A 461,373-nucleotide genomic window follows, 5' to 3' on the forward strand; every position below is an offset into this window, starting at 1 on the left:
AATCGGACGAATAATTTCAGCGTTTTTCGGCGAAGCGTCAATCAGTTTATTCTTGGTATCCTCATCTATTATAAAAGCCTCATTATACCCAGTTAAAATACCTCGATAAATCTTGATATCCCAATTTTTTAATGGAACGCCGACCGCCTCGATCTTCTCTTTTATCCGCGCTTCGATGGGAGACAAAATTACCCAACCGCTTGTATCAGAAAACCCTTTTTGCATCGTAGCCGACTGTTCAATAAAAACGCTCATTTTTTCTAGGCCGCCAATGCGCTTGTCATAAAGACAAGTAAGCATGCTTCCGCTATATGCTGCCTTTTGAGCAATCAGCATATTAGTATCCACTGTGGCTGAAGCGAATACTTGATATCCACCAAAATCCACCAACAATAGTGGATTGGTCTCCTCCAAAAAGTACTTACGCAATGCTTTACCATAGTCTGCGCGCATCCATTTGTTGGAAGTTATGTATCCGAAATAATAACCAGGCTTTAACAGCCTTACAGCTAGTTCATAGAAAAGGCAATAGATATCGCCGGTACGGATAAAGGTTTGATAGTCGCCCTTTTGTAATACGTCTGCTTCTGCCCCCATCTTCTGGAGTTGAATATAAGGCGGATTTCCAATGACAACTTCAAAACCTTCAAAATAACCGTTTTCGTCTAGCACCTCTGGAAATTCAAAGCGCCATTCAAAAGCGGATTTATATATGGCATTGTTTTCAATATCGGCAATTAATTTTTCATACTTGGCTATATCTTTGGAAATCTTTTCCACCTCTTTCTCCATTTCCTTTTGGCTGCGCTTGACGCCAAATAGGTCGTAATTGTTTTGAGCGAGCGTTAGTTTACCACGTAATTCCGACAGTTTTTTACGCTTAGGGTCTCGATTGCTTACGGTTTCTTTAAACTGCTGCTTAATCTGCGCGATGAAATCGAGCAACCCTTGCTTTGCATCTTTATTGGGTGTGTTTTTATAGCTAGCTACCGCCAGCTGATAATCCTTTACTCCAAAACGCTGCTTTTTAAAGACATCGGACAGGTCTTCACTAAGCGAAAATTTACTTAGCAACGAATTGCCAGACTTGATATTAATATCGATGTTTGGCAGTGTTTCCAATTCGGAAAACCCGGTTTCATAGGTATAATAGGCATTTTTTAAAAGCTCTATCCATAACCGAAGCCTACATATTTTTGCGGAATTGGGATTGATATCCACCCCGAAAAGGCTACCTTCGATGAGCTTACGCTTTTCGTTGAATATGGTTTCTTGGATACGTTGCACTTCGGGATCGACCCTCCTTTCGCCCTCCTGAGTTTGGTGTACCGCATATTCAAAGAAACTTTTTGACTGTCGGTATTCAACGATAAGTTCATCATTGGCGATACTTACCGCCACATCCTGCAATACCTTCCCTTGGCTGTCTGCTAATATCCCCAGTTCAGCTTTTATTGCAATCAACTCATTGAGGCTGCTAACGAGGAAGTGCCCTGACCCAACCGCCGGATCTACCACGCGAACTTGCTCGATCAGCTCATTGTACTGAAGTATGTCTTTCGTATTGCGCCGTTGGCTAAGATAGTTGCTTAAATCCGCTATGGTTTCACAAGCCCAGCCATACTTGTCATTAAACTTCTTAATGACTGCGCTGCGTATGGTTTCTTTACATAAAAACGTAGTAATTGCCCCTGGCGTATAAATAGATCCATCCCGATAACCATTGATCTTTTCAAATACCAAACCTAGCACCGCAGCATTGATAATGGATTTATTCTCTTCCTGAATCTCTTCTTTGCCGACCGACGAGAAGTCGTACGCGTCCAAAAAATCCAACAGATAATGCAGCGTGGATATTCCCTCATACCGTGCACTATTTACTCTTTTTTTGAGCACTGAATGAGCGTATAACGCTACACTGAGATTATCATCCAACGAATTGACGCGGATAGTCTGCTTTTCCAAATCTGAAATCTCAAACAGCGAGCTATTAAGGTAAGGAATATGTCCATACTTAGCTTGTATGCTGTCACTACGTTCGGACGACTGGCGAGCCAAAACCTGAAAGAACAGTTTATACAACTCATCGTTGTTCGGAATGGTGCGTGCATTGAGAAAGCGATATTTTTTGTCGCCGTTATGGTATTTCAGCAACTGCGCTTCAAGAAGCTTCAAAAACAAAATCCTGTTAATCCACGTGATGCACAACGAAAGTGCGACGTTGAATAGTTGCTCTTCGTTTGTCTTACCATATTGTTGCAGTCCTTCTACCTTACGCAATGCGTCTTCGGTACGCAAGAGATTTATTGTGTTTTCCAATAGTGACCCATCCTGCCTATTGGGTTCAGCGACACGCTGTATAAGCTTCCGGCTTTTTTCTTTGGTTTCCTCTAAACCGATGATGTGTAGCAACTCTGCAAAAAAGCCTTTATCCAACGTATTGCTATCGTTGACAAATGGCAGCTTAAGTAAATGCGTGGGCGTAAAAAACTTGTACAGCGAAATCAGTTTTCGGTCGTCCCGCTCGCTCTCGTTTTTCAAGACACGCTCATAGTCGTGGATATTAAAATACGTAAAGCTGATTTCTTTATTGAGCTCCTTCAAAAATGGTTTGACAATCTCATCATAGAAAAAGCCGGTGGTTGCATTGACCTTCTGCCCTCTATCCCATTCTTTATATGCGCGCTGTAGGTTTGTGTTTTGATTGAAAATTTTTTCGAACTGGGTGGCGTCAAACACAAACCATTCATATATGTTTGTGATGACCAGTGTAGTCAATGATAGGTTTTTATTGTTGATGCGGTCACGCAGGAAATATAATATCAGTTCGTGCATGGCCCGCATGTTGAGGTTCTCCTTCGTAACCATCTCGGCCTTATTTGATGGCTTTTTCACCTCAAATAATACGCCCACTGGCGATTGGCTGGTCTTATCCAGATGAATCACGAAATCAGCTCGGTCCTTGATAGACACCAAAAAATCCGGATGGTAAAAGGTGTTTTTTAGAAAATCCATCAAATGGATTTTGACATTTTCCTCGGAATGCTGATCCCCTATATGGGATAACAGATTGATGAGATTCTGTTTGAATTTATTTAAATCTTCGCGTCTTGGCTTTATTAACCGGTATGCCTTATCTAAGCTATCTTTTAGATCTAATATCGAAAAGGTCATATTTTGGCAGATTAACGTTTGGGTTGCAATTTAAAACTCTTCTGTGAATTATGCCGAAATTAATGATACGTTTTTGCTAGCAGTCGGCACGAGTGCTTCAGCAAAAAACTACTTCAATTTAAATCGAAACGGAATCAATCCCCGCTGCTCACGCGGTGCCCCCTCAATTTCGTTAAACCGGGCTGCACGTACTGCACGTTCACACCTATCCCAAAGTGCTTTATCGGTAAGTGTAGTTCCTCTTAAACTTACCCGCGCGAAGGTGATCCGGCCGTCACGCGCCACGCGTACCTCTACCATCACAACGCCGGCCTGTTGGCCGTTATCTTCAATATCGGGTGGTACAGCCCACCCTCTGTTTAGAACGGAGAGGCCAACGTCGCCATCGCCAGATCCCACCTCGTAGTTGGACGCCAGTTGATCGGTTTGGTCGCTTCCCTGATTACCGCTGTCAGCTATACCATAGTCCCAAAATGAAGAAAACCATTTGGTGAATTTATGCCGCTCAGCGGACGTTGCACTTTTAGCGCCTTGCTCAAGATTACTTGAAAACAAAATGAGGTCGATATTCTCTTTTTGAATGAGCATGACAATTACTAAGGAGCCTCGACCATCATTGGCTTTGAATGCAAATGCCGTTGGTTTATTGAATGTCATTGCAGGGTCCCATTGGATGGAATTGGCGGTTTCGGTGTTCTTTTCAAGAAATGCTTTAAAACCGTCTCTCGAGAATCCGGTCAGATCGTAATAGTAATCGTAAAAATCATAATAGTCCATCACTTTCTCGTTGACGTCATCTATAGTGATTAGATTTACGTTGGTCTCGGCTAATTCCACCGGCTCCATAGTCGACCAAAGAAACTGCTGCCCGAATGCGTAACAAGGAAGCATGAATAAAATAGGAAGAAGTGCTTTCATAGGTTTTTGTCGTAGTATAGTTGTATTTGTGAATCAAAAGTAGCATAATAAACCAATTTCAAGAAGGGACTGAAATAAAATGACCTTTCACATGAAAACCGAGGTGTTTAAAAATTGAGTATTGAGAATGAATCAGTAATTTTAAACGGAAAGAAAACCAAACGGGACGAGCTTTTGAATATCCTTTTCATATGTAGCAGAAACCAGTGGCGTAGCCGCACGGCGGAAGACCTGTTTAAAAACCATCCGTTGCATCAAGTCCGTTCGGCAGGCACGGCTCCTTCGGCGCGGATAAAGGTTTCGGAAAAGGCTATACAGTGGGCAGATCTGATTCTGGTAATGGAGAAACGCCATAAGGAGATCTTACGGGAAAAATTTGGCGCTTTGATAGAGGAAAAGGAAGTTATGGCGCTTGACATCCCCGATGAATACGGCTATATGGATCCTGAATTGGTGGAGATATTGGAATGGCATTGGCAAAGTATTCTAGGCTTCGGAAAAAGGTAAAATATCTTTGTTCACGATTGGCAAGGATATTCTTTGTCTGTAACCAACCTTTGGAGTAGCCAGTGATAGACGTTCACAGCATCGACCATCGAATTTCTCCAAAACTACCAATGGCAGCTTGGATTCATTACGCAGCAACCATCACTTCTCCTCATCACCAAGCGATATACGAGAAATTTGGAACTCGTAGGCCATTTCAAAGGCTGCCTTTTTATAATCAGTATCCAAGAGTTGAGTGAAATCGATCAATGCCCCGGGTGTCTTTTTCGTACGATTCCAAAGCGTGTCTTCCCTGCTCAGAATTTCGACTAACTCCTTGTCTGTATATCGCCCGTAATGGTCAACTATATCTTGCAAAATATTGATTTCACAATCTGAAAACTCATCGTCAATGAAGGCTTTGATGGGCGACCGTAACAATTGCGTCGGAAAAGTCTCAACCGTCAGGGGCCCGTTTACATCGACCCGATAGGACAGCCATAGTATGGGTGCTCCTGTTTTTCGAACCGCATGTTCGTCGGCCAGATACAATAACTTGGTCGCTTTTGACATGCTTAACCGTTGGATTCGCTCTGCGAGATATAAAATGGCGTTTTCTACTTTATGTTTTGCATACATGTTATTCATCGTCCGCAAAGGTGGGGTTAGGCTGTGCAGTGTAGCTGCATAGATTATGTGTCTTCAGTAGAATCGAACTTTCATATGCCAACCAAAATCAATAAATTTGACCCATTGGCTTCTCAATTAAACACCTAAGAGAAAACCTTAAATTAATCAATTGCGCATGCCCTTGCACATTAATATACAAGACCTTATAGCCGGGAGAACCGTCGAAAGTGATCGGATCGAATACAAAAAAGGTTGGAATCCTGGCTCCATCTACCGGAGTATTTGTGCATTCGCCAATGACATTGAGGACATTGGCGGTGGCTATATCATTGTAGGCATTGAAGAAAAAAATGGAAAGCCTGTATTGCCACCTATCGGGGTAGACGATGAGCAGATCGACCGAATCCAACGGGAAATGGTTGGATATAATAACTTAATCAATCCGGTCTACTTCCCCAAGGTTGAAATTGAAGAGGTCGATAGCAAAAAAATCGTTGTAATTTGGGCGTTAAGTGGTACAAACCGGCCATATGAAGTACCGGAGGAAATAAAGGCGAAGGACAAACGATATCAATATTATATTCGCGTGATGTCCAGTACCGTGAAGGCCAATAAGCAACAACGCGAGGATTTGATAGCGCTAGCCAATAAGGTGCCTTTTGATGATCGGCCAAACACATCGGCCAGTGCAGACGATATCTCGTTTACGCTGATCAAAGAACATTTACGGCAAACCAAAAGTCGCTTGCTGGAATGGGTAGACGACCGCTCCAAAACAGATATCCTTTCACAGATGGAGTTGCTTTCCGGACCACCAGAACGGTCACACCCCCGAAATGTCGCATTGATGATGTTTACCGATAACCCGGAAAAGCATTTTCCGTACAGCCGGGTGGAAGTGGTACATTTTCCAAATGGTGCGGACGACCCGACGTTTACTGAAGCCCCCGCTATTACCGGACCGGTACCGCAAATGATCCGCCAAACACTGCTTTATTTAAAGACTGCAGTTCTTCAGGAAAAGATCAGGAAAGTGCCCGGCCAACCGGAAGCCGTTAGGATATGGAATTATCCTTATACAGCGCTGGAAGAGATCGTGGCAAATTGCCTATACCATCGGGATTATCAAACGAGGGAACCGGTCGAAATCCGCGTGTACCCTGATTTTATCGTATTTCTTAATTACGGTGGACCTAGCCGGAATTTTGATCCTAACAAAGTGCAGACTGGCCCGCTCTTTTCGCGGCGCTACCGCAACAGGCGGCTTGGCGACTTTCTGAAAGAATTGGATTTGACTGAGGGCAAAGCAACGGGCATCCCTATTATCAAAAGGGCGCTTATAAACAATGGGTCGCCCGAAGCGGAATTTGAGACAGATGAAGACCGCTCTTATTTTCAGGTGGTACTGAAGATACATCCTGACTTTTTACAGGATAAAGCTGAGGGAGCAATTGAGGGAGCAATTGAGGGAGCAATTGAGGGAGCAATTGAGGGAGTTACAAAAAGAGTCAAAGAAAAACTGACTACCGTGTTATCAGTTATCGCTGCGAACGAAGGAAAGCGGACTCCAGAATATGCACAAATTACCGGCATAAATGCTAAAAGCCTTGAACGGTATATCACCACACTACGGAGCGCGGGATTAATTTTATTCAGTCAGGAAGCAACTCAGGTAGGTGGATATTATTTGACCAATGAGTTACGCTCAAAACTCAGTAATGCAGAAATTAAAAATAACATATAATTATCATCCATTGGCTATGGCATCAGAATGCCAGTCTGCTGCCCAAAAGATTATTTTTCGTACTTTCAAGCCGTGAAATTACATTTATACCAATGAATTTCCTAGCCAAGTATTCGTATAAATGAATCGAATTGCATTTATCGATATAGAAGTTGAGCCAACCAGTGGAAACATTCAGGATATCGGCTGCGTAAAAAACGACGGTAGTCTATTCCACAGAAACTCGCTTGCTGCATTCGCTCAATGCATAGAAGGTGCTCAATTTGTGTGCGGCCACAACATCATTAATCATGACCTCAACTACGTTGGCCAGACGCTCAGCGATGCCGGAATAAAGCCCGGGGCGGTCATCGATACGTTATTCCTCTCTCCCCTACTTTTCCCCTCGAAACCCTACCACGCGCTACTAAAAGACGACAAACTGCAATACGATGAGGCCAATAACCCGCTGAACGATGCGATCAAGGCAAAAGATTTGTTCTATGATGAGGTTGCTTCTTTCAATCAGCTGGATGAAGGATTCAAGGCGGTGTGTTATGTACTATTGCATAACAAACCAGGATTCGGTGCTTTTTTTGATTTTTTAAACTACAAGATCCCGACAACCTCAACCGAAGTCCGTATTCGGGAGCGATTCGGTGAGCTGATTTGCGAAAAAGCGGATTTGCTTCAGCCCATTACGGACCAGCCGGTGGCCCTCGCCTATTGCCTGGCGCTGATTCATGCGAACAGTCGCTATTCCATTACCCCCCGATGGGTCATAAAGAATTACCCCGAAGTAGAACGTATCATGTTCCGTTTGCGAAACCAGCCTTGCTTAACCGGGTGTAGTTATTGCAACCAGATGCTCGACGCCCATGGCGGGTTGAAAAAGTACTTCGGTTTCGATGCGTTCAGAACGTATGGTGGCGAGCCGTTGCAGGAAAAGGCCGTAAAGGCGGCCATCAATAACCGATCGATATTGGCGGTTTTTCCCACCGGTGGCGGCAAATCAATCACCTTCCAGGTGCCTGCATTGATGAGTGGCGAGACGTCTAAAGCGCTAACTGTGGTGATATCGCCCCTCCAATCGCTGATGAAAGACCAGGTAGATAACCTGGAAAATGTAGGCATTACCGATGCGGTGACCATCAATGGCTTACTCGACACCGTTGAGCGGGCAAAATCATTCGAGCGGGTGGAAGACGGTTCCGCATCCATGCTCTACCTATCGCCGGAGTCGTTGCGCTCACGGACGATTGAGCGGCTGCTGTTGGGAAGGAAAATTGCACGCTTTGTCATTGACGAAGCGCATTGCTTTTCTTCTTGGGGCCAGGATTTCCGGGTAGATTACCTGTACATTGGCGATTTCATTCGGTCGATCCAGGAAAAGAAAAATCTAGAGGACGGCATCCCCGTTTCGTGTTTTACCGCTACGGCTAAACAGAAGGTCATCGAAGATATCCGTGTCTATTTCAGCGAAAAGCTGGGGCTTGACTTGGAGCTGTTTACCTCCACAGCATCCCGGACGAACTTGCGATACCAAGTGTTTGCAAAGGGAGATGATGAGGAGAAATACCAAGCGGTAAGGGACTTGATTGAGGAAAAAGACTGCCCAACGATTATTTACGTTTCGAGGACAAGGAAAGCCTACCTCCTCGCCGAGCGCCTTACAGCTGATGGGTTTACAGCAAAACCCTATCACGGTAAAATGGACGCACAGGAAAAGACTGCTAACCAGAATGCGTTCTTGGCGGGGGAAGTGCCAATCATGGTAGCCACGTCGGCGTTTGGGATGGGCGTCGATAAGAAAGACGTGGGCCGGGTAATCCATTATGAGATTTCTGATTCGTTGGAGAACTACATCCAAGAGGCCGGAAGAGCCGGCCGCGACGAGAACATCGTGGCCGACTGCTATGTGCTCTACAATGAAGAGGACCTCGGAAAGCATTTCATCCTATTAAACCAAACTAAGCTCTCGATCAAAGAGATACAGCAGGTATGGAAGGCCATCAAGGAAATCACCCGATTTCGCTCCACCGTTTCCAACTCGGCATTGGAGATTGCACGCAAAGCGGGATGGGATGATAACGTAGTCGAAATTGAGACGCGGGTAACGACAGCCATTGCGGCGCTGGAGGACGCCGGATACCTTAAGCGTGGCCAGAATATGCCGCGGGTATTTGCAAACAGCATCCTAGCCAAAAGCGCACAAGAGGCCATCGATAAAATACATCATTCACCCCGGTTTACGGAAAAGCAGAAAGAAAAGGCGGTTCGTATTATCCGGAAGCTTTTCTCTAGCAAAAGCAGGAAGCAATCGACCGACGACACGGGCGAATCGCGGATCGACTATATCAGCGATCACCTAGGCATTGTAAAAGAGGAGGTTATTGCCATCATCAACCTACTGCGGGAGGAAAAAATCCTTGCAGATGGAAAGGACCTTAAAGCGTTTATCCAAAAAGGTGAAAACCAATCCCGTTCGGAAGATATCGTGAAGACGTTTTATAAGATCGAGCGTTTCCTGCTTTCACGAATGGATGAAGCCGAAAAGACGATTCATTTAAAAGAACTTAATGAAGAAGCCCAAACGGCCGGAATAGCCGATTCGACAACCGATAGGATAAAGCGGGTTATCAATTTTTGGGCAATCAAAAACTGGATTAGAAGACATCACCTTCCCTACTCACGAAATCACGTGGCTATTCGCTGTATGCTCCCGGTAGATATCCTGGAAGATCGATTAAGGAAGCGATATGAGTTGGCCATTTTCATGGTGAAGTTTCTGCATGAACGAAGCCTCTCGGCGGACCTGGCAACCGAGAGCGGGAAAGAAGAAACATTGGTGGAATTTTCGGTACTGGAACTGAAAGAGGCGTTTGAGTACTCGATTGCTGGCTTCGGCACAAAAGTGACCGTGAACGATGTTGAAGATGCGTTGTTTTATCTTTCGCGGATGGGTGCGATAAAAATCGAAGGTGGCTTTTTGGTGTTGTATAACCGGCTAACCATCGAACGCCTCGAAACCGACAACAAGAAGCGCTACACGAAAGACGACTACCAGCGGTTGGATCAATTTTACGAAAACAAGGTGCACCAGATCCATATCGTGGGCGAATATGCAAAAAAGATGATCAACGATTATCGCGATGCGCTTCAGTTTGTGGAGGATTATTTTCAGTTGAACTATAGCTCTTTCCTACGGAGGTACTTTCCGGGAAGCAAGGCCGATGCGCTTAAAGTGAAGATGACACCCGCTAAGTTCAGGCAACTTTTCGGGGAGCTATCCCCTACGCAATTGAAAATTATCAAAGATAATGAAACGAAATACATCGTAGTGGCGGCGGGCCCAGGCAGCGGCAAGACCAAATTGCTGGTGCACAAACTTGCGTCGCTATTGTTGATGGAAGATGTGAAGCACGAGCAGCTCCTTATGCTTACCTTCTCACGAGCGGCGGCGACCGAGTTTAAAAAACGGTTGCTTAAATTGATCGGTAATGCGGCCAATTTTATTGAGATAAAAACCTTCCATTCGTATTGCTTTGACCTGCTGGGTAAAATGGGCAGCCTGGAAAAATCAGATATGATTTTGCAACATACGGTAGACAAAATCCGTAGCGGCGAGGTGGAGGCCAGCAGGATTACAAAGACCGTGCTGGTGATTGATGAAGCGCAAGACATCAACGCCGACGAGTTTAGCTTGATCAAAGCGCTGATGACTAAGAATGAAGATATGTGCGTGATCGCCGTGGGAGATGACGACCAGAACATTTACGAGTTCCGTGGTGCAGACCCCCGCTTTCTTCAACAGTTTCTTCAGTTGGATAACGCCATTAAATATGAGCTCATCGAGAATTACCGGAGCATGCAAAACCTAGTTGGGTTTTCGAATCAATTCGTGCAGCGAATCGGCCAACGGATAAAAAGCACACCGGTGGTCGCAACTCGAGCGGAAAACGGAAAGATCAAGGTGGTGCGTCACCAAGGCCACAACCTGATCACGCCCTTGGTAAACGACGTCCTAGACACGGGCTTGACCGGCACCACTTGCATACTAACGAAGACGAATGACGAAGCATCGCAGATAACGGGACTACTACTGAAAAACGGGCTACGGGCAAAGCTGATTCAAACCAATGATGGGTTTAATTTATACAACCTTGCGGAGGTGAGATACTTCTTGGCGGCATTAAATATGGCCGACGATACGTTTTTGATTAGCGACGACAGTTGGTCAGCCGCCAAACGGTCCGTAGCCGATCGGTTTAAGAACAGTACACAGTTGGAGGTTTGCACCAACCTGATCAGCGATTTTGAGGCGACCAACCCGAAGCGGAAGTACCGGTCGGATTTAGCCGTTTTTATCCGTGAATCTAAACTCGAGGATTTCTTAAATCAGCACGGCGAAACGATTTTTGTGTCAACGATCCACAAGGCGAAGGGAAAAGAGTTTGACCATGTATTCATCATGCTCGAACGTTTCATCCCTACCACCGATGAGACTAAGCGCCAGCTTTATGTGGCCATGACAAGGGCCAAGCGGAACCTCACCATCCACGTGAACGCTGATTTCTTAGATAGCATGACCGCAGAAAATTTGGAGAGGGTGATGGATAGGAACCACTATCCGCCACCAGAAGAACTGGCTATGCACCTCACTTACCAGGATGTATGGCTCGACTACTTCATCAACAAGCAGCATTTCGTTTCCCAACTGGTGAGTGGTGATAACTTAATCGTCAGCGGCAACGAATGTTTAATGCCCAATGGGCAGCCTGTGCTAAAATTCTCCAAGAAATTCCTCGATCAAATAGCGGAAAAGCGCAAAACCGGCTATGAGCTGAAAGCCGCCAAAGTGAACTTCGTGCTCCACTGGCGAAAAGAGGGTGCTGAACAAGAGGTTAAAGTTGTTTTACCGGAGGTGCTGTTTGAGCGGACATAACAATATAACATGGCAAAGAAAAAATATTATGTAGTGTGGGTGGGAAGGAAAACAGGCGTATTTGAATCGTGGGAAGAATGTAATGAGCAGATTATCCGCTTTCCAGATGCGCAATATAAATCTTTCAAATCTAAACAGCTGGCTGAACAAGCGTTTAATAGTTCGAGTAATGAATTTATTGGCAAGAATCTTTTTGAAACTGAACTTACACCTGAACAGCTAAAAATTATTGGAGACCCGATAAAGGAAAGCATCGCTGTGGATGGTGCCTGGAACACGAAGACGGGGTTAGTGGAATATCAGGGCGTGCATACCGGGTCTGGCGAGTTACTTTTTCGAGTAGGGCCATTTGAGGATGGAACGAATAACATTGTCGAATTTCTAGGTATTGTGCATGCGCTTGCATATGGCAAGCAAAAAAACTTGAAGCTTCCGATTTACTCAGATAGCGTGAATGCAATTAATTGGGTTAAAGATAAAGAAGTAAGAACGAAACACCCAAGAAGCAACAATAATGTCAAACTATTTGAGTTAGTAGATCGGGCCGTCAAGTGGCTGAACGAAAATGAATATGAAAACAAAATATTGAAGTGGGAAACGAAGGCCTGGGGTGAAAACCCTGCAGATTTTGGGAGGAAATGATGGCCCCCGGGGCTCTAAAGGACGACGATTTTCGAAAATTGATGCAGCTGCTTACACGACCTTTTGAAAGGTCAGCACACACAGGTGAAACTGCAAAGGGACTACTTATTACCTTTCTTTTTCAGAATATTGGCGGTTTGATCAATAAATTGAACGAAGTCTATTTCGGCCTTGGAAAGTTCGTTTATGGTTTTCGCTTTGTATTTGGCATACTCGGCTTCAGCTTTTTGCAGGGCTTGTTCATGACTGATTGTACCGGCATGGTCAAGCACGTCATTGCCGGTCATTCGCAAGAAATCATCCAACCTGGCTATCCAATCTTGCATATACATGGGTTTGCGGCTGAGCGCCTGCAGTTCGGCCAATTCCAAATAGGCTGTCACAGTACGATTAAGTATATTTAGTTCCTCTTCATTTAAATAGTTTTTAGCAGTGTTCAGTTCCTGTTTGTTGGGTTGGTCGCCCTTAAAATGCGTTAAACCCATATAGGGCTTTTCAGCGTCAATACGCTTGTAGATCACCTCAGCAGCTGTATTACCGTGTGCGGCCCAGTGCATTTTATTCTGTAAGGTTTTAAAGAAAGTTTGCGACAGCTCGGTTTTGGGATCATAATCAATACTGGTGGCATAGATATCCAGAACTTTACGCCAAAATACTTTTTCAGATGAACGGATATCGCGTATGCGGGCCAACAGTTCATCGAAGTAATTGCCGCCCTGCTTGAGCAATTCGTCGTTCATCGTGAATCCTTTTACGATATATTCGCGCAAACGTGCAGTGGCCCATTGTCGAAACTTGGTACCTTGATGGCTTTTGACGCGATAACCGACCGAGATAATGACATCGAGGTTGTAGAAGGTCGTAAGGTATTCTTTGCCATCGGAAGCAGTATGTCGGAATTTCCGACATACTGCTTTCTCTTCCAATTCACCTTCTTCAAAAATATGCTGAATGTGTTCGGTAACTGTTGTTCGCCCTTTTTGAAACAACTCTGCCATTTGCGCTTGTGTTAGCCAAACCGTTTCGTTTTCCAACCGGGTCTCGATATGGGTAACCCCGTCGTCACTTTGATAAATTAGGATATTGCTTGTTTTCTCTATCATTTTGTCTATCGGGTCAACCGAGCCTTGTATTAAACAGGCTTATGGGATTTTTAGATTTATTAGCACAAAAATAACTAAAATTTTTACTAATCTCTAAATCGTGTCGTCAATGTAGGCGATTTCCTAAAAGAACTCGACAACTCGACCTCACAGAAGGACGGGGGCACCGGGTTCCCTACAATCTACAGGGTGATAGAAAATAACAGCTCTCCACTGCCTGTTTTTGACAAAGACACACAGAGCACGTTGTTTGGAAAAGACACCGATACCATCGGTTTACACCTCAGGAATATCTTTAAGGAAAAGGAATTAGAAGAAAAATCAACTACCGAGAAATCCTCGGTAGTTCAAACGGAAGGCAAACGTCAAATACGTAGAAACGTGAAATTCTATAATTTGGATGCCATCATCTCAGTAGGATATAGAGTAAATTCAAAACGGGGTACCCAGTTCCGCATTTGGGCCACGCAACGACTCAAGGAATATCTTGTACAGGGCTATGCAATCAACGAAAAACGGCTTGCACAGAAATAACTTGAAGTCCAAATGCTGAAAGACGGTATCCGTATATTAAGCCGGGCAGTTGGATTGGCTGGCGCAGTTCGCGAAGGGGCTTGAATTGCTCGATGACTACGATCACGAGCAATTGGACGAAAAGGGTGTGACCCAAAAACCTGCCTCCTATCAGTTTTTTTTTCATTTCAAACTTAGAAAAGTTGGTTGCTAAAAGCAAACTTTTCGGTCTCTCATCGGCCTTTGAAAATAGACAAAACGATGAAATATAGCGTTAGCTTCCTTGAATTCAAACTTAGACAAACTTGCTTTATTGCAAGTTTATCGATCTCTCATCTGCCAATTAAGAACAAATTGCTCAGATGAAAATTTATGTAATAGGTAAGAAAGATAATCAGTGACCTGATTTTGTTTTTTGGAATGTTCTGGATGAGCATGATTTCATCTCCTCTGCAAGATAAAAAACTGATTCAATAGTTAATGAAAATAAGCCATGTCATATGACATGCCGTCGAAATGGATTTCAATCAAATTAGGGTATAATCTTGTATTTTGCATGAAATTTGAATTTTATTCCTTACATTCGAAATATGCAAAAGGTTGAAGGACTTCGTAGTAAGTTAAGAAAAGGAAGGGCTTACCGCCGTGAAGACTTGGCGCAATGGTCAACGTCCATAGACCGCCATTTGTCCCAACTCGTTGAGGAGGGAATATTGAAAAAACTGGCACAGGGTCTTTATTACGTCCCCAAACCGTCGGCTTTCGGTCCAACTCCTCCGGATGAAAATGAAGTGATCAAGACCTATTTGAAAGGGGACGATTTTTTGGTCGTCTCTCCAAACTATTACAACAGTCTGGGATTGGGTGCAACGCAATTATATAATCGGAAACGGATATATAACCACAAAAAGCATGAAGATGTAAAATTGGGCAATAAAGTTTATGAGTTTCGTCGTAAGCCCAAATTCCCAAAGAAATTATCGCGTGAGTACTTGGTTGTTGACCTACTCAACAACTTAAAATACCTGGCCGAGGATGAGCAGATGATATTGGAAAACCTCCAGAAGAACATCGATACTTTTGAGGCGAAAACCTTACAAGCCAATGCGCAGCGATACGGCACAATCAGAACAAAGAAAATCTTACAACAAATGCGCTGATGGCTGCGAATTACCTTCATCATCACAGGGATTTCAAAGACCTGATCATGATCGTTTCTGAAGAAAAAGGAATTGATCCGGTATTGGTTGAAAAGGATTATTGGGTGATGCATGGCTTGTATGGTCTGCAACAAGCTGGATACCAATTTGAACTTAAAGGTGGAACGTCCCTTTCCAAGGGGTATCAGGTCATTAACCGCTTTAAAACAAATAATGATGTCAGAATATCAAACTCCAAAAGATCGCGCATATGTTCGCACCCTCATTGACGCTGCCAAGAAAGAGGCTGAGGCATTTTTGCAGCTTAAGTATACCGCTGAACGAAGCGATGGCACCATTCCCGTTAAATACCGTGAACTGATGTCCGTTGCTGTCGCGTTAACCACTCAGTGTGCATATTGCATTGAATCACACATCCAAAATGCTGTTGAGGCAGGCGCAACCCGCGAGGAGATTGCGGAAACGGTGTTTATCGCGGCGGCACTTCGCGCAGGGGGTGCAGTTGGAAATGGTCTTTTAGCTATGCGTCTTTTCGAGGAAGCTACTTCGGGTAAATAAATCTCCTGCTATCACTAATCATATATCGAAGCTGTATTTGTCGGCGAGTTGCGGAGCAAGGGAATGGAAGGCCTAGTCCCCATTGGTAGAACTTGTTAATACCTCCAAACAAAACATAAGTCAACCCACGGTTGACATACACAATGAAAGTAAGCTATGCTAAATTCAGTTGTAAAGAATTACTTTACTACTACCTTGGATGGATAAAATTACGAGGTTACTTTCTATAGCCTAGATGTATAGGCGCGGAATTTAGCGGAGAGTTTAGGTTTATGAAAACATTTTGTAAATTTGTATAAATGCATTTGACAGAAAGGAACATAATCATGGATCGCATCGTATTGGAAGTTGATAGTGCATTGGCCCGGGCTTGGAGAAACAGTGCTCCTGCGCTGAAGGCAGAATATGAGCGTAAAATAGCTGATATACTCCGTGAATTGAAGGAAGCTGAATTTGATAAGCTATTGGATAAAGCTGGGAAAACAGCAAAAAAAAAGGGATTAACCGAAGCCAAACTAAACCAATTACTGAGTGAAGAGGACTAAGCTATTTGTATTTGACACCAACACGCTAATCAGTTCATTTTTATTGCCCAATTCCGTCGCCAGGCAGGCGCTAAATCGCGCCCGAAGAATGGGGCATATAGTCTTGTCTAAAGCAACGGCCGATGAGTTTAAAGGTGTATTTGTTCGCCCTAAATTCGATAGATATCTTCCGCTTGCTGTACGACTGGAGATTATTGAAAGTTTCGATTCGCTAGCCATATATGTTAACCCACGCTATACCGTAACGGATTGCCGGGATCCGAAGGACAATAAATTTCTGGAAATCGCACTGAGTGCGAAAGCGAGTGCCGTAATCACCGGAGATAAAGATTTACTTGTACTCCACCCATATAGGAATATCCCAATTATCAATGCCACTACGTTTTTAGAACAATGATGTGGTATGCAGTCCTGCCAGTAAATCGAATCAACCACGCCATGAAGTGGCGGAATAAATGGCGGAGTAACCGACGCTCATCGCTTGGCTCCCGACCTAAAACATCCAGCCCGCTGGCGCGATCAACGCCATGCGCTTGTTGACCTCGCGTTGGTTGTAGTAGGCCGGATCCCAATCCTCGTTTGATCGTAGGCCAAGCCATTGGCGGTAACTCCGCTTTTCCGCTGTTGTGCCATGGGCAAACGTATCGGCCATTTCACGGTAGCCGTGGGTACTGCCAACATCTTCCGGAGGACATTCGTTTTTTCCGCCAATACAGTAGTAAGCCGTATAGATTTCTTTATCGGTAATTTCCTCCAATACAACTTGATGCTGCCAGTGGTCACCGAAATCATATACGTACGTAAACTTATCGTTCACTTTGCGGAAAATGGTACTGATTTTTACACGGCGGGCATCTTTTACCGGCATCTCGTCATTGGGGATTCCAATACCATCGGGGTCACTCAAACCTTGTTTGCCGAATTCGAACAGGTGACTGTTTTCCCACCCGAATGCGGCTTGGATAGCCCTATGAAGCTGATAAAAACTAAAACCGGCGGGAACGACAATCCGGCGCCAAACGCTCGGTTTGGTTTCCAGCAGCGTGATCTTTAGTTGAAGTGTTTTGAAGCGGGGCATGACACTTCCTCAATAACAGCGCAAAAATATATTATGCAAGGCATATTGGAATCAACATTTCATCCTTTTCTTTGGCCAACATGGAGTTAGCGTTCGTAGCGCAAGCGGCACTATCGTAGTATTTTCAAGTCATCGATACATTTATTTACTCCAGCAAAAGCTTCTTAAAGAAAATCTTATTCCGAAGTATCGCGTCCCGTAGCAGTTTCCTAAAACTAATCACCTCAATATACATATCATAACCACGGTGGAATCCAAAATAGCTATCGTTGTCTGCACTGATGGTGAGCTGGTGCTTATCCGCAAATTCACGCATTCGTTCGGTGAGGTCAGCGATCACATAGCCATACACAGGCGTATATTCATTAATTTTTATCGGTTCCGTACCATTCGGCATCTCATATTTCCCTGCCCGGATGTCCTTAAGGTATTTGCCCAGTTGCAGGATGGGATCATCGGCCTCCGAATAATCTTTCCGTTTCGGCCTTTTAAATTCAAATATCGTCAGTGGATTGCTGAAATCGTTGTCTCCGTTCCGAAAAGAAGCTTTTTGGTCAAATACAATCAAGTCGGGTTCGCCAAGGGCATCCTTCTTAGCGGAAATCTTCCGGTCTGAAGCAATATATTCCGAAAACACAAGCCGTTCATCCAACAGCCAGAGGTTATGATCTTCGTAGTTGACTTTTTGGGAATCATTACCCATAGGAAAAATCAGATGATGGATGTAGCGCTCCAATTCGGCCTTCCCATCATCCCTCCTTTCCAACAGCCTGCCCAATGCGTCTAAAATTGTTTTTCGATTGAAGACATAATGGGCAAGGTCGCTTTTTCCGATTTCGGAAATTTTTGAAATGGCTTCTGCAAGACTTACATTGGTATGCGGATCGTTGAATATCCGGCGGAATTCCCGTTTGGTTTCCTGCTCCTTCTTAAATTTACTTTCTGCAATTCACTTTCAAGAACTTCGGTGCTGGGATTAAAAGGTATAGTGGAAATATCCAACTCATTCAGATAAGATTTATGCCAAGGTGCCGACGTGGTGACGTATTCTTGAACCTGTTGTTTCTTGCTTTCGAAACGGGTCTTGATATCGTCATCAAAACATCCCTTGGTTAATTCCGCGGCTTTTTGCTCGATCTCAACCTGAGTAATGGAATGATACATGGTGGGTACATCCTTAGCGAAATCAAAACCTTCCCGCTCAAGGGAAACGTTTTCATCCAAGTAATCGCCAAGCACGTAGGTCTTGATAATGTAATTCCGTTTCGGTTGACCTTCTTGGTTCTCGTCAAAGAAATCATCCTCAAATTCAGGAATGTATTTATGTAACGCTGTTTCTGTAACTTCCCGATTATGGCCAGTGAGACTGATCCTGCTCTTTTGGCTACCGGGATAATATATTTTGAATACTTTTATTTTAAACTCCGTATCGGTATCGCTTTGGTGATTTTTGAGTGGAAAGCTACGTTCTCCATGTAGCGAGATAAGCTGTGAAGTATTCAGGTAGTCGTTCAGAACAATTTGTTGGGATCCATCTGCCTCTCTCAATAGTATAGTCGGGCATTTAACTGTATCACTTACGAAAAAGATCAGCAACTTATCCAATAGCTTCTTGGATATCGTTTCGATGTTTTTCTCAAAGGAATGGATAGGTTTGAGATTTTCGAGTTTGATGAGTGAATAAGTATCTTTCGAATTGGTCTTTTCGATTTTTTCGTCGACAATGATTTCGTATTCCTTGCCAAATCGAAATTTCCGGCAGTTGAGTATTCCGTTTTCGTCCCTGAATACGCTGTCTACATAGACATCGCCAAAATACTTGGCAAACATAAACCGGCCAAACCCTTTGCCGCCGATGCCTTTTTTAAGGTTGCTGTAAAACGTGTCGAAAGAATCTCGATTTTCCCTATTGAAACCTAAGCCGTTATCTTTAATGTGAATGGATTGAACATTGGGTTTGCCAAATTCGTGTCCCAATGTCTGCTCCCTGAATAGGATGACTTCTATCTTACCGTCTTTGGAATTCTTTCCATTTATCGCATGTATGGAATTGACTATACCTTCGACAATGGGGGTATATACATTGGATTTGCTTTTGATGTTGTCAATGGTACCTTGTATGTTAATCCGGCTCATGGGATTGGAGTTTTATTGGCATACAAATAACTAAAATTTTTATTAATTTGCAAAAGAATTGGCCGCTTCTTTATGCTGCGGACCTAACGGTATTTTTCTTGTAGAATGCCAAGGGATGTGTCGCTCGAAGTAGCGGGACCTAATGGAGACAACATGTCTGCTGCGTATCGGAGCCGGAGGGTTTCCGGTTGAAAATTGAGGGAAGGTTAAAGAAATATAAGCTCGGATACTTCATCTTTTGAGCTCAAAAACGGAGAAATTTGAGCTTGCGACCGTCAAACGGGCTATCGCCCATTTATTGGAAAATGGCCACATAATATCCGAGGGACAGCGACGCGCAACCCGATATCAGGTAAGTCCGGCCGATGAGCTTCTTGGATCAATGGACATGGATGCATACTTTGAAAAGGAAATTGACGAATGCGATATCCGGGAAGGATTCAACTTCCAGCTGATAAAAGACACGCTCTCCAAAGTCAATGTATTTACACCTGAAGACGCAAATACATTACGTCAATTACAAGAAGAATTCCAGCATAATTTTATTGTTGTACCTTTGCATTAACAGTACACGCCACGCTACCCATAAGAACAGCGTCCCAGGGCGTGTCTTTTGCTTTTTAGCTTTTTCTAAACCAGTATTTGAATAAGGATTACTAGCTCATGCCTCTGCCCCACTTCCTCATATCCGGTTCCCTCCGTCTTCAAATCGATCAATACAAAGCATTCAAAATGCGGTGAAAAAAACTCCGCTTGAGGGTCATCCAGCCATTTATTTTTTCGGTCAGCTTTGTTGGATCTCGCAATATCACCGGTAGGATTTTTACACAAACTTGCTGACATAAAGATATTTAACTATCTTTAGTTTGTTGTATTCTTAGTTATTCCAATGCTGACCCTTTGTTTCTATACCCATGACAAAGAAAAACACAGTTTCCGATTTGCCGCAGCACAATCCCTTCCAAAGTATCGCGCTCGCATTTTCGGGTGGTGGTTTCAGGGCCGCCGCTTTCTCCTTGGGAGCCCTTAGCTATCTGGAGCATTTAACACTGGAAGGCGTACCGCTCACGAAACACATCGGCTACATAAGTTCAGCCTCCGGAGGTACAATCATTAATCTGCTTTACACCTCGGCCATGCACAAGGGTGTCTTGTTCGATGAGTTTTATGAAAAGACCAAGGCAAAGTTAAACGGAGAAGATTTGTTGGAGAATGTCCTTTCCGTCTTGAATGACGACAGATACTGGCGGAAAACCGGTAACGAAAAACGCCGGAATCTGATCAATTCCTTTGCAAAGGTCTATGACGATGAATTATTCCACGGGGAAACGATGGCGGTGTATGCCACCAAAAAATATGTCAAAAAATTTGAGATATGTTGCAATGCGACCGAATTCTACCGGGGCCTCTCGTTTAGGTTTAAAACCGACGGCACAAAAAGCTGGTACCAGGTAATCGGCAATAAATACCTGAGATTTGATGATACACGGATAGACTGTTTTCAAAAACTGAAACTCGCCGACGTCCTAGCGGCCTCATCTTGCTTTCCAATGGGGCTTGAACCGATTATCTTTCCGGAAGACTTCACCTATAACGATGATAATAACAAGATTCTTACCTCACAGGAACTTCGGGAAGCCGTGGTATACAGTGCTTATAACGAGAAGGAAATGCATTTGTCTGACGCTGCGCATCCCCTTCAAATCCGTTCATTTGGATTGATGGACGGCGGGATTACCGACAATCAGGCACTCAAAAGCCTCATGCTGGCGGATGAAAAACGGAGGAGGAAACAGAAACCCGATCCATTCGACCTGATGATCGTTACGGATGTTAGCAGTTACTTTATGGATTATTACAAAGTACCGGATCAGAAAGGGGAAAAAGGTTGGCGGGGAAAAAGCATTGATCACTATGTTAACGTGTTTCAGAAGGCGGTTAGGTATCCACTGCGTATCCAGAATGGTGCACTGGCAATTGCTATCGCCTGCTTTGCGGTTTCCACCACGGTTGAGACCCCTTACGCCCGCTATCCCGGTTTGGTTCTCGGGGGAATGGCAACGGCGGTTTTTATGACGATGTGGATGGTCCGAAAATGGCGGGTTACCCGGGAGATTCTGTTGCAACCGGAAAAATTTGATCCACTCAAAACCGTCCGGACTGCCCTTCCCGTGCAATCATTTTCCGACCGGATTATCAACAAGATAATGGATTATTTGAGGCTCACCAAACTTAATGTATTGGAACAGATGCTGAAAGCGCGGATTACTTCCGTGATGAGCATGGTGCTGGATGTCAACCTGAAGCAGGTTAGGCGGCTTATCTATGAAATGTTCTATAACGATGAGCGCTGGGAAAACCGGCGTGTGTCAAATTTTATTTATGAATTGAGCGCCTATAATCTTGCGAGCCGTTCCAACCGATTTAACAATCCCAAGCGCCTGGGTTGGAAAGCGACAGAGGAGGATAAAGCCCTGCTCTGTGAGAATCTGGATAACATTATGCCGATAGCTGAACGGGCAAGAACAATGGGTACCACCTTATGGTTCGATAAAGAAGACCGGAACAATGATCAACTGGCCAACATTATCAAGACAGGCCAATTCACGACCTGTATGAATCTATTGGAATACGTCATATCGTTGGAACGCAAAAAGGCAGACTTGGGAAAGAACCAACTGGACAATGTGCTAATGATCAAAGCGCAATTGGTCAGGGATATTAATTTATTTAAAAGTGATCCAGGTTTTTTATTCCAGTAAAAACGTGAGTGCCTCTCTGCGATCACCCGCAAAGGTGATAAAAATAGCACTCACGTTTATAATGCCCTTGGAATCCGGTTTTCGTTAATGCTAACGGTTCCCACTAACAGCCAGTTGGTACGAATCAGTTGTTTGATAGTCCGTGTTACCACTCGGTACAAGTTTCTGGCTATATACATAGGAAACAACCAAAATGCCCAGTATCACGAGCGGCAACAACATAAACCCGATAATCTGATCTACGGCTGCGTGGCTGATGAATGCAAAGATTAAGTTAAAGGTGAGCCCTGCATACGCCCATTCTCTTAATTTGGCGGGCACTCCAGGAATTGAAATGGCCAAAGCGCCTAGTACTTTACATATAACTAGCGCATACGCAAAGTAGTCCGGATACCCTAAGGGCTGTGTACCTACTGTCGCTTGGTCTGGAGCAAACAGCAGCGAACCAAGTGGCATTACTCCTTCCCAAAGGACGATGATGATCGTTGCGATCCAAAAGATGATTCTGTTCTTTTTCATGACTGTAATTAGTTAAATGATTAATTATTTGTTGATTCAACATGTTTCATAAAGTTGTCGAGAATAGCTTGCCATCCGTCAGGGAGCATTTGCTGTTGCCTCTACCGTGATTCTTTTTTCTTCTGTCATGGTTAATGCGCTTTATGTTTATCAATTTGTTTACGATTCAAAAGTACATCACGTAAGAAAAAAGCGGCTGTTGTGAAAACGACAACTTTGGGGGCGGATTATGACAAAGTAACCGTCACTTTGAAGGCTTTTCTTAGCTTTGCCGTTTAATTAGTCCGTTAACATCGGCTACTTTTTCAATTGTGTCGCCCTTTACAACGGCGCAACTAAATGAAGTACTCGAAGCACATAATAGTTCCCTAAAAAAGCGCAAAATATCCATAGAAGTCCTAAGACATGTTAAAACATCAATACGATCATGTTAATAAACCGCTAAAAGCACTGGCGTTTATGTTGCTATTTACAATTAAGTCTTGGGGTCAAGTTTCCAATTATGACGACAAGCCAATTAGTATAGCAAAATTAGAGCAAATCATAACGCATGCGATGGACTCATTGGGTGTTCCTGGAATGTCCGTCGCGATCATTAATAAAGGAAAGGTTGTTTATTGCAAGGGATTCGGTTTTGCGGATATAGCCAAAAAGAAAAAAGTAACGGCCACCACATTTTTTGAAGCCGCTTCCCTATCAAAACCGGTATTCAGCTACTACGTGTTGACATTGGCTAAAGAAGGAAAAATTGATTTGACCAAGCCGCTCTACAAATACCTGCCCGAACCTGATATTTTAGACGACCGCTATAAGAAGATAACCGCCGAGATGGTGCTAAGCCATACGACCGGTCTACCAAACTGGCGCGAAACACCAAAAATGGAGTTGGCTTTCGCCCCAGGGCAAGGTTTCGCCTATTCGGGAGAAGCCTATATGTACCTGGCAAAAGTTGTAGCTAACCTGAAAAACATAACCCTTTGGCAGCTTGATGAAAACTTTCAACAGGAAATAGCCCACCCCCTTAAACTGAAAGATTTCCATTTTGTGATTACCCCAAAAGTCGGCGCTAAACTGGCCGTCGCTTACCAAGACGGCAAACCTGTGGAAGATAAACGCGATCGATCGATGTTTGATCCTGCAGGTGGTCTGTATGCTAACGCACCTAACTTTGCGAAATTCCTAATCGTCTTGATGAACCAAAAGGAGTCTTACGGCGAGATGTTTAAACCGTTCATTCAACTACCGGCAGACGATCCGCTCAGCAGCCTCTTCGGAATTAGTGCTTGGACGCTTGGATTGGCCGAAATTAAAATCGGACAATCAACCAATTTCTGGCACGGAGGAAATAACCTGGGATATACGTCGTCTTTCATGATCGATCCGACTAAGCAGTTTGGTTATGTATTCTTCACCAACGCCGATCAATGCAACGGAATGAAAAAAGTGTTTGAAACTATATTGTGGAATAGGAATTGAAAGACTAAGTTAGAGATTATTAAGAAACACATTTTTATGAACCGTATACAGTCTTCAATTGTTTTATTGCTCATCTGCATTGGAATGGGTGTTCAAGGCCAATCAAGGATGAATGATTACCTGACGACCGATGATGGCACAAAGCTATTTGTTAAAAAATCGGGCAACGGGCCGATCTGTATTTTTATTCACGGAGGCCCGGGAGCCTGGAGTAAATCGTTTGAAAGGTTAAAGGGGGATGGTTTGGAGACGAATCTGTCGATGGTATATTACGATCAAAGAGGATGTGGCCGCTCACAGAAATCTGCAAGTGGTGATTATTCCCTGGAGAGAATGGTTAAAGATATTGATTTAATTCGCAAGCACTATGGTGCTGCAAAAGTGTATTTGATGGCCCACTCGTTTGGAGGTATTCTGGCATTAAATTATGCGCTGAATCATCCTGACCGTGTCGAGGGGTTGATCCTAGCAAATTCAACGCTCAGCATGCGTAATTCTTTAGAGGGACAGATTAACTACATAAATAGCCTTTTAAAAACGGACTTTGCTGTGCCTGACAGCACATCCGGTTCATTAATGTCAACATTTCTTAAAGCGAAGAAAGCGCTATCTCAAAAGGATTTAGGCTATAAAATGCTTTCAGATAGTAAAACGAATGTTGACCAGGTTGATGAAATTGACAGCCAGAATCCCAGTGATTATGATTTTTCCAAACACGTCTTCTCGATAGATGATTACTGGCAAGATTATACGCCGATGACCAAACAGGTTAAGTTACCGGTTTTGATAATTACCGGCGAGAAGGATCATTCCATTGGCGAAAATCATTATTTATTGTTTCATTTTATAAACGGAAATGTCCGGAAAATTAACGGCGGACACATACTGTATTATGAAAAGAACGAGGAGTTTATCCGTTCTGTTTTTGATTTTATAAATGGGATTTAAACCGTTAAACTGCGAATGGAAGAAGGAAATTTTGCTTAGGTAAGCGAAGCTAATTCTAGCATTCTTGCAGAAAGATCCGTCTATTGGACGATGACCAATGTGTATTCCAATGTTTCAACGTCATGTCCTACTATTATCCGTATTGTTGACAACGACCACTATTTTAGCCTTTCGAAAGCAACGGGCATACTTGTAAATCAAGCAGTAGTGTAAACCGATCTAGCTTAGTCATGACACCAATTGGTTGAATGGTTTCCATAACTTAGACGCCATCATTTCAGGAATATCTGATACAGTATTATGCCGTCAACGAAAAGCGGCTTGCTCAGAAACAACAGGAAGTACAGACGTTGAAGGATGGTATACGCATACTGAGCCAGGCTATGGAAAAACCACCGGACGATGAGTCGTTGGTTGGTTGACGCAGTTGTGACCAAGAAATTTACCGATATAATTAAACTTTTAGTAATATTGTCCTAACAGTTAGTAGGGAGACATTTGGTAGTTTTGCTCCGCATAAATTTAACCCGTTCATGGCGGCGATCTCTTACAAGTCATGCAGTGATAGCGAATTGATAGGACTCATCTTAGAGGATGATCATGGTGCTTATCTGGAAGTTTACGAGCGCTATTCACCGCGGCTTTATTTCCATGCATGCAAAAGGGTGGGCGACCGCGATGATGTGAAAGACCTGCTGCAAGACGTATTTTCTGCACTCTGGCACAACCGGCATTCGTTATCGCCCGAAAGCTCGCTGGGCGGGTACTTGTATGCAACCCTTCGATACCGGACCATCAAACTGATCACGCAAAAAAAAGCAGCAACGGGTTATTTCGAGGCACTTTCAACAGGAGACATTCCGGACCCTGTGCATGCCGATGACCGCGTCCGGGAGAACGAACTCGGTCAATTAATCGAAGAGGAAATCGTACAGCTTCCGCCCAAGATGCAGGAAGTATTCCGGATGAGTCGCCAGCAATACCTATCGCACAAAGAAATTGCAGATGAGCTCGGATTGTCGGAAATGACCGTCAAGAAACACGTAAACAACGCCCTGAAGGTGCTGCGCCAAAAGCTGGGCACCTTACTTTCACTCGCTTATTTCCTTTTTTTCTGATTTTTTTCACTTTCGCTTACGCCCTAGGGGGTGGTTTAGGTACTATGCTAATAGACAAACAAAAGCGTAAGTGGAAAAATATATATACAAAACCTATCGGGAGCGGGTAACGGGGTTGATCCTCTTTTTGGGCGCGTTCCTCGTCCCTCAGACTGCTGCATGGGGTCAATCCCTTGATTCCCTTGCGGTGGTTCAGAAGGAATGGACGGTTAGCCCCATCAAGAAAGGCATCGTATGGAAGCAGGGCCATTTTGATAACCTCTTCGAAAGCCAGCAGGAAATCAACTTGGTAGAAATTGACCTCCGGAAATACCGGAAACGGATCTTGATGGCCGCTGATTCCGTGCAGCTCAAGACGGCCGCCCAATTTGCAGCGGAAAACAATGCACTGGTTGCCATAAACGGAGGGTTCTTTGATATGGAACATGGCGGTGCATGGGATTACATCAAAGTGGCAAACAAAGTGGTTAACCGCACCAAAAAAGCAACGGCCCGGGCAAACGCCGTCCTGCTGATAGACCGGAAGGGAGTCGAAATCCACCCTGCATCTTCCATCGATTATGAGAACCACAAAGCGCCCAACGTGCTCCTTTCCGGTCCGCTCTTGATTCACCGGGAGAGCGTGGCGGAGCTGGCCGCCAACGCGTTCAACGTCAACCGCCATCCACGGAGCGCCATAGCGGTGACTTCCGACAAGAAATTGCTCTTGATGGTGGTAGACGGCCGGAACCGGATGGCCGAGGGGATGAACCTGCATGAGTTAGCCCGGGTACTGCGTTGGCTGGGAGCCAAAGATGCGATGAATCTGGACGGTGGAGGCAGTAGCACGCTGTATGTGAAAGGCGCGACTGAAAACAACGTTGTAAACTATCCTTCAGATAATAAGCGGTTTGACCACGAGGGACTGCGCGAGGTAGCGAACATCATTTACCTGAAGGATTAACCGCACGCAAACCGGAATACGCATGGATGCACACAAGAAGAGGGAGCAGCTCTTACACAAGTACCTTTCTGGTACCTGCACACCTGAAGAGCGTCTTCAGGTGGAACAGTGGTACCGTCAACTGGATCTACCGGGGGAGCTGCCTTCCATGGAACAAATGGAAAACGACCTCGCCGACGTACGGGAGCGGTTACCCCGCAAACGGGCGCATCGCCTCGCTCCGTGGTATCGCTACGTCGCCGCAGCCGCCATCGCAGCGGTGATGGCGATAGGCGTTTATGTTTACTTCTTCCAGTCGGAATGGTCGGGCACCGAATCTGAGGTGGCGGCCACGTCTTTGCCGGACGACCTGGCTCCCGGAGGAAACCGGGCCATCCTGCAGCTAGCCGACGGGACGGAAATTGTACTGGACGAACGGCCCGACGGCACCGTTGCCCAAGAGGGTGAGCATGCCATCTATAAACATGCGGACGGTGAATTGGTATACCAGCTGGAAGCTTCCGGAGCGGATCGCGAAGTGCCGGTTTTTAACCGCTTGCAGACGCCGCGCGGTGGACAGTATCACCTGGTGCTGCCCGACGGTACGCACGTATGGCTGAATGCGGCATCGACACTTACCTATGCCATCAGCGGTGCGACGCAGGAACGGCTGGTGCAGCTGGAAGGGGAAGCGTATTTTGAGGTCGCCGGCGATCCTGACCGTCCCTTCCGGGTGGCTTCGCGCGGACAGATGGTGGAAGTACTGGGCACCCATTTTAATGTGAACAGCTACCCCGATGAACCGTTGATACGGACCACGCTGGTGGAAGGGGCCGTGAAGGTGAGCGGCAGCACCGACCAACGACCGGTGGTGCTGGCACCGGGCGAACAGGCGCTGTGGGCGGAAGATAACCAACTGGCGATCAGGAAGGTGGACGTAGCGCAAGCAGTGGCTTGGAAAAACGGCAAATTCAACTTTAGCCATTCGGATGTGGCGACTGTCATGCGGGAGCTCTCGCGGTGGTATAATGTGGACGTGGTATTTGAAGGGGAAAAGCCTGATATTACGCTATCCGGTGAGGTATACCGCAACACCAATGCATCGAATGTACTGGATATCCTGGCCTTCTACGACCTGGATTGCCGCATCGTGAACCAGCAGGGCGTCAAACAGATTATCGTTCGAAAAAAATAACCCAATAATGTGTAACCTAACATGTGAAATGATGAACTAACAAACAGACACAACCACAGCGTCTCAAAATAAAAAACGCCTTCTGATGCCGGTCAGAAGACGTATACGTTTGAGCCGAAGATTCGAGTAACTGGTATTAATCAAAAATTACGAACCCAAACATTACAAAAGTAATGAAATTAGCATGTCATGCATCGACCAAATCATCAAAATGGTCGCCTCCACAAAAATTTGCAAAACTCAGGTTTATTATGAGATTTCAATTGATCGTCGGTTTACTGCTCTCGTTGTTCATTCAGGTCAGCGGTTCGACCTATGCACAGCGGGTGTCACTCCAGGTGAAGAACACGACGTTGTCCGATGTGTTTGAACAGGTAGCCAAGCAAACGGGTTACGTGTTCCTCTACGACGACCGGAGTTTTACCGAAAAGAAAATCAGCCTGGCGGTACAAAACGCGCCGGTGGAAGAGGTGCTGGAAGCCTGCCTGAAGGGCTTGCCCATCTCCTATAAGATCGTTGAGCGGAACATCCTTTTTAAACAGGACGAAAGCAAACGCAGCCTGTCCACCGCCGCCCAGCAGCCCGAACAGGTGACGGGTCGCATTACTGACTCCCTCGGAAATCCATTGCAGGGGGTAACGGTGATGGTGAAAGGCACCACACGTGGCGCTACGACCAACGCCGCGGGAAACTTTCAGATCGCTGCTTCGAGCGGCGACGTCCTGGTCTTTACCCTAGTGGGGTATCAGCGTCAGGAAGTAACATTGGATGGACAATCGAACCTACAGGTGGCCCTGAAAATGGATTTTTCGGACCTGGAAGAGGTAGTGGTTATCGGCTATGGCCGGCAGAAGAAGGAAGACCTGACGGCTTCGGTGGCCTCGTTCCGGCCCACGGAAGAGAATGCGCGTCCGGTTTTAGGGCCCGACCAGCTGATCCAGGGCCGCATGGCGGGCGTTCAGGTAAGCGGCGGCTCGGGCAGCCCTGGTACGTCCAACCGAGTGTCCATCCGCGGAATCGGCTCGCTGAGCGCAACCAACGAACCGTTGTACGTCATCGATGGGATCCCGCTGGTGAACCAGAATGCGGCGCTGCTGAACTTCGGTGAGAACATGAACCCGCTCGCCCTGCTGAACCCGAACGACATCGAATCGGTGGAAGTGCTCAAAGATGCGGCATCGTCGGCGATCTACGGAAGCCGCGCCACCAATGGGGTGATATTGATCACCACCAAATCCGGTAAGGCCAACCAGACGAAATTTGGTATCGATGCGTTCACGGGCATGTCCGTGGTGCCGAATACTGACAAGATGGAAATGGCGGATCCGGATCTCTACCTCTCGGTGATCAATGAGGCCATCGACAATTTCAACACGCAGTATGGATACAGCCCAGGCGTGTCCAACTACATGGAGCGCAAGGAAAATCCCTTCCCCGGCGAGCCGGGGACGGACTGGTTTGACCTGATTACGCGTCCAGCAAATACAACCAGCGTTTCTCTCTCCTTCACGGGCGGCACCGATAAGACGAGCGTGTACCTCTCAGGAAACTATCTCAGCCAGGAAGGCGCCTTTATCGATCAGAAGTTTACCCGTTACACGGGTAAGCTGAACCTGACCCACAAGCTGTATAAGTGGCTGGAATTCGGCGCCAATACCACCTACAGCTATTCAAACAATAAGCGTGTGCCGGGGTCGAACCTCGGAACTACCATGATGGGTCGGTCGCTGCTGCAGCGGCCGTTTGACCGCCCGTTCAAACCCAATGGCGACTACTACCTGGGTGGTACCGACGAGCTGATCTACCACAACCCGTTCCAGATTATCAATGAGCAGGATATTTCGCTCGATAACTACCGGTTCCTGGGCTCCTTCTTTGGACGCGCGACCATTACCGAGGGGCTAGTGTTCAAAACCATGGTGGGTACCGACCTGACCTACACGCTGGATAACATTTATTATGCCGAAAACCACCCCTACGGTACGGGCATCGGTGTGAAGTATGACAACCGCCGGTTTACGCCGAATGTGCTCTGGGAAAATACGCTGAACTACAACAAAACGTTTGATAAGCTGAACGTAGACGGGCTGCTGGGCTATTCGTACCAGAAAATCAACCTTTCTACGTCCAACATCGCGGGTAGCGGGTTCCCCTCACCTTCGTTTCAGCAGCTCTCCGTGGCTGCCTCCATTCTTGAGGCGGGAACGACCGTTACGGAAAGCGCCTTGATGTCGGTCTTCGGACGCGCGAACCTAGCCTGGGATAATAAATACCTGCTGAGCGTGTCGCTGCGGGCCGACGGCTCGTCGAAGTTTCATACCGACAATCGGTGGGGATCGTTCCCTTCGGTATCTGCGGGTTGGAACATCTCCAATGAGCCGTTCTGGCAGCTGATCGGTACCACTGCGAAAGTCCGCGCGAGCTACGGCGAAACGGGAAACCAGGATGGCATCAGCAGCTATGCGTATCATGCGCAGATGAGCGGCGGACGCAACTACGACAACAAGAGCGGCATCGGCGTGAGCACCAACGGCAACCGCGACCTGACGTGGGAAACGGCACGGCAATACGGTGCCGGCCTGGACCTTAGCTTCCTGAACGGAAAGCTGAACGTAACCGCCGACTATTTCATCAAGAAAACGGACAATTTGCTGTACAGCAAGCCCGAGCCGGCTACGTCCGGTTTTACGTCGATCATCAGCAACATCGGCTCGATGGAGAATAAGGGCTGGGAGTTCCTGGTGAATGCAAACGTGCCGCTGGGGCCGGTACGGTGGTCGTCCGATTTTAACATTTCCTTTATCAAGAACCGGCTCACCTCCCTCATCGGCGATGAAGCGCTGTTGATTGGGGCCAATATGACCCTTCAGGTGGGCCAGGAAGTGGGCAGCTTTTATATGTATAAGCAAACGGGCATCTACCAGTCGGACGAGGAAGTCCCCGAATCGCTCTATAAAAATGGCGTGCGCGCAGGGGATGTCAGCTACGAAGACCTGGACGGCAACGGGGCCATCAATGTATCGGACCGCCAGATCGTCGGTACGGCCAACCCGGATTTCTTCGGCGGCTGGAACAACAGTTTTTCCTTTAAGAACTTCGACCTTGCCGTCTTCTTCACCTATTCGTATGGCAACGAAATTTATGCGAGCTACCGCACCAATACCGACCGGCTAGGAAGTGGTTTTATGAACATGACCCAACGGGTGGCCAATGAACGGTGGACCGGACCGGGGACCAGCAACACCACGCCCCGGGCTATTTATGGAAACGCCTGGAATACGCAAAACTCTTCCCGGTTCTTAGAGGATGGGTCGTATATACGGCTGCGCTCGTTGAACCTGGGGTACACACTGCCGACGGAGGTGGCTGCGAAACTGGGCATGAACCGGCTGCGGGTTTACCTGCAGGGCGATAACCTCCACCTGTGGACCAACTACCGGGGTTACGACCCCGAGGTGACCAACAATTTCGACCCGCAGTTTATCGGTCAGGACAATTTGATTCTGCCGCAACTGCGGAGCTTCAACGTAGGGGTAAATATTGGTTTTTAACAAAAAGCGAAAGAGACAATGTACAAGAAAACAACAATAACCAACGTCTTGGCAGTGCTGATGTTGGGATTCCTATCTTCCTGCACGGACCTGGATTTTTATCCGCATACATCCGTTGCTCCAGAATCCGTAAGTGAACGCGATATGGACGCTTTGCTGAATGGTATGTACAACGCCGTTCAGAACAACCAGGGACGGGAGTCCTATATTATGTTCGATCTGGTTGGCGGAAACCTGATCGGGGCTTCCGGCGGCAGCGAACTGGCGTTCATCCGCAACATTATGCGAACCGACTACGACCTGGTCAACAAAAACTGGAGTGGTTTATACCAGGCGCTGTACCAGGTGAACAACGTATTGAGCATCATGGCCGATCAACCGGCGTCTGAGAAGCGTGAGCGCATGGAAGGTGTGGCCCACTTCTTTAGAGCCTATATTTACTACAACCTGGTGACGCGCTGGGGCGACGTTCCGCTTATCCTGGAAAACACCACCGAACGGGTGTCGCGCGATCCCGCCGCCCACGTGTGGCAGCAGATCGAAGCCGACCTCGCCGTTGCGCTTGAAAAGGCCCCGACCTATGAAGGGGATTATTACTACGTGTCGCGGCAGGCGGCGCAGGCGCTTTTGGCGCGTGTCCTGATCGGTCAGAACAAGATGGAAGCGGCTGCACAAGCGGCCGAGGCGGTCATTGCGCTGCCGACGTTCTCGTTGGACCGATTTGATAAAATCTTCCGCCACCAGCAGAACCGGGAAGAGATCTTCAGCTTCAAAAACCTAACGGAAGAATCCACCATTACCCTCAGTAGACTCTTTTATACGTATGCGCACGACGTAAGTGGCTCGTATGTGTATAAGCCGACCGATGCGGTGATGACGCTGTTCGATGAAGGGGACAACCGGAAAGACATCAGCATAGCCACCGTAAGCGCCCTCAATGTTATCAATAAATACCCGAGTGGGCAAACGGGAACGGACCCCTTCCCGGTCATCCGCCTGGCGGAAATGTATTTAATAGCTGCCGAGGCGAAAGGACTGGAAGGTCTTCCATGGTTGAATCAGCTTCGGGAAGCGCGGAACCTTCCGGCGATCGATCCCACCACCGAGACGGCCTACCAAGATGCGGTAGCCCTCGAACGCCGGCGGGAGTTGCTTGCTGAAGGATTCCGCTGGTATGACCTGGTGCGGACGGGCAAGGCGGTCGAGGAGCTCGAAATCGAGCCTTACCGGACCTTATTTCCCATACCGGATTACGAGCGTGAAGTAAACTCGAATCTCACTCAAAACGATGGCTATTAATTTAATTAACCGTGCAAGACATGAAAAAAAGTAATCAATGGTTTCTTGTAGCCGCCCTTTCGGCCATCCTCTTTGCCGGATGTGAGAAAACCGAGCAGAAACCCATACAAATTTTAGATCATACGCGCAGTGAACTGACCGTTCGCCTGCAGGAAAATAGTGAGCTGGTCCACCGCGTTTACCGTGACACGACGATTGAGCTGTCGACCGGTGTTTCGGAAACCCATGTGCATTTGATGGATGTCAACGGGCACAGCCTGCGGATCTTCATCCTGGAGGCCGACTTGAACCAGCCAGCGGTTAAGCTGCACCCCCTTACGCCTTTCGGCGAGGATGCGTATGCACGGCAGACCGTCCCGGAAATGGTCAGCTATGCAGAATCGGAGGGCCGGGTGCTTTTCGCAAGCAATGCCGACTTTTTCAACGGATCCACCGGCGAACCGCGGGGTATCGTCTACAAGTCGGGCGCGCCCATCCGGACGATTATACCGGCTGGCTGGACATTTTTTGGCGTTAGTAAATCGGGTGAGTTAATGATCGGCAACGATGCTGACTACGAACGGGAGAAAGCCAACATCTACCATGCGCTGGGTGGCAACCAGACGCTGGTAAAAAATGGGGAGCCCGTTATTCATACTGATAACACCATCGAACCCCGCACCGCGGTGGGATATACCGCCGATAACCACGTGTATTTTATGGTAGTGGATGGCCGCAAATACGACTACTCCTACGGCATCAGCTTCACCGACCTGGGGCAATTGATGCACGCCTTGGGCGTGACCGAGTCCATCAACCTCGATGGGGGTGGTTCATCCACGTTCCTTGTCAACGACCCAGCGGAATCGACCTACAAAGTACGCAACCGCACTTCGGACGGGGCGCCGCGTGCGGTTGCCAATGGGTGGGCGATTATCGCGGAATAACGAAACAACCAAAAGCATGGCCCAACGATTGCGGAAGATTCCGGTTCGTTGGGCCATTCATCTCCCAGCAACTCGTAGTCGCCGCTGCACTTCTCAAGATCGACGGTCCGCATTACACGACGGCTATGCTCCCCGGCTATCCGGAATCCGATTATCTTTTCCATCGTTTATGTGTCCACAGCCAGCCGTATGGTTCTTCGCGGATATTTTCCGTCAGCAGGTCTATGTACTTCTGGGTGATTTCGCCGTCGACCATCGCTTCGGCTTCGGCACACAGCGGCACGCAGACTATTTTGTAACTCCCTTTTGACAACTGCGTAATGTGCAGGTAGATCACGGCCGTCCGACCTGCGCGGGCCAATTTTTCCATCCCCGAAAAAACATAGGTTTCCTGGTTCAATAGCGTAAACCGGTATTTCTCTTCCTGGATATGCGGGCATTGGTCGGCAAGAAACAGGTAGACCGCGGGGTGTGCATTTTTAGACAGCATGTGGCGGATCACGGCGCGACCCGGCATTAACTTCATGCCAAAACGGGACCGGAGTTTGGCCATCAGCCGGTTGATCGTTGCCGATCGGAGGGGTTTGTAAACGGCATATACCTCGTGGCGCATTTTATAGGGCATCACATTCAGCATCTCCCAATTTCCGCAATGCCCCAGACAGGCAATCACATTGCGCCCACAGTTGATATATCGGTCGATCAACTCCAAATTCTCGAATATGATTTTCCTCTCCAGTAGGTCTATCGGCGCAGATACCCCTTTTATGATTTCAGCAAAGTAGGCGCAAAAGCACGCGTAGAACTTTTTTACGATGGCGTGGATTTCCCCGTATCGCTTATCCGGAAACGAACGCGCCACATTTTGGATGGCTGTTGTTTTCCGGTAGCCTATGAGGTAATAAGCGAGGAAGAACGTAAAAGATGCCATTGCATACAGCCATCCGATGGGCAGCAGGCTTACAACGTAGGTAATTCCATAAACGCCCCAATAGGCAACGTTCCGTAAGGTTTGCTTCAGGTTCATCTGTTTTAAAGCTTCATTTTGAACCCTACTGACGCATAGGGGGAGGCCGAAAAATGATAGTCATTATCCCCGGCAAACACGCCTTTCAAGGTTCTGTCGCTGTAGGAGGCCGGACGGAACAGGTTTAGCCCCGCCATGGCCGTTATCGACAGCCCTGTTTTACCAAGCGTTAATTCGGGCCGAAACCCCGTAACAATATATTGATGCGAGAAGATCACGTCTTTGCCGTCTTTTGTAAGCAAAGCCACCTGCCCGTTCATTTCAAGGGCATACGATAGTTTGAAGCGGTCATTGAAACCATAACCCGCCGATACGTCCAACCCCTCGACCAGTTCAATTGTTACGTCGAATTTGCCGTCATGCCGCCAGTTGACGTACACGGCCGGAAATACCATCGGATACCCGAGGGAACTGTTTATCGCCACACCACCGCCGATATCGAGCTTGGGGTTCAGGTGGCGGATAAACACCACGCCGCCGCTACCAAGCACGTTGTTGAAGCTGATTCTGGAAAAATCGGTCGTGGGTGTAAATACCCCCACTCCTACACTTGCCCGCATCGACCACTTATCGTTCAACGGGCGTACGTGGTAAACGCCCAGCTGTAGGTTCACGATTTCGGAAACCCTATGTTCCGAGAAATTCCGGTTCTTCAGCGAAACGTACGCGGCACCAAGACCGACGCCCCAGGCAGTCGGACGGTTGTTTGCATTTAATTTCATCGACAGGGGCATACTGAATGCACCCTGATAGACCATCGCCGAGCCCCTGGCGTCACCGATTTTTTCCCGCGGCTTTTCACCGGGAGGCAGGTAATAGTAGCCCGAATTTCCAATGTACTCCGTCTTGAAAGACAGCTGTTGTGCCCTTGCTCCCAGACCCAGCAGCATAAATAATGCGGTTACGGATAATGCTATTGATTTCACGATTAATACTTGTTTTGATTTCAGCACAAAGGAACGACGACGGGAGCGACGCTTAAAGCCATAAACGATAGCCTTCAGTATTTACCGAATGAAATGCAGCATTTAAGGAGTCGGATTTTCTTAACCGGGTTTAGTCCACGATCCCGTCCATCCATTTGAGGAAGTCTGGAACGCGTACACGGCTCACCAACACCTCGTGCGGGCATTCCGGTGAAAAGGAAAGCTTCAGCCGGCTATTGAAGTATTTAGCGACGTTTTCAATCGCTTTCACATGGCCGATGCAGTTGCGCGATACGCGGAAAAACAGCCGATGATCGAGCTGCTGTGCTAACTGGTCTAACGTATAATTAATGATGTACCGCCGATCGTTGAACGTGTGGAGGAAGACCACTCCGTCTTCGCTATAAAAATGGGCGATGTCCGTGGTTTCGATATAATGGTAATTTTCTCCTTTGGCTATCAGGAAACGGTTTTTCGTTTTGAGCGGCAGGAGCTGTTCAACATTCCGGGGACTGGCCTTATCCGGGTGGTTAGGAAAAATGGTTTCAAATTTCGTCAAGGCCGCATCCAATTCCTGCTCGTCAAACGGCTTTAACAGGTAATCGATGCTGTTCAATTTGAACGCTTTGATGGCATGTTCATCGTAAGCCGTGGTAAAGATTACCGGGGTGGTCACTTTCACGTGGTCAAATACCTCGAAGCAGTTGCCGTCTGCCAGGCGGATATCCATCAGGATCAGGTCGATGGTGGCGGCTTTCAGAAACCCAATGGTATCGATGACCGTCTTGGTATGGCGCTCCAACACACCATCCGGGCGCAATTTTGCCATCATACGCTTCAGCTCCTCGTAAGCAAGCTGCTCGTCTTCTACGATCAGGTACTTCATGACTGGATATAGGGGATTTTTACCATAAATACGTGTTCGGTATGCGCCACGATGACTTCTTTACCATACATTTTATATTGCTTGGCCAGGTATTTCAGTCCGACGCCGCCTTTATCTGCAGGGGTTGACGGCTGGATGTTGTTTTCAACCGTTATGTAACCGCTATCGATCGTAATTTTTATGTGCAGCTGTGATTCTTCGGTTGCGCTATTGTGCTTAAAGGCGTTCTCGATGAGCAGTTGCAGGGTAAGGGGGATAACCTGATGCTGTTCACAGACCACTGCTTTATCTACCGTAAACGTAAATGCGTTTTCAAACCGGGTCCGCATCATAAAAATATACGCATCCAGTGCATCCAATTCTTCCGCCACCGACACAACCGGCTGCCGGGTAAGGGAAAGCACATACCGATAGGTTTTTGAGAGCGCTTTTGTAAACTTGTTGGCACCGTCTGGATTGATGTAGATTAACGAAGACAACACATTTAGCGAATTAAACAGGAAATGCGGGTTTATTTGTGCCCTTAGCGTTTCGTGCTGGAACAACAGCACCTTTCGTTTGGCTATTTCGGAATCGGCTATGGCTTTTTGCTCGGACTGAAAATAATGGATCAATTCAAATACCAACAGAATGGGAATATTGGTGGTCATGGCGAAAGCAAATTTGACGAGGAAAGAAGGCATTCCGGCTTGGGGAACCAGCAGTACTTCGTAGATCAGGTAATTAAAAATCCCCATTAATATGAAGGATATTACCGTTATACCGACAATGTCTGCCACAATACGGTAAAAAATATTTTTGGAGTAAGGCAAATGCTTATTCAAAAATAGCAACAGCCCGTAGTCTGCGATGCACATGGCCAGGATGACGATGTAATGGGCGGACAGCTGGATCTGAAAATTATGCCATAACTCTTCTTTCATCAGGATAATGCTGAAAAGCATTTGACACAACGCATAGATCAGTGTAGCGAAAAAGAAGATGAGCAGCCGCTTTATATTCATTTGTTTCGTTGAACCGATCTCAAAAGTAAACTTTCCCAAATAAGATTTACTAAAATCCGCCTGCGGTTTCTGATGAACTTCATTTTTTTAGGGATGAATTTAACGTTGTTTATACGGATTGGTAAAAATGAGCCTAGAGATTACCCCCATGGGGTTGGGGGTAATAATTATTGAAAAAACGTTTTGAAAGGCGTATCCCCATTGTTAACCAAGGATTATAGGTCCGCTTTACGTTGCTTTACCTCTTCCAGGATTTTCGAAAAGGACTTTTCTCTTTTACGCTTTTCATGTTCAGAGGCCGAAAAATGCCATGCTTCCTTACGAAGTTTTATATAGCTTTCGTAGACCTTACGATCCAGCGTGTGATTATTTACGGCTTCCAAAATCGCACAGCCAGGTTCGTTGACATGTTCACAATCCTTAAAACGACATGATTCCGCAATGTCCGAAAATTCCATTATTTTGGTGAGTGAATCAGGATCGTCAATAGCTAACCCGAATTCACGAACGCCAGGCGTGTCAATTAAAATGCCGGAGTTATCCATCAATACCATTTCTCTCCGAGTGGAAGTATGCCGTCCCTTTCCTGATGAAAGGCTAATATCCGACGTCGCCAATACGGTTCGTTCGCACAGTGCATTTACGAGCGAACTTTTCCCGACACCTGAAGAGCCGACGAATATAGCTGTTTCGCCGCGGCTAATGGATGCTCGTATCTCACGTATCGTTTGGGGTTGATGAATGCTAGTGAAGTATACGGGCATCTGATGAACAAGGTGTTCGATCGCTTCATCGACAGGCTTCCTGTCAACGCTTAAATCAGCTTTGTTAAGCACCAGGATGGGCTGGATTCCAGCTTCACATATCTGAACCCTAAAACGCTCTACTTTACGGACATTGAAATTTCCGTCAAGGCTTTGCACAATAAATGCTTTGTCGACGTATGAGGCAATAGCTTGCCTATCTGCAACCGTACCGCTTTTCTTGCGATATAACGTCCGCTCTCGGCTTAACATCTCAACTATAATTCCGTTGTGGTCATCAAAGGCTTGAAAAATCACCCAATCGCCGACGCACGGCAATTCAGAGGTCGATTTTCCGAATAGTAGGCTTCCAGTCAGTTCGCATTGAAAAACTCCTCCTTCAGAGACTACTTCATAGCGGGTGCGATGCACAATGGCTATTCGCCCGTGAAACAACGCCTTGTGTATTGATTTATGTTTTTGTTGGTCCAATCGGTTATTCCAACCGTACGTTTCTAAATTGATCATGGCTTTATATTTTAGCATGAATAATGTATCGTCGTAGCATCCACTTCTTTTGGTAGAATGCTACTTGGTATGTTTCTAGCGTTCAGGACTGCCAGGTTGTTGCCAAATGAAGGAAACGAACCCGTTGTATCGCACGCTTTTTAAACGAATTACGCCAATAAAGATTTTTCTCAAATAGGATTATTCGAGAGGAAAGATGAGAACAATCTGCACAGTGTTATACAGATTGTTTACAGTACAAGATCCGAGTTGGATGGAGCATTAAACATAAATCACTCATTAATTCGACAAAGGTAGAAATTAATAAATCATTTTAAAACCTTACAAGGTCATCCAAATGGACCTTTACATATTTGGCCATAGGCAACGCCGAATTCGAAACCGCCTTGGAGATTGGAATAAACATATTCTTGCTCATCTCACCGAAATTAAACTCGACCCCAATACCCGCCTGCTCAGTTCTCTTAATTTAACATGTGCCTGGTTCACCCATAGTCCGTGGTGTCAACTATTCGATGAGTTATTTTTTGGATACAACTTTAAGATTTCTAAACCATCCATCGGAAAAATTCCCGACCCATAAACCTACCCAACCGCCTTCCCCGGAACTAAGCTGGTTTACGGATAGCGTGGGCGTCGGATGGTTGTTTATATACACCTTTACCGCAGGAGAGTTAATTTCAATGCGAACATGGAACCAGTCGTCCGGGTCCAGATCGGAATCAAGCGCTGATTCATATTTACCGGGATTTTCCTCCCGCAGTTTCTGCCATGTGTAGGTTGGATGCGCGATGTATTGTACACTATGCGATTTCCTGTCTGGATTCCTGAAATTAAACGGCCGAAAATAGACCACATCGTATGTCTCGTCGTCTTTCCCATGAAAAGCTAGGCCAACAAAACTCTGCTGTGGTGTATTATTTCCCTTAATATCGGCTTCTATGGTACCATTCCTAAAGTTGATATGCTTTATCTTCAGAAATCCATCCCCTTCGCTCCGTCCCAAATAGATTTCATCGCCAAATTTAACTTCCCTATTAACGGATTCACCATTAGCTTCAATGGCGGAAAGTGTGATATAACCATCCGCTTGTCCGAAAGTTTCCGAAGTATTGAGGATTCCGGCAAAGCAAAAAACTAATCCGATTAAACCAATTCTTGTTTTCATAATCATTTTCTATCTTAGTTTACTCATACTGGCAAAGAATGCAAATCGGTTGACGTATATCAAATACAAGTGCATTCACGCCCGTGCAATGTCATTCGATGCCAAATGAAGGAAAATAGGGCAGATTTGATAGCGGAATGCCGGGCACTGATTGAGCGGAAACTCAATTGGGGTGATAGCGATTACTGGTCAGACAGTGATTTCCAAACGCTCAGTAGGTTGATTCATGAACGTACCAAGGTTCAACTAAGCATCACTACATTAAAACGTATATGGGGGAAGGTCAGTTACTCCGCCTCTCCTGCCACATCTACATTGGATGCTTTGGCTGGATTTCTGGGTTATGATAGCTGGCGTTCATTCGTGGCGAATGCCTCTCCGGCAAAACCGAAGAAAAGGAAGTTCAGGTGGCCTTTGTTGATAGGGAGTGGTTGCATAGTGATACTTTTCGCTACGGTGATTATGGTAAGACCTTCTTTTCTTTTCCGCACAGCACCTCAACTGTCTGAAATTTCTTCGGCGCTATCCTCGGACGATTTTAGCCTTAGCGCTAACGTGATAAGCCAAGGAATTCCGACTTCTGTCGTATTTACCTATGACGCCCGGAACTCCCCTACCGATTCGGTTTTCATCCAACAGCATTGGGATCCAAACCGCCGGGCCCTGGTACCTAAAAATGGGCATACCCACACTTCGATCTATTATGAACCGGGGTTTTTCAATGCAAAACTCGTAATAGGTGATCAGGTGATAAAAGAATATCCGTTGTTGATCCCTACCGAAGGCTGGCTTGCCACACTAAATGACTTTCAATCAGCTCCGATCCACCTTGAAGATGGCGATTTTATGGAAGAGGGAATAATTGACGTCCATCCCGACATCATTGAGAAATATGGTCTGAATCCACTATCGGATGTGGCAGAAGTAAAGCTTTTTAACGTGGGTCAATTCCCGCCCATTCCGGCGAACGATTTCGTATTTACTGCACAGGTAAAATCCAATTCACTATCCGGGCGTGACCCGTGTCGACATATTTGGATAAGGCTTGTTAATGAGCGGATGCCGATCATATTTCCCCTATCAATTAATGGATGCGTTTCAAATTTGATGGTCAGCAATATTGACAGCGTATATTCCGGTAAGGATCACGATTTATCAGGATTTGGCGCATCCGTATCGGATTGGGTGAATGTCAAGTGCGTGAGTACGAAAAACCATATTAGATACTACGTAGACAACCGGCTCGCCTTCGAGGCCCCCCTATTAGCTGAAGACAAACATATTATGGGAATGATAGTTGGCTTTTCGGGTGGCGGAGCTTTGCGTAACGTCCGTATTAAAAATGGCGAAAAGACAATTTTTGAGGCGTTCATCAATTAATAATCTCCCCCTTGCTTTTGGCTAGTTTTTCCCGGAATTGTTGTATAGCCGCTGGCGTTTGCCGCACCCATTCCGTTACTTCACCAATGATTTTCATGGGCGCCCTGGTTCGATAGGAACGCGTGGGGTTGCCGGGGAACTTTTTGTCCGTAACATTTGGGTCGTTTTCAAAGGGCCCGGTCGGTTCGACAATGTAAACTCGCTCGTGCCCGTCACCATTTGCTAATGCGGCGGCAAACCCGGCCCCGTTAACCATAGCTGTGAAGTAAATATGATTCATGATAACACCGGGGTGGTAATTAGAGGGGCGCCCCGCGGTAAGCAAATCACCTGCTTTCAAGTCGGCTCGCGTGCCATGATAGAAAGGGCCGCTGTCTGCCGGTTTGTTGGCAACAGCCTCTCCTAGTTCGTTGTACTTCTGCGCCTGGGCGGGATTGCCCAACGCTTCATAGCATTTGGCAATATGGGCGTACAGCGAAGCAAAAGCACTGTGTACGGAACCGTCATTTATCGCCAACGCAAATTGCAAAGCGGTTTCGTACCATTGCAGCCTATCGGCGTTGCTTGCTTGATGCCGGGCTACATAATATGCCGCAATAAATTTTTCGAGGTCGTCGGTAGCTTCGTGCCAAGCTTGAAGGAATAGCCGGCTTGCTGCTTCGGATTCCCCCCTTTCGGCCATGTCCATACCTTCAAGGCAGCGTTTCACAACGGGATTACTCGGATTAAATTCCATGTATTATTTTTTTGTGAAACACAAATGTAGGGGCATCGTTCTAAAGATAAGAACGTTTTGGACAATAATTACCGCCACCCTTTTAAAATTGAAATTGAAACCATGTGCTGGTTGGGAAATTAAATGTGATTAAAATCCCCAAATTGTATCAATACTTCTCAGAACGGCTTAAACCATATCCGAAACTTATCTACAACCCTCCCATATTTTACTGTTATTTAAAATATTTTACCCTATTTTAATAGAAAAATACCTAATTTGCACATTAGGAGCAATAGGTGGTATAAATTTTGGCGTTCGCCGAGCATATTTATTTTGAGGCATCTCACCACTTAATTTGCCTGTGAAAAACATTAATTCGACATGATTAAACGATTGACCGCAATTGGCGGAATTTATGCGCTTTCTTTACTCTTTCTTTTATGGTTTTTAAGTTCATGCTCAAAGGAAGCGCTTGTCGCAGGGGAAGACGACGACAAGCCTGAGGCAACAAACCCTTCCTCTGACTTATCTTCAGCTTCAGCGGAGGCATTCCTGTATGGTTCTAATATGGGGTATTACCCAGGTTGGTCCGATCAGCAACTGGCTGAACTGCTGATTGGCAATCCGACTCGGAATATTGCTGGCGCCGGAGTAAACAGCTTGCGCCCGGCGATGTATGATCATTTTGTACAGCGATGGGGCTACGACATCCGGGCAGGTGCTTTTGAAACCTACCAGCAACTGGGCGGTAAGGACCATACCATGTTTCTCAATGGACCTTCCGATGCGCACAGGGAAAAAACGAAGTACTGTGATGGCATGCAGTCGAAAACCTTCGCCAATCTGTATGAGCCCATATGGTCTTCTGCCGGAAAAGTAAACCCTGATAATTTTTACGCAAACTATGTTTACAATGTAGTAAAAACGTATGGACCTTATGTAAGGTATTGGGAGGTTTGGAACGAACCGGATTATACCAACAACTGGTCGGCCAGCCAAACCTGGGGCAAATCAGATCCCAACCCCTGCCACCTGAGCAACTTTGCTGCGCCCATCCAGTCCTATGTTCGCATGCTCAGGATCACCTATGAGATCGTCAAGCAATTGGATAAAGATGGTTTGGTGTGTACAGGCGGCTTGGGTTACCCCGGTTTTCTGGACGCAATATTACGCAACACGGATAACCCGGAGGGAGGAAGTACAAATGCCGATTATCCTAAAAAAGGTGGCGAGTGGTTCGATTGTTTAAGTTACCACGTATATCCCATGTATTATTTAGGAAGTAACCCCAACTCGGATGCAGCGGCTGCAGCAGTAATCAATCATAAGAATGACTTTCAGGCCGTACTGGATAAATATTCCTATGATGGAACGACCAAACCCAGAAAATCATTTATCGTCACAGAAACCAATATCCCCCGCAAAGCTATTGGCAACTACGTTGGAGGCAATGAGGTGCAGCGGAATTTTTTAATTAAGGCGGCAATCGTCGCGCAAAAGGCAGGTATAAGGGGGCTGTACGTCTATTGCCCCGCTGAAGGTAAGCCATTGTCCGAGGTTACCAATCCCTATCAGGCCATGGGCTTCTACCAAAACTTAACATCCGGCCCTTACAACGCCACGATAACACCTGGTGGTATAGCATGGCGCACCGTTAGCAATCTTTTAAAAAACCGGCAATACGACGCGGCCACAACGGCTCAATTGAAATTGCCCTCCAATATTGATGGCGGAGCTTTTTATTCCGCGGCTAGTGGTGATTATATGTATGTATTGTGGGCCAAAACCAGTGGCGCCTCAGAAACCGTATCGGCCCAGTACAGCTTCCCGGCATCGTTCAATATTAAAACACTTACGCAAATCGATTGGGAGAATAAGGACACCAAGGTAACCAATACCATTTCATTAACAGGATCACCTGTATTTATCAAGCTTTAACGCCTGGGGCATTGGTGACCTTACATATTATTCTGTTGCTGCGAGTGAGCGTATTTAAATAAAAAGAGCCTGCTGTTAAAAAAATTGTGATCAAAGGAGAACCAACGGAATTGATACCGGATGCTCGTAGGAAACATTGACCGCTATTTTACGGTGACCCGGGTATTGGTTCCTCAGTCTACCAACATCCAAAGTAAATAAAAGAAAGTCGTGTATAACTTCAAATCTTTGCGTTCGAGTATACTCCTGAGAGTGGATATTGCTTTGGACTTAGCAAAATATACATTTCCGATACTGGTGCCTAACTTCGCACAAATTTCCTCGGTGGTCATTCCCTCTAAAAAAGACATCCGGAAGACGACGGCTTGTTGTTTGGGAAGCTTATTTACCTCCTTAACAATCAATTCAACCAGTTCAGAAAAAATAATTTTATTGAGAATATCGGTCTCTTGACTTTCTAAAGCTGCCAATGGATCCGGTTCTGACTGTATGCGGTTTGTAGATAAATCTAAGTAATCATAGCAGGCATTTCGCGCCGAAATAAACAGAAAGGCTTTGATTTTATCCAACGATTCAACCTGCTCTCTTCTTTCCCAAAGTTTGTAAAATAAATCGGAGACAATTTCTTCGGCCGCTTCTTTATTGCGTATGATGGAATAGGCAAAAAAACGAAGCGAGTTGCCAAATTTCAACATCAAATATTTCAAGCCCGACTCTCTGCCGAGCTTGAAATCCCTTAGATTTTTTATGTTGTGATGCATACGCGCGCTTATGTCAAAACGGCCACAATCAAACAATGACAGCCAAAGGCAACCGATTTACAATATACTAATCTTTAACCGATATTTACACGTATTTAAGTGCGCTATCTTTTAAGGATCAGACGAGGGTTCTCCCGTGTTTCGAAATCCAATTGCGGGTAAACTCGACGCTCTCCAACCCGATATCCACCACGGTATTTGCACAAAATACGATTCCCTCAATATCTCCCCGCTTGATCCACCGATGGCATACTTCCAACTGATGCGCCATTTGATCAACAGTCATTGGCATTTTTTCTCCAAAATTCCATAGGTAGCAACCCATAAGCCGCCTTTTTCCCGGGGTTTTATTGACGAATTTTTCGATATTGTGATCCAAATCCTTTAAATTACTGCCTTTCCACTCCCACATCGTTAATACATCAAACAATTTGATGTAATCAGCAAGCTCATAGTCAAGCTGGTGGATATACCAAACAAGCCATAGGACCAAATGGCGCTTTTGAAATCCGTGGAGCCGATTCCGCATGTCCTCGATACTTTGGAGCGTATACCTTGCTACCCGGCCATCGGCCGTAGGTACGATAAAAAAATCATCAAGGATGGCACCGGTGATATTGTCATGGTATTTGGCTATCCGCAGAATTTCACCAAGATCGCTCTCTTCTCCATCGTGTTGTTTTGAACTCGCGTCACCAACGGCAGACCAAACGACCTCTTTCAGTGACTTCAATTTTTCTGCCTCGTGATCAAACGGAGGGAAAGGACCATGCTCACCCAACGCGACCCTGCAACATTTGCGGATTCCCAAATAGTCGCATGCTTCCATTGGTCCTAGCCGATTATCACCCGGCAAGTTATATGCATTTACCGGATGGTGATGTCCTCCCGCATTGTGTCCCCAAAGCCATAGCCTGTCTGACAACGAAGTCTTCTTACCGAAATCACCTAAGTCTTTGTTTGCCAAAGGGAACGCTACACTTAAAATCGACGCGTTTTTTATGAATGTTCTTCTTCTCATTGTTGATAGTGATTGAACGGACATTATTGGTAGCCCGGGTTTTGAACGAGGTTGCTATTGATCTGCAATTCACGGAAGGGGATCGGATAAATCAGTTTTTCCGGTGTAACGTTGAACGCATTCGGAAGTACCCATCCATATTGGCTTTTTACCGCCGCCCCAAATTGCTGCATAACCTCCACGGCTTTTCCAGCACGTATTAGATCCAACCAGCGATGATTCTCAAAGGCCAGTTCGTGCCTTCGTTCCTTCAAGATTGCTTCTTTTGAAATCGTTGCCAGATTGGCCAGTCCGGCGCGGTTTCGTACTTGATTGACATATCTCAATGCTCCTGTTTGATCTCCTTGTTCCAAAAGGCACTCCGCTAATAGCAGCAACGCATCGGCATAGCGGAAAATAGGCCAGTTTTCTCCGGTATTGTATTCGACGGCGTAAGGCGAATGATTGTATTTATTTACAAAATAGTAGTATGCTTTACCCGGTTGAGGCTTGTATCCTTCGGCATTTACAACCCTTTCGATAAGAAAAGTGCCGTTAGCATCTTCGGTTCCCTCTGCTACGGCTACCGAAGCGTTCAATCGCTTATCGCCTTTTTCGTAAGTGGATACCAAATCTCTTGTCGGAACATTCCACCCACCCCAGCGGATATGCTGCGTAGCAACATTGAGTCCGGTGATCAGGACCGTATTCGGTGTTTTTGGGATAAATAGCCAAGTAAAGTAGCTATGCAGGCCATCGTTTCCCTCCTTGTATTGAATCTCAAAAATGGATTCCCGGCTATTCTTTTGGGCAGGGTCGAAACAATCGGCGTAGTCGGCCATCAAGGTGTAATTCATTCCCTCGATATCCCTCAATTCCTGCGCGGCTTTGGCGTAGTCCTTATTCGGCTGTGTCAGATAAGCATACGCTAACAACATCTTGGCGGAACCGCTCGATGCCCGGCCCGATTGAGGAAACTCCTTTGCAACGGGAAGTCCGGGAATGGCCAAAACCAAATCGGCTATGACCTGTCCATAAACCTCTTCCTCGGTTGCCCTAGGCAGAAATGTTCCTTCCTCTGACGTGATTTCGGCCAACTGCAGGGGAACTCCACCATAGTGGCTAACCAGATCAAAGTAAAAAAATGCTCTCAGAAACAAGGTCTCGGCCACTATTCTATTTTTTGTCGCCTCCTCCATGTCGCTGAATCCCGTTATTCGATCTAAGATTGTATTTGCCCGGGATATCCCAACGTAGTTATTTGTGTAGCGGTTAGTCGTATAACTAGCTCGATCATCGTCCGTAAACTGTGCAATAGACTCTGCATGCAGGGCCTGGCTTCGGTCTCCCGCAAAAAAGGTGAAAAATGTATTATCCGACCGCATTTCGTCCATGAAAACAGCATACTCAGGCAACGAACGAAGACAGGAATAAACGCCAATCAGTGCTTGTTCAAAGTGCTCTCCCGACTTAAAAAAGGAAGATGAGCTTTGATACGTCTGTGGCGATAAATTGAGCAGCGATTGTTCATCACACGAGAAATTGACGACGGTGCCCAATAGAAGTAAGTATATAGGTATTCTTTTCATTTCAAATCACGTTATATCTCTTAAATAAATTTGATGCTCAGCCCCAAAGAAAAGACACGGCTAATGGGATAAGATGCAAAGTCCCACCCGGCTCCCAAACCATTTAAGCCATTTCTGCTTGCCTCAGGATTCATCCCAGGGTAATTGGTTAGGATAAACAGATTCTGTATACTACCGTATAAACGAACGCTTTCGATATACTTCTTCAAGGGAATACGGTAGCCGAACGTAATGTTCTTTGCGGCAAGATACGATCCATCAAAAACCATCCACGTAGACAGGTCAGTAAAATCTTTGGTGGTCCCTGTCCGCGTTCGCGGAATGCGGCCATCGCCTGGGTTTTCAATCGACCGCCACCGCTTGGCAACGTCTTTGGTTACGTTGAAAATACCCGCCAAGTCATTCGTGGAAGAAAGTGATTCGTCAACGATATCGCCGCCTACGGATCCCGCCAGCACAAAACTGAAATCAAAATTTTTATAAGTGAACTCGTTGGTGATGCCGTAAATGAAATCAGGGTTGGGGTCGCCGATAAATGTGCGATCATCGGGGGTTATTTGACCATCGGGCATGCCATCCGGGCCACTGATGTCCTTGAACCTTACCGTGCCAACCATCGATGCCGCTCGTTTGGGTTGCGTGTCAAACTCTTCCTGCGTCATATAGACCCCATCATAAATGAATCCGAAAAATTGGCCCATGGGCCTACCTACCTGGGTCCTATGGGGATCCCAAGACAGGTTATATGCACCGATGGGTGTGTCGTTAGTCCCCAACTTTTTGACGAGGTTCCGATTGAATGAGATATTCAACGATGCATTCCAGGTCAAAGCATTGAACTGGTTTTTCGATTGCAATTCAACTTCATGTCCCCAAAAATTGAATTCGCCAATATTCGAACTTATACTGGAAAATCCGGATTGCTGGGGGATGTCTATGGCATATAACAGACCATTGGTTCGTTTCCAGTAGTAGTCATAGGTGGCGAATAACCGATTGTTGAACAATCCGACCTCAACTCCCAGATCAAATTGGCTTGTCGTTTCCCAGGTCAAATTACTATTTCCCAAACTCGATTTAGCCCGGCCGGCGGCTACCTGATCGTTTAATGCATAGTTGGCCGCGGAAACCGTGGAAAGATGGGTATAATCTCCGATGTTATTGTTTCCCACCTTTCCGTTGCTCATCCGGATTTTAAGAAAATCCAACTGGTTAACATGGTTCAAAAATTCTTCCTCTGAGGCGATCCAGCCCAAGGCGACCGATGGGAAATTTCCCCATTTTGCGTTCACTCCAAACTTGGATGAACCGTCGCGCCGGATGGCTGCCGACAACAGATACCGATTCTTGTAGCTGTAATTCAACCGCCCGATATAAGAGAGAATCGACCAATCATTGGTTCCGGCTTGTCCCAATCGAATGTTTGCTGCATTTACCCAAGAAATCTCGTTATCGGGATACTGTGTCCCATCGATGGAACCCGATTCAAATGTGGTTTTTTGAACTGAATAGCCTAATAAGCCGTCAAACGAATGTGCTTCATTGATGGTCTTCTGGTAAGTCATCGTATTTTCTACCAACCAAGACAAAAAATTGTTCGTATTGTAATTGCCAATAGGAGTTTGGGGCGGGGCGGAAAATAGCCCTCCTCGAACGTGTGAGGGTTCGAAATATCGAGACACCCCGTTACCGATATCGCCGTTGGCGGAAATCTTATATTTCAGTCCATCGATGATTTCATATTCAAGGAATGCGTTGGTCAGCAAATTGGTACTCTTACTGGGGCTTTGCCGATCACGCACGACGAGATACCAGTTGGGATTAGCGAACATACCCGGCCGCGAAAAAGATATCGGATAGGTGCCGTCTGCATTTTTATATTCAATGGTAGGGTCCATTAAATAAGCCGCCTGAATCAATTGGTGCGGTCCTTCCATCTTAGGCAATACATGTCTGTTTACATGGGAGAAACCAATATTCAGTCCAATCGAAAATCGATCTGAGACATCGTAAACGTTGTTGGCCCGGCCGCTAAAGCGACCGAAATTGGAGTTTAGCATAACGCCCTCTTGCCTGGTGTAGTTGAGGTTAATAGAAGATTTCAAGTCTTTCTTTCCAGAAACTACCGAAAGGTTGTAGTTTTGGCTGGGAGCGGTTCGCAAGAGTATATCAAACCAGTCGGTCCCTTGATTGTCGCCATAAATTTCAGGATGCTGATACAATTCGGGGACGCCTCCCGTGTACCCTTCGTATCGGGCTGCATCTTCGTAAAACTCCTTTTTAAATTGGGCAAATTCGCGAGCAGACATCTGGTTAGGTTTACCTCGATCGCCAACGGATTCCAACCCTACCGAGGTATTAAATGATATGTTGTGCTGCCCTGCCACTGCTGATTTCGTGGTAATCAGCACAACCCCATTTGCCGCCCTAGATCCATACAACGACGTAGCGGAGGCATCTTTGAGTACAGATATAGACGCGATTTCATCCGGGCTGATACTGGACAAACCGGTAACGGTGGGAAATCCATCGATGACAATCAGTGGATTATTTCCGGCGTTGATAGAGGCTGCCCCCCTTATCCGGATGGCCATGTTGTTGCCCGGGGCCCCGCTTGTATGGTATATCTGCGCACCCGCTATTTGGCCTTGCAATTTTTGGCCAATGTTGTTGACCGGCATATCTTGGAGCTTGCTGGCATCAACGGTGCTAACTGATCCCACAAGGTTTCTTTTCTGCACGGTACCATAGCCTACTACGATTACCTCTTCGAGGTTGCTGATCGATTCGACAAGTGTTACATTCAGTGTGGTACGATTGCCGACAGGCACTTCCATGGTTTCAAAACCAATGGCAGAAAAGATCAACACATTCGTATCGCTGGACACGGACACCGAATAATTCCCGAATACGTCTGTTACGGTTGTACGGGAGGCTCCCTTGATCGTCACGGTTACCCCCTGCAACGAATTATTGGAACGGTCAACCACGTGGCCGACGATTGTTCGTTCTTGAGCAACGAATTCGCGGAATATCGGTTGGTCAAACTGCACAATGGGTTAAGTTCTTTATTTTCCTTCATGACTATGGTGCGCCGATCGGGCTTCAATTATGCATAAACCACCCCGAAAAAATTACGGGTATAATTGTTCAGAGTGGCAACGCACATCGTGAAGGTATGGGTCCGGAATGGGGCGAATATATTGAGTATTGGTACAACCCAACGGCTGAAAAAAAGAAAAAGCTTATTAAATTCTTAAGTGCAGAAGGCATAAAAAATCAATACTTTGGTGGACTTCCAGAAGAAATATTACCAAGGGTCAGCCCGGAACTGTGGATGCTTGATTGGGAGCTTTTGAGGAGACCGGGTAATATCGAAAAGCAGTTTGAATTAAACTGCGACTTCAAAACGCACTTAGAAATGTTTCCTGTTTACCAGGAGTATTTCCGCAGGCATCAGCCACCCGGTCTTGTCATGTGGGGAAAATATGAGATATTTTTTTCAGTGAGCGAAGTTGCTTGTTACAAGCGGGAATTGCCCGAAGCTCAAATCCATATTTTAGATGGAGGGCATGATCTACTGGACACTCATTTTGATGAGGTTTTGACGCTAATGAGGAATTTTGTGAAAGAACAAGGAGGAAGCCGTTGATCTTATCTTGAGTAGTGACGACCGACGGCTCCTGCTCTTGTTTCGGTTTAGTTGATCCTTCTTCGGTTTCTTTCTCCAAGCACTTTTTAGCCGCTCGCTGATCTGGGGCGCTGTAAGAGATCTCACTTATTTTTGTGTACATGCCTTGCAGCTATAAGCCGAAGGGTGTGTTTTTAAGGCTTCTACCACAGCAGCCATCGGGGAGTAAAATTCGCCGAGGTACTTTCGGCAATCCGGTGGTGGCAGGTATACGCAGTCCGCTTGGTGAACCTGGCGGTCTGTGTTAGCCTCCGTGTTCAGATAATATTTTTGCCTGGTATAATTCATACGATCTAAATAATGCCAATATCTTTACAATAGGCAATGAGCTGCTCATTTTTGGAAAAACTCAAGATTTCTTTCATCAGATTAAGGCGTTTTTCGACACTGCTCAACCCGGATGGCTTGATGTCGTTTTGCCGTAAATAATAGGGAATGTCTTTTTGAAGCACGCCTTTTGAAAGCAAGGAAATGATGGTCACATCAAACGTGGAAAACTCGTGGGAGTTTTTTTCCCTGACAGTTTGCTTCAAATCGGGAGGGAGATAGGTTTTATGGTCATAAACCACTTGCAAGGCTTCTTTTAGGTGTTGTGCATCGCGCCGGGCTTTGCGTACGTACCCATCGATCGAAAGTGTCCTGAAAAGTTCATTGACAATGGCTGGCCGGCTCTCTGCCGAGAAGACAATAACCTTAAGGTCGGACTGCACCTGTTTAGCGGCCTCGATCAATTCCTTCCCGTCGGAAAGTTGCTGTTCGTAGTGGTCTTTCTCGAAATAAAGATCGGTAATGAGGAGGTCATAGGGTTCTCCGATACGGAGCGCATTGCGTACCCAGGTAAGCGCATCATCACAATAGTAAACATACTTGGCACATTCGACGCCAAGCGATTCCAGGGTCTTTTGCACCGAGATATTGGCACTTTCATGGTCTTCGGCAATCAATACTTTTTTGAACATCCGTGGTCAATTTAAGATAACGGGAAAGTCATGCGAATCTTCAATCCATTCTCCCCGACGTCAAAGGTAAAATCGCCTCGTAGATTTTTTATACGGTTTCCCGTATTGACCAGCCCATTGCCTTTTTGAAAGCCAGCAGGCAAGCCTATTCCGTTATCTGAATAGTAAATCGAAACCTGATGGCCGTCCTGTTCAACCCGTACGGCAACGTGACTGGCTTTGCTATGCTTCTTCATGTTAACCATAAGTTCTTGCAGAATATGTTCGATTTCGTATTTTGCTTTAACTGGCACCCCGGCCCAAACACCGGAATCGTTTCCTGCAATGAGTACTTTTGTGGAATCTGTAGCAAAAGAAGTAAGCAGGTCGGTTATCTTCTGATGATAGTCAATTTGTTTACTAGGTAGGTCTTCCGTTTCATAGGATATGTCACGAGATTTTTCATACATATCCTCCAGACGATCCAAAATTCCTTCGCGGTCGATATCGTTTTTATTTTCAATCTCTGCCATTACCCGATAAAGTCCGTTTGCTACGACATCATGTACTTTTTTGGAGGTCTTGAGCTGACTTGCCTTTATCCGGCTTTGTGCTTCTAACTCTAATCGCTGTTTTCTCTTTCTGTACCAAAAAGTACCGCCTCCGATTAGGGCGGCGGCCAACAAAGAAACGATTGCGGTCAAGGTACGCTGTCGATTGATCTGAAGGTTCCGCTCTGCATTTTCCTGTTGTAGCTTTAGGTTTTCGATCTTGTTCTTTTCAACTTCATAACGGATAAGGGCAAATTGGTTTTTAGCGGCCGCACGGGCTTGCTGCACACTATCGCTTAGGCGCTGATAGACTTCAAAATACTCCTTGGCTGAATCCGATGGGCTTAGCCTGACCAACAGCTGAAGCCCCATAATCTGATCATCGGCACTTTTTATTTCCCGGGCCATTGCGTAGCGTTTGCGGGCAAAAAACAATGCCGAATCGGGACGCTTTTGTTCGTAATACGCTGCAAGGTGCGCATAGCTGGAGTTTTTACCCCATTTATCGTTTTCGTGCTCGCGGATTTGCAAGGCGGTCAACAGGTGCGGTGCAGCGTTGTAGGCCGGGTTCTGGTGCCATCGGGTGTCAGAGATATTGGTTAATGCCCTGGCATATTCCCGCGGATTCTTGCTGTCCTCTTGAATGATCTGTTCATATATTTTCAACGCCTCCTCATATTGCCCATTATCATGGTACGCTTTCGCTTTATTGTTTAAAAAAACACGTGTATTCAGTGAGTCGTCTGAAAATTGAATGGCGGAATCGTAAAATGAAATCGCTCGTTCGAAATCTTTGAGTAAGTAAGTTGATTTACCTAGGTTGTTAAAATTCGAACTTAAATAAATGCGATGTTGGGGATTTTCGGTATCTAAATAATCATTGGCCTGAAGTGAGGTTTCCTGAGCTCCAAAGTAATCGTTTTGATTGGATAACATGATGGCCATCTGTATCAGGCAATTCGCCACATTTAAACTGTCTTTGTTTTCTAAAAACAGATCTTTGGCTCTATCAAAATAGAGAAACGCGCTATCTGCCATTCCCGCATCGCGATATTCATACGCGCGATCATAATAGGGAGTAGTAACTGTGGGCGCCTCCGGTATTATTTCACTTGAACAGGATACAAACACCAAAGACAGCGTACAAAAGTTTAAGCTTCTCAACTGGTCTCGAATTTAATTCGAAGTTACAGAAAAATCGGAATAAAAAAGGCAGCTCATCGCTGCCTTCGTCTGTAAACCAAATGATCTTACGGTTTAGGGGGCACAACATCCCCGACATCTCCACCCGTGCCTTGCTCGTCATTGCCCATCGTCTGGACGGTACCGTTTCCCTGATGATTGTGATTCGAATGAGAAGGACACAGCAATCCCATCAATATAGCAAAAAATACACTATACATAATTCAAAAATTTTAACTTGAAAAACTTGGTAGGTCCCCGCGGATCCTCCCGCAGGGGTTGCTACAAATGTTTTCAGAAGGCCTTCTGAATTGTTGGGAAGTGTGAGATTCGGCCGCGGGAGCTATCAACTGCTTCCCAACCGGTTAACAGCCTCCGCTGCCTCTTCTCGTTTTGAAATCTGTTTCGTACCTTTGTTTAATGACTAATCAATACTTGAACTGATTTCTGATGCAAACATAGATTGCATAAACAACTAATCATCAAGTAATTCCGATGTTTCCGGTGTTTCTGACATTATTCCGCGATTTCCGAAGGATTTCCGCGATTTCCGGTAACGACGGCGATAAATGAATGTGCAGAAGGGATACGGTTTCCCGTAATTTCCGATGAGATAAATAGATTTAATTTTGCGGTGATGTCTGATTTTGATCGATTTCAAGAAGAGGTGATAAACGCTTACCATGAAAAGAAAGAAAAGCGCTTACTTCCTATTGAGCTGGAACGTGCGTCTCCAACGCAATTGATGAACTATTGCCTGACGCTTTTATATAGCGGGGCGCTAGCGGGAGATTTACTGACATTAGATCGAATATTTAACCCACTTACTAACTATCCAGATCTCGAAACCGGAATAAAAAAGTTCGGAGCCAACGGGTTTAAATCGTTGCAGAATTTTATGATCGGCAAGACAACCAAGCCTCGCGAAGCTATCGTGAAGTTATTGGCCGTGCTGATTGACTTCCAGCCTCGCCCCTATGATAAATGGGTGAAGGAACGGAACGGCAGTACTGGGAAAAACGAAGGGGAAAAAGTAGATGAGGGATCGCTTAACCCTTGGGGACAAAAACACAAAGAAGATGTAGGCCAAGGAGAAAACCAGACTTTGGAAAAGAGTACGTTCGCAATGGAAAATAATTTTGGTGATTCGAACAGGAAATTTTCATCCGAATCCGGTGTTTGGTCCAAATTAAAAAAATCCGCTCTATATGGTGTTATAGCTTTTGCCGGAATGGCCGGTGCTTATCAAATCGCTGATAGCCTTGACCGCGAATGTATGTACTGGCAAACAGACCGCTACGTACCGGTCGCTTGCAGCGAAAAGATTGCAGGTGTAGAAATCATACCGCTGGATAAAGACATCGTGAAAAACTTTCGGAAAATTATGAGTCCGGATACCTTGACATTAAAGTCCGTGGGAAAAGTTTGGTATGGCAAACCGACGGGCGACAGCGCCGAATTTTACACGATGAAAGGCGTATATCCGATGAATAAAGAAAAAGAGTTAAAGCCAGCAACCGAGTATATTATCAAAAAATATGTATTGGATCGGTACAAATAATAATCATTCCGCAAAGGCGATGTAATCCATTGCCGCGAAATTGCGAGTAAAGTAGCTTTACCTTATCTTTGTCAGAACGTCAAAATTTGCGAAATTAGCAGGCGTTTTCCATAGCTCATGAAGAAACCCATCATCGTCGTCAAATTTGGCTCTGCTTCGATTACCACAGCAGACGGGGCGGTCGACGAACAGATTATCGCGGAAATCGCGCGGCAGACGGCCAAATTGCAGGAACATTACAACATCGTGCTCGTGTCATCCGGTGCCGTAGCAGCAGGAAAAGCCTATATCCCTCGATACAAGGGTACACTGCCGGAGCGCAAAGCAGCCGCAGCCATCGGCAACCCCCTCTTGGTTGGCATCTATGCCACCTATTTCAGGCCTTACAAAATTGCTTTGGCACAGAGTCTTTGCGAACGGCAGCATTTTGCCAACCGCGACCAGTTTCTTCAATTGAAGAACACCTACGAGACCCTGTGGCGCAACCACATCATTCCCATTGCGAATGAGAACGATGTAGTGAGCAACAAGGAGCTGAAGTTTTCCGATAACGACGAGCTCGCTACGCTCATCGCCGTAGGGTTTGGTGCTGAAAAAATCCTATTCAGTACATCGGTCCCCGGTGTATTAGATGCAGCGGGACAAGTAATCCGCGAAATTCCGGTGATCGACAAGCAGGCGCTGTCGCTGGCGAGGAAGGAAAAATCGGCAGTAGGCTTGGGCGGCATGACTTCCAAGCTGAATTTCGCAAGGCTAGCCAACCAGCTGGGCATCGAGGCGGTCATTTTCAGCATGCGTACTGAGGATGCCATTCTGAAAGCCATGGAAGGTAAAACCGGTACTCGCTGCCGGGCACAGCCCAAGAAGGTCCCGTCCCGCCATAAGTGGATGGCCACTGGCAGCCTCATTTCCGGCAAGGTTATGGTTGACAAAGGAGCCTTGGAGGCATTGAAAAAACGCCGAAGCCTACTCGCCGTTGGCGTCACGGAAGTGGTCGGCGGCTTCATGACCGGCGAGGTGTTCCAGGTCGTAGATCAACAGGGCTTGGTGCATGCCGTGGCCAAATCGAAGATCGAATCAGCGGTGATTCAAAACACCACCGACAAAAAGAATATTGAAATCGCACATGCGGACGACATCGTCCTCTTATAACAGCAACCGATGAATAACATAAAACAACAGTTAGTACAGGCACGCCAGGCGAAGAAAACGATGAGTATGCTAACGTTGCCTCAGAAAAAGCAGCTTCTACAAGCTATTTCCGCGCTATTGGTATCCCATCAGGACGACATTATCGACGAAAACAAAAAGGACCTAGATCGTATGGATCCGCACGACGCTAAGTACGATCGGCTGAAACTTACCGATGAACGCGTCCAGGCATTGGCAGGCAGCGTGCTGGACGTAGCCAATCTAGAAGACCCCACCGGTAAGGTATTGCTCCAGAAAACGCTCGAAAACGGACTACAAATCGAAAAACGGTCGGTAGCGCTCGGGGTGGTGGGCGTCATTTACGAGTCACGGCCCAACGTAACGGTCGATGTGGTTGCCCTATGCATCCAGTCGGGCAACGTTTGCCTACTGCGCGGCGGTTCGGACGCTTGGTTTACCAACAGCTACCTCGTATCACTGATCCGACAAGCAATCGAAACAGCGGGTATCAATCCGGATATCGTGCAACTGCTCCCTACAGCCCGCGAGCTGATGGGCGAACTCCTCACCGCCAAAGACTATGTGGATATCCTGATTCCCCGTGGGTCGCAGGCACTGATCGAATACGTTAGGAACCATGCCAAAGTACCGGTCATCGAGACCGGCGCAGGAGTATGCCATACGTATGTGGATGAGACCGCCGACCTTGATAAAGCCGCCCGCATCGTTGCTAACGCGAAGATATCGCGTCCTTCAGTCTGCAATGCATTGGATACGGTATTGGTAGACCAGCAGGTTGCCGGCCCCCTACTTGCCAAACTGGCTCCTTACCTTGCCGCACATCAGGTGGAGGTTTACGCCGACCCGCAGGCCTTCCAATGGCTCAAGGAAGTGGAATATCCCCACCTGCAGCATGCCACAGCGGATGATTTTGGTAGGGAGTTTCTGGACCTGAAGTGTTCCATCAAAGTCGTTGAGGGGCTAGAGGAAGCCTTGAATCATATCGAAGCGCACTCCTCCAAGCATTCCGAATGCATTGTCTCTACCGATCGAACACATATCGATGCATTTATGCATACCGTGGATGCTGCCGCCGTATATGCCAACGCATCTACCCGCTTTACTGATGGTGCCGAGTTTGGCTTAGGAGCCGAAATTGGCATTTCCACCCAAAAGCTACACGCCCGGGGTCCGTTTGCGTTGGAGAAGCTCGTTACCGAAAAATGGCTGGTGAGTGGCGACGGCCAAATCCGCTAGATCGGAACTGTTTTCCTCGGTGATCTTCTCTTGGGAAGACTACTTCCCCGCATTATTCCGCATAAAAGCGGAATGAAGCGCAATAGGCTTTAGAGGCTTACGAAACTCGGCATCGATCGGATCGAAATCTACTATGGACGGCAATCTTCTATAGGCGGAATTAACTTGTTCATAAGTTTGGATTTTTCGCCTACTTTTAACAACTTGGCGGTCAATTATAAACACAAAGCCATATCTATAAGATGCCCGTAGCACATCCCCAATTAACCAAACTGATTCGAAAAGTGAAGTTTCGTTTATTGCCGTTAATTGTGTTGATGTTCGCATTGGCAATGCTAGACCGCTCCAATGTCGGCTTTGTGAAGCATTATCTTGAGATAGATGCAGGAATCAGCGCTTCTGCATACGCACTTGGTGCAGGCATATTCTTTATTGGATACGCATTGTTTGAAGTCCCAAGCAATATCATTTTGCATAAAGTTGGCGCCCGTTTATGGTTAAGCCGCATTATGGTGACATGGGGACTGGTCTCCATTGCCATGATTTTCGTACATGACCCGATGAGCTTTTATATCTTGCGGTTTTTATTGGGTGCAGCTGAAGCGGGTTTTTCACCCGGAGTTATTCTTTTTTTAACCTATTGGTTTCCGAAGACATATAGAGGGCAAGCGTATGGGTGGTATTACCTCGGCGTGCCTATCGCATTAATGCTTGGCGGACCATTTTCGGGTTGGCTACTGGATTCAGGTTATACGTTCGGTTTCAGGAGCTGGCAGTGGATGTTTATTGTGCAAGGGGCACTGACTGCGTTGGTTGGAATCATTGCGTTTTTTGTTTTAGTCAGTAAACCGGATCAGGCGAAGTGGCTAACACAAGATGAGAAACGATTGTTAAATCAGGCTTTGGCAAAAGACCAGTCGCTACAAGCTCAAACAGAAAATTCAACCGATCAGCGTGTATTTACCGATTGGCGGGTTTGGCGTTTCGTGTTTATTTATTTCACCATTCAAATGAGTGTGTACGGTGTGTTGTTTTACTTACCTAGTAAATTGGCGGAATTACTAAATATACATATCGGGTTAACGGTTGGGTATTACAGTGCTATCCCCTGGGTTTGTACCCTGATTTTATTGCCCATCATTACCCGGATTGCAGATAAAAAAGCCAACTGGAATAGCATGGCAATTTTAATGCTGTCATGTGCGGTTGCAGGCATTGGTCTTTCAACACAAACGACACAAATCTTTCAATTTATGCTCATGATTTCACTCGCAGTTGTTGGTTTCATCGTCGTACAGCCTTTGTTTTGGAATTTACCTACCCAGTATTTATCGGGTCGTTCGGCTGCAGTTGGCACGGCATTAATTGGATCGGTAGGTAATTTAGGTGGTTTTGTTGCGCCAAATTTAAAAAACTGGGCGGATCAGCTATGGAATAATGACATAGCTGGTTTAACTGTGCTGGCAATCGTTGGTTTTATGGGTGTGATTTTTTTAATTTTACTTAAGCGTGAACACCATGTAGCAGGTAAGCAATTTAGTACGAGAAATTAAGTTACGTGCATTGTTGGGTGTTTTGTGTGAAATTGACAGTCAATATTTAGTAACTTGTTGCACATGAAGAAATATAAAGCGAAGATAGATCCGATCCTTTTTATTCCAATTGTGGGAATTATGTTGGGCACCACGCTGCTGACAATTCTTTTACCCTTGAATGAGCCTGATCTAACAGCTAAATTGACGGGATTGGGTTTTGCGTTGCTCATGCTTCTGCTTACAGCCTTCTGTATCCACTTTTTCCTGGCGACCTATTATGTCGTCGATCGCGGTGTATTGATCATCCACGCTGGCGTATTATACAAGCAGAAGAAAATCTTTCTTGCTTCTATCCGGAAAATTGAGAAAACCAGAAACCCAATCAGTGCTCCCGCACCCTCGCTGGATCGGCTTGAAATTTTTTACAACAAATTTGACAGCGTTGTCATATCACCGAAAGATAAACCCGGATTCATTTCAGATTTGATTCAATTGAATCCGGAGATTGAAGTGGTATAGGGCGTAACTTACCTAAGTTTGATGAAATTATGAATGATATAATAAACCAACCCTTGCCAAAGGCCTACCGTGCCATCACAGAAGAAACACATCGGCTGGGCTTTACCATGCCCTCAGACGCACAGACATGCGCTTTACTGCGCACACTGGCTACCAGCAAACCTGCCGGACGATTCCTGGAGCTGGGCACTGGCAGCGGACTTTCCACGGCCTGGATACTTGACGGCATGGACAGTAAATCCACATTAATATCTTTTGATCACGATGATGCATTGTTGGCTGTCGCCCAAAAGTACTTGGGCCATGACGAGCGTCTGTCATTGGTGCGGTCTGACGGTGCGGATTGGGTATACGCAAATAAAGGGCAACTATTCGATTTCATCTTTGCAGATACTTGGCATGGTAAATACTTGCTATTGGACGATGTGTTAACGATGCTTCAGCCCGGTGGCCTTTATATTGTGGACGACATGCTACCTCAGCCCAACTGGCCAGAAGGGCATCAAGAGAAAGCTCTGGTATTCATTGAGTACTTGGAAGGTCGCGATGACCTGTGGATTGTCAAGCAGCATTGGGCAACAGGTATTATCATTGGCGTGAAAAGGTGAATTGAAATCAATACGGGTCATTGAATTGAACACTTAATTAGGCTTAAATTCTCTTAACTTGATTTCAAGTTCCAGCATTCGGAGAGTTAGCTATTAAATAGCTTTGTTGGCATACAAAAAATGAGGAAATAAGAAAACGGCAACATTTATCAAAAAAAATTTAATTGATCAGGAGGTAAAACGATGACAAAAAGTAATTTATTGCGAATGGATAATGTCGGCATCGTAGTAGAATCCCTTGATGGGGCCATTTCTTTTTTTACGGAGCTTGGCCTGGCGCTCGAAGGGCGAGCCATCGTAGAAGGGGAATGGGCGGGCCGTGTTACCGGACTGGACAACCAACGAGTCGAGATCGCCATGATGGTTACTCCCGACGGCCATAGTCGATTAGAGATTTCGCGGTTTCTCTCGCCGCCCGTTGTCGCCGATCATCGGAATGCTCCCGTGAATGCGCTCGGATACCTTCGTATCATGTTCGCTGTGGAAAATCTTGACGATACACTAGATAGGCTCAATAAATTCGGCACCCAGCTCGTCGGAGAGGTGGTGCAGTATGAGGAATCGTATCGACTCTGCTACATCCGCGGGCCCGAAGGGCTACTCATTGGGCTTGCAGAACCACTCTATAAATGAGTAGCCAGCGTTACTGAATTACTTTGAACTTCCTAGCAAGACTGCTTTCGATATCCTCACGCGGGTAGTATGGAGATATGAATGGTAATAATTTTGAGGCAGGTAAGGAAAGCTATAATGGGGAATTCCAGCGAAGGAGAAAATATACTGTCAGTGGTTAATGGCGGTACATGCTGGATGAATATCCGTACCGCCATTTTTTTAAACCGATTCAATTGATATTGTTTTCGCATTGATCAGCTGCTCAATAGCGGCAGCGTCGTATCCGAGTTCGGATAAGATTTCTCTTCCGTGTTCACCGATCAGCGGTGGTGGTCTGCGGATGGCTCCTGGCGTCTTACTCATCTGAAAAGGAATATCGGTCACCGTCAGTTTTCCGGCCCTCGGATGATCCACTTCAACAAACGTGCGGTTATGTTTTACCTGCTCATTATCGGGAACAGCGATCCTGTTGCGTAACCACTGTGTTTGAACCGCCAACCGATCTCCCCAGATTACCTTACCCCCAGCAACCATTGGCAGACTGATGTGGAGTATGAGAAAGTACTAAACCACAATGTTATGAAGCGGCCTGTTGAAAAAAACCGATTTTCGTCAATGTCAGACAAATCGCAGTAACGTGGTGGAATAACATCACGTGCTGTTGTTATCCGCGGGAGGAAACGATTCACAGTTACCGAACGCTTAACCAATAACAATAAATAACTATGCTTTAATTTTTAAACGGAATGGGAAGTACTACACTAAACATCGAACAAATTGAATTTTTCAATACAAATGGGTATCTCGTCATCGAAAACCTCATATCACAGGATCAAATTAAAACGTACCGCGATATCTATAACCGCTTTCTAAACGGAGAAATTGAAACCGGGAAAAACCGTGTGGATCTGGGCGTAGGCTTAGGCAAAAACACGCAGGTGGAAAATATCACCCAGATTATGTGGCCATGTGATTTCGTTCCTGAGTTGCTCGATATGGAATATCACCAACGTGCACTTTCAATGTCTAAAGCCCTCTTTGGCAACGATATGGAACTGGATTTTGACATGCTGATAAATAAAGCACCCGGCACCAACACACCTACACCCTGGCATCAGGACGCAGCTTATTGGATTACGCTACCCGACAAACGGGCCGTGAGCTGCTGGCTTGCCTTGGATGAGGCTACAATTGATAACGGTTGTATGTGGTACGTTCCTAAATCCCATTTACAACCTTTGCGCGTACACCGTCCAATGAGCGTAAAGGGAGGCGCATTAGTATGTGATGCCGATGAAGAAGAAGGCATACCCATCCAGATAAAACCAGGAACCGGAATTTTTCACCATGGGGCAACGTTACATTACAGCAGGGGAAACGCTACATCATCGCAGCGAAGAGCGTTCATTATTAATTTTCGGCCGAAGGCAATGATTGACCTCGAACGGCAAGCCGGGTTCGATCATGGCCGGACTGGAAGTGCTGCAGAACGTCAGGTAAGGAACGAACATTCTAAATAAAGCGATGATGTTTCTGAAGTCTAAATTCGGCCCGATGGCAATCATCGGTTTGCTTTTTTTCGTATTTGGATTCGTGAGCTGGCTAAATGCCATCCTGATTCCCTATTTCAAGTTCACACTCCAGTTATCGCTAGCCTCCGCCATGCTGGTGGCCTTCGCTTTTTACCTGTCCTATTTTTTCATGGCCATCCCCTCTTCGTGGGTACTCCATCGCCTCGGCTTTAAATCCGGGATGACCTGGGGCCTGTATGTTATGGCAATCGGGTCTGTCCTTTTCATCCCGGCCGCATATTTAATGAGTTTTCCCGTCTTCTTAATCGGGCTTTTTATACAAGCAACCGGGCTTACGATTCTCCAGACAGCGGCAAATCCATACGTCACCATATTAGGCTCCATAGAAAGTGCGGCTACGCGGATGAGTGTGATGGGAATATGTAACAAGGTGGCCGGTGCTGTGGCTCCCTTGATATTTCTTCGAGTCGTTACTAAGGGGCCCAGTGAAATTGATGAAATCCAGGCAAGATTAGTGAACATGCCGGCGCCTCAGCAAGAAACGGTGTTGAGCAGCCTTACAGACCGATTAATAATGCCTTACGGGGCAATGACGCTGATTCTAGTCGCATTGGGGATTCTCATATTCCGATCAGGACTCCCCGATATTCAGGAAGATAAATCCGGGTCGGATGAAAAAGTAAGGCTTACAGGGCTGTTCAAATTTCCCCAACTGATATTGGGATTTGTTGCGATTTTCTGCAGTGTGGGTGTTGAAGTCTTGGTCATAGACAGCATTATCAGCTATGCCGAGTTCCATACACTCCCGTTTGCAGAAGCCAGCTATTTCCCAACCTATATCCTTTTACTAATGATTGCCAGCTATGCGCTGGGAATCTGGCTCATCCCGAAGTATATAAGTCAGCGTAATACGTTAGTCGGATGCGCCAGTTTCGGCATTATCGTCACGGCTGCGGCGATAAGCTTTAGCGGTAGTGTATCCATTTGGATGGTGGTCTTATTGGGGCTTGCAAATGCACTGATCTGGCCATCGATATGGCCGCTGGCTTTGGATGGTGTTGGCAACTACACAAAACAGGGATCCGCACTGCTGGTCATGGGCGTTGCGGGCGGCGCAATTATTCCTTATGTATACGGAGCTTTGGGAAGCTGGTTGAATCCGCAGTTGGCATATGTGATCATGGTGCCGCTGTATATTTTTCTATTGTATTTTGCCGGGTGGGGGCGCCGCAAAGCCCGGCGTAATTTATCGGTTGCCTGAGTCAGAGTTCGGACAGGGTTGATCCGCAACAAATCAGGTGCTCCTTTGCTGAATGCCTCACGTATGGATAACTAACCCATACTCTACGACAAGACGAATATTATCACTCACTACAAACTTATAAATCAACGGATTATGAAATGGAAAGAAATCGTTAGTTTAATTTTGCTCACGTTGCTGATTATGAGCAAACCATTGGAAATTTTTGGATACAGTGGCTCCAACTACACGGCCTTTACCATTGAGGGCCGCATCGTCGATGAAAACGGTAAGCCGCTAAATGGGGTCACTGTGATCGTAAAAGGTACGACCAAGGGCACGACCACCGATCCCGAAGGCCGTTTTGTCATTAGCGAGGTAGCAGTAGGAGACATCTTGAAAATCTCATACATGGGCTATGAACCCCAAGAGGTCACTTTAGATGGAAGCCAACTGCTAACCGTTACACTTCGGGAAATTACCACTGCGTTGGAAGAGCTGGTGGTGGTAGGTTACGCGGTCCAAAAGAAAGAGAATTTAACAGGAGCTGTAGCCACGATACGCTCCGAAGAACTCCAGAACAGGCCGGTAAGCAATGTTTCAGAAGCACTGCAAGGGCTATCGTCAAACCTGAACATCACACAGACCGGTTCAAGTGGGGAAGCCGGCGGAGGCCTGAATATAAATATCAGGGGTGCGGGATCGTTAAGTGGCAACGATGCTCCTTACATTTTGGTGGACGGCGTACCCATGGATATCAATCAGATCAACCCAAATGATATCGAGTCCATCAGCGTACTAAAAGATGCCGCGGCATCTGCGATATATGGCTCCCGGGCTCCATTCGGCGTGATACTGATCACCACTAAAAATGGACACATCGGCGACGACAGGGTTACGGTGCAATATTCGAATAACTTCTCTTTATCATCTCCAATCGGTCTTCCCCACATGACCAATTCGCTCAATTTTGTTACTGCTTATGACCAGGCAAGTGTAAATGCCGGCTTATCTCCCAACTTCACGCCAATGAATATCGAACGGATCAAACAGTATATGGCCGGAGAAATTCAAGAGGAAACATGGAAGTTGCCAACGGGAAATGATTGGGCCGGAAATGGGATATGGGATATTGCTGGAAATGGAAATAACGATTGGTTGCACATCTTCTTTAGAGACAATGTCCTTCGGCAAAAGCATGACGTGAGTATTCGCGGAGGCGGAAGCAAAAGCAGTTATTTTATATCGGCAGGGCTATGGGACCAACCCGATGAGCTCCGGTATGGCGATCAGTTTTACAAACGCTACAACCTTACCGCTAACCTTTCCAGTCAGGTAACAGATTGGCTCACATTCAACTTAAACAGTAAATTCAGTAACGAAGATTTTCAGTATTTTAATACCACCGAAGGTTTTGACCGGGCCACTCAATACCACAACTTCCTGAGAACAAATCCATTCAGGCCGCTATACTTGCCAAATGGAGAATTTTCTCAGATATCAAACATCCAAATGATGGAAGATGGTGGTAAAGAAGTCCATAACGATAAAACATATACGATGCGTCTGAGCGGCGTACTGGAACCCATAAAAAACTGGCAGACAACGATAAGTTATAGCTTCCGGGGTGGAATTTTAGGCATTGACAACACGCAATCAACCGTATACGGTACCCTTCCGGATGAAACGAAAGTCGCAGTAGCTTACCCATTGAGCAAATACGGTTCTTCCAAACTTACTGAAAACTATCAATTGTTTAATGTTGTCTCGACGTATCAGGTTAACACAGGATCACACAATTTTATGGGGTTGATCGGGTTCGAACAGGAATTGAACCAGATTTCCGGCATTTCTGTCGACAAAAACAATATTCTTACACCCTCGGTTCCTTCTATTAGCACCTCAACGGGTAATATTCTTGCCGACGACGAGAAATCCCATTGGGCTACGCAAGGCGTTTTCGGCAGGTTGCAATACAATTATGCGGGAAAATACCTGGCTGAGTTCAATATCCGGTACGATGGCTCGTCAAAATTTGCAGAGGGAGATCGGTGGGGCATTTTCCCTTCCATCTCAGTGGGGTATGTGGTATCTGAAGAAAACTTTTGGCAACCGATACGGTCTTATATAAACGACTTCAAACTACGGGGCTCCTGGGGTAGACTGGGCAATCAAAATGTAGCAAATTATCTATACCTTGAAAGGCTCGGTGTAAACACTAATCTTGGTTGGATCATCGGAGATGAGCGTCCTAATTTTGTAACAGGCCCTAATATCATAAGTCCCACTTTGACATGGGAAACTTCCGAAACCAAAAACGTCGGGCTCGATGCATCCTTTTTGAACAAACGGCTAAGTTTGTCATTCGATCTCTACGAGCGAATGACAAGGCGCATGTTTGGTCCGGCAGAGGCCGTGCCTATTGTATTAGGAACAGACCCGCCCCAACGGAACAATGCCTCTTTAGAAACCAAGGGTTTTGAATTATCCTTAGGTTGGCAAGATAAAATCGCCCAGAACTGGTCATACAATGTCGCTTTTAACCTTGCGGATAATCGCACGTTCATCACAGACTACAATAATCCCAATAGGACCCTGAGCACGTGGTACGTAGGCCAGGAAATGGGAGAAATATGGGGGTTAACGACAGCTGGAATATACCAAACAGATCAGGAAGCCCAAGCAGGCCCGGATCAGCGGCTTTTTTACCCCACCTGGGGTGCAGGGGATATTCGGTATGCTGACTTGGATGGGGACAATACAATAACCCGGGGTAGCTGGACGGCAGATAATTCAGGCGATTATTCGGTAATAGGAAACTCAAACCCACGGTATCTATTTGGATTAAATCTCGGCGTTGAATGGAAAAACTTACGTCTTAGCGCTTTTTTCCAGGGTGTCGGAAAACGAGATTTCGCATTCGATGGTACCACCAACGACATGTTGTTTTATGGATTTAATGGCCAACAATGGTGGAATATGACGCTCATGCCCGAGCATCTGGACTATTGGCGACCGGCCGGTGAAAGTAACCTCCTGGGCCCAAACACCAATGCTTACTATCCTAAACCGTATTTATCGGAACAAGACTACAAGAATAAGCAAATTCAATCCCGATATATGCAGAGCGCGGCCTACGTACGGTTGAAAAACTTGAACCTGAGCTACACCCTCAATCAAAATCTCCTTTCGGGCCTCCGGGTAATCAACGGTGCAACGATCTTATTTTCTTGTGAAAATTTGGCTACGTTTACACCGCTAACGAAATTGGTAGACCCGGAAGCGTTGTCGACGATTGGTTGGGGAGTAGGTAAAATTCATCCGTTAAGACGATCCTTTTCTCTTGGAATTAACTTAACTTTCTAATTATACGATTATGAAACGTCTATTTTTTATCATCATATCCTGTGTCTTGCTGTGGGGATGCAGTGAAGACTACCTAAACCGCTATCCGCTGGACGAAATTTCAAGTGTGGATTTTTGGAAAACAACCAAGGATCTGGAACTTTATATAAATCAATTTTATCCGAGTGCCTTCCCGATATCCGGCTCTGACAGGCTTCAGCTGGTGTTTGCATCGGATCTTTCAACGGACGATGTGGTTCCGGTTGAGGCTGATGCCCGATTGAGAGGAAGCCGGGTAGTGCCGGCCACAGGGGGTTGGAACTATACGGAAATCAGAAATGTCAATTATTTTCTGGAAAACTATGAAAAGGTGGAAGAGCCGTTTGAGTCCTACAAACACTTTGTAGGAGAGGCTTATTTTTTCCGAGCCTTCTTTTATTTCTCAAACTTGAAGGCATATGGTGATCTTCCCTGGATAGATCAGACGTTGAACAGCGATTCACCGGAATTGTATGGGCGTAGAATACCCAGAAATGAGATCGTTGATTTGATTGTCAGCGACCTCGATCAATCGATAGCGTTGATGACAGCAGGTATTAGCCATGACAGGACACGCTTGAACAAGGAGATTGCGCTTTTGTTTAAATCAAGGATATGCTTATATGAGGGAACATGGGAAAAATACCATCAGGGTACGCCGTTCGGCGTAGCCAACGCCGAACCCGAAAAGTTCCTGCGGTTGGCCGTAGAAGCGGCTGAAGAGTTAATGAATTTAGAAACCTATTCGGTCTATACGCCAGGAGAGGAAGATAAAGCATATTTCTTTTTTGGGGAAACCGACTATTCCAGCCATCCGGAGGTTCTTTTATGGAAAAAATACGATTTGGCATTGAGCTTGGGTCATTCACGGCAATTTCAGATAGCACGGGGAAATGGGGGTGGTATTGGACTGACTAAATCACTAATCGACTCTTACTTATGCAACGATGGCCGTCCCATTATTTTATCAGACGGCTCGATAAACCCATTGTATAATGGAGATGGGAATCTTATTTCGGTCGCAGAAAATAGAGATCCCAGACTGCAGCAAACCATTTTTCTCCCAGGAGCTCCTTTGCAGGTGGTTGGCGGCGATACAACTCGGTTTACAAGACCAACGGTTGATAACCCAGCGCATACAAAGAATACTACCGGTTATCAAGTTTCAAAAACGCTAAACTACGACCCCGTACACCATAATACTTCGGAAACCCTTGCGGTTGGATACAGCGGATGGATCATTATGCGATATGCCGAAGCGCTGCTCAATTTTGCTGAGGCGAAGGCCGAACTGAACACCATTACACAGGACGATTTGAATAAATCCGTCAATCTGTTAAAGAAACGGGTAGGTATGCCACCACTGATTCTCGCCAATATTACGCAAGATCCAAATTGGCTTTTCCCGGAACTTCCGCCGGTTATCAATGAAATTCGTAGGGAACGGCGCATCGAACTTGTACTTGAGGGGTTTCGATGGGACGACATTGCCAGATGGGCGGCAGCGGAACAACTGATCATCGGGAAAAGGCCGTTGGGTGCGAAATTCAATGCTACCGATTATCCGGATCTAAGCGTTACAGATTTCCGGCTTACCAACGGGTATTTTGACGAGTATAGAGATATCCTACCAAGCGGTTTCGGATTCGACCCGGCAAGAGATTACCTGAATCCCATTTCTACAGAAGAATTAGTGCTCAATCCATCGTTGACACAAAATCCAGGCTGGTAGTGGCAAGAAAAAAGAATCACCAAAAATAAAAGTTATGAAATCATGTTTATACCGCTACGTGTTATTCGGAGTATTCGCATTCACGTATGCAGGTTGCCAATCACCAAATCCTTCAAAGCAGCAGCTCACGGCAGAAAAAGACCCTGTAACCGGACAGGTTGTAGTGAAGGAAGGCGATGACACCGTTCTGCAATTTAACTACCAAACCATTTATGAAAAAGATGTAATCCACCTGGAAGGAGCCAAACCTGAAGATTACACCCGACGGGATCGAGACACGTTTGTCACCACAGCGCTTTATGCCGTACCGAGAAGCGACTACATCCACCCGCTTTACGGTCTCCAGGGCGAGATGCTCACCAGGGATTGGCCGGCAGGTGCACATCCGCATCACCGAGGTATTTTCTGGGCGTGGCCCGAAGTTGAATTCGGATCAAAGAAGGGAGATTTATATGCGCTTCAAACGGTTTTCGCCCGGCCTACCGGCAACCTTGATCTAAAAGGTGGAGCAGATTATGCCCTGATCACTGCGGAAAATGAGTGGAAATGGGACGACAAAGAACCGATTGTATTGGAAACAGCTACCATGAAGGTTCATAAAGCACAGGAGCAGATACGGATCATTGATCTGGCATTCCGGTTTGTTGCACTTAAAGACAGCATCACCCTAGCAACGCGCAACACCGATAGCTACGGCGGCTTAAATATCCGGATGCAAACACCCGAAAACCAATCCATTGATTATTATACGGACGAGCCGGGTTCTTCCACAAGGAGAGCCTGGTCGACTTTTACAGGCGTATTTGAAGGGGCAACTACCGCATCGGGACTCGCGGTGCTCCAACATCCCACCAACCCCGAATATCCGGGAAGCTGGCAGGAATATCCGGATCTTGCATGGGTGCAGCCCACCTTTCCAACCCGGGGAACCCGCTTTGCCCTTCAACGCGGTAAGCCGCTAGATCTCCGTTATCGGCTGATTATATTTAAGGGTGGTGAGCCAGAACCGTCGGTACTCAAAGATTGGTGGGACGCATATCACCGTGATAAAACGGTATTGGATCTACTGACAGACAATTAAAAAATTCAACGAATGTACACGTTAAAAAGTTATCAATATGGAAAATAAGAATGAAAAATTCCGGGTGGGCAGAAGGTCCTTCGTCAAAAGCGCTGCGCTTCTTTCTGTAGCCGCGCCGTACATCATACCATCTACCGCGTGGGGCAAAGGAAAATCGGCTCCTTCGGATAAAATCAACCTGGGAATCATCGGTTGCGGCTCCCTAGGCAAAGAAAACCTAAAAGCTTGTCTTCAAAGGGATAATGTGGTCCTGACCGCTGCTTGTGACGTATGGGACGAGCGATTGGACCCAATTGTAGCGCGCCATAAACAGACCTGCACAGGGTACACCGATTACCGGGACTTACTTGCTCATCCCGGATTGGATGCGGTGATCATTGCTACACCGGCGCACTGGCACGCGTTACAGGCGATAGAGGCCGCGGAAGCGGGACTGCATATATACTTGCAAAAACCCATGACCATGCATCTCGGAGAAAGTCTGGCTGTGAGAAACGCGATCCGAAAGCACCGTGTGATCTGTCAAATCGGCACGCAAATACACGCCAGCGATCATTACCGAAGAATGGTGGAATTGGTCCGTTCAGGCAATTTGGGAGACATTGGAACGGTACGTAGTTTTTTTGTGCTGAATGAAGCGCCAAATGGAATTGGAAAAGGGAATAATACGACCCAGGTTCCGCGTGGGTTGGACTGGGATAAATGGGTAGGGCCCGCAAGGATGCAACCTTTTAACCCCAACTTGGTTAAGGATGCATTTTATCACTGTTTCTGGATGGATTTCAGTGCAGGATGGACGCCAGGCATGGCGCCACACATCATCGATCTACCTATCTGGGCATTGAATCTGGGCTATCCTACCGAAGTCAGCGCGATGGGAGGCAGGTATTTCATTGATGATGACGGGGATGCATACGACAACCATGAAGTGCTTTGGAAGTACCCCTCACTCACCATGTCGTGGATGCATTCGTCCACGAATAGCCATGGCTGGGCGTTTCAAGGCCTCAAAAAAGAGGGGGCTGGCTATGAAACCGGTACCGGTAGGAAGCTCGGCATATACTTTCATGGCAGCAATGGAACATTAATTACCGATTATAGCTCACATATACTCATCCCCGAGGGAGACCGAATGAATGGTAAAACCGAACCCTCCCCTACCATCCCCTCTTCTCCCGGGCAAGAACTGGAATGGTTGGATAGCATTAAATCAGGGCAGCAGCCGTTATGCAACGTAGATTATCACACGAAAATCGACGTGGCTATCAATTTAAGTATATTATCCATGCAATTGGGTCGATCGATAACGTTTGATCCGGTCAAAGAACAAATTGTTGGCGACCGGGAGGCTAGACGGATGGCGATCCCAGAGTACCGAAAACCATGGAAATTCCCTTCTAAATACCTGTAAATCCAATTAACATGAGATTTAACCGAAGAAAATTCATAAAAAACACGCTGGTCACCGGAATCGGCGCTGGTCTGTTGAGCCCCACAACGATTTTAGGCGCTAATGAGCAGCGCGCAAACGCCGGGAAACGGATTGGAATGATTGGCCTTGATACGGGCCATAGTACGGCATTTGTTAATTCACTGAACACGGATACCAGCGGGCGGTATGATAATTATCGGGTTGTGGCTGCCTATCCCAAAGGCACGGACAATATAGTGGAATGGAAAAACCGCATTCCCGCATTTACCGAGGAAGTGAGAAGTCATGGCGTGGAAATCGTAAACTCCATAGCCGATCTGATTGGAATGGTTGATTATATCATATTGACCACGATAGACGGAAACAAACACCGCGAACAAGTATTGCCAGTTTTGGAGGCCGGATTGCCCGTTTTTGTAGACAAACCCTTTACCGCATCCTTGCGTGACGCCAGAGAAATTGCAGCAGCGGCTAAACAGCGGAGTACGCCCCTATTCTCTTCGTCGTCGTTGAGGTTCATGGATGACGCCTATGCGATACGAAATGGAAGTTCAGGTCGTGTGCTTGGCGTAGACGCATATAGCCCGGCACACCTGGAGGCGCATCATCCGGATCTTTTTTGGTATGGGATACACGGAGTGGAAATCCTGTTCACATTGATGGGTACAGGCTGCAAATCCGTGCAACGGACCTTCACGCAAAACACGGAATATGTGGTTGGTGTTTGGAACGACGATAGGATCGGTACTTTTCGTGGAATCCGAGAAGGGGCAGGTGGTTATGGTGGAATGGTTTTTACTGAAAACGGAATTCAGCATTTGAACAAGGTAGACGGCTATAACGCATTATTGGAAGAAATTATCAGATTCTTCATAACGAAAACCCCACCTGTTGCCACGGAAGAAACATTGGAAATTATTGCGTTTATGGAAGCTGCCGAAAAAAGTAAACAGCAAGGAGGCAACCCAATTGCGCTTGCCGCCATCTAGCGCCTAGGTTCGTTGCAAAGATACGTCTAAATGACTATCTTTAACAAGTTTACGTTGAGGAGGTGGACTTTTAACGTCCTTTGTTATGAAAAGAAAAGTGCAGATACATAAGTAGGAGATGAAGAGAACGCTCAAATCATTAATTAAGTTCAGCAAATTGAAATCATGAAAAATCATGCACGAAGGATTATCAGTTTCAGCCGGGATTACTATCCGGAACTAGTAAAACTGGGAAGGTATAATTATAACAAAGCCGAAAAAAGCCTCGAAGAACACATTCATCATAATCGGATTGAGATTTGTTACTACGACAAAGGAAGCCAATGGTTTTGCGTTGGCGGCGAGCGGTATCTGGTGAAGGGAGGGGAGGCAATTCTTCATTTTCCTGGCGAAGTACACGGCTCCGGGGGCTTCCCGGAAGGTAAAGGCCGACTATATTGGCTTATTATTGACCTCTCTGAAGTATCCTCACAGTCAAATCAAGAAAATGGAAACGAGATCGTATACCTTTGCAACGAACTTATTCGCCGAAACGAACGCCACTTCACAGGGACGAAAGAGATGAAGCAAATCCTTGAAGAAATTTTTTGTGTATATCGAAAGTCGGCCCGCAATAAATTGGGGGTAATTAGGATCAGAACGCTTACAAAGCGCTTTTTATTGCTTCTTTTGGATTGCATTCAGAGGAAGCATTCGGTCGTCGATGAGCGGCTGACACAAGTACTCCAATATATTGATAAACATATATCAACCCCCATTACGATATCGGTTCTTGCCGATTTGTGCTGCCTTTCTGAATCGCGGTTTAAGAACCTTTTTAGGGAACAAACCGGATTCACACCGGGTGACTATATCCAGCGTAAAAGAATTCAAAGAGCCATTCAATTGCTCAAACAGAATCCTGATATCACTGTTTCAAATGTCGCTTACCAGTTTAATTTCTCCTCACCCCAATACTTGAGTAGTGTCGTAAAAAAATACACAGGATTGCCCCCAAGTATACTAAAGGACCGAAAAGGGGAATTCGAGCAGATAACCGCTTTAGGATTTGCAAAATGACGACGCTTATACCCTCAGAATTTTTTCCATCGCCTTTCCTTTGGCCAATTCGTCAATTAACTTATCTAAATAACGAGTCTCCTGCATCAATTGATCTTCGATTTCTTCTACACGGAATGTGGATGCACACTCGCAAAAGACATTTTATATACTCTTTTTGTGTTATCTCTCATTTTCGTGTATTTAGATGTTAAATTTACCTAAACGTGAAGTATAGCGGCTGTTTTTTCAAAACTGCGCTTTAATAGTGTCATTACATCCATTGACTCCCAGTAGGCTTTATTAAAAAGTTCGATGGAAAACGCTCCGCGGAAACCTATTGCAGACAGAATTGGCATAATTTTATCAAATGGACAACAACCGTCACCGGGAAATACCCGATCAGCATCTTCCAGCGCCTCACGTGGGATGGATGCAGGATAGTCGTTGATATGGAATACCGGCAAAACACCACCGTTTAGCAGTCGGAGTGAATCAAAAGAATTGCCGCCTCTATACAGATGGTAAAAGTCCAACAATAGGGAAGCATTTGGATGGGCCGCGCCTATCGCGATGGCTGCGGTATCGTCGAGCCGGTGCAACGCTCCTCCGCCCCACAATTCCAAAATGGGCGTAACATTTGCTTGAACACCTTCCTCGAGGATAACGCAATAACGTTCACTGTATTCGGGCAATTTTTGCTTTACAATGGCAGGCACTCCCTGAACGGGGGCCGCAATATATGCCCCACCCAAGCGCGCCGTTAACTCCATGTCCTGACGCATCTTTTTTACCCCTGCTGTTCGTTGTGCAGGGTCATCGGCTATCCAGGTCGAAAAAGAGATCATGTTTTCCAATACCAGTCCGTGTTCACGGATCCGCCGACGAAGATCCTCGGCCGTTCCACCCTGTTTAATAAAGGCTTCCACATCACTTACCCATAGTTCTATTCCATCAAAGCCCGCTTCGGCACAAAGGTCAATCTGCTGTTCGACGGGAAGTTGATAGCCGCGGATAGTGGAGGTGTTGAGACTTACCCGGCACGGACTGGTATGCTGATTCGGAGCATGTAAGGTTTGTTTTCCCGTCGCAGAGAGAGACATCGCCCCGGTGAGCCCGCCGGTGGCAAGTGCTATACTTGAATTGCGCAGCATTTCACGGCGTGACATTTCGTTTTTCATCATGAGTTAGCCATTATCTTATATAAGGATGTTGCCAAGGCTTCCGATAAGGTCTCCGCAGCAATGTGGTTGCTTCCGGGTCTTCAATGCACATTTTTTTCTGCGGGTCATAGCGAAGAGGCCTGTTCAACTGCATGGAAAGATTGGCTAATATGCAACTGGCAGTTGATATGTGCCCTTCTTCGATATCGGCAACGGGTAAATGGTCATTTTCAATGGCTGATAGCAGATTCTGCATGTGCCGCCGCGTAGCCGGTGCCGTATGCAGCTCTATTCTTGCCTCGTTTAAGTCTTCCGGAAATTCTTCTTTTTCATAAATCACATCTTTCGCAATGCGATTGCCTTTACCGGTTGGAATAAACTCATACTTCATGACGCTTCCTTTGAGGGTACCTTTGTCGCCATAAATAATAAAAGCCCACGGGTATTCAGGATCGGCCGGGTTTCCCCAAGTACGATGCTGCCAGATACAGTTCAGTTCATCGTATTCAAAAACAGCGATCTGCGTGTCGGCAATAGTTGATTTGCCGCCTTTTTGAACATAAATCCCACCAGTTGCACTGATCCGCTTCGGCCATTTCAGTTGCAACAACCACCGTACCGTATCGAACATATGAACGCACATATCACCGGTAATTCCATTGCCATATTCCATAAAGGTCCGCCACCAGCTTCCATGTGGCAATCCATCATAAGGGCGCAGGGGCGCAGGGCCGGTCCACATTTCATAATCCAGAAAGTCGGGAACAGGCTCCACCGGCGGATTCCCATTTTTCCGCATATGATAGTAGCAACACATCTCCACGTGCGATATCTTGCCGAGCAAACCTTTCTCGATCACCTGCTCCTTTGCATCAATCAGATGGGGCGTGCTTCTCCTTTGCGTGCCTATCTGCACTTTCTTGTTGTATTTCCGTGCAGCGCTAAGTATGGCTTCTCCTTCAATTACGTCGACGCTAACGGGCTTTTGTAAATAAAGATGTGCACCTGCCGCCATGGCATCAATCGCCTGTCGTGCGTGCCAATGATCCGGTGTTCCGATGAGGATAAGATCAAATTGATGATCAGCCAGCATCTTCCGGTAATCCCCATATAATTGCGGAACCTTCTTTGAAGCCTGCCGCGCACTGATTAACTTACCGGCTTCTTCCAGGTGATTTTTGTCAACGTCGCACACGGCAACCACGTCCACATCGCTGACCTGAATGAGCTTGAAAAGATCGCCTTTTCCGTACCACCCTGCTCCAATTAGACCAACCCGCAGGTTGCTGCGTGTATGAGCAGATGTTAATCCCTTGGCCTGCAGGGCCGATAATGTTAAAACAGCACCGGCGCTTTGGATGAATTTTCTACGATTCGGATTAAAGTTTGTCATAATCTATTGGTTCATTCTTTTCTCAAAGAAAATAAAAATACGAAGATAATATGTAATGGAATAAACCTTGCGTAAACTTAAAAAAACTTTTTGTTTAATTTAAGAACTAATATTTTTAGCACTCTCTTTGTAAAAGATAATTAAAAGGGAAAGACAAGAATTTAATATTGCCGGGATTAATAGGGACGTTGCTGAGCTTTGGTATCGCCATATTTACCAGAATGACCACAAAATATCTTTCAGCAATAATAGACTCATAATCAGGTCATCTGACATAAGGTTGTCATACGCTCCTGTTAATTTTGCTGAAACATTAAGGGAAAAAATTACCGCAATTAAAACAATCAGATGGCACTAACAGATCTCGACTACCTATACGCCACGACCAGACAGGAATGGAGGGAGTGGTTACACGAAAATCACACAAAAAAACAAGGTGTTTGGCTGATTCAATATAAAAAAGGTACAGGCAAGCCTTCCTTAGCCTGGAGCGATGCCGTGGACGAAGCCCTATGCTTTGGCTGGATAGATAGCATTAAAAAGAGGCGGGACGAAGAAAGCTCCGTGCAATTTTTCAGCAGACGGAAGCCAACAAGCACCTGGTCAAAAATCAACAAAGAAAAAGTAGATCGATTAATCGAAAACGGATTGATGACACCAATGGGTCTCGAATGCATTAAAACTGCTAAGGAAAATGGATCCTGGGCGTGCCTGGATGAGGTGGAAGCATTAAAAATCCCTAAAGATTTAATTGCCGCATTCAAGCATTATAAGGGCGCAAAAAATTATTTTGACAGCCTGAGTAAATCTACCCGAAAAGCGATGCTGCAATGGCTTGTCTTCGCCAAGCGTGAGGAAACGCGCGAAAAGCGAATCAATGAAATAGCCGCGTTAGCAAGCCGGAATCTAAAACCCAAACAATTTTAATGTGATGTTATATTTTTCCATGCACAGACAATAAGCAGATAGCACCTACGTTTATGATGTAGGTTTAGGTTGATAAGAAAGGTCCGGCTACCCCAAAACGCCGGGCCTTTCGCTTTTACTGCCCTCCTATTCAAGGGTAGGATTAAATGGACCTCCCCAGTTGTTATTTTGCTCAATCTTGGGATTGCGGTCAATGACGCTTTCCTGAATCGGAAAGAAATAATACGTTTCCGGCAGCGAATTCACGCGAACACCCGATAACGGGACCTGTAACAGGCTGTATTTGAAATCGTCTTCTTGTAGTTCATAAGCCGATGCCTTTGTCCGCGCTTCGTTGATTGACATCTCCGTACCGTCCGCTTTAACAGCAATCGCTTCCACCCCGTGTTTAGTTGTACCATCCAAACGCTCCAGCATACGCAACCGCCTTAAATCCCAGAACCGGTGCCCCTCAAAACAGAACTCGATGTTCCGCTCCGCTAAAATTGCTTCACGCATTTCGGTTCTCGAAGAAGCAGCTATCCCGTAATTGCCATCGGCACCGGGTTCAATGCCCGCCCGTTGCCGGATTTGCTTCAAAATAGCCATCGCTTCATCCAAGTGGCCCGTTTCGTTGGCTGTCTCTGCATAGTTCAGCATCACTTCGGCAAAACGCATCAATACAAAGTCTACATCGTATTGCTGCACTTCTTCCTGTGTAAGCCGTAATAAGCTGTTCTTCACGATAAAAAAGCCGCTGTATCGATCAAGATTTGTGGAATTAACACCTGCACGCGGATTCACTCCGAAATCATCCAGCTCATGGGCCACACCCAGCGCCGTATATTGCCGACGGCCGGTTTTTCCAGATACTTCATACAGCTTACCATTCCAAACGACCGATTTATCAAAACGGGGGTCCCGGTTTTCCCAATAGCTTTGCAGTAATTCATCTTCGGTCTTGTAATAGTCGCCCGACGGGTCATCAAATAATTTCCCGTCTTTCATCGGAAACATTTTGACATATTCCCATGTAGGACAGGCATTGGCCGCACCGCGACTTTCTGATCCAGGCCGCACCCCGTGGTCCCACACAGCGACTTTATTGGGATAGGCGTTGATCACGGCGAAAACAACTTCCGGGCCACGCTCTACCAATGCGATGTCTTCATAATTTTCGGCCAAGGCATACCCGTTGGTCAGCAAAGCGTCGTACGCTTGTTTATTGACTTCATAAGCAGTCTGCCAATGGGCATTGCCCCAGGGATTGGAAGGATGGAACTGCGGAGACGCCATGTACAACCATACTTTAGCTTTAAAGGCCAAAGCAAACATTCCGTCTATCTTTCCATAATCAGCAGCGCTCTTCTCGATCTGCTGCGGCAATTTTGCAATGGCCTCGTCCAGGTCACCGAGGATAAATTCGAAACATTCCGCCGTCGAGTTGCGTGGCACATAAAGGTCATCTTCATATCGATCCTGCGGTACGGTTACATAGGGTACCCCGCCGTGATACATCACCATCTGGAAGTAAGCATATGCGCGCATAAATAAGGCCTGCCCAGTGATGTTATCCTTGACGGATTGATCCAGCGACCCGGCGTTGACATCCCTGATCGCCTGGTTGATCAGCCGGATCCGGTTATAATCCCACGACTTATACTCGTCATTTGAAATGGTAATCCGATTGGGATAGAAGTGAATCCCGATTAGTTGCTCGCTACGCTGCTCAGCCGTCGTGCTCCAATTGCCGAACATCTCGTAAATATTGGCCATGTACGCATTAGCCAGGTTTGCGTCGTTCCAAACCTGCTCGGGATCATAACTCGTTAAATCTTCGATATCCAAAACGTCATTGCAGGAGACGAGCAATCCCCCTACACCTATCATCAGTATATAAATTATTCTTTTCATCATCGTATGCATTAAAAGCTAACATCTAGTCCAAAAGTGAAGGTCTTCATGACCGGGTAAGAATCGTAATTCTCTTGTTCGGGATCATGAAATTCGCGCATGGCCGACAGGAAAAACAAATTGGTGCCGTTGAAGAAAAGTTGCGCATTATTGATATGCAGGGCAGACATCCAACTTTCGGGCAACGTATAGGCAACATTCAGCGTCCGTAGCCGCAGATACGCCCCGTTCCGTATCCAGAATGACGAAGCGCCGGTACCCGATTCGTACCAATTCTGTCCGATGGGCCGCGGATATTTTCCATCGGGATTTTCGGGTGTCCATACATCGTCTGATGCCCATATCGGATAATAGGGCCGTATAGCTCCGCCGTGCTGGCGCATACCCGGACCCTCTTGGTTGCTGATGATGCGATCATACCCCATCACGCCCTGAAAGTGAGCCTGTAGCGTAAAATTCTTATAATAAACATCAAGTCCGAAGCCATAGTTCATCAGTGGAGTTGCTTTTTTAGATAACAGCTGGATGTCATTACCGTCTATTTTCCCGTCGGGTCCCGGTGCAAACCCATCTCCCCGTACATCTTCAAAATAAAGCCCGCCGAGGTAAGGATCACGCCCGTATTGCGTGAGGCCTTGTGCCAGCAACTCATCCAATTGTTCTTGTGTGCGGATGATACCCAATGCTTTCAGTCCAATAATCCGCTCGTGTGGCATGCCGATACGCGACTCGAAATGCCGGTTTCCTCCGGGAGCGTATGCGGCGCTTTCGTCGTAGATATCCCAGCGGTCCTTGGCATAGCCGAGATTGGCATTTACTGCATAGCGGATTTCGTTATTCGCGGCCAATTGATCGTTCCATTGCATAGTCAGTTCTCCACCCCGCCACGAACGCGCAGCATAATTTTCAGGCGCCAGTTCCTGACCGTAGTTGTCTGGAACAGAGACCAGCCGAGGTCCTAATATATTGGTTTCTTTTCGCAGGAATACGTCGAGCGCAGCAGTAAGCTTGCTGTTAAATACACCCACATCCAATCCGGCGTTGTAACTGGTAGAGGTAGCCCACGTTAGGTTCGGGCTGGGCGTAGGTCCGGGTGCAATCGCGCCGTAGTAACGGTCTCCAAACATATACCCCCCTGAGTTGACGTAACGCTCGGTATAGGAAAAAGCTGGTATCCGATCGTCTGTGCTAATCATTAAATCGTTACCTGTCGTACCGTATGAAGCACGAAGCTTCAGATCGTTGATGGCTGTTTCAGTGTTTTGGAAAAAGGCCTCTTCAGAAATCCGCCATGCTGCGGAAATCGACGGGAAAAAACCCCACCGTTGATGCTCGGGAAATAAGGTGTTGCCATCATAACGGAACGAAAACTCCGCAATGTAACGGTTGTCATAATTGTAATTTACCCGGCCGATAAACGATTGCCTTGACCCGATTTCTTCCCAGCCATCTGCCTCCCGGAACTGACGATCCGTTGGGTACGCAAACATCTGATCGTAATTGGTAATTGGATTTTCTCCGCGCGCATAAGCGGCAAATAAGCCGTCCTCAGCCTGTTCGTAAACGGCTAACGCATCGATGGCGTGATCACCGAATGTGCGGGTATAATTGAGGAACCAATTGAATTGATAAGCCCAATTGGTATGGATTTCATAGTCTAGAAACGGTTGATTTTGACTGAAGTTAAATGTATTGGTCCGGTTGGGGTCGGGCGCAGCCGGAATAAACCGGTTTCCATCCGGATCGGCGGGGATGAACTGGTAGTTGGTTTGGAACGTCAGGTATTTTTTCCGCATGTAATCTTCACCTAAGTAACTGCCCACTACTTTCGTGGACAGACCCGGCGTTACTTTGTCCAGCTTGATATTTACCGACAGAATGGGATTGAACTGCCGCTCCCTCGTTTTGATATACCGATCACCAATTACCTGGTCAATTACACTCCAGGCCAACCAACTTCCCATAGGCGTCTGTACAGGATAGTCTGTTACATAGTTTGCCGGTGTACCATCCGCTTCCGTATAGAATGGATAGGTCTTTGGCCAGTTGAAGGTAACGCGATAGAGATCGGAAACATTGTAATCGTCATCTCCTGTAAACGGCCAGTAGAACCGTTCACCATTTTGCTGGTAAGCCGAAAGATTGAGATCAATGGAGATGCTTTCATTGATCTTCGCCGATACGTTGCTACGCAAATTGACCTTACCGTGCTCCAGCGATTTATAAGACCCTTGCTCACCGCGGTAACTTAACAGGGAATAATAGGTAATTCGTTCCGATCCGCCGTTTACACTCAGCGATTGCCGGTGGCTGATCGGATTGCGCCAGATAAAATCGTGTACATTATAACTCCGGTTACGGAAGTACTCGAATTCTTCATCGCCATTGGGTAATGGCGTGCCATTGAACGTTGCTACCCGATTCTGATAAATTAACTCGTCGGTTGCCGTGGTCAGATCCGAAAGTAAGGTCATCGTGGGCTGCCCCAGCGTATAATTGGACTGGAAATTAAACGTCGGCTTTTGCTGGGTTCCTTTTCGCGTAGTAACCAATACTACGCCATTTCCGGCCCTCGAACCGTAGATCGAAGCAGTTGCTGCATCCTTCAAAAAACTCATCTGATCCACTTCGAAGGCTTCAAGCGCATCAAATGCAGCTTTATCACGAACGACACCGTCGATCACATAGAGCGGTTCGCCGAATCCCCCTCGGATCCGGATCCGCGACGTTGCACCACTTAGCCCGGATGTATTGGTAACATTGACACCCGGGGCTCTCCCTGCCAAGGTATTCGATAAATTGGATGGCGAAATTTTCGTTAGCTCCCGCGCGTTCACCGCAGATACCGCACCAGTTAGATTTGATTTCTTCTGCGTGCCGTATCCGACAACGACTACCTCTTCCAAATCCGTCGCCCCAGCCAGTACCAATGTTTCCGCAATGGGATCGTTATTTTCTACAACATGGATAGCTGTTTCATAACCTAAAAAGGCGAATTCCAGCGTATCACCAATTGACGCAGCGAGCTGGAAATTTCCGCTTTCATCGGTTACCGTCTGTGTATCCTCAGGCCGTACCGTTATGGAAACCCCTGTCAGCGGCTGGCTATTTTCATCCAATACGGTGCCCCGGATAGTTTCCTGAGCAAAACCGGGAGAAAGACCACCCATGAAACCTATCGCCAGTGCAGCGAAAAAAAAAGTAAGACGCGGTGCCGATCTGTTTAACCGAGATCTGTTTAACAAACTTCTCATAGTAAATGATAAATTGATTATAAATATGCTTGCGTTGCACTACTCGGCCTGTATTCCGATTCGTGCATAACCATCAATAAAAAATATCGACATTTTTCAATTAGTAGTTTTAATTTGGTAGTAATCAGTAGCAAATGGTAAGTAATCCATTCTGCTTTATTGCCAGGCCCGGTCGGGTAATGCCCAGCCCGGGGTTCGGATAGCTGAATAAATAACAGCTATCCGCCGGGAAAGTTTATATTAATTGAGATTCGCCAAAATAGGGACGGCGCCAAGGTATCCCCCGGCTAATACCTTATTGTCACCCGCTCGGCTTTACTTTGCTGCGAAACAAATAGATAGAACGTTGACATGGAAAAATTAGACCTAACAAAGCTGTACAAATCGTATTACACGGCCAAGACGGCGCAACCGAAAAGGAAGTAAAAAGTGGGATCGAATCCGTACGCATAAAGAAGAATTGAAACTTGCTGAACAGATTGAGTTTTACCGGATGGCCGAAGGTAAATCTATACAAATGCTGCATGTGGGTCCCTTTTCCGCAGAACTAATATCGCTGGCTCGGATCGCTGAATTCTCAGAAACCAACGGACTAGAACAGAACGGCATCCATCATGAGATCTATTTATCTGACTTCAGGAAGACCATACCCGAAAAGTTAAGAACCATTTTGCGAGAACCCGTGAAATAGGAAAAAACCATTGTCGCTCATAACTGTTATACAGAAGATGGATAAAAAAGCATATTGGTTACTCGGTGCCGGACTGTTGGGCGCTGCCCTGTTGTCCTCGTGTGGCAGCATTCCTAAAAAAGCGAAACCGATAGGTAATTTTAAACTTGATCGGTATTTGGGCAAGTGGTTTGAGATTGCCCGTTTTGATTATCGATTTGAGAAAAACCTGAACAATGTAACCGCTGAATACAGCCTAAACGACGACGGAACGGTGAATGTCATTAATCGTGGCTTTCACATGGTGAAACGACAATGGAAATCCGCCCGGGGGAAAGCAAAATTCAGAAAAGACAAACAGACAGCCGCACTGAAAGTCTCTTTTTTTGGGCCCTTCTATTCCGGATATAACGTAATCGCGATCGATAAAGATTATCAGTATGCATTGGTGGCCGGTGAAAGTCTGAAGTACCTTTGGATTTTATCAAGGACACCCGAAATACCCGATCATATTAAACAAGACTACCTAAGCAAAGCCAAAAATGTGGGGTACGACATTTCAAAACTTATCTGGGTAGCGCATGACACTACTTCCTTCCAATCCCCCGAATGATTTTAATGACCATTGGCACGGTCACGAGAACGATGATGCCGGCAACTACATAATTGAGATAAGGGCGCAAAAATGGCATGCTGCCAATAAGGTAACCGGCGGCTGCAAACGAAAGAATCCAGCCAACTGAACCTAAAAAAACAAATAGTACCACACGACTAAATTTCACTTGAATGATACCGGCAACAATGGGCCCAAACGTACGGATCAACGGAAAAAATACACCAATAGATAGCGCCATCGCACCGTATTGGTTATAAAAGTTTTCTGCGGCTGTCAAATGCTGCTTCTTGAAAAATTTGGAATCAGGCCTGCGGTATAAAAGGGGACCTGCTTTATAGCCGATAACGTATCCGGTAATATTGCCCAATAAGGACGCCAGGACGCCAAAAACACATAACATGGAAAAACTATGCGCAAACAAGTCGTTGGCAATCAATACACCCGCCATAAAAAGGAGCGCTCCGCTTGGAAGAAAAAAACAGAAAAAGAGCCCGGTCTGTGCATAAATTGCAAACAGAATGAGCAGTAAACCGCCGAATTGAATTAACGCCTCCGCATCAAACATCTCTTAAATTGATTGTTGGTATCTGCCCTCAAAGGTAGCCATTTGATGCTTTTAGTCGACTCCTGTTCGCTAATTTATCCCGCCTGCCCAAAAAAGAACAGTAGAACGACAACCAGCATTACCGCAGATGACCAAAAGAGAATATCCCGAAGCCTAGGCCTTTCCCCTTCTCTTAACACCTTGATTCCCAAAGGACACATAGCAACACAGAGTCCTGCCGTGGCAATAACGGAAACAACGGTACTTCCTTTAAGCACACCCAGCATCAGTATTGCCATCAGCGCCAAAGCGACGGCACGGACTGCACCAAGTGTTCCCGAAAGGAAGGCGCCAATGGCGAGCAAAACCCAACCGAACATAATGGTGCCGGAAAGAACCGAGACGATATGAAACGCGCCATAGGATTCAGACACCGCCGCTACCGCTGAATCAAGCCCTTGCACATTCACCAACTGAAAGGCCAGGTGATCAATTCCGCCGTGGAATGTCCGAGCAAAAAGACCGAAAATCACAAAAGAACCGCCCCAAATCGCCCAACCTGGCCGCTTAAGACCAATGAGTCGCGCAAGTGTCATAACAGCGGGCCATAAAAATATATTACCCGCAAGAAAAGCACTGTATGAAGCAAAAAGTAAGGAAGGGTTGCTTTGATACGCAGCCAGCTGCTCCGGAAAGAAAAAAGGAAACCTAATGCGTAGAAGCACGCCGATGAGAAGAAGCACCGGAGCTATTACCAATGCAATACCTCCTACCCAGCGGCCGGGAAACCAAAAATCATTCTCGTTTTCCATCCGTTATGCGTTGAAATCGTCAAGCAAGTTAAATTAAAAAATGATTAAATTAGCAGAACTATTCATGTAAACGTTAAGTGGATAGAAATAAAAGCATCATGATTGTACAATCCTTAATGGCTGAATTCGAATACGAAGTAAACAGCACCCGAAAATTATTGCAGGCTGTGCCTGAAAAAGACATCAATTTTAAACCCTCCCCCGTTTCCTGGACAATGGGTGAACTGGCCCAGCATATTGCTACCATTTATTATTGGTATGTGGGAACGCTTACCGAAGATGTTTATGATTTGGCAGCCGATCGTCTGGAACGCGGAAAGCCCGAAGATATCAATGCAACCCTTGATTTTTTTGAGAAAAACGTTGAAAAGGCACGGGCAGCGTTAAACGCGATCACCGACGAAACCTTACAGGAACCGTGGACCATGAAAGTGGGCGATCGTACTGTGCTTGGCCCCCTGCCCAGGGGTGTTGTGGCGCGCAGCTTTCTCTTTAACCATATTTACCACCACCGTGGCGAAATGATCGTCTACCTACGTGCTACCGGTAATAAAGTACCCGGCCTCTACGGACCAACTTACGAGGAAAGCATAGGCAGTTGATACACTTCCGATACGTATACAGCATATGACGACAAACCCAAAAGTTGACTGGTTCTTTAACGAGGACACAAAATGGCAGAAGGAATTCGCCATATTGAGAAAGATTATACTCGATTGCGGGCTTACCGAAGAACTGAAATGGGGCCAGCCCTGCTACACGTTCCAACGTAAAAATATCGTGCTCATACACGGATTTAAAGAATACTGTGCGCTGCTTTTTTTTAAGGGCTCATTGCTGAAAGACGAGCAAGGAATATTAATCCAACAAACTAAAAACGTACAGGCGGCCCGCCAGATCCGGTTTACCGATGCCCGCGAAATTGTTGAGTTGGAGCGTATCCTGAAAGCATATGTTCACCAAGCGATTGAAGTGGAAAAAGCCGGATTGAAAGTGCCATTGAAAAAGACGTCGGATTTTACCGTTCCCGAGGAATTCCAAAAGAAATTGGACGAAATTCCTGCACTTAAAACGGCTTTCGAGGCACTAACACCGGGCAGACAACGGGCCTACATTTTTTATTTTTCGCAAGCCAAGCAATCCAAGACCCGGGAGTCAAGAATTGAAAAGTATGTACCCAAAATCCTTGAAGGAAAGGGATTGGAGGATTGAAAAAGAAAAGCCGTCTCCAAAAGCAAATGAGACGGCTCGGCCACGGTGTCTTTACGGCGTGGGCGACTGTTCGATGCAAGTGCCGCCAAAAGGCCCATCTTTATGATGATGAAATACCTGCCGCGTGAAAAAAATATTCGCCGCGACAAACAGTATGATGACCAATATGGCAGCAATCTTCGTCAGTCGGGTTAATGATTTTTTCTTCGAAAACCCGCCGAAAACATAACCGATGATAAAGACCATGCTGGCTGCAAACAGCAGCCGCATGATGATGATAAATGGAAAGAACATAGTTGTATGTTTTTATGTGACTAATTGTTTAATAATTCCTTGTTTTCACGAACTCCCCAATGGGGCTCAACACCCTTCCGTTCCTTGGCCAACAGTGCCAAGCTCTTCTGAGCGAGTTCTTTTGCCAAACCCTTATCGCCTCCCCACATCTTCGGGGTATGGTATTTATTCCAGGCATCCACATGAATGGCGCGGGGATTGTCGGCATCAAGCTTCAATGCCAGCTCCAGGTATTTCCCTGCGGTCGGACCATACTTACGCCCCATAGTCATCGGATTGATAAAGACCTTGGTGCGGTACAACAGGCTGGCAACGACATAAACCTCTGCCAGTTCTTTTCGCTGTGTCGCGCTGTCGATCCGCGATCGGGCTTCCTTCAATTGTTCAAGGCCGCGGTCGCTATAGGGTTCGATCCGCTCGCCTTCTTTTTCGAGCAGGAAGCCAATGTTTGCATCGCATAACGCCGCGTAGTAGGGTGGCAGCCATTGTTCGTCGGCCTCCGAAAGCGCTGCGAATTGGGCTTCCAGCGCTTCGTAGTCTGCCACCGTAGCGGCGCCATCCAATTTAGCCACCAATTGTTCCAGGGTGCTTGCGCTGCCCTCCTGGGGGAAGCCGCTGATTGGGATCAGCGCTACAAGCATAATGATTACTCGTTTCATAGCATTAGTAATTTTGTGATGTAATAATTAAAGAAGTTGGTTATCCATGAAATCGTCGCTGCGGTCCACGCCCCAGCTCATGAACACACCGATGTAATAATAACGGGGTGCGGGCAGGGTGATAGCCTGCCGGTGCTGCCCATCAGTGCTGTAGTTATAGCCAAAGACCTGCTTGGTACCCAACAGGTTGTTTACGCCAATCCCGATACCGGAAAAGTTTTTCAACTTCGACCGCTTGAAGAAACTCGTGAGATAGGCCACATGCAGATTCACCACGCTATAAGGCCTCGTCGTACCCGCATGCCTGATCGTTGATTCTCCCGACCCGGAAGATGACTCAATGTCATAATACGGCCTGCCTGAGGCGAATGCATACGATATATTGACGTTGGTCGAAAGGGCGGGGAAAAATTTCTTCAACGCCAGCGTACCCGTATGGGGTGCCGCGAAGGTTGGCTTCAGCAGTTCGGGATAATCCAGAAATTGCCGTTTGGTATCGATATAAGTATAGGTAACCCAGTAATCCAGGTTGGTAAATGTGCGCTTGTCGCGGAAAAAAAACTCGAGCCCCTTGGCATCGCCAATGCCAGATGTAGCGAGGTTGGGTTCGGTCCGTAACAGTCCGCGGTAGCGCTTGTAATACGCTTCCGCCCTGAAAAACCGATTGCCAGCGTTGTGGGTAAAGTTGACGATGTAGTGTGTGGCCCGCGAGAATCCTAGCTCGGGGTTGCCGTACAGGTAAATCGACGATGGCATTTGGTAGAAAATACCGTACGCGGCATTCAGCTGGCTGGCCACCCCCAAGCGGTAGCCGAGGCTGGCACGAGGAGCGAATACCCAGCGATGCAGTGCCGATGAGTGCTCAATGCGTCCGCCGATTTTGGCCGCCATGTGCGGGGTAAGGTAAACGTCTCCTTCCGCAAATGCTGCGGTAAGCTGGTCTGTTAACCGGATGGGTTGATCTTCCCAAGTTCCCGCTTCGCGGGTAAAAAAATGTTCGGCACCGAAACGGACGGCCTGATTGCGTGCAAAGCCTTTCGTGAAAACAGCACGCAACTGGGCAAAGTGCTCATCCCTGTCGGAGGATCCCGTATCGTCCGAGCGGATAGCTGTACGAAGGAAGCTATATCCGCCACTTGCGTCAATTTTCCAGTTGTTGCCAAAGTAGCGGACCATACTCAGGTTATTGTATGTATTCCGCCCGCGCACGAAGTACGCGGAGCGGCGGCCCGGATGGTCGATATCCGGCCGGGTAAGGCCCACCTCGCTGCCGTTCCAGTTCGTGTAAAACTTCAGGATTCCCCGGTCGCCCGTTTTGATCCGGAAATGGGCGTCTCCCTGCAGGTAGCTGGGTCCGGCAAAATATTCGGGGGCCTGCGGAACAACTGCGTTATACAACCGATGGTTGCTGTATGCCAGGTTCACGCCATAGCCGCTGTTACCATCGTCTGCGCGCCGCTGGAACCCCACCCCGGTATTTGCCGGGAACAGGCTGAAACTGGCCTCGGTAGCTTCTGGGATGTCAATGCTCTCCAGAATCAGCGCGCTGCTCATCGCCTGACCATATAGGGCCGAATAGCCCCCCGTGCTGAACAGAATTCCCTTGAACAGAAACGGATCAATGCGCGCGTATTGCGGAATACCTGGTACGGCGGGGAAATTGGGATTTTTTACGAGGATGCCGTCCATGAACTGCTTAGCTTCCTCGCCTGTGCCACCGCGTACAAAAAGGCCTTCCCCCTCGCCTACCTGCTGGGTTCCCGGCAATGCGCGGAGCGCCTGCGACAGGTCGTTGTTGCTACCGGCAACCGTCACGGCATCTATCGGAGTGAGGGAAGCTCCCTTCGCCTTGTCGCTCGCCTCAAAGGTACCGGCGCTGACCTGCACCTCTTCCAGCATCCGCCGCTTCGCTCCGTTGGCGATGCGATCCGGTTGACGTGTAAGACTGTCTTTTGGCCGCTCTTGGCTTACCGCCCATTGGCTACCTGATAGCAACAGCGCGGTTGCCAGGAGGCCGACGATTCTTGGAGTTTCCATCGCATTGTTCCATTTGATTCAGCAACAAAACTACGGTGGGTATCTATCCGATTTTGGATGTATAGACCAATGGGCAAGTCACCGCGACGAACAGGCGGGATGTGTAGATGTCCTTAATGGGTAGATGGCCGGATGATGCGTTCGACCTGCTCCCGATAGGCGTCGCCGATGGGAAGTTCCCGCTCCCCAAGATAAAGAGTATCCCGTTTGACTGCGGTAACATGGGGAATGGACACCAAAAACGATTTGTGTGTGCGTACGAAGGATGCTCCCGCCAGCCGCTCCTCCATCGATTTCAGGGTCATGCGTGTGAGTACAGGTTTGTTGCTCGATGTCAAATGGATCTTTACATAGTCTTTCAGACCTTCGATGTAACGGATATCGGCGAAATTGATTTTTACCTGAACATACTCTACGTTGACGAAGAAAAAATCATCCATACCGAATGCGGGGGAGCGTAGGGAATCTTGCCGGGACTGGTGACGCTCCAATGCCCGGTTGCAGGCTTTGAGGAACCGATCGAACGTATACGGTTTCAGCAGGTAATCTACCACGTCCAGATCAAACCCTTCCAGCGCGTATTGCTCATAGGCCGTCACCAAAATAGCCAAGGGGGGATGCGGAAGGGAACGAAGGAATTGCAAACCGCTGAGCCCCGGCATCTGAATATCGAGAAATATCAGGTCGATGGATTCCCGCCGTAGCACATCGATCGCGTCCATCGCATGCTTGCAGCTGGCCACTAATTGAAGGTACGGCACCTGTTTGATGTTATCTTCCAGGAGATCTCGAACCAGTTTCTCGTCGTCTATTGCCAAGCATCGCATCATGACAGGGTGAGTTTAAGCGTTACCTCATACCAACCGTTTTGTTGGCCAATGTCGAGTCGGTATGCATTGCCGTACAAGAGATCCAATCTTTTTTTAACATTTGCTAAGCCGATTCCAGAATTCCGGTCCTTGCTCGTTTCGGCCGACGAGGGTGCAATCCGGTTGCTGACGCGGAAGACCAATTGTCCCTGCTGCCCCGTTAGGTGGATGACGATTTCTGGGTGCTCCAGGTGGCTGGTACCGTGCTTAAAGGCATTCTCAACGAAAGGAATGAGCAGCATGGGTTCAATGAGCGACTGTTCTTCCATATCCGGAGACAACTCGATCGTAGCAGACACATCGATGTGCTCACCAAAGCGGAGTTGTTGCAATCCAATATAATTGCGGAGATAGGTGATTTCCTTTAACAGTGGTACGCGCTTGCCCTGTGTGTCGTACAGCATATAACGCATTAGATCAGAAAGTTGGATCAATGCCGGCTCTAGTAATTCGGATTTCTTCCGCGCCAGCGAAACGAGGTTGGTCAATGTATTAAACAAAAAGTGCGGGTTGATCTGTGAACGCAGGAACTTCAGTTCGGTAGCCAGCTGCTCCGCACGTTCTTCTTTCTGTAAACGCTCCCGGCGAATCGTATCCAATATTTTACGATAAACAATACTGATGACGTATATTCCGAAACTAGGTGCGAAGATGATCCGGTTGGCAACCGGGGTTACCAGCGTCTCCGAAAACCAACTATGAAGGAGGATGGTTTTGAGTACCAACGAAACACCCACCAGCAGAATGGACAACAGCACGTACAGCCACCAGGTACGTCTATTGAAGAATTTCGGAAAAAAATAGTACGCATTGACATAGAATATACCCAAGTGAATGAGACCGGCTAGTGTAAAAAAAGCGCCGGGAACGGCACCAATTGCATATCCGGTATCGGGATCTGCGATAAAAAACGGAAAAAACAGGATAGCCGCCCATACAATAGCATGAAAAAAGGCGAGGATGTATGAAGAAGATACACGCATTCGTTAAGACAAACCTAACGAACTCGCCTTTCAATTGCAAACATCGTGGCATCCCTTTTTCGGCCACAGCTTGAAAGTTGGTGGCGCTAACTTCGGCGTGATGGCGCAAAGAAAGCGATTCCATGCTTCACCATGAAATACACGGGTACAGAAAGGGTAACCCACGAGAAGCCATGCCAAATTCCGGTACCGATAATGGCCAGCAACAACCCTGCGATCGTAATCGCAAATAGCAACAAAGGCATGCCCCAAAGCATCAAAAACGTATTTCGCTTGCTAGCTTGCATCTTCTTGCAGACTGGATAAGGTAAGTGATTCTGATTCAGCTTGCCGAATAACCCGCTTCAGCTGGGCTGCGCGCGCTTTGCGTCGGGCAAACCACAAATACAATCCCGATATCAGGACGATGATCGTGAACAGATCTAAAACTACCCACAGGATTTTCATCGGTATCCCCCCGTAGTCACCAAAGTGAAAGGGCTGGGAAATAAAGATCGCTTTGAGGTACCATGGCATATCGCGCATGTCTGTGAGTTGACCGGTTTTGGCGTCGATGAGCGCCGGTTTGATAATGCGCGAAGTCAGGGGGGTATTGCCAATCATATACACAGCGTAGTGATGATTACTGGAATACAGCGTGCCTGGAAATGCTACAAACGAGACCTCCATTCCCGGAGCGGCGGCCCGAGCGGTGTCGAGGGCTGCCTGCAAGGAAGCAAATTCACCGCCTACCTTGGGCTGATCGGCATAAGAAGCCACCATCTCGGCAAGCTGTCCATCGCGCCATGCATCCAACGCGGGATCGGCCAATGTATTAATCACACCCGAAATACCCACCACCGATGCCCAGGCAAGGGTGACAATGCCGAGTAGGTTATGCAGATCGAGCCAGCGTAGTCGCCGGGATTTTTCCGTGCGGATCATCCCGAAATTAAACCGTTTCATAATGGGACCATACAACACCACCCCAGAAATCATTGACAACATGAACAACACGCCCATAAATCCGAGGAACAGCTTACCCGGAATACCTGCCAGCATTTCGACATGCAGGTAGTACATAACCAGCATAAAGTCCATTTCGTTGGGTGACGCCTCCAGTACGCCGGCTGTATAAGCATTCATGGTGAGGTAATGGTCGGCCTCTATGGGTGCTTCCGCCGAATCGGCCAACGTCAGGAACAGTTGTCCCGGATGATGATCTTCGTCCCAGAAAGCATATTTGGCTACTTTGCCCGGCAATTCCTCCCTCGCCGCTCCGAGTATAGCATCGGCCGAAAGGCGGGGCGCGCCCTCAGTTGGAGGAGTCGCCTCAATTTCGTCGTGCAGAAAGTGGTCTATTTCTTCGTAAAATACCAGCGGCAATCCCGTGATGCACAGCATCAATAGGAACAGTGTACATATTAAACTGGTCCATTTATGGATATGAAACCACTTATTGATTGTCTGTGCCTTCATCGGTTAAAATTTATAGGCTACGCTAGCAGCGAAATTACGTCTTTTTTGTGGATTGACTGACCAGTAACCGACATAGTATTGCTCATTGGTCAGGTTATTCAGATTGGCCGTAATACGCACGCGCTCACCGTTATAAAACAAACTTGCATTGGCCAGGGTATAGGCGGGTAGGTAGAAGACCCCCGTCGCGCTGTTGTCGATCACTTTGTACTTGCCGGCATAGTTGCCCCCAAGGCCGATACCGTAGTTTTTCAATTTTCCTTCGGGGAAACGGTAGGTTGCCCACAGATTGGCTAAATGTTGCGGCCCTTGCCCGCCGGGGCTTCGGCCGGGTTCCGAATAGAAATCTTCGCCATTACCGGTAATAACCTTTGTCTCATTGTAACTATATCCTGCCAGTACACTCAGTCCCTTTGTCGGGTTGGCATTTAAGTCAATCTCAAACCCTTTGCTACCTACCTTGCCACCCTGTACGGAGTTATTAGGATTTGTCGGGTCGGGATAGACCCGATCAGACACTTTGATGTCGTAAACTGACACCGTACCAAATAGTTTATCGCCAAACAGATTGGCCTTCACGCCATATTCCCACTGATTGGCTTGTTCGGGCTTGAATGATTTAACTTCCATAAAATTGCCATCGGCATCGTATACCGATTGGGGATCTACATTGATGAACGCATTCATGTAGTTGGCAAAAAGTGATAGCTTATCGCGCAACGGTTGATATACCAACCCTAATTTCGGTGATAGTGCAAATTGGTCATAGTCGTCATCCGCCGTGCCCTTCTCGCCTTTGGAGTCAAAGTAGTCGGCCCGAAGGCTCACCATCGCCGTTAAACCGGGCGTCACATTAAGCACATTGGATAGATAAGCTCCATATGAACTGTTTACGATGTTACTCAACGTGCCTTCCAAGCCCCCCAACAGATTTTCGATAGACGCTTGTGTGAGGTATACAGGTGGCAATTCCTCACCCGTGAATGGATCGGTGTAATCCATATCGCCCTGTGGCGTTACGCTACGTGCCCAACCCCATCCTGAACCGTTGTCAATGGCGTTACGACTATAGTAATCCAAACCCACAAGCAGGCGGTTACGCAGGCTACCGATCTTGAAATCACCATTGAAGTTCTGCTGAATGGTGGTCGTATGCAGGGTGAACTGTTCTTTATGGAAATACTGGCTAAAGTAATTGTCACCCGCCACGTCATCCCACATGTACGTATAGTAGCCATTGGACTTGACCGTACCACGCGAAACCACCGTTTGCGAAGTCCACTGGTCAGAAAGTTTATAGACCATTTGTGCTTGCAGATTGTATTTTGGGTTCTTAATGGTGATGTCATTGCTGGTGAACGACAACTTTGGATTGAGATTAAGCTCTTCAAGGGTATGGAAATCAAGCGGACTTAGGCGATCGGAATGGAAAAACACCGGTGCCACAGAACGTTCCTCTTCCAATATCTCGGCCATGACCTTGAAGGAAAGCCGGTCATTGACTTCATACGCCAGCGTAGGGGCAATGAAAAATGACTTTTTAAAACCCGCATCCTGGAAGCTTCCTTCCGAATGGTAAGCCGCATTGACGCGCGCCGTAATTTTCTCCGTTTTACTTAAGGATGTATTGATATCCGCTGTAATCCGGTTGAGGCCGTAGCTTCCAAAATTATAGGTCACCTCGCCACCGAACCTGTCATAGGGTTGTTTTGTAATCGTATTGATGAGCCCGCCGTAGCTGTAGAAACTGCCGCCAAACAAGGTGCCTGACGGCCCTTTGATTACCTGAATTTCCGCTACGTTGGCCGGATCGAGATTACCGCTGGTCAAGCCGGGCAATCCATTGGTCAAAGCCGGCTGTGCATCAAAGCCGCGCAACGCAAAGTATGCCGCACCATCGCCCGCGCGACCGGTGGCTTCCCACGTGCGTGTAATACCCGGAATATTCCGGAATGCATCATCGTACGTGGTTATCACCTGCTGTTTCAGCACCTCAGCGGATACTGAATTATATACTTGTGGATTTTCAAGATTTTTGAGCGGGATTTTCGCCACCTGGGTATTGCGGTTGGGCGACCGTTGCGCAGAGACAATTACCTCACGCAACCGGGCCTCATCTTCGGCGAGTACAAAATTAACAACCGTTGTCTCCCCAGCGCGAACCGATACCGTCTGCTCCTGCGTTTCTAAACCAATAAACGAAGCCACCACAACCTGATTTCCCTCGCGTACATTATTAATTTGATAGTTGCCGGTCCCATCTGCCGTAGCACCGCGGCTTGTGCCTTTTACCGTGATGTTTACGGACTCAGCAGGGCGGCCGTCCACCGTATGGATGGTTCCGCTAATTGTGCCGGTTTGTGCCCAGGCTACCGTAGAGATCAATAGAAAAAAAAGAATGCCGTAATATTTATTGTTCATATAAGCGATTGATAAATACGGGGCAAAAATATATAATTAAATTAAATCTAAATAATAAAATGCTACTAGGCCCTGAAAATCGAATAAAGGTTTATTGTCGGAACGGTCTTTTTCACGCTCGCTTATATTATCGAAACTCTCCTGAAGTACCGACTCCGCTCACGAATTGTCTCGTCAGGACTCACCGACGAGAAATTGATTAAAGGATTATTTGCCAGCAAGGCAGATAACCGGTACAGCACATTGAAATGGGGACTCATCCTCTTATTCGCTGGTATCGGCCTTATTCTTTTGGAGTATATACCGTATGAATATAACTCGCCGCTTCCTTACGGTATCGAAGGCACCTTTATCGCACTTGGATTTCTAGTTTATTATTTCGTGGTAAATGGTAACCCCTCAGCCCGGCAACAGGAATAAGCCGGATAGTAAATAGACTGCCTAGATAGATTTTGATAGGAAGAATGTTATCTTTGTTAAGTAATAACTAGGAAACGTTATGAACAAAGAATCATTTTTTGTAAAAGGTGAAGAATTACTAAAAAAGATAAAAGACATCATTGCCGAAGGCAACGTCCGGAAAATCATCATATCTGACAAATCCGGCAAGGAAATCATGAGCTTCCCGATTACTGTCGGCGTGGTGGGCACATTACTGGCCCCCCTCTTTGCGGCTGTTGGCGCACTTGCGGCCCTTGTTGCCGAATGTTCCATCACGGTTGAACGTGATGAAGATACGGAAGGCTTATGAAACGGCTTTTCACTCCATTCGTTTTAATCGCGGCAATGGCCTGCAATAACACGCAACAATCCGCGCAAATGAATGATAGAACTACAGGCAGCATCGAACGGCTCGATCCAGCGCTGGACGCGATTATCGACAACAACGCTCAGGCCGAAATTATTGCAGAAGGTTTTGAATGGAGCGAAGGCCCACTATGGGTAGAAAGTGAACAAATGCTGTTGTTTTCAGATGTTCCCACAAATACAATTTATAAATGGTCGGAAGAAAATGGCGCGGAAGTTTATCTGCAGCCGAGCGGTTACACCGGAGTAGAACCTACCAATAGCAAAGAACCCGGCAGCAATGGCCTTGTATTAGACGGCGAAGGCAATCTCGTTCTGTGCCAACATGGCAACCGGCAGATGGCTACAATGGATGCAGCGCTACACAAACCAGAAGCGATCTTTGTTACCTTAGCAGGAAAATACAATGGCATGCGGTTCAACAGTCCGAATGACGCTGTATACAACAGTATGGGCGAGCTATTTTTCACGGACCCCCCCTATGGACTGCCTGCGCAAAACGATGACGATCCAGCCAAAGAAATCCCGTTCAATGGGGTATACAAAGTAAAGCCAAACGGGGAAGTCGTCTTACTGGCAGACGGTATTTCAAGACCCAATGGCATCGCATTTTTCCCTGACGAAGAAAAGCTGTTGATAGCAAGTTCGGATCCCAATGCGGCCAACTGGTACGTACTGGATGTCAGAGATACCTTGTCAACACCCACTTTATTTCACAGCGCGACCGAAACTCGCCAGGGGTTAAAAGGCCTGCCCGATGGGTTGAAGATCGACAAAAACGGTAATGTCTTCGCAAGTGGACCGGGTGGGATTTGGATATTTAACGATAACGGCACGGTATTAGGAAAAATCAGGTTAGATGAGGCCGCATCAAACGTAGCGTTGTCGGCAGATGAAAGGACTATCTACATAACGAATGATAGGTATGTGTTACGAGTAAAATTGAGATAAATGATAAGCTAGAAATAAAGCCCGGCAAACCTAAACTTCTTCCCCTTTGTCGTTGAAATAGACCAATCAGGTCCTGATGTGCTAATGGCGCTGTGAGGCTTCTCCATGTCAGAAATCCACTACAATATCTGATTATCAACCGGTTTAACCTTGGATAATTAGCACACGTTCCTACCTTTGCCGTCTGTTTATGAGACGGGAACAGGCTATATGGATCTGAGTATATTTATTGTTGACGATGACGAGATGCTAGGGAAGATACAAAAAACACTGGTAAAATCAGTGTGGCCACTTGATGAACCCATTGTATACTTTGACGGCTTCAGCGCACTTGAACATATCGAACGGGAAGCAGTTGCAGGTAAGAAGATATTAATTCTGCTGGATATCCACATGCCTCGTATCGATGGATGGGGCGTACTGGATTCCATTTGCACGAAACCCTATTGCAAAGATGTGTGGGTCATTGTGAATACCGCTTCGGAAGAGATAGCCGATGAAGCAAAATCCAAATTATACACTCAGGTTATTGCCTTCAACAAAAAGCCGCTGACAAAAGAAACGTTGCACAAGCTGATGGCGCAGGAACCTTTGGTCTTATTTTTTTAGAAATATCCTCTTGAATGCAAGCAAAACATATGGAATTGATATCAGCTTCGAAGAGCTTAAGTTACCCCTTTTTCACGACGTCCTAGTGCTCGCAAAAAACGCGGTTCAAGGCAAACTAGGGTTGGGACGATCATTGGATCTGCTCGCTCCGGGTGTATTCCAGTCAATAGACACGGAGGTGGAGAGTGAACGCATTGAGGCTGTGTTTATAAACCGAAAGCTGCTTACCAAAATTCCAGTTGAACACCTTATGCGCGTGTTGCAACGGCATGTCTTCGAATACGTAGGGGAAGGTGAACTTATACAAGTGGATATGAAGGTGCGGATTTCGATGCATAATATCAATGAATGAACCGGAGATACACCTGAACGATGAACATAACGACACTCATAACCAAGCAATATACGACACTCGATGCATATACAGGAGCACGTCTTGCAAAAGAATTGCTGCGGGTACAAGATGTGGTGGTGGTGGTGGAAAACAGCAAACCTATTGGGATTCTGACCGCGTCAGATCTTGCGATGAAATCGCACCAACTGGTCATCGACTGCTTGCGTGATCGACCCACAGCGAATTGTATGGACTCAATAGATACAGTGCTCAATTTGATGAAAATTACCGGAAACACGGTGCTTCCGGTCAGCAGCCAAGGTAGCTTTTGCGGCCTCATTAAGCAGTCCGACATTCTTTTTCACCTTCATGCCAACCATGAACAGCAAAAAATAGCGTTGCTGGCGGCTGCGCACGACCTACGCAGCCCCATAGCAGCAATAAACATGTTAGGAACGATATTGAAAGCCGACCCAGCGCTGAACAAACATCAATACCTAATCGACAAAATCAGTGAAACCTGCGACTATGCACAGATACTAATTCAAGATATCCTTACCACTGAACAAGCCCAAGAGGACGCTGTCATCCTAGCGGATGAGAATTTGGATGAACTGGTTGACACCTGCACGGCTTCCCTTTCCGACAAGTTTGAGGGAAAGCAACTTGTTTTGTCAAAGCAACTGCTTTCCAACAAAGTCGTCAAAGTAGACCGTCCCAAGCTAATGCGGGCCATCAGCAATATACTTTGGAACAGTATTAAGTTTACACACCCAGGTGGAACAATCAGTGTATCTACGGAGGAAAGCCCCGATGGCCAAGCATTGCTCGTGGTTCAGGACACTGGAATTGGCGTCCCAAAGGCAATGCAAGAAAAAATATTTGACAAATTCACAAAAGCAAAACGACCGGGAACATCCGGAGAACCGACAACCGGGTTGGGTCTTTACCTCACGAAGACAGTCATCGAATCACACGGGGGCACCATCGGCATGGAAAGCGACGGACAATCCGGTACTCGTTTTATTGTCTCCCTTCCCGCGGAAAACCACTCGGCAACCCAAGCGTGGGCGTAACAAAACTGTCCATCACCTTCATCACTTCAGAGCCCTCCCGAACACTACAAGGATTAGGGGCCTCACCCCTGAAATAAGCAACAGCCGCGGAAATCAAAGGTTGCTGCACATGAGCAAGCGATTCAAAAGGAAAATGCTGGATACCGAGTTTACTAGCCAACTCAATCGGTCGATTTCCGAAAACCGAAAAAGATATACGCCCTTCCGAGCCGACGATTTCACATACGTCCAAGTCTTCAGCGACGTTAAATGCCCATTGTCCATTGAATAACACATTGTTTTCAAATAAAATCTCTCCGGACACTACATCAACTGCTGCATATAACCCTGCCTGGTTGTGCGCAATGCCCTTGCTAAACGCAATATTTCCAAAAAAATAATACATTAAATCGATCTGATGCGGAGCTAGATCGTGAAACAACCCACCACCCGATTGCTCCGGATTTAACCGCCACTGCATGCGCGGAGACTGCATGGCCTCGACAGAAAGCGGTTGTTGGTAATACCGTAAGCTGGCAACCCTTGGAACGCCAATATGAAAATCGATAAGCTCTTTTACTTTTTTGAAATAAGGTTGCACTCTCCGGTAATGCGCAACCGTGAGTTTACCTTGATAGGCTTGCTGCAATTTCACCAGTTCGTTGGCTTCGGCGCCGTTCAACGTCATCGGCTTTTCAAGGTATACCGGCTTGCCCGCCCGCAGAGCTGCCGAGGCGTAAAATAAATGCGAATCCGGTGGCGTCGCTATGTAAATTGCATTGACGTCTGGGTCATCAATAAGTTGTTGCGCATCGGAATACCACTTGGATACCCCATGTCTTTCGGCGTAATCTTTCGCTTTGGCAGCATCCCGGCGCATAACAGCAACCAAATCGGAGTGCTCGATTTTCCGGAAGGCGGGACCGCTCTTTACCTCCGTTACATCGCCTGCGCCAATGATTCCCCATTTTATTTCCATATCTGAATTTATTTGTTTACCAGCTAAATGTTATCGATTGGTCTCCTGCATACAGCTTATACGCTCCCTGCCGGGTTACCCATTCATCCGACTCAGCATTCCACCGTTCAAACGGCTGCTTAGCGATCGGAATCTGAACGAAGATCGTTTTACCCTTGGGAACATAAACCCGTTGAAAGCCCACCAACCGTCGCAATAGGCCGCTGTCTTCCCATACTGAATGGGTTGCAAAACATTGCACCACCTCTTCCCCATCGTAATTCCCCACATTCGACACCTGAACTTCAACCAACAGACTGTCCGTACCGAGATTCTTAACTTTCAGATTTCGGTAGTTAAATTCGGTATAACTGAGCCCATAACCAAATGGGTAGCGCACATCTCCTTTAAAATATTGATAGCTTCTACCATGCGTAATGTTATAATCGTCCAAAGGAGGCAATTGCTTTTCATCCGAAAAAAAAGTTACAGGCGATTTACCGGAAGGGTTGGTTTCCCCGAATAAGATTTCAGCCAGCGCCTCGCTTTCACCCTGCCCTGCAATCCACACGTTGAGCAACGCCTTTACATGAGGAGCCAGTTCGCCGACTAAAAGCGGTGCACTGCTGCCAAACAGCAATATCGTATTCGGATTTACCTTGCCAACTGCTTTAACTAGTGCTGCTTGATGCGGTTGTACAGCAAGTGTTTCACGGTCCCTCCCTTCATAAGCCAGGTCGTCTCGAAGAAAAATAATTGCCACGTCGGATTGTGCGGCTACCCTTTCCGGTGTCATATTTACATTTCCCGAAGGCCATTTCCAAGTCATCTCAACATTGCCGTTCAAGCGTATGTTGCGTGCCTCGATACGGATTGGGCAAGGCGTCGATCGATCAAGTTCTGCGGTGATGGCGAGCGGTTGCTCGCCACTTTTCTGTTGATAAACCCTACTTCCGATTTTTACCGTTAGATCTGCATCTCCACGAAAAATCAAGGTAAAATCTCCGGAAACCGGTGCATGCAAATTTGTCTCCCACCTTACGGAAGCTTCCGTAAGGCGGCGGATTGCCAAATCGGCGTCGGCAGCTGAGCGGTAATCAACCTGATGATCATGACGGATGGTAACCGGATCGCCTTCCAAATTTCCATTGGCGAAATAATAGCCCGTCAATCCTAATTTTCCTTCATAGGCAAACGATTCACCCCGAATCATGTATTGGGAAGCGACCGGCTCCTCACGGCTCGACTCCGCCACCCACTGCCAATCTACCGTATCTCCATAACGCCGCTGTAACACTTCGTATAGCGTTTGATTACTATCCGGCAGACCACTGTAATCGCCGTAATATGTACGTTGGAAGTCATTGCCAATCAATGCTATTTTCATCTTCTTCCCAGCGTCAAGCGGCAAAATCTTATCTTTATTTTCCAATAGAACGATCGATTTTCGTGCAGCTTCCAAAGCTAGCTTGCGATGCGCTTCACTTTCAATTACCGACGCGGGGATATGGCTATAAGGCACAACCGAATCAGCATCAAACATTCCTAGCCGAAACCGCTGTTTCAATACCCTGAACAGCGCCCGTTCAATGTCTTTTTCGGTGATCATACCCGCAAGTAATGCTTTTTTTAACCCTTCGCGATACTCATCCCGCAGGGACATATCGCAGCCTGCCAACAACGCTTTGGCAGCACCTTCCTCCGGTGAGTCCGCGTAGTGATGATGCGTGTAAATCTTCTCAACAGCGGACCCATCAGACATCACAACACCATCAAATCCCCATTCGTCCCGTAGCACGTCTGTCAGCAGAAAGGGATTGGCGCAACACGGAATACCATTCAGCGCATTGTAGGCCCCCATTACGGAAGCTGCATTTCCCTCTTCCACACTCATCCGAAACGCGGGGAAATAATACTCCCGAAGCGATGTCTCATCCACGGCGGCCGACCCATCGTTGCGCCTATTTTCTTCGTTATTGGCCACGAAATGCTTAGGTGTTGCCAGAATCTTCAGGTAGTTAGGATCGTCGCCCTGAAGTCCCTTCACAAAGGCTGTACCCAGCGCTCCCGTAAGTAATGGATCTTCAGCAAAGCATTCGGATGTCCGACCCCAACGCGGGTCGCGTGCGATATTCAACGTCGGTGAAAAAAAGGTTAATCCTTCATATCGTTTGGTAAATCCCTGCTTCTTTAAGGCAGCGTGGTATTTTGCGCGCGCCTCGTCCGAAATGGCATCCGCTATCCGATGGATCAACCCGGTGTCCCACGTACTACCCAGCGCAATCGGCTTCGGAAAAACAGTGGCCTTTCCGTTGCGAGCCACTCCGTGCAGGGCCTCACTCCACCAATCGTAGGCCGGTATATTCAAACGATCTATAGCGGGGGCTTTGGCGCATAAAAACCCGATCTTTTCCTCAACCGTCAGTCTGTCGGCCAAGTCCACCACCCGGACATCCACGGGCAATCGGGCATCTCGAAAAGGATAAACAGGTTCCTGGGCGCTCGTTGTTTCGAGCCAAATTAATAAACTAAAAAAAACAATTAGTACGTTTCTCATTTCATCACTCCATTAAATTTTCATCCGAATAATTTGCTTTTGGCGGCAAGGGAGCTTGCATAAATTACCTATATCTTTTGTAAATGGAATTTATGCAGGTTCATTTGGCCCGTATCACAATAATCCTTTTTCTTCTAAACGCTGCCTGATTTCCCTATTTTTATTCCAAAATTTAGTTTCGATCTCATCGAATACCGCTTTGAAAGCCCCGTTATTCTTAAAGCGGGCCACCATGATGTCGTCCTTAAACAAGAGAATCCAATATTGGTAATTATCTTCTTTTGAAAATAAACGAAGGTGATCGATCATGCTCGGAACATTGCCTCGATATGCGGCATACATAGCCAGGTTCATATGCTTATAAATCGATTGATCGGTATCCGCAAAGGCCTTGAAACGAGCAAAACAACGTTCAGATTTTTCCTGATCACCCCGCCTGGACCAAAGTATCGCCATATCTAAATCAACCGTAGGAAAAAAATCTAAATGCTGCGCTTCACGCAACTTCAAGAACCGTTGGTAATAATGGAATGCAGCTTGGTCATTCCTCGTATGAAAATACAGCTTACCCAACTCCTGCAGGATATGCATCTGATTTGAGTCCTTGGCCAATTGGGTTTGCAACAGCTTTTCTGTCCTTGCAGGATCCCGGTATTTGGCATATACTACTACCGCTTGAACCCATTGCGCAAAAGAGTTGTCCGGATTGTAGGCCAACGATTGCTCAATGTAGGGTAGCGACTCGTCGATGAAACCAGTCTGGACTAACGCGTTACTCAAGTGCAGGTAGTTAAAACTAGTAGTGGCGCTGTCGTGTGCAGCTGGGTCTAACCGAATTCCCTGAAGGGCGTACTCCAGGTATTTGGCAGTATTGGGTACATAGCTATTGTAGAAATCGGAGAGGAAGTGGATGATCAACGCCGAATTGGGATTGTACTCCAAAGCTTTTTCCAAATACGGAATTGCTGACTCGTATGCTTTTTGGTTGACGTAATATAATCCTTTGGCAAACAAACATTCAGCCGAAGATGGGTCGTATAATAACGCCTTATCTGCGTATGTACCGATTGCCTCACTATATTGCCGTTGCACTTGAAAGACGTCCAGATAGTAGTAAGCAATTGCCGTAACGGCATAGGCCAATGCAAATTCATGGTCACGCCCAATCGCCTTATCAAGCAGCGAAACAGCTGTTTGCAGATTTTCGCGTCCTCCCTGCCGCATCAGTTCCGTCGCCTTCAAAAACAGGTCATAGGCTAACAGATCAGTGGTCGGTATCCGCTCGATCCGCTTTTGTTCTTCCCAGGTTACAATCGCGCGAACCTCGTTGGCGATATCCTTAGCAATTTCCTGTTGGAGCTGGAAAATGTCGGTCACCTCCCGTTCATACTGCCGGGCCCATAGGTGATTGTCTTTCCGCGCATCTATCAACTGGATATTAAGCAATATGCGGTTGCCGATTTTCTGACCGCTCCCTTCTACGACATAGCTGACGTGAAGTTCATCGGCCAATTCGGGCACAGACTTGGTCGAATGCCTATACTTCTCAGCGGAAGTTCGGCTGACTACCCGCAAATCCTTTATCTGCTGCAGGTGGTTTAACGTAGCCTCCATCAAACCATTGATCAAATATCGATTGGTCGAGTCACTGCTATCGTTTTTGAAAGGTAAGACCGCTAAAGATTTTTCAAGCGGCTCTGGTGATATCGGGCGGGTCGTCAAATAAACACCGATGCTAAGCACAAAAACTGTGGCCGTGGCAACTGCAGTTAAAAATCGGGGGCTGAAGCGCCGCTGCCCTGATACTCCTTTATATGCAAGTGGTTGGTCGATCCCCTTTCTCTTCCCCACTTCACCCGGTGGATAACCGTAGTACTCACGGAAACATTTGATGAAATAAGAAGTTCCACTAAATCCCACCTGATGGGCCACCTCCGAAACCGTCAAATCGCTGCTCCCCAATAGTTCCATGCCACGCTTCAATCGGATTTCTCGGATAAGCTGGCTCGCAGATTGGTTGGTGTTATGCTTAATTCTGCGAAGCAGGTTTGACCGACTCATATGCATCTTAGCCGCCAATTCGGATACACCGAAACGCTCATCTGACAGGTTTTCCATAACCGCAGCAGTTACCTTGGCAAGGAAATGACTTTCGATGGAAGAAGAATCGGACATGGTTTACTTTGCATTACATGAATGAACAAAGATAGCGGTTACAAGGGTACTTGCATCATAATTTATATGGATGCACCATAATTTTCATCTGTGTTATCAAACTTGACACATTTTTCAGCACAGCTGCTTTCCTAAAACCAAGGGGTGGCAGAACTTTGTTCCGTTCACCGATTAGTCAGTTATTGTATCATTTAAATTTGTTTATTATGCATATTCGACACATCTTACATCACGCTGCTAAATGGATCCCATTTGTTTGTTTCGCCATTACAACGGCCTGCACAGGCAACAACCATTCATCACAACAAAGCGCAGATATTCACACTGCGGCAGCCACTGGCAATGAAGTGGCACTTAGACAACACCTCGCCGCCGGCACGGACATCAATGCCAAGGATCCCTTCGGTGGATCAAGCCCGCTTATTACGGCAGCGGTATTCGGGCAACCCGAGATAGCCAAACTTCTTATTGATGCGGGTGCCGATCTCAACTTCCAGAATAATGACGGCTCTACGGCTCTTATCAGTGCCGCGTTCTTCGGTCGCCGTGAAATTGTCCAATTACTGCTGAATGCTGGGGCCGACAAGACCATCAAAAACAAATACGGTGCAACGGCATATGACTCTGTCACCGCTCCCTTTAATGAAGTAAAAGGCACCTACGATATGATGGGCAAAGCACTGGCACCCATGGGATTGAAGCTCGATTACACGCAGCTCGAAAAAGTGAGGCCGGAAATTGCAAATCTATTAAGGTAACTAAAATATAGAAAATACCATCAATATGTCCCTATCAGAAAGAAGGCATGACATCGATTGGATTCGGGTCATCGCCATTGGCCTACTCTTAGTGTACCATGTGGCCATCGGTTTCCAACCATGGGGTATTATGATTGGGTTCATCGGGAATGAACGCCCCTGGCAATCCCTTTGGGTGCCGATGACCCTACTGAATGTATGGCGAATTCCCTTGTTGTTTTTCGTATCTGGCATGGGTGTTTACTTCGCCTTACGCAATCGGACCTGGAGTCAACTCCTACAAGAACGCGCCAAAAGGATCTTGCTTCCATTTCTGTTTGGCATCGTGACTATCGTACCTATCCACATATATCTTTGGCAGTATCACTACCATGTTGATCTCAACTATACTCCCGGACCGGGCCATCTCTGGTTTTTGGGCAATCTGTTTAGCTATGTCGTCATCTTATTGCCTCTTTTTTTCTTTCTAAAACGGCAAGAAGGCAAACCGTTTGCCCATTGGGCAGCCAACTTGTTACGGACGCCGCTGGGCTTACTACCCGTATTTGCGCTGTTCGTCGCAGAGGTATTGATCCTCCATCCGATACCATTCGAGCTATATGCAATGACCTGGCATGGATTTTTTCTGGGGTTGCAGGCATTCTTCTTCGGTTTCTTTTTTGTGTGGTGTGGCCGTTCGTTTTGGAACATGTTACTTCGGTGGTGGTGGTTATTTCTGACAACCGCCATTGGTCTATTTATTTTCCGGCTGGTCTTTTTCCAACCGGTGGCACCTGCTTATTTGCTATCCACAGAGTCTAACTGTTGGATCTTGACAGTTTTTGCCTTAGGCTATCGGTACCTCAATCGTCCCAGCAAAGCGCTAAGTTACCTAAGTAAGGCCGCGTATCCGATTTATATCGTACACATGATCTTCCTATACTTGGGGTCGTTGCTTATCTTTCCACTTCGAGTTTCTGTACCTTTCCAGTTTATATTGGTCCTATTATTTACCATAGGAGGCTGCTTTTTAGTATACGAGTTGGTTATCCGGCGAATTAGATTCTTGAAACCCTTGTTTGGGTTAAATTGATTGGCATCAACCTGTTCGTATCAGCATTACTATATTTTTGAATCCTAATACTATTCTACCGTTCTAATAAAAACCTATTGCATCAATCACCTCAAAACAGTAAATTAGCATCACTAACTTTACTGACCCAAGGTATGAAAGCTGTAGAATACCGTTTACCCAAGGAGTTTGACAAATCCTTTATTGTATTTACCGAACAAGGCACTTATTTTCCCTGCCCTTGGCATTATCATCCGGAATATGAATTTGTCTTAGTGAATAGAAGCACGGGCAGACGGATGGTAGGCGATCACATCGGCCATTTTGACGAAGGAGATCTTGTTTTCATGGGCCCTGCACTGCCCCACGTATGGGTAAACGATGCCGCTTATGTACAGGGACAAGCCAAGCAGGAAGCCAGTGCGGTGGTTGTCCATTTTGTGGAAGACTTCTTGGGTGAAAATTTTCTCTGTCTGCCCGAAATGGAACCTTTGAAAAAAGTGCTCGACTTATCAAAACGTGGGTTGGTCATCAACGGCAGAACGAGGTTGCAAATCAATCGCTTGATGAATGGCATGATCGGTGAAAGTGGACTAAAGCGCCTGTCCTCGCTTTTTGCGATATTTGATATCCTCGCCCACAGTACCGACTACGAACCATTGGCCAGTCCCAACTACATGCAGCACACCAAAGGTTATTATTCAGATCGGTACAGCAAAATCACGGATTACATCCTACGCAATTTCCACCGCGAAATCACCTTAAACGAGGTGGCTTTCGAAGCCAGCATGGCCACCACCACCTTTTGCAATTTCTTTAAGGAACATTATCGGATGACTTTTGTGGAATACCTGAATACCATTCGCATTGGCCATGTATGCAAGTTGCTAGCCGATAGTGATGAAAACGTAGTAAACATTGCTTACGAGTGCGGTTTCAACAACCTGGCTAACTTCAACCGCCAGTTCAAGCGGTTGAAAGGGATGTCACCCAGTGAATACCGGAGGATGCTGGAGTTGAAGTCGGCATAATCGGAACAGCAAAAAAATAGTACCACCATTCCATAAGAATAAAGTAGCGATAGCTAGCTGTCCATAGTAACTTTGAGTAAATAAAAATCTGAAATGTCATGGACAGAGAGACAATTAAAGAAACATTCGAGCGCGATGGCTATGTGCTTATCCCCGGATTTTTAGACAAAAATGAAGTCGACGAAATCACGCAAAATTTCGAACGGGTGATTGAGCAGGTTACTCCTAATATGCCAACCGAAAAGGTTTTTTTCGAAGATAAAAATGATCCGTTAACCCTGAAGCAACTAATTGACATCCACCAGTACGACCCATTTTTCAATGATATCCTAAACAAAGGAAAATTTAAGGATATCGCGGCCTTTCTATTAGGTGATGAAGTCATCGGTAAAACACTTGAATACTTTAATAAGCCTCCACGGATTGGAAAGCCGACACCGCCTCACCAAGACGGCTACTATTTTATGTTAAAACCCTCAGTTGCCGTAACCATGTGGATGGCCCTTGAGCCCGCCGACGAGGAAAATGGATGCGTAAAGTATATCAAAGGGTCTCATTTAACAGGGATGCGCCCACACGGAAGAACAACAACGTTGGGTTTCTCTCAGCAAATCCTGGACTATGGATCTGACGACATAGCTAAAGAAATACCTATCCGGGCCCAGCCGGGCGATTTGCTTATTCATCATTCACTCACTATCCATACAGCAGGTGGAAATAACAGCACAGTACGGACACGAAAGGCATTGGGTTTAATCTACTTCGGTTTATCTGCAAAAGAGGATGTAGAAGCAAAAGCGGCTTATCAGAGAAAATTGCAGGAAGAACGAATGGAAAACGTTTAATGCGCCTATCCTTTTAAGTTTTCGCGCAGGAACCTCAGCCAGTTACCATGAAAAATCCCCTGAATGTCGGCCTCTGAGTAACCGCGAGCCGCCAATATGTCAATCAGCCTTTGCAGATCGCTGATGCTATCCAGATCGTATGGAGATTGTTCTTTTCCGTATCCACCGTCTAAATCACTACCAATCGCGATGTGACGGGTATTTCCTGCCAATTCGCAGATGTGGTCGAAATGATCGACTATACGTTCCAACCGGACACCAGCTGTCACCGGATCTGAAACCCCTCGCTCCCAATGATTGTGAAGCATCCACGCATCGAAAACACCGCCGATGACCGCATTCCGACGAATAAGCTCACGGATTTGGTCGTCAGTAAGCTGCCGTTGATGATTTACAAGCGCCCGGCAATTGTGATGGCTTGCCCAGACCGGGCCTTGAAAAATGTCGAGGGCCTGACGAAACCCCTCATCGGTAAGGTGAGTGATGTCTAAGATCATGTGCAACTGATCCATTTCGCGAAGTAACTCTTTCCCGGCTGCTTTAAGCGGTCCAGCAGTACCGGTTCCAGGTGCATATCGCCCGTCACCATAGTGCGCAGGCCCAATCGCCCGCAGGCCATAGGCATACGCCTTTTCTAAATAGGAGAGATCAACCAACGAATCAGCCCCTTCTAAACTAAGGATATACCCGATCGGTTTGTGTTCATTCGGTAGGGAATCTTCGCTCCACAACGCTATGTGCGCCTCAAGGGCCGCAGTATCTGTGATCTGTACCATTTCGCCTGTTTCTTCCATCGCCTTGTACCAAGCCAATTGACCTTGCGTTTGAGCCCAAGCCTGCTCGGGCGAATTCCAACCATTCAAGGAACTCCCAGGCGCTACGTACCGTGCAATCTGCGTGGCAACCACCAGTCCGATCTCCCCGCTTCTGAGGTCTGGAAGAGACACCGTCCCCTTTCTGCGATCAGGCTTATCAATAAGTCCTTCTTCACGTTGCCGGATCGCTTGTACCGGCTTTTTTAAATCCCTATTCCACTCAAGGGCATTCATTGCTAAATCCAAATGGGCATCGATCAGGAACATAATGGATTATTTTTTTTAGATTCCAATTTCTTTTTTACAACATCAACCGGATACTTCAATGCCAGCTCCCGTATTTCATAGCTAAAGGCGGCGAATGTTTCCTCCCACATCCGGGCTTCTTCCGGTGTATACGAATAAAAGCCCTTTCCATTAGCAATGCCTTTGCTCCCGGTCTCCATTCGCTCTTTCATCAGTTCTGGCACCTCCGTGTTGTTACTAAGCGTCGGAAACAACTCCTTCATGACGTTGCCATAGGCGTCAACACCGGTAAGGTCCATCCATCGGAATACACCCACTAAGGTCATCCAGTACCCTGGATTGTTGCGGCAGGCGCGGTCTACATCTTCGATGGTAGCATATCCATTTTCCACGAGAAAAAAAGCCTCTCTATACATCGCATACATCAGGCGGTTGGTGATAAATCCTCGGATATCTTTCCTGACCAGTGTTGGCTCCTTGCCCCATTCATGAGCCAATTCATAAAGGTCTTCACCTTTTGAAACATCGCTTTCCGCACCGCATATAATTTCCAAAAAACGGGTAGTATGCGACGGCTCAGCCCAATGTAATCCGAGAAAACGGTGGGGCACACGGGTTAGTTTTTGCAGGTCACTGATGGGTATGGCCGATGTATTGCTGGCCAGGATTGCGTCATCGGAAATGTATCGTTCTACTTTTTCATACACACTACGTTTAATGGCCTCATTTTCCAGCGTGCACTCGATGACCAACCGACAGCTCGCAAGGCAACTGTAATCTTCCGTAATGCTTAGGTTTTTTAGGTATACGTCAGCCCTTTCCTCACAAATACCTTCCCGATAGGAGCGTTCCAAATGCTTTCGGATCCGACCCGCCGCATGTTCCAGGTCTGATGGAATGGGAGCTACCGCCTTTACCCGGTGTCCCGCCATCAGCAGACAGGTACAGATGCTTGTGCCCATCAGTCCCAATCCAACGACCCCAACTTGGATTTCTTTCGTGTTCATATATTAGTAAAGTTTAGTATGTTGCTCGTCCACCAGACAAATCGAAGGTGAAGCCGGTGGTAAAGCTATTTTCCGGAGATACGATGTACATAGCTAAATTAGCAACTTCCTCCAAGGTACCACAACGTTTCATTGGAATCTTGTCTGTCATATAATTCACTTGTTCAGCTGGCATCCGATCCACCAAAGCCGTTCGGACAACTGCCGGAGCCAAGGCATTGACAGTAATGCCGGTTTCCGCATACTCTTTGCCCTGTACTTTCGTCATACCGATCACGGCGGCTTTAGATGCGGAATAGGCCAACATACCTGCGTTGCCTTCTTTCCCCGCGATGGAAGCGATGTGCAGGATGCGACCATAGTTACGTTTCAGCATCTGCGGAAGCACATGCTTAGCCATTAAAAAGCTGCCAAAAAAATTAACGTTGAATACATTATGAAGATCACTGGATTCAACTTGATGACTTTGGATGTTCGTTACTCCCGTAATGCCGGCACTGTTTATTAAAATATCAATCCGGCCATACTGATCAGTCACCTGCCTAATGACATTTTCGACGGCCGCTTCTACTGTAATATCCGCCAAAAACCAATTTACCCGGTTGGATTGATCGTCACCGTCAAGTCTTCCCTGTTGTTTATCTATCAATGCCAGACGAACACCTGCCGCAAGTAATTGCCGGGCAATGGCATTACCAATACCAGATGCAGCTCCGGTAATCACGGCTACTTGATTAGAAAATTGAGTCATATCGAACATAAACAAAGTTAGCCATCCATCCGTATGTTATGCTATCACTTTCTTATCAAAAGATAACACTATTTTCTATAGAGCCGCAGCCGTTTTGGGAGTCACCTCAATCTGTTTTCTATACTCAGTGGGCGTCATCCGTTTGACGGATCTAAACCTTTTGTTAAAATTCCCCAGGTTATTGAATCCACTGCGGTAAGCTACTTCCATTATATTCAGACTTGATTCCGCCAGCAGCTTACAAGCATATCCTATTCGGATCGTGTTGATATACTCTACAAACGTCATCCGGTAATGTTCCTTAAAAAAAATACAAAATGTCGCCACCGCCATACCGGCTACCGAAGCGATTTCTTTTAAGGTGATCTCCCGATCGAAGTTTCTCATGATGTGCTCCGTTACGCGGTCTATACGGTTCGAGTAGTCCAAACGAGTATGCTGAATGTATCCCGGACTGGACAGCATTTCGTAATCCGATGTCCGTACTAACGTATCAAATATGCTGAATAAAGTGGCTAGACGCTGAATACCGTTCATTTCAAGCATCTGCCCCATAAGCAGCGCAATTTTATCTCTTGCATTGCCATGGATGTGCAGACCGCGACTTGACAAGCCAAGCAGGTACCTTACCCGTTCCATCTCGGGTATCAACAGAAACTTATCCCCTAAAAAGTCAGGTTTAAATTGGATGACAATAGCGTTTGCTATTTGCCCAGCTCTGCCATTCATATACCGTGCATCGTTTACCCATACATGTGGCAGACAAGGCCCCATGAATACCAGGTCTCCCTTGTCAAAATAACCGATATGATCGCCCACCATACGTCTGCCGGTACTCTGGGTAACGAGCACCAGTTCATATTCCGGATGATAATGCCATTGGTAGGGGAAAAATTGTCCCCTTTCCTGGAAAACGATGAAAGATTTATCATAATCCTGGGGCAATCGTTGTTCGATAATCTTCATATTCCATCATTTAGGTAACACAATACTACTGTTTTCTTTCAAATCACCCATAATATTCATTAAATATAATCCATATCTTTGAGCATGATGACAAAATGGTTACCGCGCGACACGCCAAGTCTGGTGTTGACCCTCTGCCTATTGCTCGGGCACGCAGCTACCGCAACAAGCCAAACCTTGGTAGAACGACTTGGCTATCCCAAGGATGCCATCCTCCTCATCATCAATAACGATGATGCCGGGATGTGCCATGCGGCTAATACAGGAACCATCAAGGGCCTGCAAGACGGGCTGATCTCCTCGTCCACCATTATGTTTACCTGCCCTTGGGCTACAGAGATCGTGAACTTTGCAAGAACTCATCCGGACAAAGATTTTGGCGTGCACCTTACGCTGACATCCGAATGGAAGCATTACAAATGGGGGCCTGTTGCTCCGATCGACCGTGTCCGCTCATTGGTTGATAGCAATGGGCATTTCTGGAAAGAGGTACAGGAAGTTTACGAACACGGTAATGCCGGACAAGCGTATGAAGAAGGCAAAGCGCAGATTGAAAAGGCCTTGTCTTATGGGTTGCCCATTACGCATATCGACTCGCATATGGGAACTTTTCAATTGGATCCGGCTTATTTTGAACAATACGCACGTTTGGCCAAAACATTTAATTTACCACTGCGCATGGCTTCCCAAGCTACGTTAGAAAAATACGGTCAGGGCGAACTGCGCGAAAAATGCGCCCAATTGGGATTGGTGTTTCCTGATTATCTGATCTACGAAGAGTTGCAGAACTACGGAGAAGTGGAAGATTTTTGGGTGAGCATCATCGACAACCTGAAACCCGGCGTGACGGAATTGTTTCTGCATGCTTCTGAGCTGACTCCGGAGTTGGAAGCGATAACCGGAACAGCCCGCAAACGGTCGGACGAATTAAAAGCTTTTACCGAGAGCGGGAAAATCAGGGATGCCTTAGCCAGGAAAAACGTGCAGCTCATCAGCTATAGGCCCCTGTTGGAATTGCAACGGGCATCAACCCCCTAAGCATTCAATCCGCCGTCCATTAAAATATTCTCACCGTTAATATAGGCACCTGCTTCAGAAGCTAGCAGTACAACCAGCCCTTTGATGTCGTCGAGGTTAGCCATCCGGCCTAATGGAACCTTTTTGCAGTAGTTTTTCAGGAATTGCTCCGGTTGGTTATTGAACAGCCCTCCGGGGCTGATGCAATTGAAACGGACGTTTTTACCTACATGCATTTTGGCCATGTACCGTGTCAGATTAATCAAACCCGCATTATGGAAGAAATAGTCCGGAGGTAGATCACCCATATTCGTACCCTCGTAATTAGACAAATCAGGCCCCTTCATCCCCATCATCGAGGCGATGTTAATCACGCTACCCCCACCCGAGCGAGTAATCAGATCCGTCATTTCCCGTAGCAGGTGAAACATCCCTGTGGCATTGTCTCGCATGGATTGATCAAATTGTTCTAATGGAGCGCCGTACCCTTTCATCGGGCGCGACACAGCATTGTTCACAAACCCATCCAGCCTTCCAAATCTTTCTGTGATCTGCCGCTTCAATGCATCCACAGAATCAGGAACCGCCTGATCAACCACCATGCCATGCACGTCATAGCCAACCTGACGGAATGATTCGGCGGTATCCGCCGCACGCTGCCGATTACGGGACGTCGTGATCACGGTAGCATCGGCTTCAGCAAGCCCCTCCACCATGCACTTCCCATATTGACCCGAGCCTCCGGTAACCACAATAACTTTATTTTTTAAACTCAACAGTTCCTTTACGTTCATGGCAATTTCTTAGGATAGTGAAATACGTTTTCCGTTCTCTAAACGGCTTTCATTTGCCGCTAGGATTACGTTTATAAGCCGATAAGTGTCTTCAAAAGGCAGACGCGCTTTTCCTTCCTGTACGGATCGGACAAATTCGATGAGGTTATCGCGGAACATTGAATAGGAATTCCGGATATCTACCAGCTTCCAATTATTGGTTCCAAAAAAAGACAGTTGGAAGGTTCCTGAAATGGAGTTAAACAGATGAAGCATCACATCAGGGCCACGGACCGTTTGCACATGTACAATTTCCCGATCCAATGCACCGATATGTTGCACACTTAGCGGTTTCAAGTCTTCCATCACTGTAAATACGGCCTCTAGCAGGTGAATGCCATATTTCTTCCAGTCCTTTTTCCCTACGGCTGTAACCAATTCAATGTTGCCTAAGTTGGCCAGCTCCTGTTTGGCAACACGGCATTCATTGGCATAACGCATCGATGAGCATGACATGATGAATCGCCCTTTCCGGGCGTGGCCCGCAAACCATTCCAAGTCTTCGCGTGAATAGGCGAGGGGTTTATCGATAAAAATAGGAATCTTAGCTTCAATAAATGGCTTGGCCATCGCCACATGGTTTTCGGGATCATCCCGCCCCAAAATCACTGCGTCCACCTGACCCACCATCTCATCCAATTGCTCTACTACGGTCGTAATGCCCGATGATTGTGCAATGCTTTCTGAAACGATGCGTTTTTGGCACCACACATGGGTCACGGCTGCGTCCGGAATACCCAATGTGTCTCGGTTAGCTTCCAAATAAGCGGTCACCGCCGGGTACCCTAGCCGATTAATTTCCGCGCCGTCAAAACGTCCATTGATGATGGAGGACCAAGAATAGGGATGCGCATTCCCTTCACTCAATCCAATAATACCTATACGAATCATAACCAACCCTTTTTATCCCATTCTGTTAGATTCAAGAACGCCGGATCCGGATAGGCTAACGCCTGAGCTTCTTTCAGCAAATCCTCGTCCATATATACACCATTGACCGCGTCCAGCGCGTCTTCCAAATAATCCTGTTTATCAATCCCGACCAACACAGCGGATACCTCCGGATGAGCCAGTGCAAATTTTGTGGCCAATTGTGGCAAATGAGTAAACCCGGCACGCAACAGGCTTCGATATTTACCCAAGTGGGCCTCAACATCTTTGAGAGCCGGATGTAATTTAGACATCCGATCGCTCAGCATCCCCCTCATCAGCACGGATCGGACAATGAGGCCGATTCCTTCGCGGGCTGCATCCGTAAAGTATGTACCTTGGCTTTGATCCATCAGATTGAAGGGCAATTGTATGGCGTTCCACTCCTTGCACTGGATCGCACGCCTCGTTTCCTCGGTTTTATATACCGACACCCCGATGGCCCTAACCGTGCCTTCTTCGCGCAGTTTCGTGAATACCCGCAGCAAGTCTTCATTCGCTAGTAAGTTCTGGTCGGCATAATGAACCATATACAGGTCGATGTAATCGGTACCCAATGCCTGCAGGCTTTCCCTCAGGGAAGCACGCACCAGCTCATTAAGCCCGGCATACGAAGGAATTTTCCCTTCCGGGTCCCTAAGGTGCCGGCATTTTGTGGCCAGCACAACTTCCTGTCGTCTGCCGTAAAAAGCATTCCCCATGATGCGCTCACTTTCGCCATAGAGCCTCGCCGTATCAAAAAAGTTGATTCCGCAGTCTAGCGCGTTGTGCAACAATTTAATGGCATCCGCTTCGGTCAGCATATCCGCTTCACTTTTGACACCAATACCATACGGTAGACCGATTTCAACACCCCCAAAGGCGATTTCGGAAATCTGTATCCCCGTATTTCCCAACGCTCTTTTCTGCATTTCAGTTTATTTATTGTTCCAAATACGATTTGCCCTGCGTTCCTTTTTGTCCAAAAGCGCCAACGATATTCCGGCAGTAATCTTTCAGCCCGACCACGTCGGCACCCACACTCACGAAATGGTAACCCATTTCTGTCAAATCCTGCAGATTGGCCGCCGAACCGACGGTAGCGGCGTATTTGCCATGCCGGTTGGCCACTTCGGCGACACGCCTCCGCGTTTCCAATAACAGCGGATGGTCCCATTGCCCCGGGGCTCCGATGCCCTGACTGAAATCGCCGGGACCGAAGAACAACATATCGAATCCATCCAGTTGAGCGATTTCCTCCAATTCATTCAACGGCTCGGGATCCTCAATTTGCAACACAACGAAGCGTTCGCGATTGGCTGACATTAAATAGTCGCTGAAATCCAACGCTGTATATGCGCCATCGGCATTACCCCCATCAATCGGTCGTCGACCGACGGGATGGAAACGGGTCATATGGATGACCTTTTTAGCGTCTTCCACACCCATGATATGAGGCACTAGTATACCCGTCGCGTCCATTTCTAACGGCTTGACATAGTCACTATACGAACCACGTGGCACACGCACCATCAAGTCGGCATCGTGCGCCTTGGTTGCCCATACGTGGGAAGCAATGACCGACCAATCCTGGCCGATATGCTCTAAGTCTACCCATACGCAATCGAAACCGGCTATCGCGGCGATCTCGGAAACCTGTGCATCTTTCAGGTTAACTTTAAAGCAGCTGGCGATTTCTCCGGACCGCAATTTATTCAGCACCTTACTTGTTCTCATATATCGAAATAACGTTATTCATCAATCGGTTTGATTTTCGGCTTTAGCCGGAAAAGCAATAGCGCACAAACCACCATGCTTAATGCTGCTAGCTGGAATATAAACGTAAGATTTACCTGCTCATCCCGCAAAGCGCCAGCAACATAAATTCCGATCCCACCAATGACGCAACTGCAAAGATTCAAAAATCCGTAACCCGTTGCAAGATAGCGTTTATCGGCAATCATGCCCAAGATAGGCATCATGTTCGCATCAATAAACGGTCTTGTCAACGCATAAACGAGGAAACCGACAACCGTAGCCCATAGCAGCATGGTGTAGCTGGCTATAAACACGGCAGGTACAGCAATAAGGAAACCGATAGCAGGCAACCACATCCGTGCCCTAGAATTCGTCTTGGACCACCAGTCGGCCAGCGCCCCCCCACCGATGACACCAACCAACATAGCCGGAAAAAAATAGGCGGTGGAGTATACACCGGCTTCCGTTTGAGATAGGTCAAACTTCTCTTTGTAAAAGGTTGGCAACCAGCCGTTCACCATCCAACTAATCGCTCCAGCTATGCCCCAGATAATTAAAACTACAATAAACGAAGGATTTCCGAACAATCGCTTCAGTGCGACTCGAAAATCTGTTTGTTCTTCTTGTGAAACGACATCTATCGTTTCCTCCTCGGTGTTAGCCTTCGGATCACGCAGGAAAAACACCAATATGACTGCATAGCCAATGCCGACAATTCCAAAAATACTGAAAGCATAATGCCAACTATGGGTTTCAGCCAACCAACCTCCAATAAATCCCAAGCTTTGGCCAACCATGACTCCCGCCACATGGATACCGGTAGCGGTAGATCTTGTCTTACCCGTGTGCCAATCCATGATCAGCGCCATCGCAGCGGGCATATAGCATGCTTCACTGATTCCCATCAACGCCCGTGCCGCCAACAACTGTTCGAAAGAAGTAGCCAAGGAGGTCAGCCAGGTAACTAATGACCAGAAAAATAAGCTACCGATAATGACCTTGCTCCGGTTAAAGCGATCTGCGAGATAACCAGCAAATGGACTTGCAAACCCATATACCCAAAGAAAGACAGAAGTTAATAGACCGAACTCCGCATCCGTCATGGGAACGACTTCAATGATACTTGTTCGCATGGTGGTGATTGTCATGCGGTCAAGGTAATTAAGTGCTCCAACTATGCATAGGAGTGCTACCAAAAGCCAGGGGTAATACCTTCGTTTACGAATCATCTGCTTGGTTTTTTTCGAGCCTACGGGTCATTTTCATAACCTTGTAAGCTGCCGCTGCATGAATATCTGCATTATACGAAGCTACATCGACATTCCTCAATTGATCATACAATCGGAATAAGATTTTTCGATCGTCCGCTTCCCCCCGCTCCGCCAGTCCCTGAAGCGGTTGCTGAGTTTTGATGAAATCACTTAGTGCCTGTTCTTTCACATCGGATATGGGCATGGCCTGTGAATTTACTTTTTTTGGAATAGCCAATACAGCTACGAGGATGAATATCGTGAACACCGCCAAAAACAGGTTAAGCCTTACCAACATGTCCAACCTCCGTCAACGACAATGGTCTGGCCCGTGATGTATGAAGCCGCATCTGACAAAAGAAAAGCGACGGTACCGGCAATCTCGAGAGGCTGTCCAATCCGCCTCATGGGAACACGGGCCTCGATACGTTCGACAAAGTCAGGATGCTGACTTTGAACAGTAGGATTGGGAAATGGGCCCGGAGCAATGACATTGCACCGTATTTGTTGTTCGGCCCAATGGACGGCCATGTATTTAGCCATATGTCGAATAGCTGCTTTACCCACGCCATATTCTATTGGATTTTTATTCATCGGCTTTTTATACACGGACGGATATGGCGCGACGAGCCCATACATACTAGCGCATAAGACAATACTTCCTTGGTTTCGGGCGACCATAGCTTGCCCTATTAGGCGACTTATGTGAAAAACAGCAGTTATGCCGCCATGATTGACTTCATCAAATTCGTCGGGCGTAAGTTCCTCAAATGCTTTACTAGTGGAGGCAAATGTCAAGTTCACAAAACCATCTGGACAACCATTGGTCGTTATTTCCTTCGTCACGAATGAAGACACAGCATCTAAATCCGTTGCGTCCAAACTAATAGGAATCACGTTTTCTCCCAATTCATGCGCAACGACAAACGCTTTTGCCCGATCCGCCAGATCGATGCATAGCACACGCGCCCCCATTTCGCTCAACAAGGTTACCACTGCGCTGCCTAAATAACCGGCGCCGCCCAGTACCCAAATCAATCTGCCGCTTAAACTAAATAATTCACCCATACCTAACTGAATCCAGTAGCCCCTATTTTTCCGCGTCAATTTCTATAATGGTTCCCGCGATATGCCGTAATCCATTTTCTTTATTAAAATAATAGACAACCAGCACGCGATTATTATCCAATTGTACGGGCCATGTATAGCCCAGATCACCGTTCCCGCCATCTGTCCGCAGGACGATCTCCTGTGAGGTATCCCAGTCTGTGCATTCAGCGTTCAGTATACGTGCGCGGATACCAAATGGCTTATGCCGATATCCATAGGTAACCAACACGCGGCCATCGGGCAATTGCAACGCATTCAATGGGTGTCCTTGAAATCCCATAGATTGCCATTGAAACGTTTTCCCGCCATCCGTCGACCTTGCGATTACCGCTTGGTCATCGTAACCCGCGGTGCGCAGGAATCCCACAATATCGCCATTTGGTGTTTCGATTACAGAAGCCTCGTTAAAGGAAACGGTAGGATCTTCCGCCACTACACCGGAATATTCCCAGGTCAGCCCCTTGTCTTTTGAGACCAACAGGTAATTGGATGTTTTTTTAACACCGTCGTGCGCAGCAACGATCCACAGTATGCGTCCATCTTTTGCCTCATACAAAGCGCCACGGTTATAAGCCGGCACGGGTTCGTTAAACACGTTATAATGCCGCTCCTGTGTAACATGAGGTGGATAATAGGGTCCCTCCCAGGTTTTACCGCCATCGGTAGAGCGTACGAGATAGCCCCCCAAGAAGATAAATCCACCCGACTCAAAATAAGGCTGCTTTACTTTTGCATCATCCCTAACAGTTGTCCATCCGTAACTTGTGCAAAGCAGGGTTCCGTCCTTGAGCTGAAGCAGGCAAGGGTCCTGCGATCCGCCAAATGCATGTGCGTAAATTAAATCCGGAGCCGGGGTCCACGTCTCTCCGTCCGTGGAACGTACACCAACTAAATAACTATTATGGTCAACGTGATTGTTGTCTTGCTCCCCATATATCCTCCGATTCGGAGCACGTCGGAAAGCCACTAATAATTCGCCGTCGGGTTTCTTTACGACCGAAGGAAATGTGCTGTAAAACATGGAATCCTGGTAGATCATTACATCTTTAATTTTGCGTACTTCAACAGCACGTCTTTCCTTCCCTTGACCAAACGAAATTGATGATATACCTAAAATCAATAAGAGGGCGAGTGCAAGATCTCTACTAAAACACATAATCAAAATTTATCAACAGCCGACTTTTGGTTTTAATTTAAGGACCTCAAGTAGGGTATGGTTACAGCACGAACAAATGAAGGAATTGAGAAAGCAATTTACATAAAAATATTAATTAAATTTAAAGGAATAAAGATCCGCATCTTTCAAGTAGAACTTTAATCGAATGGGTCTACCAGCCAATTCAGAAACATCTTTTTGTTTTTGCCACGAAACAATTCTTGCTATTTCATTACCAATTATTTCTTGTGTTTCAGAAAATGAATACCCTGAAATTGGCCGCTGTTCCTCATCCAGAATTTCAACTTTAACCGATCCTGCAGCCGATGTTGAATAATTAATTTCAAGCTCACTTCCATTAAATATAAACGGCTTCGTAATAACCTCCCCTCCATCGTAGCCTGCAGAAAGGGAGGCAAAACCGTCTATCCGTAATGAATACCTTTTTACATGAGCTGACGGTTGTGCATAACTTTCATTTAGATAAATCGAAATTTCAGACGGACTGGTTTCGACAACGTTGAGTACGGGATAATTTGAACGAGAGACCCAATTTTCCAATCCAATCCCCGGGCGAACAAACGACTCCATAAATGTTCTATCGTATTTATTGCCTCCCCTACTGCTCATTAGGACAGCGTCGGAACAGTCTTTATAATAATTTGGATTGACATTCATCTTAGCAGCCTGCTCTTCAGACACAACTTGCCTATTAGGCATGAATCGTGCGCCTATTGCCAGGTAAATATGAGGTGCACGATAATAAGGACTGGTCTGTTGAGTGTATAAATGTTCCAGTGGAGTATCGCCAAACGTCATCGCTTCCGGTGCCGACCAGTTCACAAAATCCTTGGACACGGTGCGGCTGACAGACCGAAATCCTTTATATGCCGTAAACCCCCCGTCAGACCAAGTCCGAAAGTAGCAAACATACTGGCCTTCATGTTCCGACCAAAATACCACATTCTGCGAATCAAACACTCCGGTCTGAAAAACTGCTTTGTCTTGTTTCTTTTTCCAATGTATCCCATCTTCAGAGATGTACGCAAGTAATCCACTTCTGTCAGTACCTCCCACCGCCTTATAACGTTCTTCTCGTTTTGCATTCGGATTGGAATCAAGAAAAGGGCTAAAATTATGCGTTGCGGGAGCAGCATGAGCTAGTATAACATTATTTTCTGATGTACCATCGATCGTATAAATACCAAGTGAAGGTTTTGTCCAATTGACGCCATCCGTTGATTCGGCATAACAGGTGACTTCGTTATCATTACCATCTTTCCCCGCTTCTCGAATACCTCGATAATACATCCTGTATAAATCACCGTCTTTTATTATGGTACAGTACCCTGAAAAATTACCCTCCCAAGGCTTATCAAAACTCAGAACAGCACCTTCGTTAACCGGATGATGCATCTTTTGATTGACATTATCCATCTTATCCAATAAGTAGCGATCTACAAACAGTTCTCTTCGATTATCGATGCGCACAGGTTCATCTGTTTGCGCCGATAATTGGAATGAAGCCACGAAAAACATATAAAAGAGTACGATTATCGACTTTGGATTCTTCATATTATAATTCATTTAACTTGTAAAAAAATAGATCATTTAGATATGCTTACCTTCTATTGGTATCCAGAATTTTGTGTAACCTTGGGTTCGGCGCTTAGTATATTTAATGAAAGCGGCCACAGGTATTTATACGTATCTTGCGGATGCTCTTTAAAGTAAGGAATAAGCTCGTTAGCTCTATCGAAGCGCAAAATATCCCACCAATATTTTCCCTCATATAGCAGTTCTAATAATCGTTCTTCCAGAATTGCTGTGTCATTGTCTTCTTTGCTACCGCTAACAAACCTGTATTTTTCAAAATTGTCTCCGTATGCCCGTGCCCTCACGCGATTCATTACTTCAGACGGATCTTGATTCAATGCGTTTTGTGCTTCTGCTTTCATCAATAATACATCTGCATACCGATATAAAACTACATCGTCTAAAAAATATCTCGCGCCTCCGTCAATCATGCCATTAAATTTACGCTGTATGCAACCGTAAAATTTAGAATACGTCCCTGTATTCGGGTCCAAACTGTACAACTCCGTAAATGACGCGGATTTCCGCTGATCTTCATCGCTAAATTTGGCTAACACATCCGCCGTTAACGTCCAATAATTTCCTCCTCCGATCGTGCCAATAATTTCCAGTGCATCTGGATCCGAATTAGGTGGATATGCATCGATATACATATTTGCCATAAAGGTATTCGACGCTTCAAATCGAGCAAACGTATTTGCCATGATAATTTCGCGATTACCTTTATTGGTATAATCAAAAATACTTTCAAAGCTATCCAGTAAGGTCACATCTGACTTTTCAACTTCATTCAACGCAGTCAAAGCTTCCTGAATATCCGCATCGCCACCTGTCAATCTCTTACCTGTCCATAGGTACACATCCCCTTTCAATGCATTCACCCCCGGCTTAGACCACCTGTTACGGCCGTTAGCGAAATCGTCGTCCGGAAATAATGCTAACGCATTGGCTATATCTGATTTTATAAAGTCGAATATCTGTTCAACCGAGGTACGCTCCTTATAAATTACTGCGGGATTATATCCTTCGGTAGGCTCGGTTACTAACGGGACACCGCCCCATGTCTTTGCCATCACAAAATAGCAAAAAGCCCGCATGGTATATGCTTCCGCAATAATCCGCTGCTTTTGACTTTCAACATTGAAAGTAATAGAGGGAACATATTTGATGACAAGATTAGCGTCGTTTACGACTTGATATAGCGAATTCCAATCTGGTCCCGCGGTGGTTGCATCAAGTGTATTGTCAAAATTTCGAAGATTGCTGAAATCATTCCCAACAGATTGACGGAGATTTTGGCTTCTAGATTCTCCCCAGATATATAGATTAGTGGCCGTCACCCCCCTTAGCCGGGCATACATTCCTCTTATTGCACCATTGGCGTCGTCTTCCGTCTTCCAAAACGAGGCAGTAGATATAATGCTGATCGGCTCCAAATCCAAGTTTTTTGTACAACTTATAGCTATCCAACAGAAAAAGGCGTAAAAAATAGAATATCTTTTCATGACACAAATGTTAAATTAGAAGGTAATCGATGCACCGAAAATAAATGACCGTGGATTTGGATATGCAGCATCAGAATTGGTCTGCTCCGGGCTCAACCCTCCGTACTTTGTAAAGTAATATAGATTTGCGCCCGTTAGGTTTATCCGGAAATCAGCGATACCCAGACGATCTACAATCGATTTTGATAAGCCATACCCGATGGTTACTTCTCTCAAACAAAGGAAATCCAGTTTCTCATAGTGTCTTGAATTCCCGCGCCCCCCCCAGACATTCCACTGTGCATTCTGATCTGCCCAATAATATCGGGGAACGTCAGTGATATCTCCCTGATTTTGCCAGGATCTACGCATGTTCGCGCTAATGGCATTCGCACCGGAAAAATTGCCTTCCATTCGGGCGACCGCTTCATTGTAAATTGTAGCACCTATCGTATAATCCATTCGGACCGAAAGACTGAGATTTTTATAACTGAAATTGTTCGTGAGTCCTCCTGTGATGCGAGGGATAGAATTACCCATATACACACGGTCTCTCGTGTCGATTGTGTCATTACGATCCACATCTAACCAGTTTACATCCCCGCCGTATTTAGTCTTATCAGTCCTAGGAATCAACATATCCACAGGTCCTTGCATTGCCTCTTCATCAGTAGCATAAACACTGACTTGCTTGTAAGCATATAAATCTCCGATCCGCTGCCCTTCTTGCAGTCCTCCCAACCAAGCATAATCTCCTTTTTTGGGATCGTATACATAAACGCCTCCAACCCTATTATATTCAATCCCATTTTCAGGTAATCTCAGTATTTTACTATTAACCGTCGCTGTATTAAATGCCAGATTCCACTGAAAAGCTGAGGTTGGCTTTAGTATATGAGTATTCAGTTCTATTTCATACCCTTTATTTTCTAACGAACCATAATTGGTAAGTATAGTGGCAAAACCCGTCGACGGCGGCAAATTAAGTGAAGTCAACAAATTGTCGGTAACCCTGCGGTAATAATCAAATATGATGTTTATTCGATTGTTAAATAATCCCAGATCAAACCCAACATCTGCAGTCTTAGAACGTTCCCATTTTAAATCCTGATTCGGCAATGTTGTGATCTGTATACCGGCGTCGCCATCATAACGAGTAGATGCACTATATTCTCCTTGTGCTTGGTATAACCCCAATCCACTGATATTGCCTGTTACGCCATAGCTGCCTCTTAATTTCAGCCTAATCAGATCTTCTGGAAATATACTCCAGAAATTTTCCTTATCTAAATTCCAACCCAATGACGCTCCCGGAAATAACCCCCATTTATTGTTTTCTCCTAAATTCGAGGCCCCATCGTAGCGCAAACTGACATTAAGCATGTATTTTCTCTTAAAATTATAGGTAGCCCGAGAGAAATAGCCAATTAACGCATGTTGCGTTTCCGATCCAGCAACCGCCGTGGGAGTAGCAGACGCGTTTAACGTTGGGATAATATCGGTTGCGGCATCTGCACCATTAGCGGATAGCGAAATATTATTTGCACCTAAATATGAAAATCCGCCTTTCACTTCAACATCATGATCGGAATTGAAGGTCTTACCATAGGTCAGTATGGCGTTGAACTGAGGTCTTGAGGCATCTGAATAAGATCCAGAGGCATTACGAGAAGTAACTAGCGTAGTTGGGCCATTTAAGTAGCTTTTTAAAAAATTCCGTGAATACGCTCCGCGGTACTGAAAAGAAAATTGCGGACTGAATGTTAGATTGGGTACAATTTCCGCTTCAGCGCCAACAATCATCGTTAAATCGTTAACTTTGTTTTTCGGGTTATAAACCGACATTCTATAAAATGGATTGGAATAGCTAAAGTTCCTCCCCGGCGAAAGCGTTCCATCCTCAAAATAAAGTTTGTTTGTGGTTGGTGCTATTAATGAGGACTTAAATACATCGACAGTCGGAGCTTGTCTATCGCCTTTATTCGCGTAAAGAATCCGCGCATACAATTTCACCTTATCAGACAAATCCAACTCACCATTTAAATTAAGCGAAAGTCTTTTATAATCGGTTTGTATGGCAATACCTTGATTATCAATATATCCTAATCCTAGATAAAATCGAGACTTTTCGTTTCCGCCGGAAACAGAAAGTGCATGATTATGCGAAAATGCATTTCTGAATAACATGCTTTGCCAGTCTGTCGTTGAAAAGAGCAACGTTCGTGATGGATCTGCAGGATCCGGTATACTCTCCCAGCCTTCATCCAATTTATACTGGTTTTCGGGCGTTAGGTATTGGAGCGAACTGGTAGTTGTATTGGAAAGATCATTACCTGCTCCACCCAAGTAAACATTTCCGTCCAAATTTGAGAGGTATGTAGGATTTATGCTGCCTGTCGCCAATAAACCTAGACGAGCAAAATAAACTTCTTCAGCGCCGGTTAAAATATCAAATGTTTTACCCACCCGAGAACTTGCTAAATCTACTTTATAAGTTACCCGCGCTTTCCCGGATTCTCCCGACTTCGTTTCAACAATAACAACCCCATTGGAACCTTGCGCTCCATAAATAGCAGTTGCTGCCGCATCTTTCAGTACTTGAATTGATTTTATGTCATGTGCACCTATGTCATTCATATTACTTCTCAACACACCATCAATTATATAGATAGGCGGTGAACTATTCGGGTTGTTAATCGATGTACCTCCTCGGATGATAATATTGGGGGCAGCACCCGGTTGCCCGGAATTAGACTGTACCCTTACCCCAGCCAAGTTTCCTTGCAAAGCATTTCCAATATTAGCATAGGGTATGTTGTCCAGCACTTTGTTATCCAATTTTGATATCGAAGTGGTTATAACATCTCTTCGCTGTGTTCCATACCCTACAACCACTACTTCATCTAAATTTTGCCCTGCTCCGTCTAAGATTATATCAATTGTTGAGCGGCCAAGAAGATCCTGTTCCTGTCGTTGCGCCCCTACATGAGAAAAAACGAGTATGCTTTTTCCCGGCGGTACCGATATTTCGTAATTACCCGCGTCATTGGTAGCGGTCGCAATCATTGTGTCTTTCACGGTTACGCTCACCCCAGAAATGGGCTCTCCCGATGTATTCGTTACTTTACCTCTAACAATAGTTTGGCTTATGGCCCCATGACAAAGCAGCAATGCCAAAAAAAGCAATGTCAACCGATGACACATAAGCCAATCATTACTTACATACTTTTGTATAAAGTTGATTTTCATAATTACATAGTTGTTAACTGTTTAAACTCTTTTATACCTACACACGCAACGCACATTGTAGCGTTGCCTCCCTCAAATACCTACCATTTAATACTTAATAATTGGTTAATTCAATATCTCAAAGGTAAGAGTCGTTAAACTGGCTTTCTACTACTTTTCTTTCTATTAGTAGTACAATATTTCATGACAGTTGACACATTTTCTCGAATAACAAAATAGTTACCAAACCCGCTGTTCAACGAGAAAACAATTAACTGTAACTCAAACGAAATGCAGATTAGTCAGCGATAAAAAAGGAATACAAGTCGGCGTCTTTGAGAATAAATTTCAATCTTATTTTTTTCCCTTTCAACTCACTTATTAAACGACCTTTTTTCCATACAACGGCTTTGTCAATAGCATCGCCAATCAATTCCACCGCATCACCTTTTCCGAAGCCGTTAATTTCATTACCGGCATCATCTAATAAAACAACTTTAATAAAACCAAATGCGGAGGTGGCAAAATTAATAAACAAAGAATCTGATGATACCACCAAAGGCTTCGTAATCGCCTCACCTATTTTATACCCAGCCGACAATGAAGAAAAACCATCAAGCCGTAATGTCATTCTTTCAATATATACGTCTGGACTTCCATACCCCCTAGTGATATAAAATGACATTTCCCGGTCAGAAGTTTGATAAACGCCGGATGCAGGCATATTACTCCTACCCCCCCAATTCATTGGATTACTTCCGGGCCTTACAAAAGACTCCATATACATCCGTCCATAGGTATATCCCCCACGTGAAGTCATCAATACAGCGTCCGAAATATGGGCTTGTTGAGATGCATCGATATCATTTGCCACCAATTCGGCCTTAGATAATGCTTGCTTGTTCAAGTTAATCCGCATCGGCATAGCAATAAGGATGTGAGGAGCCCGAAAATAGGGTTGTGTAGCATTTGTATACAGATGTTGCATTTCAGCCCCTCCAAAAGACATTTTTTGAGGCTCCGACCAATGAATAAAATCCTTGGAGACAGATTTAGCAATCGTACGAAAACCCTTCCCCAATCTCTTATCTCCTGTTCTATCTTCGCTCCCTACTCTTAAATAGACAGCGTACGACTGCTCACTTGGCAACCAAGTAAGGATATTATGAGAGTCCATTGGGTATTGATTAAATAAGCCGGTTGTGTCTTTATCAAATCTTTTCCAATGAATTCCATCCGCCGACACATACCTAAAAGTACCTTGATGAGCCTTCGGGAACGCATTAGCAGTATGACCACCAATCGCTTTATATCGCTCCTCTTCAGGGATATCTTTCCTCCGATCATATAACACCATAAAATTTTCTGTGCTTTTTTGGGGATTCTTCACCATGATGACATTATTGTTACATGTTCCATTAATTTGATATATGCTTAGATTAGGTTTTATCCAATGAATGCCATCTTCACTTTCTGCATAGCATGTAACGGCTTCTGTCAATCCATCCTTAATCTCATTGGATCCCCGATAGTACATTCTGTAAAGACTATCATCTTTAATAACCGAAGCATAGGTAAGAAATTTGCCTTCCCAAGGCTTATCTGCCGATATTGCGACACCTGCTGAACGTGGTATACCCAATTTATAATAGGTATTAGTTCGGTTCGCTATAATATAATCGTCAACGAATAACTCACGGCGATTTTTAAAAATAACAGCTACAGAATCTCCTTGTGCAATTAATGGGGAATTCAATAAATTCATCGCGATGCACAGATAAAAACACCTTACTTTCATAGTTTGTTAATTAAAATTGGTTACGTAGTCAAATAGAAGACGATTCATCAAAAGGCGATTACAATTCAAGACCTTCTCTATAAATCAGCTGATCGTATAGAGGTACTGATTGAACCCTTCGCAGTCTAAGCGCGAATTACTAATTTGCAGGGCTGTCATCCGCTGTGCAAGCATTATTACGTCTGCCTACTTGGCATTCCTAACAAAACTAAGAATCTGTTAAACAGAAAGCTATAACAATTCTTTTTAAAGATGATACTATTTTCCATGTCTCCTTGGAGGACCCCGATACGCGGCAATACGCATTGGAGGATCCACACGGATTTTTACTTTTACAGCAGAAATATTAAACAAAGCTTGGCGGGAAGGGTGGCCTATCTACAAGTGTTGCCTTTCGGCCAATTCCGGCGACTCTCGCAAAAAATGTTTATGCTGAATTCTTCAAAGTGACCAGTTGGCGTGATCTTGCCCTGGAAGATTTTCTGTACTAACCTAACTAAGTAACGCTAATCTTTCAGTGTCAGCGTATTGCCCGTGTCGATTACCTCATAAATCTGGGCACGTTCCTTTCCGCTCGGTGAATTGGGTTGATGGAAGGTAAGCATCAGCCGCCCATCGAACGTCTTGAATAGCATACCGTGGCCACCGTGTTGGTAAAACAGTAAGTTTTCTTGTTGCTTCCAAGGCCCCGTCACCTTTCCGGTTGTAGATTCTGCAATACCGATCGCGTAACTTCCTTCTTTGAAGCTGGACCAGATCATCAGCAGCTTACCCGTCTTGGTCCGATACAGGAAACAACCATCTGTTACGTAGGTACGGGTGCCATCCGGGTGTTGATTTCCGGTCGACCAAGAAGCACTGGATGCGTGAAAAAGCGTCAAGGAAGATCCCACTGTTTTTGAAAGATCTTGCTCCAGTTGTACCAACTCCATCGTACCGTCTTCTATCTGCACCCACTCATGGCAATAAACCAGATAAGGAATCCCATCTTCGACCCATAGCGTACCATCTAACGCCATGTAATCCATGGGGGTATGCGGCAACTTCTCTTCAAATGGGAGAAACGGACCCATCGGATTGTCTGCATAGAACAGCTGTGTTCCCCTGAAGGTGTATTTTGGAAAACCTTCCCGCCTCAGCTTCCATTCGATATCGGAATTAAGCGTGGCGAACAAATAGTATTTGCCTTGATACGAATGTACTTCAGGAGCCCATATGGCCCCTTTGATCCAGTTGTCCGGCGGTGTATTATAGACCACATATGGGCCTTCCCAATATTCCAGATCTTTACTATGGTAGGCAACCACTCCGCTCGCATCCGTCCCCTGTTTATCCTTGACTGGTGCTGACTTATAAAGGATATACAACTCGCTCTGTTGATCGGCGACAATATAAGGATCACGTACATGTAGATCCGTAATGTGTACTTTTGAAATGTTTTCCTGTGCTGATGCATATTGACCAACCAATAGACAGGAAACCATGAAAACAACCCATACAATAAACTGTCTTTTCTTCTGCATGGTTCAAAAATAGCAACAATCTACCGATCATCAACAACCTACAACCGGTTTCTACTCGCTACCACCCAGCGCTCCACATAGGCACCTTGCTCGATAACTGCGAGGTAGTCGTATAGTGCCACGGTAGGGCAAACATGGTACGGCAATCCATACAACACATCCCCTACTTTCCAAGAATGCCCCGGTGGCGCTTCCAACACCAAATGTTCCTCGCTTTGACCGATCGGTTTCAGATCGGGGGCATTGAGGAAATAAACCCGCCGATCCAACGGATTCTCGGCCGCAACGGCCTTGTGTCCCAAGTCCACGCAGAATCGGTTCACTTCCGGCATGGATACAATACGCGTCAACAGTACGGCAGAAGGAAGAAACGGCTGATCCGGCAGGCCATCGGCATAACCCTTATCCCAGAGAATGAACGTTCCTGGACTGCATTCCACTTCGGGATAGGTTGCATAAATAGGAAATGATGGCGACCCTCCCACGACAATGCGGGGCCTCGGGAAGCCCACCTTTTGTACCTGTTGCGCCATTTGCTCAACCGATTCAAAATTCTTCGCACAGATTACCTTTCGTTTTTCAATGTCCCGTTCATGTACATGGCCATCGTATGCATGAAAGCCCTGAATAGCCAATCCTTCCAGTTGACCACATTGCTGATATAAGGCAACCGCCTCCGCTCCCGGCTTGATACCGGTACGGCCCATTCCAATATTCAAATCCACATAAACGTCAACCATCTCCCCGGCTTGCCTTGCAGCCACCGCCAATGCATGTGCAGCCTGGGGATTATCTACAATGGCCGAAAAATTGGTTTTCGGGAATTTTTTCTTCAACGACAAAAAACGGATTAGCTTCGGACCATACAGCGGATACGCCACGAGCACGTCCGGGGCTTCACACTCACCCAACATTGCTGCCTCGGCAATAGTTGCACACTTAAACCGCGTAATTCCTGCTTCCAATTGGAGGCGGGTCAATTCCTTGGTCTTATGCGTTTTCACGTGTGGCCGTAACCGCTTTGGGTCATCAATCATGCTTTTCAGGAGCGTAATATTCTGCTTAATACGCTCCGGAAACACCAACAATGCCGGTGAATCAACATCGGATTCGTTGCGGATCTTATACCAAGTATCAACGGGTTGCATAGGATAATTGTATTGTCAAAGACTATTGATTTGTGCCAACAGGCTATTCATAAGGATTCCTTCTGCATTCTCTGCCAAATGGCTTGATCGGCAACGCCAGCATTCGTACCCCCCTTTCTCCAGTTCATGGGCTGGCGGCACGTAGCCAACGTAATCGTTGGCCAGGCAAATCGTAAAATACTTTTTATCGGGTCGTTCTGCTTTGATATGCAAACCGGTTTCAGCGAAAAACTCACCCGGAAGTGCACCGATCACGCCCGAACCGACTCGGAACGCCTGCACCGGCACCTGTTTTTCATCCGGGTATTCAGCAAGTAGCACCTGTTCCCGCGCATATACTTGTTGATATCCCCGTTGGTCGAACTGGATGTTTTCGTAGTCAGTTTGTTCCACAAGCGCTTTGGCGGTCTCCAATTCCTCCGGCGTCGGTTTGCGTAATCCTACCGTTATTTCGGCGTATCGACTTCCTAATACGGGTTGTACTTCCCAGGTCACGTCACTTAGCGACGTCACCACACCAATAGCAAGTTCTTTACCGATCAACTGGCTTTTCTCATGATTCCCCGCCGGATAGCGGTCGGGATCCAGGAAATCCCAGATATTTACTTCGCCACTGGTGCCATTGCTCATCATGCCTACAAAAGCGGAGTCCGTACCCAATAATTCGGTCAACTCTTTGGCAAACCAACCGAAGTAGTCCGCGCTGATCGTACCCCGCTCGCAGTCTCCCACGTAGTGCAATGAATAATTGGCAAGCAGACCGATCCATTCACCATCGATTCCTTTGACAGCTAGGTATCGTAATTCTGTATCTGGTTTAGACGTACGCTCCACAATATCGTTTTCGCCGCCGATGGGATTCGTTTTTATCGCATCTGCTTCGCCACTCACCGGGTTAAACGGTCGATAGTTGGCCTTCATGCGGTAACGTCGACATACCATATGCCTCGGCTCGTCAAACCAACCATAACCGATGTGCGCAGGCACCGAGCGTTGTTGCGCTTTCAATATCGCCTCAACAAGCAATGCGGGCAACTTCTTTCGGTATCCCCAGTCTACATGCCCCATCAGCAAATCGGCAACGGAACCGGCTGAATGGGTATGCGTACTCGAAATCAACTGATTTTGAGGTGGGATACCGGTCTGTTCTGCAATGAGATTCTTTACTTCATCGAGAAAATCCCGTTGCATCACACAAATATCGACCACGAGGATAAGTAACGTGGTGACGCCATCCTGCATGATCAGTGCTTTGGCGTAAAGCGGATCGGCAATATGGTTCGCGTAACGGCTTGTAAATTCGCCATTGATCACGGTCCCCAAGGGCGGTGTAATATCCACCTGTGCAGTCCCTGCTTTAAATAAATGTTTTTGCATAGTACTATTTATTTCTTCCACGCATTTCGTAAAAAACGTAGCCAGTTACCATGGAAAATATTGTCAATATCAACCTCTGAATAGCCCCTATGCTGCAGTATTGCTTCAAATTTCCGCAAATCTGCAATGGAGTTTAGATCCCATGGACTTTGTTCGGTACCAAAAATACCATCCAAGTCACTGCCGATGCCAATGTGATGGCTGTTCCCTGCCAGCTGGCAGATGTGGTCCCAATGATCCACCAACTGCTCCAGCCGGATATCCAATTGCCACGGATCCGATACCGTATCGATAAACCGGATATCCATCGCCCAACAATCCAGCATTCCGCCGATAACGGCTCCTCTCCCGATCAGTTTTTTGATCTGCACATCGGTTAGCTGCCGTTGGTTGGGCACGAATTTACGCACATTATGATGACTGGCCCATATTGGCCCTTCGTATAGGTCTAACGCTTGGTCAAACCCCTCATCTGTGAGATGGGTGACATCCAAAATCAGATTCAACGCTCCCATCACCTTCATCAGCTCCAGCCCCTGCGGATGGATCCGCCCCGCAGTCTTGGTGCCGTCTGCATACCTACCCGTGCCAAAGTGTGACAGCCCCATCGCCCGCAAGCCATAACCATGTGCCCGATAAAGATAGTCAATATCCACCAATGAATCGGCGCCTTCCAAGCTAAGGATATATCCGATGGGTTTATCTTCATCCGCCAATTGATCATCATTCCACAGATGGACCTGTTCTTCCAGCCCTTCCAGGTCTACAATCTGCACCATCTCCCCCAGCGCTTCCATCTCCCGATACCAGCTAAGCTGTGCTTGCGTCATGGCCCAGGCTTGTTGCGGAGAATTCCATGCCGTGGGCACATAACGCGATGGACTGACACGGGCCAATTGTGTGGCAACCACAATTCCCACATTTCCTTTGCGCAGTTCGGGTAGGCAAACCGTCCCTTTACCACGATCCGGCCGGTCCTGCAGGCTCAATTCACCGTTACGTATCTCATCCAATGGGCGTGATAGATCGCGGTTCCACTCGATGGCGTTCATCGCTAAGTCCAGATGGGCATCAATGATCAATCGGTTCATTCGAAAGAATTTTGTTCTTCAATGGCCTCATGAAACCTAAATTTTCATCGCCTTTTGAGAGGCGCAGACATGTCAGGTTTCATGTGGGTATTTTAAGATTAGTTCCCTGATTTCCTCACTAAATGTACGAACTATTTTTTCCCAACGCTCCGGGTGGTCAGCAGCGTAATCTTGAAAGTCAGCAACCACCGAATCCGGCAGTACGGTTGCTTGGGAAAGTTCCGGATTGAGATCCTTCATCACCACGCCATACGCATAAGTGCCCATGAGATCCATATACCGAAAATTACCTGCAAAAGGCAGGTAATAACCGGCGTCATTCCGGCAGGCACGATCAATACTTTCTATCGAGGCGTAACCATTTTCTACCAGGTAAAATGCCTCCCTTGCCCAGGCTGCCATCATCCGTGCACGCACGCTGAATCCGGATTTCACGAGGTAAGGATCTTTGTTCCATCCATTTTTTGCCATGGCCTCCAGCGCACGTATTTGATTTGAGGCGGACTTTTCATTGCAAATGATTTCCAGAAAAAAAGTCAGGTCAGCGGGGTAACACCAATTCAACCCTAAGATCCGTTCCGGATACCGGCTGGCAGCCTGCAATTCCGCTAACGGGATACTTTCCGTGTTGACGGCAATGACGGCGTCTTTACCGACGCAACCTTCCAACCGCTCGATGAGTTGCCGCTTGATATCGCTGCGCTCTTCCGTAATAACAACGATCCAGTGATGAGACAAAACCGTCGGCCAAGCTTTTGGCAAGATCAGCTTTTTTACCCGATCCGGCATGGCCTGCTTCACTGCTGAATAAGCCGCCTTCACATCCGAGGTCAACAGCGTTGTCTCTTGGTCTGCACGCAACGCATTACCAGCGACGCTATAGGCTAGTTTACCATCGCCGACAATTAATAAAGGAGGGAGTGGTCTATTCGTTTCCTTCATCATCATTTGTGCCATAGGGTGGTTACATCAAACTCAATACTTCGGTGGCGACAGCAATGGCCTGTTCAATTTCCTCGTCGGTATGTACGGCGCTGATATACCACAGCCCTCTGCCAATCACACGGACGCCCCGGTCATGCAATCCGGCAATGAAGGTGTTCAATTTGGCTTTGTCGTTCGAAAGCGTATCGCGGTAATCACGTACCTGTTCCAACCTTGTAAAGGAGGTATTGAACATCGGCCCCAGTCCCTGTACCAAAAGTGGCTGACCTGTTTTTTCCGCTGCTTCTTGCAAGCCCTGCATCAGCTTTCTGCCCAATCGGAACATGCGGTTGTATGCATCAGGGTCCTGCTCCAACACCCCGATTGTAGCCAACGCTGCCGCCACGGTGGCGTTACCGGCATTCATGGTGCCGGCGTGGATGACACGGGCTGTCTCGATTTCTTCCATCCATTCCCTTTTTCCCACAATGGCGCTGATGGGATATCCACTTGCGATCGCTTTCGCAAAAATGGATAGGTCCGGTGTAATCCCGTAATATTGCTGCGCTCCTCCAAGCCCCAGCCGGAAACCCGTGATTACTTCGTCAAAAATCAATGCAATACCGTAGGTGTCACATAGCTCACGCAACCCTTCCAGAAATCCGGCTTGTGGTGCTATGCAACCGCTGTTACACATTACCGGTTCGGTGATAATCGCCGCCAACTCCGCATGGTTTTCAGCTACGGTTTGGCGGACCAGCTCGATATCATTCCAGGGGAGGATGATAAACTCTTCCCGGCTGTGAGCCGACAAACCATCTGACCAAGGGTAAGCGTTCGGATGTTCCCGACTGCCCAGTGCATCTACGGAAGGCGTGCTGATGCCCCAGGCTACGTTATCCAACCAACCGTGGTAATGGCCTTCAAACCGGAGGAATTTCGGTTTGCCTGTTTTGGCCCGAGCCACGCGAAAAGCGGTCTGTACCGCTTCGGAGCCGTCTAGGCAAAACCGCATCAACTTGGCCGAAGGAATGAGTTGGTGAAGTTTCTCCGCAAGTTCGATTTCTTTCAGATGTTGCCCTGCAAACAATTGTCCCTGCGTAGCATATTCCTGTATGGCACCCAGCACAGCCGGGTGAGAATGTCCCACGATCAACGGCCCCTGACTCAGGGTGAAATCGAGGTATTCATTTCCATCTACGTCATAAATACGGCTTCCTTTACCATGTGTATAAAAAATAGCATGCGGATGGTTATACTTCCGGAATTCAGAGGAAACCCCGCTTGCCAATACTTGCTTTGCCCGGTCCAACAACCGGGCCGACTCCTGGTAACGATTTGTTGCCATGCTACTTATAATATATGTTCTTCTCTTGTCGGGAATAAATTCCGTTCGTTGTACCGCGAGGCCAACTCGTAGATATCTCTGTTAAATCGCGAGAAAGCCGTTTCCCACTTTTTCGCATGCGCTTCGGTGTATGCATATAAACCCGACCGGTTGTGTATTCCCTTGGCCCCACTCGTTACAAGCTGCTGCATAACTGCGGGGACATCCTCTCTATTGTCGAGTTGGCCGAACAGTTGTCTAAGCGTATTTAGCGAATCTTCCAAGCCCATGAAATCCATACGCCTGAAAATTCCCATCAACGTAATCCAAGCGCCTGCATCGTAGCGAAACACTTTATCCGCATCCGTCAATGTGGTATGGCCTGCCTCAACCAAGGAAAGCGCTTCCCGGTAAACGGCATACATCAACCGATTGGTGATAAATCCGCGGATATCTTTCTTAAGTAACGTGGGCTCTTTGCCCCACGTAAACCCCAGTGACACTACGTATTCTGCAACGCTTAAATCGGTATCGGTACCACACGTCACCTCTAAAAAACGGGTCATATAGGCGGGCTCCGCCCAATGGATTCCCAAAAAGCGCTCAGGACGTGGCACTAACCGCTGTAATTCGCTGATGGGTATCGCCGACGTATTGGAAGCGATAATAGCGTCTTCATCCACTGAAGCCGTTATTTGCTGATAAACCTTGCTTTTTATTTCCTGATCTTCGACGACACACTCCAACACGATGCGGCAATCCGCTAACTGTTCAAAATCCTCTACCAATCTTAACGCATCAATGCATGTCGGAATACCACGCGGCAAAACACCCGCTGAATCCGCATGACGCAGCAAATCAGCAATATGCATGGCCGCCTTTTCCTTTTCGCCAGGTATTGGAGCCAAGGCAGTCACCGGATATCCTGACGCCAATAAAGACACGACGATACTGCTACCCATCAACCCGAGCCCCACCACACCGACCTGCATGGGTTTGATTTGTCCGTTGTCCATATCCCACTAGGGTAGCTTCGCAATGCAATCAATCTCGACGCGGATACCTTCAGCCAATACCGATTGTACCGTCGTGCGCGCAGGCCTCACGCCTGTAAAATAGGTAGCATAAACTGCGTTGTAACGATCAAACTCGGCAATATCTTTGAGATGTACCGTGGTTTTTACCACATCATCCAAGGAAACTCCGGCGGCGGCTAGGATAGCCTGAATGTTATCAAGGGTACGCTGGGTTTCTTCTTCAATGGTACCCAACACGAATTTGGAGGTCTTAAAATCAACAGAAGCTTGACCACTTACAAAAAGAAAACCTCCGGCAATGACTCCGTCGGAATAGGCTCCCGTTACGAAGTTTGCAGCCCGATCGGGGTGCACAATTTTTTGTTTACTCATATCCACTACGTTTTTATGGCTCGTAATTACTTGTAAACAAAGGTAGGTTAATAGCGTTTGGGAGTCTATTACATTTATGTATATTTATAGTACTATTTTTCAACACCCGGGATGCCAGTAGATAAATCACCGGCATCCCGGGTGTTATTAAAACCGCCCGAATTCTTCGTACACTTCAAAAGGATCGCGACCGTCAGCCATCGCCTTTCGGCTCCGACCTTCCGATTCAAACCAGCCTTCGGCGATCTCCAGAATTTCGATGGTCTTTTCCAATGGAACGATCACCACTCCATCGTTATCGCCAAACACATAATCGCCAGGGTTAACGAGTATGTTACTATCAATTCCTTTCACAAAAATCGGGATCTGATAGTCAACGATCATAAAACGGCCAAACGCTTCTACTGGATTACGGAATCGACAGAATGTCGGAAATCCCATATCAATTAGGTAGTTTGAATCGCGTGTGGAACCATCAATTACCGCTCCCACACATCCCACCGCCGCCGCCGCCGTCGCGCTGATCTCACCGAATTGCCCACAGGAAAGATCTCCCTGTGTATCCCGAATCTGCACGCAACCCGGTGTCATGCTTTTCATCAATCCCAGACGGATGTTGTGTGTCTTCACATCCCGGCTAGGCGTCGCAATCCCGTGCATTGTGAACGCAGGTCCGGCAACTTTCATCGTATGTAACAGCGGGTAGATGCCACTATTCATCGCACGTCCTTTCACCCCGATGCTTTCCATCGCATCATAAACCAGGCCGGTGTAAAGTTTCCGATACCGATTGCCAATAGCTTCAACGTCGTAGTTGACATTCACCTTCTTTATGGGATACTCAAATTTACCTGTTTCTTGATCTGTTACTGTCATATGCTTCATTATTAATTGTATGTATCTATTTTTCTGAATCCCTAAATTAACTGACCGACATTCCTCCATCACAATAAATGGTCTGCCCGGTGATGTATCGCCCTGCTTCCGAACAAAGTAATAGCGCGATTCCTGCGCAATCTTCCGGTTCCCCAAAATATCCGAGTGGAATCTTCTTCCGTGCTTGATCCGCATACGCTGCATCGGAAAGTGCCTCCCGATTTCGGCTGGTTTGTATCACTCCGGGCGCAATGTTATTTACGGTTACCCCGTGTTGCCCCACCTGTAATGCAGTATTCATGACTAAATTGGACACCGCCGCTTTCAATGCAGCATAGACGGCCATTTGGGGATGTGGCTTAGCTTCCTGGATGCTGCCGATGGTAATAATCCGACCCCAGCGCTGTGCTATAAATTTGGGCAGATAATGCTGGATAAGTCGTAATGTGGCCCAGAAATTAGTATTAACGTGTCTGTCAAACTCCGATCGACTGATCGACATCAAATCCTTGCGCACCTGCATGGATGCATTGAGAATGAGGATGTCCACTTCCGGAACAGCCGTGATCAGGTCTTCAACACCCAAGGGTGTTTCAAAATCGGCTACCACATAGTTTGGATGCGCACCGGTCACCCGTTTCAGTTCGGCACAGGCCTGCTCGCATTTTTCCACACTGTCTTTATCGTGTATCCAAACGGTACACCCCTGTTCTGCAAATTGCCGGGCAATGGCAAAGCCGATTCCTTCAGCAGAGCCGGTGATCAGTGCCCGTTTACCTTTCAGCTCAAACATTGTTTTTTCATCCATCGTTACATGCCTCCCACCACTGGAAACCAATCCGGCCGATAGGGATCCGCGTGGAACCGGGCATAATAGTCTCCATTTTCTTCGTAATAGCGTTCATACCGCTTCATCTTATCTTCATCCAAAGCCACACCCAGACCCGGCCCCTCGGGCACCCGAATCGATCCGTCGGTATACTGGAAAGGACCACCCTCGATGATGTCATCGGTCAGGTAATGGTAGTGCGCATCGCCAGCAAATGTCATAGCAGGGATGGTGGAAGCCGTGTGCAACATGGCGGCCAGTTCAATACCGAATTCCGCTCCACTATGCATAGCGACTCCCAAATTAAACGTATGGCATACAGCCGCTAAGTCTTTTACCCCACGAGGTCCCTCCCAATAATGGATGTCAGTGAGCACAATGTCTACTGCCCCAAGGCGGATGGCTGGCCCAAGGTCGTCGAATTTTGCCGGGTACATATTCGTGGCAATGGGAATCCGCACCTGCTTCCGTACAGCGGCATTTCCTTCAAGCCCCCAAGAGGGATCTTCAAAATATTCGATGCCCAGCGGCTCCAAACGATGACCGATTTTTACAGCCGTTGGTACCGACCATACACCATTCGGATCTATCCGTAGTCCGAAATCCGGCCCCAATCGCTCTCGGCAAAGCTCCAATACACGAGCTTCTTCCCCCGGTTCCATTACCCCTGCTTTCAGCTTCATCGCGTTCACACCCAGTTCTTCGTGCAGTTGCTGGCAGTGGTCCGCCAGATCTTCAGCATACTGGTCATGGCCCCCTCCGGGTCGATCATACCGCCAGAAAAGATAGGCGATGAAAGGTATCTTGTCGCGTAATCTTCCGCCCAATAAATCGCTCATCGGACGTCCGAGCACTTTGCCCTGAATATCGAGGCACGCCATCTCGATCGCCGCATACAACCGGGCATTGGAAAGATAGTAAATGCTCCTTAGCACCTTCATTTTGATGGTCTCCAAATGAAACGGGTCCAATCCCACAATGCGTGGTTTCAACTTCATCAACGCACCCCGCTGGTCGCCACCGCCAACCTCTCCCAGGCCCACGATTCCCTCATCTGTAAACACTTCCAGGATCGTTCGCAGAAAGTAACCGGGATGTACACCGGTATTATGCCGGAGTTGTGCATTTAACGGGATCGCCACACAGCGTACCCGGATATCCGTAATCTTCATTTTATTCGTTTTTTTTATTTGGCTTTACTTTTTACTTTGACACAGGCGGTACTACCGCCAAACGTGCCATCTCTGCTGGCGATAACGCATCATCAAACACCGCAATTCCCCCTATTTTACCCTTAAAAAAATTACCCATTCCGCGCTTAAGTTCCACAGCTCCTACGGTGAAATCCGAACGATTGCTTCCGATACCATATGGATAGAAATATGGGTTTTTTTGCTGGATAATCCCTTCGGGCTTGTCTTTCAGAAAACCCGCAGTCCGCTCAATCAGTTCCGGCTCACGTGCCTCAAATGCTCCATTCAGGTACGATTTGATATACATTCCATCGTAGGTAAAAGCCACACAAACCCATTTACTTTTCGGAACACGTTGCTTGCTTGCGGAGTAATCAATGGAATAAGGAAAGGGATCGGTCGGACCACCCATTTGGGATATGTGCCCACAAACCTGATCACCGCCATTGTAATAGGGCAGCGATACAAACAAACCATACTGACGTCGTCCGCCACCGTCATGTTCGTTCCATTTGCCCGCCACAAAACCCGTTCCGCCTTCCCACTTTACCCAGGCGATCACCGTCACTCGATTGGTTTGAATATCCAAATCTCCTGAAAGATCATGCGGTAAGGAGAGATAGCTCGAACGACCATCTAACCCAACAGAAGAGCCCGACAATGGCCCATCTTTCACATGGGCTATATTTCCCTTGTTGTTCAAACAGAAAAGGCCCTTACCGGCTGTAGGCATCCATCCGCTATCTGTGCATTCGGCAAAATCCCAAAACGCCACAAGATTTGCATGTTTCACGATCTCAGCAACCTGAAGATCAATAGCGGATGTCTGCCCAAATGCCGTAGGCGTAGCCAGGTGTATGGATGCTATTATGCCCAAAAAAAACCTACAAATTGCCATCAATAGTAACGCTATGTGCTTACACCAATTTTTCACTTATGCGTTGGGCCGTTTCTTGTAGTGCTTCCAGCACCTGTACCTCTTTTTTCCCTACTAACCTGGAAACGGGTAGATAAACACTAAGTGAAGCAACCACCTGCTCTTTTTCACGTATGGCACACGCTAAACCAAAGATATGTGAGGCGGTCACTTGCCGTGCATAGCCAAGTTCACGGATGACATCCAATTCCTGCCTTAGCTCACTTTCTGTGGTCGCTTCTGGCCATACGTCGCGGGTAGGAAGCCCAAACTTTTCAATAAATGCAGCACGCTCTCCATCACTCAACATCGCAACCAACAGTCGACCGGAAGCACTATTATAAGCTTCTTTCTCCGTGGAGGACCTAACCATCAAGTCGCGTTCGGCATGTACTTGATGAACAATTACCCGAAGTTGTCGTCTCAAAATGGCCAACAAATTGGTTTCGTTAATCTGAGCCGTCAGCCCTTCCATCAGTTCAGACGCCGAACGCTTCAGCCTATCTTCAAACGAACTATTGCCCACCACCTGATAAGCCATGTAACCAAGCTTGTACCCCTTTTTCGGGCCCAATTGCTCCAGGTAATTGCGAGTCACCATCGTCTTGATGATGTTGGCGCATGTGGCGTGATTAAGTTGTAGGGCGGAAGCGATCTCCCCCAGTGAAAGCGCACGCGTATTATCGCGGGCAATCAATTCCAGAATATCGAATGCTCGATGCAGTACTTGGATCATATTTTACCTCAATATAATTGAATTCATTTTTACAATGCTAAAATAATAGTTTTATGTAAATTCGTTGTAGTAATCTTTTTTGAAAAACAATTTTAACCCGATCGCAATGAGCAATGCACCGACGAGATAACAACACCCGAGTAAGGAAATCCCTAAATCTAATCCCACCGCAGTTTTGGCCCAACCCAATAACACCGGTGCTAGTGCACCAATAATAAAACCAATGGATAGCATAACACCGATCGAAGAAGACCGATATTTGGGCTCAATGACATCAAAAAGCGCCGCAAACAGGTTGGAATCGTAAATCCCACGGAACACACCGAAAAGCCCCATTGCCACATAGCACCAGAACTGCGTGTCAGACTGTCCCATCCAAAAGATGAAAGGTGCACCCAGCAGCAACCCCAGCAATTCAACCTCCATCCGGATGGCGGGCCTCCGCAGCGCAAGCCGGTCCGCAATCCGTGCACCTACTATGACGCCAACGAAGGCAAATGCAAAGTGATACAGGGTAGAATGCAAACCGGCAGCCGCCAGCGACAAACCGAACCGCTCATGCAGATAGGTAGGCATCCAAGTCAGATAGCCGACATTGACAAAGCACATCAGACCGAAAGCCAGACTCAGAAAATAGACCGTCCGCTTTGCAAACACGGTTCTCACGGTTTCACCAAATCCGGGGGAATCCCCGATTTCTCCCCCGCTAGTTGCCGGAAGTGGGGTATCGTTAATACGCCACAATGTCACGAAAGACCAAAGAACTCCCATTGAACCGAACACGTAGAATGCTACGCGCCAACCGTGATGTTCACCGATATATCCTGCTACAAATCCACTTAACACGACACCCACGTACAGGGAAGTTTGATGGATAGACATCGCCATCGCACGTGTTTCACGGTGAAACTGCCCAATCAGCGAGGTTGCGGCAGGATAATAAAAAGCCTCACCACCTCCTGTAGCAATGCTCCTGAATAAGATGAGTGCCAGGGTTCCTGAACTTAGTCCCGTGCACAGCGTACCGACACTGAATACCAACAAGCTGAAAAATACGATCCATTTACGTCGTAAAACATCTCCTACAAAACCAGCCACCGGAACCATTAATCCATATACCAAGGTAAATAATGTGGCAACCCAACCGATCTGGACGTCGGTGATGTGCAAGTCGGCTCTGATTAGCGGGATGACCACATTGAAAATTTGGCGGTCGCCCTGATTAAGGAAGTAGGCTACCCAAAAAATAGCAACCAGTTCCCATTTATAGTGTTTCTTTTTCATCCGTTTGGGGAAACTTATGTTTTATTAGTATTGACCATTCTGAGTAACGTCCCCGATCTTTTCAAAATCGTGTATGATCTGTTCCGGCAGCCGCACCCGACACTGCCATGACAGCATCGGCCTTTCGCAGCTTATCCCCGCAATTTTTCTTATCAATTTTTTAATCATGGTTACTGTTCTTTACATCTTGTGCAGTTTTTAGTCCGCCCAGGACCCCAAGATGCACCCTCGCAATCCACGGAAATGTATTTTCCGCCTTAGCATTCCCTGTCAGTATTTTGACAGCCGTAGTTCCATGGGGCAAGACGGGTACCCAATAGCTATATTTGTCCACCGGGTGGTCTTTATCCTTTGATATCTGGCTATCGTAAGCCGGGCGATGAGTTTTAATTAATGTTCCTCCAGGTAACGACTTCCAAAGACTGCCGTCTTTGGAATACTGTATATCGACGTCTTCCGTACTATCGTTAAAGGTAAAAACCTCAATCCATTTGATCGTGTCCGCTCGATAAACGATTTCCCCCGCCTCACTCCCCGCAATTCTTTCTACCTGAAAAAAATCTTCTTCCGTTTGCCTCAATCTCGGCCATGATTCCGAACTGAGCGACAAATTGGATGATCTGGAATACGTAAGCGAAAAATCCCGCAGGTTGTCCATCACCATCTGTGTACGAGGCATTACAGGCCCCATAACATTTGAAGGATTAGAAATACCGGATTCATTTTTTCCCCTTACCCGATAATAGTAAGATTGACCGGGAACAATATGCGAATCAGAAAACATGGGGTAGAAGTATAGGTCGTAACTGATATCCAGATCGCCGCTGATATTTTCCCATGGTCCTTGGGAAGATGTCGCTCTTTCTATGACATAATACTTCGCTCCCGGCGAACAGCGCCATTTCAAAGCAACCGCATGATCTTCGAGGCTTTCATACAAAAATGGCGCATCGGTGGGTGGCGGCAGCGGAGGCGTCTTCAATCCGCGTATTTTGTAACCGTATGACCGAATAAGCATTAAGTTTTCGGTTTCATTAAAGTATTCCCCGCTGTCAAATCCCGGCCAGCGACTACCTCCCCAAGAATAGGAATGAAAGAGCGCATGCCCTCCTATTCCGCCCTTATATTGAGGTTTCATTAAGCTCCAGAGCAGCCCCCCACTGGTACCTGTGTTGCAAATTTCCTCCAGAACCTCCTTAAAGCCCTCCTTTCGTTGGAACTCATCGATGATCATCGGGCGCTTCCCTTTACATTCATTCCAAAGTTCTGTGACCGTGTTGCGATAATTCGGGTATTGACGGGTCTTTACAAGATCTATTGCTTGACAATTCCGAATCACATCGGCTATATTTTCTTTCATCTGCTGCACCCCATTGGCTCGACGGGGATCGGCAATCAGGTGATTAGGGTCGATACTTTTTAGATAGTTCGCCATTTCAGCAATCCAAGCGCCTTTGTTATTGGGTACTTCGTTTCCAAACTCCCAGGCTAAAATGGCTTTATCATCTTTATAGCGGATCCCAGTGTAATGATTTCTCCTAAGCGCCAATGTTTTCAGTAAATCCTTGAACCCCTCTTTTATGGCGGGGGTCGTATAGTAATCCCCTCCTCCGTAGAGTCGGCTGAACGACTTTGTGGATCCCCAAAATTCATTTTCCTTTACCAGGCATAAAATAACCCTGACATGGTACTTATTACAGAGTTCAAGCATCTTATCCACGCGCCTTAGGGCTGCTTCATTGTAAGAACGTGGGCCGGTCACTAGGGCCTCAAATTCGCCCAACCCATCTTCCACGGTGATGCCCCAGGTACGAATCACAGTAACCCCCATCTGCTCCATATCCTTGAAATATGCTTCCATTTCATAGGAAAGCTCGATCGGATCATAGATATACCCGGCATCTGGATTGGTATTTTTATAACCGTCGTAGTGCCCATTGATGTTTGGCGTATTGACAGAAATAAACCGGAAGACATCATCTCCATCTTTTAACCGGTCCCCATCTCTGGTAATAAAATTTTTAAACGCTTGTCCCTGAACGACCATCGCTAATACCATGATCAAACAAACGAAGTTGAATCTCATCATATGTCTTTTGTCAATATGTACCGTCCTGTGTAAGGTCAACGATCTTCTCGCGATATTCTCCATCGGTATCTTTCCAGGTAATCCGATATTTCCCTTTGAACCCACGGAACCGGATTTGCGAATTCCCGTCTGCTTGTACTTGCAGGTTGGTCTTCCACTCGTGATTGATGAGTTGATCAAGGGCAAAATACGAAGGTTTCGGTTCCATATTCCGCGTGAACAGACCGGAGGTCGTGGGTTCGCCCGGAGCCCCACAATCGTCAACGATGTTCCACCAGGTAATTCCCATCATTTTTTCGATACTGAACCAAAGCCGGTACAGATTCCGGGCAACTACCGCTTGGATCTGGCGACCCCGTTCGTCATCGCCCGGTGCGGTAATCGTAATCTCACTCAAGTGGATTGGAAGACCGGCCTGGGAAAGTGTGGCCATTTTCTCCCAAACTTTTTCTGGAGCTTCAATAGGTTTTCCCGCAGCGATATCCAAACATTGTTGAGGGTTAAACAAGTGCATCTGCGATCCCAGCACATCAATGTTACAACCCCGCTTCAACAGGTCCTTCACCTGATCAACATACGATTGGTCGTTCTTATAATCGTTGATGTTCAGCAGCGCGCTGTTAGGCAGTAACGTTTGTGCCAACCGGAAGGATTCATACGTGTAATCTCCTGGCATGAGACCGTAATGGCTTTTGCAGATTGCATCCCCGGGTACCATACGGCCCAGTGAAAAATCGGTCGCGCTTTCATTCACGATATCCCAGCTGTCCATACGCGCTCCATAATAAGCGGACAGCTCGCGGATACGCTTCTCAAACAGACGCTTCATTTCCTTCGAAAACTCGGGAATCTGGGCATGGATCTCCCCCGCGGTTAGTTTTTCATACGCTTTAGTCATCTTGTTGGCACTGGTTCCCAATCCGTCCGGAGTTTTAACCCCACCTCCCCAACTTTGGATGATCTTCCGCTCGTTATCCGGGGCAAAATCTACTATCCATTCGGGATGCTGCCACCTCCGGCTTCCCCAGATCATTGTATGGCCGTGAAGACGTATACCCTTGCCTTCTGCGAAAGTAACCACTGGATCCGGGGCAGGACGCCGCCAATGCGGTTGTGATTTCGGATTATCCACGGTATTCCAGAACGCTTCGGTATCCCAATATTCTTCTTTGAAACGGGGACGATCGGGTTGCATTTCAAACGGCTTCCAATAGAGCGCGATCGTTGCTGAGTTGAACAAATTGCCGAAGAGTTCCTTATAGCGCCTGTTCCGTTCGGAGGTACCTAGTTGATTGAAATTAAAAATATTCGCACCGAAAACAAATTCATGCGTCATCTGCTCTACGTTGATTTCCGCGCCAGATGCCGCTCCAGGCACCGAAATTGTGGCATCAGCCTTTCGGTTCCGTTCTATATCAGCATCTATCTTGCGCTGCACATCCTCGTTCCACAATGCCCAGTAGGCGTCGCTCATTACATCTGGTTTATCGGGTGTCTGACTCCAACACTTTAGCGACATAAATACGGCACAAATCAAAAATTTAACTTTCATAATCCTAGCTTTTTACAACTTTCTTAATTGAACTTTTCCATTTGTTTTCAGGGAGAAGGTGGCACGCTGTTCCTTGCCAGCCCCATCCTTCCATTTCATCCGATAGGTTCCTTTAAAACCTCGAAATTTCACAACTCCGTCAGGTTGCGGTACTATCGTTATCCGGGTTTTCCAATCTTGATTAATGAGTTGATCAAGGGCGTGGTAAACCGGCTTCGGGTTAAGTGCTTGATCGTACAAACCTGAAAAGGAAGGTTCTCCCGGAGCAGCGCCGCCATCCACTACATTCCACCAGGTAATACCCATCGTGGATGGATAGCTGAACCACAAACGATACAGGTTTCTCGCAATGACCGCTTGAATTAGCTGTCCGACACGAGATTCGTCAGGGGCGCTGATGGTAACTTCGCTGATGTGGATCGGCCGCTCGGCTCCGTCTAAACACTTGAGTACAGCATGATTCTTCTCCGGTGTAAGCACATCGGCACCTTGAGCAATTTTTTGTGATTCTGAAGGATTAAAAATATGCATCTGGACCCCTACGTTGTCAATCCTGGCCCCACGATCAACCAAATCCCTCACAATCTCAACGTAACGCGGAGTCGGCCCCCACTTAATGTCACAGTCGTTGGAATTAAACTTCACATGATCCGGGAAGTACTTCATCGCCGCCGCAAATGTTTTATAGGTATAGTCATCGGGCATCAATCCACGGTCCGCCTGATGGATGGACTCATTAACCACGTCCCATCGTTGGATCCGATCCGTATACCGCTCGGCAAGTACTTTCACATGCTGCCCGAAAAGTATTTCCATCTCTTCCCGGTTTTCAGGCATCCAGTCCGGATGGCCCCATTTACGCGATCCATAGATAATGGCATGGCCGTTCATGTTGATATTTTTGGATTCGCAAAATGCAACTACCGGATCCGGTGGCGGGCGGCGGTAAATTTCGTCGGCACCCAACTCATAACGGGGTTTCCCTTTTTCAGGCTCAAGCGTTTTCCAATAAAACGGAACGGTTGCCGCATTAAATAGGGAACCAAACGTGTTTTCGTATGTACGATTCTGTTGTGGGCTATCGAAATTTCCGAACAAGAAAATATTTCCACCAAAGAGAAATGTGTGGCTAACCTGTTCAATCTCCACATTCGAACCTTTTAACACACTTTCCAGGGTAATCACTGCATCCGCCTTTCTATTCCGGTCAATATCCTCATCGATCTTCCGTTGAACATCCTCGTTCCAAAAAGACCAATAAGCTTCTCCCATTACTTTTTGTGCGTCTTTTTCATCCCACACAATCCTATTCAATTCCTGGCCCCTTAAGTGAGGACCAAACGTAAACAGGTAGACAATTATCCAACAGGAAATCTTCTTCATATGCTTTCGATGTTTTTACACCTAATTATCAAAATTCGAATTGCTTTTTATCGGCATCCGCATTCCAAGAAGACAGAACCAGGTTAACGGGCTTATCGTCTATTTCTTCCGGCAGTTTCATCTCCAAGTGGATTTCTTTTGATTCGCCTGGCTGCAACCAAAAGAAATTATCGTCAGCAAAAAACAACCGTTTCGTCCCTTCGATTTCCAGCTGAGTCATAAAAGAAGGGTAATTCCCGTGATTTTCGACAGATACATCGGCTTCCCACAACCCATTTCCCTTATTTACCATCCGATTTATGCGAAGCGCTAGCTGCGTGCGGGTTTTAGCAACCGCCGGTTTCAGCCAGGGACCTTGTTCCAGCGTTGGCCATTCCATTGGCTTTGCAACGTATTGCGAATGATATTCCGCGCTTTCCATCTGTGGGATGGTCCGCGGCCAGTAATCGGCTCTCGAAATCAAGTTTCCTTTCGCATCGTAAAGTTCTGCCAGGACGAAAAAGAAACGACTTTTATAATGATCCGGAATATCAAAAGCCGGCAAACCCCGCGTAGTGACCGAAGTCTCTGGTTTGACATCGATGGAATCTTCGGCCGACCAAACTTTTTGGAACAAATCGTCAAAAACCTGCACATGAACCCGGCCGGCAAACCCCGGTTGATCCACACCATTCAGCACCTTTACTTCCATCGGGAACCGTTCACCCGCAGCCCATAACAGCCGATCGATCTGAATGGTGATCCGTGTTGGTACATAGGTCCTCTTCAGAAAATAATAGGGTGCTGAAGGTTGACCGAAGCCATCCACCAGATGGATGGCAGCAACAACCGGCCAAGGCCGTTTATATACCCAGGGCATCAGGCCAGTCGTTACCGGATAATTTGCTTGAATCGCTTCCGCCATTACCTGATAAAACTCGCCCGCTGCCACCTGCGTCGCTTCAGCAATGGCTTCCAACGATGGGTTTGCCATATCGTCTATATGCGACGCCCGGCTCAGCATCCGAGGAACCCTGCTTGGGTTGTATTCGGCGAAGTGCATGACAAACTCTGGATGTGTTTTGCGGAAAGTTTCCGCATACATTCCCCCAAGGTTTTCCAGCTCGCGGTTGTCCACCACTTCCCGTATCCCTTTGCTGTCTGTAATTGAATGTATTCCCGTTTCCGAAACAAAGGGTGTCAGGTCAAACGCACGATACCATCTCGGATCAAAATCGGGATATGCATGGATCGATCCCCCATCCGGTGAGGTTCGTACAAATGCTCTCGTAGGGTCAAAAATAGCCAGATTTCGTTCCACAATACCGATAGAAGCCGCATTGCCGTACGAATAGGGATTGAATTCATTGCCTCCGCACCATACCGCCAACGACGGTTCATTCCGCAAACGGAATATGTTTTGGCATACCTGTGCCTCCCATACCTCCTGCGGCCAGTCGGGGGTATCAAAATTCGCTATGTTAAAATCCTGCCAGACCATGATGCCATACTTATTGCAGGCTTCATAAAACTCCTTGGATTCCAGCAATGCACTGCCCCAAATACGGAACATTTGGAAGCCCGCAGCTTTGGCCATCCGTACCGCCCAGTCGTATTTATCGGGCGTGAGATCGTAAAGCGCATCCACCGGCATCCAGTTGATTCCCTTCACAAAAAACTTCTTCCCGTTGACAACGAACTGCCAGTTATGCCAGCGGTCAGTCGTACGGATACCGGCACTTCTTACCTGTTCGATCGTCCGAACACCGAAATCCAGGTCAATTACATCAACCGTTTTTCCGTTTACCTGTAGGGACACCTGAACCTGATAAAAATCCGGATCACCCAGCCCGTTCGGATACCACAGCTTCGGATTATCCAGCACGAACGTGTCTTCCAGGAAGCACCGCCCTTCAATTACATGCGGTTTGAATGCTTTCGAAAAGGCCACTTTCCCTTCATCAAGGAAATCTACAGAAACGGTCAATTCATCGGGAACCTTCACATCCTCGCGCCCTTTTTCCGGAAAATGGGAACTCGAAACAACCTGTTGACCTCGCCATGGATGCAATTGGTAGTCGAGCGAATGCTTCCCTGAAAAAATCTCCAGCGAAAATCCAAGGGTCGCCTGGTTGTCTTTTAACACCTTGGTATAGAAAAATGGTCGATCCATATGATAGGCGGGTATCCGCTCAATGCGGATACCACGCCATAGTCCCAGGTTAAAAAAAGGCTCCATACCGCTCCCACCCGTGAGAAACCACCCTTTCACGATATTCCCGGGTTTTCTGTTATCAAAAGCAGAATTCCGATAGTTCGCCGAACGAACTTCAACAATCACTTCATTGCTGTCATGCACCACCCAGTCAGTGACATCAATGGAAGGGCCACCGAAAATACCACGGTGCGCACCCATCAACTGGCCATTCACCCATACCTTTGCGAAATAATCGACACCGTCAAAACAGAGCAGTGCGCGCTCACCCGGCCGGATCTCTCCCATGTCAAACCGCTTTTTGTAATACCACACTTTCTGTTCCAGCTGCTCATGTTCGAGCGCATGTGCATGTTCGTATGGATTCCCCAGCTTTCCGGCATGATAATGAGCCATTTGCACCGAAGTAGGGTAAGTTACATTGAACCAGTCATTTTCAGCTAATGCCTCCAAGTGTTTAATCGTATCTTCTTCCGAAGTCAGTAGCCAGTCCGCGGCAAGGTCTATATGTTGACTACCCTGCCTAGGGAAAATATAATAGGGCGATTCCAAGTGGCGTACCGACGGTTGGGCATGAAGTTCCCCGATCAGCATTACTATTGCCCAACTAAAAAGCAATACATTTCTTTTTCTCATAACGTCAATATCCAGGATTTTGATCCCTACCGGCATCCAATGCCGCATTATAATTGAACTCCGCGGCAGGTATCGGAAAAAGATAATGTTTTTCCTCAATCGTCAATCCCTTAGCATCCATCACCTTTTCTGCTGCGATACCAAGTCGTCGAAGAAACAGCCACCGTTTACCTTCATTCCATGTCTCGTAAGCCTGCTCTTTGATAATCAATTCCAAAAATTGCGCTTTCGAACCATAATCTGCCAATACGTAGTCAATTGATGCAGGTTGATCGGGTGCATATCCATACCCTCTTCTGCGGACCCTATTCAACACATCCATTGCTTCCTGTGTCGGCCCATCGTGCAGTTCGTTTATGGATTCGGCATACAGAAGCAGTAAGTCCGGATAGCGTATGATGGGGTTGGAATTGCTTGCATTATCGGAACTCGGTGCTAACGGGTCATAAAACTTAGTAGGCAAATAGGTATCAAAGCCCAATCCTAGGTCCAAAAATAAAGTGTTGTAGCCTTTCCTTAGATCGGCGTTGTCCCACTCGTCAAATAATGTGTTTCCGGTACGAGTATAAAGGCCGTACCAACCTCCGGCTCCGTGCATTTTTTTGCCATCAATGACTGCGTTGGGGTGCGAACAGAACATCACAAATTGCCACCCGGCGGTATGTGTACTTTTCAGATAGAAAACCTCCTCTGTTGTATTGACGACATCCGGCCCAAAAATCTTTTCAAAATCCCTGACGGTATTTACCGGCACCAATGCATACCGTTTACTGTCGATGATGGACTTCAGTAAATCATGGCCCCCTTGATAATTCTTTAGTTGCATGTATACCTGTGCCAGTAATCCTTGAGCGGCGTACCGACTGGGGGTGCCAATGAGCCGTTCGGTCTGTGGACAATGGAGAGCCGCGAACTCCAGATCTGCAACAATGAACGCGTACAACTCATCCAAGGAAGATTTCGGAAGGTCCCATTCATCCATATTCATTTCGGTACGCAACGGTACTTCAGACCAAAGTTGCACCAGTGTAAAATAAGCGAAGCCTCTGATAAAGCGCAGTTCAGCGATAAACGCGCTTTTTTGCTCTTCCGTGAGATCCGAACCTTCCGGTAATCGGCTGATGGCAATATTGCAGTCGCGGATCGCATTGTATAAACTGCTCCAAATACCATCTGATCGGCTTACATTTTGCGGATCGAGTCCCTTATAATCGCTGTTAGATGCCCAACTGCCACGTCCATATTGATAGTCTGCAAAACTTTCCATCAATCCCGGAAAAGACATCGCAAAGCCCGACCTAAATTTATTAAGCGGAGCGAGTACCGCTGCGGCGGCTTCCTGTTCTGTATTGTAAAAAGTTACTTCTGATACGGCTTTCGGTTCCTCATCCAGCCATTTGCTGCAAGAGCAGGTTACCAACAGACCCATAAAAATCAATAAATTCTTCATCACATTTTCTTTTAGGTTAGAACTGAACCCGTGCGCCAAAGCTGACGGTTTTCACATTCGGATAGGTGAGGTAATCCACCCCTATATTAATATTGCCAACCAATGAATTAACTTCCGGATCCATGCCCGTATACTTGGTGAGTGTCCATATATTTTGCGCACTCACATAAACCTTTAACTGATTACACCATTGTATCCCCCATTTCTGTAAGGGTAAATTGTATCCCAATGAAATGTTTTTCAAGCGGAGATACGATCCATCTTCGATAAAACGGTCGGAATATTGCACGGCTATGCTTCGCGATACCCGTGGATACTTAGCCGCAGCATTCGCCTCTGGGCTATTATCCGGTTTCCAATGACTATTTAGAACTCCTTTTCTTAGATTCAACCCCATTCCTTGATCAAGATTAGCAGTTTCGCCGACATTAAACAAATCGTTACCCTGGCTTCCCTGAAAAAAGAAAGAGAAATCGAATCCTCTGTAACTCAGATCAGAATTAATTCCATAGGTGAAGTCCGGATAGGGGTTCCCGGTTATCATTTTGTCCGCCACCGAAAGGGTCCCGTTATCATCTCGGTCTATGTATTGTAGGTTACCATCGTCGGTATATCCATTCTCTTTATAGGTAAAAAACACACCCATCGGTTCGCCTTCACGGATCAGGTGAATGAAGTCGTTGATGTAAGACAAGTTAACATTACTTCCGTATACATCGTCTCCACCGTATAGTGAGATCACCTTATTCCGATTAGCTGATATGTTTCCTGAAAGCGTCCATAACAACCGATCATTGCTGATTACGTCGCCTTCAACCATCAGTTCTACCCCTTTATTACCCATCTTTCCGATGTTTCGGATGGTATTTCCGTAACCGGATGAAGGTGGCAGGATAACGGCGTTCAGCAAATCCTTCGTTATTTTGTCATAATAGTCGGCAGTTATCCGCAATCGATTGGTTAGTAATCCGATATCCACTCCAACATTAATTTGGTCAGTCGTCTCCCACCGGAGGTTTGCCGGCAATGTTGTACTGGGTGCGTAGAAAGTTCCCATATCGCCATTGATCGGCGTTTTTCCTTGACTAAGCATATTCAGGGTAGCGTATGGGCTGATCGCTGTGGATCCTGTGCGTCCGTAGCCCGCCCTAAGCTTTAATTCCGACAGCCAGTCTACATTGCTGAGGAATCGCTCTTGAGAAATGCGCCACGCCAATGCGGCAGAAGGGAAAAAGCCCCATTTGCTTCCCGGGCTATATCGGGATGAACCATCGGACCGGGCACTTACCGTCATTACGTATTTTCCTTTGAACGAGTAGTTAATACGGCCGAGGTATGACATCAGCACCCATTTCGTATAACCGGATGATGGAATCCCGAAGATGGACGCACCAGAAATCTGTCCCGTTTCGGGCGCATCGCTGATAAAGTTGCTACCGCTCACCGAACTGGACTTCCCAACGTATTGTTGATACGTGAATCCACCTACTGCATCCAATGCATGATCATTAATATCCATATGGTAGTTCAGGATATTTTCGTTGACGATAGTCATGTCATGCTGATTCGATATCGACGCATTGGAGGCCCCATATAAATACTTGGATGTCCGGTAGTAATCGGTTTGATAATCGTTGTTCTCAATTCCTAAAGATGTACGCAGGGAAAGCCCCTTAATCAATTCGTACCCCAGGGCTAAATTGATATTCCCAAGATTTGCATTAGTTTTACTACTGGTTTCGTTGAGAATATTGAACGGATTTAGCAACGCATTTGACATAAATGGATACGCCAATTGCAGGTTCTGATAACTACCGTCCTCATTATACGGCTGAAGACTGGGCGGAGAGGCCAACGTACCGCCGATTAACGAACCGCCGCGGTTACCCCCACCGCTATTCTGGTCGCTTCTGCCCGTACGGGTATAAACCATATTCAGTTGCAGGCTGAATCGATCATTGAAGTTGTAATCGATATTCGACCGCAGATTGTATTTGTCATACTTACTATTTGGTATGATGCCATCCCGCGTCATTGCTGATCCGCTAACCAATACTTTCGCTTTTTCAGTCCCCCCCATCACCATAAGGTTATGATTCTGAATGGGCGCATTTTGAAAAACCAACGATTGCCAATCCACATTACCCATCGCTGCTATCTGTTCATCTGTAAAATATGTTTTGCCAACATCATTCAATTGCTGTTCGTTATAAAACGTTGCCCATTCGGTGGCATTCATCATATCCAGCTTCTTGATTTGAGATTGAATTCCATAGTTTACGTCGTATGCGATTGAAGCCGCTCCCGATTTGCCCCTTTTTGTGGTAATAAGCACTACGCCATTTGCTGCACGCGATCCGTAGATTGCTGTGGCCGATGCATCTTTCAATACCTCTACTGATTCAATGTCTAAGCTATTGATTGATGATGGGCTGCTGGGCATTCCATCAATAATGTAAAGTGGATCATTTCCGCCACGGATGGAGTTACTTCCCCGGATACGGACGGTAAAATTTCCGTTTGGAGCACCTGAATTTGTGGTTACCACCACACCTGCGGCTCGCCCCTGTAAGGCTTGCACTGGATTCGGCACCACATATTCCGACATTTTCTGTCCACTAACAGATGCAATCGCACCGGTCACGTCCCGCCGCTTTAGCGTGCCGTATCCCACAACAACCACTTCGTCAAGTGCTTCTTGCTTAGTTACCAATTTAACATCAAGTGTTAGATTGGCGCCAACTTCTACCTCCTGCGTACCATATCCCACATAACCAAAAACTAGAACGTTTCCCTGTCTAGCGCCAATGGAATAATGCCCCTCCACATTTGTTGACGTCGAATTAGCTGTGTTTTTTACGGAAACGCTTACCCCTTCCAGGGGGGTTCCCCCCTCATCGGTTACACGTCCCGTGACGGTGTCCTGCCCTAATGCATGGAATCCTAGGCAAAGACAGCTCGCTAAACAGCACCACTTTTTTAAAAGTTTGTGTACCATTTCTTTGGTTTTTATTGGTTAAAATTTTTTATAACTTTTATATTATAAAATATAGTTTTATAATAAAAACAAATATAATGGAGTTATTTTTGGTTTTGCAAATTATTTTATTGTTTTTTTCGAGTTTGCTTAGATCATACATCAATAAATAACTAAATACCAGCCAGTTAAAACAGACCCTAAATCGCTGTTAAACACGCTACCTCCACTTGAAAGATTCCATACCTGAAACTCAATTACCTAAACCAGCCATCGAAGGGAGGCATGTTGCATCTCATCTACTAATTATTTTAAGGATATTCGATTTTACGGAGTTTGCAAACTAGATGGCGGAAGAGCTGATGGCATTACAGGTCGACAGACAGGCTGAATAGGCCTGCCATAACGCACAGTCTCGTGGTTCACAAGACTTTGGAAAAGGAAACGTCCAAGAATGGACGGAAACTGATCAAGATAGCTAAACTACTGAACAGGAATCTGCCGAAGCTGAGAAAACCTAATCAGTGAGAAGACGATGGCTGAAAGAAACCCGTCTGCGACCTGTTCAGCAAGCCAGCGACAGCTAGCCCAAAAAGGTACTCAAAAAAAGTTTTGTTCTTGCATCCAATGAATGCACCTTCCAAACCATTCATCGAATGACGGAGCGGTTAAAAAGCCATGTTCGCCTTTGGAATAAATATGCAGCCCCGCGGCAACCTTATGCTTGTGGAGCGCTTCGTAAAAACAAAAGCTATTTTCTACAGGTACTACTATATCTGCATCCGAATGCACCAGAAAAGTTGGCGGAGTCAGTGAGTCGACTTGCAATTCATTGGAAAAAACATTGATTTGTTCAATGGCCGGCGCTACACCCAGTAAATAATTCCGTGATCCGGTATGCCCGATGCCATCAGTCATGCTGATCACTGGGTTAACCAACAGCATAAAATCCGGACGTAAACTCATATTCTCTAGATTCGCGACATACGCTTTATCAAAGTGAGTCCCTACGGTGGCAGCTAGGTGCCCACCCGCCGAAAACCCCATGATTCCGATTTTATCCGGGTCTATTCCCCAAACAACAGCCCGTTTACGCACCAGACGGATAGCCTGTTGGGCATCTTGCAGCGGACCGATGGATTTATCAATCATGATTTCGTCGTCCGGCAAACGGTAGCGAAGCACAAAGGCAGCGATGCCAAGTTCGTTAAACGCCTTCGCGACATCCGACCCTTCTCGTTTTGTCAATAATACATGATACCCGCCTCCTGGACAAATAATCACAGCCGTGCCATTGGCCTTGTCCGGAGGTGGCAGAAAAACAGTCAGGCTTGGTACAGAAACCTGAAAGGTCAACGTATCCACCGCCGCATTCGGTTCATCCCGTTCCCGATCGGCCGTTGGTTTTGAATTGGGCACTGCCCCTTCATAAAGTGGAAATCGTTCCTGCGCATTACAATAGATGACCGCACATCCTAATATGAAAACTAGATATTTTACCATGTTGATAAACCAAAAATGAAGTTACGAAAGTTACAATATATCCTAACAGACAATAAGCCCGATTACTTTGAAAAAGAAACCCTTGGTGACTCCAGATCAAAATGATTGATAGTACTAAGGGAAAGAGTGGTATCCGCATTAGCCGGTAGAGAGATTACCGCCTTCATTTCGGGCAATGCCGACATGGGGATCGCGTCGTCTCCGTTCTGGTCAAAATATTGGTATACGCCCTGTTCTGGAAATCGCGCAATAAGCTGGTTTCCACTATAAATAAGAAATTGCTTAATTCCCGACTCAATATCGGCATCGGCCTTCCAAGTCAGCTCAACAGCCATGCTGTGGCGGCGTCTCATGGCCAATCCGTAAGGTGCCAATGGAGGAGTTCGATCAATAACCGAGCCCGTTATCACAAATTCCTTCCATTTGGCTGCCGTCGCCGAATCGGGTAACCAGGAAAACGCATTTGCATCTTGAGCCTGTTGCTTAAATCGCCAGGTGTTCAATGACAACGTATCCGCCAACCACCCGTTACGCTCATTGATAGCTCTCATTTCTCTAAATGAATGTTGTGTTCCAGTAGGAAGACGCCTGGAAAGTACCGATTCGTAAAACGGAATAGCTATGTACCTCACAAAACTGTAATTGTGATTTTGATGCGGCGTACAGGCAATGCTAACGAGCCCCCCAGCCGAACGCAACTTATCAAATGTATGTACGGCTGTTTGCCAGCACTTTACTTCCCCCGAGTTGATATCGCCAGCGCCTGCATGGCGGATCATCAACGGAATTTTTAACGCTTCGTCTGGATAATTCCAATTTGGGTCAAAAGCCGGAGAATAACCAAAAGCAGCCAATATCCGTTCCGGATAATTCTTCATCATTGCAAGCGTCCAGTATCCGCCGCCCGAATGCCCCCACAATAGCCAAGGAACTTCCTTTAATTCGGTATGCGACGAAACCATTCCCACATCTTCCAGCGCTTTCAGCAAAGACGGTCCAGAACCGGATTCCGGATTTTTCCAGACCCTGCATCCATTTTCGTAATATAAGTCGGGTCCGACAACGGCCAGCCCCCATTTCTTGGCGAATGCCTGATATTGCAGATCATAGGCTGTGGATGCCCCACGGCCTTCCATGCCGCAGCCGTGTTGATGAATGAAAACACCTCGGAGCGTATCGATCCCTGCAGGAATAAACACACTGTATACTGCAGAATCAACGGTATCTGCGTTTTTTACCACCACGCGGTAAATGGTGCCGGTTTCAATCACTTGCTTTTCGACCGGCCGAACGTGCAGCTGTATATCGCCAGGAAGCCGTATAGCTCGTCCAGAAAATGAAAGCACCGCCGCCACGACTAAGAAACAAACTGAAGCCGAAGCCTTATTTAACATCTTTCCCATAGTAAGTTGATCTAACGAGCATATAGTATGATTACGGGTTAATCCGCTATTTGATTACGGAAGGAATTGAATCCGAGCTATAATATCGTGGCTCACGTGACCCGCATTTGGTCTGCAACCGTTTTATACGCAACAATTTGCGTGGAATTGCCCGGGATCCTCACTAGGTCACCCGTTACGATTACAAACTTTGGCCGCAATCGATTCGCTTCCGAAATCGCTTTTTCAACATTGATTTTTTCCTGGATATAATCCTCGTTTTTATTAAAAAAGCCAAACTGTGTATCCGACATGTGAAAAAAGAAAAAGGATTTATCGTCTTCGATCGTGGTGCATTGTATAAGATTTAAAATAACGAAACCGACAACTAATCGAAAAACATACTTCATGCTTATATGGTCAAAATGAGTGGCTAATTTAGCCTATTTTTTTAAGTCCACTACTATAAAGCTACTCGTTCTCTGGATATCTCAATAAAATCCGTCATGCCTGTGAATTAATCCCGCTATCCACCAAACAAAACGAGATGTCACGTGTTTTCACAGTGTACAAACCAGTTAGTACCATGAAAGTTATTTTTCCCATCAAATTAGCTCTTTCGTGCATCTTTTTTTCCGGCATGATGGTAACAGGATGTGTGGCCCAGATTTCAGATACGCAAAGCGAATTGGACAAACGTGTTGAAAAGTTCCTGACAGAAAAAAAGCAGACTTGGCACGATCTCAACGTGCCGTACAAAGACGGTCGGGTGTTGCACGACCTCATTGTGGACAACAATTACCAATCGGCGCTGGAAATTGGTACATCCACAGGCCATTCCACCGTCTGGATCGCTTGGGCACTCAGCAAGACCGGCGGTAAGCTTATTACCATCGAAATCGACGAAAACAGGCAGCGACAAGCCATCGAAAACTTGAAAACCCTAGGACTGGCCGATTTCGTGGACTTCCGGCTGGGTGATGCACATCAGCTGGTGAAGGAAGTGGAAGGCCCATTCGACTTTGTCTTTTCAGACGCTGACAAAGACTGGTACATCCAATATTTTAAAGACGTTGACCCAAAGCTCAAAACAGGCGGTACCTTTACGGCGCACAATGTGCTGCAATCGATCAGTGGCATAAAGGAGTACATGGACTTTGTAAATAGCCATGTAGGCTACGAGACCACGGTGGACCGATCGAGCAATTCAGGCATCGCAATCAGCCGAAAAAAATAGCCGTTGCCTTCAAATTACAAATACGGATGTTATTTAATTCCAGATAGCTCCGTCAATCCTTCAACTGCAATACAGCCACCACCGGGCGATGATCGGAAGCGTAGGTCTCTGCAACTACCCGGTGCTCCATGACACGTATCGCCGAAAGCGGACGATAAAAAATATAATCGATTGTCCGATTGGGAGTCGTTACGGGGATCGTACCCGGGCAATTCCCCCCTATGCAGGTCCGCCGGAATGTTTGATCCATGATATCGATGGGTTCGCTTCCCGCTACGTCGTTGAAATCGCCGCACACAATTACCGGACTGTTGCCTTCGGTAAACGCTTCCGTAATTTTCTGTGCTTGCACAGCGCGGTGCTGTGTATGCAGATCAAGATGTGTACTGGCAAATACCAGTGGTTGGCCTCCCGGCAATTTTACCTTAATTGCCGCGACCGCCCGCGGCTCTCCGCTAAGGCCGGGTGCCATGGGCAATGCAAAACCCAGCGTGTCTTCAATCGGAAACTTAGAAAGCACGGCAACGCCATATTCGCCTTCTTCGTGGTCGATGGCCTTTTTGAAATAATAATACATTCCCGTCAACTCCGCCAACGCTTTTGCCTGATGCAAACCCTTGCCCGACCGGAGCGTATGTACATCCACTTCCTGTAAGGCCACCAGATCCGGCGATTCGTCTTGGATAACCTTCGCAATCGCTTCGACGTCAATTAAATCTGGCCGACTAGGCGGATTACAATGATGAATATTGTAAGCCATTACCTTCAGTTCAACCCCGGTCCATTCCCGCGGCGGTGCCGGTTGGCCATCGTCCGGCTCCGCTCCATTTTTGGCGCAGGCGAGCAACACGGATAACAGGATAGGCAGGTAAAGGATGTGTTTCAGCAACTGTCGACGGAATTCCATTTGTATATCTTTTAAAAAGGGCATGGGAGCAATATCCAGCCCCCATGCAAAATTATTATTTTTAAACTACCAGCCGGGATTTTGCCCCAGATTGGGATTTCGTTCTATTTGTGGCTGCGGCACGGGCCATAGGTAATTTTTGGGATCTTCAAACTTCCGGTTCCACTGCGCAACCAAATAACCTTCCTCATTGATTCGGAAACTACTGCCCGATTCGGTCAACTTCGGAAACCACGCGGCTTTTACGCCTTCAATATCCCTACCCAGACGCTCTCCCTCTTTCCAACGCCGCACATCAAAATACCGGTGTCCTTCCAGCATCAGTTCCACCCGGCGTTCGCGACGGATCTCCTCACGGACATCCAGCTGATGAGCCGCAAGGAACGCCAGATCCATGTGTACCATTCCTACCCGATCACGCAGCAGGTTAATGGACATATCCAGATCGGCCTGTGTCAACGTCCCTTGTTCGAATTTAGCCTCGGCGTAAGTAAGCAGCACCTCCGCATAGCGGATGTGATGGATATCGTTATCGTCGCGATTGTAAGTAGGCACAGCATCGGGGTCTACATATTTCTTGTAATAATAGCCCGTGGTGGTTACCGATCCGCGGCCATCCTGGCTGAATTTGGGAGTCATATAGACGGAGGGATCGGGATTTTCGTCCACCGGACGGCCGTCATAGCGGCCACCCCAGCTATCGCCCGGTACCAAAATCGTTTGTCTCATCCGCGGATCGCGGTTTTCAAAAATCGACGCGTAAGTATCATCGTTATACCGCTGTGATTTCCCGATGGGCAATCCATCGGTACACAGGTACGATTCCACCACAGAGCGGGTAGGTACAAAGCGTGCAAACTGATCGGGCACCTGTATCTCTCGGCTCAGGTTATGCATAATGACGTCCAGCTTGTGCATCCGGGCAAAAATCGTTTCCCGATTGTTTCCGCTCGCCAGTTTGCCTTTGTCGGTAAAAAGTTCCCAATAACTGGTTGTGGGATCTCCGTTCGAATACAATTCATAAACACCGAGATCCATTACCGCTTTGGCTGCCTCTTCAGCTACGTCATATCGATAGTTAGCAAGCGCTATGCGCGCTTTCAATGCCAAGGCTGTGCCTTTACTTATCCGCCCTAAATTTTCTCCTGTAGGAATTTCCGCCGGAAGTATAGCCGCAGCAGCATCCAGCTCAGCCAGTAAAAAATCAATCACTTCTTCATGGGGCGTACGCGCTTCGTACAGCTCGGGGTCGTCGGGATTCAGCGTTTTTGTGATCAACGGAATATCGCCGTAAAAGGAAGCGAGGAAACTGTAGGCCAATGCCCGAATCACCCGTACTTCAGCCGCCAGCCTTTCGTTGGCGCCCGGCTCATTCTCGGTTGCTCCCTGGTAATTTTCCAAAAAAACATTGCACTCCCGCACGTCGCGGTACATGTTCGCCCATTCACTGTTAACGGTGGGCTGCGTAACCGGGAATACACCGGAACCAATGTCTTTATATTGGTTGGTGGTAGGCCACATCGTGTTTTCCGCCAAATTTTCCATATCGACGAAATTTTTGGCTTTTACGCGGGAGTAAATAGCCGTAGCCGCCATTTCCAGTTGCTGCTGCGTATTCCAATAGGTCTCATCCACGATCTCGTCCATCGGTGTACGGTCGAGAAAATCACTGCAGGAAGCCAGCGACAACGCAGCCAGCAGGCAAATGCTTATTTTACCAAAAATGTATGTATGATTATAGTGTATGCATTTCATTGTTCAGCTCTTTATTGCAGATTTACGTTCAATCCAAAAACAAAAGTTTTGACCATGGGATAGTATCCACCCGAATTTCCGGCCGGTACTTCGGGGTCATAGCCATAGAAGAAATCCGTCATCGTAAATAGGTTATCGGCCGATGCGTAAACCCGCACCTTGCCTAGACGCGATCCTTCCAGCCAGCGGCTGGGCAACGAATAGCCCAACTGGATATTCTTCAACCGCAGGTACGACGCGTCTTCGATCCAATAGGAAGATAAACGGGTGTTGTGCGTCCGCATGTACACAAACCGCGGATAGGAAGCATCGGGATTGTCCGGTGTCCAACGGTCCAGGTGGATCTTCTGTGGCATCGCGCTGTTGTTGATAAACGGGTGTCGCGCCGAACCAGTAAGAAAGCCGTCGGCCTTGCCCACTCCTTGGATAAAGAAACTGAAATCAATTCCTTTCCAGGCCAGGTCGCCCCGGAATCCATACGTATACCTGGGGATGTCACTGCCCAGGATGTGCCGGTCTTTCTGAACGGTAATCGCTTCATCGTCGGGATTTGCCGGACGGTAAATCAGGTCTCCCGGCCCTACAACATCACCGCTTTGAAAAGGAAATTTCGCAACGTAGTCGCCATCCACTAGATCAAAATCATCATACTGCGCAATCCGCTCGGCAATAAATCCATAAAAAGCATCCAACGGATAGCCTTCCAGGCGAACGCGGTCGCCCAGGTTGGTGGCAAAATTCTCCAGCTTGGTCACCTTATTCCGTACATCGGAAAGGTTGGCGTTGACGCGATATTCAAAATCTCCAACCTTATCCTGCCAGCCCACGATCAATTCCCAGCCTTTATTCTGCACTTCGCCAGAATTCTGGGCAGGATAACCGCTTCCCACGCCAATGACATCCGGAAGCGGCGGATTCAACAGGATATCCTTGGTCGTATTCACGTAGTACTCGCCTGTAACCGTTAACCGATTTCGCAGAAAAGCGAGATCAAGCCCCACATTAAATTTCTCGGCAGATTCCCACGTAAGATTCTGGTTGGGAATGAACGTTTGCCGGAAGCCCACCTGTCCTTCGTCGCCGATCGGGTTATTGCTGCCCACTTGTACCGGGCTCAGGATGGCCATATAGGGGAAGTCGCTGCCTACCTTGTCATTTCCTTGGGTACCATATGATACCCGGAATTTACCCATGTCCCAAAACGTTGTAAGCGGCTGGAAAAATTCTTCTGCGGAAAATACCCAGCCTGCGGAAACCGCACCGAACCAGTTCCAGCGCACATCCGGGTGGAAGCGCGATGAACCATCGTAACGGAAATTCCCTTCCAGCAAATATTTGCTGTCGAAATCGTAATTGACACGGCCAAAGAATGACATCAGTGCATTTTGGCTACTGGAACTATTGTTCAGTTGGTTTTCAGTTCCCAGCGCGAGAGACGGCACATCCTGTGTCGGCAAGTTTTGCCGCGATGCCCAGAAATCCTTCCCGATGTTCTCTTCGAGCGAATATCCCAACAAGGCACTGAGGTTGTGTCGTTCAGCAAACGTCTTCGCGTAGTTGGCTGTACCGATAAACGTTTGATAGGCTCCTGTATAATTGTTGAGCGTGATCTGGTTGGGGTAATTGGTTTGATAAATCAATGCATTGTCGTCTGGACTGAAGTAGTCAATTGTTTTTAAGAACGTGGTGCGTCGGGAGCTATATTTTACCAAGCCGTATTGCCCCCGAAGGTCCAACCCCTTAAAAATATTGAGGGTCGCACTCACGTTTGCCGTCACTTCCTGCGATGCGAAGTCGTTGCTACCCCCGTCGGTTGCCCATGCCACTGGATTACTTTGCCCGCCGTGATACCCCCAACTGCCGTTGGTGAACCGCACAGGCACCAACGGGCGTATGCTCGTTGCAGCAGTCAACGGAGAGTTTCCGGAAGCAGATCCGCTGTAGTCGCGGTCTATGTATCCCAAGTTGGCATCAATCTTAAGCCTGTCAATAAGTGTCGTATTCAGCCGCAGCCGTACGTTGTGGCGATTGGCCTTAAAGTTGTCGCCTACCACCATACCCCCTTCGCCAAGGTACCCATATGAAGCGTAATAATTGATGTTGTCGCCCCCTCCGTTGATGTTTACGGCATGACTCTGTTGCGGTGCATACGGTTTGTAGACTTCATCGATCCAATCGGTATTGGCAAAATAGTTTGGATCGCTACCGTCGCGGGCAACCTGTATCTGTTCTTCAGTATAGGTAGGATTTTGCCCGGCATTTATGTTGGCTTCGTTTTGCAACATCATATAGTCTGGCGAGCCCAGAAATTCGGGCAAAGCAGTTGGTGTTTGCATACCAAAGTAACTGTTGAGGCTGATAGCCGGCTTGCCGCCACTTTTGCCTTGTTTGGTTGTCACCAAAATAACACCGTTGGCACCGCGTACCCCATAAATGGAAGAGGAGGCAGCATCTTTCAATACAGAAATGCTCTCGATGTCGTCTGGGTTCAGAATGTTGAGATTGCCTCCGGGAATCCCGTCCACAACCACCAATGGATTGGCATCACCCCAGGTCCCCACTCCCCGTATGCGGATTTGCGGCGCTTGATTGCCGGGAGCCGTATTCACGTTGCGCACGGTCACCCCCGGCATCAACCCCTGCAATCCCCTGCCTACGTTGGTAATCGGTCTGTTTTCCAGGTCGACCCCCGAAACCGCACTCACAGCACCTGTCAGATTTATTTTCTTCTGGGTACCGTATCCCACGACAACCACTTCTTCCAAATCGGACACGCCGGGTGTAAGCACAACATCCACTTGCGTACGTCCATTGACATCGATTTCCTGCGTAACAAAACCAACAGACGAAATCTGCAATCTACTTCGACGGCCCACACGTATCGAAAAGCGTCCTTCGTCGTTGGTAAATACGCCGCGGTTGGTACTCAATTCCCGTACCGTAGCTCCCATAATAGCCTGCGAGGGGCTTTCGTCACTCCGCACCGTCCCCTGTACAGTAATCAGTGTATCTTGCCTACGGATACGCTCGCCGGGCCTAGCCATTACCAGAATCTGCTTACCGTCCATTTTATACGTCAAATCCGTCTGCGCAAAGGCTTCTTCCAGTACGTCTTTCAGGTCGCCCCCCTTTGATTTAATGGTAATTAATTGATCCGAAACCAACTGGTCATCGTAAAGGACAGCATAATCAGTTTGCCGTTGGATCTCGGTAAACAACCGTTCGATGCTGCGTTGGTGAATGGAGACGTGGACCGTCTGAGAATAAGAACGAGCATTGGCTCCCATCACACTTATCCCAACCAATAGAATGGTGATTCTTAGCATAAGAAAACACTGAGCAATCCGCCTATTCGGCAAGCAGAATACTTGCCGGGCATGTAAAAAATTCATACTTTCGTTAATTCATTAATAAATAAACACTGTTAATTGAATGTCAAGCGGGCAGGTGTTGGCGCACCTGTTCCGCATTCTTCTCGGGTAGAATGTTACTTTCGTCGAATGGCTACCCTCCTCTCCTGTTGTGTAATCGAATATTCATCGGTATTGTATAAATAAGCAAGCACATCCCGGAGCGGTTTACTTACATCGAGGCTGCCTGAGAATGTCCGGCTTTCCTGATCACCGGCCACGTCGATGCTGGCATTGTAAACGCGTTCAATCTTTTTAAGGATTTCCGGCAGCGAATTACGCTGAAACATCAACTGTTTTTTACGCCAGGAAATGTCTGCCTCTCCGTCGTTTTCCTTCATGCTGATCGTGGCGGTCTCCCGATGGAAAGTAACCCTGTTGCCGGGCTTCATCCGTATTTCACCAAATACATCCGGCTTGGTACTCGTCAACGCAATACTTCCATCGAGTAACAGCGTTGCCGTATAGGCATCGTCTTCATAAGCGCTTACGTTAAAGCTTGTTCCCAGTACATTGATCTGAATATCCTGTGTATGCACAATAAACGGATGCCCTGCCTGATGCTTCACATCAAAATACCCTTCTCCGGTAATGTATACCTCGCGGCGTTCAGCCGCAAACACAGCCGGAAACGTCAGTGTAGACCCCGCATTTAACCATACGGTGCTTCCATCCGGCAAACCGACCTCCATCCGTTTCCCGTAGGGAACATAGAGCATGTGTAACTGCGAAAGCTGAGGTGTTTGCAGGTGATGATACGCTTGCATTCCATGTTGACGAATCTCCAGCAGGGAATCACGGTAAGAAACGGTTGATTCATCTTCCAATTGAATGATTTTCCCATCACTCAGCATCAGCTGGATTTTCCCACTGGTATCTGCGGATAGGTCAGGAATATGCTGGGGCATCTGCCTCACTAGCATGGATTCACCGGACGGGTCCGGGCGACAGATAATCCATAGGCTCACACCAATCGCAAGACAAAGGCACGCCGCTCCGGCCCACGCAACCCGACGGATCGATCGTACTTTTTTTCGTCGGGCTAAGATGCCGGATTGAATCGACGACCATAGCTGTTGTTTATCCAAATCGGATAGCGGGCGATTATCTAAAGGGTCATCCATGCCAATCTTCTTCTTTATTCATTTAAAGAACACAGATTAACAAATATGTACTCCTAAAAATAAAAAAGAATACAACAAACTGTTTATCAGCACAATAAAATTAAAAGAATCTGTCAGGCAGGCTTCATTCGCTTCCGAAGCTGGCGGAGGGCACGACTGAGCAGGGTGCGGCACGTCGGGATAGGGATTTTCATGATTTTGGAAACCGAATCGTAACTGAGTTCTGAAGTGTAACGAAGAAAAAGCACTTCCTGCTGACGGCTGGGCAATTCGACCACTTCCTTTTTCAATGCGGCCATCAGCCGTCGACTTTCCTCCTCCCGAATGGTTTCCTGTTCGACATCTTCTTCTATCAATTGTTCTACCAATTGTTCTACCGCGAAATTTTCGTTGACCGTCTGCAAGTCGCGGGATCTTTTCAGTTGTTTGGCTAATTTTCTGCGGAACGATACAAACAGATAGGCATCGATATCCGTTTCCGCACACAGTCTTTTACGATAGGTATATAAATCTACAAACAGCTCCTGAATACAGTCTTTGATGGTCTCCTCGTCTCTGCAATAGCGACATCCCCAACCAAACAGCGTATCGATATAGTGGTCGTACAACCTCTTAAACGCTTCGTCGTCACCGTTCAGGAAGTGTCTCCAGTATTGTTTGATGGTATCAACTATCTCTCCTCGCATGCGCTTGCAATTGCCGTGTCCGAACACCTTCTTTTTGGCAGCCAAAGTTAATGATCCAATATAAACTTAATATTAATTGCGAAGTTGCTTATTTGCAAAGTCGCGAAAGAGCGAAACCGCGACATACATTGAAAACGCTCATCCAAAGGTAAGCAAAAATATAGGCAGGCCAAATTTAACCCTCCGATAATATTCAGGTAACGTTTATTCATCAAATTTGTGTACAACATGGTATACACATTAGAAATAACCATTTGCATGATCATCCTGTGTTTAGGTGGACTGTCCTACTTATTTACCAAATACATCGACGTGCGATTTGAAGAAGGAGAAGATTAATTAAGCACCCACAACCTATGAACAAACGGGAGGTAGATCTGGTCGTCCTATCAGACGTACATTTGGGCACATATGGATGCCATGCCAAAGAGCTTCTGTGCTATCTGAAGAGCATTAAGCCCAAAAAAATCCTTTTAAATGGCGACATCATCGATATCTGGCAGTTCAGCAAACGTTACTGGCCGGAATCACACATGAAAGTGATCCGAAAAATCTTAAAATTTGTAGCGGAAGGAACCCCGGTAACCTACCTGACGGGCAACCACGACGAGATGCTGCGTAAATTTGCAGATTTCCAACTCGGGTCACTCACTATTACCAACAAACTTTCCCTACGTATCGGCAAAAAACGTGCATGGGTTTTCCACGGCGATATTTTCGATGTTACCATGCAGCATGCTAAGTGGCTCGCCCGACTTGGCGCCATCGGATACGATACGCTTATTTTGCTGAATAGCTTGGTTAATTGGATATTGACGAAATTAGGCCGGGAAAAAATGAGCCTATCCAAAAAAATTAAAAACAGCATCAAAAATGCGGTGAAATTCATTAACGACTTTGAAGTAACAGCAGCTACGTTGGCTATTGAGAAGGGTTACCAATACGTCATCTGTGGACATATCCATCAACCGGCAATTCGACAAATACAAACCGAAAGAGGAACGGTAACCTACCTCAATTCCGGCGATTGGATAGAAAACCTGACGGCACTGGAATACCACAAAGGCAACTGGCAAATATACCGCTACCATCCTGCGGAGTACCTCTCCCACGAGCTAGATCCAGATACATCGGACAACGACAACGATAATCTTGATGGCAAACTGGACATCAAGCGATTGCTCGATTTGCTCAAATCGGAACCGACGGTTTAGTTAGTTGAAAGTGGAAAGTTAATTGAAATTGGAAAATGAACTTTCAATTTTCAAATCTCCAACTTTCAATTAAAAATTAACCCCTATACTTGTAGCACCTTTTCGGTGAATACAAAATGATTGATCAGTTCCGGAAATATACGCCGCTAAATATCCTACTGTTATCGCTGATAGGCCTTATGTTGTGCCTCGGTGTGTTCATGCATTTGCCGAGAAATCTGATGCCGGTCTTTTTCGAACCGGCCATCGCCAATTTCACCGGCAAATTATCCCCGGAAAACATCACTCCCCAAGCAAACGTGTTGATTACGCTGGTGCTTACTGTCGTTCAGGCGCTATTGATTAACCGGGCGGTCAATCAATTCAATCTGGTGGGCAGGTCGAGTTTCCTGCCGGCACTGATGTACATGACCCTGGCTAGCCTGATGCTGCCCTTCCTCGTGTTATCTCCCATTCTCATTTGCAACTTTCTTTCCATCTGGATGCTGGACAAACTGTTCAGCATCTACCGCCGCACAGAAATCAAGCCGTTGATGTTTGATCTGGGCATGATCGTCGCCCTGGGAAGTCTGGTATATTTCCCCTTTATTGTCATGTTGCTGCTGCTTTGGTGTAGCTTGATCATTTTCCGGCCTTTCAACTGGCGCGAGTGGCTAGCAGCTCCGATTGGTTTCGCTACCGTCTACTTTTTGCTGGGCGTGGTATATCTTTGGTTTGACCGCATGACTGAATTTTATGAAATCTGGCTCCCCCTTACCTCTCCCTTTCCCACATCGATACACATCGACATTTATGACTACCTGGTATTGCTTCCGGTGATTATTATCCTCGTATTGTTCTTCTTTTCTTTGCGTCAAAATCTCTTTAAAAGTGTGGTACACATCCGCAAATCATTTCAATTGCTCTTTTGCATGTTTGTGTTATCCTTTATTTCTTTCTACCTGAACGCAGATTGGTCCATCAACCACTTCCTGCTGACCGTACCTCCTGTAGCCGTTTACATGACCTATTATTTCAACTATGCAACCCGAAGATGGTTTTATGAAAGCGTTTACGCCCTGCTGGTCCTTACCATCATCTATTTTCAGTTTTTCTAAGCGATTTATAAACAGCGTTTTAACCTTTTTTAACAAAAAGGGTGTCGGGTAACAACTAAAAATTAAATAGCTTTGCATACATTTTATTAATTTAATAGCGTTGCATGAAGTTTGGTGTCGTTATATTTCCGGGTTCCAATTGCGATGAGGACATCATCTATGTATTGGAACACATTATGGGGCAAGAAGTGGTCCGTTTGTGGCATAAAGACCATGACTTGCAGGGTGCAGAATTTATCGTATTGCCCGGCGGGTTCTCGTATGGCGACTACCTACGCTCTGGTGCGATCGCGCGCTTCTCTCCAATTATGCAGGAAATCATTACCTATGCAAATAAAGGCGGTTATCTTCTCGGTATCTGCAACGGCTTCCAGATACTTGCGGAAGCGGGGTTGGTACCGGGCGCATTGTTGCATAATCGGCAACGGAAATTTATTTGCGAAAACATATACTTAGCTCCTCAAACCACCCAGTCCCTGATTACCGCACAAATGGATATCAACCGTGCGTACAAAATTCCAGTGGCACATGGCGAGGGAAATTATTTTGTCGATAACGATACGCTGAAGGCGTTAAATGATCACGATCAAGTATTGTTTCGCTATTGCGACGCAGCCGGTAATGTGACCGATGCGGCAAACCCCAATGGCTCCATAGCCAACATTGCCGGTGTTTGCAACCGCGCACGAAACGTATTTGGTATCATGCCGCACCCGGAACGCGCTGCAGACAACCTGTTGGGCAACACCGATGGGTTGGTTATCTTTGAGTCCATACTCGCTACGGCTTTACCGCATCCCCTTTAATGAAGTACATGCAGCATCTTTTCCGCATCCCAACGTACCTTAACGATATCATGCAGCATACTCTGAAAGCTTTTGTTTTTATTACGTTTCTTTTGTCAAGTACCCTGGTATACGGTCAGCGTTCCACAACCAGTTCTCCCTATTCACGTTTTGGACTGGGAGAGATCCGTGGTGACCTGTTACCCCAAACCCGGGCGATGGGCGGTATTGCAACCGGGGTGCGCTATCTAAGTGGTTACGGCAACATTAATGTGGGCAATCCGGCGTCGTACTCAGCCTTGGCCCTCACCACGGTAGATGTGGGCGTTTTTGGAAATATAACTGAGCTGAGCAGAAACCAACTGGCGGAAAACTCCTACAACTTCTCGCTTAGCCACATCAACTTTGGTATTCCATTGGGTCGCCCCGGTGGTCTCAGCTTTGGCATTATGCCCTTCTCGGATGTTGGTTTCAGCTATGCCATTCCCGGATCAATTGACACCACAGACATACGGACGGTATATGCTGGTGCCGGAGGCGCAACGAAAGCATATTTAGGTTATGGAATTCAACTAACTAAAAATTTCAGTGTCGGAGCCAATGTGTCGTACCTCTTTGGTACCCTGAACAACATCCGATCCGTCGAACTCCCGAACGATATAGGCGGCCTGAACGTCCGGATAGACAGCAGCCAATACATCAATGGATTCAGCTTTGATTACGGTGCGCAATATTTTCAGCCGTTGAGCAAAAACGTAAGCTTGACCATCGGCTATACCGGAACAGCAGGCACCCCACTCAACACCACTGCGTCACGGGTCGTAACCCGTACGCCTACCAGTGTAGAGGATGATTTTGAAAATTTGCCGGTAGACTCCATCAGCACCTACGAAGGGCAAAAGCAAAACATCAAGATGCCAATGAAGCACAGCATCGGTTTCAGCGTGGCCAAAGGGAATCATTGGATGATCGGTGGTGATTTCAATTATGCGAAGTGGAGCGATTTCCGTATTGGCGGAGACAATCCTGGGCTTACGGACAGCTATGGGTTCTCCGTTGGGGGCCAAATCACTCCGGACATCACGTCGGTGAATTACCTGGGCGTAGTCGATTACCGTCTCGGCTTTAAATACAACAAATCTTACATCAACATTGCCAACCAGGACATTAAGCAAATGGCATTGACGGTAGGCTTTGGTTTTCCCCTGCCTTCCCTATTTGGAGGCTCATTCTATAAAATCAATTTTGCCACCGAATTCGGCCAAATGGGTGCCTTGACCAATCAGTTGGTACGTGAACGATACATCAACTTCCACTTAGGATTTACACTTAACGAACGTTGGTTTCAACGAAGACGTTACGACTAACATTCGCTTAGTATGGTGAACCATGGGGCTAATAGGCAAAAATATCTTTCGCTTTACTTTATGTGTTTCCATCAGCACAACAGGGCTGGCATCCTGTGAAACAGACCTGAAAGAAGTGGATCGGATCGCCGCGATCCAAGCCGAAGAACCGGTGGACATCTCCCACAACGTAACCGTCGTTTACAGCGACTCGGCGTTGGTAAAAGCCAAAATGACCGCTCCGGAAATGCGGCATTACAATGTGGAAAAACCTTACTACGAGTTCCAAAAAGGAGTTACCATCATTCTTTTTGATGAAAACGGAGTGGAAACCCAGCGCATTACTTCTGATTATGCCATCCAAAAGGAAACGGAAGAGCTGACGGAATTCCGACGCAATGTAGTCATTACGCGGGCCGATGGGTCGATCATCAAAACCGAGGAACTCATTCACGATCAAAAAGCCAATACATTTTATAACCACGTGCCCATCGAAGCATATTTTAAAGACGGACGTGGAAATTTTATGGGGTCGTCTTTCCAAGCGGATGGAAATTTTGAAAACATTGAGGTACAAAATTCAACTGGCCTATACCTATTTGAAGACGGGCAGGGACCGATGTTTCGATAGGTTAACATGCAATTTATGAAGTTTTTCCTCTTTTTTTGATAAAAGTTGTATCTTGCGCCTCATTTTGAAAAAGGGTGATTGAATCACCTGAAAAGACAAGATCTTAACAATATAAAATAACAGCTTAAAGAAACAGTTTTAGATAGGCTATGGGATTAATGAATTATTTGCGTAACCGGGCGGGCGTGGTTATCGTTGTTTTTATCGGTTTCGCGATTTTTGCGTTTTTATTGGGAGACGTGATCAATTATGGCACTCCCTTTTGGGCGCGCCACCAGAATCAGGTGGGCAGCATAAACGGAGAAGTCATCGATATCAATGAATTTAACGCACAGGTAGACCAAACTTCGGAAATGTTCCGCCAACAAATGGGGGGTGGAACCTTAAATCCGCAAATGAAATCCTATGCCGTTCAACAAGTGTGGGGGCAATACCTCAACCGTGAATTACTGAGAAACGAAGTCGAACGCATAGGTCTGACCGTTGGTAAAACAGAGTTGAATGACCTGGTTCAGGGCGATAACCCTTCCATGCAGGTGCAGCAGGCGTTCCGTAATCCACAGACCGGTCAATTCGACCGTGGCCAGCTTAACAACTTCATTGCACAGGTAGGCACATTGCCCCAAGGCCATGAAGCACATGCCCAGTGGGATGCCCTATTGCAAAGCATCATGGATGAACAATTGAGCACGAAATATACCAACCTCATCAATAACAGTATTTATGTGACTTCATTGGAAGCCAATGAAGAATACAGTCAACGGAATAAATTGGCCAATTTCGACTATGTCCTACTGGATTATGAGTCGGTTTCCGACAGTTCGGTAACCCTTTCTGAGCAGGACTACAAAGACTACTACAACGAAAATAAAGGCGTGTTTAAAAACGAGGAAGAAACACGCAGCCTGGAATACGTTGTATTTGATGCAAGCCCAACGGCCGAAGACACGGCGAGGGTCCAAACAACCATCGAAGAACTAAAGGCCCAATTGGCCGAATCGACAACCGACTCACTCTTTGCCGCCGTCAATTCGGATACAAAATACCCGTACATTTTCCGCAAACAAGGTGAATTCAGCCCCGCATTGGATACGCTGGTATTCGGTGCACCTGTAGGTACAACCGTAGGTCCCGTATTGGCAAACGGCCGATTTGAAATTGCTAAAATCATCGACACCAAAGTAGGTCCAGACTCTGTCAAAGCCAGCCACATCTTATTGAATCCGGCTACGGAGGGTGGCATGGACAAAGCCCAGGCCAAAGCCGACTCCATCAAAGGACTGATCGAAAAAGGAGAAAGTTTCGCGGCATTAGCCGTGCAATTCAGTATCGATGAAGGCAGCAAAGTCAACGGTGGCGAACTCGGCACATTTGGCCGCGGGATGATGGTTCCAGCCTTCGAAAATGCGGCATTTGATGCCAAAGAAGGAGCGGTAGTGATCACAAATTCACAATTTGGCATTCACATCATTAAAGTTGAAGACCAGATCGGCTCTTCGCGGGTGGTGAAAGCTGCCATCATCGACAAACAGATTAATAGCGGAAAGGAAACGATGAATGCTGCTTACAACAAAGCGACCCAGTTCTTTGGTGCAGTTAATGAGAATAATTTCCAGGACGTTGCGACACAGCAAAGCGTTTCCGTATTGAAGGCAGACAACATTACCGCAATGGAAACGATGCTGATGGGAACCGAAGTACCCCGTGAATTGGTAAGGTGGGCGTTTGACGCTGATCAGGGCGATATTTCCGATAAAATCTATGAATCGGATACCAAATATATAGTTGCCCGGGTCACCGGAATCCGTGAAAAAGGTCAGTTGCCTTTGGAAGCCGTAAAAAGTGAAATTGAGCCGATCGTACGCAACCGGGTAAAAGCTAAAAAGCTGACCGCGCAGGTCGACGAGGCGGCCAAAGGAGCCACCACCCTCACACAGATCGGTGAAAAACTGGGGAAAACACCGGCATCTGCAGAAAACATCGTATTTGCAAATCCAGTCATTCCGGGAGTTGCTCAGGAAAATGCCGTGGTGGGCACGGTGTTCGGTTTACAACCCAAACAACCTTCAAAACCGATACGCGGTTCACAGGGGGTATACGTGGTAGCCGTAACCGGATTCGTAAATCCGGAAGCGCCCAGCGATCTGAGCGCGCAGAAAAAACAAATGACACAATCCCAGGCACAACGTACCTGGTCTCGGGTATTCCAGGCATTACAGAACAAAGCCGATATCGTGGATAACCGGGCGAGGTTCTTTTAACAGCCGGCGCTAATATATTATTTCGTAACTTTGCATCCGGATGGCTCATTAAGCCGTCCGGATTTTTTTGTTATGGAAATACAAGAAACCATCGTCAATAAAGTTGCGCAGAGCGGTCTGGTTACGGTAGATCTTGCCCGTTTTGCCCCGCAGGGTGAACGTGTAGTATATGATATCAAGGACAATTTATTCCATGGTCTTATCCTACGCGAGAAAGATTTCAGGGAATTCGTAAAAACACACGACTGGTCGCAGTATACAGATAAATACGTGGCAATTACCTGCACGGCAGACGCGATTGTCCCTACGTGGGCCTATATGCTGCTGGCCAACCGGCTGGAACCTTATGTGAAGGACATGGTGTTTGGCGATTTGAATACCCTGGAGACCGTATTGTATGAACGAGCACTGGAAAAACTCGATATGGAAACCTATCGAGATCAACGTGTGGTCGTCAAAGGTTGCGGCGATATTGAAGTTCCCGAATCTGCCTTTGTCAACTTTACTGCCAAGCTCAGTAAAGTGGCAAAAAGTATTTTATATGGGGAGCCTTGTTCCACCGTTCCCGTTTTTAAGCGGAAGGCCTGACGCATGAACAGAACGCTGGTCTTCTTATACTTGTTTTTCGTAGTTTCGCTCACCCGAGGGCAGTCGCTTCCTTTCCTGAAAGAACCCGCATTCAAAGCGGGTGAGGAACTACACTATCGCCTGCGTTATGGCGTCATCTCAGCCGCTGTGGGTACACTTAAGGTCGAAGACTCAAAAATCAAATTCAGCAGTCCGCATACGTTCCATTTATCGGCTCGGGGCCAGACTTCCTCCGCGTTCAGTGTTTTTTATACCGTAGACAACCGCTACGATTCATATATTGATTCGCGCACATTCCTGCCCCACTATTATACCGAAAATATTCGGGAAGGAAATTACCGCCGCACGGACATTGTTCGGTTTGACCACCGCAACCGCACTGTGCAGGGTAACAAAGGAACCTTCAAAAGCCAATCCGCCCAAACATTCGACCTGCTCTCGGCATATTATTTTTCGCGCAACCTTGATCTATCCAATGTAAAACCCGGTCAGTCTTTCAACATGACATATTTCCTGAATGACGAAATCGCCACACTGGGCATCGAATACATTGGAATAGAAAGCATCAAAACCCCCATCGGCACCTTGGAATGCTTGAAATTCAGTCCGGAGATAACACCCGGCCGGATATTCAGGAAAGACAGTCGGCTATACCTCTGGGTGACCAATGACGGCAACCGCATTCCGGTAAAAGCGCAGGTTGAAATATTGATCGGTTCGGTGACATTGGAACTTACTGAAGCGAAGGGATTAAAATATCCCTTGGGTGAAAAATTAGCCGGTGTATCTAAATAACAAGCAACTATGATGATTGAAGTAGGTACCGTATTGGTAAGTGAAGAGTTGATCAACGAAGAATTTGTGTGCAATCTGGGCAAATGCCACGGTGCGTGCTGTGTCGAAGGCGATGCGGGAGCACCACTGCAACGCGATGAACTGGCCATGCTCGATTCGGTTTATCCCAAGGTAAAGCGTTACATGACCGAAAAAGGGATTGCTGCAATAGAAGAACAGGGAACACACGTTGTCGATATGGAGGGCGATCTCACTACCCCGTGTGTAGATGGGAACAAAGAATGTGCCTATGTAACCTGGGAGAATGGTATTACCAAATGTGCGATCGAAAAAGCCTATGAACGTGGAGAAATTAACTGGAAAAAACCCATTTCCTGCCACCTCTATCCCATCCGTACCACTACGTATCCCGAGTTTGACGTCCTGCATTACGATCGTTGGCATATCTGCCATTCAGCGTGCTCGCTGGGCAGGGAATTGAAAGTACCGGTATACGCGTTTCTCAAGGAACCGCTCATCCGTAAGTATGGACAAAAGTGGTACGATGAGCTGGAAGAATCCGTGTCGATGCTATAGGTTATTGTAGATTATCTTAGTATCTTGCGCCGGTCTTACGCACATGTTCAAACTAAGCGAAATACAAAAACCCATTGCCAACGAGCTGGCAATTTTTGAAGACAAATTCAAAGAGTCGATGCGGAGTTCGGTTCCGTTACTCGACCGTATCACACACTACATTGTCAAGCGCAAAGGCAAACAAATGCGTCCCATGTTTGTCTTTTTTTCTGCGGGGCTGTGCGGAAGCATCAACGAAGCCACACACCGTGGCGCCGCCTTGGTAGAACTGCTGCACACAGCTACCCTGGTACATGACGATGTAGTAGACAATGCCAATGTACGGCGTGGCTTCTTTTCGGTTAACGCGCTCTGGAAAAATAAGATTGCCGTGCTCGTGGGAGATTTTCTTCTCGCTAAGGGGTTGTCGCTCTCGATCCGCAATCATGACTTCAATTTGCTTGAAATCGTTACCCACGCCGTAGAACAAATGAGTGAAGGCGAGTTGCTTCAAATCGAGAAAGCCCGCCGGATGGATATCGAGGAGGCTGTTTATTTTGAAGTGATCCGGCAGAAAACAGCATCGTTGATTGCCTCCTGCTGTGCTTGTGGCGCGGCATCGGGCGGTGCAGAGGAATCCACCGTGGAACTTATGCGTCAATTTGGAGAAAACGTAGGGATTGCCTTCCAAATCAAAGACGATCTGTTTGACTTTGGCATCGACGATGTCGGAAAACCATTAGGAAACGACATCAAGGAGAAGAAAATTACATTGCCACTGATTTATGCACTACAGCAAGTGAGCAAGTCCGAAAAACGACACATCATCAATTTAGTGAAAAACCACAGCGAGGATGCAAAAAAAGTACATGAGGTCATCGCATTTGTGAAAGCAAATGGAGGCATGGAATACGCTGCTTCCAAGATGCTGACCTATCAGCAGGAAGCATTTGATATCCTGACCCGTTTTCCTGTTAACGACTATCGCAACGGGTTGGAGCAATTGGTAAGATATACAACTGAACGTAACAAATAACATGAGCAACGAACTTCTATTCTTTGGCGGATTTTTACTTTTTATTGTGCTCATGCTGGCCATCGATTTAGGCCTTTTCAGCAAAAGTGATAAACCGGTAAGTCTCACCCAGGCGGCTATCATGAGTGCGGTATGGGTAACCTTTGCGCTGGCATTTTATGTAGTTCTGCGTATATGGGGGCACGAACTGCACGATGTGCACGACTTTGGCAGGTTGGCAGAAATCACCAAAAAACACCTTCATAACATCCGTCTTATACCCGATGATTTTGCCGCTAGTCTCGCTATTTACAAGAATAATCTGGCGCTGGAGTACCTCACAGGGTATGTGGTGGAATATGCCTTGTCTGTAGACAATATATTCGTTATGGTATTGGTTTTCAGTTCATTTGGTGTACCGGCAAAATACTACCACAAAGTCTTGGTATGGGGTATTATTGGGGCCATTGTGCTGCGATTTCTGTTTATATTCCTTGGAGCTGCATTGATTGCTCAATTTGGATGGATACTTTATATTTTCGGTTTCTTCTTGGTTTACACGGGCATTAATATGTTTATGCATCGGAGCGAGGAAGAAGAAATCGATCCCCAAAACCATACGGTAGTAAAATTTGCCTCCAAGTATTTCTCGGTCTATCCCAATTTTGTTGGCGGCCAATTCTTTCACCGAGAAGCAGGTAAAAAGTATATCACGCCGCTTTTCCTCGTCTTATTGGTTATCGAATTCACCGATTTAATTTTCGCTGTGGATTCCATTCCGGCCATCTTTGCGGTGACCAAGGATCCCTATATCGTCTTTTTCTCCAATATCTTTGCGATCCTCGGTTTGCGGTCGATGTTTTTCCTGTTGGTCAACATCATCCACAAGTTTCATTACCTTAAAACCGGCCTGTCATTCCTGTTGGTTTTCATTGGAGCCAAAATGTTATTGCATCACTGGTTAGACGAATGGGGCTTTACCACGTCGCATTCCTTGATTGTCATTGTTTCAATTTTGGCCATCAGCGTAATTGCGTCGTTGGTTTTCCCGAGGAAGGCAAAAGTCGAGTAACCCGTTAAAACCACTGGACATTCTGTATCTCCGGTGTTCGCTCAAACACCTTCTTGGCATAGGGACATAGGGGTAGAATCTTGAGGTTGTTGTCGCGTGCAAATGCAACCGCGGCCATTACCAGCTGTTTCCCAATTCCCTTTCCCGAAAAATCCGGATTCACTTCCGTGTGATCAATAATGAATTTGTGATCGCCTGCCCAGGTGTACGTCATCAGGCCGGATTCTTGGCCATCGATCAACGCGCTGAATTGTCCCTTTTTGCCGTTATCATCTCGTTGGATTTCCATTGTTATTTTCTTTAGGGTTGTGTAATGTAAGAGGTTCCGGTATTCTGGAAGAAAAAGGCCCATTTATCCGCCTGTTCAGCAATGACCATGGCAGTCGGCTTTCCGGCGCCGTGGCCCGCTTTGGTTTCGATACGGATGAGCACCGGGTTGGTACCCCCGTGATAGGCCTGCAAGCGTGCGGCAAATTTGAAGGAATGCGCAGGCACCACCCGGTCGTCATGATCGGCGGTAGTCACCAGCGTAGCGGGGTAAGCGGTCCCTTCCTTTAACCGGTGATACGGAGAATACCCATACAAGTATTGAAACATCTCCTCGTTGTCATCGGCCGTACCATAATCGTACGCCCAACCGGCTCCAGCCGTGAACTTGTGGTAGCGCAGCATATCCAGTACGCCCACAGCGGGGAAGGCCACCTTAAACAGCTCCGGGCGCTGTGTCATCGCCGCTCCCACCAACAGACCGCCATTCGAACCGCCGGCAATACCTAATTTATCGGAGGAGGTATATTTTTCGCTGATCAAGTACTCGGCAGCTGCAATGAAATCGTCAAATACGTTTTGTTTTTGCAGTTTGGTTCCCGCCAAGTGCCATTTTTCACCGTACTCTCCACCGCCCCGCAGGTTTGCTACGGCGTACACTCCTCCCTGTTCCAACAAGACGATATTGGAAGTGCTGAACGAAGGACTAAGGCTGATGTTAAATCCGCCATAACCATACAGTAACGTTGGGTTGGTGCCGGTCAGCTCCAGCCCCTTCTTATACGTAATGATCAGTGGCACTTTGGTGCCATCCTTGGATGTATAAAATACCCGTTTGGATTCGTATCTCGTTGGGTCAAAATTCACGCCTGATGCTTTGTATAACGTCGACTCACCCGATGCAATGTCATACCTAAAAATCGTCGGCGGGTACACATACGAAGTAAAGGAATAATACAATTCCTTATCTTCCTTTTTTGCCCCGAAACCGCTCGCAGAACCGACATCCGGCAAATCAATGGTTCGTTCCAGTTTGCCGGACCGGTCGTATTGCTGCACGAAGGAAGTAGCATCTTTCAGGTAATTAGCAAAAATCTTTCCCCCACCGGTACTAACGTTCAGTACGTTTTTGGTTTCGGGAATGAGGTCCACCCAATTTTCCGGGGTAGGGTTCCCTGCATCCACAGTTACAATTTTCCCATTCGGAGCATGTAAGTTCGTATAAATAAAAAGGGTTGAACCATTGTTATCGATAACCGCATGGTCCTTCTCAAAATTGTCTACCACGCTCATGATCGGACTACCTGGGCGGGAAAGATCCTGAATATAGAGTTCACCGCCACTGGTGGCATTTGCCGCGGTGATAACCAAGAACCGCTCATCTTCGGTTAGGTATCCCCCGATGTAGCGACGGGGCATACTGGCCTCGCCAAAAATCAGTTGATCTTCCTTTTGGGGTGTATTAAGCTTATGGAAATAGAGTTTGTGCTGATCGGTAACGCCCGAGAGCGTGCTTCCCTCCTTGGGTTTGTCATAACTGCTATAATAAAAACCGTCGTTGGCTCTCCACGCCAAACCACTGAATTTAACATCCATCAATGTATCGCCCACTACCGATTTATCCTCGGCTTGAATGACCACCACTTTCCGCCAATCCGACCCCCCTTCTGACAACTGATAGGCCACCAGACTTCCATCTCTGCTGAAGGCAATACCCGCCAACGAGGTGGTGCCGTCTTCCGAAAACGTATTGGGGTCCAGAAAAACTTCTACCTCGCCGTCATCCCCTTTCTGACGATATAGCACACTCTGGTTTTGCAATCCATCGTTTTTATAGAAATACGTATAGTTACCCTCTTTGAAGGGAGCTGAAAACTTTTCATAATTCCACAATTTCTCTAGCCGCTTATAAATTGCGTCACGGAAAGGTATTTGCGCCAGGTAATGGTTGGTCACTTTATTTTCAGCTTTCACCCAAGCCTTTGTATCAGCAGCGGTATCGTTTTCGAGCCAGCGATACGGATCGGGCACTTCGGTGCCGAAATGGTTGTCTATTACTTCCCCTTTTTTGGTTTCCGGATAAGGCAATAACGTCATGGTTGGTGCAGGATCAATGGTTTTTTTCTGTTCCTGACAAGCGGTTGTAAGTACAGCCAGGACAAGAATGTTTACGGTTCTGTTCATGTTTGTAAGTCATATGTGCAAAGCAAACTTAGGTAAAGTTGCTTTTATTTGCAATACGTCTCCTATTAACAAACCATCCACCCGTGTTATTGTCGATGACGTTCGCCGACGCACAATCGCGACTTTATGCTTAACAAGGAACACCTGATATACGATTAGATATGGAGGTTATTTGTATTAGCAAAAATTTAAATCCGCTCTTGGAATTGCAACTTAAAATATATTAACTTTAAACGATCAGTCATTCCTATTCCAATCAGTTGAGTTGATCCTCCATACCCTGTATACGCCAACTGGGTATTTTCTCTGTACCTTCTTCGAAGTGAGTCCAACATGAGTCCAACATGAGTCCGTAGTAAGTCCAGGTTTTCGCGTAGAAACTTGGACTCACTACGGATTCACCATGGTATATCCTTTGGTTCATAGTAAAGCAAGTACGGACTTAGTCACCAGTTGTTACGGACCATGTATTCACCGGATAACTACCAACTATATAAATGATACTGAATTTCGATTAGGTAAGGCTAAGGTACAACATTTATCCGACGTACCCAAACAAGCCGAACGCAGCAAAAGACCGGATGCCGAATGCATAAAAAAAATGCGCCGAGAAAAAATCTCAGCGCACTTCCTATAAAAATCGTTACGTACGTTTGGTGAAAAATCAGACGTCGTAGGTAGTCGAAGAAGTTTCTCCTCCACGCCCTGTCCAGTTGGTGTGGAAAAATTCACCGCGTGGCTTGTCTAGGCGCTCGTAGGTATGGGCGCCGAAGTAGTCGCGTTGCGCCTGTAGCAAGTTTGCCGGTAGGCGTTCGCAGCGATATCCATCGTAATAAATTAATCCCGCACTTAAACAAGGAACAGGAATGCCATTTGTGATAGCAGACGCAATCACTTTTCTCCAACCGCTTTGTGCTGCCTGGATTTTCTCTTTGAAGAAGTCATCCAAAATCAAGTTCTGCAAATCCGGATTTTTATCAAACGCCTCTTTAATTTTACCCAGGAATGCAGAACGGATGATACATCCTTCGCGCCACATAAGGGCGATACTACCGTAGTTCAGTTTCCAGCCATATTCCTTGGCCGCCACGGCCATCATCTGGTATCCCTGCGCATAAGAGATCACCTTAGCAGCGTACAGTGCGTCACGCAGGTCGTTGATGAACGCCTGACGATCTCCATTGAAAGAAGGTGTTGGTCCGTGCAGCACCTTTGAAGCGGCTACCCGCTCTTCTTTCAAAGCCGAAAGGCAGCGTGCAAATACCGATTCCGCAATCAGCGTAAGGGGAACGCCCAATTCAAGCGCCACCGTTCCGGTCCATTTACCGGTACCTTTTTGTCCGGCTGTATCGAGGATTTTATCGACTAAAGGTTGCCCATCTTCGTCCTTAAATGCCAGGATATCGCGGGTAATCTCAATCAGGTAACTATCTAATTCGCCTTCGTTCCACTCTTTAAATACTTCGTGCATTTCGTCGGGCGTCATACCCAGCACATCTTTCATGATCTGATACGTCTCATTGATCAGCTGCATATCGCCATATTCAATGCCATTATGTACCATTTTGACAAAATGACCAGCGCCGCCGTCGCCTACCCAATCACAACACGGAGTTCCGTCGGCAACTTTCGCTGCAATTGACTGAAAGATTGGCTTAATCGCGGGCCAAGCAGCAGGAGAGCCTCCCGGCATGATAGACGGGCCCAAAAGCGCCCCTTCCTCACCGCCCGACACTCCCGTACCGATGTAGTATAATCCTTTGCTTTCTACATACTTTGTCCGCCGTTCGGTATCTGGAAAGTGTGAATTCCCACCGTCGATGATGATATCGCCTGCATCCAAATGTGGAATCAGCAATTCAATAAAATCATCAACAGGTTTACCCGCTTTGACCATCAACATTACTTTCCGTGGGCTCTTCAACGACTGGATGAGATCCTCAATGGAAGTGGCTCCATAGATGTTTTTACCCTTTGCGCGGCCATTCACAAAACGCTCTACTTTGTCAACCGTACGGTTGTAAGCCGATACATGAAAGCCTTTGCTCTCCATGTTCAGGATGAGGTTTTCCCCCATTACGGCGATACCAATGACGCCTATATCAGATTTTGCTTGCATACCCTTATAACTTTTGCTCCCAAAGTTATACTTTACCTACGAAGAATAAATAAAAAGTGTCGAAAATTTATAAACCGCCGTTTCTCTAGGTTCGTTGCTAACTACGATTTGCCCCGTTGTCCGATTTCCGTAACCGGCAATGCATCGTGTTTAGGAACATACAAAGGCTTTATGTTACTGATTGATCAACGTTCCCGGAAAGTCGGCAACCGTTTCGCAGCAGACCTGTTCCATCACTTGTTTCAATTGAGCTTTCAACAGCGCAATGGTATGGTCGCCGCCTTGCTTGCCCAACGCAGACACGCCGTACATAAACGGGCGGCCCATAAATGTAAATTTGGCGCCACAAGCAAGTGACCGACCGATATCGGGTCCTGACCGTAATCCGCTATCGATCATCACCTTCAGTTTGTCGCCATAGTTGTCGGTAAGTCCTTTTAAAGGTTTGATAGTCGATTCACCTGCGTCAATTTGCCGGCCGCCATGGTTGGATACGATGACGCCGTCGGCACCGATGCGGATGCTTTCTTCCATGTCCTCGTCGCTCACCACTCCTTTGATGACCAACTTGCCTTTCCAAAGATCCCGGATGGCTTTAATTTTATCGGAATCCACACGCCCGGTGAATGTGGCGTTCATGAATTTGCCAAGCTGTTTGATATCGAGGTCCTTTCCCATATAAGGTTTTAACGTGGCAAAAGTCGGCATGCCCGCCTTCAGAAATTCGACGGACCATGCTGGCCGCACAGCTGCCTGTATGAAATTGTTGATCGTGATTTTCGGCGGCATGGACAGTCCGGCTTTAATCTCGCGGTAGCGCAAGCCGAATGACGGGACATCCACCAACACAACCAATACAGGACAACCCGCGGCTTCCAACCGACGGAGGATATCGTCGCGCAGCCTGTTTTCAGTTGGATGGTACAACTGAAACCAAAATTGGGATCCGGCAACTTCGGCAATCTCTTCAATACTTGCCGTGGATACCGTGCTCAGAATATAGGGGACATTGTGCTTCCGCGCAGCTTTGGCCAAAATGACGGGTGCGTTCGGCCACATCAGCCCTTGTAATCCGATGGGCGATATACCAAACGGTGCATCGTACACATGACCGAACAATTCTGTCCGCATGTCCACACCGCTGTGTTTCCTCAAATACCTTGGCATGAGTTGGATATCCTTGAAATCCGTTTCATTGCGCAGCAAATTTAATTCGTCGTTGCAGCCTCCTTCGAGGTAATCAAAGGCAAACTTCGGTATACGCCGTTTGGCCTTCTTCTTTAGGTCTTGCACCGACGGATATTGAGGGTTATATTTCAGTAAGTCAGGATTCATTTAGTTTACTCCTTCTTTTTAGGGATTATTCGCATAAAACCGCAGTTCGATTAAATCACTGGGCAAGGGTCGCTCATTCCACGACGCATGAATGGCCAGTGCCGCCCCCACCGCCGTAGCCTGTGCCATCGAGGCTGCGAAGACCTCCATTTCCGGAAACGCATCGGCAAGCAGATTCATGTAGATGGCATTCTTGCTGAATCCACCGTCTACGAAGATACGTTTCACCGAAGAACCGCTGATCACCAGCTGGGTAGCAACCTTCTGGAGATCTACCAAATCCATGATGAGTCGATGGTATGCTTCGTCATACGACCGATAATCTGATAAATTTCGTTGTGCGAAGGCCGACACTTTGCCTCCGATGGGTTGTGGACCTTGCTTCTCTTCACGAAGTTTGGATACAATGCTCCGATTGTACGCTAAGTTGCGATAGCGGCTGGAAGGCTGGCCGAAATGTTCGGCAAGCCGTTTCACCTCCTGTTCGTGCTCATAGCCTGCAAACAGCCGAGAGGCTTTTACCGGCGTTCCCTGATAATGCATGTAGCAGAGGCAGTCGGATTCCAGTTCCTCTTTAGTCAGCGGTGTATGGTTAAACGGATTGAGACTGATACACCAAGTACCCGTTGAGATCAACACAAAAGGTTCGTGGAAACTCACCAGATACGGGATCAACGCTGCCGAGCTATCGTGCAATCCCACACCTACACCGTATCCGTTGCCCGGAAACGACGCCGGTAATACCTGATCGCCCAGTGCGATGGGTGCCAACTTATCGATGATGCCTTCCCGGTATACCCATTCGTGGTAGTCGTTTTTGGTGAAGTCCCACAGATGCGTATGACAACCGATACTCGTCATGTCCGAGTGCATTTGTCCGGACACCAAAAAACTTAGGTATTGCGGCAAATGCAACGCATAGTGGATACGTTCAAACAATGCGGGCTTTTCGTACTTGGTACGGTACAACTGCATTCCCGAATTGAGGCTACCTAAAATCGGTGAAGCCGTAACAAACGCTACCGTGTCTTCACCCCCATACGTTTCATAAAATTTACGCTGCAAGGCTTCGGGATAGGGCTTGAGGTAGTTGCATAATGGAGCCAGCGGTTTACCATCTTCGTCAACATACACCAAGCTGGCACCATACGCGGCAAAATTGATGGCCCGTACCTCGAACTCGGGCTTCCGGAATACCTCGTGCAACGAATCGAATACCGAAAGCCGTAGGCTTTCCAGGTTCTCGCACGGATCGCCATCTTCATCCACCGTTTCGGTAAACCGGGCGGATCGTTCAAAAACGATCTTGTACTGTTCGTTAAATAGGAATAGTTTCTTATTCGTCTTACCTACATCGAATATTGCTATGACAGGTGTTTTCATTACAATCCTGTGGCTACCGTTTTAGCACCCCGTTCTTTAACCAACTGGCCACGCACGTCCAACTCCCTGAACAATTGAATCGGATTCACGGCAGCACCTGCCCTTTTCCGAGCTTCTGCCACCAACGGACGTACATCCGTGCGAAAGGCTTGTTGCAACACTTCCTGTGCACGAACCACGTCGTTATCCGCCTGTGCTTCGGTTAATGCCTCCCGGTCTATCAACAGCGCTTGTGCATACGCAATCAAGATGGCCTCAACCGATTGCAGCAGATCTTCGAGCGGATCTTTGACGTTATGGGAGGCATCAATCATCCACCCCAGATCCTTCGTATGATCCATGCCCCGGTTGTCCATCCCTTCCACCAATTCACTGAAGATCAAAAACAATTGGTAAGGCTTAATACTACCGGTGGTCAGATCGTCGTCACCGTATTTTGAATCATTAAAATGGAATCCACCGAGTTTCCCTTCCATCAACAGGAGGGATACAATCTGCTCGATATTGGCATTGGGCAGGTGGTGGCCAAGATCGACCAATGTATATGCCTTGTTACCCAACTTGCTGGCATATAGCAGCGACTGTCCCCAGTCGCCCACTGTAGTGGAATAAAAGTTGGGTTCGTAGGCTTTGTACTCCACAAATATTTTCCAATCTTCCGGAAGGGCTTCATACACCTCTTGGAGGCTTTCCAACGTATTTCCGAAAGCCTTGCGAAAATTCAGCTGCCCCGGAAAACACGATCCGTCGGACAACCAAACGGTCAATGACTTGGATCCCAATTCAATACCATGTTTAATCACGTCGATGTTGTGCTCAACAGCCTGTTTACGAACCGCTTTATCTACGTGCTGCATGGAGCCGAACTTATAGCTAAGCGCCTGGCCTGGTTGGTCCTGAAACGTATTGGAGTTCATCGCATCGAACTTCAGGCCATGTTGATTGGCCAGTTCGCGTATCGCGGCGTAATCCTCAGGGATATCCCACGGAATATGTAGGGATATGGCACCGCTTGACCGGTTGAGTGCGTGCAACAAACCGATGTCTGCTATTTTTTCTTCCAAATTGCGCGGCTCCCCCCCTCCAGAAAAACGGCCGAAACGTGTGCCGCCGGTACCCAATGCCCAACTGGGGATGGCTACTTGAAAATCGACTAACCGCTGTACAATCGATTCCACGTTTGGCAATTCTTCCGCCACTTGGTTGAATCTACGATTTTGAACCGTTTCGAGTTGTTGATTATGTTTCGCTATTTGATTTTTATCGATATTCATCTGTTTGTTTTTTGCTTCCAGTTGTCAGATGAAGCCTTTGATGATCAAAATAATCATTGCCCTGTGGGCTTATTGATTATTTTTGATCATGTCGGGTTCATTGGGGACTACTTAAGTCAAAGATAAAATAGAATTGCCAATTAAACGCCTTACAGACCGATTTAATTGACAATTCTGCTAATAAAGGATAACTTACCGCACGAATGCCATGGCAACGCCTCCATCCACATTCAACACATTGCCGGTAGACTTCTTCATCAGTCCACCTACCAGGGCAAAGCATGCATTGGCAATGTCATCCGGCAAAATGATTTCACCGAGCAGCGTACGCTTGGCGTAGTATGCGGGCAATTCTTCCACAGTAATCCCATAGGCTTTGGCGCGTCCTTCAGCCCAGCCACCTGCCCAGATATTGCTGTCGCTGATGACTGCATCGGGATTCACCACATTTACGCGGATCTTATCGGCGCCCAATTCGGCCGCATTCAACCGGCTTAAATGCAGTTGGGCAGCCTTGGCCGAGCCATAGCCGGCATTATTGGGACCACTGACCAGTGCATTTTTGCTGACGATATTGACGATATCGCCGCCAATGGCTTGTTTTTTCAATACCTGTACGGCCGCTTGGGTGACCAAAAACTGTCCCTTTACCAATACGTCATAGAGCAGATCCCAGTCTTTCTGGGTGTGGTCTTCGATGGTCTTGGAAATCGATAGTCCCGCATTGTTGACCACGATATCGATCCCACCGAAGGCTAGCGAGGCAGTATCAAATGCCTGTTGAATCTGATCTGCATTCGTTACATCCAGCTGTGCGGTGGCATACGCATCTTTTCCAAAGGCAGTTTTAAACTCTTCGGCAGCCCCGTCTAATCGTTCCGCATTAAGGTCATTGAGGATGACAACCGCACCTTCCTGTACAAATTTTTTAGCGATTGCTTTTCCGATACCGCCCGCACTGCCTGTAACCAACGCAATTTTGCCCGACAAAGGTTTGGGTTTCGGCATGCGCTGTAATTTAGCTTCCTCCAAGAGCCAGTATTCGATGTTAAATGCCTCCTGCCGGGGCAGCGACGTATATTCCGAGATTGCCTCGGCGCCTTTCATGACATTGATTGCGTTGATATAAAATTCGGCTGCTACACGCGCCGTCTGCTTATCCTTAGAGAAGGAGAACATACCGATACCCGGATAGAGAATGATGACCGGATTCGGATCGCGCATCGCCGGGCTATTGGGATGTTTGCAAGTTTCGTAATATTCCTTGTACATCGCACGGTACGCTTCAAAGGCCGGAGCTAATGCGTTTTTCAGTGCTTCTGCGTCAGACAAGTCTGCATCCGGTGCCAGATCCAATACCAGCGGACTGATTTTGGTGCGCAAAAAGTGGTCGGGGCAACTTGTACCCAATGGTGCTAAGCGGTCGAGGTCGTTGGAGTTGGTAAATTCAAGCACGCGGGCATCATCCGTGAAATGCCCCACCATGTGTCGCTCGGAAGAACAGAATCCGCGGAGCACCGGAGCCAGGGCCGCGGCTTGCTTTTTACGCAATTCGGCGGGCACATCTGCTAGCTTGGCTCCCCCAAATACCGGACGTTTCTTTCCGTAGTTGGCTTCCAGGTATTCGGCGCATTGCTCAATGACAGTCAGTGTATTCACATAGCTTTCGTAGGCCGTGTCTCCCCAGGTGAAAAGTCCGTGTGAGCCCAGCATAATCCCTTTTATTCCGGGGTTGTCGTTAAGGCACTCGCGCAACTTCAGTCCCAAGTCAAATCCCGGCCGTTGCCATTCCACCCAACCGATCTCTCCATTAAACAGCTCCTGTGTAATCCGCTTCCCGTCTTTTGCCGCTGCAATGGCGATGGCCGCATCCGGGTGTAAATGGTCGATATGTTTAAAGGGAAGGAACCCATGCAGGGGGGTATCAATGGACGGAGCCTTTGACGCCAAGTCGTAAATGCAATGGTTAAACAGCTCAACCATTTCATCCTCATGTTCAATGCCGCGATATACGTTCTCCAGGCTCCGCAACCGGTCTACATAGAGCGCCGCCAGTCCACTGCGTGTCAATGTGCCGATATCCCCTCCTGAACCTTTAATCCACATAACTTCCGTGTCAAGCCCCGTAAGTGGGTCTTTGGCGATCGCCTTGCATGAGGTGTTGCCTCCGCCGTAATTGGTAAGACGCAAATCAGCTCCCAGCAGATTGGATCGGTAAAGCAATAGGGCTACTTCATCTCCCGCTAATTCGGCTGCTTTCGCATGGTCCCATAAATAACTGACATGCTTAAACGATTCTTTTCCAATGATCTCAGACATCTTTTTATTGTTTTTTTTGTTAATTCGTTTTTGTTATTTGACTTTCAGCGATCAGCTTTCTAATGTTCTAGCAAAACCCACAAGCAGGATGGAAAGAATAATAACTGCGATCCCGCTGATGATGGTAACATATGTTTTCTTGCTGACGCCTTTCCACTCCTTCAGGATTACTCCCCAGGCGTTGGCGATTAGGATAATGAAGGCCATGTGCAATATCCAGGAACTGGCTCCGTTGCCCAACCGGCTTTCTCCCATTCCGTAAAAGAAAAACTGTAAGTACCAGGTGGTACCCGCCAATGCGCAAAAGAAAATATTCCGTGCGATGGGCGCTTTGGAATTCACATAATCACCAAATGTTCGGTTGCGGGCGTTAAGAAACATACACCACACGAAATTGGTGGTCAGTCCGCCCCAAAGCACGACCACATAGGTCACGTTGTTCTGGAACAAAAACTCCCCCTGCCCCGGATTGGCTGCCTTCCAGAGGTCATTGGCCACATTAGCCATCGGCTTGCCGGCCTCTAATCCAAAATTAAAGCAGGCACTCAGAATACCGGAAATAATACCTACCAATAGACCGATTCCAAACTTAAAATCTTTATTTCCGCTGGCATCGGCAGCCACTCCGACAAGTTCACGTTCTTTCAATACGCCCGCCCGGCCACATAAGTAAATACCGACGATACAGACCAGCAGCCCCAACAGTATGGTTCGTCCCGAAGCGGTTGTGAAAAATAGGTCAATGGTTTCTTTTCCCTCAGTTCCGTTAAAGAAATAAAATATAGAAGGTACCAGCGACCCGAAAATCATGGTTAACCCAAGGATGATACTACTCCCCAACGAAACGCCCAAGTATCGCACCCCCAAACCGTAAGTGAGTCCGCCCACTCCCCATAACAAACCGAATAAATACGAATAGCCGAGGGTGCTGCTAGCTGCTTGCCGGATAATATCGGCAAAACCAGGAATGGTTAAGTAAGCAGCAAGCGGCGGTACAATGAGCCAAGAAAACAGCCCCCCCACAATCCAAAATGTTTCCCAAGCCCAGCTTTTGACCTGTTTATAAGGAACATAGAAACTTCCCGAGGCGAAGCCTCCAATGAAATGGTAAATTACTCCTGCTAGCACCTGCATACAATACGGCAATTGGTTATTTAAAACGCCGCAAGATAGAAAAGAAGAAAAAACGAACTGTTATGTGCTGTCATGTTGTTAGTTTACCCACCTACTTTTCTCAATTTTCTTATCTTGAATTTCCTTTTAAACAATAAATCCCGTAATATCGTGTTTTTAATTTAAAAACTTAATTTGAAACAACGATCGAACATGAGAAACTTTGCATTCCCGGCCTTGCTGGTTGCGTTAATTTCATTGGGAACTGTTTTCGGACAAACGACATCACGACGGGAGCCCCCAAAAGGATCCCTTACGAGCGGCACGATTGACAGCCAATTCATTTATCTCTATGCAATTTCACGGACCCAGGACGGTATTGAACATGTTCGCCAGGCGAATCTTGAACGGATTCGGAAAAACGTAGCAGATTCCATTAAGGCATTGACGAAGGAAATCTCTGATTTAAAATCCAAAGATGGTAGTCAGCAAGCGGCGGTAGAAGCGATGACAGATTCCCTTTCCCAAGCCAGAAATGAGCTGCAAATCGCGCAAAGGGAAAAAGACAGTTTTTCATTTATTGGCATTTCCCTGCAAAAAAGCACCTACAGCTTAACCATGTGGGGCTTTGTCCTGCTATTAGCCGCGGCATTGATTTTTTACATTTATCGATACAATCAAAGCCATGTAGTAACCAATGACACCAAAAAAGCGATTGACGAACTTCAGGAGGAATTTGACCAGCACCGGAAAAAAGCCATGGAAAAGGAACAGAAGCTCAAACGACAATTACAGGATGAGTTGAACAAACGACTGGGATAAAGTGGTTTGTATTGGTATAAATCGATTGTGATGATGAAGTCCTTCAAAAAGAATATCCTTTTGCTGATCTTATTTGGGGCACTGATCAACCGGGTTTACGCAGAAAATCCAAAAACGCTTCCTATCGGTTCGTCCGCTCCTGATTTCAGTTTAAAAGGCGTGGACGACAAAACCTATACCCTGGAAAATTTCAAGGATGCAAACGTACTGGTTATTATTTTTACTTGCAATCATTGCCCAACTGCCCAAGCATATGAAGACCGCATCATCGAATTCACCCAAGTTTACGGCGCGAAGGGCGTTCAGGTAGTGGCCATTAGCCCCAATTCGGATGCCGCAATTCGACTGGATGAATTGGGCTATACGGACCTGAGTGATAGCTTTGAAGAGATGAAAATCCGCTATAAGGACAAAGGTTATAATTTCCCTTATCTTTATGATGGCGAAAACCAAGCTGTTTCAGCGCAATACGGTCCTGTTACGACACCGCACACCTTCGTTTTTGATAGGGAGCGGATATTGCGTTATGTGGGCCGTATTGATGACGACGAACACATCGGAAGAGCGAAAACATCCGACTTAAAAAATGCCGTGGATGAGTTACTGGCCGGAAAAGCGGTAACAACTCCCACCACGCGTACCTTCGGATGTTCGGTAAAATGGAAATCCAAAACCGATTGGAAAAACCACGAGGTGGAAGAATGGGCTAAGGAACCCGTAGCGCTTGAAGAAGCAAACCTGGACACCTTAAAATCGATGTTAGCCAATCCTTCGGGGAAATACCGTCTGGTCAACTTTTGGGCTACGTGGTGCGGCCCCTGTGTAGCCGAGTTTTCCGCACTCGTGGAAACCAATAAAATGTACCGAAACCGGGAGTTCGATTTCGTGACGGTCTCTCTGGATGCAAAGCAGTCAGCAGACAACGTGCAAACCTTTCTTCGGAAAAAATATGCCAGCAATCGGAACTTGCTTTTCGGCGATGCGCATAAATACGACCTCATGGAGGCCGTGGACGAAGAATGGCAGGGCGCATTGCCATATACCATCCTAATTGCTCCGGGAGGAGAAATTGTCTACAGGCAAATGGGCATTATTGACCCTTTAGCGCTTCGCAAAGCCATTGTTAAACACATTGGCCGTTACTATCCATAATCTGCCGTACATTTCTTTACATTTAAATTTGCTTTTAATTCTTTAAAGCGTATTTTTGCAGTCCAAAATTAAGGCCTGTATTTTGCCTTTATTACATTGGTTTATAAAATTTTAGTTCCGAATAATATGTCCAATATTGGAAAAATAGCCCAAATCATCGGTCCGGTGGTCGATGTCAGTTTCTCCGAAAACGCCAAACTTCCGAAGATTTATGACGCCTTGGAAATCGAGAAGGAAAATGGCCAACGGATTATCCTAGAAGTTCAGCAGCATTTAGGCGAAGAACGCGTACGTACCATTGCGATGGACGGTACCGAAGGCCTGATGCGCGGGATGAAAGTAGTTGATACCGGTGCCCCGATCAAAATGCCGGTCGGCGAAGCAATCAAGGGCCGGGTATTCAATGTGGTCGGTGATGCAATAGACGGCATTACGGGGCTTGAAAAATCCAATGGCCGCAGCATTCACAATACCCCACCCAAGTTCGAAGATCTCTCCACCGAAACGGAAGTACTTTTTACGGGAATCAAGGTAATCGACTTATTGGAACCCTATGCAAAGGGAGGTAAAATCGGACTTTTCGGCGGTGCAGGTGTAGGCAAAACGGTATTGATTCAGGAACTGATCAATAACATCGCAAAGGCGTATTCCGGTCTATCCGTATTTGCAGGCGTAGGCGAGCGTACCCGTGAAGGTAACGACCTCCTTCGTGAAATGCTGGAGTCCGGCATCATCAAATATGGTGAAGAGTTCATGGAAGGCATGGAAAAGGGAGAATGGCCGTTAGATAAAGTGGATGCGGAGGAATTGAAAGATTCCAAAGCGACATTCGTGTTCGGGCAGATGAACGAGCCTCCCGGTGCACGTGCGCGTGTGGCCCTGTCTGGATTGACCATTGCTGAATACTTCCGCGATGGCGATAGCGAAGGTGCAGGTCGTGATATCCTGTTCTTTATTGATAACATTTTCCGGTTTACCCAAGCAGGTTCCGAAGTATCGGCGTTGTTGGGACGTATGCCTTCAGCAGTGGGATACCAACCTACGTTGGCAACTGAAATGGGTCTCATGCAAGAGCGTATCACCTCCACGAAACGCGGTTCCATTACATCGGTTCAGGCCGTATACGTACCGGCCGACGACTTGACAGACCCGGCTCCAGCTACGACCTTTGCCCACTTGGACGCGACGACGGTACTTTCCCGTAAAATTGCCGAATTGGGTATTTATCCCGCCGTGGATCCGTTGGATTCTACTTCCCGGATCCTGAGCCCCGCAGTTTTAGGTGAAGAACATTACAATACCGCTCAACGGGTGAAGGAAATTTTGCAACGCTACAAAGAACTGCAGGACATCATTGCCATTTTGGGTATGGATGAACTTTCAGAAGAGGATAAACTGGTCGTTAGCCGCGCCCGTCGCGTACAACGTTTCTTATCCCAACCCTTCCACGTAGCCGAACAATTCACCGGCCTTAAGGGTGTTTTAGTAGATATTAAGGATACCATCAAGGGCTTCAACATGATTATCGACGGCGAAGTAGATGAATATCCCGAAGCTGCTTTCAACCTCGTAGGATCCATCGAAGATGCCATTGAAAAAGGCAAGAAATTATTGGCGGAAGCAGTTTAACATGAGATTAAGTATCATTACTCCAGACAAGCCCGTTTATGACGGTGAGGTTACATCGGTCACCGTACCCGGTTCTGCAGGATCTTTTGAAGTACTGAAAGACCACGCTCCGATTGTTTCTACATTGGAGGACGGGAAAGTAATTATCCGGACTACTGGTAAAAGCGAGGAAATTATCCGAATTATCGGAGGTGTCGTAGAAGTAGTCCACAACGAAATCACCGTGCTGGCCGAAGGGATTATTGAAAACTAAAAAGTAAAAAATAAAAGTAAAAAAAGCCTCCCGGCGTTGTTTGCCGGGAGGCTTTTCTTTTACAACTTTTTTCACAACCTTTACCATTTTACGCAGAATTTGGCATGCTCCTATCCCTATATCCAAAAATGAACTGAATACCAAAATTGGTTTTGGTATAATGCCATCAAACAAACATTTGTTAAAATGTTTAAAATACAGAATTTTTATTCGATATATAAAACATATTGAAATTTTATTCTTATTTGAAAAAACAGCTTTTACCTATTGCCAATACTAAATAAACATCCTACCTTAATAAAATCGAAAAGAGATAATAACCTATGACAACTTTGGGAGGGAAATTCAACTGTTTCATTGGTTTAAATTTGCTGAATTTATAGGTTAGCGGATATGAAATATTTCAGTAAAAATACATGGGTATATTTCAACGGTACGTTTGTCAAAGCAGACCACACCGAGGTTGACTTATTTGGACAATCGCTACACTATGGTTATTCGGCCATCGAGGGTATCCGTGCGTACAATACCCACAACGGCACCCGGCTGTTCCGGGCAGAACAACATTATGACCGCCTTCGTCGTTCATGCGAACTCGTAGGCATTTCCTTTCCGTGGAAAACAGATCTATTGGTTGAACGTACGTACGAACTGCTCGATAAAAATAATTTACGAAGCGCTTACATCAGGCCGTTGGTTACCGCCGGCCAAAACATGTACTTAACACCTGCAAAAGATTCCGATATCGTCATCACTGCCTGGGAATGGGGACCCTTTTTAGGCACCGATCTCATCCGCGTATCCCTATCGCCTTACCAGCGGCCGAATCCCGACTCCCTACCTCCGGAAGCAAAGATTTCCGGCCAATATGTGGCGTCGATTGTGGCAACCAACGAGGCAACCCAGCGGGGATTTGACGAGGCAATCCTGTTGGATCGTGACGGATACGTCGCACAGGCATCCAGCAACAATCTGTTTATCGAAAAAGATACGGTGCTGTATACCCCCGCAACGGGTTCTATTTTCCCGGGGATCACCCGGCAAACCGTCCTTGAGATCGCCAACGTACTGAACATCGATGTGATAGAAAAAAAACTAAGTCCCGACGACCTGCGCGGAGCCGACAGCGCCTTCCTCACCGGAACGGCTACCGGAATTGTCGGCATTGCGGCTGTCGATGATGCCGTTTTCCCAGAAGAATGGAGCGACACATTGGGCGCAACCATACAACGGGCCTATAAAAACCTGACATTGGAAAAAGAGAATTATGAAGTAATCATCTAATCATGCTAACTGAACAAACAACAGAACTTAACAAGTACAGTAAAGTATTAACGCAGGATAAAACGCAACCTGCGGCTCAAGCAATGTTATACGGCATTGGGCTGACTGATGACGACATGCAAAAAGCCCAGGTGGGAATTGCCAGCATGGGATACGACGGCAATACGTGCAACATGCACCTGAACGATTTGGCCAAGGTCGTAAAAGAAGGCGTATGGGGCAATGACCTGGTTGGTCTTATTTTTAATACAATCGGGGTGAGCGACGGCATGAGTAATGGAACAGATGGCATGCGCTATTCACTCGTGAGCCGCGATATCATCGCCGACAGCATCGAAGCCATCTGCGGAGGGCAATATTACGATGGGCTCATCGCCATTCCCGGATGCGACAAAAACATGCCGGGTTCTATTATGGCCATGGCAAGGTTAAACAGACCTGCTATCATGGTCTACGGTGGCACCATTGCTCCAGGACATTACAAAGGCCAGGACCTCAACATCATCTCTTCCTTTGAAGCGCTGGGACAAAAGATTGCAGGAAACCTGTCCGAAGAAGATTTTATTGGGATCGTCAAACATAGTTGTCCGGGTGCCGGCGCCTGCGGCGGCATGTATACTGCTAATACCATGGCTGCTGCCATCGAAGCATTAGGCATGAGCCTTCCCTATTCATCTTCCTATCCGGCGGTGAGCGAAGAGAAACGCGGCGAATGCAAAGAAGCGGGAAAATACATCCGCATCCTCCTCGAACGCGACATCAAACCTTCGGATATCATGACCCGCGAAGCCTTTGAAAATGCGTTGCGCGTGATTATTGTGCTTGGTGGCAGTACCAATGCCGTACTGCACTTTATCGCCATCGGTAAAAGTGTCGGCATAGCGATTACACAAGATGATTTCCAACGCATGAGTGATCAGACGCCGGTACTGGCCGACTTCAAACCCAGCGGCAAATACCTCATGCAGGATCTACACAACTACGGCGGCGTACCTGCCGTCATGAAATACCTGCTGAATGAGGGACTGCTCCACGGCGATTGCTTAACCGTGACCGGGAAGACATTGGCGGAAAACCTTTCAGATGTAACCCCGATCAATGAAATCGATCAGCCAATCGTTCAAACGCTGGACAATCCAATTAAACCCACTGGGCACCTCCAGATTCTTTACGGCAACCTGGCAGAAAAGGGCAGCGTGGCAAAGATCTCGGGCAAAGAAGGCGAACGATTTGAAGGACCAGCTCGCGTATTCAACGGCGAAAAAGACTTAATTGCCGGACTCGCTTCGGGCCGTGTGAAACCCGGAGACGTAGTGGTTATCCAAAACGAAGGGCCTAAAGGCGCCCCCGGTATGCCCGAAATGCTGAAACCGACTTCGGCCATTATCGGTGCCGGACTGGGAAAAAGCGTGGCTCTCATCACGGACGGTCGTTTCAGCGGTGGAACACACGGATTTGTCGTAGGACACATTACACCCGAAGCCTACGAAGGTGGACTGATCGGACTCGTGGAAGACAATGATACCATTGTGATTGATGCAGTAAATAACACCATCTCGTTACTCGTATCCGACGAAGTGATTGCACAACGCCGGGCGGGGTGGCAAAAACCTGCCTTGAAGGTATCCAAAGGGGTGCTTTACAAATATGCAAAAACGGTAGCCGACGCGGCCTCGGGCTGTGTAACGGACGAGTGTTGAAGTAAGTAAAAAGTCAAAAATAGAACGTAAAAAGGCCGACAGCCGATAGCTGGAAGCCGACAGCTAAAATAAAAGACTATGAGTACGTTGGAAATCACCAAGGACACACCGAAGGACAGGGCAGAAATCACTCAGATCAGTGGTTCACAAGCGGTGCTGGAAGCGCTGCTTGCGGAAGGTGTAGATACGATATTCGGTTATCCAGGAGGGGCTATCATGCCCATATACGATGCATTGTACGATTACAATGACCGGTTGAAACACATCCTTGTACGGCACGAACAGGGTGGTATTCATGCCGCTCAGGGTTATGCCCGTACTTCAGGCCGTGTGGGGGTGGTATTTGCCACCAGCGGCCCCGGTGCCACCAACCTGGTTACGGGACTGGCCGATGCAATGATCGACAGTAATCCCGTCGTCTGTATTACGGGTCAGGTATTTGCCCACCTGCTGGGTACCGATGCTTTCCAGGAAACGGATGTCATCAACATCACTGCGCCGGTGACGAAGTGGAACTATCAGGTTACCGATGCCTGCGAGATTCCTTCGGCGTTAGCCAAAGCATTCCACATAGCACGCACGGGCAGGCCCGGCCCCGTGCTGATCGATATTACCAAAAATGCACAACTGCAGCTGTTTGATTATGAAGGGTACAAAGTATGCAACCACATCCGCAGCTATCGGCCCAAGCCCATTGTACGCAGGGAATACATCGAACAGGCTGCCGCACTGATCAATGAAGCGAAAAAACCATTTGTCCTCTTCGGACAGGGTGTCATCCTGGGCAAGGCAGAAGCTGATTTCAAAGCATTCATCGAAAAAGCTGGTATACCTGCAGCTGCCACGGTTATGGGCTTGAGTGCGTTAGAAACCGATCACCCGCTGCATGTCGGGATGCTGGGTATGCATGGCAATTATGCCCCGAATGTGTTGACCAATGAGTGCGATGTACTCATTGCCATTGGCATGCGCTTTGACGACCGGGTAACGGGTCGGCTGGACAAATATGCCAAGCAGGCTAAAATCATCCACCTGGATATCGATCCTGCTGAAATCGATAAGAATGTCAAAACAACGGTTGCCGTTTGGGGCGATTGCAAGGAAACGCTTCCGCTGCTTACCGAGCTGGTAAACCGTCGCGAGCATGCTGATTGGCTGGGGCGTTTCCGCGAATTGGAACAGGCAGAAATCAAAGAGGTCATCTACGACGAACTGAACCCCACATCGGACATCATGACGATGGGCGAGGTGCTAAGAACCTTAAACGAACTTACCGATGGTGAGGCTGTTATCGTGACCGACGTAGGCCAGCATCAAATGGTTGCCTGTCGTTATGCCAAGTTCAACCGCTCAAAAAGCAACGTTACCTCCGGCGGTTTGGGCACCATGGGATTCGGACTGCCCGCAGCCATCGGTGCCTGGTACGGTACGCCCGACCGGACCGTGGTCGCAATCATCGGCGATGGCGGCATCCAGATGACCATTCAGGAACTCGGGACGATTATGCAATTCGGAGCCAAAGTGAAGATTGTCATCCTCAACAACGAATTTTTGGGCATGGTACGCCAGTGGCAACAGCTGTTCCACGACAAGCGGTATTCCTTTGTGAACATTACCAGTCCCGATTTCGTGACCGTTGCGAAGGGGTATGGCATCCCGGGACAAAGCATCCGCGAACGTAAAGATTTGAAACAGGCTGTGAGTGATATGATTGCACACGACGGTTCGTACCTTCTCGAAGTAATGGTGGGTAAGGAAAACAACGTGTTTCCGATGGTGCCCCAAGGAAGCAGTGTTGCAGAAATCAGGTTAAAATAAATTAATAGCATGGAAAAGCAGGAATATACCATCACCCTCTATACGGAAAATTCCATCGGGATGATCGGCCGGATCTCTACCATTTTTTCACGGCGGAAGATCAACATTGAGAGTTTGAATACTTCCCCCTCGGAAGCAGAGGGTATCCACCGGTTTACCCTCGTCATCCACGAAACAGAAGATGTCGTACACAAGTTGTGTCGCCAAATAGAAAAACAAGTGGAGGTGTTGAAAGCGTATTACAATACCAATGACGAAGTGATCTGGCAGGAACAAGCCCTGTACAAGGTGCCGACCGATGTGGTCACCGAAAAGGCCCCTGTGGAACGGCTATTGCGCCAATACGGTGCCAGTGCCGTGGTGATCCGCAACGACTATACGGTGTTTGAAACGGCAGGGCACCGGGAAGAAATTGATGCGCTCACCGAGGCATTGGCCGAATACAATCTCATTGAGTTTGTACGAAGCGCCCGCATCGCGATCATCAAAGACAGCGAAGGATTCCACAAGAAACTGAAGGAGTTCGAAGAAATGGAACCTGCTGAGGAGGTCGTCGAAAATCGCTACCTCAACAAACAGGACAAAGTGTTTACCATGTAACCTACCGGCGAATTGAATATGACAGCGTTAGTATTTGAGTATATCAGACAAACCAGAAAAGTATTCATTGAGCTGGTAGACGGATTAAGCATCGACGAGCTCAATGCTATTCCTGAGGGCTTCCGGAATAACATCGCCTGGAACTTCGGACACATTGTGGTGAGCACGCTCGGATTGTGCTACCGGAGAACGCAGGTACAGCCCGACCGGCAGATACAGTTTGTGGAATCCTACACAAAAGGCACAAAGCCTGAACACTGGATCGGCGAATCGGAAATCCATACCCTGAAGTCGCAAGCGCTGAATACGATCGACCTGATCGAACAGGATTACAAAAATGGTGCGTTCGCGACCGTTGTGCCGTATTCCACGGCAACCTTCGGGCTGGAAATGGATACCATCGAAGAAGTTCTGGTGATGTCACTGGCCCACGACAATCTCCACTTCGGCTACGCAACCGCACTTAGAAAAGCAGTACAAGAACAAAACAGTCAATTACATAAATAGAACAATGGCAAATTATTTTAACACCCTCCCTCTTAGAGAACAATTAAACCAATTAGGCGTCGCTGAATTCATGGATATCAGTGAATTTGCTGACGGTGTCAGTGCGTTAAAAGGCAAAAAAATCGTCATCGTGGGCTGTGGTGCACAGGGCCTCAACCAAGGCCTTAATTTACGGGACAGTGGGCTGGATGTTTCCTATGCGCTTCGCAAGGAAGCAATTGAACAAAAGCGCGACTCGTGGAAGAATGCTACCGACAATCACTTTACGGTAGGCACGTATGAGGAACTGATCCCCACGGCAGATTTGGTTAGCAACCTCACGCCCGACAAGCAGCACTCTTCTGTAATTGATGCAGTAATGCCATTGATGAAACAGGGAGCCACCCTCTCCTATTCGCACGGTTTCAACATCGTAGAAGAAGGAAAGCAAATCCGCAAAGATCTTACGGTGATCATGATTGCCCCAAAATGCCCGGGTTCAGAAGTAAGGGCAGAGTATTTACGCGGTTTCGGCGTGCCCACACTCATTGCTGTTCACCCGGAAAACGATCCGCAAGGAAAAGGTCTTGCAGAAGCAAAAGCCTATTGCGTAGGAACCGGTGGCCATAAAGCCGGTGTATTACGCTCGTCGTTCGTAGCCGAGGTTAAATCCGACTTAATGGGCGAGCAGACCATTTTATGCGGGTTGCTGCAAACCGGGTCAATCCTGTCCTTTGATAAGATGATCGAAAAAGGCATCGAACCCGGCTATGCGGCCAAATTGGTTCAATATGGTGTAGAAGTCATTACCGAAGCCTTAAAGCAAGGCGGAATCACTGCCATGATGGATCGGTTGAGCAATGTTGCTAAAATTAAAGCTTTTGAAGTTTCCGAAGAGCTGAAGACGATTATGCGCCCCTTGTTCCAGAAACATCAGGACGACATCATGAGTGGCCATTTCAGCCGTACCATGATGGAAGACTGGGCAAACGGGGATAAAAACCTGTTACAATGGCGGGCAGCCACGGGCGAAACAGCCTTCGAAAAGACACCTGCCGGCGATGTAAAGATCAGCGAACAGGAATATTTTGATCACGCGGTATTTATGGTTTCCTATATCAAAGCCGGGGTGGAACTTGCGTTCGAAACCATGGTCGAAGCCGGCATTAAACCCGAATCGGCCTATTACGAGTCCCTGCATGAAACTCCGCTCATCGCAAATACCATCGCCCGTAAAAAACTGTTTGAGATGAACCGGGTGATCTCGGATACGGCAGAATACGGCTGTTACCTCTTTGACCACGCGTGCAAACCCCTGCTGGCCGACTTCATGAAAACCGTCGATACAGATATTATCGGTAGAAATTTCAATGAAGGTAAGGACCTTGCGGTTGATAACCAAGCGCTGATCGCCGTAAACGAAGCCATCCGCACCCATCCGGTTGAAAAAGTAGGCGCCGTACTGCGTAAGGCCATGACCGCCATGAAGGCGATAAAAACCGCGTAGGAATCCCCTATCCGGACCGGCAAAAGCGTGCATCTGCTGAAACCGGTCCGGATGGCATATTTAGTGGCAAAATACACATCATTGCATATCAGCGGCATTTTGCATAAGTTTGTATCTTACAACAATGACTGACACATTTGTCCATATCGCCCAATTGAACCTACAGTATGCACAGCAGGTGGTACTGGATCAACTGGACTGGCAAATCCACCGTGATGAGTTTTGGCAGATCGGGGGGAAAAGCGGTTCGGGTAAGAGCGCGTTGGCAAAAGCATTGGCAGGACTTGAAAAAACAAGCGGCACCATCCGTATTCACTTTGATCGGGAGTCTTCCAGGCCTCCACGTGTCCTTTATGTCTCCAATTGGTATCAGTTTACCAACCTGGAGGGGGATCGCAATTTTTACTATCAACAGCGTTATAACAAGCAACAAAAAAACGACACGTTGACGGTATATGCGGAGTTAACAGCCTATGCCAACTCCGAGAACCTTTCCATGGAGAACCTGACGCCGTACCTCGATCTTTTTGGACCGGCGGACTTAAAAAACACGCAATTGATTGAGCTCTCCAGCGGTGAACACAAAAAGTTGCAACTGATCAAAGCACTGTGGTTAAAACCGCAGCTACTCATCGTGGATGAGCCCTACACCGGGCTGGATAAGGCATCGCGTCAAAAGCTGAATGACTTTCTTGACGGACTTGCTGCCGACGGTGTACAGCTTGTGCTCGTGACGAATGAGACGGACCTGCCTCGTTGCATCAACCGGTTTGCCGAAATTGAGGATGGTAAGCTCAAGCAAGTCGACTCCGCTTGGATGTTGTCAAAGGATATAAGCCGCACCCCCAAGGAATTACCCCAGTTTTTACGAGAAGAGCCGGCGTTTTCCGGCGACCTCCTAGTCGAGATGGAAAACATTCACATCCGATATGGTGAGAAACAGGTATTAAGCGGGGTTGATTGGACCGTTCGAAAGGGTGAGAAATGGTTACTCCAAGGCCCTAACGGTTCGGGAAAATCGACATTGTTAAGCCTGATTACGGGCGATCACCCGCAAGCCTATGCAAACCACATCCGGCTTTTTGGTCATCGGCGCGGTAGTGGTGAAAGCATTTGGGAAATTAAGGAACGTATCGGTCTCATCTCTCCCGAACTGCATTGGTATTTTGACAAAACTGCGTCCGTATGGCAAGCAATTGCCTCGGGGTTCTATGATAGCATCGGCTTATTCAGACACGTTAGCTACGAGAAGCAACAGAAGATCCGTCAACTCTTGGCTTTTTTTGATCTAACGGCAGATAAAGACCGACTAATTACCACGTTGCCTTTAGGAAAACAACGTTTGGTTTTGCTCGCCCGAACCCTTATCAAAAACCCACCGTTATTGATATTGGATGAACCGTGCCAAGGACTTGACCAATCACAAACGGCACTTTTCAATGCCGTGGTCGATGAATTGTGTGGTTTCGGGAAAACGCTGATTTATGTCGGCCACTACGAGACGCAGTTACCCAGTTGTTTGGAAAAGCGAATCGTATTGGAAAAAGGGGAAGTACAGGTAATTGAAGAGATAAACGAGCTTGCTTATTAAGCAGGCGTCTAAAAACGCATAACTGAAACAAAAAAACAACTTATTATGTTGCACGATCCAAATCGCATATATGTTTTTGACACCACCCTCCGGGATGGAGAGCAGGTGCCGGGTTCGCAATTGACCACTCCCGAGAAGCTCATCATCGCCGAAGCGTTGGAAGCGTTGGGCGTGGATGTGATTGAAGCAGGATTCCCGATTTCGAGCCCCGGGGATTTCAACAGTGTGGTCGAGATCTCCAAGTTGGTTAAAGAACCAACCGTCTGTGCTCTCACGAGGTCTATCAAAGGTGACATCGACCGTGCGGCCGAAGCACTGAAATATGCCAAAAGGCCGCGTATCCATACCGGTATCGGTTCGTCCGACATGCATATTAAATACAAATTCAACAGCACCCGGGAGGCCATCCTGGAACGGGCGGTGGAAGCGGTTAAATATGCCAAATCCTTTGTGGAGGACGTCGAGTTTTATGCAGAAGACGCAGGTAGAGCAGACAACGCGTATTTGGCCCGGATGATTGAGGCCGTCATCGCCGCAGGTGCAACGGTGGTCAATATTCCCGACACGAATGGGTATTGCCTTCCGGAGCAGTATGGTGCGAAGATCAACTACCTGAAAGAGCACGTCAAAAATATCGACCAGGCCATCATCTCGGTGCATTGCCACAACGACCTGGGGCTGGCTACGGCTAACAGCTTAGCGGGTTTGCAAAACGGCGCCCGTCAGGTTGAATGCACGATCAATGGCATCGGCGAACGCGCGGGGAATACCTCGTTGGAAGAAGTGGTGATGGCATTGAAAACCCATCAATCGCTTGGGTTACACACCCAGATCAACACAAAACAGCTGTATCCGCTTAGCACGACGGTGAGTCGCATGATGCGCATGCCGGTACAACCGAACAAAGCCATTGTGGGTAGAAATGCTTTTGCCCACAGTTCCGGCATCCATCAGGATGGGGTGCTCAAACATCGCGAGAACTACGAGATCATCAATCCCGAAGACGTCGGTATCGACCAATCGGAAATCATATTGACAGCCCGCAGCGGCCGCCATGCCCTCAAGCACCACCTGGAACGTTTGGGCTATACCATCGAGCGCATCGACCTCGATCAGGTTTACCAGCGGTTTCTTGAGTTGGCTGACGTGAAAAAAGAATTGAAGGACGACGACCTGTTGCAGTTGATGGGGCATAAAACGGAAGAAAGCTTCAAAAACGGCATCGCCATCAATGCATTGCAGGTAACCACCGGCGATCAGGAGGCTCCCGTGGCAACCATCAAATTGGGCTACAATGGCGAGGAATACACCGCTACCTCCGCTGGCAACGGGCCGGTAAGCGCCACCATTAAGGCCATTGAGCAAATCACAGGAAAGCATGTAGAAATCAAAGAGTTTAATATCCACTCCATCCACGGCGGCAGCGACGACGTCAGCAAAGTGGATATGCGGGTAGTGTATGAAGATAAATCCTACATGGGCTACGGCTTCAGTACGGATATTGTCCGGGCCTCGGCCAACGCGTATCTGGATGCGCTAAACAAATTCATTGTACTGGAAACGGTGAATTATTAATGGGCTACCGGCTAACAACGAAAAAAACAAAACAGCAACTATAAAAATGAGTAAGACATTATTTGACAAGGTATGGGATGCACACGTAGTGCGTAAGATTGAGGGAGGGCCTGATGTGTTATTTATTGATCGGCATCTTATCCACGAAGTAACCAGTCCGGTTGCCTTCCTGGGGCTCAGGAACCGTGGAATCCGCGTATTATATCCGGAGCGCACGTTTGCGACGGCCGATCATAACACACCGACAATAAACCAGGATAAGCCCGTGCAGGATCCGTTATCTGCCAACCAGCTTAAGGCGTTGGAGGAAAACACCAAAGCGTACGGTATCCGGCACTGGGGATTGGGGCATTACAAAAATGGCATTGTACACGTCATCGGCCCCGAAAACGGGATCACCCAACCGGGTGCTACCATCGTATGCGGTGATTCGCATACGTCGACCCACGGCGCGTTCGGTGCCATCGCATTCGGCATCGGCACATCGGAGGTGGAAATGGTACTGTCTACCCAATGCATCATGCAGCCGAAGCCGAAAAAGATGCGTATCACCATCAACGGTACATTGGGCAAAGGGGTGCTTCCGAAGGATGTGGCCCTATTCATCATTGCAAAGCTGACCACATCGGGTGCCACCGGTTATTTCGTGGAATATGCGGGCAACGTGTTCGAGCAGATGAGCATGGAAGGCCGCATGACCGTTTGTAACCTCAGCATCGAAATGGGTGCCCGTGGTGGGATGATTGCGCCCGACCAAACTACCTTCGATTACATCGAAGGCCGGGAATTCAGTCCGAAAGGTGCAGACTGGGATAAGGCCATGGCATACTGGAAAACCCTGAAGACAGACGACGATGCGGTATTTGACAAAGAGTTAGTGTTTGACGGGTCCGAAATCGAACCCATGATCACGTACGGCACGAATCCGGGTATGGGTATCGGCATCACCAGCGATATTCCCGATGCCGAACAGGTGGAAGGCGGCAAGGCCACTTATGAAAAATCCCTGGGATACATGGGATTCCATGAGGGAGAGGCGATGGTCGGCAAGAAAATCGACTATGTATTCGTGGGAAGCTGCACCAACGGGCGTATCGAGGACTTCCGCGCGTTCGCTTCACTCGTAAAGGGGAAACGCAAGGCCGATGACGTAACCGTTTGGTTGGTTCCGGGATCGCACGTGGTGGAAGAACAAATCCGGAAAGAAGGCATCCTTGACATCCTGACGGAAGCGGGTTTCACGTTGCGGCAGCCGGGATGTTCGGCTTGCTTGGCCATGAACGACGATAAAATTCCAGCGGGCAAATACGCGGTCAGTACGTCCAACCGTAATTTCGAAGGCCGTCAAGGCCCCGGTGCACGTACCTTGCTGGCCAGTCCCTTGGTTGCAGCAGCAGCAGCGGTAACCGGAAAAGTAACTGATCCACGGACCCTTATCCAATAACGACATGGCATACGATAGTTTTAATATATTGAAAAGCACGGCGGTACCCCTGCCGATTGAAAACGTAGATACCGATCAGATCATCCCCGCCCGGTTTTTGAAAGCCACCGAGCGCGTGGGATTCGGCGATAACCTATTCCGCGACTGGCGGTACAACGCAGACAATACACCGAAGGCAGACTTTGTGTTGAACGATCCGACCTATCGGGGAAAAATCCTCGTTGGTGGTAAAAACTTCGGTTCGGGTTCGTCCCGCGAACACGCGGCCTGGGCGATCTACGATTACGGTTTCCGTTGTGTGATATCCAGCTTCTTTGCAGATATCTTCCGTGGCAACTGCCTCAACATTGGCGTATTGCCCGTGCAGGTGAGTGCTGAATTCCTGGAACGGATTTTTGCGGAAATTTACGCGAATCCGGATACGGAACTGGAAGTAAATTTACCCGAACAGACTGTCACCTTGCTGGCAACCGGCGAAAAGGAATCTTTTGAAATCAACAGTTACAAAAAAGGCAACATGACAAATGGGTTTGACGACATCGATTACCTGCTTAGCATGAAATCAGACATCGAGGAATTCTCGAAAACCCTTCCCCTGTAACCATGGAAAGAAGGAAGATAGAAATCATGGACACGACACTGCGCGATGGCGAACAAACCTCGGGCGTGTCGTTTTCGGTTTCAGAAAAACTTACCATCGTTCAATTATTACTGGAAAAGCTCCGCGTAGATCGGGTGGAAGTCGCCTCGGCACGGGTTTCCCAAGGGGAATTTGAAGCGGTAAAAGCCATTACCCAGTGGGCGGCCACCAATGGATACCTGGACCGTGTAGAGGTGCTTTCTTTTGTGGACAACGGCGTATCCATTGCCTGGATGCAACAGGCAGGCGTAAACGTCCAAAACCTACTGACCAAAGGTTCGCTGAACCACCTCACGCATCAACTGCGGAAAACACCACGACAACATTTCGACGAAATTGCTTCGGTCATCGAACAAGCCGCCCAAAACGGAATCAGCACCAATGTATACCTCGAAGATTGGAGCAATGGGATGCGCCATTCCCCTGATTACGTTGCGGAATACCTCGATTTTCTGGCGTCACAACCTGTGAATCGCATTATGCTACCCGATACATTGGGTGTACTTATCCCCTCCGAAACGTTTGAATATATTTCGACGCTGAGGAAACGCTATCCGCAGGTCCACTTTGATTTCCATGCCCACAACGATTATGATCTCGGCACAGCCAACGTACTGGAGGCCGTAAAGGCGGGTGTCAACGGCCTGCATCTCACCGTAAACGGAATGGGGGAACGCGCAGGGAACGCTCCCCTGGCAAGTGCCGTAGCGGTCATCAACGACTTTTTGACGGACGTGGAAATTGGGCTCCAGGAATCCGCCATCTATACCGTGAGCAAACTGGTAGAAAACTTTTCAGGCGTGCGGATACCGGCAAACAAGCCCATTGTCGGAGATAATGTATTCACACAAACGGCCGGTATTCACGCGGACGGCGACAATAAGAACAACCTCTATTTCAATGATCTATTGCCGGAGCGCTTCGGGCGTAAGCGCAAATATGCCCTCGGAAAAACATCCGGGAAAGCCAACATTGAAAAAAATCTTCAGGAACTGGGTTTGAAGCTGAACGAGGAAGATCTGAAAAAAGTAACCCAACGGGTGATCGAGCTGGGCGACAAAAAGGAAACGGTTACTACAGACGATTTACCTTATATCATTTCGGATGTGCTCACAACAAAAGGGCACGATGAAAAAATCTTTGTGGAATCCTATGTGCTCAATCATGCAAAAGGGCTCCGTCCTTCGGCAACGATCGCCATACGGATAAACGGGCAGTTGTTTGAAGAACATGCGCAGGGAGACGGGCAGTTTGACGCGTTTATGAATGCCTTAACGATGGCTTACGCCAAAAACAACATTCAGCTGCCGGGCTTAATCGATTACAACGTCCGCATTGCACCCGGAAGCAGTTCGGATGCACTTTGTGAAACCACCATTACCTGGAAAACGAGTGGACGCACATTTTCCACGCGCGGATTGGACTCCGACCAGACGGTCTCTGCGATCAAGGCTACCCAGAAAATGCTGAACATTGTGTTGAATACCGAGCGGACCGTTGTTGGATATGAGACGGTAGATGTGGGACATTAGACAAGAACAAAAATGAAAAATTTGTCTTTAGACTTTTAATTTTCAACTTTACAGCTTTCAATTTTCAATTTTTACAACTTTTGACTTTACAAAAATGGAATTAAATATTGCGCTTTTACCCGGTGATGGAATTGGACCGGAAGTAGTTGGCCAGGCCGTAAAAGTAGTGGATGCAGTAGCCGAAAAGTTCGGCCACAAAATCAATTGGACTTCGGCGTTGACCGGTGCAGCAGCCATTGATGCGGTGGGTGATCCCTATCCGGATGCTACCCACGAGGTTTGCCTCGCTGCGGATGCGGTACTGTTTGGTGCCATTGGTCACCCGCGTTATGACAACGACCCGAAGGCCCCCGTACGTCCGGAGCAAGGACTCCTGAAAATGCGCAAAAAACTCGGCCTTTTTGCCAATGTGCGTCCTACGTTTACCTTCCCTTCGCTCATTGACAATTCTCCTTTGAAAAGGGAGCGCATTGAAGGAACTGATTTGATTATCCTTCGCGAACTGACCGGAGGTATCTATTTCGGTGAACGCGGGCGGAAAGACAATGGAGACACCGCCTTTGACACTTGTACCTACACGCGTGCGGAGGTACAGCGGTTGGCTAAACTGGGTTTTGAAATGGCCATGAACCGCCGTAAGAAACTTTGTTGCGTTGATAAGGCCAATGTATTGGAAAGTTCACGGCTGTGGCGGGAGACCGTACAGGATATGGAAAAGGATTTCCCTGAGGTGGAAGTAAGTTATGAATTTGTGGATGCCGTGGCGATGCGTTTGGTACAATGGCCTTCATCGTATGACGTGATCATTACCGAAAACCTCTTTGGCGATATTTTAACAGACGAAGCCTCCGTGATCTCGGGGTCCATGGGCTTGATGCCTTCCGCATCCATTGGTCTGCATACTTCGCTTTTCGAGCCGATTCATGGATCCTACCCACAGGCGGCCGGAAAAGACATTGCCAACCCATTGGCCACGGTGCTTTCAGCAGCGATGCTGTTTGAAGATGCATTTGGTTTGAAGGAGGAAGCGGCCCTCATCCGATCGGTGGTTGACAAATCGCTAGCGGAAGGAGTTGTCACCGAAGACCTGGCCGGAAAGAACAAAGCCTATAAGACCAGTGAAGTGGGCGATTGGCTGGCTGCTCAGATCGGGTTGCGGGAAACCGCTGAAACGTCTGTTCAATGATCGAATGGGTTGAATCGGCCTCCCGGCGTTTAACGGAGGTGGTGGCACATACGCCCCTGCAATACAGTCAGCGGCTTTCAGAAAAATATCGTGCGTCCATCTACCTCAAACGAGAGGATTTACAGGTTGTCCGATCGTATAAACTGCGGGGTGCATTCAACAAAATCAGCCTTCTTTCCGAAGCGGATAGAAAAAAAGGAGTCGTTTGCGCGAGTGCGGGAAATCATGCCCAGGGGGTAGCTTTCTCGTGCAAACGGCTCGGCATCCGCGGTGTGATCTTCATGCCCGAGCCGACACCGCGGCAGAAAATCAGCCAAACGGAAATGTTCGGCCAGGGTTACATTGAGATTGTACTCACAGGCGACACGTTTGACGACTGCCAACGGGCCGCGTTGGCATATGCCAACGGACACGATATGACCTTCGTTCATCCCTTCGATGACCCGGCCATCATCGAAGGGCAAGGAACCGTGGGCATGGAGATTCTGCAGGACCAGCCTGAAACCGACCTTGTTATTATTCCGATAGGCGGAGGCGGTTTGGCGGCAGGCGCGGGAACCTACCTCAAGGAGAAGAAACCCGGAATCCGCATCTATGGGGTGGAGCCCGAGGGTGCGCCATCGATGAAAACCGCTTTGGAACACGGCGGTCCCGTCACCCTGGCCGAAATCAACCGCTTCGTAGATGGTGCCGCCGTAAAACGCATTGGCGACCTCACCTATCAATATTGCAGCAAACTATTGGATGATATGCACCTCATACCCGAAGGTAAGATATGCACCACCATCCTTGAACTGTATAACAAAGATGCCATCGTGGCCGAACCGGCGGGTGCGCTGGCGGTGGCTGCACTTGATTTCTACGCAGACCAAATTATCGGGAAAAATGTGGTATGTATCATCAGCGGCGGCAATAACGATATCGACCGCATGGGCGAAATCAAGGAGCTATCGCTACTGTACGAAGGCCTGAAGCATTACTTCATCGTCCGTTTTCCCCAGCGTCCGGGTGCGCTCAAGTTGTTTGTCAATGAAGTATTGGGTCCACACGATGACATCACCCGCTTTGAATTCATCAAAAAGACTCAGCGCGAACGCGGACCCGCATTGGTCGGTGTTGAATTGCAAAATGCTTCGGATTACACCGCATTGGTAGACCGGATGCGTACGCACCGATTTGATTTCAAAGAGGTGAACAGCGACCAAACCTTGTTTGAATACCTGATTTAAACCTTCCGTATTCCATTTTTTCGATTGTTCGCATAACTAGGTGAAGTATTCCTTATTCAGTACTCGCCGGGCAACTTTTTAAAAATTTTTAAAAAGTTTTGATTTATGATAGGCATATGTATATTTTTGTGTAACAAATTAACCACCAAAAAACAAATTATGAACAATACGCTACCAAAAGTGCGAATGCTGGCTAAAAGATTACTTTTGCTGTTGGCGGGAGTCGGGGCGGCAACTGGCCTATTCGCCCAAAATATCCAAATTCGGGGAACCGTATTGGATGCTACTGACAACAGTCCGCTGACCGGCGTGTCTGTGCTTGTAAAAGGAGCCAACGCGGGGACAAATACAGATGCCTCGGGAAATTTTGCCCTGAGCGCCAACAGCGATGCCGTGTTGTCCTTTTCCTTTATTGGATACCTGCCCCAGGAAATCCCATTAAATGGCCAAACGCTATTAACCGTACGATTACAAACTGATCAAGCTCAATTAAGCGAGGTGGTAGTCACCGCGCTGGGCATTACGAAGGAGAAGAAGCGTCTCGGCTATTCGGTAACCGACGTGAAAGGCGGTGACCTCTCCATTACCAACGAGGTTAACCCCATCAACGCATTGCAAGGCCGGGTAGCCGGGGTCCAGATTGATCAGGGAGCGGGCGGATTATTCGGTAACTCCAAGATTCTGATCCGCGGAAATTCCACTTTGGGAAAAAATAACCAGCCTATTTTTGTAATCGATGGAGTCATCATGGATAACGATCTGTTTGAAGGCAATGGTCGCGATTTTGGCAATGACCTCAAAAACTTAAATATGGAAGACTTTGAAAGTGTGTCCATTTTAAAAGGTTCATCCGCTGCGGCATTGTATGGCTCTCGGGCGATTAACGGCGTGGTGTTGATTACGACAAAGAAAGGGCAGGCACGATCCGGATTGGGTGTGGAGTTCAACCAAACCGTCAATATTTTCGAACCCTATGCCGGACCGGATTTTCAGAATGTGTTTGGGGGAGGCACCAATGGCCCGTTTTTCACCGACTTCCGCGACCCCAACTACGATCCCAATGAGGCCTATTATACCAAGGTGTTTCCCACAGATCCTGCAACGGGTAAACCCTATATCGATGCGGGCCGAAACCGCGAATTGGAAAACTGGGGCCCGAGGATGGAGGGACAAGAAGTATTGAATTACGATGGAACTCCGACCCGTTACCTACCCCAGCCCACTAATTTTCTCGATGCATTCCGCAACGGTGTCGGATATAATACTAACGTAGCTGTGAGCGGCGGATCGGATCGTTCTACCTTGCGGTTCTCGTACAATCGCAACGAAAGTAAAGGTATTGTTTATAATAATAACCTCGAAAAACATGCATTCAGCTTACGGGCAACGCATAAGCTGAACGATCGCATCAGTCTCGATGGCAGTGCTGATTATACCAGTTTTCGTGGGCTCAACCCGCCCCGATTGGGCGGACTCGACTCGTATGCTTCCTACAACTATGGAAAGCTATTTACCTGGATGTTGCCCCGCAATTATGACACGCGGTATTGGATGCAACGCGAACACTACACCAGTGCCCTAGGTGGCGCACCAGACCGGGGCAATCCCGACGAGGTCAATCAAGCACCCGAAAGCCGTTTTTGGTTCAATCTTTTTGAAAATCAATACCTGCAACGTGAGCAAATGATCCGGGGGCGCCTAGCGGTAACCGCTTCCCTTACGGACTGGTCGAAATTGATCCTAGAAGGAAATTTCAATAACATTTATACCAAAACCGAAGAAAAAGAACTCGGTCAGGGACAAGGTTTTACCGGCGGACTTTATTCGCTGAGCAATGAAGTCAAAGAAAGCTATTTCCTGAAAGGCATGCTGACCGTAGATCGCACCCTCGCGCCCGATCTGGAGCTAAGCGGTTACATCGGCGGTGAAATCCAACGTGCTGAAAATTCATTTACAAAAGGTTTTACGGATGGAGGGTTGAGTTATCCCGGCAACTATTTTCTGGAAAATTCGGTCAATCAGCCCAAAACGGAAGGTGGAGTCACGTTTCGCAGAGGGTTCAATTCGCTGTATGCCAGCGCAGACTTCGCATACAAAAATCAACTCTTTCTACAGGGAACATGGCGGGGCGACTGGGCGTCGGCATTGACTTATTCGGATGGTACGGGCAATAATTTTTACAGTTACCCCGCTGCAAGTTTATCCTGGCTATTTACGGAAACCTTCCAACTGCCGGCATGGTTATCTTATGGCAAACTACGCACCAATCTAGCAGCGCTGGGTAGTGATGCGGATGTTTTTGTCATTAATCCAGGTTTTGAAATCAGTGACTATACCCGCACCGGCAATGGACTGACGCTGCCGATATCGACTTTTGGTGACCGAAAAGTCCGCGCAGAAAACCTGAAACCCGAACGGAAAATTGCCAAAGAAATCGGACTTGAAGCGCGCTTTCTCAACAGCCGCTTGGGGGTTGACTTCAGTTGGTACCAAGACAACACGTATAATCAAATTGTAGATATTACAACACCTTTTGAATCGGGCGTAGATGCCATTCTAATTAACGCCGGGAACATTCAAAACAAAGGTATTGAGCTAGCTATCGATGCTGTACCGTTGCGCAGCGATAACTTCTCGTGGTCTACTGCTATCAACTATTCACGGAATCGCAATTTAATTGTTGAATTATACGAAGGCAGAAACGAATTCAATTTAGGGGCAAACATTGCGGAGATAAGCAGTTGGGCCATCGTCGGAAAATCATACGGAACTCTCCGGAGTACCATACAGGCCCGTAAATTTCAAGCCACCGATGCATCGGGGAACCCGATAGATCATCCGAACAATGGTAAGAACGTGCTGGAATACCGTACGGATGCGCGCGCGGCATTTCCAGCGCGCAGCAATACGATCCAAGATATCGGCGACATCAACGCGAAATTCCGTGGCGGCTGGGATAACACCTTTCGTTATAAAAACCTCAGCCTGAATGTACTGGTGGATGCCAAAATCGGGGGAGACTTTGTAATGGCCACCTACCGCTACGGCACGCATACCGGCGTGTTACCCAACACGCTGGTTGGCCGGGATCCGGAATACGGCGGCATCACCTGGGTCAGCGCATGGGATGATCAAGAATACGACGATGGCATCATCCCGAATGGCGTATTCCCGCAAGGCTTCCAGGTACCACAGCCCGGTGGTGGACAAGCCAATGTGGGTGGTATGACCTACCAGGAAGCCTATGAGCAGGGACTCGTGGAGCCTACTCATGCGCCCCACTACTATTACCGTTATGGGTCTTCTTCTACCGGTGTATCCGACTATTGGATATTCGAAAATTCCTGGGTCTCCCTTCGTCAAGTGGCACTAAGTTATACCTTCCCGCAGGTTTTTTGCCGAAAGCTAAAACTGAATGCATTGAGTCTTGCCGTAATCGGACGCGATCTGCTGTATCTCTACAACAGCCTCCCCTACAATTACAACCCTGCATCGAACAACTCGAACAATACGGCTTTTTATGGTGAAGAGGGTTTTTTGCCAATGACGCGATCGTGGGCATTTACATTAAAGGTAGGATTCTAAACAGTTTGCAATTATGAAAACATTCATCAATTCTTATAAATTCGGTACCTGTCTGGTCTCCGCCGTACTCCTGCTAACTGCCTGTACGAAGAACTTCGGTGATATGAATACCGATCCCAACTTGGTAACTAAACCCAACATGAAATTCCTGTTTACCTTTACTGCAGATAAACTGCGTCCTTCGGGTACGGAATGGATTTGGGAAAGCCTGGAGCAACTGATGCGTTATACCCAGCAGGTGAGCGCGAGTCCTTATGAACTATCGGGCAGTATAAATACACGCTACCGGACTTATTATGCCGACATTCTTCCCAACCTGGTGGAGATCCGGCACCAAATCGACCAAGAGCAAGATAAAGACCGGTATCAGAAAATGGGGGCAGTTACGTATATATTAGGTGTATATTATGGCATTCGGGTAACTGACATGAATGGATCCATCCCCTATTCGGAAGCCATTTTGGCCCGGTATGAAGATAAATTCGATCCGTTATTCGATACCCAACAAACCCTGTTTACGCAGTGGCTGGGCGAATTGGATCGTGCCATTCAAGTGCTATCCGACGCCAGCTTGCTCAATCAAGAAAGTTATGGTGATGCCGATATCTTTTACCAAAGCGATTGGGCAAAATGGATAAAGTTGGCCAATACGCTCAAGCTGCGGATTGCCGCACGTCTTGAAAACCAAGATAGCGAAGCAACACGCCGCATTTTCCAACAAGTGATGCAGGACGCCATCGGCCCCATTGACGGAGACGAGACGCAACTGCAATACCTAAATCCCACTGACGCCTTTCTGGGTGCAGATGTAGATTACCGAAGCCGCCGTTATGCGAGCAGGCAAATGGTCCGTTTCATGAAAAAATCCGATGATCCACGTATCCGGATATACTTTGATCAAAATGACCTAACAGGTTCCTTCCGCGATACGCTTGCCAAATATAATGTCCAACTGCCGGCATTTATCGATCCGGATGACCCCTTGGTTATGTACCAAGGTGGACCTGCAGATTGGACAACCGACCAAAGTATCACGCAGTGGATGAGTAATCCTTTTCAGGTAAGCCAATACAGCCGCTACTTCTTGATTTCACCCGTGAACAGGTTATTCCTCTCGCCCAAACTGAACGGGGCCACTGGAAATACACTACATATATTGGTTTCGTATGCCGAGACCTGTTTTTATATTTCCGAATTTATTGAAAAAGGATATGGCGCCGGTATCGATACCAAAGGTTCCGTATCCGACTGGTACAACAAAGGCATTGCCTCCTCGATCCGTACGATGAACGAAGTTGCGCGGGAAGCCGGCTCAACGATGGCATTCACGGGCGACGGGACGGCGGAAATCCAAGCGTATCAACAGCGTCCGGAAGTGGCATTGGGCGCGGGCAATGACTTGGAACGGATTTATATTCAAGCCTACCTGAGCTTGTTCCGACTGCCCAATGAAGCCTATGTGCTCTGCCGCCGCACAGGATACCCGCGTAACGAATCAGCCTATTATCCCATGGAATCGTTTCATGAACCCATACCGCGACGTTTTGGGATTAATGATCCCGGCGAGGTCAACCGTGCGAATTGGGAACAAGCGTATCAAGAGCAAGGCTTTACTCCGAGGGCCGTGGATGCACAAACGCTGAGCCAGGAACGTGTATGGTATGATAAGAATGCACCGGCATTCGGAGCGGGGGATTAATCGCATTTTTTGCCGTCCGGCTATTCGGATACTATATCAAGAAGTATACCGAAATAGCCGGACGGTTATTCACAAACCAGCAACAAACCAATCAAAATAACAACTCAACCAACTGATTAAAAGTTAAATAAAAGCAAATAAGCCTCCATTACTTATTCACAATGTGAATAATTCAACATCTGTTGATAACAATTCCTACCGTCCTGAAATTAAATAGCTGATATTTGTTCGAGGCTACAACTTACCAACCATTGCAACAAAAATTGTCGGAGTCTACCGGTTAAAAACATCCAGTATCCGATTAGTGTTGAACTATTAAAATCTTATTGCTATGACACGGATTATTAAATTCGAAAAAAACGATTGCGCACCTTGCAACCAAGTGTCTGAGTTTTTAGACCGCAAGGGTATCACTTATGAAAAAGTAAATCCGTTTGATAAACCGGAATTGGCCATCCAATACAAAGTACGCACCGTACCGACGGTTATTGTATTAAATCAAGACCAAGAGACCCAACGCATTATTGGCTTCAAGCCGGAAGAGCTTTCCGCATTGGAAATCCAATAAATAACGTAGTCTAAACAAACAGACTCCCCGGAAACGGACACATAGGAATAACGGCAACCCCCTCAGCTTTGCGGGGGTTCAGCATCTAAAAAGGTTTGCACATGGAGTGGATATATTATGACAGTAAGACAGGCAATGTAGCGCGGTTCATGCAGAAAGTAGCGGAATTGACAGGATGGACTGTTCAAAAAATCCAACCTGACCTAGCGGTGCAGCATGCGGGCCACTTAGTGACCTTCACGACCCGATTTGGGGAAGTACCCGACACCACGAAAAGCTTTTTGCAATCAGCGCGTGGTTATGTCCTCTCGGTATCATCTAGTGGAAACCGGAATTGGGGGAGGAATTTTGCCATGGCCGGCGAAAAGATTGCAACCGAATACGGAATCCCGTTAGCCCTGAAATTCGAATTGTCAGGCACCGGTGAAGATGTTAATGAATTTATCGCGATTATTAAAGGGAAACATTATGGTAACAAACGACGTAGCAAAGAGCTGGATTTTGCTCAATAATGAAATCATGCTTAAGCATGATGATGAGTTCAGCCTGCATAAGGACAAAGAAGCCGTACGCGCTTATTTTCTAGAATATGTAAACAAGAACACGGTCTTTTTCTACACATTGAAGGAAAAGATCGACTATCTTATCGAGAACAATTACTACATCAACTTTTACGAATGGTTTACCTTCGAAGAAATGGAAAAGGTGTACAATTTCATTGCCGCCAAAAAATTCCGTTTTCCTTCGTTTATGAGTGCATTCAAGTTTTTCCAGAGCTATGCCCTGCGTGACGATTCGGGCGAGAAATTCCTGGAACGCTATGAAGACCGCGTTGCCGCTGTTTCCCTCTTCCTTGCGCGCCACGAAGGAATAGCGCAGGCATTGCAGTATGCTGAATTACTCATTAACCAGGAATACCAGCCTGCTACACCTACCTTTCTCAATGCGGGTAAAAAGCGTTCCGGTGAACTCGTTTCCTGTTTTCTAGATGAGATAGGCGACAACCTCAACGGCATCGGATATGCGGTGGATTCGGCCATGAAACTGTCGTCCATCGGCGGTGGTGTCTCCTTCAACATTTCTAAAATCCGTGCGCGTGGCGAGGCCATCAAAGGTGTGGAGGGCCGTGCCGGTGGCGTACTGCCCATCATGAAAATTCTCGAAGACACTTTTTCGTATGCCAATCAGCTCGGTCAACGTCCCGGCGCTGGAGCCGTATACCTCAATATTTTCCACTCGGACATCGAAGAGTTTCTTGATTGTAAGAAAATCAATGTTGACGAAAAGGTACGTATCAAGTCGCTTTCCATCGGTGTGATCGTACCGGATAAATTCATGGAACTGGCTACCAAAGACGAACCCTGCTACCTCATTCATCCGCATACCGTGATGCAGGAGTATGGCAAATATTTGGATGAGTTGGATATGGATGCGATGTACGATGAGTTGGTTACCAACCCGAAAATTAAGAAACGGAAAATCAACGCGCGCCACCTGTTAGTCAAAATCGCCCAGACACAAAAAGAAAGTGGATATCCTTATATTTTCTTTAAGGAAAATGCAAACCGCCAGCATGCATTGAACGGCATAGGCAAGGTGAAATTCTCCAATCTGTGCACGGAAATCATGCAGGTTTCGGAAGTATCTGACATCAATATTTACGGGCAGGAAGATACCATACGATACGGAATTTCGTGTAACCTTGGTTCGCTCAACATTGCCACGGTCATGGACAACAAGCGCATCGAACAATCCGTAAAGACAGCAATGCGTGCATTGACCATGGTATCGGATGTGACCGACATTGCGATGGTACCTTCTATCCAAAAAGCGAACCGTGAATTGCACAGTGTAGGTTTGGGCGCCATGAATCTACACGGATATCTTGCCAAGAATTTCATTATGTATGAAAGCGAAGAAGCATTGGACTTTGCCAATGTATTCTTCATGATGGTCAATTATTATTCCCTACAAGCTTCCATGGAGATTGCACGTGAACGGGGGGTAACATTCAAAGGCTTTGAGAAAACAGCTTACGCCGACGGTACGTATTTTGACAAGTACGTTAGCAAGGATTATTTCCCGACTACCATCAAAGTAACGGAATTATTTGCAGGTATTGACATTCCTACCAAGGAAGATTGGAACACGCTGAAACAGCAGGTCAAAGAACACGGCATTTACCACGCTTACCGGATTGCCATCGCCCCGAATCAGTCGACTTCCTACATCATGAATGCGACTGCTTCGGTCATGCCGATTGTCGATACCATTGAGGTCCGCGAATACGGCGATAGCACCACCTACTACCCCATGCCCTACCTGACTAATGAAAATTATTTCTATTACAAGTCGGCATATGATATGGACCAAATGAAGGTGTTGCGTCTCGTTTCCGTCATTCAACGGCACGTAGATCAAGGAATATCTACTATTCTGCACACTAATTCCAGGGATAACACCCGTGATTTGGCCCGTTATTACATTTATGGCCACAAAGTGGGATTGAAATCACTTTATTATACGCGCACACGCAAGTCAACCATCGACGAATGTGTTTCGTGTTCAGCGTGAAAAAAGTAAAAAGTAAAAAATACGGGGCACCGAATACGAAGCCATTGCTTGAAAACCAAGAATCGCTTCGTATTCTTGTCTGACCGTAAAAGACGCCATTTAATTTAACCTTAGCAGACATGAAACAATATAAAGCCGTCAACTGGAACGAACCTGAAAATGATTATGCGCTGATGTTTTGGGAGCAGAACATCAAGCAATTTTGGATCGACACCGAATACATCCCTTCGAAGGACATCGATAGCTGGAAATCCCTGTCGCCCGAGATGCGGGAGTGTTACAAGAAAGCGCTAGGCGGCCTTACGCTGCTGGATACGCTTCAAAGCAATACAGGGATGCCCAAAATCATGGACCACATCGATTCGTTGCAAAACAAATCGGTGCTGGCTTACATGTGCATGATGGAAGCCATTCATGCAAAATCGTATTCCACCATCTTCACGACGGTAGCAACCTCCCGGGATATCGAAGATATTTTCAACTGGGTTCAGCAGAACAAGTACTTGCAATTCAAGGCATCGACCATCGACAAATACTACCGAAGGTTAGCGGATACGGATATCAGCAAGGAAGATTTGTTTATGGGATTGTGCGCCTCGGTATTGTTGGAGTCGTTTTTATTCTATAGTGGTTTTTTCATTCCCTTGTGGCTTTGCGGACAGGGGCATATGGTTGCCAGTGCAGATATCATCAAGAAAATCATTGCGGATGAATCCATACACGGTGTATTTGTTGGCCTCCTGGCACAGGACGTATACAAGAAGTTGCCTAACCCCGAAGCTTCGAAAGAAAAGCTGGTTAATTTAATGAACGAATTGTACGAAAACGAATTGAAATATACCGAAGAAATTTATACCGATGTGGGACTTACGGCTGAGGTGAAAGAATACGTACGCTATAACGCCAATAAGGCACTTATGAATATGGGCTTCGAACCCATTTTTAAGGTCAAGCGCGTGAATCCGATTGTGCTCAATGGGCTCAATGTAGAAACCACCCAGCACGATTTCTTTTCCAAGAAATCGACCAACTACGAAAAAGCGACCGAGATTGTGCACCTTCGGGACGAAGATTTCGTGATGGACACGTCTATTGCAGTCTGATTTGGCAAACGAATCTATTCAACAAAAAGGGAGCTTATCGCTCCCTTTTTGTTGAACACCTAGTCCACCATTCCTTCCAACGCAAACAGAAACGAGTATTCCAAAGCGATTTCCTTGAGGTAGTCAAAGCGCCCTGAAGCACCGCCATGTCCATAATCCATTTCTGTCTTCAGCAGCAATACGTGGTTGTCTGTTTTAGTCGTTCGCAGCTTAGCTACCCATTTCGCGGGTTCAAAATACTGCACTTGGCTATCGTGCAATCCCGTTGTGACCAATATATGGGGATACGCTTTTGCCTCGATATTTTCATAAGGTGAGTAACGCTTGATGTATTCGTAGGCGTCTTCATCGTTCGGATTGCCCCACTCATCGTATTCATTGGTGGTCAGCGGAATCGATTCATCCAGCATGGTATTGACCACATCCACAAACGGCACCTGGGCCACGATGCCGTGCCACAGTTTAGGCGCCATATTGGCCACTGCGCCCATCAACAAACCGCCTGCACTCCCCCCCATAGCGTACAAATGTGCCGAAGATGTATACCGTTGATCCACCAGGAACTGTCCGCAATCAATGAAATCGGTAAACGAATTTTTCTTTTTCATCATCTTACCGTCTTCATACCACTGCCTTCCCATTTCCTGTCCGCCACGGATATGGGCGATGGCGAATACGAAGCCGCGGTCCAGCAGGCTGAGTCTACTTGAACTGAATGATGGGTCCATCGTCGCACCGTACGCCCCATACCCATATAACAGTAAGGGTGCGTTTCCATCTTTCTGAAACCCCTTTTTATACACCAGGGAGATGGGCACCAGCGTACCATCCTTGGCTGTTGCATACAGGCGTTCGGTGACGTAGTCGGCCCCATTGTATCCACCGACCACTTCCTGTTGTTTCAGTAACGTCTTTTTGTGGGTGACCATATCGTAGTCGTAGGTAGAAGACGGCGTGGTGAGCGATGTGTATCCATAACGCAGGGTGGACGTGTTGTACTCCGGATTGGCGGATGGATACGCGGTGTACGCCTCTTCCCCAAAATCCAGGTAGTGTTCGGAGCCGTCTTTCAGGTTACGGATCGCCAGTTGTGTTAGTCCATTTTTGCGTTCGGAGACCACTAGGAAGTCCCTGAATTCATCCACGTCTTCCAACAGTACATCCGGTCTGTGCGGAATAACTTCCTTCCAATGTTCCTGTCCGGTTTGATCAAACGGACATTCCATCAGTTTAAAGTTCGTAGCATTTTGATTGGTAACGATCAGAAAGCGATCGGCAAGCGCCGTTACGCTATATAACACTTCGGGCATACGGGGCTGAAAGACTTTAAAAGTTCCCATTGGGTCGTCCGCGTCGAGGTAACGGGTTTCTGAGGAGAGCGTACCACCGGAATAGATATAAATGAATTTACCCGACTTGGCTTTGCCCACGCCAATATAATTGGTGTTATCCGATTCGTGATAAACGACTCCATCGCCGTCGCTATCCGCTCCCAACGTATGCCGCATAATCTTTTCCGTCAGCAACGTTGCCGGATTGTTTTGGGTATAAAACAGCGTCCGATTATCGTTGGCCCAAACCGAGCCGCCCGATGTACCGGGGATTGCATCCCTCAGCACCTCTCCCGTTTCCAGATTTTTGACATGGATGGTATACTGCCGCCGCGACACCGTATCGACGCCATAGGCCAGCAGTCTATTATCCGGACTCACGTTGAACCCGCTGGCCGCATAATACGGATGCCCCTCCGCCAACCTGTCGACATCGAGCAGGATTTCCTCCGGTGCATCCAAGCCACCCTTTTTTCGGCAAAATTTGAAATATTGCTTTCCTTCCTCCGTGCGCGTGTAATAATAATATCCATTTTTAAAATAGGGAACAGATTCATCCTGTTCTTTGATGCGGCCCTTCATTTCATCAAATAGCTTGGCTTGCAGCGCCTCAGTGCCTTTCATCATGGAATCTGTATAGGCATTTTCCGCTTCCAAATATTCGATTACGGCCGACGAATCCGGACCTTTTTTGAAATAGTCATTTAACCAGTAATAGGGATCTGCTACGGTATCTCCGTGCAATGACCGGACATGCGGCTTTATAGCCGCGATGGGCGGATCAATTTGAGGCCATTGATAGGCTTTTCGATGAGATTTGTCCTGCGTGCAGGAAATAGCGATGGTACTCATTAATAACAGTAACGGGAGTTTAGACAGCAACAATCGTTTAGCATTCATGACTTCATGTAACTATGCCGGCACAAACTAAGATAAAATTGCTTTTATATACAAATTTACCGAAACGACATATGAAGCAATTTTATCGATCTCTCATCTGCCGCTGAAGAGTAGCTTTTATAGATGAAATGAAAGAATTATATCCAACAGTTAAACCTTTTTCCAAGATTTTTATCAAACTTTAACAATTGGCACATGGCAATAAACAGTATATTTGCTCGCACACAAAAATAATGCATATATGACGTTTCGCAAATTCGTTCATACGTTCTTTGTCACCCTCTTACCTTTATTATCCCTCGGCCAAGCAAACGACACGCCACCGGCCAATTGGTTTAATCTCGATTATGAACGGGACGGTGTGATGGGCATCAGCACTGAAAAAGCATACGAACTTTTACTGAAAGACAAAAAAAGCACGCCCGTGGTGGTGGCTGTGATTGATGGCGGTGTGGATGTAAACCACGAAGACCTCAAAGACGTTATGTGGATCAACGAAAAAGACAGTGCTTCAACAGGTAAGGACGAAGACGACAATGGCTACATTAACGATAAATATGGATGGAACTTTTTAGGCAATGCCAATGGCGAAAACGTACATTTCGACAACCTGGAAGTAACCCGATTGGTCAGAGAACTGGAACCAAAATATCGATCTGTACTGCCATCTACGCCGATGGACGGTGAAGAACGCAGGGAATTTTCCGAATACCAGGAGATGGTGACCTACTACGCCAATAAAATGCAGGAAGCCCGTTTTGGCCAGGTGAATTATATGGGGTTGAAACGAACGGTGGATACCATACTCGTAAAAATCGGAAAAGAAAATCCCACGCTCGCTGATTTCGATCGCTATAAACCCGAAGGCGATTTCGAAAAGATGGCGGTAAAAATCGTCAAAAAAGAACTGAAAGATGAGCCCGATTTCAGCAAATTCTACAAAGACCTGGAAGACGGTGTTACGCATTTTAACAACCAGGTCAACTATCACCTGAATAAAGAATTCGACTCGCGCGATACCGTAGGCGATGACTATGAGAATAGCCGTGAACGATACTATGGAAATCCAGATGTAACGGGTCCGGATGCCGACCACGGAACCCACGTGGCCGGTATTATCGGCGCTGTCCGCACGAATGACGTGGGTATCAAAGGCGTGGCCGACAACGTGCGCATCATGGCCGTCCGAACGGTCCCCGATGGGGATGAACGGGATAAGGACGTCGCCAATTCCATCCGTTATGCCGTCGAAAATGGTGCAAAAGTTATCAATATGAGTTTTGGCAAGGCGTTTGCCAAAGACAAACAAGTGGTGGACGATGCTGTGCGCTTTGCCCTGGAAAACGATGTTCTTCTTGTCCATGCAGCAGGAAATGAGGGTCAGGACAACGATGCGAATCCCAATTTTCCCAATCGAAACTACGTAGACAGCCTTGGCATCAACATGGGTGAGGCCGGTGCCTGGATCGAAGTAGGAGCTTCATCGTGGAAAAATGACGGTGACCTGGTTGCCTCTTTTTCCAACTATGGTCGCCGATCCGTTGATGTATTTGCCCCCGGCGTGGCGATTCATTCTACCATGCCCGGATCAACTTACGAAGATCAACAAGGCACGAGCATGGCTTCGCCGGTAGTAGCAGGTTTGGCTGCATTGATACGCTCATATTATCCACAACTACCCGCCATGGAAGTAAAGCGCGTGATTATGCAATCCGTTTCCCGTGTAGACCAACGCGTAAAGGTGAAGGGACCAGACGGGCGCAACATGCGGGTTTCCATGAACGAAATCTGTGTGACGGGTGGCATTGTCAATGCATTTAAAGCCTTGCAGCTGGCCGAACAAACCGCATCAGAAATCGTTAAGAAGAAATAAAACCCTTTCAAAAACGTCTTGATAGCCATACTAATCCGCTGTTTATCGCGTTATAAATCATATACGCAATAAATAGCGGTGCTTATGACAAAAACGTATACTTCCAAACATGCTTCACAGGATATCATCCGGAAATTAGAGCGGGACGCCATCCGGCTTGACCTTGACGATGAGCTATTTTATGATTTTCTTAAAAGCGATATGAACGCGCTGCTTCGTCAACCGCGTTCAAGCAGCATTCATCGAATCATTTCTTATTCGAAAGCGGGACAAGTGTCATTGATGTAACGCAGCGTCATGCTCAAAAAGGAACGATACCGGGCATTTGTCGACTATTTTTCCACGCACAACCCGGATGCTCAAACCGAATTAAATTATAGCAACCCCTTTGAGCTGCTCGTAGCGGTCATTCTTTCTGCACAATGTACCGACAAACGGATCAACCAGGTAACCCCTGCGTTATTTCGTCGATTTCCGGATGCAGAAAGCCTCGCAGCAAGCTCCTCCGATGAAGTATACAGCTACATCCGGAGTGTGAGTTACCCCAATAATAAGGCCAAGCACTTGGTTGGCATGGCGCAAAAACTGCTAGCCGAATTCCAGGGTGTCGTACCCCAAGAGGTTGCGGAATTACAGAAGCTGCCGGGGGTGGGTCGTAAAACAGCCAATGTCATTGCGTCTGTAGTATACAACGCGCCCGCTATTGCAGTAGACACCCATGTATTCCGCGTAGCCAATCGCATTGGACTTACAGACAACGCCAAAACGCCTTTGGCGGTAGAAAAGCAATTGGTGAAATATTTACCTAAAGATACTTTGGCAATTGCCCACCATTGGCTAATTTTACATGGCCGATATATCTGTGTTGCCCGTAGGCCGAAATGCGAAGAATGTCCACTTACATGGATGTGTAGGTACTTCGAAAAAGTGGTAAGTCGTAAATAGCGATTACTGAAGTGAAAAGCTGATAATCGCAGATGTAACCGATATAAAGCGGAATGCTGACCGCTGATATTAACAGCTCGTTGCTACTGACTAAAAGCCGAATGCCGGTAGCTAAAAGCAATGATTAAACGAAAAAAATTAGTAAGTAAAATTTATTTATCGTACCTTTGACCCGTTAATTACTAAAACTATGAGCAATCCAGAAAAACTAAAAGCATTACAGCTTACGTTAGATAAATTAGAGAAATCCTACGGGAAAGGGACCATTATGAAACTGGGAGATTCGGCAGTCGAACCCATCGATGCCATTTCTACCGGTTCCCTTGGATTGGATATTGCCCTGGGCATCGGCGGTGTCCCCAAAGGCCGTGTTATTGAGATCTATGGCCCGGAATCTTCCGGTAAAACAACGTTGGCAACCCATATCGTTGCGGAGGCACAAAAAAAGGGCGGCATTGCTGCCATTATCGACGCAGAGCACGCATTTGATAAATATTACGCAAGAAAATTAGGCGTCGATATTGAAAATCTATTGATTTCCCAACCTGACAACGGTGAACAAGCGTTGGAAATTGCGGACAATCTGATCCGTTCCGGAGCGATCGATGTCATCGTAATTGACTCGGTAGCGGCTTTGGTACCTAAAGGTGAGATCGAAGGTGAAATGGGCGACTCCAAAATGGGTCTGCAAGCCCGGTTGATGTCTCAAGCACTGCGGAAACTTACGGGTACGATTTCCAAAACCAACTGTTGCTGTATTTTCATCAATCAGTTGCGCGAAAAGATTGGCGTCATGTTTGGTAATCCGGAAACCACGACCGGAGGTAATGCACTTAAATTTTACGCATCGGTGCGGCTGGACATCCGTCGCATGGCACAAATTAAAGATGCAGATGAAGTAGCCGGAAACCGGGTGAAGGTCAAGATCGTGAAAAACAAGGTAGCGCCTCCCTTCCGCGTAGCCGAGTTTGATATTCTTTTTGGAGAAGGCATTTCCAAGGCCGGCGAAATCATTGATCTGGGTGTTGATTTCAACATCATCAAGAAATCCGGCTCCTGGTTCAGCTACGGCGACACCAAATTGGGTCAGGGTCGCGATGCGGTGAAAACATTGCTACTGGACAATCCCGACCTGATGGATGAGCTGGAAACGAAGATCAAAGCGGAAGTAACCGCAGAAAAACTGGAGGAGCTATAATAGCTCCTTTTTTGTTTACATACTTGGGGTCTTACCACCGTCCACAGGTATACTCACTCCATTGACATAGGATGCAGCGGGGGAAGCCAAAAATGCCACCACATTGGCGATTTCTTCCGGCTGACCGATGCGCTTCAGGGGAATGGCATTTTTCATTCGCTTTTCCACTTCCTCTACTGATTGCCCACTCGCCTGTGCATTTTGTTCCATCAATGCTCCGAGCCTCGACGTGTAGGTTGATCCCGGCAGTACGTTATTAACGGTAATTCCGAATTGCCCGATTTCATTAGCCAGCGTTTTGGCCCAGGACGCTACTGCTGCTCGGATCGTGTTGGATACACCGAGATTTGGCAGCGGCGTTTTGACCGATGTGGAGATGATATTAACGATCCGGCCATGGACGGCACCTTTCATGGCGGGAAGCACGGCATTCACTAGCAGCTGATTGCAGATTACATGCTGTTTGAACGCATTTTCCAAATCATCCTTCGAGGCATCTGTAATTGGACCGGCGGCCGGACCGCCAGTATTATTGATCAAAATCGTCACAGAAAAACGTTCAACAACCCGTGCAACCGCCAAGCGAACAGCTTCGGGATCTGAGAAATCAGCAACTTCGTATGTGTGGGATTGCTGATCCGGAACGGGTAGTTCGTCGACTGCTGCCTGTAGCTTTTGCTCATTACGGGCCAACAAAATACAAGTAGCGCCGAATGAAGCTAATTCTTTGGCCACCGCTAAACCGATGCCCTGGGTACTACCGCAGACGAGGGCATGTTTATTTCTTAAGGATAAGTTCATAGTAATTAATGATCTTCAACAAAGGTAACGCATAATCGGTTTGTAGATAGCGCAATTTTATCTAAGTTTGCTTGCGACAATAGGGAAATTCAACTATACCTATTAAACCAATTAGCGTTAGGATATGAATATGGAAACCAAAGACAGATGATATATATTATTCTAAACCTTCTATTATCTTGGTACCTGCCTCAATCGGATAATCAAGCAATTACCACAAACGGAAACCAACAGCCTGTTCTCACAATTGGGTTGGTGGCCGATATCCAATATTGCGACTGCGACACACACATTAATCGGTATTACCGAAAGTCGTTAACCAAATTACAGGAAGCGGTCGATGCCTTTAACCAGAAAGATGTAGACTTTGTCATTAATCTGGGAGATATGATCGATCGGGACTATAAGAGTTTTGGGCCGGTACTTGATAAACTTTCTGGTCTCAACATGCCAATTTACCATGTGTTAGGCAATCATGATTTTGCAGTTGACTCAAACAGGCTTCCGCAAATCCCCAACACGCTGGGCATGAAAACCCGATTTTATTCGATAAAAAAAGGAAACTATCAGCTCATCTTTCTGGATGGCAATGATGTGAGTACATTCGGTCATGCAACTAATACCAAAGAGCATGCATCAGCGCTAGAACAGTTGGCATATCTGAAATCAAAAAATGCTGCCAACGCCAAAGATTGGAATGGTGGCATTGGTGAAGAACAATTCAAATGGCTGGAAAGCGAGTTGGCCACGGCAAATGCAAGTGATGAGGCCGTTATCCTACTGTGCCATTATCCACTCTTTCCAGCAGGCGCTGCCCACAACCTTTGGAATGAGGAACAATTGAAAAAGCTAATCAACCAAAATTCTTCAGTCATTGCTTACTTTAATGGGCACCAACACAGCGGGGGATATGAATATGCCGAAGGTATCCATTACGTTAATTTCAAAGGAATGGTAGAAGGGCCGGAAAATGCCTTTTCTATCGTAAATATCTATCAAGATCGTATTCAAATCATTGGATATGGAAGTGAAGAATCCCGGGAGTTGCCGTCCGGCATTCGATCTTCAATGTAATGTTATCCGGCTGGGGACAGGCCTTGGAGATTGGCTAGGGTTTGTCCCCTGCTTATGAAATTGTTTCTCCCTAAAATCACTACATTCGCAGGGAGGAATATCGGATGCCCGAATATGCTGCCCATACGGATGAAACGTTGCTACCTTTGCTGCAAAAGGGTGACCGGGAAGCGTATACCGAAATTTACAATCGTTATCACGGACTCCTGTACGTATTCGCGTACAACCGGCTTAAAAATCGAGAGGAAGCAAAAGATATTATTCACGAATTATTCCTTAAGCTTTGGCGAGACCGTGCATTTCTGCAAATCACAGGCCGTCTTTCGGTCTACTTGTACACCGCCGTTCGCAACCGCATAATCAATTCCATTACCCATCAGCAGATCGCCAATCGCTACATCGATTCCTTCCTTTCCTACATCGAAGCGGTTGATTCTCAATCGGCAGATTACCTAGCTCGACACAATGACCTGCAAGCATTTATTGAAAAAGAAATCGCGAGCCTGCAACCACGCATGCGTGAGGTGTTCGAATTAAGTCGCCACACGAATCTTTCACGTAAGGAAATCGCTGAGAAACTGGGGGTTTCGGAAGAAACGGTCAAGAGCCATATGCACAACGCACTGAAGGTATTGAAAGCACGACTGGGGAACCTCTTTTTTCTCGCTTTTTTAACTTTCTGAAAAATTTTCACTTTTTACTCACCCCTTCTCCTTCCTCAACTGTCTTTCTCATACAAACGGCAACAGCTAACCCACTATGAACAGGGAAGATGTAAAAGATATATTGACACGCTATCGTACCGATACATGTACAGAAGCCGAACGGCAATTGGTGGAACGCTGGATAGTACACGGCAGTGCCGATCCATTGGATTTGAGCGACGACCAACTATTGGAAGATCTGTTGGCTATTCGGTTGCGTCTGGAACGCGATTTCCGGGCAGAAAAAGCCACAATGACATACCGCTTTCGCCGATGGTTACCTTATGTCGCCGCAATTGTATTTCTCTTATCGGCTGGACTTTGGCTATTCCGTGATCAGTGGACAGGTAGTAAACAGCCAAGCACAGAAAGCCAACTGGTGGATATCGCACCTGGCGGCAACCGAGCTACGCTCACGCTAGCAGATGGACGCACAGTCAACTTAAGTGTAGCTCAGAAAGGGATTGTCGTAGGAGACGGTGTAACCTACCTGGATGGCAGCAAACTCGTTGAAAACGGAAATATGAAGACGGCATCTACCTTTAATTCCATAACGACTCCGAAAGGTGGCACCTACCAAATTAAACTTGCCGATGGCACCACCGTGTGGCTCAACTCCGCTTCCACATTGAAATATCCTTCTCATTTCGACAAGAAAGAACGTGTAGTTGAACTACAAGGGGAAGCCTATTTTGACGTCCGATCTATACACTCCACACCTACACCCTTCCGAGTGATTACTCCAGGACACGCCGTGGAGGTACTAGGCACCCAATTTAATATCTCTGCATATGCGGAGGACGTTGAAACTAAAACCACCTTGGTTGCGGGACGTGTCCGAGTGCAAACCGTCGGCCGCACAACAAATCACACCGCCGTTCTCCAACCGGGGCAGCAAAGCACGGTATCGGAAAGTGGGGTCGCTGTAAATGACGTCGATGTATCTCCGTTCATCGGCTGGAAGGATGGATTCTTTATCTTTAAAGGAACGGAGTTGCGCGAAGCGATGAAACAGATCGGTCGCTGGTACAACGTGGAGGTGATTTACGAAGGATTCATCTCACCAACGCCATTTTACGGAAAAATCAGTCGGGAAGACACGCTTGCCGAGGTACTTGCTATTCTGAAAGAAGGCAATATAAATTTCCGGATCGAACAGCAGGCTACTTCCAACCGGTTAGTGGTCATGCCTTGAAGAAAAACTACGAACCCATGTAATGTTTAACCAATAAATCTTAAGGAGGAACAAATGAAAAAAATCAAGACTTGACCAAACGAGACATGCCACCGTCCATCAAAAGACCGGAAAGTGTTAGAGGCACCATCCGGTCGTATCTGGATGTCACTGAGGCATTGCCATAAGGCACGATGAAATAACCAATTAGTTTATCCAAACAATACAAACATATGATTTTTTGTTCATGTGTTAAAGGTCACTTTTGGCTTTTAACAAACCGATTATTACTGATTATGAAATTAGCCGTTTTTCTGACATTGATAACGGTGCTGAAGGTCGCGGCTGGAGGGTATGCGCAAACCATCACCTTAAAGGCCCAAAACATGACCCTTCCTACCGCCATGGAGCGTATACAGGCACAAAGTGGTTATTTATTTTTCCTGAAGGGTGAAAAGCTGGCTAAGATGAAAGTAACCGCCCATATCAAGGAAGCGGCGTTACCTGAAGCCTTAGACCTGTTGACCAAAGACATGGGGCTCGAATGGATAATTAAGGACAGGACGATCATTATCCGTTCAGGGAGACAGCGAGCGATAGAAAAAAACACCGAAAATTTATCAGTACAGGAACGCGTTGTCGTCGGAAAGGTGGTGGATGAAACCGGGGGGCCGCTTGAAGGGGTTACCGTAACTGTGAAGGGATATGCAACAGCCACCACTACCGATGCAGAAGGGAATTATCGCATTACGTTGCCGAATGATGGTAATATCCTGATATTTAGCATCGTCGGGTTTGAAGCCCATGAAGAGACTATCGGTAATCATGGCCGGATCAATGCCTCGTTAAAAGCGTCGGTTAGCGACCTTGATGAAGTGATAGTAGTAGGATACGGTACACAACGTAAAGGGGATCTCACTGGTGCCATTTCTTCGATGACAGCTGACGACATCAAACAAACCCAAGTGCTCTCCCCTGATCAGGCATTGCAGGGAAAAGCAGCAGGTGTTGAAGTCACCCAAACATCAGGGCAACCGGGCGCCAGTAGCCGGATTAGAATCCGTGGCGGCAATTCGATTTCTGCGGGCAACGAGCCTCTATATGTAATTGACGGCTTTCCGATTTACAATAACAATAGTGCCAGCAACACCGGCGCAGGCCGGGCACCAAGCCTCAATGCCTTGGCTGCCATAAATCCATCGGACATCGTTTCGATGGAAATACTGAAAGACGCATCAGCGACAGCAATTTATGGCTCACGAGGTGCCAATGGGGTTGTCATGATTACCACAAAACGTGGAAAGGCAGGTGTCAATAACGTTGCATTCGAATCGAGTTTCGGTGTTCAGAAAGTCCGACACACCATCCCCATGTTAAATGCCCGTGAATATGCTTCGTTTGAAAACGAAATATTTCTGTATCAACGGGATATACTGAAGCAAAGTAACCGGGTACCCGTCTACACAGATGAACAAATTGCATCGCTCGGAGAAGGGACAAATTGGCAAAACGAGCTCTTCCGTACAGCTCCGATCCAAAATTACCACATTGCATTTTCGGGAGGAGACGACAACATGCAGTATGCATTGACTGGAGGTTATACAGATCAACAAGGTATTATTCTCAATTCAGATTATAAGCGCTATTCGACACGGCTTAATTTAGACAGGAAGGTCGGTAAACGCGTAAAAATAGGAAACAGTTCCACCTTAAGTTTAACCACATCCGATCTGGCATTTACCGGCGCAGCAGCAAGCGTACAAGGGGGTAACACGGGTGTGGTCGGTGTCGCACTTCATTTTAATCCAATAAATCCTGTACGTGATCCTGCAACCCATGAATATACCTTCCAGGATTATAACATTGGCGAAGTCCCCGGTGCACAGAACAGAAACGTTCCATTCTACAATCCGGTCGCAATGGCTATGGAGGCAACCAACCAAAGCAATACCTTTCGGGCACTAAACAACCTGTATGCTGAGATTGATCTAATGAAAAATCTAACATTTCGGACCAGCCTAGGCGCAGATTACATGACCACCAAGCAAAAAAACTACATGCCGAGGTCTATCCGGTTTGCCGAACCGGTAGGTGGCCAGGCCCGGATGGGGCAGGCTCAGTCACTCTCTTGGTTAAATGAGAACACGTTGACTTACAAGATCGCATTCGGAGATCATCAATTAGATCTGTTGGGCGGATATACGGCACAATCTTACAGACGCGAAAACTTTTGGGTTTACGATGAAGGATTCGTCAACGATTTCCTGGAAGAGAATAATATCGGAACCGGTAGCCGTACGGTGCTGCTAAACCGGCCCTCTGTATCCGAATGGGGGCTGCTCTCTTACCTAATAAGAGCCAACTATAACCTTAAGGATCGATACCTTGTCACCGTCTCTGCACGATACGACGGATCGTCGAGATTCGGAAAAGACAATAAGTGGGGTTTTTTTCCCTCGGCTGCCTTTGCATGGAAGCTTTCCGAAGAGGCATTTATAAAATCGCTCAATTTGTTTTCTCAATTGAAACTACGCGCAAGCTACGGCATGACCGGCAATCAGGAAATCGGAGTTTATCAGTCGTTAGCTCAATTGACAAATGGTGTTTATACCCTGGATGAGACCAATGCAAACGGCTATTCCCCAGTACGCATTGCCAACCCCGATCTACGGTGGGAGTCTACTTCTCAATTGGATATTGGTATAGACGCTGGTTTTTGGGATGGTCGGGTTTCGTTAACGGCCGACTACTACCTGAAAAACACCAAAGATCTTCTGCTAAATGTACAGATACCCTCCTCCAGCGGATTCACTACCTCCCTGCAAAACGTCGGCAGCTTGCAAAACAAAGGATTTGAATTTTACGTCAACACGGTGATTCTCCAAGGAGATATAGCCTGGGATTTTTCAGTCAATTTTTCGACCAACCGGAACCGGATAATGAACTTAGGTAGGGAGGAACAACGGCTGATTTATACTGACTGGAATGTGCTAAAGGGTCAACCTGCGTCCCTGCTTGAAGTCGGACAACCGATCGGACGGTTTATTGGCTGGAAAACAAATGGCTGGTTCTTGACCGACGAGGAAGCCGCCCTGGCTCCAGACCAAACACCAGCAGACCAAAATCCGTTACAGCTGGGTGGGAACATCCGATATGTGGATATCAACGGTGACAACGTCGTGAATGATGAAGACAGAACAGTGATCGGCCATGCATTGCCTGATTGGACCGGAGGCTTTTCTACTTCAATCGGTTACAAGGGTTTCCAACTGAATACTGCCTGGGCATTCTCCTATGGAAATGACGTCATGAATTTCAATAAATTGGAAAATCACTTCGGTATCGGACGGTACAATGCGAGTAAAAACTTCAACAAACGATGGTCGTACATGAACACACCGGAGGAAAACAGAAATGCAACCGCCCCGACGGTACTTGACAGCCGTAACTTATTTTCGGTAATCGATTATTGGGTAGAAGATGCGTCCTACCTGCGCATGCGCAGCGTCACCCTTTCTTATACCCTACCTCAGCTCAAACCCCCATTTATCAAGAGCGCACAGGTCTATATCTCCGGGCAAAACCTCCTAACGTTTACGAATTATACGGGTTTCGATCCGGAGGTAAGTCTTGGCGAACAAGACAATTTGCTCCTTGGATTCGATTATGGTTCATATCCTTCAGCAAAGACGTACATGGTAGGTTTACGATTTGATTTTTAACGATTTTCAAAAAAGCAGAACATGAAAAGAAAATATATTTTAATTGCATTTTTCCCGATAATTTTATCCTGCACTGGTTTGCTGGATGAAAATCCGGAGACATTCATTGACCCGAATCGTTTTTACCGCAACATCGACGAAGCAACAGCGGCCACGTATGGCATTTACGATATGTTACCATCTATGTACCGAAATCCATACATGACCGCTTTTGCGGATGTATCTTCCAACAGCTTCAAAGTCACTTCAGCCTCGGCTACTGACTTTCAGCCGTTTGATATCCATAGCATCAGCTCGTCCAACGATCTATTGACGAATTTTTGGGAAGCCTCCTATCGGGGAATTAATCGGGCAAATGCTGTACTTGATCGGATTTCGAACGTAGAAGGTGATCAAAACAGAAAGAACGAAATCGTCGGTGAAGCAAAATTCTTACGCGCGCTCTTCTATTTCAACCTAGTGAGACTATTCGGTGATGTTCCCCTGTCACTACACGAAACCGTTGCTCTTACTGACCTGAATTTGGCACGTACCCCTTTGACAGAGGTTTATCATCAAATCGTAGACGACCTGCTCGATGCAAAAAACCAACTACCTGCGTTTCCTCGGCAAGCAGGTCGCGCAGATTTGTATGCTGCCACCGCGCTGCTCAGTAAGGTCTACTTAACCATCATGGACTATCCCAATGCAGCTAAAATGGCCGAAGAAGTGATTCTATCCGGCAAGCATGACCTGTGGGGACACTATCGAGAAGCGTTTCTCGAGAAGAATGATAATGGCAAAGAATCGATTTTCGCTGTCCAGTTCAGAAAAGATGTCGATGGTCTGAATCTCAATCAATGGGCGCTTTCCCCTCTTTTGAACAGTTATGTGGCTGGAGGATCTCTATTGGATTTGATGGAAATTACCGATGAACTGCTGAATGGTTATGAAGAGGGAGATCAACGCAAGGATCTAAATGCGGTTTCGCAGTATATTACCGCAGATAACAAAGTCATCAACTTTCAGGCATTGTGTTTTAAATATACGGATGGCATCTTCACCGATAAGGCAGAGCCTGCCTTCAATAATGCCGGCAACTCCGGTGTCAATTATCAGATTCTGCGTTACGCAGACGTTCTGCTAATATTTGCGGAGGCACAAAATGAAATATCAGGACCAACCCCAGCTGCATATGATGCAATCAACCGTGTAAGACGCCGCGCTTTTGGACTTCCCTTGGATATACCTTCACGCCATGATTTAATGGAACTTAGTAAAGAAACCTTTCGTGAAGCCATATGGCAGGAACGATTCCTTGAATTACCATTTGAAGGAAACCAGTGGTTTGACCTCATCAGAACAGGGCGTGCAGAAGCTACCCTGGATATTCCGACTGAAAAAACTCTTTATCCCATTCCACAACGGGAAATCGACGTGAACAACCAGTTAATACAAAATCCCGGATATAATTAACAAGTATGATTTTCAGAACTAAGCATTTTCACACATTCATAGCAAGCAGGTATACCTGCTTGTTATTGAAGCTTTCCTGTATCGGTCTAAGCTTTGTCCCCACAGGATGTGCTACGGATATCCGGCCTCATCATTATGACGTCGTCGTATACGGCGCTACACCCGGTGGCGTCACGGCTGCCATCCAAGCGGCAGAAATGGGTAAAAAAGTAGCGCTTCTCGAACCCTCGGGACACATTGGAGGAATATTGGCGGAAGGTTTAGGTGCATCTGACATCGATAACCATCCCGAGTTTCAAAACAGTCCGGCAATCGGCGGACTAGCACTTGAGTTTTATAGACGCATCGCCATCGAATACGACCGACTGGACGATTGGAAAAATGCAGTGGATAAAAAGGAAAAAAAACCACTCCTTTGGCGTTTCGAGTCCTCTGTTGCTGAAAAAATTCTGACCAACTGGGTAACAACCAGCGGTGTAGACGTATACTATCAAGCGGCTTTGGAAGAATCGGATAATGCGGTAATTAAGCACGGAACAACCATCAATACGATCCGAACCACGCATGGATTGAATTTTACCGCTCGGATTTTTATCGATGCTTCCATCGAAGGCGATTTGCTACACAAGGCAGGCGTCTCGACAATTATCGGACGAGAATCCAATACCATGTACGATGAAGAACTCAATGGTATCAGGGGACACACTTCACACAATCAATTTGCGGTTGCGGTAGACCCTTATCGAATCCCTGGAGATTCGACAAGCGGACTCATCCCGACCATCCAAGATGAACCCCTGGGCACACCCGGCGCGGGCGATCACCGTCTTCAGGCCTATTGTTTCCGGGTTTGCCTTACCAACGACACCGCAAACCAGCTTGCATTTAAAAAACCCAGGAATTACCGTCGCGATGCCTATGAAATCTACCTGCGCTACCTAAAAGCGGGCGGCAAATTATATATGCCTCGCGTAAATATTCCGAACAACAAAACGGATTTTAACGGAGGAGCAGATCTCTCCCACAATCTTTATGGAATGAATTACGACTACCCAGCCGGCGACTATGGAAAACGCTCGGAGGTTCTCCAATACCATCGTGACTTTACAGAGGGGCTATTTTACTTCCTAGCAAACGACGAGGAGGTAGCTATTCTCGCACCCGATCTACAGCACGAATGGTCGAAATGGGGGCTAACCCGCGATGAGTTTACCGATAACGATGGATGGCCAAGGCAATTTTACATCAGGGACGCAAGGCGTATGGTATCAGATTACGTTATTACGGAACATCATATAAAAAAAGCCGGGGCAATTGCTGTTGACGATCCTGTCGCCATGGCGTTTTGGCCTCCCGATGTACACAGTGTCCGCCGGATTGTCAGAGGTGGTAAAGCGTACAATGAAGGATTCGTTTTCGGCGGTGATTGGTGGAAACCGTTCGGCATTTCTTATCGGGCCTTATACCCCAAACCTTCCGAATGTACCAATTTGCTCACTCCCACGTGTCCGTCGTCCAGTCATATTGCATATGGCGGAATACGGATTGAATGGACATTCATGGCATTGGGACAAGCCGTGGGTACTGCGGCAGTCCTGGCCATTAACGATGATGCGGACGTCCAAAAAGTTGACTACATGCGCTTACGAAGCCGACTGTTACAGGACCATCAGGTCTTAAACCTGGAATGACGGGATGCAATTTAGGGGGTGCCGCGGGTGCGGCCTATTTTATTTCCAAAAAAAACGTAGCTTTGGTAAATTTCCAATTATGCCGCACCCGTCGTCCCAAATAACTCCCGACTTGCTACGCATGTTGCGTGATGGAGATGCCACGGCCTTTGGAAGAATATACAACATTTTTGCGCCGGTACTTTACCAACGATTGTTACGTCTGTTAAAGGATACCGACACCGTGGAAGAAATCCTGCAGGACACCTTTCTGAAGCTTTGGGAAAAACGCGCACAAATAGATCCCGAACAGGCATTCACAACATACCTTTACCGCATTGCAGACCATCTAGCCATTGATGTATTCCGCAGGATAAGCCGTGATAAAGTATTGCAACAGGAGTTATGGGCCAGCACCCTAAGCTTCTACCTCCATACCGAGGAAACGTTTCTGGCCAAGGAACAGCGGCAGCTGATTTCCATGGCCATCGAGCAATTGCCACCGAAACGGAAACAAATTCTTATACTGTGTAAACTGGAAGATAAAAGTTATCAGGAAGTGGCCCAATTAATGGGGATTTCTGTCTCCACTGTCAGCAACCAATTAGTGAAGGCCATTAAGGAAATCAAAAATTATGTGCTCCTATCTACCGGTGGTGAGCAAGTGATTATCCTTTCTCTTCTATTTTCATCTTACATTTATTAATCTGTACCACAACAGGTTTCATTTTTTTCTCATTTTCCGATAGTGTGTTTTTCCAGTTCGTACGTATAGAGCAATAAACAGATTATAAACTTATCATTTTGGAGAATCGCACAGCAATACTTGATTTGTTGACTGCCTTTTTAAATAAACAGGTGAGTCGCGAAGAATTTGACCGGCTTTTCTCGGCCCTTGCTAGCCTGGAAGATGAGGACTTTAAAGAGATGATCCTTCGGGCGTTGGATAACGGGCGCGACATTACCGATGTCGACTTCATCCAAGAACGCGTTTCCCATCTTTATCCACAGCTTCAGACAAAAATAGGATTGGCGTCATCTCAGCGAGTAATCAAGCCGCCGGATGCGTCCAAAAGGAAACGACTTCAAATCTGGTGGAAGGTTAATTCTGCTGCCGCGGTCGTACTTGCCTTCCTGTTTGGAGGCTTATATCTTCTATCCGATCAGCCCGATCACGGAGAATCAACGGCTGTGCTCACACCTGAACATATTCTTCCCGGGGGAAATCGTGCCGTACTAACACTGGCCGATGGGCGAAGCGTTGATTTAAATTCGAGAAAAAGCGGTATCGTGGTTGGTAATGGCCTTACCTACCTTGATGGCAGTTCGGTTCTGGACGACCCCGAAAACGAGGGAATGAGTGCACTCAAACTCACGACGCCGAATGGAGGTCAATATCAAATTACGTTGTCAGATGGCACCCACGTATTGCTCAATGCTGCCAGTACGCTGACCTACCCCGCTGAATTTGGCAGTGAGAACACGCGAGAAGTTACCCTCGACGGCGAGGCCTATTTCGAAGTGACAAAAGATCCGGAAAAGCCGTTCATCGTTGCTACCACCAAACAGCGTATTGAAGTACTGGGCACTTCATTCAACATCAATGCCTACGACAATGAAACAACCACCAAAACAACGCTATTGACTGGTTCCGTACGTGTAAATATACCGGCAGGCAAGTATACAAATCAAGAAAGCCGGATACTTACTCCAAACCAACAAAGCGTGGTGAGCGATAGCCAATCTGAAATTACCGTCAAGAACGTCAATCCCGAGTCAGCAATGGCCTGGAAAAATGGGCTATTTAATTTTCACGGACTAAGCATCGACGAATCGTTGAAACAGGTCGAACGCTGGTATGATATCCGAATTGTCTATCAAGGTGAAAAACCCGAAGGTTATTTAGGCGGTAAAATGAGCCGCGGCGTGAAGCTAGCTACGTTCCTTAATTTCCTGGAAAAAGACTTTCATATCAAATCCGAGATGAAGGCAGATCGTACGTTAATCCTATATTCCGCTTCAAAAAAGCCGCTAACAACTAATTAATAAACTAAATTCAATGATGATGATCAAAACACCACCCTAACCCCTTATGGTATTTCATAGAAAAAGCAGGGAAGTGTTGAAGCCACTTACCCTGCGATGTGCTATGATTTACCTTTTTATGTAACAAATCGAATTAGTTCACCAAAGTACAACCCTAGCATAACAAAATTATGAATAAAAAGCGAGGCTTGGAAGGCTTTTGCCTACCTCCTGAGCTGTATACCCAAAAATCCATCTTACGGCAAATCTTTATGGTTATCAAAGTGAGTTATGTCTTATTGTTTATCACCTGCCTTCAATTACAGGCTCGTACCTATTCACAGACTATCACGATGAATACCAAACAAACATCGCTTGAACGGGTATTTCAGGCGGTTGAACAACAAACCGGTTACGTGATCCTGTATAATTACAAAGAGTTACAACGAGCCAAGCCTGTGACCATCTCCGCGAGCAACCAGGAAATAACGAAATTCTTAGATAGACTGTTCGCCGACCAACCGTTTACATACAACATAGAGGATAAAACGATTCTCGTAAGTGGTGGAAAACGGGTAAAACCGAAGTGGGCGAAGCCAACCGTCCGGATCTTCCCGCCCGTAGAGGCAAAACAAGCGCCCCTGACCGGTTCGGTGAAAGATGCGAGCGGTGCTCCCATCGAGGGTGTAACCGTTACCGTCAATGGAACCACGACGGCCACAAAAACCGGTTCCGATGGACGCTACCACATCGATGCACCTCCCAGCGACGGCACATTGGTCTTTTCGATGCTTGGCTACAACACCGTGGAACAAACGATCGGAAATCGGCAAACGATTGACATCGTCATGATTCCATCGGTTAGCGATCTGGAGGAGGTAATTGTGGTAGGCTACGGTACCGCGCAAAAAAGGGATTTAACAGGAGCTGTGGCACGTGTTAACCTCGATCAAAACCGGCAGCAACCCAACATCAACCCGGTACAGAACCTGCGGGGCACCGTAGCGGGCGTGAACATTACGGACAATGGGCGACCGGGATCGGATGGGACGATTCGGATCCGCGGTGCCAATTCGATTTCTGCCAGCAACAACCCGCTGATTGTATTGGACGGGATTATCTATGCGGGCGGCAGTTTATCCGACATCAACTCCACCGACATCGAATCCATTGATATTTTGAAGGACGCCAGCTCGTCCGCCATCTATGGTTCATTGGCCGCAAACGGGGTAATTTTGATCACCACAAAAAAGGGTACGACCGATAAGCCTCGGATTTCACTGAATTCGTATGTTGGCTTTTCGGATTTTGCCCACATCCCGAAATACCTCGATGCAGAAAAGTACCTACAGGTACGGAAAGACGCGGAGATCGCCGATGGTGGTGCCATTCCGTTCAACCCGCTGGAACAAGCTAATATAGACGCCGGACGGACGATCGATCCGTTCGAGGAAATCCGCCAAAATTCACCGATCCATAGCAACGAATTGAGCGTATCGGGCAAAAGTAAAGCGTTTACGTATTACTTTTCGGGAGCCTACTCGGGCGTAAAATCACCCGTAATGGGCGATAATTTCAGTCGGTTGGGCGCGCGGGTCAATTTAAATGTGAAAGTCACCGATTGGCTGAGTATCGGAACCAATTCAGGCTATACGGCGAAAGACAACTCAGGCGTGAGAGCTGACTTGGCCATGACCACCTTTTTAAGCCCATATGCAGAACTCTATTACGAGGACGGCGTTCCTCGGCCACTGCCAATGAACGTCGGACAGGTCAGGAGCCCCATTTTAAACGCACTTTTAAGCGATAACCTGGACAAAACGAACACGTTGTTCTCTAACAATTACCTGGATGTAGAACTTCCACTTGAGGGACTTACCTTTCGACTGAATACGGGTTATACGCAACGGAATAAAAAGGTGTTCAACTATAAACCCACATTTAACCGCGGGGAATTTTTCAATTTAGGAAGCGGAAGCCAAGCCTACACTGAATCTCGGAACCTTACGGTGGAAAACATCCTGCGGTACGACCGGACGTTTGCGGAAGATCATGCCTTTAACCTGACGCTGATGTACGGCGCGTATAAATCAGCAGATAACAGTGCCTCGCTGGCCAGCGACAATATCTTCAACGATGCCCTGGGCTACAATGCATTGGAAATCGGCGAGAATTTCACCATCAACACCGGCGCCGGCGAAGATCAACAGGTGTCGATGATGGGGCGGGCGGGCTACCGGTATAAAGGCAAATACATTGTTGACGCCACCATCCGGAGAGACGGTTTTTCAGCCTTCGGAAAAGGTCGGAAATACGGGGTATTCCCTTCCGCCGGGGTCAGTTGGGTCCTTTCTGAAGAAGAATTCTTAGCCGACAACTCCTACATCAATAGCCTCAAGGTGCGGTTATCGTGGGGAAGGAATGGAAATCGAGGCGTAAGCCGGTATTCATCCCTCAGCTCCGTCGCACAAACCAATTACGTATTCGGGAACGGCGCGGCTCCGTCAGTTGGTCTTTATACCAATTCGATGGGTAACCCCAACTTGGGGTGGGAAACCACTACGAGTACGAACTTCGGGGTAGACTTTGAGTTGTTCTCAAACCGTGTAAACGGATCCGTTGAGTTGTACCACAGCAACACGTACAACCTGCTGCTGAGACAGCGTATTCCTAACATGTCCGGTTTCACTACATTCCTACGTAACATCGGGGAGACTGAAAACAGAGGTTTTGAAGTAACCCTCAACACGGTCAACGTCCAGAAAGGAAGCTTCAGCTGGGATACCCGTGTTGCGTTTTCATTGAACAGAAACAAGATTCTCAAATTGACGGGGAACGATCTGGACGGTGACGGTGTGGAAGACGACGACATTGCCAGCGGCTGGTTCATCGGCTATCCTCTTGCGTCGAACTTCGACTATGTTTTTGACGGGATTTATCAAGAGGGCGACGACGACTTTTCGCTGCTACCCGGCTCCAAGCCCGGCGACGTGAAATTCCGGGATATGAATGACGATGGTAAAATCACGCCAGCCGACCGACGCGTATTAAGCAATTCGCAGCCGATTTTTTTAGCCGGCATCACCAATACCTTCTCGTATAAACAGTTTTCGCTCATGGTAATGTTTAACATTCGCCAAGGCGGAGAAAGCGCAAATCAAGCGATTAATATCGGTCGGAACTTCTATTACGAATCCAATACGCTCGATGTCCCATATTGGATGCCTGAAAACCCCATCAACGATTATCCCGCCATTAATTACGGAAATCCCTTGAACTATGGCTTTTATCAATCCCGCAGTTTTGTCCGGTTACAGGATGTGTCGTTAAGCTATAATTTTTCGAGCGCACTGCTTGAAAAACTGCGGATTCAGAACCTTCGGTTATTTGTCAGTGGCAAAAACTTGGTTACATGGACCAAGTGGAACGGGTGGGATCCGGAATATGGCGGTGGCGGAAGAGGCCCCGGAGATAACGGTCCAATCTTGAAAACGTATACATTCGGTTTAAACTTCCAACTGTAAAAGAATTGAAAATGAAAGCAAACATCACGATCATAATGAGTTTGGCTGCTGTTATACTGTTCAGTGGATGCAGCAGCAGTTTTTTGGATGAAGTCCCGCTCGATCGTTTCAGTCCGGAGAATTTTCTGGTAGACGAAGCGGGCTTCGAAGCAGCAACGGTGGCCCTTTACCAAGCCGCGCGTGATGAACACGCCATTGGAGGCGCTAATTTTGATTACATGAACCTCGGGACCGACCTCATTGAGTGGGGACGGTACGATTCCCGGGGTTTCAAAGATTACAATTTACTAACGTCCCAAGAGGCAGCCGTAGGCGGATATTGGACTTGGGCGTATCAGGACATGATTCGCCAGTGTAACCTGATATTGGATAAGCTGAACGATCCGGAAATTGAACTCAGCGAAGATGCACGAAACCGGTTTGAAGCGCAAGCCAAGTTTTTCAGGGGATATACGTACAACATTCTCGCCACGTTATACGGCGGCGTTCCGATTGTCACCGACGTTATATCCGAACCCAAATTTGATTTTCAGCGGGCGTCAAAGGAAGAGGTACTCCAACTTGTCCGGCAGGACCTAGAAGAGGCGGGGGCATTGCTTCCTATTACCGGGAATGTATCCGACGGACGAATTCACAAGGCTGCAGCCTATCATACCCTCTCCGAAGTGTATCTGTCGTTAGCTCTGGAAACCAATGACGCCTCTTATTACGATCTGTCTATCGACGCTGCCAGTAAGGTAATCAATAAAGAAGTGGGCGACTACCGCATTATGACGGAGCGATTCGGCGATCTATCCCGCCCCGGCGACGTCTTTTCCGACCTGTTCCAAACCGATCAACGTAGCCGCGAATCGGGCAACATGGAAGTCATTTGGAGCTGGCAATTTGAGAGCTTTACCCTTGGCGGCCATACCAGTGCTGGCAACGGTGGTAACAACTCGCCCCGGTTGTGGTTTCCCCAATGGGAGAAGATCGCAAGCCCCAACGGTGCTTTCAACCTTTCTACCGATAGCATGCTGCGTGGAATCGGCGTCAATTCGCCGTTGAATTATGTCAAGTATGACATCTGGCGCCTTGATCCGAACGACATGCGTAATTCGTCGTACAACATTCGACGGGTGTATTACTACAACAATCCCGATGATCCGGAATATTTCGGTAAACCGATGAAGACGGGATACAATAGCAAAGGCGAAAAAGTCCTCCTCAAGAACGATGGAACACTTTCAAATGTCGTACTGGATACCCTCATGCAATATTACCCCTGGATCCGCAAGGTCGACGGAAAACCCTTTGAAGATAACGTGGTTGGAGGCCAGTCCGAAAACGACATCATCAAAATGAGGTTGGCGGAAACGTATCTGTTCAGGGCGGAAGCCTATTTCAGGAAAGGGAATTTAGGAGAGGCAGCGGCGGACATTAACGTACTGAGAAATCGGGCACACGCCACTCCCATCGCCCCACAAGACGTCACCGTGGATTTCATTCTGGATGAACGGGCGCGCGAACTGATTGCCGAAGAACCCCGTAGGCGCACGCTAAGCCGGATGGGCATGTTTTACGAACGGGTAAAAAAATACAACCCATCTTCTGGTCCTACGGTGCAGCCACATAACGAACTGTGGCCCATTCCACAAAGCGTGATCGACGCCAATACGGGAGCCGAGATGATACAAAATCCCGGATATAATTAAGCATCGTAAATCCGCAAACAGTTAATGCATAACTATGAATCGCAGAAAACACTTAAAACAATTGATGCTCCTTGCAGGTGCATCGGCCATCCCTTCTTTTCGCCTGTTGGCTGCGGCCAAGCCCAAAACCATTCTGTTGGTTTCCGGATGGCAATATTATAACATCGGTGACATTGCCCATACCCCCGGACTGCTGGCCCTGCTGAACACCTTTCTCCCCGAAACCAAAGTGATTCTATGGCCGGGTCACGAGGTGCGTTCAATCGACAAAATGCTGATGGATAACTATCCCGATCTACAAATTGTGAAAGGATCAGTTAAGGATGGCAACGTAGAAAGTGAGGAAGTGATCCGCGCGGCCGAAACGGCCGACTTTATGCTTCACGGTTCGGGACCATCGATGGTTGCGCAGTCGAAACTACAATGGTGGAAAGACCGCTATAAAAAGCCCTATGGCATCTACGGGATCACCCTGGAAGATATCAACCCCGCCCGCAGAGAGCTGTTGGACAACGCGGCCTTCGTGTACCTTCGGGATACGCTTTCGGAAAAAAATCTACAAGAAAATAACATCAAGGCGCGAAGCATTGGCTTCGCGCCCGATGCTACCTTTGCGATGGACCTCCGAAATAATGTCGATGCGGTCAACTTCATGAACCGACATGGACTCCGGCGAAAACAATTCCTCTGCGTGGTAACGCGTTTACGGAAAACCCCCTATTATCAGCTGGGCAGCAACTGGTCGCCCGAGCGCATCCGTGAGGTGGACACCCTGAACGACCAGCATAAAGAAGCCGATAACGCCAAAATGCGCGAAGCCATCGTTACGTGGGTGAGACAAACCGGATTGCCGGTTGTCGTTTGTCCGGAAATGAGCTACCAGCTGTCCATCATGGACGAATTGGTTATTAACCCCCTGCCGCCGGATGTGCGCAGTCATGTGATCAAAATGGATCGGTATTGGTTTTGCGATGAGGCAGCCTCCCTATATGCAAATGCGACCGCGGTCATTAGCATGGAATGCCACTCTCCGATCATTGCCTGCTATAATAATACCCCTGCATTTTACCTGCGGCAACCCCAAGACACGATCAAAGGCCAGATGTGGTACGACGTAGGGTTGAAAGATTGGGTTTTCGAAATTGAAGAAACCACCGGCCAGGAAATTGCTTCACGGCTGATGGAGGTATATGACGATTATCCTGCGGCCCAACGCAAACTGGAAACGGCCATGGACTACGTCCGCAATATTTACCGCGAAACGATGCTGGATGTAAGAAACCGTATTATGAACAGCTAACCCCTCAGAAAATGAACAGAAGAAATTTTTTAAAACTCGGCGTACCGGCAACCGGAGCCGCAATATTGGCCCCATCGGTAATTGCCAAAGCGATGTCAAACATCCAACGACAATTTACTGGAAAACCCGCTTTCGACAGTTACGATGTCCTCATCAACGGGGGCGGGTTTAGCGGCTATTTCGCGGCGATACAGGCAGCGAAATCCGGCAAGCGGGTGTTATTGGTGGAGAAAAGGAGCAGTCTCGGCTATGAGCTCACTGCAAAAAGCAGGTTTTGGCTGGGAACAAACGGAATTGAAAAACTCCCGGAAGACATCAGCGGCGTGCTATGGTCTGATGAAGAATCTTCCGAAGTACACACAACCGAAGGTTCGGGGGCTGGGAAGGGTATCTTTGGCGATGAGCTCGCATTAATGGCAGGCACACTCAAAAAAGGCCTGTTGGCCAATGTACTGGCCCATAAAGTGGACACGCTATTAATGACCGATGTGTGTGGGCTATTTACTAAAAAAGGAGACGTGCAAGGGGCATTACTTGCCTGTAAACACGGCCTCTTTGCTGTTAAGTGTCAGCATTTTATCGATGCTTCCGAACATGCAGTTTTCAGCCGCAAGTTATTGGGTCAAAACCCGCTTCCTAAATCAGCAACCTTTGCGTTGGAAATCTGGAAAACAACCTCGCCCCAACAGAAATCTGTTCCCGTATCCTCATCGCTTGGCGTGTCGGGAAACAAAGTCAACATACACCGTGGTAAGCATGCCAACCATCAGGTCTTCCTCGAATTCAGCTTTGATGCCAACGGTCTTGACCTAGATACGGTTGAACATCGCGCCCGGGAGCTGGCCACGGCGCTCGGCAAAGCACTTCCGACGATCGACCCCATGTTTGCCAAAGCCGAAATTACGCAATTTGCCTGGGAAACGTCGGTTGTTCTCCAGGATCGCGCACAGCCACAGCCCAAACTTTCAGGACATCACATCGTTGGCGATACCCAGGCTCCTTCGGACTGCAGTCAGCTGTTGGCAATCCGGGAAAAAGCGGAGGGATTAGTCGCCTCATTGGGCGGTAGCACACATTCTCCATCTGCGTTCGCAGAATTGGTAATTGTCGGTGCGACCATCCCGACGCAACATGTCACCCTCGCAGAAGTTGATGAACCCGGCCTTGCGATTCCACTAAAACGGTGTACCTTCGATACTGGACTGATCGCTACCCGCCAAGACTGCCAGGTGTTCGTTGCCGGAGGGGGCACCGCTGGGGCGATGGCTGCGATCGGGGCGACTTCCAAAGGAGCAAATACCATCGTGGCGGATTTTTTCCAAGACCTCGGCGGCACGAAGACCATGTGCGGTGTAATGGGTTATTACCACGGTTACCGCAATCAGCCTTATTTCAAGCAACAGGATGAGGAAGCAAACCGCCTGGCTGTCGAAGCGCATATGACCAAGCGTTTGGGACGTATGAGCTATCTACTCCAGCAAGTACGGCAAGGTGATGGTCAATTTTTTGGGAGCACCATCCTTTGTGGTGCCATAGCAAGTGAAAACAACGTCAAAGGGGGGCTGGTTTGTCGGCAGGGCACGTTGGAAGCCATTTATGCAGACGTATCGATAGATGCCACGGGCGATGGCGATCTGGCAGCGTTTGCGGGGGCTGCCTTTGATCATGGTGACGCCCGAACCGGCAAGACCCAAAATTACAGTCAGTGGGATATCCGTGGGGCGGGCAAAGTGCCGTCCAGTACCAGCCGGGATTATGACATTATCGATAACACCCGGATCGCGGAAGTGCAGCGCGGGTTGTTTATCTCCCATTACGAAGCGCATTGCTACGACTTTTATCCCATGCTGGCCGTACGCGAATCGCGGCGAACCAAAGGGGAGTATGAATTAAATGTAATTGACGCGATCGAAGGCACGCATTTTCCGGATGTCGTCTGTCTTGCCAGCAGCGACTTCGATCCGCATTATGTGGGATTATCTGATTATACCCGTTGCGGTTTTCTCCTTCCCCATTCCATTGATATTGTCGTAGAGATTCCTTACCGGAGTATCGTTCCTAAAGGTTTGAATGGGCTCTTGCTGTCGGGCAGAGGATTTAGCCAAACACAGGAAGCCTATCAGTTCACACGGATGACGTCCGATCTGATCGTACTGGGATACCTAACCGGGCAAATCGCTGCAACCTTGTCGTTCAACGGTACCCGGGCGAAGGACTTTGACATTTCACCGCTTCAACAGGAATGGGCGGCGCTGGGCTATTATCCCGAGGGATACCTTTCCAAACAAACAGGCAACAAAATCGAAGCTCCGGGTGAAGCAGAACGTCGGGTGAACGCATTGTCTCAAGGCAAACGGGAGTATCTGTATGCATGCATCAAACTTCCCAAACAGCAAGCCGTTCCGCTACTTAAGGAGTCTTTCCAAACCGCAAGCGATGCGCAAACGCAGTTGCTCATCGCGCAGGCCCTGGCGTGGTTCGGGGACCAAACGGGAAGCAATGTTATTCTTCGGGATCTCAATAACCTGTATGTGCAGGAACGTGAAAAAGGCTACCCGGCCGATTTTGTCGATAACTACGACCTGATCCGAGGTCGCGAACACAACGTCTTAGAAGGTCTTTTCTGGCGCATTAACCAGCACATCGCACTGTTGGCGAGATCGGGCTATGAAGGCGCCAAGTCCACCATCCGAACGATCCTGGAAAATACAACCTCCGGAGGACCCATGATGAAACGGGAGAGTGAATATTTTGACGGACGCATCGATCTCAAACTGGTTCCTTTCCACAACCGGATACTGAATCTAAGTTATTTCATCGAACGATTACCGGACACACAGTTTATTGTTGGATTGGAAAAACTGTTGCAAGACCCACATGTCGGTGGCTATCGCACCAGCGAGTACGAAAAAGTACGATGGCGGGTATACGGCGGCGATCTGGAACTTCATATTGCGGCCGCTTTGGCTCGCAGTGGTGGAAAACGAGGGTATGAACTGCTGGCAGATTACCTGCATGACCTCCATCATACATTCAAATCATTTGCCGTTTCCGAGCTGAAGACGCTGACCGGAAAACAGCATGGATATGATGTAGCGGCTTGGGGTCAGGCCATCAAATCGTTAGATTATCCCCGTTCGGTAGTAGCCTTGAACAGTTAGTATGAGACGCCACGGACTTTGGATACTTTCAGCATTTTTTTTGTCGGCCTTCGTCCAACCGCCCACTACGTACTACAGCAGCCGAGCATTGCGTAATCAAGCTCTTAACCCGGCCACTGGAGGCAAGGAATACACCATCCGGGATGACCACGGACAACCGATGTCCGTGGCTTCCCGGATGGGTACTGATGGCCTGCCGTACTGGTATTACCGCATTTTTACACCTGTGTGCCTCACGGGCGAGTGCCGCCCGATCGATATTGGTATTTATTGGCATTTCTCCGGCAGATACCTGGGTATCGAAATATACCGGGAACCTTTGACTAAAACCGACCACAGCGAATTTTCGCCCTTGGATTATGACCGGCTGGAAAGTATCCTTCAAAATGAGTGGTCCGATTTGCGGGAATATACAGCTGAAGAGCTCGTTGAACCCACAGATAAAGCGAACGACCAGCCCCAAGTGGACGGTGTTACAGGAGCCACACGCAAAGCAATTAGTGAGGCCGCGGTAAAAGATGCGGTATATACCACGCATACCATCTGGCATCTCATCCACGTGGGCGAACCCGAGCAGCTTGCTTTACTTGCGCTATCCAAAATGGCCAATGAACCGACCCTTGCTCATCGGCTATTGGCTACCGAAGATATGGAAAACCGGAATTTTGTACTCAGAGGTGTCATTGATGGCCACCTAGATGTAGATTCCGTCATTGAGAAATCCATTCTACAAGGTCTGAGCGCGGAAGACAATACTTACCGTGATCTTGCTTTCAAGGCATTGAGTAGACTCAATCTGTCTACCCTGTCTCTACAGAAAGCGCTTTCAACGGCGTACCCTCAACTGGAAGCTGGCGAAAAAGTCCGGCTTCTGACAGCACTGGAACAAACGGATGCGCTGCATCCGGCATTGCAAACCGTACTGTCTGCCGAGTTTACGTCGGATACGCAACCGTGGGTACTTATTAAGATCCTATCTTTGTTCCGACAAACCGGAGCGCTATTGACCGATGAAGAACAGTCGACGATTCGCGGTGTCGAGACCAGCCATACGGCACTACAGAAAGCGCTAAAAGATTTTTTTGAGTGACATTTTACCGTTACATTTATGCCAAATTGCATTCAAGCGGACTGTGCGCTCAAAACCAATAAATACCGAGGAGGAAAGCAAGATCTTGACCCGGCTTCGCTGTGGAGACGAAAAAGCATTCGCCGAAGTTTACCACACGTACCAAAATAGAATAGGTCATCGACTACTCCGTCTGCTTAAATCAGAGATTCTGGCCGAAGAAGTCATGCAGGATATCTTTTTGAAAGTTTGGGAAAACAGAACGTCCATAGATCCTGAGCAGCCATTCAAATCCTATTTATACCGAATTGCGGAAAATAGGGTAATTGATCTTTTCAGAAGAGCAAAAAAAGAGCAATCCATTCTAGAAGAAATCATAGCCGGAAATACCGAATTGTACACACACATTGAAGAAGCGCTTTTCAAAAAAGAATACGCCAGTCTATTGGATCGACTGATTGTTCAAATGCCCGCCCAACGGAAAAAAATCTTTATTGCCTGCAAACTGGAAGGAAAAAGTTACCAAGAAGCAGCCGACGAATTTGGCATTGCGACTACGACGGTGAACGATCATCTCCAAAAAGCAATGCATTACCTTAAAAGCAAATTGGTTGTCAATCACGATGCATTGATGCTACTCACAGTAAGTTTGTTACTCCAATAAAAAGTCAGATCTGAACCGTGACTTTTCCGCTGCCATTCGTATTAGCTTAAAATAGCCAATATAAATTACAATGGATGAACAGCACCATTTACGGGCATTATTCGAAAAATATCTGAATGGGGAGTGCACGGAACAGGAAGTCCGGGAGCTTTTTATGCATCTTCATCTATTGGACGATGATACCATGCTCCGGCAATTCGTTCAATCCGCCTTTGACGAGGATCGGCACATCGAATTACTTTATCAGCATAAACTCGCGGCACTGACAGCGCGCGTAGAAAAAAGACTCGGTAGCAACCTACCGCAACAACAATACCGATTTGACCGTTTCCTACTTTCCAAACGGCTGATGACCATTGCCGCTGTCCTACTCGCAATACTATCGATTGGCATCATTCTTTACAATTGGGAGCCAAAGACCGGAAAAACCGGAGGAATTGCTGTTACCGAAGTTGATGATGTACTACCCGGAGGCAACCGTGCTACCCTGACACTGAGCGACGGTAGAACCATACAACTGAGCACCGAACAAGCAGGCATTGTTGTCGGAGATGGGATTTCGTACCTTGATGGAAGTTCCGTACTTGGTAAACAGGGCAATAGGAGAACAAACGAACAAGGTCATTCACTTACCCTCACTACGCCAAAAGGAGGTACTTATCAAGTTACGTTATCGGATGGCACCAAGGTCTGGCTCAATGCAGCTTCGTCACTTAGCTATCCATCGCGATTTGACGAGAGAGAACGGGTAGTTGAATTAACGGGCGAGGCCTATTTTGATGTGAGTGAACAGGTGTTACCGAAAACAATGGAATCTGCAGGTGGCGATTCACATAAAATTCCGTTCCGGGTAATCACTAAGGGTCAGGCCGTAGAAGTCCTCGGCACCCAATTCAACATCGCTGCCTATTCGGAAGAAGAAAAAACCCTAACGACGTTAGTCGAGGGTGCTGTGCGAGTCACACCCTCGGAACACGGGCGTACGGGCCGTCGAAACCGGCAACATACGGTACTCAAACCGGGGCAGCAAAGCATTGTAAAAGATACGGAAGTTACGATTAATCAGGTCGACGTTTCGTTATTTATAAATTGGAAAAATGGGCTATTCAGCTTTAAGGAAACTGAATTGCACGAAGTAATGCAACAGTTGGGGCGCTGGTACGATGTGGATATTGTATACGCCGGTGAAATACCGGAAGCCTATTTTTTTGGAGATATTCGGCGCGACCGGAGCCTCACACAAGCACTGACCATATTAAAGAAAAGCGGCGTAAACTTTACAATTGACAAAAAAGGGAAGCGAGTCAGGTTGATTGTACTTCCCTAATAGCAAGATAATAGTAAACAACCAATTTATTAACACTTATAAATTAGCATATATGGAAAAAAAATAAACATGATTTGAATCACATACATCGATTTAATAAACAACCGGATAGTGGTGATGACACTACCCGGCAGTTCTTGGATGTATGACCACTCGCTGGCGTTAAACCAATGCAACGTAATCATTTGTGTAACTTGACCAAAAACATACAAACTTATGAATTTTTATATACGCGTAACCATGAAATTGGCGCTGTTTCTTACTACAATAACTATTGTGCAGGCTACGGCGGCATCCCTTGCACAACCCGTCACCTTAACTGCACGAAATGTGTCTCTGACCGAAGCTATGCGATCAGTCCAAGCGCAGACCGGCTATCTTTTTTTCCTGAAGGGGAAAGATGTTGCCTATACTAAGGTTAACGTAACCTTCCGGAATGAGGAACTCAAATCGGCGATGAACAAGCTATTGGCAGGGCTCCCCTTGACCTGGGAACTGGAAGATGGCACCATCATTATTCAATCCCGATCAAAACCAACACGTAAATTATCCATTGCCGAAGAGAGGCCTTTACCTCAACATGAAGTAACCGGTCGTGTTATAAACGAAGAAGGAAATGGATTGGAAGGAGTTACGGTAACGGTTAAAGGTACAACCGTAGCAACCTATACCGATGCCGGCGGCAATTATCGGATTCTTGTTCCCGAAAGTGGCAATGTCTTATTATTCACCACCATCGGATACGAAGCTACCGAGCAAGCCATCGAGAGCCGTACCCGTATTGATGTCCAGATGCAGACATCTGTCAGCGATCTCGAAGAAGTGGTTGTCGTTGGATATGGCACGCAAAAAAAGGGAAGTGTGATTGGTTCGGTTTCGCAGGTAAGCGCCGAGCAGATTGGCGAACGGAGTGTTCCTCAGCTATCGCACGCCCTGACCGGGCAGATGCCTGGCGTAACCGTTATTCAGCGAACGGGAAGACCTGGATCCGCTGGTGGCGAAATATCCGTACGTGGTGTGGGTTCATTTGGGGCCAGCCCCGCCGCACTGGTGTTAATCGATGGGATACCGGGAAATCTCAATGACGTGAATCCCAATGACGTTGAAAGCGTATCGGTATTAAAAGACGCCTCCACGGCGGCCATCTACGGATCAAGGGCCGCAAACGGTGTCATCTTAGTCACGACTAAACTGGGAAAAGACGGCAAAACGCAGATCAATTACAGCGGAAGTGTCGGCATTCAAAAAGCTACGGAGTTGCCTGACTTGGTCAACTCGTGGGAATATGCCGAGCTTTACAACGAAGCCACCGGAAACGAAGTCTACACAGCCGAAGATATTCAGAAGTTCAAAGACGGCTCAGACCCGGATAATTTTCCGAACAGCGATTTCATCGGTGCAGTATTTTCGAGGGATCCCATACAGACTGCTCACAATTTGCAGCTCAATGGAGGCAATGCAACTACGCAATATGTGGTATCGCTCGGTTACCTCAATCAACAAGGGTTACTGGAAAGAAATGACTATTCGCGGTATAACGTGCGGTTGAACCTGACCAATAAAATTTCGGATAAGCTAACACTTTTTACCAGGCTTTCCGGAGTGAATGAGGTAATCAATGAACCCGCTCCTCCGGGTGGCATCGAACACACTCAAATGCCAGACATCATCAACCTTGCGGTACGGATTCCGTCGGTTTATGTCGGTCAACTTTCCAACGGTGATTTCGGCACCGGCCATGCCCAAATGGGAACGCCTCTTTCCTATATCAGCAGTGAGTCGTTTTACCTGGATAAACCTTTTGAATTGAATGCCAACATGCGATTGGATTGGCAGGTATTGGCGGACCTGAAATTATCAGCGATAGGTGGATACCAACGCAACAATCGGTACCAGAAACGGTTCTTAGCTTCCCAACGGTTGAACCCCAACATTTTGCTGGGCCCCACCAGTGTCAATCAATTCAACGAGGCCACTGTTTACAGTACACTGCAGGCACTTGCAGAGTATGACAAAACCATCAACGACCACCATTTCGGCATATTGGCCGGATATTCCTTTGAGGCCAATCGGTTTGACGAATTGACAGGATATCGTGACAAACTGCCCGGGAACGATCTTTCGGAAATCAATGTGGGCTCTCCCGACGGGCAAACTGTTGCGGGTACGGCCACCGAATGGGCGCTGCAATCGTTTTTTGGTCGCCTGCGGTACGACTTCGCCAATAAGTATTTGCTCGAAAGCACCGTACGTTACGACGGATCCTCCCGGTTTCCAACAGACAAGAAATATGCCTTTTTTCCTTCCGTAGCCGTCGGATGGCGCTTATCCGAAGAAGGCTTTTTCAAAGAGGCACTACCCTGGGTGCATGACTTCAAACTGAAGGCTTCCTATGGCGAATTAGGAAATCAGAATATTCAGAGCTCGGATAACATTAATGGCAATTATCCCTATCAAACGGTTCTCCAATCAGGCTACGGGTATCCCTTTGGGGGCGTGCTCGGCACAGGTGTTGCAGCGACCACGCTTACCGACCCCCTCCTACATTGGGAAACTACACGCACCACGGATGCGGGCATTGATGTATCGGTATTAAGCGGTGAACTGGGACTTACCGCCAGTTACTTCAACCGGAAGACGTTCGACATCCTTTACAAGCCGTCTGCCAGTGTTTCGAAAGTTTTGGGGAAAGAACTTTCAGAGACAAACACAGGGAGTTTACGCAACCACGGATGGGAGTTTACCGCTTATTACCGCAAACAGCTCAGTGATGTGCACTTCTCTGTCGAACCTAATTTTTCCATTATCAACAACCGGGTGTTGGATCTAGGGGTAGGAAATATCTACCAGCCAAACGGTATGGTGGGCAATGGCAGCGACCTGTTTATCGGCCATCCCATGCAGCTTTATTACGGCTACGTTGCCGAGGGGCTGTATACCAACGATGCTGAAATCACTGCTGGTCCGGATATCTCGCAGATCAATCCGCAACCGCATCCCGGGGATATCAAATACCGCGATGTTAGTGGACCCGATGGCGTACCGGATGGAAAGGTAGATCCGGTATACGATCGTGTGGTCTTAGGCAGTCGGATTCCAAAATACACCTTCGGTCTGGCTTTGGGCGCTAAGTACAAAGGATTTGAATTGAATGCGTTGATTCAGGGTGTAGCCAAGGTAAAAGGAAAACTTGTTGGATATGCCGGCTACGCGTTCTATAATACCGCATCCATTCAACGCTGGATGATGGAGGGCCGTTGGACACCCGAAAATCCCGATCCCGATGCTGCTTATCCACGGCTCGAACTGATATCCAATCAAGGCACTCCGAATACGGTTGAATCATCCTTCTGGTTACCGGATGTTTCGTATGTGCGGTTAAAGAATATCCAACTGGGCTATGGTTTGCCTGCATCCCTTATACAAGGTTGGAAAGTACAGGGAATTCGATTCTACGTAACCGCGGAAAACCTGTATACCTGGAATAGATACCGTCAAGGTTGGGACCCGGAAATCAACACCAACGGTTCATATTATCCCATTTTTGCTAACTATACGTTTGGTTTGAACTTAACCTTTTAACTCATGAAGCGCATACTCAACTCCATATATCCCCTTTTCCTGATCGCATCCCTTTTCGGATCGTGTGCAAAAGAACTTGAAAAATCCCCCCTTGATCAGTTTGCTTCCGAAACATTCTGGGCAAGCGAGGGCAATGCCTTACTGGCATTGAACGGCGTATACCGCGGAAACATTTTAGTGAACGCACCCGAATACAATCCCACCGACTGGTGGTCCTACAACGGTCTGCTGTTTTTGGAATTTGCTACGGACAACGCTTATGACCGCCGGGGTGACAATGCGGCAACACATAAGCTAACGAATGGAACCAATACGGCTACCAATGCGTTCATTACTCACTACTGGGAGCGCAGTTATCAAAAAATAGCACGAGCAAACGACTTCCTCGAAAACATCGGCAATGTACCGATGGATGCAGGCAAAATAGCCCGGTTTTCCGCGGAAGCACGTGTCATCCGGGCATGTCAATATTTTTACTTAGCACAATATTGGGGCGATGTGCCGCTGGTCACTGCTCCGCTTACCCCGGAGGAGGCCAATATCCTTACCCGCACGCCGAAGGCCGACGTGATGCAGTTTGTCATCGACGAATTGACCGGTTCGGTAGATGCATTGCCCCGGCATGCAGCACTGCCCAGTGCGGAAACCGGACGGATTACCCAACAAGCGGCTCTTGCCTTTTTAGGTCGTGCGCAACTTGCCGAATTGCAGTATGCCGAAGCGGCGACCACCTACAAGCGGATCATCGACTATGGGGACAATCAGATCGATCCTGACTATGAAGCCCTGTTTCTGGTGAGTCATAAAAACAGTAATGAGCATATTTTCAGCACGCAATATGTGGAAAATGACGCTTCCAATGCGATGTTTCAGCATTTTTTCCCCGCTGTAAAAGGTGGCTGGCACATCTTCTGTCCATTGGGCAGCCTCGTGGAGGCGTACTCGTTTGAGGATGGCACGCCTTTCTCCTATGAGGACCCCCGTTATGATCCCAATGATATTGCGGCTCACCGCGACCCTCGTTTGAAAGCATCCATTTTATTTAATGGGGACACGTTTGGCACTACTCGCTACATTACCCATCCGGACTCCACGACTTCTCCCGATCAGTTGGGTGCCGGGAAACAAACCACGCAAACCGGTTACGGTATCCGAAAAATGATGCAGGCCGATTTTTCAGGACAACTGGCAAACTCGGGAACCAATATACCCATTATACGCTATGCAGAGGTACTGCTAAGCTACCTCGAAGCCAAGCTCGAAGCGGGGGACCCCATTGATCAAGCACTGCTCGATGCAACCATTAACGAGGTAAGAAGCCGGGCATCGGTCAACATGCCTCCGATTACCGTAACCAATGCTGAACAGCTCCGACCGATACTGAGAAATGAACGCCGGATTGAACTTGCGTTTGAAGGGATACGGTATTGGGACCTGCTGCGCTGGAAAACTGCTGAAACCATACTGAATGCCGATTTCTATGGCGCGCCTTACCCCACGGCTACCCGTATGCGCAAAAAAGACAACGAAGATGATCCCTATCATCGCTGGTATGTGACGACCCGGCGTTTCCGGCCAGCAACCGATTACCGTTGGCCCGTACCTCAGGCGGAACGTAATATCAATCCTAACTTAGGTCAGAATGAAGGTTATTAGTCGCCAAATCGTCAAACACCTCATGCGATATGCGGTATTTGCAGGACTGTGGATGCTCGCTGGCCATGCCCATGCGAAAGGACAGCCCAACCGGCCGAATGTTATCTTTATTCTGGCCGATGACCTGGGTTATGCGGACATCGGTGTCTATGAGCAACAATTGATCCAGACACCCCATCTAGATCAACTGGCTGCCGAAGGCATACGCTTTACACAACACTATGCCGGCAGCACCGTGTGTGCTCCCTCGCGTAATGTGCTGATGACTGGCGAGCATACCGGACACACCTACATACGAGGCAATTATGCGTGGGACACCGAGGGGAACGTTCCACTGCCGGAAACGACCGTCACGGTAGCCCGGTTGTTTCAGCAGCAAGGCTACCATACAGGAATATTTGGCAAGTGGGGACTGGGTGGCCCCAAATCCGGGGGAGGGCCCAACAGTCAGGGGTTTGATGAATCGTTGTGCTACCTCGACCAGCGCGAAGCACATGATTACTTTCCCGGTCATTTATGGAAAAATGAAGAAAAACTCCGGTTGCCCGGAAATGATGCCAACGGCAGAGCGGCCTATAGCCATGAGTTGTTTGTTAACGGGGCCGAACAATTTATACGCGAACATGCAACAGATCCATTTTTCCTATACCTCCCTTTTACCTTACCGCACGGACGGTACGAAGGGCCCAATGACAAGCCTTATACCGATAAACCCTGGTCAGAAAACGAACGTCACTACGCAGCCATGGTCACCCGTCTCGACCGCGACATCGGCAGGATTTTGGATCTTCTCCGCACACTCAAACTGGACGAAAATACCGTAGTTTTCTTTGCCAGTGATAACGGTCCGGTAAAAAATATCAGCAGGAGATTCCGTAGCAACGGCACCTTCCGTGGTTACAAAACCGAGCTTTACGAAGGCGGTATACGCGTGCCGCTTATTGTAAAATGGAGCGGACAAATTACGCCCGGACAAATCAGCGACCAGCTGAGTGCCTTTCAGGATTTCCTACCAACCGCTTGTGAGCTCGCCGGTATTCCCATCCCGCAGCACATCGACGGAATATCCTACCTCCCCGTATTGCAGGGTAAGGAGCTTCCAAAACAGCATGATTATCTGTATTGGGAATATTTTGAGTACAATTACAATTGGGAAAAATCCGACTCGCAACTTCCCCGGACCTACCTCAACGATCAGGCAATCAGAATGGGTAAATGGAAAGGGATACGGACTGGCCTGCACGATCATCCAAACGCTGAAATCGCACTGTATGACATCACAACTGATCCGTCGGAAACCCATGATCAGTCGGCAAATCATCCGGAAATTATCCAACAGATGAAAATCCTTTTAGAAACGGTAAGAAATGATTCCCCTTTTTTCAAAAAATAGAGAGCGGCTCATGGGCATGGGTTTGCTCTTGAGTCTGGTCATTTCGGCCAACGGCCAAACACCTGTTCGCGTAGATCACGCAGCTACCGTCGCGTACGTACGATCCTGCCAAAAACCGAACGGAGCATTTGGCCCCATTGATCAGATGTATACCGATGTAGCATGGACATTCCCAGCGGTTCGAACACTCCAATTGCTTGGGGCTTCCCTTCCCGATGCCGATTCGTGCCTTGCAAACGGAGGCCAATCGTGGATGGAAAAAGCCCCTTGGAAAAACGGACCCTGGTATTGGTCATTCTACCAAAAGGCATCGTTGTATGCTTTATATGGCAGAAATGACCACCGGGAACCGGGGATAATTCCCGGTTCGTCTTGGAAATTCACGTACATCCCCCGAAAAAATTACACCGAATTCAGGGATTACCTCAAAGGTATCTTTTTCGATATGGAGTCACTTTGGCATATGACTGCCGGGATTCTCGCACTTGGTGGAAAAATCGAAAAAACGGATGCGGTGGCCAAATTCATCCGCAGCAAGCAGCTAGCCGCAGGTTGTTTCGGCAACCACCTGATTCATACACATGCTGCCGTCCGCACTCTCTCCACACTTCACTTGCCCATTCCAAATCGCGATGCGTGCATCCGGTGGATACAAGCATGCCAGCAGGAAGACGGTGGGTTTGGGTGGAGTCCCGATCATCCATCGGCTTCCAACCGATCCGACGTGTGGTATACCTGGGCTGCGGTCATGGCCCTGCACGAATTGGGGACCCAACCGAAACAGATGCAGGCCTGCATCGATTGGCTCAACGGATTACAGAATGCGGACGGCGGATTTGGAGACCACCCCGGCTGGAATTCACGGCTGTACAGTACGTATTATGCGGTTGAAGCGCTGCAGGTACTTACTGATGATGCCGCTTCGGCCATCTCCCGGAAAACGATCGTTCGACCGGCAGACCAATTCATCCCCGAAGGCGTGTACCACATCTACCAGACCCAGCATAAAACGCCCGTAGGCGGTGAGGGCATGGTAGACTCCATGGTGAATCTCGGCTTTCATCTCATTGGCGTAAAAACCAAGGAAACCGATGTACTGAACGAACAGGGCATGAGTCGAACCGTACGCGAAGCACGGGCCTATGCGGCCCGAAAAGGCTATGACATCGAAATTGTAGATTGTCCCGAAAATTACGGCCATCGGTTAATATGGTTCGATGGACAACCGGCGGACCATGTTTCCAACTTTATGATACCTCCTGAAATGGACGACACAGAACACAAACAATTTCTTGCCAGTTACCAAGCAGGGAAAGCGAATCTGCCTTGGGATGATTTCAAAGAACAGGTCATTAAACCAATGGTAGCAACAGGTGTTCTTTTTTATCCCGAATTGGATTATACCCTGCTGAATGCGTATCTTGTGTACGACGAGGGGCTGTATAACGACGGCGGATATAACGCGGTACCGGGTGCGCACTTTGGCAATATCGATTGGGTCCGGCACTTCCCGTATCATGAACGATGGGTAGGCAAGCTACCCATCGTTGCGGATGGAGACGCGCATGGCGATATGCTGGCTTGGCAAGCCAATCTCGACCAATACCGGAATGTTTTCCTAGCCAAAGACAACAGTCTTGCCGGCTACGTGGAAGCCGCTAAAGACGGAAGGTCTGTATGCGTGATTGTCATGCCCGAGGGCGAAGTGAGGTATTATGGCGCACCACCCGCTGTTTCTTATTTGAAAAAACACCTTGACGAATGGAAATGGTGGTAAGTTAAAAAAGTTTTCAAATCCATTAAACAAATAGAACCAATGAAACGATCAAATCTTTACTCTTCTCTGCTTTTGGCGCTGCTCGTCATATCGGCTTGTAATACGACGGAACAGGGCAAAGGAGCGGAAAAACAACCCAACATTGTCGTTATCTACCTAGACGACCTCGGCTACGGCGATGTAGGTGCCTATGGGGCAACGGTCCTAAAAACACCGAATATGGACAAGCTAGCCGCAGCAGGTCTCAGGTTTACCAATGGATATGCAACTTCGTCTACCTGTACGCCCAGCCGCTTTGCCCTTCTTACCGGTGTGTATCCCTGGCGGAACAAGGATGCCAAGATTTTACCCGGTACGGCACCGCTGCTGATCGACACACAACAGCAGACGCTACCGAAAATGCTGAAACAAGCAGGTTACCGCACAGGCGTCGTCGGCAAGTGGCACCTCGGTTTGGGTACCGGTCACGTCAATTGGAACCAGCACATTGCACCAGGGCCGAATGAAGTGGGGTTTGATTACGCTTACATCATGGCGGCCACCCAGGATCGCGTACCCACGGTCTTTATTGAAAACGGAAGTGTAGTGGATGCGGAAGCCGGCGACCCGATCGAAGTGGATTACAGCAAAAATTTCGAAGGGGAACCCACCGGGCTTGATCATCCGGAACTTCTTCGGATGCGGTGGCACCATGGGCACAATAACAGTATTGTAAACGGCATTCCGCGTATCGGTTTCATGAAAGGTGGCGAAAAGGCAAAATGGGTCGACGAAAATATGGCAGATACGTTCCTCACGAAAGCACAAACCTTCGTCAGGGAGCATACCGACAAACCGTTTTTCCTCTATTATGCCCTGCACCAACCCCACGTTCCCCGTACACCCAATCCCCGCTTTGTGGGCGCATCAGGTTTAGGACCGCGCGGCGATGTGATCGTCGAAGCGGATTGGTGCATCGGGGAATTCATGAAAACCCTGGAAGATGAAGGCCTGTTGGAAAACACCCTGGTGATCTTCTCCAGCGACAACGGTCCGGTGGTGAACGACGGCTACTACGACGATGCGGTGGAGAAGTTGGGCGACCACAAACCTTGGGGACCGTTGCGGGGAGGCAAATACAGTCTCTACGAAGCGGGTACACGGGTGCCTTTTATTGTACAATGGAAAGGAAGGATCAATCCGGGTGTATCCGATGCGGTCGTTTGCCAAATGGACCTCCTTGCCTCCTTGGCCGGTTTAACCGGACAGCATTCGGAAAGCAGCGATAGCCAAAATCTGCTGGATGCACTGCTGGGCGACACCGACCAGGGCCGGACCGAACTGATCGTGGAAGCGAGTTCACGCACGGCATTGCGGAAAGGTGACTGGGTAATGATACCCCCGTATAACGGACCGGCACGCAACAAACAGGTAAATATTGAATTGGGTAATTCGACAGCCTATCAGCTATACAATGTAAAAAACGATATGGGACAACAAAACAACCTGGCGGAAGCCGAGCCGGAAAAGCTGAAAGAGATGATCGATCGATATGAAGCGATCCGGGGTCAATCGGGCGACGTCGAACAACTAAAATTGCAGTAAAAGAACAGCGCATCGAAAAAGCGTAATCCCGGCTTCCGTTAAGAACCGGGTTACGCTTTTTTAAATGATCCAGGGTCTACGCAAGCGCCTCCCCAGTTTCGCGTTTGCTTCTTCATCGTCCACAAAACATTCATTCACATAATCCCAACGCAGGGACCTACCCAGTTGGTAAGCAATATTCCCAATCAAACATACCGTATTGGTGCGATGCCCCACTTCAGCCGGACAAATAGGTTGCTTCCTCGATCGGATCGCATCCAGAAAATCGATGTAGTGGTTTTCACTGTGGTAAACCTTTTCCGAAGCGGCATCAATAATCGTGTCCTTCAGTTTTTTCGGATTGGTTTCCAATAATCTCCGTTGTACCCGTAGTTGCCCTTCGGTCCCTTCAAACACAATAAATCGTCCTTTTTCTGCATCTGATTGGGTCATCACAACGCCATTATCATATCGATAAGTAAGCACTGATGTATCTTTACCGTCGGGGGGAGTGATCGATACCGGACCTTTGCCGTCCATGTCCAGTGCCCATTGGACAATATCAAACATATGAGCGCCCCAATCAGTCATGTCGCCTCCTCCCAAGCCAATATAATACCGCCATCTCGCCCACATCGGATCGCCGATCACCGGAGCTAACTCGTGGTTATATGGCACCTCGTCATTCGGACCCAACCACATCTCCCAATTCAGATCCGCGGGGAGTTTCTCCTCCGGCAGATCAAACGGAACCGGTGGCCCGCCAATGTTTACCCGCACCTGCGTAATTTCACCTAGGTAGCCATTACGGATTACGTTGACCGCCTTCCTGAACTCTTCGGCAGATCGTTGCATGCTACCCGTTTGGAAGACAACCTGGTTTCTGGCAGCTGCTTTTACAATAGCTCGGCTTTCTTGGATCGTAAGCGCCAATGGCTTTTCACAATAAATATCTTTTTTTGCATCAGCGGCCAAAGTCGCCATCACGCCATGCCAATGATCGGGTGCACTGATGACCACTGCATCAATCGAACCATTGTTCAACAGTTCACGGAAATCGTCGTATTTCCGGCAATTCGCCGATGACTGATCGGAATAAGCCGAAAGCTGTCTAACAAAATGTTCCAGTTTCGATCGGTATACGTCGGCGGCGCCCACAATCTTGATGCGTTCAGTAGCCGTAAAATTCTTCTGTAATGTCAACGCTTGGCGGCCCGTACCGATAAACCCCAACGTGAGGCGATCACTAGGCGCCAGAAACCCCTTTCCTCCCAGTACAAAACGAGGTACAATCGCAATACCCGAAAGCGTTGCCGACTGCTTAAGAAAAGATCGTCTATCCATTTTTTTATTTTGTTTCGTTAGTTCCGTTAGTTCCGAGCACACGATGGCAAAAATCCAGGCACTTGCGAAGTTCAACCATCGTATCCATCCCCTCATATTCATATTCGATAAATGCAGGTATCGACCATCCGTTTTTGTTAATCAACCGCAACATAGCGGCCAATGGCGTATCCCCTTCGCCGAAAGGAGTCCGTATTCCCTGATTTTTCTTGCGATCTTTGAGATGAATGCTGAAGATATGCCGGTGGTTTTCTTTCAGATAGGCCAGCGGATCAAAATTAGCCGCAGTAAAATGCCCGGTATCCAGATTAATCCCGATATAAGAAGATTTACCGGCCATTCCTCTCGAAAAACTGTCGGGCGTGGCAAACTCATTCGGTTTATCCACATTTGCGTGATTGTGCATACCCACGCGTATCCGGTATTGCTGTGCATACCGATCGAGCCGGCCCATGATGCTGACGGTTGCCGAAGAATTGAGGGTGTTGGTACCCAGCGTCTGTGCGATGCGGAACCCCTGATCAATTTCAAAATCACTGGCGTTATCCTTGAAATTGGCGTTATAGGCAAGGATACGGATACCTGCCCGATCAAATTGCTGTCTAATCGAGCGGATTGTATCCATACGGAGGTTCTTGCGCCACTTGTGCAGCTGCTGCTGGCTTTCTCGCAGTTTCGAAGCAGACAATCCCCTTTGCCAGCGGTATTCCTCCGGTTCAATATGGCCCGACCACAATTCGCAATCCCGGATACCCAAGGTTACCATTGCAGCAATTGCATCCGTTAACGACCGGTCCCGTAAGCTGTAGGTTTGTATCCCAATGACCGGATTTTCAGTACCCCTCCATGCGTAAAGCTCCGGAGCGATCAGCCCACCGATGGTCAATGTGGCTATGTGTTTGCACCATTGTCTCCGCGAGATCGTATGGTCCATGCTATGTGGTTTAGTTCTTCCAATAGGGACTGTTGACATTTCTTTCGCTATTAACCACGTTTATTGCCTTACCTGCTTCAATGGGCAAATCCGCCTCAATGATATCCACTCCGGAATGGAGGATCATCTGGTACCCCTCTTGCAAGGTAGCGGCATCAATCTCCCCCGCAACAAATTGTTTGTCGACGTTGCGTGAGCTGCCCTGCATACACAGCGCGCCCCTTTTATGTATTTGCTCGACCATCGCGGTATCCACGGGCAAATTATGACTGATAAATGCGATCATATTTTGCCACGGCACACCGCAAGTATCCAGCGCATCCAGTTGCGATGGCTTCCCGGCCATTACTTCCATCATGACGGCCGGATTTAATGCATAGGCTTCTTGGATATCCGCCACCGAATAAGCGATGACGGTTGCGTAAGCTTCTGCCTTATGTTCGGTAATCTTACGGATGCGCACCTTCATCGGCACATCCTTTTCGTCTATGACCAGAATCGTTTTGCCCTTTGCCCATTGAAGCACCTCATCCAGCGTGGGGATCTGATAATCAGTCAGATTCCCTTCCGTATCTTTCAACCGTAGCCCTTTCAACTCTTGCAGGGTGTAATCGGACACCTTTCCGGTACCGTTTGTCGTGCGGTTGAGGGTTGGATCATGCATGAGCACGATCTGCCCATCCTTCGTGAAACGGGGATCGATCTCAATCATCGCACGGGTTTTCGATAGCATATGCTCAAAGGTAGCAATGCAATTTTCCGGATATCCTTTGCCCGGGCCTCCACGATGAGCACTTACCAACACCATGCCCTGCGGCTCATAGCGAAAGAATGTATGGAGTTCGGCGGGCGACGGCAAATCGATGACGTGCAAGCGTGGCTGTCCATATGCATACGCGGACAGTAAAAACAGCACAACAAAACTGTAAACAACTTGTCTTCCCATAATCAAACGGTATGATTCTCCTTTTAGTTATACAGACACCGTTCCCTTCGATCGCTACTATATTTTTTTTACAGAAAATGAAATTTCCGAAATTTACACTGATTTTTATTTTTTCAATGGTATAAAACAGAGCGGCGGGTCTCTATATAACAAATAGGATATTATAAACCTTATTGATTTATTAAATGCATCAGTAAAAGTTGAATTAGTTATTGTTTCCATAACATTAAGTTTGTCTTGGATAGGTAACTATGCCCTCAATTTTAACAGAGACCAAATGATGTTGAAGCACTTCGTGTTTGTCATCACACCAGGGGGGATATTATGGATTTATGGACTCAGTTTATTACCGGCGATCGGAAAGCGTTCAAAGAATTAATGGAAACGCATGTCGGTCCGTTATTTAAATATGGCATCAAGTTTTGCCGGGAAGAGGAATTGGTAAGGGATACCATTCAAGACTTGTTTATCCGGTTATGGGAACGTAGGGAGCACCTCAGCACCGAAGCAAATGCAAAAGCTTACCTTTTTGCTTCCCTAAGACGAATGCTATTCAGAAAAATCCAGAAACAACCGGATACCGTTCCCTATGATAATCTGGAAGATGCCGTTAATTTCTTTTCGATGGAGATATCTGTCGAGCAACGTTTCATCAGCGACGAACGTCTCCGGTTCGTGGAACAGCAGATGAAGATGAAAATAGCAGCCCTACCCACCAGGCAAAAAGAAGTAATATACTTGAAATTCTTTATGGATATGAACCGGGAACAGATCAGCAACATCATGCAGATCAGCCCACAGACCGTCTCCAATTTATTGCAAAACGCCCTAAAGAAACTGCGCACCGATTTGAGGTTAATTCTCATGAACCTCCTCTTTTTTTTAAAAAAGAAATAGTATCTCCTGAGTTAGGTTGTGTCTATCTAATTGTAAGACGCAGAAGCGATGGAAGATTTCCAAAATTATCGGCATTATAAAACTCAGGATTTTGTTTGGGACGACGCATTTCGGTCATGGGTATTAGAATCCAAACCGGAAGACACCCTCTACTGGACCCAATTCATGGTACAGTTTCCGGACAGAGAAGCCGAAATTAACCTTGCTAAGGACATCATCCTACGAATGACCGTCAATGAACCTGTACTTTCGGAAACCGAGATCCACGACATTACGGAGAGGGTCATGCAAAAAACCAGTTCGTCCGCTTCCCGCCCAAAAAACACCGCCAGAGCTAGTTGGAAAACATCCGTACCGATCGGGATAGCTGCATTAGCCTTCGCGGTTGCTATCGTCCTGTTGATCCATATCATGCAAACAGGCAAGCATACAACGAGCCAATTAACCGAATCAACTTTTACGACAAAGACAAATTCTTCCGGTCATCCGATGGAGATTATCTTGGCCGATCAAAGTAAAATCATTCTTGAAAATGAATCCAGCATTCGCTATCCGCAGGCTTTTGCAGACAATGATTTCAGGGAAGTACATCTGACGGGTAATGCTTTTTTCGAAGTAGCCAAAGATGCATCCCGCCCCTTCTTGGTATACAGCAACGGGATTGTAACCAAAGTCCTGGGAACAAGTTTTCGGATTCATGCCCCTAAAAGCGATGACGAACGTTCAATAGTAGAAGTTGTTTCCGGTGTTGTCGCTGTCTACCCGGTAGGCGACCACAAACCACAGGAAGTCATTACCAAAAATCGAGTCGGCGAGGTCATCCTTACCCGAAACCAAAAGGCGGAATATTCAAAAACACGCAATAATTTAGTTACGGTCTTGGTAGACGATCCGATCCCGGCAGTCACTACACGGGCAACCCAGCGGTTTGTCAATCACCCCATCCTGGATATTTTGGACGTACTCAAGTCAGATTATGGGATCGATATCATCCATGACGACCACCTATTGGTAAACCGGACGCTTACAGCAGATTTATCAGGACTAACCATGTACCAGAAATTGGATGTGATTTGTCAGGCCATTAACGCCAGCTACGAAGTAATTGATGGCAAAATAATTATCCTCTGATACATACGCCAAACGTTGCGATAGCACAATAATATCTATATAAATTAATCTTGGTTGAATTGAATTATGAAAACAAACCGACACTACATTGTTTTTTCTTTCGTACTGCTTCTTTTTTTCATCGACGGAAAGGCGTTTACACAAACTGATTTATCGAAACGGCTGTCTTTGAATATCAAGAATGTCGAATTGATATCGGCCTTAACGATTCTTGAAAAGGAGGCCGATGTAAAGTTTGCTTACAGTGCGGAATCGCTACCTGGGCACAAGCGGCTCACATTAACGTATTCGGAAGTCCCTTTGTCTGTCATTTTGGACGACATAAGCGAAAAGAATGACCTGAAATACGAAGTGACCGGCCAGCTGATTGTCATCAGCCGAAACCTCGCTAAACAGCAACGCACCGTCAGCGGGACCGTCACTACCGAAACCGGCGAACCACTTGCCGGTGTAAGTGTGAATATCAAGGGGACGCAATTGAGCACATCCACCGATGAAAACGGACATTTCAGCCTATCGCTGGCCGAAGGAAGCGGTATGCTCGTATTTTCTTCTGTGGGCTACATCACCCAAGAAATAGACGTCAATGAACAATCGTCGGTGCGTGTCGTGTTGGAACAAGAAGAAAAGACACTTAATGAGATCGTAGTTGTTGGATACGGCACGCAGAAGAAAAGTGTCGTAACCGGTGCTATCTCCAGTGTGAAATCAGAAGATCTGCAAAACCAGCAAATCGGACGCGTGGAACAAGCATTGCAAGGCCGCACATCCGGGCTCACCATCGCATCGAGCTCCGGAGCACCCGGTTCTGCCGCAACGGTACGGGTACGTGGTGCAACGTCGCTGAACGAAGGTGCCAGTGATCCGCTATACGTCGTTGATGGGGTCGTGGTAGATATCGGAGGCATCGATTACCTCAACCCCAGTGACATCGAATCCATCGAAGTGCTAAAAGACGCCGCCTCCGCGGCCATCTATGGTGCCCGCTCATCGGCAGGGGTTATCCTAGTTACGACGAAGAAAGGAAGCAGCGGCGCCGTCAGGCTCAGTTACAACGGCTATCTTGGCACCCAGGCCCCTGCTAAAAAGTTATCTCTTTTAAATGCTACGCAGTATGCGACATTAATGAATGAACAAGCGATTAATGGCGGCGGTAACTCGATTTTTTCCGACCCCGAATCACTCGGAAGAGGCACCGACTGGCAGGATGCGATCTTCAATAACGGAGCACTCGTCCAGAACCACGAATTCAGCTTAAGCGGCGGTGGCGAAAAATCTACGTTCTACTCGTCTGTCGGCTTTTTTGACCAGAATGGGATTGTGGCCACCGAAATCTCCAACTTCAAGCGGATCAACATCCGCCTCAATTCTACTCACAAGATAGCCGACTGGTTAACTATCGGAGAAAACGTGGGCTATTCGAGAATCAAGAACCTAAGCGGCGTTTCGGGCAATACCGATTTCGGCGGGCCACTCAGCGGTGCCCTAATGATGGATCCGACCACGCCAACGCTCATCACCGATCCCTCGGAAATCGATGAGGTCCCTTATTCCACCCAGCCGGTTGTAAGGGATGAGCTGGGCAATCCGTACGGAATCTCTAAATACGTTGCTCAACAGGTGACCAACCCCCTTGCCTACATCCGTACACGCGACGGTAATTACAGTTGGTCGGATGACATTGTCGGAAACGCCTATGTAGAAATCATACCGCTGGCCGGCTTGCGATTCCGCTCTACCGTCGGCACCAGGCTCTCCTATTCAGGCGGGGAATCGTTCACTCCACTGTATTACCTCAATTCCAACCAGTTCACCACGCAAACGTCGTTTGCCAGAAACCGGCAGCAGGCACTTAACTGGAATTTAGAAAATACACTCTCCTATGGGAAACAGGTCGGGGAGCATGATTTTAGCATTCTGCTTGGGCAAGGAGCCTATTCAGATAATAACAGCAGTGGCCTCAGCGTCACCTATTTCAACCTTCCCGTTAACACATTCAAGGACGCCTCCATGAATTACAGTACAGCGTCTGATAACATTCAGGCCAGCGGATACGAAGGAATTACCCATACGGTGAGCTCCCTCTTCGGCAGGCTTTCGTATAATTTTGCCGAAAAATATTTATTTACGGGAATACTTCGCCGGGATGGTTCATCCCGGTTTGGATCGAATAACAAATTTGGCTACTTCCCATCCGCATCTGTCGGCTGGGTAGTGACCCAAGAAGATTTTTTTCCAATGAATTCCTCCGTCGACTTCTTGAAAATCAGGGCGTCTTATGGCATCACGGGAAACGACGTCTTGGGTAACTTCCGCTACATTTCGACCGTTGGTGGTGGTAGGAATTATATCTTCGGTGACGATATCTACCACATCGGTTACAGCCCGGATGCACCGGCAAATCCCGATCTACGATGGGAAGAAACCAGCCAACTGAACGTCGGCTTTGATGCCATCTTATTCAAGAACTTTGACCTCACATTTGACTGGTTCAAAAAGAAAACAACCGATATCCTGCAGGTCGTACAATTGCCCAATTATGTGGGGTCTACGGGGTCGTCTTACGGCAACGTGGCGGATATGGAGAACAAGGGAGTGGAACTGGAACTGGGGTATCGCAAAACCTTAGGAAACCTGCGATTAAATATAAGGGGAAACATCTCTTATCTGGACAACAGCGTGTCCTTCCTCGGCGACGGGAAATCCTTCCTCGATGGAGGTGAAACCATCCAAAGTACCAGCTATCCCATTACCCGTACAGCGGTGGGGTATGCAATCGGGTCGTTCTATGGTTTCGAGACCTTGGGAATTTTCCAAAATCAGCAGGAGATCAATAGCTACGTCAACGCAGAAGGCAATCTCATCCAGCCTGCAGCGCAACCCGGCGACTTTATTTGGGCCGATTTAGACAGTGATGGTGCCATCACCGCCGACGATCGTACGTTTATTGGCGATCCGACCCCTAATTGGTCTTTTGGATTTACCCTCAATCTCGCATGGAAAGACTTCGATTTCCTGATGTTCGGACAAGGCGTAGCAGGCAATGAAATCTATCAAGGTTTACGACGACTAGATATTCCCACAGCTAACTGGCAAACCGACGCATGGAATCGCTGGCATGGTGAGGGCACTTCTACTTCCTATCCTCGCTTAACCACGAAAGATGTCAATAAGAATTTTTCGAATCCTTCCGTATTTCATCTTCAGCGTGGAGACTATTTCCGGATTAAGACGCTTCAAGTTGGCTACACCCTTCCGGCTAAACTCGTAGATCCGATCGGTTTGGCTAAAATAAGAGTATATGTAAGCAGTAACAACTTATGGACCATCACCGGTTATACCGGTTATGATCCCGAGATAGGTGGTGGCAGTTACGGAATAGACCGGGCCGTCTATCCGCAGTCAAGATCGTTTCTATTTGGTGCTAATTTAAGTTTTTAATCCATTCAACTCATGATCCCGATGAAAAGATATATAACCCTGGCAGCATTTTCACTGACCACCGTATGTTTTATTTCCTGCAGCGAAAGTTTCCTTGAGGTAGATCCACGTGCTACGCAAATTGAATCCAACTACTACCGCAATCCAGAGGAGGCATTTAATGGTCTGGTAGCCGCCTACGATCCGATGGGTTGGGAAGGAAAAGGCGGTTACGGCAATTTCGTGTCGTTCGTTGCGGGGTCCGACGAAGCATACAGCGGTGGCGGAAGTTCATCTGATCTGTGGTATCTTCAAACCATGAATGACTACCGGCTACTCGATCCCGCCAATGGGCCCCAATTAGACTTTTGGTCCAAAGGATTTACTGGCGTGTCACGCGTAAACACCTTATTGAATGTACTGAATGAAAAGGAGATTGAGGGATTGGATGATGCAGTAAAAGCCCGATATATTGCCGAAGCCAAAGTATTGAGGGCTTATTATTATTTCGACCTGATCCGCATCTTTGGTAATATACCGTTGATCACGGCCCCCCTTTCCACAAATGAATTTTACGAAGTCACGCAGGTATCGCCCGCTGAAGTATATGCCCAAATCGAGACGGATTTAAAGGAGGCAATTGCCGAGGCGAATTTACCCGATAAGGTTCCTGCGGCTACCGAAGGCGGTCGAATAACCAAAGGCATCGCTGCAGCGTTACTAGGTAAGGTAATGGTATACGAGGAAAAATGGGGGGAAGCAGCGGATTACCTGTCGATGGTAAACGGTACACCCGGCGGAACCAGCACCTATGGATACAAACTACTGGATAACTTCAGCGATATTTTCAGGCCGGACAACCTATTCCACAGTGAGTCCATCCTTGAGATCACCCACACTTCTTCCGCAGCATCGGGATGGGGAAACACATCGCGTGTGGAAGGGTTTATTGCCAGTACCATGTTCGGACCACGGAGCTACAGTGGTCCTACTTATGATTTCGGTTGGGGTGGTTGTCCGATTACCCCAGAGCTGATAACGCTTTTACACAATGACCCACGTTACGGAACTACGGTTAACGATGTTGACAGCCTGGTGGACCTTGGGTTGGCCACCTATGTACCCGGCTATTTGAATACCGGCTATTTTGTCAAAAAGTTTGCGCCGCTGCAAGAATTCAAAAATACCGGCGCCGGCCCCGCAACGATTAATTATCCGCAAAATTACATTGAAATACGTCTTGCTGACACCTACCTGATGGAAGCTGAAGCGCTCGTGGAAGCTGGAGAGAACCTCAGCCGTGCTGCTGCATTGCTAAACGCAGTCCGGCATCGGGTTGGCCTTGCGCCTGTAGACGCCACATTAGAAAATATCCATATGGAAAGGCGGAAAGAACTGGCCACCGAAGGGCATCGCTGGCACGATCTGGTCCGCACAGGACAAGCAGCCACGGTATTACAGTCAAAAGGATTCGTAGCGGGGAAAAATGAGCGCTTGCCCATTCCATTAGAAGAATTGACAAATACCAAATTAGTACAAAACCCTCAATACTGATGAAGCGGCTTATCATACTTTGTGGGAGTGCTGCCCAACTTTTGATCCGTTGCATTGTCTTGTTTCTTTGTAGCAATGTTTCTGCCAATGCACAGACGGCAATCCAACGCCCGAACATCATTTTCATTATGGCCGATGACCTCGGGTACGGTGACGTGGGCTTTAACGGTCAGGATAAAATCAAAACCCCGAACATCGATCGGCTAGCTGCCGAGGGTATGGTATTTTCAAGGCATTACGCCGGCACCGCAGTCTGCGGTCCTTCGAGAGCCGCTTTGCTGACAGGCATCCACACAGCACATGCCAACGTCCGGGAGTTGTCTGCCTGGACCGCCAGCGGTAATCCCATTGGATTGCAAGCCGAAGAAGTGACGGTGGCCGAAGAGCTGAAACGTGCGGGGTATCGCACGGCTGTCATCGGTAAATGGGGCCTCGAAGAAGGAACCGGAGAAGGCCATCCCCTCGACCAAGGGTTTGATTACTTCTATGGATACCTTACCCATATGGAGGCGCATCACTACTATCCGCCCTACATATGGGAAAACAGGGAAAAAGTTGAATTGCCACAAAACCGCACAGCCGAAAAAATTGGCGAATACTCCAACGATGCATTCACCCGGAAAGCCTTGGACTACGTTATAGCAAATAGAGAAACTCCTTTTTTTCTCTACCTCCCGTATACAGTTCCTCACAATGAAATAACCGTACCTGAGGATGCAAAGATGCCCTACCTCAATCTTGGATGGCCCAAGCGTCCCATGAAGCAGGGCCATTATTATCACGATCCAGAAGGAAATGTCACCTATGCGGGTATGGTAAGCCGACTGGATACCTATGTGGGGCAACTGATGGACCGGCTCAGGGAACAAGGGCTGGAAGAAAACACCTTGATCATCTTTACCAGCGACAACGGTCCGGGCTATGATGACGGCTTTTTCAATAGCAACGGTGGATTCCGCGGGAAGAAACTTACGTTGTATGAAGGCGGACTCCGCATGCCATTCGCAGCGAAATGGCCTGCAGTCATCAAACCGGGCCGCTCGACATCGGAACCCGTTGCTTTTTGGGATTTCCTACCTACGGTTTGTGACATTGTCGGTTTGCGCCCCAGCGTCCACGTCGATGGTGTTTCCTACTTTCCATTGCTTGAGGGGGCGGCAACACTCCCTGCGCCTCATCCTACTTTTTATTGGGAGGTCAATGAAACGCGGGGACCTATACAAGCGGTGCTTATGGGCGAATGGAAGGGCATCAAGCAGTATCAAAAACCTTTTGAACTGTATAACATCAAACAGGATCCAAACGAAACGCAAAACCTCGCCGCTTCGCACCCTGATATCGTAAAGCAAATCGAAACCTATCTATCGGAAACACGGACCGAACATCCCGAATTTCCATTAACCAAAAGAGAGGCTCATTATGATAAGTAATCGTTCATTTTTTCTTTTGTTGCTACTGGGCTTCTTTACATCGCCCTCATTTTCTCAACTTCCCAAAAACGTCATTTTTATCCTTTCCGACGATCACCGCTACGATTTCATGGGATTTACGGGAAAAGTTCCCGGACTGAAAACGCCGAACTTGGACAGGCTAGCGCTCGAAGGTGCCCATTTCCGGAATGCTTTTGTTACCACAGCCCTCTGTTCTCCTTCCCGTGCATCCATCCTCACGGGCCAATATGCGCATACGCACACCATTGTCGACAACCAGTCGCCAGCTCCTGAAGGGTTGATATTCTTTCCTCAATACCTACAGGAGGCCGGTTATGAAACCGCCTTCTTTGGCAAATGGCACATGGGTAATGACGATGGGAGTCCGCAACCCGGTTTTGATCACTGGGTGGGTTTCAAAGGCCAAGGTGTTTACTACAACCCGACGTTAAATATCGATGGGGTTCCCAAGAAATTTCAGGATAGCACTTACATTACGGATCTCCTGACCACGTTATGCATCGATTGGATGAAAAAACAGGAGGCTGATAAAAAACCCTTTTTTGTCTACCTTTCCCACAAAGCCGTACACGCCAATTTCCAGCCGTCAAAACGGCATAAAGATCGTTACCAGCATCTTGAATTCCAATATCCTCCCTCGATGTTTATAACGGCTACCGATACCAGCAGGGCTTACGACAAAACACGGTGGCCCGGTATGGGAAACTATCCGGTAAACGAACGTGACATTCCGCTATGGGTGAGACAGCAGCGCTACAGCTGGCATGGTGTGGATTACATGTACCATGGCACCACCGACCTGGATAAGATGGCTATCAACTACGCAGAAACCCTGCAAGGCGTGGATGAAAGCATTGCCTCCGTACTCGATTACCTGGAAAAAAGTGGTTTAGCAAAAGAGACCTTAGTCATTTATATGGGAGATAACGGCTTTTCATTCGGCGAACATGGACTGATTGACAAGCGGCATGCTTATGACGAATCGATGCGCGTACCGCTGTTGGCCTGGAGCCCCGGCTTTATTAAGCCCAACAGTAAAATAGATCAGATGGTACTAAACATAGACATTGCACCCTCCATCCTGAACCTAGTTGGATTAAAAAAACCAGTACAAATGCAGGGCGAATCGTGGCTTCCCTTAGTATCCGGAAAAACCATTCCGTGGAGGGAACGCGTGTTTTACGAATACTATTGGGAAAATGCCTTTCCCCAAACGCCTACGCAATTTGCCGTCCGTACATCCCAGTATAAGTTTATCCGAAGCCAGGGTGTATGGGACATCAACCAATTGTATAACTTAGAAGCGGATCCCTACGAGGTCAATAATTTAATTCGTGATCCAGCCTATCAATCCATTGCTTCGGAGCTGAATAGCGCGCTGTGGGACTGGCTTGAACATACAGAAGGAACCTTTATCCCCCTCAAACGGATCAAATCAAAACATAAAGATCACAAATTCAATGGAACTTGGTAACCGCGCATGGCGCATGCATGCCTATTTTATCTTATTTACCGTCGCCATCTTCTTATGCGGCAGCTGTTCATCCGTTGACGGAAAAAAAACGGAGACTACGCTTCCGAATATTCTATGGATCGTAGCTGATGATCTGGGTACCGATCTCGCCTGCTACGGTACGCCAGCGGTTCAGACGCAAATCTTGACAAATTTGCCGATCAATGGCTTGACGAGGCCGATCGCGGTGTATATCCCGAACCCGAAGCTGAAATCTCGTTTGCGGCAGCGTTGATGAAGGACAATTTCGAAAAGGAAATGAAGAAAAAAGGATTGAAAGTAACTGTCAGCGATTCGGCTTTTCTAGCCTATTGAAAAAAATGCTCCAGTAGATTACTTACATCAGCAACGTATCGATCCGGTGTCCATGCACCATCTGCTCCTTTTCGGACCATGAAAATACGGTAAATGTTCCGTCTTGTGAGGCGACCATGGCTAAGGAATCATGCTGGTCGTTCACAAATTGGGCGGCGGCCAAATGCCGGGTTCCGCCAATGGTGGTGGCATCTAACAATTGCATACTGCTACCTGCCACCGGTTCTGTTAATATAATCTGGGCGACGGGCAATGCGTGTGGTGAACGTGCTATCTTGGCTCCGAAAGCAAGTAATTGATGGTCCTGCGTTATTACCGTGGCTCCGTCAATCGCTGAATATCCACCTACCGCAGCGACTATTTTGGGTAACGTATCTGTATAGGGAATCTGCGAGCCATCATTTCCAATAGGAGACAACATTTCATGAGGTTCGATCAAATAGTTGATGGGTTTTACAATGGAATGCAGCCAAGCGGCACTGTTGGGAGGAACGACCACCAACAATGCGCCACGGCCATGGCTACGTATCGCCAAGGCCAATTGCACGAGGAAATTTTCGGGCTGATCATTCTGTGTGTGAGAAAATCCAAGTAAAGCAGAAAGAATTCCTGGACAATCGGTCAACCCCCAATGGTTATCGTCGATCACCTTGATCTGATTGCCTTTGAGCACTGCCACATTGACAAACTTGCGTGCATGCTCCCGGTGCTTTTGTTTCACCACCAATAAACCGGCCTCCACAACCTCTATCACCATCGTATGGGTGGGCACTTCATGCGTGGTACCCCATATATAAAAATTATCATCTTCTATCCACACACCTAAGTGTATTCCCGGTTGTACAACCGCTGGCGACAACTTGACCAGGTTATAAGGGGTAAAACGTTGCGGATGACGAAAAACCAAACGATTCACCGCCAAATCCGGTGGCACAAATGCTACCGATATTTTCGGCTCATAGCCCTCTTCGCGGCGCAAGCTTGCCCAAAAAGCGGTGTCAATGAGTATTTCGATAACCGGTATGTCCGGAATATGCCTGTAATCCGTATCCCGGTGGTCAACTAACTTTTTAAAATGTTCGGCTATTCGATACGACACCAGCTTAGCCGCTAGATATGTGGGGTCTGAAATCATTTTTGAAAAGGGCAAACAATACTGCCGCCGACTACTATTTATTGAGTTATATCAGCAAACTTACCTATCTTGCCATTGATTTGCAAGTTATGGTTTTCTTAAAACAAACAGGATTATGCGATTTATTATTGAAGTATTATTGACCGGGTTAGCCGTCTTCCTTGCGGCGCTGGTCCTCCCTGATTCGGCCGTCAGCGTTGCGGGATTCGGCTGGGCAATTGTTGCCGGACTTATCATCTCCTTCGTGAATGCGACCGTCGGTACTGTTCTCCGTTTTTTTACGCTCCCACTCAATCTCCTTACCCTCGGATTGATCTCGTTTATTATTACCGTGTTGATGGTACAGCTTACCAGCTACTTTATGGGAAGTAAATTTGAAGTGGCAAATTTTTGGTGGGCAGCCGTCTTTGCGATCGTCGTGGCGATCATCCAACTGATCCTAAACAGTATTTTTGGATCGAAAGAACGTGACTAAACCGATGGCCCGTAGACTAACTTAACGGAAGCCTACGGGTTATCATCAAAAAATCCTAAATTAGCCAAATCAATTTGCTGAATCCATCGTTATGAAAGTTCTGTTGACGGGCCTATTCCTTCTTGTAACCATCGGTTTCTCCTATTCGCAGGAAAGATACCGGATCGTATACGACTACAAGACCGATCGCCTCAATTTTTATTCCATCGATCAAAACAACCGGATTATCGATACCCTCCGGAACCCCAAGTTCAAACGCAACCGGGCAATAGAAGTTCAGTTGAAAAATGTCAATCCATTTGCCGTTGACGTGAGTACTTCGGTGGTTGAAAAAAACGTCCACGAATCTTCAGGAAGCAGCGGCTTTACGTTCAATTCGCTTTTGGGCAGTATCGGCAAACTGACCGGTGACAAACTAAAATTAAATTCATCCAGCCTCCCTTTGGGAGAAAAAGAATCGCCTGCTGCGGCTTCACGGGGCGCGGCGTTATCCAATAAATTATCCGAGCTCGACGAAACTACCACATACGTTTCCGCCATTAAAAGTGCCTTGGTAGCAGACTTAGTGAATCCCGACCTTAACAAAGATTCGATCATTCGGCATCTAAAACAAATCGCTGGCAAACTGGAAGATATACGGCTGCCTGATCCAGATGAGAACTTCTACCTCTTTCTTTCTCATCTTGAAAAAGTCATCCTACAGGACAAAAATGAGCTACTCTCATCCGCTAATGCGTTTGTGAGCGAAATCGAACAGCCACCTTCCTCCGACGAACCGCTATCGAGGGGACAACTTGTTGCCCGTCATACCACATTGAGTAACCTGCAAAACGCCATCGCATCTGTCAATAGCACGACCGATCAGACCACCGATCACATCGGCCAGATCAAAGCACTCTACACCGATCTGGAAGCAGCGTCTTTTGATCAAACCTACGACTATGTCATCGAAGCAGATAAAGCAACGATTGAATTGAAATTTCTGCGCAGTGCCTTTGCCTCGCAAAACAGCTCCGACCCTACCCGACAAACTGTCAAAACACGCAACGTGCGCGTTGCTGCAAAAGGCGGATTCAAGATCAATACCGGAATCGCAATGACGTTGAATAATTTCAGCGCTACCTCCAACAGCTATTTCATTAGCGATGCTGGTATCATCGGCTCTGAAAAAAACACCAACTTCGTTCCGAATCTAAGTACGATGATCAACTTTTACCCGATTATCAGCGAATCGTTCAACATCGGCGGTAGTTTTGGGCTGTCTGTACCCATCACCGACAAGGTGGGCGGTGTTAATTTCCTCCTCGGTCCGTCTCTGTTCATCGGTGACAAAAACCGGCTTTCGTTTTCAGGCGGCATTGCCTGCGGACCGGTCAATAAGTTGAGCAATGGCTTAAAGCCGGGGGACGCCACAGACATTCGTGACTTAGAAAACTACACCAAATCCGTCTATAATTTCGGATATTATCTCGGTGTTTCATTCAGTGTGTTCGACATCAATTAATCGTAGACTATGAAAAAAATCTTCTTATTCCTAATTACTGCATCGTTACTATTTCAGGTTGGCTTCGCAAAAAAAAGGGCGTTGATTATCGCGATCGGAGCATACCCTGCCAAAACCGGTTGGAGCGCGATCAGTTCGGTAAATGATGTTGCATTGATTCAGCAGGCATTGGCTAAACAGGGCTTCGCCGATGCGGACATGGTTATCCTAACCGACGAACAAGCAACGAAAGAAGGCATTATCCGAGCGATGGCCCAATTGCAGGCAACGGCCGAAGAAGGCGACATTGTGGTCATTCATTACTCGGGCCATGGCCAACAAATATTCGACGACAATGGCGACGAAATAGATGGCAAGGACGAATCCATTGTTCCCTACGATGCCTTTGCCAAATATACCCACAACTACGCTGGTCAAAACCACATCCGGGATGACGAATTGGGCAATATCATTGCCAACTTCCGGAACAAATTGGGTAAGGATGGACAATTGCTCTTCATCATGGATAGCTGCCACAGCGGCTCGACCACCCGGGGGGCAAAGGCACGCGGCGGACAAGCGACGTTTGCACCCCCCAACTGGACGCCGCAGGAGGCGGACAAAACCAAAGGCAGCGGGCTGATCGAACGCACACGGGTAACCCCCGAGGCTTCTCCATTCGTGATGATATCCGGTGCATCGGCCGATGAGTTAAACTATGAATACCAGGGGTGCGGATCCCTGAGTTATGCCTTTTCCAAAGCCATGACTGATCTGGGGTCAGATTTTACCTTTCGGCAATTATTCTCGTCGATTGCGGCCAACATGAATGTCATTTCACCCAAGCAAACGCCAACGATCGAAGGCGACATTGATTACCTCCTTTTTAAAGGAGAGTACGTAAAGCAGCAACCTTATTTTACCCTCAACCGTATTGTTCAGCCCGACGTGATCCAAGTTGCCGGGGGCCAATTACAACGGCTGTTTAAGCAAACGAGCGTCTTTGTGCTTCCAGCGGGCACAACTACTGCTGATCCCGACAAAGTCGTAGCAAAAGGAACAATCACCAACGCAAAATTCAATGAAGCCGTTGTTAAGCTTGACCGTCCGCTGGAAGACCCTAACGAAAAAAACTACTGGGTATTCGTCGATCAACCCGCCTATGGCGACATTGCCATCCAGGTTTATTTGCACCCATCGGTTGACGATGCAAGCGTGAAGACGGCTATCTCCGCCTTTCTATCGGAAAACCATCTTGGAAAAATCGTCACGGATACCCTCGAAGCCGATGTCATTGTTGAAAAACGGGCAAACGCGTATCAATTGACGGTAGCGCAGGGGGAATCGGCTTTCAACGAAGCCGAAAGCTCACGGGGGGAAGACCTAGCCGCAGAAATCAACGAAAAGTTATTCAATTTTGCACAAGGACAATACCTCAAAAAGCTGAGTCTCAAAAATTACGAATACGAATTTGAGTTCAAACTGATTCCCATTGATTACGACGTTGAACTGGGCATTTCCGGAGATCTGAAGCCGGATACCGCACTTGTCAACGAGGCCGGCATATTTGAGGTAGATCCCGAATCCGATTACGTCGTCTTGCAAGTCACGAACAAGAGCGATCGGCCCTTGTATTTCAGCATCATCGAAATCAATACAAAGGGAGAGATTGCCTCCTTTATGCCCAATGATAATTGTCCGCTGACCGATGAGGAACGCCGCATTGCGCCCGGACAAACCATGACGTTTTCCGACTGTGTATTCTCCTTCGGGCCGCCTTACGAGCGACTTATCCTCAAGGGTTTTGCCACGTCAACGCCGATTAATTTCCAGTCGACAGTGGCTACGAGGGGTGAAGGTACCCGTTCGGCCAATCAGCATCCCTTGGAACGATTTATTCAGCAAAGCTATACGCAAAGCCGTGGGTCAAGCAGCACAAGTGTCACCGGTAAAGTAGACGGGTACAGCTCGGAATTTGTGTATGAAATCGTAAAACGCTAAAAAATGCTTAAAATCTGCGAACTGGCCTGTACGACCATCCTGCTCTTCTGCTGCATCAACGCTTACAGCCAGCCACCCGAAGTCGTTATTCAAAAAGAATACGGCTCTATCGAAAACATCAAATTCTCCCCAAACGGAGAACAGTTTATTACGTATGCGCTAGGGGCTACCGACCTCGATATCAACTTGTGGGATGCCCATTCTAAACTCATGCTGGGCTATGTAAACATCTATTTCGGCAACGGAGAAGGCAGTGGTAAAATCAAATTAATGAACGACGGCATTGTCTATGTAAACGACAATCAACACATCTATCGGTATGACCTAATTGCCAACTCAAATGAGACCATCTACGAAACTGTCTTTCCCAACTATATACACGACTTTGAATGGCTGGACAACCATCAGCTCTTCGTATTGGAAAAAATCTATTCCGAACAGCAAAAGGAGGTGCAAGAAGAATCTCACCATTTCAATGCAGTCATATACGATGCTCAATCGAAGAAAATAGAAATTGAACGGCAAATCAATCAGGAATTAACTGCTGTTGCCATTCCCCCGGCGCACAATTTTCTGCTACTATTGTCAAGTAACGGAAAAGCTCTTTTTTTGGATTCTTCCTTACAAGAATACCGCTCACCCATCACAATAAACCAAACGAAAGCACCAGGCTTTTACTGTTTCGACAAAAGTGGCAAGCACTTAATATACAATGAGCAACTCCACACCGAAATCAAACTATTAGATGTCGAGTCCGGTAACATCGTTCAACGTATACAGTTACCTAAACCACACGACGCTCCAGAAACCAATTTTTTCGCTTCTTCGGTCGATGAACTTTATAACATGATATATATAGCATCAGAAAATGTTTTATATACACATTCAGGATATAACACCATCAGCCGCATTGATTTGGCAACTTTTGAAACAACCGACCATTCGATCATTGACTTTGATGACCAAATCGGCTCACTGGCCTATAATCCGCTTTCTGACGAAGGGTTTATTACCCATGGCAAAACTGGCTCAATGTTCAGGGCTAAATCGAATCTTTCAATTGTTGATTTCGAACACAAAGAAATCCTCGCCCGTATTCAACAGAACTTCACTGCCAACACCAATTGCTTTTCCAATCTCATCACGGTTGGTGGACAACGTTTTTTGACCGCCACAGACCCAGAATCTGGTTCGAAAACCTATCACAATAACCTTACCCTCCACTCACTTGATTTACTGACCACTTCCCGCATCACGTGCGGTTCAAATTGCCTGATATCCCAAAATAGATCGACCGACCATGTGCTGATTGAGATGGGCACCGGCAATCGGAGTTTTCCCCAAAAGTTGGCAGATATCGATATATATGCCGGCATACTGGGAACCAACTGGTTGGGCAGAACCGTCGATTTAAGTCAGCCCGAGAGCGATCCAACAAACATCTTTGAGGACTTTACCAAAATTAATCTCACCGAAATAAGCAGCTGGAAAAAAATCAAAAAATATTCTTCGTATGAGATATTACACTATTTAGACAAGCAGAAAAGGCTCATTGTAGCATTCAGCAATGCAGACGAAACAACAGTCGCCATTTTAGATGAACACGGCAACTTACTTAAAGAAATACCAGCCGAATATTCGGTCAACGCTAAAACGTCTCCAGACGATGCCTACCTAGCTCTCTATTGGTCAGAGGGCAGTAAACACGAACTCATCGTCATCGACACACAAAAGCTGACTACTGTTTATAAAAAAACAGTTAAGGCGGATGATTTGATTACAATTGGGTTCTCTTTCGGCGACCTTCCGGATGATTTTTTCTATTCGTACAATACTTTTGACCATCAAACAGGGTTTCTGGGTCAAGTATTTCGCATTGACCTGCGTTCTTCCAAACCTGCAGAAACACCTTTTTATAAAGGCGATCTTTTTTTTGCGGATTTTGAAGTATCCAATAAAAACAGTCTCATTCTGGGCAATTCACTTGAGAGCTATATCATCTACGATACCAAAGCCGGACATATTGAAGAAAGTGTTTATACTGGAACGGGATCGATTGACCACTTCACGTATTACCCGGGAGAGAATACGTTACTTGTTTCTGGCAATAAACTGTACTCACGTCTGATCAATCTATCAAAAAAAACAGCGGTCACTTATCACCAGTCCAATGAGCATTTTTTTGCCCAAAATGCCGACGGTTACTACATGGCTTTTGACTATATACCCAATAACATCGCTTTTGTTGTAAACAATAAAAGCTATCCGTTTACGCAATTTGACCTTAAGTACAACAGACCCGATAAAGTGATGCTTGACCTAGATATGTTAACCGCAGAGCGGCAACAGCTATTTCAGGAAGCATACAATAAACGGATTTCAAATCTTCAAATCGACACCTCGCTAATCAATCTTCCTATTTCCAACCTTCCATCCGTGAAGTTGACTTATAGCCGAAAATCATTCCATACAACCGATCAGGCGATCCCCGTTAACGTGTCTATGCACGACAGCCTGTCTACCCTGAAAGCCTGGAATATTTGGGTAAATGGTGTTCCACTGTTTGGTAAAAATGGAAAATTGATTGAAGGAACCGTCCAAAACTATTCAACCCATTATCCGATTCCGCTGTCATCAGGAACCAACAACATACAGATATCCTGTACGAATGCCCGCGGGTTAGAATCGATGCGTGAGTCTTTCTCAATACATAGAGTTTCAGACGACACAAAAACTAAGGTATATTATATCGGCGTTGGCGTGTCTGATTACCTGGACACTACCATGAATCTTGTTTATCCTACCAAAGACGTGATGGATTTGGATAAGCTTTTCAAAGAAAAGTATCAAAATTATGAGGCCCATCTACTACTGGATAATAAAGTAACACTTGAAAACTTACAGAAAATTCATGACATTTTGGCCCAGACAACCGTCGATGACCAAGTGATTATTTCTTTTCACGGACATGGATTAGTTGATGATGAGAGTAACTTCTATTTTGCTACTTACGACATGGATTTTGACCATCCACAAAAACGGGGATTCTCTTACGACCAATTATATCAATTGTTTTCATTTGGCTCTTCCAGGAAGAATGTCATATTCCTCGATGCATGCCATAGCGGTGAGATAGACAGCGATGGACAAACGAATACCGTTTCCACGGAGAATACGCAGGTCAAGGCTACCGAAACACCCTTTAACAATAGGGGATCAAAAGCAATTGCCGTTTCAAAAAAAGACAATTTGCAAAACAGCTTTGCATTAAAGCAACGACTATTCAATAATTTCATCGGTTCAGACGGAACAGTAATTATATCGGCATCAGCCGGTGTTGAGTATGCATATGAGAGCGACGAATGGAAAAACGGTGTATTCACATACAGTATTATCAACGGGCTGAAAAACAATCGAGCAGATAGTGACGAAAACGGCCAGATTACGATTTCCGAATTAAAAGCGCATGTATCGCGTCAAGTAAAAGAATTAACAGATGGGCAGCAGACTCCAAATGCAAGACAAGAGAACGTATCAACCGATTTTCAAATTTGGTAAACGGGCAAAAAGAAAGCATGAATTATCATTCAAAATGACCAGTCCCACACTAGCAGACATTTAGGCATCAAATTAGACATAGCTCGATAAATAATTAATGGAACCGGCAGATTCCGAATGTTTCACAAAGCGCGTCGGCGATCGCCCGTTCGTCCATTCCGAGTAAACGCAGATCATCGATAAAGGCCTGATGTTCGGTTTCCAACTGCCTGTAGGTATTCCGGTCAATTAACTCAAAAACGAAAAACGGTAGGTTATTCAAATTAGGAAATGCTTCAGTCGTAACCGTCCACTCAACGTAGCTACCCCCCGCAAACACGCTATTGTCGCCGTAGAGTGCCAGCCGGGAGCCGTCCGTTTCAAACTTAGCCAGTTCTCCCGTTTCGATATTGCGGATCAACACATAGTACGCCGTAGCAAGCGAATCCGTTTTCCAGTTGAACCGGACCTTGGAATTTACCACTTTCGCACTGTCCGTCGGTGTCAGCATTCGCATTTCGCCCCGGAATGCCGCTCCGATCAGCGTCTCATTGCGCTCTCCGCCCACGAACTCCTTCCATACATAGGTTAGGTATTGAGCCGTCATATTACTCCCTCGCGGCTTCCCTTTACGCGCGAGGAGCTGCTGAAAGCCAACGGTTGCCGGCCCCACGGCCTCGTAGGTAACTCCCCGCTGGTCTATCGCCGTCAAGCTGGCACCATTTCCCAGTCTCAACGAAGACGACGCTGTGAGCAATGAGCCCTTTTTCGCCATTCGATCTGCCTTTCCCGTAACAAGGATAACTTCACCCTTTACCTGAAAAACATATAGACTATCCTGCGCTGCTGCAGTCGATATCAGCAGCGAGGCAATCAATCCAAGAGATAGCTTTTCCATGCAAACCTTTTTTTCAAATAAACGACTAAATATTCATAATATCCGATCATTTCGAGTCCCAATAATACCCAGATTAACACAGGCGTTATGCGTACATAAATACCTGATTTCAATAACAGCAACGTAAAATACACCAGGATTACCGAAAGGGAGAGCTGAATGATTTTGGCTAAAATATCAAATGCAAATTCGTTCCGTACATAAAGCCGCATTCCGCCCTTCACTACCAATAAACAGGAAAAAAAAGCCGTTAGGTAAACCAATCCATTCGGAATGCCCATCAAAAACCGACTATGCAAGAGCATATATACGACATTGCCATGGATTTCCACACCGTACATATCCGGCGTTGAACGGCCGGCTATCGACGGATTCATCGGCGTAAAATGCTTATCTTCAATATCGTTGGCATTGCCAGTAGGAGTTCCCAAGTAACCAAAAATGACAATTGCATCCTTTAGCACTGGCAACGATTCATTTTGCAGTACATCGTCGATATCAAGCGTCAGGAAGCCTTGGCTAGCAATACGGTAATCGATTGGCTGTGATTGAGATAGTCGGTCCAATGCTCCTCGCTCCGCATTCTTGCCTGCTAGTCTAGCCAGTCTAACCCCTAAACTTACCGAGGTATCGCCATTCACTTTCACTCCCCTAAATTCACGGATTACCCGACCGCCGTCAGGTTGATCAAGATTGACAAATCCCTCATGGGCAAACCGCTCCCGGAAATAGGGATGACTGGCTACTAGGGCCGTATCTTCCCAATAGAATGCCGCAACCACCCGGTGATGACTCAATGCCTCCCGCAATAAGGAGTCGGAATACGGCTCCTTCAAATCCCTAAACAATAAATCGACGCCAATGGCACTAGGCTGTGCTTCGGCGACCTGTTGCAGCGCTTGGGCGATTTCAAAACGCCCTGCTTGTTTCACATTGACCAGCACAACTTCCTTCGACGTTACCTGATCATAAAAGCCTTCCGAATAATACAGATCATTGAAGCTAACATCTTCAAACGCCTGCTCAAAGGGATCCAAAAACGATACGTTGACAAAAAGCAAATAAAAAAACAAGGCAACCGTGCCTGTAAGGCACGTACAGAAAAATGCATCTCTCCAAAGGAGGTACCGCTTTGTGTTATTCATGGTTATCGTCGGCTAAGCCCTGCACGGGTTGATTATTTCTGTCAAAGATACCACTCTTTGCCAGAAAGTCAAGGTCAGCATTACGAAAAGCAAGGTATCTCAGGACGTGCGCAGCGATTTCCGGAATGCTTCCGGGGTAACTCCGGTATTTTTTTTAAAAAACTTCGTAAAGTATGAATTGTCTTCGAAATTCAGCATATATGCAATCTCGGCGATGGAACGTTCCGGATTAACCAGCAGTCGTTTGGCTTCTAACGCGATGCGGTTTCGAATTACCTCGCCGGCCGATAGGCCCAATAAGTCTGAGCAAACCGCATTTAAATGATTTGGGGTGATATAGAGCAGCGCCGCATAATCCCTGGGTAACCGTAACTCTGTAAAGTGCCGGTCCACCAACTTGCGGAAATTCCGAAGAAGTGTCGTACTGTAGGAAAGTGGTACGGGCGTGGTCGCTTCCTGCACACTAGTTACATCTAAAAATAGCTTAAGGATCAGCACACGTAACCTATCCAGGTTTCTCGCACCCACAACGGAAGCCAATTCAACCATCTCTTCAAAAAGTCCTGTGAGCGTTGCCTGCAATGATACCGGGATATCGACCACCGACTGCTGGGCTACCCCCTGAAAGAATGGGAACTCGTCGATATAATCCGGCCTCAGTAAAAAAGATTGAAAGAACGAAACCGAGAAATTCAGCACATAGCCATCGACTTCCTCGTCGAATGCCCAATGGTGCACCTGCCCCGGAACCATGGCATAAAGTTGATGCGGCCGGACCGGAAATCGATCAAAATCAATTGTATGATGGCCTTTTCCCTGCGTGAAGTAAACCAGATGATAAAAACGATGACGATGGGGTACGTCTAATTTATGATGTTCTGCATGGTAAAGAGCAAAAGGTCGCACCATAACATCGGGATGAGAAGCGACCAACTCGGCGATATCGAATACCGGATACTGCTGTGCCATGAGACTAAAATACTAATAAACTATCATATCGGAGGACAAAGTAGGCAATTATAAAGCCATTTCCACAAAAAAGTCGCCCGCTTTCCAATCGGAAGGCGGGCGACTTTTTTGATTACTTCGATGGCAATTGGGATTATTCCTCTTCAAACTTCCAGCGCACAAAAGCCTCAATGGCTTCGTATTCCGCCATACCTAAGCCATCATACAGCCGCGCTGTCTCGCGGGTACGTTCTTCAGCACGCACCCAAAACTCACGGGCATCATCTCCAGGAAATACGGGGACATCTTTCTGAGACTGGTGCTTAAAAATTGCGTGTCGTTTTCGCAATACTTCCTGCGGCGAAAGTGGGACAGCCATTTCAATTTCGTGAATTTCGAACTCATGCCATGCGCCGCGATAGAGCCACAACCAGCAATCCTTGGTCCATGCTTCTGTTTCCCTCAGCCTTAACATGGCCTTGTGGATGATATCAAAACATACCTTATGGGTACCATGCGGATCAGCAAAATCACCCGCAGCAAAAATCTGGTGAGGTTTAACCTGTTGCAGCAGCTCCATCGTTTGTAGGATATCGTCCTCATAATCCGGCGTTTTACTGTATTTGCCCCGATCATAAAAGGGTAGGTTCTGAAAATGTATATGATCATCGGGCAATCCCGCGAAACGCGCTCCGGCGATCGCTTCACCTTTACGAATCAGCCCTTTCACGGTCAGCAGCTCCTGCGTATCGATCTGATTAGGCTTCTTATCTGCAATAAACCGCCGCGCATTTTTATACAGGTCTTCGAGTTTTTGAGTATCTAAACCTTGCGACTTAGCAAAATCTGTCGCAAATTCGATAAAGCGAAGCGCATCATCGTCCCATACCGCCGTATTGCCTGACGTTTGATAAGCTACGTGCACGTCGTGCCCCTGGTCTGCAAGGCGGATGAATGTCCCTCCCATGGAGATGACATCATCATCGGGATGCGGAGAAAAGATGATCGAGCGCTTCGTTGCCGGGTCCCGGCGTTCAGGTCGTTGACTATCATCCGCGTTGGGTTTACCGCCTGGCCAGCCCGTAATCGTGTGCTGCAACTGGTTAAAAATATCAATATTGATATGGTATACTGGCCCCTTTTCGGTGGCCAGTTGCGCCATTCCGTTGTTGTTATAGTCATCTTCCGTCAGCTTCAGCACCGGCTTTTTCAGGGTCTGTGAAAGCCAAACAACCGCCTTTTTTATCGTTTTATTATCCCAGATACAATCCTTCACCAGCCACGGCGTATCAAAACGCGTCAGCAGGGATGCCGCATCTACATCGATGACAAATTCGACGTTATCGGAAAGCTGCAGGTACGTAGCGGGCACTTCGGACGACAATTCACCTTCGACCGCTTTTTTCACAATCTCGGCCTTCTTTTGGTTCCAGGCCATCAAAATGATTTCCCGGGCTTTGAAAATGGTGCCGATACCCATCGTAATAGCCTTGGTAGGTACATTTTCTTTACCCCCGAAATCGCGCGACGCATCGCGGCGGGTCAAGTCATCCAGTGTAACCAACCGGGTACCTGAGTTGGGTGCCGACCCCGGTTCGTTAAAACCGATGTGCCCCGTTCTGCCAATACCTAGTATCTGCAAATCTAAGCCACCCAATGCCGTGATTTTTTGCTCGTAGGCCAAACAAAAATCATGGATTTCTTCCATGCTCAGCGTACCATCAGGGATGTGCACATTCTCACGCTCGATATCCACGTGATCAAATAGATTTCGATTCATGAATGTAACATAGCTCTGTTCCGAATCGGGCTGCATGGGATAGTACTCGTCAAGGTTAAAGGTGATTACATTTTTGAAACTGAGTCCCTCTTCCCGATGTAAGCGCACCAATTCCGCATACACTTTTACAGGGGTTGCACCTGTAGCAAGGCCAAGGATGGCCTGCTCACCTTGTTCTTGTTTGCCGCGAATTAAATCGGCAATACGTTTTGCTACGGCTAGCGAAGCCGCGGTAGGATCGGAGTAAACGCTCACGGGTGCTTTCTCGAAGCGTGTTTCTTCCAGTAAATTTAATCTTGCCATCTGAGAAATTACGTATAAGGTGAGACGCAAAAATAAATATATTTACTTGAAAAAATAATTAAAGAGAATATACTTCCTTAAATTTTTTTTAAAACGGACAAACAATCGTGTGCGTAAGAATTAAGCAAACGGTTGCGTTTATCAAATGCTTTGATAACTCAACAAACTATCCTATACTTGTTTGTTATTACCGTGTTCGCTCTTGCCGTACACCCAATTTTCCATTATGAAATACAATCGTAGAAATTTTCTAAAGAGTGCTACCCTCCTATCTGGGGCTGTGGCAGCATTGCCCGCGGTGGCACACGAGGTTGCGTCTGAAGTCCAACCCACAAAGCCTCAACGCTTCAATATGAGCGGATATGCGGCTCCAAAAATCGACAAAGTTCGGATCGGATTCATCGGTTTGGGCCAACGCGGGCCAGGCGCTGTACAACGGATGTCGCATATTGATGGCGTGGAAATTAAAGCGCTCTGTGATAAGGATCCCAGCAGGGCCTCAAAAGCGCAGGGAATTCTGACAAAAGCCGGGCTCCCGAAGGCCAAGGAATACAGTGGCGAAGAAGGCTGGAAGGACATGGTAGCCAACGAAGACCTCGACTTAGTTTACATCTGCACGCCATGGAACCTGCATACACCGATGGCGGTCTTTGCAATGGAACATGGTAGGCATGCGGCGAGCGAAGTGCCTATCGCGATTACGCTCGATGAATGCTGGCAACTCGTTGAAACTTCCGAAAGGACTAAAAAGCATTGTATGATGCTTGAGAATTGCTGTTATGACTTTTTCGAGATGCTGACCCTCAATATGGCCCGCAACGGCTTGTTCGGTGAGATTATGCACGCCGAGGGTGCATACATCCATGACCTGTTAGGCTTAAATTTCGATAAGGACGGCTATGCTGATATGTGGCGGCTACGTATGAACGCCACCCACAACGGCAATCTCTACCCTACGCATGGATTGGGCCCGATTGCGCAATGTCTCAACATCAATCGGGGCGACCGGATGGATCACTTGGTATCCATGTCGACCAACGATTTTATGATGGCTGATACCGCTGCTGCAAAAGCAAAAGACGATGCTTTTTTCCAGCCCTTTGCCGGAAAATCGTATCGAGGCAACATGAATACGACACTGATTCGCACGGCTAAGGGAAAATCCATCATGGTACAACACGATGTAACCTCTCCCCGCCCGTACTCACGCATCCACCTCATCAGCGGTACCAAAGGAGTAGCTTCCAAATATCCTTCACCTGAACGGATAGCGTTTGGCCACGAATGGATTAGCGACGAGGAATTGAAAGCACTCTATACAAAATATACTCCACCGCTGATCAAACACGTAGGCGAGGTGGCTAAGCAGGTGGGTGGTCATGGTGGGATGGATTTCATTATGGATTGGCGCCTCATTGACTGCCTCCGTAATGGATTGCCGCTTGATCAAGACGTGTACGACGGGGCATTATGGAGCAGCATTTTTCCATTGAGTGAACAGTCTGTGGCAAAACGATCCCGTTCGCTCGATGTACCGGATTTTACCCGGGGTGCCTGGCAAACGAATAAACCGGTGAATCTTACATTGGAAGGCGGAGCAACGACCGGCGTCAGAAAGGGCTGACCTGTAGGAGCCGTTCGACTGCCTGCTGTAACGTCTGCTCCTGTTTAGCGAAGCAGATACGGACCAGGTGCTGGTTTATGTCCCGATGGTAAAAAGCTGCGATGGGAATCGTGGCTATGCCATGTTGTTTCGTCAACGTTTCGCAAAATTCTTTTTCCGGCAGCCTGCTGATTGCCGAGTAATCGGCAACCAGAAAGTAGGTACCTTGGCAGGGTAAGGGGCGAAAACCCGTTTCTTGGAGTGCAGTTTCCAGAAAATCACGCTTTTTCTGGAAAAACGCACCCAGTTCGAGATACGCTTCTGCATCCTTCATAAAATCAGCCAGCGCATGTTGTATGGGTGTATTGACGCTAAATACATTGAATTGGTGAACTTTCCGAAATTCCGCGGTTAGTTCATGGGGAGCTAGGCAATATCCCACCTTCCAGCCGGTAGTATGGTATAGTTTACCGAACGAAGCCACCACAAACGCACGTTCACGAAGCGATGGGTAATGTGCTGCGCTGCGACGTTGTACTCCGTCATAAACGATATGCTCATACACTTCGTCGCTTAATACATAGCAATCGGTGTTTCGAATGAGCTGGATCAACTGTTGATAATCGGTATCACTTAATACACGAGCTGTCGGATTATTGGGCGAATTGATCACGATTAGCCGGGTTTGGGGTGTTATCAAAGCAGCAACGACACTCCAGTCAATGGCAAAATCCGGAGCTCTTAGGATCACGGGCTTGGGTATTCCACCAAAGACCTGTACCGTAGGACCATATGCGTCGTAAGCGGGCTCAAACAAGATCACCTCGTCACCCGGACGGATCAACGTTGCCATGGCCGTAAAAAGTGCCTGCGTAGCACCGGCGGTAATGGTAATCTCTGTGTCAGGATGGTAGCATACATCAACGGTTGTCGCTACTTTATCACTGATCTGTTCGCGCAATGCCCTCACACCAGCCATCGGCGCATACTGATTGGGTCCAGTGCGTAAGTACTGTTCGACCAACGAAATGAGTCGCGGCGAAGGATCAAAATCAGGAAACCCTTGCGAAAGATTGATCGCCTGATGTTGAAGCGCCAACTGCGACATGTGCGTGAAAATGGACGTGGCCGTGTTGGGTAGTTTGGAGGTAAGATTCCGCATTTTTGACAGACAACCGATGGTTAAAAAGCAATATTTTCACGAAGTATTTCCCGATAAAAGCGAACGCTATCTTCCAACTGTGCGATATAGGCTTCCTTATCCAGTATAATTTTATGGTATAGCTCTTTTTCCTCGTTGATAAATCGATCAATGTGCCCTTTCGTCGCGCCATTCCCCAATAATTCGGGAAGCTCCGTTTCCAGCACTTCCGCAATCTGTGCCAGGCGATCGATGTCAATACGGGTTATCCCGCCTTCAATATTTTGATAAGTCTTCAATGCAATGTGCAATGCCTCCGCCATATCTGCTTGCGATCGCCCCCGTTCCCTTCGTAGGCGTCTGATGTTACCTAAAATATCCGATTGCGCCATAGTTTTTTCCCCGTGTTAACACCCTATCTGTATGTACAAGGCAAAGGTAAAATTTTTTACTAAAAAGACTACTAAACTGGTAGATTATTTTTCTGATAACACACAAGCAACAGGCACACAAGGAGTTTGTTTGTTGTTTAGTGTAAGCGGCGGGTGGAGACACTCGCCGTTTTTCAGTATTACTCTTCGTACAGTTGTACAGCACTGATCCCCTGATCGCCAAGCGCATTGATTACGTCCAACGCCTTAATGCTACCTTTAACAGAAAGAAGAAAATGATGCGAAAGATAATCAACACACCAATCGACGATATTGGGCAGGTTGTCCATGACAAGGGAAAGCCGCTCCAATTGGGACGGCGCTGCCACCGAGGTTTCAAATTTCATGATTTCCATAACTTCTCCTTTTTTTGTATAAACTGATTTTATGGTTTTAATACCATCGTGGATGGCATATCTTTAAGCCACTCTTCCTTTTCCTGTGTCAGTTGCGCCCAAGTTGAGAGGCTAACGAGCATCAAATCGAATGATTCCAGTCTGATCGCGCTGATTTCCGGTTCATTTATCAAATTAATATGATTAGGCGCGGCATAATCGATTGCACGAACCGCTTCTCTAAATTCCAATGTGTTCTTCATGACATTGTTGGCATCCAACAACGTAATATGCACCGCCCCATTCTGAATGAATTTTTGGATGTATACCAACAGAAAGCTGTCACTGATGGAATATATCGGCACGATGACACCGCGGCATTCGTCCATGCCCTTATCAATCAGGATCCCCAGAGGAATCTGAACGGCTTTGATCAGGTTTTTTGTCCGCTCATCGAAATAACCAGTCGAAAATAAGTTGTCCCGACCGGTAAGTGTTTCATAAATCCGCTCAGGATTAATGACTTTACTGGTAAATCCCAGAATACGACCCAATACGGTCCCTTCAAACACAGATTGCCCGACACCTACTAACAGAAGGTCGTAATCATCGGCATTAGAAACCGAAACAATGTCATCATCGATGTCATCTGTGGGTTTAAAAATAGGGGTGAAACGCTGTCTTAATTTATTTCCTTCTTCTTCCAGTAAAGCAAAACTTTCGCGCTCGTATTCGACGGAATTAAAGTGATTCAATTCGTTCCCCAGGGAAAGATGAAGGGCAGTGACCGTGGAATTTTCGCTGGATTTTCGGGTAAGCATATGCGCAATGCGAAGCAATAATTTTCCGGTATAGGGATTTCCGAAAGAAATAAGAACATTGTACTTGTCTTTTTTGGTCAATAAGGTACTGCGGGACTCACGCGCTTTGAAGACACGGTTGAATAGATCCAACAACGGGCCGGTCATAAAAGTAGTAAACAGGGCCATTAACACCAAAATTGCAAACATTTCCGGAGTCAGTACCCCAAGATCGTATCCGATATTGAGTGCCACCAACTCCATCAGACCGCGGGTATTCATCAATGCACCGATCGTTAAGCTCTCGTACCAACTTCGCCCCACAAACCGCGCAGAAAGTGCGCTCCCCACGAATTTACCGGTCACGGCAACGGCAACCACGATCAAACAAAGTTGCCAGAGCCCGGGTTCGTTCAACAAGCCAATCTGGGTACGCAATCCCGTAAAAACAAAAAACAGTGGCAACAACAGCACCAACGCCACATCTTCCACCTTCTCGGTGAAAATATTCCGGAAATTAATGTTTGCAGGCATAATTACTCCGGCCATAAACGCACCAAACAAGGCATGAATACCGATTACTTCGGTTACCCATGCTGATAAAAGCAGTGTCATGAAAAAAAGACCTACCACCGGTTTGCTCAACCGCTCCTTGGTGGAATGAAGTTCCCCGATACGTTGGATGAATGGACCAACGAACCGCAGCATCAGAATCACATACAGAATCGCAAAGAAAAGGGTAAAGCCTGCACTGGCCAGCGATCCGGCTTTTACCACGGCGATAACCGCTGCCAGTAGGCACCATGCGGTAATATCGTCTGCCGCCGCACAGGTAATCACAATGGAACCAAGCTTGGTTTTGGTAATACCTCGTTCCTGTACAATTCGTGCCAATACCGGGAAAGCGGTGATGCTCATGGATATCCCGATAAACAATGCATAAGAGAGAAAGGGTACCTGCGGCGGCGCCGTTTGTTGATAAATGAAATAAGCCAACCCCATCCCCAATGCAAATGGAAAGATGATACTGGCATGGCTGATAATAACCGCGTCATGTGCTTGCTTCCTCAACAATTTGAGATCGAGCTCCATCCCCACCACAAACATGAAGAGAATTAGGCCGATCTGACTCAGTACGCCCAAATTAGGCAGTGAACTGACAGGAAATAAAAAGGCTGAAAACTCAGGAAAATAGAGTCCCAATACTGATGGACCCAATACGATACCGGCGACCGTCTCGCCAATAACCGATGGTTGGCCAATTTTTCTGAAAAGCATACCAAATACCCGGGCCACTAAAATGATCGCGATAATCTGCAACAGCAAAATGGCTAAAGGGTAGGCTAAATTCGCACCTATGGAAGCTTGAAAATGCTGCCACCCACTTTCCGACATCACATGTTCCGGCATTTCGGAGCCATTTTCCAGCAGTCGGCCCCTTGAAATGATCCAGTACCCAAGCCCGGAAAATCCTCCGATCACACACAAATAAAAAAGCCAATTTTTCAGTTTCATTATTCCAGTTGCCGTATGATTGATAGTTCAGAACATCAATTATACTATTTTCGCAGCCGATAATAACCCGCCCTACGTGCTTTTTGTACTGAAAAATTTATTTTTTGTACCGACTAACCCGACATCCGGTTTTTAAGATCTGCCCGGTATTGTGCAGATAATGGAAACCGGAGCGGCATACCGCTTCCAGAAAAAGAACAAGATACCCATTGCTGGGTATAACTCGTGATCGCATCTACGGCAATTATTGTTTTGCGATTAATACGGCAGAACCTATTCTTGGGCAATAACAGGAGGAGTTGGTCAAAGGTAATATTTTTCGCCAGCAACCAGCTACCGTCCCGGTAAGCAATCTCTTTGTCTCGCCGGTCATTCGCAGCTACCTCGATGAATGCTATTTCGTCGCTCTTCACCCGAACTTTTCCTTTGCTGGTATTCAGTTCGAACGCATGCGCTGTGGATCTTCTCACCGCCAGCCAATCCCTTGCCTTCGCAAAGGCTTTTTCCAGGCGGTCAAGCTGATAAGGTTTCCGGAGATAATCGACAGCATCTAAATCGAACGCTTCTGAAGCATATTCCTTGTATGCGGTCGAAAATATAACGGCCTTGTCTTTCAATCGTTGAGCCAATTGGAGCCCATTGCCACCCGGCATACGAATATCTAACACACACGCATCAAAATCCAGCCTATCCAATTCATTCAGAAATTTCGCTGGATTATTAAAGGACTTCACGACCTCAACTTCGGATAACTGGCTGCAAAGCATCTGCAAATACTGCAATGCGGGGAGTTCATCGTCTACCAGTATACACCTAATGCTCGGCATGAAGTTTAATCTCAAGTCTTACCTGGTACGCATCGCCATCTGTTTCTGTTGTCAACCGATACTGCTGATCGTAGATCCGGTCGAGGCGATTTTTGAAGGCCTTATTTCCCAAGCCTCCGCGTTGATCTCCACCTCCGACGATATTTGGCTGAATCTTGTTCGAAACCGACAGTAAAAACAAATCATCCTTCGCCTCAAAAATCACCGAAATGAACGAATTTTCGCTTTGAATATCAGCGTGTTTAAAGGCGTTCTCAATCGGATTGATGGAAATAAATGGTGCAATCATCAAATCACCGCACGTCTCGGAAATCTTTTTCCTCACGTGGAGATCAAAAAGCGGACTTATTTTCAACCGGTTGATTTCAATCAGATTTTCGGCAAAGGCAATTTCTTCTTTTAGTCGAACAAAACGGGTATCTGATTCATAAAGGATATAATCCAGCACATTGGATAATTTATCCAGCGCATAATAGCTTTGGTATGCATGTGACTGTATGGCGTTCAGCGCATTTTTAAGCAAATGTGGATCCAGCTTGTATTTAAACAAGTCGGCAACTGCGTCGGTAGCACCCATTTTACTTTTGTCGATCTTCTCGTTTAACCTCCTTATCTCTTTTTTAGATTCAGCCAATCGACGATAGCAAATAAATATTCCTACCATGCAGAGTATAAGCAGTGCAAACCATACAAACGAAAATGGCAGGTTAAACATCCTTACGTATAGATCGTCCATCACAAAAATCAATAAAAGATTGGGTAAGCCAAAATAGTATCCGCATTATTTGGAATCAACAAAAAAAGCGCCCCGATAGCAGGGCGCTCAGTCATGCGTGAATGCAGTGAACGTAACCAACTAAAAAATGTAGCGCAATGTAACACCGTACGTCCGCGGGTCGCCCAATACACCGGCATAATGCCCGGCATTGCCTGCTCCGGGCAGTAATTGTTCAAAATAATCCTTGTCAAACGCATTGCGAACCCAAAGATACAGTGAGACACCCTCCGCAGCGCGAAAACCGGTCCGTCCGTTCAATAAGGTATAGCCGTCCACATTCAGGTACTTGGAAGGAGAAGGGCTTGAAGAAAAGGACGACCGATAAAACCCATCTACCGCAAAGATAAACTCACCTTCCTGCCCAAACAACGAGGTGGTTCTTGTGGTTGCTTCTCCGCCAAAGGACGCTGCCCACTCCGAAATACCAGGTAATTGTCCGCCCGAGATATCCTTGAACGTGGGACCGCCTGTTTCTTCCAACGGCGGCGGAGCGTTGGTAAAACGCACATACATGCCATCGGTGTACGCTAAGGAACCGTAGAGCGAAAAGAAATTATTGAACTTCACGTTCCCATCCAATTCGAGCCCTCTCACCCGGATCTGCTCCGCATTGGCCAGATAGCCACGGTTTACAGAAAGGTCTGCCGCTTGCACCTGAGCCTGGTAATTTTTCACGTCGGTGTTGTACACCGTCAGGCCGAGTGATACATTGCGTGCAGGCTGTGCTTTCACGCCCACTTCATAATGACGCACGCTTTCTGGCTTGATCACGGCCAGTTCGAGCATGGTCTCCCCATTTTCTCTGGGCAACCCGCCCAGATTCAAACCAACCGGCCTGAATCCCGTTGAAAATGTGGCGAACGCATTCATCTTGTCGGAGGGTTTAAAGGCCACGGTCAGTTGTCCCGACACATCGGTATCATCGATATTCGCCTCGAACTCCTGTGCGCTGTATACTGCATTTTTTATCGCCAGTAGGTCTGGGTCGTCGGTTTGTAACCCGCCATACGTTTCACGGCGAAAGTCCACCGATTTATCGTCGTAATTCAGCCGGATGCCGGGAAGCACCCGCAACTGTGGAGTAATGGCCCAGTCGATCTGGGCAAAAACCGCCCCGCTGAACGTCTTCAGGCTGGGGTAAGTCTTGATTCCGTATCCTTCCAACAAACCGGGCGTCTGCCAAAGCGGGCTTTCCGAATTCTGCGAAAAGCGCCATTGGTCGCTGCCAGACTCTTCGGTATGTGCGGGATCCGCATTTAACGACTGCCCCAATGCAAAGACGCCGATTACGGCACTTAGGTTGTTCGATAGGTCACCTGTCCAACGCGCCTCCTGCGACCATTGCTCGTGACGTGAAGGTGCCTGTGAAAGCGCAAGCCCCTGTAATCCTGTGAAATCACGATCATTTGAAGGCATCCAGTTCCAATACCTCCATGCCGTGGTAGCGGTCAGCGTACCGGGCCCCACCTTTACATCCACGTTCGCCGAAACACCCCCAAGATCTTGACCAGACCGCCAAGGGGTATCGTGGTCAATCAGTCGGTCGAACGGGTTGCGGCTTGGCAGCTCGTATCCCAAATCGGCGATAATCTGCTCAAACTGCCGATACGCCGGTCGCTGGGTCTGCACCACCCCGGCAATTACCTGTGCGTAGCCATTCGGCCGCTGGCGGGACGCATCTCCTGTTATCAATACCTGCCAACCTTCAGACGGTGCATACAGGAGCTGTCCCCGCAGTCCGAGGTTATTCAGGTCATTCAACCGTTGCTGTGTAGCTACATTGTATAGCAATCCATCCCGCTGTGTACCGCTGAATGACACACGTGCAGCCAAATGCTCGCTCAACGGACCGCTCACCGATGCTTTTGCCTGGATGAATCCGTAATTTCCGTAGCTCAGTTCGGCCCTTCCTTCCGGCGTGAATGTGGGCTTGCGGGTGGTAACGTTGAACGCACCGGCTACGGTATTTTTGCCAAACAGGGTCCCCTGTGGCCCACGCAGCACTTCGATTTGTTCCACGTCAATAAAATCCAGCGTAGTCGCCGCTGGGCGCGCGTAGTAAACACCATCTACGTAAAAACCTACTCCCGGATCGATGCCATCGTTCGTCAGGCCAAACGTTGTCCCTAAACCTCGGATGCTCAATCCCGTGTTGCGGGGATTGGACGAATATAACTGTACAGTGGGCACCATTTCCTTCAAGCGGTTTACATTGAAAGCACCGCTTTCTTCCGCCAGTGTGCCACTGACTACCGAAACCGGTATAGGAACATTTTGCAGCAGTTCCCTGCGGCGTCGGGAGGTAACCAACACTTCGCCCAGGCTTGCAGCGCTGCGCTCCAATTCGATGGTTATGGGACTTTCGGTGACGACTACTTGTTTCGTTATGTAACCGATGTATGAAACAATCAATGTTACAGGCAGATTTTGACCTGTCACAAATTGAAAGTGTCCCTGCCTATCCGTCTTGGTGCTATGTGTGATACCCGCAAGCTGCAAGGTAGCGCCTGCAAGCGGCTCCCCGTTTTCTGCGTCCAGCACCACGCCGCCAAAGGACGCATTAATCAATGGAGTGGTTTCCTGGGCATTCGCAAGCAGCCCTGTTTTCAATCCCAAGGCGATAAAGACGAATACGCGCAGTATTGTTAGATGAGTACGTATTGGTTTTAACATATACAATCAGATTTTTACTTTATACCGTCACTACAGCCAAACAGATATGCATCGCAAAGCATATAAGTCGTGTAGAACGAAACAAAAGTATACTGATTTAGTAGACATTAAAAGGACTAATAACTGCGTAATATAGGAAGAAAATATGCGTATCTGGAGTTCCTTCTTTTCAATAGGCTTAAAGCCGGATAAAACAGTCCAGGCTGAGGTGAACAAAAAATAACGATGGTACGTATTAAAAGAATACGTTCAACAACGAATAGAGCGAAGTAATTATAATTAGTAATCCCACAATAATAAACAACGCCTTTTGTGGAATCTTTTTGGTTACATACGCTCCCAATGGAGCAGCCAAGCTACCTCCTAAGATCAATCCGAGGATAATTTGCCAACTCTGGATCCCGGTAAAATAGATCAATATCCCAGCTGTAAAGTACGTAACGAAAAACTCGGCGGTGTTTACCGTGCCAATGACCTGGGCAGGGGCATTCCCTTTGCTGATTAGGTTGGATGTCACAATCGGCCCCCAGCCCCCCCCGCCTATCGCATCGAAAAAGCCACCGAAAGCAGCCAATATCGGAGCATGCTTCACATTTCGCTTTATCTCAAGTTTTTTTCGCAAGGATTTCAACAAGATGACTACTCCCAAAATAAGCAGGTACGCATTAACAAACGGCTTGATATAACCGCCATCAAGGACTGTTCCGAGTAAAAACGCCCCCAGTGATGCACTAAGTACCCCCGGAACAATCAGCTTGAAAAATAATGGCTTATCAAAATTACCCAATTTAATATGTGATAATCCAGAAACTCCAGTTGTGAATACTTCTGCGGAGTGTACGGCGGCAGAAGCTAATTTAGGAGGCAGCCCGTATCCAAGTAATACGGCGCTCGATGTCGCGCCGTATGCCATTCCAAGTGCACCGTCGACAATCTGGGCGATAAATCCAGCCAGCACAAACCAAAAGAATGTAGAATCCACGTGCCAGTCACTTGCGCTGGCAGTAGGAAGGTATTTCACCAACAAAATACCTATCAAGGTAAGCTTGAGCAAAACCATTCCAATGGAGATGTGTTTAGCTGTTATTCTGTTGGCGGTGAGATTGATAACCTTAGCCCTTACGGATTGAATCATCTATTTTTACTTATGTTTATTGCTCTTGCGTTTATTTTAAAAGCCCACAAACATACGGAAATATCTATAATCTATAAACTAAGTAGACTACTTATTTTAAAAAAACAATGTAACCGACAGCTTTTTTGGGAAGATCCGATTTGGCGATTACCCAAACAACCACCAAGCAACAGCCAACGTGATCAATATATTGAACGATTGAGCGATTAAAAAAGCCCAAAAAGGTTTGATGCTATTGTGCGCCAATAAATCTTTAAAATTTGTTTCCAAACCGATGCTGGTAAACGCCAACGCGAACCATAGGCCTTGAATATCCTTGAGTCCACCCTTCACTTGACCTACGGTATCAACATTCAAGACAAATGAAAACAACAACGATGCCCCGATAAATCCCAATACAAACTTAGGAAAACGTTCCCAGATTACCCCCAAGCTGGGTTTTTCTACCTGCTCCCCTTTCGGAGTACCCCGATAGGTCCAATACACGGAAATGGCTAAGGCAGCGATGCCCAACAGCACATTTTGCGAAAATTTGACAATGGTGCTGATTTCTAACGCGCGCTCGCCCACTAAGCTTCCTGAAGCAACTACCGCACCCGTCGTATCAATACTACCTCCCAGCCAAGCACCGGTAACCTCCTGCGAAAGTCCAAAAACTTTGGCAAGGTAAGGCATGGCAATCATCATCGGTATCGCTGTAATCAATACCATTGAAACCACATATGATAACTTCTTCGAATCGCCCTTAATCGCTCCGGAAGTTGCGATCGCGGCGGAAACTCCGCAAATCGACACGGCACTGGAAATCATCATGGTCAGTTCGTCATCCACTTTCAGTTTACGACACAGCCAAAAAGCGAAATACCACACCGATAGGACAACAATGAGTGATTGCACCAAGCCTAAAGATCCCGCTTTCAGGATATCCGAGAAAATGACTCGGGTACCTAAAAGTACCAATCCAATCTTTACCAACAATTCTGCATTCAGGGAGTTCCTAAACCACTGGGGCAGCCTAAAAAAATTTCCGATCAGCAAACCGATCAACAAACTGAAAATGACCGTCTCTAACCCCAACTCATTCAAAAACAGGTTTCCAGATAATATCAATGAACCAAGGGTTAACACAAATACAAGGGGAAATCCCAAAAGCTGCGATTTGACAGACTTTCCAGTAACGAACGCGCCGATGATGACAATGGCATAAGCAAACAAGAACTGAAAGAAAACGCTGACTGCGTTGGTAGCCGTAAATAAGGACACCAATGCCGAACCGTCATTCCATTCATACCTAGGAATCGGGATGGACAAGCCCAAAACAGCCAATAAAATAATTAGAAAACCCAAAAGGACCACAGCCCAATCTTCGGTTAGTTTGATGTTTATTGATGACATGATAACGAATTAGTTAGATTCAAAAAATATCTTTTAAGACCTGCATAGCCGCATAGTATCCCCCCATGCCATGCACGCCACCACCCGGCGGTGTTGATGCCGAGCATATATAAATACCTTTTGCCGATGTCCGATAAGGCGAGAACCGCAATGCCGGCCGGTTGAACAGCTGAGCAATATTTACAACACCGCCATTGATATCCCCACCGATATAATTAGGGTTATATGTTTCCATTTCCGTGGTATTAAACGTATGTGTAGCCAATATGGTATCCCGGAACCCAGGCGCAAACCGTTCCACCTGATCGATAATCGCTTGGGTCATATCCTTTGTAGATCCATTAGGCACATGGCAATAGGCCCAACCGGTATGTTTCCCTCCCGGGGCCCTTGAGTCGTCAAATATACTCTGTTGCGCAAAAAGTACAAAGGGTTTAGTTGGATGTTTGCCTTGCCATACCTGCCGTTCTCCATTTGCCACCTCCTCAAACGTTCCGCCAAGATGCACGGTTCCCGCTTTACGCGCCGCTTCCGATCGGAAAGGTACCGGTTCGCTCAGCGCCCAATCTATTTTGAATACACCCATGCCATACTTATGGCGTTTCAGTTGCCATCGATAGAGTGATGATAACCGGTTGCCGCAGATTGTTAACAGTTGCTTGGCCGACACATCAAAGAGAACCGCCTTTGCATCCGGCAGGTCGTCCAGCATTTGTACTTCGGTATGGGTACGTATCGTTCCACCAAGGGACTGGAAATAACTCGCCAATGCATTGGCGATGCTTTGAGACCCACCTTTTGGTATGGGCCAGCCCCTGCGATGCCCTGCGATAGTCAGTACAAACGCAATGGCCGATGACGTTAGATTTTCCAGGGGAATCATGCTATGCGCTACAATACCGGCCCATAGGCCTCGCAATTCCCTTGTTTGAAAGCGGGCGGCTATTTGCTTACCCGATTGAAGTGATTTCAAGCCGAAAGCTGCTAACCTAAAGGGATTGGCTGGAATTTTTAGCATCGGTCCTAAAATGTGGGTATCAATCTGCGGCCAATTTCTTACCAACGGCTCGAATAACGTGCGATAGGCTTTGCCATCGGTACCTGAATATATAGCCGTCGTATCCAGTGATTGGTATAACGCACCTGCGCTACCATCGTCAAATGGATGAGCGGCCAACACCTCAGGATGGATGTATTCAAGGCCAAAGTCTTGCAGGGGCAAAGATCGCAGGAAGGGGGAAGCTACGCCCATGGGATGAACAGCCGAACATACGTCATGGTGAAATCCAGGCAACGTCAGCTCCGCCGTGCGCATTCCGCCGCCAATGGTGCCCTTTGCCTCCAGCAGCAACACCTGTAATCCCCGCTGCTGTAACGTGATAGCTGCTGCCAACCCATTCGGGCCGGAACCGACGACAACAGCGTCGTATGATGGATATAAACTCAAGCTGAAGCGATTATCGGGCTAAAGTACGTAAAAAGAATTAAGGTATTAACGGGTAATTCTACTGCTTTCGAAGCGGTTCCGCTAGATATACTTCTAATTCTTCGTTGATGCGATGATACGTATTTGCTTCTTGTTCCGCTAGTCGGTCGGTAAAAAGGATACCCAGCAGGTGGTCGGTTTCATGCTGAAAAATCACCGCGGTAAAACCCTCCACCATTTCCTCGTGGTCATGACCCTTGATATCCTGATAAGTGAGATGTATGGTATAATTTCGAAGTACTTGCCCCATTGTGTCGGGAATAGACAGGCAGCCTTCCAGTCCTTTGCGGAGCAATTTAGACCGCCAGGTAATTTTGGGATTTAGATACAATTCCAATGGTTCCCCTTTTTTGTCAAATCGCTGTACCCAAATAACATTTCGGTTGATACCCACCTGCGGGGCAGCTATACCTACCCCAGGATGCAACGAATCCGTCACCGCAAGATACATCCGTTTCGCCAACAGTGGCAGCGTTTCTTCTTTGGGGTCAATGTCTTGGGATAGCGTTTTCAGTATACGGGCTTCATCAGCCACCGTATCCTGGATCACACGCAATAATTGCGTCGTATCACCCGAACGGATAAGACCTCGTTCTTTATCGTTAAGTGGCTGTGGGGGCGCTGTGGGTTTTGGCCGTTCTTTTATTTGACCCGTATATTTCTTCTCCCCCGCACGAACCGCAGCTGCCAGATTGTTTTCCGCAGGCGGCACGGGGCAACGGTATCCGCTGCTATACGCACAGTACGGATTATAGGCGTTGTTAAAATCGATAACAAGACGTCCGTTTTTGATATCCGCTAATGACAAATCTAGATATCTGCCTCCCCCATACGTCTCGTTACCATTCGTTGAATCGGTAAATGGCAAGAAAAGATGGTCGCGATAAATGGGATTGGCAAAAAGATCAAAGCTCCGATACAATACCAGTTCTCTGGCCTCCCCCTGTAAATGGAACCGCGCCCGGGCGTATCGAATGTATTCCTTACTGGTACCGTCAGACGTTGGCATGCGAAAAGAAGATTCATTAAACAACCGTTCGACATGCGCCTCAACCCGAAAGGTACTGTCCGGGTCGTAATAATGTATATGTGGAATATCTTCTGCCGTCAGCGGTGATGTGGGATCTTTTCCAAGCTGTTCGAGTTTCGCCTGGCGAGCCTCCCAAACGCTGTCGGGATTATATTGTCCTTTGGATGGTAAAACGTAACAACAAATCCCTAGAATCATTGTCAATAATTTTGAAACGAATTGTACTTTTTTCGTCATATAATTAAAAGCATTGAATAATTCACAAATATACATTATTTTTGTCGACTCATTTAATAGACATTATTACAATGGAGACATTTTTTACTCGAAGGCGTCGTCACGCCGCAGCAAATTTTTCCGTCCATCCCATAAAGCAACGAATGCGAATGTGCTGCTAACCCCGCAGCCTGCTTCTACGACTTTATCTTTACATTCATTTTCAAACAATAATCCATGAACAAGACAACTTGTACAGGTATCTTTATATACCTCTTTTCGCTGCTGGTGCCATTGATCGCGTTCAGTCAGCAACTTGATATTACGGGTAGCGTCGTCGACGCTAAGTCCAATTCGCCCCTAGCGGGCGTATCCATATCCGTCAAAGGGAAACCGGTTTCCGCTCAAACCGATTCTAAGGGCACCTTTATGCTCGCAGGCTTATCCCCTACGGATGTGCTGGTATTTTCTTTTGTAGGATACTTTCCCCGCGAAATTGCAGTGAATCAGCAAGACCCACCGTTAGTTATACAACTTACCAGCAGTACCGAGAATCTCGATGAGGTGGTCGTGACTGCATTCGGTGTATCGCGCGCGAAGAAAGCCTTGGGTTATGCCGTTCAGGACGTCAACGCCCAAGAACTAGCTACCCGTCCTGCCAACGCCTTGGGTGCAATATCCGGCAAAGTAGCCGGTCTTCAAGTAATCCCTTCCGGCGGCAACTTAGGCGGCTCCACCCGCGTGTTGCTACGGGGTATCAATTCCATCAGCGGCAACAACCAACCGCTCTACATCATCGACGGTACACCGATAGATAACACCGACCTGAACAGTTCCTCCATGATTAATGGTAGCGCGGGCAAAGATTTCGGCAACCTTATCCAAGATCTTAACCCCGATGACATCGCCAATATTTCGGTACTGAAAGGTCCTTCTGCCGCCGCACTTTACGGTTCGCGGGCTGCTAATGGCGTCATCCTCATTACCACTAAAAAGGGCGAAGGTGCAGACAAATTTAACATCACCTTCAATACCGGCATTGAACTGGAAAACATCGTTAGGTTACCCAAGCGCCAGCACCTGTATGGACAAGGCTATACAAACTCATTTGCCACCGCAACCATCAACGGGCAGACATACAACATCGTTAACTATGAAGCAGACGAAAGCTGGGGGCCGAAGTTGGATGGCACCCCTGTATTGCACTGGTACAATCTCGATCCGGAATACCCGGCCGACTACCTGAATCCTCAGCCGTGGGAGTACCCCGAGCATGACGTATCCTACTTCTTCCGTACGGGTGTTTCCAATACGAACAACCTCGCTATTTCCGGATCATCGGGCAATACGGCCTATCGCCTGTCCTATACAAATCGCAACGTAAGGGGCACTACTCCAAATTCCAGTTTGGGCAGAAACACCTTGAACTTCGCCGGATCGACGCAGTTCGGCCGACTAAAGGTATCCAGTAACCTCAGCTATACCCATAACAACACGCTGGGTAGGCCATGGGCGGGTGCTTCCAACCGAAACATCATCCTCGAAGCCTTCCAATGGGGTGGTGTGCAGGTAGACTATAAGCGACTTGCGGAATATAAACGGCCAGATGGCACGCCACGCGCATGGAATCGTACCGGCTACCAAGACACGCCAGCGGCAGAGGCAACGCGATTCATCGACAACCCGTACTGGTCTGCCTATGAAAGTTATCTTGAAGAAAAGCGTGACCGACTCTACGGTAACATCGGCCTTACGCTTCAAGCCACCGATTGGCTCGATCTTTCCGGACGTGTACACGGCGATGTGTATGCCCACCAATTCCAGGACCGCATTGCTGTTTATTCACGCTCACAGTCGCAATACCAGGAATACAGCAACCATTTTAATGAATATAACTACGAGTTTATTGCCACGGCAAACAAGCAATGGAGCCAGTTTTCGCTGTCGGGCAACGTGGGTGGCAATATCCGCGACCAGCAGCGGCGCATTACCGATGGCATTACCCAAGGCGGGTTGATTGTACCTTCCTACTACAACTTGAAAAATGCTCCCTCAGTACTGACTAACAACGCATTTTACCACAAACGGGTATACTCACTTTTTGGCAGTTTCTCAGCGGGATGGAACGATATGCTGTATATCGATGGAACCCTACGTAACGACTGGTCGTCTACCCTGCCCATTTCCGACAATTCATTTCTCTACCCGTCGGTAACCGGCAGCTTCGTTTTCAGTGAACTACCATCGCTTCGGAACAGCAACATTCTTACCTTCGGCAAAATACGCGTAGGATGGGCACAAGTGGGGAACGATACAGATCCCTACCAGTTGCAGCAGGTTTTTGAAGCCCTACCCGCGTTCGCTGGAAACCCGAACTATGCCCTCTCCGGCACACTGAATAATGCATTGCTGAAGCCTGAAATCACGAGCTCGTGGGAAACAGGTGTGAACCTCGTATTTTTCAACAACAGGCTAAGTCTGGACGCCACTTACTACGATAACGTCAGTAAAAACCAAATTCTGCCGGTTCCCATCTCCGCTGCGTTCGGCTATGACGCCAAAATACTGAATGCAGGCAGGGTAACCAACAAAGGGGTTGAGGTGACGCTTACCGGCACTCCCATAAAAAACGATCGGTTTGAATGGAACAGCACGGTCAACTGGTCAACCAACCGAAATCGCGTGGATAAGCTTGACGAAGGTGTCAATACCCTGGAACTGAGTAATGCCTTGGTTACACTCGTTGCGCGTGAAGGCCAGCCGTACGGACAGCTACTGGGATACGATTTTGTATACACTCCCGATAGGCAGCGTGTCGTGCAGGAAGACGGCACATACCTAAAAACAAGCCAACTAGTTCCGCTGGGCAGCGTCCTACCCGACTACCTGATCGGCTTCCAAAATCAATTCCGCTTCAAAAAACTGACCTTTGGCTTCCTCATCGATGGCCGTGTGGGTGGAAGCTTCTTCTCACAGACCTATAAAGTGGGAATGTATTCAGGCATCCTGGATCGTACCGCCGCAAATGGCATCCGTGAAAACGGTGTTGTGGTTGATGGCGTAAAAGCAGACGTCACTTTCCTCCCCGACGGCACCTACACCACGGCCAATATCCGGCCCAACGATACACGGATTTCCGCACAGGATTGGGCACGCAATGAATACAACGGCCCCACCGCGTTCAGCATTTTTGATGCGACGTTTTTCAAACTTCGCGAGGTGACCCTCGGTTACCAGTTCAGCTTGGCAAACCACATCGGTATTTCGAGCCTAAATGTGAGTCTTTATGGCCGGAATCTGTGGAACATTTATACCAAAAGCAAGTACATCGACCCCGAGTTTACCAACAGCGGAGGCAATGTCCAGGGCATAGAAGGAGGCAGTATTCCTGTACCGGCTACGTATGGTCTAAACGTCACTGTTAATTTTTAATCCGATAAATCCGATTATCATGAAGATAATAATCAAAAATATCCTTTCGGCCGCTGTGCTCGCAGTCACACTCGGTGCATGCAGCGACAGCGAGTTTGAGAAAATCAATACCGACCCTAACCGGCCGGCCAATGTCCCTACACCGAGCATTATCCTGGCAGCCCAAAAGCAGCTGGTTGATAATATCCGTAACGAAAATTTCTCATTGCGGGGCACCCAGCTCTTTGCGCAATATTACAGCCAGAACATCTACACGGACCAGTCGCGTTACGACATCCCCCGGAGTTATGCGGATACCTATTGGGCCGATGCGTATAAAGCCCTCAATAACCTCAACAAGGTAATACAGCTCAACACGGATGAGGATACCAAAGCAATTGCATCTGCGGGGACAGCAGGAACGAACGCCAATCAGATCGCAATTAGCCGGGTACTGAAAGCGTTTACGTTCCATTCGCTCACTGACGTGTTTGGTGATATTCCTTATCAATCCTACGGAAACGGCGATCCGGATTTTGAAGCCCTGCAACAGAATCCCGATAACTATACACCCAAATACGCTTCGCAGCAAAAAATTTATGAAGACTTGCTCAATGAACTCCAGCAGGCCGCAGATACGCTGTGGAAATACAAAAACCTGAATACGTTTGGCGCTTCAGACATCATTTATAAAGGCGACAACGAATTATGGGCCCGGTTTGCCAATTCGCTACGGTTGCGACTGGCGACCCGCGTTCGGGCAAGAGAACCCGAGCTGGCAGCCCAGCACATCGAGGCCGCGATTGCACAGGGAGTATTCACTTCCAATGCGCATAATGCCATTTTCCGCTACGCAGCCAGCGCACCCAATGAAGCTCCGCTTTACCGTGCGACGGTTACGGCCAACCGGAAAGATTTCGCGATATCGCACGTATTAGTAAATGCATTAAAAGGCGAGCTTGGCCCGTTTGATAGCAGGGATCCCCGATTAGCTGTTTACGCGCTACCCAATCAAAACGGTCAATACATCGGTCAGCCTTACGGACTTCCGTTGGAAGCTGCGGGCATTAACGGACCTACGGACATTAGCTTGCCGGGAGCGGTGATAAACGCCGCCGATTTCGGTGAGACGCTGCTGGAATATGCCGAGGTGGCTTTTCTCATCGCCGAGTACAACAACTGGAGCGATGCGGAATACCGCAGTGGTGTTCAGGCTTCACTTGAAAAATGGGGCATCGCTGCTGCAGCCGCCAAAGCGTATGCCGGAAGCCTGCCCCCCGCAAACCGTGAAACAGTGCTTACCCAAAAATACTTCGCCCTGTTCACTCAGGGGCTGGAAGCCTGGTCCGAAATCAGGCGGACAGGCTATCCTGCATTTTTGGTAAAACCGAACGATATCGTTTGGCAGCGTACCACATCCAACGGGACCACCATCTACCGCTTTGACCCCATCTTCGGCGATGGGATACCGCAGCGATTATTTTATCCGGCAAAAGAACAAAGTGTAAACCGCTCCAATTACCAAGATGCGCTTGCCAATCAGGGCGACGACATCATTACGACCAGGATATGGTGGAACAAATAGATTGACAGGTCAGGACCGCGAGAGGTCCCCAGCCAAATCCTCAAAATCCAACCGATCGTGGTGGTGATTTTGAGGATTTTTCAATTGAATAGCGATTGTTTGCTTTTCGGATACCGGAGAGAAATAAAAGACAGCGGATGAATACGCGCGGGATATATAAGCCTTATTCGCCCCTCGAAGAAGTGGTCCACAGCATCAACCACGTAAGCGCACCGTTATAAATAATCAATTCGAAACCGACAGCATAGGCCGTATGGGGAACGATGAAATACGTATTGATCAGGTAACATAGCAAAGGCGACAACAGACAGATATAGGGCACCAGCCGGTCAGCGACTTGTCGCTTGGTGAGAATACCGAACGCAAATAGTCCCAGCAACGGGCCGTAGGTATAACTAGCTGCCGTAAAAATGGCATTCACCACGGAGTCATCATTAATGACCCGAAAGACCATGATCACGAGTAACATGATCAATGAAAAAGCAAAATGTACCCGGTTTCGGGTTTTCACCAAGGTAGTGTCGTTGGGATCTGTCTTCTTGTTAAAATTAAGGAAATCTACACAGAAGGAGGTGGTCAATGCCGTCAATGCGGAATCCGTTGTAGCAAATGTTGCAGCAGTCAAGCCCATCATAAAGATAATGCCGGGTACAAGGGTGAGGTGATGAAGCGCGATTTCCGGGTATAGGTAGTCAGGTGTGGGCAACGCTGTTACATCGATGCCATTTTTACTGGCATAAATATACAGCAACGCACCTACTGCGAGAAAAAACAGGTTAATGACCACAAATATACCCGTAAAGGAGAGCATGTTCTTTTGGGCTTCGCCAATGGTTTTCATGCTGAGGTTTTTCTGCATAAGATCCTGGTCCAGCCCGGTCATAGCAACGGTAACGAAGATGCCGCCAATGAAATGCTTCCAGAAATGGATACGGTTGCCCAGAAAATCCTCAAAAACAAATAGCTTAGCATAGCTGCTTTCCTTAACGGTTTCGATGGTTTCGACCAGGCTAAGCCCCAAACTATCCGCCATGAAATAAATGGAAAGGATGACCGCAAGCACCAAAAAGAACGTCTGCATCATGTCCGTGATGATGATCGTTTTCAAGCCTCCCTTATTCGTATATAGCCAGATCAACAGTAGACATAGGGCGATGGTCACCACAAATGGCACATTCCAGGCGTCAAAGATGAACCACTGCAGGATGATCGCCACAAGATACAGCCGGAACGCCGATCCGATCGTCCGTGACACCAAAAATATCATGGCGCCGGTCTTATAACTCCGATGCCCCAACCGCTCTTCCAAGTAGGTGTAGATGGACGTCAGATTCATGCGGTAATACAGAGGCAACAAGACATAGGCGATGATGATGAAGCCTACGGCATTGCCCAGGATAAACTGGAAATAGCCGAAGTCACTATTGCCGACGGCCCCTGGCACCGATATGAACGTCACACCTGAAAGAGCCGTACCGATCATACCAAAGGCGACCATGTACCACTTGGCATTCCGGTTGGCTACAAAGAAGGTGGCATTGTCTGCCGATTTACGTGAGGTAACGTAAGCTACGCCGAGCAACAAGCTGAAATAAACAACCAAAAAAAGAAAAAGGACTGCAGGTGTCATCCGGGAGAAGGGCTTTTAACTAATGATCCGTTACACGAGAATACTCGATGGCGCTACGGACACTGCCGTACTTTTCCAACAAATCCGATGCAGATTGTGCATCAATGCCCGTCTCTTCCATGATAATCCGAATGCCCCGGCTGAACAGCTTATTGTTGGTCAACTGCATATCCACCATCTTATTTCCTTTCACTCGCCCCAACTGGATCATGACGGTTGTACTGATCATATTGAGCACCAACTTCTGTGCGGTACCCGCCTTCATCCGAGTGGAACCGGTGACAAACTCAGGCCCTACAATAACTTCAATGGGATACGTCGCTTCCACTGCAATGACGGAATTGGCGTTACAAACAATGCAGCCCGTTACCAGTCCCGATGCATTGGCTGCCTTAAGCGCTCCTTTCACATAAGGCGTACCTCCAGATGCAGCAATACCAATGACCACATCTTTGCTATTGATACCGTATTCCTGTAAATCAATCCATGCCTGTTTCTCGTCATCTTCCGCAAATTCAACAGCTTTTCGAATGGCTGTATCACCTCCAGCGATAATGCCAATAATCCAGTCATAAGGCACACCAAACGTAGGCGGGCACTCTGAGGCATCCAAAATCCCCAGCCTACCGCTTGTTCCAGCCCCTACATAAAACAGCCGGCCCCCGTTCTTCATGGAAGATACCGTCGCTTCGATCAACCGCTCGATCTGCGGGATGGCCCGTTGTACGGCCAGCGCTACCGTTTGGTCTTCGTTGTTGATGTTCGCCAACAAGTCACCAACCGTCATCTTGTCTAAATCTCGGTAATTTGATTCTTTCTCCGTCGTATTTGTCATCTCGCTCTCGTTGTATGAATGTGGTCTCACAGCATTTCGACACCGACCACCAAATGTCGATAAAGTAAAGAAAAAACGTTTGGATTGTTTAAATTATTTCATTTGGAATCACATGCATGGACAATTATATTGTCATGCAAACTAACTGCTTACTCGTCATTGTGTGCAAAAATGGTTTGTTTATTGCAGATAAAAAAAATGGAACCACGCCGCTTTGATTACGGTCGCAATGACATTTCTGTGTTTCCACACAATTATTTAGATGGCACAAATTCAATAAAACAAATACCTCTCGGAGGTAATGAAAACGAGATTCTCGACTGATTACCGCGATACTCCCCAAGCTTACGCTTTCCATTTTCATCGCATAAATAAATCGTACCGCTATCCGCTATCCGGTATTCAGCCGGGTTTAACACAAAGTCCACATCGTACTCCTGCGTGCTGATACTCGCCAAAGCCACTGCCACCTTCCCTTCTTTTGATCGCCAAGCCGAGGTATACACGGAGGGGAACTTGCTTTCGAAACGGGTGACATTTCCGGTACGGCCCGCATAAATCGAAAGTCGGGAAACGGCAATATTTTCTTCAGGAATCGCAAGGTGTGGTGGCCTCAGGAATTCACCGAAAACAAAATAGTCCAAACCGGCTTGGCGAACATGAGCCAATCGGTCGATGAAATCGATCTCTTTTTTCCGAATGGTGTCTAGGAAAGGTTGATAATTGGCGATCATAGGCTGCATGCCCCAAACAAATGACCGGGCCTGTTCCATTAAAAACTGCGTATTAAATTCCGGGTCTAATGGTGTTTCTGTATCGTCGGGAGCCTGCTCTTGAGGCCACTTCTCGTCGTAAGGCGGTGTTAGCAACGACGAGTAATTCCCGAATGTAATTCCGTGCGCATGATAAACACTCTGAAAAAGTGGAATCGTCTGCCATTGGTGTACCCCGGCGTAGCGTTCTTTACTCACTTGCAACGCTAAAAACACATCCACATAAGGTAGCCAATTCTCTCCTACGCCCTCACCGGCCAATGCTGGGGCACTGCCCTGCGGAAAGGTGGCCCGTATTAGCCGGTTTTTTCGTGCCATATGCTGTATCCAGTAATTCCCACCCCCTATGGAATGGCCGTGTGTAGGATCATAGCATCTCGTGCTGAGGCAGACCTGATCCATATAAACACCTCCCAGCCCATAGTGGTTGACAGCAGTATCGACCAATGACGCGTATTTCTGCTTCCAGAAATCGGTTGCTTCGCACATGTAAGTCAGTGCTTTTTTTGTAAAGATATTATAAACATGGCTGAGCGCATTACCGTTGATGTCTTTGACGGCAAAGCGTTCTGCCCCTTCGTCTACCCAACTTTGGGTAGACGGCCCCCACTTCAGGGCATTCATATACACCAATGCATTGACCCCCTGCTGTTGCGCCTTACTTACCGCAGTTTTAAACACCTTATCGCCATCTCGTGGCGGAAAATACTCGGGAAAAGAATCGTCATATGACTGCCCATGCCACCAGTGCCACAATACACTAACGCGGCTGTCCAGCCGTTTGCTCAATGCGACAGCTGGGGGCAACACATTCGACGCATATCCTCTGTTCCAAACCCAATAGCTGGTACTTTGCACCCAATCCGGAACCCTCCCATTGGCGAGGCGGCTGTCCCTGCTCCAATGCTGCTTTTCGGCCCACTGCTTGTATAGCTGGGCCGCTGTAAACCAATCGCCCCGGAACCCGCCAACTAAAAAAGCATAAGGCGGCTCATAGGAAGACACGTGTTCTTCATAGGAAGGGTAGTTATTCACACCGTAAACCAACATCCCCGTGGTATCTCTCAACAAAGTAAACGTCTTGCTATATGCCAGCGTATCATCACAAGCCAGGTAAATGCCGGTGCGATGCGGGTTATACAAACTGATAAATTGCATGGACATATGACCGGGATATTCCCAGGTGAACCCGCTGCCACCGGGTTTCATTACCTCACGCGGCGATTTGAGCAGCGACCCCATCCAATCGGGCACTGCCAACTCTTCTTCGCCAAGGTCCGCTAATCCGGCGATACGCGGAAACGTTACTTTACGGATCAACGTTCCTTCGGTACCATCTACCCGGATGCGCCAGGCAGACATCGCCGAATCCGGAATCAGGCTTACCAATACCGTAACCCGGAAATCCTCGGGAAGCTCTTCAAATCCTGCCCAGATTAACTTCAAGCCATCAGCAGTTTGTGCCGTGGAAAAATTTGAAGCTGCACGGGCATCAATATTCAGGGGTTTTTCCCCACCGTCGATCGTAATCTCCCAGGGCGATCCGCCGGAGAGGATATCGCTGACCAGAAACGATGCATGCTCCTTCACGGACGTCATCTCTTGGAGCTCGCCGTTGGCGCTTTTGAATGCCAACTCAAATTTGCCGTTTGACAAACGCTCGACGTTTCCGCCAATTTGCGCGTAACCCGCACCGAGACTCGTGAATATTGCCGTCAATAAAAAGGCGAAAGACAGCACCTTGCTGCGTTGCCCTACAGATAAATAAAACATCATAACTGTCACTTTAAGTCATCTTGTATTAGCTTGAATATCCGGGTTGATTTCGCTTCCATGGTTACTCCAAAAGAATCTCCAATGGCGATCACCACTTCGGAATCGGGATCCATCACCTTAGCGGAGAACGGCAATTTAACCAATTTGTCGCCGCCGTCCGCCGAATGCAGACATATCCACCCCCTTCCAGCGTACAACACGTCTTTTCCGCCTGCCAAGTAACAGTGTACGCCGGCTTTGCCAAACAACTCACTGAGCTCCGATGCACTCCACTGAATCTTTGCCTCCTTGTCGTGTACTTGCCCATTGGGTTGGTATACCCTGGATTGGTTCCCATCCGTCCAAACCACCCACGTACCGCCCTCAGCGGCCTCATTCAGATAGGATTGTTCTTCATCGGTCAGCGACAATAGCCCCATGTACCACACCACCTGATAGTCACCAGCTTTAACTGCATCCAGGTCTTCACGTAAGTAAAGGTCATAGGGGGCCCCGGTTTTGCCCAACGCGTATCGGTTGTGCAATATTTGGCCTGTAAGCCCGCCAAACGATGCATCCATAGCACCCAGTTTCTCGTCAACGATCACCGCTACTTTAGGAGCCATTGCGGGGAAAACCTCATCCGGGTAGCGCTCGAAAAAGCGCTGTCCGGACGCAATAATGTGCATCAATTTCGGATCGCCGAACCACCCCCCCCACATATCAAACCACCACCCACCGTAGCCATAGGCTAACATACGTCCGAGATTCTTCCACAGCAAAGCTTCCGACTCCTCCATCGTTTCCGGCCCCAACCATACGCCATCGGTATACGCTGTTCCTTCCGGTTGGATGTGCGGAGCCCGGTCGCGTAACAGGGTAGTAATCGATGTACGTGTATCGTTTTCCGCTAACCACAGCTTGCCATGTAATTGTACGGATTTGATCGCGGCAAATGGTGCCCAATCTTCACCAATAACACGGTGATAATCATTCGGACTGGACAGGTAGTCTAAATCAGGACACCGAAGCAATTTGGACAATGCCCCGTGTCCACGGCGCAGATCGCTCACAAAGTAATGATACCCGTAAAAAGCACCCGTAAGCAACCTTCCCTGGCTTGCTTTCTTCACGACGCGACAGAAATGCGCGATATTGTCTGCTGTAGCCTCCCCATGGAAAACAAAAGTGTCGAATACCTGCCCAGCTGTATCCGGATTGCGCCAATTATCGACCTTAACCTTTCCGCTGATGTCACCTAGTTGAGCGTTCTCAAAGGTCACGTCGTCGCGATTCCAAGATCGCCTTAAACGTTCGACGTCGTCCGTATAACGCTTCCGCAACCATTTCCTGAAGCTTTCAAGCCTTACCGCGCTTTCATCGTAAAACTCGTCTTTGAAGTGGTACATCCACTCCTCGGTAAAACCTCCCGCTACATGGATGCCAATAAGATGCTTGGCATAAGGCGACTGCTCCAACCACTGCACCAGTTGAGCCAATACCTTACTGGCCTCTTCCCGCCAAAGCGTACTATACATGCTGATCCGGAACGTAGAACCATCGGGTTGCAGGCTTGCGCTCTCTGGATGCAGCTCTTCCCACCAAGTTGGAGCATCCAAGTGAATTCGGATAATCGCCAATGCGTTGGAATCCGAAGCGATGAGTTCATCGAAATCGGTCATCAAACTCGTGTAATCCAATTGATTTTCGCCCACCCAGATCGGTGATCGGAACGGTTTGATACCCGAAATCGAATTGATACCCCGATCACCCAGGTAGGCAGGAATGTTGTATAAATGCAGTCCTGCCTTTTCCATTTCCCGATAGAATTTCGGTTCACCGAGGTATGACATATAGGCGTACGGCGGATACGGAGAGCCATCGACAAACAGGGTCGGTACGCCTGCCCGATCTTTCACTTCCGCCAAGGGCAATTGTGCATCGACGTTCTTACATAGCATGCAGAGCAACCCTATGAATAAGCAAGCGCTACGATAAATCATCTTCATTCCTAATACCCGGGGTTTTGTTCAAGAACAGCATCTTTATTGGCTTCGATTTCTGCATACGGGATGGGCCATAGCTGATGGTAATCCTGGATCTCATCCTTATTCACAGCATTGTATTTACGGACACGCTCTACTAATTTTCCGGTCCGATGCAGGGTGATACGCCGAGGTTCTTCATAGACCAGCTCCCTTGCCCGTTCATCCAGAATATAATCCACTGTAACGTCCCCCGGTTCCACGGGTGTCGCTTTCGACCGCAGCCTAACTTCGTTGATGTCGTCGGCTGCATGCTGCTGATCTCCTTTTCCAAGGTACGCTTCAGCCCGCAGTAAATAGGTTTCCGCCAAGCGCATCATGTAACGGTCGCGATACAATGCGCCAGCCGTATTCTTTATCGTACCCAGGCTCTTATCCTCATATACGCCGTCGGGATGTTGCCCGGGTGTCGTAACTTTAGAAGGATGAGGGTACCACCTCCATGGCTGTTCAATCAATGTCGAACCTGGGTTTTCCACTGCGCTTTTGCCATACCAAGCAGAGGCCGGGTTTGTATACACCAAATCGCGTACAATATTATGTGGAGCATTCCGGATATCGTTATTCCAGTCGCTTTCCCAAAGATCGTAAAGAAAAAAATCGGTATTCATCATCAGTGAAACGCCCGCTCCACCCGTATTGTAATCCGACATGGGAACGCCAATGACGCCCTCTTCTCCATCGGGATCTTTAAGCGTTAACCAGGATGCGGGACCCGCTACCCGTTCCAATGTATGACCGTGCCCATAGCCCCCTGCGGAAGACAGTACGCCACCGGGGATATCCGATTCATACTGGATCACCCACAACGCTTCCCGGTTACCGCTACTGCGATTCTGATTACCCACACGGAATAGGTCCCAATAAACGTCACCCGGCTGGGTGAAGTTCAGGAGCTTATCCTGCGGATTCTGCGCCGCCATACTTCCAAAACGATTCTGCATCAAATCGGTGCTGGGATCATCGATGACCACAGAAGCCGCAGTGATGGCTTCATCGTATCGTTCCAATGCGATATAGGTTTCTGCCAGCAATTGCTGTGCTACCAAGTTGGACACTTTACCATCCGTCACCTGGTTAATCGGCGGTAAGTTGTTGGCGGCTTCCGTCGCATCGGCAACAATCTGTTCGAGAATTTCGGTCTTGGATGCGCGCACGAAATCAGTTCTGGGGGCGGTGATCTCTTCCGTCACCAGCGGTACGCCACCCCACAGATACACGAGGAAACGATAGGCAAAAGCCCTGAAAAATTTGGCTTCGGCGGTGACAAGTACTTTTTCGTCATCCGTAAGGCTCGAATTACTAACTCTTGAAATGATCGTGTTGGCATTGCTGACGATTTTGTACCAGCTTCTCCAGTGCAATAATACATCACTGTTAGTAGGCACCAAGTAGTTGGTGTGTCCGCCAAAACGAGCAGTAAGCTGATACCGTCCGTCCTGGGCAATATCTGTAGCAGTAAGGTACGGCTTGTACTCCGTAGCTGCGTAACAAATCGTCCGTACTTTAGCGTACAAATCGGTTAACCCCCGCTGATAATCATCGTAGCTTACAAAGCTATTTTCCGGACTATAAAAATCCAATGGTTTTTCTTCCAATACGTTCTTGCAGGAAAAGCTCACGGAAAGGAAAACTATACAGGAGAATGAAGCTAATATCTTTTTCATGATTGAATTTTCTAACAATTATAAACTCAACTCGAGACCTACATTAAACGATTTCATGACAGGATAAGCATCGCTGTTGATGCCCTGGCCCGTTTCCGGATCCCATCCATCCCATTTCGTAAAAGTGAGTAGGTTTTTACCACTGACACTTAGTCGTAGGTCTTTAAATCCAATTTTGCTTATCAGCGAACTGTTAAACTGATAGGCAAGTGAAATATCCTGTACTCTCACAAAACTCCGGGAATAATACGGCTTGGGATTGATTTGCGGCACGGTCCATCCGGTGGCATATTTGCCCGTCGGGTTGCTCACAGACCACAAGTCATAATTAAAGGTATTCAAATTGGCAAAATTTCCGGTTGATGCGACATTGGCGGGAACATTTTCACCCAGATAGCCATTTTTCCCGCCCTGAATGGCATTGACGAAAAAGCGGAACGTGAAATTTTTATACGTCAACCCGCTTTGAATGCCAAAGAAGTATGCCGGTTCAGTCTGGCCCAGGAAGACCCGGTCGTTGTCTGCCGTTATTTTCCCATCGTTGTTTTGATCGACAATGCGATACGTTCCCGGCTGGTAGCCCGTCATGACGTCGTCGTCAAGCTGCCAGATACCGTCAATCTGGTAATGATAAACGGTACCGATTGATTTTCCGATAAACAGGTTACTGCCGATCAGATCATCTTCCCTGCCGTCGTTGTTTTTATCTTCACCCAAAAGGCTCATAATTTTGTTGGTATTTTTGGCGAAATTCAAATTCACGTCCCATTTAACATGCTCCGTTCTTACAGGCGTGGTAGATAGGCTAACTTCGACTCCCTGGTTTTTAAGTCTGCCAACATTACTTGAAATGACAGAAAACCCGGTAATTTCGGGTATGATCACATTCCATAATAAATCGGTAGTTTCCGTATTATAGTAATCAATGTTACCGCTAACTCTGTTTTTGAACAAGCTGAAATCCAAGCCAGCATTCACTCCTTTTGTTTTTTCCCAGCTCAAGTTATCATTCGAAAGTGAGCCCATCGATTGCCCCATGGCGGTACCGGATCCGTCGCCAAACACATACTTGGAGTTATCATCTGTGGTTACGCGGGCAAGTGAACTATAGCGTGTTGTCATGTTGCCGTTCACCCCGTAAGTTCCCCTTAACCTCAGGTAGTCAAGCTTGGGAATGGATACAAACGACTCATTGGATAACACCCAGCTCGCACCTACGGATGGGAATAGGGCGGATTTATTATTTTTAGAAAACCCACTGAATCCGTCTTGCCGTAAGGTAGCAGTGAGCATATACGTATTCCGGAAGTTATAATTTATCCGTCCCATTTGATACAGAAATGTTTCTTTCCATGCATCCGAATTTATCCGTTGAATTTCTGCCTGCTCCAAGCTGTTATATGAAAGGGATATGTTAGACACGTTAGTTCCTTCCGCTAACGTCGATTCAAACTGATTTTTCCGGTAACCTGCAACGAAGGTCGCCGATATACCATGATCGCCGAATCGATTGTCGTAAGAGAGAATATTGTCAAACGTCATGTCGTACCGTTGCTGATTGCTTTTTGATACCGACCCGGACAGGTCGGCATCATAGGGGCTGCTGTAATAATAATTTGCCAATAGGAAATCGTTGCCCAGATTCACCCGGTATTCCAAGCCCGGAATCTGAGGAATTTTTACAATTCCGTAGAACGTGCCGTTGATGCGGGTGTTCAGATCTTTATTATCGGCCGCCGCCGCTATAAATGGGTTAATGATATTGGTCGCTCCCGTGGGGTAGATGATGTATTCCCCATTTTCGTCCCAAGGTGTTGCAAACGGGCTGGTCAATTTCATGGCACTCATATTGGGATAGATGCCCGAATAGTCGGTAAACGCGCCGAACGTGTTTGCCCCGATTGTGAGCCAGTCGGAAATATCCGTGCTCAGGTTGATTCTTACCGTATTTCTTTTGTAGTTATCATTCATCATAAAGCCCTTCTGCTTCGTAAACCCGCCTGACAAATAATAAGAAGTTTTTTCAGTACCTCCACCTACCGTTAAGGCATGATTGGTGATGTACCCAGGGTTTGTTAATGCGCCCCACCAGTCATAGTCGGTGCCTGCCTCAATTCCCCTTACGTTCTCCGGAACGAGTTCGGTATTTGAAAAATCCCAATCGGGATTCGGTTGGGTGTAGTCTGGTGCCAGGTAGGCATTTTGATAGTAGATATCCCGGATGATCTGCTTTTTTTCTTCAGCGTTGCGCAACCGCATATCAGAGGTTGGTGTTTGGGAGGCCAGATTTGTCGAATAACTGATTACCGGTTTACCTTTTTTTCCGCTTTTGGTCGTGATCAGCATGACCCCGTTAGCCGCCTGAGCGCCATAAATAGCTTTACTGCTGGCATCTTTTAGTATGTTTACCGATTCAATATCTGCAGGATTCAGGTCGCCCATTCTTCCGTTGTAAATGATACCATCCACCACAATCAGTACGGATGTGTTTCCATTGATGGTATTTCTCCCCCGGATTTCGATGGCTGGCTCTGCCCCGGCCTGATTGGTTTGTCCGATTTGTAACCCTGGCACCGTCCCCTTCACAGACTGCAAAATATTGGTATTGGGTGCTTCCCTGAATGCCTCAATATCGGCGGTGACAACCGCGCCCGTGAGGTCAGACCTTCTCATTGTACCGTATCCTACCACCACCACTTCCTCCAAGCTCTGGTCGCTAGGTTCTAAGGTGACGTTTAAGGCAGCGGTGCTGACCACTAGGTCTTGCGATGCGTAACCGATCATTGTGAAACGGAGTGTTGCACCCGTTTGCACAGAAATGCTGTAATTACCGGCTTCATTGGTGCTGGTTGCCGCTTGGCTGCCCACAACGGATACACTGACTCCGGACAACGGCGCTCCATCTGTACCGATAACTGTGCCACTTACCGTTTGCTGCATCGGTAAATCTTTCCCTTTTCCTTCGTTAAAACCGAAGGTCCAAAGCGGAACACCTAGTACAATCATCATCGAGAATCGTATTAGTTTTCTCATTTTCAACGTGTTTAATTAATTAGTTAATGAATGCTATTTATAATCTGGTTAAAAAAACTATTCACAAATATGCTGCTCATGACGCCCTGACCTGCCTCTCGGACTTCCATGAAATTAAATCACCTGCCCCGCGCGTGTATAAGCTGCCGAACACCACCATTCTCTCCAAGAAGTATATTCGTACGGTTCTTTCATAATTTAGAGGTTATCCCACAATAACGGAGCAAGTATAGGAATATTCTTTAATAGATTGCATGTTTTTGCATTTTTAATTTTTAAAACCACAACAAAACGCCACACACAATCACCAATAATGCACATAAAACGCATAAACTGAAATAAAATTCGGAAGAAAACATGCAATACCGCATTAATACGCAAAACTATTACCCCGACTCCTTACCGTCATAACTTGAAGCAAGTTTTTTAATCCAACTACAACGTTTTCGTAAAATTTGCTGCGTAAACGATTGCGCTCTTGCAATATTTTTTTTAGAATTGTCCTAACTAATATAAACAAACACCCATTATGATCGAAAAAGCAATGCCCAGGATGATGTATTTAAAAGATTATTGAATTACATCGCCGACATCTCTCACAATTTTTAATGACAGAAATTTGTCCATTTGTCATTTAAAGCCCTTTTAAGATTCAATTTATTGAAATTAACATGCTATATAATGAAAACGATTGTCTTACTTCCTCCTTGATACTTGAAGTCATTACTCTCTAAGTACAAATAGATTTCGTTTACGATAACCGAATTATGAAAAAAACCTACTATAAACAACTATTTCCTTCGGGTATGGCAGTACCAAACTCCCAAGAAACTTGATTGGTAACGGTTCATTGTGGCTAGCAGTAATGGCCCGGATAAAAAGGTGTCAGCTGCCGTCGCCAGCTGAATGGAGAAAAATCGACTGACTCCGTGTTTATCGGCTTTTCCCTATACCAAAAGAATGAATTGATTAATTAATATTTTTTAAAACTTATACTATGGATAAGCACTCTAAGGAGAGGAGACCATACCTCAATAACGGAAGACATGTGCTGGCAATAAAAAAATGTAGTCGGTGCTTGCTACTCTTTTACCTGTCTTTTTCCTTGGTTTCAAAAGCATATTCGTCAGAATATGGGATTCCTAACGCATCTACAAGGAACACCGGTAGCCCTACTACACCCGGAAGTACACAAGCACAACAAAAATCAATAACCGGTACAATTGTCGATAATCAGGGAATACCGATTACCGGCGCCAGTATTGTGGAAGTAGGAACCAACAATGGTACAAAAACCGACGCGGAAGGTCGGTTTTCCATGCAAGTTGGGGCGAACGCCTCCTTAAAGATTTCCTATCTAGGTTACTTAGAGCAGGAAATCAGTGTTGACGGACAAACGACCCTCAACATCACCCTGCTAGAAGATAACCAAGCGCTGGAAGAAGTCGTCGTAGTCGGATACGGAACACAAAAAAAAGTGAATTTAACGGGCTCCGTAGCCGCGATTAAAGTTGACGAAAAAATCACGAGCCGGTCATTGTCGAATGTTTCCTCCGGATTGCAAGGTTTGTTGCCTGGCTTACAAGTGGCACAAACCACCAGTATGGCCGGAAAGAACGGCGCTTCGCTGATGATCCGCGGGTTGGGTACGGTCAATAATGCCTCGCCGTTGGTGGTGGTAGACGGGATGCCGGATGTGGACATCAACCGGATCAACTTTGCGGACATCGAAAGCGTCTCCGTACTGAAAGACGCGGCTTCTGCATCCATCTATGGTTCACGCGCAGCAAACGGGGTAATTTTGATCACCACAAAAACGGGGAAAGGCGCAGACCGGACCGCGATCAACTTTAATTCTTCCTTTGCATTGGAACGGCCTACGCGTGGTTATGATTTTATGGCCGATTATCCGCGCGCATTGACGATTCATCAATACCGTGCAGCATCTGGTACACTAAGAGATCAGTATAACTTTAAGGACGGCACCATTGACCAGTGGGCGGCTTTGGGTATGATCGATCCCTTGCGTTATCCGAATACCGATTGGTTTGATGCGTTCATGCGGGATGGTGCGTTGCAAAATTATAACCTCTCGGCATCGGGCGGTGGAGAAAAGTCGAATTTCTACCTTTCAATCGGCGCGATTGACAATCAAGGAGTTCAGATGAAAAACGACTATTCCCGCTATAACACGCGTTTTAACTATGACTACGATATTTCTAAGTTATTTACCGTGGGAGCTCGTTTCGACGGAAACTGGTCTGAGTTTACGTACAGTGGTTATGCCGACGGGATAACGAATAACGACACCGATGATTCAGGTGGGGGTGATATGCAATATGCGATTGCGGGGGTATTACCCTATGATCCGGTTTCAGGGCGTTATGGGGGTGCGATGGCGTATGGAGAAGATATTCAAGCATATAATCCCTATGCTTATTTTGACTCAAGAAACCCCAGCCAGACTGAACAGCAGGCAAATACGAGCATCTATGTTGATTTTAAACCGTTTAAAGGGTTCACAGCTCATGTGGACTATGCGTTGAGTTATCGAAACTATTTTCAGAAGCGGGCCGATATGCCTACGGGCGCTGCCTATAATTTCCAAACAGATTCGGACTTAGGACGGAACTACGTGGCGGAGAATGCCTCAGTAAGCGATAACAATACCACGGCTTATAAAACACAATTGAATGGAAGGTTAAATTATCAAACCACGATTGCCGATCACCACAACATCAACGCCCTCTTCGTTTATAGCGAAGAATACTGGCACACGCGCTCTACCAATGCATCCCGAAATGACCGCTTGCACCCCACCATCACTGAATTAAATGGAGCACTCACCAATGTGATTAGTAATGGCGGTAATTCGGCATCGGAGGGCCTCCGTTCCTATATTGGGCGACTCAATTACGATGCGTTTGACAAATACCTGTTCGAGTTCAACTTCCGGGTCGACGGCTCCTCGAAATTCACCGAAGAAAGCCAGTTTGGATTCTTCCCTTCTGTGGCAGTCGGATGGCGGTTTACGGAAGAGGGTTTCCTTGCCCCTGTCTTTAACTCATGGCTATCGAACGGTAAAATCCGGGCGTCCTATGGAAGTACCGGGAATAATTCGGGAGTCGACAGGTTCGAGCAACTAGAAACGTTAACAGCCATGAACTACATGTCAGATGACGTTGTGAAAGGGTTCGTGAACCGGAAAATGATCAATCGGACACTCTCTTGGGAGGAGTCAAGGGTGTTTAACCTCGGATTGGATATGGGCTTTGTCAACAACCGATTGACCACCGAAATAGACTATTACGATCGGCTAACGAGCGGAATGAATCGTCCTTCTGAAATGTCTATCCTGCTAACTGGTGCCTACGAGGCTCCTCGTAGAAACATTGGTAACATGCGAAATCGGGGGGTAGAACTGAACCTCACTTGGCAGGATCGGGTTGGAGCGGTTGATTATTCGGTCAATCTGAATGGCGCATACAACCGCACGAATCTCGAATCATGGAATGAATTCCTCAATAGGGGATGGATATTTATCGATATGCCGTATCACTTCTTGTATACCTACCAAGATGCGGGCATCGCCCAAACGTGGGAAGATGTTTATAGTTATACCCCCCAAGGTATTGCACCGGGAGATGTAATCCGCGAGGATTTGAATGGTGACGGTATCATTGACGGTAAAGATCGAAAAGCCTATAGCAATACACAACGGGATCGGCCGACCACCACATTCGGGATGACGTTAACCGCTGCTTGGAAGGGCCTTGATTTCTCCGCCCTCTTTAACGGCGCAACCGGGCGCAAAGACTACTGGATTACCGATTTTAATAACACGAGTATGGGCGATCGGCGTTACGCGTCTACGTGGGATCATTGGACCAAACCGTGGTCGTTGGAAAACCGGAACACAGACTGGCCTCGGTTAGGAACCAGCACGAATCGTTCTGATAATTCCTTTTATTTATATGACATGTCGTATCTACGTCTTAAGAATTTACAGCTGGGATACAACATACCAACCAAGTTCCTGTCTAAGATACATGTCGCGAACGTGAGGTTCTACCTGTCGGCAGAGAATGTGTTTACGCTCACCGCGTATCCGGGACTTGACCCTGAAAAACAAAGAAGCGGGAGAGATTTATATCCGATTAATCGATCCTATTCTGTGGGTGTTAATATTGGCTTATAAATTAAGTGTGTCAACAGAAGTAGCATTGTAAAAACACAAATGACATGAAACGAATAAAAGATATATACCGCCGGTTCTTTCTTTGCACGTTGGGATGTGTGATGTTAATCTCTTCCTGCAAGGACAACCTCATGGAACAAGTTCCGGCCGGTGAGTTGGCCTCCATTTTATATTGGAAGACCGAAGCGGATGCCGAATACGCCCTAAATGGGGCCTATAGCGCTGCCAGACGAATTTTCTCCAGAGATTACATGTTTGATGGTTTGGGCGACTACCTTCGCTATCGAAGCAGGGCAACGGCGTCCCAATCAACCGGCGATCGCGCCATTGCTTACCGTAACGGCGAGTATGCCGATCCTTCCGGATCATATGGCGATTCCTATGATAATTACTTTCAGTATTCGTATGCTGCTGTAAACCATGTAAATTATGTGATTCAGAACGTGGAAAACATGCTCAATAGCGGGGCAAATGAATCGTCGCGTGCGAAACTCGAATCCATTATTGGGGAAGCGCGTATGCTACGCGGCATGATCTATTTTCGGTTGATCTCAATGTGGGGGGACGTCCCCTATATTGACAAAATCGTCGAAAGCAACGATGAAATAGCGAACATACCGCGCACATCGATTACAACCATAAAAGACGCCATCTTGGCCGACTTCACCTACGCTTGGGAGAAATTGCCTGAGCAGCCTGCGGCGTTGGGACGATTCACCAAATGGGGCGCCCTTGCTTTCCGTGGAAAGTTCCATCTGTACTGGGCATGCTGGAACCGCACCTCTTGGCCTTGGAGCACACCCGTATCGCCGACCGGTGGCTGGCCGGAACTCGATACCTTTACGCCCAATTCGGCCGAGTCAGTGGCGTCCTATGAAGCCGCCGCAACTGACCTGAAGAAAGTCATTCAAGAATCGGGTATTACACTATTCCGCAATGGCGATCCCGGAGAATGGGGAGAGATGGGCGATAGTGAGGTCTTGCCGAACTACTACTATTTATTTATCCCGACGGCCAACAACGATCCTGAATTGATGGTGGGTTTCACCCACGGGGGCACCGGAACCGGCCAAGGCGAAGAGTTGATGCGCGATTTCGGCACACGGGCAACAGAAGGTGCGCAAGGATGGGGACAACCGCGCTACGAATTGGCGGCTCGGTATCAGTCGACCCTCACGGGCGATTTTGTTGCACCATTGACCCCAGTAGATCCGACCGAACCGGACGCACGTACCCGCGAAAACTCCACCTTGAACCCCGAATCGTACCGAAACCGGGACTACCGAATGAAATCGACCTTATTGTGGGATGGAGAAACCATGACAACCATGCGGAATCTTGCGTTTGATGAAGTGCGTAAGTATCAGTACAAAACCCTAACCGGTACTGTCGACGGCTTCGGAGCGATCAATGCCGATGCCGACCAGACGGGATACATCATGCGTAAATTTGTACGCAACTATGCAGGTCAAGGACGCTCCGATGGGGATTATTACATTCCGGTAATGCGGCTGGCAGATGTGTTCCTACTCTATGCCGAAGCGGCCAATGAAGCGTATGGCCCGATGGGAGATGGAGGATTGGCGCTGGACGTGGTCAATAAAGTACGCCACCGGGGTAACCTACCCGCGCTAAACCCTGACAAATACAGCAGTAAAGAAACCTTCTTTTATGCAATCGAACAAGAACGGATTGTTGAACTATTCGCGGAAGGACACCGGCTGTTCGACCTTCGTCGCTGGCGGTCGATTGAACGGACCTTCTTACCTCCGCAAACGTCACCGGGCTTTCGGATGTATGATACACATGGAGGGTTGAGAAATACCTATTTCAACAACACCTCGCTTTTATCTTACCAACGGATGTATATATTCCGCATTCCGCCTTCTGAAAGAAACCGGAACCCGAACTTAACACAAAATGTTCCGTGGTTATAATTGATCCTTATTTTAAAAACTTTCAACATGAAAACAATCATAAATAGATTCATCCTATCTTCTTTGCTCCTCTTGGGTGTGGCGGCTTGCAGCAAGGACCTTCCGGTAGATGAGGATGGCCTGCTCATCACCACCAGACAAGAATGTTACGTGAGTAATTTTGAGTTGCTAGGTACCGATCAACAAACCATTCGTGTGGGGAATTCCTATATTGATACCGTAGCGCAAGTGGCCATTGCGTATGTTCGATTCGGTGCTGATCTAACCAAACTTTGGCCACAGGTTTCGTTGGTTGAAGATGCGAAACTGTCGCCAAAAATCCCAACCTATGATGCTTGGATGGATTTTTCCGGCTCAAAAATGTCCGTAGACTTTATCGAAGAAGATTGGGTAGGTGGAAATGCAACTGATCAGTTAAGCGAACGAATTGTTGGCAACCCTTCGGCTTTTCCCGCAACGGCGAAAAAATACACGGTCGTATCGGGAGATAGGAACATTCGAAAAGAATACACTTTTCTGATCGTCGAACGACCCTTACAACAATAATGTGTAAAACAAAAATATACAGTCAGATGAAACTAAGAAATATATATAGCGCAATCCTGCTTGCCTTTGCTTTTATGGGGGTAAGCTGTGATGACGAGCCGGTCTTGATGAAGGATCCTGTGACCGCGCTAAGCAACGATTGCATCAAAAGGAGCTTGCCGATAGCGCCGAACCTCATTGGCGAGGAAATCGAGTTTGCCTATGCCATGGCGATACCAAAAGAACTGGGTCAGTTAACTTCGGCACAGGTAGTTGCTTCAATCCCTGGTGCATCGGGAACCTATTTTGACCCCAATTCGTATCATACCAATGCAAGTGGTCAGGATGTCCCGGTACCGGTTGCGTCGGATAGCCAGACAAGCGGGGGCACTACCTCCATTCAGTTTACCGCGGATACGGCTGCCGCTACCTTACGATTCTACTACATCGTTCCGGAAGAAGCACGCGGCAAGGAGGTATCCTTCAAGTTTTCGGTCAAGTCCAGCAATGGACAATCGGCCGAATACGACATGGGACCGTATAAAATATCGAACATGGATATGACGCGCAACCTTTCACTCACCTCCGATGACGAATGTTATATCTCGTTTCACGATAACACCGAAGCTGCAGTCGTTTACTCAAAAAATGACCTCGCCACTGATCCTTCACTTGCATCGCAGATCGATCTTGTATATGCCCAACATGCGAGCGCCGACCTCGCGCACGCAATCTATGCGGCAGATGCGCCCGAAGCTTATCGCCCGGGCGTGGTGTTCCCGTCAGGATTTTCGAATCAAACAAAACTGATTAAAGAGTATGGCCTGCGTGATCGGCAACTGTCTAACTTGCAATACAGCCACTTTATCGATGATTTGGACTTTCAACAGATAAACATGGGACGTTCAACGAACTATGTGCTTACTTTGAAAGAGGAAGCAGGGGCATGGATTGAAACCGCCGACGGTAGTTACCGCGCGTTTGTATTTATCAATGCGGCGGGTGCCGACGGCATGACCGTGAGTGTGAAACGCTATAAAATGTAATATGCAGTTTGCCCAGAAGGCGTTTAAACGGCTTGCGATGGCTTTTTCCGGTGCGACCTTTCAAACGCCTTCTTAGTTGTAAGAATTGAAGTAACCTACTATGAAACGTGTTATCACAATCTTTTTTATCGTAAATACATCCATCTCTTGTGCCGTAAGTCAAGAGGTCCATCCACACATCCTTGTAAAGAATGCGGAAAAAGAAGCTATTCTAGAAAAAATAGACAAACACGAGTGGGCTGAATCGATCTTCAACGAGCATTATAACAAAGTAACCCCTTACGTGAAACGCCATCAAAAGGATCCGGAGTGGATCGTAAGCAGGTACCTGATGAACCGGGTAAAGGGAAAACGCTATACGCATGCGTATGATGATGGCTCCGGACATTTCCTGGTAAAATATTCAGGCGATGCCCCGGTTCCTACCGTCCGGGTTTCCACACATAAAAGAAGCCCCGTTACCGAAAGCGGAGCTCCCTATATCCGGCCATCCATTGAGGAGTTGATACCCTATGATACTTCTCAATTTATTTGGGCGTTAAATACCGAAACCAACCAGAAAGATTTTATCGATCCGGGGCAGTTCGTATCGCAAATTAATGGCGAAATTAACGATCTGGCCTTGAGTGCAGCTATTATTTATTGGCTAAAAGATGATGAAAACTACGCAAAATTTGCAGCGGATATTTTAAATCAATGGGCAAGAGGCGCGTCCTATCAAGAACCTATAGTGGGCGCATGCCGAACCGGATTCTTAGATATCCAGACACTCGGGGACAATCAATACCAGGCGTTGATTCTCGCATATGATTTTTTATACCCTTTTCTAAAAAAAGAAGGGTACGAACTGGGTTGGTATCAGAATGTCTTCGATAAATTCGCGTCCACGCTGACATTCAGGGGGTACTGGAATAATAATTGGTACGCCGCGGTGAGCTCAACGCTCGTGTATGCTGCGCTGAATCTTGATGATAAAGAGAAACAGGATTATTACCTTCAGTTTGTACTTGAAAAGGATACCATCAATGGAGCTTGCGGACATCTAAGTCTCGCCACCACCGTAAAAGACTGGTTAACGCCCGATGGACATTGGAAAGAACCGGGTGGATATCATAATTTCCCCGTTTCAAACCTCATTAAGGCAGCTTTCGCTTTGGAGAAAAATGGATATCCGGTATTCCAGACGTATCCCGAGCTTTTCGATGCCTCGTATGCTATGCTTAAGTATTCATTCCCGAACCTTTATGTTTCAGCTTTTGGTGATACTGGAAGAGCGTCTCAAAGCCCCGAGACATTGGAGATTGGATTGGCGGTCGCAGCCAAATACAATCGTCCTGAAATTGCAGGCATGACAGCTGCGATGAATACCCTGATTGGGCGAGGAATATACAAGCGAAGCAATTCCGGTATCTTGGGGTTACTTACTTATTTGCCGGATATTCCAGCAGTGGAAAGCAAGCCTTTCTCTTGGCCGCGGAGCGGGACACTGGATTTTGCACGATTTTTCTTTCAACGAAACGGAACGGATGAAAAAAAAGGGCTCATGTATGGCGTGCAAGGAGCAAGTTATAACCATAATCATTGCAACGGGATGGCCATGGAACTATATGGGGGTGGAGAAGTAATGGGGGTAGATGCGGGGACAGGGCCGAATTACGAACACTACTTACATCAAAATTATTTTAGCCAGTGGGCTGCCCACAATACCGTGGTTGCGGCGGGCAGGTCTGCCTCGACACCGTTCAGCGGGGGCGCCGGGAAGAAAAATATCGGACAGGTAGAACTGGCCGCTATGGAACCTTTGCCAGGAAACGACGGCATTTCACCATTTTATTCCTTCACCGATACCCGATACCTAGATCGTTCAACAGGAACCAATCAGTTGCGTACAATGGGCATCGTTAGAACCTCCGACTCTACCGGTTACTACCTGGATATCTACCGCTCGGATAACCAAATATCAAACGATTACGTGTATCATAATATAGGAGACACCTTGTTTCTTTCCGATCAGCATGATACCCCGCTTCGGATGGAACCGACCGAGTATCCTTTGTCGGGAGACGACCATCCTGGATTCAGATTTTTCTCGAACGTGAAGAAAAAAGAGAACATCTCTAAAAGCTTAAAGGGAGCATTTCACGCTAAAAACCGGGCAGGAGATGAGGTGATGATGCATGTTTTTTTTCCCGCTTCAGACAAGACCTATTACACGGCAACTTCTCCAGCAACCAAAACAGCGGGCCGTCAATACGCCAATAAACGGTTGCCCCTGTTTACCATCCGTTCCGAAAAGGAGGCATGGACCGAACCCTTTATATGCGTCTTTGAACCCGCTGTGGGCAAAGCGAACAGCACCATAACATCGGTGGAAAAAATCGCTGAATTATGCAATGGCGAAAATACCGTGATTCGCGTTCAACATACCGATGGTTCCGCCGAACTAATTTTCCAGGGTAATAGCGCAGAAGCAACCGTAAAAGGGAACAATTTTAGTTTTTCCGGCTTTTTTGGAATTATCTCACTCGATATGGATGGAAACTTGCAGCAGTTATACTTGGGCGAAGGAGACCATATCGCTTATGACGATGTGAAAGTTACCACATCGGATGCCCCCGGTTCCGTGTGGATTCAATTCGACACCAAGGGTGAGTACTCAATTTCAACCAATAAACCGGTTACGATCCATTTAAATGGTACAGAAATACACGTCCCGAAACCGACGAAAGGCTCAAGTATGGGGTCAATGCGAGATTTCCAAGCCGTTTCTTACGGAATAAAACCAGCAGGAAAAAGATGAGGATCGTAAAAGGAATGGCTAGGTGTAAACGTTTGCGCATTTGTCCATAAATATGTATTATTGTAATCCATATACTAAAATTATGATATCCAGCTCACGTATTCGGCGCATATGGATCGTAATGCTATTTATTTCGCAGAGTTACGCCCAGCAAGCCAACGACTTCGCAATAATTGGGGAACGGCTAACAACTTCGTTGCTTGCCGCTCCCGTGAGTACCGGTCAAGTAGAACGGATCATTACCACTATGGCCAAAGACGGTACGTGGTCCACAATCAATTACCGGGATACCAGCAAGACCGGGTTCGAGCATCGCATCCATCTTGAAAACCTGCTAGCCATGGCCAAAGCGTACAATCAACCCGGAAGTTCGTACGCGCACAATGTACAATTACTGGTTGCATTCAGGGCGGCCTTACAGCATTGGTTGGAGGAAGATTACCGCTGTGAGAACTGGTGGTGGAACGAAATCGGCACACCGGACGCAATGGCAAACATCCTGTTGTTAATGCGCGATGAACTAAATGCCGATGAACTTGCTGCAGGGATTGCGATTGCCGAACGTTCCAACTTTGATGGCTTTGGTGCTCGCCCTGGTGGCGACTTCGTCAAAATGGCAGGTATCAAAGCAGTGACTGAACTGGTTCGCCGAGATACTGCCGAATTCGCACGAGCCATTAAGACGATGAGCGAACAAATCTATGTGACGGAAGACCGGGGTATCAAGCCCGATATGAGCTTTCATCACCGAACGGATAACGTCCCTTCTACATTATCTTATGGCGCGCAATATGTCAGAATCTTTTTATACTGGGCGGATCTTGTCAGCGAAACACGCTTCGCCTTTGAACCCGAAGCCATTGCGCTGGTAACCGACTACTACCTGGACGGAATGCGAAAAGCCATGCCTTTTGGACGTTTCGCAGATCCGGGTATTAAGAACCGTGAAGTATCCAGAAAATCTTCCGCGGGACGGAGGAGCGATTACACCGGCAAGCTGCTGGCACGAATCAGCAATTACCGCAAAGAGGAACTCGAACATCCCAACCTTCGAAGCAACCAATATTTCTGGTACTCTCACTATCATTCCCATCAACGTCCGAAATATTTTGCATCGGTACGGATGTTCTCCAATCGTTCCAATAACATGGAATATCCACACAATGAGGAAGGATTGAAAAACCATTTTTACGCGGACGGCAGCCAATTCATCTCCCGCACCGGCCGTGAATACTTCAACATCTACCCTTCGTGGGATTGGCGGAAAATCCCCGGTACCACCGTGGTACAGGTCGATACGTTTCCTCATTGGAAAGACCTGGTCAAGAAAGGAACGACGGCTTTCGTGGGCGGTGTGTCCGATGGCGAATACGGCGCAGCCACTTTTGACTTTCTTAGTCCCCATTCGGGATTAAAAGCCCATAAATCGTGGTTTTTCTTTGACGACGAAATTGTTTGTCTCGGTGCAGGGATTACATCAACCGCGACACAACCTGTAATGACCACGCTGAACCAGGCGCTGTCGAACGGTCCCGTGTGGTTGAACGATAAGCGCAATACCGGCGAGCAGGAACAACAAATCGAAGGTCCGGCCTGGGTTAATCACGACAGCACCGGATACATTGTCTTGAATGCAAACCGCATTTGGCTCCGCCGGGGAAAATCCACTGGAACCTGGCGAAGCATCAGCCATCAGGATCATGCAACCGATGAACCCGTTACGCAAGATATCTTTACATTGGCCATTGATCACGGCACACAACCAAAGGACGACACCTACGCGTACATCATACTACCCGCGGCAAGCGAATCACAAACCAGCGCTTATGCGCAGCACCAGCCGACGGAAGTAGTAAGCAATACGAAAGAACTGCAGGCCGTATCAAATAAGCTGTTAGGCATTCACTATGCCGTATTCTACGAACCGGGCAACATAGTCTTCCCCGGGGGCATACACCTGGAAACCAACGAACCGGCGTTGTTCATAATCAAAGCTGCCGACAAGGGTATAGAACAGATCACGGTGGCCGATCCTACCCGCAAACTGGAAAAAATTACTTTCCGCTTGAAGTTTGCTACAAGCAGCGATACCACCCTCACCGTACAGTTGCCCAGAGGTACACTGGCCGGAAAATCGCTCCGGTTGGATGCTATTTCAAAAAATGCCAAGACGTTTCTTCTCCGTTCAGACACATTAGCTGCCCGCAGAGACCGTATCTGGAAAGGAGATAGGAAGTTTCCGCTAAATTGAAATGAATAGACATATGAAATATCCAAAAACAATGAAAAAAATGGCGGGTCTCGGATTAGCCGTGATCATAGCCACCTCCGTAAAAGCGCAACCGGGTAAGTTAGCGTTAACTGATGATTTCGTAGACAAAAACTTAAAAGAAGCCGCCGCACAGTATCACACGTTGATACAACGCGTGCCGGAAGGAGTTTTCCCGCGTAACTACATCAAGGCCGACGATAAGTTGGTAACCGCCAAGAGCAACTCCTGGATTTCGGGATTCTATCCCGGCACCTTGCTTTACCTGTATGAGTATACGCGAGACGCCGAACTGCTTAAAGAAGCGGAAAATCGGCTCCAACTGCTGGAAAAAGAAAAGAATAATAAAGGCACACACGACCTGGGCTTTATGCTCTACTGCAGTTTCGGTAACGCCCTGCGGCTTACTGGAAACCCCCACTACCAGGACGTTCTACTCACAGGCGCGGAATCACTGGCCTCCCGCTTTAACCCCACTGTCGGCTGCATCCGTTCTTGGGACCACAACGGCGACAAATGGAAATTTCCCGTCATCATTGACAACATGATGAACCTTGAGTTCCTGAACTGGGCCTCGCGCGTTTCTGGAAATCCCAAATACGCAGACATTTCGAAAACGCATGCCAACACCACCCTGAAAAACCATTTCCGGGCCGATAACAGTTCCTATCATGTAATCGACTACGATCCGGAAACCGGGGCGGTACTACACAAACATACGCATCAAGGTGCCAGCCACGAATCCGCTTGGGCACGCGGGCAAGCATGGGGACTTTATGGTTATATCCTGATGTTCCGGGATACCCAGGATAAAACTTACCTGAAACAGGCCCGAAACATTGCGACATTTATCCTGGACGAATCAAGTACTCCGGAAGATGGCATCCCCTATTGGGATTACAGTGTCTCCGGTCCCGATGTGCCGCGCGACGCATCGGCGGCAGCCATTACGGCATCGGCACTTCTTGAACTGTCGGGTATGGTTAAAGGGAAAGAAAGCAAGCGCTATCTCCAAGCAGCTGAACATATCCTTACCAGCCTTTCGTCGGCGGCTTACAAGGCACCTATCGGCACAAACGGAGGGTTTATCCTGGAACATTCTACCGGCCATTTTCCGGGGAACAGCGAAATCGACGTGCCCCTATCATATGCCGATTATTACTATGTAGAAGCCTTGCTTCGATACAAACATTTGTTAGATCAATAAAAAAGTAGAATCATGGATACTCCAGCAAGGCCCCTCGTTTATCGCTTGGTTATCTTTTTGTTGTCATTCGCGTTCCTAACCGTTACCGTGGATGCACAGACAGCTGCTCACCACGGTCCGAAACTCCAAAACCCCATTGATGTGGCGTACGTAAAAAAACACCTCCGGAAGGCACAGCCACGGTTGGTGTTGAATCGTGACATCGAGAAACGGTTGAGACAGCAACTGAAAACCGATCCGGTGGTACAAAACCTTTATAAGGCCATCCAGCGGGATGCCGCAGCCATTCCAGGCGAACCGCTGCTGGAGCACAAAAAAATCGGCCGCAGATTACTTTCTGTTTCCAGGGAGATGCTACGCCGGGTGAATATGCTGGGCATGGTTTATCGTATTGAAAAAGATCCCGCCATACTGAACCGCATCAACGACGAAGTACTAGCGGTTTGCCGGTTTTCAGATTGGAACCCTTCGCATTACTTGGATGTGGGCGAAATGGCGTTGGCGGTAGCCCTCGCGCTCGACTGGACCGCGGGAGATCTGCCGAAAGCGACCATTGAAGAAGCCGAAAAGGCACTGATTGAAAAAGGCATTCAACCGAGCTGGCCAACGGAAAATAAAAATGCCTGGTGGGCCTATGGTAACAATAATTGGAACCAGGTGTGCAACGGCGGGATGATTGCAGCCTCCATTGCCATTGCCGAGCGTGATCCTGAATTGGCGGCAAAAACACTGCACCGGGCCCTCGACGGACTACCTAATGCCCTCCACGAATACATGCCAAGCGGCATCTATCCCGAAGGATCTACCTATTGGGATTACGGCACGGGCTTCTCCGTGATCACCATCGCCATGCTGGAAAGTGCCTTTGGAACGGACTTCGGCTACGGCGATTTCCCGGGATTTCTTGAGAGTGCCACCTTCCGCGTGCTCACCAATGCACCTTCAGGCATGTATTATAATTTCGCCGATTGCGGTGACCGGCGTGGACAGAATGGCGACATCGTGCTGGCCTGGTTCGCAAAACGTACAGGGAACGCTGCCTATTTCGAACAAGACAGGTTCTTGAAACCCGTGGATGAAATGAGCCGCCTTTCGCGACTGGGAGGGGCCGGGCTGGTATGGGTAGCTCAATTCGAGGAAAAAGCCGAGGGAAGCATCCCCACCGCTTGGAAAGGCGATGGTTCCAATCCAGTAGTATTTTTTACAGGCGGCCCCGATGACGCTCATCAATACTACTTCGGTGGGAAGGGCGGCCGCGGCACGGTCAATCATGGCAACATGGACGGTGGCTCGTTTGTATTTGAATTGGATGGCGTACGCTGGGCAGTTGATCCCGGAAACCAAAGCTACGAAGACCTCGAAAAAACAGGGTTTGACTTGTGGGGGAAAAAACAAAATAGCCAACGCTGGACATTGCTCACGAAAAATAATTTCGGTCATAGTACGCTCACCGTAAACGGTCAGCTTCACCGTGTAGATGGAATGGCCACCGTCACCGACTTCAAAGACGGTGCTGCGCCCGAAGCGACGGTGGATCTGACAGCTGCTTTCGGTGACTTGTTGGCATCCGCCCAACGTCGGTTTGTGAAAGATAGCCCCACTTCATTGCTCATCGAAGATCAAATCTCCCCGTCCGACAAAACTGAGGAGGTGACCTGGCAGCTGATGACCACGGCAGACGTAATCATCCAACCGGGCGGGGCCTTACTACGGCAAGATGGAAAATCCCTGCGCATCGAAAACCTATCTCATCCGGAACTCCGGTTTTCGGTTGTCTCGCTGGATCCCGCACCGTTAGCGCTGGATCGGCAAATTAAAGGCTTGAAACGGATTGAACTGCGTATACCCCGTTGGACGATGAAGCAGGCGACGGAAACCATCCGGATCCGGTTGGCGGAAGGAACGTAAAAGTTCCCTACTTTTTAGGTAAACTTGTGCCATGGAATCCGCTTTGCTATACTCCTATTTTCTGAGGCACCCGTTCATCAGTACCGACACGCGCAATATCCAGCCACAAAGCTTATATTTCGCGCTAAAAGGTGAGAAATTCAACGGCAATGCGTTTGCCGCCGAAGCCCTCGAAAAGGGGGCTTCTTATGCCATTATCGACGAAGCTTACTATCAATCGGACGATCGCTTCCTGCTCGTCCCCGATGTACTGACCGCGTTGCAGGATTTGGCGAGGCATCATCGGAGCCAATTGCAGATTCCCGTAATTGGCATTACAGGAACCAATGGTAAAACTACCACCAAGGAACTGATCCATGCGGTACTGTCGCAGCAATTCAACACATACGCCACCAAAGGAAACTTAAACAACCACATCGGCGTACCTTTGACCCTTTTATCCATCCCGCAGCAAACGAAAATCGCCATCATCGAGATGGGTGCCAATCACGTCGAGGAGATCGCATTCCTTTGCGCGATCGCCCAACCCACCCATGGCCTGATCACCAATGTCGGAAAAGCGCACTTAGAAGGATTTGGCAGTTTCGAAGGAGTAAAAAAGGCAAAAGGCGAACTATACGATTACCTGGCAGCGCATCGGGGCACGCTATTTCTGCAATACGATAACCCGTTACTTCGTGATATGGCCGCTACGCGTCGCATCGATCAGGTGGTTACTTATGGCATTTCGACGGATAACCGCCTGACCGGAGAACTGATCGCTGCCAGTCCCCTGTTGGAGGTAACATGGAGCGTCAGCGGAGTCCCTGCTTCCCACACGGTCCATACCCAGCTTACCGGATCTTACAATACGGAAAATGTACTTGCCGCCATCTGCATTGGCCAGTATTTCGGTTTATCTGCTGAAAAAATTAATCAGGGGATATCGGGATATCAGCCAACCAACAATCGTTCTCAACTTACCCAAACGTCGAATAACACCGTCATCCGAGACTATTACAATGCAAATGCCAGCAGCATGGCCGCCGCATTGGAAAACTTGCGTGTCCTCAAGGCCGACAAAAAAGTGATCGTTCTGGGCGACATGTTTGAACTGGGCGAAGATTCATACGAAGAACATGGCAAGATTGTCGCGGAGGCCTCTTCACTCGGTGCTTCCCGCGTCCTGTTTGTCGGCAAGGCTTTTTTTCACCACCGCCAACCAGGTGCGGAATTTTATGAAACCACCGAAGAAGCCGGCGAGGCTTTACGCAAACAACCTGTGCAGGGCGCACTGGTGTTGCTTAAAGCCTCGCGCGGCATGGCTTTTGAAAAGTTGGTGGACTTACTATAGTCCCTACTCAAAAAAATCGATGATCAATTGTTTCAAATTCGCAAATGCGGTGAAAGGAAGCGTTTCATACCGATCGTTGATGTCGTGGTAGGCCGCTGTTCCTCCCTGTGTGTAAATAAAAAAACTGGGCACTCCTTTTTCGTAAAATGGGCAATGGTCGCTGTTACAGGATTCGCCCCGACTATTTACAGCTTTTAAGTAATTCTTTTCTTGATTGATTGCCGTCAGCTTGCTGAACGCCTCCGGAAACATCGGTGCATTGACCACCGTCATTCCATCCTCTCCGGTACCCACCATATCAAAATTGATCAAAAACTTGATATCGGATAGATCAAATGGTGGATTTTTCACAAATGCCTTCGAGCCTAAAAGCCCGGATTCTTCACCGGAGAATGCGATAAAAACTAGCGTGTATGCAGGTGGATTTGCCGCGTAATACCGGGCAAGATCCAGGATAAAGGCAGTTCCACTGGCATTGTCATTGGCACCGGGAATGTAATTTTTCTTACCCATGCGCCCCAAATGGTCATAGTGTGCACATACCACCATCAATGAATCGGGTGTTGTGGTACCCCGGATAATCCCGGCCACGTTCTGCGTTTCGTAGTCCGGTGTCCAAACCGATTCCACGTTTAACGCAATGGAAGTGACCGTCATCGGATCGATACTAGGCTGGTTTACGAATACCACCGGCCGGGCACTCGGCTTGGTTTGGGACGACCAGGTAAGCTTGGTATTGTCATACAGGATGACTCCGGGCAGGGAGAGATCGTCTGCATTCCGCAAATGCAAAATAGCAGCATTTGCTTGCGCTGCCAGTTCCTTGGCTTCTCCCGGCTCCTTCCGGTTATCAATCAGCAGGTACTGCGTGCTATCTACATATTGAAGTGCCTCCGAAACCGTACCATACAGGTCGCTGCGTTTGATAACCTTCACCGGAAATTGCCCGTTGACGGCCGGACTGCCCGGCCAAACGATGAAGTCGACACCTGGCTTTAAAACCCTGTCATTGAGTGAAACCTGCAGTTTCCCTGGAAATGTGTTTGCGCCCAGTTCGAAGGGCTGATAGTACGAGTCACCGAATAAGGGTGCCACTCCTTGCTTCTTGAATGCTTTCGCGATGAATGCAGCAGCCTTTTTGTCGCCATCCTTTCGATAGCCACGACCGTTGAATCCCGGTGATGCCAGTTTTTTCACTACGTGCCTGGCGTAAGAAAGGTCTGCTTCCTGTGCTCCGGCAATAACGCTGGTCAGTAACCAGCAAATGGTCAGTACGTATCTAATTGTTGTTGTCATCTTTGTAGTTAATTTTCAATGACCATAAGGTCAATATTCGAGGGATATTCCGGCGTGAAAAACACGCGATGCCAAGCGGGCTTGAAATCCGTTGCATCCGCTTTATAAATATCCATAAACTGCTGTGGGTTCCGGTCTACGAGCGGAAACCAGGAACTTTGGATCTGCACCATGATACGGTGTCCTTTTTTAAACGTGTGCGCTGCATCCTGCATGTCGAAAGACACCCGATTTACGGTGGTTGTATCGAGTGGCTCGGGATGCTCGAAGCTGTTGCGGAATTTAGCCCGCATCACTTCGCCCCGTACCATGAGCTGATAGCCGCCCATAACGGCATCGGGATGCTCCGGATGGTTCGGCGTATCGTCGGGAAATACATCAATCAACTTGACAATGAAATCAGCATCCGTACCGGTTGTCTTGACGAACAGATTGGCAGCCAACCGTCCTGCTAGCTGCAGCGGCTCTTCCAGCGGCTCCGAAACGAACACCAATACATCCGGCCTTCGCGCGGCAAAACGCTGATCCTCCACCATGTATTCCCGGCCGCGCATCAACCGGGTTTCCGCTGTATAGGGAACCGGGCGATTCGGATCGCTGTAATAAGCGACGGATCCGTTCTCGCCAGTTGAAGCAGGCTTTGCAAAACCAAGCTTCCCCTGCGGCTGAAGATAAAGCTTCCGCTGAGTGGCCTGCTTCGGTGGCCATTGATTGTAGGCCGACCAGCGGAGTGCACCCGTATCAAAAATGTATGCCGGGGGCAGGTGCGGGTCGGGCTTGCCTTTCAGGTGGTGCATAAAAAAGGGGAATTCGATGGTTTCCCGGTAGAAATCGCCGGTTGCTGAACCAAACGGGATGTTTTCCAGCCAGTCGCCCTTATCCCGCGCCCAAGTGCCGTGATACCAAGGTCCCATCACAAATACCTGCTGGGTAGCCGGACTTTGACTCGCTATTGCGGCCTGCGTCTTCAGCGGGCCATACGGATCTTCCTGGTCAAACCATCCTCCTACGGTCAGCACTGCCGGCCGGACATCCTTCAGGTGTGGCAAGGGTGTACGCGCCTTCCAAAACGCATCGTACGTGCCGTGGGTCATGAGGTCGTCCCACAGCGGATTTTTCGTGGATCCCAGCAACTGCGACAGATTCTTTAACGTATTATGCTTCAAGTAAAAATCATAGCCGTCAGGGGTGCCATAGCCCCCATAGCCCGCGAGTCCACTCGTCGATATGCTGTCACGCTCCCGGCCATAAGACGATATAAACGAAAACGATCCCATCAGCATAAATGCGCCGTTATGGTGCCGATCATCGCCCATGAACCAATCCGTTACCGGTGCCTGTGGCGAAACCGCAACCAAATTGGGGTGTGCGTCCAGCAATGCCGCGGTCGCATAACCACCGGGAGCAGAAATCCCCCAAATACCCACGCGGCCATTGTGGCCCTTGATATTTTTCAGCAGCCAATCGATGGTGTCATACGCGTCTGAACTCTCATCCACATCGCGTTTGCTGCGCTTATCGTTGATATAGGGCCTTACCGCCACGAAATCGCCTTCCGACAAATACTTCCCCCGTATGTCCTGATAAACAAAGATAAATCCCTCATGCATGAATTGCCTATTCGGTCCGAGCGGCACCTTGTTACGGTTTTCACCGTATGGAGCAACGCTGTAGGGCGTCCGCATAAAGAGGATCGGATAGGTCTTCGTCGTATCTTTTGGAACATAAACCGCCGTAAACAAGTGTACACCATCGCGCATCGGTATCCGTACTTCTTTTTTGGTGTAGTGCTGTTCAACAAAGAAAGAATCTGCGGGTGTGGGTTGTGCATGTAATAAACTGCACGTTACCATCATGACGAGTAATACGGAGGTTGTCTGTCTAAAAAACATAATTACATTAACTTAAAAAAATACCCACTACGGATTCTGCTCCGTGATATTGGGATTGAGCAACAATTCCGACTCCAACGGCAGTTGGAACGTATAGTCCTTCTGCGGGGTCAAAACCACGTCCTTATACGGGTGGTTTGGCGAACCATTCCGATCTACCGGCAGGTTCCACCGTTTGTTGTCGTAAAACTCAAATCCACCTTCGCCCCACAGTTCAATGCGGCGGTGCAGTTGGATCTCTTCGAACAGCGCGTCGCCTGTCTGGATCGACTTTACATAGGCAGGGTCGCGCTTGGAAACCAACTCAAAAAGCGTTTGCTGCGCCGCCGCGTCGTTGCCTGAACGAGCCTCTGCCTCAGCCTTGACGAGGATCATTTCCGAAGCCCGCATATAGATCTCATTTTGATAATAGGCCGTCGTCATCCCTTCCAGGGTCGTTGCGGCAAACTTCGTACTGTTGTATTTCGGATACTGGATGGTTGTACCCGATGCGGGATACGTAAACTCAATATAGTCCTCCCCGACGAAATTCAGTTTCCGATAGTCCGTCTCCGCAATCTGATCGTACAGCCGTTGATCAATGGCTACCCACGATCCCTGCGACCCACCGTATCCGCCCTCGCCCCATGGATTCATCCAACCTACGAAAGAGGAAGTTCCCTTACTCGAATTGGCATCAACGGCGTATCCGAAGATCGTTTCGTTATCCAGCAGGGTCATTCCGGAAGTCGTATACTGTACCTGATCCATCAGGGTGGGGTAGGCATCCATCACCCGGCCAGCGGCGGCACTGGCGGTCTCCCAATTACCGGTAGTCAGCGCAGCCCGGGCCAGTACCACCTCGGCCACCGTGCCATCGATATCCGTACGGTCATCCGTACGATAGTATCCAGCCGCATTAAACAAGCGGACGGCCTCGGTCGCATCGGCAAGAATCTGGTTCCAGACGGTTTCAGAAGGTGCCCTGTCCTTAAACGGATCGTTATTATCCAAATGCAAGGGTACACCCGGTTTGTCCTTACCGCCGTGCAGGTAGTCATCCTGATACAACCACATGAGGTACGTATAGGCATAGGCCCGCATCGTCAATGCCGCGGCCTTGTACCGCATGAGCTTTTCATTGGCACCATCGGCGGCACTCAGATCCACATCTGCAGGAATCAGTCCAAGGATTTCATTGGCATAATAGACATACTTATACAGGGTTCCCCAATATAAGGCTACGCGGGCCGTGCTTTGTTCGCGGTATGCCCGGAGTTCATAGTCGCTTACCAGCCACCCGCCGTTTCGATTGGCCAGCACCATATCGTTGCCTTTGAGGCTTAGCAGCAGATTAATGACCGGAAAATTGCGTGAATCCACCGAGTTTGAATAGGTATACATATTAATGGATGCCTCCATGACGTTCAGCATAGGCTCCAGCACCTGGTCCGGATCTTTTCTGACCAGTTCCTGTACGGCCTCTTCAGTCAGTACATTGCCCGTCGGGTCAATGTCCAGCTGACTGCTGCAGGCGCCGGTCGCTAACATCCCGATGCCCATCACGTAAAAAGCGATATGTTGTGTTACTCTTTTCATCTTCATGTTCAATTACAGACTAATGTTTAATCCAAACGAAATCGATTTGGTTTGCGGATAGTTAAACGGGTTGACCGACACGCCATCCAGTACCTGCCTCGGGTCCACTCCCTTCTTCGCCGAAACAAAATATAGGTTGTCAGCGGCTACATATACCCGTAAACCTTGGAGGTGCAGACGTTGCGTCAGGCTTGAGGACAACCTATAGCCCAAGTTAATGGAACGCAAGTTGAAGTAGTCGGCATCAAACAAGCTGAAATCGGAATACTGCCCTTCACCGCCGCCGATCGGCTGGCTGCCGAAATTGGTATCTCCCAGCATCCGCATCGGAATATTGGAATCGGTATTTTCAGGTGTCCATGCATCCAGGAGGTCAACGTGAACGCCACGGCCTATACTTTGCCCGGTGATGTATTGGTACGTACGCGACACAACCTTACCGCCCAGCTGATAGCTCACCGCCACACCGAGATCGAAGTCTTTATAACGCACGGTCGTCGAAGCACCGCCGACTAAATCAGGCGTTGACGTCCCCAATTCAAACCGTGTAGCCTCGGAACCCACGGTTGTGGTTACCACATCGCCAACCGACTTACCTGGATAATTTGCTAGATCTGCCTCGGTCAGCTTTTTGTACAGCATTCCCAACCCAGTTTCCTGATCCACACCGGCATACCGGTACATATACAGGTTAAAGTAGTCCGTTCCTTCCCTGCGGAGGAAGTTTCCCGAGAGATATCCACCGTCCAGCCCGCTCGACTTCATGTTGTCCGGTATCTCCAATAGGGTTGTCCGGTAACGGGAAGCGTTGATGTTAAACGACCAGTTAAGATCCGGTTTGCGGATGATATCGACGCCGAGATCAACCTCCAAGCCGGTATTCAACAGCTTACCCACGTTGCGCAACGCGCCGGCACGGCCGGCGGAAGCAGGATAGGATACGCTCAGCAATAGATCCACGGTTTTGCGACGAAAGTAGTCAACCGTTCCATAAAAGCGATTCCATAGCCGGAAATCCAATCCGCCATCCACGATATGGTTCGATTCCCACGTGATGGACGGATCGCCCCAGGTGTTGGCCGAAAGCGCAAATTCGGCATCCGTGATACTACCCACAGCGCTCAGTCCGTAGGTGTTGGTCCACGCATAACGGGTCGAAACCGGCACACCGTTGTTGCCCTGAACGCCGTAGCTGCCGCGCAGGCGAAGATCGGTTATCCAGTCTGCGTTGTCTTTGATAAAGTTTTCCTCGCCAATGCGGTAGGCACCCCCTAAAGACCAGAAGGTACCCCACCGGTTGCCCCGGAAATACGAGGAACCGTCCGTCCGCAAGCTGGCCGACAGGTAATATTTTTCGGCATAGTTATAATTCACCCGGCTGAAATAGCCTTCCAGTGTCCGTTCTTCATCCCCTCCGGTCAGGTCCAGCACGCGAACCGCATTACCCATGCTCGGGTTGTCCAGCGCATACATCTTATACTTGGTTCCATTGATGTTGTCGCTTTGGAACTTATTGAACTCGTGGCCTACCAAGGCGTCCAACGTATGTTCACCGAACGACCGGTTCCACGTCAACAGCTGCGTCAGATTGAGGGTCATCGCCTTGTTGAAGGCACTTCTTATGCGTCCCTCGTAATCCCGGGCATCCGAGCCGCTCTCGTTATTGCCGTATTCGAGGTAATTCTGGTAACTGTTGTCAACCGCTACGTCTGCTTTCAGGGTGAAGTCCTTCAAAAATTTAGCTTCGAGGTAACCTCTACCGGAGAAGAAATCGTTGGTGGTTTCCGTGAGGTCTTTCTCAAAATAAACCGCCGGCGAGTAACCGTTAAACGCATTCCGGGCCGTGCTGCCATAGGGCGAATACGTTTGGTTGGTACCCAAATCATATACCGGTTTACCGTCGGCATCGCGGATGATCTGTCCATTTGCATCGTAGGCGTAAATGGGGTACGTTGGTGCAAACAGGTTCATGAAGGTGAAGATGTTGGTATTGGTCGTACCGCCCGTGTATCCCGTCGGTGCGTTGCTGTAGTTTTTTGAGTACGACATGTTTGCTCCGCCTTTCAGCCAGGAAGCAATCTGCGTATTCAGATTCACGCGGGCCGAATACCGGTTGAACTCCGACCCCATCACGTACGAGGGGTTCTTCAGCATACCCAACGAGACGTAGTAGTCTGTTTTTTCACTGGCGCCGCTGATGTTGGTATTGTACTCTTGACGCAATGCCGTTTTCAGAAAATAATCCGGCCAGCTATCGTGGTAAAGCAATGCGGCTTCCGTCCGGATCTTTCCCGTTGCGGGATCGATCAGCGTGGTTCCTTCCGGTATTTTATAGTTCATGTAGTTGCCCAACCCATTGCCGGTGTTGCTGGCACCATTTGCAGTGAACAGGTTATCGCTGGCATATTGGCGTGCATCGGCATCTGTATACCCCTGCTTGTAGCGCATGTAGTTATAAATGCCTTGCCAGGTGTATTCGTAGTACGTACCGGGGTCGCGGACCACCTCCATGTCGGGAACGCCTTGGCTAAAAGCCCCCCAACGAAGGTCTACCCCGATTTTGGGTGTACCCGACTTACCTTTCTTGGTGGTTACTAAGATAAGTCCGTTTGCCGCACGCGAACCATAGATGGCGTTGGCGGCCGCATCCTTGGATACCACGATGGATTCAACGTCGTCCGGATTCAACGCCGACAGGCCTAAATTGAACACGGCGCCGTCCACAACAATCAGCGGGTCATTGGACGCGTTGATGCTACCCATACCCCGTACGCGTATCTTTGAATCATTACCGGGTTGACCCGATGGACTGGTCAATTGAATTCCAGCCACCTTGCCCTCCAGTGCCTGAGACACGGTGGATACCTGCTGTTGCGTGATGTCGTCCGATGAGACGGAGGTAATCGATCCGGTAAAATCCTTCTTTTTGGCCGTTCCGTAAGCCACGACAACCACCTCATCAATTTCCTGCGACACCGTAGTCAATGTGATGGTCAGCGCTGTTTGGCTACCCACCGCTACTTCGCGTGTTTCATATCCCGTATTGGAAATCACAAGTGTCGCGCCTGCTGGAACATCAGGCAAGACAAATCGACCGTCGTCGTTGGTCATGGTACCGCGTTGGGTTCCTTTGATGTAAATGCTGGCACCTGCAATCAACGCACCCGTCTCATCTTTTACCGTTCCCTGTACCGTTTGTTGCACCGTCTCAACCGGAAGCGAAGCCTTTGATGTACGTTTGGGAACTAATGTGATGATTTTTCCGTTGACCGAATATTCGAATTGCTGATTGGCAAATACGAGTGGAAGCAAGGTACCGACTTCCATTTCAGACACCTCCAGCGACACCGGCTTGAACTTGCTCAAATATTCTTCTTTAATCAGGAAATCGTAGCCGCTTTGCTTTCTGATTTCACGCAGCACATTTTCAAGCGGTACGTTGTTCGCCCGGATGCTGACCCGTTGGGCCAACGAGGTTTCTGCGTAGGTATTTAACACCAATAAGAAAACCGCTAAAGGGGTTAGTTTCATAGCTAATGGACATCGGGGAGTCATGCTAAAAACTGCGGCCATGGCGTTGACCGTAATTTTCACAGCTTCCCTCAAGTAAGGGACATATTTCATACATTTGTTACGTTTGGTTATGATTTTAGTTCAATGCAATCCTAACGAGGAATTAAGTTTCATGGCCAACCAACCGGCTGGAATTGTTGGCGCAATTCCGGCCATTTTTTGAGTTCACCCTGACAGTCAAGTAATCGTTATCTGGTCACGGCAACCCTCCTTCCTTGTAATTCAAACCGCAATCCGGTATTGGTGGCAAGCGCCTGGAGCACGGCCGACAGCTTTTTATCCCTGCCAATTTCTCCATATAGCCGAATATCCTTGGGAACCTCCCTCATATCAAACTCCACATCATACCACCGCTCTATCTGTCGCAATATGTCGGGCAGATCGATTCGGTAAAAGAAAAACACATTGTTTTTCCATGCGATGGCCGATTCAGTATCGACGGTCTGGATCGAAAAACGCCCTCCCGTTGCTACACATTGCTCACCCGGATGCAATACCCGTGAGGCTTCGCCGGATTTATCCACGATACGCACGGCACCTTCCAGCAATGTCGTCTTCGCCGCGGGTTCATCCGCATATGCGTTGACATTAAAATGTGTTCCCAGCACTTCGATCGCTTGTGCACCGGTCTCAACCACAAAAGGCACCGCTTTCTTTCGCGATTCAGCAAGCTGATTTTTTTCTACTTCAAAATAGGCTTCGCCGGTCAAGGAGACCCTTCGTTCGTCTTCGGCAAACCGGGTGGGATAGGTTAAGGAAGAAGCCGCATTCAGCCAAACAATTGTGCCGTCGGGAAGTATAATCTTATAGGTTCCTCCGCGAGGGGTCTCAATGGTATTCAGCGCCGTAGAAGCGCTTTTTCCTTCGTCGCTCACTTCGTAAACAACCTCTCCTGCCTTTGTTTTATGGATACGGATTCCGCGCTCTGCAACCAGCTGACCGGTATCTGCTTCATCCAAAAAAATCGTCCTGCCATCGGCTAGCGTTAAGGTAGCACGCTCTCCACCGGGATCGATATCTGTTATTTCCCCGTGCGCAGCGGTCGACGGCTCCGGCTCGCCATCGTTCATCTGCCACAGCCCTAACATCCCCACTACGAGCAACACCGCAGCAGCAATTGCCCAGGACAGGTACTTGTTAGGCACCCGTGAATTTACCTGACGGAACACCCTCTTCCGCATAGCACGATTTGCCCGGATCCAGGCGTCGTCACTGGGTAGTTCTTCCGATTTGCGGATATAATCCGTAAAGCCAGTTTCTATCCAAGCGCGCTCTTCGTCCGAACAAAGCCCCTGTCGATAGCGCTCCAACAGCTCCTCTATGTTTTTCCGTTCCATTATTTTCGGAAATCCGTTACTTTCCTATTAGCATGGAAGCGAAACCCCAAAAAAGTCCCGATTTTTTTTAAAAATTTTGCAGTAACATTAATAGGAATAGGGAAATTACACGGCCCAGCTTAAACCTCAATTGCTTGAGCGCAGCACTCGAAAGATTTTTGACTGTCTTCACAGATAAATTCAATTGACCGGCAATCTCTTGATTCTGGAAACCTTGTCGTTTCAGCCAAAAGACTTCTGCCATATGGGATGAAAATCGATTGGTTACGCTATCCAGGTAATCCGCCAACTCCTTCTCCTCCAAATTTCGGGTAGTGGTATCCATCGCGTACTCACCACGATGCTGCAGGTAATCCACAAACTTTTCTTGCACCTTGCGGCGGTCTGTAAGGTTTAGGAACCGATGCCTCACACATTGGTAAAGATAGGGCAATCCTTCACCGATGAGCCGCAAATCGCCGCGTTTTTCCCACAGGTAAACGAATACCTCCTGCACCATGTCCGCCGCTTCATCTGCATCTTTCACCAACTTAAAGGCATACAGGTAAAGATTTTTATGATACATCTCGTAGATGGCCGTAAATGCTGCCGTATCGCCCGCACTCAGCGCCTGCCACAGCTCACGGTCATTTTTTCGACTGCCACCATCCATTGTTGTACTATTTAGTTAACCATGCCACCGTAAAATGCGGGCATGTCTTTTAGGATAGGCAAAACTAGCCAATGGAAATGAGATTAGCAACGTTTCTCCGCTCATTGTTCGCTACCGCACAACAAGTGTCCGATTTCGAACAGTTTTGTTTTGCAATCAATCCCAACAAGCTGTTTTCAAATCAGTTGTATTTTTGGCACGGCGTTGTATAGTATTAGTCGATTGGAAAGGACGGCTACTGATAGCTGATCGCTCATAGCCGAGAGCTGATCGCCGAGCGCTGATAACTGATAGCCGACTGCCAATTGTTGATAGCGATTAAAAAAAATGGACAGAGCATTACCGAAAAAAACGTGGAACAGTAAACGTATTACGATGGTTGTGGGCGGAGCGGGCATCCTGGCGTTGATATTTGCCAGCTACTATTTCACTTCCGGCAATTCAACGCTCAATGTAGATGCCGAACGCATCACCATATCGGAAGTCAAAGAGGATTCCTTCCGTGAATTTATTCCGGTAAATGGCACTGTCTTACCCATCACGAGCATTTTCCTCGATGCGTCTGTGGGTGGGCGTGTGGAAGAGAAGTTTGTCGAAGATGGCGCCAAGCTTAAGAAGGGAGATCCCATTATGCGCCTTTCCAATACCGATCTGGAACTGAGTCTTGTAACGCAAGAAACGCAGGTATACAACAACCTCACCCAGATGCAGATTGCCCAGACCGCCGCACAGCAGACATCCATCAACAACCGCAACCAAATGGCCGATGCCGAAAACGCACTGAAAGAAGCCAAGCGGGTGTACGATCTCAATAAAACGTTATACGAAAAAAAAGCCATTGGCAGTCAAGAATACCAAGAGGCAAAAAACAACTATGATTACCAAGTGGAGCGGATCAAACTCACCCGTGAAAACATCGTTCAGGATTCCATCCGAAGTGTCCAAACGCTCGAACAAAACAAACAACTGTACGCCAGCGGCATGTCTGCATTGGAATTGATGCGCAAAAAGGTGGGAGACCTTATCCTACGATCACCGGTAGATGGTCAGCTTACTTCATTCGATGCGGAAATCGGACAAAGTAAAAACCCCGGCGAACGCCTTGGACAAATCGATGTGCTGACCGGCTTTAAAGTACGTGCCGACATCGACGAACATTACATTTCCCGCATTTATCCCGATTTGGAGGGGGAATTCACATTTGCCGGAAAGAGCTATAAACTCGTCATCAAGAAAGTCTATACGCAAGTAACCAATGGCAGATTCCAGGTAGATATGGAGTTCGTAAACGAGGTCCCCGATGGGATCCGACGCGGGCAGACCCTGCAAATCCGCCTAGCCTTGAGCGATGAAACAAAGGCCATTTTATTAGCCAAAGGAGGCTTTTATCAACAAACAGGGGGCAACTGGGTATTTAAACTTACTGAAGACGGAAAGACAGCTTACCGGGTAGATGTGCAACTTGGTCGTCAGAACCCCGACTATTATGAAGTAATCGGTGGATTGGAGCCTGGGGATAAAGTGGTCACGTCAAGTTATGAAACGTATGATCGGGTTCAGGAATTGAATATTCGGAATTGAGTCATAAGCTGATCGCTGAAAGCTATGCTAAAAAATTACATCAAAATCGCCTTCCGTACGCTCGTTAAGAGCAAATCATATGCTATTATCAATATTGCAGGCCTCGCAATCAGTCTTACAGCGTCTGTTTTACTGTTGCTGTGGGTTTCGGACGAGTTAAGCTACGACCGCATGCACAGCAAGGCAGACCGTATTTACATCGCAGCGGCGGCCATCGGGAAAGATCAGCTATGGCCCGTAACCAGCGCTCCCTTGGCCATTTTCGGAAAAGCCGAAATTCCTTCCATTGAGGAAGCATGCCGCGCATCCACTTTCAATAACAGCGTCCTACTGGAATATCAGGACAAAAAATTCACCGAGCCCAGTGTTTATGTCGATCAAAATTTCTTCGAGCTATTCGATTTCAAGTTGCTGGAAGGCAATCCTTCGCAACCGTTTCCGGATAACCGATCCATTGTGTTAAGCAAGACCACTGCCGAGAAATATTTTGGCAGAGAACCCGCGATGGGCAAAATACTGCAGGTAAAAGAAGGAAACGCATACAAGGTGACAGGCGTCATGGAAGACATGCCCAAAAACTCCAGCTTGCAGTTTCCACTGATGCTGCCTTTCGACGTGCTGGCGGAAAACAGACCCAACAATCCGCTAAATGCTGACTGGGGCAATCTCAATTATCAAACGTATTTTCTCCTCAAGGCCGATGCCGATGCGGCTGCCGTGGGCAAACAGCTGGCTGACATCCATCGGAAAAACCAGCCTGCGGACTTCTGGAAAGACCTCAACTACCTGATGCAACCGCTTACCAAGTACCACCTGTATACGGCTGATGGTGACGAACAGGGGATGAAACAGGTTAAAATCTTTGCGTTGGTAGCCGTTGTGATCCTTCTTATTGCGTGTATTAACTATGTCAACCTGGTAACTGCACGTGCCACCCGGAGAAGTAAAGAAGTGAGTGTTCGCAAGGTAGTGGGTGCCAATAAGGGACACCTGTTCTGGCAATTTATCTCCGAGTCACTGGTGGTATTTTTTATTTCCATGCTCGTTGCGATCGGGTTATTATATGCATTGATGCCGATGTATAACAGCCTTTCGGGGAAAGAAATGGTCTTCAGCTTATCAGATCGCAACGTGTGGGCGATATTCAGCTTATCTCTATTGGTTGTGCTGGCATTGGCGGGTATATATCCCGCGCTGATGCTGTCTTCCTTCAACCCGGCGCTCGCACTGAAAGGCATTATACCCGGACTTGGGAAGAACAGCGGTTTTAGAAAAGCACTGGTCGTCGTTCAATTCACCTGTTCGATCGTCCTCATTGTAGCGACCATCATTATCAGCAGGCAATTGGAGTACATCAGAAGCATGAATCTGGGATATTCCAAAGAAAATATCTTCACGTTTGAGAGCCGCAATTTCCGAAGAAACTACGATGACATCAAGCAACAACTGGAGCAGCAGCCGGGAATCTTAGGGGTAACCGCATCCACTCAACGGATACTCAACGTGCAGAGTTCCACGGGCGACCTGGAATGGGAAGGGAAACCGGCAAACATGAACTCATTCATGGTTAATCAGCTGTCTATAGACCGTACATTCCCGGAAGTGATGAATATGGAACTCGTGGCGGGAAATGGCTTCACCGGTACAGCGGCAGACAGCAGCCGTTATCTGTTGAACGAAACCGCCATCAAGGTCATCGGGTTAGACGACCCGGTTGGCAAGCCCATTACCTTCCATGATAAACCGGGAATCATCGCCGGCGTGCTCAAAGACTTCCATTTTCAGGACATGAAAACTGCCATTGAACCCTGTATTTTATTTATGGATCCCGATTGGTCGTGGAATACGATGTACGTAAAGACGACGGGAGCTCAAGCTAAACAGGCGCTTGCAGCCGTGGGGAAACTTTGGAAACAGCACAACGCCGACTATGAATTCGATTACCAATTCCTCGACGAGTCCTTTGACGCTTTGTACAAGAGTGATATCCGTGCCGGGAAACTATTCAACCTGTTTGCCGGCGTCGCCATCCTCCTTTCCTGCCTCGGTTTATTCGGACTGGTTACCTACACTGCCGAAACCAAGGTGAAAGAAATCGGCATCCGGAAGACCCTTGGAGCCAGTGTCAGTAACATCATTCTTTTGATATCACAAGATTTCCTCAAGCTGGTCGGCGTATCTTTTCTGGTGGCTTTCCCGCTGGGTTGGTGGATGATGAACCGGTGGCTCGAAAATTATGTATACCGAACCGCTATCGAATGGTGGGTATTTGCGATAGCCGGCTTTGCAGCATTCGCCATCGCCGCCATTACCGTATGTGGTAAATCACTCCGTGCGGCGCGGGAGAATCCGATTAAGGCAATAAGGACAGAGTGAAACCAATCACGCAGGAATCTGATAGCCTACTGCTGAAATCTGATCGCTATGATAAAGAATTACCTCAAAACCGCTTTTCGTACGCTGACGAAAAACAGATCGTACTCAGCCATTAACATTTTCGGACTGGCGATCAGTCTTTCCGCAGCTATCCTGATTCTGCTGTGGGTATGGGACGAGCTAAGCTTTGACAAAATGCACAGCAAAGGCGACCGTATTTATCAGATATCCACAACATTTGATCCCACCTCGGATAATGTATGGCCTGTAGGTCCGCCGCCGCTGGCAGTGTTCGCAAAAGCCGAAATACCGGCTATTGAACAAGTCTGTCGTTTAAACAACAGCGACGCTGTAGTAACACTGGCTGGAGGGCAGAAATTCAATGAAGGCGGCCAATATGTAGATCCCTCGTTTTTTCACATTTTTGACTTCCCGCTATTGGAGGGAAACAGCGAAAATCCGTTTCCTGATAACAATTCCATTATTCTTACCAAATCACTCGCCCGCAAATATTTTGGCAACAAAGATCCCATGGGACAACTAGTTTTGGTAAATCTGGATCCGTTCCTGGCCGATAGCAAACGAAATTTCCGCGTGACAGGTATTATCGATGATTTCCCTTTGAATTCATCGATTGAGACCGACTTCCTGCTACCCTTTGGGTTGATTTACGAAAACCAAAAAGACGATGACCTCAATGCACAATGGGGTAGCTTCCATTACCGGACCTTCTTTCTGCTTCAAAATGGAGCCGATTCAAAGGTGGTTGAAAAGCAACTTGCAGACCTACATCGAAAAAACGATCAAGCTGATATTTTCAAGACATTGGTCTATTTCCTACAACCGTTAAAAAGCCTTCATCTTTATAATGCAAAAGGGAAAGATCACGGTATGCAACAGGTGCGGATATTCGCACTCGTCGCGGGCATCATCCTATTGATTGCCTGTATCAATTACGTTAACTTGGTAACGGCACGCTCCACACGCCGGAGCAAGGAGGTCGGCGTCCGGAAAGTCATTGGCGCCAATCGTCTTCATCTCTTCTGGCAATTCATCACCGAATCGGTTGTCGTATGTATCATCTCCATGGCATTTGCCATCGGACTCACCTACGTAGCCATGCCGTTCTACAATAGTCTATCCGGCAAAGAAATGGAATTCACCCTGTTAGACACACGCGTATGGTTACTCTTCAGCGGCACCCTGCTGGCCGTCGTTCTGTTGGCGGGCATTTACCCTGCGCTGTTGCTTTCAACATTTAGACCCACACAGGCAATAAAAGGGATCGTGGCAGGAATTGGTGGAAACGGCGGGTTCCGCAAAGCATTGGTGATCGTCCAATTTAGCTGCTCGGTAGTGCTTATTATCTCCACCCTCATTATCAGTCGGCAACTGGAGTACATCCGGCATAAAGAATTGGGTTACGACAAGGAAAACGTCTTCCTATTTAATCAGCGCAATTTCCTGGGCCACTTTGAAGCCATACGTGCCGAGCTGGAACGGCAACCGGGTATTGAGGGCGTAACGGCGGCGAGTAGCGACGTCAGTAACATCGGCAGCGGTACTGGAGATATCGAATGGGAGGGCAAACCAGCCAGTATGTCTAATTTCATGGTCAACCAGATCGCTGTCGATCATCAATTTACAGAAGTGCTAGGTATTTCCCTAGTGGAAGGTAAAGGATTAACGGGTACGCCCGTTGATACCAGTTACATCATTCTCAACGAAACGGCTGTTAATCAAATGGCGCTAGAAAATCCCGTTGGGAAGGTTATCACATTCAAAAACAGCCCAAAAACCATTGTTGGCGTAGCGAAAGATTTCCATTTCAGCGATTTGAAAAAAGCCATCGGCCCGTGTGTACTGTTTTACGACAAAGGCTTTGCGCTGGGCGGGATGTATGTCAAAACCACAGGGAAGGACGCTGCACAAGCTGTAGCAGCGGTAGAAAAGTTATGGAAACAATACAACAGTGAGTTTGATTTTGACTATCAATTTATGGATGATTCGTTCGACAAATTTTACAGAAGCGACATCCGGGCCGGCAAACTATTTAATGTCTTTGCCGGCATCGCTATTCTCATTTCCTGCCTTGGTCTCTTCGGATTGGTTACCTTTACCGTCGAAACCAAAGTCAAGGAAATCGGCATCCGTAAAACGCTCGGGGCAAGCGTATCATCGATCATTACATTGCTATCAAAAGACTTTCTCAAATTGGTTGCCCTCTCATTTCTTATTGCCTTCCCCTTGGGGTGGTGGATGATGAACCGGTGGCTGGACAACTATGTGTACCGAACCGGTATGGAATGGTGGATATTTGCCGTAGCTGGCTTCGTTGCTTTTGCCATTGCAACCATCACCGTCTGCGGCAAGTCACTGAAAGCCGCGAAGGAAAATCCGGTTAAGGCGATCAGAACAGAGTAGTTAGTTGGCTATGATAAAAAATTATTTCAAAACAACCTTCCGCAACCTCTGGAAAACCAAGGGGTACAGCTTCCTCAACGTGTTCGGGTTGGCCATTGGCATCACGTGCGCATCGCTCATTTTCCTATGGGTAGAGGACGAAATGAGCTATGACAATCATTTTCCAAATAAGGAAGACATCTATCTATCCAAGTCCAAGCAGCCTCACGATGGCGGCACCTACGTGTTTGACGCCAATCCTGGGCCGTTGGCGCCTGCAATTAAAGCTGAATTGCCGGGCATCAAGTATGCCGCACGCGTAAACTGGCCAATGCCCCTCCTATTCAATCTCGGCGAAAAGAGTCTCTATCAAACCGGATTCTATGCCGACCCCGACTTCCTTGCTATCTTCTCACCGGAATTCGTCGAGGGCAACCGGAGCTCAGCGATGGACGATCTTAATGATATCGTACTTACCCAAAAAGCCGCTGGACGTCTTTTCGGCAACGAACCGGCCTTGGGAAAACAGGTCCGGATAAACAATGAGGAAAGCTACACAATCGCAGGCGTAGTGGCGGATCTGCCCAGGGAATGCAATTGATCGACGGACGCAACTTCCGGCCACATATGTTATGCGACAGCAGTAGCATCGTCATCAATGAAGCATTTGCCAAGCTTATTAAGCCCGATGGCCAGGTTGCCGGACAAACAGTGCGCTGGGGAGAAGACCCACACACCATTGTCGGCGTTGTGAAGGATTTCGTGTACAACAATGTGTATAAACCTGCGGAACCTGTTCTCTTCTACCCCTTTTCGACCAAATCCGGCATCCTTAACATCAAGACCAAAGCAGGAATAGATCTTCCCAAAACGGTTTCTCAGATAGGCGAAATTCTTAAGGAAACCAATCCGGGATACCCATTTGAGTACGAGTTTTTGGACAATGTCTTCAGTGAAAAATTTAAATCGGAAATGCTTATCCAGCGATTGGCGGGTGTATTTGCGGTACTTTCTATTATTATTTCCTGTCTTGGCTTGCTCGGTCTTGCTGCCTTCACAGCCGAAAGGCGCACCAAGGAAATGGGAATCCGCAAAGTGTTGGGAGCATCCGTCGCATCACTGATCGGATTGCTCAACGGGGAATTCGTCGTACTCGTGCTGCTCTCATGCGCCGTCGCATTCCCTGTTGCATGGTGGATCATGAACGATTGGCTTAGCAATTACCAATATCATACCGTCCTGCACTGGTGGATATTCGCCCTGGCTGGCGGGGGTGCATTGCTGATCGCTTTGCTAACGGTCAGTTCCCAGGCCATTAAGGCCGCATTAACGAACCCGACGAGAAGTCTAAGGGATGAGTAATTATCGTATTAGTCCTTTCGCGTAACATATCGCTTCATCGGAATCGATCACGCTGGTTCGCTAAATTTCATTTCTGGACTCCTTCGGCAAAACAAAAAGTATTGCAAGATAATCGTACATTTGCAATGTTTACTTTTTTTAAGCACCCTTGCTTACATAACCATGAGGGAAGATTCGTTATCCGATAAAGTTTATTCAGAAATCAGGCGCAAGATTTTGTCAAATCAATTAGTCCCGGGGAACCGGCTCAAAGAAGACGCTTGGGCCAAAAAAATGGACGTAAGCCGAGTGGCTGTACGGGAGGCATTGAATAGGTTATTCGGTGAGAACTTGCTTGAAAAAGGCGAAAAGGGTGGATATTTTGTAAAGTCGATGGGCATTGCCGATCTGCGGGAGATCCGTCAGCTTCGCGAAGTATTGGAACTGGGCGCCTTGCGTATCGCCTTTAAAAAGGTTACGAAGGAACATATCGATGAGTTGGATCGGATCTGCAATGACTTTACATTAATGGTAAGAAATGGCTATTACGGAGGCGCTTGCGAGGCAGATGTCAAATTTCATGAAACGCTTTTTGATATAGCCGGAAACAAAAAGCTGAAAGACGTTTATGTGGCAAGCAATATACCGCTGTTTCATCTGAAACTTGGCCAGACAAGCCAAATGGACGATTACGAGTTAACGGACAAGGAACATAGGGAAATTGTGGGCGCGTTCAAAAGAAAGGATCTATCTTTAGCAGAACGGGTATTGTCACATCATCTCGAGCGCGGAGAGCTTTCTGCCTTGGAGTTCGCATGATCTGAATTGTTTTTCTCCTGATCCACTTTTCCCTTTTATCCTAGATTTCACGCTGATTTTCTATTACACGCGAAAAACCCATTTTATTTTATGTATACATTTTTTATCAGACAATTGCTGTATGACTGATAAAATCCGCTCGTCAAATTTCTCTATCTAAATTAGGGTTTTTCATTAATGATAAGCTTTTTCCTTTACAATAAATTCATAAAACGCATTTTATCCTATTTCAGACCCCACCAACCAGCCCGATATTAAAAATGAAATATATTTTTTTGAAAACAAAAAAAGTATATTTTTGCATACAATTATCCAAAAAGAAACCAACTAATATGAAAAGATGTAATCAACTTTCAAGTACACGGCTTGTAACGCGACTGATGTGCACACTTCTCGTAGTTGCCGGTATGTCCCCTGTCGTTATTGCCCAACAACTCACCCAGGTTTCCGGAAAAGTTGTTGACGCAAAAAATAACGAAATACTCGCAGGAGTCACGGTTACCGCGAAGCGTTCAGGTAAATCGACAGCTACTTCCGACAATGGCACGTATGCGATCGAAGTAGCAAACAATGACACCTTGGTATTCTCGTACAGCGGCTATCAATCTCAGGAAATCGGGGTACAGCACCAGCAGGTTATTCCTGTGTTTTTACAGATCGAGATCCAGGGACTGGAAGAGGTGGTGGTAACCGGTTACTCTTCACAGCGTAAACAGGACATCACAGGTTCGGTCTCGGTAGTCAATATGGACGGCGTGGATGCGATTCCCACCGGTTCGACGCTTGAGGCGCTCCAGGGACAAGCATCGGGTGTGAATATCATTAGTTCGGGCGTTCCTGGCAGTGCACCCAATCTTTTTATTAGGGGAGTATCGTCCTTTGGAGACGCATCGCCACTAATATTGGTTGATGGCATACAAACCGATTTGAACAACATCAATGTAAACGATATTGCATCTATCCAAGTATTAAAAGATGCGGGCGCAGCAGCCATTTACGGTGTTCGGGGCGCTAATGGTGTCATTATCGTTACGACCAAGCGAGGCAAAACGGGTGAACCGAGCGTCAGCTACAATGCATTTGCTGGAGTACAACTGCCAATTCCGGGAAATCCGTACGACATTGTCATTGACCCCGAGGGGTTCAGAACACTCGCACTAATCGCCGACCCCAACAATGCGTTGTTTCGGGACGGTGTTCCCGACTTTCTCTATTCAGGGCCTTCAGGCTCAGGAATAGCTTGGGCGGGCGATCCTCAGGTTGACCCTGCGTTATACCGCCTTGATAAGACCAACCCGGGTAATAGCTACCTGATACAAGCTGTCAATAAACAAGGCACCAACTGGTTTCAGGAATTGTTCAACCCGGCAGTGACGACCAATCACAACCTTTCCATCGGCGGTGGAACCGATAAATCAACTTACCTCGTATCGCTGGATTATATGAACGAGCAAGGTACGTTGAAGGAAACCTACCTGAAGCGGTATTCCGGAAGGGTAAATACGTCGTTTCAATTATCCAAAAACATCGAAATCGGCGAGAACCTAACCGTTTACTATCGCCAGAGCCCCGGATTTGCCAACAACAACCAATTTTCAGGTATTGCCGCGACGTATGCGCTCATGCCACTGATTCCCACTCACGACATTCAGGGAAACTATGGGGGTACACGCGCTGGTGTAAATCTGGGTAGTTCCTCCAATCCAGTAGCGGCCCAGGAAAGAACGGCGATTAACAAAAACAATTCATGGAACACTGCCGGTAATGTCTATATGCAAATCAGCTTTTTATCCGATTTTAAATTTAGGACCAGCTTTGGCGGTGCACTAACCAATACCTATAACTACGCCTTTAGCGACACGCCTTATGAAAACGTACAGGGATTCCTTAATCCGAATTCCTTCAGTGAAAACTCCTCGTATTCAGCCCGGTTAATGTGGACCAACACGGTAAGTTATGATAAGTTATTTGACAGGCATCGCATCCAGGTTGTCGCCGGATCTGAATCGGTTGAAAACAAAGGCCGGGGTTTATCCGGTTCCCGCAGGGCTTACTTTTCAACCGATCCGGACTATCTGACCCTAAATACCGGGACTGAGAACATTATGAATGGCAGCACCGCCTATGAAAACGCTTTGTTTTCGCTTTTCGCAAGAGCGGACTATAGCTTTGATGATAAATACCTGATCGGAGGCACGATAAGGCGCGATGGCTCTTCCTTATTCGGCCCGGAAAACCGATATGGTATATTTCCTTCCGTCAGCTTCGGATGGCGGTTATCAAAAGAAAATTTCCTGACCAACGTTTCATGGCTGAACGATCTCAAACTCAGAGGCAGTTACGGCATCTTGGGATCACAAAACAACATCAGTCCGGAAAACCAATTTGATCTCTATGGCGGTACATTGGCCAATGCATACTACGATATCCGTGGAACAAGCAACAGCCTCGTCCAAGGATTCGTGCAAACGCAAAGCGGGAACATCTTTACCGGCTGGGAACGCAACATCGTATCAAACATCGGCTTGGACGCAACTATTCTCTCCAACAGGTTCGAACTGTCTGCTGAGTACTATAAAAAATCCATCGACGGCTTGCTTTTTGCGCAAACACTGCCGGGAATCGCGGGAGGCGCTTCGCCCGCCACCATCAACGTCGGCGATATCCAGAATACCGGCGTCGATTTGTCGGCAACCTATCGGGACGGCCAACCTGACAACCTCCAATATTCAATAGGAGCCAATATCACAGCCTATAAAAATATAGTGAAGCACGTACCGGATCCTGGCTATTTCGACGCAGCGGCACATCAGCAACTCGGCGTACTCGTACGTAACCAAGTAGGCCGGGCGGTAAGCTCCTTCTATGGATATGATGTGATCGGACTTTTTAACAGCGCCGACGAAGTGGAGGCGGCTCCAGCACAGGACGGTGCTGCGCCCGGTCGATTCCGTTACCGGGATGTGAACGGTGACAACATCATCAGTGCCGAAGACCGAACCTTTCTGGGAAGTCCCAATCCGGAGTTTACCTACGGCATTAATTTGGCAGCTCAATACAAAGGATTTGACCTTTCTACCGTATTATATGGCTCGCAAGGCAACGAAGCCGTCAACACCGTGCCGGTCCAGACCCACTTTTTCGGAACGTATGTCGGTGCAAAAGGTAATGCGTTGTTTAATGCATGGACACCCGAAAATCAAAACACGACCGTACCAAAAATTGAAAATCAAAACAACTTCAGTACCGCGGGCGTGTTCAACTCATATTTTATCGAAGATGCTTCTTACCTAAGAATGCGATCGCTTATCCTGGGTTATACATTCGCTTCGTCGTCGTTTCTTCAGCGGATTAATTTGCAGAAGTTGCGGATCTATCTACAGGCAGCGAATCTCTTTACCATAACCGGCTATTCAGGACTGGATCCAGAGTTGGCAGGCAGCAGCTCAAGCTTCGGAATCGATATGGGTGCGTATCCCAACAACCAGCGAAGCTTTCTGTTCGGTGTGAATATTTCATTTTAATACTACTTAAAACTGTGTGTCATGAAATTGACTAATCATATCCTGAAAATGCTATTTTGTACGATCCTTTCGGTAACTTTATCGTGCGGCGACGCGTTTCTGGAAAGGGCTCCGAAGGGGGCATTGTTCTCTGAAAATCTGGCGACCGAACAAGGCGTTAATGGCTTGCTTATCGGCACGTATTCATTATTGAATAATGGCGGAACAACCGGAAGCGGATGGCAATCGGGAAAATGGATTTTCGGCGGGGTCACCTCCGACGATGCCCATACCGGTACCGAGGCCGGTGCGTTGCAACCTGTCCCGCAGTACGAAAGCTACAGCTATAATTCAGCTACGCCCGGTCTTAATTCTCGTTGGCGGGTGCTCTATGCCGGCGTGCAGCGGGCCAACGATGTGCTACGGGTGCTGGAGGTTGCTTTAGCCGATCAGGCCATCAGCGAAGGAGCGGCGGCGCAAGTGCGTGCTGAGGCCCGGTTTCTACGGGGAGTTTATCACTTGGAAGCTATATTGATGTGGAGGAATATTCCCTTTGTTGATGAAACCGTCAGCGCCGCAACCGGCAATTACTACGTGTCAAATACGGAATCAGCATGGCCAAAAATAGAAGCGGATTTTGCCTATGCTGCTGATCAGTTAACCGACACCAAATCTGAAGTGGGCAGGGCCAATAAATGGGCGGCCAAGTCATTCTTGGTCAAGGCGTATCTATTTCAGTATAAATACCAGGATGCCAAATTACTGCTTGACGATATCATACAAAATGGCGTGACCAGCAACGGACTTAAATACGATCTGAACACCCACTATTTCGATAATTTCAAGCCCTCTACCAAAAACGGGCCGGAACAGGTTTTTGCGGTCATGCACTCGGTGAACGATGGTGCGGGAGGCGAACGAGGTAATACGCCCAGTGGCGACGGGCATGCCGGCCCCTATGGGGGTCCGTTCCCAAGCTATGGCTTTTACCAACCTTCGTTCAGCTTGGTCAACTCTTACAAAACAGATGCAGCGACCGGACTGCCTTTGATTGACAGTTTCAACGACGAGGATGTAACGCACGACTTGGGCATTCCGTCATCAGCACCTTTTCAACCTTACAGCGGTACGCTTGATTCACGGCTCGACTGGATTGTGGGGAGACGTGGAATTCCCTTTCTGGATTGGGGAGTTAATCCCGGCATGTCCTGGGTACGGCAGCAAAGTGTCGGCGGCCCTTACCTGCATATGAAGAATGCCAATCCCAAGTCAGAACCTGAAGCCCGCGAAAATAACAGCAGTGCCAATACGTATAACATGATCCGATTTGCCGACGTACTGCTATGGGCAGCAGAAGTTGAAGTAGAACTGGGTAACCTCGCCGAAGCGGAAGCATACGTTAATCGCGTCCGGGCACGGGCGGCCAATCCTGCAGGGTGGGTAAAGAAGTACATCAACGATAGCCAGCCCGAACGCGGCTTTAGCAATACACCGGCTGCAAATTACAAAGTCGGCTTATACGCCGGTCATTTTGAAGCAAGGGGAAAAGAGTTTGCCCGCGAAGCGGTTCGTTTCGAACGGAAGCTTGAATTGGCCATGGAGCATCACCGCTTTTTTGACCTCCAGCGTTACGATCAGGGCACGGGTTATATGGCCGACTTGCTCAATGCGTATATTCAGCATGAAATCGGCATCCCAGATTACAATTTTTATTACATGCAGAGCGCACATTTTACCAAAGGGCGGAACGAGATCTATCCCATTCCGCTTGAACAGATTGACCTCAGTGTGGTCAATGGACAACCCACTTTACAGCAGAATCCAAACTACAACTAAAACACAATGACAATGAAAACAATGCAGGATTACGCAGGATTTTCCGAAAGTCGGAGAAAATTCCTAAAAATGGCGGGAGCAGGTACCGCTGCTCTCATCACCCCCCGGTTTTTATTTGCATCCTCCGCCCAATCGTCCCGCAAGGTACGGGTAGGCATTATCGGAGGTCGGTTTGGGTTGGGCTTTTACTTCCATGAGCATCCCAACTGCATCGTAGAGGCCGTCAGCGATCTGCGTGAAGATCGCAGACAGGCACTTATGAAGACGTACCGATGTCAAAAGAGCTATCCCTCGCTGACAACATTATTAAAAGATAAAAAAGTAGAAGCTGTTTTTATAGCCACTCCTGCTCCGGATCATGCCCGCCATGTAATAGAAAGTCTAAGAGCCGGCAAACATGTACTCTGTGCCGTACCAGCAGCCATGACCCTGGAGGAGTGTGCCCAAATCAGGGAAGCCGTCCAGCAAACCGGCCTCACGTACATGATGGCCGAAACCAGCGTATACCGTCAAGGCGCTATTTCGGCAAAGAAGTTCTTCAAGGAGGGCAAATTCGGCACCATTTTCAGCGCCGCTGCCGAATACAATCATCCCGGTTTGGATGTGTTGTTTTTTGAAGAAGGAAAGCAAACATGGCGTCACGGGCTTCCACCCTTGTTGTATCCTACGCATTGTACAGCCTTTTTGATCGCAGTCACCGGCGCGCGGCTCACACATGTCTCGGGCATCGGCTGGGGAGACGATAGCAAAGCACTGCAAGGTAACCCGTATAACAATCCATTCTGGAATGAAACCGCATTCTTTAAAACCGATCAGAACATTCCTTTCCGTGTGGAGGTAAACTGGAAAGGTGCACTCATGGAAGCGGAACGCGCTGAATGGCGTGGCGACAAAATGAGCTTCTACTATCCAGATGGGCGGAACAACCAATTTACAATGGTGAAGGCCGCCGAGCAACAAGGCCGGGACGATGCCGGTTTTGAGCACACGAAGAACATTACCGAAGTCTATGAGGTACCTGAATGGTGGCAAACCGACTTACTGCCTCAGCCACTGCGGCATAACAGCGGTCACGAAGGTTCCCATACTTTCATCACACATGAGTTCATAGACGCCATCGTCAACGAGCGCGAACCGGAAGTCAATATTTACGAAGCGCTGGCTTATACGGCGCCGGGTATTGTCGCCCATCAATCCGCACTTCGCGACGGAGAATACATGGCTATTCCCAGCTTCGATAAATAACAGCACATAAATAAATCAATATTAAGCATGAATAATTGGCCAAAATCATTGTCCGCAATACGTGAAAATGAAAAATGGATTCCCGGGGGTGTAGTTTCGCTTAACCGGAAATCAGAACCGAACATATGTTTTGAAAGAGGGGCAGGAAGCCGGGTCTGGGATGTCGATGGCAATGAATATATCGATTATCAAGCTGGATTCGCGGCTGCTTTCCTAGGCCATAACGACCCTGATGTAAATCAAGCCGTTGCCGAAACGTTAAATAGGAACAGTGTCCTGATGGGGGCCGGACCTACCGACTTGGAAGGTGAGTTTGCCGAATTGTTTTGCCGATGCGTGCCTACGGCCGATAAAATCCAGATTACCACCACAGGTTCCGAGGCTACCTACCACGCCATTCGCATCGCCCGCGCGGTCACTCAGAAAAGCCATGTCATCATTATGCAGGGCGGATACAATGGTTGGCATAACGACGTTGCCGGCAACGTAATCAGCCGACTCGAAGACGTTGGCGAGCGCGTCAGTCCGGGCGAATACCCGTTCGATGCGCTGTCAGCAGGCATTCCCGAACAGCATCGATCCCTGGTTCACGTAGTCAATTTTAATGATCTGTCATCCGTTGATTACCTGATCAAGCGCTTTCCGATAGCCTGTATCATTCTCGAACCGATTCTACAAAACATCGGCATCGTGAAACCGCAGGAAGGCTACCTCGAAGGCTTGCGTAAAATGGCCGATACCCATGGATTCCTCCTCATTTTTGATGAAGTAAAGACCGGCTTCCGACATGCCTTGGGCGGCTACCAAAGTATCTGTGGGGTGACGCCGGATCTGTCCACCTTTGGCAAAGCTGTGGCCAATGGCTATCCGATGGGTGTCATCGCCGGCAAGGCGGCCTATATGGACTATTTTATCCATCCTGACAAAGAAAAGCGTGTGTTGATTGCCGGAACATTCAATGCACACCCGCTGACTACAGTGGCTGCCATTGCAACGCTCAAGAAACTGGCATCCCCTGAATATCAAGTCTATGCGCATATAGAAAACCTGGGGCATGTACTCGAAAAGGGACTGACAGCTATTTTTTCTGCGTACAGCAAACCTTTTCACGTTGCCCGGCAGGGATCGGCATTTTGTGTCTACTTTATGGATCATGCTCCAGTTGACTTCCACGATATTGCGCAGCATCACGATGCATCGTTTGACAAAGAATACCGGCTGCGGCTCATATCGGAAGGAATCTTTAATTTCCCGTTGCCGATCAAACAGGGAAGCATCTCGTTTGCTCACCAGTTGACGGATATTGAAGAAACGCTTGACAAAACGCAACGAGTGGTTGCGGCGCTGGCAAATGGAAAACACTAATCGCAACAAAATAACAGGGCGCTAATTATGAAAATTACAGCCATCGAAACATACGTCTGCCACGCGCGGATGCGCAACTGGATTTTTGTCAAAGTAATCACCGATCAGCCGGGATTGTGGGGATGGGGAGAAGCCACGCTGGAATGGCACACCCGGGCGGTGGTCGGTGCCATCGAAGATATCTCCCAACTACTCGTGGGAGAAGACCCTCGCCGGATCGAGCACCTTTGGCAGATGATGTACCGTCAGCATTTCTGGCATGGCAACGGCATTGTCCGTGGAACGGCTATCAGTGGGATCGATATCGCATTATGGGATATTCTTGGAAAAGTCCATGGCGTACCGTGTCACGAACTGTGGGGTGGGCGCGTCCGCGACTATATCCGGCTTTACTGCCATCTGGGTGGTGGCCGGATGGAGGATTTTTACCAGACGCAGCCCGACGATGCAAAGCGATTCGGGGAACTTGCGCAGCAAGCAGTCGAAGAAGGATTTACCGCATTTAAATCGATGGCGGTTCCCGAAACGATGCCGCTGGAGGGACTCCGGCCGATCCGCTATGCCGAAGCCTGCGTCAGCGCCATGCGTGAAGCCGTGGGCCAAGATGTTGATATCATGGTCGACTGTCATGCACGGCCTAGTCCACGCATGGGTATGCAGTTTGCCAAGGCACTCGAACCGTATGGCCTTTATTTTTTTGAAGAACCTTGTTGGCCCGAGACCATCGCCGATATCGCGCTCATCCAACGCGCAGTATCTACCCCGATCGCCAGTGGGGAAAGATTGATTACCCAGCATGCCTTCCGTGAGTTGTTCGAAAGCCGCGCGGTCAGTGTCGTCCAACCGGATATTACCCATTGTGGCGGATTGAGTGAAGTCCGACGGATTGCTGCCATGGCCGAGACCTATCGCGTCGCGATTGCACCGCACAACCCGCAGGGACCTGTGAGCACCGCAGCCTCCATCGAATTTGGTTTTGCCACACCTGCCTACACCATTTGTGAAAGCGTACACAACGACGTCCCCTGGAGAACGGACGTCGTCAGCGAAGGTTTTCAGGTGGAAAAAAAGGGACGGATTGTCCGTCCCAATACCCGTCCCGGTCTGGGTATCGAGATCAACGAAGAAGAAATAAAAAAACATCCGTTCCAGCAGGAAGTCCTACAACGAACGTTCTATAAAGACGGGAGTGTGGGTGACTGGTAATCTGAACAAATAAGCCAATGAGCAAAACATTTCAAAACCAAACAGCTGTGATCAGCGGAGGGCTGGGAGATATCGGCAAGGCGATTAGTTTGGCCTTCGCCGCCGAGGGAGCTGCCATCGGTTTATGCGACGTGCATAATCTTTCCGAAGCAACCGGCTTTCTGACGCGGTTGAAAAACGAATACGGTGTCCCATGCTATTACGAGCAAGTTGATGTCTCCGAAGCTGGAGCCGTGAAGGCCTGGCTTTATAACGTCAAGCGGGAACTGGGAATCCCTTCGTTGATTATTGTGAACGCCGCCACGGCGACACTCGCCAATATGCTGGAAATCACGACCGATCAATGGCTCCGGGAAATCAACGTCAATCTGAACGGTGCATTTTATATGGCACAAGAGGCAGCACGACAGTTGGTCGAAAGCCAAACAGGCGGTCGTATCGTATTCATCGGAAGTTGGGCTGCACACGCCGTTCACCTGCATATGCCGGCCTATTCCGTGTCCAAAGCCGGAATCCGTATGTTAAGCAAAACCATGGCGTTGGAACTGGCCCCCCACAACATTCTGGTTAATGAAGTAGCTCCCGGTTATGTACAGGCAGGTCTCAGCGGCAAAATATGGGAACAGCACCCTGAGTTGTCCCGGGAAGCAGCCGAGCGTGTTCCGACCGGAAAATTCATCAGTACCACTGCCGTGGCAGATCAGGTCTTATATCTATGCCGGCCCGATAATGTACACATAACCGGTAGCACCCTGCTAATGGATGGCGGCCTATCCCTGCGATCCTGAACTTGACAGCAACTGAGAATTTAACCACCATGGAATACACGAACTCCACCCGCATCGATGCCGCCTCTTTTGCCGGCCTGATCGGCCTAGCTAGAAAAGACATCACACCCTCGATCGGCATCTATTCCCGCAATTGGGGTGCCAGCAAGACCGATATCGCAACTGGCGTGCACCGCCCGCTTACGCTCACCTGCATGACTGTTCAGGAACACGCATCTGCGTTGCCGCTGGTGCTGATTGCCGCTGATCTGGGATGGTGGAGAAGCGCAGCCGACGAGCGCGCCCTGCGTGGTGCCATTTTGGAAGCATTCCATCTCCCCGAGTCCCGGCTCATGTTCTGCCTCTCCCACACCCATGCCGGCCCGGTACTGTTTACCGAAGATCGTTCGCGACCCGGAGGAGACCGGATCGCTCCGTATCTCGAACAACTGAAAGACGACGCCATTGCGGCCATCAGCGAAGCGCTGGCGCAGGCCGTACCATCCACATTAGCGTGGCACTACGGCCGATGCGGTTTGGCCACCAACCGCGACCTACCGAGCGAGCATGAAAACCGGGTGTTGGTAGGGTTCAACCCTGCGATCCCGGCAGATGACACCCTGTTGGTAGGCCGGATAACCGACGAAGATGAAAAAATCACCGGTATCCTGGTCAATTATGCCTGTCATCCCACCACATTAGCGTGGGACAATCCGTTGCTATCTCCCGACTATGTAGGTGCCATGCGCACATTGGTTGAGGAGCAAACCGACGCAACGTGTTTATTCTTCCAAGGTGCATCGGGTGAATTGGCCCCGGCCGAACAGTATGTCGGCGATGTAGCCATCGCCGATGCCCATGGTTATCAGCTGGGTCATGCCGTATTAGCCACCCTAGCGGGCATGCGGAAGCCCGGATCCGTTTTGGTTCGCGGCCACGTCGTGGAATCAGGAGCTCCCCTAGCCATTTGGCAGTCCGTTCCAAAAACGCCTTCCGCTACCCTTCGTGCCGAAATGCTTACCGTTAACATGCTTCTGAAAGAGCTCCCATCGCTTCAAGAAATCGAATCCCAATGGCATGACAGCACCGATCGTGTGCGCAAAGAACGGCTTTGGCGCTTACGGGGCATCCGGAAGACGGTTGGAGCGGGCAGTTCTTCACCCATGCCCCTATGGATTTGGCGTTTGGGCGATGCTTGCCTCGTGGGACAGCCAAACGAAGCTTATTCATGGTTCCAGCAGCAGGTCAGGCAAGCCTTGGCGCCTACACCCGTTGCTGTGATGAATATCGTTAACGGCTATGCCGGATATCTGCCCCCCCATAACCGGTATCATGAAGATATATACGCAGTTTGGTCTACCCCATTTGCTTCCGGCGCGCTGGAACAGCTGGCGGAAACGACCATCAACGCATTGAAAAAGGCAATGCAATAAACAATCATCTTATGAGTTCTAACTTTACGACGCTTGACGCACTGGTTTTCGGCATCTACTTGTTGGGTATCATCGTCTTGGGCTTAGTAGCTTCGAGAAAGGGAAGCGGTACCAAAAGAGATTATTTTTTAGCCGGCGACAAATTACCCTGGTGGATGATTGGGGGAAGTATCATTGCCGCCAATATCAGCAGCCACCAACTTGTCGGCGTAATGGGCGTAGCTTATAGCCGCGGCTTTCTGGCAATGGTCGTCGAATGGGGCGCTATCCTTATCGGATTTAATGCGTTGTTGTGGATATTTCTGCCATTCTATCTGCGCAATGGATTCTATACCATGCCGGAATTTTTGCAACGGCGATTCGGTGCCGGTTCCCGTACCATTTATGCCGTGCTGGTCCTCCTAACTTATATTTTCGTTGAAATCAGCGCCGTTCTCTATCTAGGAGCACTTTCACTGCATGCGTTACTCGGCATCCCGATGCTGGTCAGTATTCTCGTACTGGCCATCACCACTGGCCTGTATACCATTGCCGGCGGATTGCGGGCTGTGATCTGGACCGAAATGGTCCAACTCGGCGTCCTGATGCTAGGCATGCTCGCGCTTTCGTTCACAACCATCCATGCTGCCGGCGGGTTTTCCGCTGTGCTGGAAACCACAAAGGACTGGAAGCTGATGATGCCGGCGGATGACCCCGATTTTCCTTGGACGATGTACCTAGGCGGTCTGCTCTGCATCAGCATATTTTATAATGCCACTAATCAGTTTATTGTACAACGCACCCTAGCTGCAAAAAACGAGTGGCATGCCCGCATGGGCGTTATTTTTGGCGACTACCTGAAATTTTTGCTGCCGTTTCTGATTATTTTTCCAGCTTTGGTGGCACCCCGTTTATTTCCGGATCTGGAAAAGCCGGATCTGCTATTTGCCACGCTGGTTGAAACGCTGCTGCCTACGGGTCTGGTGGGCCTGGTAATGGCCGGTCTCATTGCCGCGGTCATGTCACACCTGTCGGGAGCTATCAACTCCTGTACGACCATCCTGACAATGGACGTATACATTGCATATGTTAAACGAGGTGCTACCGAGCGACAGTCGGTACAATTCGGCCGCCTGGCAGGCATGGCCATCATTATCTTAGGGATCGGCTGTACCGGCCTGTTGGCACTGTATTCGGAAAAGCCTATCTTTATTTACCTCATGAATGCCTATGGCTATTTCACCCCCGGTATCGCCACGATGTTCTTGCTGGGCATCTTGTGGAAACGGACCACCCATGCGGGCGCCGTCGCCGCTGGCCTGCTGACCATCCCGCTATCGCTCATCATCGAATATGCTTTTCCAGAAATGCCGTTTTTTAACCGCACTGGAATCGTATTTTGGGCATGTATGTTGGCATGTATCGTTGTCAGCTTGGTAACCAAACCCAAGTCGGATGCCGCGCTGGCTGGCCTTATCTGGAATAAAGAAAGCCTGACGCTTCCACCGGCACAACGCGCGCAACAGCGGGGGCTCCGGAATCCGGTCATCTGGTGGGCACTTATTACCGGGCTGGTCTTATTTTTTTACATCCGATATGCATAAAAAAATCCAAGGCAGATGAACCCGGAACGAAAAATAAAAATCGGTGTAGTAGGAAGCGGTTTTGGAGCCAGCTTTCTTTTTCACAAACATCCACACAGTATCGTGGAAGCCATCAGCGCCAACTTGCCGGATGAGCGGGCCAAGCTGCAGTCGGTTTACCAATGCAGCAAAGCGTATCCATCACTGGGCGAGATGCTTCGGGATTCTGATATTGATGCGGTTGCGTTGTTTACGCCGGCGCCGCTTCATGCCCGGCACACCGTTGAGGCACTCCATGCGGGGAAACATGTGTTATGTGCCGTCCCTGCCGGAATGAGCATAGACGAGTGTGCCCAGGTAAAGCAGGCCGTTCAGCGTACGGGCCTGACCTACATGATGGCAGAGACAAGTGTTTATCGACAAGATACCATTTCTGTCAGACAGTTTTATGAACAGGGGTTATTCGGAAAAATAATGGCCGCTGAAGCGGAATACCACCATCCCGGATTGGAAGACTATTTTTTTGACCAAAATAGACAACCCACCTGGCGCCACGGCCTGCCCCCCATGTTGTATTCGACTCATGCCACCGCCTTCCTGATGTCCGTTACAGGCGAGCGGCTTACCGCGGTCAGCTGCATCGGATGGGGGGATGATAGCCCACTGCTGCACGGTAATACCTATAACAACCCGTTTTGGAATGAAACCGCGTTGTTCAACACCAACCAGGGTACCGCTTTCCGGATTAACATTAGCTGGCGGGGCGCGCTGTTACCCACCGAACGTTGCGTATGGCATGGCGAGCAAATGAGCTTTCATAGCCGCGATCCGCGTGGGCTAGGGCCGGTGCTGGTAAAAAAGGCCACGACCATGGGTCAGGATGACGCTGGTTTTCTTACGCATGAAAGCCATCTGGAGCCCTACGACCAGCCATCGTGGTGGCAAACCGCCTTGCTGCCGGAACCCCTGCGCGTCGACAGTGGCCATGATGGTTCGCATCCTTTTATTACCCACGAATTCGTGGATGCACTGGTCACAGGTCGTCGTCCGCGGATCGATGTGCGAGCGGCCATCGACTACACGTTGCCGGGTATTGTAGCCCATGCCTCGGCGTTAAAACAAGGTGCTTCCATGCACATCCCCAGTTTCGATCAACTGTAAGCCCGAAACATGAGCACTGTGAAAAAAACATGGCAAGTTGCTGCAAAAACATCCTGTATGCTGGGTGAAGGGCCCTTTTGGGATGACCAGCGGCAGCGATTGTTATGGGTGGATATCATTGCCGGAGATGTCCACGAGTGGTATCCTGCAGATAACCGCCATACCGTAACGCATTTTCCCCTCCAGCTGGGAGCCGTCATCCCCGATGACCAGGGACTTTTTATTGCTGCATCTGATCGGGGAATTGTGCGCATCAATCCAGCGACGAAGGAAATAACGGTCCTTACCGATCCCGAAGCTCATCTTCCCAACAATCGCTTCAACGACGGAAAATGTGATCCGCTTGGCCGATTCTGGGCGGGCACCATGGATGCGGTGACACAACAGCCCGCCTCCGGCAGCCTCTACATGCTCGATAATGCCGGTCAGCTGTCAACAAAGATCCGTGATGTTACCTGCTCCAACGGCATGGCATGGAGCGCGGACCAACAAACATTCTATTACATTGATTCGCCAACACGCCAGGTTCATGCGTTTGACTTCGAAAAATACAGCGGGTCCATCTCAAACCGGCGGGTGGTCATAGAAATACCCGCGTCCGAGGGCCTTCCCGATGGTATGACCATCGACCGCGCCGGCATGCTTTGGGTCGCGCTATGGGGAGGCTGGAAGGTAGCTTGCTGGGATCCACATTCTGGAAACAAACTTGACGAGATCCCCCTCCCCGTATCCCAGGTTACCTCGTGCGCCTTCGGAGGCACCGATTTATCAGACCTCTATGTTACCTCCGCGAGAACAGGTCTTGGGGAACAAGAGCAACTACAACAACCATTAGCTGGTTCATTATTTGTAGTCAAAAAAGTCACGCCGGGAGGAACCGCCAGCCAACGTATTTACATATAAAAACGAATATTGCGGATTACAAGGTCATGCCTTGGTCTGAACGTTCTAGGAGGATCTGTGCCGGGTCAGCAAAGACAGAGAGGAAAAAGTAAAGATCCCACCTCCCTCCTCGATCCAGATGCAAATCATGATCAATACGCTCAATCACATGCCGTTATCGGAAAACACCGTCTCAGGAAGCTCTTATATCAGCGTATTGATGGCCTGCACGTCAATCCGGACGCGGGTGATGCCGCAGTAACTTTAGCCCTTATATCTTAAGGAAAATTTTCTTCTTGTACATCCAATGTAGCACCAGCCATTCCAGCAAAAGCACAAGGGCACCGGAGACCAACGTCGCGTAAGCGGAGCCGAACAGCTGATCGAAATCCGCGCCCAAATGAATAAATAAAGATCGCTGGAAAAAGGTCTTGATTCCTCCGTCTGCAATCACATACGCTGCAATCGAATTGACGCCGATCACTTTCAGAAAAAAGGACCATCTGTCTTTCCGGATGACGTCAATTATCCAGTAGAACGCTGTCAGGAACAGGAAACAGATTCCGCCACTGAAAAGCGTCCAAGCAGGCGTCCATATCCGCTTAACGATCGGGTTTACACCGATGAAATGGAAAAATAAGGCTATCCCTATCAGTCCCGCGCCCCATTGCAGAAACAGCCGGATACGCTTCCCTGGCTCCAGATCCGCACGCAATATATTGCCGGCAACGAGCCCCAGTATCATGGTACCCAAGGTGGGGATAAAACTAAGCGTCGCATACCCTCCCCCATTGTACAAAAAGACCTTCTCCCTGGGAAACAGGTTGAGGAACCACGTGTCAAATGCCCAGGCTGCATTGGAATTTTTATTCCAGTGTGCGGCAAACCCGTCCATGTTGTAGGGCCAGTTCGGAGGAACGCCTACGGCCCGATAGTCGAAGTTCGGATCCGGAAGCGGGTATACCGCAAACAACAGCCAGTAACCAATCAGGATAACACCCAGTGTAATCAGCTGTGTCCGAGGCTTGCAAAACGCCAGCAATACCAAAAATGTATACCCCAATCCGATCTGGGTAAGGGTATCCTCAAAGGTGAAATACGTTTGGTCGGCGTGCATGGAACGCAGAAAAATCCCCAACAGGATCAGAATGACTGATCGCTTGACGGTGTGTTTCAATAACGAACCAAACGTAGCCCCCTTGCTTTTACGGCTGGCGATGGAATATGGCAATACCACACCGACCAAAAAGGTAAAAGAGGGCTGGATCATATCGTGCAGGCTGAACCATTGCCATTCTACGTGACTTTGGTTAAAGGCCAACATGTGCCAAAACGCACTATCGGGCAACGCCCTTGATACCGCCGAGAGATTCAGTACTTCGCCCATCATCAGCAACATGACAAACCCCCGGTAAACGTCTACAGATGCAACTCGCTGCATAATTTAATGATTGACTAATTGGTTAAGCAATTCTACATTAAAATCAGCCATTTAACAAACAATATCGGAAGTCAACCGATTGCGTAACTTGCATTTCACACCAATAAAAAGCCGCCTTGAAATAAAACGAGGCGGCTCAAGCTATTAGTTATACCGATTCAATCGGCTGAATATCAAATTGCCTTCACTTCCCAACCTCTGCGATATTCCCGCTTTACGAACCGGTTCACGTCTTCAAAATTAGTCACCTTCATCGCTTTGTTATCCCAGAGCAGTTTCATGTTTCGGGCCGGATACTTACCGTCAATCCGCATATCCGCTCCGCGGATGGCCAGATTAGCCATCAATAAGGCTTCGGTCAACGGGCCGGAAATCTCGAAAGGCGCACTGACCTCTTTTTTACCGTAGCCGGCAAGGCACGCCTCTACCCATTGCGCATAGTGCCCATTCTCGCCACCTGGCACCCGCTCATATTTCACAGGCACATTTAGTCCTTCCATGCGCGACAAAGGCAACAGCCGGGCATTCCGCCCATAAGTATCAGCCAACGCTTTTCCCTTGGTGCCGATGAGCAGGATGCCGTTGCCCCCATCTCCAAATGCCTCGTTGGGTCCGAGTTCATCCGGACGCTCCGGTTGGATACCCCCATCCATCCAGTGTAATTTAACAGGACCAGCCGTTTTCGCAGTTTTCGGGAACGTCATGACTGCATGGCTAGATGGCGGACAGCTCTCGGGGAAATAACCGCGTTTAAACTCATCCACATATACCGTTCCTACGCTCGCCTGTACATCCTTTACATACGTTAATCCCAGTACGCTGAAAGGAACCTCCAATAGGTGGCACCCCATGTCGCCCAGCGCTCCCGTACCGTAATCCCACCATCCCCGCCAATTGAAGGGCACCAATTTATCCACATAGTGCTGTTGGGGTGCTGTGCCAAGCCACAAATCCCAATCCAACTCTTGGGGAACTGAAGTTGACGTGCTGGGCCATGCAATACCCTGCGGCCACACCGGCCGGTCGGTCCAGCAGTAAACGGTATGGACATCGCCCAATAATCCAGCTTCCACCCATTCACGGATTTCGCGCGTACCATCGCAGGATGCACCCTGATTACCCATCTGGGTAACCACTTTATATTTTTTTGCAGCTTTCGTAAGCAGGCGTGCCTCCCAAACGTCGTGTGCCAAGGGTTTTTGCACATACACATGTTTACCCAATTGCATAGCCGCCAGTGCTTGAATGGCATGGTTATGATCCGGCGTGGAAACAGACACCGCATCGATATGCTTGTGTTCCTTATCCAGCATCTCCCGGTAGTCTTTATAATATTTCGCATTCGGGAACCGCTTCACGGAATTGGCCGCACGGCGTTCATCCACGTCACACAGGTAAGCGATCTCCGCTTTTCCGCTTTTGTGGAAATTACCAATATCAGATTCCCCTTTACCGCCCACACCAATACCGGCTACGACTAATTTGTCGCTCGGTGCAACAAATCCCTTGCCTCCCAATACATGTCGGGGAACAACCATAAATCCGGCTGCGGATGCTGCGCCCACTCGAATAAAATCCCTGCGGGATACCGCAGAACTGTTTGTCCTTTTTTCTTTCATTGAGTATATTGTTTTAGCGTTTCTGTTTACTGGGCTAAAGTAATATTTTCTGTAGGTGAACTATTCATTTTATCGCTTTTTTTGAGTCGGCCTATACCAAAGGACATTTGAAGCTGGATTGAAGCCTTACCCGTTTCCCGCTTTTGCCAGACTTCCGGGCGGCCTCGATGATTTCCAGGACGTGGAAAGTATTACTTGTACTTTAAATCATCGATTGAACCGTATCCACTTGAGGTATAATACTTCATCTTCTGCCGACTTGACTTTTTCATTGCGGTATATCACATAGATATCTCCGATTACCGGACGGTTACCTAACGGGAGGGTGATCTGACGGTCCGAATCAACCACGGCTTGCCCCAACAGTTCACCATCGGGTTTCCCCATCCTGATTTCCACTTTTCCTTCTGCCTGCGCCGTGTCGGCACCCAAGGTCAGGCTCTGGATACCTGTCAGATCGATATCCCGGAAAAGAATATACGCCTTATCTCTGTTAAAACGCACCGTTCGGGTCTGTGCGTTCAGGTCACATTGGGAATGACCATCGCAGGTAATGGCCCCGATCTGGGTTGGCCGGAATGTCCAGCTTCTTTCCGTCGTCAACGGCGTGGCCGGCGCATTCCCCTTGTCCGTATACGCCGCTTTGAACGTGTAGTTTTCCTGTTCGGTTTTCTCCGGTGGATGCAGGTTGAACACGTGTTTGCCCTGCAGCGGCAGTTCTTCGATCTTCACCTTACTGATCGACAGGATGTAGTTGACCATTTCCGTCGCTTCTTCCAGCGTAAGCTGTGGATGCGCCGACATGACGCGCTCGCCCCAGACACCGCTACCGCCGCTGATAACGGTTTTGGCCAGCCGGTCCACCGTTGTCGAATCTCCCGTATACCGTTGCGCGATGCTGTAATACGAGGGGCCTACCGATACCTCGTTGAGCGCGTGGCAGGACCGACAGTCGCTGTTCAGGATCAGCTCCAGTCCCGCTGAAGTAGCCGCACCGGACTCGGCAAACACATCGGCCTTCCCATATAACCGATAAAACTTCACGGATGCCGGGTCGATGCCCGAGTGCAGGGAGCCATCTTCCTTGTCGGTTACCTGCAGGCGGTAGTCCAACTCACGATTGTCCCAATAGAATGAGCGGTTGCCTTCGAAGTCGAGCGTCAATTCAGGAGGACTGTTGCCCACCTGTATCCGCAACGTCTGGCTGGCCGCCGCTCCCTCACTGTCTGTCACCTGTAAGGTGACTGTGTACACGCGAGCTTCCTCGAAGGTGACCACCGGGTTGGGGTCTGAAGAAGCGGGAATATCCGGACCGAAATCCCAGGCATAAGTGAGGCGGTCGTTTTTATCGTGGTCAAACGTCCCTTCCGATGAGAAATGAACAGTAAGCGGCGCCGCACCTGCAGTCACATCAGCTCCGGCCGAAGTGATGGGTTTGCGGTTGCCCGCTTCGTATTCAATCCGGACCAGACGGGAGTCTACATTTTTAGCAAACCAGTTGGTGCCATAGTCCAGCACATACAGTGCACCGTCCGGACCGAACTGCAGGTCGATGGGATGGTAAAACGTTTCATCCGGCAGGAAAGGCTCGATATGGATCAATTCACCGTTATCGTTTAGGGTAATCACGTTGATCCAATCGCGCATCCACTCAGCGATAAACCACTTGCCATCGTAATAAGCCGGGAACTTACGGCCGGCTGCAGCACCTGCGGCAGGATAACGGTCGCGGTGGTATACCGGCCCCGCAATCGGTGATTTTCCACCGGTACCTAAGTGGTCGAACTCCGTTGACTCATCGTAGGAATACCAAATCAGGGCAGGCTTCGCCGGAGGCAGTTCCTGCAACCCCGTATTATTTGGCGAGTTATTGATTGGCTTTTCCGCCTCATAAAAAGGGCCGTTTATTCCAGTGGCGTAATCGAAATCGGAATACGGGGCATTGGGTCCGGCAAAATATGGCCATCCGAAAAATCCGGGTTCCTTCGCCAGGTGCCATTCGTCGTAGCTGATCGGTCCACGCGACGGATCGTCGATGGTATTCTGTCCCACATCGCCCCACAGCAACCATCCGGTCTTCGGATCGACGGCAATACGGTAGGGATTGCGGCAACCCATCGCGTAGATCTCCGGCCGCGTCTTCGGGGTACCTTCGGGAAACAAATTTCCCTCGGGTATGCGATAGGTCCCGTCATCCTCCGGTTTGATCCGGAGGACTTTGCCCCGCAGGTCGTTGGTATTCGCTGCCGTGCGCTGCGCGTCCCAGTATTCCCGGCCGGGGCGTTCGTCAATGGAATTATAATATCCCTGATTATGGGGATTCGTGTTGTCACCAACAGCAATGAACAACATGCCGTCGGGGCCGAATTTGAGTGACCCCGCCGAATGGCAGCATTCCTCACGCTGCACATTTATTTCCAGAAGTTTCTTTTCGTCGGACAACGCCAGTGGATTCCCATCCAGTGTAAACCGGCTCACTTGCTGTATCGGATTGTCGCCGTCCGGCGAATAAAACAGGTATATCCACCGGTTACGTTCAAAAGCCGGATCCAAGGCCATTCCCAGCAACCCGTCTTCCAAGCCATGGAAAACGGGCAAAGTGTCGACGATACTTATCGCGCGATCTGCCTGGCTGTAACGTTTGATGGCTCCTTTACGCTCGATCACGAGGATGTCCCCATCCGGAAGGAACCCCAGTTCCATCGGTTCGTCCAGGCCTTTGGCCAGTTCCACCAAGGTAAACCGATTGGTTTCGGGAGGTGTTTTGCGGGCTGAATCCCTGTCCCTACACCCATGGATGCAAAGAATGAAAAAAAAGAAACCTGCGAAATAACTGAGCCAGTTTGTCAACATTGTAAAAATCGTCTACTCAACTGAGAATTTCAGGGCTTCCATAAGCACCTGCCGCCTGTACGTCGGATGCTGCATGGACAATACACTGGTTAACTCACGGCCAGCGGCACTGCAAGTACACAAATTTAAAAAAAGACGGAACAAAAGATGCCTACCCGATAGATTTATCCGAGGAGGCATCGAAAATGCGTCGATTACAGCAACAAAACCGGCTTTCCCGTCTTCACCGATTCGTCACACGCCAGCGCAATCTGGAGACTGGTGATGGCATGTGCCGTCACTTCGGTCAGATCCAGGTCTTCCTGGATCGCTTTCAGGAAGAACCGCTGCTCGCGGTTACACAGCTCCTGATGGTCCGGTTCATCGGTTAGGTCAATCCACTCGTCCTGGCTGACAAATGCGTTGTCGCTGTCCAGCTCCGCGTGATGCAACCGCAATGACTCCGTCTTTGTATGGGCCGATACATTATCCGAGTTACCCGAACCCCCGGCATCTTTAGCGACGATCGAAAGCGAACCTTTCGGACCAAATACATCTTTCACGAAAAACGCCGTTTCACTCACCATCGGGCCCCAACCTGCCTCATACCATCCCACTGAACCGTCTTCAAAACGGATCTGCAACTGGCCGTAGTTGTAGTTATCTGCTGGAATATCGTCTGTGAGCCGTGCGCCGATGGCATTTACCTGAACGGGCCTGCTCCCCGTCATCTGGCACATCACGTCTATGTAGTGCACGCCACAGTCCACAATGGGGCTGAGACTTTTCATCAAATTGCGGTGCACGTCCCACATCCGGCCATGGCTTTGCTGGTTCAGGTTCATCCGCATCACCAGCGGCTTACCCAGGGTACCGCTTAATTCAACAAACCGCTGCCAGGAGGGATGGTACCGCAGGATATAGCCAATTACCAGCTTCCTGCCCAGGTGTTCGGCCGTGGCGGCCACGCGCTTGGCCCCTTCCAATGTATCGGCAAGCGGCTTCTCGGTGAATACATGGCAGCCATGCTCCATGGCCAGGATGGCATATGCCTCATGTATATCCGGATACGTCGATATGCAAACTGCATCCGGACGCGTTTCAGCCAGTGCCGTGGCATAGTCGTCAAATAAGGCGTAGCCGCCTCCCAGCTGCTCATTGAGCCGTTCTTTGCTGGCACCCCTGGCCACCAGTCCGCAGATTTCAAAACCGTCGATTACGTGGTAGGCCGCCGCATGGGAAGCTCCCATGTTGCCGCAGCCGACAACCAATACCCGTACTTTTTTAGTATGCTCCATTTTCATCATCATTACCTAACTTTTTTGATGCCTTTTTATCGGCAGTTCCATTACTCTTTCTGTTCGCCCGCGGGGCGGTCGTGGAACGTCAGCAAAAACACCACCAGTACCACCGCGGCAATGCCTGCCGGAATGAGCCAGACTCCCTGCCAGTTAAACTGCATGGCCTCCCCCGCGGGCAGGGCAAACCATTCGGTGATCAATCCCGAAACATACGAACCGATCAGCATGCCCACCCCATACGTTGCAAAGGTAATCAAGCCCTGTGCAGCACTGCGGATACGCTCGCCCGCAGCACGGTCTACATAAATCTGCCCCGTCACGAAAAAGAAATCATAGCATACCCCGTGCAGCAGGATGCCCACATACAGCATACCCATTCCGTTGCCCGCGTCGCCATAGGCAAACAATAGGTAACGGACAATCCACGCGACGATCCCTGCGGCCAGCATCGCTTTGATCCCGAATCGCTTAAAGGCAAACGGGATCACCAGCAGAAATAAGAATTCCGAAAGCTGCCCCAATGTCATCTTTCCCGCGGCATTCCCGATACCCAGATCGTTCAGGAAGGGGTTGGCAAAACTGTAGTAAAAAGACAGTGGAATGCAGATTGCCAACGAGGAAAGAAAGAAGACCAAAAAGGATCGCTGCTTAAACAGCACCAGTGCCTCCTTTCCCAGCACCGAACCCAGGCTGGCATTCCCGGTCCGGTCCGGAGGTGTATCGGGAAGCGTGAAGCTCACCAAACCCAGTACTGCCGATGCGCCGGCAGCCAGGTAAAACAGCGAAGCACTGCTTTCAATGCCCAGGTAACCCAACAGCAGTCCGGCAACGATCCAGCCGGCCGTGCCGAACACGCGGATAAACGGAAATTCCCTGCCGGCATCTTTGAGTTGCCGGAACGTAACGGAATTCATCAGGGACATCGTGGGTGCGTACAGCAGCGTATACAACAGCAGCAGCCACCAGAACGTGCCATAGCCGTCGGCATGCGCAAGCAGGACCAGCACACCCGCTCCCAGCAGGTGCAGCACGCCCAGCACACGCTGGGCGGCAAAATAACGATCGGCCACCAATCCCACAAACACTGGCGACAACGCCGCGGCAAGGGAAAAATTGGCATAAGCCGATCCAACCTGCACGGCGCTGGCGCCAAACTGATCGAATAGGTAGGTTCCCAGCGTCACGTACCACGCTCCCCAGGTGAAGAACTCCAGAAACATGGCCAGCGAAAGGCGGGCCCGCAGTGACATCGGCATAAAGACCCTTCCTAACGGTTATAAAATTTCAGCCAGTCGATGCTGAACAGCGCCTTATCCGCCGTTTCGTCCTTCACGAACACGAAATACAGATCGTGGCTACCCTCGGTTTCATCCACCGATCCCATCACTTCTTTCCAGCCATTTTCTGCACCGCTGAAATTACCTGCCGGTATCTCCATGCGCGAAACCACCGGTCCGGCGATACTGTCCAGGTGTACCTCTATGGTACCTCCCGCACCGCTGGCCTGCGCCCGGTAGCCGATCCGGCGCACATGCGTCAGGTCGACATTCCGGAAAGAAATATAACTTCCGTTCTGGATTCCGTACACATACGACATAAAGGCCGTGGTGACGGTAGCAATCCGCACATTTCCGGCGTCGAAATCCTCCGCCTGAATCAGTGGGTTGCGTAGTAGGATGTGGTCATGCCCATTCAAGGGTTGGATTCCGTTTGCTCCCTGATCCGTGTAGCGGGCACTGAGCAGGTACACGCCGTCCGCATCGCCGCTGCGGTGGGCATCCAGCGGAAGGCGCCCTTCCGATGGTAGCTTCTGCCCTTGCTGTCCCAGCGATAGGATATAGCGCACCATTTCCTGTGCATCCCCTTCTGCCAGTTCGGGATGCGGCGACATCGCCCGTTCACCCCAATTGCCGCTGCCACCTTTGATGATCTTTTCGGCAAGGACGGTTTCAGCACCCGATTTTCCCGCATAGCGGGCAGCAACCGCCTGATAAGTTGGGCCTACGGATTCTTTGTCGATGGAATGGCAGGACTTGCAGTCCAGATTGGCTATCAACTGTTGTCCCTTCAGGTAACGCAGGCTGTTCGGATCCTGTCCGCCGCTCAGCACCAGCGCTGCATCCTTACCATTGGGTATGTAGCCGAATGCCAGTGCTACATCCTCCACGGACACGCTGTCTTCGTTATCGCTTGCTTCCACCCTATAATCCAGCGTACCGCCGTCCCAGTAAAAGCTACGATTGGCAGCGGTACGGATGTGTACATCCGGTGGTGTATTGCCTACGTAAATCCGGGTCGAAGTAGTTCCTTCACCGCCGTGGCCATCGCTTACGGTCAGCTCCACTTCGTAGATTCCCGGCTTGGCAAACGTATGCGAAACGGTCTCGCCCTGATCGTCTTCGTCCTCCATGCGCCAACGGAAGGACAGCTTGTCTCCGTCGTCATGGTCCATGGATCCACCGGCCGATAAAGACACGGTCAACGGTGCTGCTCCATATTGTTTATCTACCTCAATCGAAGCTACCGGCTTACGGTTCCCTTCCGCGTATTCAATCCGCACCAAGCGGGCGTTGGTGTTCTTGGAGAACCAGTTTGTACCGTACTCCAGTAGGTAAATCGCACCGTCGGATGCAAATTGCATATCCACGGGCGCATCGAATTTCCAATGCTCCAGAAAAGGTTCCATCTCCTTGAAGTTTCCGGCCTCATCGAAGCTTACCGCCATGATCCATCCCCTGATCCATTCGAAGATGAAAAGTTTCCCATCGTAATATTCGGAAAGCTTATACGGTGCATTTTTGAAATGCTTGCTGTGATAAACCGGACCAGCCATGGCGCTCGCTCCGCCATTGCCTACCAGCGGAAAGTATTTCGAGTTGTTCTTCCCGTACCAGATCATCGCGGGCTTTGCCGGGGGCAGCTCCTTCAGTCCCGTGTTGTTGGGCGATTCATTCATCGGCTTGGCCGGATCCTTTCCGGGACCGAGTTCCCCCGTCGCATAATCGTATTTTCCGAAGACCTGGTTGTTACCCAGAAAGTAAGGCCAGCCGTAGTACCCAGGTTCCCGCACCTGGTTGATCTCATCAAAACTCATCAGCTCCCCATCTGAGGCCTTCAGTTTCGTATCCGGACCGACATCCCCGAAATACAGGTAGCCCGTTTCGGCATCGATGCTGTAGCGGTAGGGGTTGCGCGCACCCATGACATAGATCTCCGGCCGCGTGCCCGCAGTGCCCTTGGGAAACAGGTTACCCTCCGGTATGGCATATCCCCCTTCCGGCAGCGGCTTGATCCGCAGGATTTTTCCCCGCAGGTCGTTGGTATTGGCCGTGGTGGCCTGGTCATCGGACAGTTCCCGGCCGGGGCGTTCATCCACCGGTGTGTAACCATTGGTTTCTTCCGCGTTGGTATTGTCGCCCGTGGAGAGATAAAGGTTGCCTGCCTTGTCAAACTTGAGGTATCCTGCCGAATGGCAGCAGTAGATACGTTGCGTAGGGATTTCAAGGATGACCGTTTCCGTCGACCGCAACAGGCTGTCGTTGCGGAATTCCATCCGCGACAATCGGCTTACTGCCTTCTCGCCCGCTACCGCGTAATAGAAATACAGCCAGTGGTTTTTCTCGTAATCCGGATCGGCAACGACCCCCAACAGCCCGTCTTCGATGCCGCTGAACACCTCGAAATTGGCCACTGCTCGGAGCTCCTTCGTAGCGTCTTTGTATAACCGTACCCCGCCTTTGCGTTCCACAAACAGCACATCGTTTCCCGGAAGGATCACCATCTCCATCGGTTCATCCAGCCCCTCGGCCAGTACCGTTCGTGTGTAACGGCTGCTGTCGGGTTTCACGGTCGGATCACTGCTGCCTGCGCGGTTGCAGGATGCCAGCGAAGCAGACAAAATAACTCCCAGACAAAAGAAAATCAACGGTTGTCTCATCTTATCGTTCGTTGTTAGTTAGTAAAGATGCTACGGAAACGGACCGCCCTTGGTTTCTGCGGCTTTCGTCTGCTGCTTGCATGAAAGCAAAAAGCTCCAACGTCTCTGCGGCACTGACCGGTGGTACTTTACTGTCAAAGAATTGAATGATCTGACCGATCAATCGCTGATAAGTAGCTTCCGAAAACGGTCCCAATGGCGCGGTCCCCTTTTCTCCAAATGCCATACCCGCTATTCCCGCCGGCCATTTCCGCACGCCCCGGACCGTACCCATCCGTCCATCTTCCCATGTACCTATGATCACGTCGGTATCTTCCTGGTACAAGCGGGTCACGGATGTGCAACCCTGCCCCAAAACGGCATACAGCATTTCCAGACCATGCAACGCATACCACGCCATATCCAGGTGACTAGGCTCCATCTCCGCGGGTGTAAACACATCGGCCCCGGTCACGCGGCCGATGCTTCCCGCCACCACCTTTTGTACATTTTCATCAAAACGAAGCGAAGAGGAAGAAAAGAAAGGGGTTTTGTATTTTTCTGCGGCAGCAACAATCGCCTTTGCTCCCTCCAAGGTAGCAGACAGCGGCTTGTCAATGAACACGGGTTTGCCCGCTTTCAGTATCGGCAGTGCCTGCTCCAAGTGTGGAACCCCGTCGATTGTCTCCAGCAATACCACATCACACGCATCCAATAACTCGTCCATACTATTTACAAGCCTGGCACCGTGCTTTTGCACCGCAGCGGCTATCTGCGGCTTGATGTTGAGAATATCGCGGTTCGTCGCGGGATGGTAAGCCGCTACCACGCGGTACTCGCGCATTTCCGTACCGCCCGTATTAATCATCCGGGTAAACACTTCGCTATGCGAGGTATCCAAACCGATCAGACCGATCCGTTTGCCCTGCGGTACCGCCAAAGGACGTGCCTGCAGGAGGGGGTGGTGTAATACCCCCGCCCCTGCAACCGCCAATGATGCTGCTTTTACAAAACCCCTTCGGTTATATGTTTTTACTTCCATCTTCCTAAATTACGTACTAATAATTTGAATGCTGGGTCAACTTGCCATTGGAACGATCGATTTCGACCTGCGGTATGGGGAATGGCCAACTGTTTGTATCGGCATCCCGTCCCTTATCCGCAAAACCATACGTGTCGTAAAACGCCTGCATGGTAGTGGCATAATCACCCCAACGGATTAAATCGTACAGCCGCAGCCCTTCCAGTGCCAGTTCCGCACGCCGCTCGCGTTTGATGGCCGCCAACAGATCATCTGACGCTTTTACGGCGTATGTGGATTCAAATAACGATTCATTGATGGGTTTCAGGTCAGCCGCGAATTTCCGGAAAACCGCCGGGTCATCCATCTTCGACGTCGTAACAAAAGCCCGTCGTCTCACCTCATTAATCCGCTCCACCACGTCGGCAGTGCTGCCATTGCTCTTCAACGATGCTTCTGCATAGATGAGCAATACTTCGGCGTAGCGTATCCAATAAGGTTGCCAATTGCTGCGCAACAGATCGTTGTTCTCGCGGTATTGCTGTGGAACGAATGCTTTGCGGCTGTGCTGTAAGTTGTAATCGTTGAAATAGCCCTGGTAATTGTGTACCTCTTGACCTCCGGCGGAGGTACGGAATATATCATTGTGACTGATGATGGTAAACAATTTCCGTGGATCGGTTGGATCGTATGAAGCAGCCAGGTCACGTGTAGGCGTATTTCCACCGTATCCCCCTATGTTGTTTCGCCCGACATTCATGATGGCAAATGCATCGCCGCCTAAGCCGAACGCCGGGTTATAATCCCGCAAAACACCAAAGATGTTCTCGCTTGAGAAAGGTCCTGTTTGGTAGTCGCCCCGATACAGATCTTGGAAATCCGGCAGGAGGGATAACCCACCGTTGTTGACCACTTCTCCCGCTGCTGTCCGGGCAATCGTATATTCGGCCGTGGCATCGCCATCCATGCGGCCCTGTTCCATCAACCCTGCAAAAAACAAGGCCGCCCGTGCCTTCAATGCATAGGCAGCATCTTTCGAGGCCCGGCCGGTTTCCGATGCCGCAAGCTGCATCAATCGGGGAAAATTAGCCTCATTGATTGCGGCATCCAGGTCGCCGTACAACTGCTCCCGCAATTCAGCAATACTCGCTTTTTCCTTACGGGTTGCCGTTTCTTCCACAGTGGTTACCAAGGGCACTTCCTTGAATACGGTAATGAGATCAAAATAATACCAGGCACGCAAAAAGTGTATTTCCGCCAAATACCGGGCAACCGTTTCCTGCGGTATGGCTACGCCGCCGGATACCAGGTTGCCGCCTTCCCTGGTAATGGCATCCAATGCAATGTTGCACTTACCCACACCATTGTACCGGTTTGACCAGCATTCAAGCAGGAGCGGATTGGAGGTCAGGGGGCGGCCCCTACCCACTTCGGTGGTCTGTGGCCGGTCGCCTGGATCCGACCCACCCGCGTCGGCATTATCTACCACTTCATCACCCAGCGCCACTTTATTGATGGAATATCCCCATCCATCCAACATGGGTCGGTAGCAACTGGTCACCAATTTGATGCCCGCATCGTTTGTCTTAAAAAAATCCGACTCATTTAACACACCGTATGGTTGCCTATCGAGAAAATCGCCGCTGCATCCTGAAATCGCCAGCATGAGTGTGGCTATGCCTAAAACATATTGTTGCTTATTCATCAGAAAATATCTTTATATGCGAACTAAAAGCTTGCATTGATTCCAAACATAAATGACTTTGCCTGCGGATAGTATCCTTGATCTACCCCCATGCTTAAAGGCGACCCGCTTCCGATTTCCGGATCCAGTCCGGAGTATTTGGTAAACGTCAACAAGTTATACCCACCGGCCCAGATACGGATGTTTTGAAGTTTGATGGCCTCCATCATCGTCTTCGGGAAGGTATAGCCTACTTGCAGGCTCTTCATGCGCAGGTACGATCCGTCTTCCACCAGCCAATCCGACACTTGGAGGTTGTTGGTATTTGTCGCATTGATGGCAAATTGCGTATTGCTGGGGTTGGTGGGCGACCACGCTTCTTCCATCAGTTCTTTGGGTGCGTTATACCAACCCACGCCTGATTTCATGTCTATTTTGGCGATATTCATGATGTCATTGCCTAGGGTTCCCTGCATCACCAATTGAAGATCGAAGTTTTTATAGTCAAGTCCCAGACGCAATCCATACGTCAGATCCGGGAACGGATCGCCGATATTGATCCGGTCGTTGTTGTTGATCGTGCCGTCGTTATTGGTATCCACAAACCGCAGGTCGCCCGGCCTCGCTCCTGTTTGGATGTAATCATCCACCTCTTGCTGCGACTGGAAGATGCCGTCTGTTTTAAATCCGTAGAAGTAGCCGATGGGCATCCCCTCCTCGGTTCGCGTGGTCGTATAGCTGATCCAGCCTCCCCCTGCAATGGGTTCTCCACCTCCCAGGCTAAGTACTTCGTTCTGGAACGTTGATGCATTCACACCGATGGAATACCCCAGCTCTCCGGCTTTATCCTGGTACGACAGGTCGAACTCGATACCTCGGTTGCGTACTCCTCCGGCATTGCTCCAAGGGTTGTTTGGAAAGCCCAGGTATACCGGAAGCGGTACGTTGAGCAACATACCATCCGTGGTTTTCTGGTACGCGTCGACTACTACATTCAATTTCCGGTTGAGGAAACCGAGTTCCAGCCCTAAGTCCAGCTGTTCGGTGGTCTCCCACTGGACCAGCGGATTGCCTAAGTAGTTACTTCCACCCCCCAGTTGCGGAACATAGGGCCCAAACAGGTAATAGCCCATATTGCCCGAATACGTGGTCAGGTAGGCACCCCGGCTAATGTTCTGGTTACCGATCTCACCCCAGCTGGCACGGAGTTTTCCTGTATTAAGCCAGTCCCAGCCGTCGAGGAATGATTCATCCTTGAAATTCCATCCGACGGAAACTGAAGGGAAAGCACCCCATCGTTGCCCATCGCCGAAATTTGACGATCCGTCGTACCGGAAATTGGCCGTAATCATGTAACGCTCTTTGAACGAATAAAACACCCTGCCGAAATAGGAATTGAGTGCCATTTCCCATTTAGAACCGGATGCACCCGGATTGATGCTGGCCGCATCGATGATCCATTGGCTCGGATCATTGGACACCAAACCCTGTTTAGAGGCACCGGTAGACTCGCTTTTCCATTGCTCGGCAGAGGTACCTGCCAATAGGGTAAAGTGATGGTCTTCCATTCTTTTTTCGTAGGATAACGTGTTTTCCCACACCCAGTAATCCGTCTTTGAATAACTTTTACTCACTGTTGCATCCGAATTGAATTGTTCGCCGTCCAGGTAATAAGCCGGTGTAAAACCATCCGACACACCCCGGGCCATGTCGATACCGAAGTTACTCCGGAATTTCAGCCCTTTATATAAATCAATATCCAATGCAGTACCTCCTTTAATGGCAGTGCCCCGCCATTTGTTCGCTTCGTAAATAGCGGTCTGCGACACAGGGTTTTGCTTATTCGTCAGCAAAATAGGCGCATAAAACGACCAGGGGTTATTTTGGTCGATACGATCCAGGAAAAAAGCATCTTGCAAAAAGCCCGGAATATTGGTCAGATTGGTACGATACACAGGTGAAATCGGGTCTGCAGCAAATGCAATAAATGCGGTATTGAAACCTGGGCTTCCCTCCAATACATTTCCCCGGGTTTCATTGATCAGGCCAAAATTGCCCGAAAGCCGCAACCAGTCTCGGATGTTATGGTTGAAATTGCTGCGCCAGGATAAACGGTCATAGTCCGACCCTTTGATAATCCCTTGCTGATCCATGTATTGCAGGCTGGTCCGATAAGCCAAGTCCTTCATCCCTCCGGATATTGAAACCCCATGGTTTTGAACAACCGCATTCCGATTATTGATTTCTTTCCACCAATCAGTTCCTTCTTCACTGCCAAAATTCGTGCGCAGGAAATTCAACACCTCCGATTTCTCGCCGTCCGTGAAAAACGGATCCAAACCGGCGTTTACATTCGCCAGGTTTTTATAATCCATAAATTCAGCGGCGTTCATCATGTCATAGGTTTTGACCGGATTCTGGAAACCCACATGGGTATCGTACGTAACGAGGCTATGGAGCTCATTACCCGTCATCGATCCCTTTGCTGTCGTGACCATGATCACGCCATTGGCGGCCCTTGCCCCGTAAATGGCGGTTGCCGAGGCATCCTTCAACACTTCCATGGACGTAATGTCATTCGGGTTGAGCCAGCCGATATCCGATTGGGGTAGCCCATCTACCACATACAGTGGGTTGTTATCATTCACCGTTCCGATACCCCGGATCCGGACCGCGGGCGGTGTACCCGGACTTCCCCCGGTGGAGGTGATCAGTACCCCCGCCACTTGCCCTTGCAGCGCTTCCGTTGCATTCCGGACGGGCATATTCTTGAGATCCTCGCCTTTGATTTGGCTCACAGCGCCGGTAAGGTCCCGCTTCCGTTGTACGCCATATCCAACCACCACTACTTCCTCCAGGTTAGCAGACAGCATTGCCAGTACCACGCGTATATTTCCGGTACTCACGGCTACCTCCTGCGGTTCGTAGCCCACCATACTAAAAACCAGCACATCGCTTGACTGCGCTTCGATAACAAACCGGCCATCCTGCCCGGTGATCGTGCCGCGCTGTTGCCCCTTGACGGTTACCGAAACCCCGGCTATGGGCGTACCCAGCGAGTCGGCGACCGAGCCCGAAACAGGCTGCTGCACGGATACCTGCTCCTTTACGGTCCCGTTTGCTTCAACGGCCTCTTTTTCCTGTACAACAATCGTGTTGTTTTCAATTTTGTAGGTCAATGGCTGATCCTTAAAAACAACAGCCAGCGCTTCAGCTATCGGCGCCTGACGGACGTTAATCGTTACGCGGTTTGCTCGCTTAATCTGGGCGTCCCGGTACACAAAGTCGACATCGCTTTGCTTGCGGATTTCATCGAAGATATCCACCAAAAGTCCGTTCCTGACATTTAAGGTAACGCGTTGAGCCAAGGCAGCTGCGTTTACCTGAATGCAGGTTAACAACATGAAAAATGTTAATAATCTCATTTTGTCCTTAATTTGGGTTACTAAAAGTTATTCAATTGGGGTTGGTTAGTGTGAAGCCAGGCTCCACGTCAAAAAAGCGGGTGTAGTTATGTTTTCATGTCCATTTTTTTAGGGGTTTACAATAATTGTCCGATTCTCTATCGCGAATTTCACGCCTCCTGTGAGCTCCAATACACGCAACACGTCTCTGATATCTTTGGTCCTTGCTATTTTTCCGCCGAAAGCCTCCGTGGTTACAGCCCCGTGATATTGTATATCGATGTCATACCAGCGTGATAACTGCTGCATAATTTCCTGAATGGAAGAACCGTCAAAAACGAAATCGCCATTTTTCCATCCAATGGCCGATTCCAGATTGGCGGCCGATGTTTGGGTATACTGAGCGGTCGTAACCGCCTGAAAACCCGGCTCTAATACCCACGTTCCTGTGGAATGCTCGTTGCTGCCAGCATGTATGTCGGCGACCCGCACCCGGCCCTGTACCAGTGTCGTAACGGTTTGCGGCGATTCTTCATAGGCAGACACGTTGAATCCTGTACCCAGCACGGTCACCTCCTGCCTTCCGGTCTTTACCTTGAAGGTTGTCTTTCCCAAGCCGTTGCCCTGCCGACTGCTTACCTCAAAATACGCTTCGCCATTTAGTGTAACCACGCGTTCGCTTTCACCGGGCCGCGACTCGAATTCCAGCGTTGTCGCCGCATTCAACCAGGCGTTGGTGCCGTCCGGAAGGACCACCCGGTACTGTCCGCCCCTTGGGGTTGCAATCGCAAACCGTCGCATGTCTGGTCGTTCCGGACGTTGAATCATAGAACCATCGAGGTAGGCGATACCGGTGTCGATCACAATTCCTGCCTGATTTTCGTCCAGATCGATCTGCGTTCCATCCGCCAACGTAAGCATGGCACGGTTCCCACCCGGTTGGATAGTCGCGCTTGCGGGTAACGTCGTTGCCTCTCCCAGATCCTGAGACGTTTTATACCGGTATAAATAAATGCCTGTCGCTATTGCAAATAAAACGGCGGCCGCTGCTACAAATCGGGGTAGGTGTGCCGAACGTCGTTTGCGAATAGATCTCCAAACATGTTCTTTCAGCCGATCCTCATCAATCACTGTTTTATCCCGCTGCTTTTCACTGTCCAGCAACTCGTGATACCATAATTCTACCAAGCGTTGTTCCTCGGGTGAACACCGTCCTTCGAGATATCGTTTTAATAACTGTTCTGCGTGCTTCTTATCCATAAAAACGTTGCCGACTTGTTGCGCCCAAGGGCGTACGGGAGTCGTGCACTTTCCATTAAGACAAGATGAGCGCCGCCTTGTGTAAGACGAAAAGAAAAAAAAGTTAAAAAATTCCCAGCTTCAACCGGAGTTGCCGGATGGCATTACTGATCTGCTTCTTGACCGTGTTTTGGGAGATATGCAGTTTGCCCGCAATTTCGTTATAGGAAAGGCTGTCTTTCCGGCTTAATTCGAACACCTCACGCATTTTTTCGGGCAACTGGTTTACCTCCTCCTCAATTCGTTGCGCCATCTGCTTCTCCCGGATGGCAAAATCTGCCGAAGCCTCCACCTGATCGGAAAAGTGGGCCAGCGAAGCCAGGTATTTATCTTTCACCTTGCTTCTGAGAAACATATTCAATATCCGGTTGCGCACCAACGCGTGAAGGTACGCAGAAAGTGAAATTGTGGGTTCAATGGTATATGCTTTTTCCCAAAGTGTAGCGAAGGTATCCTGTAGTACATCCCTGATTTCATCTTCATCTTGCAATAACCGACGTGCCTGTCTGAATAATATCGGCCAGTACCGATCGTACAAAGTGGCAAAAGCAACCTCGTCGCCTTTTCTAAGACGTTCCATCAACATCTGGTCGTTCAATGTTGCGTTGCGTTGCATCTGAAATTTACGATCAATGACTACAATCCATTCGCTACGATTAGTTGTTCATCTTTATAATTTCTTTTGGGACACCAAGGGTATCTATTTTCTATTCCGGCCAAACCGTTTCAATACCTTGGCTTCGGATAAACGATTGGAAATCCGCAAGGAGTTTTCCGTCTTTCCGTACCTCAGCAGGCGTTAACTCTTTCCGGCGGACATACGAAATGAGCAACCCGACTGCTTCTCCGATACTCCATTCCACCGGATGAAGGCGGTAGCAACCATTTGTGATGTGTGTTGTCCCGATATTTTTATTGGCCGGCAGCAAATTCTTCATCCGGATGGGAAGCAGGGCTCCCAACGGAATCTGAAACCGCAAGGAATCAAAATCGATGTAATTCACCCGGTTGCTGCTGGGATGTAAATCGATGTGATAATAGCCGATCCCGACGCTGTCAGAAAATTCCGCAGCCTTATCCTTATTGGTCTGCGCAACCATTTCGCGGTTTGCTCTGCCCACATGTTCCTCACGTATCGTAAACATTGCTTTGATACGTCGCGATTCACGTACATAGGGATATTTCGCCAATCCATCGGTTGTTCCCATGATGTCTTTCCGCAGCCGCAGTCCCGGCCATCCTTTTCCTCCATCCGGCCTAGGCGCCTCGGTTTGCAACCAATAAAGCAACGAAAGGCTTAGTTCTTTGGCGGCAGCGACATGTTTATCGAATTCCTCTTCGGAAACACCGACAATATTCCCGAGCATGTAGTCATTCTGTGGCCAGTTTACCAGGGAAATATCTCCCGGATAGGTTCCCTGTACAAAATTATCTTTACTGATGATTTTCCGGTAATTCCAAAGGTTGAGCGCATCGCCTGTTTTACCCCCCAACGGATCAAAGCCCAGTTTTTTCGGCTGAAGCGTCTTCGGATTGGAATAGTGCAACTCCAATAATCTTCCCGGCCAGGGCGGGGTAAGGTCCGGCACATGATTCCGCCAAAAGGTATAATTGGCTGGCTCCTTGATCGTATGGTTTTCACCCGGCACATAATCCATGGCGAAGCACATGGTAAATGCTTGGTTGTTGGTTGGATCGGCCTTATCGGGTGCATGTAGCTCACCGGTATCTGCCTTCGACTCTGTGCCGGTAACGAACTCGGTCCCTGTAAGCGGCAATAGGTCTCCCAGTTCCGTCGCATCGACAAAAAAGGGAGCTACCAGCTTTTTCATGGATCCGGTCCGGCTTTCTTTGACATGAATTGCTTTCACCCGATCGTCCTCTGTATTCGCACTCACCGCCTTGTGTTCCAGCAGGAGCACCATTCGTCCTGTGCTGAGGTATGGATTCAATAGTTCGGTCAGCACCGCAAGCGCTACACGCGGCTCGTGGCATAATTCTGAAACCGTACCATTTCCCGGGTTCAGCAGCGGGTCATTCATCGCAGCTTCCGTTAACGGGTAGTTTCTCCGGTAGTAATCGCGTACCCGGTTTCGGAAATCCCGGTACAACTGTGTGGCGCCGGTTGTGTCAATCCAAGCGTGCTCATCGGGCGGCACCCCCTGCTGGGTCAGCTGTCCGCCGATCCAGTCGGTTTCCTCGGTCATGATAACCGACTGCCCATTGCGGAGCGCGGCCATGGCTGCCGCAAAGCCCCCCAGGCCACCGCCGGCAATGACCACATCTGCTTCCAGCTGTTCCGTTCCATCGGATTTCTTAATCTGTTTAACTGCTGCCTGTGTGGGCAGGCTTAATAACGGAGCGACTGCAAAAAGGCCGCTACCCACTGCTAATGTTTCTAAAAAATTCCTGCGTCTCATGATCTGTTAATTAAGGGCGCATTCGATATCAAAATCAATTTCAGCCTCAAATGTACGGTTCCAAGGTAGGGAAAAACGGATATCCCCTGCGCTCTTGCAATGTATTTGTTGCTTCCCCGCTGGTATGTCCGTAAAGAACTGCGGGGTAAACCCGTCAAAGAAATCATGCATCAGCGTTCTCGCATATTGCTCCACCTTACGCGCTTGTTCGGCATCCATGATCAGTGACCCCAGTCCTTCTGCTTTCATATACGTTTGTGTTTTTTTCCTTGCCAGGTTATGGTAGTAGTAGTCGTCCATCACGCGGTGCAGTGTGAACCACCGCTGTGCGGCTATCACATTCCGGCCCGTCACCGGATCAATCATAAGCTGGCTGTCCGCCAACGTAAAAATAAGTCCTTGGGGGAGTACCGTCCCAATGGTGTTTCCCGCGGTATTCCACGATGCATAACCACTGAGCCGCGGCATCAGTCCTCGGCGGATCAGCAGCGACGTAAAGGTTTCATCACCGCCTTGAATATTTCCGATGGGATCCACGTCGGCCACGGCTACCCGTTTCCCCTGCTCCACGTGCCGGGCAATCTCGTCCACGAACGTTTCCGCCCGGCCGGCTACATCGCGTGAGGCAAAAACAAAAAATAATAGATCCGCTTCTTGCTCGTCCTGCACTTCACTGGCCCCGGCGGCCGCGAGGTGATGGCTCACGGTTTCCCGTAGCGGGACATCCTCATAGGGCATTACCGTATTGGCCTTTTCGTCTGAACAATAGATGGCTTTCACTGCTGTATGCTGGTTATGGTACGCATTCAGTGCCCGCCCCAGTAATAGCATGGATACTTCGTCGGCGCCCGGCTGTATCGCTACTTGGTTGATTATGCCCAATTCCTTGATGGCCTGTTTCAGCTTTTCCCGGTCTGCAACGTGAATACCGACGGGCGAAGCATCGTCCTGCGAAAGGATCAGGAAATCGATCACGCCCTTTTTGACCAGACGGACAGCCACCAGGTTAGTCTTCAGGTTTCGCTTGCGGGCCCGGAGGTAGTTTTTCAGTACATGTGCAGGAATTTCCTTTTCGAGTTCGGCCGTCCGTTGCCGCGAAGCTACATCCGTAGCTGCACTGATTTTTGCCCATTCCGAAAATTTACTATAGTACACAGCATTTTCACGGTCGTACGTCAGCGCCAACCGCATGATGACGTTCTGCGCATAAATTTTCAATTTTGGAGCCTTCGAACGCATCTCTTCCAATACACGGATCCGCTTCAAGGCTGCTGACGAACCCACCTGATACGTGCGGGACCCAACCAATCCACCGTACGCCAGCATGTCGATGGCTACAATAGCCGCATCATAGGTCGATAAGTCCTGGGACCGGATCCATGCAACAATCTGGTCGGATTGGCCGGGTTCCATAAACCGGCCCCACAACGACCGGGGAGGCATCACCACTTCCGCATCGCCTATCCTGCCCATTTTTTGGGGAAATTGCCAACTGCTTGGGCGGTCATCCAACGGGATCAGCAGAATCCTTGTGCTGGCGACCGCTGTGCCGATCGAAAGGATGGATGATAGGGCCCATACCAACAAACCGGATAATTTTCTCTTCATAACTGCATTAACTTATTTCTATTTGCGATCCTGTTCAAAAAAAAGAGGAAACTTCTTGATCCCTTCAAAGAACCAAAAGCTCTCCCCACGGATCCCCTGCCGCCTGTTCTCATCGATCATCTGCTCCAGGAACTCCGTTGACGGGTTGTAGTCTGCGTTCTGAAGAAGCACACCCGGATAAAATTTTGTGCGGTGCGCAGGCTTCAGAAAATCTAGCTGCTGCTTTAGCGTAGCCTGATAATCAGCGATGTCATACCGGTATACCTGAGGGATGACCAGATCGGCGTAACCTTTGTCAAGCCACGCCGGCCAATCCTGCAGGTACTCGTTTTTCGCCCACGGATGGACACTCGGCGCACAGGAGACCAGTACGTCGGGTTTGATCGCCTTGACGGCCTGATACAACCTTCCCTGAAAATCGGTCAGCAACCCGGCACGCCATTCAACCCATTCGGAATCTGTATAGTCCGATGGTGGAGCCGTACCCTCATGCTGCTTCTTGTAGGATGCCACGGTATAGGCATCATACCCTCCGGTAGATGGCATGGCCGGCAGCCGGTCGTCGCCCTGCACACCATCTACATCGTACTGTTCCACCACTTCGGTCACCAGCGAGATCATGAAATCCTGCACCTCAGGATGAAAAGCATTCATCCACTCAAAACCGTTTTTCTTCAGCAGGTTTCCTTCGGCATCCCGGGCCGCCCAATCCGGCTTTTGCTGAAGAATCAGTCCGCCGTTCTCGTTATAGGAAGCGGCGAACCCGTACTCAAACCAGGCGTGAACCTTAATCCCTTTTTCGTGGGCCTCCGTGATCATTTCCTGCAATGGATCCCTCCCCCGATACGGCTCAGCGATCCGCACGCCGAACTGCCGTTCCATGACCTGGCTGGGATACAAGGTGCGTCCCTGGTTCCATACCACTACAAAAATATGTTGGATACCGCTTTGCGCACACAAGGCCACGGCTTCGCGGATGTTTGTGTGCGACTGCAGTACGGAACTCGCTGTACTGGTAACCCATACAGCGGAGAACGATTCGCTACCGTCCGGTTCTTCGGGTTTTTCAGGCTGGCTGCCACTGCTTTTACAGCCCGCAAGAAACAGGATAATCAGCGCCAGACAAAAACGTACAGAGAAAGATGAACGCATGCCGTATTCCTAAAAACCTGCTCCGCTGATATCGATGGTCTCCGCGCCGATCAGCAGATCGTCGTCACTAGCCGTAACCCGGAAGTGATTCCGGCCCGGGCACCGCATATCGGTAAAGCGCTGACTGTGTACAGGCGCTTCCACGACTTCCCCTTCGTATAGCCGGAAGTAATGGGTTTCTTTCCATTCGGCACCGGTCACTTCCGTTTGTGTAGGCTGTACCGGTTTACCCTCGTTGGCCACCTGATCAATGGCGTTCACCCGCTTGAATTCACCGAAGCTGCTCAGGTTATATCCATCGCAGTCAAAATCACGCTCAAACCGCTTCCCTTCACCAGCGACTACAAATCGGATTTTCTTATTCTCCAGTACCTGGATGGAAATCTCCACCTCATCTCCCGGATACCAATAGTATAGACTTTCGGCGGGTGCATTCTCGTAAGCCGCCTGCTGGCCCGTCGCGGAATAGCCCGTCCGCCGGAGAAAAGGGCGGAATGCCCGGCGGTCGGCCGTCACGTTCCCGTTTTCATCCCGGATTACTTCCCATGTCAATCCGATGTCCGTTTCCTGCCCATTCATGTTGCCCCCCAGGTAAACAGATGGGTTGTCGAGGTACTGTCCCGGCTTATTTGGGTTTTTCCGGTTTTCATCAAAGGTGATCTGCGGCAGCACCACCTTTCCGCCGATACCCAGCCACTTGTCTTTGCTAGACACCACTTTCCGGTAATAAGCACCGTTGAAGCATGGCAGCGATTCGCTCGGCCGCACTTCTCCTTTAAAAAACGTGGTGATCGGATCTTCTTCCGTTTCCGGTTCATCCGGTTTTGCCGTTTCCTTGCTGCAGGCCAGCAAAACCGTCCATAGGAGCATTGCAAAGCCGGCAATAACTGATAATTTCTTCATATTCAGAACTTAATTTTCAAGTTTATACAGCTGTAAACCGATATTTGTGCAGGCAAACACTGCATGCAGCTTACCATTAATCACTGCCATATCAGCATCCATCGTGTTATTCGCATTGGGCTCGCCCGAAGCCATCCATTTCTCAAAAATCGGCTGTTGATAGGAACTGGCGCCGCCATCTGTAATGTCGCAGATCCGGAACATTGCCCCCTTGCCGGATACGTATGCCGTATACGCCAGGTAGGTGCGGCCGTTGTATTCCTTCACCTTGCAGTCGGACGACATGATGCCTGACTGTTGGAAATCAGCGTCAAACGTGCTGGTCAGCGATGCGATTCCGCTAAAGCTATTGCCGACAATCGCACCGATATAGCCGTCGGTTCCGATCGGCATCGGTTCCACACTCCAGTAATAGGCTGTGCGGTCAAACGGGATTGCAAACTTAGACGGTGTTTCGTTGAGTACGCCTCCCTGCACCTTCCACACGTATACTTCTGAACGCTGCGCAAGACCCACGGTAATGATGGCGTCCCCATCAAGGCTACCGGTTATGTTGATGCCGGCTGTCCGCGGATTTACGTCGATGCCCAACGTAGCCTTTGAATACGTAATGTAGGGAACCGGTTTTGCCGTGACATTGTCCCACCGGTAAATCGTTTGCTGATCGCTGGTAATACCCAGCGATACCACCAGTAGCCTTCCCTCGTCGTCCGACGCCAGTTTACGCAAGCTGTGTGCAATCTCAACGCCCGTCTTATCCAACATACCTATAGGTTTGCCCTCCAAGTCGTAGTAATTGGGTCCGATTTCAGTGGGTGCCACCGCAGAATAGTTGGCGATGACCACGTGATTGCCACTGAAAGCGACACCGGCCATATCATTTGCGCCGAAGCCGAACTGGCTGTAAGGTTTATCCACCAGCGGCGTCAGCGACAGTCTCGGCCGTGCGATGGTGAATGTTTTTTCGATGCCATCCGACCCGGTTATTTTCACCTGGTTATTGCCCGACAGCAAATTAAGCCCTTTTCCCGTAAACGTGGGGTCCACCCGGTTTCCAAAACCGGTTGTCAACACTACATCCGCAGCTGAAAAATCGGCTAACCCCTTTATATACGGAACCAGTGTCGAGCTTTCAACCACCACAACCGAATCCGTAGGTACGCCGTTAATGGTCATTCCTTGTACTGACGCGGGGCCGACTTCCTGCGTTGTGATGATAAAGTCGTACGTATAGCGTGTCTCTTCGTCGACCGCTAACAAGGTAAGGCGCTGCGGTTCCGTATAATCGGCTGCCTGACCATTGGTAAAATCAACCGGCGTACCGTTCAGGAACTCCAGGGTAACCGCCAGGTTGGAAAGGTCGGTCCCTTCAGGTACCTGGACAATGAGCGACCCTTCGGTAAAATGGATGTGGTCGGCCTCCACAGCCAGCCCTTCGATGATGAAGCTAGCCAATGCCGGCGGAGACTGAACTTTCAGGGTCACTTCGCGCTGACTGCCGTCAGCCCCCTTCAGCTGCACGGTAAGCGGTTTGCGGCAATCGTATTCCTGGCTGTTTTCAAACCCGACCAGTTCCCCGTTGGCAACCAGCAGTTGCAGGTTCACACGGGAAAGATCCTGGCCTGCCGGAAGCGTGACCACCACGGTTTGATCGTCGGTATGCGGCAGGAAAAGGTCGCCATTCACTTTTACACCGACAATGTTTACGCCCTCAAAGGCTCTGTTATCCAGTTTCTCTTTTTCACAGGAAACCGTCAATAATACGCAGGTGAATAGCAGCATTAAGATGCTATGCCACTTTGCGGTCTGTATCTTGTTCATAACCTGATTCATTTTTTGCATGAATTTATTCACCATATCCCGCATTCTGTGTCAGCCAAGGGGCCTTGTTCCGTTCGGTCTGTGGAATCGGCCACAGGTACAGCTTGTCGTCCCACATCCGATCCCGATCACGTACCCTGAGTTTGCTGGCGTATGCCTGGTAGCTGGCGACGTCGTTGAGATCGCGTTCGGATCCTGCCGGTCCATAGGAAGGCACCATATCCGGTGTGGCCTGTTCGTATCCGTCGGGATAAATTCCCTGCGCGGCATTGACACCACTTGCCAATGGATAGCCGTAGGTAGGCTCTGCGTTTTGCAGGTCGCCGATACGCCACCTGCGCATATCAAAGAAGTGCAGTGACTCCCGGGAGAATTCAACCTTACGTTCACGCCGGACAATCTGCCGCATCTTGGCCTGATTGCCGTTGCGCGAAGGGTCAACGGTGAGAATACCCGGCATGCCAACTCTGCTCCGTACCTGATCGATCGCATTTGCAACCGTTGCATCCATCTCGCCAAGCTCAATTTTGGCTTCTGCATAGTTCAGAAGTATTTCTGCGTAGCGCATAATTAAGATGTTGTAAGTAGGTGTAGCAGAAGCCTCGTCGTCAAAGTGGTTATACTTCTTCCAGGCAAAGCCCACACCACTCTGCACGTACCCGTATTGAGCGACGGCTCCGGCGTAATCTTTGTTATCCACCTCCCGTTCGTTTCCTTCTGCATCCCATGCTTTGGTTTGGGGTTTGTATACTTCCATCAGGAATTTCTGTTTGTTGCTTCCCGTATTTCCGATGATCGTATCATGGTGCGTGTATATGGAATATTTCAGGCGGGGATCCCGGTCGACAAACGGCTTCTTTGGATCGTATCCGGATCCCGGTTCGTCAATGCGCTTACCGTTGGCCATCTCGTAGGTATCGACCAACTGCTGCGTAGGGAACCGTCCACTTTGACCAATCATACGCACTTGTTCGCCGAGCGACAGGTAATGTGTGCTTTTGCTTCCAAAATCCGAAAACATCATGAATAGCATCGTTTCGCTCTTTGCATCGGCTTTCAGCTGTCCCGCGCGGGTAAATAGATCGTTGAAATCAGCTGCCAGGTTGCGACCGCTCTCATCCATCACCCGTTTGGCTGCCGCCTCGGCCTGCCGGAAATACACTTCCGCCTTCGCGTCGTCTGTCGCGCCATCTCTTCCATAGCCGAATTTTGCCCAGGATCCCGCGTACAAGGCGATCCGCGATTTAAGTCCCAGTGCCACCGATTTATCAACCCGGCCCCACTCCAGCGCCGTCCACGGTAAAACCTCTGCGGCCGCATCCAGATCGGCAATAATCAGATCGACCACCTCGTTCCAGGGTGTCCGTTCCACGCTCCGGAGCTGCTCTGCGGTCACACCCGTTGGAAAATACGGAATATCGCCAAACAAGCTGACCAGTTGGATGTAAAAGTGTGCCCGGAGGGTTCTGATTTCCGCCAGGTAAATTTTGGCATTATCGTTCAACTGGTCGTAGAACGGTGCCGCGCCATCCAGTACCGTATTGCAGCGAGCAATGGAGGTATATACGATGGACCAAGTTTGTTCGATCGTGAAATTTGAACGCAGGTCCACATTACCTACCCCAATGGACGAATTATCCGCCCGCTCGATGCCAAACGGCGTGTACATATCCCACAGCACAGACAGCGGAATAGACGATGAACTCGCATGATCCATCTTCAGGCGCTGGTATACACCATTGGCACCCTGCCGGATGGCTCCTTCGTTGTTGTAAAAATTGGAAGAAAGGTAATCGCTGAGCGGTTCGCGGTCCAGGTAGTTTTCACAGCCGGACGTGAGCGCCAGAATGAAGACGGGGATCCAGAAAACCGGAATCGATATCTTTTTAGTTCGTGCTTTCATAATATGCGTCATTTTTTTAGGTTAAAACTTCAGATCCAGACCAAAGGTGTAGGTCTTCATAATGGGATAGAACTCCCCCCCTAAGGAGCCCCCATAACTCACTTCCGGATCGTATCCTTTATAGAAATTGCTGAGGGTAATCAGGTTCTGACCGCTTAGGTACAACCTAATACTACCGACACCGATCCGCTTCGTAAAGGGGTTGTTGAGCGTATACCCCAGCATCACGTTTTTCAACCTACCGTAAGAGGCATCGCGCACCCATTTATCCGAACGCACGAAGTTATCCGCGGAATTCGCTTCGGGAACCAGTATGGGGTAATCGGCGTTGGGATTCTCTTCCGACCAATAATCCAATTGATGCCTAAATAAGTTTGCCCCGTTGGCAAACGGTTTCAAGCCGATGCCGCTCAGAAACTCCGATCGCTTGCCCACGCCCTGAATGAAGGCCGTGAAATCAAATTGCCTCCACGATGCATTCAGCGTTAGTCCGTATTCCATATGCGGGAACGGATCGCCGAGGTAAACCAGGTCGCGTGAGTCAATCACCATTGGATCAACACCTTCTCCCTCATAAATCTTTTTATATTTCACATACCCGGGGCGCACGCTTTTGCTCAGTGCCGGCGAGGAAGTAACGTCGTCCCAGTCGGTGTAATAGCCATCGGTCAGGTATCCCCAGATACCCTTGTTCGGATATCCCTCTACCATGGAGCGATCCTGTGTGGTCAGTCCGTTCAGGTTGGTGATTTCGTTCTGGTTATCATTGAGCGATAAGGTTACGCCATACCGGAACTCATTGATTCTTCCTTTATGCCCAACACTGATTTCCCATCCCCGGTTCTCCATATCGCCTGCGTTGGAAAACGCCGGTTGCATTCCTGCATAATACGGCAACGGGAATTTGAGCAACATGTCATAGATGGATTTTACGTAGTAGTCTGCGGTAACTGACAACTTATCGTTCCACAGATTGACATCCACACCCACATCAAATTGCTTCGATTTTTCCCACAGAATATCGGCATTTGCCAGCGCGGTTTGTGCCACTCCGGACGCCAATTCCTTATTGTCGCCCAGGTAATATCCATATCCCGGGTCAATCGTAGCTGTGTAGGGATAGTTGCCGATATCCTGATTGCCCAATACACCATATGAAACGCGAACCTTCAGCATATCCAGGTAGCTTGACGTAGCTTCCATGAAATCCTCCGCCGAAACGACCCATCCCGCCGATACCGAAGGGAAAAAACCCCAGCGGTTTTTCGCGATAAAACGGGAAGATCCATCGTAGCGACCGTTCACTTCCAGCAGATACTTTTCAGCAAAGTTGTAGTTAATCCGGCCATAGCCGGACATCATGGCCCAGCTGTTCGCTCCACCGCCCGACGTCGCCGTGGCACCGTCGCCATTGCCCAGGTAATAACGCCCCAGCTCAAACCCGCGTTTGCTGCCAAAGAACGATGAGAAATGGCTGTCTTCGGCTTGAAAACCAACCAGTATTTTTGCATAGTGCTGGTTGTGCTGCTTTTCGTACGATCCCTGGAATCGATAGAAGTTGCGGATCGTTTCCTGCCAACCTTCCTGCAGGTTGTCTTGCGATGGGTACATACCCATTACCGCGCCCTTCAGGGATACCGTATAAGGGAGAATAAGACTCCGATCACGCAGAGTTACGTTACGGTACGAATACTGTCCAACCAGTTCCAGTCCATCTAACGGCGTTAACGTAAGCGTACCGTTCAGCAACACTTCCGAATTTTTGTCCACTTGCTCGCCGCTGTCATTGGCCTGGGCTGCGGGGTTGTCGCCATTTTTGCCATAGCCCCAATGGCCGTCCAGCTCTTTGGCAGCCGACAGCGTAGGCAGCATATACAATGCCTTGTTGATGATGCTTTTCGGCGCGCTCACACCCGGTGCTTCGGTTGTGGACTGCCGCAGGTTCGTATTCAGTGCCACCCGGGCCCAGGGAGCCAGTTGCGCATCCGTATTAACCCTGAAATTTATGCGTTTGTAGCTATTGTTGGGGATCAATCCATCTTGGTGCAGGTAGGAGCCTGCCCCAAAGAACCGGATCCGCTCCGTTCCTCCCTGTATCGACAGATTGTGGTTTTGCAGGAGGGAGACGTCCTTCATCGTGGCGTCCTTCCAATCAGTATCGTACCGGTTCCAGTTGTCTGGTCGGAGGTTTTTCTGATCCTCAATCAGCTTCAGTTGTTGTTCACGTTGTGTCGGAGACACCGAAATGCCGGCATTGTCCCAAGCCTTTAGCTCCGCATCCAGGTATTCCCACGCATCTACCGCTTCGGGCATGTTTGTGGGTTGCTGCAGCGTGGTATAGCCGTTGTAAGTCGTTGAAATTTTCCCCGCCGTGCCCCGTTTGGTGGTGATCAGGATCACACCGTTGGATGCCCGGGAACCATAGATGGACGCCGAAGCGGCATCTTTCAGGACCGAGATACTTTCCACGGTGTTGATGTCGACCTGATCGATACTCATCTCGATACCGTCTACCAATACCAATGGAAATGTGGTTGAGTTGATTGATCCGATACCCCGGATCCGGATATTGGAACCATCGGCACCCGGTTGACCGGATGTTTGCTGGATCGTCACTCCCGGCATGGTACCCTGCAAAGCCGTTGAAAGCGATGCAACGCTCCGTTTGGCAATATCAGTTGCGCTAACGGCTGATACCGCTCCGGTCAGGTTTGCCTTCCGTTGCGTACCATACCCCACCACCACGACCTCATCCAATTGGGTTTCCGCCAATTGAAGTGTGACAGCCAACGTTCTTTGTTCGCCCAACGTCTGGCTGAAGGGGGCATACCCAACCAGTGAAAACTCGAGTACGTCTCCCGATGCGGCTTCCATCAAAAACGCACCCTCAGCATCCGTTACGGTAGCACGAGACGTCCCAGCAACCCGCACGGTAACTCCTTCCAGCGCTTCTCCGGCTTCGTTCACCACCTTGCCGGCAATCCCTGCTTGTTGCGTCCAACCTGAAATCGACCGGTTCGAGGCAGTTCCGCTAGCCATCGCACTCGGAGGCAGCAGCCAACAAACCATCGCAACCGCGCCCAACGCTATGAGCGGCTTTACAGGGCTTAGGTTCCATTCATTTTGTAGATTCATCGTCATTGTTTAGTTGGTTGAATTAGTAAATAAAATTTGTTGTTTCGATTGATATCCCTTCCACGCAAAAAACACGATATATAGGTAACACGCAGCGGGCAGTAAGAAAGCGACGGACCAATTGAAATGATCGATCAACGCGCCCTGCAAAAAGGGAATAACTGCACCACCGGCAATGGCAGAAGACAAAAGGCCCGAAGCACGCGTTGCATAGCTTCCCAATCCGGCAACCGCCAATGAAAAAATAATGGCAAACATGACCGAATTGCAAAGCCCAACGGCCACCATTGTCCAGACAGCCAAGGCTCCCGAAGATAAAATAGATAGCGTAATGAGTCCGATGGATGCCACCGCCATACTCAATAACACCGACTGTGGTTTGGCTAATTTCAATACGACCGAACCGATCAGCCGGCCCACCAGCATCCCTCCCCAATACAGCGCCACATAGCTGTTTGCCTCATGTTCGGGCACCTGCAACCGATCCGCGATGTAGTTGGTCAGGAAGGTGCCGATAGCCACCTCAGCACCTACGTAGGTAAAGATGGCAATCATTCCGAAATTCAGGTTGCGGAAGGAGAAAATGCTACGCTTGCCGCCACTATCGGTGGTGGCCCCGGGATGCTCCTGCGTTTCCACTGTTGGCAACGACAAAAAATACACCACCCCTGCGATCGCAAAAAGAACGGCGCCGATCCCCAGGTAGGGGGTGCTCACTGCTTCGCTCGAAGCGGCCGACTCGGACACCTTGGAAAGAATAACATGTGCACCGAACAGCGGTGCCAGGGTTGTACCGATCGACCCGACTCCCTGTATAAGGGCCAGCCGCGATGAAGCGGTCTCGGGTTTACCCAATAACGTGATGTAGGGATTGGCGGCAACCTGTAGGAGGACAATACCGATCGCTAAGATAAAGAGTGCACATAGGAAAAGCGAATATTGGTGCCACCACGAAGCGGGAAGGAACAAAAGCGCCCCTATGCCCGAAATTGCGAATCCAGCTACCATGCCCCGCTTATACCCGATTTTCTCTACTATTTTCCCGGCAGGGATAGACATGATGGCATACGTAAGGAAAAAATAAAATTGAACCAACGAAGATTCGGCATATCCCAACGTGAACCCTGCCTTAAAAAATGGCACCAGTGTATCGTTCAGACAGGTGATAAATCCCATCATAAAGTACAGCACGGCCAATGTAATCAATGCCGGCGTGTAGCGTTGTGTACCGGTAGAACCGGGCGATTGGTGATTGGTGGGTACAAAAGCCATGCTATTTGTGCTGAACTGTCAGTTTCTGTTGTTTTTCTCCGATAGCCTCCAAGGTTTTCCACAGTTGAAACAATCCCCTTGGAACGTGGAAACATCCTTTCCATTTACCTCCTTTGGAAGGCAACAGTACTTCACCCTGGCGATTCAGGTAACCATACCACTCGCCAAATTCCGCATCCGGAAAATGCGACCAAGTATATGCATGCAATTTATCAAACCATTGGGTAAATCGCTCGTCGCCTGTATGCAGGTATCCTTTGGCGAGGGCGATCAGGGCTTCGATATGCACCCACCAAAGCTTCTGATCCCATTCCAGCTGCTGCAGCGGCTTTTGCTTGACATCCAAAAAATAAAAAATGCCGCCATGTGTTTTATCCCAGCCATATTCCATGAGCTGAAGGGTAATGTCGGCGGCTTTTTGCATCAGGTTTTTATCACCTAACCGTTCGGCCAGGTCCATTGTAAACCACATCGCTTCCAGTCCGTGGCCCGGATTGGTGAGCCGTCCTTCAAAAGAGTCGGAAAAGCTGCCATCTACATCAACTGCTTCCAGTATTACCTTTTCATCTGGACGATAAAACGTCTCCATCACCTCGTTGACACCGTACTGAATGGTTTCGGAGACCAACGAAGCATCCAGCAAGTGTTCCAGCTCCAACACCAGGTTGCAAAGAATCATCGGTAAGGCAAAGTCCTTCAAATTCCGTGTCCCCGGGACCCCTTTTGCATAGGTACCCTTCGGATTTTGACGCCGCTTCAAAATATTTTCGAAGGTCTTGCGAGCTAAGTTTCCATGGCTGTCGACGCCGGTGGCCTCATAGAGCTGGCCGAATGCCATCGCCGCGAAACAATCTGAAAAAATATTGTAGGGCTGGACAAGCGGTGTTCCCTCCCGATTGAGGGAAAAATACCAGTTCCCTTCCGCATCCATGCCATACTTCTTTAGAAATTCCGCACCGCCCAATGCTACGTCCAGCCATTCCTGCTGTTTGCCGATCTTATTATAAATCATCGAAAATAGCCACACCTGGCGGGCCTGCAACCAAATAAACTTGTCCGTATCGTACACTTTCCCTTGACGGTCAAGACACGTAAAATACCCCCCATTAGCCTGATCAATGGAGTTTTTCTGCCAAAAAGGAATGACGTCATTCAAGAGATTATCCCGGTACAAATTTGCTAAGTTTTCTACATCGTTCATTGTCTGCATTTCGATTATAAAAGGCCATCGGCACATGACCGGCTGGCGTATTTGTTAGTATGTAAATCCTACCCTATTTAACTTTTGGTCTAATTGGTTTGGGTGCTTACCAATTGTTTGGCTAAATAATAACATATTTTCAAATCAAGCAAATAAATTTTAAATTATTTTTTTAATTAGACTCCAATTAGCGATTTATTTGTGTAAAAAACTTGTTAAATTCGGTTGAATTGCTGATCAGCCAAATCGTATTAGGCGTTTTTATTCAAACATTCCGTGGTTTCGTCGTCTAATTTTTAATTTTTTTAAAAATATATATCTTTGCAAACGCTAACACCATTCGAACGCATCATCAAACATGGAGCAGCAGGGTACTACTTTCTTCGAAGATTTGCACCGTCCCGAACTTTCGGGTGTGGCTTATAAAAATATACAGCTTAAAAAGCGTATTTTAACGCAGTTTGCGAACGAGGGAAATACAACCCTGACCGATCTCAGCAAAACACTGAATATCAGCATACCTAAAGCCAATGAATTGGTTAATGAACTCATTGTGGATGGGCTGGCGAGAGACTACGGAAAGACCGGAGCCGGTGTGGGTCGTAAGCCTAACCTCTATGGTCTGGAACCCGATTCCGCTTTCTTCATAGGAGTCGAAGTCAAAAACTTTTATATCAACATCGGCCTGATGGATTTCAAACGCAACCTCATTAAGGTGACCATGGGAATCCCTTACGTATTGAATAATACGGAAGAATCGCTCATTAAATTATGCACGGTAATCGATGAATTCATCCAGGGCAGTTCTGTGCAGCGGGAAAAAATCCTCGGGATCGGTGTGAACCTTAGCGGGCGCATTAATTACACAACTGGTTACAGCTATAGCTTTTTTAACTTCCATGAAGATCCGCTTAGCAAGATCATTGAGTCGTCTCTTGGCATACATACTTACCTGGAAAACGATTCACGGGCCATGGCTTATGGTGAGTTCTGCAGCGGTGGAGTAAAAGACGAGAAGAACGTGCTGTTTGTCAACCTCGACCATGGCATCGGTATGGGCATCATGGTGAATGGACAACTGTATTATGGCAAATCCGGGTTTGCCGGCGAACTTGGCCATATTCCCATGTTTGGCAACGAAATCCTTTGCCATTGCGGAAAAAAAGGGTGCCTGGAAACCGAAGCTTCTGGCCAAGCGATCACCCGCCTGTTCAAGGAAAAGGTAAACCAAGGGGCAACCAGTATCGTTACCAACCGACGGGCCAATCCGGATGACATCAAACTGGATGATATCATCAAAGCGGCGAACAACGACGACACCTTGGCTATCGAAATCATTACGGAAGCCGGAGAAAAAATCGGCAAAGGGATGGCTACCTTGGTTAACCTCTTTAACCCCGAATTGATTATTCTTGGCGGCAGTCTGGCAGCAACGGGCGATTACATCAAGCTCCCCATTAAAAATGGCCTCAATAAATATTCCCTTAGCCTGGTTAATAACGATACCCATCTGAGCATTTCCCAGCTGGGAAATAAAGCAGGCATTATTGGAGCGTGTTTGTTGGTAAGGGACCGGCTGCTGGCTATTACCTCATAATTCTTCTACCCCATTTTACAATATGCTATTTCGGATTGACAATCCATGTCGATGTCATCCGATTGGCCAATAATTGGCTAATAATTGTTAAAAAAATAAACAGGTAATCCATACATAATAGGGTTATTATAGGGAGATCATAGGGAAAAATACCTACTATGAACCTATTAATTTTGAATTATTTTCTATTTGCTTTTGTATATTTTTAAGAATCATTATACATTTGACGTAAAACCAATTAGAAAAAACCCAAATGGCTGTATTTAAAAACGGACCGAATGGCAGTTTCAGTGGAAAAGTAGGCAGTGTAGTCGGTTATAAATGGAAAGGGCTCGATGTGATCCGCGGGTTACCGCGCAAGAGTCAGAAACCGCGTAGCGAGGCACGGCTTGCCAACGAGCAGGCGATGAAGCTGATCATGGGAGCGCTCAAATCCCTGAAGATTTTCATCCGCACCGGTTTCCGCCAAGCGGCGGAACCGTTAAACATGACTGCATTTAACCTGGCGCTTTCCATCAACAAAAAACAGGCCATCAAAGGGGAATACCCCAATCTGGAAATAGACTGGACCAAATTCATGGTAAGCCGAGGCCCACTCCCCGGACTGGAGGAAGCCACAGCAACTTGGACCGATACCGGATTGCACATTTGTTGGCAGGATAACACAGGTACCGACCAAGCTTATGGCACGGATAATCTATCTATCCTCGTTTACGTCCATGAAAGGGATATTTGGATCCCTTTCCTTAACGAAACAACACGTGATGCAGGCGAATGCAGCCTCCCTGCGCCCGAAAAATGGAAGGGCACGGAGGTTGAGGTATTCCTCTCGTTTATATCGTTTGGCAGCGAATTAGTTTCCGATAGCACGCATGTGCATGTGTCTTCCGTTGGCGCCTGATTTATTTATTGGGCAGTTCGTTCAGTTGTTGTTCATAAAGATACTCAAACGTTTCCCAATCCATAAAAGCGATGCCGTCGGTAATCTGCCAAACCAATGCCTGGACTGTGGATTCGAGTTCGTAGTACGTGTCGGTGAAATCCGCTCCATCCCAATACTCGGAAGCAGCAATCTTCTTGTTTTTCAAATCATTGATTAGCCGTCCGATTAATTTGCTACTCGTAACCGGGCCAAATGTGTAGACGGCCGCTGATGAAGCGGCTGATCGGCTCGCGTTCCCGCAGTATGTATGAAAAATAAAGCGGGTTGTCTTTTTCGGTGGAAGGACAACGGTTGTCTTCTCCACGATCACCCCGTTCTGGTAATCGTCGCTTTCTGAAATGAGAATTAGTCCGCCCGGGAAAATAACAGTGACCTCCTGATCGTTGTCGTTACGGAGTCCGACACATACAGTAACGTAGTGGCCGCTGCCGATTCTTATTTCGGCTTCCTCGCAATAATCACCCGTAATCAACCCGTCAACCGTGATACCATCAGGCAATTGAAAAGTCTCACCCTGGGGAATACCCGATTGTTCACCGAGTCCGGGAAGATTGCCTATCTCTGCCTGCAACTCCTGCTTATCTTCCGGAGCCGTATCATCCTTGCTGCATGAAAATATACATAAAAGGATAGCCATCAAGGCAAATCCACGCGTGAAATAGAATAGGTTGATCTTTCCGAATAAAAATTGACTGGTCATCTATTTTTCTTTAACTAGTAATTAAAATATATCTTGGCGTCAAAAGTATTACAAAATACTTCCGGGAGCAATACCCCAAATCCGGTATTTCTCTATCTTTATTTTTGATTAACTAATGATCTCAACATTTCCATCCATTGTTGTTCGCAAGCGAACAACAGGTGTCCGATATCGAACAGTTTGAGAACCTGACAATGAATTAATATTCTGATTATCAATAGAATAAAAAATTGGAACGATAATGAATATCAGGACACAAGGAAAGATGAGAAGAAACAGGCCGATAGCTGAGGGAAGATCGCTGAAAGCCAATGACGGATGATAAGAAAAGTAACGAACCACGCACACGGCTGAATGCTGATAGCCAACTGCTGATAGCTAAACAACATGATTAAAATTACCGAACTACAAAAATTTTATCGTACCGAGGAAGTCGAAACGGTGGCGCTTAACAACCTGAGCATCCATGTAAAGGGCGGCGAATTTGTGGCCGTAATGGGCCCTTCGGGTTGCGGCAAATCCACCTTGCTCAACATTGTGGGCTTATTGGATGATTTGGACAACGGCAGTTACCTGTTTAATGGGATTGAAGTTGCCAAGTTTAACGAGCGCAAACGTTCCGACCTGCGCAAACACAACATCGGCTTCGTGTTCCAGAGCTTTAACCTCATTGACGAGCTAACGGTATTCGAAAACGTAGAGCTGCCACTCATCTATACAAAGGTTCCGGCAGCGGAGCGCAAAAAAAGGGTGGAAGAAGTGTTGGAAAAGGTACAGATTATGCACCGGCGCAATCACTTCCCGCAGCAGCTCTCGGGCGGTCAGCAACAGCGTGTGGCCGTAGCCCGCGCCGTGGTAAATAAACCCAAACTGATCCTTGCTGACGAACCAACGGGTAATCTCGACTCCAATAACGGTAATGAGGTAATGCAACTGCTTACCGAACTCAACGAAGCGGGTACCACGATTGTAATGGTAACCCACAGCGAGCATGACGCCCGCTATGCCGATCGCATCATCCGCATGCTGGATGGGCAGGTGCTGATGGAGACGGTGGGTTGATTGGGGTTTTGATCCGTTGCTCCACGACTGGATCCGCGGCGCTACGCTGATGTCCCTGGGCCGTGTCTGCAACGGACCAAAACCTCGGAAAAGAAGATATAGGTGGATATCTCCTATCTAAAAATATGATCAAGAACTATTTCAAGACTGCGTGGCGAAATCTAAAGGAACATAAGTTCCATACGTTTGTGAATATTAGTGGGTTGGCATTTGGCCTTGCCACGGCCATTTTGCTACTCCTTTGGGTACAACATGAGCGAAGCTACGATCGCTTTCACAAGGATTATTCCCGTATTCACCGGATTATCCCACACTTGGATGCCAACACCGTTTGGGAAGGGGTACCCGGACCACTGGCCGTATATGCCCAATCGGTACCCGAAGTCGAGGCTATTGTACGTGTGATGGAAGGCAGCGGCCAAGTACTGGCAACCGAAGACCGAAGCACCGTGCTGGACGATTTCACGGTAGCCTACGTAGACAGCACATTCCTAACACTATTCGACTTCGGATTGCTCAACGGAGAGACCAAGCCGCTGTTTCCCAACCCAAACAGCATCACCCTGACCGAGTCGACCGCAAAAAAATTCTTTGGTGAGGATGACCCCATGGGCAAGGTGCTCCAACTCCGGGGAGAAAACTTTACCGTTGCGGGGGTGTTGCGGGACTTTCCTGATAATTCGTCTCTGGCCTTTGACGCCGTGCTGCCCATGGCTCATTATGCGCAGCGATTTACGGCCAACGGTGGAAACGGAGACTGGAAAACCATCGACACCGATTTGGGCAACTATGCCTTCAAAACCTTTGTCAAATTGCATAGTGACGCAAACCCAGAAACCGTTGGCCGAAAGTTCACCCAACTTTACAAAGATGCACGAAATGGGGAAAGCACTACCGTGTTCAAGCTGCAACCACTTGCCGACCAGCACTTGGTCAGCGTTGACGGAAACACTTCTGCCGCAAGGATGGTACAGGTCTTTTTGCTTATCGCTATCCTCGTATTGGCTATTGCAGCTATCAACTACGTCAACCTTACTACTGCCCGCGCACTGGTACGAGCCCGGGAAGTCGGCATCCGGAAAGTTGTCGGCGCCAGCAAGGTGCAATTGTTCCTGCAGTTTATAGCGGAGACCGCCTTGCTGTTCTGCTTTGCGCTGTTGATTGCCATCGGGCTGATCGTCTTACTCCTGCCGCTGTATAACAACATCTCCGGCAAGCAACTTCACTTTTCGCTTGCGAACCCGGAAATGTGGAAAGTCGTCGGGTATTCGGCGGTAGGCACGTTAGTGGCGGCATCGATTTATCCCGCACTCCTGTTATCCGGTTTCCAGCCGCTGCAGGTGATGAAAGGCAAAATGGCTTCCGGTAGGAGCGCCTCGCTACTGCGCAAAGTACTTGTAGTCTTCCAGTTTTCCATCGCAATGGTGCTCATCGTTGCCACACTGGTTATCAGCCGCCAAATGGCCTACATGCGGAAGGTTGATCTCGGTTACGATAAAAGTTATGTGTTCAGTGCATCGCTTCCCGACGCAGCGGTGGAACATATCGACGCCGTTAAGAATGAGTTAACGAACCATCCCGGAATTGTCAGTATAGCGCTTTCGAATGTCAATGATATTACCAATATGGATAATTCGACCGGTGACCTTGACTGGCCTGGGAAACCGGAAAATAGTGGTCTCATCATTTCGCAATCGTTGATTGACGGGAATTTCATTCCTACTATGGGCATCGAACTATTGGAAGGGCGGAACTTAACCGGTACTGCGGCCGATAGCAATTTGTATGTTGTTAATGAAGCAGCCGTGCGAGCGATGGGCCTCACTCCTCCTTATGTTGGTACGCCCATCAGTTTTCACGACCGACCGGGAACCATTGTCGGTGTGGTTAAGGATTTTAACTTTAAACCCCTCAAGGAGAAAATTAGCCCGCTGCTCTTCTTCAATTGGTGGACGGGCAATCGGTTGTACGTCCGTACCACAGCAGCAGAGGCGGCGAACGCGATCAAAGCCGTAGAACGGCAGTACAAAAAATACGCGGGCGACATCCCTGCCCCTTTCCGGTACGAATTTGTAGACCAGCAGTTTGAAGCCAAATACCGGGCAGATCAGCGTGCGGGCCTGCTATTCAATATTTTCGCCGGTATTGCCATTTTTATTTCCTGCCTCGGCCTGTTGGGGCTTTCTACGTACACCGTACGGCAACGGGTGAAGGAAATCGGAATCCGCAAGGTGCTAGGCGCGAGTGTGAGCAGCATCGTGGGGTTACTATCCAGCGGATCGCTCTGGTTAATATTGATTTCGGTCGTCCTTGGGACACCTATCGCATGGTGGACGATGAGCAACTGGTTGGACGACTTCGCTTATCGGATTGAAATCCAGTGGTGGATGTTTGTCGTAGCGGGTTTGGCCGCGTTGCTGATTGCGTTGTTAACGGTTAGCTTCCAAGCGATCAAGGCGGCGGTAGCAAATCCGGTTGAATCGCTTAGAGATGAGTAATTGGAAATGACAGCTGACATTTGAAAGCTATGATTAGGAACCATTTCAAAACCGCGTGGCGGAATTTATTAAAAAACAAGCTGTTCAGCCTATTGAACATCTTTGGACTTGCTTTAGGATTGGCTGCAGCCTTATTATTGTCGCTCTTTATCATTCAGGAGCATTCTTTCGATCGATTTACAAACCGGGAGAAAATCTTCCGATACATTGCACACATCACCTATAACGGCACCAACATGCTGTGGGCGGGCGTACCCAATGCGATCGGCCCGACGGTGAAGGAGAACATGCCAGAAGTACAACGATCAGCCCGCACGCTATTGAATGGCTTCGGAGATAATGCAAGCATCCGTGTGGGGGAGGATGCCTTTATCGAAAGTCGCTTGTATTGGGCGGACCCGGACATCGTGGAAATTTTTGACTTGAACCTCCTACATGGCAACCGCAAAACCGCATTGACCGAACCGAATACTATCCTGCTTTCAGAAAGTAAGGCCAAACAGTATTTTGGCAACGAAAATCCCCTCAACAAAACCGTCGAACTGGATCGAAATACCACACTTAAAGTAACTGGAGTCTACGCCGACCTGCCCATGACAAGCACATTCGATGCGGAACTGATTGGTTCATTTAGTACAAGCGGTTACTCGAAAAACATTACATGGGACAATGCGAGCTTCGAAACGTGGATTATGCTCCGTGATCCGGATGACCGGAAAAAGGTGGAATCTTACCTCCCAAAGATGATTGAAGACCATGTCGGTTCGGAAGGCACCTATTACACACTTTCCCTCCAGCCGCTGGCAGATGTACATCAGTACTCGACAGAAATCAATACATATAGCAACAGGAAAGGCGACGCCTCCCAACTGCTACAATTGACATACCTCGCCATCGCACTGTTGCTCATGGCGGCCATCAACTACATGAACCTCGCCACGGCCCGCGCGCAGCAGCGGAGTAAAGAAGTAGGAGTGAGTAAAACGCTCGGAGCTCGCCGAAAAGGATTATTGAGCAAGTTTTACGCTGAAACGGCCGTGTTGACTTTCATTGCCATCGGCATTGGACTAGCCCTTGCCGTCATGGGGATTCCGATTTTCAATGCGCTATCCGGCAAAACGTTGACCTACGACACCCTGTCGCATCCGATTTTCTGGGTAGGATTGCCATTATTGTGGCTTTCTCTCACATTGATTTCCGGCCTTTACCCGGCACTTGTCTTATCGTCTTACACCCCACTGGAGGCCCTCCAAAAAGGGAAAGTGACGAGGGCCGGATCGATACTTTTCCGTAGAGCACTTGTCGTGTTACAGTTCTCCGCCAGCATTGTCCTGATCGTTGGCGTGGTGATCATGCATCGCCAAATGGATTTCATGAGCCACCGGAAGCTTGGTTATAATCCCGAGAACGTCCTCGCCATTAATTTGGGATCGTTGAATGAGCAGGAACGGGATGCGCTGCGAAACCGGATCGGTGCATTGGCGCCTACCCGAAGCACGGTTGTATCGCAGGCCTTTCCGGGAAAGGGTGAAAGCAGCCATACACTACGCAAAGACGATTCGGACAAGCAGGGTGCGATGTTTTATGCCAACCGGGTCGATGGCGACATCGAAGAAGTCTTAGAACTGAAGCTACTGGCCGGAAGGATGGTTAAAGAGCGGGTGGATAGTGATACGACGCAAGAAGGCGGATGGATTTTCGAAATGGTGCTAAACAAGCATGCTGTCGACTACCTAGGCCTCATACCGGAGGAAGTTATCGGCAAAAAGCCATTGGCGGGAATCGGTGATAACACCTACGTCGTAGGTGTCGTGGACAATTTCAATTATGCCTCTCTACACAATCCGATGGGGGCATATGCTTTTACGAATACTCCCCAGAGGTTACGTTACCTATTGGTACGATTCGCTACGGGCGATCTTCGGACTACGCTCCGACAATATGAACAAGCTTTCAAGCAGGTTGTGCCGGACGCTCCGTTTGACTACACGTTCCTGGACAGCCACCTTGAGAGCCTTTATCTGGCCGACCGGCAGACGGCATCGGTACTGCTTGCATTTTCTATACTGGCGGTATTCGTGGGTTGCCTAGGCCTGTTCGGACTCGCTGCGTTCACCGCCGAGAAGCGCACCAAGGAAATCGGTGTGCGCAAAGTGCTCGGGGCCACCGTTACCTCCTTGGTTCGATTGATAAGTCTTGACTTTGTTAAGTTAGTAGTGGTTGCTTTCGTCATTGCTTGCCCCCTATCCTACTGGGGCTTCAGCAGATGGCTCGATAATTTCGCTTATCGAATCGATATCCAATGGTGGATGTTCGCGGCGGCAGGGCTGGCGGCTGTCGTGATCGCATTATTAACAGTAAGCTTCCAAGCGATTAAGGCGGCGGTAGCCAATCCAGTTGAGTCGTTGCGGGATGAATGATGATTTATCCTGTTGCTCCCCGACTGGATCCGGGCGCTTCGCTACCGTATCCTAGGCCGGGTCTGCAGCAGGAAAAATCAGTTAGGAGTAGGAAGAGAAATGTGAGGGATGAATGATTAGTGGTTTTATACTTTTACTTTCAATAAAGGGCGGAATAACCATGCAATATTACCGCGAATCCTCCCACCAAGAGATACCGTACCTCTTGCTCATTTAACGCAAACAAAAAGTCCCTAAAATCTTCGTTAAGGATGTAGCTCCTCAAGCTTGCTTCTTCCTCTGACACTAAATTTGGTTCGGTTAAGGCGGGATCGGAAAGTCATAAAATTCCATCATGCACTACAAGTTACCAAGTCCGGCAGTGGATTAGCAGAATAAGCAATTGTCCGATATGGAACAATTGCTGTTCGATACCGAACACTTTTTCACGAGACAATCAAAATAAACAACTTAAAATCAACCACTTAATTGTTTGGCGCAATAACTGTATTGTCAATCGCTGAGATTCGATAACAGCTAACGAAAGACAATGATTTCTAATTACTTCAAAACCGCATTACGGCAGCTTTGGCGCAATAAGTTCATCTCGTTGTTAACACTGTTGGGGCTTTCCATCGGCATCAGTTCGGCTCTGGTAATTTCCCTGATTGTGTATTATGAATTCAGTTTCGACACCTTCCTGCCAAATAAAGAACGGATATACCGGGTGGTGATCGATGCAAACTTCGGTGGTTTTGAGGGGCATAGTGGCAGCGCACCGGCGCCCTTGGCCAACGCAATACCAATTGAACTCACAGGCGTCGAACAGACGGTTCCGGTCTTCCAATTCCAGGGCGATGCCAGCGCTCTTGTACGTATCGAAGAAGGCCAAAGCACGAAGCCGCGCGAGTTTAAGAAACAATCACAGGTAATTTTTACAAATATCGATTATTTCCAGCTTTTGGACTATGACTGGGTTGCCGGAGAGGGATCGGGAGCAATCGGACAGCCTTATACGGTGGTGTTGACGGAGAGTCGGGCCCGGCTTTACTTTCCTACATCGTCACCCATCGAAACTATCGGTAAACAACTTACATACAACGACCTAACCGTTACCGTATCCGGTATCGTGCGAGATTTGGATAGACCGACAAGTTTTACGGGCAAGGAATTCATTTCTTTTGCTACCATCGAAGCCTCCCCGCTGAAGGATCAGTTCATGATGACGGAATGGAACGACTGGATGGCGTACTCACAACTGTTCATCAAACTGGAGACAGGCCACACGGCAGCCAACGTCCAAGCCCAACTGAACCGAATGTATCAAACCCATAATACGGAATCGGGTAGTGACATTACCCTTACTCTTCAGCCGTTGCACGACATCCATTTCAATACGAAATATCAAAGCATCGGTGGCCGTGTTGCGGAGAAGTCCACCTTATATGGGCTGATGATTACGGCCGCCTTCCTGTTGCTGCTGGGATGCATCAATTTCATTAACCTCACCACCGCACAGGCATCGCAACGGGCCAAAGAAATCGGTGTCCGTAAAACATTGGGTAGCTCCCGAAGGCAGCTGATCCGGCAGTTTCTCGGCGAAACACTGCTGCTTACCAGCGTCGCCACCTTGTTTTCACTGCTACTGGTACCGATCATCCTCCGTTTGTTCGCCGTTTATACCCCGCCGGGGTTAGACGCGAGCTTCATGGGACAAGCCGGCTATCTGGCATGGCTTGCACTGCTTATTTTAGTCGTTGGTTTTCTCTCCGGTTGTTATCCCGCGGTGGTGCTCTCCCGTTATCGCCCCGCGGCCACCTTACGCAATCAGATCTCCGCAGGCACCGGCCGATCGCGGCAAACCACGGTCCGCCAAGTGTTAACCGTTTCTCAATTTACGGTTGCCCAATTTTTCATCCTAGCTACGCTCATTGTGACCCAACAGATTGACTATTCGTTGAAAGCAGACATGGGATTCGATAAAGACGCCGTAATCAAGTTTGATAGCCCCAGAGATGCGGCACAAAAACAACAGACCCTGTTGCATACCATCCAATCGCTGCCGGGCGTCGAGTTGGCAAGCACGGGATTCTTGGCTCCCGCCGACCAGGGGATGTCCTTTACCAGTGTCACTTACAACAATGGAAAAGCAGCGTTCCAACCGCAGACGCAAATCCGGTGGGGCGATGAAAATTACCTCGATGTCTACCGGATCGAGCTGGTGGCAGGGCGTAATGTTTTGCCCGGGGATTCCGTCAAGGAGTTGCTGGTGAATGAGCAGTTTGTCAAGGAAATTGGCTTCCAGCAACCGGAAGAGGCCCTGGGTGTCGCGCTCGACTGGAATGGCCGGGCAGTTCCCATTGTGGGCGTCATGAAAGACTTCCACGCGCGGTCCATACGCGCACCAATTGGCCCGCTGTTGTTCGAAAAAAATCAAGGTTCCATCTTCCATGTCCGACTCAAACCCAACCGGGATGGCCAATCGTGGAGCGAGACGCTGACGCAAATCCGGAAAGCCTATGCACAAATATTTCCCGAGGAAGCGTTCAACTACCAATTTGTGGACGAAATGGTCGCACAGTTCTACAAACGGGAACAGGCCACGGCAGGCTTGCTGGGCTGGGCAATGTCGCTATCGATTGGCATCAGTTGCCTGGGATTATTGGGATTAACCACCTACACCGTCAACACACGCGCTAAGGAAATCGGCATCCGCAAAGTATTGGGGGCTTCTGTGGCGGGTATAGCGAAGTTGCTTTCTACCGACTTTATTAAACTGGTACTTATTGCAGTTGTTATTGCGTCTCCGATTGCGTGGTGGGCCATGAATAGATGGCTGACAGATTTCGCTTATCGCATCGACATTGAATGGTGGATGTTTGCGGTAGCGGGTATTGCGGCAATGGTGATCGCCTTGCTTACGGTAGGTTGGCAGGCCGTGCGGGCAGCGGTGGCCAATCCGGTGGATAGTTTGAGGGATGAGTGATGATTTATCCTGTTGCTCCCCGACTGGATCCGGGCGCTTCGCTACCGTATCCTAGGCCGGGTCTGCAGCAGGAAAAATCAGTTAGGAGTAGGGAGAGAAATGTGGGATGAGTGATGATTATGGTTCAAAAAATGTAGCGCCTTGGATGCAGCAGTTAGTTAAATACAGATCATTATGTTGAAAAATTATTTCAAAACAGGGTGGCGGTATCTGCTGAGACACAGGCTGCTTTCGTTTCTTCATGTATTATGTCTCACCATCGGCATCACGTTTACCTTAGTGGTAGGGATATATGTGCTCGGTCAATACCGCATCAATCACTCGCTGCGGAACATCGATGACCAATATATCATAAAAAGCCGGTGGAAAAGCGAGGGGTTCGGACTGGATATCACGACACTGGGACCACTTGCCAAAACACTGCGTGAAGAATACCCCTCGTTAGTAGCCGACTACTACCGGTACAATCCGGTAACGAACGTGGTATCAGCCGGTGACAAACATTTTGTGGAAGATGTTGCCATCGGTGACACTTCCTTTATACGGATGTATGGCTTTCCGGTCAGTTTCGGCAATGCCGATCAACCTTTTCCCAACAACCACTCTGCCGTCATTACTGAAAGCATGGCCCTGAAACTGTTCGGCAAAAAAAACGCAGTCGATGAGACCATCAGCGTACACAGTACCGTACAGGGCGATAAGCAGGTTTACCAGGTATCGGCGGTCATTGCCGACATCCCCTATAATTCGGTGACCAACCTCGTCGGTGGCGATAACTATTCGGTATTCGTACCGACGGAGGGAAACCTGTATTTCGGCTTCGAAGACCCGGCAGCAGGCTGGAATAATCCCTTTGAGATTGGAATGATCCAGCTCCAGCCGGGTGTCACGCCCGCCGACCTGACGATACCCTGCCAACAAGTACTTGCTAAATATACACCGGAAAACATCCAGCAAAACCTGACGATCGAGCTAGCTTCCGTAAAGGATTACTACCTCAATGACAACGGTGGGGCAGCCAGGCGCATGGTCGCCATCCTCTCGCTATCGGCGCTGTTTATCCTCTTGATGGCAATCATCAATTTCGTAAACATCAGCGTTGTCACTTCCTCCCAACGGCTGAAGGAGATCGGCTTGCGCAAAGTGTTCGGCGGTGCCAAGCAACAATTAATCATCCAGTTTCTCGGCGAGGCCCTATTCCTTACCGCACTGGCTGCGTTGCTTTCTTTCCCCCTATACCAGCTACTGCGACCTGTCTTCAATACCATCTTGAACACCCAATTGGATTCGGTATTGCATTTCGGATGGACGGTTTATGCAGGAATGGCATTGCTGGTACTCGTCACCGGACTCTTGGCTGGCATCTACCCGGCATTCAGGCTGAGTTCATCGCCCGTGACCAAAGCCGTAAAGGGCAGGTTGGATACTGCTGTCGGCAACTTTACGCTCCGTAAGACGATGCTGACCGTCCAGTTTACGCTGGGTATTGCCCTATCTATCGGCACATTGATCGTATCGCGTCAGGTCAACTACATTTTCTCGAAAGACATCGGTTACCGCAAGGATCAGGTGATGGTGATCACCGCCTTTCCGAAACAATGGGATGCTGCCGGTGTCAAACAAATGATGGGTGTGAAACAGGCGCTTACGGAGCTGGCAGCTGTAGAAAGTGCTTCCCTCTCTTTTGAAGTGCCTGATGGCCAACCACCGAACGCGTTTGGCATGCAACAAGCTTCCGGAGATGGGTCCGAAGCGATGATCTATTCGATCGGGGTAGATCAGGACTATGCCCGCACCTATGGCATGACCTTATTGGCTGGCACCTGCTTTGCACAGAGCGGCGGTTACATCCCCAACCAAGTGGTGCTGAATGAATCGGCGGTGGCCGCGTTGGGGCTAACACCGGAAACCGCAATCCATAAAAAACTCCGGCAGATTGCTGGGGGCACCGACGTTACGATTGCGGGTGTCGTGAAGGATTATCATTACTCCAGCTTACAGGAGCAGATCAAGCCGGTTGCTTTTTTTCACGTACAGGACTTCCTTTCCTATCGGTTTCTTTCGCTCAAGCTAAGGGGATCAAACGTGGCTGAATCCATCAAGCTGGTCAAGCAGGAGTGGCAAAAGCTACTGCCCGATGCCCCGTTTGAATTTACGTTTATGGATGATCAATTTGCGGCCTTATACCAATCGGAACTGCAACTGAAGCGGGCGGCGGATGTGGCTACCACATTAAATTTTTTAATCATCGCATTGGGTATATTTGGCATTGTGAGCTTTACCTTGGCGAAACGTACCAAGGAAATCGCGGTAAGAAAGGTGTTGGGTGCAGAGCTCAGACACCTTACGCTGCTCATTGTAAAGGACTATACCCGCTTGATCATTATCGCCAATCTGATAGCCTGGCCTCTTACCTATTGGGTGGCCAACAAGTGGCTGGAGGGTTATTCGTACCGGATTGGTCAAGGTGTGGGTGAATACCTTTTGGTGTGCCTGCTGGTCTTTGTTCTGGCTTACGGATTAATCATCGGATTATGCGTACAGGCAAACCGAGCGAATCCGGTAGATAGTTTGCGGGATGAGTGATTGGTGATGAACAAGGATAAAAGAATATAGATAACGGAAAAATGATTAAGAATTACCTCAAAACCGCATGGCGCAATCTTTGGAAGAACAAAACGTACACTTCCATCAACGTTTTAGGGTTGTCAATTGGCCTGACCAGTTTCTTGGTTATCCTGCTTTACCTCAACCACGAACTAAGCTATGACCGCTGGAATCCGGAACTGGGAAAGGTGTACAAGGTGTCGCTTCGTGGGGAGGAGGACATCTTCAATGCGACACAAGCCCCATTGGCGGCGCTACTCAGGGACAATGCCTCACAGGTCGAAGCCGCCACCAGTATTTCGCTCGGCGCACGGGCTGAGATCCCCTTATCCTTCGCCGAAAAAACCGTTACGCAGACCGGGATAATTTCTGCCGATTCTTTGTTTTTCAAGGTCTTCCCGTACAGGATCGTGGCGGGTGATGCGTTAAATCCGCTGAACAAGCCCAACGCCATGGTTATCAGTGAGGGGATGGCCACCAAACTCTTCGGTTCCGAAAACCCGATCGGCAAGATGGTCAAGGTCTATAACGCGTACGAGTGTGAAGTGACCGCCGTGATGGAACGCCCCGAGGGACCGACACATCTGGACATCGAGGTCGTGCATCGTTCGCCTAATGAAAAGAACAACTATCATTGGGGAAATTGGTCATACCATACGTACGCTAAAACGAAAGATCACATCAGCGGCAATGTTTTGGAATCCGCAATCGATCGGATTTACTATGAAGACAGGCTCCGGAAAGACAAAGGACGTTCCTATGCCGAATTCCGTGAATCCGGTAGCCAGGAAGGCCTGTTTGTGGATGCCGTACACGATATTCACAACTTCCCGAAGCACCGAAGCAGCAACATGGCCACGGTGTCTGTTTTGCTGGTGCTGGCCACGCTGCTGTTATTTGCCGGGGCCATCAATTTCAGTAACCTTTCCATCGCTTCCTCCCTCCGCCGGGCGAAAGAAGTAGGCGTGAAGAAAGTACTGGGTTCCAGCCGGGCCCGGTTGTTCTGGCAGTTTATGGGTGAAATCGCCTTCCAGTGCGTCATTGCGTTAGCAGTCTCCATTTTATTGCTGAATGTTGCCCTGCCGTATTTCAACCGGGAGTTTCAGGTAACCCTAAGCATTTTCGGCACAGGCATTTTTTGGCGCCTGGTCACCCAGGTAGCCCTCTGCCTGCTGTTGGTTATTGCGTTGTCAGGGTTGTACCCAGCGGTATTCCTCTCCCGGTACAATACGGCAAAAGTGCTGAAAGGGGATTATTCCACGGGCAAACGGGGCGTGACGCTCCGCAACGGGCTGATCGTCGTACAATTCGTGGTGGCTTCATTTTTTATCATGGGTGTGGTCGTTGTCAACAGCCAGTTGAATTATATGCAACGGTTTGACAAAGGGTTTTCCGGTGAACAGGTCGTGCAGATTCGGCCGTTCATGATGGATACAAGGGAAAAGAATTTCGATGCCGTCAGGAACAGGTTGCTGGAAATCCCTGGGGTGCAGTACGTGTCCAAGACCACGAAAGTACCGGGAGATGTGTTTTCTGACACATCCACAATGACGTTTAAGTATCAGGACAAGAATTATCGGATAGGCTCTGTCAAGGTGAGCAAAGACTATTTTGAAACATTGGGCATCCAATTGATCGATGGACGGCTTTTCAATGACAGCCATACCGACCAGCATACCCGATCGGCCATCGTCAACGAGACTGCGGCAAAGAAAATGGGGCTCCAAAATGCGGGCGGGGCGTTTATCACCTATGCCAATTGCGACAGCATTCCGATGGAAGTGGTTGGCGTGGTGAAAGACTTCAACGTACTTGGATTGGAGCAACAGATCCAGCCGGCCGTGTTCACCATCGGCAATGAGGCGTGTGTTTTCCAGTCAGGGGGCGCATTATTGGTCAAATTGGCCAGCGATGATGTCAGACAGCCCGTTGCAGCGATTGAAGAACGCTGGAAAACGGTAGAACCGGGATTTGGCATCCGGCTTTCCTTTTTGGACGAAAATTTCCAGCAATTGTTTGCTTCGCATCGGCGGTTGCAGCGCATTGTGACGTTTTTCGGGTTTACGGCAATCACCATCGCCATCATAGGCTTGTTTGCACTGACCGCCTTTTTGGTCGGGCGGCGTACCAAGGAAATCAGTATCCGCAAGGTGTTGGGAGCCGGTGTTGCCGACTTGGGTATGTCGCTGGGCAAGGATTTTATACGGCTTATTGCGGCTGCCGTGGTGATTGCGATCCCGATCGGTTGGTGGGCAGCACACGAATGGTTGCAGGGCTTTGCCTATCGGATGACCCTAAACGGATGGTTGTTTGCATCGGCGGCTTGTGCTGTGCTGGCGGTAGCGGCATTAACCGTGGGTATCCATACGTTGAAAGCTGCGCGGGCAAATATTGCGGATAATCTTAGGGATGAGTAATGTTACAAAACAATTTCAAAATCGCTTGGCGTAATTTAAAACGCGATAAAGGATTCTCGATCATTAACATCATTGGATTGACCATCGGCTTGATGGCGGCGACCGCCATCGCCTTGTGGATACAAAGCGAGCTGACATACGACCGGTTTTACAGCAAAACCGACAGGCTTTACGAAGTATTCACTTCGGATGAGTTCCAAGGCGGAAAGCATGCATGGGGCCAAACGCCCGCCATACTCGGTCCGACACTGGCTGCGGAGTACCCCGAAGTGGAGGCAGTAGTACGGATTGCCAATATGGGTAACCGATATGTTTTCCGTGTGGGGGACAATAAGTTCACACCCCGTGGCATTGCACCGGATTCATCCTTCTTCAGTTTGTTTGACTTCAACTTCATTGCCGGAAACCCAACCACGCCACTGAACGGGCCCAACAGCGTGGTGCTAACCGAATCGCTCGCAAAGCGGCTTTTCGGCAAGACAAGTGTGATTGGGCAATCCATTGCTTTAGATACGGTCGCTACGCTCGTGGTGAGCGCGGTCATCGAGGATATTCCAGCGAATTCAAGATTTAGCGATGTCGAGTATTTCTGTCCTTGGTTATTCGCTGAGAAAACAATCCGTACCGTATCTTATGGATCTTGGACAGGCTATAACCACCAAGCCTACGTATTGCTGCGACCCGGCGTGGAGCTCCAAACATTCAACGAAAAAATCCGGACGTTCGTGGCTGCACACGATACCGACCCGACCAATACGGCGCACATCTTCCTGCATCCTGCTGCCAAATGGCACCTTTACAATAAATCCGAAAACGGACAAATGGTGGCCGGCCGGTTGAATACGGTCAGGCTATTCATCGTGATCGGTGTGTTTATCCTCCTGTTGGCCTGCATCAATTTTACAAACCTTAGCACTGCCCGCAGTGAAAAGCGGGCTAAAGAGGTTGGCGTAAGAAAGGTGGTCGGCGCCAGGAGAAATTCCTTGGTAGTCCAGTTTCTAACGGAATCGATTTTCCTTTCAGTAATTGCCGGCTTGCTGGCAGTGACCCTACTCATACCGGTCCTACCGTTTTTCAGTGAGCTCATCAGCAGAGAATTATCACTTTCGGCGATTCACCCCGTTTTTTGGTTGTGTTTCGCCTTGTTTCTTTTATTCACGGGAATTGTTGCAGGTATCTATCCGGCCTTATTCTTATCCAGCTTCCAGCCGGTAAAGACCCTCAAAGGCAGGTTGGGACTGCTCCGGGGTACGTTTACCCCTCGGAAGGTATTGGTGGTACTACAGTTTACCTTCTCAGTGACGCTGATTAGCTGTACGCTGATAATCGTTAGGCAAATCGAATACGTTCAAAACCGCGATAACGGGTACGATAAGAACAACTTGGTCTATGCCGCATTAAATGGTGAAGCAGGCAAAAATTACGCCCTCATCAAACAGGAGCTGCTTGATAAGGGGGCGGCAACCGCCATCACCAAAACGATTGGACCGATAACGAGGCACACCACCAACAGCTGGAATTTTAGCTGGCCCAACAGCAAACCAGAAGATCATGACCTGGTTTTTGAGGGGCTGAGCAGCGATGCCGATTTCGTGAAGACCATGCAAGTAGCATTGGTTACCGGACGTGATATCGACGTCTATCAGTTCCCGACCGACTCCAATGCCGTATTGCTCAATGAAACGGCAGTGAAACGCATGGGGTTGAAGGATCCACTTGGTGCGGAACTTGTCCGGAATGCAGGTAAGGCATACGAAGAGCGTTGGCACGTCGTTGGCGTGGTAAAAGATTTTATCAATCAATCGCCTTACGATGCCATCGAGCCGCTTATCGTTTACGGGCCAGCGGGCTATTTCAGTTATATGCACATCCGGTTGAACCCCGACCGGGCCACGGCCGAAAATCTCGCCATCGCGGAGGCTGCCTTCCATAAATTCAATCCTTATTATCCGTTTGAGTACACCTTTGTGGATGAGGCCTATGGACGAAAATTCGCGGAAGAGCAGCGCATCGCGACATTGACCGCCTTATTCGCTGCGATTGCCATTTTAATCGCTTGTTTGGGTTTATTCGGCCTTGCCGCATTCACCGCTCAGCAGAAAACCAAGGAAATCGGTATCCGCAAGGTACTCGGCGCTTCCATAGCGGGCATTGTAACGTTGCTTTCAAAAGACTTTATCAAATTAGTGTGTTTGGCCATTGTCATTGCCTCACCCATCGCGTGGTGGGCGATGCACAACTGGTTGGAAGACTTCGATTACCGCATTGAGGTAGAATGGTGGCTATTTGTGCTGACGGGTTTTGCGGCGTTGGCCATTGCCCTGCTTACTGTAAGTTGGCAGGCGATACGGGCGGCGGTAGCGAATCCGGTCGAGTCGTTACGGGATGAGTAGTTTAAGGACGTGCAGCGTGTAACCATTTGGTTAGTAACTGATCGGCTACTAACCAAATGGTTACAAAAAAGAGGTTTGCAAACAATAACTTGTATATTTGCTCAATGAAATCGCCATTTCTATTTGGAAGAAGTGTTAGTACGGAGGGATTTACCAACCGCAAGAAGGAAATAAAACGACTGAAAAATAATTTTCAGCACGGCGTCAACACCCTATTGATCTCCCCTAGGCGATGGGGCAAATCATCGTTGGTCAAACGTGTTATCCAAGAAGTAAGCACAAAGAAACTGCGGATTGTGCAATTGGATCTATTAGGCCTACAGGATGAAGCAGAATTTTACAAAGTATTGGCAACGGCGACTATTAAAGCCACTAGTAGTAAATTTGAAGAATGGGTAGCCGCTAGTAAAGAATTCTTCAAACAATTGACCCCTAAAATCAGCCTTGGTCCTGATCCCATACACGATTTCGAAATCGGTTTTGATTGGCAAGAACTAGAAAGGAACTACCAAGAAGTCTTGAATCTACCGGAACGCATAGCCCAAAATAAAGGTATACAGTTGGTAGTCTGCATCGACGAGTTTCAAAACCTGACCAATTTCAGGAATCCATTACTTTTCCAGAAGCGTCTACGGAGCGAATGGCAGCATCACCAACGAGTATGTTACTGTCTGTACGGCAGCCAGCAGCATATGATGATGTCGTTATTCGAGCGGCAATCCATGCCATTTTACAAATTCGGAGACGTTATGTACCTGAACAAAATCGGTCGGGCGGAATGGGTTTCTTTCATTGTAAGCGCATTTGACTCAACTGGCAAGCGTATAAACGATACATTGGCTGACTATATCGCAGCTTTGGTACAAGACCATTCCTACTACGTGCAGCAGCTGTCGCATATGGTCTGGATCAGCACTGAAAAAATCGTCACACAACTTATTGTCGACGAAGCATTGGAAAATCTGCTGGAACAAAATTCCATCTTATACATGCGGGATACAGAAAGTCTTTCGGGCAGTCAATTAGCCTACCTCAAAGCGTTGGCAGACGGCGTTTCCTCGGGGTTAAGCAGCAAAGTGGTCATCGATAACTACCGATTAGGTTCGTCGGCAACAGTCGCTAAAGCTAAAAAAGCGCTCCTCAACAAAGAACTCATCGAGGTCAGAAATAATCAATCCTATTTTCTCGACCCCATGTACGAACTGTGGTTCCAACGATTTGTCCAGAGATAACTCGTCCAGACACTAGTACTCGTCAGAAAGCGTACGCTATTGAACATTGGGTGTTCGATATCGAACACTTTAATGCGAAAACACCGAAACAATAACCTCATTACTAGCTATTTATCAGTTTGGCGCAATAACTGTATTATTGCTTACGGGGTGTATGTGTCAACCGATAATACGTGCGTGACCGCACCTTTTTAAATTCGAAATAGGTAACGAAAAAGATAATGAACACCAATTACCTAAAGACCACGTTCCGCCACCTATGGCGCAATCGTCTTTTCACGGGGCTGAACGTACTGGGTCTCGCGATCGGTATCAGCGCCTGCTGGATAATCTACCGGATGGTGGAATACGAATACAGTTTTGACCAACGCTTACCAGATGCCGACCGGATTTACCAGTTAGTAAGTAAAAGTAAAGACAAAAACGGTAGGGAAGATGGGTTTGCGGGCGTCGAGAAGCCGGTAACGAACGTATTGCTCAATGACGTTTCAGGCGCCGAATTGGTGGTGCCCATGTTTTACAGGTATTACAATTCGGTATCTATGCCGGAAAACGGCAAGCAGACATCTGTCCGCTTTGACCGGGAGATTGGGCAAGTAACCACCCTACCGAGCTATTTTGATTTAATCGACTATCAATGGCTGGCTGGCGATAAGAAGACTGCACTGGATGCACCCGATCGGGTGGTACTTACCGAAAAGAAAGCGCGGGAATATTTCCCGGATCTTACTCCGGACCAAATGCTGGGAAAAACGCTTATTTACGACGATACGTTGCATAAGCAGGTTTCGGGAGTGGTGGCAGCACTTGATTACACGAACAGTTTCAATCGGGACAATACCGAATTTATGCGAATATCCGAAGCCGACCTGAACGAAGGCTCTTGGGGAGGCATGAGTTCCAATGATTTGGTGTTTGTAAAAGCCCAGCCAAATACCGACCCCCAACACATCGTAGACCAAGTGAATGTATTTTGCCGGAAATTCAATGCGGAGCAATTTGCCCAATATAACTTTGAGCGCTGGTATGGGCTACTTCCCTTACTAGAAAGGCATTTCGCCACGAACTATGGGGCGCAGACACGCACCGTGAATAAAAACGTTCTCTACGGACTGATCGCAGTGGGCACCTTTTTATTGATATTGGCCTGCATCAATTACGTCAACCTCAGCACCGCGCTTCTACCCCAGCGTTCGCGGGAAATCGGTATCCGAAAGACACTCGGCAGCACGGCCGGCAGCCTCATCAGGCATTTCATTGGTGAAACTTTTGCCGTGACACTCTTTGCCCTCGCGCTTTCTTTTCTGCTTACGTTCGTGGCCAGCAAGGTGTTTTCCGTATTCCTACCCGAAGGTATGTTCGATTATGTGAACTATCGCGGTATGCTGCTATTCGTACTGGCATTGATTGCGGTTATTTCGCTGCTATCCGGCTTGTACCCTGCTTTCTTACTGACCAAGGTCAGTACGGTTAATGTATTGAAGGGCCAGACAGCGGAAACTGCGGGTCGTGGCCGATTGTCGCTTCGCAAAGGATTGATTGTCTTTCAGTTTTTGGTCGCCCAGGTCTTCATCATTTCGGCCGTCATTATGGGACAGCAGCTCCAGTATACGCTGAATAAAGACCTCGGGTTCAACAAAGAAGCGGTTGTCACGGTTGATGTACCGTACAAAACATACAACCGACCTGAGAATAAAGACAAGGAATTTGTACTGGCCAATGAACTTAAACGGCTGCCCGGATTTACAGGTGTAGCCCTAGGTGACCGTCCCATGGACAACCGGATGATGAGTAATGTACATAGCTATTTCCGGGACACGGTGGAAATCCAAAAAGCCCTGCATATGAAGATGGCAGATACGGCTTACTTACGTGTTTATGGGTTGAAACTTCTAGCAGGACGCAACATACGTCCTTCAGACACCATCAACGAATTGATCATCAACGAAAAAGCGCTAGAAATATATGGATTTTCTTCGCCCAGCGAAGCCATCGGCGAGGTGCTCGTAACCCCATACAATGGACAATCCTACCCCATCGTAGGTGTAGTGGCCGATTTCCATCCGATGGGACTACGATCGGAAATCCCACCAACCGCCATTGCATCAGCTAAAGACAGATTACATACGTTTACGATCAAATTGCCCAGGGATCCGGCACAGTGGCAAGCGGCGATTCAAATCATCGAAAATGAATGGAAAAAAGTTTACCCGGGTGTTCCTTTTGAATATCGCTTTTACGACAAATTCATTGAAGAATACTATGAAAGTGATCGCAATACCCAAAAATTGATACGGGCTGCTACCGGCATTACCATCTTCATCAGTTGCCTCGGCCTGTTCGGATTGGCGACACTCACCGCTTTCCAACGGACAAAAGAAATTGGAATACGCAAAGTCCTCGGAGCCACTGTGTCTGGCATTGTAGGGTTGCTATCGAGGGATTTCTTAAAATTAATATTGATTGCTGTCGTCGTTGCTTCGCCCATTGCCTGGTGGCTGATGAATAAGTGGTTGGAAGATTTTGTATACCGTATCAACATCCAGTGGTGGATGTTTGCATTGGCGGGTGTGGCAGCCGTGGCCATTGCCCTGCTTACTGTAAGTTGGCAGGCGATACGGGCGGCGATGGCTAATCCGGTGGATAGTCTGCGAGATGAGTGATGTTTGAGCCTATTGCTTCCCGACTGGATCTGGGGTGCTGCGCTACCATCTCCTAGGCCGGGGCCGCAACGGGCTAAAAACAAATGAGAAGAAAAGAATGGAAGAGGAAAAGAATGTGGGAAGAAAAGGTTGCTGATCGTTAAAAGTCATAATCATGATAAAAAACCTCTTACTGGTTGCATTGCGCAACTTCAAACGCGACAAGTGGTACAGCCTGCTGAACATTCTCGGGCTAACGATCGGCATCACATTCAGCCTGTTCCTGATTTTTTACATTCAGGACGAACTCAGTTACGACCGCTATCATGAAAAAGCGGACCGTATATTCCGCGTAGAATCCTACATCAAAGAGCCGGAAAAAGACACGTTGAAGTGGGTATCTACGCCTTTCCCCATGGCTCCTGCATTGAGCAAAGACTATCCTGAAGTAGAAGAGGCTGTCCGATTGGTGGGTAATGGAAATATATTATACAAAAAAGGTGAGTTAAGCCTCTATCAAGATAAGGTTTTTTTCGCGGATAGCAATGTGTTCCGCGTTTTTACACACCCCTTCCTTGAAGGAGATCCAAAGACAGCATTGGTAGCGCCCAATTCCATGGTGCTGACACAGTCGGTTGCTGAAAAGTATTTCGGTAAGGCCGGGGGCTACGTCGGCAAATCACTGGAGAACACCAACGGAGATGTATATAAAATAACCGGTGTAGTAGAAGACGTTCCCAAAAATTCACATATTATCTTCAATGTCTTAATTTCAAGAAGTTCGCTGCCTGCGGATTTTGCGAATAATTGGGGCGGCTTCGGTTTCAACACTTATGTGTTGCTCAAACCCCAGACCAACGCCGCATCCTTTGAACAGAAATTGTTGCCGATGTATGATAAATACCTGGCTTCCATTTTTGCACAGTTCCAAATCAAGATTCGGTTTGGGATCCGGCCGATCACAGCCATCCACCTTCACTCAGACATGGAGGGAGAACCAGAAGAACTGGGGAACATCTCGTACATCTATATCTTTTCTGCGGCTGCCTTTTTCATGTTATTGATCGCCTGTATTAATTACATGAATCTCACGACAGCCCGTTCGGCCAGGCGTTCAAAAGAAATCGGTATACGGAAGGTTACCGGTTCTTCCCGGTGGCAGTTGATTTCGCAGTTCCTCGTTGAATCTATATTGACCGCGTTGTTTGCGTTACTGTTGAGCCTCGGACTTATTGCATTGCTTTTGCCTGTATTCAATTCATTGTCTGGCAAGTCCATTTCATTTGATACGCTATTACAGGCCCGCACGCTGCTGACGATATTGGCTGTCGTTGTATTCGTCGGATTGATGGGAGGAAGTTATCCCGCACTTTACCTTTCAAAATTCAATCCGGTGAGTGTATTGAAAGGGAGTCTTTCCAAAAGTTCCAGCAACGTCACCCTCCGCCGTGCACTGGTTGTCGTTCAGTTTTCCATTTCGATCATCATGCTCATCTGCACGTGGGTGGTATATAACCAATTGGCGTACCTCCGCTCGAAAGACCTGGGGTTTAATAAGGATCAGGTATTGACGGTAACTGCCAATTCGCAGCGTGATGTACGCAGCAAGATTCTTTCATTCAAAAATGAAATGCGCCAAAACCCCCAGGTGCTGGCCGTCAGCACATCGCAAGCAGTGCCTGGGGCGAACATCAACTTTAATCTGTTCACCGTCGAATCCAAAAGCGGGTTTGTCGATAAGGGAGTCTTTACCTATGGTATCGATGAAGACTACTTCAATACCCTGGGTATGGAAATCGTGCAGGGCAGGAACTTTTCGGGATTATCGGATACGCTGCGTAGCATCATCGTTAACGAGCGTATGGTAAAGGAATTTGAATGGGGTGAAAACGCCATTGGGAAAACAGTAAAGTTTCCGGGCGACACCTCGGGTAACTCTTTGGAAGTAGTGGGTGTGGTTAAAGACTTCAATCAACAGTCGCTGTATAATCCGATTGCATCATTGATTCTCTTTTATCGGCCCAATAGCAACAATATCCAATTAAAACTGGATCCGCGCAACATTCCGGCTACAGTTGCTCGTGTGGAACAATCGTGGAAGGCGCTTTTTCCCGAGTTACCTTTCCAGTACACGTTCCTCGACCAGGATTTCGACTCGCAATATGCGGCTGATCAGAAGCGGGGCAAACTGTTTACAACATTTTCTGTGCTAACCGTACTTGTTACCTGTCTCGGGTTATTGGGGCTCATCGCGTTTATCACGGAACAACGACAAAAAGAAATCAGTATCCGTAAGGTACTGGGCGCAAGTGTGGGTCGGATCATTCCATTAATTACCGGAAATTTTGTGGTATTGGTTGGTCTTGCATGCTTGATTGCATTCCCTGTTGCGTGGTATTTTATGGATAAGTGGTTACAGTTATTTACGTACAATACAGGACTATCCGTCATGCCATTCCTGTTATCGGCCATTGCCGTATTGGTGATGACAATGGCAACGGTGTTGTTTCATACCATCCGGGCGGCAACGGCCAACCCGGTGAATAGTTTACGGGATGAGTGATGGTTAGTTTAAGGGTAAAGAGAGCTAAATGTCTAACGAAATGATCAGGAACTATTTCAACATCGCATGGCGTAATCTCGTCAAAAACCGGAAATCGTCGTTCATTAACATCCTCGGATTGGCGATGGGAATGGCTGTCTTCATCTTGATTGCCTTATGGATATGGAATGTCCAAACCTATGACCGTTACCACCGGAACCACGACCGCATTGGGCAGATCTGGCAGACACAGGTTTTCAACGGTGAGGCGATAACGGGTCCTGCCGTGCCACTGCCGTTGGAAAACGAGTTAAAAACCAATTACGGCAACCACCTTGAGCACGTCGTTATGGCATCCTGGGTAGGTAGCCACGTATTGTCGCATCAAGACAAACACCTTTCACATAGCGGCATTTATATGGATACCGATGGACCGCGAATGCTCACGCTGGACATCCAATCGGGAAGCATCGATGGCCTTGACGCCCCAAACAGCATCATGCTCGCTGAATCCACCGCTAAAGCATTTTTCGGCGATGATGATCCCATCGGTCAGGTAATGAAAATAGACCAAGCACTGGATGTACAGGTTACGGCAGTCTATAAAGATTTACCCTATAATACCACATTCAGGGATCTGAAATTCATCGCTCCCTGGTCCTTGTACCTATCCTCAGAATCCTGGTTTAAGCGGGCTGCCACCGATTGGGCCGATAACTCTTTCCAATGCTTTGTCGAGCTATCCGATGATGTCTCATTTGAGCGGGCCAACGCTGCCGTAAAGGACGCCAAGTTAAAGAAGGTGTCGCCGGAAGAACAGACACGGTTTCAAGCCAAGCTGATCATCCATCCCATGAACGACTGGTACCTTTACAGTACCTGGAAAAATGGAAAAGCCGTGGGGGGCGTCATCGAATACGTCAACCTGTTTGCCATCATCGGGCTATTTGTGCTGGCACTGGCCTGTATCAACTTCATGAATCTCAGCACGGCACGGTCGGAGCGTCGGGCCAAGGAAGTGGGCATCCGCAAAACCGTTGGATCGCCGAAAAGACTGTTGGTTGCCCAATTCCTGAGCGAGTCAACGCTTATTGCCATCGTCTCTTTTGCCTTTTCTCTGCTGTTGGTCTTCATTGCGTTGCCCTGGTTCAACGAGGTGACCGATACGCAATTGGCTATTCCCTGGACAAATGGCATATTTTGGGGTGCCGGGCTGGTATTCACAGTACTGACCGGACTGATTGCAGGCAGCTATCCGGCATTTTACCTCTCTTCGTTTAACCCACTTCGCGTATTGAAAGGTACCTTCAAAGCCGGGCGATTGGCCAGCTTGCCACGGAAAATGCTGGTCGTGGTCCAGTTTACGATATCATTGGCGCTGATTATCGGTACCCTGATCGTTTTCCGGCAAATCCAGCATACCAAAAACCGGCCTGCAGGATATAACCGAGAGCGATTGGTAATGGTAGAAATGGCCACTCCCGATTTCTACGGTAAGTTCGATGTATTGCAGCATGCGCTCAAGGAGAAGAACCTGATCGTTGAAATGGCCGAATCGTCCAGTCCGCTCACCGCAGTGTGGTCCAATAGCAGTGGTTTCGAGTGGCAAGGTAAGGACCCTAACCTGACGACCGACTTTGGTGTTGTCAAGGTAACACATGACTACGGCAAAACCATCTCGTGGCAATTGGAAAGCGGGCGGGACTTTTCCCGGGACCATTCAACCGATTCTGCCGGGTTTATTCTCAATCAGGCGGCTGTTCAGTTTATGGGGATCGATGAGCCTGTCGGAAAAACGGTACGATGGGGCAATCGGGATTACCGCATCATCGGCACCGTCCAGGATGTAGTCATGAGTTCACCCTTCCAACCTGTTAAACCCACGGTTTACTTGTTGGATTATGAAAATGTCAACTGGATGATCTTCCAACTGAACCCCGGATTAGCCACCACAACTACGTTGGCTGGCATGGAGGAAGTATTTCGGAAAATTATTCCCAACGCACCATTTGCCTATCAGTTCGCTGACGCAGAATATGCATCTAAGTTTGCTATTGAGGAACGTATTGGCAAGGCAGCAACGCTATTTGCCATTTTTGCTATTGTAATAAGTTGCCTCGGTGTATTTGGCTTGGCGTCTTTCGTGGCTGAACAGCGAACTAAGGAGATTGGCATTCGGAAAGTAGTTGGCGCATCCGTCTTCCAGTTGTGGAGACTATTGTCTACTGATTTTCTGATACTGGTGTTGATTGCCTGCTTTGTAGCCAGTCCGGTTGCATATTATGCGCTTGACAACTGGTTACAACAATACGCTTACCGGACAAGTATCCCTTGGTGGATTTTTGGCTTCGCAATCGCAGGGGCGCTGGTACTGACCCTGTTGGTTGTCAGCTTTCAAACGTTCAAAGCCGCCCGATTGAATCCGGTGGATAGTTTACGAGATGAATGAACTGAAAACAACATGATAACGAACTACTTCAAAACCACCTGGCGCAACCTGATGAAGAAAAAGGCCTTTTCTTTCATCAACATCCTTGGCCTGACCATCGGCATTACCGTGTGCCTGATGATTTTTGTTTACATCGTAAACGAGTTCAGCGTAGACCGTTTCCATGTTAACAACGATCGGATTTACCGTGTAATGCGTGGAGTAGGAATCGAAGGAGGCCAACAGAGCATCGTGGCTTATCTTTCGGGGCCTTATGCACCCGCCTTATCAAACGACTTCAGCGAGGAAATCGAAGAAATCGTCCGTGTAAACCCCACCGAAGGTTTGGTCACCATTGGCGATCGTTCTTTCCGGGAAAAACGGATATACGATGTGGACTCCAATTTTTTCAACCTGTTTTCTTTTTCGCTGGTACAGGGCGATGCCACCACGGCATTGAGTGATCCTACCAGCGTGGTCCTTACGGAAAGTACGGCGAAGAAGTATTTCGGGAGCGCTGATAAGGCAATGAACCAACTGATCGAGCTCGACAAAACGTTGCAGCTCAGAGTCACCGCTATTGCCAAAGATGTACCTTCCAATTCACACCTCGAATTTGACCTGCTTGTTCCCCTGGCGAACTACCAGGCTTCAAACCTGATGAATGTATGGATTAACAACGGACTCTACACCTACGTACGACTTGCACCCAACGTTACGGAAGGTCAGCTTGAAAACCGCTTTCCCGAGTTTATGGAAAAATACATGGGGCACGATATGAAAGAATACGGATACCGGTTTTCGCTTTCGCTGACACCGTTGAAAGATGTTTACTTTGAGCGCTTCTCTTTTGATCAGGCTAAACATGGCGACAAACAGGTGGTTTATATCTTCATCTCGGTCGCCCTGTTGATCTTACTCATTGGCTGTATCAATTATGTAAACCTCTCCGTGGTCCAGTCAGTCGACCGATCCAAGGAAGTAGGACTACGAAAGGTACTTGGTGCACAGCGAAAAGGATTGGCTTGGCAATTTATTGGTGAATCGGTGTTGTTGACATTTATGTCGTGCATCCTATCCATTGGCCTGTTGACGATGCTATTACCGGGCTATAATCTGTTATTGGGTTATCCCTTGACTGTTAACTGGGGTACTTGGCCCATTTGGACGTTCCTCGCCGGTGTAGTCGTCGTTGTCGGCTTTCTCGCTGGTAGCTATCCCGCTCTTTTCCTCTCCTCCTTTTCGCCGGTACAAGCGCTAAAGGGTAAACTGCGCGTCGGCAAAGGAGGTACCGTGTTCAGGGAGGGATTGGTTATTTTCCAGTTCTGCATCTCGATTTTCCTTATCATCGGTACCATCGTCATCGCTAAGCAGCTGTACTATGTCAAAAACAAGCAACTCGGCTATCATGCCGAACAAGTCGTTATCGTCCGTATTGATAACGACGATTTTTATGTAAACCGAAATCGGTTTAAAAATGCGCTTCAAGGAGAGCCCTCGGTGGTTTCTGTTTCCCTGATGTCCGGAGAGCCCGGCGGCTTTTTCGACGGACAGATGTTCGAAGTGGAGGAACATACCGAGAAACGGCGAAGCCGATCCGAGTTTGCCGATTTCGAATTTGTCGAAACGATGGGGTTGACCCTCATCGCCGGCAGAGACCTTTCGCCCGAATACCCCACCGACAGTACGGCTGCTGCATTGATTAACCGGACTGCTGCCGCCAGTTTCGGCTGGACCCCCGAGCAGGCCATTGGCAAATGGATCAGAAATACGATCCGTGATAGCGAACGAAGACACATCGTTGGGGTAGTAGAAGACTTCAACTTTTTGTCGCTCAAGGAAAATATTGAACCGCTTATCATTGCGCCGTATCCCGATCATCGCGTAGCATTGGTCAAAACCATCGGTGGAAACATTAAGCAAAGCCTCGCCGCCATCAAACAGGCTTACGAGCAGGCCGTACCCGGATATCCGTTTGCATACGAATTCCTCGACCAACAGTTTGATGAACTGTACCGGACCGACCTCAGGCAGCAGCGGCTATTGACCATTTTCGCCGGTTTGGCTATTTTTATTGCCTGCCTAGGTTTGTTCGGCCTTGCCTCCTTCACCACTGTGAAACGCTTCAAGGAAATCGGGGTACGCAAAGTGTTGGGTTCGTCGGTTACGGGTATTATCGTACTGCTTACCCGCGGACTCCTGCGGCCGGTACTTGTCGCCACGTGTATCGTTATTCCCGCCAGCTATCTCGCCATGAACCATTGGCTGCGCGACTTTGCATACCGTACGACGCTGGATTGGTGGGTTTTTGCCCTGGCGGCAGTTGTGACGTTTGTCATTGCACTGCTGACCGTGGGAATGCAAGCGCTAAAAGCCGCAATAGCCAATCCCATTGATAGTTTAAGGGATGAATAGGACCTAAAAACAGATGACATCGATAAGACGAACCTACTATGTTAAAAAATCACATTAAAAATGCTTTTCGGCACCTGTGGCGAAACAAACTGTTCACCGCATTGAATATTCTCGGTTTGGCCATCGGCATCAGTGCCTGTTGGGTAATCTACCGCATCATTGATTACGAATTTAGCTACGATGTGCAATTGACCAAGAGCCAACGTATCTATAAAGTCATCAGCGCATTCAGCCGGGAAGGCAAGGAATCCCGCATGGGAGGTGTATCCGCGCCGCTGCATCAGGGTATCGCGGAAGAAATTACCGGAATGGAACATGTGGTTCCGGTGTTTGGCCAATGGGTAAACAGCGTGGAAATCGAACGGAAAAACCAGGAAGTCTTCATCAAGGAAGATCCCGACCAAATCGCTGCGACCACCCCATCTTATTTCGCTATGTTACCCTACAGATGGATTGCGGGTGATAAGCGTACGGCATTAGATGCCCCTGAAAGCGTTGTCCTTACCCAGAGCCGGGCCAGCCTATATTTTCCCAACATCCATCCGGAGGACATTCTCCGTCAAACGATTACGTACTATGGACGCGATACGGTCACACGGACGGTCACGGGGATCGTAGCCGACTATTATACCCCGTCCGAATTTACCACCCAGGAGTTTTTCGCATTGCCTAAAACAGCTTACGAAAGCTACATGTGGACCAATACCAACGGCAGCGACAGGCTCTATCTGCAGTTGGCCGATGGCGTAAATGCCCGTGCGAAACTACGCGAAATCAATGAACTCGATGCCCGCCATTGGAGTGCCTTTGAAGAAGAGCGCAAGAGCCAAGGAAATACGAACGTGCCCAAACGAGGGCGGTCATACGAATTGTTGCCTATAAGAGATGCCCATTTCGCCACGCATGTTGCTGATTACGGTGTGAGCAAAACCAGTAAGCCCGTTCTATACGGACTGATCGGCATCGGCGTCTTCTTGCTCGTCCTTGCTTGTATCAATTATGTCAACATGAGCGTGGCGCAGATCCCACAACGGGGCAAGGAAATTGGTGTACGGAAGACCCTTGGAGGAGGTGTCTGGCAATTGATTGGCTTGTTTTTAAGCGAAACCTTGATCACTGCCGTTGTTGCCTCAATCTTCGCGTTTGCATTTGGTAGGCTGGCGTTCTGGGGGCTGGCCGATATTATTCCCGTGGGTGTAACGCCAACGGATGGTATCGGATTACTGATCGGTTTCATGCTTGGCCTTGTCGTACTCATTACGTTATTCGCGGGACTATACCCCAGCTGGCTAATCACCCGGGTGAAAACGGTAGATGTATTCAAAAATTTCTTTTCGACGGCTACGCCCGCACGTCGTTTTTCACTCCAACAGGTATTGATTGTATTCCAATTTACCATCGCGTTGGTATTTATCATCAGTGCAATTATTGTCGGCACACAATTGCGTCATACCCTGAGGGCCGACATGGGCTTCAACAAGGATGCCGTTGTATTGGTTAATGTACCTTGGAAATATCTATCAGACCCTCGCTACCAAGACAAACAGTTCACGCTGCTCAATGAACTTAGGCAGCTGCCGGGTATCGAAAAGGTTGCTTTGGGAAGTGCTCCCTTGTCATCCGGTTATTCGTCGAGCCCCTTTGGGTATGCGCCGGACGGAAAGAATCCGGTTGAGATCACCGGATACAAAAAGTTCATCGACACGGCCTTTTTGGATCTTTACCAAATGGATCTGCTGGCTGGCAGAAACATACGGGCATCGGATACGATCGCTGAATTCATCATCAATGAAACGGCGGCCAGCGCATTTGGATTCAAGACACCCGATGAAGCGATTGGCAAATTCATCGGCCAGCGGGGGAATGCCAAACAAGCAATCGCCGGGGTGGTAAAGGATTTCCATACACAGGATTTCTATACACCGATCACACCGGTGATCCTCGCAACAGAAAAGCCGAGTCTCACCACATTTAATATCAAAATGGACAGCTACGATCCTGCCCGCTGGCAAGCGACGCTGAAGGCTATCGGTGAGGAATGGGCCGCTTTCTATCCTGCTGAAACTTTCCAATATCGGTTTTACGATGAAACGTTGGAGGCGATGTATAAACAGGAACGACAGATCGGTAGGCTCATTAATTTGGCAACCATCATCACGATCCTCATCAGTTGCCTCGGCCTGTTTGGCCTGGCTACGCTTACGGCTTTCCAGCGTACCAAGGAAATCGGCATCCGAAAGGTGCTTGGTGCAACGGTAACAAGCGTCTTGGGCTTACTGTCAAAAGATTTCGTGAAGCTGGTATTGATCGCCATTGTCATCGCTTCGCCCATTGCCTGGTGGGCCATGAACAAGTGGCTGGCTGACTTTGCCTATCGTATCGATATTCAATGGTGGATGTTTGCATTGGCTGGATCGGTAGCTGTAGTGATCGCGATGCTTACCGTGGGTTGGCAAGCAATCCGTGCGGCGGTGGCCAATCCGGTCGAGTCGTTGCGGGATGAGTGACGTTTTAGCCTGTTGCGCGACCTCTGGATTCAGGGCGCTACGCTACCGTATCCTAGGCCGTCTTCGCAACAGGCTAAAACAGGAAGTGATGGAAGGAGATAGCGGGTGAAAGATTTTATAGAACACGAATGAAAGTGACAAAGAACAATGACCGTCCTTTCTAAGTACTAACTACTAAAAAATGCTGAAGAACTATTTCAAAACGGCTTGGCGAAATTTGATCCGAAACAAGGGTTTCGCAGCGATCAACTTGTTGGGGATGACCATTGGAATGACCTGCACCATACTCATTTTGCTTTGGGTGCGAAGCGAGGTTAGCTATGACAAATTCCACGAAAATTATGATGATATTTATACGGTCATTGCCAACCGGGATTTCAACAACCGCGTATTTACCGACTACAACATGGTATTGCCACTTGCCAGCGCACTGGAAAATGCCAGCCCCCAAATCAAACACGCGGTGGTAACGACACAGGGATACGATATCACACTCCGCTACAACGATGTGCTGCTTCAACAAGGCAGCTATACCGTAAGCGAGCATTTCTTTGACCTATTTTCCTGGAATTTCCTAAAAGGAAATCCGGCAACTGCCATCAAGGATCCCTCTTCCGTGGTGCTCACGCAGTCCGCGGCGAAAGCCATATTTGGTAACGCAGATCCGATTGGTAAAACCATTACAGTTGTAGAGGAAAGCAGGGAACTAACAATAACCGCAGTGGTGGCCGATCCGCCAAATAACTCCAGTTTCCAATTCGACCTTATCCGCCCTTTCAATTATTCCGATGCCGATGTCCGGCGGATGATGAACAACTGGAACGGTTCAAGTTGGCGGGTGTATGTGCAGGCGGTACCGGGCGCGGATATGCAGCAAATTGACCATGCCATCAATACCATAAAAAAACAACACGACCCGTACGACAAGGGCAGTACATATTTTACGTTCCCAATGCGTAAATGGCGACTTTACAGCGAATTCAGGGATGGAATAAATGTCGGTGGCATGATTGAATATGTTCGGTTATTTACGATTATTGCCGCCATCATTTTGATGATCGCCTGCGTAAATTTCATGAACCTTTCTACGGCGAGGTCAGAAAAAAGGGCTAGGGAAGTGGGTGTACGAAAAACCATGGGCAGCGGGAAAACACCATTGATTCTACAGTTCTTTTGTGAATCGACGATCCTGGTACTGATCGCTTTCTTCCTTTCCATCTTCATGGTATATGCATTGTTGCCAGCATTCAATACACTGGTAGCTAAAGACCTTTCATTGGACATCAGCCAGCCTTATTTTTGGTTGGGTGCGTTGGCAATCGTCCTCCTTACGGGAATCATTGCTGGCAGCTATCCGGCACTGTACCTCTCTTCCTTTAATCCGGTTAAGGTATTGAAGGGCACATTTCTTACAGGTAGCAATGCGGTGTTGCCAAGACATTTGCTGGTGGTGGGCCAATTTGTAATTTCGTTCCTATTAATCTCTGCGACGATTATTGTGTATCAACAATTACAATATGTTAAAGACCGGGATATGGGCTATAATCCGGATAACCTCGTTATGATTACATCAACGGATGATACAGAGAAAAACTTCGCTGTGATCAAACAGGAACTAATAGCAAGCCAATTGGTGCAGGCTGTCACACGTTCGAGCTCGCCCATTACGCAGGTATGGTGGAAATCAGGTGCACCGGACTGGAACGGGAAGCCGGCCGATTTCAATTTGATCGTGTCGGGAATCCGAACAGATGTGGATTTCACTAAAACCATGGGGATCAACATGCTACAAGGTCAGGACTTCAGTGGAATGCCCTCCGATTCGAGTGCTATCTTGCTCAATCGGTCTGCTGTGGAAGCGATGGGGCTGAAAGACCCGATTGGCATGGAAATGCGTTTCGGCGACGAAAAATATCATGTCATCGGTGTTACCGAAGACATCATCATGGAATCTCCGTATCAACCGGTAGATCCGATGTTAACCTTTTATAATCCAAACGCTACGGGGGTAATATCCCTACGTTTGGCCGACGGGGTGCAGCCGCAGCAGGCTTTACCCCTCATCGAATCCGTATTCAAAAAATACAATCCGGCCTATCCGTTCAACTATCAATTTGCCGATGAAGAGTTCGGGAATAAGTTCCTGACAGAAGAGCTAATCAGCAAGATTACGAACCTATTTGCCAGCTTAGCGATCTTTATCTGCTGCATCGGTCTGGCCGGTTTGGCCTCCTTTATGGTTGAAAAACGTTTCAAGGAAATCGGTATTCGAAAAGTCTTGGGCGCCTCCGTACAGCAGGTTATACTGCTGATATCGAGCCAATTTATGAAACTGGTACTTATAGCTTTCGCTATCGCAGCTCCCCTCACTTGGTGGCTCATGCACAACTGGCTAGAAAATTATACGTTCCACATCGAAATATCGGTTTGGGTGTTCGTTATCGTGGGTTTGGTTATCCTTTGCATTGCATTGACTGTGGTGAGTCTGAATGCTGTTCGTGCGGCTACGACCAATCCGGTGGAGAGTTTGAGAGACGAGTAATTGTCGGCTAGTTTCCGATGGAACTGCCGGAAGATATACATGAAAACGGAAGAAGCAAAAAGGAAAAATTAAAAAAAGGCTGCAAGCGGATTGCTGAGGCTGAGCACTAAAAAAAATGATCAAGAATTATTTCAAAATTGCCTGGCGAAACCTGAAAAGGAATAAGCTATTCTCATTAATCAATATTTCGGGTTTGTCGCTCGGTATTGCGACATGCTTTATCATTATGCTGTTTGTGCAAGATGAATTGAGCTACGATACGTTCCATGAGAACGCGGCAACTATTGCAAGGGTGGTTTTCCGCGCCGATATCAACGGCGGCAAAATAAATGAAAGCGTTACCATGGCCCCCGTGGCGCAAACCATGAAAAGCGATTTTCCTGAAGTACAGGATGCGACGAGGCTCCTCGATTACGGCAATCCAAAATTATTGTATAAAGAAACCGTATTTAAAGGCGACCGGTTCGCATTTGCCGACCCCAATATCTTCAACATTTTTACATTGCCAATGGTTGAGGGCGATCCCGAAACCGCTTTGCTTAAACCACACACGGTTGTCATTACGCAAACAACCGCTGAGAAGTATTTTGGAGCAGATAACGCCATTGGAAAGACTATCGTATTAACCAATGACAACAACCAACCGTATGTGGTAACAGGTGTCATTCAAGATATTCCAACCCATTCACATTTCCATTTTGATTTATTTGGCTCGATGAAAGGTTATACAGACGCCACGTCGGATTCGTGGATGTATGGCGGTTTCCATACGTACCTTTTACTAAAGCCGGGCAGTAATCTGCGGCAGCTAGAAGCAAGGTTTCCACAAATGGTTAAAACCTATATGGGTCCACAAATACAGCAGCAGATGGGCTTAAGCCTGGAGCAATTCACCACGCAAGGCAACCGGCTTGGATTTGCCCTGCAATCCTTGACCGACATTCACCTTAACTCCTACACAACTACGGAGTTTGAGCCGGGCGGCAACAAAGCGTTTGTGTACATATTTTCAGGAGTCGCGTTGTTTATGGTCGTTGTTGCTTGCATTAACTTCGTTAACCTTTCAACGGCGGGCGCATCTAAAAGAGCAAAGGAAGTGGGAATACGGAAAGTGGTCGGCTCCGACAGATTTCAACTCATCAAACAATTTTTATCGGAGTCTACCCTCCTATCATGCTTCTCTCTACTTATTGCATTTGGGGTGATACAATTGGTGTTGCCCGCTTTCAATCATATTTCCGGCAAGAATTTAACTTTCGATATGAACCCTATTCTTGCGTTTATCGGCTTAGGGATGTTGGCGGGCGTCATCGCCGGTATTTATCCTGCCTTTTACCTATCTTCTTTTAAGCCCGTCGCCGTTTTAAAAGGAAAACCCGCGGCCCGTGTCAAAAATATCAGTTTAAGAAGCGGGCTGGTCGTATTCCAGTTCTTTATTTCGGTGACGCTCATCATTGGAACAATCGTCGTGTATCAGCAAATGAGGTATATGCAAAATAAAGACCTCGGTTTCGACAAAGAGCAGCTCATCACAATCCCAAATTCTTATGCGTTGGGCAAGAATGAACAGGTTTTTAAACAGCAGCTATTGCAGGATTCGCGGATTGCAAGCGCAACGGCGTCGTGGTATAAGCCCGCAGGACCGAGCTATTATAACAATGCGTTGGCTTATCCGCAAGGCAATGACAAACATATTGTAAACGGAGTGGATTATCATGTGGATGAAGATTACATACCTACAATGGGTATGCACATCATCCGTGGAAGGAATTTCTCCAAAAATTTTGCAACTGATTCTTCGGGTATTATTCTAAATGAGACAGCGGCGACCGCATTGGGCTGGAATGCACAAACCGCTATCGGTAAAACGGTGATCAGGCAAAATAGCGTGAGAGGCGAGAATGTTCCTTTTCATGTAATTGGTGTCGTGAAGAACTTCAATTTTAAATCGCTGCATGAAGCAATTAGCCCTTTGTTTATGACATTGTACCCCGAGGGTGGTTTGATCTTTAAAATAAATACAACAGATATTGCGGGCTTGCTGGAAACGATGGAAAAACAATGGAATAATTACGCTACGGAAGAGCCGTTTACATACGCGTTTATGGATGACCTCTTCCATAACACCTATGCCGCTGAACAGAAGACGTCTGTTATCCTAAATATTTTTACTGTATTGACTATTTTAGTGGCTTGTCTTGGGTTATTTGGCCTGGCAACCTATACAGCCGAACAACGCACCAAAGAAATCGGAATCAGAAAGGTGTTGGGAGCCAGCGTACCACAGGTAGCGCAAATGCTGTCCAATGATTTTTTAAAATTGGTCTTGGTTGCGTCCATAGTTGCATTCCCGGTAGGTTGGTTAGCAATGAATCAATGGCTCGATAATTTCGCCTACCGGATCACCATCCAATGGTGGGTGTTTGCCGCGGCGGGACTGGTGGCCGTAGTTATCACGCTGCTTACAGTAAGTTGGCAGGCAATAAAAGCGGCGGTGGCCAATCCGGTGGATTCACTAAGAGATGAATAAATTGTTATGACAAGAAATCACCTGGTCCTTGCTATTCCATTGGGCTGGTGGGCAGCGAGTACATGGCCTCATGGATTCGCACGAGTGATGGCAAATCCCTATGCGTATCTGAAACGAGTTACTATTGGAGACTACCTATTTTTAGGTATTATTCAAATAAAGTTTCAAATAACATAAATGAAGCGCTAAATTGGCCCTGTAAACAAACCATTAAAACAATGAAAGCTATAAAAACACTCTTAGCAGGTTTTATGTTATTCGCTGTGGTCACAGCGGTACAGGCGCAAAAAATGAAAGTCCTCTCCGGCGACTTCGGATTTCTGGAAGGACAGGAACAGGTTAACGTGACCATGGATTTCAGCAAAGTAACGTTTTACAATGAAAACCTGTCCGAGCAGGAGTATATCGACCGCCGCGTGAAGGAGATCGACGAAAAAGAGCCCGGCGAATCCGCCAATTGGGTGCAAGATTGGAAGTCTTTCCGTAACGAACGCTTCCTCGATAAATTTACTACCATCGCCAGTGAAAATTCAAAAAAAGCTCAATTGGAGTTCTCCAGCGATGTAGATGCGCCGTTCACGTTGATCGTTAAACCGACATGGATCTATCCCGGTTGGTTCGGTGGCGTAATGAAACAACCTGCAAAAGTGAGTATCCAACTCGATTTTGTAGAAACAGCAAATCCTAGCAACGTCGTCTTGTCTATCCAATCGGAAAAAGCACTGGGTGATATAGCATTCGTTGGTGTACCAAACACGAACGATCGCATTGCTGAAGGATTCGCAAAAACGGGCAAGTCACTGGCGCAACTGATTGACAAGAAGCGGTGATGACAACAGCACTCCTTTACTGCAATTTTTAAAGCCGATACGGCCTGCTGTATCGCAGTTTGTATGGCAGGCACATCGACAATCGGATTCAGCCAGTCTGAAATCATGGATCAATCCGTTATACAGGGTCAGGGTGACAGGCACGCCAAACCTTGTTGAGTTTGCGAGCATACGCCTCATCCTCATTCCGCAATACATCGTTTTCTGAAGTTTGCGCCCATGCCGGTGGCAGTCTCTTCCATGGTGTCGAGACCGTTTAACCTTCCCTATAGGGTATTTGTCGGCTTCTCGTGCACATTATCGAAAATCAAAAAACGCAATCACTATCCCTGTTAGTTTTGCTGAAAACTAGATATAAAGATGAACAAAAAGACAATTGACGGCCCCAGCAACTACATGGAAATGTTTGGCCTCCTTGCAGAATCGAACGCGTCACTCCGCCACATCGTGGATCTGCCCGCCGAAGTCAGGCAACCTACGCCTACAATCGAGCTGGAAATAGAAGGTCTCGACTATTTTGCCCATCTCTTTTCACTGTTAGCCTGCGACTAAATGGAATCGAGCAGCTTTTTTATACGCAGCGCTTTGTGTACGTTAGTGTTGCTGTACTGCATTGAGCGGGCAAAAGGACAAGACAGCTTGGGAAACTATCCGTTACGGATTGACCTTCCGCTATTGGACATGCCCTTCCAACAAGACGCCACTCGTTCCGGTGAGTTATTTGATAGCTATTCCATGCAACAGGCCCTTGCGGTAACACAAAATCTGCACCGTGTCAACTACCATTTCAACAACAAGCTCTGGCACGGTTTTATCCATCCGGATACGAAGCGAAAGCGCATTTACAACCGCATTGCAGCTAATGTGACTTCGGGGTTGGTTGACTACGTATTTACTTACTATGGTGTGGTACTGTCACCGCAGTGGATGCACGAAGAATTCCATCGTGTCGGCCTAACCATCAGAAGCATATCGTCTTACAACGAAACCTATAACCGTTTCAATGGTGGATTCGCCAATGGCTCGGTGAGCCAAGTAAAAGATGAGGACCTCATTCGCCTGAAAAAGGAGGCGCCCGGGGAGCTAGTACGCAGCTTTGCCGCCGGTATTGAAAGCGAGTTTCTGCTATTACGAGGGTTGCAAAAGGACAATTTTTTCAGTGGCTCCAAGCATGCCAACATTGCCTTGAATATCCTACTCACCAAACATGCCATCGACTATGTGAATCAGTTTAAAAGAAGTGATTACAATGCCAGTATCGATAGCATGAATGCACATGGGTTGGCGGTAGCCGACCGTGACTTTGTCGGTTGGGACTTCACGCCTTGGGTGTATGACCTGCACCGGCCGGATGAACCTTACGAGGCGCGGGGTGCCCATCCCAGCGGCGTTGGCCTAGACCGAGCCATTAAGACGACCGCACTGACCGATGAAGAATACCGGTACCTGGAAAAGATGGGCAGAATGCAATACTTAAATTTCCTGTCGCCCTTTATGATCGGGATCAACCGCATTCCATTAAACGAATATACTGCACTCAATGTGGCCATGAGACATTATCTTAATTCTTTTGGCTACGACCTTACGGCAGATTTTTTTATTGATCATCGGGAGAAGCAGTACCTCATCAGTCTCCATGGGTACCGCAATAAACACCGGTTACTGCCGGGTATCGAAGTGGAGCGGAGTCCTTTCATGTTTCATATCAACGGGCAGCAACGCTTGCTGTTGCAGCCTTCGGCGATGTTGTGGTTTCAACCCAAGGATTTCCATGACCGCAAAGCACATCCCGGCGGATTGCTTCGTATACAGGGTTTCTATCTACTGAATAAAATCTGGCGCATCGTTGCCGTGGCGGAAGGAAAAACCGACGGATGGGTAGCCGGCAACCCCTACCTCGATGCAAAAGCCGGTTTCCGTTTCGGGATATCGGCGTTCTTCAATACAGGCAACGGAAATGCAGCAACCTTAATGTGATAACCATTACGATCTGTCTATGGGTATTGAATCGTTATTCGCCAGCGATATTGTGCTTGTGCCAAAGATAAATGTCGACATCGACTTCCCTTTTCCCTTAGTTAAAGGGGCAACCGCTGGGGGTGGTATAGACGTCGGTTGGTACACGAATTTTTCAGGAGGTGGATGGCGAGCCTTCAATGGCTGTAGGTTTTTTTTGTGCGATTATGAACATATAGTCTCCTGCACCCGATTGATATTTTTCACAGATGCGTGTTATGTCGCCAGTCACAATGTCCTTTTCCAATTGCCTCAATCCCGTAGTCAACTCAGTAGGTGAAATCAGGGACGAAAAAGATGATATCCCCCGTCTGAATGCCGGTTCCAGATACAATGTTGGCCGAGGCTTTCCAGCATACAAAAAGAAGTCCGTTAAATCGTTGCGAACATCGTATTTTTCGGTTTCGATTAACCGAAAGCCGAAGTACTTCAGATCGCTAATGAGATCTTCAATAGTCGGCATTTGACACATAGAAGCAGCCATCATTCGGGGGAAATAGTGATTTAACCAGTAATGTTGCATTTGATCGGGGCACGAAGTAAAAATCACGAACCGCCCACCGGGTTTCAGAACCCGGTTAATTTCGCCGAATGCTTTTTGCCTGTCGGACCAATGGTGAATGGTCAACATAGCAATCGTGTTTTCAAATTCACCGTCTAAAGCGGGGACGGCTTCCGCGGCACCAAGTCTCCAGTCGATGGAGTTATTGCGATATCTAGCAACATCCAACATATGCTCTGAAGGGTCAATACCTACGAAATTTACACCTTGATTTTGCAACGCTATGGCATAATTCCCTGTTCCACAGCCGATGTCCAAATTCTTACCTGCATGCGGAGGTCGAAGCAAGGAATAGAAGCGCCCGGTTAAGTAGGCATCTGCCGATCGCGTTCTGTTGTAGCCGGTGCCTATCTCATTGTATTTCGAAGTCAAGTTTTGACACATTTTTTTGAATGCAAATTAACCACAACATGATTCTTATTCTATTTATATGGCTGTAACGCCTCCACCAACTCCCGGTAATCTTTCCTTGTCAACCCTGGTCCATCGGTAATTTCCCACAAGGCATTTTGGATTATACCATAAATCACCTGCCAATCCGGTGTCTCATAGTCGGGCTCCAATGCATCCCATGGATTGTAATGCTGCGTGAGCCGCAACTTGGGGTAATTTTCTACCAATTCCAGCAACTTGCGGACATTCGGATCATTGGTGACCACACTGGGCTCGTACATATTTTTGCCGATGGGATAATCCTGCGTGTCCCATTGTTGATTTTCTTCCCAAGGGAATGCCATGGAGTGGTTGAGACAACCCAAGCCAAGGTATACAGTGGTCGTGTCTGCGGGCGTATTGACGTCAGCATATGTAGGCGGCACCTGGATACGTACCGTGGACGTCAGGATGCCATTTTGCGTACGCCCTTCGTGTTTGAACAGGCAGATCAAGCCGCCCGGTACCTCCACCGTGACCGTCACATCTAAGTTATTGATAAAATTCACATCGGCATAAAATGTGTTCATGCTGCCATGTAACAGTCCGAGATCGGGGTTGAATGGCTTGTCTGGCCGAGCCACTACTTCGATCCCTTCGGGCAACTGCCAGGACACACCGGCAGGAACGCCATCGGTATTCCCAAAGCCGGGCTGATCCTTCGATGAAGGAATGACAATATCCCAATCGTTCCCCTCTTCCAGCGGATCGGGTACGTCCGTACCCTCTTCTTTACCGCAGCCAGCTAATAACCAAAGCGCTATTGCGCCATACATCCACTTGCTCATCGCTCTTATAATTTAATAAATTCTACCCTTCTGTTCTGCGTCCGACCCACTGCTGTCTGATTGTCGGCTACCGGCTCAGCTTCACCTTTGCCTCCAGTATCCAATCGGCTGCCTTCAATCTTGTATTCGGCTTGCAGCATTTCGCTCACGGCAGCGGCCCTGCGTTCGCTGAGTTCGAGGTTGGCTTTATCGTCGCCGACGGCATCCGTATGGCCGACGATGCGCACACGGATGTCCGGATGCTGGGTGAGCACTTCCGCGATGGCTTTCAGCACGCCGGCCGATTCCGGCTTAACTGTCGCCGAACCGGTATTGAACAAAATGCCTGTCGTGCTGAACGTTCCCTCTTCCACCAGCTTATGCCGGGTATCAGGCAGCCCCTTGGCGATCTTGATGTTACTGAAATACACACCGATTTGCTCATCGTCATATGGGCTGCTACTCAGTTGGAAAAATAGTTGATTAAACGCACCTCCCTTCGGGATTCCCTTCGGCACATCATATAGCTTTTCGCCGTCCACCCAGATACGCAATCGTTCCTTTTGCCCCTGGATGGCGACATGCGACACTTTCCCGTACCATTGCCGCACCAGTCGATTCTTGGTAGGCGGATTGTTGAAATAACGCGTATATTTCTCATAGCTCTCGAGCACGATGTTTCCGGCATCGGACAGCGGAGAAACTTCCACATAAAACGACTTCTCACCTTTCGGATCGGACAAAAGCTTGTTGGAGGTCGTGGATTCACTACCGGAAGCCAGCAGCCCAAATTGAAACGACGGCGGCAGCCAGCCTTTGAAATCGTACTGCAGCACCATATCGAATTCGACCGTGAAATCTGATCCAAAGGGCTGCTCATTATCTGTTAAGACGACCGTGCGCTGTGCCATGCGCAGCCATTGGCCGGGAATATCGCCAAGGCTGACAATTACCGAGCTGCCATTGCTATTCCATCCGGTGGGTAGCTCACCGATGGCTTCGCCGGCAAGGTCGTTGGTATATAATACGGAGTCGCCAGGAATGAAATCATACCTACTGAACGCTTGGATGGCAGCTCTTGGGTTGCTGCTCGTATCTCTTCCGGATCCAGCAAGTTCACCGTCTGTTGACGGCTTGCTGTTATCCGAGCTTGAGGTTTTCCCTCCTGCCGTTGCCGATTCGATGGCTTTATCGATACCATTGGACACCGCCTTATCGGTTTCGTTCAATACCCGTTGGGTGGCGGTCTGCTCCACACGTCCTTTGATTTTATTGAGAATGGACTGGCCCTGTGCCATTGGCGGCACGACGCTGAAAAGCATGACCACAACCGCAGCAATCGGCACTCTTTTTACTGATAAATGCTTCATAACATCAAAATTAATCGGCACAAAGCTAGCCACTGCCGACAATGACTGCTTTCCATTTCGATAAACAGCTATATAGCGGCATGAACGCATCATAGCTTCGACAAAAACTCCTGTTTCGCTTATCGCCTTTTCCAGTCGCTTCATCGACGCCATCGATCGTTTATCGAAAACGAAAAAAACAATTGCCGCTTACTACCGATACTTGCCAAAAATGAATATGAACTTTGTCAACACATACACCTATTGGCTTGCCTGCGGACTGCTCCTCCTACTGACGATTTCCTGCCGCAAGGATGCACCCGCAATTGAAGAGCCTCGCCCGGTATTCGGCGAGCCGGTCATCAGGCCCAAGGGGCAGCCAGTGGGCAATGCCGTCTCGACTGTCATCGATGCTACGGGCGGCGCCCTGTGGTTCCATGGGGCAGTGCGACTGGAAGTCCCGCCCGGGGCGGTGGAACAGCCCACAACTTTCGGCATCCAGCCGATCGCCAATACGCTCCATGACGCTTCTCCCTATCCGGCTTTCCGCCTGACACCGGAGGGAACTCGCTTCAAAAAACCCATCAAGGTATCGTTTTTTTATGAGCCCCAAACCGATGGCGCCCCACAGACGCGTATGGTAGCTTTCCAGAACGACAAAGGTGTTTGGTGCGGCGTTTCCACGGCATTGGACGAAGCCCAGCATCGCTTGACCGTAGCGACCACACATTTCAGCGACTGGGTATGGTTTGATTTGCTGTCGCTCCGGAAAGAACGGGAATCCATCGGTGCCGGAGGGACGGTGAACCTCCAATTACTGCAACAAGTGCTGGGCGAGCTCGTCCCCGCCAATCATATCGACAGTGTCTCGCTCGGCGCCATGGACGACATCGGTTATTGGAAGGAAGACGTAACGGTAAGTAACTGGAAAATTGTATCGGGGCCAGGTAAGCTGGAACCGCAGGCGAACAAGTATGGCAAGCTCGGTGATGCGGTATACACAGCGCCAGCAATCATCAATGAAGCAACCGAAGTGGAAATCCAGGTAGAAGTCGAAAGCAAATACGGTTACATCAGCGACCCTACGGCACCCAACGGCCGCCGGAAGCTTGGTAAGCTCATCCTGCTCACGAAGATCCTGCTGGAGCCCGACCACTACTTTTTCCTTGAGGTAGACGGGGTGCGCCACGATCTATCGAAGGGCGCATCGGGAGCGGTCATGGGCGGTCAGATTACGGTCAGTAGCGCCAACGAAGCAGGTGTGGCCGTCACGTTGGGCTGCTTTGGGATTGGCTCGGGTACCTACCCCGGCGGCATCAAGGCCGGGGAGTCTTTTATTCTGGTGAGCATACCAACTCACGGGATGCGGCGATCTTTTCACAACGTCTACGTCCAATGCCCAGAAATCCACTATAGTGGCGTCACGGAAGTTGGAATCACGGATGTCGCCATCGAAGGTACCTTTTCCGGCACGGTCTATTATAGCGACCAAGCGTGCGGCTACAGCGATAGTAAATCGGTGAAATGCACATTCAAGATTAAGCAACATTAATTCAGGTAATCATATGGAATACACCAAAAAACAATGCACGCTCGGTATCACGCTCTTGGCATTGAGCGTGATACCACTGCTACATAGCGGTTGCACAAAGACCAAAGATGGGCCGGACGGCGATGGCCCACGAATGGGCTATGTAACGGGTATCGTCAAAGACCGGGCCGGAAAACCGCTGGAGGGCACGCACATCATCATTGATCATAGCATTTTCTTCAATGCCAACATAACCACCCGCACAAACGGCGAAGGCAAGTACGCCATCAATGTACCGACGGGCTCGTGGTACGCATTCGCCAAACGGGCGGTCGCATACAACGGCAAGACCTATTCCTTTTATTTACACCCCGATAACCCCACAGGATTCGGGGACGAAGGTGCAGTGCGTAATTTCGTATGGAAGTTGACGGGAACGATGCCCGAGCCGCTTTCCGGTCATTATGGAGGATTGGTGACCCTCGATAACTTTCCGGGGGTTTACATCGAAGCAACCGAAATCGATTTTCTGCTCACTCCGATTGGACCGTTGATTGATGGCAGCCAAGGGGAGGCAATCCGCTTGAAAGCTGAAGATGCCCACACCCTCAGGGACATTCCCATCGGCCGCTATCGACTAACCGGTACATACAACGGAAAACCGGTAACCTTCCGCAGATGGAATTCGGAAGACCCCTTCGTGGCGGACTACGAACTCAACTTCGAGCCGCAAATCGCAGCGCATTGCGATAATTGCTCGGCACTGGAATATTATTGGGAGCCGTAATGGAGGCTTCCACTTTTTATTTTCCTGCCACGTGCGATCATTCGAAATAGCGTCGAAATCATGACAGGATTCGGATGCGCGGCCGCTCTCCATCCACCTAAAAATAGCCCATCTTTCCCTAAAGAATTAAGGATTTGATACCATTTAGGTAGTGCTTACCCACACCTATCTCCTGCCCATTTTCCATCACCACGTAAAGCCTGCCGATTTCCCGATAGCAGGCGTCGATGCGTTCCATATTGACGATGAACGAACGGTGCACCCGTAAAAATTGTGAATCATCCAATCGACGCGCGATGCGCCCAATACCCGAAGTGCTGAGGAATTCTCCATGTATCGTATAAACGACGGTATAATCGCCAGCAGCTTTTAGGAAGCGAATATCGTGTATGGCAATACGCCTGAGCCGTTCACCGTCTTCCACGAAAAGATGCCTCCGCCGCGCAGGAGGGGTGGCTGTGTGGCCAGGTAAATCATCCACACCGACCGGACACGCCGCCTTCTGCAGTGCCGCATCTAACCGTGCCGCACCAAAGGGTTTTAAAAGGTAATCGAGTGCTTGGTGATCAAACGCTTGCAATGCATAGGATTCGTTTCGAGCTGTATAGATGACCTTGGGCATATGCTCCGCCTGCCGGATAAGGTCAAACACCTTGTCGCCACCCAATTGTACGTCCAGGAAAAGCACATCAGGTTCCAATGTGTTTACACAACGAATGGTCTCATTGCTGCTCCTGCATTCACCTATCACACGGAATCCGGGACGGTTATCGATGTGCCGCCTGATTTGCTGGCGATGTGCTGGTTCCCGATCGGCAATCAAAATGGTATTCATTTTCTTTTCTTTACTTTTAATCCGCTATCCATCGTTGCTGGGCATCTATTGGCCCGAGAGCCGGTTCAACGATCACCGGTTTCGTAACCTCAAAGGTAAAGGGCACCGTCTAGGCCATTAAGCGCAGTTTTGACAGAATCTCAATTCCCGTAGTACTACGTAGACGAATTGCAGCAGCCCGCTACAGAATGCCACAATCAACTGTAACATTACATGCAATTCTCTCGTCTACCAGGTATGTTATGGAGATGATACTAACCATACGATACTTGACAATCCTTTGCCTCTTCACGCCTTTCGGCGCTACGGCGCAGGTTGCTAAACCTGACACATTACAGGTGTTTCAACTCATTGATGCGGCCCGGGAGAAACAGCAGCAAGGTCTGACGGATGCTGCTGAATATGATTTTCAACAAGCTGGGGAATTGGCTAAACAACTGGATTTCGACCGCGGGCTTTTGATGTATGCGGGCCACTATTGCGTGTTCCTATATGAACAAGTGCGGTACGAGGAAGCGACGGCTATGGCTCACATGCAATTGGAAATCAGTAAGCGATTAAACGACATCCAACGCATGGGTTACGCCTATAACAACATGTCCTTACAGTATCAAGCACAGGGTAAGCTACAGCAAGCCGCTGAATCTCTCATGAAGGCATTGGAAATTTCGGCGGCGGTCCAAAAGCCGAGCATCCGGGATTTTTCGGACCGACGGAAATATTATAACAACCTGAGTTCACTATTACTGGACATGGATGACGTTGGAAAAGGAAGGGAGTATGCCTTAAAAGCGCTCGAAATTGCTGAACAACTGAAGGATACCCTAGCCATGGGTAAGAGTCTTGTCAATATAGTGGTAGCAGAAGCGATGGCGAATAACCTAACGGCTGCTGAGCAGCATGGAGGACAATTGCTGGAAATTGGCCAATCTCTTGGCGATGTGCAAACGGAATTGACTGCTTATATTAACCTAAGTGATATCTACCGAAGGCAAAATCGCTACTCCCTTGCCTTAGAGACCTATCAAAAAGCTTTGGCTCTTATTGAAAAAGCACCACCAGGTAACGAGGTATACATTCTTTCAGGAATCTCTTCCGTATATAAAGACATGGCACGGTATGCACCCGCCAATAGCTATTTCAACAAAGCTCGTGCGTTGGCAGAAGAGGAACTTACGAAGCCGAAGCTCATCGAACTATACCTATCGGGCGCAGAAATCAAGGAGCGTATAGGAGCCTATCACGAGGCGCTACTACTTCGGAAGCAATATGAGCAAATCAACGATTCGCTGCGCAACCAAGAGATCCACAACACTCTCCAAGAGCTTGAAGTGAAATACCGGGCCGCTGAAAAAGAAAAAGCTTTGGCAGAGCGTGACCTAAAAATCAGCGAGCAGCACAGTAAACTGGAGCAACTGAAAAAGTGGATCGTACTGGCGGTCGCTTTAGTCGTCATCCTGACCATCCTATTGATATTCCGCCGATTGATCACTCAACAGAAACGCAAAACAGCCGCTTCTGAACAGGCAAACCGTTTGCTTGAGGCACAACTGAAAGGTGAAGAAACTGAACGGGCGCGCACAGCCCGGGAACTGCACGACGGAGTGGCCAGCATCTTGTCGGCGGCGAAACTACATATCAACGCAGGAAACTGCGAGAATGCCGCCTCCAACACGTTGATCGGTGAACTGATCGAAACCGCCGTACAGGAAATCCGCAACATCTCGCATAACCTGGCTCCTGAAACCGTACTTAACGACGGATTTCCTCAGGCCGTCCAGGAATTCTGCCGACGGGTAAACCGCCCCGGTACGCAATTGGAGTGCTACCTAGTGGGCGAACTTCCGAAACTGGACGAGAGCACGGAGCTGATTCTATACCGAGTCATCCAGGAAGCCGTGACCAACACCATGAAACATGCCGAAGCTACAGAGAGCATCGTGCAACTTGTAGGGAATGGAACCCGTCTCTCTATCACCATCGAAGACAACGGGAAAGGATTTGATCTCCAGCAGCTGAAACAGACCGGTATCGGACTGCAGAATTTATCTTCAAGGATGATGCTATTGCGGGGAAGCCACGAAATCCGTTCCGCTCCCGGGAACGGGACGTCCATTTACATCGAAATCGATACAGCTCATACCGCACAACAAACCCAAGTGACCCCCGAAATGCGGTACCCCGGATAAAACAACTTGCGTAGTAATACGGATAATATACCGCAGTATTTTCTTTTAATTTGCACAGACTTAGGAGATACCTATCATGATCACTATCGGAATTGTAGACGACCATTCGTTGATTATTAGCGGGTTGATGCATATGCTGGCCGACCTAACGGATTATCCGATTTTGTTTACCGCCAACAATGGTAAACAATTGATAGCAGAATTGGATCGCCAGTTGCCGGGTGTTCTATTGCTCGACATCGAATTGCCGGACAGCAATGGTATTGAGCTGTGTACAGCTATCCTGAAAAAATATCCAGAGCTGCCAATTATTACACTCACCAACCACGATGAAATCGTGTATGTGAAAAAAATGATGCGCAGTGGTGCAAAAGGATATCTTCTGAAAGGAACCGATAAAGAGACCCTGCTGAAGGCCATTGATACCGTCTATGAAGGACAACAATTTCTAGATCGCCAGATCGAGCAAGCTATTCTACAGCAGACGATTTCAGGCAAACGTACTTCCATTGCCGTCAAACTGACCAAACGAGAAAGCGAGATTCTCACGCTGATTGCCAACGAATTTTCAAATCAGGAAATTGCCGACAAGCTGTTTCTTAGTGTACGTACGGTGGAATCACACCGCCATAGCCTCAACCAAAAATTAAATATCAAGAATTCTGCCGGATTGGTCAAGGAAGCCTATCTTCGTGGGCTGATTTAGCGTTATTTCTGCTCCAAGTCTTCCGTATCCGGCTCAGGCTGTCCTGATGGATTGCAAAAAGCGAAGCAACGTATTTCAAAGGCACTTGCTGGATCACTTCCGGCTGGGTATCCATCATTTTCTTATAGCGTTCCTCAGCCGTCATGCATATCGCGTCTATCTGATTGCTCTGCAACCAGTTCAACAACCGATCCATAATAGCCAACTCCATGTTATACATCCGCGGTATTGCTTGTTTCAACGACAGGGCGCTCGCCTTGTCCCACATCAGAACATCAATCTCCGTCAGCGACTCCAACGCACAGGTAGATAGCTGCCCGCTCTGCAGGTATAGCGGCGTAGACAGGAAATAATTATTCGAAACGATGCCCAGTGTATGATCAACACCTTTTTCCATCCGGTATAAGCGCGCAATGCCGCGATTAAGAAAATACAATGCATTCACAACCTTCCCTTGTTCCATGAGCACGGTATGCGGGGGTAGAATCCGATGCTGTGTGTGGGCACAGATGAGTTTATAGTCCGCAGGAGTGAACGGTATCCCATACTGTTGTGCAAAGGCACACACATGCTCAAAATGCTTCCGTGATATCATAGCGGCCACCTCGTCTCAGGTCAAACAGCCTCTAAATTAAAAAAATAAGCCGACTGATGCAATTTCTGACATACGTCAGTTGAACACCGCACCCGCTATCGCTAATTTTGTCCTCCATCGAAAGAACATTGTATGAGAAAACCGACGTTACTGATTGCTGATAAGGATTCCGGTCTCCGGGAAAATCTTCAGCAGTTGATTAAAAACCTAGGGCGTTCTGCCGTATTCTGGGAGTGCTGCAATGGATTGGAAACGATCCGGTACATCAACGCCCTGCAGCCCGACCTCGTATTTATGAACGTCGATTTACCCGGAAAAAGTGGATTTGAGGTACTCGATGAAGCTACTTATATCCCAGCAGTAGTGCTACTCTCCGACTCGCCCGAACATGCAGCCAAAGCGTTTGAGTATCACGCCGTGGACTACCTGCTGAAACCACTCACCCTAGAAAAGCTGAATCGCGCATTCCAGAAATTTACCGGACTAGCCGTATCAACCGGAATGGTACACAACCCACACGCCCAACCGGCTACTTACCCACCACGGATTCTGGTAGAAAAAGGTAATCGTTTGATTGGTGTACCCGTCAGCAAAATCACCCACGTAAAAGCCGACAAAGACTACAGTTGGCTTCATACGGCCAGCGGCGAATATTTTCTCAGCACCTATGGCATCGGTCAGCTTGGCAATAAGCTGAATCCTCAGCAGTTCCTCCGCATTCACCGCTCATATCTCGTAAATATTGACCATATTCAAGAACTTTACCGGGATATCAGCAAACTTTTCATTGCTTTACCGAATAACATCGAAATCAGTGTAGGCAGAAACTACCTGCCTGTTATTAAGGAACTCATCTTCTAAGAAGCCTGTTATTTGCCCTTATCTGTGCAGCTTAATAGTCACTAATTTTGCTTCTTCAAGTATTTGGTAAGAATGACGATTAGTTGTCCTTCTACCCGCCCCTCTATTTGCTCGGCATTATCCTCGACCAAACGGATATTTTTCACCACTGTCCCCAATTTAGCGCTAAGGTTGCTACCTTTGACGTCGAGCGTTTTCGTTAATACCACGGAATCGCCGTTTTGCAAGACATTGCCGTATCCATCTTTATGAACGGTGATTTCGCCTGCCTCCGCCCGTTCGCCCGTAGCCTTCGCCCAAGCTAGGATTTCGTCATCCAGATACAAAATGTCCAACGCATCGGCCGCCCAGCTTTCATCCTTCAGGCAATTCAGCATCCGCCAAGCCAACACCTGTACGGCCGGCACCTCACTCCACATGGCATCGGGAAGAAAACGCCAAGCATTCGGATCTACGGGTTCCTTACCTTCGATCTGTGCAAGCAGGGATTTGCAAACGGCCACTTCGTTGTCCGAATATGTATCAGGCAATACATGATAGACTACTACCTCGGCTTCTTTTTGACATAATTCACACTTACCTCCACTCCTTGCCATCAATTGATCGTTCATATCTTTTTGATTTCGATTTTGGCGGCAAATATACCTTAATATCCAACAATGAAGGCGCTTCCTGCCCGATTTATTGTAGCGTAAATCTTTGGTTCAGGTACCTGCAGATAGGAAAAACCAAGTAGGCCCATTTTCCGATCCGATTATCGTAAGCGTACGCAATGACAAAGCCGGAGAGACAGAAAAAGGAGTCGACTGCCGGGAATCCATGGCCAATAAAATTCATACTGGAATCGGATTCAATGATTTCCATAAAATGGAAGATGACAATAGCCAACGCGGCAATGCCACGTAATCCGTCCAGCACGGAATACTTTACATAAATTTTAGTAGGTTTGTTGGTACATTTATAGCTTCGATTCAAATAGTCATGAGATCTATCTTTCTGTGTTTCTTCATTATTCTCATTGGTTGTTCCTTCGGCCAAAGACAGGAGGTATGGTTGGCGCTCGGCGATTCCATTACCTACCTTAACGAGCATCCCGACGAGGCAGGAAACCGGATCACGAAAGGTTACATGACCCTGGTGACCGAAAAACAGCCACACATCCGGTACATCAATCAGGGGCACAACGGTTGGACGGCCGTACGCATCGCCGAACAAATTGACAAATTAGGACTGGAAAAAGCGGATTATTATTCCGTTTTTCTGGGCACGAATGATTGGTGGGCTGGTTTACCATTGGGTTCGACCGCTGATTATCGCCGTAATTCCGGTGCCGGCACAACAAGCGGTGCGTTCCGAATCATCGTTGAAAAACTTCGCAGCTTAAATCCCGATGCAACGATTATCCTTATAACACCCATGCAACGATCTGACTTTGTATATATCAACAACTATGATAACAAAGCTTGGGGATCCTATAAGCCCAATAAAAATGGGCAGACACTTGAAGCATTCGCAGATACCATCCGCGCCATCGGTCTCCAAGAAGGGTTCAAAATCGTAGACCTATACCATCATCCCAAGCTGAACTTGCATAAGTTAGTCAAATTCAAATGGTTGAAAGATTCTACGTCAGGCGAATACCGGAAATATCGGTATCCGATGTACACGGAAGTCCCTTTTAACCCTGACACCGATGAGTACCCTTATCCAGAAGAAGCAATTGGCATGACGTATGACGGGTTGCACCCATCGGATAAAGGCTATCGTATCATCGCAAAGGAATTACTTACGATAATGAAATAGGTTGCCTCCGATTCGCCCGTTCAGCTAGTCAATAGCGCCAAAGACCTTCTTCAGCAACGAAGTGGTACGAAATACGGAATTATTTCGGATGTTACTTTCCTTTTCGGCCACCATTTTGAAAACACCGCCGATGGTTTCCTGGGTAACATAGGTGTTCAAATCTGTCTCGAGGGCCTGATGGGTAATTCCATTATACTTACTGATAATCTGCTCCCAGATTTTGTCGGCCCCTACTTTACCCAGCGATCCTTCGACCTTAGGTTTGAAAGCTGTAAAAAGCTGTTCGGTTGTTTTCCCTTTGAGATAATCAGTAGCGGCAGTGCTATCACCAAGCAGGATATTCTTTGCGTCGTCAAACGACATGGAAGTGATGGCATTGGCAAAGATAGGTACGCCTTCCTGAACGGCATTTTCCGCCGCCCTATTCAGCAGTAGCAATCCTTGGTCTGCCAAATTACCTAAGCCGACGCCCCGAAGAGCCACATCTACCTTTCTGAGCTTCTCCGGAAGTAAAATTTTAACCAATTCATTTTTGAAAAATCCATCTTCCGCACCCAATTTTGCAATGCCTTCTTTTACGCCAATGTTAAGCGCTTCCTTCAATGCGCCAGACATTTCTCCAGTGGATATTCCCCTCAAATCCGCATTCCTTTTTCCATTCGCTGAGTCCGTGTCACTTTGGCCATTTTTTACCGCTTCTTTTACTTTATCAAATATGCTTTGGGCGTGCACAGGTAGATAACCCAATCCGGCAACAACTAACCCCATTAAAAAAGTCTTTTTTAAAATCATCGTATGCAAATTTATTATAATTACATCCAGTACGCCGACAAAGGTATGTAACAAAATTAAATCGATGTCCGTATGTGGACAACAAGTGTTTGATCAATGTAATCGGCTTAACGCTCGAAACGAATAACGTTGGATAAAATTCCTCAAATGGACGCGCGTGTTCCCATTTGGTAACCTTAATCGCTATTGCAATTTTATTCACAAAGCCAAACAAAATGAGCGGTTGTGGTGTTTTTTTTTCATCGATTTGTCTATATGCATTATGTCTATGAAACAATCATACACCAGTATCACCACTGCACAATTACACCCGCAATCCTTTCCTTACGCTCCGCCGTTCCTCCTTCAGGAGATGGCGGTTTGCAATACTATGCACCTCGATACCCACGCTATTGAGAAAGAATTGATAAAAACCGAAGAAAAGTACGAAGCACTTTTTGATTCCATCGATGAGGGGTTTTGTATTATAGAAATACTTTTTGAC

Annotated in this window: 331 protein-coding genes and 3 pseudogenes (1 of these 334 only partly in view); 179 read left to right on the forward strand and 155 right to left on the reverse strand. The window is 47.9% G+C overall.

The features are described 5' to 3' along the window. Window positions 1-3,174 (reverse strand): type IIG restriction enzyme/methyltransferase (locus BMZ56_RS06740; RefSeq protein ID WP_090625821.1); only part of this gene is annotated, 3,174 nt, incomplete at its 3' end. Window positions 3,175-3,282: 108 nt separating this feature from the next. Further along, window positions 3,283-4,092, reverse strand: a complete 810-nt coding sequence (locus BMZ56_RS06745) for an energy transducer TonB (protein ID WP_104443697.1) — start codon at window positions 4,090-4,092, stop codon at window positions 3,283-3,285. Window positions 4,093-4,206: 114 nt separating this feature from the next. On the opposite strand from BMZ56_RS06745, the gene BMZ56_RS06750 reads away from it, so the two are divergent. Then, window positions 4,207-4,599, forward strand: coding sequence for a low molecular weight protein tyrosine phosphatase family protein (locus BMZ56_RS06750; RefSeq protein ID WP_256213809.1), 393 nt, complete (start codon window positions 4,207-4,209; stop codon window positions 4,597-4,599). Between the two features lie 141 nt (window positions 4,600-4,740). Here the strand turns inward: BMZ56_RS06750 and BMZ56_RS06755 are convergent, their stop codons facing one another. Further along, complete coding sequence (locus BMZ56_RS06755; protein WP_177195071.1) at window positions 4,741-5,151, reverse strand: Panacea domain-containing protein; 411 nt, start codon at window positions 5,149-5,151, stop codon at window positions 4,741-4,743. A gap of 232 nt (window positions 5,152-5,383) precedes the next feature. Between BMZ56_RS06755 and BMZ56_RS06760 the strand changes: the two genes are divergently transcribed. The 3 genes from BMZ56_RS06760 (at window position 5,384) to BMZ56_RS06770 (ending at window position 12,518) form a co-directional block, all read left to right on the forward strand. Next, window positions 5,384-6,952: an RNA/DNA-binding domain-containing protein gene (locus BMZ56_RS06760; RefSeq protein ID WP_090625824.1), complete on the forward strand. Its 1,569-nt coding sequence runs from the start codon at window positions 5,384-5,386 to the stop codon at window positions 6,950-6,952. A 121-nt stretch (window positions 6,953-7,073) separates the two neighbouring features. Then, complete coding sequence (locus tag BMZ56_RS06765) at window positions 7,074-11,876, forward strand: RecQ family ATP-dependent DNA helicase (protein ID WP_090625825.1); 4,803 nt, start codon at window positions 7,074-7,076, stop codon at window positions 11,874-11,876. A gap of 9 nt (window positions 11,877-11,885) precedes the next feature. Continuing rightward, window positions 11,886-12,518, forward strand: coding sequence for a ribonuclease H1 domain-containing protein (locus BMZ56_RS06770; RefSeq protein WP_090625826.1), 633 nt, complete (start codon window positions 11,886-11,888; stop codon window positions 12,516-12,518). Between the two features lie 101 nt (window positions 12,519-12,619). Here BMZ56_RS06770 and BMZ56_RS06775 read toward each other — a convergent pair whose 3' ends face one another. Further along, window positions 12,620-13,621: a virulence RhuM family protein gene (locus BMZ56_RS06775; RefSeq protein WP_090625827.1), complete on the reverse strand. Its 1,002-nt coding sequence runs from the start codon at window positions 13,619-13,621 to the stop codon at window positions 12,620-12,622. 189 nt (window positions 13,622-13,810) lie between these two features. Here BMZ56_RS06775 and BMZ56_RS06780 point away from each other — a divergent pair, with 189 nt between their 5' ends. From BMZ56_RS06780 to BMZ56_RS06805, 6 genes are all read left to right on the forward strand, one after another. After that, window positions 13,811-14,155, forward strand: a complete 345-nt coding sequence (locus tag BMZ56_RS06780) for a virulence RhuM family protein (RefSeq protein WP_245893117.1) — start codon at window positions 13,811-13,813, stop codon at window positions 14,153-14,155. A 569-nt stretch (window positions 14,156-14,724) separates the two neighbouring features. After that, entirely contained in the window at window positions 14,725-15,294 is a 570-nt protein-coding gene (locus BMZ56_RS06785) for a DUF6088 family protein (RefSeq protein WP_090625829.1), read from the forward strand. Beyond that, window positions 15,294-15,563 (forward strand): nucleotidyl transferase AbiEii/AbiGii toxin family protein, encoded by a 270-nt coding sequence (locus BMZ56_RS06790; protein WP_143072865.1) that lies wholly within the window; start codon window positions 15,294-15,296, stop codon window positions 15,561-15,563. The genes BMZ56_RS06785 and BMZ56_RS06790 overlap by 1 nt, the downstream gene beginning before the upstream one ends. Beyond that, window positions 15,511-15,852 carry a carboxymuconolactone decarboxylase family protein gene (locus BMZ56_RS06795; protein WP_090625830.1) on the forward strand — a complete coding sequence of 114 codons (342 nt, stop codon included), beginning with the start codon at window positions 15,511-15,513 and terminating at the stop codon, window positions 15,850-15,852. Before BMZ56_RS06790 ends, BMZ56_RS06795 begins: the two co-directional genes overlap by 53 nt. A gap of 299 nt (window positions 15,853-16,151) precedes the next feature. Continuing rightward, window positions 16,152-16,397 carry a hypothetical protein gene (locus tag BMZ56_RS06800; protein WP_090625831.1) on the forward strand — a complete coding sequence of 82 codons (246 nt, stop codon included), beginning with the start codon at window positions 16,152-16,154 and terminating at the stop codon, window positions 16,395-16,397. Then, window positions 16,384-16,794, forward strand: coding sequence for a putative toxin-antitoxin system toxin component, PIN family (locus tag BMZ56_RS06805; RefSeq protein ID WP_090625832.1), 411 nt, complete (start codon window positions 16,384-16,386; stop codon window positions 16,792-16,794). Before BMZ56_RS06800 ends, BMZ56_RS06805 begins: the two co-directional genes overlap by 14 nt. Window positions 16,795-16,890: 96 nt before the next feature. Here the strand turns inward: BMZ56_RS06805 and BMZ56_RS06810 are convergent, their stop codons facing one another. From BMZ56_RS06810 to BMZ56_RS25830, 3 genes are all read right to left on the reverse strand, one after another. Further along, complete coding sequence (locus BMZ56_RS06810; protein WP_090625833.1) at window positions 16,891-17,475, reverse strand: plasmid pRiA4b ORF-3 family protein; 585 nt, start codon at window positions 17,473-17,475, stop codon at window positions 16,891-16,893. A gap of 145 nt (window positions 17,476-17,620) precedes the next feature. Next, a complete protein-coding gene (locus BMZ56_RS25825; protein ID WP_218146491.1) occupies window positions 17,621-18,241 on the reverse strand; it encodes a hypothetical protein in 621 nt (206 codons plus the stop codon). 101 nt (window positions 18,242-18,342) lie between these two features. Next, window positions 18,343-19,611, reverse strand: a complete 1,269-nt coding sequence (locus tag BMZ56_RS25830) for a hypothetical protein (protein ID WP_218146492.1) — start codon at window positions 19,609-19,611, stop codon at window positions 18,343-18,345. A 238-nt stretch (window positions 19,612-19,849) separates the two neighbouring features. Here BMZ56_RS25830 and BMZ56_RS06820 point away from each other — a divergent pair, with 238 nt between their 5' ends. Both BMZ56_RS06820 and BMZ56_RS06830 read left to right on the forward strand, forming a co-directional pair. Next, the gene (locus BMZ56_RS06820; RefSeq protein ID WP_090625834.1) at window positions 19,850-20,176 is read left to right on the forward strand and encodes a hypothetical protein; all 327 of its coding nucleotides are present in this window, start codon (window positions 19,850-19,852) and stop codon (window positions 20,174-20,176) included. Between the two features lie 349 nt (window positions 20,177-20,525). Beyond that, complete coding sequence (locus BMZ56_RS06830; protein ID WP_090625836.1) at window positions 20,526-22,373, forward strand: patatin-like phospholipase family protein; 1,848 nt, start codon at window positions 20,526-20,528, stop codon at window positions 22,371-22,373. Between the two features lie 90 nt (window positions 22,374-22,463). Here the strand turns inward: BMZ56_RS06830 and BMZ56_RS06835 are convergent, their stop codons facing one another. After that, window positions 22,464-22,892 (reverse strand): DoxX family protein, encoded by a 429-nt coding sequence (locus BMZ56_RS06835; protein WP_090625837.1) that lies wholly within the window; start codon window positions 22,890-22,892, stop codon window positions 22,464-22,466. A gap of 405 nt (window positions 22,893-23,297) precedes the next feature. On the opposite strand from BMZ56_RS06835, the gene BMZ56_RS06840 reads away from it, so the two are divergent. From BMZ56_RS06840 to BMZ56_RS06875, 8 genes are all read left to right on the forward strand, one after another. Then, window positions 23,298-24,368 (forward strand): serine hydrolase domain-containing protein, encoded by a 1,071-nt coding sequence (locus BMZ56_RS06840; protein WP_090625838.1) that lies wholly within the window; start codon window positions 23,298-23,300, stop codon window positions 24,366-24,368. 36 nt (window positions 24,369-24,404) lie between these two features. Continuing rightward, a complete protein-coding gene (locus BMZ56_RS06845) occupies window positions 24,405-25,316 on the forward strand; it encodes an alpha/beta fold hydrolase (protein ID WP_090625839.1) in 912 nt (303 codons plus the stop codon). Between the two features lie 533 nt (window positions 25,317-25,849). Further along, window positions 25,850-26,434 carry an RNA polymerase sigma factor gene (locus tag BMZ56_RS06850; RefSeq protein WP_090625840.1) on the forward strand — a complete coding sequence of 195 codons (585 nt, stop codon included), beginning with the start codon at window positions 25,850-25,852 and terminating at the stop codon, window positions 26,432-26,434. Window positions 26,435-26,504: 70 nt separating this feature from the next. Continuing rightward, complete coding sequence (locus BMZ56_RS06855) at window positions 26,505-27,377, forward strand: phosphodiester glycosidase family protein (RefSeq protein WP_245893120.1); 873 nt, start codon at window positions 26,505-26,507, stop codon at window positions 27,375-27,377. Between the two features lie 22 nt (window positions 27,378-27,399). Next, window positions 27,400-28,551, forward strand: coding sequence for a FecR family protein (locus BMZ56_RS06860; RefSeq protein WP_090625841.1), 1,152 nt, complete (start codon window positions 27,400-27,402; stop codon window positions 28,549-28,551). Between the two features lie 251 nt (window positions 28,552-28,802). Beyond that, complete coding sequence (locus tag BMZ56_RS06865; RefSeq protein WP_245893122.1) at window positions 28,803-32,102, forward strand: SusC/RagA family TonB-linked outer membrane protein; 3,300 nt, start codon at window positions 28,803-28,805, stop codon at window positions 32,100-32,102. A gap of 18 nt (window positions 32,103-32,120) precedes the next feature. Further along, the gene (locus BMZ56_RS06870; protein ID WP_090625843.1) at window positions 32,121-33,401 is read left to right on the forward strand and encodes a RagB/SusD family nutrient uptake outer membrane protein; all 1,281 of its coding nucleotides are present in this window, start codon (window positions 32,121-32,123) and stop codon (window positions 33,399-33,401) included. Between the two features lie 20 nt (window positions 33,402-33,421). Continuing rightward, on the forward strand, window positions 33,422-34,327 hold the full coding sequence (locus BMZ56_RS06875; RefSeq protein WP_090625844.1) for a phosphodiester glycosidase family protein: 906 nt from the start codon (window positions 33,422-33,424) through the stop codon (window positions 34,325-34,327). Between the two features lie 151 nt (window positions 34,328-34,478). Here BMZ56_RS06875 and BMZ56_RS06880 read toward each other — a convergent pair whose 3' ends face one another. The 6 genes from BMZ56_RS06880 to BMZ56_RS06905 form a co-directional block, all read right to left on the reverse strand. After that, complete coding sequence (locus tag BMZ56_RS06880) at window positions 34,479-35,354, reverse strand: lysophospholipid acyltransferase family protein (RefSeq protein WP_090625845.1); 876 nt, start codon at window positions 35,352-35,354, stop codon at window positions 34,479-34,481. Between the two features lie 5 nt (window positions 35,355-35,359). Beyond that, entirely contained in the window at window positions 35,360-36,280 is a 921-nt protein-coding gene (locus tag BMZ56_RS06885) for a DUF6268 family outer membrane beta-barrel protein (RefSeq protein ID WP_218146493.1), read from the reverse strand. A 130-nt stretch (window positions 36,281-36,410) separates the two neighbouring features. Further along, window positions 36,411-37,166, reverse strand: coding sequence for a LytR/AlgR family response regulator transcription factor (locus BMZ56_RS06890; protein ID WP_090625846.1), 756 nt, complete (start codon window positions 37,164-37,166; stop codon window positions 36,411-36,413). After that, window positions 37,163-38,170: a sensor histidine kinase gene (locus BMZ56_RS06895; protein WP_090625847.1), complete on the reverse strand. Its 1,008-nt coding sequence runs from the start codon at window positions 38,168-38,170 to the stop codon at window positions 37,163-37,165. Before BMZ56_RS06895 ends, BMZ56_RS06890 begins: the two co-directional genes overlap by 4 nt. Before the next feature lie 215 nt (window positions 38,171-38,385). Then, on the reverse strand, window positions 38,386-39,441 hold the full coding sequence (gene rsgA / locus BMZ56_RS06900; protein WP_090626241.1) for a ribosome small subunit-dependent GTPase A: 1,056 nt from the start codon (window positions 39,439-39,441) through the stop codon (window positions 38,386-38,388). A gap of 520 nt (window positions 39,442-39,961) precedes the next feature. Next, window positions 39,962-40,609 (reverse strand): 3-keto-alpha-glucoside-1,2-lyase-like domain-containing protein, encoded by a 648-nt coding sequence (locus BMZ56_RS06905; RefSeq protein ID WP_245893123.1) that lies wholly within the window; start codon window positions 40,607-40,609, stop codon window positions 39,962-39,964. A 105-nt stretch (window positions 40,610-40,714) separates the two neighbouring features. Between BMZ56_RS06905 and BMZ56_RS06910 the strand changes: the two genes are divergently transcribed. Beyond that, window positions 40,715-41,989 (forward strand): hypothetical protein, encoded by a 1,275-nt coding sequence (locus BMZ56_RS06910; RefSeq protein ID WP_090625849.1) that lies wholly within the window; start codon window positions 40,715-40,717, stop codon window positions 41,987-41,989. Here the strand turns inward: BMZ56_RS06910 and arr are convergent. Further along, a pseudogene (arr, locus tag BMZ56_RS26140) lies at window positions 41,982-42,362 on the reverse strand (NAD(+)--rifampin ADP-ribosyltransferase); the annotation flags it as partial. The gene BMZ56_RS06910 and the pseudogene arr sit on opposite strands and share 8 nt — an antisense overlap. 726 nt (window positions 42,363-43,088) lie before the next feature. Between arr and BMZ56_RS06920 the strand changes: the two are divergent. Next, window positions 43,089-44,645 carry a glycoside hydrolase 5 family protein gene (locus tag BMZ56_RS06920; protein WP_090625851.1) on the forward strand — a complete coding sequence of 519 codons (1,557 nt, stop codon included), beginning with the start codon at window positions 43,089-43,091 and terminating at the stop codon, window positions 44,643-44,645. 173 nt (window positions 44,646-44,818) lie between these two features. Here the strand turns inward: BMZ56_RS06920 and BMZ56_RS06925 are convergent, their stop codons facing one another. The 4 genes from BMZ56_RS06925 to BMZ56_RS06940 all read right to left on the reverse strand — a co-directional run bounded on the left by BMZ56_RS06925 (window position 44,819) and on the right by BMZ56_RS06940 (window position 50,985). Continuing rightward, on the reverse strand, window positions 44,819-45,406 hold the full coding sequence (locus BMZ56_RS06925) for a sigma-70 family RNA polymerase sigma factor (protein WP_090625852.1): 588 nt from the start codon (window positions 45,404-45,406) through the stop codon (window positions 44,819-44,821). 118 nt (window positions 45,407-45,524) lie between these two features. After that, complete coding sequence (locus BMZ56_RS06930) at window positions 45,525-46,427, reverse strand: hypothetical protein (protein ID WP_143072866.1); 903 nt, start codon at window positions 46,425-46,427, stop codon at window positions 45,525-45,527. Between the two features lie 23 nt (window positions 46,428-46,450). Then, the gene (locus BMZ56_RS06935) at window positions 46,451-47,995 is read right to left on the reverse strand and encodes a RagB/SusD family nutrient uptake outer membrane protein (RefSeq protein WP_090625854.1); all 1,545 of its coding nucleotides are present in this window, start codon (window positions 47,993-47,995) and stop codon (window positions 46,451-46,453) included. Between the two features lie 20 nt (window positions 47,996-48,015). Next, window positions 48,016-50,985, reverse strand: coding sequence for a SusC/RagA family TonB-linked outer membrane protein (locus BMZ56_RS06940; protein ID WP_177195072.1), 2,970 nt, complete (start codon window positions 50,983-50,985; stop codon window positions 48,016-48,018). A gap of 11 nt (window positions 50,986-50,996) precedes the next feature. Between BMZ56_RS06940 and BMZ56_RS06945 the strand changes: the two genes are divergently transcribed. Continuing rightward, a complete protein-coding gene (locus tag BMZ56_RS06945) occupies window positions 50,997-51,647 on the forward strand; it encodes an alpha/beta fold hydrolase (protein ID WP_143072867.1) in 651 nt (216 codons plus the stop codon). A gap of 332 nt (window positions 51,648-51,979) precedes the next feature. Here BMZ56_RS06945 and BMZ56_RS06955 read toward each other — a convergent pair whose 3' ends face one another. The 3 genes from BMZ56_RS06955 to BMZ56_RS25585 form a co-directional block, all read right to left on the reverse strand. Then, entirely contained in the window at window positions 51,980-52,645 is a 666-nt protein-coding gene (locus BMZ56_RS06955; RefSeq protein ID WP_090625858.1) for a response regulator, read from the reverse strand. 11 nt (window positions 52,646-52,656) lie between these two features. After that, on the reverse strand, window positions 52,657-54,339 hold the full coding sequence (locus BMZ56_RS06960; protein WP_245893124.1) for an ATP-binding protein: 1,683 nt from the start codon (window positions 54,337-54,339) through the stop codon (window positions 52,657-52,659). An 86-nt stretch (window positions 54,340-54,425) separates the two neighbouring features. After that, the gene (locus tag BMZ56_RS25585) at window positions 54,426-54,578 is read right to left on the reverse strand and encodes a hypothetical protein (protein ID WP_177195073.1); all 153 of its coding nucleotides are present in this window, start codon (window positions 54,576-54,578) and stop codon (window positions 54,426-54,428) included. A gap of 416 nt (window positions 54,579-54,994) precedes the next feature. On the opposite strand from BMZ56_RS25585, the gene BMZ56_RS06970 reads away from it, so the two are divergent. The 7 genes from BMZ56_RS06970 to BMZ56_RS07000 all read left to right on the forward strand — a co-directional run bounded on the left by BMZ56_RS06970 (window position 54,995) and on the right by BMZ56_RS07000 (window position 61,622). Continuing rightward, window positions 54,995-55,918, forward strand: coding sequence for a hypothetical protein (locus BMZ56_RS06970; RefSeq protein WP_090625861.1), 924 nt, complete (start codon window positions 54,995-54,997; stop codon window positions 55,916-55,918). A 117-nt stretch (window positions 55,919-56,035) separates the two neighbouring features. After that, window positions 56,036-57,070, forward strand: a complete 1,035-nt coding sequence (proB, locus tag BMZ56_RS06975; protein ID WP_090625862.1) for a glutamate 5-kinase — start codon at window positions 56,036-56,038, stop codon at window positions 57,068-57,070. Between the two features lie 9 nt (window positions 57,071-57,079). Beyond that, a complete protein-coding gene (locus BMZ56_RS06980; RefSeq protein ID WP_090625863.1) occupies window positions 57,080-58,327 on the forward strand; it encodes a glutamate-5-semialdehyde dehydrogenase in 1,248 nt (415 codons plus the stop codon). Window positions 58,328-58,569: 242 nt separating this feature from the next. Then, entirely contained in the window at window positions 58,570-59,880 is a 1,311-nt protein-coding gene (locus tag BMZ56_RS06985) for an MFS transporter (RefSeq protein ID WP_090625864.1), read from the forward strand. 63 nt (window positions 59,881-59,943) lie between these two features. Next, entirely contained in the window at window positions 59,944-60,381 is a 438-nt protein-coding gene (locus BMZ56_RS06990; protein ID WP_090625865.1) for a PH domain-containing protein, read from the forward strand. A 29-nt stretch (window positions 60,382-60,410) separates the two neighbouring features. Further along, window positions 60,411-60,989 carry an O-methyltransferase gene (locus BMZ56_RS06995; protein ID WP_090625866.1) on the forward strand — a complete coding sequence of 193 codons (579 nt, stop codon included), beginning with the start codon at window positions 60,411-60,413 and terminating at the stop codon, window positions 60,987-60,989. Window positions 60,990-61,172: 183 nt separating this feature from the next. Continuing rightward, window positions 61,173-61,622 carry a VOC family protein gene (locus tag BMZ56_RS07000; protein ID WP_090625867.1) on the forward strand — a complete coding sequence of 150 codons (450 nt, stop codon included), beginning with the start codon at window positions 61,173-61,175 and terminating at the stop codon, window positions 61,620-61,622. Between the two features lie 201 nt (window positions 61,623-61,823). On the opposite strand, the gene BMZ56_RS07005 is transcribed toward BMZ56_RS07000, so the two are convergent. After that, entirely contained in the window at window positions 61,824-62,138 is a 315-nt protein-coding gene (locus tag BMZ56_RS07005) for a CoA transferase (protein WP_090625868.1), read from the reverse strand. A gap of 212 nt (window positions 62,139-62,350) precedes the next feature. On the opposite strand from BMZ56_RS07005, the gene BMZ56_RS07010 reads away from it, so the two are divergent. From BMZ56_RS07010 to BMZ56_RS07045, 8 genes are all read left to right on the forward strand, one after another. After that, window positions 62,351-63,124 (forward strand): phytanoyl-CoA dioxygenase family protein, encoded by a 774-nt coding sequence (locus BMZ56_RS07010; protein WP_090625869.1) that lies wholly within the window; start codon window positions 62,351-62,353, stop codon window positions 63,122-63,124. A 34-nt stretch (window positions 63,125-63,158) separates the two neighbouring features. Continuing rightward, window positions 63,159-64,397 (forward strand): sugar MFS transporter, encoded by a 1,239-nt coding sequence (locus BMZ56_RS07015; RefSeq protein WP_256213812.1) that lies wholly within the window; start codon window positions 63,159-63,161, stop codon window positions 64,395-64,397. A 135-nt stretch (window positions 64,398-64,532) separates the two neighbouring features. Next, window positions 64,533-67,742 carry a SusC/RagA family TonB-linked outer membrane protein gene (locus tag BMZ56_RS07020; protein ID WP_090625871.1) on the forward strand — a complete coding sequence of 1,070 codons (3,210 nt, stop codon included), beginning with the start codon at window positions 64,533-64,535 and terminating at the stop codon, window positions 67,740-67,742. A gap of 10 nt (window positions 67,743-67,752) precedes the next feature. Further along, window positions 67,753-69,492 (forward strand): RagB/SusD family nutrient uptake outer membrane protein, encoded by a 1,740-nt coding sequence (locus tag BMZ56_RS07025; protein WP_090625872.1) that lies wholly within the window; start codon window positions 67,753-67,755, stop codon window positions 69,490-69,492. 34 nt (window positions 69,493-69,526) lie between these two features. After that, window positions 69,527-70,573, forward strand: coding sequence for a DUF6807 family protein (locus BMZ56_RS07030; protein ID WP_090625873.1), 1,047 nt, complete (start codon window positions 69,527-69,529; stop codon window positions 70,571-70,573). A gap of 37 nt (window positions 70,574-70,610) precedes the next feature. After that, on the forward strand, window positions 70,611-71,984 hold the full coding sequence (locus BMZ56_RS07035; protein WP_090625874.1) for a Gfo/Idh/MocA family protein: 1,374 nt from the start codon (window positions 70,611-70,613) through the stop codon (window positions 71,982-71,984). An 11-nt stretch (window positions 71,985-71,995) separates the two neighbouring features. Further along, on the forward strand, window positions 71,996-72,994 hold the full coding sequence (locus BMZ56_RS07040; RefSeq protein ID WP_090625875.1) for a Gfo/Idh/MocA family protein: 999 nt from the start codon (window positions 71,996-71,998) through the stop codon (window positions 72,992-72,994). Between the two features lie 165 nt (window positions 72,995-73,159). Then, window positions 73,160-74,053 carry an AraC family transcriptional regulator gene (locus tag BMZ56_RS07045; protein ID WP_090625876.1) on the forward strand — a complete coding sequence of 298 codons (894 nt, stop codon included), beginning with the start codon at window positions 73,160-73,162 and terminating at the stop codon, window positions 74,051-74,053. Between the two features lie 6 nt (window positions 74,054-74,059). Here BMZ56_RS07045 and BMZ56_RS07050 read toward each other — a convergent pair. The 3 genes and pseudogenes from BMZ56_RS07050 to BMZ56_RS07060 form a co-directional block, all read right to left on the reverse strand. After that, window positions 74,060-74,170, reverse strand: a pseudogene (locus BMZ56_RS07050) (DUF2200 family protein); the annotation flags it as partial. Between the two features lie 83 nt (window positions 74,171-74,253). Beyond that, window positions 74,254-75,216: a sugar phosphate isomerase/epimerase family protein gene (locus BMZ56_RS07055; RefSeq protein ID WP_090625877.1), complete on the reverse strand. Its 963-nt coding sequence runs from the start codon at window positions 75,214-75,216 to the stop codon at window positions 74,254-74,256. A gap of 10 nt (window positions 75,217-75,226) precedes the next feature. Further along, the gene (locus BMZ56_RS07060) at window positions 75,227-76,588 is read right to left on the reverse strand and encodes a Gfo/Idh/MocA family protein (RefSeq protein WP_090625878.1); all 1,362 of its coding nucleotides are present in this window, start codon (window positions 76,586-76,588) and stop codon (window positions 75,227-75,229) included. A gap of 348 nt (window positions 76,589-76,936) precedes the next feature. Between BMZ56_RS07060 and BMZ56_RS07065 the strand changes: the two genes are divergently transcribed. Beyond that, a complete protein-coding gene (locus tag BMZ56_RS07065) occupies window positions 76,937-77,515 on the forward strand; it encodes a YdeI/OmpD-associated family protein (protein ID WP_090625879.1) in 579 nt (192 codons plus the stop codon). A 126-nt stretch (window positions 77,516-77,641) separates the two neighbouring features. Here BMZ56_RS07065 and BMZ56_RS07070 read toward each other — a convergent pair whose 3' ends face one another. Together BMZ56_RS07070 and BMZ56_RS07075 are read right to left on the reverse strand one after the other, a co-directional pair. Continuing rightward, window positions 77,642-79,411 (reverse strand): RagB/SusD family nutrient uptake outer membrane protein, encoded by a 1,770-nt coding sequence (locus BMZ56_RS07070; RefSeq protein WP_245893125.1) that lies wholly within the window; start codon window positions 79,409-79,411, stop codon window positions 77,642-77,644. A gap of 8 nt (window positions 79,412-79,419) precedes the next feature. Next, a complete protein-coding gene (locus BMZ56_RS07075; RefSeq protein ID WP_090625880.1) occupies window positions 79,420-82,662 on the reverse strand; it encodes a SusC/RagA family TonB-linked outer membrane protein in 3,243 nt (1,080 codons plus the stop codon). Window positions 82,663-83,122: 460 nt separating this feature from the next. Here BMZ56_RS07075 and BMZ56_RS26145 point away from each other — a divergent pair, with 460 nt between their 5' ends. Continuing rightward, window positions 83,123-83,353: a GyrI-like domain-containing protein gene (locus BMZ56_RS26145; RefSeq protein ID WP_218146494.1), complete on the forward strand. Its 231-nt coding sequence runs from the start codon at window positions 83,123-83,125 to the stop codon at window positions 83,351-83,353. Window positions 83,354-83,390: 37 nt separating this feature from the next. Further along, window positions 83,391-83,945, forward strand: coding sequence for a lipocalin family protein (locus BMZ56_RS07085; protein WP_090625882.1), 555 nt, complete (start codon window positions 83,391-83,393; stop codon window positions 83,943-83,945). Here the strand turns inward: BMZ56_RS07085 and BMZ56_RS07090 are convergent. Next, window positions 83,920-84,513, reverse strand: a complete 594-nt coding sequence (locus BMZ56_RS07090; RefSeq protein WP_090625883.1) for a DedA family protein — start codon at window positions 84,511-84,513, stop codon at window positions 83,920-83,922. The two genes, BMZ56_RS07085 and BMZ56_RS07090, sit on opposite strands and share 26 nt — an antisense overlap. A gap of 74 nt (window positions 84,514-84,587) precedes the next feature. Further along, window positions 84,588-85,304 carry a hypothetical protein gene (locus tag BMZ56_RS07095; RefSeq protein ID WP_090625884.1) on the reverse strand — a complete coding sequence of 239 codons (717 nt, stop codon included), beginning with the start codon at window positions 85,302-85,304 and terminating at the stop codon, window positions 84,588-84,590. A gap of 98 nt (window positions 85,305-85,402) precedes the next feature. Between BMZ56_RS07095 and BMZ56_RS07100 the strand changes: the two genes are divergently transcribed. Together BMZ56_RS07100 and BMZ56_RS07105 are read left to right on the forward strand one after the other, a co-directional pair. After that, on the forward strand, window positions 85,403-85,906 hold the full coding sequence (locus BMZ56_RS07100) for a DinB family protein (protein WP_090626243.1): 504 nt from the start codon (window positions 85,403-85,405) through the stop codon (window positions 85,904-85,906). Between the two features lie 25 nt (window positions 85,907-85,931). After that, window positions 85,932-86,516 (forward strand): YdeI/OmpD-associated family protein, encoded by a 585-nt coding sequence (locus BMZ56_RS07105; protein ID WP_090625885.1) that lies wholly within the window; start codon window positions 85,932-85,934, stop codon window positions 86,514-86,516. 51 nt (window positions 86,517-86,567) lie between these two features. On the opposite strand, the gene BMZ56_RS07110 is transcribed toward BMZ56_RS07105, so the two are convergent. The 8 genes from BMZ56_RS07110 to BMZ56_RS07145 form a co-directional block, all read right to left on the reverse strand. Further along, the gene (locus BMZ56_RS07110; protein WP_090625886.1) at window positions 86,568-86,810 is read right to left on the reverse strand and encodes a hypothetical protein; all 243 of its coding nucleotides are present in this window, start codon (window positions 86,808-86,810) and stop codon (window positions 86,568-86,570) included. Between the two features lie 20 nt (window positions 86,811-86,830). Then, window positions 86,831-87,469: a hypothetical protein gene (locus tag BMZ56_RS07115; protein WP_090625887.1), complete on the reverse strand. Its 639-nt coding sequence runs from the start codon at window positions 87,467-87,469 to the stop codon at window positions 86,831-86,833. Window positions 87,470-87,496: 27 nt separating this feature from the next. After that, window positions 87,497-89,506 carry a TonB-dependent receptor plug domain-containing protein gene (locus BMZ56_RS07120; protein ID WP_090625888.1) on the reverse strand — a complete coding sequence of 670 codons (2,010 nt, stop codon included), beginning with the start codon at window positions 89,504-89,506 and terminating at the stop codon, window positions 87,497-87,499. Between the two features lie 113 nt (window positions 89,507-89,619). Next, the gene (locus BMZ56_RS07125; RefSeq protein ID WP_090625889.1) at window positions 89,620-90,336 is read right to left on the reverse strand and encodes a LytR/AlgR family response regulator transcription factor; all 717 of its coding nucleotides are present in this window, start codon (window positions 90,334-90,336) and stop codon (window positions 89,620-89,622) included. Further along, window positions 90,333-91,358 (reverse strand): sensor histidine kinase, encoded by a 1,026-nt coding sequence (locus tag BMZ56_RS07130; RefSeq protein WP_090625890.1) that lies wholly within the window; start codon window positions 91,356-91,358, stop codon window positions 90,333-90,335. The genes BMZ56_RS07125 and BMZ56_RS07130 overlap by 4 nt, the downstream gene beginning before the upstream one ends. A gap of 86 nt (window positions 91,359-91,444) precedes the next feature. Next, a complete protein-coding gene (locus tag BMZ56_RS07135) occupies window positions 91,445-91,645 on the reverse strand; it encodes a hypothetical protein (protein WP_090625891.1) in 201 nt (66 codons plus the stop codon). Then, window positions 91,635-92,816: a PepSY-associated TM helix domain-containing protein gene (locus BMZ56_RS07140; protein ID WP_090625892.1), complete on the reverse strand. Its 1,182-nt coding sequence runs from the start codon at window positions 92,814-92,816 to the stop codon at window positions 91,635-91,637. Before BMZ56_RS07140 ends, BMZ56_RS07135 begins: the two co-directional genes overlap by 11 nt. Before the next feature lie 3 nt (window positions 92,817-92,819). Further along, the gene (locus BMZ56_RS07145) at window positions 92,820-95,237 is read right to left on the reverse strand and encodes a TonB-dependent receptor (protein ID WP_090625893.1); all 2,418 of its coding nucleotides are present in this window, start codon (window positions 95,235-95,237) and stop codon (window positions 92,820-92,822) included. Between the two features lie 93 nt (window positions 95,238-95,330). On the opposite strand from BMZ56_RS07145, the gene BMZ56_RS07150 reads away from it, so the two are divergent. The 6 genes from BMZ56_RS07150 (at window position 95,331) to BMZ56_RS07175 (ending at window position 99,014) form a co-directional block, all read left to right on the forward strand. Next, window positions 95,331-95,657 carry a DUF6249 domain-containing protein gene (locus BMZ56_RS07150; protein WP_317048184.1) on the forward strand — a complete coding sequence of 109 codons (327 nt, stop codon included), beginning with the start codon at window positions 95,331-95,333 and terminating at the stop codon, window positions 95,655-95,657. Window positions 95,658-95,736: 79 nt separating this feature from the next. Next, complete coding sequence (locus tag BMZ56_RS07155; protein WP_090625895.1) at window positions 95,737-95,988, forward strand: DUF4342 domain-containing protein; 252 nt, start codon at window positions 95,737-95,739, stop codon at window positions 95,986-95,988. 68 nt (window positions 95,989-96,056) lie between these two features. Next, entirely contained in the window at window positions 96,057-96,995 is a 939-nt protein-coding gene (locus tag BMZ56_RS07160) for an SMP-30/gluconolactonase/LRE family protein (RefSeq protein ID WP_218146495.1), read from the forward strand. Between the two features lie 177 nt (window positions 96,996-97,172). Continuing rightward, window positions 97,173-97,604, forward strand: coding sequence for a response regulator (locus BMZ56_RS07165; RefSeq protein ID WP_143072868.1), 432 nt, complete (start codon window positions 97,173-97,175; stop codon window positions 97,602-97,604). A 10-nt stretch (window positions 97,605-97,614) separates the two neighbouring features. Continuing rightward, window positions 97,615-97,956: a hypothetical protein gene (locus BMZ56_RS07170; protein ID WP_090625898.1), complete on the forward strand. Its 342-nt coding sequence runs from the start codon at window positions 97,615-97,617 to the stop codon at window positions 97,954-97,956. A gap of 20 nt (window positions 97,957-97,976) precedes the next feature. Then, entirely contained in the window at window positions 97,977-99,014 is a 1,038-nt protein-coding gene (locus tag BMZ56_RS07175; protein WP_090625899.1) for an ATP-binding protein, read from the forward strand. Here BMZ56_RS07175 and BMZ56_RS07180 read toward each other — a convergent pair. The 3 genes from BMZ56_RS07180 to BMZ56_RS07190 all read right to left on the reverse strand — a co-directional run bounded on the left by BMZ56_RS07180 (window position 98,962) and on the right by BMZ56_RS07190 (window position 104,683). Continuing rightward, window positions 98,962-99,972: a Gfo/Idh/MocA family protein gene (locus tag BMZ56_RS07180; protein WP_090625900.1), complete on the reverse strand. Its 1,011-nt coding sequence runs from the start codon at window positions 99,970-99,972 to the stop codon at window positions 98,962-98,964. The two genes, BMZ56_RS07175 and BMZ56_RS07180, sit on opposite strands and share 53 nt — an antisense overlap. Before the next feature lie 16 nt (window positions 99,973-99,988). Beyond that, window positions 99,989-102,508, reverse strand: a complete 2,520-nt coding sequence (locus BMZ56_RS07185) for a glycoside hydrolase family 3 protein (protein ID WP_090625901.1) — start codon at window positions 102,506-102,508, stop codon at window positions 99,989-99,991. Window positions 102,509-102,622: 114 nt separating this feature from the next. Next, window positions 102,623-104,683, reverse strand: coding sequence for a helix-turn-helix domain-containing protein (locus BMZ56_RS07190; RefSeq protein ID WP_090625902.1), 2,061 nt, complete (start codon window positions 104,681-104,683; stop codon window positions 102,623-102,625). Between the two features lie 206 nt (window positions 104,684-104,889). Here BMZ56_RS07190 and BMZ56_RS07195 point away from each other — a divergent pair, with 206 nt between their 5' ends. From BMZ56_RS07195 to BMZ56_RS07210, 4 genes are all read left to right on the forward strand, one after another. Further along, complete coding sequence (locus tag BMZ56_RS07195) at window positions 104,890-105,441, forward strand: ankyrin repeat domain-containing protein (RefSeq protein WP_090625903.1); 552 nt, start codon at window positions 104,890-104,892, stop codon at window positions 105,439-105,441. 25 nt (window positions 105,442-105,466) lie between these two features. Continuing rightward, complete coding sequence (locus tag BMZ56_RS07200; protein WP_090625904.1) at window positions 105,467-106,513, forward strand: acyltransferase family protein; 1,047 nt, start codon at window positions 105,467-105,469, stop codon at window positions 106,511-106,513. Window positions 106,514-106,647: 134 nt separating this feature from the next. Next, the gene (locus tag BMZ56_RS07205; RefSeq protein WP_090625905.1) at window positions 106,648-107,523 is read left to right on the forward strand and encodes an AraC family transcriptional regulator; all 876 of its coding nucleotides are present in this window, start codon (window positions 106,648-106,650) and stop codon (window positions 107,521-107,523) included. Between the two features lie 98 nt (window positions 107,524-107,621). Beyond that, window positions 107,622-108,368, forward strand: coding sequence for a phytanoyl-CoA dioxygenase family protein (locus BMZ56_RS07210; RefSeq protein ID WP_090625906.1), 747 nt, complete (start codon window positions 107,622-107,624; stop codon window positions 108,366-108,368). Window positions 108,369-108,373: 5 nt separating this feature from the next. Here the strand turns inward: BMZ56_RS07210 and BMZ56_RS07215 are convergent, their stop codons facing one another. From BMZ56_RS07215 to BMZ56_RS07230, 4 genes are all read right to left on the reverse strand, one after another. Next, on the reverse strand, window positions 108,374-109,450 hold the full coding sequence (locus BMZ56_RS07215; RefSeq protein WP_090625907.1) for a dipeptidase: 1,077 nt from the start codon (window positions 109,448-109,450) through the stop codon (window positions 108,374-108,376). Beyond that, window positions 109,441-110,436, reverse strand: a complete 996-nt coding sequence (locus BMZ56_RS07220; protein WP_090625908.1) for a 3-hydroxyacyl-CoA dehydrogenase family protein — start codon at window positions 110,434-110,436, stop codon at window positions 109,441-109,443. The genes BMZ56_RS07215 and BMZ56_RS07220 overlap by 10 nt, the downstream gene beginning before the upstream one ends. A gap of 13 nt (window positions 110,437-110,449) precedes the next feature. Continuing rightward, on the reverse strand, window positions 110,450-111,196 hold the full coding sequence (locus tag BMZ56_RS07225; RefSeq protein ID WP_245893144.1) for an SDR family NAD(P)-dependent oxidoreductase: 747 nt from the start codon (window positions 111,194-111,196) through the stop codon (window positions 110,450-110,452). Between the two features lie 66 nt (window positions 111,197-111,262). After that, the gene (locus tag BMZ56_RS07230) at window positions 111,263-112,153 is read right to left on the reverse strand and encodes an AraC family transcriptional regulator (protein WP_090625909.1); all 891 of its coding nucleotides are present in this window, start codon (window positions 112,151-112,153) and stop codon (window positions 111,263-111,265) included. Between the two features lie 84 nt (window positions 112,154-112,237). Between BMZ56_RS07230 and BMZ56_RS07235 the strand changes: the two genes are divergently transcribed. Next, window positions 112,238-113,191, forward strand: a complete 954-nt coding sequence (locus BMZ56_RS07235) for a polysaccharide deacetylase family protein (protein ID WP_090625910.1) — start codon at window positions 112,238-112,240, stop codon at window positions 113,189-113,191. Here BMZ56_RS07235 and BMZ56_RS07240 read toward each other — a convergent pair. The 34 genes from BMZ56_RS07240 to BMZ56_RS07405 form a co-directional block, all read right to left on the reverse strand. Then, entirely contained in the window at window positions 113,188-113,964 is a 777-nt protein-coding gene (locus BMZ56_RS07240; protein WP_090625911.1) for an SDR family oxidoreductase, read from the reverse strand. The two genes, BMZ56_RS07235 and BMZ56_RS07240, sit on opposite strands and share 4 nt — an antisense overlap. A 9-nt stretch (window positions 113,965-113,973) precedes the next feature. Then, complete coding sequence (locus BMZ56_RS07245) at window positions 113,974-114,894, reverse strand: Gfo/Idh/MocA family oxidoreductase (RefSeq protein WP_090625912.1); 921 nt, start codon at window positions 114,892-114,894, stop codon at window positions 113,974-113,976. Then, the gene (locus BMZ56_RS07250) at window positions 114,891-115,844 is read right to left on the reverse strand and encodes an aldo/keto reductase (RefSeq protein ID WP_090625913.1); all 954 of its coding nucleotides are present in this window, start codon (window positions 115,842-115,844) and stop codon (window positions 114,891-114,893) included. Before BMZ56_RS07250 ends, BMZ56_RS07245 begins: the two co-directional genes overlap by 4 nt. A gap of 10 nt (window positions 115,845-115,854) precedes the next feature. Then, window positions 115,855-116,649 carry an HpcH/HpaI aldolase family protein gene (locus BMZ56_RS07255; protein WP_090625914.1) on the reverse strand — a complete coding sequence of 265 codons (795 nt, stop codon included), beginning with the start codon at window positions 116,647-116,649 and terminating at the stop codon, window positions 115,855-115,857. Between the two features lie 14 nt (window positions 116,650-116,663). Continuing rightward, window positions 116,664-117,899, reverse strand: coding sequence for an MFS transporter (locus BMZ56_RS07260; protein ID WP_090625915.1), 1,236 nt, complete (start codon window positions 117,897-117,899; stop codon window positions 116,664-116,666). Further along, window positions 117,889-118,218, reverse strand: a complete 330-nt coding sequence (locus tag BMZ56_RS07265; protein ID WP_090625916.1) for a hypothetical protein — start codon at window positions 118,216-118,218, stop codon at window positions 117,889-117,891. The genes BMZ56_RS07260 and BMZ56_RS07265 overlap by 11 nt, the downstream gene beginning before the upstream one ends. Continuing rightward, on the reverse strand, window positions 118,209-118,988 hold the full coding sequence (locus tag BMZ56_RS07270; RefSeq protein ID WP_090626245.1) for an SDR family oxidoreductase: 780 nt from the start codon (window positions 118,986-118,988) through the stop codon (window positions 118,209-118,211). Before BMZ56_RS07270 ends, BMZ56_RS07265 begins: the two co-directional genes overlap by 10 nt. A 22-nt stretch (window positions 118,989-119,010) precedes the next feature. Further along, window positions 119,011-120,069 carry a sialidase family protein gene (locus tag BMZ56_RS07275; protein WP_218146496.1) on the reverse strand — a complete coding sequence of 353 codons (1,059 nt, stop codon included), beginning with the start codon at window positions 120,067-120,069 and terminating at the stop codon, window positions 119,011-119,013. Between the two features lie 228 nt (window positions 120,070-120,297). After that, window positions 120,298-121,761, reverse strand: a complete 1,464-nt coding sequence (locus BMZ56_RS07280; protein ID WP_218146497.1) for a glycoside hydrolase family protein — start codon at window positions 121,759-121,761, stop codon at window positions 120,298-120,300. A 53-nt stretch (window positions 121,762-121,814) separates the two neighbouring features. Beyond that, window positions 121,815-123,218, reverse strand: coding sequence for a RagB/SusD family nutrient uptake outer membrane protein (locus BMZ56_RS07285; protein ID WP_245893126.1), 1,404 nt, complete (start codon window positions 123,216-123,218; stop codon window positions 121,815-121,817). 84 nt (window positions 123,219-123,302) lie between these two features. Further along, window positions 123,303-126,515: a SusC/RagA family TonB-linked outer membrane protein gene (locus BMZ56_RS07290; protein WP_245893127.1), complete on the reverse strand. Its 3,213-nt coding sequence runs from the start codon at window positions 126,513-126,515 to the stop codon at window positions 123,303-123,305. A gap of 277 nt (window positions 126,516-126,792) precedes the next feature. Continuing rightward, window positions 126,793-128,259 (reverse strand): glycoside hydrolase family 32 protein, encoded by a 1,467-nt coding sequence (locus tag BMZ56_RS07295; RefSeq protein WP_104443699.1) that lies wholly within the window; start codon window positions 128,257-128,259, stop codon window positions 126,793-126,795. A 539-nt stretch (window positions 128,260-128,798) separates the two neighbouring features. Beyond that, window positions 128,799-129,815, reverse strand: coding sequence for a glycoside hydrolase family 43 protein (locus tag BMZ56_RS07300; RefSeq protein WP_090625920.1), 1,017 nt, complete (start codon window positions 129,813-129,815; stop codon window positions 128,799-128,801). Between the two features lie 38 nt (window positions 129,816-129,853). Then, window positions 129,854-130,963, reverse strand: a complete 1,110-nt coding sequence (locus tag BMZ56_RS07305; protein ID WP_090625921.1) for a D-TA family PLP-dependent enzyme — start codon at window positions 130,961-130,963, stop codon at window positions 129,854-129,856. A 15-nt stretch (window positions 130,964-130,978) separates the two neighbouring features. Further along, on the reverse strand, window positions 130,979-132,340 hold the full coding sequence (locus BMZ56_RS07310; RefSeq protein ID WP_090625922.1) for a hypothetical protein: 1,362 nt from the start codon (window positions 132,338-132,340) through the stop codon (window positions 130,979-130,981). 8 nt (window positions 132,341-132,348) lie between these two features. After that, window positions 132,349-133,431, reverse strand: a complete 1,083-nt coding sequence (locus tag BMZ56_RS07315; RefSeq protein WP_090625923.1) for a dipeptidase — start codon at window positions 133,429-133,431, stop codon at window positions 132,349-132,351. Window positions 133,432-133,503: 72 nt separating this feature from the next. Then, window positions 133,504-134,388, reverse strand: a complete 885-nt coding sequence (locus BMZ56_RS07320; protein ID WP_218146498.1) for a 3-hydroxyacyl-CoA dehydrogenase NAD-binding domain-containing protein — start codon at window positions 134,386-134,388, stop codon at window positions 133,504-133,506. Window positions 134,389-134,395: 7 nt separating this feature from the next. Beyond that, window positions 134,396-135,703 carry an aspartate aminotransferase family protein gene (locus BMZ56_RS07325; protein WP_090625924.1) on the reverse strand — a complete coding sequence of 436 codons (1,308 nt, stop codon included), beginning with the start codon at window positions 135,701-135,703 and terminating at the stop codon, window positions 134,396-134,398. A 5-nt stretch (window positions 135,704-135,708) separates the two neighbouring features. Next, window positions 135,709-136,698 carry a 3-hydroxyacyl-CoA dehydrogenase family protein gene (locus BMZ56_RS07330; RefSeq protein ID WP_090625925.1) on the reverse strand — a complete coding sequence of 330 codons (990 nt, stop codon included), beginning with the start codon at window positions 136,696-136,698 and terminating at the stop codon, window positions 135,709-135,711. A 6-nt stretch (window positions 136,699-136,704) separates the two neighbouring features. Continuing rightward, window positions 136,705-137,091: a RidA family protein gene (locus BMZ56_RS07335; RefSeq protein WP_090625926.1), complete on the reverse strand. Its 387-nt coding sequence runs from the start codon at window positions 137,089-137,091 to the stop codon at window positions 136,705-136,707. A gap of 147 nt (window positions 137,092-137,238) precedes the next feature. Next, the gene (locus tag BMZ56_RS07340) at window positions 137,239-137,967 is read right to left on the reverse strand and encodes an RraA family protein (protein WP_177195074.1); all 729 of its coding nucleotides are present in this window, start codon (window positions 137,965-137,967) and stop codon (window positions 137,239-137,241) included. A 46-nt stretch (window positions 137,968-138,013) separates the two neighbouring features. Beyond that, window positions 138,014-138,775, reverse strand: a complete 762-nt coding sequence (locus tag BMZ56_RS07345) for an SDR family NAD(P)-dependent oxidoreductase (RefSeq protein ID WP_090625928.1) — start codon at window positions 138,773-138,775, stop codon at window positions 138,014-138,016. 2 nt (window positions 138,776-138,777) lie between these two features. Then, window positions 138,778-139,968, reverse strand: coding sequence for an enolase C-terminal domain-like protein (locus BMZ56_RS07350; RefSeq protein ID WP_090625929.1), 1,191 nt, complete (start codon window positions 139,966-139,968; stop codon window positions 138,778-138,780). Window positions 139,969-139,999: 31 nt separating this feature from the next. Further along, window positions 140,000-140,887, reverse strand: a complete 888-nt coding sequence (locus BMZ56_RS07355) for a LamG-like jellyroll fold domain-containing protein (protein WP_090625930.1) — start codon at window positions 140,885-140,887, stop codon at window positions 140,000-140,002. A 19-nt stretch (window positions 140,888-140,906) separates the two neighbouring features. Beyond that, the gene (locus BMZ56_RS07360; RefSeq protein ID WP_090625931.1) at window positions 140,907-141,641 is read right to left on the reverse strand and encodes an IclR family transcriptional regulator; all 735 of its coding nucleotides are present in this window, start codon (window positions 141,639-141,641) and stop codon (window positions 140,907-140,909) included. A 51-nt stretch (window positions 141,642-141,692) separates the two neighbouring features. Next, on the reverse strand, window positions 141,693-142,925 hold the full coding sequence (locus tag BMZ56_RS07365; protein ID WP_090625932.1) for an MFS transporter: 1,233 nt from the start codon (window positions 142,923-142,925) through the stop codon (window positions 141,693-141,695). A 160-nt stretch (window positions 142,926-143,085) separates the two neighbouring features. After that, entirely contained in the window at window positions 143,086-145,014 is a 1,929-nt protein-coding gene (locus tag BMZ56_RS07370) for a glycoside hydrolase 5 family protein (RefSeq protein ID WP_177195075.1), read from the reverse strand. A 10-nt stretch (window positions 145,015-145,024) separates the two neighbouring features. Continuing rightward, complete coding sequence (locus BMZ56_RS07375; protein WP_218146499.1) at window positions 145,025-146,566, reverse strand: endo-1,4-beta-xylanase; 1,542 nt, start codon at window positions 146,564-146,566, stop codon at window positions 145,025-145,027. 12 nt (window positions 146,567-146,578) lie between these two features. Further along, window positions 146,579-147,949, reverse strand: coding sequence for an endo-1,4-beta-xylanase (locus tag BMZ56_RS07380; protein WP_090625934.1), 1,371 nt, complete (start codon window positions 147,947-147,949; stop codon window positions 146,579-146,581). Between the two features lie 28 nt (window positions 147,950-147,977). Continuing rightward, the gene (locus BMZ56_RS07385; RefSeq protein WP_177195076.1) at window positions 147,978-150,779 is read right to left on the reverse strand and encodes a glycoside hydrolase family 2 protein; all 2,802 of its coding nucleotides are present in this window, start codon (window positions 150,777-150,779) and stop codon (window positions 147,978-147,980) included. A gap of 4 nt (window positions 150,780-150,783) precedes the next feature. Beyond that, window positions 150,784-152,229, reverse strand: a complete 1,446-nt coding sequence (locus tag BMZ56_RS07390; RefSeq protein WP_218146500.1) for a RagB/SusD family nutrient uptake outer membrane protein — start codon at window positions 152,227-152,229, stop codon at window positions 150,784-150,786. A 16-nt stretch (window positions 152,230-152,245) separates the two neighbouring features. Continuing rightward, window positions 152,246-155,227: a SusC/RagA family TonB-linked outer membrane protein gene (locus tag BMZ56_RS07395; protein ID WP_090625936.1), complete on the reverse strand. Its 2,982-nt coding sequence runs from the start codon at window positions 155,225-155,227 to the stop codon at window positions 152,246-152,248. Window positions 155,228-155,806: 579 nt separating this feature from the next. Beyond that, window positions 155,807-156,709, reverse strand: a complete 903-nt coding sequence (locus BMZ56_RS07400) for an alpha/beta hydrolase (RefSeq protein WP_090625937.1) — start codon at window positions 156,707-156,709, stop codon at window positions 155,807-155,809. Window positions 156,710-156,771: 62 nt separating this feature from the next. After that, entirely contained in the window at window positions 156,772-158,112 is a 1,341-nt protein-coding gene (locus BMZ56_RS07405) for an alpha/beta hydrolase family protein (protein ID WP_143072871.1), read from the reverse strand. A 565-nt stretch (window positions 158,113-158,677) separates the two neighbouring features. Here BMZ56_RS07405 and BMZ56_RS07415 point away from each other — a divergent pair. Continuing rightward, the gene (locus BMZ56_RS07415; protein WP_245893128.1) at window positions 158,678-159,328 is read left to right on the forward strand and encodes an O-methyltransferase; all 651 of its coding nucleotides are present in this window, start codon (window positions 158,678-158,680) and stop codon (window positions 159,326-159,328) included. A 52-nt stretch (window positions 159,329-159,380) separates the two neighbouring features. Here BMZ56_RS07415 and BMZ56_RS07420 read toward each other — a convergent pair whose 3' ends face one another. The 5 genes from BMZ56_RS07420 to BMZ56_RS07440 all read right to left on the reverse strand — a co-directional run bounded on the left by BMZ56_RS07420 (window position 159,381) and on the right by BMZ56_RS07440 (window position 167,210). Beyond that, window positions 159,381-160,235 carry an endonuclease/exonuclease/phosphatase family protein gene (locus tag BMZ56_RS07420; protein WP_218146501.1) on the reverse strand — a complete coding sequence of 285 codons (855 nt, stop codon included), beginning with the start codon at window positions 160,233-160,235 and terminating at the stop codon, window positions 159,381-159,383. Between the two features lie 66 nt (window positions 160,236-160,301). After that, a complete protein-coding gene (locus tag BMZ56_RS07425; RefSeq protein WP_090625940.1) occupies window positions 160,302-161,990 on the reverse strand; it encodes a RagB/SusD family nutrient uptake outer membrane protein in 1,689 nt (562 codons plus the stop codon). Between the two features lie 11 nt (window positions 161,991-162,001). Beyond that, window positions 162,002-165,316, reverse strand: a complete 3,315-nt coding sequence (locus tag BMZ56_RS07430) for a TonB-dependent receptor (protein ID WP_245893130.1) — start codon at window positions 165,314-165,316, stop codon at window positions 162,002-162,004. A 161-nt stretch (window positions 165,317-165,477) separates the two neighbouring features. Next, a complete protein-coding gene (locus tag BMZ56_RS07435; RefSeq protein WP_090625942.1) occupies window positions 165,478-166,524 on the reverse strand; it encodes a FecR family protein in 1,047 nt (348 codons plus the stop codon). A 113-nt stretch (window positions 166,525-166,637) separates the two neighbouring features. Beyond that, window positions 166,638-167,210 carry an RNA polymerase sigma factor gene (locus BMZ56_RS07440; RefSeq protein ID WP_090625943.1) on the reverse strand — a complete coding sequence of 191 codons (573 nt, stop codon included), beginning with the start codon at window positions 167,208-167,210 and terminating at the stop codon, window positions 166,638-166,640. A gap of 356 nt (window positions 167,211-167,566) precedes the next feature. Between BMZ56_RS07440 and BMZ56_RS07445 the strand changes: the two genes are divergently transcribed. From BMZ56_RS07445 to BMZ56_RS07495, 11 genes are all read left to right on the forward strand, one after another. Beyond that, a complete protein-coding gene (locus BMZ56_RS07445; protein ID WP_090625944.1) occupies window positions 167,567-168,424 on the forward strand; it encodes a UDP-2,3-diacylglucosamine diphosphatase in 858 nt (285 codons plus the stop codon). 116 nt (window positions 168,425-168,540) lie between these two features. Beyond that, window positions 168,541-169,521 carry a DUF6427 family protein gene (locus BMZ56_RS07450; RefSeq protein WP_090625945.1) on the forward strand — a complete coding sequence of 327 codons (981 nt, stop codon included), beginning with the start codon at window positions 168,541-168,543 and terminating at the stop codon, window positions 169,519-169,521. Between the two features lie 104 nt (window positions 169,522-169,625). Then, on the forward strand, window positions 169,626-170,327 hold the full coding sequence (purQ, locus tag BMZ56_RS07455; protein WP_090625946.1) for a phosphoribosylformylglycinamidine synthase subunit PurQ: 702 nt from the start codon (window positions 169,626-169,628) through the stop codon (window positions 170,325-170,327). Further along, a complete protein-coding gene (bamG, locus tag BMZ56_RS07460) occupies window positions 170,327-171,673 on the forward strand; it encodes a BamG family beta-barrel-assembly machinery protein (RefSeq protein ID WP_090625947.1) in 1,347 nt (448 codons plus the stop codon). The genes purQ and bamG overlap by 1 nt, the downstream gene beginning before the upstream one ends. 22 nt (window positions 171,674-171,695) lie before the next feature. Beyond that, a complete protein-coding gene (gene lptC, locus BMZ56_RS07465; RefSeq protein ID WP_090625948.1) occupies window positions 171,696-172,283 on the forward strand; it encodes an LPS export ABC transporter periplasmic protein LptC in 588 nt (195 codons plus the stop codon). A 158-nt stretch (window positions 172,284-172,441) separates the two neighbouring features. After that, window positions 172,442-174,544 carry a peptidylprolyl isomerase gene (locus BMZ56_RS07470; protein ID WP_256213820.1) on the forward strand — a complete coding sequence of 701 codons (2,103 nt, stop codon included), beginning with the start codon at window positions 172,442-172,444 and terminating at the stop codon, window positions 174,542-174,544. A 72-nt stretch (window positions 174,545-174,616) separates the two neighbouring features. Further along, a complete protein-coding gene (locus tag BMZ56_RS07475; protein ID WP_090625950.1) occupies window positions 174,617-175,132 on the forward strand; it encodes a DUF2480 family protein in 516 nt (171 codons plus the stop codon). A 3-nt stretch (window positions 175,133-175,135) separates the two neighbouring features. Continuing rightward, complete coding sequence (locus BMZ56_RS07480; RefSeq protein WP_090625951.1) at window positions 175,136-175,927, forward strand: DUF3108 domain-containing protein; 792 nt, start codon at window positions 175,136-175,138, stop codon at window positions 175,925-175,927. A 12-nt stretch (window positions 175,928-175,939) separates the two neighbouring features. Next, a complete protein-coding gene (locus BMZ56_RS07485) occupies window positions 175,940-176,503 on the forward strand; it encodes a DUF3109 family protein (protein ID WP_090626253.1) in 564 nt (187 codons plus the stop codon). Between the two features lie 43 nt (window positions 176,504-176,546). Further along, window positions 176,547-177,518: a polyprenyl synthetase family protein gene (locus BMZ56_RS07490; protein ID WP_090625952.1), complete on the forward strand. Its 972-nt coding sequence runs from the start codon at window positions 176,547-176,549 to the stop codon at window positions 177,516-177,518. Between the two features lies 1 nt (window position 177,519). Continuing rightward, window positions 177,520-178,569 carry a TerC family protein gene (locus BMZ56_RS07495; RefSeq protein WP_090625953.1) on the forward strand — a complete coding sequence of 350 codons (1,050 nt, stop codon included), beginning with the start codon at window positions 177,520-177,522 and terminating at the stop codon, window positions 178,567-178,569. 4 nt (window positions 178,570-178,573) lie between these two features. Here the strand turns inward: BMZ56_RS07495 and BMZ56_RS07500 are convergent, their stop codons facing one another. From BMZ56_RS07500 to rhaT, 8 genes are all read right to left on the reverse strand, one after another. Further along, window positions 178,574-178,858 carry a GNAT family N-acetyltransferase gene (locus tag BMZ56_RS07500; RefSeq protein WP_090625954.1) on the reverse strand — a complete coding sequence of 95 codons (285 nt, stop codon included), beginning with the start codon at window positions 178,856-178,858 and terminating at the stop codon, window positions 178,574-178,576. Between the two features lie 11 nt (window positions 178,859-178,869). Then, window positions 178,870-181,020, reverse strand: a complete 2,151-nt coding sequence (locus BMZ56_RS07505; RefSeq protein WP_090625955.1) for a prolyl oligopeptidase family serine peptidase — start codon at window positions 181,018-181,020, stop codon at window positions 178,870-178,872. Between the two features lie 664 nt (window positions 181,021-181,684). Then, on the reverse strand, window positions 181,685-183,139 hold the full coding sequence (gnd, locus tag BMZ56_RS07510) for a decarboxylating NADP(+)-dependent phosphogluconate dehydrogenase (protein WP_090625956.1): 1,455 nt from the start codon (window positions 183,137-183,139) through the stop codon (window positions 181,685-181,687). A 174-nt stretch (window positions 183,140-183,313) separates the two neighbouring features. Beyond that, entirely contained in the window at window positions 183,314-184,474 is a 1,161-nt protein-coding gene (locus tag BMZ56_RS07515; protein ID WP_090625957.1) for an alpha-hydroxy acid oxidase, read from the reverse strand. A gap of 18 nt (window positions 184,475-184,492) precedes the next feature. Further along, complete coding sequence (locus tag BMZ56_RS07520; RefSeq protein ID WP_090625958.1) at window positions 184,493-185,857, reverse strand: FGGY-family carbohydrate kinase; 1,365 nt, start codon at window positions 185,855-185,857, stop codon at window positions 184,493-184,495. Further along, window positions 185,857-187,131 (reverse strand): sugar isomerase, encoded by a 1,275-nt coding sequence (locus BMZ56_RS07525; protein ID WP_090625959.1) that lies wholly within the window; start codon window positions 187,129-187,131, stop codon window positions 185,857-185,859. The genes BMZ56_RS07520 and BMZ56_RS07525 overlap by 1 nt, the downstream gene beginning before the upstream one ends. A 192-nt stretch (window positions 187,132-187,323) precedes the next feature. Beyond that, window positions 187,324-189,450, reverse strand: coding sequence for a bifunctional aldolase/short-chain dehydrogenase (locus tag BMZ56_RS07530; protein ID WP_090625960.1), 2,127 nt, complete (start codon window positions 189,448-189,450; stop codon window positions 187,324-187,326). Between the two features lie 51 nt (window positions 189,451-189,501). Continuing rightward, window positions 189,502-190,584, reverse strand: a complete 1,083-nt coding sequence (gene rhaT, locus BMZ56_RS07535; protein WP_090625961.1) for an L-rhamnose/proton symporter RhaT — start codon at window positions 190,582-190,584, stop codon at window positions 189,502-189,504. Window positions 190,585-190,776: 192 nt separating this feature from the next. Between rhaT and BMZ56_RS07540 the strand changes: the two genes are divergently transcribed. The 23 genes from BMZ56_RS07540 to nrdF all read left to right on the forward strand — a co-directional run bounded on the left by BMZ56_RS07540 (window position 190,777) and on the right by nrdF (window position 220,540). After that, window positions 190,777-191,385 carry a hypothetical protein gene (locus BMZ56_RS07540; RefSeq protein WP_090625962.1) on the forward strand — a complete coding sequence of 203 codons (609 nt, stop codon included), beginning with the start codon at window positions 190,777-190,779 and terminating at the stop codon, window positions 191,383-191,385. A 30-nt stretch (window positions 191,386-191,415) separates the two neighbouring features. Continuing rightward, window positions 191,416-192,537, forward strand: coding sequence for a redoxin family protein (locus BMZ56_RS07545; RefSeq protein WP_218146502.1), 1,122 nt, complete (start codon window positions 191,416-191,418; stop codon window positions 192,535-192,537). 126 nt (window positions 192,538-192,663) lie between these two features. Further along, window positions 192,664-194,166, forward strand: coding sequence for a F0F1 ATP synthase subunit beta (gene atpD, locus BMZ56_RS07550; protein WP_090625964.1), 1,503 nt, complete (start codon window positions 192,664-192,666; stop codon window positions 194,164-194,166). A gap of 1 nt (window position 194,167) precedes the next feature. Further along, a complete protein-coding gene (gene atpC / locus BMZ56_RS07555; protein ID WP_090625965.1) occupies window positions 194,168-194,419 on the forward strand; it encodes an ATP synthase F1 subunit epsilon in 252 nt (83 codons plus the stop codon). 393 nt (window positions 194,420-194,812) lie between these two features. After that, on the forward strand, window positions 194,813-195,703 hold the full coding sequence (gene ilvE, locus BMZ56_RS07560) for a branched-chain-amino-acid transaminase (protein ID WP_090625966.1): 891 nt from the start codon (window positions 194,813-194,815) through the stop codon (window positions 195,701-195,703). 2 nt (window positions 195,704-195,705) lie between these two features. Continuing rightward, entirely contained in the window at window positions 195,706-197,403 is a 1,698-nt protein-coding gene (gene ilvD, locus BMZ56_RS07565; protein ID WP_090625967.1) for a dihydroxy-acid dehydratase, read from the forward strand. A 78-nt stretch (window positions 197,404-197,481) separates the two neighbouring features. Then, window positions 197,482-199,221, forward strand: coding sequence for a biosynthetic-type acetolactate synthase large subunit (gene ilvB / locus BMZ56_RS07570; protein ID WP_090625968.1), 1,740 nt, complete (start codon window positions 197,482-197,484; stop codon window positions 199,219-199,221). A 9-nt stretch (window positions 199,222-199,230) separates the two neighbouring features. Beyond that, window positions 199,231-199,821, forward strand: a complete 591-nt coding sequence (ilvN, locus tag BMZ56_RS07575) for an acetolactate synthase small subunit (protein ID WP_090625969.1) — start codon at window positions 199,231-199,233, stop codon at window positions 199,819-199,821. An 18-nt stretch (window positions 199,822-199,839) separates the two neighbouring features. Beyond that, window positions 199,840-200,328, forward strand: a complete 489-nt coding sequence (locus tag BMZ56_RS07580; RefSeq protein ID WP_090625970.1) for a DinB family protein — start codon at window positions 199,840-199,842, stop codon at window positions 200,326-200,328. Between the two features lie 4 nt (window positions 200,329-200,332). Then, the gene (gene ilvC, locus BMZ56_RS07585; RefSeq protein WP_090625971.1) at window positions 200,333-201,814 is read left to right on the forward strand and encodes a ketol-acid reductoisomerase; all 1,482 of its coding nucleotides are present in this window, start codon (window positions 200,333-200,335) and stop codon (window positions 201,812-201,814) included. Between the two features lie 124 nt (window positions 201,815-201,938). Then, window positions 201,939-203,405, forward strand: coding sequence for an ATP-binding cassette domain-containing protein (locus BMZ56_RS07590; RefSeq protein ID WP_090625972.1), 1,467 nt, complete (start codon window positions 201,939-201,941; stop codon window positions 203,403-203,405). A 45-nt stretch (window positions 203,406-203,450) separates the two neighbouring features. Next, the gene (locus BMZ56_RS07595; RefSeq protein ID WP_090625973.1) at window positions 203,451-204,980 is read left to right on the forward strand and encodes a 2-isopropylmalate synthase; all 1,530 of its coding nucleotides are present in this window, start codon (window positions 203,451-203,453) and stop codon (window positions 204,978-204,980) included. Window positions 204,981-205,026: 46 nt separating this feature from the next. Further along, complete coding sequence (gene leuC, locus BMZ56_RS07600) at window positions 205,027-206,424, forward strand: 3-isopropylmalate dehydratase large subunit (protein WP_090625974.1); 1,398 nt, start codon at window positions 205,027-205,029, stop codon at window positions 206,422-206,424. 4 nt (window positions 206,425-206,428) lie between these two features. Then, window positions 206,429-207,025 carry a 3-isopropylmalate dehydratase small subunit gene (gene leuD / locus BMZ56_RS07605; protein WP_090625975.1) on the forward strand — a complete coding sequence of 199 codons (597 nt, stop codon included), beginning with the start codon at window positions 206,429-206,431 and terminating at the stop codon, window positions 207,023-207,025. A gap of 2 nt (window positions 207,026-207,027) precedes the next feature. Further along, window positions 207,028-208,596, forward strand: a complete 1,569-nt coding sequence (locus BMZ56_RS07610) for a hydroxymethylglutaryl-CoA lyase-like TIM-barrel protein (RefSeq protein WP_090625976.1) — start codon at window positions 207,028-207,030, stop codon at window positions 208,594-208,596. Window positions 208,597-208,690: 94 nt separating this feature from the next. Further along, window positions 208,691-209,782 carry a 3-isopropylmalate dehydrogenase gene (gene leuB, locus BMZ56_RS07615; RefSeq protein WP_090625977.1) on the forward strand — a complete coding sequence of 364 codons (1,092 nt, stop codon included), beginning with the start codon at window positions 208,691-208,693 and terminating at the stop codon, window positions 209,780-209,782. Beyond that, window positions 209,779-211,011: a threonine ammonia-lyase IlvA gene (gene ilvA, locus BMZ56_RS07620; RefSeq protein WP_090625978.1), complete on the forward strand. Its 1,233-nt coding sequence runs from the start codon at window positions 209,779-209,781 to the stop codon at window positions 211,009-211,011. The genes leuB and ilvA overlap by 4 nt, the downstream gene beginning before the upstream one ends. 159 nt (window positions 211,012-211,170) lie before the next feature. Continuing rightward, window positions 211,171-214,596, forward strand: coding sequence for a SusC/RagA family TonB-linked outer membrane protein (locus BMZ56_RS07625; protein ID WP_218146503.1), 3,426 nt, complete (start codon window positions 211,171-211,173; stop codon window positions 214,594-214,596). Between the two features lie 13 nt (window positions 214,597-214,609). Next, the gene (locus BMZ56_RS07630; protein WP_090625980.1) at window positions 214,610-216,295 is read left to right on the forward strand and encodes a SusD/RagB family nutrient-binding outer membrane lipoprotein; all 1,686 of its coding nucleotides are present in this window, start codon (window positions 214,610-214,612) and stop codon (window positions 216,293-216,295) included. Window positions 216,296-216,626: 331 nt separating this feature from the next. Beyond that, window positions 216,627-216,863, forward strand: a complete 237-nt coding sequence (locus BMZ56_RS07635) for a glutaredoxin family protein (RefSeq protein ID WP_090625981.1) — start codon at window positions 216,627-216,629, stop codon at window positions 216,861-216,863. Window positions 216,864-216,964: 101 nt separating this feature from the next. Further along, window positions 216,965-217,375, forward strand: coding sequence for a class Ib ribonucleoside-diphosphate reductase assembly flavoprotein NrdI (gene nrdI, locus BMZ56_RS07640; RefSeq protein ID WP_090625982.1), 411 nt, complete (start codon window positions 216,965-216,967; stop codon window positions 217,373-217,375). Further along, a complete protein-coding gene (nrdE, locus tag BMZ56_RS07645) occupies window positions 217,332-219,437 on the forward strand; it encodes a class 1b ribonucleoside-diphosphate reductase subunit alpha (protein WP_090625983.1) in 2,106 nt (701 codons plus the stop codon). The genes nrdI and nrdE overlap by 44 nt, the downstream gene beginning before the upstream one ends. Before the next feature lie 119 nt (window positions 219,438-219,556). Beyond that, the gene (gene nrdF, locus BMZ56_RS07650; RefSeq protein ID WP_090625984.1) at window positions 219,557-220,540 is read left to right on the forward strand and encodes a class 1b ribonucleoside-diphosphate reductase subunit beta; all 984 of its coding nucleotides are present in this window, start codon (window positions 219,557-219,559) and stop codon (window positions 220,538-220,540) included. A 59-nt stretch (window positions 220,541-220,599) separates the two neighbouring features. On the opposite strand, the gene BMZ56_RS07655 is transcribed toward nrdF, so the two are convergent. Further along, complete coding sequence (locus BMZ56_RS07655) at window positions 220,600-222,771, reverse strand: S9 family peptidase (RefSeq protein ID WP_218146504.1); 2,172 nt, start codon at window positions 222,769-222,771, stop codon at window positions 220,600-220,602. Window positions 222,772-223,012: 241 nt separating this feature from the next. Here BMZ56_RS07655 and BMZ56_RS07660 point away from each other — a divergent pair, with 241 nt between their 5' ends. From BMZ56_RS07660 to recA, 4 genes are all read left to right on the forward strand, one after another. Further along, on the forward strand, window positions 223,013-224,644 hold the full coding sequence (locus BMZ56_RS07660; protein ID WP_090625985.1) for a S8 family peptidase: 1,632 nt from the start codon (window positions 223,013-223,015) through the stop codon (window positions 224,642-224,644). Window positions 224,645-224,728: 84 nt separating this feature from the next. Further along, a complete protein-coding gene (locus BMZ56_RS07665; protein ID WP_090625986.1) occupies window positions 224,729-224,932 on the forward strand; it encodes a hypothetical protein in 204 nt (67 codons plus the stop codon). 9 nt (window positions 224,933-224,941) lie between these two features. Next, window positions 224,942-225,589, forward strand: a complete 648-nt coding sequence (nth, locus tag BMZ56_RS07670; RefSeq protein ID WP_090625987.1) for an endonuclease III — start codon at window positions 224,942-224,944, stop codon at window positions 225,587-225,589. 190 nt (window positions 225,590-225,779) lie between these two features. Then, on the forward strand, window positions 225,780-226,787 hold the full coding sequence (recA, locus tag BMZ56_RS07675) for a recombinase RecA (protein WP_090625988.1): 1,008 nt from the start codon (window positions 225,780-225,782) through the stop codon (window positions 226,785-226,787). Window positions 226,788-226,802: 15 nt separating this feature from the next. On the opposite strand, the gene BMZ56_RS07680 is transcribed toward recA, so the two are convergent. After that, on the reverse strand, window positions 226,803-227,588 hold the full coding sequence (locus tag BMZ56_RS07680) for an SDR family oxidoreductase (RefSeq protein ID WP_090625989.1): 786 nt from the start codon (window positions 227,586-227,588) through the stop codon (window positions 226,803-226,805). Between the two features lie 147 nt (window positions 227,589-227,735). On the opposite strand from BMZ56_RS07680, the gene BMZ56_RS07685 reads away from it, so the two are divergent. The 20 genes from BMZ56_RS07685 (at window position 227,736) to BMZ56_RS07780 (ending at window position 262,143) form a co-directional block, all read left to right on the forward strand. Beyond that, a complete protein-coding gene (locus BMZ56_RS07685; RefSeq protein WP_090625990.1) occupies window positions 227,736-228,662 on the forward strand; it encodes a metallophosphoesterase in 927 nt (308 codons plus the stop codon). A gap of 104 nt (window positions 228,663-228,766) precedes the next feature. After that, window positions 228,767-229,345 (forward strand): RNA polymerase sigma factor, encoded by a 579-nt coding sequence (locus BMZ56_RS07690; RefSeq protein ID WP_090625991.1) that lies wholly within the window; start codon window positions 228,767-228,769, stop codon window positions 229,343-229,345. A 76-nt stretch (window positions 229,346-229,421) separates the two neighbouring features. Beyond that, the gene (locus BMZ56_RS07695) at window positions 229,422-230,561 is read left to right on the forward strand and encodes a FecR family protein (RefSeq protein WP_090625992.1); all 1,140 of its coding nucleotides are present in this window, start codon (window positions 229,422-229,424) and stop codon (window positions 230,559-230,561) included. A 275-nt stretch (window positions 230,562-230,836) separates the two neighbouring features. Then, window positions 230,837-234,262: a SusC/RagA family TonB-linked outer membrane protein gene (locus BMZ56_RS07700; RefSeq protein WP_177195077.1), complete on the forward strand. Its 3,426-nt coding sequence runs from the start codon at window positions 230,837-230,839 to the stop codon at window positions 234,260-234,262. A 21-nt stretch (window positions 234,263-234,283) separates the two neighbouring features. Continuing rightward, window positions 234,284-235,717, forward strand: coding sequence for a RagB/SusD family nutrient uptake outer membrane protein (locus BMZ56_RS07705; protein WP_090625994.1), 1,434 nt, complete (start codon window positions 234,284-234,286; stop codon window positions 235,715-235,717). Between the two features lie 5 nt (window positions 235,718-235,722). Continuing rightward, window positions 235,723-237,408: an FAD-dependent oxidoreductase gene (locus BMZ56_RS07710; RefSeq protein ID WP_090625995.1), complete on the forward strand. Its 1,686-nt coding sequence runs from the start codon at window positions 235,723-235,725 to the stop codon at window positions 237,406-237,408. Window positions 237,409-237,487: 79 nt separating this feature from the next. Then, entirely contained in the window at window positions 237,488-238,093 is a 606-nt protein-coding gene (locus BMZ56_RS07715; protein ID WP_177195078.1) for an RNA polymerase sigma factor, read from the forward strand. A 98-nt stretch (window positions 238,094-238,191) separates the two neighbouring features. Then, the gene (locus tag BMZ56_RS07720) at window positions 238,192-239,433 is read left to right on the forward strand and encodes a FecR family protein (protein WP_143072872.1); all 1,242 of its coding nucleotides are present in this window, start codon (window positions 238,192-238,194) and stop codon (window positions 239,431-239,433) included. 170 nt (window positions 239,434-239,603) lie between these two features. Then, window positions 239,604-242,936, forward strand: coding sequence for a TonB-dependent receptor (locus tag BMZ56_RS07725; protein ID WP_090625998.1), 3,333 nt, complete (start codon window positions 239,604-239,606; stop codon window positions 242,934-242,936). An 11-nt stretch (window positions 242,937-242,947) separates the two neighbouring features. After that, window positions 242,948-244,630, forward strand: coding sequence for a RagB/SusD family nutrient uptake outer membrane protein (locus BMZ56_RS07730; RefSeq protein ID WP_090625999.1), 1,683 nt, complete (start codon window positions 242,948-242,950; stop codon window positions 244,628-244,630). 34 nt (window positions 244,631-244,664) lie between these two features. Further along, window positions 244,665-245,930 (forward strand): polysaccharide pyruvyl transferase family protein, encoded by a 1,266-nt coding sequence (locus BMZ56_RS07735; protein WP_218146505.1) that lies wholly within the window; start codon window positions 244,665-244,667, stop codon window positions 245,928-245,930. Between the two features lie 11 nt (window positions 245,931-245,941). Beyond that, window positions 245,942-249,091, forward strand: coding sequence for an FAD-dependent oxidoreductase (locus tag BMZ56_RS07740; protein ID WP_090626001.1), 3,150 nt, complete (start codon window positions 245,942-245,944; stop codon window positions 249,089-249,091). Between the two features lies 1 nt (window position 249,092). Next, window positions 249,093-250,181 carry an FMN-binding protein gene (locus BMZ56_RS07745; RefSeq protein ID WP_090626002.1) on the forward strand — a complete coding sequence of 363 codons (1,089 nt, stop codon included), beginning with the start codon at window positions 249,093-249,095 and terminating at the stop codon, window positions 250,179-250,181. A gap of 43 nt (window positions 250,182-250,224) precedes the next feature. Further along, on the forward strand, window positions 250,225-250,824 hold the full coding sequence (locus tag BMZ56_RS07750) for an RNA polymerase sigma factor (RefSeq protein ID WP_177195079.1): 600 nt from the start codon (window positions 250,225-250,227) through the stop codon (window positions 250,822-250,824). Between the two features lie 70 nt (window positions 250,825-250,894). Continuing rightward, window positions 250,895-252,151 carry a FecR family protein gene (locus BMZ56_RS07755; RefSeq protein WP_090626004.1) on the forward strand — a complete coding sequence of 419 codons (1,257 nt, stop codon included), beginning with the start codon at window positions 250,895-250,897 and terminating at the stop codon, window positions 252,149-252,151. A 216-nt stretch (window positions 252,152-252,367) separates the two neighbouring features. Beyond that, the gene (locus BMZ56_RS07760; RefSeq protein ID WP_090626005.1) at window positions 252,368-255,733 is read left to right on the forward strand and encodes a TonB-dependent receptor; all 3,366 of its coding nucleotides are present in this window, start codon (window positions 252,368-252,370) and stop codon (window positions 255,731-255,733) included. Window positions 255,734-255,736: 3 nt separating this feature from the next. Then, window positions 255,737-257,389 (forward strand): RagB/SusD family nutrient uptake outer membrane protein, encoded by a 1,653-nt coding sequence (locus BMZ56_RS07765; protein ID WP_090626006.1) that lies wholly within the window; start codon window positions 255,737-255,739, stop codon window positions 257,387-257,389. Then, window positions 257,376-258,782: an arylsulfatase gene (locus BMZ56_RS07770; protein ID WP_245893133.1), complete on the forward strand. Its 1,407-nt coding sequence runs from the start codon at window positions 257,376-257,378 to the stop codon at window positions 258,780-258,782. The genes BMZ56_RS07765 and BMZ56_RS07770 overlap by 14 nt, the downstream gene beginning before the upstream one ends. Next, window positions 258,757-260,559, forward strand: a complete 1,803-nt coding sequence (locus tag BMZ56_RS07775) for a prenyltransferase/squalene oxidase repeat-containing protein (RefSeq protein ID WP_090626008.1) — start codon at window positions 258,757-258,759, stop codon at window positions 260,557-260,559. The genes BMZ56_RS07770 and BMZ56_RS07775 overlap by 26 nt, the downstream gene beginning before the upstream one ends. Window positions 260,560-260,598: 39 nt before the next feature. Continuing rightward, entirely contained in the window at window positions 260,599-262,143 is a 1,545-nt protein-coding gene (locus BMZ56_RS07780) for a sulfatase family protein (RefSeq protein ID WP_090626009.1), read from the forward strand. A 60-nt stretch (window positions 262,144-262,203) separates the two neighbouring features. Here the strand turns inward: BMZ56_RS07780 and BMZ56_RS07785 are convergent, their stop codons facing one another. The 3 genes from BMZ56_RS07785 to BMZ56_RS07795 are packed head-to-tail and all read right to left on the reverse strand — an operon-like array spanning window position 262,204 to window position 265,346. Further along, window positions 262,204-263,466, reverse strand: coding sequence for a Gfo/Idh/MocA family protein (locus BMZ56_RS07785; RefSeq protein ID WP_090626255.1), 1,263 nt, complete (start codon window positions 263,464-263,466; stop codon window positions 262,204-262,206). A 4-nt stretch (window positions 263,467-263,470) separates the two neighbouring features. Continuing rightward, complete coding sequence (locus BMZ56_RS07790) at window positions 263,471-264,400, reverse strand: sugar phosphate isomerase/epimerase family protein (protein ID WP_177195080.1); 930 nt, start codon at window positions 264,398-264,400, stop codon at window positions 263,471-263,473. 10 nt (window positions 264,401-264,410) lie between these two features. Beyond that, window positions 264,411-265,346, reverse strand: coding sequence for a glycerophosphodiester phosphodiesterase family protein (locus tag BMZ56_RS07795; protein WP_090626011.1), 936 nt, complete (start codon window positions 265,344-265,346; stop codon window positions 264,411-264,413). 324 nt (window positions 265,347-265,670) lie between these two features. On the opposite strand from BMZ56_RS07795, the gene BMZ56_RS07800 reads away from it, so the two are divergent. The 7 genes from BMZ56_RS07800 (at window position 265,671) to BMZ56_RS07830 (ending at window position 275,547) form a co-directional block, all read left to right on the forward strand. Further along, window positions 265,671-266,243, forward strand: coding sequence for an RNA polymerase sigma factor (locus BMZ56_RS07800; protein WP_090626012.1), 573 nt, complete (start codon window positions 265,671-265,673; stop codon window positions 266,241-266,243). Window positions 266,244-266,291: 48 nt separating this feature from the next. Then, entirely contained in the window at window positions 266,292-267,374 is a 1,083-nt protein-coding gene (locus BMZ56_RS07805; protein WP_090626013.1) for a FecR family protein, read from the forward strand. Window positions 267,375-267,440: 66 nt separating this feature from the next. Further along, window positions 267,441-270,815 carry a SusC/RagA family TonB-linked outer membrane protein gene (locus BMZ56_RS07810; protein WP_090626014.1) on the forward strand — a complete coding sequence of 1,125 codons (3,375 nt, stop codon included), beginning with the start codon at window positions 267,441-267,443 and terminating at the stop codon, window positions 270,813-270,815. 21 nt (window positions 270,816-270,836) lie between these two features. After that, entirely contained in the window at window positions 270,837-272,348 is a 1,512-nt protein-coding gene (locus BMZ56_RS07815) for a RagB/SusD family nutrient uptake outer membrane protein (protein ID WP_090626015.1), read from the forward strand. Further along, window positions 272,348-273,778 carry an arylsulfatase gene (locus BMZ56_RS07820; protein WP_090626016.1) on the forward strand — a complete coding sequence of 477 codons (1,431 nt, stop codon included), beginning with the start codon at window positions 272,348-272,350 and terminating at the stop codon, window positions 273,776-273,778. Before BMZ56_RS07815 ends, BMZ56_RS07820 begins: the two co-directional genes overlap by 1 nt. Beyond that, a complete protein-coding gene (locus tag BMZ56_RS07825; protein WP_090626017.1) occupies window positions 273,768-275,273 on the forward strand; it encodes a sulfatase family protein in 1,506 nt (501 codons plus the stop codon). The genes BMZ56_RS07820 and BMZ56_RS07825 overlap by 11 nt, the downstream gene beginning before the upstream one ends. Beyond that, complete coding sequence (locus BMZ56_RS07830; RefSeq protein ID WP_090626018.1) at window positions 275,260-275,547, forward strand: hypothetical protein; 288 nt, start codon at window positions 275,260-275,262, stop codon at window positions 275,545-275,547. Before BMZ56_RS07825 ends, BMZ56_RS07830 begins: the two co-directional genes overlap by 14 nt. Before the next feature lie 102 nt (window positions 275,548-275,649). Here BMZ56_RS07830 and BMZ56_RS07835 read toward each other — a convergent pair whose 3' ends face one another. After that, the gene (locus BMZ56_RS07835) at window positions 275,650-276,762 is read right to left on the reverse strand and encodes a putative sensor domain DACNV-containing protein (RefSeq protein ID WP_090626019.1); all 1,113 of its coding nucleotides are present in this window, start codon (window positions 276,760-276,762) and stop codon (window positions 275,650-275,652) included. A 115-nt stretch (window positions 276,763-276,877) separates the two neighbouring features. On the opposite strand from BMZ56_RS07835, the gene BMZ56_RS07840 reads away from it, so the two are divergent. The 4 genes from BMZ56_RS07840 (at window position 276,878) to BMZ56_RS07855 (ending at window position 284,279) form a co-directional block, all read left to right on the forward strand. Further along, window positions 276,878-277,237, forward strand: coding sequence for a phage holin family protein (locus BMZ56_RS07840; protein WP_090626020.1), 360 nt, complete (start codon window positions 276,878-276,880; stop codon window positions 277,235-277,237). A gap of 91 nt (window positions 277,238-277,328) precedes the next feature. Then, a complete protein-coding gene (locus BMZ56_RS07845; RefSeq protein ID WP_090626021.1) occupies window positions 277,329-278,741 on the forward strand; it encodes a hypothetical protein in 1,413 nt (470 codons plus the stop codon). A gap of 9 nt (window positions 278,742-278,750) precedes the next feature. Further along, on the forward strand, window positions 278,751-280,721 hold the full coding sequence (locus BMZ56_RS07850; RefSeq protein ID WP_090626022.1) for a caspase family protein: 1,971 nt from the start codon (window positions 278,751-278,753) through the stop codon (window positions 280,719-280,721). Between the two features lie 3 nt (window positions 280,722-280,724). Continuing rightward, window positions 280,725-284,279 carry a caspase family protein gene (locus BMZ56_RS07855; RefSeq protein WP_090626023.1) on the forward strand — a complete coding sequence of 1,185 codons (3,555 nt, stop codon included), beginning with the start codon at window positions 280,725-280,727 and terminating at the stop codon, window positions 284,277-284,279. Window positions 284,280-284,373: 94 nt separating this feature from the next. Here BMZ56_RS07855 and BMZ56_RS07860 read toward each other — a convergent pair whose 3' ends face one another. From BMZ56_RS07860 to nagB, 4 genes are all read right to left on the reverse strand, one after another. Then, window positions 284,374-285,156 (reverse strand): hypothetical protein, encoded by a 783-nt coding sequence (locus BMZ56_RS07860; protein WP_090626024.1) that lies wholly within the window; start codon window positions 285,154-285,156, stop codon window positions 284,374-284,376. After that, window positions 285,132-286,301, reverse strand: coding sequence for a CHASE2 domain-containing protein (locus tag BMZ56_RS07865; protein ID WP_090626025.1), 1,170 nt, complete (start codon window positions 286,299-286,301; stop codon window positions 285,132-285,134). The genes BMZ56_RS07860 and BMZ56_RS07865 overlap by 25 nt, the downstream gene beginning before the upstream one ends. A 99-nt stretch (window positions 286,302-286,400) precedes the next feature. Next, on the reverse strand, window positions 286,401-287,270 hold the full coding sequence (locus BMZ56_RS07870; RefSeq protein WP_090626026.1) for a helix-turn-helix domain-containing protein: 870 nt from the start codon (window positions 287,268-287,270) through the stop codon (window positions 286,401-286,403). Window positions 287,271-287,403: 133 nt separating this feature from the next. Next, complete coding sequence (gene nagB / locus BMZ56_RS07875; RefSeq protein WP_090626027.1) at window positions 287,404-289,332, reverse strand: glucosamine-6-phosphate deaminase; 1,929 nt, start codon at window positions 289,330-289,332, stop codon at window positions 287,404-287,406. Window positions 289,333-289,558: 226 nt separating this feature from the next. Between nagB and BMZ56_RS07880 the strand changes: the two genes are divergently transcribed. After that, window positions 289,559-290,956 (forward strand): Gfo/Idh/MocA family protein, encoded by a 1,398-nt coding sequence (locus BMZ56_RS07880; RefSeq protein ID WP_090626028.1) that lies wholly within the window; start codon window positions 289,559-289,561, stop codon window positions 290,954-290,956. Here BMZ56_RS07880 and BMZ56_RS07885 read toward each other — a convergent pair. The 11 genes from BMZ56_RS07885 to def all read right to left on the reverse strand — a co-directional run bounded on the left by BMZ56_RS07885 (window position 290,943) and on the right by def (window position 304,679). Further along, the gene (locus BMZ56_RS07885; RefSeq protein ID WP_090626029.1) at window positions 290,943-292,097 is read right to left on the reverse strand and encodes a methionine aminotransferase; all 1,155 of its coding nucleotides are present in this window, start codon (window positions 292,095-292,097) and stop codon (window positions 290,943-290,945) included. The two genes, BMZ56_RS07880 and BMZ56_RS07885, sit on opposite strands and share 14 nt — an antisense overlap. Before the next feature lie 20 nt (window positions 292,098-292,117). Next, window positions 292,118-292,468, reverse strand: coding sequence for a helix-turn-helix domain-containing protein (locus tag BMZ56_RS07890; RefSeq protein WP_090626030.1), 351 nt, complete (start codon window positions 292,466-292,468; stop codon window positions 292,118-292,120). A gap of 179 nt (window positions 292,469-292,647) precedes the next feature. Continuing rightward, the gene (locus tag BMZ56_RS07895) at window positions 292,648-292,863 is read right to left on the reverse strand and encodes a hypothetical protein (protein ID WP_090626031.1); all 216 of its coding nucleotides are present in this window, start codon (window positions 292,861-292,863) and stop codon (window positions 292,648-292,650) included. Window positions 292,864-292,892: 29 nt separating this feature from the next. Continuing rightward, window positions 292,893-295,157, reverse strand: a complete 2,265-nt coding sequence (locus BMZ56_RS07900; RefSeq protein WP_245893134.1) for a cation:proton antiporter — start codon at window positions 295,155-295,157, stop codon at window positions 292,893-292,895. Between the two features lie 113 nt (window positions 295,158-295,270). Then, window positions 295,271-295,984 carry a LytR/AlgR family response regulator transcription factor gene (locus tag BMZ56_RS07905; protein ID WP_090626033.1) on the reverse strand — a complete coding sequence of 238 codons (714 nt, stop codon included), beginning with the start codon at window positions 295,982-295,984 and terminating at the stop codon, window positions 295,271-295,273. Further along, window positions 295,971-296,618 (reverse strand): histidine kinase, encoded by a 648-nt coding sequence (locus BMZ56_RS07910; RefSeq protein WP_218146506.1) that lies wholly within the window; start codon window positions 296,616-296,618, stop codon window positions 295,971-295,973. The genes BMZ56_RS07905 and BMZ56_RS07910 overlap by 14 nt, the downstream gene beginning before the upstream one ends. A 222-nt stretch (window positions 296,619-296,840) precedes the next feature. Beyond that, window positions 296,841-299,435, reverse strand: a complete 2,595-nt coding sequence (locus BMZ56_RS07915; protein WP_090626034.1) for a TonB-dependent receptor — start codon at window positions 299,433-299,435, stop codon at window positions 296,841-296,843. A 235-nt stretch (window positions 299,436-299,670) separates the two neighbouring features. Next, a complete protein-coding gene (locus BMZ56_RS07920; RefSeq protein ID WP_090626035.1) occupies window positions 299,671-300,570 on the reverse strand; it encodes a sulfite exporter TauE/SafE family protein in 900 nt (299 codons plus the stop codon). Window positions 300,571-300,717: 147 nt separating this feature from the next. Then, window positions 300,718-301,965, reverse strand: coding sequence for a YeiH family protein (locus tag BMZ56_RS07925; RefSeq protein WP_090626036.1), 1,248 nt, complete (start codon window positions 301,963-301,965; stop codon window positions 300,718-300,720). 19 nt (window positions 301,966-301,984) lie between these two features. Next, on the reverse strand, window positions 301,985-303,412 hold the full coding sequence (locus tag BMZ56_RS07930) for a phytoene desaturase family protein (RefSeq protein WP_090626037.1): 1,428 nt from the start codon (window positions 303,410-303,412) through the stop codon (window positions 301,985-301,987). A 58-nt stretch (window positions 303,413-303,470) separates the two neighbouring features. Beyond that, entirely contained in the window at window positions 303,471-304,679 is a 1,209-nt protein-coding gene (def, locus tag BMZ56_RS25835; RefSeq protein WP_218146507.1) for a peptide deformylase, read from the reverse strand. Between the two features lie 255 nt (window positions 304,680-304,934). Between def and BMZ56_RS07945 the strand changes: the two genes are divergently transcribed. Both BMZ56_RS07945 and BMZ56_RS07950 read left to right on the forward strand, forming a co-directional pair. Next, window positions 304,935-308,129: a SusC/RagA family TonB-linked outer membrane protein gene (locus BMZ56_RS07945; protein ID WP_090626038.1), complete on the forward strand. Its 3,195-nt coding sequence runs from the start codon at window positions 304,935-304,937 to the stop codon at window positions 308,127-308,129. Window positions 308,130-308,148: 19 nt separating this feature from the next. Continuing rightward, window positions 308,149-309,693, forward strand: coding sequence for a SusD/RagB family nutrient-binding outer membrane lipoprotein (locus BMZ56_RS07950; RefSeq protein ID WP_090626039.1), 1,545 nt, complete (start codon window positions 308,149-308,151; stop codon window positions 309,691-309,693). Window positions 309,694-309,856: 163 nt separating this feature from the next. Here the strand turns inward: BMZ56_RS07950 and BMZ56_RS07955 are convergent, their stop codons facing one another. The 6 genes from BMZ56_RS07955 to BMZ56_RS07980 all read right to left on the reverse strand — a co-directional run bounded on the left by BMZ56_RS07955 (window position 309,857) and on the right by BMZ56_RS07980 (window position 321,431). Next, the gene (locus BMZ56_RS07955) at window positions 309,857-311,323 is read right to left on the reverse strand and encodes a sodium:solute symporter (protein ID WP_090626040.1); all 1,467 of its coding nucleotides are present in this window, start codon (window positions 311,321-311,323) and stop codon (window positions 309,857-309,859) included. A gap of 19 nt (window positions 311,324-311,342) precedes the next feature. Then, complete coding sequence (murQ, locus tag BMZ56_RS07960; protein WP_090626041.1) at window positions 311,343-312,158, reverse strand: N-acetylmuramic acid 6-phosphate etherase; 816 nt, start codon at window positions 312,156-312,158, stop codon at window positions 311,343-311,345. Between the two features lie 254 nt (window positions 312,159-312,412). Then, on the reverse strand, window positions 312,413-314,707 hold the full coding sequence (locus tag BMZ56_RS07965; RefSeq protein ID WP_090626042.1) for a DUF6259 domain-containing protein: 2,295 nt from the start codon (window positions 314,705-314,707) through the stop codon (window positions 312,413-312,415). A gap of 5 nt (window positions 314,708-314,712) precedes the next feature. Next, a complete protein-coding gene (locus BMZ56_RS07970) occupies window positions 314,713-316,695 on the reverse strand; it encodes a beta-galactosidase (RefSeq protein WP_143072873.1) in 1,983 nt (660 codons plus the stop codon). 2 nt (window positions 316,696-316,697) lie between these two features. After that, window positions 316,698-318,398, reverse strand: coding sequence for a RagB/SusD family nutrient uptake outer membrane protein (locus BMZ56_RS07975; RefSeq protein ID WP_090626044.1), 1,701 nt, complete (start codon window positions 318,396-318,398; stop codon window positions 316,698-316,700). Window positions 318,399-318,416: 18 nt separating this feature from the next. Further along, entirely contained in the window at window positions 318,417-321,431 is a 3,015-nt protein-coding gene (locus BMZ56_RS07980; protein ID WP_218146508.1) for a SusC/RagA family TonB-linked outer membrane protein, read from the reverse strand. Window positions 321,432-322,428: 997 nt separating this feature from the next. On the opposite strand from BMZ56_RS07980, the gene BMZ56_RS07985 reads away from it, so the two are divergent. The 9 genes from BMZ56_RS07985 to BMZ56_RS08025 all read left to right on the forward strand — a co-directional run bounded on the left by BMZ56_RS07985 (window position 322,429) and on the right by BMZ56_RS08025 (window position 338,654). Further along, window positions 322,429-325,629: a SusC/RagA family TonB-linked outer membrane protein gene (locus BMZ56_RS07985; RefSeq protein WP_090626045.1), complete on the forward strand. Its 3,201-nt coding sequence runs from the start codon at window positions 322,429-322,431 to the stop codon at window positions 325,627-325,629. 44 nt (window positions 325,630-325,673) lie between these two features. Then, a complete protein-coding gene (locus tag BMZ56_RS07990; RefSeq protein WP_090626046.1) occupies window positions 325,674-327,566 on the forward strand; it encodes a RagB/SusD family nutrient uptake outer membrane protein in 1,893 nt (630 codons plus the stop codon). Between the two features lie 27 nt (window positions 327,567-327,593). Next, window positions 327,594-328,112, forward strand: coding sequence for a hypothetical protein (locus BMZ56_RS07995; RefSeq protein WP_090626047.1), 519 nt, complete (start codon window positions 327,594-327,596; stop codon window positions 328,110-328,112). A gap of 26 nt (window positions 328,113-328,138) precedes the next feature. Next, on the forward strand, window positions 328,139-329,137 hold the full coding sequence (locus BMZ56_RS08000; RefSeq protein ID WP_090626259.1) for a DUF4466 family protein: 999 nt from the start codon (window positions 328,139-328,141) through the stop codon (window positions 329,135-329,137). Between the two features lie 100 nt (window positions 329,138-329,237). After that, window positions 329,238-331,937, forward strand: coding sequence for an endo-acting ulvan lysase-like protein (locus BMZ56_RS08005; protein WP_090626048.1), 2,700 nt, complete (start codon window positions 329,238-329,240; stop codon window positions 331,935-331,937). Window positions 331,938-332,019: 82 nt separating this feature from the next. Beyond that, window positions 332,020-334,188, forward strand: a complete 2,169-nt coding sequence (locus tag BMZ56_RS08010; RefSeq protein ID WP_177195081.1) for a polysaccharide lyase family 8 super-sandwich domain-containing protein — start codon at window positions 332,020-332,022, stop codon at window positions 334,186-334,188. Window positions 334,189-334,219: 31 nt separating this feature from the next. Then, on the forward strand, window positions 334,220-335,413 hold the full coding sequence (locus tag BMZ56_RS08015; RefSeq protein WP_317048183.1) for a glycoside hydrolase family 88 protein: 1,194 nt from the start codon (window positions 334,220-334,222) through the stop codon (window positions 335,411-335,413). Window positions 335,414-335,425: 12 nt separating this feature from the next. Next, entirely contained in the window at window positions 335,426-337,321 is a 1,896-nt protein-coding gene (locus BMZ56_RS08020; RefSeq protein ID WP_090626050.1) for a heparinase II/III domain-containing protein, read from the forward strand. Window positions 337,322-337,352: 31 nt separating this feature from the next. Beyond that, window positions 337,353-338,654 carry a UDP-N-acetylmuramoyl-tripeptide--D-alanyl-D-alanine ligase gene (locus BMZ56_RS08025; RefSeq protein WP_090626051.1) on the forward strand — a complete coding sequence of 434 codons (1,302 nt, stop codon included), beginning with the start codon at window positions 337,353-337,355 and terminating at the stop codon, window positions 338,652-338,654. Window positions 338,655-338,657: 3 nt separating this feature from the next. On the opposite strand, the gene BMZ56_RS08030 is transcribed toward BMZ56_RS08025, so the two are convergent. The 6 genes from BMZ56_RS08030 to BMZ56_RS08055 form a co-directional block, all read right to left on the reverse strand. Then, window positions 338,658-339,950, reverse strand: a complete 1,293-nt coding sequence (locus tag BMZ56_RS08030; RefSeq protein ID WP_090626052.1) for a M28 family metallopeptidase — start codon at window positions 339,948-339,950, stop codon at window positions 338,658-338,660. Window positions 339,951-339,958: 8 nt separating this feature from the next. Then, on the reverse strand, window positions 339,959-341,842 hold the full coding sequence (locus BMZ56_RS08035) for a CocE/NonD family hydrolase (protein WP_090626053.1): 1,884 nt from the start codon (window positions 341,840-341,842) through the stop codon (window positions 339,959-339,961). Between the two features lie 27 nt (window positions 341,843-341,869). Then, on the reverse strand, window positions 341,870-343,420 hold the full coding sequence (locus BMZ56_RS08040; protein ID WP_177195082.1) for a RagB/SusD family nutrient uptake outer membrane protein: 1,551 nt from the start codon (window positions 343,418-343,420) through the stop codon (window positions 341,870-341,872). A gap of 12 nt (window positions 343,421-343,432) precedes the next feature. Beyond that, window positions 343,433-346,951 carry a SusC/RagA family TonB-linked outer membrane protein gene (locus BMZ56_RS08045; protein ID WP_218146510.1) on the reverse strand — a complete coding sequence of 1,173 codons (3,519 nt, stop codon included), beginning with the start codon at window positions 346,949-346,951 and terminating at the stop codon, window positions 343,433-343,435. 230 nt (window positions 346,952-347,181) lie between these two features. Then, complete coding sequence (locus BMZ56_RS08050) at window positions 347,182-348,330, reverse strand: FecR family protein (protein WP_090626056.1); 1,149 nt, start codon at window positions 348,328-348,330, stop codon at window positions 347,182-347,184. A 67-nt stretch (window positions 348,331-348,397) separates the two neighbouring features. Next, complete coding sequence (locus tag BMZ56_RS08055) at window positions 348,398-348,982, reverse strand: RNA polymerase sigma factor (protein WP_090626057.1); 585 nt, start codon at window positions 348,980-348,982, stop codon at window positions 348,398-348,400. A gap of 327 nt (window positions 348,983-349,309) precedes the next feature. Between BMZ56_RS08055 and BMZ56_RS08060 the strand changes: the two genes are divergently transcribed. The 16 genes from BMZ56_RS08060 to BMZ56_RS08130 all read left to right on the forward strand — a co-directional run bounded on the left by BMZ56_RS08060 (window position 349,310) and on the right by BMZ56_RS08130 (window position 372,483). Continuing rightward, complete coding sequence (locus tag BMZ56_RS08060; protein ID WP_090626058.1) at window positions 349,310-350,563, forward strand: efflux RND transporter periplasmic adaptor subunit; 1,254 nt, start codon at window positions 349,310-349,312, stop codon at window positions 350,561-350,563. 24 nt (window positions 350,564-350,587) lie between these two features. Beyond that, window positions 350,588-352,939, forward strand: coding sequence for an ABC transporter permease (locus tag BMZ56_RS08065; RefSeq protein WP_090626059.1), 2,352 nt, complete (start codon window positions 350,588-350,590; stop codon window positions 352,937-352,939). 48 nt (window positions 352,940-352,987) lie between these two features. Then, complete coding sequence (locus BMZ56_RS08070) at window positions 352,988-355,363, forward strand: ABC transporter permease (protein ID WP_090626060.1); 2,376 nt, start codon at window positions 352,988-352,990, stop codon at window positions 355,361-355,363. Window positions 355,364-355,373: 10 nt separating this feature from the next. Next, the gene (locus BMZ56_RS25840) at window positions 355,374-355,943 is read left to right on the forward strand and encodes an ABC transporter permease (RefSeq protein ID WP_218146511.1); all 570 of its coding nucleotides are present in this window, start codon (window positions 355,374-355,376) and stop codon (window positions 355,941-355,943) included. Further along, window positions 355,934-356,704 carry an ABC transporter permease gene (locus tag BMZ56_RS25845; RefSeq protein WP_218146512.1) on the forward strand — a complete coding sequence of 257 codons (771 nt, stop codon included), beginning with the start codon at window positions 355,934-355,936 and terminating at the stop codon, window positions 356,702-356,704. Before BMZ56_RS25840 ends, BMZ56_RS25845 begins: the two co-directional genes overlap by 10 nt. Window positions 356,705-356,866: 162 nt before the next feature. Then, window positions 356,867-357,502, forward strand: coding sequence for a GntR family transcriptional regulator (locus BMZ56_RS08080; protein ID WP_090626061.1), 636 nt, complete (start codon window positions 356,867-356,869; stop codon window positions 357,500-357,502). 332 nt (window positions 357,503-357,834) lie between these two features. Then, entirely contained in the window at window positions 357,835-361,026 is a 3,192-nt protein-coding gene (locus BMZ56_RS08085) for a SusC/RagA family TonB-linked outer membrane protein (RefSeq protein WP_218146513.1), read from the forward strand. 21 nt (window positions 361,027-361,047) lie between these two features. After that, a complete protein-coding gene (locus BMZ56_RS08090; protein WP_090626062.1) occupies window positions 361,048-362,841 on the forward strand; it encodes a RagB/SusD family nutrient uptake outer membrane protein in 1,794 nt (597 codons plus the stop codon). Window positions 362,842-362,853: 12 nt separating this feature from the next. Next, a complete protein-coding gene (locus BMZ56_RS08095) occupies window positions 362,854-364,086 on the forward strand; it encodes a Gfo/Idh/MocA family protein (protein ID WP_218146514.1) in 1,233 nt (410 codons plus the stop codon). Between the two features lie 27 nt (window positions 364,087-364,113). Beyond that, on the forward strand, window positions 364,114-365,451 hold the full coding sequence (locus BMZ56_RS08100; RefSeq protein WP_090626063.1) for an aspartate aminotransferase family protein: 1,338 nt from the start codon (window positions 364,114-364,116) through the stop codon (window positions 365,449-365,451). A 27-nt stretch (window positions 365,452-365,478) separates the two neighbouring features. Beyond that, window positions 365,479-366,657, forward strand: a complete 1,179-nt coding sequence (gene dgoD / locus BMZ56_RS08105; protein ID WP_090626064.1) for a galactonate dehydratase — start codon at window positions 365,479-365,481, stop codon at window positions 366,655-366,657. A gap of 17 nt (window positions 366,658-366,674) precedes the next feature. Further along, window positions 366,675-367,445: an SDR family NAD(P)-dependent oxidoreductase gene (locus BMZ56_RS08110; protein WP_090626065.1), complete on the forward strand. Its 771-nt coding sequence runs from the start codon at window positions 366,675-366,677 to the stop codon at window positions 367,443-367,445. A 29-nt stretch (window positions 367,446-367,474) separates the two neighbouring features. Continuing rightward, complete coding sequence (locus tag BMZ56_RS08115) at window positions 367,475-368,857, forward strand: hypothetical protein (RefSeq protein ID WP_090626066.1); 1,383 nt, start codon at window positions 367,475-367,477, stop codon at window positions 368,855-368,857. A gap of 11 nt (window positions 368,858-368,868) precedes the next feature. Continuing rightward, a complete protein-coding gene (locus BMZ56_RS08120) occupies window positions 368,869-370,440 on the forward strand; it encodes an SLC5 family protein (RefSeq protein WP_090626067.1) in 1,572 nt (523 codons plus the stop codon). 15 nt (window positions 370,441-370,455) lie between these two features. After that, window positions 370,456-371,580 (forward strand): Gfo/Idh/MocA family protein, encoded by a 1,125-nt coding sequence (locus BMZ56_RS08125; protein WP_090626068.1) that lies wholly within the window; start codon window positions 370,456-370,458, stop codon window positions 371,578-371,580. A 9-nt stretch (window positions 371,581-371,589) separates the two neighbouring features. Further along, window positions 371,590-372,483 carry an SMP-30/gluconolactonase/LRE family protein gene (locus BMZ56_RS08130; RefSeq protein WP_090626069.1) on the forward strand — a complete coding sequence of 298 codons (894 nt, stop codon included), beginning with the start codon at window positions 371,590-371,592 and terminating at the stop codon, window positions 372,481-372,483. 250 nt (window positions 372,484-372,733) lie between these two features. On the opposite strand, the gene BMZ56_RS08135 is transcribed toward BMZ56_RS08130, so the two are convergent. The 20 genes from BMZ56_RS08135 to BMZ56_RS08230 form a co-directional block, all read right to left on the reverse strand. Beyond that, window positions 372,734-373,903: an acyltransferase family protein gene (locus tag BMZ56_RS08135; RefSeq protein ID WP_218146515.1), complete on the reverse strand. Its 1,170-nt coding sequence runs from the start codon at window positions 373,901-373,903 to the stop codon at window positions 372,734-372,736. A 173-nt stretch (window positions 373,904-374,076) separates the two neighbouring features. Further along, window positions 374,077-375,522, reverse strand: a complete 1,446-nt coding sequence (locus BMZ56_RS08140; protein WP_090626070.1) for a Gfo/Idh/MocA family protein — start codon at window positions 375,520-375,522, stop codon at window positions 374,077-374,079. A 207-nt stretch (window positions 375,523-375,729) separates the two neighbouring features. Next, window positions 375,730-378,375: a PQQ-dependent sugar dehydrogenase gene (locus BMZ56_RS08145; RefSeq protein WP_090626071.1), complete on the reverse strand. Its 2,646-nt coding sequence runs from the start codon at window positions 378,373-378,375 to the stop codon at window positions 375,730-375,732. 194 nt (window positions 378,376-378,569) lie between these two features. Next, entirely contained in the window at window positions 378,570-379,664 is a 1,095-nt protein-coding gene (locus BMZ56_RS08150) for a Gfo/Idh/MocA family oxidoreductase (RefSeq protein ID WP_245893135.1), read from the reverse strand. Window positions 379,665-379,702: 38 nt separating this feature from the next. Then, window positions 379,703-380,911: an MFS transporter gene (locus tag BMZ56_RS08155; RefSeq protein ID WP_090626072.1), complete on the reverse strand. Its 1,209-nt coding sequence runs from the start codon at window positions 380,909-380,911 to the stop codon at window positions 379,703-379,705. 11 nt (window positions 380,912-380,922) lie between these two features. Beyond that, window positions 380,923-383,592, reverse strand: coding sequence for a PQQ-dependent sugar dehydrogenase (locus tag BMZ56_RS08160; protein WP_090626073.1), 2,670 nt, complete (start codon window positions 383,590-383,592; stop codon window positions 380,923-380,925). A 1-nt stretch (window position 383,593) separates the two neighbouring features. Beyond that, window positions 383,594-384,613: a Gfo/Idh/MocA family protein gene (locus BMZ56_RS08165; protein WP_090626074.1), complete on the reverse strand. Its 1,020-nt coding sequence runs from the start codon at window positions 384,611-384,613 to the stop codon at window positions 383,594-383,596. A 16-nt stretch (window positions 384,614-384,629) separates the two neighbouring features. Then, window positions 384,630-386,297 (reverse strand): RagB/SusD family nutrient uptake outer membrane protein, encoded by a 1,668-nt coding sequence (locus tag BMZ56_RS08170; protein WP_177195083.1) that lies wholly within the window; start codon window positions 386,295-386,297, stop codon window positions 384,630-384,632. Between the two features lie 23 nt (window positions 386,298-386,320). Further along, window positions 386,321-389,701, reverse strand: a complete 3,381-nt coding sequence (locus BMZ56_RS08175) for a TonB-dependent receptor (protein WP_090626075.1) — start codon at window positions 389,699-389,701, stop codon at window positions 386,321-386,323. Window positions 389,702-389,809: 108 nt separating this feature from the next. Continuing rightward, window positions 389,810-390,940 carry a FecR family protein gene (locus BMZ56_RS08180; protein WP_090626076.1) on the reverse strand — a complete coding sequence of 377 codons (1,131 nt, stop codon included), beginning with the start codon at window positions 390,938-390,940 and terminating at the stop codon, window positions 389,810-389,812. Window positions 390,941-391,043: 103 nt separating this feature from the next. Beyond that, window positions 391,044-391,595: an RNA polymerase sigma factor gene (locus BMZ56_RS08185; protein WP_090626077.1), complete on the reverse strand. Its 552-nt coding sequence runs from the start codon at window positions 391,593-391,595 to the stop codon at window positions 391,044-391,046. Between the two features lie 91 nt (window positions 391,596-391,686). Continuing rightward, window positions 391,687-393,399 carry an FAD-dependent oxidoreductase gene (locus BMZ56_RS08190; RefSeq protein ID WP_090626078.1) on the reverse strand — a complete coding sequence of 571 codons (1,713 nt, stop codon included), beginning with the start codon at window positions 393,397-393,399 and terminating at the stop codon, window positions 391,687-391,689. 6 nt (window positions 393,400-393,405) lie between these two features. Beyond that, a complete protein-coding gene (locus BMZ56_RS08195) occupies window positions 393,406-395,007 on the reverse strand; it encodes a DUF4127 family protein (protein ID WP_090626079.1) in 1,602 nt (533 codons plus the stop codon). Between the two features lie 18 nt (window positions 395,008-395,025). Then, the gene (locus tag BMZ56_RS08200; RefSeq protein WP_090626080.1) at window positions 395,026-396,159 is read right to left on the reverse strand and encodes a glycoside hydrolase family 10-like protein; all 1,134 of its coding nucleotides are present in this window, start codon (window positions 396,157-396,159) and stop codon (window positions 395,026-395,028) included. 9 nt (window positions 396,160-396,168) lie between these two features. After that, window positions 396,169-397,062 (reverse strand): hypothetical protein, encoded by an 894-nt coding sequence (locus tag BMZ56_RS08205; RefSeq protein WP_177195084.1) that lies wholly within the window; start codon window positions 397,060-397,062, stop codon window positions 396,169-396,171. A 9-nt stretch (window positions 397,063-397,071) separates the two neighbouring features. Further along, the gene (locus tag BMZ56_RS08210; RefSeq protein WP_143072874.1) at window positions 397,072-398,883 is read right to left on the reverse strand and encodes an SGBP N-terminal domain-containing protein; all 1,812 of its coding nucleotides are present in this window, start codon (window positions 398,881-398,883) and stop codon (window positions 397,072-397,074) included. A 25-nt stretch (window positions 398,884-398,908) separates the two neighbouring features. After that, window positions 398,909-400,786, reverse strand: a complete 1,878-nt coding sequence (locus BMZ56_RS08215) for a RagB/SusD family nutrient uptake outer membrane protein (protein WP_090626266.1) — start codon at window positions 400,784-400,786, stop codon at window positions 398,909-398,911. 21 nt (window positions 400,787-400,807) lie between these two features. Next, entirely contained in the window at window positions 400,808-403,921 is a 3,114-nt protein-coding gene (locus BMZ56_RS08220; protein ID WP_218146516.1) for a SusC/RagA family TonB-linked outer membrane protein, read from the reverse strand. A gap of 9 nt (window positions 403,922-403,930) precedes the next feature. After that, a complete protein-coding gene (locus BMZ56_RS08225; RefSeq protein ID WP_090626082.1) occupies window positions 403,931-405,193 on the reverse strand; it encodes a sugar MFS transporter in 1,263 nt (420 codons plus the stop codon). Window position 405,194: 1 nt separating this feature from the next. Continuing rightward, window positions 405,195-406,394, reverse strand: coding sequence for a n-acyl-d-glucosamine 2-epimerase (locus BMZ56_RS08230; RefSeq protein ID WP_090626083.1), 1,200 nt, complete (start codon window positions 406,392-406,394; stop codon window positions 405,195-405,197). 358 nt (window positions 406,395-406,752) lie between these two features. Between BMZ56_RS08230 and BMZ56_RS08235 the strand changes: the two genes are divergently transcribed. Further along, complete coding sequence (locus BMZ56_RS08235; RefSeq protein ID WP_090626084.1) at window positions 406,753-407,991, forward strand: ROK family transcriptional regulator; 1,239 nt, start codon at window positions 406,753-406,755, stop codon at window positions 407,989-407,991. A gap of 253 nt (window positions 407,992-408,244) precedes the next feature. Next, window positions 408,245-408,892, forward strand: coding sequence for a DUF6266 family protein (locus BMZ56_RS08240; RefSeq protein WP_090626085.1), 648 nt, complete (start codon window positions 408,245-408,247; stop codon window positions 408,890-408,892). A 1-nt stretch (window position 408,893) separates the two neighbouring features. Here the strand turns inward: BMZ56_RS08240 and BMZ56_RS08245 are convergent, their stop codons facing one another. Then, window positions 408,894-409,634, reverse strand: coding sequence for a hypothetical protein (locus BMZ56_RS08245; protein ID WP_090626086.1), 741 nt, complete (start codon window positions 409,632-409,634; stop codon window positions 408,894-408,896). Between the two features lie 387 nt (window positions 409,635-410,021). Here BMZ56_RS08245 and BMZ56_RS08250 point away from each other — a divergent pair, with 387 nt between their 5' ends. The 16 genes from BMZ56_RS08250 to BMZ56_RS25945 all read left to right on the forward strand — a co-directional run bounded on the left by BMZ56_RS08250 (window position 410,022) and on the right by BMZ56_RS25945 (window position 445,664). Further along, window positions 410,022-410,696, forward strand: a complete 675-nt coding sequence (locus BMZ56_RS08250) for an ABC transporter ATP-binding protein (RefSeq protein WP_090626087.1) — start codon at window positions 410,022-410,024, stop codon at window positions 410,694-410,696. A 125-nt stretch (window positions 410,697-410,821) separates the two neighbouring features. Further along, window positions 410,822-413,194 (forward strand): ABC transporter permease, encoded by a 2,373-nt coding sequence (locus BMZ56_RS08255; protein WP_090626088.1) that lies wholly within the window; start codon window positions 410,822-410,824, stop codon window positions 413,192-413,194. A gap of 29 nt (window positions 413,195-413,223) precedes the next feature. Further along, complete coding sequence (locus tag BMZ56_RS08260; protein ID WP_090626089.1) at window positions 413,224-415,614, forward strand: ABC transporter permease; 2,391 nt, start codon at window positions 413,224-413,226, stop codon at window positions 415,612-415,614. A gap of 529 nt (window positions 415,615-416,143) precedes the next feature. Next, window positions 416,144-418,579, forward strand: coding sequence for an ABC transporter permease (locus BMZ56_RS08265; protein WP_090626090.1), 2,436 nt, complete (start codon window positions 416,144-416,146; stop codon window positions 418,577-418,579). A 174-nt stretch (window positions 418,580-418,753) separates the two neighbouring features. Next, window positions 418,754-421,165, forward strand: a complete 2,412-nt coding sequence (locus tag BMZ56_RS08270; protein WP_090626091.1) for an ABC transporter permease — start codon at window positions 418,754-418,756, stop codon at window positions 421,163-421,165. 41 nt (window positions 421,166-421,206) lie between these two features. Then, window positions 421,207-423,603: an ABC transporter permease gene (locus BMZ56_RS08275; protein WP_090626092.1), complete on the forward strand. Its 2,397-nt coding sequence runs from the start codon at window positions 421,207-421,209 to the stop codon at window positions 423,601-423,603. Beyond that, window positions 423,603-425,996: an ABC transporter permease gene (locus tag BMZ56_RS08280; protein WP_090626093.1), complete on the forward strand. Its 2,394-nt coding sequence runs from the start codon at window positions 423,603-423,605 to the stop codon at window positions 425,994-425,996. The genes BMZ56_RS08275 and BMZ56_RS08280 overlap by 1 nt, the downstream gene beginning before the upstream one ends. 104 nt (window positions 425,997-426,100) lie before the next feature. After that, on the forward strand, window positions 426,101-427,228 hold the full coding sequence (locus BMZ56_RS08285) for an AAA family ATPase (RefSeq protein WP_177195085.1): 1,128 nt from the start codon (window positions 426,101-426,103) through the stop codon (window positions 427,226-427,228). Window positions 427,229-427,449: 221 nt separating this feature from the next. Next, window positions 427,450-429,891, forward strand: coding sequence for an FtsX-like permease family protein (locus BMZ56_RS08290; RefSeq protein ID WP_090626095.1), 2,442 nt, complete (start codon window positions 427,450-427,452; stop codon window positions 429,889-429,891). Window positions 429,892-430,045: 154 nt separating this feature from the next. Then, the gene (locus BMZ56_RS08295; RefSeq protein WP_090626096.1) at window positions 430,046-432,433 is read left to right on the forward strand and encodes an ABC transporter permease; all 2,388 of its coding nucleotides are present in this window, start codon (window positions 430,046-430,048) and stop codon (window positions 432,431-432,433) included. 40 nt (window positions 432,434-432,473) lie between these two features. Continuing rightward, entirely contained in the window at window positions 432,474-434,861 is a 2,388-nt protein-coding gene (locus BMZ56_RS08300; protein ID WP_090626268.1) for an ABC transporter permease, read from the forward strand. Window positions 434,862-434,873: 12 nt separating this feature from the next. After that, the gene (locus tag BMZ56_RS08305; protein WP_090626097.1) at window positions 434,874-437,255 is read left to right on the forward strand and encodes an ABC transporter permease; all 2,382 of its coding nucleotides are present in this window, start codon (window positions 434,874-434,876) and stop codon (window positions 437,253-437,255) included. A 38-nt stretch (window positions 437,256-437,293) separates the two neighbouring features. Continuing rightward, window positions 437,294-439,762 (forward strand): ABC transporter permease, encoded by a 2,469-nt coding sequence (locus tag BMZ56_RS08310; protein ID WP_090626098.1) that lies wholly within the window; start codon window positions 437,294-437,296, stop codon window positions 439,760-439,762. Between the two features lie 181 nt (window positions 439,763-439,943). After that, window positions 439,944-442,304, forward strand: a complete 2,361-nt coding sequence (locus tag BMZ56_RS08315) for an ABC transporter permease (RefSeq protein ID WP_090626099.1) — start codon at window positions 439,944-439,946, stop codon at window positions 442,302-442,304. A 115-nt stretch (window positions 442,305-442,419) separates the two neighbouring features. Beyond that, window positions 442,420-444,834: an ABC transporter permease gene (locus BMZ56_RS08320; protein WP_090626100.1), complete on the forward strand. Its 2,415-nt coding sequence runs from the start codon at window positions 442,420-442,422 to the stop codon at window positions 444,832-444,834. Between the two features lie 218 nt (window positions 444,835-445,052). After that, window positions 445,053-445,664, forward strand: a complete 612-nt coding sequence (locus tag BMZ56_RS25945) for a hypothetical protein (RefSeq protein ID WP_245893138.1) — start codon at window positions 445,053-445,055, stop codon at window positions 445,662-445,664. A gap of 118 nt (window positions 445,665-445,782) precedes the next feature. Here the strand turns inward: BMZ56_RS25945 and BMZ56_RS26045 are convergent, their stop codons facing one another. Continuing rightward, window positions 445,783-445,857, reverse strand: coding sequence for a hypothetical protein (locus BMZ56_RS26045; RefSeq protein ID WP_369678703.1), 75 nt, complete (start codon window positions 445,855-445,857; stop codon window positions 445,783-445,785). A gap of 167 nt (window positions 445,858-446,024) precedes the next feature. Between BMZ56_RS26045 and BMZ56_RS08335 the strand changes: the two genes are divergently transcribed. Next, window positions 446,025-446,216, forward strand: a complete 192-nt coding sequence (locus BMZ56_RS08335; protein ID WP_090626102.1) for a hypothetical protein — start codon at window positions 446,025-446,027, stop codon at window positions 446,214-446,216. Then, entirely contained in the window at window positions 446,217-447,641 is a 1,425-nt protein-coding gene (locus BMZ56_RS08340) for a hypothetical protein (protein WP_090626103.1), read from the forward strand. 154 nt (window positions 447,642-447,795) lie between these two features. Here BMZ56_RS08340 and BMZ56_RS08345 read toward each other — a convergent pair whose 3' ends face one another. From BMZ56_RS08345 to BMZ56_RS08355, 3 genes are read right to left on the reverse strand one after another with little or no spacing between them, the layout of a single operon-like run. Continuing rightward, window positions 447,796-448,614, reverse strand: a complete 819-nt coding sequence (locus BMZ56_RS08345) for a class I SAM-dependent methyltransferase (protein WP_177195086.1) — start codon at window positions 448,612-448,614, stop codon at window positions 447,796-447,798. A 50-nt stretch (window positions 448,615-448,664) separates the two neighbouring features. Beyond that, complete coding sequence (locus BMZ56_RS08350; protein WP_143072875.1) at window positions 448,665-449,462, reverse strand: hypothetical protein; 798 nt, start codon at window positions 449,460-449,462, stop codon at window positions 448,665-448,667. Window positions 449,463-449,467: 5 nt separating this feature from the next. Further along, entirely contained in the window at window positions 449,468-450,811 is a 1,344-nt protein-coding gene (locus BMZ56_RS08355; RefSeq protein WP_177195087.1) for an OmpA family protein, read from the reverse strand. 211 nt (window positions 450,812-451,022) lie between these two features. On the opposite strand from BMZ56_RS08355, the gene BMZ56_RS08360 reads away from it, so the two are divergent. Together BMZ56_RS08360 and BMZ56_RS08365 are read left to right on the forward strand one after the other, a co-directional pair. Beyond that, entirely contained in the window at window positions 451,023-452,342 is a 1,320-nt protein-coding gene (locus tag BMZ56_RS08360; RefSeq protein WP_090626107.1) for a hypothetical protein, read from the forward strand. A 13-nt stretch (window positions 452,343-452,355) separates the two neighbouring features. Next, complete coding sequence (locus BMZ56_RS08365; RefSeq protein WP_090626108.1) at window positions 452,356-453,108, forward strand: carboxypeptidase-like regulatory domain-containing protein; 753 nt, start codon at window positions 452,356-452,358, stop codon at window positions 453,106-453,108. Between the two features lie 118 nt (window positions 453,109-453,226). On the opposite strand, the gene BMZ56_RS08370 is transcribed toward BMZ56_RS08365, so the two are convergent. Next, window positions 453,227-453,943 (reverse strand): LytR/AlgR family response regulator transcription factor, encoded by a 717-nt coding sequence (locus BMZ56_RS08370; RefSeq protein WP_090626109.1) that lies wholly within the window; start codon window positions 453,941-453,943, stop codon window positions 453,227-453,229. Window positions 453,944-454,185: 242 nt separating this feature from the next. On the opposite strand from BMZ56_RS08370, the gene BMZ56_RS08375 reads away from it, so the two are divergent. Continuing rightward, a complete protein-coding gene (locus BMZ56_RS08375) occupies window positions 454,186-456,132 on the forward strand; it encodes an ATP-binding protein (RefSeq protein WP_177195088.1) in 1,947 nt (648 codons plus the stop codon). Between the two features lie 76 nt (window positions 456,133-456,208). Continuing rightward, a complete protein-coding gene (locus BMZ56_RS08380) occupies window positions 456,209-456,838 on the forward strand; it encodes a response regulator (RefSeq protein WP_090626111.1) in 630 nt (209 codons plus the stop codon). On the opposite strand, the gene BMZ56_RS08385 is transcribed toward BMZ56_RS08380, so the two are convergent. Then, the gene (locus tag BMZ56_RS08385) at window positions 456,807-457,433 is read right to left on the reverse strand and encodes a Crp/Fnr family transcriptional regulator (RefSeq protein WP_090626112.1); all 627 of its coding nucleotides are present in this window, start codon (window positions 457,431-457,433) and stop codon (window positions 456,807-456,809) included. The two genes, BMZ56_RS08380 and BMZ56_RS08385, sit on opposite strands and share 32 nt — an antisense overlap. A 132-nt stretch (window positions 457,434-457,565) precedes the next feature. Between BMZ56_RS08385 and BMZ56_RS08390 the strand changes: the two genes are divergently transcribed. Next, a complete protein-coding gene (locus BMZ56_RS08390) occupies window positions 457,566-458,294 on the forward strand; it encodes a LytR/AlgR family response regulator transcription factor (RefSeq protein ID WP_090626113.1) in 729 nt (242 codons plus the stop codon). 41 nt (window positions 458,295-458,335) lie between these two features. Here the strand turns inward: BMZ56_RS08390 and BMZ56_RS08395 are convergent, their stop codons facing one another. Next, window positions 458,336-458,905 carry a PhnA domain-containing protein gene (locus BMZ56_RS08395; RefSeq protein ID WP_090626114.1) on the reverse strand — a complete coding sequence of 190 codons (570 nt, stop codon included), beginning with the start codon at window positions 458,903-458,905 and terminating at the stop codon, window positions 458,336-458,338. 112 nt (window positions 458,906-459,017) lie between these two features. Beyond that, a pseudogene (locus BMZ56_RS25950) lies at window positions 459,018-459,269 on the reverse strand (acyltransferase family protein); the annotation flags it as partial. A gap of 6 nt (window positions 459,270-459,275) precedes the next feature. Between BMZ56_RS25950 and BMZ56_RS08405 the strand changes: the two are divergent. After that, entirely contained in the window at window positions 459,276-460,097 is an 822-nt protein-coding gene (locus tag BMZ56_RS08405; protein WP_090626115.1) for an SGNH/GDSL hydrolase family protein, read from the forward strand. A gap of 24 nt (window positions 460,098-460,121) precedes the next feature. Here the strand turns inward: BMZ56_RS08405 and BMZ56_RS08410 are convergent, their stop codons facing one another. Further along, the gene (locus tag BMZ56_RS08410) at window positions 460,122-460,865 is read right to left on the reverse strand and encodes a DUF4197 domain-containing protein (protein ID WP_245893139.1); all 744 of its coding nucleotides are present in this window, start codon (window positions 460,863-460,865) and stop codon (window positions 460,122-460,124) included. Between the two features lie 292 nt (window positions 460,866-461,157). On the opposite strand from BMZ56_RS08410, the gene BMZ56_RS08415 reads away from it, so the two are divergent. Next, window positions 461,158-461,373, forward strand: the 5' portion of a protein-coding gene (locus BMZ56_RS08415; protein WP_177195090.1) for a PAS domain-containing sensor histidine kinase. 975 nt of this gene lie beyond the right edge of the window; only the first 216 of its 1,191 coding nucleotides appear in the window; the start codon lies at window positions 461,158-461,160; its stop codon lies off the right edge, out of view.

Origin of the sequence: Parapedobacter indicus, from assembly GCF_900113765.1 — a bacterium.
Taxonomy (GTDB): domain Bacteria; phylum Bacteroidota; class Bacteroidia; order Sphingobacteriales; family Sphingobacteriaceae; genus Parapedobacter; species Parapedobacter indicus.

Coding starts and splice junctions, on each gene's coding strand:
- BMZ56_RS08055 (WP_090626057.1), bottom strand. CDS start 348,982: ATGGATGGTGGCAGTCGAAAAAATGACCGTGAGCTGTGGCAGGCGCTG.
- BMZ56_RS06810 (WP_090625833.1), bottom strand. CDS start 17,475: ATGCCCCGCTTCAAAACACTTCAACTAAAGATCACGCTGCTGGAAACC.
- ilvD (WP_090625967.1), top strand. CDS start 195,706: ATGCTAACTGAACAAACAACAGAACTTAACAAGTACAGTAAAGTATTA.
- BMZ56_RS07475 (WP_090625950.1), top strand. CDS start 174,617: ATGGAAATACAAGAAACCATCGTCAATAAAGTTGCGCAGAGCGGTCTG.
- BMZ56_RS06990 (WP_090625865.1), top strand. CDS start 59,944: ATGAAGAAATATAAAGCGAAGATAGATCCGATCCTTTTTATTCCAATT.
- BMZ56_RS07790 (WP_177195080.1), bottom strand. CDS start 264,400: ATGGACCATACGATCTCGCGGAGACAATGGTGCAAACACATAGCCACA.
- BMZ56_RS07765 (WP_090626006.1), top strand. CDS start 255,737: ATGAAGCGCATACTCAACTCCATATATCCCCTTTTCCTGATCGCATCC.
- BMZ56_RS07025 (WP_090625872.1), top strand. CDS start 67,753: ATGAAACGTCTATTTTTTATCATCATATCCTGTGTCTTGCTGTGGGGA.
- BMZ56_RS06980 (WP_090625863.1), top strand. CDS start 57,080: ATGAATAACATAAAACAACAGTTAGTACAGGCACGCCAGGCGAAGAAA.
- BMZ56_RS07180 (WP_090625900.1), bottom strand. CDS start 99,972: ATGGAAATAAAATGGGGAATCATTGGCGCAGGCGATGTAACGGAGGTA.
- BMZ56_RS07375 (WP_218146499.1), bottom strand. CDS start 146,566: ATGAAAGTTAAATTTTTGATTTGTGCCGTATTTATGTCGCTAAAGTGT.
- BMZ56_RS08280 (WP_090626093.1), top strand. CDS start 423,603: ATGTTACAAAACAATTTCAAAATCGCTTGGCGTAATTTAAAACGCGAT.
- BMZ56_RS07350 (WP_090625929.1), bottom strand. CDS start 139,968: ATGAAGATTACGGATATCCGGGTACGCTGTGTGGCGATCCCGTTAAAT.
- BMZ56_RS07955 (WP_090626040.1), bottom strand. CDS start 311,323: ATGACACCTGCAGTCCTTTTTCTTTTTTTGGTTGTTTATTTCAGCTTG.
- BMZ56_RS06890 (WP_090625846.1), bottom strand. CDS start 37,166: ATGAAGTACCTGATCGTAGAAGACGAGCAGCTTGCTTACGAGGAGCTG.
- BMZ56_RS07715 (WP_177195078.1), top strand. CDS start 237,488: ATGCCGCACCCGTCGTCCCAAATAACTCCCGACTTGCTACGCATGTTG.
- BMZ56_RS07205 (WP_090625905.1), top strand. CDS start 106,648: ATGAAAGCTGTAGAATACCGTTTACCCAAGGAGTTTGACAAATCCTTT.
- BMZ56_RS07065 (WP_090625879.1), top strand. CDS start 76,937: ATGGCACTAACAGATCTCGACTACCTATACGCCACGACCAGACAGGAA.
- BMZ56_RS07905 (WP_090626033.1), bottom strand. CDS start 295,984: ATGCCGAGCATTAGGTGTATACTGGTAGACGATGAACTCCCCGCATTG.
- BMZ56_RS07010 (WP_090625869.1), top strand. CDS start 62,351: ATGGGAAGTACTACACTAAACATCGAACAAATTGAATTTTTCAATACA.
- BMZ56_RS06870 (WP_090625843.1), top strand. CDS start 32,121: ATGTACAAGAAAACAACAATAACCAACGTCTTGGCAGTGCTGATGTTG.
- BMZ56_RS07805 (WP_090626013.1), top strand. CDS start 266,292: ATGGAAGATTTCCAAAATTATCGGCATTATAAAACTCAGGATTTTGTT.
- BMZ56_RS07680 (WP_090625989.1), bottom strand. CDS start 227,588: ATGAACTTATCCTTAAGAAATAAACATGCCCTCGTCTGCGGTAGTACC.
- BMZ56_RS07630 (WP_090625980.1), top strand. CDS start 214,610: ATGAAAACATTCATCAATTCTTATAAATTCGGTACCTGTCTGGTCTCC.
- BMZ56_RS07015 (WP_256213812.1), top strand. CDS start 63,159: ATGGCAATCATCGGTTTGCTTTTTTTCGTATTTGGATTCGTGAGCTGG.
- BMZ56_RS07420 (WP_218146501.1), bottom strand. CDS start 160,235: ATGGAATTCCGTCGACAGTTGCTGAAACACATCCTTTACCTGCCTATC.
- BMZ56_RS08000 (WP_090626259.1), top strand. CDS start 328,139: ATGAAACTAAGAAATATATATAGCGCAATCCTGCTTGCCTTTGCTTTT.
- BMZ56_RS08015 (WP_317048183.1), top strand. CDS start 334,220: ATGAAAAAAATGGCGGGTCTCGGATTAGCCGTGATCATAGCCACCTCC.
- BMZ56_RS07725 (WP_090625998.1), top strand. CDS start 239,604: ATGAATAAAAAGCGAGGCTTGGAAGGCTTTTGCCTACCTCCTGAGCTG.
- BMZ56_RS08020 (WP_090626050.1), top strand. CDS start 335,426: ATGGATACTCCAGCAAGGCCCCTCGTTTATCGCTTGGTTATCTTTTTG.
- bamG (WP_090625947.1), top strand. CDS start 170,327: ATGAAGTACATGCAGCATCTTTTCCGCATCCCAACGTACCTTAACGAT.
- BMZ56_RS07530 (WP_090625960.1), bottom strand. CDS start 189,450: ATGTCTGAGATCATTGGAAAAGAATCGTTTAAGCATGTCAGTTATTTA.
- BMZ56_RS08285 (WP_177195085.1), top strand. CDS start 426,101: ATGAAATCGCCATTTCTATTTGGAAGAAGTGTTAGTACGGAGGGATTT.
- BMZ56_RS07990 (WP_090626046.1), top strand. CDS start 325,674: ATGAAACGAATAAAAGATATATACCGCCGGTTCTTTCTTTGCACGTTG.
- BMZ56_RS06925 (WP_090625852.1), bottom strand. CDS start 45,406: ATGCATCACAACATAAAAAATCTAAGGGATTTCAAGCTCGGCAGAGAG.
- BMZ56_RS07860 (WP_090626024.1), bottom strand. CDS start 285,156: ATGGAAAAGCTATCTCTTGGATTGATTGCCTCGCTGCTGATATCGACT.
- BMZ56_RS07665 (WP_090625986.1), top strand. CDS start 224,729: ATGACAAAAACGTATACTTCCAAACATGCTTCACAGGATATCATCCGG.
- BMZ56_RS07810 (WP_090626014.1), top strand. CDS start 267,441: ATGAAAACAAACCGACACTACATTGTTTTTTCTTTCGTACTGCTTCTT.
- BMZ56_RS07490 (WP_090625952.1), top strand. CDS start 176,547: ATGTTCAAACTAAGCGAAATACAAAAACCCATTGCCAACGAGCTGGCA.
- BMZ56_RS07230 (WP_090625909.1), bottom strand. CDS start 112,153: ATGAAGATTATCGAACAACGATTGCCCCAGGATTATGATAAATCTTTC.
- BMZ56_RS08190 (WP_090626078.1), bottom strand. CDS start 393,399: ATGAGACGCAGGAATTTTTTAGAAACATTAGCAGTGGGTAGCGGCCTT.
- BMZ56_RS08160 (WP_090626073.1), bottom strand. CDS start 383,592: ATGAGACAACCGTTGATTTTCTTTTGTCTGGGAGTTATTTTGTCTGCT.
- BMZ56_RS07800 (WP_090626012.1), top strand. CDS start 265,671: ATGGATTTATGGACTCAGTTTATTACCGGCGATCGGAAAGCGTTCAAA.
- BMZ56_RS07700 (WP_177195077.1), top strand. CDS start 230,837: ATGAAATTAGCCGTTTTTCTGACATTGATAACGGTGCTGAAGGTCGCG.
- BMZ56_RS07785 (WP_090626255.1), bottom strand. CDS start 263,466: ATGGATAGACGATCTTTTCTTAAGCAGTCGGCAACGCTTTCGGGTATT.
- nrdF (WP_090625984.1), top strand. CDS start 219,557: ATGAAACAATATAAAGCCGTCAACTGGAACGAACCTGAAAATGATTAT.
- BMZ56_RS07985 (WP_090626045.1), top strand. CDS start 322,429: ATGGATAAGCACTCTAAGGAGAGGAGACCATACCTCAATAACGGAAGA.
- BMZ56_RS08210 (WP_143072874.1), bottom strand. CDS start 398,883: ATGAACAAGATACAGACCGCAAAGTGGCATAGCATCTTAATGCTGCTA.
- BMZ56_RS07635 (WP_090625981.1), top strand. CDS start 216,627: ATGACACGGATTATTAAATTCGAAAAAAACGATTGCGCACCTTGCAAC.
- BMZ56_RS08025 (WP_090626051.1), top strand. CDS start 337,353: ATGGAATCCGCTTTGCTATACTCCTATTTTCTGAGGCACCCGTTCATC.
- BMZ56_RS07045 (WP_090625876.1), top strand. CDS start 73,160: ATGAAAAATCATGCACGAAGGATTATCAGTTTCAGCCGGGATTACTAT.
- BMZ56_RS08360 (WP_090626107.1), top strand. CDS start 451,023: ATGAATATGAACTTTGTCAACACATACACCTATTGGCTTGCCTGCGGA.
- gnd (WP_090625956.1), bottom strand. CDS start 183,139: ATGCAAGCAAAATCTGATATAGGCGTCATTGGTATCGCCGTAATGGGG.
- BMZ56_RS07850 (WP_090626022.1), top strand. CDS start 278,751: ATGAAAAAAATCTTCTTATTCCTAATTACTGCATCGTTACTATTTCAG.
- BMZ56_RS08070 (WP_090626060.1), top strand. CDS start 352,988: ATGATAAAGAATTACCTCAAAACCGCTTTTCGTACGCTGACGAAAAAC.
- BMZ56_RS08125 (WP_090626068.1), top strand. CDS start 370,456: ATGAACCCGGAACGAAAAATAAAAATCGGTGTAGTAGGAAGCGGTTTT.
- BMZ56_RS06970 (WP_090625861.1), top strand. CDS start 54,995: ATGTCTGATTTTGATCGATTTCAAGAAGAGGTGATAAACGCTTACCAT.
- BMZ56_RS07685 (WP_090625990.1), top strand. CDS start 227,736: ATGATATATATTATTCTAAACCTTCTATTATCTTGGTACCTGCCTCAA.
- BMZ56_RS08310 (WP_090626098.1), top strand. CDS start 437,294: ATGTTAAAAAATCACATTAAAAATGCTTTTCGGCACCTGTGGCGAAAC.
- BMZ56_RS07740 (WP_090626001.1), top strand. CDS start 245,942: ATGAACAGAAGAAATTTTTTAAAACTCGGCGTACCGGCAACCGGAGCC.
- BMZ56_RS07370 (WP_177195075.1), bottom strand. CDS start 145,014: ATGATGAGATTCAACTTCGTTTGTTTGATCATGGTATTAGCGATGGTC.
- BMZ56_RS07400 (WP_090625937.1), bottom strand. CDS start 156,709: ATGGTAAAATATCTAGTTTTCATATTAGGATGTGCGGTCATCTATTGT.
- BMZ56_RS08170 (WP_177195083.1), bottom strand. CDS start 386,297: ATGAATAAGCAACAATATGTTTTAGGCATAGCCACACTCATGCTGGCG.
- BMZ56_RS08380 (WP_090626111.1), top strand. CDS start 456,209: ATGATCACTATCGGAATTGTAGACGACCATTCGTTGATTATTAGCGGG.
- BMZ56_RS07175 (WP_090625899.1), top strand. CDS start 97,977: ATGAACATAACGACACTCATAACCAAGCAATATACGACACTCGATGCA.
- BMZ56_RS07660 (WP_090625985.1), top strand. CDS start 223,013: ATGACGTTTCGCAAATTCGTTCATACGTTCTTTGTCACCCTCTTACCT.
- BMZ56_RS08090 (WP_090626062.1), top strand. CDS start 361,048: ATGAAATTGACTAATCATATCCTGAAAATGCTATTTTGTACGATCCTT.
- def (WP_218146507.1), bottom strand. CDS start 304,679: ATGATTCTAGGGATTTGTTGTTACGTTTTACCATCCAAAGGACAATAT.
- BMZ56_RS07250 (WP_090625913.1), bottom strand. CDS start 115,844: ATGCAGAAAAGAGCGTTGGGAAATACGGGGATACAGATTTCCGAAATC.
- BMZ56_RS07225 (WP_245893144.1), bottom strand. CDS start 111,196: ATGTTCGATATGACTCAATTTTCTAATCAAGTAGCCGTGATTACCGGA.
- proB (WP_090625862.1), top strand. CDS start 56,036: ATGAAGAAACCCATCATCGTCGTCAAATTTGGCTCTGCTTCGATTACC.
- BMZ56_RS08035 (WP_090626053.1), bottom strand. CDS start 341,842: ATGTTTTTTAGACAGACAACCTCCGTATTACTCGTCATGATGGTAACG.
- BMZ56_RS25945 (WP_245893138.1), top strand. CDS start 445,053: ATGAAAGCTATAAAAACACTCTTAGCAGGTTTTATGTTATTCGCTGTG.
- BMZ56_RS06745 (WP_104443697.1), bottom strand. CDS start 4,092: ATGAAAGCACTTCTTCCTATTTTATTCATGCTTCCTTGTTACGCATTC.
- BMZ56_RS07125 (WP_090625889.1), bottom strand. CDS start 90,336: ATGATGCGATGCTTGGCAATAGACGACGAGAAACTGGTTCGAGATCTC.
- BMZ56_RS07745 (WP_090626002.1), top strand. CDS start 249,093: ATGAGACGCCACGGACTTTGGATACTTTCAGCATTTTTTTTGTCGGCC.
- BMZ56_RS07485 (WP_090626253.1), top strand. CDS start 175,940: ATGATTGAAGTAGGTACCGTATTGGTAAGTGAAGAGTTGATCAACGAA.
- BMZ56_RS07190 (WP_090625902.1), bottom strand. CDS start 104,683: ATGTCCGATTCTTCTTCCATCGAAAGTCATTTCCTTGCCAAGGTAACT.
- BMZ56_RS08355 (WP_177195087.1), bottom strand. CDS start 450,811: ATGAAGCATTTATCAGTAAAAAGAGTGCCGATTGCTGCGGTTGTGGTC.
- BMZ56_RS07925 (WP_090626036.1), bottom strand. CDS start 301,965: ATGTCATCAATAAACATCAAACTAACCGAAGATTGGGCTGTGGTCCTT.
- BMZ56_RS08100 (WP_090626063.1), top strand. CDS start 364,114: ATGAATAATTGGCCAAAATCATTGTCCGCAATACGTGAAAATGAAAAA.
- BMZ56_RS07265 (WP_090625916.1), bottom strand. CDS start 118,218: ATGTTGGTAAGGCTTAACCTGTTTTTGGCGGTGTTCACGATATTCATC.
- BMZ56_RS08375 (WP_177195088.1), top strand. CDS start 454,186: ATGGAGATGATACTAACCATACGATACTTGACAATCCTTTGCCTCTTC.
- atpC (WP_090625965.1), top strand. CDS start 194,168: ATGAGATTAAGTATCATTACTCCAGACAAGCCCGTTTATGACGGTGAG.
- BMZ56_RS07090 (WP_090625883.1), bottom strand. CDS start 84,513: ATGTTTGATGCGGAGGCGTTAATTCAATTCGGCGGTTTACTGCTCATT.
- murQ (WP_090626041.1), bottom strand. CDS start 312,158: ATGACAAATACGACGGAGAAAGAATCAAATTACCGAGATTTAGACAAG.
- BMZ56_RS08340 (WP_090626103.1), top strand. CDS start 446,217: ATGGAATCGAGCAGCTTTTTTATACGCAGCGCTTTGTGTACGTTAGTG.
- BMZ56_RS07975 (WP_090626044.1), bottom strand. CDS start 318,398: ATGAAAAAGATATTAGCTTCATTCTCCTGTATAGTTTTCCTTTCCGTG.
- BMZ56_RS07140 (WP_090625892.1), bottom strand. CDS start 92,816: ATGAAGGCACAGACAATCAATAAGTGGTTTCATATCCATAAATGGACC.
- BMZ56_RS06850 (WP_090625840.1), top strand. CDS start 25,850: ATGGCGGCGATCTCTTACAAGTCATGCAGTGATAGCGAATTGATAGGA.
- BMZ56_RS07770 (WP_245893133.1), top strand. CDS start 257,376: ATGAAGGTTATTAGTCGCCAAATCGTCAAACACCTCATGCGATATGCG.
- BMZ56_RS08215 (WP_090626266.1), bottom strand. CDS start 400,786: ATGAAAGCACGAACTAAAAAGATATCGATTCCGGTTTTCTGGATCCCC.
- BMZ56_RS07845 (WP_090626021.1), top strand. CDS start 277,329: ATGAAAGTTCTGTTGACGGGCCTATTCCTTCTTGTAACCATCGGTTTC.
- BMZ56_RS07885 (WP_090626029.1), bottom strand. CDS start 292,097: ATGCGGAATCTTACCTCCAAACTACCCAACACGGCCACGTCCATTTTC.
- BMZ56_RS06775 (WP_090625827.1), bottom strand. CDS start 13,621: ATGATAGAGAAAACAAGCAATATCCTAATTTATCAAAGTGACGACGGG.
- BMZ56_RS06845 (WP_090625839.1), top strand. CDS start 24,405: ATGAACCGTATACAGTCTTCAATTGTTTTATTGCTCATCTGCATTGGA.
- BMZ56_RS07185 (WP_090625901.1), bottom strand. CDS start 102,508: ATGAGAAACGTACTAATTGTTTTTTTTAGTTTATTAATTTGGCTCGAA.
- BMZ56_RS07795 (WP_090626011.1), bottom strand. CDS start 265,346: ATGGGAAGACAAGTTGTTTACAGTTTTGTTGTGCTGTTTTTACTGTCC.
- BMZ56_RS07215 (WP_090625907.1), bottom strand. CDS start 109,450: ATGTTCCTGATCGATGCCCATTTGGATTTAGCAATGAATGCCCTTGAG.
- BMZ56_RS07480 (WP_090625951.1), top strand. CDS start 175,136: ATGAACAGAACGCTGGTCTTCTTATACTTGTTTTTCGTAGTTTCGCTC.
- BMZ56_RS25840 (WP_218146511.1), top strand. CDS start 355,374: ATGATAAAAAATTATTTCAAAACAACCTTCCGCAACCTCTGGAAAACC.
- BMZ56_RS07290 (WP_245893127.1), bottom strand. CDS start 126,515: ATGAAAATCAACTTTATACAAAAGTATGTAAGTAATGATTGGCTTATG.
- BMZ56_RS08220 (WP_218146516.1), bottom strand. CDS start 403,921: ATGAATCTACAAAATGAATGGAACCTAAGCCCTGTAAAGCCGCTCATA.
- BMZ56_RS07200 (WP_090625904.1), top strand. CDS start 105,467: ATGTCCCTATCAGAAAGAAGGCATGACATCGATTGGATTCGGGTCATC.
- BMZ56_RS08060 (WP_090626058.1), top strand. CDS start 349,310: ATGGACAGAGCATTACCGAAAAAAACGTGGAACAGTAAACGTATTACG.
- leuB (WP_090625977.1), top strand. CDS start 208,691: ATGGAATTAAATATTGCGCTTTTACCCGGTGATGGAATTGGACCGGAA.
- BMZ56_RS07515 (WP_090625957.1), bottom strand. CDS start 184,474: ATGAATCCTGACTTACTGAAATATAACCCTCAATATCCGTCGGTGCAA.
- BMZ56_RS08225 (WP_090626082.1), bottom strand. CDS start 405,193: ATGGCTTTTGTACCCACCAATCACCAATCGCCCGGTTCTACCGGTACA.
- BMZ56_RS08315 (WP_090626099.1), top strand. CDS start 439,944: ATGCTGAAGAACTATTTCAAAACGGCTTGGCGAAATTTGATCCGAAAC.
- BMZ56_RS07130 (WP_090625890.1), bottom strand. CDS start 91,358: ATGCGTGTATCTTCTTCATACATCCTCGCCTTTTTTCATGCTATTGTA.
- BMZ56_RS07580 (WP_090625970.1), top strand. CDS start 199,840: ATGACAGCGTTAGTATTTGAGTATATCAGACAAACCAGAAAAGTATTC.
- BMZ56_RS07780 (WP_090626009.1), top strand. CDS start 260,599: ATGAAACGATCAAATCTTTACTCTTCTCTGCTTTTGGCGCTGCTCGTC.
- BMZ56_RS07440 (WP_090625943.1), bottom strand. CDS start 167,210: ATGCGAGGAGAGATAGTTGATACCATCAAACAATACTGGAGACACTTC.
- BMZ56_RS07085 (WP_090625882.1), top strand. CDS start 83,391: ATGGATAAAAAAGCATATTGGTTACTCGGTGCCGGACTGTTGGGCGCT.
- BMZ56_RS07280 (WP_218146497.1), bottom strand. CDS start 121,761: ATGAAGAATCCAAAGTCGATAATCGTACTCTTTTATATGTTTTTCGTG.
- BMZ56_RS08030 (WP_090626052.1), bottom strand. CDS start 339,950: ATGACAACAACAATTAGATACGTACTGACCATTTGCTGGTTACTGACC.
- BMZ56_RS07395 (WP_090625936.1), bottom strand. CDS start 155,227: ATGGTACACAAACTTTTAAAAAAGTGGTGCTGTTTAGCGAGCTGTCTT.
- BMZ56_RS08265 (WP_090626090.1), top strand. CDS start 416,144: ATGATTTCTAATTACTTCAAAACCGCATTACGGCAGCTTTGGCGCAAT.
- BMZ56_RS07325 (WP_090625924.1), bottom strand. CDS start 135,703: ATGGCAACAAATCGTTACCAGGAGTCGGCCCGGTTGTTGGACCGGGCA.
- leuC (WP_090625974.1), top strand. CDS start 205,027: ATGAGTAAGACATTATTTGACAAGGTATGGGATGCACACGTAGTGCGT.
- BMZ56_RS08230 (WP_090626083.1), bottom strand. CDS start 406,394: ATGAACGATGTAGAAAACTTAGCAAATTTGTACCGGGATAATCTCTTG.
- BMZ56_RS07880 (WP_090626028.1), top strand. CDS start 289,559: ATGAAATACAATCGTAGAAATTTTCTAAAGAGTGCTACCCTCCTATCT.
- BMZ56_RS07690 (WP_090625991.1), top strand. CDS start 228,767: ATGCCCGAATATGCTGCCCATACGGATGAAACGTTGCTACCTTTGCTG.
- BMZ56_RS07000 (WP_090625867.1), top strand. CDS start 61,173: ATGACAAAAAGTAATTTATTGCGAATGGATAATGTCGGCATCGTAGTA.
- BMZ56_RS08185 (WP_090626077.1), bottom strand. CDS start 391,595: ATGCAACGCAACGCAACATTGAACGACCAGATGTTGATGGAACGTCTT.
- BMZ56_RS08250 (WP_090626087.1), top strand. CDS start 410,022: ATGATTAAAATTACCGAACTACAAAAATTTTATCGTACCGAGGAAGTC.
- BMZ56_RS07830 (WP_090626018.1), top strand. CDS start 275,260: ATGGAACTTGGTAACCGCGCATGGCGCATGCATGCCTATTTTATCTTA.
- BMZ56_RS06895 (WP_090625847.1), bottom strand. CDS start 38,170: ATGAATATAAAGCGGCTGCTCATCTTCTTTTTCGCTACACTGATCTAT.
- BMZ56_RS08195 (WP_090626079.1), bottom strand. CDS start 395,007: ATGAAGAGAAAATTATCCGGTTTGTTGGTATGGGCCCTATCATCCATC.
- nrdI (WP_090625982.1), top strand. CDS start 216,965: ATGGAGTGGATATATTATGACAGTAAGACAGGCAATGTAGCGCGGTTC.
- BMZ56_RS08335 (WP_090626102.1), top strand. CDS start 446,025: ATGAACAAAAAGACAATTGACGGCCCCAGCAACTACATGGAAATGTTT.
- BMZ56_RS25830 (WP_218146492.1), bottom strand. CDS start 19,611: ATGAGCCGGATTAACATACAAGGTACCATTGACAACATCAAAAGCAAA.
- BMZ56_RS06755 (WP_177195071.1), bottom strand. CDS start 5,151: ATGTCAAAAGCGACCAAGTTATTGTATCTGGCCGACGAACATGCGGTT.
- BMZ56_RS08320 (WP_090626100.1), top strand. CDS start 442,420: ATGATCAAGAATTATTTCAAAATTGCCTGGCGAAACCTGAAAAGGAAT.
- ilvA (WP_090625978.1), top strand. CDS start 209,779: ATGATCGAATGGGTTGAATCGGCCTCCCGGCGTTTAACGGAGGTGGTG.
- BMZ56_RS06935 (WP_090625854.1), bottom strand. CDS start 47,995: ATGAAAAGAATACCTATATACTTACTTCTATTGGGCACCGTCGTCAAT.
- BMZ56_RS08040 (WP_177195082.1), bottom strand. CDS start 343,420: ATGAAAAGAGTAACACAACATATCGCTTTTTACGTGATGGGCATCGGG.
- BMZ56_RS06795 (WP_090625830.1), top strand. CDS start 15,511: ATGTCAGAATATCAAACTCCAAAAGATCGCGCATATGTTCGCACCCTC.
- BMZ56_RS07380 (WP_090625934.1), bottom strand. CDS start 147,949: ATGAAGAAGATTTCCTGTTGGATAATTGTCTACCTGTTTACGTTTGGT.
- BMZ56_RS07060 (WP_090625878.1), bottom strand. CDS start 76,588: ATGACAAACTTTAATCCGAATCGTAGAAAATTCATCCAAAGCGCCGGT.
- BMZ56_RS07365 (WP_090625932.1), bottom strand. CDS start 142,925: ATGAAAAAGAAACACTATAAATGGGAACTGGTTGCTATTTTTTGGGTA.
- rsgA (WP_090626241.1), bottom strand. CDS start 39,441: ATGATCAATTTAGAAACGTACGGTTGGAATAACCGATTGGACCAACAA.
- BMZ56_RS08050 (WP_090626056.1), bottom strand. CDS start 348,330: ATGGAACGGAAAAACATAGAGGAGCTGTTGGAGCGCTATCGACAGGGG.
- BMZ56_RS07240 (WP_090625911.1), bottom strand. CDS start 113,964: ATGAACGTAAAGGAACTGTTGAGTTTAAAAAATAAAGTTATTGTGGTT.
- ilvB (WP_090625968.1), top strand. CDS start 197,482: ATGAGTACGTTGGAAATCACCAAGGACACACCGAAGGACAGGGCAGAA.
- BMZ56_RS08300 (WP_090626268.1), top strand. CDS start 432,474: ATGATCAGGAACTATTTCAACATCGCATGGCGTAATCTCGTCAAAAAC.
- BMZ56_RS07425 (WP_090625940.1), bottom strand. CDS start 161,990: ATGAAATGCATACACTATAATCATACATACATTTTTGGTAAAATAAGC.
- BMZ56_RS07030 (WP_090625873.1), top strand. CDS start 69,527: ATGAAATCATGTTTATACCGCTACGTGTTATTCGGAGTATTCGCATTC.
- BMZ56_RS08410 (WP_245893139.1), bottom strand. CDS start 460,865: ATGGGGTTAGTTGTTGCCGGATTGGGTTATCTACCTGTGCACGCCCAA.
- nagB (WP_090626027.1), bottom strand. CDS start 289,332: ATGGCAAGATTAAATTTACTGGAAGAAACACGCTTCGAGAAAGCACCC.
- BMZ56_RS08130 (WP_090626069.1), top strand. CDS start 371,590: ATGAGCACTGTGAAAAAAACATGGCAAGTTGCTGCAAAAACATCCTGT.
- BMZ56_RS08110 (WP_090626065.1), top strand. CDS start 366,675: ATGAGCAAAACATTTCAAAACCAAACAGCTGTGATCAGCGGAGGGCTG.
- BMZ56_RS07435 (WP_090625942.1), bottom strand. CDS start 166,524: ATGGATGACCCTTTAGATAATCGCCCGCTATCCGATTTGGATAAACAA.
- BMZ56_RS07210 (WP_090625906.1), top strand. CDS start 107,622: ATGGACAGAGAGACAATTAAAGAAACATTCGAGCGCGATGGCTATGTG.
- BMZ56_RS06800 (WP_090625831.1), top strand. CDS start 16,152: ATGCATTTGACAGAAAGGAACATAATCATGGATCGCATCGTATTGGAA.
- BMZ56_RS08085 (WP_218146513.1), top strand. CDS start 357,835: ATGAAAAGATGTAATCAACTTTCAAGTACACGGCTTGTAACGCGACTG.
- BMZ56_RS08270 (WP_090626091.1), top strand. CDS start 418,754: ATGTTGAAAAATTATTTCAAAACAGGGTGGCGGTATCTGCTGAGACAC.
- BMZ56_RS07950 (WP_090626039.1), top strand. CDS start 308,149: ATGAAGATAATAATCAAAAATATCCTTTCGGCCGCTGTGCTCGCAGTC.
- BMZ56_RS06860 (WP_090625841.1), top strand. CDS start 27,400: ATGGATGCACACAAGAAGAGGGAGCAGCTCTTACACAAGTACCTTTCT.
- BMZ56_RS08045 (WP_218146510.1), bottom strand. CDS start 346,951: ATGAAACTAACCCCTTTAGCGGTTTTCTTATTGGTGTTAAATACCTAC.
- nrdE (WP_090625983.1), top strand. CDS start 217,332: ATGGTAACAAACGACGTAGCAAAGAGCTGGATTTTGCTCAATAATGAA.
- BMZ56_RS06955 (WP_090625858.1), bottom strand. CDS start 52,645: ATGTTCAAAAAAGTATTGATTGCCGAAGACCATGAAAGTGCCAATATC.
- BMZ56_RS07980 (WP_218146508.1), bottom strand. CDS start 321,431: ATGAGAAAACTAATACGATTCTCGATGATGATTGTACTAGGTGTTCCG.
- BMZ56_RS07470 (WP_256213820.1), top strand. CDS start 172,442: ATGAATTATTTGCGTAACCGGGCGGGCGTGGTTATCGTTGTTTTTATC.
- BMZ56_RS07835 (WP_090626019.1), bottom strand. CDS start 276,762: ATGATTTCAGACCCCACATATCTAGCGGCTAAGCTGGTGTCGTATCGA.
- BMZ56_RS07775 (WP_090626008.1), top strand. CDS start 258,757: ATGATTCCCCTTTTTTCAAAAAATAGAGAGCGGCTCATGGGCATGGGT.
- BMZ56_RS07260 (WP_090625915.1), bottom strand. CDS start 117,899: ATGATTCGTAAACGAAGGTATTACCCCTGGCTTTTGGTAGCACTCCTA.
- BMZ56_RS07245 (WP_090625912.1), bottom strand. CDS start 114,894: ATGATTCGTATAGGTATTATTGGATTGAGTGAAGGGAATGCGCATCCC.
- BMZ56_RS07310 (WP_090625922.1), bottom strand. CDS start 132,340: ATGCAAAAACATTTATTTAAAGCAGGGACTGCACAGGTGGATATTACA.
- BMZ56_RS08235 (WP_090626084.1), top strand. CDS start 406,753: ATGGAGCAGCAGGGTACTACTTTCTTCGAAGATTTGCACCGTCCCGAA.
- BMZ56_RS07385 (WP_177195076.1), bottom strand. CDS start 150,779: ATGAGAAAAAGAAATGTATTGCTTTTTAGTTGGGCAATAGTAATGCTG.
- BMZ56_RS07270 (WP_090626245.1), bottom strand. CDS start 118,988: ATGGGTGAATTATTTAGTTTAAGCGGCAGATTGATTTGGGTACTGGGC.
- BMZ56_RS07120 (WP_090625888.1), bottom strand. CDS start 89,506: ATGGAAACTCCAAGAATCGTCGGCCTCCTGGCAACCGCGCTGTTGCTA.
- BMZ56_RS06865 (WP_245893122.1), top strand. CDS start 28,803: ATGAGATTTCAATTGATCGTCGGTTTACTGCTCTCGTTGTTCATTCAG.
- BMZ56_RS07840 (WP_090626020.1), top strand. CDS start 276,878: ATGCGATTTATTATTGAAGTATTATTGACCGGGTTAGCCGTCTTCCTT.
- BMZ56_RS06785 (WP_090625829.1), top strand. CDS start 14,725: ATGCAAAAGGTTGAAGGACTTCGTAGTAAGTTAAGAAAAGGAAGGGCT.
- BMZ56_RS08140 (WP_090626070.1), bottom strand. CDS start 375,522: ATGAAAGAAAAAAGGACAAACAGTTCTGCGGTATCCCGCAGGGATTTT.
- ilvC (WP_090625971.1), top strand. CDS start 200,333: ATGGCAAATTATTTTAACACCCTCCCTCTTAGAGAACAATTAAACCAA.
- BMZ56_RS08095 (WP_218146514.1), top strand. CDS start 362,854: ATGAAAACAATGCAGGATTACGCAGGATTTTCCGAAAGTCGGAGAAAA.
- BMZ56_RS07430 (WP_245893130.1), bottom strand. CDS start 165,316: ATGCTAAGAATCACCATTCTATTGGTTGGGATAAGTGTGATGGGAGCC.
- BMZ56_RS07505 (WP_090625955.1), bottom strand. CDS start 181,020: ATGAACAGAACCGTAAACATTCTTGTCCTGGCTGTACTTACAACCGCT.
- atpD (WP_090625964.1), top strand. CDS start 192,664: ATGTCCAATATTGGAAAAATAGCCCAAATCATCGGTCCGGTGGTCGAT.
- BMZ56_RS07340 (WP_177195074.1), bottom strand. CDS start 137,967: ATGACAGTAACAGATCAAGAAACAGGTAAATTTGAGTATCCCATAAAG.
- BMZ56_RS08155 (WP_090626072.1), bottom strand. CDS start 380,911: ATGCCGATGTCACTGCGGGCCCGCCTTTCGCTGGCCATGTTTCTGGAG.
- BMZ56_RS06760 (WP_090625824.1), top strand. CDS start 5,384: ATGCCCTTGCACATTAATATACAAGACCTTATAGCCGGGAGAACCGTC.
- BMZ56_RS06930 (WP_143072866.1), bottom strand. CDS start 46,427: ATGAGAAGAAGAACATTCATAAAAAACGCGTCGATTTTAAGTGTAGCG.
- BMZ56_RS07540 (WP_090625962.1), top strand. CDS start 190,777: ATGAGAAACTTTGCATTCCCGGCCTTGCTGGTTGCGTTAATTTCATTG.
- BMZ56_RS07345 (WP_090625928.1), bottom strand. CDS start 138,775: ATGGATGAAAAAACAATGTTTGAGCTGAAAGGTAAACGGGCACTGATC.
- BMZ56_RS07595 (WP_090625973.1), top strand. CDS start 203,451: ATGTTGCACGATCCAAATCGCATATATGTTTTTGACACCACCCTCCGG.
- BMZ56_RS07445 (WP_090625944.1), top strand. CDS start 167,567: ATGAACAAACGGGAGGTAGATCTGGTCGTCCTATCAGACGTACATTTG.
- BMZ56_RS08245 (WP_090626086.1), bottom strand. CDS start 409,634: ATGACCAGTCAATTTTTATTCGGAAAGATCAACCTATTCTATTTCACG.
- BMZ56_RS07815 (WP_090626015.1), top strand. CDS start 270,837: ATGAAAAGATATATAACCCTGGCAGCATTTTCACTGACCACCGTATGT.
- leuD (WP_090625975.1), top strand. CDS start 206,429: ATGGCATACGATAGTTTTAATATATTGAAAAGCACGGCGGTACCCCTG.
- BMZ56_RS07075 (WP_090625880.1), bottom strand. CDS start 82,662: ATGAGAAGTTTGTTAAACAGATCTCGGTTAAACAGATCGGCACCGCGT.
- BMZ56_RS07405 (WP_143072871.1), bottom strand. CDS start 158,112: ATGGGAAAGATGTTAAATAAGGCTTCGGCTTCAGTTTGTTTCTTAGTC.
- BMZ56_RS08255 (WP_090626088.1), top strand. CDS start 410,822: ATGATCAAGAACTATTTCAAGACTGCGTGGCGAAATCTAAAGGAACAT.
- BMZ56_RS07655 (WP_218146504.1), bottom strand. CDS start 222,771: ATGAATGCTAAACGATTGTTGCTGTCTAAACTCCCGTTACTGTTATTA.
- BMZ56_RS07520 (WP_090625958.1), bottom strand. CDS start 185,857: ATGAAAACACCTGTCATAGCAATATTCGATGTAGGTAAGACGAATAAG.
- BMZ56_RS08115 (WP_090626066.1), top strand. CDS start 367,475: ATGGAATACACGAACTCCACCCGCATCGATGCCGCCTCTTTTGCCGGC.
- BMZ56_RS07610 (WP_090625976.1), top strand. CDS start 207,028: ATGGAAAGAAGGAAGATAGAAATCATGGACACGACACTGCGCGATGGC.
- BMZ56_RS07305 (WP_090625921.1), bottom strand. CDS start 130,963: ATGCAACCCGTTGATACTTGGTATAAGATCCGCAACGAATCCGATGTT.
- rhaT (WP_090625961.1), bottom strand. CDS start 190,584: ATGCAGGTGCTAGCAGGAGTAATTTACCATTTCATTGGAGGCTTCGCC.
- BMZ56_RS07865 (WP_090626025.1), bottom strand. CDS start 286,301: ATGAATAACACAAAGCGGTACCTCCTTTGGAGAGATGCATTTTTCTGT.
- BMZ56_RS07035 (WP_090625874.1), top strand. CDS start 70,611: ATGGAAAATAAGAATGAAAAATTCCGGGTGGGCAGAAGGTCCTTCGTC.
- BMZ56_RS07020 (WP_090625871.1), top strand. CDS start 64,533: ATGAAATGGAAAGAAATCGTTAGTTTAATTTTGCTCACGTTGCTGATT.
- BMZ56_RS07295 (WP_104443699.1), bottom strand. CDS start 128,259: ATGAATTTATTGAATTCCCCATTAATTGCACAAGGAGATTCTGTAGCT.
- BMZ56_RS07360 (WP_090625931.1), bottom strand. CDS start 141,641: ATGATCCAAGTACTGCATCGAGCATTCGATATTCTGGAATTGATTGCC.
- lptC (WP_090625948.1), top strand. CDS start 171,696: ATGGGGCTAATAGGCAAAAATATCTTTCGCTTTACTTTATGTGTTTCC.
- BMZ56_RS06905 (WP_245893123.1), bottom strand. CDS start 40,609: ATGAAAACAAGAATTGGTTTAATCGGATTAGTTTTTTGCTTTGCCGGA.
- BMZ56_RS06790 (WP_143072865.1), top strand. CDS start 15,294: ATGGCTGCGAATTACCTTCATCATCACAGGGATTTCAAAGACCTGATC.
- BMZ56_RS08005 (WP_090626048.1), top strand. CDS start 329,238: ATGAAACGTGTTATCACAATCTTTTTTATCGTAAATACATCCATCTCT.
- BMZ56_RS08150 (WP_245893135.1), bottom strand. CDS start 379,664: ATGATGATGAAAATGGAGCATACTAAAAAAGTACGGGTATTGGTTGTC.
- BMZ56_RS07915 (WP_090626034.1), bottom strand. CDS start 299,435: ATGTTAAAACCAATACGTACTCATCTAACAATACTGCGCGTATTCGTC.
- BMZ56_RS07920 (WP_090626035.1), bottom strand. CDS start 300,570: ATGATTCAATCCGTAAGGGCTAAGGTTATCAATCTCACCGCCAACAGA.
- BMZ56_RS07525 (WP_090625959.1), bottom strand. CDS start 187,131: ATGAATATCGATAAAAATCAAATAGCGAAACATAATCAACAACTCGAA.
- BMZ56_RS07330 (WP_090625925.1), bottom strand. CDS start 136,698: ATGGACAACGGACAAATCAAACCCATGCAGGTCGGTGTGGTGGGGCTC.
- BMZ56_RS06840 (WP_090625838.1), top strand. CDS start 23,298: ATGTTAAAACATCAATACGATCATGTTAATAAACCGCTAAAAGCACTG.
- BMZ56_RS07335 (WP_090625926.1), bottom strand. CDS start 137,091: ATGAGTAAACAAAAAATTGTGCACCCCGATCGGGCTGCAAACTTCGTA.
- BMZ56_RS07890 (WP_090626030.1), bottom strand. CDS start 292,468: ATGGCGCAATCGGATATTTTAGGTAACATCAGACGCCTACGAAGGGAA.
- BMZ56_RS07695 (WP_090625992.1), top strand. CDS start 229,422: ATGAACAGGGAAGATGTAAAAGATATATTGACACGCTATCGTACCGAT.
- BMZ56_RS06770 (WP_090625826.1), top strand. CDS start 11,886: ATGGCAAAGAAAAAATATTATGTAGTGTGGGTGGGAAGGAAAACAGGC.
- BMZ56_RS07900 (WP_245893134.1), bottom strand. CDS start 295,157: ATGAAACTGAAAAATTGGCTTTTTTATTTGTGTGTGATCGGAGGATTT.
- BMZ56_RS07855 (WP_090626023.1), top strand. CDS start 280,725: ATGCTTAAAATCTGCGAACTGGCCTGTACGACCATCCTGCTCTTCTGC.
- BMZ56_RS07970 (WP_143072873.1), bottom strand. CDS start 316,695: ATGAAGATGATTTATCGTAGCGCTTGCTTATTCATAGGGTTGCTCTGC.
- BMZ56_RS06765 (WP_090625825.1), top strand. CDS start 7,074: ATGAATCGAATTGCATTTATCGATATAGAAGTTGAGCCAACCAGTGGA.
- BMZ56_RS06830 (WP_090625836.1), top strand. CDS start 20,526: ATGACAAAGAAAAACACAGTTTCCGATTTGCCGCAGCACAATCCCTTC.
- BMZ56_RS08165 (WP_090626074.1), bottom strand. CDS start 384,613: ATGGAAGTAAAAACATATAACCGAAGGGGTTTTGTAAAAGCAGCATCA.
- BMZ56_RS07705 (WP_090625994.1), top strand. CDS start 234,284: ATGAAAAGAAAATATATTTTAATTGCATTTTTCCCGATAATTTTATCC.
- BMZ56_RS07355 (WP_090625930.1), bottom strand. CDS start 140,887: ATGGCAATTTGTAGGTTTTTTTTGGGCATAATAGCATCCATACACCTG.
- BMZ56_RS07070 (WP_245893125.1), bottom strand. CDS start 79,411: ATGATGAAAAGAATAATTTATATACTGATGATAGGTGTAGGGGGATTG.
- BMZ56_RS06995 (WP_090625866.1), top strand. CDS start 60,411: ATGAATGATATAATAAACCAACCCTTGCCAAAGGCCTACCGTGCCATC.
- BMZ56_RS07825 (WP_090626017.1), top strand. CDS start 273,768: ATGATAAGTAATCGTTCATTTTTTCTTTTGTTGCTACTGGGCTTCTTT.
- BMZ56_RS08365 (WP_090626108.1), top strand. CDS start 452,356: ATGGAATACACCAAAAAACAATGCACGCTCGGTATCACGCTCTTGGCA.
- dgoD (WP_090626064.1), top strand. CDS start 365,479: ATGAAAATTACAGCCATCGAAACATACGTCTGCCACGCGCGGATGCGC.
- BMZ56_RS07005 (WP_090625868.1), bottom strand. CDS start 62,138: ATGGTTGCTGGGGGTAAGGTAATCTGGGGAGATCGGTTGGCGGTTCAA.
- BMZ56_RS07300 (WP_090625920.1), bottom strand. CDS start 129,815: ATGCAGAAGAAAAGACAGTTTATTGTATGGGTTGTTTTCATGGTTTCC.
- BMZ56_RS07275 (WP_218146496.1), bottom strand. CDS start 120,069: ATGATCTACCAGGATTCCATGTTTTACAGCACATTTCCTTCGGTCGTA.
- BMZ56_RS08120 (WP_090626067.1), top strand. CDS start 368,869: ATGAGTTCTAACTTTACGACGCTTGACGCACTGGTTTTCGGCATCTAC.
- BMZ56_RS07390 (WP_218146500.1), bottom strand. CDS start 152,229: ATGAAGAATTTATTGATTTTTATGGGTCTGTTGGTAACCTGCTCTTGC.
- BMZ56_RS08350 (WP_143072875.1), bottom strand. CDS start 449,462: ATGAGCAAGTGGATGTATGGCGCAATAGCGCTTTGGTTATTAGCTGGC.
- BMZ56_RS08205 (WP_177195084.1), bottom strand. CDS start 397,062: ATGAAGAAATTATCAGTTATTGCCGGCTTTGCAATGCTCCTATGGACG.
- BMZ56_RS07590 (WP_090625972.1), top strand. CDS start 201,939: ATGACTGACACATTTGTCCATATCGCCCAATTGAACCTACAGTATGCA.
- recA (WP_090625988.1), top strand. CDS start 225,780: ATGAGCAATCCAGAAAAACTAAAAGCATTACAGCTTACGTTAGATAAA.
- BMZ56_RS07965 (WP_090626042.1), bottom strand. CDS start 314,707: ATGATGTTTTATTTATCTGTAGGGCAACGCAGCAAGGTGCTGTCTTTC.
- BMZ56_RS08390 (WP_090626113.1), top strand. CDS start 457,566: ATGAGAAAACCGACGTTACTGATTGCTGATAAGGATTCCGGTCTCCGG.
- BMZ56_RS08290 (WP_090626095.1), top strand. CDS start 427,450: ATGAACACCAATTACCTAAAGACCACGTTCCGCCACCTATGGCGCAAT.
- BMZ56_RS08395 (WP_090626114.1), bottom strand. CDS start 458,905: ATGAACGATCAATTGATGGCAAGGAGTGGAGGTAAGTGTGAATTATGT.
- BMZ56_RS08260 (WP_090626089.1), top strand. CDS start 413,224: ATGATTAGGAACCATTTCAAAACCGCGTGGCGGAATTTATTAAAAAAC.
- BMZ56_RS06880 (WP_090625845.1), bottom strand. CDS start 35,354: ATGAACCTGAAGCAAACCTTACGGAACGTTGCCTATTGGGGCGTTTAT.
- BMZ56_RS07995 (WP_090626047.1), top strand. CDS start 327,594: ATGAAAACAATCATAAATAGATTCATCCTATCTTCTTTGCTCCTCTTG.
- BMZ56_RS07895 (WP_090626031.1), bottom strand. CDS start 292,863: ATGGAAATCATGAAATTTGAAACCTCGGTGGCAGCGCCGTCCCAATTG.
- BMZ56_RS07145 (WP_090625893.1), bottom strand. CDS start 95,237: ATGAACAATAAATATTACGGCATTCTTTTTTTTCTATTGATCTCTACG.
- BMZ56_RS08180 (WP_090626076.1), bottom strand. CDS start 390,940: ATGGATAAGAAGCACGCAGAACAGTTATTAAAACGATATCTCGAAGGA.
- BMZ56_RS07500 (WP_090625954.1), bottom strand. CDS start 178,858: ATGGAAATCCAACGAGATGATAACGGCAAAAAGGGACAATTCAGCGCG.
- BMZ56_RS07100 (WP_090626243.1), top strand. CDS start 85,403: ATGATTGTACAATCCTTAATGGCTGAATTCGAATACGAAGTAAACAGC.
- BMZ56_RS08370 (WP_090626109.1), bottom strand. CDS start 453,943: ATGAATACCATTTTGATTGCCGATCGGGAACCAGCACATCGCCAGCAA.
- BMZ56_RS07730 (WP_090625999.1), top strand. CDS start 242,948: ATGAAAGCAAACATCACGATCATAATGAGTTTGGCTGCTGTTATACTG.
- BMZ56_RS07115 (WP_090625887.1), bottom strand. CDS start 87,469: ATGAAACGAGTAATCATTATGCTTGTAGCGCTGATCCCAATCAGCGGC.
- BMZ56_RS06835 (WP_090625837.1), bottom strand. CDS start 22,892: ATGAAAAAGAACAGAATCATCTTTTGGATCGCAACGATCATCATCGTC.
- BMZ56_RS08240 (WP_090626085.1), top strand. CDS start 408,245: ATGGCTGTATTTAAAAACGGACCGAATGGCAGTTTCAGTGGAAAAGTA.
- BMZ56_RS07450 (WP_090625945.1), top strand. CDS start 168,541: ATGATTGATCAGTTCCGGAAATATACGCCGCTAAATATCCTACTGTTA.
- BMZ56_RS07135 (WP_090625891.1), bottom strand. CDS start 91,645: ATGCAAGCTAGCAAGCGAAATACGTTTTTGATGCTTTGGGGCATGCCT.
- BMZ56_RS07735 (WP_218146505.1), top strand. CDS start 244,665: ATGAATCGCAGAAAACACTTAAAACAATTGATGCTCCTTGCAGGTGCA.
- BMZ56_RS06910 (WP_090625849.1), top strand. CDS start 40,715: ATGAAGGAAAATAGGGCAGATTTGATAGCGGAATGCCGGGCACTGATT.
- BMZ56_RS07160 (WP_218146495.1), top strand. CDS start 96,057: ATGAATGATAGAACTACAGGCAGCATCGAACGGCTCGATCCAGCGCTG.
- BMZ56_RS07710 (WP_090625995.1), top strand. CDS start 235,723: ATGATTTTCAGAACTAAGCATTTTCACACATTCATAGCAAGCAGGTAT.
- BMZ56_RS08135 (WP_218146515.1), bottom strand. CDS start 373,903: ATGCAGCGAGTTGCATCTGTAGACGTTTACCGGGGGTTTGTCATGTTG.
- BMZ56_RS08305 (WP_090626097.1), top strand. CDS start 434,874: ATGATAACGAACTACTTCAAAACCACCTGGCGCAACCTGATGAAGAAA.
- BMZ56_RS08080 (WP_090626061.1), top strand. CDS start 356,867: ATGAGGGAAGATTCGTTATCCGATAAAGTTTATTCAGAAATCAGGCGC.
- BMZ56_RS07495 (WP_090625953.1), top strand. CDS start 177,520: ATGAGCAACGAACTTCTATTCTTTGGCGGATTTTTACTTTTTATTGTG.
- BMZ56_RS06920 (WP_090625851.1), top strand. CDS start 43,089: ATGATTAAACGATTGACCGCAATTGGCGGAATTTATGCGCTTTCTTTA.
- BMZ56_RS08385 (WP_090626112.1), bottom strand. CDS start 457,433: ATGATATCACGGAAGCATTTTGAGCATGTGTGTGCCTTTGCACAACAG.
- BMZ56_RS07040 (WP_090625875.1), top strand. CDS start 71,996: ATGAGATTTAACCGAAGAAAATTCATAAAAAACACGCTGGTCACCGGA.
- BMZ56_RS06985 (WP_090625864.1), top strand. CDS start 58,570: ATGCCCGTAGCACATCCCCAATTAACCAAACTGATTCGAAAAGTGAAG.
- BMZ56_RS07220 (WP_090625908.1), bottom strand. CDS start 110,436: ATGAACACGAAAGAAATCCAAGTTGGGGTCGTTGGATTGGGACTGATG.
- BMZ56_RS07545 (WP_218146502.1), top strand. CDS start 191,416: ATGATGAAGTCCTTCAAAAAGAATATCCTTTTGCTGATCTTATTTGGG.
- nth (WP_090625987.1), top strand. CDS start 224,942: ATGCTCAAAAAGGAACGATACCGGGCATTTGTCGACTATTTTTCCACG.
- BMZ56_RS08145 (WP_090626071.1), bottom strand. CDS start 378,375: ATGTTGACAAACTGGCTCAGTTATTTCGCAGGTTTCTTTTTTTTCATT.
- BMZ56_RS07945 (WP_090626038.1), top strand. CDS start 304,935: ATGAACAAGACAACTTGTACAGGTATCTTTATATACCTCTTTTCGCTG.
- BMZ56_RS06875 (WP_090625844.1), top strand. CDS start 33,422: ATGAAAAAAAGTAATCAATGGTTTCTTGTAGCCGCCCTTTCGGCCATC.
- BMZ56_RS08200 (WP_090626080.1), bottom strand. CDS start 396,159: ATGCGTTCATCTTTCTCTGTACGTTTTTGTCTGGCGCTGATTATCCTG.
- purQ (WP_090625946.1), top strand. CDS start 169,626: ATGAAGTTTGGTGTCGTTATATTTCCGGGTTCCAATTGCGATGAGGAC.
- BMZ56_RS07105 (WP_090625885.1), top strand. CDS start 85,932: ATGACGACAAACCCAAAAGTTGACTGGTTCTTTAACGAGGACACAAAA.
- BMZ56_RS07755 (WP_090626004.1), top strand. CDS start 250,895: ATGGATGAACAGCACCATTTACGGGCATTATTCGAAAAATATCTGAAT.
- BMZ56_RS07255 (WP_090625914.1), bottom strand. CDS start 116,649: ATGAGAACAAGTAAGGTGCTGAATAAATTGCGGTCCGGAGAAATCGCC.
- BMZ56_RS07320 (WP_218146498.1), bottom strand. CDS start 134,388: ATGGCACAAATGATGATGAAGGAAACGAATAGACCACTCCCTCCTTTA.
- BMZ56_RS07235 (WP_090625910.1), top strand. CDS start 112,238: ATGATGACAAAATGGTTACCGCGCGACACGCCAAGTCTGGTGTTGACC.
- BMZ56_RS07055 (WP_090625877.1), bottom strand. CDS start 75,216: ATGATGAAAAACGAAATGTCACGCCGTGAAATGCTGCGCAATTCAAGT.
- BMZ56_RS08175 (WP_090626075.1), bottom strand. CDS start 389,701: ATGAGATTATTAACATTTTTCATGTTGTTAACCTGCATTCAGGTAAAC.
- BMZ56_RS07195 (WP_090625903.1), top strand. CDS start 104,890: ATGCATATTCGACACATCTTACATCACGCTGCTAAATGGATCCCATTT.
- BMZ56_RS07870 (WP_090626026.1), bottom strand. CDS start 287,270: ATGGCACAGCAGTATCCGGTATTCGATATCGCCGAGTTGGTCGCTTCT.
- BMZ56_RS07110 (WP_090625886.1), bottom strand. CDS start 86,810: ATGTTCTTTCCATTTATCATCATCATGCGGCTGCTGTTTGCAGCCAGC.
- BMZ56_RS07155 (WP_090625895.1), top strand. CDS start 95,737: ATGAACAAAGAATCATTTTTTGTAAAAGGTGAAGAATTACTAAAAAAG.
- BMZ56_RS08275 (WP_090626092.1), top strand. CDS start 421,207: ATGATTAAGAATTACCTCAAAACCGCATGGCGCAATCTTTGGAAGAAC.
- BMZ56_RS07625 (WP_218146503.1), top strand. CDS start 211,171: ATGAACAATACGCTACCAAAAGTGCGAATGCTGGCTAAAAGATTACTT.
- BMZ56_RS08065 (WP_090626059.1), top strand. CDS start 350,588: ATGCTAAAAAATTACATCAAAATCGCCTTCCGTACGCTCGTTAAGAGC.
- BMZ56_RS07095 (WP_090625884.1), bottom strand. CDS start 85,304: ATGGAAAACGAGAATGATTTTTGGTTTCCCGGCCGCTGGGTAGGAGGT.
- BMZ56_RS07760 (WP_090626005.1), top strand. CDS start 252,368: ATGAATTTTTATATACGCGTAACCATGAAATTGGCGCTGTTTCTTACT.
- ilvN (WP_090625969.1), top strand. CDS start 199,231: ATGGAAAAGCAGGAATATACCATCACCCTCTATACGGAAAATTCCATC.
- BMZ56_RS07315 (WP_090625923.1), bottom strand. CDS start 133,431: ATGAACCGATTGATCATTGATGCCCATCTGGACTTAGCGATGAACGCC.
- BMZ56_RS08010 (WP_177195081.1), top strand. CDS start 332,020: ATGATATCCAGCTCACGTATTCGGCGCATATGGATCGTAATGCTATTT.
- BMZ56_RS08405 (WP_090626115.1), top strand. CDS start 459,276: ATGAGATCTATCTTTCTGTGTTTCTTCATTATTCTCATTGGTTGTTCC.
- ilvE (WP_090625966.1), top strand. CDS start 194,813: ATGAAATATTTCAGTAAAAATACATGGGTATATTTCAACGGTACGTTT.
- BMZ56_RS25585 (WP_177195073.1), bottom strand. CDS start 54,578: ATGTATAGTGTATTTTTTGCTATATTGATGGGATTGCTGTGTCCTTCT.
- BMZ56_RS08295 (WP_090626096.1), top strand. CDS start 430,046: ATGATAAAAAACCTCTTACTGGTTGCATTGCGCAACTTCAAACGCGAC.
- BMZ56_RS07415 (WP_245893128.1), top strand. CDS start 158,678: ATGAAAGTTATTTTTCCCATCAAATTAGCTCTTTCGTGCATCTTTTTT.
- BMZ56_RS07820 (WP_090626016.1), top strand. CDS start 272,348: ATGAAGCGGCTTATCATACTTTGTGGGAGTGCTGCCCAACTTTTGATC.
- BMZ56_RS25845 (WP_218146512.1), top strand. CDS start 355,934: ATGCAATTGATCGACGGACGCAACTTCCGGCCACATATGTTATGCGAC.